Here is a 461,373-nt window from a genome sequence, read left to right as displayed (position 1 = left end):
GCAAGGTAGTAAAGGAAGCACTTAAATATTCACCTAATGCTTATATCACCATTGTCGGTTGTTATGCGCAGTTGAAACCAGCTGAGATTGCTGAAATCCCGGGAGTGGATATGGTTTTAGGTGCCGCAGAAAAGTTTAATATTATCGAACATATCAATGATCTGACAAAAAACGAGAAGGCTGTTGTCCATAATGCACCAATTGATGAAACCAATCAATTTGTATCTGCCTATTCAATCGGTGACCGTACGCGTACATTTCTAAAAGTACAAGATGGATGTGATTATTCTTGTACATTTTGTACAATTCCTCTTGCTCGTGGAGCAAGCCGTTCAGGGAAAATTGAGGATATCGTACGTCAAGCCGAGGAAATTGCGGCATCTGGCGTAAAAGAAATTGTGCTAACGGGTGTAAATATCGGTGATTTTGGTATCCGAGACGGTAAACGACAAGATAAATTCTTAGACCTTGTAAAGGCTTTGGACGAAGTGTCAGGAATAGACCGTATCCGTATTTCTTCGATAGAGCCAAATCTTTTGGCCAATGAGATTATTGAATTTGTAGCACAATCAAAACGTTTTGTTCCACATTTTCATATGCCTTTACAGTCTGGAAATAATAAAGTATTGAGTATGATGCGTCGGCGTTACAAGCGAGAGCTGTATGCACAGCGTGTGGAGAAGATTAAGGAATTAATGCCGGATTGCTGTATTGGCGTTGATGTCATTGTAGGATTTCCTGGAGAGACTCGTGAAGACTTTATCGACACTTACAATTTTTTAAATGACATGGACATTTCCTATTTGCATGTCTTTACTTATTCTGAACGTGAAAATACAATAGCTGCACAGATGGAAGGGGCAGTCCCTGGATCTCAGCGCAGTGACCGTAGTAAAATGCTGCACATTTTGTCAGAGAAAAAACGTCGTGCTTTCTATGAGAAACAATTGGATAAAGTAGGCGAAGTACTTTTTGAGAGTGATGAGAAGGACGGATATATGCATGGTTTCTCCAAAAATTATGTGAAAGTTCGTACAGCCTACGATCCTTTGCTGGTCAACGAAGTTGCACATGTGAAATTCTTATCGATCACAGATGGTTGTGAAGTTGAAATAGAAGAGTTAAAAGAAATATTAGCACACTAATGCTAGATGATATAAAAGATAAGGGCTCAATTCGATTAGAATTGAGCCCTTGTCGTTATGCAACTTTTTCCTTTTTAGCATTTAACCAAATGACGGTTGCTAATATCATGAATACACCTATCCATTGAATAGGACTTACAGTTTCTTTAAGTATGAAGTATGACATAGCAGTTGCTACTGGTAGTTCTGCAGAACTTAAAATACCACTTAGAGAATAACCGATTTTAGGAATTCCATAAGCAAATAATAATGGTGGAATAACAGTTCCGAAGAAAGAAAGAATAAGTCCGAAATGCCATATGCTGTCACCTAAAGCTCCCGATATTAAAAATGTTGGCGGAAAGATGGAACAGATCATGATGCAGGATCCAGTGACCATTAATGCACTTTTTTGAACTGGCGGATAGTCATTTCCAACTCGTCCGTTAACAATTAGAAATACTGCATAAGCAGTTGCTGCTAATACTCCGTAGGTAATGCCGGTCCAATTGAGTTTATCGATTCCTTGTTCAATAAGACCTGTTGCAAATACAGTGCCTATAAGTACAATTGCAATACCAATCAATTGACGATTAGTAGGTCTATTTTTGAATATAATATATTCAATTAACGTTCCTATCCAGATGTATTGCATTAATAGAACAATCGCCAATGAAGCAGGCACTAATTGAACGCATTTGTAATAAACTAAACTTACTAGACCTGTAGAAATACCACTGATAACAATTTTCCATTTATTAGATTTTTTAGAGAAACCATGATTTGCTTTTGGGTTTAGTAACTGAATCAGTAGATAAACTGCCCATAAGATAATCATTCCAAAAATAGCTTGTACTCCAGTTACTTGCCCTAAAGTGTAATCTTGCGCATATGCTTTTTTGACAAATGTTGACAACAGTCCAAAACTACTTGCACCGACAAATACAGCAATAGCACCTTTTAATTTTTCCATATTATATTTTACAAATTCCGACAAAATTACAATTTGAAAAGAGATATGAAGAAAGAAGGGCTTGTTTGTCAGTTAAATTTGGTTTTATTACATTTACCTAACATTTGATATTGATATGTCTATAAAACGTAATATATTATTTTTTTTCAGCCTGATACTTTTACTCAGTAGTTGTTCAGTTAATAAAAAGGTGAACAGTAACAGTGGCCACAGCAGTACAGTTTTGACAGATGCCAGTGAAGCTAGAGGTAAGAATTATAGTACAAGCTCATTAGATAATTACGCAGATCTTTTGCAAGTAAAGAAAAAGGAACTCAATCCTACGCTTTATTCTTTTATTGACGAATGGATGGGTATACCACATCGAATGGGAGGTGCAACAAAAAGAGGGGTGGATTGTTCAGGTTTTGTTAATATATTATATCTTAAAGTATATAAAGAGAATTTACCTCGTTCATCTAGAGATATGGATGGTGCAATTAAGAGCAAGCGAAATTCCCAACTTAAAGAAGGTGATTTGGTTTTTTTTTCGTTCGGGGGACGTAATGTGGATCATGTTGGCGTATATCTGCATAATAATAAATTTGTACATGTATCGACAAAAAAAGGTGTTATTATTTCTGACTTAAAAGATTCGTGGTACGCCAAATATTTCACGAATGCTGGAACACCAAAATCCTGATTGGTAATACGAATTCCCTTTTTTATGTCAAATAATAGATAAAACTTTATAAAGCTATTTTAATCCTTATTTTTGTCAAAAACTAAAATAAAGATGAGTATCAAGGGTAAAAAGATTTTTTTGGGTTTATGTATTGTTGTACCATTTCTAATTTACTGTGTTTACTACTACAGTAATATGATTAGCAATGCGCCTTTCCGTTTCACAGATTTTCAGTCTGTGGTCTTTCGATACGGTGAGCCGAATCATATGGATAATCAGTATGATTCAAAAACTGGAATTTTTCAGTATGTGACCAAAACAAACGAGATAGAGCGTGATACGGTTCGCATGACTAAAGATGATTTGCTTTACTTACATCGGAAAGCTCAAGAATTAGGTTTTTGGAATTTGGATGATGACATGACGGGACCTGAAGCAAAAGTAAATCCTGAAACAGAAACGCCTCGTTTTTATTTAGAGATGAATTATAAAGACAAATCAAAAAAAGTCACGATGGACGCTGATTTTGCTGGTAATGAAAAAATGCGAAATGCAGGAAAGTCTATGATCGATGAAGTCAACCGAATATTAGCCGCGGCTCAATCTAGATCAAACGTTAAGTAGATAAAATAAAATATTATATACAAAAAAGGGATAATCATATGATTATCCCTTTTTTGTATATAAATTAACAGTTTGTTAAACATCAGGTGACTATTGATTCATATTAGAGTATTAGCTTCGGCTTTAATTATGTTATATATTCAAATGAAAAATATTTTTGCTGTTGCAACAGCTTTATCTTTAAGTTACACGGTTAGCGCTCAGGAAATTGCAACAGGTGTTGTTTTTGATGATATCAATAAAAATGGAATTCTTGATAAAAAAGAACGGGGTATACCAAATGTCTCTGTGAGTAATGGGGTAGAGGTCGTTCAAACTGATGCCCAGGGTCAATATAAATTGCCTGTTGATGAAGACAATATTATTTTTGTTATTAAACCTGCTGATTACGCACTACCGCTTAGTGCAGCAAATCAACCACAATTTTATTATATACATAAACCTCAGGGAAGTCCGGAATTGACCTATAAGGGAGTTTCACCTACTGGAAAATTACCTAAGGATATCAATTTTGGTTTGACAGCTCAATCTGAATCAAGAGATTTTTCTGCGTTTGTATTTGGAGATCCACAAGCTTATGATATGACCGAAATGGATTATTTTAAAAGAGGAATTATAGATCGTATATCCAATAAAAATGCTGCTGTGTTTGGGATCAGCTTAGGAGATCTAGTTGGTAATGATTTGTCATTGCATCCGGCATATAAAAGTACAATTTCATTAATGGGTTTACCCTGGTATAATGTAATTGGTAATCATGATTTAAATTTTGATACAAAAGAAGATAGCTATTCGGATGAAGCTTTTGAAGCTTCTTTTGGTCCCGCAACTTATTCTTTTAATTATGGAAATGCTCACTTTTTAGTTCTTGATGATATTATTTATCCTAATCCTGATACAGGAAAAGGATATAAAGGAGGTTTGCGTAAAGATCAATTGGAGTTTATTGCCAATGATCTGAAGTTTGTGCCAAAAGATAAGTTAATTGTATTGGCTTTTCACATCCCGCTTGAACATGAAAATTCTGAGGTTTTTCGTACTGAAGATCGTGATCGATTATTTGATATTTTAAGTGAATTTCCCCACACACTTTCTTTATCGGCTCATACACATTTCCAGCAACAAAATTTCTTTGGCGCTAAGGATGGCTGGAAGCAATCAAAACCGCACCATGAATATAATGTAGGAACAACTTCTGGCGATTGGTACTCTGGAGAACTGGATGAAAATGGAATACCTGTATCGACCATGCGAGATGGTACCCCAAAAGGTTACGCTATTTTAAATATTAAAAATAATCAATATACATTTGATTATAAGGTGGTAGGGAAAGATGAGGCTTATCAAATTGCACTATCTGGACCATCAATTGTAGATCAAAAATATGTACAACGATACCCAGTTTATGCAAATTTTTTTATTGGAAAAGAAGGTGATCAAGTATTATATCGTATAAATGATAGTCAATGGAAAGAAATGGATCAGGTCAAAGAAGTTGATCCATCCTTTGATGATGCGGTTAAGCAGTATGACCTAGCAACCGATTATAAAGAAGGAAGAAGGCCTTCTGATGGTACTAATAGTTCTCACTTATGGAGATTGAAATTGCCAAAGTTAAAGACAGGAAAATATAAAATTGAAGTGAAAGCCTCTGATTTATTTAACCGGATACATACAGCTGTAAAGGAAATTGAGGTTGTAAATAAAACAAAATAGTAAATAACCATATAAAACCGTGAAGCAACCTTTTTAAGGTTGCTTTTTTTATAAATAATGATGAAAGATTAAACTTTAGTTAAGGATTGCTTAATATGACAACTTTATATTTGTATCAGAGTAATTTTTGATTCATATAGTAAAGGGTTAATGTGGGGTCTGTTGGGAAACACACCCAGAAATTTAGTTTGTTTTTAAAAAGAAAGGTAATCTTGGAGAAGATTACCTTTTCTTTTTTTATTGTAAATGTGTATGATCTATTTTTATACTTAAGTTACGCAGATCATCAGATGCAGGACTTTCAAAAACTTCTAGTTTGAAGTATGTAATGACAGCAAATAAATGGTCAAATAAATCAGATCGGATACCTTCATAGATCTCAAAGCGGGTGTCATTTGAAAATACGTATATTTCTAATGGTACTCCATGTTCTGTCGGATCCATTTGACGTACCATACTGATCATATCCTTGTTTATGTTTGGATTCTGTCTAATATATGCTGTCGCATAAGCTCTAAACAGACCGATATTTGTCATTTTGCGTCCATTTACAGGCATGGATTGATCGGCTTGACTTCTATTGTTGTATTCGCTAATTTCTAACCTGCGTTGTTCAATAAAAGGTTTAAGAATTTGAATTCTCTCTAAATCTTTGATTTCTTCCTCAGTCATAAACCGAATAGTGGAAATTTTAATATTTATTGCTCTTTTTATTCTTCGTCCCCCAGAGGTCTGCATACCTCTATAATTTTTAAAAGAATCAATCAGTAAAGTATGCGTGGGTATTGTGGTGATGGTTTTGTCAAAATTTTGCACTTTCACATTATTTAGGTTGATTTCGATAACTGTCCCATCGGCATTATGTTTTGGCATTTCAATCCAGTCACCCACCCGTATGGAGTCATTGGCAGAGACAGATATACTTGCGACAAAGCCAAGGATGGTGTCTTTGAATACCAGCATTAAAATGGCAGAGGCAGCTCCTAGCGAGACCAGAAATGATAACGGAGAAATACCTGTTAAGATAGAAAAAGTAATGGTTCCTCCAATGCAGATTAAGACAATCTGAGAAACCTGCAAATAACTTTCCAATGGTTTGTCAGCAAAGCTTTTTCTAGTTTTAAGGATATCACGTAGTGTTTTTAATGCAGAATGCACAATGAGCATAATGTTTAAAACTAGCAAGATCTCTATTCCTTTATTGATTGCTTCTAACCAATTTGGAAATCCTAGAAATATGATTGGACTGATCTGCTGGGCAATGAAAAGTGGAATGAAGTGACTGATGTATTTCAGCGTTTTATTTTTTATCAAATAATCATCTATTGAGTTTTTCGATTTTATTATAAAACGGGTTACAACAGAAAGGATTACCTTTCTGGCTATAAAGTCTATAATTAATAAAATTAGAATAACTAAAAATAATAGAACGATGGAATTGATTGTATGTGCCCATTCACTATTGAAACCTGCCTGTAAAAGTTTATGATAGGACCAATCGTAAAATTTTGATTGAGATTGTTTATTTATTTCTTCTAAATAGTCTGTAGTAGATAGCTGCATCTACAAATATAAAAAAAAGCCATTCGACAGAATGGCTTTTTTATTATTTAGCGCCTAAAGGCATATTTTTATCGTGTTTATGTTTGAAAAGAATAGCAAAAAGAACTGCTAACACCAAAGTATAAAGCGAAAATGTTAACCAGATATGATGCCAGTCTTTAAGGATCAAATTTGTATTGAATAAACCATTTTCACTAATGGAGAGTCCTCGTTCTTTAACTAAATTGATTAACTTATTATTATTTACATCTGTATCTAAAAATGAAGCGAGCTGTTTCACATTAGTAAATGAAATGGAGAAATATTTGTCGATGATCCATCCTGAAACTAAACTGCCAAATACTGCACCAAAACCATTGGTCATCATCATAAATAGGCCCTGCGCAGAACTTCTTATTTGCGAACTAGTGGATGTTTCTACAAATAAGGAACCTGAAATATTAAAGAAATCAAAAGCCATACCATATACAATACATGATAATATGATCATCCATAAACCAGAAGATGGATCGCCATAAGCAAATAAACCAAAACGCAATACCCAAGCAAACATGGATATCAGCATAACCTTTTTAATTCCGAATCGTTTTAAGAAAAATGGTATGGCAAGAATAAATAGCGTCTCAGATATCTGTGAAATTGACATGATGATCGTTGAGTATTTGATTACAAACGAATTTGTATATTTAGGAAAGAATTTAAACTCATCTAAAAATACATCTCCATATGCATTTGTCAGCTGAAGAGCAGCACCTAAAAACATGGAAAAGATAAAAAACAATGCCATCTTATAATTTCCAAATAATTTGAAAGCTTCCAGACCTAGTGTACGTACCAGAGATGATTGCTCGCTTTTGATATTTCTAGGTGGACATTTGGGAATAGAAAAAGAAAACAATCCTAAACCTACTGCGGAGGCTCCGGCAATATAAAATTGCATACCTGTTGCTTTACTGCCTGTCAAGTTAACAATCCACATGGCTGCAATAAAACCAATAGTTCCCCAAACACGGATTGGGGGGAATGCCTTTACCAAGTCATATTTCCCTTGAGTGAGCACAGTATATGCGATGGAATTTGATAGGGCAAGGGTTGGCATGTAGAAACACATGGCAAGGAGCATCGCATAGAAAAAAGTAACAGGATCATTTATTTGTGGTAGATAAAAGAGTACCGCCGCATATAAAAGATGTAATACCAAATACAGTTTTTCAGCGTTAACCCATCTGTCTGCGATAATTCCCATTAAAGTAGGCATAAACAAAGAGGCAAAACCCATTGTTGCAAATATAGCTCCAAACTGGGTACCGTCCCATTGCTTAGTACCAAACCAGTAATTTGCTATTGTAATTAACCAAGCTCCCCACACAAAAAATTGGAGGAAGTTCATAATGGTCAACCTTAATTTAATAGACATAAGTAATATAGAGTTGAGTTTGTTTTTTTGTCGATGATTGTGACCTTATTTTCTACGTGATATCTCATCACGGATTAATGCAGCCTGCTCATAGTTTTCATCATGAAGGGATTGTTCGAGAACCGTTTTTAATTGTTCATCTGTAAGGCTTGAGAAAGGATTTTGAATTTTTGATTTTTCTTCTTTGACATCATCTTCAACGATTTCAGCATTTACTGCATTTTCTAGATTTTCAAGAAAGGCAAACTCATTGCCTTCGATAACGATGCCGGCAGAAGATAAGATGAAGTCGTAAGCATAAATGGGTGTTCCAAAACGAACGGCTAGTGCAACAGCATCTGAAGTTCGGGCATCGATTTCTACAGTTTTTTCTCCATCTGAACAGATGATTTTGGAATAAAAAATGCCTTCTATTAAATTATATATAAGAACTTCCTGTATATTAATTTGAAAAGCTTTTGCAAAATTTTGAAATAAATCATGTGTTAGAGGACGACTGGGAACCATCTTTTCTATTCTAATCGCAATAGCTTGTGCTTCGTGACTTCCTATTATGATAGGAAGACGGCGATTACCTCCAGACTCGCCAAGCACTAATGCATATGCACCTGATTGCGTCTGACTGTAGGATAGTCCAATGATGTCTAACTTGATTTTCTTCATTATGATACCTTTACGGTTTACAAATTTAGATAAATTTGCTTAGATAAGCAATATAATCAAGGAGATATAAAGGTAATTTTATTCATTTATACCTATTTTAAGTGACTTACATAATTATACTCGGGTAATCATTATATGCTCTGTGATAGGGTGTTTAATAGTAGAAAATGAAAAAATAATTTGAAATAAAAAAACTCCATTAACAAATAAATTGCTAATGGAGTTTTTTATTCAGGAACTTTATATTCCTTTGTAAGCTTTTAAAGCTGTGATTAATTTAGGAATAACCTCAAATGCATCTCCAACAATTCCATAATCTGCTACTTTGAAAAAAGGAGCTTCAGGATCTTTGTTGATCACAACAATTGTTTTTGAAGCACTGACCCCTGCTAAATGTTGTATTGCTCCTGAGATACCAATTGCAATATATAAATTGGGACTTACCGCTATTCCCGTTTGTCCAACGTGCTCAGAATGTGGTCTCCATCCCGCGTCAGAGACCGGTTTTGAACATGCTGTAGCCGCACCAAGTACATTAGCAAGTTCTTCGATCATACCCCAGTTTTCTGGACCTTTCAATCCTCTACCTGCGGAAACAACAATTTCTGCCTCAGGTAATGAAATTTTATCTGTTGTTCTAATGATATCCTTAACAATCGTACTAAAATCTGACGCATCCAAACTCGGAGAATAGGTTTCAATAGTTGCTGTTCCTTCGGAATCTTTTGCTTCAAATGAATTGGGATTAACAGCAATTACTTTGACAGCCGAAGTTAATGCGACATAAGCAAAGGCCTTGCCTGAAAAAGCTCCAGTTTTGACTTGTAGCGTTTCTCCATTTATACTAGGTAATTCAATAGCTCCGTCGGCTAAACCAGCTTCTAATTTGGCAGCAACCCGCGGGGCTAACCCCTTTCCAGAAAAAGAATTTGACAATACAACTATTGATGCGCTTGATGATTTTGCTACATCAACGATGATAGCGGCGTAAGCCTGGTTTACAAATGACTTTAATTGTTCTGTATTGACATTTAATACCTTACTTGCTCCATATTTACCCAAAATACTTAATTGCGATTCTTCAACATTACCGATTGATAATGCAATAACTTGAGTTCCCGATTGTTCTGCAATAGCTTTAGCATAAGAAACAACCTCAAATGCTGATTTCTTGAACTTACCGTCTGTATTTTCTACATATACTAATATTGACATATTCTTTACGATTAGAGTTGATTAAATAACTTTTGCTTTTTCATGCAAAAGAGAAACTAATTTTTCGACATCTCCAGCATCAACCAAAGTGACAGCACCGCGTGGAGCCGGAGTTTCAAATTTGACAATATGCGACAGTTGAGCTACCTCAATAGGTTCAATCACATCTAATGGCTTCGTTCTAGCGGTCATAATACCTCTCATATTCGGTATTTTTGTTTCTGCGACCCCTTCAGCTGTACCAATGACAGCTGGTAGATTTAAAGTTAGAACTTCTTTTCCACCTTCGATTTCTCGTTCTACAGTTGCACTATTGCCGTCAATATCTAGTTTTTTACTGATAGAAACGGAAGGAATATTTAGGATCGTAGCTACGAGAGCTCCTACTTGAGTTCCATTATAATCAATCGATTCTCTACCGGTTAATATAAGATCAAAGCTGTTGTCTTTTGCATAATGAGCAATCTGATTGGAAACAAACCAAGCATCTCTTGGTAAGGCATTTATTCGTATTGCATTATCTGCACCAGTCGCTAGAGCTTTTCGGATAGTAGCCTCAGTACTTGCGTCCCCAACTGTTATAACAGTTACGGTGCCTTTACCGCCTTCAGCCAAATCTATTGCTTTTGATAAAGCAATTTCATCGTAAGGATTCACTATGTATTGCACACCAGCATTATTAAAAGCGGTGTTGTCATTGGTGAATGTAATCTTGGAAGTAGTGTCAGGGACATTACTTATACACACTAATATTTTCATAATTTATTACCGTTTTATACAAACCTAATATAATTTACTTTAAATGTAAAGATAATTTGGCAGAGTACCATACTGCCTGCAATGGAATGTTGAGTTGTGTTTTTGTTAAAATAAAGGTTTGTAAATTATTTTATCGATAATTTAAGGTCTTTAAATATGGTTTTATTTATTAAATGTGTATTTTTTATTGTGGGTTGACTAAATTTTATACTGCTTATGATTCGTCAATGGTTTGTCATTTTTGTATGCTAGCATAGTAATTAGGTGTTGAATTGAACTTTTAAGCTTCTTTGATTATTTGTAGCTTTACCGGTGTAAAATTAAAAGCTATACATCATGTCAGACCGTTTAGAACAATTGAAGGAGTTTTTGAAAGATTCTCCACAAGATCCTTTTTTGAAATATGCTTTGGCTACCGAATATTTAAAATTGGGAAATCAAGATGAGGCGCTTAAGGGGTATACTGATCTGATAAGTAATCATGCCGATTATGTTGGAACTTATTACCACTTAGGGAAACTTTATGAGAAAATGAATCGTGTAGAAGATGCACGCGATATTTATAAGAAAGGTATGGTCATAACACAACAAAAACGCAATATGCATGCGTTAAGTGAATTGCGCGGAGCATTAAGTTTATTGGAAGGAGATGATGAAGATGAATATTAACATTTTTTTAACATTTTAATCTTGCTTTTTGGTACTTAATTTGTCTATATCTATGTGGAGATTTGAGAAAGAGTTTTAAAGAAGATGAAAAGGCTATTTATTATATTATGCTGTATCTTATTTGTTTTTATTGCATGCGATAACCAACGTAAAGGTGCTGAGGCAGTTAAAGACAAACAAGATCACCAAAGCGCCACTCTACATGAATTGAGCGGAGCATACAGCGGAGTAATGCCTTGTGCAGATTGTGACGGGATCGAAACTGTTTTAAAGTTAAATCAAAATTTCTCCTATAGTTATACCTCAAAATATCTTAATAAAAGTGATGAAGTATTTGTCAAAGATGGAAAGTGGAAGTTTGAAAATAATGTGATCACGCTTGAAGGAGTGGATTATAAATTCAAATTGGGTGAAAAGGCAAAGCTTTGGCAATTGGATTTATCAGGTAATGAAATCGTCGGAGAATTGGCAGAGAATTATAAGTTAGAAAAACTAACACAATAATCATTTTAATAAAATCACATTAACAAAAAAAGACCTTCAAATTTTGAAGGTCTTTTTAGTTTCGTTCTATTTGCAGATCTCTTTGAGGTGATTAACAACAAAGTCTACTTCTTCTTTTGTATTGTTTCTACAGAAAGAAAAACGTACTGAAGGTCTTGTGCCGTCCGCCCTTATTGCTCCTAGTACATGCGATCCGATATCGGTTCCAGAACTACAGGCACTTCCACCCGAACAGGAAATACCAGCAATATCTAGATTGAATAATAACATATCTGCCATATCCGTACATGGAAATGATACATTTAAAACAGTGTATAGCGCTTTATTTGGCTCAGTGACACCATTAAATTTAATATCTGGAATTGCTGTCTGCAATTGTTCAATCATATAAGATTTTAACCCCTGTATGTAAGCACTATGTTCTTCCATATGTTCGTAGCTCAGTTCTAAGGCTTTTGCTAGTCCTGCGATACCATATACATTTTCAGTTCCACCACGCATATTACGTTCTTGTGCACCGCCATAAATCATGGGTTTGATTTTCGTATTGGCATTAATGTATAGAAAACCAACTCCTTTCGGTCCATGGAATTTATGTCCAGCTCCCGTTATAAAATCAATTTTTAGCTTGCTTAGATCATGTGGATAGTGACCCATAGTTTGGACAGTATCAGAATGAAAGATTGCTTTATACTTTTGACATATTTCTGATATTTTTTCAATATCATTTAAATTTCCAAGTTCATTGTTACCATGCATAATGGAAACGAAAGTTCTAGGATTTTTTGAGAGTAAGTCTTCTAATTGATTTAAATCAATATTACCATGAGAATCTACATGCAGTAAGTCGAGATGAACTTTTCCTGATTTTTCCAATTCTTCTAATGTATGAAGCACAGCATGGTGTTCTATTGGTGTAGTGATCGCATGTGTAATTCCAAAATCTACAATAGAACGTACAATTGCCATGTTATCAGCTTCTGTACCACCAGAGGTAAAGAAAATTTCAGATGGAGAAGTATGTAAGATTTGCGCAATGGATTTACGCGCCTTTTCAACAATTGTTTTTACTTGTCGTCCATGTGAATGAATAGAAGAAGGGTTTCCAAAATTATTTTCCATGGTGTCTATCATGACACGAATGACTTCTGGATCTAGCGCTGTAGTTGCAGCATTATCAAAATATACTTGCATAATGGACAAAATTAAGTAAAAGTAAGTTTACTTATTTAGTGGTATTGAGATTATTTAATAAAATTGCTTGTTTTTGATTTTTTAAAAAAGGTCAGTGTGGCAAGCAAAGCCCCCAAAAGACCTAGATAAGCGAGGATATCACCATTTTTTGTGTAAATAGTCAATTCCTCACTGAGGTTGATTTCTTGTGTTAAGGATGCAGGTACCCACCAATCTGTTTTTTGAATGATGTCTCCGCGCTGGTTGATAAAGCCCGATATTCCCGTATTCGCAGAGCGGGCTACCCATCTTCGATTTTCAATGGCTCTTAGCTTTGCGTAATCTAAATGCTGATCTTTACCAGAAGTATTTCCCCACCAACCATCATTTGTAATGATGGCAATAAATTGGGCCCCTTGTTGGATATATTGTGCAACATAATTCCCCCAGATAGACTCATAACAGATGACGGGAGCTGCACCGATACCACTTTGTGAATAAAATACCGATGGTTTATCCTGTTTTCCATATCCTCCGGTCGTTCCACCAAATGCACTAAATAGAGGCTTTAAGAAATTAATTGCAGTGCCAAATGGCATTTGCTCAACACCGGGAACTAGTTTCGATTTATGATAAAATTGTAGTTTGGAAGACACGTCAACTAAAGTTGCCGCATTGAAATTGTCTTTATATAAGTTTGGTCCTACTTCTCTAGCAGTACTTGTTCTTTTATCGTTATATAATCTATAACTCTCTATCCCAGATAATACATTGCCATTTTTATAGTCATTTAGAAAATTAATAAGCGAATCAAATGTACTTGTACTTCTAAAATCTTCCTCATCGAAATCACCTCTTTGTGACAATGCTGTTTCTGGCCATATAAAAAACTCTGTGTTCGGCTTTGCAACAGATTTTGATAATTGCATCAAAGTTTGCAATTGTTCTTCAGGGCTGATATGACCAAATTTTCCAAATGGGTCAATATTAGGTTGGACAGTTACAATCTGAGAAGGGTTAATATGCTCTTCGTACGTCATATAGCGAATGACAGAGTATGAAGAGGGGATAAGCAATAATAACGCTAACATAATAGTTATGGTGCGGGGTTTTGCTAAAATATTCATTTCTTTCTTGTTTAAATAAAGTAAGAAAATTAAAATATTGCTTAACCATATCCACACTGTACCACCATACACTCCAGTAAACTCATACCATTGAATTAATTGATGAAAATTAGAGAACCCATTACCTAAGGTCATCCAGGGAAATGCCAGATCCCAGGATTGGTGTAAATATTCATAAGATATCCAGAAGGCCATTAATCCAAATAGGGAAAGAATAATGGATGTTTTTTTCCTCATTTGATAATATAATCGAAATGCAAGTGCCATTAATAATGATCCTAATAAAAAAGGAATGAGTGAAATAAAAATGGCAATGTACCAAGGCATTACTGCAGATATTGAATTGTATACCCAATAAATAGAGGCTGTATTCCATAGCACTGCCGTTAATCCTGCTGTAAAAAAAATCTTTTTACCTTTTTTAATATAGGTTTGATTACGGATGATATTTTCAACTGCGATTAAGAGCGGGAGAAAGGCAATTAATAAGATCGGACTACTATAGGGGACGGGTGGCCAGCCTAACCATAATAAAAAGGCACTTAAAAGTGCCAGTAAATATTGATTTCTCACGATTAAATTTGAGATAAAATTTCGTTTTTCTTGTTTTCGTATTCTGCCTGTGTAATCAACTGTTTGTCAAAGAGGTTTTTTAATTTTCTTAATTTGAGTGTTATCTCATCATCTTCTTCAACTATAGTAGCTGCTGTTACCTCAATAGTTGGCGGAATCATAGTTTCGGGTACAATAGTTTCATTGACCTCTTCCACTATAGGCAAGGATGGTGTGTTTTTAGAGGCAGGTTCTTCTTCTATTATAGGTTGATGAATTTCAAATGAGGGAGCTGTCTGCTTAGGAGCGGTTACAATAAATTTTTCTCTCTCCTGCTCGATCTCTTTTAATTTAGATGTTTCTAAAGCCCCTTTGATTAGCTGGTATAATTTACGTGCCTGTACTTTAGGGATGTAATCAATACTTAAATTTTCCCCAGTACTAGGGATTACGGTAACCTTAGAACCAAAAATTTCTTCTTTAAACGCGATATCTTTGATATCTTTCCAACTGAAAATTTCAAAATCTGTTGCTAAGCCCAGCTTTGTAAATTCACACATGAAAATACGTTTGTTACTAATCGTTATACTGTCGGGAAGAATGGTAACGGCAGGTTTTTTCTGTACGGCGATATAATCAATTCGCTCTCCCTCTGTCATCATATCTTGCAATTTGACAACTAACTTTTCTACAATTTTTATGTCCTGGCCATCAATGGCAAAAAGTTCAAAGTTCATGTTAAATCTATTTTAAATAAATGAAGGCTAAACTTATTCTAAACCTCCCACACAAAATACAAATTCTCCTTTAATAGGATTGTTTTCAAAATGTAATTTTAAATCAGTTAAAGTACCTCTTACATTTTCTTCATACAGTTTACTTAATTCTCGTGATATCGAAGCTTGTCTTTCTGCTCCAAACACTTGAATAAACTCATCAATTGTTTTAAGGATACGATGTGGTGATTCGTAAAATATCATCGTTCGTTTTTCTTCAGCCAAGAATTTCATACGGGTTTGACGTCCTTTTTTCACAGGTAGAAATCCTTCGAAACAAAAACGGTCATTTGGAAGTCCAGAATTAACCAAGGCAGGAACAAAAGCGGTTGCACCAGGTAGACATTGTACTTCAAGCCCCTCTTTAATTGCTTCCCGTACTAATAAAAAACCGGGGTCAGAGATAGCTGGAGTACCGGCATCTGAAATTAGGGCAATAGTCTGACCTTCTTTTAGAAATCTAATGATTTCTGAAATCGCTTTATGTTCATTGTGCTGATGATGCGCAAATACTTTTTTTTCGATTCCAAAATGTTTCAAAAGGGGGGCACTTGTGCGTGTATCTTCGGCAAGAATAACATCTGCTTCTTTTAACACACGTATAGCGCGAAAAGTCATGTCTTCTAAATTGCCAATTGGCGTAGGAACTAAATAAAGCATTTACAAAGGTAAGTTTTTTTTAATAATTGTAATCAAGGCTTTGACTTGCCTTTTTTTAATAGCATGGGCTATTTTATTTATAGCAGTATTAAGCTCATTTCATTGGATAGAATCCTAATATGAAATGAGCTTTTTAAATTTATTGTGCTAAAATATTTTCAATTTGCTGTAATTCTTCTCTTGTAAATTGCTGGTTCTTTACCGCATTGACGGCATCTTGAATCTGTGATACTTTACTTGCTCCAATTAAAACTGATGTCACTTGAGGTTTCTGTAATAGCCACGATACCGCCATTTGTGCCAGTTTTTGATTTCGATGCAGCGCTATTTCATTTAAAGCTTTTATTTTTTCGATTTTATCTGAAGTGATATCACTTTCATGAAGTGAAATACTTCCAGAAGCCGCTCGTGAATCTTGCGGAATACCATGTAAATATTTATCAGTAAGTAAACCTTGGGCTAAGGGTGAGAAAGGAATACAGCCGACTTGCTCCTCTGTAAGCAAATCCAATAGGCTTTCTTCGACCCAGCGCTCAAACATAGAATACTTAGGTTGGTGGATGAGACAAGGCGTGTCCATTTGTTTTAAAAGATCTATCGCACGTTTTGCTTCAGGTGTTTTATAGTTCGATATCCCGACATATAAAGCCTTTCCTTGTTGGACTAATAAGTTTAAAGTGGCCATTGTTTCTTCCAATGGTGTTTCCGGGTCCGGTCTATGGTGATAAAAAATATCTACATAATCCAGATTCATTCTTTTTAAACTTTGATCTAAGCTTGAGACTAGGTACTTTTTCGAACCCCAATCGCCATACGGGCCATCCCACATTGTATAACCAGCTTTGGAAGAGATAATCATTTCATCGCGAAGTCCTTTAAAGTCTGTCTGTAATATTTTTCCGAAATTTTCTTCTGCCGAACCAGGAGGCGGCCCATAGTTGTTCGCAAGGTCAAAATGCGTGATACCCGAATCAAATGCTGTCTGTATTAACTTACGACTGTTCTCAAAATCATTGACATGACCAAAATTTTGCCATAAGCCCAATGAGATTGCTGACAATTTAATTCCGGAATTACCCGAACGGCGGTATTCCATTCCTTGATATCGATTATTCGCAGGTGTATAGTGCATCTGTTATTATGCTTTATGAGTTTATATAAAGGCAATTTACAAGTAATCTTACATAAATAAAGATCTTGATGTAAAATTGATTTTAAATTTCATTCGGACTTATTAATTGAACTTCACATATTATATTTCTTCTCCATAATATTTCGTGATGGAAGAGTGGGATATAGATTCGTGTATAACAATCATGAGTGCCAAATAGAAAGGGCGGGAACGAACAATTTTGTTTAATAAATGACAGAATAAAAATTGTAAATAAAACAAATTTATCTAAGTTTGTTTCTTTAAAAATACATACAATTATGTTGCAATTGAATTATATCCGTGAAAACAGGGATAAGGTAATCGAAAGATTAGGTGTCAAAAATTTCAAGGAAATTGGATTAGTAGATGAAATCATCACTTTGGATGAACAACGTCGTAAAATTCAATCCGAGTCAGATGCCCTTTCAGCTGAAGCAAATTCATCCGCAAAAAAAATCGGAGAATTAATGCGTCAAGGTAAAAAAGAAGAAGCTGAAGCCGTAAAATCCCAATCCTCCGGATATAAAGAACAGATCAAAAGTTTGACAGATCATTTAGATCGTGTTGAACAGGATTTAAATGCAAAGATTGTCCAACTTCCCAATCTTCCACATACTACCGTTCCTGTAGGTGTATCAGCAGATGATAATGAAGTTGTGTTAGAAAACGGAACTATCCCTACATTAGCAGATGATGCGGTTAGTCACTGGGATCTGTTAACTAAATACGGTATCGTAGATTTGGAGTTAGGTGTAAAGGTTACAGGTGCAGGTTTCCCTGTCTATAAAGGAAAAGGAGCTCGCTTGCAACGTGCATTGATCAACTTCTTTTTAGATGAAGCTGCAAAAGTGGGGTATGAAGAAGTACAGGTGCCTATTATGGTTAATGAGGCATCTGCATTTGCTACAGGTCAGTTACCTGATAAGGAAGGCCAGATGTATCATGTAACACACGATGATCTATACTTGATACCAACAGCGGAAGTTCCCGTTACTAATATCTATCGCGATGTTATCGTAAAAGAAGAACAATTTCCTATTAGACATTGTGCTTATACACCTTGTTTCCGTCGCGAAGCGGGATCGTATGGTGCGCATGTTCGTGGTTTAAATCGTTTACATCAATTTGATAAAGTAGAGACCGTACAAATCGTTCATCCCGATCGTTCTTATGATGCATTGGAAGAAATGAATACTTATGTGCAGGGACTGTTACAAAAACTTGAATTACCTTATCGTGTCTTGCGTCTCTGCGGTGGTGACATGAGCTTTACAGCCGCGTTGACTTATGATCTGGAAGTATACAGCGCTGCTCAAAAACGTTGGTTAGAAGTGTCATCAGTTTCAAATTTCGAAACGTATCAATCTAACCGTCTGAAAGTGAGGTTTAAAAACCAGGATGGTAAAATGCAATTGGCTCATACATTAAATGGATCTGCATTAGCTTTACCACGTATAGTAGCTTCTTTATTGGAGAATAATCAAACAGATAAGGGTATAAAAATACCGAAAGTACTAGTTCCCTATACAGGATTTGAATATATTGATTGATATTAATTTAATATAAATTGAAAGGGTTGTAATTTTTTACAACCCTTTTTTTATGTTAAAATTTTGTTAAATCTAATGATTGCCGTATTTAATTCTGTGTAATGGGGAATTATGAAAATTTAATTTATATCAGTGCTGCTTGCATTATTCGTAATATAGAAGCTTCATATTTACATTAGTTATGAAAAAAAAACTTTTTTGTTAAAATACTTGTAATAACAACTTTGTCTATATATATTTGCTTCCCGCTTTCAAGATGTAATGTCTATGAAGGTTTACTACCACATTATTCATCGTAAATTTTAAAAAGAAAATTTACAGATTCTTATAAGATCACCATAGTGAACTGATTGTTGTCACTATTTGTTGGATCTACAATTTGTTAAATCTGTTTGCAAAGGAAAAGCTATCCGTCAAGGTGAAGGAGGTTTTGATTTGTGTTTTTTAAATTGTTTAGACAATTAAAGTTTAAACGTTTTAAATGCACATCTTATTTTATGGACATAAACATATTACATAAATTAATTAACAAACTAAATAACATGAAACAAACATTACTTAGTTTTCTCGTTGGGGGGATGATTCTATCATCAGTAGCATTCGCTCAAGAGAAGAAGATTAGTGGACGTGTTACATCAACAACTGGCCAAGCGGTACCAGGAGTTACTGTTGTTGTGCAAGGAACTAATCAAGCTACCCAAACTGATGCAAATGGTAACTATTCTTTAAGTGTACCTGCAGGTAAAGTAGTTTTATTTCGTTCGATTGGTTTTGGCGAAAAAACAATTATTGTCAACAACAATACTTCAGTTTTTAATATCTCATTAGAAGATAATACTAGTACGATTGACGAAGTAGTTGTAACGGCAAATGCAATCAAAAGAGAGAAAAGATCATTAGGTTATTCTGCACCTACTATTAAAAGTGACGAATTAACTGAAGGAAGAAATTCAAGTGCTATTGGTGCTTTAGCAGGTAAGGTCGCTGGTGTCAATATTACTTCAACATCTAACTCCCCGGGAAGTTCTTCTCGTGTTGTATTACGTGGTGGATCATCAATTTCTGGTAATAATCAAGCCCTAATTGTGGTTGATGGTACACCAATTGACAATTCAAGTGTGATTGGTGGTGCATCATCGTTATCCAGTGTTGATTTTGGAAACCGTGGTAATGATATCAATCCGGATGATATTGCAACTGTAACGGTTCTAAAAGGTCCTGCTGCTGCAGCATTATATGGATCCCGAGCATCCAATGGAGCGTTGATCATTACAACTAAAAGTGGTCAAAAAGGTGCTAAAAATGAAATTACTTTTAGTTCGACCAATACGATGTCTTCTATTTTGAAATTACCAGAACTTCAAAACCAATATGGACAAGGATATTCTGATTACACCAAAGAAGGAGAACTTTATTTCGTAAATGATCCAAAGGAGAACTGGTCATGGGGAGCTCCTTTTACTGGTGAGATTCAAGAATGGGGACAAGCGATCAATGGTGTTCGCCAGAAAAAAGCTTATTCTGCTGTTAAGGATAATGTAAAAGATTTTTTTGATCTAGGTTTAGCATCAGATAATAACTTAAGTTTTTCAGGTGGTTCTGATAAATCTACTTTCTATCTGGGTTTAAATGCTTTAAATTCAAATGGTGTTTACCCCGGTAAAAAAGATACCCATAATAAATATGGTGTGCGTTTTAACGGAACTACCGAATTTTCTAACAAATTCTCTGCAGGTGTTTCCTTTAATTACAGCCGTATTAATAGTAATAATGTTGGAGGTGGTCAAGGTGGCGGTTCAGTTTATAACAATTTGTTACAAACACCAAGAGATATGGATATCACTAGTTTCAAAGATTTATCCAATCCTTACAATAGTTACGGTTATACAGATGCTAATGGTATAGAGCACAATGATGTTTATGGATACTACGGTGCATATTCAAACAACCCATACTGGGTATTGGAAAACTACAATAATTACAACGATGTTAATCGTATAACAGGTAACTTTAATGTTAATTATAAACCATTAGAATGGTTAACTTTCCAAGAGCGTATCGGTTTGGATAATTATACTGATCGTCGCCGGTCAGAATCTCCAAAATATAGCTTCATACCAGCAGATAATACCTCTGGAAATTATTCAGATGCCAATATTCAGACAGATCCAGGACAATACCGAATTGATCAATATAATGTCAATGAAATCGTGCACGATTTCATGGCGACTGCTACGCATTCTTTTAATGATGACTGGCAAGCATCTTTCATGTTGGGTAATAATATTCGTCAAAGAAAAACCTCTAATATTAGCACTGCAACAAATGCAAGTGGGGGTCTAGTGGTACCAGGTTGGTATAATTTAGCAAATAGTAATGGTCCATTAGATCTAATAGAAGACTCTTGGAGCAATAGAAGATTAATTGGTGTATATGGAGATTTAAATGTTTCTTACAAAAACATTGCATATTTACAAGCCACTGCTCGTAATGACTGGTCATCTACGTTGCCAAAACAAAATAATTCATTCTTTTATCCAAGTGTTAGTGGATCATTTGTACTTTCGGAGTTATTTACTCCTGAGCTAAAGAACAAATTCAACTATGCTAAATTACGTGCTAACTGGGCACAGGTAGGTTCTGATACAGATCCTTATCAATTATTAACCACCTTTTCACGAGGTGAGATCAATGGTGGTTTTGGAACAACAACTTTCCCTTTTGGTAATGTTTCGGCATTGATGTCAAGTAGTACGATTGGTAATATGGAACTGAAGCCAGAAATCACGACTTCTTTTGAAGTTGGTGCTGAATTAGGTTTCTTCAACAATCGATTATACGCAGATTTTACATACTATAACAACAATTCTAAAAATCAGATTTTAAGTATTCCAATTCCTGCTTCTACAGGATATGGTTTTAGTTTAGTTAATGCTGGTAAAGTTAAGAACACTGGTGTCGAGTTAACATTGAGAGGTACACCAGTAAAGACGGAAAACTTTACTTGGGAGATGTTTGGAACATTCACTAAAAATAATAGTGAGGTTGTTGAGTTGATGAATGGTGTTGAGCAGGTTTCCGTTGGTGGTTTTTCAGGAATGAATATTGTTGCAGCTGTTGGTCGCCCATATGGTGAGTTTTACGGTGTGACCAACGCGACAGATGATCAAGGACGTACAATTGTTGACCAAAAAACAGGTTTACCAGTAGTTTCTTCTTCACCTCAATATTTAGGTACATATAACCCCGATTTTCAAGCCTCTTTGGGTACCAACTTGACATATAAAAATTGGTCGATGAGCGCTTTATTTGATACCAAACAAGGAGGTGTTTTCTATTCTAGAACAAAAGATATCTTAGGTTTTGTGGGTACATCTGCTGAAACTGGCGGCGAGCGTTTTGGTCAAATTTTTCCAAATTCGGTTTATTTAGACGCTGCTGGAAACTCAGTGGTAAATACAACTGCAACATACGATAAAGTGGATTACTATCCGAATATGGAAGCTGGAGTTAATATTGTAGATGCGACTTATATTAAGTTACGTAATCTAACAGTATCTTATAAGCTTACTAAGAACCAATTGAAAAATACGCCATTTGGAGCGGCTTCTATTGGATTATTTGGAAACAATTTATTTATCTGGACGCCTAGTGAAAATAAATATGCTGATCCAGAAGTGAATTCTGCGGGAGCTGGCAATGCACAAGGTTTTGACTTTACAGCTCAACCTTCGTTAAGAAACTATGGTATCAATGTTAAGGTCTCATTTTAATAGCAAGTAAAGTATGAAAACTATATATTTAAAAAACGCTAAAAAGCTTTTAGTTTTAGCTTTAATTGGCACAGTTGGTTTGACAGGATGTAATAAGTTTTTGGACATCAATGAAAATCCAAATAATCCTGAACAGGCTACTCCAGGTTTACTATTGCCTACAGTAGAAGCTGCAATAAGTCAGGTAGTTGGTAACTCATTTCAGGTTTATGGTAATATTTGGGGCCAATATTGGACGCAGAATCCTACATCATCACAATACCGTACCTTAGATCAGTATAGGATTGTTAATTCTGCAATGGATCGCCCTTGGTTGATTCTTTACAGAAATGCATTGAACAATGCAAATCTGATTATCGATACAAAGACTTCAGCAAGTGAAAATTATAAGGGTATGGCTTATATTTTGAAAGCGTATACTTTTCAAATTGCAACAGATGCTTTTGGAGATATTCCATTATCTGAAAGTTTGCAGGCAGCGGGTAATTTGAATCCAAAATACGAAGCTCAGGAAGTTGTTTATGATTCAATTTTCAACTATATTGATAAAGGTCTTGCTTTATTGCAAACGAAGCAAGCTATTCCTGTAACGAGTCAAGATATGCTATTTAATGGTGATCTAAATAAGTGGAAAGCTTTTGGAAATACATTGAAATTAAGGGCGTATTTAAGAATATCGAATGTTGATGCAGCTAAAGCATCAGCAGGAATTAAAGCGCTTTACGCTTCAAATCCAGTTTTCTTAGATGAAGATGCAACGATTACTTACACTACTACTGGAGGGAACGAGAATCCATTTTATAATGAAATGGTGGGTTTAGGTAAAACACAAAATGTGGTAGCTAGTGGAACAGCTGTAAAAGCTTTTGTGAAAAATAATGATCCAAGACTTTTTGCATTCTACGAAAAAGTAGTTAATAATGATGGTATCGTTCAAGATACTATCGCGTTTATTAATCAGGGCACATATAGTGCTAATACAAAGAAATTGGTATCATCTCCGTCTCCTTTAGTAGGTGGGCGTGCAGTAGAACCAACATCAGCAGTAGCACCTGTTAAATTGATTTCAAACGCTGAAAGTTTGTTTTTGCAAGCTGAGGCTGTAGTAAAGGGTTGGGGTTCTGGTGATGCTAAGGCATTATATGAATCTGGTATAACTTCGAGTTTTAAGGCAACAGGTTATGCCACTGAAGCGGCAAATTATATTGCGAAGGCTCCTGATGCTGTATTTTCAGGAAATGCAGATTCAAAAGTAAAGGCAATTATCACACAAAAATATTTTGCATTGTGTGGTTTTCAAGGATTTGAGTCCTGGACTGAATGGAGAAGAACAGGTTATCCGACATTCTTTACTACGTCAGCTGCTTCTACCTTAGGAGAAGGTAGAATGCCTTTAAGAATGCCATATGCAAATAGTGAAGCAACCACTAACGCAAATTATCCTGGCAATGTAGTTATCTATACACCTGTATGGTGGGATGTTAAATAACAATTTTAAGGTTATAATTTTTAAAAAGCGATCTCGTAAGAGGTCGCTTTTTATTTTTAAAGATATATGTAAAAGATTAGTTTTACTATATTCAACTTGGAAAATTGATGGCCCCAGTAATTTACTAATTGAAAAGCAATTATGAAATGAATATATATAATGGTTTAATAGAAAATTACAGCATCTTTTTCTCAAAGATTAGGATATTTACAAAAATAAGCTTTTCAAAAAATAAACAATAGCAAGTATGAAGAAATTTCTAATGATAGTGACTATCTTTTTTGTTGGGCAAGTGGTTCTCGCTCAAAAAATATCACAACTGAAGGTACTACAAATTAATATTTGGCAGGAAGGTACAATGGTTCCAAATGGTTTTCCTGCCATTGCAGATGAGATTATAGCTAAGAAAGCAGATGTAGTATTGTTTAGTGAGGTAAGGAATTACAATAACACAGATTTTGTACAACGAATCCTGGCCGAATTAAAAAATAAAGATGCCGTGTATTATGGTATATCCAGTGAACCGTCTTTAGATGTTGCTTTTATTTCTAAGTTCCCCATTAAGGATCAAAGATCCTTATATAATGAAGCCAATAAGGTGGGTAATGTGTTAAAAAGTAAAATTCAAGTAGCAGGTAGAAATTTTACATTTTATGCTGTTCATTTGGATTATACTAACTATGCCTGTTATCTGCCTAGGGGATATGATGGTGTTACCTGGAAAAAACTTGATCAGCCCATTGTAGATGTAGCGAGCATTATAGAAGCAAATGGAAAAGGAAAGCGGGACGAAGCGATACGTGATATCATTCTAGATGCAGATAAAGAAAGTAAGAGTGAGACGATTGTAGTTGCCGGTGACTTCAATGAACCGTCTCATTTAGATTGGACTAGTGAAACAAAAGATTTGTTTGATCATAGAGGTGCTGTAGTTCCATGGGATTGCTCTGTGCTATTGACCAAAGCTGGCTTTGTGGATAGTTTTAGAGAAAAATATCCTAACCCAGTTAGTCATCCCGGTTTTACTTATCCAGCCTATAACAAAGATGTCTCCATTGATAAATTAGCTTGGGCACCACAGTCAGATGACAGGGATCGTATTGATTATGTTTATTATAGGACAAATAAGCCTTTAAAAGTTTCAGAAGTCAAAATTGTTGGTCCTTCTGGAACAGTCAAGTATGGTAAAAAACAAGATGAGGATAGTCAGGATGAATTTCTGCTACCTGTAGGAGTATGGCCAACCGATCATAAGGCTTTATTTGTCAAGTTTGAGTTTTAAAATGTTTCGGTAAATATTCGTGAATTTGATATTCATAAATAGTAGGTAATTTTTTGTATTTAATGACTGTGTTGATATTAGCACACGAGAAAAAAACTAAAATTCCTCGAAACTAACTAAGGGTTGATAGTGTCTGAAAATAACTTCATCAAATTACTTATTTTTTACGTTCGAACAACTGATCAAAATAGCTTTAGTAGCTTGTTATAAAATAGTCGAAAGATTTTGGTGTAATCTCTGACATCGAGTCGCTAAGTTTAACCTTTAGCTCCAATTTTGATATAATAGATGGCTGTTCTTTGTCGGCTTTACTAGTCTCCTCGACTCGAGTGTTGAATACCAACAGTGAAATTTTATTAGGATAAAAAAATACTTTTTTTGAGATAGACTATTCTATGATCTGAAAGAATTTTGGTTATTTTTTAATGATATATATTGTTTTGATGCTGAGATATATCGTTATTAGCTGTAATGCTAATTTATAATGTATATCATTTATGATCTGGAATACTTGTTTTAGAAGACTATTCTTGCATAAATTGTTGTTCATTTTCGAGACAATTAATAAGAATCTTTGTTTTTGTAACTTTAACTGACAGGTAAAGATTTTTTGTTACAATTCGGCAAGAAATTAATAGCCTGTTAATCAGGTGTTTGTTGTGTTTTGTGCATATTTTATATGCTAGCATATCATTTCTTCTATTATAGATTTAAAAAATAATATATATTTGTTTTAACATTTTTTTAACAAAAGGTACTAACTGATTCTTTTAATAAAGAAGATTAAAATAAACTGTCAACATATAATTTAAACTTAAGGAAAGTTATCGGATATATGAGTTCTAGTGGTTATATATTGCTTAAACGCATAAAAATTTAGGTTTTTTGAATCCAACTCTTTTGTTGCTTTTCAATTTTATAAATGTTCTCAGTATCTTTTATTTAAAAGTTGTTTAATAGAAATATTGTTTTAACATTTTTTAACAAATATGCTGTTTTCAGTTTGTAGAGATTTTTTAGAAGAGAACGCTGTTATGTTAACAGCTATTAGCTAATTGACCAAAGAAATATTTAGGAGTCTTTAATGTAGTTTTAATACAATTACGTTAAATAAAAAATAAACAATCGATTGCGTTTTTATCGTCTGTGTAAGATCAATAAATCGCAACTCTTTATTGTGTATGAATTTTAAGATCGAAAATATTATGAAAAGATTCGGTTTTTAAAATTTTATGAAAAGAAATTTACTTAACCAAAGTCTTTAGAGACTTTAAATACTTAAATAAACATAAACATATGAAACAAACATTACTCAGTTTTTTTGTGGGTAGTATGATTCTGACTTCTGTTGCGTTTGCGCAAGAGAAAAAAGTTAGTGGTCGTGTAACAGGAGCTGACGGGAAACCATTGGTTGGTGTGACGATCGCTGTACAAGGATCTAACATCGCTACCCAAACAGATGCGAATGGAAATTATTCGTTTTCTGTACCAACAGGAAAAGTTATCGTTTTCCGCTCTGTAGGTTATTCTGATAAGACATTAATTGTTAAGGAAGGACAATCTGCTTTTAATGTAACATTAGATGATTCTAGTCGGGAACTAGATGAAGTTGTTATTACAGGCTACGGCCAAAGGCAAATTAAAGATTTAACAGGTTCACAAGGTTCAATTAAGGGTGATAAGATCGCTGCTGAGCCAACTTTAAGTTTTGAGCAAGCGATGTCAGGTAAGATGGCTGGTGTTCAAATTGGTTCAACGGGAGGAACCCTAGGCGATGGAATGTCTGTCCGCATTCGTGGAGTGAATTCCATTTCTTCAAGCTCTTTACCTTTATATGTTATAGATGGTGTTCCTATGAATGCTGTCGAAAACGTTAATACCTTTAATAGTGGTGATGGAACTCGCTTTAATCCAATGTCTATGATTAATAGCAATGATATAGAGTCTATTGAAGTGTTAAAAGATGCTGCGGCGGCGGTTTTATATGGCTCAAGAGCTGCAAATGGTGTAATTCTTATAAATACAAAAAGAGGTAAAAATGGAGTATCTAGTATTAGCTTTGAATCTAAAGTTACATCTAGTAAAGCATCAAAATTACTGGATTTATTAAATGGCGATCAATTTATTGAGATTAATAATGAGAAAGCCAAAAATGCAGCATCTAAATTTGGCGGAGTAAATATTATTGCTAAAGAAAGTGATATTGATGGAGATGGTGTAAACGATCGCACTAATTGGTTAGATGAGGTGTATAGAACCGGTATTGGATACGATAATACAGTATCACTAAGTTCAGGTAATGAAAAAGGAAACTTTTATGCTTCAGCTAGATATTTAGACCAAAGGGGAATCGTTCTGCAAAATCAACTTAAATCAGGTCAAGTTAGAATCAATGGGGATATCAAACCTGTTAAATGGTTAAAAGCTGGTGTCTCTTTATCTTATTCAAAGACAGCCAATGATGGTGTTTTAACAGATAGATATATCGCGGGTGCAACGGTCGCAGCTCTTAATGCCTCTCCAATAGTTTCTATTTATAATCCTAATAATGTGATTGGTTATAATTTGGGTGCGAATGGCTACCTTGGTAATGGTAATAACACATCTTCATTAAGGGCAAATGGAACTAACGTAGCTCTAATTGGAAATGTTGCAAATCCTGTTGCTACTTTAATGTCGCAATTAAATCAAAATACACCAGAACAAATTTTAGCGAATGGTTATATTGAGGTTCAACCAATTACAGGTTTAAAAATAACAAGTAAATTTGGGATCGATTATTTAAGTAATTACGAGCATCAATATAGTCATCCAAATATAGGTGGATTGGGTACGGCATATAATACCTTGATTCAAGACAATTTTAGAGATCGTGACCAATGGGTATGGCAAAACTATGCAAACTACGACAAAACATTTGCAGAAGATCATAGATTATCAGTTACACTAGGGACAGAATATCAGTTTACGAAAGAAAAAAACGTATATGCTGGCGCTAGTAATGTAAGTGATGGCTATTTCACTGATATTCTAGATAATACTTATACAGGAACTGAACCTGGTACTTCTGATATTATGTTACTGTCTGGAGGAGGGTTGTTTTCAAATGGATTGGAGTCCTATTTTTCTCGCGTAGGATACGGATATAAAAATAAATATCTGATTGATTTAGCATTGCGTGCTGATGCATTTTCTGCTTTTGGAGCTAACTCAAAATGGGGATATTTTCCTTCGGCTTCAGTTGGATGGGTAGCATCTGAGGAAGACTTTCTTAAACAGTATGATTGGCTCTCCTATTTAAAACTTAGAGCAAGTTATGGACGGGTTGGAAACTCAAGAGGTATTGGGTCATACGCTTCTAGAGATCTATACCAAGGAGGAGCTTATGCTTCATTAAATGGTTTTTCCGCTTATCAGATAGGAAATACTAATTTAAAATGGGAAACTTCGGACAAATATGATGTTGGATTGGATTTTAATATTCTCAATAATAGATTCAATTTTGTAATTGACTATTTTAGTAATAATATTTCCGGTTTAGTTTTGTTAGCTAAACCATTATTCACAACAGGTGTCCCATCTACAACATTAGGAGAGCCTGGAGCAATTTTTACCAACATTGGATCCATGACTAACAAAGGTATTGAATTTACGTTCAATATGAAAACTATGGAACGTAAAGACTTTACATGGAATACCTCTTTCAATTTTACTGCTATCAGTAATAAAGTTAATTCTTTAGTAACAGCAAATACCGATATTATTGATGGGAATTCTGTCGCAAGCGTTGGACGTTCATTAGGATCTTATAAATTAATAAGATGGGCAGGGGTAGATGAGCAAACCGGTAATCCAATGTGGTATGGAAAGGATGGTAACATTAAAATGTTTAATCCAGATACCCAGACTTGGACTCAAGATGGTAATAAGATTTCTGGACTAGTTGGAGATGATGCCGTTTATCTAGATAAGAGTGGATTACCTAAATACTATGGTGGCCTCGATAATAATATAACCTATAAAAAATTTGATTTTGGAGTTTCATTGGTTTATACAGGCGGATTTTACATTTATAATACAACCAGAAGTTCTTTGTTAACAAACCAGTTTTTAAATAATACAACCGAGATATTAGATCGCTGGACTGCTCCTGGTCAAAAAACAGATATACCGCGTTTATTTTTGACAGATAATACTGCGAATAGAGCATCTGATAGATTTTTAGAAAAAGGAGACTTCGTTCGTGTAAGGACCATTAGCTTAGGATATAATTTTGCAGGTGAAACTTTAAAACGAATTGGAATAAACAATCTAAGAGTATTTACTCAGGTTTATAATCCATTCTTAATTACAGGTTACAAAGGGCAAGATCCAGAGGTTAATTCGAACAGAAATAACTCTAATATAGCTATTGGTGTGGATAACAGAGCTGTTCCGCAACCGAGGACCTATACATTCGGATTAAATGTTTCACTTTAATTATTTTTGACATGTTAAAATTAAAATATATATTAATTGGTTCTCTTGCTTTGACTTCTCTTTTTTCTTCTTGTCAAAAGCAAACATTTGAGCAGCCTTATGCTTATTTGGAACCTGAAGATGCATTTTTAAATGCAGATCGTATCGGAAAGACTGCAGTAGGTATGTATGATGCTCTTCAAAATAGAGATTTCCTAGGGGGGCGTGCATTTATCTATGCTGATATTAGAGCAATAGACTGTAGTGCTGGGCCATATTTTGGCTCTGTTCCAAATTATGAAAACCTTACATCAGAAAACCTAATGGTTGAAGCTTCTTTTGTTGGTGGTTATAGAACAGTTTATGAAGCAAACTTCTTTTTGAAAAATATTGCAAAATACACCGGAAGAGCGAAACCTGAGGATGAAGCTAAATATATCGCTGAGGCTAAATTTATCAGAGCATTATCCTACTTTTATTTGGTCAACCTTTGGGCACAGCCTTATAAATTTACTAATGACGGATCACATCCTGGCGTTGCTTTGGTATTAAATGCTACAGATCCTAGCAAAATTTTTGATGCTTCTAATCAAGTGCCGAGAAATTCTGTTAAAGAAGTTTATGATCAAATTATTAAGGATTTGAATGAGGCTTTACCATCATTACCAAAAGTTCCTGCCGCTGCCGCTAGTAGAAGTATTTCAAATGTTGGCCGAGCGACACAAGGGGCTGTAAATGGTCTTTTGGCTAGGGTTTACCTTTATAAACAAGATTATGCAAAGGCATTGGAGTATTCAAACAAGGTAATTTCTTCTAATGAGTATAGCTTAGTTCCCAATATTAAGAATATATTTACAGACTACACTACTATGGAAAGTATGTTTTCTGTTGCACATAGTGGGGGTGATAACCCAAATACTAATCATTCGCTGTCTCAACATTATTCACCGAATGGAAGAGCCGATATTCAGGTAAGTTCGTCTTTTGAAAGCTTGATGTCAGAAAACGATGCAAGACGCAAAGATTTAATCATTGAAGATGATGGGCTTTGGAATGGTAAATTTAGTAGTATTGGTGATTGGGTACCAGTTTTGAGATTTAGCGAGATCTTATTGATAAAGGCGGAGGCTCTGGCAAATTTAGAGAATGGTACTAATGTTAATTCAGAAGCACTGGCCCTTGTAAATCAAGTCAGACACCGCTCAGATCCTTCTACTAATGTTACAGCTACTAATAAAAATGAATTAATAGCTGCAGTTTTGAAAGAGAGAAGACTTGAACTTGCATTTGAGGGACAGGGAATTTATGAGTTTTTAAGAACTGGAAGAAATATTCCAGCTCATGGAATTTTTAATGAGCAAGTTTGGGGATCAAACAAAGTGGTCTTCCCATTCCCTTATTCTGAAACTCAACAAAACCCTAATTTGGTACAAAACCCGGGTTATTAGTAATTTGATTCTTTAAAATTATGAATATAAGGGAGTAGAAATATACATATTTTCTACTCCCTTTATTCTTTTTACTCCAGTATGAGCATTTATATAATCAAGTATGATCTTAATAACTTTTGTAAAAGATAAAATTTCTACTATCTACCAATACTTTTCAATTGATTTTAACGATTCCTGAAAACTCAGGTAGAAAAATAAAGGAAATCTCAAAAGTATCAGAAGGTTCTACAGCAATTAATGCTGGAGGTGTTAGAGCGGTAACTTATATTAACGTTCCAATTACAGCGGGTAATAATAAAGTTGTATTTAAAACTTCTGTGGCCGATTTTAGAAGTAAAAGCGCTGGAAATGAGAGGTTTATAAAAGATTTGGAGAATTCTGCAACATTAAAAACGTAAGAGATCGCATTTATGTTTTTAGTAATTCTTGATAATGGGCAAGAAATTATTACTGTTTATGCAAGGATTCGATTAACTAAATAATTACAGTAATAAATTAGAAAAAGGCTATTTCGAAATTAATGAAACAGCCTTTTTGTTTTTGAACAAATTACCCCTTATAATTAATCGACTTTTATATTTACTAACAGAAAGATCTTATATCTATTTTAGTCCTTATCAATGCTATAATTTTTTTCGAAATGCAAGTAGTCAAATTGGCTTTCTCTCTATGATCTATTTTTATTAGTGATCAATATCTTATTTTCTCAAAAAGTATATCTTAAAGTTTAGGTGTATTTCATTTCTAAGATGATTTACTTTAATTCTGATTTAATTTGTATCCTCTTTTTCCTATATTGCCTATTCGTGTATAGGTTAGTGGAAAATGGTTTCATAAAGCAAGCTTATTTTTGTGTTTCAATGTTTTTGTAATTATTAAAGATTTGTATTGAATGAATAGTACGCTAGCTTCCTTTTTTATATGCCGCAGACAAAGAAAAATGAAGTATGGAAAGTCTCTACTTCTAAGATTTTTGAAAAAAATAAAATTTACTAACCATTATAGATACTGTATTTACCAATCACTTACTGTCTTGTAATATACTGAAAATGGGATAGATAGTGTTGGATAATGCGAGACCTAATTCTGTAGATGTTGCAGTTTATTGCAAATTCTATTATTTATAAACATTCCCCTTATCGTACATGTAAAAAGTTAATGCTTCTTAAATTGATCTAATAATAGTCATCTTTTTATTTCGAAATATTGATTTACGATTTTTAATGGCTACCTATCGAGCTTTCCAATATAGTTTCTTAGTTAGCGTAATGCTACATCGCTTATTGATTTTAGAAATTATAATCAAAAATTCATGTGTTTAAACTTATTTATCTTGCGTTTTATTACCGATATAAAAAAAATAGTTGCAAAAGTTTGCCAAATAAAAATAATGTTATAACTTTGGTTTTAACATTATTTAACAAATGATGTTAAACAAATATTTTTTTAAATATCTGCAATCAGCCACATTGAAAAGCACCCAAGCACTATACAATCGTATTTCTTTTTTAATATTAAACTTGACAAATAGTCGCATGCATGAGAAAAAATGCAATCGATTGCGTAAAAGTGATTAATGACGAAATGTTTGAAAAAGATTAAAATATTGATTTATAGTTGTTTGGCAAACGAAGTTACTTAACCAAAGTCTTTAATTAAGACTTTACACACTTACATAAAAATAAACATATGAAACAAACATTACTCAGTTTTGTGGTGGGTAGTATGATTCTGACATCGGTCGCTTTTGCACAAGAGAAAAAGGTTGCTGGTCGCGTTGTAGGCGCCGATGGCAAACCTTTAGTTGGAGTGACAATAGTTGTAAAGGGGTCAAATCAAGCTACTCAAACCGATTCAAATGGAAACTATTCCTTTTCTGTACCTACGGGAAAGATTATTGTTTTCAAATCATTAGGTTACGGTGAAAAGACATTAATTGTTAAAGAAGGTTCTTCAATATTTAATGTTACTTTGGAAGATTCGAGAGAAGAGCTTAATGAAGTTGTTGTTGTCGCTTATGGTACTGCTAAAAAAGAATCACTAACGGGTTCTGTATCATCAATTGGAGCAAAAGATTTAGAAAAAAGACCAGTAACAAATGCTTTCGCGGCTCTGGAAGGATCAGCAGCAGGTATTCAAATAAACAATACATCGGGCATGCCTGGTGATGAACCAAGTATTAGAATCCGTGGTTTTTCATCCTTAAATGGATCTAATGATCCGTTATATGTAGTTGATGGTGTTCCTTTTGGTGGTAATATTTCTGATATCAATCCCAATGATGTTGAAAGTATTTCTGTATTGAAAGATGCATCTTCATCTGCGTTATATGGTAGTAGAGCAAGTAATGGTGTAATCATTATTACAACAAAAAAAGGAAAGGCGGGCCGTTCTCAGGTAAATGTATCGACAGATCAGGGATTTTACTCAAGAGGAATTGCTGAGTATAGTCGTGTAAATGATAGACAATTTATGGAAGCAATGTGGACAGGATACCGAAATAACCTGTTGAGCACGAACTCCAAAACTTATCCAACAACAGAACTCGCTAATGCTGAGGCTTCCAAGTCTTTAATTAGTAACTATTTGAAATTAAATATTTACGATAAAGAAGATGATAAATTATTTGATGAAAATGGAAAATTGGTTTCAGATGCACAAATAAAAAATGGATATCGTGACGATTTAGACTGGTTTAGTGAGGTTGATCGTATTGGTCACCGCCAAAATTATAATATTGATGGAACGACTGCTACTGATAAAGCTAAAGTATTCTACTCTACTGGATATTTAAATGAAAAGGGATACATTAAAAATTCTGGATTAAAAAGGTTTACTGGAAGATTGAATGCAGAACTCCAAGCTAAAGATTGGTTTAAATATGGTTTCAATTTAGCTGGTTCTCACCAGATTTCGGATAGAATTAGCGGTTCCACAGATGACGCTAGTTCATTTACGAATCCTTTTAATTATGCACGCTCAATTGCACCTATTTATCCAATTCATCTACATAATGCAGATGGAACTTATGCACCTGGTCTCTTAGGAGAAAAACAGTACGATAATGGAGAATCTACACGATTGCAATATGTTGGACGCCACACAATTTGGGAAAATGAATTGAACAGCGATCAAACCATTAGAAATACAATGAACGGTAGAGCTTTTCTAGAATTTAAGTTTTTAAAGGATTTTACTTTTACGGTTAATGGTGATTTAAATGTACGTAACTCCGAGCGTCGTACCTATAATAATGCGATTATTGGTGATGGCGTAGGACAGGGCCGTGCTGCAAGACGTACTTATAGATATAAGAATTATACAGCCCAACAATTGTTAACTTGGAATAAAGATTTTGGCGCGCATCATATTGATGTATTGGCGGGTCATGAAAATTATTATGATAACATGAGTTACCTTTATGGGTATAAGACAGATGAAATCTTCGCTGGTAAAACTGATATGATCAACTTTACAAAGATTACTTCTTTGTATGATTATCAAGAAGATTATCGTGTAGAAAGTTATTTGTCTCGTGCTCGATACAATTATGAAGGGAAATATTTTGCGGAAGCATCTATTAGAAGAGATGGATCTTCTCGCTTTAGTGCAGAAAACCGTTGGGGTAACTTTTGGTCATTAGGCGGTAGTTGGATCGTATCGAAAGAAGATTTCTTCAAGAATGCTTTAAATACAGTAAATGACCTTAAGGTAAGAGCGTCTTATGGTGAAGTAGGAAATGATGAAAGTGCAAAAAAATATGCGCATTTATCACTTTACGCAATGGACCAAAATGCAAATGCAGGAGCAGTTTATAAAAGTCAGATTCCTTCCCCAGACTTAATCTGGGAAACTTCTAGCTCTTTTTCTGCAGCAATCGAAGCGAAATTGTTCAAACGTGCTAACTTAAGTATCGAGTATTTCAATAAACAATCAAAAAATTTGATTTTTGATCTTAATTTACCGTTATCAGCGGGGCCTAACTCCACAAGTACTGCTGTTTCAACTGTAACTAAAAACATTGGATCAATGTCTAATAGAGGTATCGAATTAACATTCGACGTAGATGTATTAAGAGGTGAAGGTTGGAGATGGAATGTTGGTGCAAATGCGACTTGGTTAACAAACAAAATTTTAAGTTTGCCAGAAGAGAACAGAGAAAATGGCGTTATAACTGGAAACTTCAAATGGGTTGAAGGTGGTGGACGTTATGATTTTTGGATGTTTAAATATGCCGGGGTAGACCAAATGACAGGTAAATCGCTGTATTTAGCAGACACAGAAAGATTTAATGTGAATGGTTCTGCACCAGATAAAGCGGCAATACCTGCGGCCGAACTAGTTGAGATCAACGGAAAATATTATGTTACCAATGCTTCATCTTATGGAGTAAGAGACTGGTCCGGATCGGTTATCCCAAAAATGAGCGGTAGCTTCAATACAAACTTTGAATATAAAAATTTCAGTTTATCAGCTTTATTCACTTACGCAATCGGAGGTAAAGTTTTTGATTCTTCCTACAGGGATTTGATGAGTATGTCAGGTACTCCAGGGGCTTTACACACGGATATTATGAACTCATGGTCCGGTATGCCAGAAGGAATGACTACGACATCTGAAAATAGATTAGATCCCAATGGAATTCCAGCTATCAACTTTTCACAAAGTAATATGAATAACTTTACGAGTGACCGCTTTCTTATAGATGGATCATATCTTGTTGTGAAAAATATAGCATTTGGATACCGTTTGCCAAAACAGTTGATCAATAGAATTGATTTGTCTTCAGTAACAATCGTAGCAGGAATAGAAAATTTGGCTACAATGACAAAGCGTAAAGGTATGAACCCGCAACAACAATGGAATGGTATAAGTACAAATGCTTGGGTTACTCCTCGTACTGTATCTTTTGGTGTAAAAGTTGGACTATAAGAATTTAAACAATGAAAAAAATTAATTATATAAAGTTATTATTATTAGGAGTTGTCTCTCTCTCGTCTTGTAATAAGGATTATTTAGATACACGTCCTACAGATTCTGTAGAGAAATCTGAAGTTTTTGCAACCACAAAAAGCGCTAAAGTTGCTGTAAATGGCCTTGCCAAAATGATGACTCAGCAATACTTAGGTACCCAAGGTTTCAATGGAGAAGGCACAATAAAGATGTACTACGGTAACTACCCAGGTAACAATTTTTTTGTCAATCTAAGTGGTTGGGCTGATATCATTAACTCCAATTATAATCAGAACTTAACAAGTATCTATTTATATTATCCTTGGTATTATTATTATAAATTAATTGCAAATGCAAATGAAATTGTATTAAATATTGATGGAGCTGAGGGCCCTGTGGCAGAAAAACAATTTATAAAAGCACAGGCTTTAACTTTCAGGGCATACAGCTTTATGATGTTGGCTCAAATTTATGGAAATAGATGGAGTGATTCAAACAATGGACAAACAGCAGGACTGGTTTTAAGAACTGACGTGTCGACAGGAGATATGCCGTTATCTACTCTTGGACAAACTTATGATTTAATTTATAAGGATTTAAGCGATGCGATATCCATGTACGATGAGTCAAAATTAAACCGTGAATCAGGGAAGAACTTTCAGGTTAATAGAGATGTGGCTTATGCTGTTTATGCAAGAGCAGCTCTGAATAAGCAAGATTATGTCAGCGCAGAAAAATATGCGATTCTAGCTCGTGAAAATTACAAATTGATGAACAATGATGAGTATAAGAGTGGGTTTTATGATCCAAATGGTGAATGGATCTGGAGTAGCTATGGTGCTGCAGATGAAACGCTATTCTTTTACTCATTTCAATCCTATATAGCTTATAATTCAACGGCTAGTGCGGCTAGAACTACACCAAAATGTATCAGTAGAGAGCTTTTTGATAAAATCCCAGCTTCTGATATCAGAAGAGGTTTATTTTTGGATCCTAATGGTGAGGCATATACAACTGCAACTGGTATTGCAGGTACTGCAATGAAAGCGAGAGCATTTCAAACATTTCCAGATTTGCAATCGACAGCGGTTCCTTATGCTTATATGAATTTCAAATTTAAGGCAAAAGATCTTCCTGGTGTTGGAAATTTAAATCATTTTAGAGCTGCTGAGATGTACTTGATTGAAGCTGAAGCTAAATATTTCCAAAATAAGCCGGCAACTTCGGTTCAAGCTACTTTGAATGCATTAAATACTTCTTCTGGCAGAGATGCAAAGTATAATTGTACAAAAACAGGCGCAGAATTATTAAAAGAAATCAAATTATATCGCGCAATTGAGCTTTGGGGTGAAGGATTTGACTGGTTTGATATGAAAAGATGGGGTGATCCGATCATTCGAAACGCGCATGCAAATGGAGGAAATTTCTTGACGTCATTAGCCGTTACGATCAATCCTCAAGATAAAAATAAATGGACTTGGTCTATTCCATTAAGAGAGTCAGACTATAATAAAGGCTTAGAATAAATATTAATATTAAAGCCTTGATTCAATTCAACGCCTCCAAGAAGATTTAAGCTTTTTGGAGGCTTTTTTTATGATATTATTTAATATTATAATATAACTGTTTACCAAGTCGTCATTGAGAATTATTTAATTCAAAATCGGGTACCTTATTCCTTTTTTCGTATATTGTCTATACCAATATAGACTTTCATGAAAATAGGCCTCCTATTGTTGATATGTTTGCTTTTCCAAGTTGCTTTTGGGCAATCAGGGTTTGTTTTGCATAAAAACAAGAAGCTAAGTTTCCCCTTTATATTTGTACATAATCTCGTTATAATACCTGTAGAGGTAAATGGTTTTATGATGAATTTTCTGCTCGACACCGGAGTAAAAGAAACAATGGTCTTTGGCAAGTCTTTAGGTGAAGTCGACAGTACAATCTTTAAAAATAAGTTTCAGGGTCTTGGAAGGAATGCCGGTATTGACGGTATTTTAGCGATCAATAATCATGTGGTGGTTGGGAAAAAAATGGAAGACATAGATCATCCTATTTTTATTTTAGATAATGAGCATATTGATATTTCATCACGAATTGGGGTAGAGGTAAACGGTATATTGGGAAGTCGTTTTTTTACCGATCATAAGATTGCATTTGATTTCATAAAAAAGCGAATAACGGTGTATCCCAATGATAGCAATCCAAAATTATGGTCTAAAATGACCTCCTTACCCTTGGAGATAATTTCAAGTCGCCCCTATGTTGCGATCAAAATACAGCAGAATGAAGACGAGATCGATGGCAAAGCACTTATTGATATGGGAAATAGTGATGCTGTTTTATTATTAAAAGATAAAATACAAAATTATCAAGTTCGTGCTCCTTTTATAGAAGATTATATCGGTCAGGGGTTCAGTGGAGAAATTTATGGATTACGTAATCGGATCAAGAAATTGTCTTTAGGGCCATTTGCTATGTCATATCCTTTAGTCGCTTATCCGGAATTGGAATCAGTACAAAATGCAAAGATGATCAACGATAGGATAGGTTCAGTTGGCAATGAACTGTTGAGACGTTTTAAAATTATTTTTGATTACCCCAATCATCAACTGTACTTAAGTAAAAATAAAAATTTCGACAAATTCTATTATCTCAATATGAGTGGGCTGGAGATTATTCATGATGGTGTTCAATGGGAAAAGGAAGAAATTCCGGTTGCCTTAAAGAAGGATGGTAGTAAAGAAATTAATTTCGATAATAAGGTACAGTTTAAGTTTGTTTTGAAAACACTTTTTAAAATTGATATGGTTAGACCAAATTCACCAGGTCAGTTGGTTGGGATCATGAAAGATGATAAAATTCTAACTATCAATGGTAAAAAGGCAACCTCATACTCGCTGGAGGATTTAACAAATTTAATGAAATCAGAAAATGGAAAAGAGATCGTAATGAAAATAGAACGAAATGGTGAAAAAATGGATTTTCGATTTATTTTGAAAGATCCTCTGCCTTTTGATCATGATTAATCTACTTTTAGCCAGTGAATAAATAAATTTCTATTTCTAACTCCAATTAAGCTGATCTCGTAATTGAGCAAAACTAACAACTCGTTATTTTTTTCTATGTAAACATTTTGTTAGGTAATTGTAAGCGCTACTTTAAATCAGACTAATACTTGAATCTCTGTGTAAATATCTTGTTATACAGACATTCGTTATGAATTGGTATTGTTTAATATTGATTAACTTTACCGAGTAATTTTTAATATTAATCAACTTAAATCAAACCTTTTACCCAATGTCATTCATTATAAACTGAAATTTGTATGATTTACGAATAACAGCAATCAAAAATCAACACTGTATTTCTAAAAGCTATATTACTTTTAAAACCTAAAGGAGGAGCTAAACGATACAGATAGCAACTAGTAATGATTACTAAAACAATTGTATTCTAATGAAAAAGAACCTTATTTTTTTAATTGCCCTATTTTTTGCACAAACCATTAGTCAAGCGCAGACTGGAAAAATCAAACACGCTGTGCTCGTTGGTTTTGATGGATTAGGTGCTTATGCAATCCCAAAAGCTGAAATGCCCACTTTGAAACAAATGATGGAAGATGGAAGCTATAGCCTTCATGTCAGAACAGTACTGCCTTCATCAAGTGCGGTGAATTGGGCATCTATGTTGATGGGAGCTGGTCCAACTATGCATGGTTTTACAGAGTGGGGAAGTAAGACGCCCGAAATTCCAGCGATAAAAACAACCAAGAATGGTCTATTTCCTTCAATTTTTAATGCAGTAGCATCTAAAAACCCTAAGGCTACTTTTGCAGTGATACACAGTTGGCCAGGTATCGGTTACCTCATTGATAAAAATGTTGTGCAACAAGTCTATAATATGGAAGACAACGAGGATAAGACATTAGAGAAGGCAATTGAAGTTATTAAAAGAGATAAACCGACACTTACTTTTGTGCATTTTGATCAACCTGATGGTGTAGGACATAACATTGGACATAATACTCCAGAATATTATGCAGAACTGAAAAATGTAGACCGTAGAATTGCGCAATTACAGCAAGCTGTTAAAGATGCAGGAATGGAGAAAGAAACTATTTTTGTCATCTCAGCTGATCACGGCGGTATTGACAAAGGACATGGAGGTAAGTCGTTAGCTGAAGTTGAAATTCCCTTCATCATGACGGGTCCAGGTGTACCAAAGGGAAAGCAGGTAAATCAACCAATGTTAATTTATGATATTGCACCTACATTGACCTGGTTATTGGGAGCAGAGCAAGATGAGGCTTGGAGAGGTAAGCCCATTAAAGCTTTTCAAAAATAATGATTAAGATCACATTCAGATTTGAATACAAATTTGAACTCTTTTAAGTTTAATTACAATAGTAAAAAACCATTTATTGCAATGTTTAAATTTTTTCTAACAGCTATTTCTTTTCTAGTACTTATCACTTCCTGTAAGGTAAGCAATCATCCAAAGTCACATCCCTATGTGTACATTCAAAGCGATGCTCGTGAAGCTAAAAAATGGAAATTGGTTTGGGAAGATCAATTTAATGAAACCTCCATTGATACGACAAAATGGACAAGAATTTCTGCAGGTAGCGCCGATTGGAATCGCCATATGAGTACAGACGATGCCTGTTTTGCAATGGAAGATGGTAAACTGATTTTGAAGGGAATTAATAATACTGATCTGACAAAAGATCCCCGTCCATTTCTGACAGGAGGAATTTGGAGTAAAGGAAAATTCGCTTTTCAATATGGACGAGTGGAAATCCGCGCGAAACTTGGGAGTGCTCAAGGTGCATGGCCAGCTATGTGGATGTTAGCGGAATTAGATAAATATGGAAAATATCCAAAAAATGGAGAAATCGATATTATGGAACATTTAAATTCTGATTCCATCATCTACCAAACAACACACTCCTATTATACCTTAGATTTAGGACAAAAAACAAATCCTCAACACGGCGGAACAGCTAAGATCAATGCAGGTGAATATAATGTATATGGCATAAGCTGGTATCCTGATCGAATTGTATTCCAGTTAAATGGTAAAGATACGTTTACATATCCTCGCATAGAAGGGGTTGATAAATCACAATGGCCATATGATCAGCCTTTCTTTCTATTAATTGATCAACAATTAGGCGGTAGTTGGGTTGGAAAAGTCGATCAGAAACAACTGCCAGTTGAAATGATCATTGACTGGGTTAAGGTTTATCAATAACCTATCTCAAAGATTAGATTTAATAGTACCAATGAGTAGCTTTATTTTTAGCTGACAAAAAGTTAAAATAATTAGGTTCATTACAAACAAAACAACTTTAAAAGTTAATATACGATAAACTGTAAAATGAAAAAAAAGTATTATCTATTGACATCCTTATTGGCACTAGGGATGGGTGTTGCAAATGCACAGTATAAAGGTCATATCTTTATCGATTCGAATGGAAATGGTCAGTTCGACAGTGGCGAACGTACTGTTGAGCATGCTGTTGTTTCCGATGGTTATCAGGTTTTGAAAACAGATGCAAATGGACAGTTCGAAATACCAGCAAATCCTGCAGCACGATTTGTATTTGTAACTGCTCCGGCTGGTTTCAAGCCTGCAAAAAGTCATTTTTTAAAAATAAGTCCTGACCGTAAAGAGTATTCAATTGGACTTCTTGAGGATACTTCTCAAGATCCGAATGTTTTAAATTTTATTCAAATAACAGATACCGAAACATATTTGTATGGTCCATGGATTGAGAATGTCCGTAAATATGCTGCAAATCAAAAAAGTTCTTTGATCATGCATACCGGTGATATCTGTTATGAACCAGGCATGCGTTTTCATGCGCAGCAAGTAAATAGCCAACTGATGGGCTTACCTGTTTATTATGCTGTTGGCAATCATGATCTCGTAAAAGGAGAATATGGTGAAAAGTTGTTTGAAGATTTGTTTGGTCCGACCTATTATTCTTTTGATGCCGGTCCTGCACACTTTGTTGTTACGCCGATGTGGGGAGGCGATTATAAACCAAGTTATACAAGAGATCAAGTTATCGCATGGTTGAAGAAGGATCTAGAATTGAAGGATAAGAATAAACCGGTTATTTTTATTAATCACGATTTTGATATCGGACCTGACTTTATTCTAAAGGGAAAGACTGAGGAAATCGATTTAAAGAAATATAAATTAAAAGCGTGGTTATTCGGTCACTGGCATAATAACTATTCTTTTGTTAATGCAAGCAGCGGTGTTCGTGTTATTAGTACAAATGCACCTAATAAGGGTGGTATCGATCATGCTGTTGGCCAGTTTCTGCATATTAAAGTTACTAAAGATGGTGTTGAAGATGTTTCTCCAAAATACAGTAATTTGTTTGATCATATTCAATTGATAGATCCGGCATTACAAAGCACTGAAAAAGGGAAAATTCCTTTCCGTGCGCAAGTATACGATAGTAATCGAGATGTAGCATCTGTCCACGTGAGAGTACTTGATAGTAAAGGCAATCAAGTAGCCTATGCACCGTTTAAACCATTATCAGATTGGTCATGGGAGACAGAACCTCTTATGAATGTAAGTAATAAAACATGTACTGCTTTTATTGAAGTCAATTACAATGATGGTACCCAGGCAACCAAAAAAGAAACTTTTGGAGTGAATGATAAAGCAAATCAGCTTCAACTTAAATGGACTGGAAACTTAGGTGGAAATACTTGGAAAGTGAGTCCATTACTTGTAGAAGGTCTCGTTTTGGGAGCAACTTTTGATGATGGTGGAAATGGTAAGTCCCAAATTGTAGCTTTAGACGAAAAGTCAGGAAAGACTAAATGGACTTTTTCAACAGCTAATTCCATCAAACAGAAACTCCGTTATCAAAATGGCATTGTTGCGGCAACTGATGTGGCAGGAAATGCCTACGCTTTGGATGCTAAAACTGGGAAGCTGATTTGGAAGAAAGAATTAAGTCAGGGACGATTACCAAGTTATGTTACAGCCGGAGCAATTTATGAAGGAGTATACTATACTGGTTACGGTTCTTATCTAACCGCTTTAGATTTAAAGACTGGCCAAGAGCTATGGAGAAATCAGGATTGGAATGGGGGAGAGGCAATGCCAGGAGAGATCATAGTAACCAAAGATCAGTTGTTTACAGGAGCTAATTGGAACAGTTTATTTGCTCATGACCGCAAGACAGGTAAATTGATGTGGAAGAAAAATGAGGATGGTCTACGTTTTAGAAGTGGTGGAGTTGCGGTAGTAGGTAATGAAGTATATGCAACTGGATTAAATACGGTATTTGTGCTAGATAGATTATCAGGAAACGTTTTACGAAAAAAGACACTTGATTATGATTTCAAAGTAATGGCAACGCCTGTAATAAGTGGCGAACAATTATTACTATCGACTTCGGATAAAGGAATTGTTGCTTTGGATAAGAATACGCTGAATGAAAAATGGAATTTCACAACTGGAGAGGCTTTAATCTATACCTCATCGTATAGTTCACCAGATCAAAATAAGTTAGTTGCAACTGTAGAGGCAGCTCCGCAGCAAGTTGGAACTGACTTTGTATTTGGTGCGTCGGATGGATTTCTTTACCGTCTAGATCCACAGGGCAAATTAAAATATAAAATTAATTTAGGTGCTCCAATTTTAGCAGAGGTGCTTGTAAAAGATGATTTACTTTATGTGACAGATTTTGCTGGAAACGTATATAGTTTTCAACAATAACTAACACATTTTTGATTTTTGAAAAGGCGAACCATCAGTTCGTCTTTTCTTGTTTTAAATCTTTATTAAAATTTGCCAAATAAAAACTCTTATACAACATTTAGAGTTTAGCAAATAATAAAATAGCACATCACAGGTATTTGTAAATATGATACAAACACTATTTATGCTTTACGACTTTTGCAACATAAGAAATTGTTAACATATGCTATGAAACTTCCTTGTGCAAAATTTTCATTCAAGTTTGAAAGCTGTTAAAACTTGGAAATGATTATACTTTTTACTAATTTATGTTTGTGCTATAATATTAATTGTTTTTGTGATAATAAAAACTTAATATGCATCAGGGTAATTATTTGTGTACTTTTGAGGTTAATTATGGAAGATAATACAATATTTAAGATCAGTAATAAAATTAAGGAAATCCGAAAGATTAACGGGGTTACCATTCAAGAAATAGCCCTTAAAGCTGGTGTCAGTAAAGGGTTGATTTCTCAGATTGAAAATAATCGAACGGTTCCTTCATTATTTGTCTTGATCAATATCATCAATGCACTTGATGTGGATTTAAATGAATTTTTTAAAGACTTTAATTCCGATAGTACGTTGGGGCCTATTATCGTCAAAAGGAAAGAAAATTACGAAGAGTTTGAAAAGGAACAAGCAATTGGATTTCATTATAAGCGAATATTAACCTCTTCTATTGATAGCTCTACTTTAGACATAGTCTTATTGGAACTTCTTCCAGATGCTAAACGGCCTATGGTGGAGACTGAAGCCTTTGAATATAAGTATATTTTGAGTGGTCAGGTTGAGTATGTATTTAGGGATCAGGTTATTGTGCTTAATGAGGGTGATTCTATTTTCTTTAATGGACGTCTATCGCATACACCGCGAAACATCGGAAAAGATAAAGCAATCATGTTAATTGTTTACTTTTTTGAGCAGAACAAAAAATAGTGAACTCATTTAAGATCATATTATAGACTTTCTCCCATAGAAAGTCTTTTTTTGTTTTAGGCTTAATTCAATTAATTTCTATATTTGTTTACAAATACTTAACAGAAGTTTAGTAATGTGTTAATCTTTGAAGTTTACTTTTGGTTGTGGAAAAAAATCACATTTACCAAATGTCTAAATAATGGAATTAACGCAAAGATTTAAACAACGTATTAGTCAACTGGATGAACGCTCTGTTGCCATGATATTGGCCCTTACAGCATTTCTTTGCTATACCTGTATGTATTCATTTAGAAAATCTTTTACTGCCGCATCTTATGATGATGCTTCAGTATGGGGAATCAATTATAAAGTCTGTTTAGTTATTACTCAGATGGTCGGGTATATGTTTTCTAAATTTTATGGAATAAAATTTATTGCAGAAAGTAAGCAAAAGAATCGTGGACGCTATCTGATTATATTGATCTGTATTTCCTGGTTAAGTTTGTTAGCATTTGCTTGGTGTCCGCGTCCTTGGAATATTATTTTTCTTTTATTGAATGGATTTCCCTTAGGCATGGTGTGGGGTTTGGTTTTTAGTTATCTGGAAGGTAGACGTTATACAGAAATAATGGGAGCAGTTATGGCTGTCAGTTTGATTTTTGCTTCAGGTTTGATTAAAACAGTTGGACGTTGGTTAATGGCTACTTTTCCAATAGATGAATATTGGATGCCCTTTTGTACAGGTTTTTTATTCTTACTACCTTTTATCGGATGTGTCTGGTTGTTAGAGCATGCACCGGGACCAACAGAACAGGATAAAGCCTTGAGAACAGAACGAGTAGCGATGGATAGTACAAGTCGAAAAGCGTTTTTTAAAATGTTTAAACCTGGAATTTTGCTTACTGTTGTTATTTATACCATGTTGACAATTATCAGGGATGTTCGAGATAATTTTGAAATTGAAATCTGGGAAATGCTCCATGTAAAAGGCAATGGCATTTTTGCAAAAGTTGATGGTATAATTGCTTTGATTGTATTGGTACTGGTGGCATTGTTGATTGTGGTGAAAGATAATTTAAAAGCATTTAAATTGATTCACATGTTGATTATAGTAGGTTTTCTTATAGCAGGTGGTTCTACTTATCTTTTTAGCCATCAACTTATCGATGGATTAAGTTGGATGTTGCTGGTAGGGCTTGGTCTTTATTTAGCATATATACCGTACAACGCCATCTTTTTTGAAAGGATGATTGCTACATACAAAATGAAAAGCAATATAGGTTTTGTCATGTACTTGGCAGATTCGATCGGATATTTAGGCAGCTTTATAGTTTTACTGAATAAGGAGTTATTACCTAATTCCGTGACGTGGGGAAGTTATTTCATACAATTGGTTTTTTTCGCATCTATCATCGGTGGAGGATTATCCTTACTATCTTTATATTATTTTGCGCGTAAAAAAGAAGCGATGGATAAACAGGAACAGGAGGCAGAGAAACCTTGGTGTGTGAATAGTAGTGATGTTCAAATAAGTTAATAAAAATACATAAAATGAATTTGAGTAAATATGATCTAATCGTAGTGGGAGGAGGAATCTTAGGAACCTTCCATGCCTACCATGCTTTGGTAAAAGGATTACGCGTTCTACAATTGGAGAAAGATAACTATCCGGTAAGCTCAACAGTACGCAATTTTGGACAGGTTGTGCCATCAGGGATGTCTGGAAAATGGTTTGATTATGGTGTTAGAGGTTTAGAAATCTATAAGTCCATTCAAAATGAAATGGATATTTCTGTTCGCAATAATGGCAGTATCTATATTGCATCCGACGCAGATGAAGTACAGATGTTGCATGAATTAAGTGCACATTATAAGCAGGTTGGATATGCGCATGAGCTATGGTCAAAAGAACAGATCTTAAAGACCTATCCTATGATGAAGGACACGTATGTAAAAGAGGCTATTGTTTTTAAACAAGAGGTAAGTGTTGAACCAGATTTAATGATCCATCGCTTACATGCTTATATGCAGACTAAGTTTGAGCAGTATACATTAAAATATGATGCAACTGTAATGGCTTGTGAGGATAATGCCGACCTTGTTAAAGTGACAACGAATGATATGCAATTATTCGAGGGGGATAAGGTTATCATATGCAATGGATATGAATTCAAAATTCTTTATAGATCACTATTTGAAGATAGTGGTTTGAAGATCAGTAAACTTCAGATGATGCGTACAAAGCCGATGAAAGATCTGCATTTACCAGGAAATATTTTAACAGGGCTTACGACAAGACGTTATGAAAGTTTCGAAGAATATTGTCCATCTTTCCATCAAATAAAAGTGCCTGAACACTATAAAGAATTGCGTGAACAGGGAATACATATCTTATTTAAGCAAGCCATAGATGGTAGTATCATTGTTGGAGATTCACATGAATATGCACAAGGTAATCAACTGGATGAATTAGGATTTGCTATTAATTCAAAGATTAATGATCTCATGTTGAATGAAGCGAATCGTATTATCACTATGGATCAGTCTATGATTGCAAGCTCATGGGCTGGATTTTATGCTCAACATGACAATGATATTTTAGAAGTGGATGTAAGTGATCGTATTCATGTACGTACCGGAATCGGCGGAAAAGGTATGACAGCCAGTGCTGGTTATGCCGAGCAAAGCATTGAAGCGATCTGTGGATAAAAGCAAAATATAAAGAGTAGTTTTAGAGGCCTAGCATTTAGTTGCTAGGCTTTTTTTATATATCCAGTTGAATATTGGCTTGATATCAGATATGGATTTCGATGAGGTAAATAATAATATTAACTCTTTTTAAAGATATAGTTGATAATTTTTTCTTTTATAGCTATAAAATGATACATTTAGGGAATTAAAAAGAAGTTAACCAATTATAATGAAAAATAAGTTAGGCTATAGATTGCTTTGGGAACGTGTGCGGAATGGTGATGAACAAGCGTTTTTTGATTTATATGCCGCATTATTTAACGAATTGGTGAATTTTGGTATTCGTACATGTGGAGATGCTGATCTGGCGAGTGAAGCAACAGATGAAATTTTCGTTACCATTTGGGAAAAACGAGATCGCCTTGATCGCGTAGAAAATGTGCAGGCATACCTCATTACATTTTTAAAAAGAAAAATCCTTCGGCTCTTAGAAAAACAACATAAAATACAAACTGCTTTGCGACATGTTAAAGCAGAAGATGATTGGATAGAAATGCCTTATGAAGAATTTATTATTAAGGTACAAACAAATGAATGGATTCAGATCCGATTAAGAGAAGCACTCGAAAAATTAAGTTTTCGTCAAAAACAACTCATTCATCTTAAATTTTTTGAAGGATATTCCTATGAAAAAATAGCAGAAACCACTCAAATGACTGTCAAAACTGCGTACAATACTTTGTATGATGCTTTAAAAGTGCTGCGGCAAGAATTAAAAGATCTTTAAAACTATAATAGATTGATGATTTTATTTGATTGATTTAAAGCTTGTTATATTTTATTTTAAAATTTCTTTAGGAAAAAAGTGCAATCGTATGCACTCTATAGTAAAGACCTAAAGAATGAGCCAAAAAGATTATAACAATATTGAAGACTTTTTAATAGATGATACTTTCCAAAAGTATTGTTCTGGAGAAAATACATCTTGCAAACAATATTGGGAACAGTATATTGTCAATCATCCTGAGCAGTTAGAAACGATTCAGCATGCCAAGAGATTATATCAAGTTCTTGTAGGCAACAAACCTGCTGTTAATGAAAGGTTGGAGCAAATGAAAGCTCGCCTTAAAGAGGAGACAAATGAACTTTCTATTTTTTCCTGGCATCTATCTCACTTATTTCGTATTGCCGCGGCTCTTGTACTTTTCGGCTTGGCTTACTTCTGGTATACACAGTTTTATTCGAAAAGAATTGAACCTTTGGATCAATTTGTGGCCGCCCAGATATTCCAAACTAAAAAAGGAGAGAAGAAAACATTTGATTTGCCAGATGGGACCACAATCACATTAAATTCAGACAGTAAACTGGAACTTGATAAGGATTTTAATGATCATGCACGACATGTCTATCTAACTGGAGAAGGCTTTTTTGAAGTTAAAAAAGATAAAGAGAAGCCCTTTGTAGTTTATGCTAATGATTTTGATATTTCTGTCCTCGGAACAACTTTTAATGTGAAATCCTATCCTAATGATGGAACATCTGAAGCTTTTTTAGTGGAAGGATTAATTGAGATGCGCAGCAAGGGAATTAATGAGAACTCCATGATTATCAAGCCTAATCAGAAAATTATCTTATATAAAAATCAATTTATTGAGTCTAAAAAAGACCCCGCTGTTAAAAAGGAGGTATTAAAAAGTAGTGTTAAGGAAATCAAAATTCAAGATTTTTCAGTAGATGAACCTGCCGTTAGTTCAAAGGAGATTGCCTGGAAAGATAATCGATTAGAAATCATGGACCAAGATTTTGAATCATTGCGACATACCTTAGAACGATGGTATGATGTGGATATAGAGATTAAAAATAGAAATCTTGAAGATTATCGCTTTACAGCGACTTTTTCAAAAGAAAATATAAACCAAGTATTAAATGCATTACAAAAAGTAGAACCTTTTAATTATGAGATATATGGAAGAAAAATAACCATTTACTAGAAAAAAATAGGATGGCGGACCAACGCCATCCTTGAAAAAAAGATTAATTCTTAAGCAGCAATTCTGGAAAAACGTGCTGCTCTTTATTGAATTTTAAACCTAATACTAAAGTATGATAAAAAATTGCTTATTGCAAATGCGTAATGGCTACATTGTGCATTTTAGATTCATTATACGGATGAAACTAACCTTGATTATGAGTGCATTTGTCGTAATGAATGTTTCGGCTAATGTTTATTCCCAACAAAAAGTATCGCTTGATGTCCAAAAAACAAAATTGAGCAGAGTACTTAAAATGATTGAAGAAAAAAGTGACTATTACTTCGTCTATGGCTCAAGTAACGACAATCTGAATAAGGAGGTTTCCATGCAGGTTGAGAATGGACGAGTTACGGATATTTTAGCCAAATTATTTAATAAGACTGGTCTTACATATAGTATCTCAAACGAGGGCTTGGTGGTTGTCAGTCAGCAACAGAATAAAGTTTATGATGGTGTTGTAACAGATGAAAAAGGAAACCCACTCGTAGGAGCCACAGTTCGTGTTAAAGGTTCCGCAGTAGCAAGAGCTACTGATTTAAACGGTAAGTTTTCCATTAATGCACTGACGGGAAATACACTTGTTGTTTCATTTGCAGGATATAACTCAGAGGAGCCGGTTCTGGGTAATGATACTTCTATTAAAATCGTTTTGACGGAAGATAATCGTATGCTGAATGAAGTTGTTGTAACTGCCTTAGGTATGAAAAAAGAGAAACGTTCTTTAGGTTATTCGGTTACTCAGGTTCAAGGTGAATCGTTGACGCAAGCGCGTGAAAATAATGTTGTAAATGCCTTAGTTGGGAAGGTTGCTGGTTTGGATATCGGCAGTACTTCTGGGGGAGCAGGAGCCGCTACGAATGTAACGATTCGTGGTATTTCCAGTATAAGTCAGACGAATCAACCGTTATATGTTATTAATGGTATTCCCATGGAAAATAAACCTGTAGGTGTTGGAAATACCAATTCAAAAGGTAATTCTGGAAGCCAGTGGGACAATGCTCCAGATCTTGGAGATGCCATTAGTAATATAAATCCAGACGATATTGAAAGTATTTCAGTATTAAAAGGAGCCGCGGCTTCAGCATTGTATGGTGCACGTGCTAAAGCAGGTGTAATTTTGATCACAACTAAATCTGGAAAAGGTAATTCAATTGATTTCAATAGTAACTTTGTTGGAGAACAAATAATTGACCAAACAGATTGGCAAACAATTTATGGGCAAGGGGCTAGTGGTGTAAAGCCAAATAGTCAAAAAGCAGCCGCTCAAGTCGGTAGTTCCAGTTGGGGAGCAAAATTAGATGGTACACCTGTTGTTCAATTTGATGGTAAAGAAAGACCATATTCCTTACAAAAGGGAAATTTAGATCGTTTTTATAGATCAGGTAGTACTTGGACCAATACGCTTGCTCTAAACAAGAGTTTCGATGGTGGCTCGATCCGTTTATCAGCATCTGATGTTAAAAATAAATCGGTGGTTCCTAATTCTGGTTTAGATAGGCAGTCATTTAATCTGGCAGGTATGTTTGAACCGATCAAAAGGTTGACGATTGACGCTCGTGTTAATTTAATCTATGAGCAGGTGAAAAATAGACCCATGCTTTCGGATGGTGCAGGGAATGCTAATTTTAATGCAATGTTTATTCCAACAAGTGTCAATGTAGATGACTTAAAACCGTGGAAAGATGAGCATGGTAATGAAGTTGCGTTCAATACAGGAAATGTATATGCTACTAATCCATGGTTTGCCGCTTATGAATTTCAAAATAATACAAAGCGTGATCGCTCAATAAGTTCAATAGCCGCAAAATATACATTTATTAATGGCTTATTTATCCAAGGACGCGCAGGTAGGGATGGCTATAACGATCAATATACAAATGTATTGCCTACAGGTACAGCTTATTACGCTACTGGTAAGATTAGTGAACAGAATACAAAATTTGTTGACATTAATACAGACATATTACTTGGTAAATCATTTCAATTTGGAGATTATTCGATAACTCCCAATGTTGGAGCTGCATACCGTAATACTGAATCTCAACAGACAACCAATAATGGAGTAGATTTTGCCGTTCCATTTGTTTATACAATAAGTAATGCATTAAATAAATCGATCGCTTTGGGCTATTATCAAAATGAAATGCAGTCGGTTTATGGTACAATGGAGTTTGCTTACAAAGACGTTCTTTACTTAAATGGAAGTGTGCGTTCAGATTGGTTCTCAACTTTGGCTTCCCCCGGCAAGGATAATAAATTAAATTCTGTATATCCGTCGATCTCTACATCATTTATTTTTTCTGAATATTTAAAACCATCATGGTTAAGTTTCGGTAAGTTAAGAGCAGGTTTTGCACAAGTAGGACAAGCTACAGATCCTTTTCAAACCATGTTGACTTACGGATTAAGGAGCGAGTCTTTACAGGGTAAACCTCTTGGAATTATTTCAAATGTTAACATTCCAAATTCTTCGCTATTACCATCTACGGCAAAAGAACTTGAAATTGGTACAGAATTACGTCTTTTTAATGATCGTGTAAATTTGGATTTGACATGGTATAATAAAAAATCGAAAAATGAGATTACTTATGTAAAGGTGGCAACTACTTCAGGATATTCTGCCGCAGTTTTAAATGCTGGTGAAATGCAAAATCAGGGATTTGAAGCTTTACTTTCTGCGACAATTATTAAGAATGATCACTTTAAATGGGTGTCAACTTTAAATGGATCTTTTAATGATAATAAAGTACTTTCTTTAGCGGATGGTATTGATGAGAGTAATCCATTAACGATTGCAACTTCTCGTTCAGGAGTAGGTTTTACTTCAATAATAGTCGGTAAATCTATTCATCAGGTAATGGCATTTGATAATAAATACGATGCAAATGGGAATATCGTATTACTGGATGATGATGCGAAATCACCTGCGCGAGGTGATTTGGAAGCCTATGGGTCTGCTATGAATAAATGGTTTGCAGGCTGGAATAATGAATTCAGTTATAAAAATTTAAATGTTTCGTTCCTGATTGATGGAAAATGGGGCGGTAAATTGTTTTCAGCAACTAATTATTATGGATACATCAACGGATTACATAAAGCAACATTGGATAATCGTGAATCTTTAGGGACAAATGCAGCTGCTTACTATACGAATGTTGCAAATAACGTTTCAAAAAACTTTGTTCAAAGTTCAGATTTTATAAAATTGAGACAAGTTGTAATTGGTTATAATTTTCCTGTTAAAATGTTTAATAATAGAATTAAATCACTTAATGTTAGTGCTGTAGGCCGTAACTTATTTGTGCTGATGAAGAAAACGGATAATATAGATCCTGAATCAAGTTACAATGCAACATTTCCTGGTTTGGAGTTAGGTGGAGTACCTGCAGTACGGACGTTTGGTGCTAATTTAAGTGTTAAATTTTAATGAAGTTTACAATGAGAAAAATATTTAAACCAATTATATCGGGTTTAGCAGTTACACTATTGCTAAGTGCAGGAAGTTGTACAAAAGATTTTGAAAAAATCAACACAGACCCTAATGCATATACCAATGAGAATTTTAATCCTAATTATTTGCTATCAACATCACAGTTGACCTATACAGGAAGTACCGATTTCGCTTACGATACTTGGAGAGCAAATTTAATTTATGCGTCTACAATGATGCAGGGTTTTTCTACAGTGGTGAGTTATTGGGCTGGAGATAAATATATTTTAAATGAAGCATATACAACTGCTTATTGGGGTACATCTGCTGTCGGCGCTTATTCTGAGCAAGTGCGCAATATTGCTGATCTGGTATACAATACAAAAGGAAAACCGGAGTATAACAATTTGCATCAGATAGCAAGAATCTGGAAAGCTTTAATTTTTGCAAGACTGACTGATTTGTACGGAGATATTCCTTATTCTGAAGCAGGTCTAGGTTATCATGGTAAAATATATACACCTAAATATGATAAACAACAAGATATTTATAATGATCTTTTAAAGGAAGTGGATGAAGCTACTAATGCATTAACAGCATCTAATGAAAATTTAGTAGGAGATGTAATATATAGAGGTGATATCAATAAATGGAAGAAGTTTGGAAATTCATTTATATTACGTCTAGCAATGCGTCTAATTAAGGTCGATGAAAATAAAGCAAAAGAATATGCGAATAAAGTTATTAATAAGACCATGACGTCTAATGATGACAATGCTTATCTAAAACATGAAACTTCTGGTGCACGCGTCACTCAAAATAGAAATAGCCAAGTGTTATTAGGTGATGGAGGGCAAGAGCATTTTTATACTAAATGGTCCAAGACCTTTATCGATTTCTTGAAAAAATCAAATGATCCAAGACTGGCTAAAATAGCTGTTACTAAATTATATTTATCTGACGGGAATAAAGATCAAAATGCAAGTTTTATTACTGATCCAGCAAAACAGAAAGGAATGCCTAATGGTAAAGATTTAGGTGCTAAACCAGAATACAATATTGCAAGTGACCCGAATTTTACAAAAATGGATGAATACTCTTCGGCTCACCCTGAAATGATCAAAAGAGAGGCACCTACATTTATTCTAACATATGCTGAAACAGAACTTCTATGGGCCGAGGCAGCTCAGAGATGGAGTATTGGCGGTAGTGCATCACAGCATTATAAAAATGGAGTTAAAGCGGGACTTACATATTTAAATCAGTATAGTTCTACATTAGGGATTTCTGAAGCAGAGGCAGAAGAGTATGTTATTAAAAACCCTTTGAATACAAGAGATGCACTTAATCAAATTAATTCCCAATATTGGGCACATACTATCACAATGCTCGATTTTTATGAAACTTGGAGTAATTGGAGAAGAACAGGATATCCTATTTTAATTTCGATCGGTAATTATCCGGGAAATGCAACAGGAGGAACTATCCCGAGAAGATTTCCTTATCCGGTAATGGAAGCTGCTGAGAATCCAGAAAATTATAAAGCAGCTTCAAATGCAGTAACTGGTGGAGATAAATTAACCGGACGTGTTTGGTGGGATAAGTAATTTCTTGCATCTTTAACAGAGATCAAATGCAAGTACTTTGATCTCTGTTAAAATAAAAAACCATTTTATGAAAAACCTAATAAATCAAAAGTTAATCATTTTATCATTTGTTGCTGCATGTTCATCATGTGCGCCAAAGTCTGATAAACCTGTGGAAAGTATACAAAATATTGCAGGAACCTATCGTTTACTTGAAAGTAAAACCATAAAAGGAACAGACACGATTCTTGCTTTTACAGATACATCAAAAACAGAGATGTTTAAGATGTTTAATGGAGATCATTTTTCTTTTTTTAATCACGATAAAGAGAAAGGGAAAGGAAAAGAACCATTATTTGTCTCGGGAGGAGGTACATATACACTAAATGGTAATAAATATAAAGAACATTTACAGTATTGCAGCATGCGCGACTGGGAAAATAATACTTTTGATTTTGAGCTAACTCAAAAAGGAGATACACTTATTCAAAAAGGTGAAGAAAATCTTCCAGAATTAGGTGTTAAACAAATAATAATTGAAACCTATATCAAGCTTAAATAGCCCATTTTAATTATCAGATTGGTAATCGTATTTAAAATTCCTACTTATTAAAAAACAAAGCCTTTCGCAATATTTCCGAAAGGCTTTGTTGTATCTCATTAAGTGGGCACTATTTTCTCTTTTCCATACGAACTAAATATTGGTCGTGTTCATCTTCAAATAGAATTTGTACTACCCAGTTTAATTCATGTGCAATTTTAATGAGCATCTTTTGATCCAGATATAACCACTTGAATTTATCTCCAAAATTTCCCTGATATTGATATTGATAATTTATCTCTCCAAAATAGTGATCAGGTCGTTTTATTTTATATTCCTCATAAAGATACTCGATGTTTGACGTATCAAAGATAAGCTGTCCACGATCTGTTAATATGGATTCAGCATGAATCAAAAGGTTTTTAAAGCCTTCTATATCGCCTGCTAATCCAATTCCATTCATCAAGAACAAGAGCGTCTCATATTTATGATCTTTGAATTGATAAAAATCGTTATGATGTATTTTTTGAACCCCTCTCTGTTGCATGATCTGACAGGCGATGTTCGATACTTCAAGTGCTTCAACGTCAAAGTTTTTGTCTTGCAAATACAACGTGTGACAACCTACGCCAGCGCCCACATCTAAAACACGTCCATCACATAGGGAAAGCGCAATAAATTCCAGTTCAGGAATCTCATCTTCGTCGCGAAAAAATATATCAACGGGCATTTCTTCAATATCACCATAACTACTGTGTAACAGTAGAGGCGCTACCTCTTTTTGATGAATGTAATAATCGTTTAAGGCTTCGCCGTAAATATCTCTAGTCATGTATCATTAATATTTGTTTTGCTAATTTGATGGTCGCTGGATCTCCTGTGTTCTTTTTAGGTTCATCTGATAATTTAATTACCTGTGTCCATTCATCATCCTCTGGTTGTGTTTCAGTCATTTTAATGACTATATTCATTTGTGTCAGGCCAACATCATTAGTGAAGTTTGTACCCACTCCAAATGAATGTCCAATTTTGCCTTTGCAATACTGCGTAATATGAGCCACTTTATCATAATCTAAACCGTCCGAAAATATGATGGTTTTCGATAAAGGATCAATTCCTTTATTGACATAATGTGAAATGATTTTTTCAGCGAACTCTATAGGATCTCCGCTGTCATGTCGTACACCATCAAATAATTTGGTGAGTTTTTTGTCAAATTGTCTAAAGAATACTTCTGTTGTATACGTGTCAGATAGCGCGATACCCAAGTCACCTCTGTATACATCGGCCCAATGTTCGAGACCAAGCAAATTTGCCATTTTGTAACCATACTTGGCTGCATGAAACATAAACCATTCATGAGCATGTGTGCCAATAGGTTTAATTTGATATTGCATAGCAAGAAGAACATTACTCGTTCCGATAAAAGTACCAGCCCCATATTCTTTTAATGTTTCTACGACAAGTTTGTGAACCTGAAAAGAATGTCTTCTCCTTGTACCAAAATCTGCGATTGTAATATTTAATTTCTTATATTTTTCAATTTTAGTTTTAGCATCATCAATAACCTGTTCATTCGTTAAACGCTTCTGTTCAGTTATTTCGTAATAAAGTTCACATATTAAAGCCATGATCGGAACTTCCCATAGAATGGTACGGTACCAATATCCTTCAATTTTAACTTCTAAATCTTCGCCATTTTGAATAATACTGATCTCATCAGGATCATAGCGATAGCCCTGTAAGAAGTCAAAATAAGTAGGGTCAATATATGGGCAATTTTGAGCAAAAAACATTTTTTCAGCTTTGCTCAATTTTAGATTTGCCATCGCATCGATTGCCTCTCTTAGTTTTTTATCAAATCCTATCGGAAATTTATGTTGACCGCGATTAATGAATTGGTATCGAGCCTTTGCTTTTGGAAATAACTTGACAACAGCATATTGCATCGTGAACTTATAAAAGTCGTTGTCTAGTATGGATGTTAGTTGAGCCATTGGCCTCTTAATATAAAGTGAATAAGGATGTAAATTTAATAATTAACATCAATTTAAAGTAATTGTTCGGAAAATCCAATTTGTGTCTTATTCATAAAAAAGAGGTTTAGTATCATTACTAAACCTCTTCATAAAATTATTTCAATTCTTATCTTGTACGTGTACTGCCGCTTCTGGTAGCTCCCGACTGTGTTGAGCTTCTTTCATTGGTACTTTTATTACTTCTTTCCACACTATTTGACTGTGCTCTCGCAGGTCGTTCCGTATTGGATGAAGGGGCAGTTCTACTACTTCTACTTTCGTTGTTTGAAGATGACTGAACTCTTGCAGGTCTTTCTGTGTTCGTAGGCGCAGTTCTGCTACTTCTAGTTTCGTTGTTTGAAGTTTCCTGTACTCTAGCTGGTCGCTCCGTGTTAGTTGGTGCAGTTCTGCTACTTCTAGTTTCATTGTTTGTACTCGTTTGAACCCTAGCTGGACGCTCAGTTCTAGATTGTTCCACTGTATTTGTATTTCTTGCAGGTCTTTCTGTACGAACTGAAGTATTATTATTATTATTATTATCGATAGATTGTACTCTCTCCCGGGTGTTTCTGGTATTCGAAGAGCCATTATCTGTATTAGATGAATTACTTCTTGTGCTACCACCATTATTGTTTATACGTCCGTCTGTTCTATCAGTTGTACTATTATTACTTCTTGATCTATCCGTTGATCCATTTTCTCTCGATCTAACAGTAGCATTTCCACTATTGTCAATATATAATTCGCGACTACCTCTCGTACTGGTCATATTATCTCTTGTAGATATCACCCGATCATTTCTATTTTGTAAAGAAGTATTGTTGCTGCGTGTACGGGATGAAGCTTCAGCAACGCGGCTTGGTCTTGCATCAGTTCTTGAATTACGATCCACATTTGGACGATAGATATCAACACTGCTACGCGTTACACGTGATGCACCAGGTCTATCAGAATTATTAATACTTCTTACGCTTACACGTCTTCCTGTACTTCTTTCAATATCTGATCTTCTTGGACCACCATAATAGTTTTTATTATTGATGATAATCGTATTATTGATAATTGTAGTTCTATTATAAAAATTATTATAATTACGAGGGTGAACATAGTAACGATCTAATCTATTGCTATAGATGTTAGACGACCCAACAAATACCCATAAATTCATAGGAAGATTGATCGAAATATTAATTCCTAAAGGTGCCCATCCATAATAACCAGAACCTTCTCTCCAATTGACCCAGGCTGGTCCCCATTCATAATCTGGGATCCACGCCCAACCATAATTGTTGTTGTATTCCCATCTACCATAATGGAATGGTGCCCATCCCCAAGAATAATTTGATACCCATGTATTTCCATATTCGGTCATGGTCCAGTATCCATTGGTTGAATAAGGCTGGAAGTTGGGACCTACATCTGGTATCCACATATAACCATAATTGCGGTCATTTACCCAGTCACCATAAGGCGCTAGTTCATCATAAAATGTTTGAAAAGAAACACCACTGTTATAATTAGAATATCCACGTTGTGCTAACGAAGATTTAGGCGTCGCAAAAAACAGGATACTAAAAACTGCTAATGCGATTAATTTTATATATTTAATTTTTTTCATGATATTTCTTTTTTATCGATCGTGAAAAATAGTTCTTTATTTTATAGGTATGACACCTATAATATACATATGGTTTAATCTGTGATTTGTTTTTTATGTAGACAAAACTTATTCCAGATTATTTTGTTGTTTTCTAGGGCTGTAAGAAAACTTAAGAGGAAACTAAGTGATTATGGTTTGATAATAATTACCTATTTTTTGTACCTTTATCCCTTCAATCGTGTCATAAAATATTGTACACAGGAAATATTTATTTGAATGTTAAATAAACTTCGATCATTTTTTACTGAATTCGCAAATATCCATCGATTCTTAATTCGATTCTGGAAAGAACTTGTCACACCTCCTTATGAATTTAAGGAAATAATACGTCAATGTTTTGAAATTGGATGGAAATCATTACCCTTAATCAGTTTAACGGGTTTTATTGTGGGATTTGTTTTTTCTAAACAATCACGACCTTCATTGGAAGAGTTTGGAGCAACCTCTATGTTACCTTCATTGATTTCCATTGCTATTGTTCGGGCGTTAGCCCCATTGGTAACGGCATTGATTGCATCTGGAAAAATTGGTTCGCAGGTTGGGGCTGAATTGAGTTCTATGAATGTTACCGAACAAATCGATGCGATGGAAGTTTCAGGAACAAACCCATTTAAATTTTTAATTGTAAGTCGTATTATAGCGACAACAATAAGTATTCCTATTTTATGTTTTTATGTTGCAGGAATCGGGCTTCTTGGTGGATACCTAAGCATGGCATCCAAAGATGATCTAAGCTTTTTAAGTTTTTTTACGCAAGTCTTCGAAACAATTGGTTATCAGGATTTATGGGCAATGGTCTTTAGAGCTATTGTTTTTGGTTTTACTATCGGTGCAGTGAGTTGTTATTGTGGATATTATTCTTCAAAAGGAACTGAAGGGGTTGGTAAAGCGGCTAATGCCGCAGTTGTAGCTTCCATGTTTTTAGTTTTTATTGAAGAAATTATCATTGTACAAATTTTATCAATAATAAATTAGTGATGGAAAAAGTAAAAACACATATCGATTATCAAGATTCTGTCATTACAATACGCGGTGTTAGTAAATCATTCGGAGAGAACCATGTATTAAGAAATGTTGATTTAGACTTATACCGGGGGGAAAACTTAGTGGTTTTGGGACGTTCTGGTACTGGTAAATCCGTATTAATAAAACTTATTGCAGGACTTTTACAGCCTGATGTGGGGAGTATTGAAGTTCTTGGAAATTCTGTTAATGATTTGGATAACCATGAGTTGATGAAGCTGCGGTTGCGTATAGGATTTTCATTTCAAAATAGCGCTTTGTACGATAGTATGACGGTACGTGAAAATCTTGAATTTCCATTGATTCGTAATAAAAGAAATCTGACGCGTGCTGAAATCAATAAAGAGGTGGAAGATGTGCTAGAAGGTGTGGGACTATCACAGGCAATCAATCAAATGCCATCTGAATTATCTGGTGGACAGCGTAAAAGAATCGGTATCGCCCGTACGTTAATCTTACGACCAGATATCATGATGTACGATGAGCCAACAGCAGGATTGGATCCAATAACTTGTTTAGATATTAATAGTCTTATTAACGAAGTCCAAGAAAGGTATAAAACATCATCCATTATCATCACACATGATTTAGCTTGTGCTCGATCGGTAGGAGATCGTATTGTGATGTTACTAGATGGTAAATTTGAAAGACAGGGATCTTTTAAGGAAATATTTGAAACAGATGATGCGCGAGTTAAAGCGTTTTATGATTATAATTTTATTGTTTAAATAAATGAGCAAAGTAGAAAATAAGAGAGCAGTAATAGTTGGATTATTCGTATTTATAGGATTAGCTATTCTGATTGCAGGTATATTTATACTGGGGAGTCAACAGAAAAAATTTACTAAAACTTTCGAAATTGCTACGTCTTTCCCTGATGTTGCAGGCTTAAAAGTAGGTAGTAATGTTTGGTTTTCAGGTGTTAAAGTGGGGATTATAAAAAACATTCACTTTAAAAATTTACAGGATGTAGAGGTTGTCATGACCATTGAAGAAAAATCAGCTGAATATATCCGTAAAGATGCCATTACCAAATTAGGATCAGATGGTCTTATTGGTAATAAAATCATTGTGATTTCAGGTGGTTCTCAAAATGCGCCATCAATTGAAGCTAATGATTTTCTTCGTTCTGCGAAAGCCGCAGATATGGAAGCAATGATGGAAACGCTACAGCTTAATAACCAGAACTTGGCAAAAATTACAACAGATTTTGTTGAAATTTCACGTGGTTTGGTTGAAGGGCGTGGTGTAGTTGGGTCTTTATTGACAGATACAGCCATGTTATCTTCCCTTCATATGTCTTTGCAGTCGATCAGTCAGGTTATGGCCAGTACAAATAAAGCAACATCTAACCTTGTTCTATTGACAGAAAAATTAAATTCGAATAAAGGCTTAGTTCACGATCTGACTACAGATACAGCAGTTTTTGCTAGTTTAAGAGCTTCTGCAGCACAATTGCAGGGTGTTTCACAGACAGCTAATGCACTGATGACAAATTTAAATACTGCTTCAGGTAAATTAAGTAGCAAAGATAATGCGATTGGTACATTGATCAATGATCCAGCTGTTGGCAATGAGCTTAGAGAGGCTGTTCGTAACTTAAATAACAGTACCGCTAAATTGGATCAAAATATGGAAGCTTTGCAAAGTAATTTCTTATTGAGAGGTTTCTTTAAGAAGAAAGACAAGGAAGCAAAAAAGGCAGCTGAATTAGAATTGAAAGATTCAGTGAAATAGAAATTTTAATATATTTAAAAAAGTAAAGGGCAATTTTCTTCGAAAATCGCCCTTTACTTTTTTAAGCTATTCTGATTAGGTGTATCTTTGCATTTATACATAGGCAAGATCTCTTGCATATGTATAATTATTGTAAGATTTTATTTTAACTAAATGCATAATATTACAGATAGAGATGTTATCTATGAAGATAACCACCTCATCGCAATCAATAAAAGGGCAGGAGATATTGTTCAGGTAGACGATACCGGTGATAAGTCTTTAGAAGATATGGTTAAAGAGTATTTAAAATATAAATACAATAAACCTAATGAAGCCTTTTTAGGAGTTATTCATCGTCTGGACAGACCTGTTAGCGGTTTAATCGTTTTTGCAAAAACAAGCAAAGCATTAGAACGTATGAATAAACTGTTTAAAGATAGACAGGTAAAAAAAACTTACCTTGCTGTTGTGAGACAACGTCCACAAGAACCTGCCGGTAAATTGATCAATTGGCTTGTGCGAAATCGTGAAAAAATGGTAACAAAAGCTTTTAATAAAGAAGTGAAAGAAAGCAGCTATGCCGAATTGGATTATACTTTGATCGGTGAACTGAATGGTTTTCATTTATTAAAAGTTGAGCCATTAACAGGACGTACTCATCAGATTCGGGTGCAATTATCCACGATGGGATGTCCTATAGTCGGTGACAATAAATACGGATACCCTCGGGGCAGTTCAAAGGGTAGTATATGCCTTCATTCTAGATCACTTACTTTTGTTCACCCAATCAAAAAAGAGACGATTACACTAAAGGCTCCATTACAGCATGACGGTTTCTGGGAGAAGTTTTCTAAGTTTAATGACTAGAGTAGCTGTAAAATAATCTTAATTTTTTAAGTATCTTTGTATTATGAAAACGCTTAAGTATTTGCTAGTTACAATTGTTCTGTTTTGCACGATTACGGTAACACCAATCAGTTCAGTATATGCCCAGTGTGCTATGTGTTCCTTAAATGCTGAAAATTCTACTCAGAACGGCAATACACAAGGTAAAGGCTTAAATGATGGAATCTTATTTTTGCTTGTCATTCCTTATTTGGCAGCCGCAGGTTTGGGCTTTCTATGGTATAAAAAATATCGTACTGTAAAGTCGAATAAATCTCAGGAAAAAATTCTTTAAAATTAATAAGATATGCCAACATCTAAAATTCATGCGCTTGTGCATTCAAAATGTCCAAGATGTCATGTCGGAAATATGTTTGTCGGACCTGCCTATGGTTTACGTAAACAAAAAACAAATGATGTATGTCCCGTTTGTAATTTGACTTTCGAAATCGAGCCAGGTTATTTTTATGCGGCCATGTATGTCAGTTACGCGATGTCGGTGGCTGAAGTGGTAACATTTGCTTTGGCAACAGCAGTATTAACAGGAAGTGAGTCCCCGTGGACGTATATGGTAGTCCTTTTTGCAACAATTATTATCTTTTCTCCATTTAACTTTCGTTATTCAAGATTGGTCTTATTGCATTACATGACTCCAAAAATTGTTTATGATCCCAAGTGGGAGCTACTAGAAGAAAATAAAAATAAGAGCGATATTTAGTATCGCTCTTATTTTTACAAGTATTTCATTGTACTGTCAAAAATGAACGCTTTATCCTTAAAGTTGGATGAAATTTCATGCTGTAAATGGCTAAGATGATCTTGCTGAAATTGTGCAATGTCCTCTTCACTGGAAACCTGTATCTGAATGCAGTATGTTACTCCTTCATGAGGAGAATTAAGCATTTCCAAAAAACGAGGATTGAAATTAGTGCTGTTTAGAAGATTTTCTTTTATCCAGGAAACTATTTCCTGATGTACAGATTCTTCTGATATGATGGATATGTTATATAAATACATAAGTGCAAAAATATGAACTTTAATTGCCTTATTGAAATATATATCTGTATATTATCGTGGTACAATAAATGTTAGCTGTTCTTGTAAAAATAAAGTTGCACATGATTTGTTATTGCTAATTAATTTTAATCTTTGAGTAGGTTGACGAATGAGTTTGTTTATGCGCGCATATATTACATTTTCTATATTAATTACCTTGCTGTTTCTAGGCATTAGCTGTTCGAATAATAAAACGGAGCGTATACCTATTGAAAGTTTTTTTTCAACTCCTGAAAAGACATCATTTAAAATTTCCCCTGATGGTAATTATATCGCTTATATCGGGTTAGATAATCATTGCAAGAATATTTTTTTATTAAACTTAAATAATCAGGACAGTTCCAAGCAATTGACGTATCAAAATGATATGAACGTTAATAGTTTTGTTTGGGGAGACAATGAAGAGATTATATTTTCAATAGAGCAGACATCTAATGACAGCCTAAGACTATATGCTGTAAATATTTTTACAGACGCCCTTCAACCATTGATTAAACCCATGAAAGCAAAATTTCGTTGGGTACAGCCGGCAAGATTATATGATAATGGAATTATAGTAGCTATCAATGATCGAGATTCTTCAACGTTCGATCTTCATAAATTATTTATTGATGGACGCAGATCCGAGATGATTCTTCAAAACTCAGGAAACATCAATTCTTGGTATCTTTCTCAGGATGGTCAAGTAAGACTTGTCATGGCTAATGATAGTGTGGAAGAATCAATGATGTATAGGGCAGATAACGAACAACCTTTTCATCAGGTTTTAAAAAATGATTTCAGTTCTACCATTATACCGATGGGTTTCGTTAAAAACTCGACAACAAATATTTACGCACTTTCAAATATCGGCAGAGATAAGCTGTCGTTAGTTGAGTATGATTTAGAGCAGAAGAAGGAAGTGTATGAAGTTTTTAATAATAAGGAAGTAGATCTCGATTGGGGTGGATATTCTTCTTATACCAATGAAATGCTCTATGCCTCTTATACTCTTTCAAAAAAGAAAAGATTTTTTTTCAACGATAAGATTGCAGGAATATTTAAAAAAATATCTGAAAAAGCAAAGGGATCTGAATTTGATATCATTGACTCGGACTCTTCCTTCAATAAAATCATCATAAGAACATATACAGACACCAATCCTGGTGCAATTTATTATTTTGATTGCCAGGATAACGAATTACATAAACTTACTGATAACAATCCTAATTTAAAAGATCGTGAGTTATCTCAAACAGAATCTGTGAAATATCAAGCCCGCGATGGCAAGATCATTACAGGTTTTATTACCTACCCTTTGCATGAAGATAGGAAGAACCTTCCTGTTGTTGTAATGCCACATGATGGACCTAATCAGCGAGAGGTTTGGGGTTTTGATCACGAAGCACAGTTCTTAGCCAATCGAGGGTATGTTGTATTTCAGATGAACTATCGTGGTTCAGTAGGCTTTGGTAAAGAATTTTGGTCGGCAGGTTTTAAAGAGTGGGGAGGTAAGATTCAAGATGATATTACTGACGGCGTAAAATGGTTAATCAGAGAAGGTATTGCGGATAAAGATAGAATAGCAATTGTTGGAAAAGGCTTTGGGGGGTACTCAGCTTTGCATGCGGCTTGTTTTAATTCTGATATGTATGCCTGTGCAGTATCATATTCGGGGTACACAAACTTGTTCACATATTTTAGAGACATACCACCGTATGTAAAACCCTATTTGCAAAAATACTATCAGATTATTGGAAATCCAATTCGCGAATCGAGCATGTTTAAGCAGATTTCTCCCGTATTTCATTCTAATCGTGTCAAAATTCCAGTTTTAATAGCACAAGGGGGAAAGGATCGATTAAGTTCGGTAACAGATGCCAATCAATTTGTGCAGAAACTTAAAAATAATAATATTCCTGTACAATATATATTGAAAGAAGAAGAGGGTAGAACTTTTAAAAAGGATGAAAATGTCATTCAATATTATCAGGAACTGGAGAAATTTTTAGATAAATATATCGGTAAATAGTGGGGCGATGAGAGGAACAGGTTATAATTATCGTAAGAATTTTGGTTTGCTTTTTGTCTTCTTTGCTTTCGTTACGTTATTGTATTTTGTTGTCATATTTGCAGCTAGAAACTATACTGTAAATCTCGTTAATAACGAATTTACGAATCGCAAATCGGAGGTCTTTGATTTGACATTGGTACCCTTCAATGATTTTTTTCAAAATCGTGTTCCCGAAGTTTCTTTTTATCAGGGATACTTGGATTCTTTGGAAGCAGGAAAATATGCTTACAGCGTCTTAAGCTCTTATCCATTCGTTAAGGAGATCGCTTTTTACGATATGCTTTTTAGTAATGATAATAGAATACTTGCCGGCTTTTCGATCAATGGATTAAATATCAGACCTAAAACATTATCCATATTTACAATTAATAACCGCGGTTTAGATAAAAGGTACATCACCAAACGTGAAGAAATGGGGCCTTTTAACGAGGAATTGAACAGTATGGGGATCAAGGTGGCAAGTTATATTGATAAATTGCAGTCCAGCTCAAAATTAACAGATCGTGACATTCTTCGTGTTTTCTATTCTACGCAACCAGGTCGTATTACTTATCTCAATATTCCGCGCATCAATGATCTATTGGTATATAAAGATATCATGGATACAAAATTAGATCATATTGTGAATTATGAACAGGATATGTTTGTCTTTAGCGTCGATCCGACCTTATTGGATGTTAAAAATATATATCCCAATCTGTATGAAAGAATTGAAGTCGTTCCTATAGTACGTGCTCCTGTAACCTCCGATGTCAAAGAATATGTGACCGAAATGCTTTTACCTGGAGCTCTGGCAGATTATAAATTGTTATTCCATTCCAGCGAATCATTTATCTCAAAAGAAGTGAATCGTAGTTTTTTGCCCGTTGTGCTGGGTATCTCATTAGTTTATTTGATTTTATTGGTTATTTTATATTTGATTTACCGTAATTTAGAAATTAATGGTAGACTGTTTAAATTGCAATATGATTTTATTAATAATTTGACACATGAGTTTAAAACCCCTGTTAGTGTAATAAAAATAGCAGGTAACAATATTAAAAGTGCACAATATTTATCTGATGAAGAGCGTATAATGTATGGAAACATATTGGATCAAGAATCAGATCGGCTGAACAATTTGATGAACAAATTATTGTCATTTAGTCAAATTGAAAATAAAACAATCAAGCTTAAAAGAGAAGAAATTGATTTAAATACATTTGTCGATAATATTGTGGCATCCACACAATTAAAACATGCAGATTTTAAAATAACAAAAGAAATTAACGTCAAATCCAGTCTACTTGCAGATCCTGTATTATTAACAAGTGTGTTTCAAAATTTAATTGATAATGCCTATAAATATTCGGATCAAAAGAGGAAAGTATTAGATATTAAAATACAACAAAATAAAAAGAATTTTGTTATTATCTTTAGAGACGAAGGAATAGGTATAAATAAAAATGAGTTTTCAAATATATTTAAGAAGTTCTATCGGATCAAAAGTCAATACAATCAACAAGGAAGTATTGGTTTGGGTTTAGCCTTTTGTAAAGAGATAACAGAATTTATGGGGGGAGAAATTTCTGTTAAAAGTGAAATCGGTAAAGGAACTACCTTTACTCTCATTTTTTCAGTTTAAAATATAATTAATTATGAGCAAAGAAATAACTGTAGCTGTTATTGAAGATGATGAAAATCTACGCTTTTTAGTTCGTCACAGATTAGAAACGGAAGGATACAATGTTGTTCAAACGGGGGATGGAAATGAGGCTGAAAAGTTGATTTTAGAGAAAAAACCAGATGTTGTATTGCTAGATTGGATGTTGCCAGGTAAGGAAGGTAACGAGATTTGTGAAAATATACGTAAAGCAGGATTTGAAAATATTGTTATCATGATGACTGCTAAATCACAAGATATTGATAAGATCGAAGCTTATAGCTTTGGTGTGACGGATTACATTAGTAAGCCATTCAATATGGACGTATTAATCGCCATGATTGAGAATAAGGTTCGTTTCTTTTTACCTAAAAATACGCCTGAGATCTATCATTTTGGTAAAACTGAACATCAGCCGAACATTCACTCACTTGTGAGAGACGGTAAGAAAATAGAACTTACCATTTTAGAGAATCGTATTTTACTGCATTTTCTACAAAATGTCGGCAAAGAAATAACACGCGAAGAGCTGATGGAAGTCGTTTGGGGGTACAGTTCAAATGTCAATACACGCACCTTAGATATGCATGTGGTTAGATTAAGGAAGAAGATCGAAAAGAATCCTGATAAACCCTATTACTTGCAGACTGTTAGGGGTTTAGGGTATAGATTTGTTGATGAAGAAGAGAATTAAAATGAATTAATGGGTTTGAATTTGTTTTGTTAAAAACAATTCTTACCTTCGTATTATAGACAGCGAGACCATGTTATCCGACAAGGATAACATGGTCTTGTTTCATTTTTGAATAATTAAGATAAAACAAATAACAATAATTATGGCAGAAGTAACTTATTACACCGCAGAGGGATTACAAAAGCTCAAGGAAGAGTTGCACTATCTTAAAACTGAAGGAAGAACTAGTATCTCGAATGCAATAGCTGAAGCAAGAGATAAAGGTGATTTGTCTGAGAATGCAGAATATGATGCTGCAAAAGAGGCGCAAGGTATGCATGAAGCAAAGATTGCAAACTTGGAAAATACGCTAGCTGGAGCTCGTTTGATTGACGAATCCAAATTAGATACATCAAAAGTATTGGCCTTATCTATCGTAAAGATCAAGAATAAGAAAAATGGCGCTGAAATGACGTATCAATTGGTGTCCGAAACAGAAGCTGATATGAAACAAGGTAAGATTTCTGTTAAGTCTCCTATTGCCAAAGGTTTACTAGGTAAATCTAAAGGTGATGTAGCTGTAATCGATGTTCCTGCAGGTCAGATTGAATTCGAAATTATAGAAATTACAAGATAAATTATATCGGTTATGTGCGGTTTTGCCATAACCGCATATTAATAAAACGTTATATCATCATTTAAGGTTGCATTACATGCAGCCTTTTTTTATATTTGGGTTATAAACAATTGAAATATGTCTACGATTTTTTCAAAAATAGTGTCAGGAGAGATTGCTGCTTATAAGGTAGCTGAGAGTAATGATTTTCTAGCATTTTTAGATGTTAGTCCATTAGCCGAGGGGCATGTTTTGGTCATTCCAAAGCGTGAGACCGATTATATTTTCGATATCAATGACGACGAATATATGGCACTTTGGGTTTTCTCAAAGATTGTAGCTCAAGGTATCAAACGCGTTTTCCCTTGTAAGAAAGTCGGTGTTGCTGTTATCGGATTAGAAGTAGCCCATGCTCATATCCATTTAGTCCCGTTAAATAATGTTTCAGATTTAAATTTTTCTCGACCTAGATTGTCGCTTACTCATGAAGAATTTACCCAAATTGCGGAAACAATTAAAGAGTCAATTATCAATGTTACAACTGATAATTAATCGAAATCAACCTCATCTAAAAGTAGTATTTTAAATATAAATATAAAAAAAGACTATAATATATCATATCTTTGCAGTCTTATATAGAAATTATATGTCTATATGAAATGTCATAGATAGGGATTATATTATAATGACATTTTTCACAAAGTAAGTGAAAACGTAAAAAAGAAATTATGCAAGATCTTTTGTTGTCTTTTCAACAATTACTGAACCCAGAGGAATTATTAAGCTCTGGCGGTTTTTATTTAGTTTTACTCATTGTATTTGCTGAAACGGGTTTGTTTTTTGGTTTCTTTTTACCGGGAGATTATTTGTTATTTTTAGCTGGACTATTTTGTGCATTAAATAAAATTGAAGTGGATATCGTGACGCTTTGTGCTGGTTTAATTGCAGCTGGCGTACTCGGAAACTTTGCAGGATATTGGTTTGGTTATCGAGCCGGTCCTATGCTTTTCAAACGTAAGGATAGCCTTATCTTTAAGCGTAAATACGTTATTATGGCTGAAGAATTCTACCATAAATATGGTGGTACAGCTTTGATCATCGGTCGCTTTGTACCTATAGTGCGTACATTTGCACCAATTTTTGCAGGCGTTGTTAAACTCGATTTTAAAAAGTTTGTAATCTTTAATATATCAGGAGCACTGCTTTGGGTACTATTATTAACTTTATCAGGGTATTTCTTAGGTATTGAATTTCCTTGGATTATTAATTATGTCGAATATATTATTGTTGGATTGATTGCGATTGCCTTCTTACCGATCGTCATTGCTTTGATCAAACGTAAAATGAATGAAAATAAAAACAAACAAAATATACAGTAAATCAAATGAGTACACAAAATCCTTGGCATAAAGTATCTCCTGGTACAAATGTGCCAAATTCAGTAAATGCTATTATTGAAATTTCAAATGGTTCAAAAGGAAAATACGAATTAGACAAAGAGACTGGTCTTTTATTATTAGATCGCGTTTTGAGTTCTTCTGTAGTGTATCCTGCTAACTATGGTTTTATTCCACAAACATATTGTGATGATAAAGATCCATTGGATATTTTGGTAATCTGTTCTGTTGATATTCTTCCTTTGACATTGGTTGAAGCACAAATCATTGGTGTGATGAACATGGTTGATGGTGGTGAGCAAGATGATAAAATCATTGCTGTTGCTAAGAATGATCCTGTGTACAATTACATTACAGATATTGAACAACTATCTCCACATAGTATGAAAGAAATTGTTCAGTTTTTTGAAAGTTACAAAGCATTAGAAAAGAAAAATGTTGTAGTTGAAGGCGTTCAAGGCCGTGAAGTTGCACAACAAATTCTATTGGATAGTATAGAATTGTACAATAAAGAATTTGGTAATAAATAAACCCCATAATGGCCCTCGATATTTTTTGGACAATATTTTTAGTAGTTGCAAATGGTTTTTTTGTTGCGGCAGAATTTGCTATAGTCAAAGTAAGAGCTTCACAAATTGAGCTCCAAGCAAAATCAGGTAGCAATGTTGCTAAAATCGCAAAAAATATTACGGAGCATTTGGATAAATACCTAGCTGCAACACAGCTAGGTATTACTTTAGCATCACTAGGCTTAGGCTGGAAAGGTGAAGCAGTCATGACCGAAATCGTATCTAATCTGTTTTCTTTTTTTCAGGTAGATACTTCACAAAGCTGGGCTAAATGGACCGGTTTTGCACTTGCATTTGGAACTATTACGTTCTTGCATGTTGTACTAGGTGAGCTTGCTCCTAAATCTATTGCTATTCAAAAACCTGTCGCGACAACAATGAAAGTAGCCGTACCATTGCGTATATTTTATTGGTTATTGATGCCATTAATATATGTATTCAATGGCTTTGCTAATTTTTTATTGAGATTAATAGGTATTCAACCACATCCTAGTGAATCTTCACACTCTTCAGAAGAACTTCAATATTTATTGGATAAAGGTAAAGAAAGCGGAGCATTAGAATCATCTGAACATGAATTGATTAAAAACGTTTTCGACTTTAATGAACGGATTGTGAAAAACATCATGGTTCCGAGAACAAAAATCGTAGCGGTTGAAGAGGATTGTGCAGCCATTGATTTTATCAATACGGTAACAGAAGAGGGATATTCACGTATTCCTATTTATGCCGATAGTATCGATCAGATTGTCGGTATCGTACACACAAAAGATATCTTACCGATCGTTATGAAAGGTAAAGAAGTGGTATTAAAGGATATCATGCGTAAGCCCTACTTTATTCCGGAAACCAAAAAGATCAATGATTTAATGGCCGAATTTCAATTGAAAAGAATTCAGTTGGCTATTGTATTGGATGAATTTGGAGGTACAGCCGGTATGGTTACTTTAGAAGATATTGTCGAAGAACTTGTCGGTGAAATTCAAGATGAATATGATGAAGAAACTCCAGTTGTTGAACGTATTTCTGAAACAGAATATATGGTGGACGCTGGTGCGAGCATTCATGATGTGAATGAATTTTTACCATTAGAATTACCAGCAAGTCAAGATTATGATACTGTTTCAGGTCTAGTAAGCGATTTGTTTGATAAAATTCCTGAAGTAGGAGAGTATAAAGAAGTATTTGGTTATACCTTTACGATTATTCGTAAAACGCAACAGAATATAGAATTTGTAAAATTGGAACTTGTTGAGTCGATGGATGATGATCAAGATAATTAGCGATTATGCAACTATTTTTTACAGAAGAGATTAAACCTGATTTTAAAAACTTTATTCTAAGTGAAGAAGAGAGTAAGCATGCCATTCGTGTGCTTCGACTTCAAGTAGGTGATAAAGTTCACTTGATTGATGGAAGAGGCGGATTGTATGAAGCTAAAATTTTGGACCCACATCCGAAAAGAACAGTTTTGACTATTTTAAATGTCAAAGAAAACTATCAGCAATCATCATATCACTTACATATTGCAATTGCTCCAACTAAAAATATCGATCGTTTCGAATGGTTTTTAGAAAAAGCGACAGAGATTGGTATTCATGAAATTACACCTTTAATCTGTGAGCATTCTGAGAGAAAAGAGGTGAAATTAGATCGTCTTAATAAAGTGATTGTAGCAGCAATGAAGCAATCGTTGAAGGCCTATATTCCAAAATTGAATCCTGCGATTACTTTTTCTCAATTCTGTAAGCAACAGGAATTGAATACAGCAACAAAAGTTATCGCACATTGTATAGATAGTGAGAAACAGTATCTAAACGAAGTTTTACAATCAGAACAGCATTATATCTTATTGATCGGTCCTGAAGGAGATTTTTCGACACTGGAGATAGAACAAGCATTAAACCTGGGCTATCAACCGATTTCGTTAGGAGAAGCACGTTTACGAACCGAAACAGCAGGAATAACATCTTGTGTTGAGGTTTCTCTCGTAAACAGATCAAAATAAAAGCCGCAATAGCGGCTTCTTTTATTTTATAATTACGGCATCAACTATCGTAATTTCCGAATTACCTTTTAAAGGATCCTTGTTAAAGACCATTTTGCCTTTTAACTTGATCGGCTCTTCTGTAAATTTTATGGCGTCACCTTTTAGAAATACCTCTACCATCGGCGGGATTCCATTAGAACCGCAAAACATACATTGCGCTACAGGAAGTACCGATATCATAAAGTTTTTATGTGTTCTGCCACTGGTCAAAGGCACCATATAACCGGGCATTTCAACAATCTTATTTTCTAAAGCTTTTAACTCTGCAGGATAGAAAGGAGTATAGATCTTTTTACTGCCGCTATAAGAAACTTTATAAGCCATTTTATCAACAGCTTCCCAGGTTTTATTCATCATTGGCGTATGATCGGGTGTATTGGGATCACGACCGATCTGTGCATTTGCTGTAATACAAAAGGTAATCAGTAAACTAAAGAAAGCGAGTATTTTTTTCATTATAATTGTTTGTTTGTACATTTAAAATTTGCTTTTGACGGGCTCTACAATTTCTCACCTTGAAAATTCCCGTTTTATAATTCCATTTTTATGCGCTGAAGTATTTCGAAATAATCCGAGCAATTGTTAGATCAGTTTGTAAAAATACAAAAGCTTATGATAATATCATTTTACATTAATTGTTTGATAAAATATGGGAAATTGTTGTTTTATATGCCTTGATCGCAGGAATTAGTGCTGAAATAATACCAATTACACAGGCTAATAAAACAAAAATCAGTTCTATGGGATCGAGCTTAAATGCATCTATAAAGTCAGCACTTTGGCTTGTTTGTGTATTGATATAATAAAGCGCTATATGGGCGAAAATCAATCCTAAGAAACCACCAATTACAGTAATGACCATTCCCTCACAGATTACCAGAGAGAAAAGTTTGAGCTTGGAAGCACCTAATGTACGCATGATCGCTAAATCATATTTTCGTTGTTTTAAGGCATTGTATAAGCTGATAAAGACACTCAATCCAGCAATTGCCATGATGATATAAGCTAATATCTTTAATGAGTCAATTCCCACCCCTAAAAGAGAAAATAAACGTGTGCTCTCTATAGCTGGTGAGGCAGCCTGCATTTGCGTATTTTGTGCGATGTACTTAGGTAATACCGCAATTGCAGCTGGTGACCGGTACTGCACTAACAATGCCGTAATTTCAAGACCAGAAGAATGAATCATATCTGCACCAATTGATTTTACCATCATATTGGGTTCATGTTGATCCTCATCACGATGTTCCTCCTCTTCTGCTTCACCATGGTGATGGAGATGTGCGCTTTTCGTCTCTTCAAGATCCTCTTTAGCCTGTACTTCAGCAGGAGTTAATTCATGGTCATGATCGTGGTGTTCAATTCCATGTACATCCCAGACACTACTTAGACTAGTCAGTATGAGATTGTCCGTAATATTATTGTTGTATGCCAATATGCCTACAACAGTAAATGGTTGATCATCATGACTATGACCGCCTTTACTTAATCCATGTGAACTATGAATCTGATCTCCAATCTTAAGATTTTGCTTACGGGCAACATCAGTTCCGACAACAACTTCATAGTCTTTATCAAATAGCTTTCCTTGTTGTACTTTGGTTTCATACAAAGTAAGAAAGCTAGAATCCGTGCCTACTATACGATGCCCCCTATAGTTATCTCCCAATGATACAGGAACAGCCAATTTTATTAAAGGGTTATGTTGCAATTTTTCAGCTTCAGCCAAAGGGATATTACCAGTAGGATTGTCGATGTGATAAACACTGGATAGAATCAATTGTAAGGGACTTCCTTTAGCTCCGATTACTAAATCAATATTCTTACTATTATTTTCAAGTTGCTTTTCAAAGCTATCGCTGGTTATAGAAAGTACACATAGTATGGCAACACCAAAAGCAGTCAGTAATATGCTGAGTGCTGTTGAGCCTATTTGTTTACTAATATTTTTCCAAACTAATTGAATAGTATTCATGCTATTTGCTATTAGGATTGAGTGTATTTAAATCGTAAGTATTCGAAAAGTTATTTTTAATTCTTTTATCATGCGTAGCGATCAGGAGGGTAGCGCCCTGTTGATCGGCAATTTCCATTAATAACGATAATACCCTAGTTGTATTTTGATCATCCAATGATGCAGTAGGTTCGTCAGCAATTAAAAGCAAAGGCTTATTAATAACAGCACGTGCAATAGCGGCACGTTGTAATTGGCCTCGACTTAATTCCTGTGGATATGCATGGGCTTTATCAGACAATTGTAGTTTGTCTAGCACGCTTAAAACTTCATTTTTATTGACTGTTTTCTTTGCTAAAGACTGCGCAAGCTGAATGTTTTCAAGAATAGTTAAGTTTTTCAATAAATGGGCTTCTTGAAAAATAAAGCCGATATGTTGCGATCTAAATTTATCCATTTCAGATGTGCTCATGACATAGATATCTTTTTCATTAATCCAGACTTTTCCTGCTGTCGGTTTTGAAAGTCCCCCCAAAAGGTGAAGCAATGTTGTTTTACCAGTTCCTGAATTTCCAAGAAGCAGTGTATGTTGACCTTTTTGAATTTGAATAGCGGGAAATTTGATTGGTATACCTCCTTTGTATTGGAAGGAAAGTTCCTGTGTTGCTATGATTGGATTATTTGTCTGCATAGTATGATCATTCTTTCAGATGCTAAATTTAGCCTAATTCCTGAATATATATCGAATTGTTATGACATTATTACATCATATGTTTATTAATTATTAAGGCGCACTGCACTTAACATTTTAGCTGTTAATCAATTGTTAACATGTAAAAATGCGTATAGTACGTGTAAACGATGACGTTAACAATTCTTTAACACAGCACTAATGTAATAGTAATGTTAAGGTAATGTGCACGTAATATCGCGGTAATAGATTTGCAGAAACAAAAAAACAAATAAATTGAAACCACAATTAACACTTAAGAAATTTGTTGCTACTCTAATCTTATTGGTAATAGCGACAGCTGTTTTTGCACAAGGTAGTGGAAAAGTAGTTGGAAAAGTGAGTAACAGCAAAACCGGTGAGACTATTGCTGGAGTTACAGTGAAAATTTTGAATACTTCAAGAGCCGGGAGTACCGATGTAACTGGTAATTATAATATTCCAGGTCTTTCTGTTGGAAAGTATATATTGGAATTTAGTTATGTTGGGTATGGAACGAAGCAGATCTCAGACGTTGAAATAAAAAATAACGAGATTACAAGTCTTGATATTATCTTGGACAACTCAGAAGGTAATGTTTTAGAACAGGTTGTGATTAGAGGTACTTATAAAAAAGAATCTATCGGAGCTTTGTATGCACAGCAAAAGAATAGTATTTCAATATCAGATGGTATTTCTGCTGAAATAATTAAGAGAACTCCAGATAAGAATACCGGTGAAGTTTTAAAGCGCGTAAGTGGTGCAAGTGTTCAAGATAATAAATTTATTGTTATTAGAGGCTTAAGCGATCGCTATAATGCTGCTTTACTTAATAATAGCCCATTACCAAGCACTGAACCTGATCGAAAAGCCTTTTCATTCGATATTATTCCTTCCTCATTAATAGACAACATTGTTATCAGTAAAACAGCTACTGCAGATTTACCAGGTGATTTAACAGGAGGGGCCGTAAATGTTAAAACGAAAGATTTTCCAGATAGGAAGACAATGGAGATTAGTGTTGGACTAGGTGGTAATACTCAAACCACTTTTAAGGATTTCTATGGTAGTAAAAGAACAGTAGGTAATTATTTTGGAATCAAAAATCCAGATAATAATTTACCATCGACCTTTCCAAAAGATAGAGCAAGCTATACCGATTTAAATTTTGAACAGAAAGCTGAACATACCAAAGCATTTAAAAATACTTTTGGTTATGAAAAATTAGGAAAATCACTTCCTTATCAAAATTTACAGTTTATATATGGTAACTCCTATCGATTAAATAATGAAGGTAAATTGGGAGTTATAGCTTCTGTGACTTACCGCAATTCTGAGAGTATATCTAACGAAGTCCGAAATGATTTTAATGGTACAGATCAAGGTTTAAATAGTTATTACTTCAAGTATGAAGATACATACTATCGCTTCAACTCTTCAATAGGGGCCTTGGCTAATGTATCGTATCTAAAAGATAATTTTAAGATCTCGCTAAAAAATATCTACAATCAAAGTCTTGAACAGAATTTTATCAATAGAACGGGTATTCTAGACAATGAGTCATTGCGTAAAAGTACCTTATTGGAAGTACACCAAAAACGTATGTTAAACTCTGTCCTTGACGGAGAGTACTTGATGAATGCTGATAAGCAAACAAAATTGTCGTGGAATTTATCGTATAGTAATATGAATGATGATACTCCTGATTTAAGACAGTTGGCTTATACTAAAAATATAGCATATAAGGATGATCCCTCTGTTGCTTTTCAGGCAGCTATTCCAAGTGGATCTGCTACCTCCGAGCAAGCTGGAAAGTTTTACAGCAATTTGAATGAAAATATTTACAGCGGAGCTCTTAATTGGTCTCAAGGAGTTAATTTACTAGGTTCGGCAAAAACTGTAAAAATTGGCGTGTTCAAGCAGTACAAAAATAGAGAGATGAATGCACGTGTTTTAGGTTTTGTTAATAAAAGCGAAGATTATACAGAATTTAATAGGTTGTTGCAGTTACCTCAAGATCAGTTGTTTGCAGAAGAAAATATCGCTAAGGATAAGTTTTTTATAGATGATATCACCAATCCAACGAATAGCTTCGAAGGTATTGGGGATCTCAATGGTGGATATGGTATGCTATCAGGGAATGTTTCTGAAAAGTTAAAAGCAACTGTTGGGTTAAGAGTCGAAAATTATATTGAAAAACTCAAGACTGGATCCATTTCTGGTGTAGATAATAATGTAAACAATTCGTATACTGATCTCTTACCATCATTAAATTTGACTTATGAATTGAATCCCAAAACTAATTTAAGATTCAGTTTTTCAAATACAGTAGCAAGAGCGCAATTTCGTGAACTGGCAGCATTCAGCTTTTATGATTTCGTAACAGGTAATGTGAAAATTGGTAATCCTAATTTGAAAAGAACCAGAATATCTAATTTAGATCTTCGCTATGAATTTTATCCAAGTCTAGGGAAATTGTTTTCGGTTTCGGCATTTTACAAAAATTTAACCGATCCCATCGAATCTAACATTATAGCAGGATCTACATCCGCAAGTAAATCGATGTCTTTTACTAATGCGCCTAAAGCATATATTATGGGGGGAGAAGTTGAGATTAGACATGATTTAGGAATTTTCAACCAAGATTCGGAAATCTTAAAGAGTTTGACATTCAGTGCAAATGCTTCTTTAATTAAATCTGAAGTCAATTTTGAAGGCACAGAATCGCTGTTAGAAAATAAACGATCGTTATATGGTCAGTCCCCTTATTTATTAAATACTGGTCTTCAGTACTCGAGTAAAGGTGGATGGGAATCAAGTATCTTTTTTAATAGAATTGGACGTAGAATTGATATCGTTGGATTTGGTAACTACGTGAATGGCGAGTTTAAAGACGAATATGCTACAATTTATGAAGCGCCTAGAAGTATGCTGGATTTTCAATTAGCAAAGAAAATCATTGCAAATAAAGCCGAACTAAAATTTAATGCAGGTAATATATTAAATAGCAAAGTAGTTTTTTATCAAGATATTGATAAGAGTGGTAAATATAATATTGATAGTGATCAACTAATTAACTCAGTGAAATACGGTAGAAATTTCTCACTATCATTTAGTTATAAATTTTAAAGATTAAATCATTATTTCTTAACATTAAGGTTACAACAAACGAATAGTTTTACAAAAAAATTAGATTATGAAATTGAATCGATCAACAAAGTGGTTTGCATTAGCAGCAGTAGCAACTTCAGTAACTTTTGCAAGTTGTAGTAAATCTGATAATAATCCAGTAACTCCTCCAACTCCAGGAACAAAGAAAGAAGCGGTTATTGAAGGAAAGATTTCAAAACGTAGAGTGTTAAGTGCCGATACGACATACTTATTAAGAGCATATGTACAAGTAGTAGATGGTGGTACATTAGAAATTCCAGCTGGCACGGTCATTAAAGGTGAAAAAGCAACTAAAGGAGCTTTGATCATAGAAAGAGGCGGTAAAATCCAAGCAAATGGTACAGCTGAAAAACCAATTGTTTTCACATCAGATCAAACAGATGGTAACAGAGATAAAGGAGATTGGTCAGGTATTATTATTTGTGGGAAATCTCTTGTGAATACTTCTACCGGAACAGCTCAATATGAAGGTGGGACTCTAGGTGCTACTATTGCAAACTACGGTGGCGGTGCAACTCCTGTGTTAGATGACAATTCAGGTGAATTGACATATGCTCGTATTGAATTTGCAGGTATTGCTATTGAAAAAGATAAGGAAATCAATGGTTTAACTCTTTGTGCCGTTGGTTCTGGAACCAAAATCAATCACATTCAGGTTTCATATGGAGGTGATGATTCATTTGAGTTTTTCGGGGGTACGGTCAATGCTACTCATTTAATTGCTTACCGTGGCGTAGATGATGATTTCGATTTTGACCAAGGTTACAATGGTAAGATCCAATATGGTATTTCTATAAAAGATCCTATTATTGCAGATGCCGCCGGTACTTCAAGAGGAATTGAATTAGAGAATAAGGGTACAGTATCAAATAATCAATATACGAGACCGATATTGTCAAACTTTACTTTTGTTGGTCCTGGGACTGAGTCTTCAGCTACTCATGGTGCAGGTATTCACTTCGGATTAAATAGCCGTATGGTATTAGCAAATTCAATTATTGTAGGAGCTAAAACAAGTGCAGTTGAATTTAATTCAGATTTTCCTGCTGCTGAATTGAAAGCAGGTCGTTCTATCTTATCAAATAATATGGTGTTTGGTAATGTTGCTAACTACGGATTAAAAGATGTTACTTCATTTGCCTCAGTTGCTGATTTAACAGGTTATTTAAATGGATTTGGAGACTTCGCAGTTACATCTGTTGCAACAGCAGGTTTAACAGGTACCAGTCTTTCAGCTCCAAACTTGTTGTTAAAATCTGATTCTCCTGCACTAGGAAAAGCGAAATATGAAGGTGATTTAGCAAGTTTAACAAAAGAAACTTTTATTGGTGCAATGGGCACAACAGACTGGACTAAAGGCTGGGCTAGTTGGGATCCTAAAAATAATAAATACTAAAATAAATATAATATGAAACAAGAAAAATCCTGAAAAATTCAGGATTTTTCTTGTTTATTTTGATAGTATTTCGTTTTATATATAAATAATATAGATTATTAGAAGAATGTTAAGAAGAATCAGTTATTTTTTTAGGTTAACTCCTTTAATGCTTTTGCTTTTGTCGTGCAGCAAGAATGACAAAGTTGAAAACTCAAAAGAACCAATTGAAGTAAGAAAGACAAAAGCCTCTGCAATTACGGATGTAAACGAGCAAAATGCTAATAAAAATTGGAAATGGGATGATCCTACTTTAACAAATGTAAAATTGTATTTTAAACCAAAGGTGAATGGGGTGCCCAGCCCGTCTATTGAGCGACCTTTACCATGGTTTACTTTTGGTAATCCATTAAATAATTCGGATAAGGATTATCGTTCTGAGTTGGGTTGGGTATTATATCTAAAAGATTTTGGTACGCCGGATCGACCAGCGCAAACACCATTTTTTGCGTTATATAATAGATACTCTGGTATTTTGAGATTTTTTGTATATAATTATAGAACACAAGATCTCAGTGAGGGATCTAAAACTTATTATATAGGAAAGTTAAGTTATACCAATCCTGATAAACACAATGGTACCCTATCATTTTTAGCTCCGCCGGAACAATTTGTTTTAGATAAAGAAGATAAGGATAATTCCCTTGTTTGTGTTACGAAAAAGAATTCGAGCGATATTTGGATGAATTTTGACTTTTTACTTGCGAAACCTGCTGAATTAGCTCAAACTCCAGTCGAAAGTGTCAAATTAAATCTAAGCATATTTGGAGCTAATGAAACGGAAATGAATTTAGGATCAGACTTCTCGAACATTACTGCTAAATCTGTAGTTGGAGGGGCTGGTAAATCTTCTGATTTTTCTAAATTTGTTAATGGTGGTGTGGAATATACTACATCTGGGTCGGCTTTATTGGAGTCGATAAATAAGCTACAGGAATCATCTAGCTCAAAAGTCCAATCAAAAGCGGATTTATCAGTAAAAGCAGGAAATAGTTCAGAAACTTCTAGGCTTCGAGCTGTAATCCCTGTGGCTACTGTTGCAACGGCCGTAAGTGTTGTAAAAGGATTATTTGGTTTTGTAAAATCTTTTGTTGGAGGAACAAAATCTGGTACAAATACACAATCTTCATTGCAATATAATGGTATTGTGAAGACAACAGGATCAGCTATTCTTTCTAACAATTTGTATAATTTACAATTTAGTTTAGAAAAATCTGATCCGACATCTTCTGGTTATTATGTTCCTCTTTACGAATATCCAATTGGAATTTTAAGGGCTTTACCTCCAATTTCAGATACATATGGAACAGGAATTTATTTTGAAGAGAACGAATACTTTTGTGGTAAGCCAATGCCGTTGGATGTTTTGAAACAAGCATCATATGCAATTAAGCGTAATGCTTTGCAGAATATCTATCGAGATTTTACAAGTGAGTATCGAGGACTCGAACCATATGTTAGACTAGATAGTATAAATTTAACTTTAGTAAATCGTATGTATTCCGGTGATGGATTACCAACTTCATTTGTTTATTTTCCAAAAGGAGCTACTCCAATTGAGCCAAGAAATTATGACATCATGAATGAATTTACATTTCCAGATAGTAGGAATTCTGGTTGGCGAAATTATTACCCATTCACGCAATTAGGACAAGAATTCTTTTACGTGAAAAAATGGTATTATCCTAATTCTGTTTATGCAGAGAATATATTTGGAGATGTCTTTGCTCAAAGAAATAAACCTGCATTGGGGATATATATAAAATTTACGATTACAGATCCGAACTATCCTGACAACGAATCAAGAGAGCGAGTGATCTTCAAAGTAGTAGATTTAAATAGAAGCAGTAAACAAAAAACGAATATCAAAGGTTGTCCAGTCATAGGGTATAATTAGTCATTATTTAATGATAGAAATCCTTCCTACTAGACTGGTTCTAAAAAGTGTGTGAAGATATTCAATGTTTTGAAGATAATGAGTTCGGTATTCCGCCGGACTCATTCATTTTAAATTGGGTGTTATTTTTAAATTAAGTATTATTTGGAACAAAATATTTATGTTCAATCGAAACTATCGAACTCACATTAGAAATAATACTAGTTTCTAGCTGAGTTGATTTTGTAAACATCAACACTGACAAAAATAAGATAGAAAAATCACGTAATTATTTCAGTTCACTATTCGAATGGTAAATAACTGAACTTTTATTGAATTTTCTTTATAATATTTCATTAACTTATTTAGGTTCATAATGATAAACCACCTGATAAGACTCGTTCTTTAATTTATCTGCCATTTGTCCAATATCTAAATTCTGTTCTTGTGGTGTCGGCTCGCACAGCGAATAATATTTACCATTGTACAAAATAGCATCGCCAATAGGTTTATCAAATTGAACCGCCATCGTGATGTGAGTTGGGAATAACAATGTAATCATTGGCAGATTGTAAATCTCTTTGACCAAATAAAAAAATAAAGCAGCCCGATCATCACAATCACTATAAGAGCTTGTTAATGTTTCCTCTGGGGAGAGCCTTTTCTCTTTACCAAAATTAACATCATCATTTTCATAGAGGAATGCATAACGTGTAAAGCGCATAAGATAATCAACACCTTTTGTCGTATCCATTTTTTTAATATTCTCCTTCAATACCGGAATGAGTGTCCGATAAGTTTCATGACTAAGTGGAATATTAAAATAAGTTTCAAAATTTACCCCAGGATAATTCGCAAAGATTTTATTGACATCATTATTGATTTTTACCTTAAAATGGTATAATCGCTCATTATATTTGAAATTGATTTTTTTATCCACGTAATTTTGGGGATTAAAATCAGGCATCTGAGTTACCTTATAACTGAAGTCATTCACCGCTTCAGTAATTTTCAAAGAGACTGGTTTGTAAATGCCATTACGTTGAAATAACTTTCCATAATCATGATAATTCAGACAAGTATATTGATTGCCATCAACAGAAAAAAATGGAATATCAGCAATATCTTCGTTATTCTTTATATAAAATATAATTTGATTATTTCCCACGGCAAGACGCGCATCATAACCAGATTTACACATCAAGTACCATTTATATAAAGTGTACCGACTATAATTTTCCTGTTTGGGGCTTATTGCTTGCGCTGTCTGACGTACGAGCTGATAGTAGATCCAATCATTTAGATGGTGTTTCTGCTTGTAAGCAAGTAATGAATTTACGACCATAGAGTCGGTCGACGATTCTATCTTTTTATAAAAATCAAGAATATGATTTTCGTTTACCTCAGTCGGAAAATCTATTATAAATGATGAATCTGCAGAAAACAAAAATTGGGTATTATAGAAATCAACTTTGTATTCTTGCGCATAGCTTTCTCGCTTCTGCATAAAGATAAATAGCAGTGAAAGAACGCTTGCGACCAAATATGAAGATAGAAATTTCAATTCCTTAACAATTTATTAATAATGAAGTTACATAAAAATAACATCAAAAGAAAGACCTAAATTCATTACTTACAGCTAAATGACGTGAGAGATCCACAATAAGGTAGTGTGATGCAGTTTTCGAACTATAAATTCTTGTATGAAGAAGGATTGGATCGTAAAATTGAGTTTGGTTGTAAAGGACAATTTGTGGATAGAAAATTCAATGCAATAGTTTTTAACCATGGTCCAATCACTGATCGTACATTGAATAGTGATTAGGTAAATGATTGAGATCAATTATTCAAAAGTTCTAACTTAACTTCAAAACTTTTCGAAATAACAACAGGCCGTGTTCAAAATTGAGATTCTTATTGGTAAAAGAAAGGGTTGATTGGGCGGAGATTGAAATAAAGAATTTTTTTTAAAAACTATACCGTATTATTGAAGTAAAATATTGTCGGTTGGTGCCAATTTTTCTTACTTGTATTCCTCGTAAAGATTATGAAGCATAGAAACACTCTTTACAAAAACAAGAGGATCGAGCAAGTTAGAGGTGGCTTCCGAATTATTGTTAAATACTGATCTTAGTTACTTGTTAAATAGGAAAGGTTGGAACGTGACTTCCTCTGCTGATATTATAAAAAACTGTCTCAACTTTAGGTTTTATTTCAAGGGCTAATATTCATGAAAAAATTTGGTATCAGCTTGAAGGCTCATAATCTATCAAATCCAGATTTGCGTTTAAAAAGAAAGGTAGATAACATGGGGGAATATTGTATCCAATTCTTATAAAAGAGGTATAGATCAAAGTTTGAGTCTGTCATATAAGTTTTAATATTTAAATAATACTAACTTAATAATTATTTGTTTTTAAAAAATTAATTTTATAAAAAATAAGTCATCATAAAAAATAAATTCTTTATTGTTTCAATAATTTCAATAGTTGTATTTGCATCTTTTTAACCTCTTAAAGAGAAATTATTAATAATCTCTCTTTAATTTTTTTTAACCATTTATTTTAGTTTATGAAAGTAAAAATTTTACTATGCTTCCTCTTTTCGTTATTTATCCTTTCTGTTAAGAGTCAGGTGTTGTCTGAAAAGTATCATGTTTTATATTATATTGGAAATAGTCTAATCGAGGTTCAAAATAATTTATGTACCGCAGTAAAAAATGCAGAAACTGGTTCTAATAGGATAAAGGCCAATATCATGACCGTTAACAAGTATCCGGGAAAGTCAGTTCTTAAAATTGGCAACGAATATTACTATGTTTCAGCTTCTTATGATTATAGGAACTCTGATGAAGATCAGATGTTCAATTCAAATAATATTACGGTTTTAACCGAATATTCTAAAGACACGGACAACGATGGTTTGATAGACCATTGCGAAGTGTTGTCTGAAAAGTATCATGTTTTATATTATATTGGAAATAGTCTAACCGAGGTTCAAAATAATTTATGTACCGTAATAAAAAATGGATATGTTTCCGGTAAGAGAAAGGCTAATATCATGGTTGTTCACAAATACCCGGAAAAATCAATTCTTAAAATTGGAGAAGATTATTATTATGTCTACTCCTCTTTTGATTATAGACACTCTGATGAAGATGAGACGTTCAATTCAAATAATATTACGGTTTTAACAGAATATTATAAAGATGCGGATAACGATGGTGTTATAGATTATTGTGATTTATGTAAATCTCAAGTAGGTACTACAGAAAATGAGGGCTGTGCAGTACCGAAATATCACAAATTGTATAAAGTTGGCACGTCAATAGCGAATATTGAGAACCAACTTTGTAATATATTAAATCTACCTGAAACTGATAATTCGAGTACTTATAATGCAAATATTTATCTTGGGGGTACTTATAAAATTGGCGTAATTTTAAAGGTGGATGGAATTTACTATGTAGTAAGGAATGTATATGATACTAGCATAGCCACTCCGGATCTTAATCTCTATCCAGATCAAATAGAGACGATTGCTCAATTTGCAAAAGATGAGGATAAAGATGGTGTCTTGGATTTATGTGATAATTGTAGAGCTCAGGCTGGCCCAAAATCAAATAACGGTTGCCCTTTGGGACTTCCAGATTTGAGCTTTGATATTAATAGTACGACTGTATTTAGTGGATGTACAGATTGTTCTTCATTTCTAACAAGTTTAGGGTCAAAGAAATTAATTGTGTACAAAGTTGGAGCAGGACTAACCTTTAATACTTATATTAATAATTCGGGTGCATCAGATAGCAAGGGATTTAATGTTGGAGTATATATATCTAAAGATACTAACATAAGTACAGATGATATGAAGCTTTCTCAAATAGTATTTCCTGTTAATCCAATTTCATCTCAAGGGGTAAGCGGAGTGGGCGGAACTATTTATGGAACATCACTTAACAAATTAGCTTTTGGAGATTATTATATACTTTTAAAAGCAGATGATCAAAATATAATTTCTGAAATTAATGAAACAAATAATACCCTAATACTTCCTCTTAGATATCTGGAAAAGCCTAATTAATTATATTTTAGTTTAAAAGATGAAAAATTTTATCGTTATTTTTGCTCTTGCAACTAGTGTAGTTGCTGGATGTTCGTCTAATGAATTGATCATAGACAAAGTAAATACAGAAAATACTGGAATGGTTATAGAAAATGATCATTTGAATATTGACTTTATAAAAAATAAAGCAAAGCTATTTGTCGCTATACCCGAAAATAGAAAAATTCAAGATTATTCGATTTTCTTATTCAAGAAAACCAATCAAGACTGGCTATCAATTAATGATGCAACCGGATTAAATAATAATGAAAGTTATTATTATACAGTAGCAATTGATTCGAATAAAACTGATTATGTAATAGAGCTTTCATCCCAAATGTCAACCCTTGGAGCCTCTAACTCTGATAAACAAAGTATAAATATTAAATCTATATTGGTACCACACGATAAATTAGAAGAGATTAGAAAACGCGGTGTTAACTTGTTCGATTATACACAAATTATTGCACGGGATTAGACTTTTGCTTCAGTAGTTTAAATCCTTATAGTATGTTACAATTAACAAAATTCCTGCGAACCGTGGGAATTTTGTTTGTTGCATTTATAGAAAGCTGTCTTGGTACCACGATTTCGATTGTCAATTAATCTGTATTACTTTAAATCTTCTAAGTGGTCACCATCCTGTTGAGAATGTCTTCCAACATTCACCCTATCCTATATTTTATCAGTTGTAATGACTTGAAAATTATTGCTTTGTCCAATAGGTTTATCAAATTGAGCGGCAAGAGTAACATGAGTTGAATACCGAAGTGCTATCATGGGTAAGTCATAGATTTCTTTGACTAAATAGAAGAAAAGGGCAGCTCGGTCGTCACAATCGCTCATATCATTAATTAATGTCTGTTCGGGCGCAAAGCGTTTTTCGGCCCCGTAAATTTCGCGGTCATCTTCATAAAGAAAAGCATACCTAGTGAACTGCGTTAAATAGTCAATTCCCTTTTTTGTTGGCATTTTCGATGTATACTGTTTTAAATAAGGCATTATAGACTCATAAGTTTCTTTACTCAATGGAATATTGAAACATGTCTCAAAGTCTACAATTGGGTAATTTGCAAAGATATCATTCACTTCTGTGTTGACCTTTAATTTGAAATGATATGCTTTACCATTATACTTAAAACAAATATCTTTATGTACATAGCTATCGGGTCTAAAATCAGGAAGCTTAGTGACTTTATACCGTTTTCTAGATATAAAATTTTAGAATTTGGAAGATTTTGTAGCAGTAATTTCAATCTACTAGTCTTTTTATCCAACCATAAATAATAGAGGAGCCGTCCAATGACTTTGACCATGTTTATTGCGCGCTCTAACTTGAAAATAGATATAGTGGCCAGGAGTAAATCCTGAATAATACGCCCTGAACGAGTTTGTTTTATAGAATATTTCTCCCCATTGTGGGAGTCCATACGAGTCAACCTCTGTTGCAAACCTATAATCATAAAACATATCCCGTCCTACAGGTTTAAATCCAAAGGCGACTTCACCACTTGTACGTCCATCACAAAGAAATGGGGCGGATGGAGTATTAGGAACTTGGCCTTTACGTTTTTTGGTGAGTACAGGGAAACCCGAACTGTGTAGTAAAGATAACTTTCCATCACAGACTAAATTGACGTAAGCAACAAGCTGTTGCAGCAGTTCACAGAGTTTCCGCTTACTTTCTCGTTTATGAGACTTCTTTTCTCGGCTTCCGCTTTCAGCCTCGATCACTTTCTTCTGGTAATCTTGGTAAGCATCTTCAATAGTTGGCAGTGGCAAAGTCGGATTAATAAAGACAGTAGAATTCTTCATGCACGATAAAATATACCTTGCTTTTACAAGTAGTTTTTCGTCAGTATATCGAATAAAATTGGCTTTTGCACGAATATATTTCATCAGAATATCATCTAGGTTTAATCACTAAAATAACTCTTTTTTGCTATACCTCACAATTGAAACGATAGATAGTAAAGATTATACGCGATGCAACGGCTCTTCACGCAATGGAATTCCTAACAGACGGAAAGGCCGAATTCTTCCGCACTATTTCCGATACCCTGAGCATAGTGGGGAGATCATTTTGCGCCATTGCAATTCAGTGATACCGTACTTTTGAATGCTATCTTCTAGTTTCTTTGTAATGATGAAGAGGAACAGGAAGGTTTCTTCTTACAACAAGCTTATATCTCCCAACGGCTTGATTATATTGCGCGATCTCTCGTAGATAGTTCTACGTAACATGCTTTTAAGGAAATAGTTATTTACTCACAGGAGGAATAAGTTTATTGAAAGGAAAGTGTTTGGAGCCATTCACCAGTCTGTCAAGATAAAAGTAAACTCCTGTATTGTCTCGTTGCAGGCAGGGAGATAATTTTCTTTTGACTTATTTATGTTCAACCATCTTGGCGGACTTATATTTCAAGAAAATGTAGCGCATCATCTTAAGAGCATCATCGATTTGCGACACAACAATATAGCTACGCCATAGCATGTGATGGTACCGTCATCCCTCGGCAACATAAATCAATTGCTCTTCGAATCCATGTTACGTAGAAAAGTAAAAAAGATCACACTAAAAAAACAAAATTTTTTCTCAGCCAAAGCATTATTATCTCATGATCTTAGTATTAAATTTTACCTGTTACTATTGTATATTATCTGTAGGAAATAATATACATGTAGCTGTATCCTTACTTTAATTTAACTCATTGAAACACAGGTGTAAAAGAGGTAAGATATTTGACGCAAGTTTGACCATATTATAACTTAAAGAAATGGAAACAAATATTTCTACAAAATTTGTTGCTGAACTAATTGGAACTTTTGGTTTGGTACTATTTGGTTGTGGTGCAGCGGCTGTTGCCGGCGCTACGACTTTAGGCGGATTGTCGGGATTGGGATTACTGGGGATCGCGCTAGCATTCGGTTTATCCGTTGTTGTTTTTGCCTATGCGATAGGCGGCATTAGTGGGTGTCACATCAACCCCGCAGTAACAATCGGTGTACTTGTTGCGGGAAAGATTACTGCGAAAGATGCTGTTGTTTATATTGTAGCACAATTAATAGGAGCATTATTAGGTGCTTTTGTTCTACAGCAAATTCTAGGAGGACAGCTAGCGGGTTTCTCTCCAGGTGAATGGGCATATGGCTCGAATGGATGGGGGAAAGGCTATCAGAATGAATACGGCACATCCGCCGCATTTTTAACAGAGGCTGTTTTAACCTTTATCTTTTTATTTGTCATCTTAGCGACTACCTCCAAAATTGGAAATTCCACTATGGCTGGTTTGGCTATAGGGCTGACCTTAGTTTTGATTCATTTAGTTGCCATTCCCATCACAGGTACTTCAGTCAATCCAGCACGTAGTTTTGGTCCAGCTATACTAGCTGGGGGCCAAGCCCTTTCACAACTTTGGTTATTTATTGTAGCCCCTATTGTAGGAGCTATAATTGCCGCAGTCGTTTAGCGTGCTCTTGAACCTAAAGGGAATTAAAACTTTTATATCATGATATTGGATAGCTTCATTGAAAAATGAAGCTATTTTTTTATCTTCTTGTTTCGATGATAGAACAATTTTAGGAGCACACTTTTTTGAAGTATCGCTTTTTAATTTTGTGACGGAGGTACAAAATTTGTATCTTCGTACAATGGAAAATTTTATTGTTTCTGCTCGTAAATATCGCCCGGTCACCTTCGACTCGGTTGTCGGTCAGCAACACATCACCGGTACACTTAAGAATGCTATTCATAACAATCAGTTAGCACAAGCATTTTTGTTCTGTGGACCAAGAGGTGTGGGTAAAACAACTTGCGCGCGTATTTTAGCAAAAACAATAAATTGTGAAAACATTTCAGATATTAGCGAAGCCTGTGGTGTATGTGATAGCTGTAAATCTTTTCAGAATGGTAATTCATTTAGCATTCATGAATTAGATGCAGCATCAAACAACTCAGTAGACGATATCCGAAATTTGATTGATCAAGTACGTATTCCACCACAAGTGGGTAAGTTTAAGATCTATATCATCGATGAGGTTCATATGCTGTCGCAGCAGGCATTCAATGCTTTCCTAAAAACATTGGAAGAACCACCTGCCTATGCCATATTTATCTTAGCAACTACAGAAAAACATAAAATCTTACCGACGATTTTATCACGTTGTCAGATTTTTGATTTTAACCGTATCCGTGTTGAAGATATGGCCAATCACTTGGCCAACATTGCAACACGTGAAAGTATTCAGTACGATCAAGATGGCCTTCATATCATCGCTCAAAAAGCAGATGGAGGACTTCGTGATGCATTATCGATGTTTGATCAAATCGTTAGTTTTTCAAATAAGCAGGTCACTTATCAAGCAGTTATTGATAATCTGAATATTTTAGATTACGATTACTTCTTTAAATTGACAGATGCTATATTGATTGAAAATCCAGCAGATACCTTATTAATATTAAATGATATTTTAAATAATGGTTTTGATGGTAGTCATTTTATTTCAGGTTTAGCATCGCATTTCAGAAATCTATTGGTTGCAAAAGAACCGTCTACCTTAAAGTTGTTAGAAGTAAGTGAAAGTATAAGAGCTAAGTATTTGGATCAAGCACGTAAATCTTCAACGGGATTATTATTATCAGCATTGAATATTGCTAATCAATGTGAGATTAATTATAAAACAAGTAAGAATCAGCGGCTTCAGGTAGAATTAGCACTTTTAAAAATATGTCACTTATCAAGTGCTATTAAGTTAAGCCAGATTGGAACCCTTCAGGCTCCCAATACTGTTGAAGGATTAAAAAAAAAACTCCCTAATGTAGCTCCAGCCACAGAAACAGCTGTCGTTGATGCAAAACCCTCATTACCAGTAGTAGATAAAAATATTGCTATAACTCCGATTGCAGTACCTCCTGCAACACCAGTAGTAGAACAAACGAAAAGCCCAGAAGTCTCTAACTTACCGCCTAAAGTGAAAAAGGGTGGGTGGGGAGCTTCCAAAAGTTCTATGCCATCACTACCCGATCTAAATTCAATTTTTGAATCTAAAACTGAAGAAGAAGATAGTAATGAGCCGAGTTTAGTTAAAGGTACTGAAGAGGAAGTAGTGACTTATGAAAAATTTATCCAATTCTGGAAAACGTTGGCAACAGATATAAAAAAGCAAAATAAGATTAATCTGTATACCCTCATGACAGCTGTGCCCCCAAAGTTAGTTGGAAATCAAATAGAGGTAGATGTGGAGAATATGGTCCAGATGGATGTTCTGAATATGGCAAAGGTAGATTTATTAAATTTCCTTCGTCCTGCACTGCATAATTTTTCACTAGATCTACGTGGTATTGTTATGGAGCATGATGTTGTACGTAAACCTTATACCTCGCAAGAGAAATATCAAGCTATGGTACAGAAGAATCCACTTTTAGAAACGTTAAGAAAAGAGCTTAATTTGGGACTAAGTTAAAACTTAGACCAACTTTTTCTTGCACTAACCCATATTTCTTTTTGTATCTTTGCCTTTCAAATTGGTTAGCTAATTGCTAGAAACCAATTCTTATTTAGAATATTAAGCATGCAAAATTTTCAAAGACACGATAGATCATCAGATCGTGAAGCCAATCAGATGGTTTTCGGTATTCGTGCCGTTATAGAAGCGATAGATAGTGGTAAAGAAATTGAATCATTATTTATACAAAGAGGTTTAGCCGGAAGTTTAGTTTTAGAATTGAAAGCTCTTTTGAAAGAGCACGACTTAGGGTTTCAACAAGTTCCAATTGAAAAACTAAATCGTATCACACGCAAAAACCATCAAGGTGTTATAGCCGTTATTTCCCCGATTATCTATCAAAAAATTGAAGACATTGTTCCTGAAATTTATGAAAAAGGAGAAGTGCCTTTATTTTTGATGCTAGATGGGGTTACAGATGTGCGCAACTTTGGTGCTATTGCACGTACAGCAGAATGTTCAGGTGTACATGCGATCATTGTACCAAAAAAAGGATCTGCAGAGGTTAATCCTGATGCAATCAAGACATCCGCAGGTGCATTATATAAAATACCAGTATGTCGTCATGAAGGTTTGGCTAAAGTGGGTAAATTTCTTATTGAGTCCGGCATACAGTTAGTTGTAAGTACTGAAAAGACAAAAGATAGCATCTATGATGTTGATTATACTGTACCAACATGTATCATCATGGGAGCTGAGGATACAGGTGTATCAGACGATTTAATTCGTATTGCAGATCATCTTGCCAAAATACCTATGTTCGGAGAAATAGGATCATTAAACGTTTCTGTTTCGGCTGGAGTTGTATTATACGAGGCTATTCGTCAACGCGTGAAATAATACTTGTATAAATACTATATAAAAAAAGAAGAGTGGCTATCTTTAGGGTTAGCCACTCTTCTTTTTTTATGTTAATCACATTAGGAAATAACATAACTGTTGTATAAATAATAAGAGCGGCTATCTTTGGGATAGCCGCTCTTATTTTATAAGATGAATCGATTAGTATTTGTTACTAGATTCTTTTCTTTTTCCAGAAAAGTCTCTAAAACCACCACCATTTCCTTCTCTACGATCTCCACCACGGTATCCACCTTCACGTCTTTCACCGCCACCGCTTCTGCGATCACCACCACCGCGGTAACCACCTCCACCTTCACGTCTTTCACCACCGCCAAAGCTTCTACGTTCGCCACTTCCACCACGGCTTCTGTTTCCACCACCACGGTTTTCAGTTTTTCCGTCTCCAGAAACTTCGATACGTACGTTACGACCGTTGAAATCAACGTCTTTAAATCCTTCGAATACTTTTGTTACCTCAGCATCTTCAACTTCAAAGAAAGTGAATACTCCTTTTAAATCAATTTTACCAATTGATTTTCCAGAAATTTTAGCGTTGTTACAGATAAATCCTAACATGTCTCCACGGCTGAATTCATCTACAGAACCAAGGTTCATGAATAAACGAGTAAATCCTTTAGAGCTTCCACGTTCTCCTCTTTCACCACGCTCGCCTCTTTCGCCACGTTCGCGGCCATTGCTGCTGATATCACGTGCTTCGATATTTAAATCATGAGCACCTTTGTAATAATCTAAGAATCTATTGAATTCTAATGAAGCAAATCTTTTTACGATATCTTCTTTCGATAACGATTCAAAACCTTCCATAATAGCTGGTAAGAATTGATTGATTTGATCCTCATTAACTTCTACATTCTGAACTTTATTGATGATCGTTAATAATTGTTTTTCAACAACATCAGCTCCTTGAGGAACTTGTTTACGCTCAAATTGTTTTCCGATAACTTTTTCAAGTTGACGGATTTTGCTTTGCTCTTTAATGTTGATCAATGAGATTGAAATACCAGTTTTACCTGCGCGAGCTGTACGGCCAGAACGGTGAGTATAGTTTTCAATTTCATCAGGTAAAGAGAAGTTAATCACGTGAGTTACGTCGTTTACATCAATACCACGGGCTGCAACGTCTGTAGCAATTAATAATTGTAAACTACGGTCACGGTAACGTTTCATCACTTTGTCACGTTGTTGTTGAGATAAATCTCCGTGTAATGAATCAGCGTTGTAACCATCTTTAATTAAAGATTCAGCAATTTCTTGCGTTTCAATTTTTGTACGACAAAAGACGATACCAAAGATATCAGGATTTGAATCTACAATACGTTTGAAAGCAGCGTATTTGTCTTTAGCTCTAATTAAATAATATTGATGTTCAATATTAGCATTACCAGTGTTTTTCGTACCTACAGTCATTTCAACTGGATCAGTCATATAGTTTTTAGCTATACGGCGTACCTCAGATGGCATTGTTGCAGAGAATAACCATGTTTTTTTAGTGTCAGGAGTTTCTGACAGGATGTTGTTGATGTCTTCTTTGAAGCCCATGTTAAGCATTTCATCTGCTTCATCTAACACAACATATTTCACTTGAGAGAAATCAATAGCATTACGGCCAATGATATCTAACATACGACCTGGGGTCGCTACTACAATTTGCACACCACGTCTGATTTGACGAAGTTGGTCACTAATATTTGCACCTCCATAAACAGCAACAACATGTACGTTGTCGAGGTTTTTAGCATATCTTTCTATATCTTTCGAGATTTGCAAACAAAGCTCACGTGTTGGACACAATACCAACGCTTGAGGATGTTTCTGAGAAAAGTCTAATTGCTGTAATAATGGAAGACCAAATGCTGCTGTCTTACCTGTGCCGGTTTGGGCTAATCCGACAAAATCGTCGTTACCAGTCAATAAAACAGGAATGGCTTTTTCCTGAATTTCAGAAGGTTTTTCAAAACCTAATTCTGAGATGGCATTAACAATTTCCTCACGGATTCCCAGTTCTAAAAATGGGTTCATGAATTAATTTATACAATAGGCTCTATTGCCTAAGGCGATGCAAAGATAGGAAAATAATATTTACAAAACTAATTTATAAGCTAAGTATTTGATATAATGTGTTTTTTGAATGACAAATAAATATTTTTATACCTGTTAAACATAAATAAACCACATTGAAAAGAATTATTTGGATTGTGAAACTAATTTATAACTATTCTGCTTTTTTGATCATTTGTTAATGTAGACTTAATATTTCAACCTTACTTTTGATAGTAGTATGGATCAAATACCAATTATATATCAGCATTGGCTTCAAGCTATTAAAGAGCGAAATGATACAAACGCTTTTGGAGAGCTTTATCGCTATTGTTGGAAAGATCTTTATCAGCATGCTGCCCGGCGGATTTTGGACGCTCAGGATGTAGAAGATATTCTCCAAGAATTATTTGTACAGTTTTGGGAAAAGCGTCATACGATCGACATCCAAATGAATCTTCCAGCTTACCTCAAAGGAATGCTCAAGTATAAGATTATCGATTTTTTTAATGCCAATAAAGTTAAAAATAGACTGTTGGACCATTGGAGCAACCATATTTTTGACTATGTACAACAGCATCCTGAAGAATTGGAAACTTACCTTGCATTAGAAAGATTACTGGAAGAGGAATTGGAAATTATGCCGCATAATATGCGTCAGGCACTCTTACTTAAATGGGAGCATCTACCAATTCGAGAGATCGCCCTGCGTATGGGGCTTTCGGAGCAGACCGTGAAGAATAACCTGACAGAAGCTTCCAAAAGAATGAGGAAAGCAATAAGTGCAAGACAAAATGTTCAAAATAGCACGCTTAGCGTATTTCTTGTTCTCGCTCTGGAGCAACTATCTAAGTGAATATTATGTACAGCAGACAATGACTGCCACCAAAAATATACTTAACAATTCTTTTATAAAACATTAACTATTTCTTGAAGTACTTTATAGCTTTTTTGCAGACTTATATATAAACAGCAATCAAAAAAGTGAAAAGAAGAATATTTGAATCCCTGATCTATAGATATCAGCAGAACAAAGCTACAAAAGCAGAGCGTATGTTGGTCGATCGCTGGTATGAAACACTAGATCGGGAAGAGATTCCTGAAAGTGTAATTGATGAGGTCCAATTATGGAATAGGATACAACAGCAGATTGAAAATAAAACTCCTCAAAAATCATCAATTCGGAAAATGGTCTATTGGATTGGATCTGTGGCGGCTACACTTTTGTTTTGCTTTGGCATATTGTTTTGGAAAAACCAAACCGCTCTGGATACCGTAAAACAGGAAGTGAATGTAAAACCAGGATACCGGATTTTTGAAACAGGAGTTGCACAACGGAAGAAAGTATTATTGGCAGACGGATCAACGATCATTTTAAATGCACGTTCCAAAATTAAATTGGATACCGTTTCATACGACAGAAAGGACCGTGTAGTAGAGCTTCTTGCCGGAGAAGCATTTTTTGAAGTTAAAAAAGATTCTACAAAAGCTTTTGTTGTCAATACACAGCAATTACAGACAAAGGTATTGGGTACATCGTTTACGGTAAAAAACTACCGCGAATCGGATGAAATATCTGTATCTGTATTTACAGGTAAAGTACAAGTAGCGGCGGACAACAAGTCATTAGGCACATTGGAGCGCGGCGGACAGATTCGCTATACCAAAAACAACCACAGTAGTAACCAAGAGACTTTTGACCTCACTATACGTAATAGTTGGATTGAGGGAAAGATTTACCTAAAGCAAAGCAGTTTTGCAGAATTGGCATTAGCAGTTAAAAATATCTACAATGTAGATCTGAAAGCCGGCGATGATCAGATTGCCCGACAGCGCTACAGCATGCCGATATCGAAACAGCTCTCTTGGTCAGCAACCTTGGAAAGTATAAAAGCTGTCCACCATAACAAGTCTAGGAAGGAGGGGAGTACGGTGCATATCTACTAATTCGGGAATAAAAAAGAGCTGACGACTGCCATCGTCAACTCTGGATCCTATAGCATCCATAAGGTGCTATAAAATAACATATACAAAAACTTATAGAGCTATTATATACGCATACAAATTTATGAAATACGTTACGAAAAACAATATTAAGTTTATGATCAAGTCATCATTGGTGGGACTACTTCTTTTAATCGTATCGGCAGAAATGCTTTTAGCATCAGGTGCATACGGCCAGTTGCTCAATAGAAAGATTTCAGTTTCTTTTAATGAATCTAATATTCCAGCAGCTTTCGAGCAATTGGAATTGCAAAATATACATATTGCCTTTGATGCCAATAAATATAATCTGTCAAAGGAAAAAGTGAATGCCAAAATTTTTAAAAATAGCAGTATAGGAGAAGTAGTGCGCTATCTTCTTAGGGGTACAGATCTGATACCTAAAGATAATGGGGTCTATATTACATTGGTCAAAAAACCAATACAGCAGCTAGGACGCATTTCTGGGAAAGTAATTGATGATCGAGGTCAGTTGTTGGCAAATGCCAGCATTAAGTTGGTCGGAACCAATAAGACGACACAGAGCAGTATTGATGGTAGTTATATTTTAACCGCTGTATCGGGGACCTATGCCTTGGAAGTCAGTTATCTATCTTATCAGACACAGCGCATAGAAGGCGTGAAAATAGAGGACGGACAACTTACAGCATTAAATATTGCGATGAAAACGCAGACCAATAAGTTGGAAACGGCGGTCGTTAGTGTGTCGTTTAAAAAAGCATCTGTAGCAGGACTGTATGCCGCACAAAAGAACGCTGCCTCGGTGACTGATGGTATATCTGCCGAGCAGATTGCACGTACACCTGACAATGATATGGGGCAGGTGCTAAAGCGCGTTACTGGATTGACGACCGTCAACAATAGAAATGTGATTGTGCGGGGTATGTCCGATCGTTACAATCAAGCCATGTTGGATGGCGTAGTCATCCCAAGTACTTCGCAAAATAGACGTGATTTTTCTTTTGATATTATTCCAACCGAGATGGTGAGTTCTGTGGTGGTCAATAAAACGGCAACACCGGATGTATCGGCCGAATTCTCGGGCGGACAGGTTTCTATTAATACGTTAGATATCCCGGATAAGGATTTTACCACAATACAATATGGCGTTGGAGGAAATTCCCGCACAACAGGAAAAGACTTTTATCGTCTTGGTGAACGGCATACAAGCGAATATTTTGGTTTTAATCATTCTTCTTCGAAGCAGCCCGAAGGGATACAGCCTTGGTTTTGGAATGGTGAAGCAAGACGTCTAGATGCTCCTCCAGGATATATATTGAACGATCCAAAGTTGAATGAAGAATTTTTAATGCCAGGTTCAAATCTCAAGTATAATGACATTGATGCAATAGCCCAGTCCAAACAGGTTAACGCAGATGCGATGAAATTATATCGCTACAAGGCCAATCCTAATCAAAATTTAAGGTTTGCATTGGGAAGGCGGTATAATTTTTCAAATGGATTACTGTTCGGTTTCTCTGCTTCTGCTAATATTCGAAATGAACAAAATATTGTCGCCTTTAATAATGTGCGAGGATCTGGTATCATTAATGGGTATGGAGAGAAGCAACATATGATAGAAAGTGACACGATCGGTCAGAATGGTGCAGGAACCTCCTATCGCTTTAATAGTAGTAGCGGATTGGTGGCGAATTTTGGACTAAAAGGACAGGATTTTAAGCTCGCATTTAAAAATATGTACGCTCGGACTTTTAACAATAATTATAGTGAAAATATCCGGTCAACCTTTACAAATTTAAATAACCCTCCGACCAAAAATCAGTATCAATTACCTGAAACAATGTCTTTGCAGCAGCATCAGTTAAGCGGTGAATATCAGTTGCCGTGGAAAATCAAGGCTGAGGGTATGTTTGCCTATAATAGAATCAAGCAGCAGATTTTGGATGAACGTAAATTGCGATATGGATTAACGACTATATTAGACGGAAATTATATGTTTCAAAGTCCTAATTTATTAAGTCTTTCTAACTGGTCTAACCATTCCGAAACGGGTTTTGATTCCCGCATGTGGACTGAGATTAATGAAAATGATTTTAACTGGGCAATGGCATTTTCTCGAGTCTTTGGTGAAGGAAAATCCGTTAGCACTTTGGTTAAGGCTGGATATCAAGGCTGGAAAAAAAATCGTAATCTTTCGGTTTTTCGTTTGTTGCCATTTACCCGCTCTTACATGCCCGATGATCCTTCTAAATCGGCACCTGCTATTGAAAAACCTTATGATATATTGTTCTCTCCAGAAACTATCGGAAACGGAGTTGGTCAAGCTTATTATTATCCTGAGCCTATCGGTGGTAATGTTTATGATGGTGATATGAGTTCACATGCAGGGTATCTGATGTTGGATCAGAAATTTTGGAATAAGCTAAGATTAGTCTATGGATTCCGTGCCGAATACTACAATCTGTTAAATCGTCAGGATGAAATGTTTAGAAAGCAGAATGGCGATCCAGATGCAGATAACAATAAATTACTATTGTATAAACTGATGATTCGTGAAAATAATTGGAAATTTCTACCGTCCATTAATGCAACTTATAGTGTAACCAATACCTTTAATGTGAGAGGAAGTTATTCAAAGACGGCCATTCGTCCAGACTTTAGGGAGTCAGGTTTTTTTGGATTTTATGACTTTGAATTGGATGCTATTGTTTCAGGGGATAATGTCGAATCAACTTTTATCGATAATGTTGATCTGCGATTGGAATGGTATCCAAGTCCAGGTGAAATTATATCCTTAACCGGATTTTATAAATATTTAGATAAGCCAATAGAACTGATTGAAAATGAAGATGTAAGTCCCGGAACTGCATATGTTTTCAATAATATGGAGTCCGCAAAAAACATGGGGTTGGAATTTGAAATTCGTAAAAACTTGAGTTTTATTGGTGAGGCCGATTGGCTATCTAAAGCTTTTCTAAATGCCAATGGGACATTGTTGAAATCTGAAGTTAATGCATTAAGTCAGTGGAGACATAAGTTGGTAGATGATCGTACAATTGCAGAACGCGAAAAAGAAAGAGCGCCTAATCAAGATCGTCCACTAATGGGACAATCACCTTGGTTGTTGAATTTAGGTGTCGGTTATTGGGGTGATAGTTTTGGTATAACAGCAAGCTATAATCATAGAGGCTATCGTACAAATACGGCCTCCTTCAACCCAAATAGGGTAGAGTATGAACTTGCGCCAAGGCAGGTTGATTTTCAGGTGTATAAACGTTTTTTGAAACAGAAATTGGAAGTGAAATTTAATGCTGCCAATCTTCTGGATGAATGGACAAGGTATTATCAAAATCAATCAGCGTATAGTAATTCTCAAGGAGAAAAAGGAGAAATAATTTATGAGCTTGTTAAAGGAGATAATAAATATAATAGGGCGGACGACGATATTATAACCTATCGTAAAAAAGAAGGTCGAAGATTTAGTCTTTCAGTGACCTATAATTTTTAAAATAATAAAAAATAACTGCGCGAGGCAGCTTCATGCCTACCTTAAAAAATTGCACATGAGTTCCAAGTTTGTCCACATCGCACAACAGGAAGATAAAATAGAAGCAAAATAAGGGGGGATGAAAATAACTATGCAAACTTATGAAATGCTATCCCATAGGGATGCATAGTCTAAAAAATGATCTTGTGATGGCAAAACTAGTAATTATTTAACATAAAATGAAAAAAATCTTAACAGTAGCAAGTGTATGCGCAATCGCATTGGCTTCTTGTAACAAAGACAACGTAGGACCTAATTCAGATTTGAATGCTGGTTTGCCAAACAAACCTCAGGCAACTATTCCAACAGATGCTTCAGGTATTATTACTAAAACAACTCTTTCTGCGGATACCGTATGGAAAATTGATGGTGTAGCTTTTGTAAAACCAGGGGCAACATTAACTATTCAACCAGGTACGTACATTACTTCTGGTTTGACTAAAGCATACAACGATCAGATTACCGGATTGACACAAAATATCAAAGGAGTTTTGGTTGTTCCTAAAACGGCCAAATTGATTGCCAATGGTACTGCTGCAGCACCAATTGTATTTACTTCTCCGAATGCTGCTAACTCTCGTAATCCAGGTGATTTTGGTGGTGTTGTATTACTGGGTAGCGCAACCACAAATCAAGCTGCAACAAAAAGAATCGAAGGAATTCCTCAACCCGTAGGCGTAGATGTGACTTATGGTGGTACAAATGCAGCAGATAATTCAGGCTCATTAAAATATGTACGTATTGAGTTTGCTGGTTACAATTTAACTGCCGACAATGAAATCAATGGATTGACTTTAGGTGGCGTTGGTACTGGTACTACGTTAGAAAACATTCAAGTATCTTGGGGTAAAGATGATGGTTTTGAGTTCTTTGGAGGTACCGTCAATGCGAAATACCTAGTAGCATTATCAAATGACGATGATGATTTTGATTTTGATCATGGTTATACCGGAACAATCCAATATGCTTTATCATTGAAAGATCCTAATTCTACAAACAGTCTATCAGGCGGTAACTCTGATTCGAATGGTTTGGAGTCTGATAACGAAGGTACAGCTCCATATGCTCAAACACCTAAAACACGCCCAGTTTTGAAAAATTTCACATTCTTGGGTATTAAAGATGTTACTGTAGCCGGTACTAAATTGAAATTTGGTAACCGCTGGAGAAGAGCTTCAGAGTATGATATTCAAAACTCGATTATCGCAGGTTATGCAACAGGTGCCGCATTTCAAGACGGTGCAACAGGTACATTTACTGGAAATGTCGTTCATGCATACACTGCAGCTTTCAGTGGTGCTACTCCGACAGGAAACCAAACAAATGTGTCAACAGATGCTACAACTTATTTGAAATTGGCCGGTGCTGCTAATATCTTTTATCCGACATCATCTACATTTAATCCTGCTGTGTTAAGACCGTTGTCAACATCACCAGCATATGGTAATGGAACTACAACTTATAGTGGTGCTTTCCATCCAACAAATCCAGTTTGGACTGCGGGCTGGGCTCAATTCGCTCCCAAAACTTATTAATACTTATTTTCTTAAGTGAGCCATTTTTATGGCTCACTTCTTTTAATTAACAGACATATGCTTAAAAAATTATTTATCTATTTTATTGTACTTTGGACAGGTTGTGCGTTATATTCCTGTCAAAAAGGAGAAATAGTTGAAGATCAGCGACAGTTGGCGCGTGTGGCCTTTAAATCTTATTCAGGTGAAAATTTAGGAATAAAAAAAATCTCCATAGATGGCGAGTTTACCAATTATGATGGACCGAAAGATAGCTATCTTTTTATCTTTGATAAGAGTAAAGATACTTCTGTTGTAATTGCCTTTGGTAATGAGGATAAAATTGTGCTAAAACAGCGGTTAGCATTGAAAAGTGGAAGTAACATTTTCGGCGTTTATCCAAAAAGTCCACTTGATCCGACATTGGTAGTCGGGAAAAACCCCTTAGAAGGAGCACAATCAGATGCTACAAATTATCAAATAAAAATATTGAATTATAATAAGATCATTTCTCCCGATGGCGAGCCGGTAAGACTGGCTATATATTCAGGAACTTTAGTTTTTGATGAAAATACATTTGAGGAAAAGATGGTGTATGCCGAAGAACCTATTCTAACAACCGATCTAATAACCGATCAAATTCCTGATAATTTTATCAAAATACCTGTCGCAATACCCTATTATAGAGCTACAGTCTTGGATAAAGATTCAAAACCGCTATTGATCAATGGTCAACAAGTCTTTTTATTTTTAAGATTAGCGGCTCTTGGTTCGGATCCGATTGCCTTAATATATCTCCCACAAAAAGATCCTGATGTAATTTTTGAAGATGATTGGGTGACCTTCGTGGATGGATTGGGATTTGAACTGTCAAATGTTTGGCTAAAAAAGTAGATCCTCTTAAGAAAAACAAAGCTTTCTATTATTGCGCAGAACGTAAGCTATCAATACCATAAAACTAATCCTTATGAAAGGAATCAATGATTTAAAACATCGAAAACTACTGGCACTCTCCCTGAATTTTCAGGGAGAAATTAAGCATGATATAGATGCCTCCGTGCTATTTGCCTTGGGTAAAGAGCTTAACGACCTGAATCAACTTTATAGTCAATATCAAGAAGTATTACTACAGTTGGAAATATTGGTCAAGGAATATGAAGTAAAAGAGCGTAATATTCGTTCCGGCATATTATCGCGTTCCCTTCGTAAGCTTGTTAGAGAAGGACAAACCGGAGTTGATCTCCGTACCGTGATCAATTCTTTCAATTCCTGCGCACGCTGAAGAACGAATAGGTATTTATTCCAGTTTTTCTAATGAGGATTTATTTCTACAGGAATCGTTTCATAACTGCTGCCCAGGTATTGATGAGCATTTGAATTGGCTTTGTTGTTTTTATCCAGCGCGATTTTAGCTTGAGGTTTATGTGCATTGATTGTATTCAACACTTCCTCAATAAGTGGATCTTGTGTATCGCCTATAGGCACCAGTGGTAAAAAATCAAATTCATTTATAGGCTTTTGTGGTAGAATTCCCGCATTGTAGTTCCCTTGGTCCAATTTGTTATAAATTTTATAAACCATTGGGATTAAATGCCAGCTGCGCTCTACGCCATGTATTTCTTCTGGTGTAGATATGGTGGTAGAAGCCATGTCTTTTCCATAAGTTTTATCGCCAACCTGAATAACCTGTACGTAAGGGTGCAATCCATTAATGAGCATTTCGGAGGCGGAAGCTGTGTTTGGACCCGTTAGGATATATATTCTATTTAGTCCCAGGCCCTCTTTTAAAACTTCTTTGGCAATAAAAGAATAACCCTCTGGCTGTCTTTGTAGCGCAGCTGAAAAAGAGTCCTCCAGCTTTTTGATGTTTTTGTTTCCCTGATATTTCGCAAAGATGTCATTTTCCTTAATATTAGCGAACAATAGCGCACAAAATGAAGCAAAAGCAACCTGTCCGCCAGGGTTATAACGTAAATCAACAATAAGATCCTTTACTTGTTTGGATTTAAAATTTTGGACAGCTTCCAATAATGAATAAGCACCGCTGAAGTCAAATTGACTTAAAAAAATGTAACCTACTGTGGAAGACGACGAGATAATCTTAGACCTATAAACAACAGGTTGTGAAATATAGGAGGAGGGTAGAATAAATATTTTCCCATCTATCCGCTTCAGATTGATTGCAGGCAAATGAAAGGATTTATTTATCAGAGCTTTCATATTACTCTTATCCAAAAGCTCGTTGTTCATATAGGATAAACTATCACCACGTTTTAGACCCAGTAAATCTGCTTCACTAAATGGAACCACCTGAGTTACGACTTGGATAGTACCTGTTGCAACCTGTAGCTGCACCATATCAAAGCCAAAAGTATTTGTCAAGGTATTACCGTAGGTGTCGCTGTTCAGGGTTTGCATAATCATTGAATAATGGTCATCTTGAAACAAGATACTTTTGAAGAATAGATCCGGACGTTGCTGATAATCGTTTGTTGTTCTGATTTTAGTATTCCAGTAATAATACTGTCGCATTTGATCCAGAGTCCAGTGATTGATGGCCTCATTTGAGCCGGGCTCTTTCAACGAGTCTTCTTTTTCACAGGAGAAAAGAATCACTGAAAAAAGGGTTAAAACAATACGATTTGATTTCCACATTTTTTAAAATCTTAACGACATAAAAATACGTATTATCGAAATGATATTGGCGTTATCTTTATGTTGTTCAAATGTTTATTTGGTTTAAACAACTTATCAAAGCATTCATATTGCGATGTTTTTATTTCATAAAAAAAGGCTACTCTATATAGAGTAGCCTTTCTATGCCTGATGTTAAAATCTACTAATATATTGTAAACTCAACACGACGGTTTTGTTGGCGACCTTCTGCAGTTTTGTTAGATGCAATAGGTTGGTTTGGACCGTAACCAGTAGCTTCTATACGAGAAGGGTTAGCGCCTTTAGATACTAAATAAGCTTTTACTGACTCAGCACGCTCTTTAGATAATCTTAAGTTCAATTGTAATGAACCAGTGTTATCTGTGTGACCAGCTAATTTTAAACTGAAATCTTTTTCAATTAATAAAGCAGCAACTCGATCTAAAGAATTGTATGAAGTAGAACGGATAACAGATTTACCAGTTTCGAATTCTAAGTTTTTGATTGCTTCATCAACAGTTCTTCTATCCGTCTCCGTGATAACTTTCTCTACAATTTTAGTTTCATTTTTAACAAGAATTGGACAACCAGCACCATCTACTTGAACACCTGAAGGCGTACCTGGACATTTGTCAAATTTGTTAGCAACACCATCGCCATCATCATCTTGTAAGTCAGCATTCAATGACTCAACTTTAGATTGTAATGCTTTATTAGCAGCATCTAGTGCATCACGTTGTGCTTTTAACTCATCATATTTTGCAGAGTAATCATTTACTAACGTTGCAACAGGATTTGAATTATTCAAAGTAGGTTTCGAACCATCTCCTAAAGCAATCTCTAAACCAGCATGTGCATACGAGAATAAATCATTTTTGAAGGTAGGAGCAGGAGCTGCAGCAGGATTAGATCCGTCAAACTTCTGATTCGCCCAGTTTAACTGGTACCCTAAATCTAAATTAATCCCTTTTGCAATGGCGAATTTCAATCCGAAATCAGCAGGAACAAATAACTTTGATTGAGAATCATATGTAGTGCTTGTTGACCCCATCGTTACTGTAGCCTCAGAATTTAATACCCCAATACCTAATGATACATAAGGTTTGATAAAACTGTTGAAAAATCTCCAGTTGGTATTAGCCATTGTCCACTCTCCAGATAAAGCTGCCGACCAAGGTGTTTTAGTTTCGAAAGATTGTGAACCATCATCATATGCTCCACCAACTTTACCGCCTAAATAAGAAGCTTTAAATCCAAAAGAAGGAGATATTTGTTTCTTAATGTATGCCGAATAACCAACATTGTGGTCTAAGTCATTGTAATCCTTACGGTTGAAACCAAAAATATTAGTTTGATTTAAAACCCCAGCACCAATACCGATAGACCAAGTTCTGTATTGGGTAGATGGTCCTAGCGGTGTAGTGCCCTCTATAGAACCAACTTTTGCATTTTGTGCAAATGAAGCAGATGCCAATAATCCAGCTGCTACTAATAATCCACTTTTCTTAAGGTTAATCTTCATATTATTTAAATTTGATTTTAAATTTCATCATAGTGCTCTAGACAATAATGTTGCCAAATATTGGACGTCTGCAAGAATCTGAGTTACATTTATCCCTTCTTGTAGACAATTCTCTACTTTGCCATTTTATTAATTTTTTAAAAAAAACGCCATAATGTATACTATAATTAACATTACAGCGTTAGATTGTACTTTATTTAGGAATATTGCTATTCGGATTCGTTTTGCCAAAAAAGTTAGGAATAACAATCCCCATAGCCATTTCTTTAATTATATTTTCATTAAACAAGTTCTGAAAAAATGTTTTACGGCTCTTTGTTATTAAAATAATATCAATATTTTCATCACGGATCATCGTTTGTATTCCATTCGCAATTTTCTCAGCAGAATTTGCAAAATGACTTCTGTTTTTTACGGTATAAGAAACGTCGTCAATGCCCGTTTCTGAAATGATATTGTCTATCCATTCCGTAAGCTTTTTATCCAGTATTTTAATATCAACCTCTTGTTTATTAATATGAATCAATAATAGATGAAATTTACTGCCAAAGACAGGAATCGCCTGTTTTAACACCTCTAATTCACCTGGTTTAAAATTCGTTAACAAAGCAATCGTATCCTTTTTATATGCGGTTGCATTAGCAGGTATCGCTAAAATTGGAGTTTGTGAATCACGGATTACATCATAAGTATTACTCCCTATTAATACAGACTCTAATCCAGAGGCACCCTTTGTACCCATAACAACAACTTTATACTGATTTCTTGCCGTTTCTTTACTAATAACTTCAGCAAGAATCCCTTCATCGAAAAGTTGGCTTATGACCAAAGTAGGCCATTTTTCTTTTACCACGCCGACAAGTTGATTGAGTTGTTCCTCAGATTCCTTTATAGTTGGATCAACAATGTGTTCCCCATGGACCATAAAATTGGCGTATTTGTTTACATGTCGGGTGTAAACATGTAAGAAAACAAGTTCATCTTGATTTTCAAGAGCAATTTCTCTTGCGTATCGTGCAGCAATAATCGAATTTTCAGAAAAGTCGATCGGAACTAATATTTTGCCCATAATAATTAAGCTTTAGAAAAAAATGTTGGAATAATAGGATGATGAATGATTTGTTTGGCGACAGATTTTTTGAACAATCTTTCAAAAAATGACTTACGTGTTTTCGTGATCAATACAACATCGATTTCTTCATCTTTGATGATATCATTGATTACCTCAGGAATAGTGTCCAATTCTTCTACATCAGTTTGTATAGAATCTACTTCTATATCCACATCGGTTATTTCAGTGTGCTTTTTGATTTGATATTTCCAAATTTCTAGTTTATCCTCAATGTCAGATTCAGACTCCGAATGGTAGTGTACGTGAATGATCTGTACTTTGACATCAGATCCGAATATTTTGATGTATTCATTTAACGTATCCAATTCAGCATATTTAAAATTGGACAATAAACCTATTTTTTTAATATCTTTTGTTTGGTAATTAAAGGGGATCGCAATAACGGGAATATTACTTTTCTGACTAACAGCATATGTTGTACTGCCCACTATCACACTGGTATCATCTGTTTTACCCTTAGTACCCATGATAATAGCCGAATAAGTAGTATTTTTCGTTTCTTTCAACAGGGACTCCGTAATAATGCCGCGCTCACATTTTGACGTGAAAACGATAGTAGGATTATTGGCCTTTAGTTTCTCGATTAAATCAGCCATTAAAACATCTGCTTTGAAATTATCATCAGAACTATCACTGTTTACATCATCAAAAGTACTGGACGAAACGGTATAGTTATGATATAAATGAATATCAAACCCTCTCTTTTTTGCCAAATCAATTGCAAATTGAACAGCCGTGTTGGCGTTCTCTGAAAAATCAATCGGGACTAAAATTTTATTGCTCATGTTGTTTGGTAATTAGTTTTATTACGTACACTTTCTTTAATTAATAATGATATAATTTCATCATTGTAGCTTAACACATTTTGTATCGGTTAAGTTTGCTTTTGACTGTTGTAAAGATATTTTTTCCAATGATCTAAACATGTGCTTAATTTAATGAAATAAAGTGATTTTAAGCACAAATTTAAATAAGACGTATCACGACCATTAATTTTCCTTATTCCTATTGTAGAGTGAAATTGAATTATTCCTAAAAATAGTCAAAATTTATTTTATTTCATGACACTTTTAGTACATTATTATGAACTAAAAGACATCCGTCTAATTGCATAACGAGGCAATTTTAAGTAAGTTTGCAACATCATAATTAGACAATTAGATTTTCAATGACAAGTAGAGAAATTCGTCAGGCTTTTTTGGATTTTTTCAAAAGTAAAGGACACCAAATCGTACCATCTGCACCAGTTGTGGTGAAAAATGACCCCACATTGATGTTTACAAACGCGGGAATGAATCAGTTTAAAGATTTATTTTTAGGCGAAGCCGCCATTAAATTTCCACGTGTCGCCGATACACAGCGTTGTTTACGTGTTTCTGGTAAGCATAATGATTTGGAAGAAGTAGGTATTGATACCTACCACCATACCTTATTTGAAATGTTGGGCAATTGGAGCTTTGGCGATTATTTCAAAAAAGAGGCTATTCAGTGGGCTTGGGAGTTATTTACTGATGTATACAAATTAGATAAAGACCGTCTTTACGTAACGATTTTCGAAGGTGACGATTCAGAAGGACTAGCAAAGGATACTGAAGCCTATGATTTTTGGAAAGCTTTAATCGCTGAAGATCGTATTCTATTAGGAAATAAAAAAGATAATTTCTGGGAAATGGGAGAGACAGGACCATGTGGTCCATGTTCCGAAATCCATTATGATATGCGTACGCAAGAAGAACGTCAAGAAGTAGCTGGACAGTCACTTGTTAATGCCGATCATCCGCAGGTTATTGAAGTATGGAATTTGGTTTTTATGCAGTTCAACCGTCTAAAAGATGGTTCATTGCAACCTTTACCAGCAAAACATGTGGATACAGGAATGGGTTTTGAGCGTTTGGTACGTTCTATTCAAGGGAAAACATCTAACTACGATACCGATGTTTTTCAGCCCACTATTCAGTTCATCTCTCAAAAAGCCGGGATAGCTTATGGTGCGGATGAGAAAACAGATATTGCAATGCGTGTAGTTGCAGACCATATCCGGGCGATTAGTTTTGCCATTGCCGATGGTCAGCTACCTTCTAATAATAAAGCAGGTTATGTAATCCGTCGTATTTTACGTCGTGCAGTGCGTTATGCGTATACCTTCCTAAATTTCAAAACACCATTCATCAATGAGCTAGTCCCTTTGTTGGCGGCACAGTTTGATGGTGTATTTAACGAATTGAAAGCACAGGAAAGTTTTGTTCAAAAAGTAATCTTAGAAGAGGAAGTATCTTTCTTAAGAACTTTAGTCACAGGAGTACAGCGTTTCGAAAATTATGCTGAATCAAATACAACTGTTGATGGTGATTTTGCATTTGAATTATATGATACTTATGGCTTTCCAATAGACTTGACCGAGTTACTAGCGAGAGAGAAAAATCTTTCCGTTGATATGGTCGGTTTTAATCAAGCATTGCAGATCCAAAAAGACCGTTCACGTGCAGCAACTGCCATTGATACAGGAGACTGGATATTAGTCAATGAAGATGAAGGCTTTGAATTTGTTGGATACGATACACTAAGTGCAAAAACAGAAATTGTAAAATACCGTAAAGTTTCAGCAAAAGGAAAAGACCAATTTCAATTGGTTTTATCGGTCACACCTTTTTATGCAGAAGGTGGTGGTCAGGTCGGTGACACTGGAGTTTTGATTTCTGAAGCTACAGGTGAGAAGATATTTGTAACGGATACAAAAAAGGAAAATGGGTTGTTCGTACATTTTATAGATACCCTCCCACAAAGTTTTGAAGGCCTTTTTGTAGCTCAAGTCGATCAGGCAAAAAGACAAGATACAGAGAATAACCACTCTGCGACGCATTTATTGCACGCTGCATTAAAGCAGGTATTAGGCGATCATGTGAATCAAAAAGGTTCCTTAGTAAATGATGATATTTTACGTTTTGATGTTTCTCACTTCTCTAAAGTAACAGAAGAGGAGATCAAACAAGTCGAAGATATTGTCAATGCTAAGATTCGTGAAAATATTGCATTGAAAGAAGAACGCAATATTCCTTACCAACAAGCATTAGATTCAGGAGTAACTGCGTTGTTTGGTGAAAAATATGGCGATTATGTGCGTGTCATTACTTTTGATGATCAATTTTCAAAAGAACTATGTGGTGGTACACATGTTAAAGCTACCGGTCAGATCGGTTTCTTTAAGATTACATCAGAGTCTGCCGTTGCAGCAGGTGTACGTCGTATCGAAGCGATTACAGGAACGAGATCTGCAGCAGTGATCCGTGAACATTTTGAATTAGTTGACCAAATAAAAGGGTTATTAAATAATCCAAAAGACTTTGTTGCTGCAATGGGTAAAATTGTGGACGAAAACAGTGCTTTGAAAAAGGAAATTGAAAAAACGATTATTGAAAAATCATTAGCGTTAAAATCAGACCTAGAAAGCAAATTACAACAAGTAGGTGATGTTAATTTCTTAGCCACAGTTGTTGATTTGCCAAACGCAGAGGCTGTAAAGACCTTAGCTTACGCATTAAAAGGAGCCGTTAATAACTTATTCTTAGTAATAGGAGCTGACTTTGACGGTAAACCAAGTTTGACCGTTGTCATCTCAGATGAATTAGCAAAATCAAAAGGCTTGAATGCTGGAAATATTATCCGTGATTTAGCAAAAGACATCCAAGGTGGTGGTGGAGGACAGCCGTTCTTTGCGACAGCCGGAGGAAAAAATAGTGCCGGATTACAAACAGCGATAGATAGAGCAATAGAATTTATAAAATAAAGCGAATATGATGAAGCAGACGTTGCTAGTGGTGGGTTGTTTATTTTTATTTCTAATCGGATGTAAAAATAAAGATGAGTTTACAATTTCTGGCCAAATTGAAAATCCAGGAAATATTAAAGTAATATCGTTATACGAAGGCGAAAGAAAATTGGACTCCATGTTCTTTGGAGACAAAAATGCCTTTCAATTTAAAAGACCTACAAGTCAGGCGCGTCTATTATCACTTCGTGTAGGTAAAAATCGTTATGATTTAATTGCTTCACCAGGAGAGGACATTGTTTTCAAGGCAGATCTTCAGAAAGATGTTAACGATTATCAATTAGAGGGCTCTGAGTTGTCATCATCGATTCAGAGTTTCTCAAAAATGAGAAATCGACGTGATGCAGTTCGCGATTCCTTACAGGCAGATTTTGCGAAGAAATCCATCACAGCTGATGTGGATGATATTGAAAATCTGCGTAGTGAGTACAAACAAAAGTTTACAGAGCAATTGCAGTACTATACAAAAGCAGCAGTAGATTTTGCTGAACAGCACGATGATATCGCTGGATTTTATGCCATCAGTACACTTGATCCGGAAATTGCAGAAGCTGAAATTATAACCTATGCCGATAAGATAAAAGATAAGTTCTTAGATAATGGCTATGTTACCCAGTTTAAAGAAGAAACAAATAAACTGAGAAAGTTGGCTGTAGGTCAACCAGCTCCAGACTTTGAATCGTTCACACCTAACAATAAATCGATAAAGTTATCAGATTTCAAAGGTAAATATGTGCTGTTGGATTTTTGGGCGTCATGGTGTATGCCTTGTCGTCAAGAAAATCCGAATATTGTCAAATTATATAATCAGTACAAAGGAAAAGGGTTTGACGTTTTTGGAGTATCTCTTGATGATAATCCCGGACCATGGATGCGTGCCATAGCAGACGATCATTTACAATGGACGCAGGCATCTGATTTAAAAGCATGGGGATCCGTTGTTGTTGGTCTGTATCGAATAACAGGAATACCGGCCTCTTATGTCTTAAATCCAGAAGGCTTGATCATTGCTAAAAACCTACGCGGTAAAGAATTGGAAGATTTTTTAAAGAAAACTTTAAAATAGCGCAAATTAAATATTAACTTTCGGAATGTTACTTAACAATTTAATAACACTTCGTTAATGTTTTGTTGTCATTTTGTTCATAATTTAGCAAAAAAAAAAGATGAGCATTGCAAAGCAAAAAATATTAGTAGTTGATGACGAGCAGGATATTCTAGAATTAATTGCTTTTAATTTAAAGCGCGAAGGATATCAAGTATCAACTGCCTCGAATGGTCACGAAGCTATCAATGTAGCAAAGGATATTAATCCAGATCTTATTATTTTGGATGTTATGATGCCTAAAATGGATGGTATCGAAGCCTGCCGACTAATGCGTGCCATGCCAGAGTTTAAAAATACATTTATGGTGTTTTTAACGGCTAGAAGTGAGGAGTATTCTGAAATTGCAGGTTTCCATGTTGGAGCCGATGATTATATTGCAAAGCCTATCAAGCCTCGTGCTTTGATGAGCCGTATTAATGCCATTCTAAGAAGAAATGTCTCGGAAGAAGCAGCACGATCACAAGATAAATTAGAGATTATGGATCTGGTGATTGATCGTGATTCTTTTTTAGTGTACCGTGGAGAACAAAAAATTGTACTTGCAAAAAAAGAATTTGAATTGATGTACTTATTGGCATCAAAACCAAATAAAGTTTTTACAAGAGAACAAATTTTGAAAAGCATTTGGGAAGATTCAGTTGTTGTTACCAACAGAACAATAGATGTACACATCAGAAAGCTTAGAGAAAAAATTGGTGAAGATTATGTAACCACCGTTAAAGGTGTTGGATACAAATTTGATGTAGCCTAATTGATAAGATATAATTATAATTAAAAGCAGTAATGGATTCCATTACTGCTTTTTTGTTTGTTAGGTATAATCGATAACATCTTTATCAACTTCAGTTTAAGTCATCCAATTAAATATAAAACAAGCTGGCTTGATGCTGCAGATTTAAAAGACCAAATTTTCAAATCCATAAAATACGTAAACAAGCATCCAATTGTGTATTTTTAGGCTGTAAATATTCAAATGCTTATATTTGTATATCATATTAAACATTACCATCATCCATGTCAACAATACTTATAAAATCTGCTCAAATCGTTAATGAAGGGAAAATTACCACTTCAGATGTCTATATCAGTAATGGCCGTATCGAGATGATCGCCGCAGAGATTAACCACCCTGCCGATAGAGAGATTAATGCAGAAGGATTACACCTTTTACCCGGATTAATTGACGATCAAGTACACTTTCGTGAACCAGGATTGACGCACAAAGCTGATATCTGGCATGAAAGCCGTGCCGCAGTGGCGGGAGGTACAACATCATTTATGGAGATGCCCAATACGGTACCCAATACTTTAACACAATCTTTGTTACAAGATAAGTACGATATCGCCTCTCAAAATGCTTTAGCCAACTACTCATTTTTTATGGGTGCAGCCAATGATAATCTGGAAGAAGTACTCAAAACAAACCCTCGTGATGTCTGTGGTGTCAAAGTATTCATGGGATCATCAACTGGTAATATGTTGGTAGACAATGAGCGTGCATTGGAACAGATATTTGCTAACTCGCCCACATTAGTAGCCACACACTGCGAAGATGAAGCCACTATCCAGGAAAACCTTGCTATATATAAAGAGAAATATGGCGAAGCAGGATTGACAATAGATATGCATCCCCTTATTCGTTCGGCAGAAGCTTGCTACATCTCATCCTCCAAAGCTGTAGAATTAGCGAAAAAGAACAATACCCGCTTACATATTCTGCACATCTCTACTGCTAAAGAAATCGGGCTATTCAGAAATGACATTCCATTGGCAGAAAAATTAATTACAGCTGAAGCATGTATTCACCATATGTGGTTCTCCGACGTCGATTACAAGACAAAAGGTAATTTTATCAAATGGAATCCAGCTGTTAAAACAGCAGATGATAGAGATGCCATTGTAAAAGCGGTATTGGATGGACATATCGATGTAATTGCTACCGATCATGCCCCACATACCATTGCTGAAAAGACACAAGCTTATAGCGCCGCACCATCAGGAGGGCCATTGGTACAGCATGCATTACAAGCTTTATTGGACATGTACCATGAGGGCAAGATTACTTTAGAGCAGATCGTTCAAAAGTCAGCACACAATACAGCAATTTGCTTCCAGATTGAGGAACGTGGATTTATTCGTGAAGGCTATTGGGCAGATTTAGTACTGGTAGATTTAAATAAACCTTATACGGTTACAAAATCAAATATACTGTCAAAATGTGGCTGGTCTCCATTTGAAGATCATACCTTTAAATCTTCTATCGAGCACACCATTGTATCAGGACAATTAGCCTATTCCAAAGGGAGCTTGATCGAGTACGGCTCTGGTAGACGTTTATTATTTAACAGATAATCATGATCATCCAGGACTATGGATAAAAGAACATTTTTAAAATCCTTAGGCTTAGTCGCAACAGGAATACCTGCACTGTCATTTGCAAAGGAAGATTTCTTTGAAACAAAAGCAGATCAAAAGAAATTACTAGCTCAAGTATTGCGCAAAGGAGATACCATCGGATTAATAGCTCCTGCGGGAGTTATGGATACCGAAGAAGCCATTGTTATGACCCGCGAAATTTTTGAAAACTTTGGTTTCAAAATCAAAGAAGGAAAACATATCCGAAGCAGATATGGTAATTTTGCAGGAAAAGATGAAGAGCGCCTAGCCGATATCCACAGCATGTTTGCAGACAAAGAAGTGAAAGCGATTGTCTGTATACGCGGAGGAGCAGGAGCATCCCGTTTATTATCACATATTGATTATCAACTCATCGCCAATAACCCCAAAGTATTATTAGGTTATAGCGATATTACTGCACTGATCATGGCTTTCTATAAAAAGACCGGTTTAATATCCTTTCACGGCGCAGTCGGTATCAGTACATGGAGTAATACCGTTGCTAAAAATTTTGAAAATCAATTTTTCCTTAATCAGCCGACACAATTTGCAAACCCAACAGAAAAAGGCGATAACTTTATCCAGTACAAAGAGCGGATCACGACCTTAAAGTCAGGACAAGCAACAGGTACACTACTAGGAGGAAACCTGACATTGCTCAGTGGGTTATGCGGGTCAGCCTATTTGCCAGATTTTAAAAATGCCATACTCTTCCTAGAAGAAGTAGATGAAAATATAGAGCGCGTGGACCGGATGTTCTGTCAATTAAAATTAGCAGGAATTTTGGATCAGATCAAAGGTTTCGTCTTTGGTAAGTGTACGGACTGTGGGCCAGCAGGAGGTTATGGTTCTCTTACGCTCGAACAGGTATTGAACGATTATATCAAACCGCTCGGGATTCCTGCTTATTCAGGAGCCATGATCGGACATATTGCCAATCAATTTATATTACCGGTAGGAGCACAGGTCAAAATAGATGCCGACAAAGGAACCATTACACTTTTAGAGAAAGTACTAAAAGATTAAATCGATGAAAATTATCTCCCTGATGAAAATTATCTTCTTTTTGATCTTCGTTACTTCGGGAATTACAATTTCTGCCCAAACCATGAATTTAAATAAAAATGATTTTGATGAAGCCTATTCATCCTATAAAGAAACCACGTTAACAAAACGTAGATTTAAACATTCGACTGTAGTCGATCTCATCAATAAGCATCAGGAGGCATCAACCCTAAAGATTGATCAGATCGGACTGTCAGTTCAAAAAAGATCGATCTATAAATTAACCTACGGTCAGGGAAAAAAGAAAGTAATGCTGTGGTCGCAGATGCATGGCGATGAACCGACCGCAACCATGGCCCTTTTTGACCTGTTTAATTTCCTTGAAGGAAAAGATAGCAGATTTCAAAGCTTAAGGGAAATATTAAAATCAAACTTAGAAGTGCATTTTATCCCTATGCTCAACCCAGATGGAGCTGAAGTCTATACAAGAAGAAATGCGCAGCACATTGATCTGAATCGGGATGCCAGAGATACCTCAACACCAGAAGGTAAGCTATTAAGAAATCAGGCAGAAATGATCAAACCACAATTTGGTTTTAATCTACACGATCAGAATATCTATTATAACGTTCCGGGAACTAAAACTCCGGTTACCATTTCCCTTTTAGCACCAGCATATAATTGGGAGCGCGAAGTCAATGAAGTGCGTGGTAATGCAATGAAGATCATAGCTGGCATGAATCAGCTGCTTCAAGACTATATCCCAGGAGCCATTGCCAAATATGATGATGAACACTCACCAAGAGCTTTTGGAGATAGCTTTCAGAAATGGGGTGCAAGCACCATACTGATCGAATCAGGAGCTTTTGCTGGAGATCCGGAAAAACAGGAAATTAGAAAATTGAATTTTATTCTGATTCTTAATTCCTTACTGCAAATCGCCCAGGACAGTTATCAGCAATTTTCAATCTCAGAATACCAGCACATACCATTCAACGCCTCGCAGCTGCACGATGTGATCCTTCGTCGGGTGACCACAATATCACATGGTCTTCCTCTGAAAATAGATATTGCTATCCGAAGAGATGAGATTACCGAGGGGGAAGATTACTATACAAAAGGATATATTGAAGACATTGGAGATCTTCATGACTTTTATGGGTACGATGATCTGGATCTGACAGATTTCGAATTTGTAGAAGCTAAAGTTTACGAAAAGGAATTTTATCGCCTGAGTGATCTTGAAAACGTTGATATAAAAGCATTACTGAAGCAAGGGTATGCCGGTGTAAAGATAAATGCATCCGAGCCCAAAGTACTACATCATTTTCCCATCAATGTGCTATCTAAAAGCAAGTTGAATACGATCAGAACATTAATTCTTGGTAAAGAAGCAAATTTTTTCTTAAAGAAGAAAGAAGAAATTCAATACGCTGTTATCAATGGTTATCTCATTGATTTGAATCAAGAGTTGCCACGAAATATGAAACAGATTGTTCGGTAGTTTGGTTAGATAGTTAGAAGGTAATAAAGTGAGATGGTTAGTAAGTTATACCTTTCGTTACTTCGTCACTAGTCACTTTGTAACTGATAAGTCGGTAATAAAGTGAGATGGTTAGTAAGTTATACCATTCGTTACTATGTCACTAGTCACTTCGTTACTTCGTTACTTGGTCACTGCGTTACTGATAAAATAAAAGTTTATTGTAAATATGGATATTAGAAAAACAAAATTAGAAGATTTAGATCAGGTGATGGCTATTATTGACATTGCACGAGGTTTAATGCGTGCTAGTGGCAATACCATTCAGTGGACAAATGGCTATCCCTCTCGGGAATATATTCAGTCAACAATAGCGATCGGAGAGAATTATGTCTGTATAGAAGATGATTCAATAGTAGCCACCTTCTGTTTCTCACTAGAGCCTGATCCAAATTATACCATAATTGAAGATGGGCAGTGGTTGAATGAAGAGCCATATGGTGTAGTACATCGTCTGGCTTCCAATGGTCAAGTAAAAGGGGTAGCGGCACAATGCTTTCAATGGTGCTTTGAACAATGTCACAACATCCGGGTCGATACCCATGAAACAAATATCCCGATGCAAAAAGTACTCACAAGACTAGGATACATACGTTGTGGCATTATCTACGTCGGCGATGGGACACCTCGGGTAGCCTTTCAAAAGATAGATTCATAAAAAAGATAACTCACAAAAAATGGCTTCCGATCAACATCAGAAGCCATTTTTTATTGCGTCAATCATGGAGACTAATATCCCGGATTTTGTTGTGCTTTTATCGGAGGATTAGCATTAATCTCTTCTTGAGATATAGGCAAAATCGTTTTGAAGAATGATCTATTGATCGCATGTTCTCGAGTAGGTACGCTGATACCGGCAAATGCATCATCAAAATTGATTGTCTTATTTAGTCTGATCATATCAAAATAGCGAATGCCTTCACCAAAAAACTCCTTACTTTTCTCTGCTAAGATCAGTGCTTCTGAAACAGACGCGGCATCAATAGCTGGTAATCCTGCAGCACGTTTATGGATCGCCTGCAAATAAGTTGCCGCCTTGGCTGGATTAGGTGTACTGGCCTTCAATGCTGCTTCCGCCGCAATCAGATAAAGTTCAGAAAGACGGATCACTTTAATATTGACAGCAGTATAATTAGAAGTTCCTTTATCCCCAGAAAATGTCGTAGAACCAAGGTACTTATAGCAAGAGCCAAGACGATCAGCAGATGATTCATCTCTAGCCATCACACCTCTTCTTACATCAGAGGGATCAGCATTAAGTGCATTTAAGAAAGGTGTACTTGCTAGGAAATTTCCTAAAGCACCTGTTTGGTGATTTCTTCTCATAAAATAGAAACCTAATGAATTTCGAGCGAGATCCGCTTGATTAGGTTCGATTACAAGTTCATATATAGATTCCGATCCAAACTGGGACTGCCACGAAGTGACCCAAGCTGCATTGGTATAAAGAGAATAAATAGGATTATTATTGATCACTTCCTCAGCTGCCAATAAAGCATTATTATAGTCAGCCATCGTAAGGTACACACGTGCCTGTATGGCTTTGTTGGCATAGTAATTTAAGTAGCCATCTCTTTTGGTCTTTGGAAGACCAGTTTCCGCAGTTTTTAAATCCGAAAGAATCTGTTTATAGTTTTCATCAACCGTAGCACGTAAACTTTGCTCATTGAAAGCCAGTGTTTTGGTCACGTTAGGAATTCCAAAGGCATTTTTATCATCGGTGTAAGATTTACCGTAAAGTCTAACCAGGTCAAAATTGGCCAATGCACGGATGGTTAATGCTTCCGATTTTGCAAGATCAAAGTTCTCAATACTTCCTGATGCTTTTAACTTTTCAATATTTTCGAGTAGATTATTGGTCTGGTAGATGATATTATAGATCGAAGTCCAAAAGCTCGAAAAACTGTTCGTTTGCGCATTATGATTAAAAGTATAAAATGCATCCAACCCACGACCTTGGGAGTAAAGCGTTACATCGCCACCTTTAGCATCACCATAAGCGATGAAATTACGTCCATAATAGTTCGAAGAAGTCATTTGACGCTGTATACCGTTGATCGCAATCTGAGCATCGTTGGCGGTTACAATGGCCTTATCAGCATCAACCGCATTAGTAGGTTCCACATCTAAAAAGTTCTTACACGAGTAAGTTGTACTCAGAACAGATGCGAAAAGTAAATAGTTTATATATTTTTTCATCAGAATTAGCTGTTTATTCAATAATCAATTTGTTTATTAATGGCATTAGCAATGCCTATGTCGGTTAATAGCTATTATGATCATCAGGTTTGTTGCAATAAGTTATCGTTTATCCTATGATCAATAGAAAAACTAGAAGCCGATTTCAATACCAAATGTGTATGTTTTGCCATATGGTGTTTCCCATCCACGCGTTCCATATTGGTTAACCTCAGGATCCGCTAGTTTAAATTTAGATGCCGTGAATAGGTTTGTACCATTGAAAAATAAACGCGCATTACTGATTTTAACTTTTTCCAACCATTGTGAAGGCAATTTATAAGCGACATTGATGTTTTTTAGACGGATAAACGAAGCATTATATAAATGACGGCTACTGAACTGGATAGCATCAGTTAAATCGTTACCATCGATTTTTGGTTGTGTACCATTTACATTGCTAGGTGACCACATATTATCATAGTAATACTGTGAACGTATTCTTTCCCAATAGTAGCCATCATCCATGACATCCTTTTCCGCACCATCATACAGCTTTCCACCGATCTTGTAACTAAAGTTTAGACCAAGTGAGATACCTTTATATTCCACATCTGTATTGATTCCTCCGAAAATTTTAGGCGTAGCCGAACCCAAGATGATCTGATCTGCTTTCGTATAGCTATAAGAAGCATTTCGGCCATTGTATTCGAAATCCGATTGATTATTGTTTGTATACCAAACGTTTTTACCATTGGTTTTATCTACACCGCCCCACTCATAACCATAGAAAGATAATACCGATTCATTTTCACGGTAGATAAACTGTGCACGGGCATCACCACCTGTTGGATCAGTCCAGATAATATCTTTACCAGCATCTAAAGTTTTGACTTTGGAAGTTAAAAATGAACCATTGACCCGAGCCGACCATCTGAAGTTTTCTTTACTGATGATATCGCCGCCTAAATCAATTTCGACTCCACTATTATTTATGACACCCACGTTTTGGAGCACCTTGGTAAAACCAGTCGTACCAGAAGTAGGCACATCTTGAAGCAAGTCTTTCGAATCTCTATTAAAGTATTCGATGGAACCCGTTAGTCTATTGTTAAATAAACCATATTCCAAAGCTAGATCGTAGGTATTACTTTTTTCCCAGGTTAGTTTTGTATTTCCTAATCCTCTATCTATAGCCCCTAATGAACCATCGCCAACGACACCCCCAGGGTTACCTTTGTAATTGTATTTATAATACATTAAAGTTCTCCAAGCATAATTATCGGTTGGTAGCGTACCATTAACACCATACGAAGCTCTTAATCGGAAGGTATTGACGATATCATTTTTAAAGAACTCTTCTTTATGGATACTCCATGCGCCAGATACAGACCAGAAGGTACCCCAACGATTATCTTCACTGAAACGTGACGAACCGTCCCGGCGGATAGAAGCTCCTAAAAAGTATTTCTCATTATAGTTGTAATCGACACGTGAAAGATAAGACATCAGATTATTACCGAACTGATAGCTGTCCGCTTTATAATTTGCACCCGTACCGATAGATGTCAAAGAACTTGATCCGAGATTAATCGAATTGCTGTACTGAAAATCAGTGACATTCTTTTCAACTTCATAACCCGCTAAAATATTGAAGTTATGCTGCTCAATACTTTTGGCATACGTTAATGTATTGGACGAAACATATTTCCGCATATTTGTATTCCATTTGCTCGATGAACCCTTATCAGTCAAACCAATGAAGTGCAAGGCTGAAAAATTCAAGGCATCTTTTACTTCTGTGTTATCAAATGAGAAAATTGTTTTTGCCGTTAGATTAGGAACAATTTCCCACGATAGAGATTGTACAGCACCCAATTTGAGAGTTTTTGTACTGTTACCCCATTGTTTATTATAATAGTCAGAATTATAGGCTAAGCTACCATATTGTGCTGTCCATGGATTGCCGGTTTTGTAGTCAGTAGGCCAGTAGAAAGGAAACAATAGATTTCTAGATTGAAAGAAAGGATTAGATCCGGTACTTCGGGTATCATTGAACCCAGTTTTATCCGTACTAGCAACATTTAAATTTACATTATATTCAATATTGCTTCTTACTTTTTGATTCAGGTTGATTCTTCCTGAGATTCTTTCATATTCATTGATCGTGGCGCGTCCTTTATCTTTTGTATAGTTTAGAGAAGAGAAGTACTTTGTTGTTTCAGAACCTCCGCTCAAAGAGATGTCGTTCGTATTAAAAACACCGGTTCTAAATAAGTAATCCTCCCAATCAAAGAATTTACCTTCCCGGTTTTCGACACCGTCAGTTATTCCAAGAATTTTAACATTATTCATACGGGCAGGACCATCTACTTCAAAGCGATATCCATGTTTATTAAATCGGTTGTTGATTTGTCCCAGAGCATAAGTACTTGCCTCCTGATCGGTGTAATTGACTCCAGTAGCACTGTTTTTATTTGACGTTCTATAGTCATGGAAAATCTGATATTCCATATTGATCTGTGCCTGCGGATCCGCTACTTCATAATTATCTGTCGCCCACGATGGGGTAAAACCAAGAGAAGACCGAAAGTTTATGCGTGCCTTTCCTTCTTTACCACGTTTTGTTGTAATTACGATAACGCCATTGGCAGCTCTAGATCCATATAATGAAGATGCAGCAGCATCTTTTAATATGGTGATCGATTCTATATCCGATGGATTAAGCGTACTCATGACATTGGAAGAAGAATTGATCTGGCCACTCATTTGTCCCACATTGCCCGAAACAACAGGAACACCATCGATCACATATAAAGGATCATTAGAAGCGTTCATAGAACCGATACCACGTATCCTGATGCTAGATGTTGCGCCCGCCTGGCCGGAGCTGGAACTGATCTGAACACCAGCTACACGTCCGTTCAATGCATTTTCAAACGACGTCGTAGGGACATCTTTAATATCACTTTCCTTTACCACCGCAGCAGAACCCGTGTAGGTGCTCTTTTTAGCCGTACCATAAGCGACTACCATAACCTCATCCAGTGCATTCTCTTCTTTTTGTAAGGTTATTGTTAATGTTTTTCGGCCATTTAGTTTGATTTCTTGTTTCTGATAACCGACAGCACTGATGATGACTGTTGCATCCTGATTCGCATTTATCGTAAACAATCCACTGGAATTTGTGGATGTTGCGGTATTTGTTCCTTTGACCGAGATCGTCACATCTGGAATGGCAGCGCCATTTCCATCTGAAACTTTCCCCGCAACCTGGATTTGTTGCGCATGTACGACCTGCAGAGTCCCGCAAGCCATCGTACATAACGAGGTAAGTAAAATTTTATTCATAAGAGTATTGGTTAGTTGTTGCTTTTAATAGATGATCTATTTATACCCGTAAGGTACAAGATAAGAATAAGATCATGATATTTTTTCTGAAAATTCATGATCTTATGAAAATTTAATGTGTTTTATTCTGCTAGGATACCTATCCCTGGACGATCTGGTAAGATACATTGTCCGTCAATGACTTTCATGCCATCGTAAATATCATTTCCGATAAGAAGTGCACCATCCAGATCTGCCCAATCTACCAAAGGAGCCAACTGAGCCGCGGCAGATATGGCACAAGAAGTTTCAGTCATACATCCGATCATTACTTTCATTTTTAATGACTGCGCTAACTCTGCCATCCTTTTTGCTTCACGCATTCCAGTGCATTTCATCAGTTTGATATTAATGCCCGAATAAACACCCTGCAATGCAGGAACATCACTCAATCTCTGGCATGCTTCATCGGCAATAGTCGGTATGGGGCTATGGGCTGTTAACCAGGCATTATCATCGATCTGTTCTTTTGGCATCGGCTGTTCCAAAAAAACTACGCCTCTTTCAGCGAGCCAATGTGACATTTCAAGTGCTTGCTCCTTTGTTTTCCATCCTTGATTCACATCCGCGCACAAAGGACGATCCGTACATTGGCGAATAGTGTCGATAATCATTTTATCCGTTTCAAGGCCCAACTTTACTTTGAGGATTTTAAACTGATCTGCCTCCATGACCTTTTTACGGATCACCTCCTCCGTATCGATACCAATGGTATAGGAAGTAGCGGGAATTAATGCGGGATTTAATCCCCATATTTTATAAAATGGCTGTCCCAGTATTTTTCCTATTAAATCATGAAGAGCAATATCAACTGATGCTTTTGCAGCCGTGTTTTTAGCACTTATTTGATCCACATAAGCCAATAACTCCTCCGTTTGAAAAGGAGAGTTGAATCCGGATAGGTCGATTTTGTTTAGAAAATTGATAACGCTTTCCTGCGATTCTCCTAGATATGGAGGCATACTTGCCTCTCCGTAACCAATAATGCCGTCATATTCCAATTGTGTCAATACAACCGGAGTAGTCGTTCTGCTGAAAGATGCAACAGTAAAGACATAACGCATTTCTAAAGTGTAAGGCTTATATCTCAGTTTGAAAGCCCCAAAATCTTTAGTAATCCAGTCTGAATGTGTACTCATGATCGTTGTTATCTTTTATTTGATGCTATAATAAGGGTTATTTTGTACTTTCTGTATTTGTGGATCGTTTGATCCCAAATATCTTTTTGCAGCAACGACAGTGCGTGTCTGAAAATCATCGTAATTTGCAGCATCTTTCAACATACTATTGATCCGTACAGATCCCGCTGCATGAATAAACGTTCCGTTACCGATGTAAAGTGCTACATGCGTAACACGGGCATTGGGATTCGTATTTTTACCTGCAGCAAAAAACAAAAGATCAGCAGGTTTTAAATTTTTAAGCGCCTTTTCTGGATCAAAGTGACCTTCAGCATTCAGGATATCCACCGATTCACCTGCTAATACCTGTTGAGAAGCATCACGCGGAATAACATAACCGTTCATGAAGTAAGCTGTCTTTGTAAAGCCGCTGCAATCTACTCCCTTTACAGAAGTACCCCCCCAAAGGTAAGGAAGTCCGAGCATAGATTTGGCACTCGAGATCAAGTTGTCAGCTGTAGGATTGCGTGAATCAACCCATTTTTTTAGCGATAAAGCTTCTTCTTTTTTGATGTATGCTTTCCTTTTATCTGGATAGGAAACTTCGAAATAGTTATTTTTCTCACCCGTCAGCACCAGAATATCGCCATATACAAGATCCGATACACGTTGGCTTTGCGCATGCGGTTCGGAAAGTGATTTTCCAAATTCAGCGGTATAGATTATTTTAGGCTGACTGTTCCATTGTGCCGCTTCTTCCTTTGTCATCGCTGTAACCGAAGAAGTCGGTAACCAGGCAATGTATCCTTCCGGAGTACGGATGCGGTATTCACCATGATCCTTTTGTAAGAGGTCAACCTGTGTTCCCATTAATACCTGACTCGCCATTTCAGCCGCATTATCAGGCTTAGTTCTCATATTTCCGACAGATAAATGTACGATACCGATCAGTTTATTTCCTAAGTTTTGTTCGGGCAATAAGTTAATGGCTACCGTTGCCGGAATATTTTTAAATTGCTGTTCGAAAGCTGTTTTAGCGGCGGGTTCTGTCGTTTCTATCAGATAGTCATTTTTGGCAATATCTGTTTTTGTGAAGGCAAATAGCTTTGTACGCTTATCAGGAGCATATGCTTTTCTTACGGTTTCTTGCAGTTCTTTAACCTGAAGATAAACAGTGGAATCTAGCGCTTGTGAAAAGGCATGGTTAATCGTAAAAAAGCCTGCACAGGTAAGAATAGCATATTTTAGTTTATTTGTCATGCTGATTAGTTTGGTTTTTAAAGATAGTCTAAATTGTATGTTTTCACAAGAAATGTTGACGATTTGTGAATTAATGATCGATTCTTTTGCATAAATACGAATTCGGGGCTTTGGCAGAATTAAAAAATTCTTAAAAAGAAAAATGCAATTGTGTATACTTGTATTGCTAAATCGATTAAAATATGAGTTCAAGACGCCAATTTATTAGACAAGGTATTATTGGAGCAACAGCTATAGGTACTGTAGAGACGTTATCAAGTTTTTCAATTCCGCAGAAGCGGTCGGGAATGAAACCGATCGTTATTTCAACTTGGGACTTTGGTATCGCGGCAAATCAGGCGGCATGGGAAGTGCTAAAAAAAGGCGGAAAAGCAATTGATGCCGTAGAGCAGGGAGTGCGTGTACCGGAAGCTGATTTAAAAAATATGACAGTAGGAAAAGGTGGATATCCAGATCGCGATGGTATCGTTACCTTAGATGCCTGTATCATGGATTCAGAAGGAAACTGTGGTTCCGTAGCGGCCTTAGAGCATATCGCACATCCAATTTCTGTAGCTCGTCTGGTAATGGATAAAACACCACATGTGATGCTTGCAGGAGATGGTGCATTGCAGTTTGCGCTGGAGAATGGTTTTGAAAAAGAAGACCTGCTTACCCCAGAAGGAGAAAAAGCATGGAAAGAATGGTTAAAAGAAAAGAAATATAAACCGGTTATGAATATTGAGAACAAGTCATTCGCGGTCGAGCGTTTGCCAGGTAATCAGTATAATCATGATACAATAGGTATGCTTGCATTGGATGCTCAAGGAAATCTATCTGGTGCATGTACAACAAGCGGTATGGCTTTTAAGATGCATGGCCGGGTAGGAGACAGCCCGATTATCGGAGCTGGACTTTATGTAGATAATGAAGTAGGCGGGGCCACTTCTACAGGAGTAGGAGAGGAAGTCATTCGTACAGTAGGTAGTTTTTTAGTAGTCGAATTGATGCGTCAGGGATATTCACCGGAAGATGCCTGTAAAGAAGCTGTAAAACGTATTGTTAAGAAGAAACCTAATATTGCAAAAGATATTCAGGTAGGATTTTTAGCATTGAATAAAAAAGGTGAATATGGATCTTATGCTTTGCAAAAAGGATTCTCATACGCTGTATGTCATAACGAAAAGCAGGATCTGCTGATTCCAGGTTCCTATTACTACAAATCATAATTTTTCAAAATCAGTAAACTATTATGACGCTTTTTCTGTCATTTAATTTCTAAGTTTCCTCAATTATTTATTTTTTGATGGTGGAGGAGAGATCGATAACTGCGAAGCAATCATGAGTACCATAAAAATACACTTGGACGAATAAATTTGAAAGTTTGTAATTTTACTAAACAAATTTATCTAAGTTTGAATATAAAATATATTAAGATATGAAAGCAACATTTGGAGGCGGCTGTTTTTGGTGTACGGAAGTTATTTTTCAAAATACTGAAGGTGTAAAATCCGTTTTACCAGGATATATGGGCGGGCTAAATGATAATCCTACCTATGAGCAGGTATGTACAGGTACCACAGAACATGTTGAAGTGGTACAGATTGAATACGATGAAGATCTTGTTAATTACGAAGAATTATTGAAGATCTTCTTTAAAACGCATAACCCAACGACGTTAAACCGTCAAGGTAATGATGTCGGTACGCAATATAGATCGGTCGTATTTTTCCACGATGAGGAACAGGAAATACTCGCTAAGAATTTTATTGATGAGTTAGATAGTGAGGATGTTTTTGAAGATCCTATTGTGACTACTGTAGAGCCAGCGGTTACTTTTTGGGTAGCAGAAAACTATCATCACAATTATTTTAATACGCATCCTGAAAATCCTTTCTGTTCTGTTGTTATTGCACCAAAACTTCAAAAATTCATCAAAGAGTTTAAAGATTAAAAGATACTAGAACATAAAAAAACCGCTATTAAGCGGTTTTTTTATGTTCTAAAATAGCTGTAAAGCTATTTGTATATATGTTTTAGAATAACTCAATCTGACCGCCATTATCCGTTTGGATATCGTCAGGATTTGTTATTTCCAGTTTAATATCACTTTGGCTATTCGTCGCTTCAGCTGTCTTTTCCGTTTCTTCATCAGATTCCGAAGTTTCAGTAGGAGCTGTCACCTCTTCCTTAGCACTCACGGCCAGATCAATTTCATCAGTAGTCAGTTTAACACTCTTCACCGTATGAAAGGATAGGCGGTTACCTTGCGCTTTCAAACCTTTGACATCAATGATCTCATTCAAAGGTTGATCTAAACTCTCCTCTGTCTGCGATTTTCCTTTCAGCACTTCCAGGTGTACCACAGGGTCTGTACTGTTTGTCAGCACGATAAGTTTTGAACCCGGTTCATCATTAATAAATGATACACTTTTACCGACAGGAATATCATCAAATTTAAATCGCTTCACATAGTAGGTGCCCGATTTACCATCTTGATGGATTGCAGTATAGACATGATCAGGAAAGTATTTCTCGATGCGAATCATCTTATCATCGAAATAATTGCTCAGATCAAAATTAGACAGCTCGTAAGTACCGTCCGACATGACGATCAAAATTTTGTCGTCACCATCAAACTCTCCTAAATATTGACCTCTTTCATCAGCATTTAGACGTTTCGTTATTTTATCAAACCAGATCTTACGGCCAGCTAAGGTAGAAACCCCGGCGCTTTTGAATGTGATCTTTTTAACCGGATATTTCGAAACAATATTTCCTTGAGATGCACGACCTTTAATAGCAATCTCAGCAAAATTCATATCAAAATTAAGCTTTCTCAATTTCGTATGCGGTTTCAGCTGAATATTGACAATCTCCGCCTCTCCATTCGGATTTGCAGTGAAGTAAGTTACTTTAGAACCCTTTGATCCTTTGCTGATGTCATATTCTTTATCACGTGTTACACCGACAACAGCAAAACGTTTGATGAAACTTGTACCCGTGTCTCCTTCTTTATAGATGGCATTGTAAATTGTTCGCTCGTCACCTTTTTTAAAGACAGCGACATGGATGATATCTTTTCCGACAAATACTTTGTCCTGAATTTTGGTAACGACATACTTACCATCCGCACGGAAAACAATGATGTCATCGATGTCCGAACAGTCGCACACAAACTCGTCTTTCTTCATGCCTGAACCGATGAAACCCTCTTCGCGGTTGACATACAGTTTTGCATTGGCCAAAGCTACCTGTGTAGCCTCCACACGATCAAAAGCTCTTAATTCAGTTTTACGTTCACGACCTTTACCATATTTATCACGCAATCTTTCATACCATGCAATGGCATAATCAGTCAAGTGTTTAAGATGGCGTTTAACATTCTTGATTTCATCCTCTAGTGAAGCCATATGATCATCCGCTTTCTTAACATCAAAGCGCGTGATGCTACTCATCGGTTTATCGATCAATCGCTTATAATCTTCAGGGACAATAGGACGGTAGAACTGGGAGAAGAACGGTTCGAAAAGACCATTTAGTACTTCAACAACCGTATCAAAATCTCCAGCATTTTCGTACTGAGGATGCTTATACATACCCTCTTGAATGAAGATTTTCAGTAAACTGCTGAAGAATATCTTCTCTAAGAGATCATGTAATTTGATTTCAAGTTCTTGTTTTAATAAGTTTTTTGTATTGATGGTGTTTTCAATCAAGATATCATTAACACTCAAAAAGTGTGGTTTATCTTCTTTGATCACACAGGTATTTGGTGAAATAGAAACCTCACAGGCTGTAAAAGCAAATAAAGCGTCAATCGTAACATCAGGAGATATTCCCGGGGCCAGATGCACAATAATCTCTACAAACTCTGCCGTATTATCTTCGATTTTCTTGATTTTGATTTTCCCCTTATCATTCGCTGCAACAACGCTGTCTATTAATCCACCGGTAGTTGTTCCAAAAGGAATTTCAGTAATCGCTAATGTTTTCTTATCACGCTCCTCAATTTTTGCACGGACACGGATCTTGCCACCGCGTTGGCCTTCATTGTAAGCTGAGCAATCTGCCATTCCTCCCGTTGGAAAATCAGGAAGGATATGTGGTCTTTCGCCATTCAAAACCTGGATGGAACCATCAATTAACTCCAGGAAGTTATGAGGCATAATTTTAGTAGCCAAACCTACAGCAATACCTTCGGCACCCTGAGCCAGCAATAGCGGGAATTTGACAGGTAACGTAACCGGTTCTTTATTACGGCCGTCATAACTCAATTGCCAGTTTGTTGTTTCTGGATTGAAGACAACATCCAGAGCAAACTTCGATAGACGTCCTTCGATATAACGAGGAGCAGCAGAAGCATCTCCGGTAATAGGATCACCCCAGTTCCCCTGACAGTCAATCAGTAGATTTTTTTGACCGATCTGAACCATAGCATCACCGATTGAAGCATCACCATGAGGATGATATTTCATCGTGTTACCGATCACATTTGCGGCTTTGTTATATCTTCCGTCATCCATCTCTTTCAATGAATGCAGGATACGTCGTTGTACAGGTTTAAAACCATCATTGATATGAGGTACAGCGCGATCTAAAATAACATAAGATGCATAGTCCAAAAACCAGTTTTCATACAAACCCGAAAGTGGAATTGTTTTACTGTTATTTGTCTGTCCGTTATTTAATTCTTCTTGATTATCGTCTGCAGGATAGTTTGTTTCTTCACTCATGTAATCAATAATATGGTGTTTTTATTCTAATTTGCTGCAAGAAAGCATCGTTTTTTGCAAGCGTAAAAATACGAAAAGCATTTCGTTTTATCCAAAGGATATACAAATAGATTTACATTGAAAATTTCAACATTCAAAAGTGGCATTCTAAATTCAGAAAAGATGCATTCAGGTCTTATTTAGCATCTTCAACCCGATCATACCAATAACAGTCCATGTCCCAGATGGTAAACTTAAAAGTATCCGTAATCTTAAATCCAGCCTTTTCCAATACATTTCGCGAACCTTGATTATCGACATGCGTAATGGCATGGAGAGGTATATGCGTCATGTTTTCATAGTAAAAGGCAATACAGGCCAATGCCGCTTCTGTGGCATAACCTTTACCCCAGGACTCTTTACGGTAGCGATAACCAAAGTCTAGAAAATTGACCCGATCATTCATCGGTTCGTCGATAAATTTAAATCCGGTCCAGCCTATAAATTGATTTGTTGCTTTTTCAATAACAGCAACACGTCCTGTACCATATGCTTCATATTGCTGCAGCAAACTAAGAATATAATCTTTTGCCTCTTCACTTGATTTTAAAGGAGATCTGTTTAAATAAAGATGAACTTCCGGTTGTGAATCCATCGCATAGAATTCTTCAACATCATCTAAAGTTATCGGACGAATAAGTAGTCTCTCCGTTTCAAGTGTAGGTACGTATTTCATAAAAATATTATTTAAAGTAAAGTTAATAGAAATTAATTATCTTCAACTATTTAAAGCATAGTGAAGAAAATGGATACCATGGGAGGAGAAATTGTTGATTACTTACATCAGGCAGATTTTTCAGTAGTCATACAACTAGCATTTCTAGGGAATTTTCTGCTATTTTTCTTATCCATTACATTTTATGCTGTGGCGCACTATCTGTATAACAGCAAGCAGGAGTTGGTTGAGCGTCATCCCATATTGAAAGCAGATATTGGAAATGCAATTTTAAATATCTCCCTTAATGCGGTTGTTGCCATTGCGGGCATTTATATGTTAAGAATTGGATGGATTAAAATAGTTGATCTTGATTGGAAGGTATTTCCAATCAAATTTTTAGGCGTTTTGTTTCTTGTGGATTTTTTGATGTTTATACTTCACTGGCTTGTTCACAAATCCATTTTATATCGTTATTTTCATTACAGGCACCATACCTTCGAACGTACAAATGCATTGAGTCTCTTTGTGATGCATCCACTAGAAAATGTGATGTTCGGAGCTATTCTGATCATCACCTTTATGTTAATTCCCTGCGATATTTTTACAGTTTGTTTTTATCTAGGATTCAATCTCTTGTGGGGAATATTAGGACATATTGGGTTTAATCTGTTAGAGTTTAAAAATCGATGGATCACCAATGGTCTTTTTCATATGAATCATCATCATGATATTCATGTCAATTTTGGTTTTTATACCTCAATCTGGGATAGACTCTTCCAAACTCATCGGGAATCCTGAAACCAGGAATACACTTAATTCAGCAATGTCAACCATCAAAAATCCGGTTGCAATAAAAGATCATATAAAATAATTCGTCCAAGAATCATCTTTCAGATCCTTGGACGAATTGTTTTATCACTTAGTAAAAGAGTATTTACAGTTTTTTATCTGTACTGTTTGTATCATCCGGCGAAGCCGATTCCACAACAGTTGGTGTAAGAAACTTTTTAGGTTTCCGTACGATTCCCCATTTTTGAAGCAGTTCCTGTGTTGCATTTCGTTTGAGATGCTCTTTTTCAGGCTCACCGATTAAATATCCGAAAGGCTCCATGCTAGGGATCGCATCAAAAATCACCTTTAAGGTTGCGAACATCGGTAGCGCTAGAATTAATCCTGCTAAACCAAAAATCATTCCGCCCAGTAGAATAGCAATAATGGCCATCAGGGGATTGATACTTACTTTGCTTCCGACGATATTAGGAGTAATAATATTACCTTCTAAAAATTGAACCACCTGGAACCAGGCAATCACACCGACCGCATATAAAGCGCTATCTTTTGTCGCCAACGCAAACAAAGCCGGTAAGATTGAGCCAATAGCGATACCGATATAAGGCAATAACATGAGCAAAGAAGCCATAGAGCCGAAAAACCAGGCGTATTGAATACCCATCAACATGAGACCTACTGTATTCAGCACAGCGACAATTCCCATCACCATTACAAGCCCCAGACAATAACTTTGTACTACCTCATAGATTTTGCTCAGTACAGCATGAATTTTCTTGTTATCGGTGTTTTTAAATGCTTTAAAGAAAAACTCTTTAAAAAAATCACGGTAGTAAAGGAGAAAGAAAATAAAGATAGGAACTAAGATAACACCAGCTAATGTACTTCCGATTGAACCAAAAGCTGTTGACATATAACCACCCACATTTTCTAAAGCATTATTTCCTTGCTCTTTCATCTTTTGAATCACCTCACTTCGCTCTAATCCGAATTGAGATTGAATCCAGTTCTGTATCGATTCTACAGCAGCCAATACTTTTTCCTGAATCGCTACAGCATCTTTTCCAATGATAATACTTTGATGTACAATAAACCATATCAAAGTGCTGATAATTAAGATGGCAATAATAACAGCCATGATAGAAGCGGCCGCCTTCCCAAATCTCAATTTATTTTCAAAAAAAGATGCAATCGGGTAGAGCGTCATTGAAAGAATGATCGCAAAAAGTAACGGTACGATAACACTTTGAGTAACATATAAAAATCCGATGATTAATGCTAGGGCAAACAAACTTGAGGCAAGCTCAACTGAATACGGTTTTTTTCCTGATTTACTTTCCATATATGACTGCTAACAAATAAAGGGTTAATCTTAATTGAGAATACAATTAAGCTTTTTTCTTTCTATAGCTAAATCCTTGCCAAAAAAACATATACAGTAAAGCGATACCTAAAAACAAAGCGTTAAAATACATCACTTGCGGTATCCGGGTGATAATATCCTGATAGTACATCCCTGCAAATAAGGCACCTAAACCAATACCTGCCTCCATCGATATGTACATCGTCGCTACCGCACGTCCACGTTGATTATGCTTACCAAGGTCTATAGTCCAGGCATTGATCGCAGGAGATAAGATTCCTGTACCGATACCGTATATACTTGCACCTAACATCAGCTTGTTAAAGGAATCTCCCTGTCCGATGAGGAACAAAGAAATACCAACAATGAGTAAACCGATCATAATTACTTTGGTACGTCCATATTTATCCGATGCTTTTCCAGATATGAAGCGGATCAAAATTGATGCAATCGTATATGCAGCAAAGAATATCCCTTTGTTGCTCAGGTTGAGGTGATCACTCCAATCGGGGATTAATGTCAATATGGCTCCGAATGCGGAGTAAGATAGAAACGTTACAATTCCCGCTGGCAATACACCGATATCAATGATGTCGGTACGCGAGATTTTGAACATGGATAAATTGAGCTTTTCTTTTTTTGCAAGTGTTTCCTTCATATTCATGACAATAACAATAGAAAGAAGTGCAAAAAGAGATGAGCTATAGAACATGATATTGATACCAAAATATTGAAAAATTGCACTACCGATAGCGGGACCTACTGCACCACCAATTGCAAAACAGAGACCATGCATCCCCAAAGCCTCACCCCAGCGTTCGCGCGGAATAATATCAGCAACATAAGCTGAAGTAGCAGTAGGTTTGAAACCTGTCGAAAAACCATGAATCAATCTCAAAAGAAGAAAACCGGAGACTGTGGTGAGTATCGGATACAGAAAACCACATAAAAAACAAACAATAGATCCGATGGCCATAACCGGTACGCGTCCCCATCGATCGGTCAATTTGCCACTGAAAGGACGTGAGATACCAGCTGTTAAAGTAAATAGAGCTATGATGAGACCTTTATGTTCAGCACCTCCCATTTGACTCAGGTAGTTCGGAAGTTCTGGAATAATCATATTGAAACTTGCAGAGAAAAGTAACGAACTCAGACAGAGAAGGGCAAATTGTAATGTATATATGGATTTATTTTCAGTCATGATAAACGGACTCTTGTTTGTGTAAAAAATGAATCGCCTTCTTTTTGAAGAGAAGGCGATGTCTTATAATTTTTTTGTTCGCGCTATTTCCGAACAAAAGATCGTGGTTGCTACAGCGACATTTAAAGATTCTGCCTCACCGATCCTCGGAATCGTGACAGGTTTGTCGACCAATTCGATGAGCTCATCCGAAATCCCATTTCCCTCATTTCCAAGAACAAGGAGACCTTCATCTCTCCAGTCGGTTTCGTAAATACTATCGCCGTTGAGTAAAGCACCAAAAACAGGTAATTTAGCGTCTTGAATAAAAGCCTTTAAATCGAGGTAATGGATTTCGATACGTGAAAGAGAACCCATTGTAGCCTGGACGACTTTAGGGTTATAAGCATCGACAGTACCGATCGAACAAAGGATCCGTTGAAAACCAAACCATTCAGCTGTGCGGATAATGGTGCCGAGATTTCCAGGATCCTGGATGTCATCCAATAGTAAGGTGTGCTGTCCTTTGAAATCTTTTATGGCTAAAGCCTCCTGTTTCGGTATATGTACCAGAGCTAGTATACCCTGCGGAGATTTTAAGCTGCTGATTTTTTGAAATTCGTTTTCAGTCAGCACATAAGATTTTATTTTTCCCGATATTTTACCCACTTTTGCGAGTACATCTTCTGTATAAAATAAGCTGTCAACTTGATAAGAGGAAGATAGAAATTCGATAACAGATTTTATTCCTTCGACAATAAAAAGACCATGTTGTTTGCGAAACTTTTTATTTTGAAGTGATGATATTAGAGTAATTTGTGCTTTTGACAACATTTTTTAATGATAAATAATCAACGCCTTTTAGCTTTTACAAGTATAACGCTTTTGTTGCTAATTTTCACATCTTGCCGTACAGCACGTTTCTTAAATGAGGACCAAGCTTTGGTAGATCATGTGGATATCCATGGTGTAAAACCTGAGCTCAAAGAAACAACCTCACTCTATATCTCGAATGAGATTAAGGTCAATTCGCGGGTTAACTTATTTATCTATAATCTTTTTAATACAAAAGATGGAAAATATAAGAAACGTAATATCAGAAATGTCGGTGAAGCTCCCCATTTATTAGATTCTGGTTTAGTTGATTTATCTGCGACACAGATAAAAAGATTTTTATTTACAAAAGGTTATTTTGGTGCTAGCGTAAAACCTGAAATAGCAGTTAAGAAGAAAAGAGCGACCATTCATTTTAATGTTACTCAGGGCGATCCCTACTACATGAGCAAAATTACGTACAACTTTGCAGATCCTATAGTTGCCGACCTTTATAAAAAAGAAGTAAAACCAGCTACAGTTATCAAAGAAGGAGATCAATATGATGCGGTAAATCTGATCACAGAAAGAGAAAAATTGTATATGGCTATGCGTGATCATGGCTATTTTGATTATATCCGTCAATACATGCGTGTTGCTGTAGATTCGATGTCAAAGAAAAATCAGTTAAATTTAGAAGTGCAGGTTGAAAATCCAAGCGCTTCAACAAAACATCAGGCATATACCATCGATAATATCTTTGTTACTATTCGAAATTTTGGAACTGCAAAGAAAGAAATTAAACAGACATTTGACAGCATCAATAAGATCCATTTCACAGACGAAACAAATAATTTTCGTCTGAAACCATTGACCAGATATATGTATATCAAATCTGGGAATCCTTACAATCTGACGAAAGAAAATCTTTCTTACGATCGTTTGTACGAAATGAATGGATTTCGGAGTGTTAAAATTCATTATCAAAAGACAGATTCAAATAAATTGGATGCTTTCTATGAGATGGTACCTCGTCCGTTGATGGGAAATCAGATTGAAGGTGAATTTACACTGAGTTCAGGTATGAGCGGTTTTAATATCGGAAATACATTTTCACATCGTAATATCTTTGGCGGAGCCGAACTATTGGAAGTAAAATTACGTTATGGTATTTTGTTTGACCCTAGACTTAGTGGTAGCATTTCTAACAAAATCTTTAATAATGATATTCAGATCGGTGTAAATCTGATTGTCCCACGTATGATGACACCTTTTCCTGTCAGCAATACCGCACAGTATGGTTTAGCCAAAACGACTTTTTCGACGAGCTTACAAATCTTCAATCAGGATGCCACCTATTCAAACCGTTATTTTATCAATACATTAAATTACTCCTGGCACGAATCTGCAAACAAATTCCACAGCTTTACGCCAATTGTGTTAGAATATAGACAAGGACGTTTAAACGATAATTTTGCTCAGAACCTGATAGATCAGGGGTACTTATTATATGTACGAAGTAATAACCGCGAGTATTTTGGTCTGGGATCCCAGTACGCATTCACTTATAACGCCAAGAAGCTGACCAAGAAGGAAAATTTTAATTATTTCAAAGGCTCAGTAGATTTAAGTGGTAATATTTTAGATCTTGTAAGCCGGGTAGTTAAGTTTGACCGGACGGCGGATGGCGAAAAAAAGGTTCTTGGAGTACCTTATTTGCAGTATGCCAAAACGGAATTAGACTATCGTCTTTATCGTAATCTAGGGGGCAATAGACAATTTGTTTTTAGGATCAATCCAGGTATTGCTATTCCTTATGGAAACAATTCGACGCTCATGATTTTCGAAAAAAGCTTTTACGGTGGCGGAATGAATGGCATGCGTGCCTGGCAAGCTCGGACATTGGGTCCCGGAAATTATAATCGCGAAAGTGTAAATGAAGATTTACGGTTGAACCTTCGGAACTTAGATCAATTGGGGGAAATCAAAATTGAAGGAAATGCTGAATATCGTTTCCGTATATTAAATAGTGTTTTAGGAGCTAAGATGAATGGTGCTACCTTTGTAGACTTTGGAAATGTTTGGCGATTAAAAGAGAACGAATTAAATCCAGGCGGAGAGTTTAAGTTTAATAAATTTTTAAATCAGATTGCAATAGGAACGGGGTTTGGACTTCGTTTTGATTCCGACTATTTTATTATCCGATTGGATGCAGGACTTAAAGTTAAAGATCCGCAATTCTCAGGAAGCGATCAATGGGTTTTAAAACATTTTTTCGATTCCAAAGAATTTAAGGATCAGTATTACCAGACACATAGGCCTGACCGTTATAATTTTATTCAGTATAACTTTGGTATTGGATTGCCTTTTTAGAAAATTAAGTTTTTTAAACTTGCAAAAATAGACTCTATAATAGACGTGATATTTAGGCCCTGCGAGTGATTGAAGAAAAAGAAACATACAGCCAGTACAATTGCCGTTAATAATAGTTTCTTAAATGCATAAGCAATAAGTAAGATCACTGCCGGGATAATGAGAAACATAAGTCCGCTGATCGCAAAAGCTGACAATCCTTTGTCAGATTTATAGATATAAAATAGTCGACCTTTTGATCTGTCTTGATTCTTATGTTTGAAGAATACAAATGTTGAGGATTCAATTTTATCATTTGGAACCCCAATTCCATCGTGGAACTGTAAGTCCTGGGTAAACCCATTAATGCTAAACTTATACGTACCGTTGATACGTTCATTTGTCTTCTCTGCCGAATCTACAGCTATAATGGCAAGTTTCCCATTGCCTGATAAATTTTCTTTTACTATAAAATTCTCTATTTTTTGCATTTGTGCATGCCCTAAAAATGGAATTAACAGCAGGAGAAACAATAATTTTTTCATTATTAAATTTGTTTTTTAACGGTTATGAAGCGATCATGATCTGCACTTAGCTATCTGTAAGATCATGATGGTTTCATTATTAAATTTGTTTTTTATCAATAATGAAGCAATCATAAATCCAGTATTCTTCAAGATTTGAACTGATTTAGTTCATGATGTTTCATTAAAAATTGTTTGCGTTGCAATTTTAGACATTTTCTATCTCTTTATAAAATAGATAGCCTTAATAATTCAATAAATGTTTTTGTTATTTTATTTCCGAAACAATGAATAATTTGTACCTTTGTCTTGTAAAAAAATTAAATCGAAATGGCAGAAACAGTACAACATAGAGAACCAAAAAAGACTGATAATAACGCAAATCAAACTCATTATTACAAGACTTTAACAATAGCTATCGTTTTGGGTCTTATAGGAGTATTCATTAGATTTGTACCAGATGTTTGCACAAACTTTGATCAACATGTATCGATGTTTTCAGCAATAGCTAACATTAGCCTTGTAGTAGCATCTCTTATCGCTTTTAGAACAGTTTTTGGAATTTTAGGATTCGGAAAAAATAAATAAGTCTTTATAAAAATATAGTAAACGTCAATTCGAAAGAATTGACGTTTTTTTTACGCTGTTTTTCTTCGAATTGCCTTGGTACGGTTCCATCTAGATGACAGGTAACCCCCTTTTGGAGGTTAAGATATAACAAAGCATAGGGTTAAAAGTTTTAAATATTTACTTACCCGCGCCAAGATAAAATGTCGAAAAAAAAATACGCTGTTTCCCGTAAGAGAAACAGCGTATTTTTTTATAGTACGAATAGCAATTAATTATGCAAATAATGACCAAGTTCCCCAAGGAATACGTGCTAAGATTAAGATTAATCCAAGAATGTAAAAAATCAAAACAGTTTTGTTAGCTTGTTTGGCATCAGTCAATTTTTTAGCTTTTATATAACCAATAGAAATTAACACAATCGCGATAATCATCGTAAGCGGATGCTCGATAATTTTAAAACGCATCGTAGGGTCTTTCATAATAGAACCTGAGATCATGGATGGGTATTTTAATACGAAGAATAAAATCAATCCAATTAATAATTGCAAGTGAGAGGCGATAAAACCTAACAGCGCAATTTTTCTATTATACGGTTTGTTACCTGAGAAGTTTACAAAGGTAATGATGATTGAAACAATCAGAGCTAACAATAAGATAATTGCTAATGTCGAGTGTAAGTGTAACATAATTTCTTCTTTAATTAATTCTTTGAATACAAAAGTATAAAATAACTAACGCTTTTCGCCTATTTCTTTAAATTCAGATTTTTCTTTCCATTTCGGGAAAGTCGCTTCTTGACTTAAGGTATAACCAATATCAAAAAATAATCGAATATCGGCTAACATGCCTTCAAAATTCCACTCCGGAATCACTTCATCGTTGACAGCATGATAACGGCCTTCCAACGCTTTTTTTCGTTTTTCAATAATGGACAGATCTTTTTCTAGATAATCGTTTCCACTACCCGCATAAAATGCAGGAACGCCAACCTTCGCAAAATTGAAATGATCAGAACGATAGAAGCCTCCAGATCCAGGATTGCCTTCTGATTTCGTATAGCGGTCAAATTTGAGAGCAGAACGTTCGGCATAGTCATCCATATCCGATTGCCCTTTCCCAACAATAGATACATCTTTGGTAGCACCCGCAGCACTGAAGGCATCCATATTGATATTAGCAACTGTTTTATTTAAAGGGTAAATCGGATTTCTAACATAATAATCCGATCCCAGTAATCCGTCTTCTTCCGAAGTCACGGCAAGAAATACAATGGAACGTTCGGGAGCTTTTTTAGCGGCTTTAAAAGCTTTAGCAATCTCAAATAGTGCCGCTACCCCAGCAGCATTATCAATGGCACCATTATATATTGAGTCTCCATTTACTGCTTCGCCAATGCCGAGATGATCCCAATGTGCGGTGTAGATAATATTTTCATCTTTACGACTTTTACCTTCGAGTCTGGCGATGACATTATTTGACTTTGATCTTTTTATTTTATTGCTGACCTCAAAATTTGTTGTTATTCCCAAAGGAACTGCTTTGAAGCCTTTTTTCTTCGCTTTTTCCATTAGTGAGTCATCATAACCTGCTAGTTTAAAAAGCTTGGATGTACTTTCTGTCGATAACCATCCTTCCACTTGTGCATATTTATGAGGGTCGCTCACATTATCTAAGTCCATCTGTGGCGCATTTCCCCAGCCTGTACGGATCACATTCCAACCGTAACTAGCTGCCTTTGTCTGATGGATTATCATAACGCCTGCGGCACCTTGACGTGCTGCTTCTTCATATTTGTATGTCCATCTTCCATAATAGGTCATTGTATCGCCTTTAAATAAAGACTTATCATAATGTCCGGGATCATTGACCATGACAACGACAGTCTTTCCCTTTACATCAAGATCTTGATAATCATTCCACTGATATTCCGGAGCAACGATACCAAACCCTACAAAAACGAGCTCTGTATTTTTCAGTTCCACATGATCCTGTAGACGACGGCTTGTTACCACATAATCTGTAAGATTATTTAGTGTGAGCTCGTCTCGCGAAGATTTTAAAGATAGGCTTACATTGGGAGTGGAGGTAATCTCTACCATCGGAACTTCCTGAAAGTAACTGTTGCCATTACCTGGTTTTAGTCCTAGTGCTTTAAACTGAGCCGCGATATAGTTGGTCGCCAAAGTATCCCCCTTTGTAAAGGGTTTTCTACCCATAAATTCATCCGATGAAAGTTTGAGGATGGTGCTCTTATAGCTTTTTTCAGTGATGCTGCTGAGAGCTTTTTGATCGAGGGTATTTTGCTTCGTTTGCGCTGATACAAGATGCGGCATACCCATGCATGCTATACCTAACGCTATGTATTTAAATTGTTTTTTCATGTTGATGTGTTGTTTCAATAGGATAAATCTCCGCAATAGGATGGAAAAGATAAATTTTGTTACTGCTCAATTCTACGCATTTGTAGCGCTTTCTCACTTTTTCCTGCTTTTGAAATACCCGGCCATTCTGTAATTTGAAATGACTTTTTTCAGGTAACATTTCAACAGTTAATACCTGATCGGCATGTTTGTCAAATTTTTTAAGGGTACGAAAAAGATGAAGATCAGTACAACTGGATGCTGCCGGATTTGCTAAATATTGCGCTACAGCCGTGGCAATTTCAGCAGGAAAAATCTGAAGCCCTAAAAATGGATTCATTAAATTTTGAAAATTAGACTTCCATTCACTACCATGCGGCTTCACAGCATGTTTATGCTGTTGCCAAGTCTGCAGATGTGCAAACTCATGAATGGTGGTGATCAAGAAGGAATAGGGGTTGAGATCATGATTCACCGAAATGCGATGGCCAGCAGTACGAAAAGGTGCACGATAATCACCAAGTTTTGTACTTCGGGATTTAGATATTTTGAATAAACAGCCCGTATCATTGATCCATCTGGAGATAATGGGAGCAGCCTCTTCGGGCATAAATCTTTTCAATGTAGCACTATAATCCTGCATAACACAAACATAACTTTTTTTATTATTATAGCACTTATGCAAAAAGAAATTAAAAAATAAAAGCCGCACTATCACTAGTGCGGCTTAAAAAGAATACTTTAATAAATGTTTACCTGTTTATCTTTTGGATATTTTAAACTATAGCCAAATCGGATTTTTTTACTAGCGCCAGCAGGTACTGTGACATTCCATTTCAGTATACCGGTCTCTTTTGTTAATTCGGCACCGTCATGGTCATCGACTGTGATTTCCATCGATTTGTCTGTCGAAATTGGTATCTGGTCCTGCAGGTTGATGGTTACACTGCTCTTCTTATTATTTTTTATGGTGATCTCATACACCAAGCTTTGTTTTTTGCTTCCGCCCAATATCTTGGTTTGAGATAGATCATTCACCTTGTCACGCTTTATGCTGATCATCTTGTCTCTCCCCATGCTCATTTTGAGCGTATCGGTAGAAATATTTGGATCAATAAAGGTCTTGCCAACCAGCATATTTTCAAACATGACATTTGCAATTCCGGGCATCAGATTTAGTTTTTCGTAATCTGTTAATTCCGCCATTAGATAAACGCTAGGATCTAAGCGAGGTATCGCTACATAATTGTAATTTGCCGGATGTTTGTATTCTTTTAACGATACACTATGTGGCTTGCCGTTGGATGCAATATCGTATAGGATAGTAATATCAAATGTCGTATTCAGCTGATTTTCGTTTTGCTGTGTATAAGCATTGATACCATTTGTTCCCCGAATGCGGATATTTTTTTTGTCACTTATGGTAACGACTTCATCAAGCACAAGGCCTGAAGCCTTATTTTGCAAAGCTTGAGGAAACGTGGGTTGATTATAATACAGTTGCCAAGGAACTAGCGTTGGCGCTATTCCGTATTGAGACGGAGCACCTGTTGACAAGGTCAGATGAACCTGTTTCCAGTCGATCCCGGTTTCTTGCGTGACATTCGCTTTGTAAATGATTTCCAACGGTGCAGTAGTACTAGCGGATCGTAGATCATATGATGCATTCCAGGATGCCTGTGAAGATGTGTACGTAATGTCGAAAGGTTGATTTCCAGCTTGGTTATTGATAACCTGAACAATCAGTTGTCCCCCTGAACCTGTTGTTTGTCCCTGTACCTCTTCTAGCTGGACTTTTGCTCTGTTAACGACATCTTGCTGGCTAACGATTTTATCTTCTAATATCGTAATATTACTTTTCACCTCCAGGTATTTAGTCTTATAATAATCGGCCATTTTAGCAAGTTCAGCAACAGTGGTACTACCATTTGTTCCAGCTATTTTTTGATTGTTTTCCAGTAGTTTTAAGATACTTTCTTCCGTTGCCTTTTGATTTTCAAAAGCTTTTAAAGCGTTAGCCTCCTTTTTGTATAAATTCTCTGCTTGTACAAATGCATCACTTTTGACATCCGCTCCAATATAATTGACGGCTGACCGTACGGACATCACCGTTACGTTAGGAGAGCTTCCGATCTGAATACTGTTTTCATCGATGCCATTTGCAACATGTGTAAATACAAGTTCACTAGTTCCTGCGGGCAGGTTTACGTTAGCATGATGATTCAGTTCAGCCGCATTGGTATACAGCATAACCTCTTTTAAATCCGTCTTAATAATTTTGGGGCTCTGTGCAAATAAACTGCCACTGATGATGATGCTACCAATTGTTAATGAAATCTTTGTTATCTCCATCTTGTTCATTTAGTAATTTATATAAAGATGCGGTAATTAGTTTTATTTCATAAAAATAATTTGGCGCAGGAATAATGTTGCCTCCTGTACCTGGAATAATAGATTGGGAACTGCTAGTATGGATACAATATGCTAGAGATGAATTTTGTTTTAAAAGAAAGAGTAGGTATTTAATAAAAGGCTGCTTATCAGTAGGTAAACGGTGGTTTAAGAAATTGTAATTTTAGTTTTAATAAACAAAGTTTATGTTTGCTAAACAAAAGATATTTTCTAACTTTAGTTTTACCAATGTAATGGGACCGAATTGTTCTGGTGATGCAGTGAGTGAAATTCTGTAAAAAAATATAATATATAATACCATGAAAATAAGAGTATTAATAGTAGCATTGTTTATACTGGTTTACGTTAATGTAAACGCACAAAGGGTAGTTATAATTGGCCTTGATGGTTTTAGTACTGAAGGGTTCAACGGTTCTAAACACCCTGATATTGATCGGTTATTTGAAAAAGGACTGATTACGTTGACAAATAGGCCCGTAATGCCATCGATCACATTGCCCAATTGGACAAGTCATTTAACGGGACAGGGGCCGGAAGAACACGGTATAACAGCCAACAACTGGACAATGGAAAACCATACCTTAAAAGCCATAGAAACAGATGAGCAGGGATATAGTCCGTCTATCTTCAAGGTATTAAAAGATAAAAAAAACAATGCAAAAACAGCATTTTACTACAACTGGGCCGAATTAATCAATCCAATTAACAAAAAATATTTAGATGAGGTCTCCTTTGAGGAAGGCGACAGGTATAAAGATAATTATGCAAAGGCATTGAAATTTATAGAGAAAAATAAAAATGATCCTACTTTAGTCTTTTTGTATAGTGTGCATACAGACCATGCAGGACATGAATATGGATGGATGTCGCCGCAGTATATTACAGCAATTGAAGAGGTGGATGTAGAAATCGGTAATTTCATTAATAAGCTTAAAGAACAAAAGCTTTACGATGATACCTACTTTTTGTTTATTACAGATCACGGCGGTATAAAAAAAGGTCATGGTGGCGTGACTATGAATGAAATGCAGATTCCATTGGCGATTACCGGTCCAAAAATTAAAAATCTAGGGCTTACTGATCAGTTTTTTAATAGTAATAAAAATACCTCTTTGGTACTCGCTAAGCTATTTGGCTTGAAGAATATTCCAAAATCCTGGACGGGAATTGCGCCAACTGTGATTTTTAAATAACGATATTTTTCTGCTCCCGCTAGGCAGAGATCTGAAAGACAGGTATACGAAAATTTATCGTGCCTGTCTTTTTTTATTCAAATGCTTTTACTTATGATACTTGCCGAAGTGTTCTTTTCCCTTTTGTGCTAATACAAATTAACGCGCGCACTTCGTATACATTCGCTTATTTATCTTGTCTCCCTTACATATATTTTTGTACAGCTAGATGGTTATATAGGTTTGTTTTTCTTCCACATACCGCTTATTTATACTAATATAAATAGATTTTTAGCTATTTATATTAGTAAATTATCATTTATTGTTTTATCTTAGTGCTGGAAATTTTTATAGTTAGCTCGTTTTCAGTTAGCTTATAAAAAGATAATATTTATTATCTTTCCGATATTAAATAATTCTTGATGGTAACGGAGAGAGCGATATATTCGTTTAAATTTGATAGCGTTCAAGATTAATCTCATATAAATTAAGTCAAAAAATAGACACATAAAAAATATGCTAGCGAGATTAGATATTAAGAATTACGCATTGATTGACGAATTATCAATTCAATTTGATAAAGGATTGAATATCATCACAGGTGAAACCGGTGCGGGTAAGTCAATTATCATGGGTGCGCTATCCCTTATTTTAGGAAGTAGGGTAGAAGGAAAATATTTTTTTAATCAAAATAAGAAATGCAGCATTGAAGGTTTTTTTCAAATTGAAGCATACGATCTGAAAGGTTTTTTTCAGGAACATGATCTGGATTATGAAAATGAAACCATTATTCGTCGTGAAATTAGTGTAGATGGTAAGTCGCGTGCTTTTGTGAACGATTCACCAGTTACCTTAGCTATCCTTAAAAGTTTAGGTGAAAAGTTGATTGATATTCATTCACAGCATGCCACCTTGCAGATCAATACGGAAGAATTTCAGTTTTTGGTCGTGGATAATGTCGCAAAGTCCACTGCTTTAAAAGCGGGTTACCTAACCTCATTTTTAAGGTATAAAAAAGTTAAAAACGAATTAAGAAAGATAAAGGAACAAGCCAAGCAAGCTCATATTGAAGCAGATTTTAATCAATTTCAGTTTGATGAGCTTCATCAAGCATCTCTAACTGCAGATGAGCAGGTAAATTTGGAGGCCGAGCAGCAACAACTTGAGAATGCAGAAGAGATAAAAAGAGGTTTACTTGGTGCCGTACATATCTTAGAGGAGCAGGAACAGAACGTAATCTTACAGGTGAAAGAATCTTTAGGTCAGTTAGAGTCTGTCGCTTCTTATCTTACAGCTTTGCCCGATCTGGTCAATCGACTTCGGAGTGTCTGGATAGAGGCTAAGGACATTGCTACAGAAATTGGTTATCTGGAGCAGGGAACAAATTTGGATCAGGACAAATTATTGTTGATCAATGAACGTCTGAGTTTGATTTATAACCTTCAAAAGAAGCATCATGTCGATACAGTTGAAGACTTAATAGCAATCAAAGATGCTTTAGAACAAAAACTACTGGATGTTAATAGTCAGGATGAGCGAATTATTGCATTAGAGAAAGAGTTGACCGAGACTTATCAGCAGGCTTTAGAAAAAGGAAAAGCATTAACAGAGCTTCGGAAAAAAGCTTTACCTCAAATTGAAAAACATGTCGTTTCTATCTTAGCGGAAGTAGGCATGCCCAATGCCAAACTGGAAGTCAGGCTGGAGGATTTAGCGGAAAATGAACTGAAAGAAAATGGAATGAACAGTATCCAATTTCTATTTTCGGCAAATAAAGGACAGGAATTACAGACAATTCATAAGGTTGCTTCAGGTGGAGAGTTATCGCGTGTCATGCTCGCGATTAAATCTTTGATTGCAAAGAGTTCAGCATTACCGACGATTATTTTTGATGAAATTGATACTGGTATTTCTGGTGAAGTAGCATTGAAAGTTGGGGAGATCATGGAACGCTTGGCCGGAGATATGCAGGTTATTGCGATTTCGCATTTACCTCAGATCGCATCAAAAGGAAGATCTCATTTTAAAGTCTACAAAATTGATGAAGGTGATAAAACAAAATCTAATATTGTGCTTTTAAATCAAGAAGAGCGTATCAAAGAAATCGCTCAGATGTTGAGTGGAATAAAACCTACCTCTGCAGCACTAGCGCATGCTAAGGCCTTGTTAAATATTGTTGATTAGTACGTGTAAGTAATAAAAATCATCTGATTAATTATAGTGATCTAGCATGTTCAAGATAGATAAAGAGCTAACAACATGATCCCTGATAGATTACTTGAATTTTGAACTTCTATAAGTTTTTGGCTTCTCAGCTTATGCAAAGGTCTTGCATAGGCTGAGATCGCTCATAAAATATATGATGATATATTAAACATGTTGATCAATTAATTATTTCTATCCTCTTTCAATTTTTTCACCTCACTGGCAAGATCTAAAACTGCCTTACTTAATGCTGCAATAGATTGTGTTTTGATGCGGTCTTCCTCAATGAATTTTTCCAGTAGTGCCAATAATTTGTCGGAACCATCAGAATTGAAGGTGGGTTGGGTATGCTGACTAGAATTAGTAGATTGGTCGTTGAAGGTGTGGGAATGTTGTATATTATAGATAACATTTTCGTCTTTAAACGATTTGACGAAATCTGGTGTTACCCCAAGTGCATCTGCCAATTCTTTTAAAAGAGGTTCGTCAAAAGCAACCATGTTTTCAAAATCAGAAATACGTTGTTGAGAGTATTTGCTTTTGCATAATAGCCCTAGAGCTTCTTGTTTAATTCCTTGAATTTCTCTTATCCGTTTTATATTGTGACCGATGTGCATGGTTTCTTTTTTTTCTTCAAAAATAGTGTTCATATGCTATGATTTTATGGATCGGTACTTTACCGGTAAATCGGTAGGATACCATGTATTAATATGGTTGACAAAGTATAAATTTGATTTAAAATTACGAAAGTTTGTTGGTAAAGACAAAATGTAATGTGTTCCTCTGCAAGAGGAATTATAAACCAAGAATAAACTTCTTAGTTCTTTGACATATTGGTATTGACTGGAATAGTTAGTGGGTTAGGAGCCACTATGTGATTCGTTAAAGGGTGAGAAAGTTAACTTCTCGCTCACAATAAAATAATTGAGGCTGCTTGTGACGCCGTAGAGTGAGGGTTTTTAGCACTCACTGAATACCGAAAATAACAGTTTTGTTATTGACCATAATTTGAAAGGTATATATAACACTAAGGCTGTTCGCATGTTATGTGAAAAGGTTGTTACTGTCTACAATTTGAAAGATATATACAACAAGATCTAATAACTGTTGTAAAGTGCAGTTGTTTTTACTGACTACAAATTGAAAGGTATTTATAACCGTGATGCCGATATATAACACTCTGATTTTGTTGTTACTAACCGAAATTTAAAAAAAGCGTTTGAAAATAGTTAGAATTTAAAGGGTTAGAAGGTTAATTTCTAGTTCACCACATAAAATAATTGAGGCTTCTTGTGACGCCGTAGGGTGAGGGTTTTGCCACTCACTGAATACTGAAGATAGTATGTTTTGTTTCTGATTACAAGTTGGAAAAGGTATATACAACCCCAGTAGATTTCATACTTTAGATTTTCTTTTTATTACTGACTACAATTTAAAAGAGCGTTTGAAAATAGTTATAAAGTTAAGGGGTTAGAAGGTTAGTTTCTAGTTCACCATATAATATATTGAGGCTACTTGTAGCGCCGTAGGGTGAGGGTTTTTACCGCTCACTGAATAGTATTTATACACAATGGGAAGGTTTTCCTATTGATATAAATTTACACAACTTAGTCTCTGTGGAAAAATAAAGCATATGCAAAACAAAAGTGATTAGGATTTATGTAATTAAATATGTTTTAGGATTGGCTTGTTTACGAACTTGAAGTATACTCAATCCTAGGAGTAACTCGAGGCATTAAAATAGGTTGTTCTATCTTAGGTAGTGGAATATATAAGCAACTTTACTGTAGTTGTCAACCTGATTTTAGAAAATCTATATACAACTAAGGCGTCAGAACTATGTTTGTTAATGATGCGATTTACAAACTAACTGTAGCATAAAATGATTGAGGTTTACATCCGTAGAGTGAGGGTATTTGCCACTCACTGAATATTGATAATAGGATTGGTGTTACCAACCACAGGTTGGAAAGGTCTGTACGACTCAGTACTTGCAAGGTAATCTTTTGTCACTGTTGTTGCTGACCATAATTTGAAAGGTATATACAACGCCGTCTTTATATGCAATGTTTTCAAGTGCGTTGTTGCTGACCATAATTTGAAAGGTATATACAACAGGCTCATCATTTATAATCTTAAAAGATGAGTTGCTACTGACTACAATTTAAAAGAGCGTTTGAAAATAGTTAGAATTTAAAGGGTTAGAAGGTTAATTTCTAGCTCACCATAAAAATAAATGAGGCTGCTTGTGACGCCGTTGGGTGAGGACAAATGTCACTCATTAAATACTTTTGATATGCAATGGGAAGGCTTCCCTATTGATAATGAGTAGTCTAACTTATTTTTTGTGTGTAATCATGAAAGACATTTAAAAAAGGTAGAAAGTAGGATTTAATAAATTCAAAATGTAATATTTTGTGTGCTACTAGCATAAATTTTGAGGCTACTTGTAGCGCCGTAGAGTGAGGATAAATTTCACTCACTGAATACTTGTTATATGCAATGGGCGAGCTTCCCTATTGGTAATGGTTTATATACCAATTGTTTTGGGAAGGATAAAAGAAATTGGAAACAGCAAATATCGAATTTAAGTGAATTGAAAATGTAAATTTATTTCCTAATACTAACATACATTTTGAGGCTTCTTGTGACGCCGTAGGGTGAGGGCCGTTGCCACTCACTGAATACAGAAAATAGCATTGGTAGCTACTGACTATGAATTGAAGGGTATTTACAATTTATGAACAAAAAACATTTTTTAATTCTAAGTTTACTGACCATAGTAAATCTAACACAATATAACCTGACATAAGCTCTTCAAACTATTGCCAATTAGGTACTTATAATATTTATTGCTAAATTTGAGTATGACTACATTTAAAGTATCTGTTCCAGAAGACAAGACTTCTTTTTTCCTCGAAGTACTCGAACTTATCGGGGCTACATACGAGTCGAAAGAGACCAATTTCAAACTAACTGATGAACAAGAGCAGTTCCTTTTGTCTCAGAATGACGTGTCGCTCGATGATTGCCAGCCTGCTAATCTAGTTTTCGAAGAGTTAAAGGTCAAATATAGCGTATAGAATACTTCTCATTCTGATATATCCTGATAAATAAATAATTCTTGAGGCTTCTTGTGGCGCCGTAGGGTGAGGACTATAGGTCACTCTCTAAATACTTATTTATTACAACTAGCCAGCGTAGAATGCATTAGTTATGCATGGATGGGTCTTGCTGTTGACATAATTTCATTACACAATGGGCTGCTGTAATCCCGAAATTTAGATACACAATGCTAGTCACCCTCAGGTCACTTTATTTGCAATAAAAAGAAACTACTTTACACGATTAGTACTCACACTTCGAGTTTAAATAGTAGATATACACAACAGATGGGCATTCTCTTGATATAGCCACTAATTCCCGATCAATTCCAATATGATATGAACGTTCTAAGTCGTTTTAATATACCTCAAACATGATCTCAGTTTCCAATAAAATCCGCCAGACCAGCTGAGATCTGTTGAGGTGAAGAACCAATTAATTGGCATGCTCGTATGCCTTCACTAAAACGTTGATTATGAATAAAACTTTACAAATACAGCAAGCTGAGAAATACATCTCCTTTCTCCAAAATGGAGATGAAAGAGGCTTAAATTTTTTCTACAATCGCTTTTACGGATATCTTTTTGCAAGTACATTTCGGGCAACAAAAGATGATTGTGCGGCAGAAAGTATAGCACAGGAAGCTTTATTGCGACTATGGCTGTACCGAAAACAGGTTAAGGATATAGACGATACTTTAACCTTTTTAAAGGCTCAGGTTAAATCGGCTATTCATGCATTCTACAACACTACGCGAGATAGATTTCACAGAAACCTGTTACGACTCGATGGCATTGAAAACTATCAAGAGTTTCTAATGGGTTATGAAATGGAAGAAGAGGAAGAAATGGATTTGATCTATATGGAGAAACTTGAGGAAGAAAAGCAAGAGCGATTGGATAAGCTCAACAAACTACTGCCAAGCCTTAACAATCAACAGCAGCTATTCATCAAACTTTGTTTAAAATATAGCTTTAACTATGAACGCATTGCCTATTATTTGGGAGGCATATCTGACTATGAAGTCAGCTTGCAGGTTGAAAAAACGATTGATACACTACGTTCTGTATTCAATAGTTCGCAGCAAATGGAACTCCTAAATAAACCATCTAAAATTGTGTTGCAAGGTGAATTCAATGATCAACAGGCCGAAATCTTTCATATGCGCTATGAACTTCAATTTTCTTTTGAGCAAATTTCGGAAGCCCTAAAATTGAACCCATCCCTGGTCAAACAACTGTTCGTGCAGGCTCATGCTAAGATAAAAACTGCAAAGAAAACAGCTTAATAAAATATATCGCTATGGAAAAAGATACTCTAATTTTAACCCGAAAAGTTCAGATTTATTTGGACTGTGATGATAAAGAGCAACGGGCTGAATATTATAAAAAATTATTCGAATGGCAAGACATTGTATACCGTGGATCAAATATGGTGATGACGCACCAATACATCCAAGAGCAGATAAAAGATTTTATTTATTTACGCGATGAGGTCAAGGTGAAGCTTGCGGATTTTGATAAAGACCCAGAAGGTATATTCACATCGTCTAAGATGAATACTACCTATCGAATATTGGCTCTATATTTTAAAGGTAAATTACCATCGAATATTCTCTCGGCAATGAATATGACGTTGAACAGAGCTTTTAGTAGTGACCGCGTGGCTTATTGGAAAGGTGAAAAATCTTTAAGGAATTATAAAAAGGACATGCCAATTCCCTTCGGTGGAAATCAGGTGAAACTTAGTAATGATGAGAAAGGGTGGGATTTTAAATTGCAGCTTTTCAAAATTCCTTTCCGCACGTATCTAGGTAAAGACCGATCAGACAAAAGGGTTTTACTACAACGAGCACTGGTGGGACATATCAAAATATGTACAAGTTCAATCCAGATCGTGAAAGGGAAAATATTTCTGTTGCTTGCTTTGGAATTACCGAAAAAGCAACACGAACTAAAAGATCATATCATTGCTGAAGCATCCTTGTCTGTCGAGCATCCGATTACCGTTTCTATTGATAAGGATAGTTATCAAATCGGAAACAAAGAAGAATTCCTATACCGTCGGATGGCTATTCAGGCTGCTAGGCAACGATTGCAAAAGGCTGCAACATTCAATAGGGGTGGTCATGGTCGTAAGAAAAAAATGAAAAGTTTGGAGCAGTATAACGAAAAGGAGAAGCAGTATGTAGATAGTCGTCTCCATCTATATAGTCGAAGGCTGATTGATATATGTGTGAAATCTGAAGCAGGAACATTATTATTAGTCAATCAGACGACCAAAGAAGAGTTTGCTAAAGAGGATGAATTTCTATTACGAAACTGGAGCTATTATGGTTTGATTGAAAAGATTAAATACAAAGCCAATATGGCTGGTATAAATGTTATTGTAGAATAATTTTTTTTGGATAGCAGATCGAAGTAAATTAAATTTGGTGTAGATATCTAATCGGAAAAAGGTTTAAATCATAGAAACGTAACAAATACTTATTAATAAAAGTAAAGCATGGATAAATTATTTTTTGTAATCTTCAACAGTTATTATAAAGACAATCAATTCAAAAATGATAACCCGCCGCTGACAGTTGGAGGGTTATTCTTTGGTCTGTTCTTTGGACTTTATGTAACTTTTTACTATTGTTATATTCTGTATTTAGACATAGAGACGCGACAAGGGCCTACAGATTCAGCAGCAATTTTATTAGGTTTTTTGAGCGTATTAACGACGTATTTTGTTTTTTTTGGGAATAGACGCTACATGACCATCTATGAAAAGTATAAGGATGACATTGCGTTAAGAAGCAAAACAACAAAATTTTTTTGTTTCTTTTTAGTGTTCTTTCTTATACTTTCCAGTCTATTTTTAATTGCTATTCGGAATAAGCTTGTCTTTGGTAACTGGATATAATCAGAAAGTATATTTAAATATGAAATATACTAATTTTTGAAAGTCCGTTCTGTTTACTAATATTTTGATTGTTTTTAAAGATTGCATAATCACAATGTTATTTAGTAAGAACATTGAGAGGGATAGAATACTAAACTTTATCAAAGTAATTTCGAAAATAAGCTAAATTATTTATGAATGAAGCTTTTTCTAAAGAAACACTAGTACGGTTATTGGAGGGTGAAATATAATAATTTTGAATAATTTTTTATAAGAAATGCTCTTTTAAACAGAGCATTTCTTATAAAAAATCAACTTTTACTCTACATAATCAGCTTGTGTTAAGGTCACCTTAACGAAAACGTGAGTTGGAACTTCAATAATTGTTCCATTTTCGAATATTGGATCTTGAGCATATATTCTAATAGAACCTGTTGTATAATCATAGTTATATGATACGCCATCTATTGTTGCGGGTATAGCATTGTATGTTTTTTCATTATCAAAGCTCATTGCTAATGTTATCACACCTTGATCAACATAATAATTACTAAGTTCAGGAACTCCTAAATCAACATACTTACTTTTTGTAATGTTGCCACTAGACTGCCATTGATTTGCAGACCGTTCATAAACCATTGTTTTTGAAACAGGTGTCACATACTCTTTAGTGCAAGAACTAAGTGAAGTTAAGGTTGCACCACCTATTAATAAGGCTAATAAAATTCTTTTCATATCTGTAGTTTTTTTGTTCCTTAATTTGTAAGACTGTTTGTAACTAAAATAGTTTAACAATCTTTTAACACTTCTAACAAAAAATGCACCATTTCTGGTGCATTTTCTTAAATAAATCAAATTCTATTAATCTTCTTTTTTATCTGCTGGCTCAATCGGTCTTTCAGAACGATCAGCAGTGACTTCAATTTCTTTAGTTTCAGCGTTTAAATCAACTTTTAAACGATCGCCGGCTTTGACATCACCTTTTAAGATTTCTTCAGCGATTGGATCTTCTAAATATTTCTGAATTGCTCGTTTTAATGGACGGGCTCCAAAATTAGTGTCGTATCCTTTCTCTGCGATAAACTCTTTTGCTGTTTCAGTCAAATCTATTGTGTAACCTAAATCTGTGATTCTACCGAATAGAGATCTCAACTCAATATCAATGATTTTGAAGATATTCTCTTTCGATAACGAATTGAAAACAATCACATCGTCGATACGGTTCAAGAATTCAGGAGCAAAAGCACGTTTCAATGCTGTTTCGATAACAGTTCTTGAATGTGAATCTGCTTGTGTTGTTTTTGCCGCAGTGGTAAAACCAACACCTTGACCAAATTCTTTCAATTGACGTGCTCCGATATTAGAAGTCATGATGATGATGGTATTTCTGAAATCAACTTTACGACCTAAACTATCTGTCAATTGCCCTTCGTCCAACACTTGTAATAACAAGTTGAAAACATCCGGATGTGCTTTTTCAATCTCATCCAATAAGACTACAGCATAAGGTTTGCGACGAACTTTTTCTGTTAACTGTCCACCTTCTTCATAACCAACATATCCTGGAGGCGCTCCCACTAAACGTGATATCGCAAATTTCTCCATATACTCACTCATGTCAATCTGAATTAATGCATCTTCAGAATCAAACATAAAGCGTGCTAACTCTTTTGCCAACTCAGTTTTACCAACACCGGTAGGGCCTAAGAAGATGAATGAACCAATTGGTTTCTTCGGATCTTTAAGACCTGCACGTGTCCGTTGAATAGCTTTCACTAATTTCTGAACAGCATCATCCTGACCGATGATTCTATTTTTCATCAGATCACCCATGTTCAACAGTTTTTGACTGTCTGTCTGGCTAACGCGCTGTACAGGAATCCCTGTCATCATCGAAACAACTTCTGCAACATTATCTTCAGTTACGACATAACGTTTTGCTTTCGTTTCCTCTTCCCATGCTAATTTTTCACGGTCAAGTTCCTCTAACAGTTTTTTCTCAGTATCACGTAGTTTTGCAGCTTCTTCATATTTTTGACTGCGAACAACACGATTTTTCTCCAATTTGATCTCTTCGATTTTCTCTTCGATATCAATGATCGATTGTGGAACATGTATGTTTGTTAAATGCACACGTGAACCAGCTTCATCTAGCGCATCGATTGCTTTATCGGGTAAGAAACGATCGGTAATATAACGAGTCGTTAAACTTACGCAAGCTTCGATAGCTTCAGGAGTGTAGTTGACATTATGGTGTTCTTCGTATTTCTCTTTAATACGATTTAAAATCTCAATAGTCTCATCACGAGTTGCAGGTTCAATGGTGACGCGTTGAAAACGACGATCCAAAGCTCCATCTTTCTCGATGTACTGACGGTACTCATCTAATGTAGTAGCACCGATACATTGAATCTCACCTCTTGCTAAAGCAGGTTTGAACATGTTGGATGCGTCTAATGAACCCGAAGCTCCACCAGCACCTACAATGGTATGAATTTCATCAATGAATAAAATCACATCTGGAGATTTCTCCAATTCGTTCATCACAGCTTTCATACGCTCTTCAAATTGGCCACGGTATTTTGTACCAGCCACTAAAGATGCGAGATCAAGCGTAACGACGCGTTTGTTAAACAGTACACGTGATACTTTACGTTGTACAATACGTAATGCTAATCCTTCTGCAATGGCAGATTTACCAACACCCGGCTCTCCGATTAACAAAGGATTGTTTTTCTTACGACGTGATAAAATCTGAGAAACACGCTCAATTTCTTTTTCACGACCTACAATAGGATCAAGACGACCTTCTTCCGCAGCTTTTGTTAAATCGCGACCAAAGTTATCCAAAACCGGAGTTTTAGATTTAATGTCAGAAACCTTCTTAGGTTGGATGAATTGCTCTTCTTCAGGATAATCGTCATCACCAGTGGACGAACCTGGAGCTTCATCTCGGATAGTTGTTTTATTTTGTTCTACTTCCGCTTTGAAGATATCATAACTCACTTGATATTGTTGTAGTATTTGAGAAGCGATATTATCCTCATCTCTCAAAATAGCTAATAACAAATGCTCTGTTCCTATGATTTCACTTTTAAAAATTTTAGCTTCTAAATATGTGATTTTAAGTACTTTTTCTGCTTGTTTAGTAAGTGGCATATTGCCAATTGGAGCGCGAGATACAGCTGAGCTTTTCACGGCCTCCTCTACAGACTGACGTAAAGCCGCAGTGTCAATTCCGATATTTTTCAAAATCTTAATTGCCATGCCATCACCTTCACGAATCAAACCTAACAACAAGTGTTCTGTGCCAATATAATCGTGACGCAACCTCAAAGCCTCTTCTCTACTGTACGATATGACATCTTTTACGCGCGGTGAAAATTTTGCTTCCATGTAATTTACCTTTCTTTTAATGACCAAGAATGATATAAATGTAATAAATTTACTTTATCAATCCTTAATATTTTAGTAATATTTATCAACAATTAAGCCATGCTATTAAATCGATCAAAATGTCAGTATAAAAGTTTACATTTGTGTGTATTTATTGTCCAAACAAAGAATAATTGATTAGTATGTCAGACGAAAAAATAATCTTTTCAATGGCGGGTGTCAACAAAATCTACCCTCCTCAAAAACAAGTTTTAAAAAATATTTACCTTTCTTTTTTCTACGGTGCAAAGATTGGTGTAATCGGTCTTAACGGTTCCGGAAAATCTTCACTGTTAAAGATAATTGCTGGTTTAGATAAATCTTTTCAAGGTGAAGTTGTTTTCTCACCAGGTTATTCTGTGGGTTATTTAGCGCAGGAACCTATTTTAGATCCGGAAAAAACAGTACTTGAAATTGTTCAGGAAGGTGTTGCCGAGATCACGGGTATTCTGAAAGAGTACGAAGAAATTAATGAAAAATTTGGCTTACCTGAAGTGTATGAAAATGCAGATGAAATGGATAAGCTTTTGGCTAGACAAGGTGAACTTCAGGATATTATTGATGCAACCAATGCTTGGGAAATTGACTCAAAATTAGAACGTGCCATGGATGCTTTACGTTGTCCAGAGCCTGATGCTAAGATTGCCAATTTGTCAGGAGGGGAGCGCCGTCGCGTGGCAATGTGTCGTCTTTTGCTACAAGAACCGGATGTTTTATTATTAGATGAGCCAACCAACCACTTGGATGCTGAGTCTATCGATTGGTTAGAACAACATTTAAAACAATATAAAGGTACAGTTATCGCTGTAACCCACGATCGTTACTTCTTGGATAATGTCGCTGGATGGATTCTGGAATTGGATCGCGGTGAAGGTCTTCCTTGGAAAGGAAACTATTCTTCTTGGTTAGATCAAAAATCTAAACGCTTAGCGCAAGAGGAAAAAACAGAGTCAAAACGTCAAAAAACATTAGAACGTGAATTGGAATGGGTACGTATGGCTCCTAAAGCTAGACATGCCAAATCTAAAGCACGTCTTCATAATTATGAGAAATTAGCTTCAGAGGAAACGAAAGACCGTGAAGAGAAATTAGAATTATTCATTCCACCGGGACCACGCTTAGGTAATGTGGTGATCGAAGCAGATAATATTTCAAAATCTTACGGTGACCGTATTTTATTTGAAAACTTAAGTTTCTCACTTCCTCCTGCAGGTATTGTGGGTATTATTGGTCCCAATGGTGCCGGTAAGACAACTTTGTTCCGCTTGATTACAGGACAGGAACAGCCTGATACGGGTACATTTAAAGTCGGCGAAACGGTAGCTCTTGGTTATGTGGATCAAAACCATGATGACTTGGATCCGGAGAAATCAGTATGGGAAAATATTACCGATGGAAACGAGAATATCATGTTGGGCAACCGCTCATCAAATTCGAGAGCGTATGTTTCAAAATTTAACTTTAATGGAGCAGATCAACAGAAAAAAGTTGGTGTGTTATCTGGAGGCGAGCGTAACCGTGTACACTTGGCCATTACATTGAAGAAAAGTTCGAACGTACTTCTTCTGGATGAGCCTACCAATGATATTGACGTGAACACTTTACGTGCTTTGGAAGAAGGTTTGGAGAATTTCGGTGGTTGTGCAGTTGTTATTTCCCACGATAGATGGTTCTTAGATCGTATCTGTACGCATATTTTAGCATTTGAAGGTGATTCTCAGGTATATTTCTTCGAAGGGAACTATTCGGAATATGAAGAAAATAGAAAGAAAAGAATTGGCGATGTCACTCCACACCGTCTTAAGTATAAAAAACTAGTGAAATAGTAAATGGATAGTGCGAAGCTTTTAGAAGCAATTATTGATCATGCTATTGATGGAATTATTACGATCGACAATCGGGGATTGATCGAATCTATTAATCCGGCAGCGTCAAGTTTATTTGGTTATTCAGATCATGAAGTTATCGGTAATAATGTTTCGATGTTAATGCCCGAACCGGATCATAGTCGCCATGATAGCTATATCGATAATTATAAAAGAACAGGGCACAAAAAGATAATTGGAATAGGAAGGGAGGTTCTTGGAAGAAAGAAAGATGGAACCACCTTTCCTTTTCGTTTGGCAGTGAGTGAGGTGTGGTATAAAAATAGAAATATTTTCACTGGCTTTATTCATGATCTTACAAGAGAAAAAGCCGCGGAAAACCGATTGAAAAAACATGCTGTCGAGCTTGAACAGAAAGTGAGCGAAAGAACGAAAGATTTGATTATGCTTGTTTCGGAACTGGAGAAAACAAAGGCTGAAGTTTCGAAATCGCTTGAGAAGGAGAAAGAACTTGGTCAGCTAAAATCGCGATTTGTTTCCATGGCTTCGCATGAATTTAGAACTCCCTTGAGCTCTGTACAGTTATCAGCTTCATTGATCGATAAGTATATTGAAAAACCAGATTTTGCAAGTGTATTGAAACACACCGGTAAAATTAAGAGCTCTGTTCAATTGCTAACAAGCATCTTAAATGATTTTCTATCACTGGAAAAGTTGGAAGCAGGTGTTGTTACGGTCAATAAGCAAATGATCAATGTGGTTGGATTAGCAGAAGAAATTACCGAAGAGATGCAATTGATCTGTAAAAAGAATCAACATATTGTTTATCAGCACACAGGTGAGGTTGGACTGTTTATGATGGATTCTAATTTACTTAAAAATACGGTGGTTAATTTGATTTCAAACGCCATAAAATATTCTGGTGAAGATACCTTCATTGAGTTTAATACTATAATCGAGGATAATATTTGCATCATCACAGTCCGTGATAATGGAATAGGAATTCCGGAGGAAGATCAGATCAATTTATTTGAACCGTTTTTTAGAGCTCATAATACAGGCAATATACCAGGTACAGGTCTAGGGTTGAACATTGTAAAGCGCTATGTTCATCTTATGGACGGATTATTGGAATACAAATCTGCTATCAACGAAGGAGCTTTTTTTAAGATGATATTTACCCAAAATAAATAATTGTAGGTGGAAAAGAAGACAATATTAATTATAGAGGATAATACAGATATACGGGAAGGAACGACAGAGATTTTGGAGTTAACAGGACGTTATCATGTACTTGCAGCGGAAAATGGCCGTGATGGTGTTGATTTAGCAACAACTCATTTGCCCGATTTGATTCTCTGTGATATTATGATGCCTGAGTTAGATGGCTATGGCGTTTTATATATTCTAAGTAAGAACGAAGAAACGGCACACATACCTTTTATTTTCCTTACGGCTAAAGTTGAACGGTCTGATATGCGAAAAGCAATGGAGCTAGGAGCAGATGATTATTTAACAAAACCTTTTGATGATGTTGAGTTGTTAAATGCCATTGATGTGCGCTTTAAAAAGCGGGGACAGATAGGCGAGGCCATAACAGTTAAAAACTCCTTGTATTTAAGTCCTGAAGAACAAGATTTTTTGTTGAAAGAACTCATTGAAAAATCTCGTGTTAAAGTATTCAAAAAGAAACAAAGTATTTACGAAGAGGGTGATGTACCCGTATTCGTCTATTTTGTGTTGAGTGGACAGGTCCGCAGTTTTCTATGTTATAATGATGGACGGGAGCTTTCGACAGATATTCAGATTGCAGGTACATATATAGGCTATGAAGCGATGCTGTTGAATGAAAATTATTCTGATAATGTTGAAGCTATTGAAAAATCCGAAATAGCACTGATCAGTAAAGAAGACTTTTTTGAATTAATTTATCGCAAACCTTTGATTGCAGGTAAATTTATCCAGTTGCTATCGGGAAATATTAGAGAGAAAGAAGAGCAATTGTTGGGATTTGCTTATGACACGGTACGTAAACGTATTGCCAATGCATTAATTAGTGTTGCTGAGAAAACGGTGAATACAGCAATTGAAGATGAATGTGTTATTCAAATATCAAGAGAGGGAATCGCAACAATTGCAGGTACTGCAAATGAAACGATCTCACGTGTTTTAGCCGATTTTAGAGAGGAAAATTTAATTGCAAAAGAGAAAAGTGCCATTCGTATTTTCTCAGTTAAAAAACTTCGTAAGGTTAAGCAGTAAGGTCTTTTATTACCACGATATTTTGATCAGAAGGGTCGCATCCAGTAAGGATGCGACCCTTTTTCGTTTTCAGAGCATTTTTAAGATTAAAAATGTGACGTAGATCACTTTTTAAGCTGATGAACTTCATGTGTAAGTATTTGAAGACTATTTACTTTTGTTCTAGTTCGGATTTAGAATATCAAAAAAGATAGCATGAAAGTAGTTGTTTACAGTATTCAGACCTATGAAAAGGAGTTATTAGCATTAGCTAATGGTAAAATGCATGATTTGACATTAATTTCTAATGGGCTAAATGAAGAAACAAAAGTTTATGCTACAGGGAAAGATGTTGTTGTCATTTCGGCACAGGATATTCTAGAAGCTTCCATGCTCCGGGTGTTAAAAGATATGGGTGTGGGCCGTATTCTGACACGTACTTTAGGGACAGAACACATCGACTTAGTTGAAGCCGGAAAGTTGGATATACAAGTTGCTAATACACCTTATGAGGACCAAAGTCCAAAAGGTATTGCCGAACAGACAATTCGGAATTTGAATTTGTGGGGTGCTGGCAAATGTGTGGGCACTGCTTGTTGTTGTTTAAAAGTATGTCCTGTAAAATTATAATCTCATGAATTCGAACAATGGAATAGATTTGCAGTCTTTAGTACGGAAGTACAATGTTGCAGCCCCTAGATATACGAGTTACCCAACTGTTCCATTTTGGAATAGCGACCAATTCTCTGAGAAGGAATGGTCTAGTCGCGTATATCATACCTATCAAAAATCAAAAAAAGCAGGGATAAGCCTCTATATTCATTTGCCATTCTGTGAAAGTCTGTGCACATATTGTGGTTGCAATACCCGAATTACGAAAAATCATAAAGTTGAAATACCTTATATCGACAGTTTGCTAAAAGAGTGGGGGATGTACACAGCAATATTAAAGGAAGGTGCGCCTTTGATTTCTGAAATTCACCTTGGCGGTGGAACCCCTACCTTTTTTGCTCCAGAGAATTTAGCAAAATTACTGGCGGGTATTTTATCGAAAGCTCAGGTCGCAGACGATGCATCATTTTCTTTCGAAGCACATCCTGGCAATACGACTTATGAACACTTAGCCGATTTATATCAGTTGGGATTTCGAAGATTAAGCTTGGGAATTCAGGATTTTGATCCGCTTGTGCAGTTTACTATAAATAGAAAGCAGGATGTGGAAGATGTACGCCGCGTTATGCAAGAAGCTCGTGCTATCGGATATACTTCTATTAATTTTGATCTGATTTACGGACTGCCCAAACAAAGTTTGAAAACAATAACAGAAACGATCAAAGAATCGCTGTTGCTTGATCCGGATCGTATTTCTTTCTATAGCTATGCGCACGTGCCATGGTTAAAGCCTGGACAGCGTCATTATACTGAATTAGACTTACCTCAAGGAGAAGAAAAGCTTGCGCTTTATACCGTGGGAAAGCAATTTATTCAAGATGCTGGGTATAGAGATGTTGGAATGGATCACTTTGCTAAACCTGGCGATGAATTGTTCATTGCATTTCAACAGCAAAGGCTTCATCGCAATTTTATGGGATATGCAGATCGATACCGTCCCTTATTGATTGGTCTCGGAGTATCTTCTATCAGTGATTCGTGGGATGCTTTTGCACAAAATGTTAAAAGTGTGGAGGAATATCAAAAGATGATTGAAAACAATCAGTTGCCGGTTGTGAAAGGGCATTTACTTGATGACGAAGATCTGATTATAAGACGCAACATTTTAGATCTGATGTGTAAAGGAGAAACAAAATTGATAGCAGATTTTGTTAAAAATGAAGGCATCGTAGAACGTCTTGAAGATATGATAAAAGAAGGTTTAATCCATGTTAATAAAGATCATATAATCATTACCCCATCAGGAAGATCTTTTCTACGCAATATCTGTATGGCATTTGATCTGAAGTTACAGCATTCAAAAAACGAGAAAGAATTATTTAGTCAAGCTATTTAAGATGATATAATGGTAGAAGTCAAAAAAGTTCAAATAGACCAGCATTGTTTTCATTGTGGTGATGCAGTTGTCTCTAGTGGCTATCAATTTGATAACCATGATTTCTGCTGTTTAGGTTGCCAAACAGTATACCAGATTTTACATGATAATAATATGCAAAGTTATTATCGCTATAACCAGCATCCAGGAAAATCAAACCTTGATAAAACTGCTGATTTGTCTTATCTGGATGAAGCTATTATTACCGATAAACTGATTGACTATAAAGATGAGCAGATCACGATCATAACATTTTACATTCCTGTAATTCACTGTAGCTCTTGTATCTGGTTATTAGAAAACCTGTATAGAATAAACCCAAATGTACTTGTCTCGAAAGTTGATTTCATGAAAAGACAAGCAAGTATCACATTTAAGCATACGGAATTATCACTCCGTGATCTTGTACAGTTACTGCGAAGTATCGGTTATGAACCAAAGATTACCTTGCAGGATGTGGTTAAGGCGGGCAAAAAAATTAATGCTAATCCATTGATAGCAAAAATAGCGGTAGCAGGTTTTTGTTTTGGGAATTCGATGATGTTGAGCTTCCCTGAATACTTTGGACTGGCAGGTTTTGAAAAAAACTATTCGGTGTTTTTTGGGTATGCAAATCTTTTATTTACACTGCCTGTTTTACTGTATAGTGCTTCTGATTATTTTAAATCGGCATTTTTAAGTATCCGTCAAAAAAGACTGAACTTAGATGTACCATTGGCATTGGGAATATTTATCTTATTTGTACGTACCGCATATGAAGTGATCTCGCAGACCGGGGCTGGCTTTGGGGATACACTTTGTAGTTTGGTCTTTTTTATATTGATTGGGAAATGGGTTCAGGAAAGAACATATTATCACATTTCTTTTGAACGTGATTATAGAAGTTATTTTCCTGTAGCTGTAACAACGATACACGATGAAAAGGAAAAACCGATTCAGCTGGCCGATTTAAAAGTTGGGGATCGGATTTTAGTCCGAAATAATGAGATCATACCAGCAGATGCGGTGTTGCTCCGCGGGGATGCCTGTATAGATTTTAGTTTTGTGACTGGAGAGTCAAAACCTGTGACTAAAACACTAGGCGAAGTGATTTATGCTGGAGGACGTCAAATGGCTGAAGCGATTGAGCTTGAAGTGGTCAAATCGGTTTCGCAGTCTTATTTAACCAAGCTTTGGAATAATGAAAATTTTAAACAATATGATAAACATTTTCAGACATTTATAAGTTATATCAGTAAATATTTTACGGTTGCTTTATTGATTATTGCCCTATCTGCAACAGTTTTTTGGATGATGGACGCAGATACCGATAAAGCTTGGGGTGCATTTACAGCAGTATTGATCATTGCCTGCCCTTGTGCTTTAGCATTGAGTTCTCCATTTACATTGTCTGCAGCTTTAAGTGTATTTGACCGAAACAAATTCTACGTTAAAAATACAGATGCCATTGAGCAGATGGCATCAATTGACACGATAATATTTGATAAAACAGGGACAATCTCGTCACCTACTGTTAATGGAATTGTTTTTGACGGATATTTAACAGAAGAAGAAAAAATATTGGTGTATTCTTCTTGTCGAAATTCAAGTCATCCATTGAGCCGGGAGATTGTAAAATGGTTAGAAGGAGTAGATGCTGTACCGGTTAATCGGTATGAAGAAAAAATTGGAGAAGGGTCAGTAACGCATATTGGCCAATATACAATCAAGATAGGTAGTGCCCGTTTTGTAGATGTGCCTACTCGAGCAGCAGAAGCTTCTTATGTATTTGTTTCTATTAATGGTGAAGTAAAGGGTAGTTTTGCAATGGAACAGTCTTGGCGTGCCGGGCTTTCCGGTATTATTCATGATTTAAAACATTATGATCTTCACTTGATATCGGGAGATAATGATCGAAAAAAAGATTTATTAAAGGAGATTTTTCCTTCAACAACACGATTGCTGTTTAATCAATCTCCACAGAATAAATTGGATATTATCAATTTATTCAAAGAGAATGGACATCGTGTCTGTATGATAGGAGATGGGCTTAATGATGCTGGAGCGCTAAAAACTGCCGATCTAGGGATCGCGGTCAGTGATGATATCAATAATTTTTCTCCAGGTTGTGATGCAATCTTGGATGGCGAATCTTTTGATAAATTACCTAAGTTTTTTGCTTTTAGTAAAGATGCAGTCCGTGTTATTCACTTAAGTTTCTGTATCTCTATTTTTTATAATGTGATTGGACTGAGTTTTGCTGTTCAAGGAGAAATGTCTCCCTTGTTTGCAGCAATACTGATGCCTATAAGTACGGTAACGATTATATCATTCACCAGTATTTTGACAAGATGGTTTGCAAAAAGAAGGGGATTATAGAAGATTTTTATATTAAAATAGTGTTATGAGTATCATCTTTATGTTGATTGGCTGTAGTGTATTTGTTGCGTTATTGTTTTTAGGTGCTTTTTTTTGGGCTAATAAAACGGGACAAAATGATGATACCTATACGCCTTCTGTTCGAATCCTGTTTGACGATGATGTGGAAAAAACTGAACCGGAACCAGAAAAGAAGAAGCGCTAGGTTTATCTTTGGCTTTTTATAACAGTTCCGTTGTCAGTTATCAGAAGATAATGATAGAGGGGAAATCTTTTTGCTAATAAAATACCTTCTTCTTGACCTAGAACCATAATCGAGGTGCTTAGAGCATTCGCAAACTCAGCAGAAGGGCCGTAGATCGTAACACTGGTCAGTCCAGTAGAAGGATAGCCAGTTTTAGGGTTGATGATATGTGCATATCGTCTGTTGTCAATTTCAGCATACTTCTCATAATTGCCCGATGTCGCAACAGCATTTTCCTGCATTTTTAATGTTTTAATCGTTTTATAAGCTTTGAAAGGGTTTTTTATGCCTATTAACCAAGGCTTATTATTTGGTTGAAGCCCCCAGGTCGATAGATCTCCGGATGCATTAACAATGCCAGCTACAACAGATTTTTCTTGCATCAAAGCTTTTCCACGATCTGCCGCATAACCTTTTCCAATTGATCCAAAACCTATTTTCATACCCGGGAGTGCTAAGTAAATACTGCAATCGACACTATCTAAGATAATATGCTGATAACCCACTTTTTCAACTGATTTACGAATAGCTTCTTCCGTAGGTAATTCGGTCATACTGCCATCAAATTTCCAGATTTTGTCTAAAGCAACTATACTGATATCAAAAGCTCCATTTGAATTGCGGGAATAGGCGATTGCTCTTTTGGTCAGATCAAAAACTTCACGATCTACTTTTACAGGTCTAATACCCGCATTGCGGTTTACTTCCGAAATCTGGGTTTCCGGTTTCCATTCTGAAATCAGATTCTCAATACGTGTAACCTCTGCTATTACAAGATCAATATAATTTCGGGCAGATGCGGTATCCCGGTCTACAATAGTGATTTCAAAGACAGAGCCCATTAAAGTCACTTGCTTTTTTTGTAATACCTGTGCCTGACTAAGCGTTATAATAAATAGAAAGGTGATCGTACAAAGAAGTCTCATGAGCAGTAGTATTGATTTGTCTTTTAATAACAATCGGTTAGAATCTGTTTCTTCTCCTTATAATAAAGCAGTGCTTTACCTTTTTGCGATAGGGTCATTTCTTCAAGGACCTTTTCGACGTCACGTTGCATTTGAAGCGATCCGCAGATCATAATGACACCGTCATTCTCTAAATGTTCGATAAATAGTTTTACATCATGTTTGATTAGATCCATCACATATTGTGCTGTTGATTCTCTTGAATATGCAAACTGATAGGCTGTTAAATGTTTTTTTACAATTTCCTCTTGTGCAAATTGTTGATAGCGCTGTGTGAGTGTATTGTTGTATCTAAAACCAGCATATAAACGAAGAGGTGTTTTTACATTGTTTTGAATCATACCTAAAAAAGGTGCAATTCCTGTTCCGTTTGCAATCATAATAACAGCAGGAGCTTTAGGAAAGTGGAAGTCAGGATTCGTCATCACCCGGGCATCAATATGGTCATTTTCCTTTAATTCATATAGAAAATTTGATCCCAATCCATTGGGATGCAGCTTAACTTCCAGTTGAATCGTTCCATTATTTTCACCAATGGAATAAAAGCGTTCCCTATTATCATGTGCAGGATATATCGCTAAAAGATCGCCCGATTGAAATTTTACCTTTCTGAGAGGTTTAAATACAACAGTGAATGTCGCGTAATCTTGGCTTGTTTTTTTAACAACCTGAAGTTGCTGCAGATTGGCAACTTTTGACTGGTATAAAGATGGAGCAGTAGCTAGAGCAATGCACGATTTTTCACTCCAGTGATGTACCCAATTTGTAAATTCATGAGCAGATCGATCATTAATTTTATGAAGATCTAAGAAGCGGGTAGCCCATTCTTTGGTCGCAAGAAGTTTATCTATATGTTCTGCGTAGGCACAATAATCTGGGTAAGCTTTCGATCCGAATCCAATTACACTGTATTGGACTGTCTGTTCTTGAGGAAATTTCTCAAGTAGCTCTTCAAAATTTGATGCTCCAGTCGGTGCTGTTCCGATCCCATATGTCGAAGTGAATATTAAAATATGTGTCGCATTTGGATAGTTTTGGTATTGGTTCATCGCTGTAACAAACGAACGTTTACCATCTGCTAGTAGTTGCTTATGAATCTGATTTGCAAAAAATAAAGTACTGCCATTTTCTGAGCCAACTAAAATAATAAATTCAGCTTCATTGGCTTTATATTTATTTTTAATCTTAGTTTTTGTTCTTCGGAATGTGATGACAAAGCCAGTATAAATAAAGAATACAATGTTAAAAGAAGCAAGACCTAGAATAATAGCCCAAATCACATTTGTTCGGCCTGTATGGATATCGAGACTTAATTTCTCTAGTGCTGCAGTATAAGGATATTTTGTTTCTTTAACGATTTCGCCATTAAACTGATTAACTGTAACAGCACGATCCTTAAATTTGATCGTGTAAAATTCTTCAGGATCATCATCCATGAAAGGAAATTCAATCTTTTCAATTGTACCTAAAGTGTGCTTTTGAAAAATCGCAAATTCCTTGAAATCCTTTTGATTCTTAGTTTGCGTATCCTGATGTTCAAGCTCTTCGTTCGATTTCTTGATCAGTTCCATTCGTGCCATAAATAAATATGTGCCTGATAAAGCAATGATCAGAATAGGAATGAGGAACAATCTTCCACTGACAACATGAAAATATTGAGCAAAAAAATCACGGTTTATTTTAGAAAAGAAATTGCGAAGACCCTGCTGACGTTTAAGGATCAAGATGAGTCCACTAATGGTAATCAATAGCAATATGAAGGAAACCAGGCCGACTAATATACGTCCTGTTTCGTGTAGAAATAAGGAACGGTGTAAGGCGGTTGTCCACTGGATGAACTGGCTTTTGGGTTTGATTTCACCTAATACTTTCCCTGTGGTCGGATTGATATAAGCTTTAATGGTATTACCCTCTTCATCTAAAGCATCTATACTAACAAATTGATTGTGATCGACTGCTATTTCAATGATTTCAGGGTAAACCTTGCGCAAGGCCGTTATGGATTGCGCAAGGTTTATGGTATTGAAATTTTCTACTCGGTATGCTTGTGTTTTTTCGTTAACTGCATCTATCGCCAATATAATTCCTGTTACGGAAAGTATGAGTAAAAATAGGGATGATACTATCGCAAGAGCTAAATGTGCATACCTCCATATGGATAAGGTCATTTTAATTATTGAACTTTACTTAATTTTACAAATTTAATATATCCTTTGCCGCTAGCACGCTCCGCTAATGCTTCTGTTGTCAAGGGAATTTCTACGTCAGTGACATGATACTTTTGTTCTTCAACAGCCGATTCGAAACGTAATTTATAACCTTTGTTCAATTTTGTATCGTCAATTTCTATTGTTCTCATTGCACGGTCACCACCACCAACAGAGGCGCCTGTAATTGCATTAAGTTTGTTGTTGGATTTTGTTTGAAACTTATGCCATTCTTTAAGCGTATTATACCATTGTTTATCCGGGCCTAATACAGAAAGCGTTTTTTCGTAAGCGCCTTTTGGATTGATTAATGATATAATGATATATGCTCCCTCACCCTCGTAGCTATTCATTTGAATCATGCACTTGAATTTACTTGATTGTGCAAATGAATTTGAGCTAAATAGTGTAATAAGAAATATAAGTACAGTAAATTTTAAAGAGGTTTTCATGCCGTTATTTTAAGAAATCGATAGATACATTATTTTTTGCTAAAAAGTCATTTTCCTTTGCAATGTCGTAAGCTGTTTCATCAAGTGATGTTAGCAGGTCTTTTTTAGCACCGATTGAAATCAATTCTTTAAGAATAGTATCATCTTTTGCTATTAAAGCCGCTTTATGTAAAGCGCTCATGCCATCATTGTCTTGAGCATTAATATCAGTTCCTAAGGCAGCGACTCTTTTAATAAGGTTTATGTTCTCTTTTGCAACAGCTAAGTGTAATAAAGAGCTTTTATTTTTTTGAAGATCAGTGACTGTTAAGCCATTATTCTTTAATAAGGTTAATTTTTCTTCAAAACTATCTCCTTGTGGATTGCGTTGCTGGCCACCTTGTGTTTGAGGATTAGGTTCTGTGTATGAATTTAACCAATAATAAGCAAGATTGTTTCCGTCTTTATTCAGCACTTTGATATCAGCACCATTTTTAAGTAATAAAGCTGCTACTTCTGAAGAGCCATTTGCAATTGCTTTTGTCAATGCAGATTCTCCTTTATCATTTACAGCGTTAATATTTGTTGTTTTTGATAATAGAAGCTCGACCAACTTCGCATCTTTACCGGCAGCTGCGACCATAAGTACGGTATTTCCTTCATTATCCGCTTTGTTGATCGCAACGTCCTTTGACAGGAAATAGTTGATTACTTCCATATTGGGTCTACGTACTAATGCATGTAAAATTGTAGCACCATCTTTATTTGTTGCTTTTGGATCTAATTTTAGAGTTTCTACCAAGTATTTATAGGTTTCAATACCATTAGTAACCTGTCTAGATCCTTGAGTAGCGAAGAAAAGAGCATTATTTGTTGGTTTAACACCTCTTTTTATCAGTTTTTCGATAAGTTCAATATGACCAAGTTTAGCAGCATAGTCGACTGCAGTACGTCCAAAGTTATCCTTATCTGTTAGCGATAACCCTTTCGATACAAAATAATCAGTAATGCTTAAATCATTATCTGATGCGACTGACAATAAAAGTAAGGTCGCCCCATCTTCATATTTTTGCTTTGGATCTACACCTGCTTTGAATAAAGCATCGTAAACAGCTGTGTTTTTGTTTCCTGTTGATGCCGCATAGGCTGCAATAGGAAAGCCATGACTATCTTGATAATTGACGTCGGAACCTTTAGCTATTAAATATTTGACAAGTTCAAGATTTCCTGTAGAAGCAGCCCAATGTAAATAACTGCGGCTATGGTGTGTTTTTTTAGTAACACTATTTCCTTCTTGTTCAATTAAATATTGGATAATATCATTAGGAGCTTTATTTAAAATAGCGGTAGTAACAGGATCGAATGAAGCCGCATTTGGTTTTGAAGGGCTATTTCCTTTTGCGATTTCAGTTTTAACAGTAGCTAAATTTGGCGAACCTTTCCAAAAATCCGCATTCATCAAGGTGTTGTTATTTTGGGCTTTTCCGTATAAAGCTGATAGTAATAAAGCTGCTAGAAAAATCTTTTTCATATTATGATTGGAATATCTTGAGTTTGGAATTTATTTATACTAAATCTAAATAGTAGGCAAATCTATAAAATTTAATTATAGAAAAAAAATATTATTTATTGAAAATTACACTATTTAAAGGCATTGAAGTGATTTTGGTAACAGGACGCTATTAATAATATCTTGTACAATCTCACTTTGTACGTTTAGCTTTTACTTTAGTTTTAAAGTAACTTTTTTATATCAAGGGGAATTGGATCATTAAATGAATTTAATTACTGCCGTTATGCTATTTGTAAGTGAACTAATATCCTCTTATTACTTTTACCTGCTAGAAGTTATTTGTATAAACTTCTATGGTGTGTATTTGTATGAATAATTTGTATACTGGGCTATTTATAAGGATACTGACTGTTACGAAAGTGATCATAAAGAAGCTCTTTAAACCAATTGAATTTGGAGAAACCTACTATTGTTAGCAGGGTGATACCATGTTATAAGCAAGTAGGGATCTTGTTCGAATATAATAGAGGTATAACAGGGGGATAAGAGGGGGTTTATAGGGGGTTAGTAGAGGTAAAGCCCTATTAACCCCTTATAAAATCCCAGTAATCTCTCTATAAATCCTCGCTTAAGTAATAATCAGGTTCCTATCAGTTCCTGATCAGGTTATAATATGCCTTATTCTGGAGTATCTGTACGGGGGATAGCTGGCTATTGCAAAACAGCAGCACTTCTCAGGATCCCTTTTGTAGTATATTTTGTAGTATATACTATATAGTATAAAGTAAAGATGTCGGCCCTGCGGGCAACATGATCTGACATGAATCACCTTGTCAGTAATAGTAATAGTAATAGTAATAGTAATAGTAATAGTAATAGTAATAGTAATAGTAATAGTAATATAGTATATATAGTGTCGATCATTCCGCTGTACCAATACTCCGAGAAGATATAATTTCTGCGGAACCATTTCCTAAAAGCATACTGCATCCATAAAAGAAGACCCAGGACGAACCATCCCCCCGCTACCCTTTTTTACAGTTCAAAGCCAGGATTGTCCGTTTCTCAGCCCCGAGAATAGATCATCGGTGAATTTATCGGTCAGGTTATAAGCCTTTTACCGGTCCACGGCAAACTATTTCCGGAAAAGATTAGGAAGTGATTGTAAAAAGTCCCTATCTTTGCACCACTCCGCAAGGGAGGAACGGCTGATCCGAAAGGATAGGCACTGAAAAAAGAAGGGTTTAATTCAGGTTAAACGCAGAAACAGCAGGAAAACAAAAAAAATAAATTTTCACATTTATTTTGGAGAAACCAAAAAGATTTCTACCTTTGCAGTCCCAACGGAAACGAAGGGAAACAGAAACAAGATCGATAACGGCGCAATGCCGACATCATAAAAGCCGAAGCGAGATGCGGAAGCGACAGAAGTTCTTTAAAAATATAATCATGTAACGTAACGAGTAGTGTTGAGAAACGACGAAAGTTAAAAAAATCAACCTGTTCAATTTTAGAATTAGAAATTAAAATACAAGACAATTCTATTTATTATAAATAGTCTTGATCTTACACTTCATTTTACAATGGAGAGTTTGATCCTGGCTCAGGATGAACGCTAGCGGCAGGCCTAATACATGCAAGTCGGACGGGATTCAGGGAGTAGCTTGCTACAAACTGATGAGAGTGGCGCACGGGTGCGTAACGCGTGAGCAACCTACCCATATCAGGGGGATAGCCTCTCGAAAGAGAGATTAACACCGCATAACATCATTTACCGGCATCGGTTTTTGATCAAATATTTATAGGATATGGATGGGCTCGCGTGACATTAGCTAGTTGGAGAGGTAACGGCTCACCAAGGCTACGATGTCTAGGGGCTCTGAGAGGAGAATCCCCCACACTGGTACTGAGACACGGACCAGACTCCTACGGGAGGCAGCAGTAAGGAATATTGGTCAATGGAGGCAACTCTGAACCAGCCATGCCGCGTGCAGGATGACTGCCCTATGGGTTGTAAACTGCTTTTGTCAGGGAATAAACCTTTCTACGTGTAGGAAGCTGAATGTACCTGAAGAATAAGGATCGGCTAACTCCGTGCCAGCAGCCGCGGTAATACGGAGGATCCAAGCGTTATCCGGATTTATTGGGTTTAAAGGGTGCGTAGGCGGTCCTATAAGTCAGTGGTGAAAGACGGCAGCTTAACTGTCGCAGTGCCTTTGATACTGTAGGACTTGAATCTATTTGAAGTGGGCGGAATAAGACAAGTAGCGGTGAAATGCATAGATATGTCTTAGAACTCCGATTGCGAAGGCAGCTCACTAAGTTAGTATTGACGCTGATGCACGAAAGCGTGGGGATCAAACAGGATTAGATACCCTGGTAGTCCACGCCCTAAACGATGATAACTCGATGTTTGCGATACACAGTAAGCGTCCAAGCGAAAGCGTTAAGTTATCCACCTGGGGAGTACGGTCGCAAGATTGAAACTCAAAGGAATTGACGGGGGCCCGCACAAGCGGAGGAGCATGTGGTTTAATTCGATGATACGCGAGGAACCTTACCCGGGCTTGAAAGTTAGTGAATGATCCAGAGACGGATCAGTCCTTCGGGACACGAAACTAGGTGCTGCATGGCTGTCGTCAGCTCGTGCCGTGAGGTGTTGGGTTAAGTCCCGCAACGAGCGCAACCCCTATGTTTAGTTGCCAGCACATTAAGGTGGGGACTCTAAACAGACTGCCAGCGTAAGCTGTGAGGAAGGTGGGGACGACGTCAAGTCATCATGGCCCTTACGTCCGGGGCTACACACGTGCTACAATGGACGGTACAGCGGGCAGCTACATAGCAATATGATGCTAATCTCTAAAAGCCGTTCACAGTTCGGATTGAGGTCTGCAACTCGACCTCATGAAGTTGGATTCGCTAGTAATCGCGTATCAGCAATGACGCGGTGAATACGTTCCCGGGCCTTGTACACACCGCCCGTCAAGCCATGAAAGTTGGGGGTACCTAAAGCATGTAACCGCAAGGAGCGTGTTAGGGTAAAACCGATAATTGGGGCTAAGTCGTAACAAGGTAGCCGTACCGGAAGGTGCGGCTGGAATACCTCCTTTCTAGAGCATTCGGAATTGAAGCTCGTTACGGATACACATGATTAAAAAAGTATTTAGTACAGCGTATTTAGTATTTAGATTATTTTCTATCTAACTACTGATATCTAAGTACTGATTACTATAAAAAAGCATTTGAAGAAATGTGCCCATCCCTGAAAATGGATGGTCCAGAGAGATAGAATGATAAGCTAGTCCCGTAGCTCAGTTGGTTAGAGCACTACACTGATAATGTAGGGGTCAGCAGTTCAAATCTGCTCGGGACTACCATCTAGATGTGAGATGACAGATATGAGATCTGAGACGTAAAGTCTGCTGTCTCTGTTCCTGAATCTATAATCTACACCACGGGGAATTAGCTCAGCTGGCTAGAGCACCTGCCTTGCACGCAGGGGGTCATCGGTTCGACTCCGATATTCTCCACACGTATGCCCGGACACTAAGATATTGTGTTCACGATAAGGCTACAAAGAGTTCTTTGACATATTGAAAGAAAAAAAATTACAAGAGAAGACAACAGTAGAGACAATACTGTGATGTGCTTGATGTATTATGAAGACCCTCGGTCAAGGCCGAACGGATTAATGCGTAGCATCACGGTTATATATCAAAAAGCAACCCATAGTAGCAAAAGGGCTATGAGGTGAAGAAAGTAAATAAGGGCACACGGGGGATGCCTAGGCTCTCAGAGGCGATGAAGGACGTGATAAGCTGCGATAAGCTTCGGGGATTAGCAAATGTGAGTTTGATCCGAAGATTTCCGAATGGGGCAACCTAGCATACTGAAGGTATGTTGTAAAATACGCGAACGCGCTGAACTGAAACATCTAAGTAGGCGTAGGAGAAGAAAATAATAATGATTTCCCAAGTAGTGGCGAGCGAACGGGAAAGAGCCCAAACCAATAATGTTACGGCATTGTTGGGGTTGTAGGGCTGCGATATGGTATTAGCAAACAGAAGTGGAATGGGATGGGAAGCCCAGCGATACACGGTGATAGCCCTGTACACGTATAGAATGCTAGCCTAGCAGTACCCTGAGTACCGCGGGGTCGGAGACGCCCTGTGGGAATCTGTCAGCACCATCTGATAAGGCTAAATACTCCTGAGAGACCGATAGTGAACTAGTACCGTGAGGGAAAGGTGAAAAGAACCTCGAACAGAGGAGTGAAAAGAACCTGAAACCGTGTGCTTACAAGCGGTCGGAGCTGGCAGGTCCAGTGACGGCGTGCCTTTTGCATAATGAGCCTACGAGTTACTCTTGTCTGGCAAGGTTAAGTGGTTCAGCCACGCAGCCGAAGCGAAAGCGAGTCTTAATAGGGCGCATAGTCAGATGAGGTAGACGCGAAACCTTGTGATCTACCCTTGGGCAGGTTGAAGTTGCAGTAACATGTAATGGAGGACCGAACCGATAAACGTTGAAAAGTTTCCGGATGACCTGAGGGTAGGGGTGAAAGGCTAATCAAACTGGGAAATAGCTCGTACTCCCCGAAATGTTTTTAGGAACAGCGTCGGCATGGAGTCTTATAGAGGTAGAGCTACCGATTGGGTGCGGGGGAGTCAAATCCTACCAAATCCAGACGAACTCCGAATGCTATAAGATATGGCCGGCAGTGAGGCTTTGGGTGCTAAGGTCCAAGGCCGAGAGGGAAAGAACCCAGACCATCAGCTAAGGTCCCTAAATATACGCTAAGTTGAACTAACGAGGTCCGACTGCACAGACAGCTAGGATGTTGGCTTGGAAGCAGCCATTCATTTAAAGAGTGCGTAACAGCTCACTAGTCGAGCGGTCGGGCGTGGATAATAAACGGGCATCAAGTGTATTACCGAAGCTATGGATTCATGCATTTAGTGCATGTCTGGTAGGGGAGCATTCTATTTACGGAGAAGCGGTCTGGTAATGGGCCGTGGAGTTGATAGAAAAGCAAATGTAGGCATAAGTAACGATAAGGCGGGTGAGAAACCCGCCCACCGAAAGACTAAGGTTTCCTGATCAACGCTAATCGGATCAGGGTTAGTCGGGGCCTAAGGCGCATCCGAAGGGAGTAAGCCGATGGACAACTGGTTAATATTCCAGTACTTTTTATAACTGCGATGTGGTGACGGAGTAGTGACACTGCCGCGAACTGACGGAATAGTTCGTTAAAAGGCGTAGGTATAGGGACGGTAGGCAAATCCGCCGACCCTGCTGAAACCCAATAGTACAGCAAAGCTTCGGCGGCGCTGATAGAGCAGGTAAACAGACTTCCAAGAAAACCCGCTAAGCTTCAGGTTATAAAAACCCGTACCGTAAACCGACACAGGTAGTCGAGGAGAGAATCCTAAGGTGCTCGAGTGAATCATGGCTAAGGAACTCGGCAAAATGGCCCTGTAACTTCGGGAGAAGGGGCGCTTCCTCCAGCGATGGAGAAGCCGCAGTGAAAAGGCCCAGGCGACTGTTTAACAAAAACATATGGCTTTGCAAAATCGAAAGATGAAGTATAAGGCCTGACACCTGCCCGGTGCTGGAAGGTTAAGAGGGGATGTCATCGCAAGAGAAGCATTGAATCGAAGCCCCAGTAAACGGCGGCCGTAACTATAACGGTCCTAAGGTAGCGAAATTCCTTGTCGGGTAAGTTCCGACCTGCACGAATGGTGTAACGATCTGGGCGCTGTCTCAGCCATGAGCTCGGTGAAATTGTGGTATCGGTGAAGACGCCGATTACCCGCAACGGGACGGAAAGACCCCATGCACCTTCACTATAGCTTAACATTGAAATTGGGTACAGGATGTGTAGGATAGGCGGGAGATGTTGAAGTGGCTTCGCCAGGAGTCATGGAATCAACCTTGAAATACCGCCCTTTCTGTATTCGGTTTCTAACTCGATCATGTCGAGGACATTGTTTGGTGGGTAGTTTGACTGGGGTGGTCGCCTCCAAAAAGGTAACGGAGGCTTTCAAAGGTAAGCTCAGTACGCTTGGTAACCGTACGAGGAGTGCAATGGCATAAGCTTGCTTGACTGTGAGACCAACAAGTCGAACAGGGTCGAAAGACGGACATAGTGATCCGGTGGTTCTGTATGGAAGGGCCATCGCTCAAAGGATAAAAGGTACGCTGGGGATAACAGGCTGATCTCCCCCAAGAGCTCATATCGACGGGGAGGTTTGGCACCTCGATGTCGGCTCGTCACATCCTGGGGCTGGAGAAGGTCCCAAGGGTTGGGCTGTTCGCCCATTAAAGTGGCACGCGAGCTGGGTTCAGAACGTCGCGAGACAGTTCGGTCCCTATCTGTTGTGGGCGTTGGAAGTTTGAGTGGATCTGTCCTTAGTACGAGAGGACCGGGATGGACTGACCGCTGGTAAACCAGTTATGCCGCCAGGTGTACGGCTGGGTAGCTACGTCGGGAATAGATAAGCGCTGAAAGCATCTAAGTGCGAAACTAGCCACGAGATGAGACTTCCTTATAGGGCCGTAGTAGACTACTACGTTGATAGGTTGCAGGTGTAAAGGTAGAAATACCATAGCTGAGCAATACTAATCACCCGAAGCTTTCTCAAGCAACGCAAACACTGTTGTCTTCCTCTTTTAGTTTTTCTTTCAATTGTCTATAGATTACAGGAGTAGTTAGTATATAGTACTTAGTATTAAGTACGAAAAAATATAACTGATGTTAACTGCTGATCTAACAAAAACATTTTAGGTGCCTATATCGGCGGTGTCTACCTCTTCCCATTCCGAACAGAGAAGTCAAGCCCGCCAGAGCCGATGGTATTGCCGTAACAGGTGGGAGAGTAGGTCGGTGCCTTTTTTTATACAAAAGCCTTTGCTATACAGCAGAGGCTTTTTTGTGTTTATACCTTTTTATACCTTAGCTATTCCTGTTCTTTCGGCAGCTTTATATGACACCGCACTTTTTCATTGATTATTGCATTAATATTATCTGTTGCTCAGTTATTGGATTTTTCATTTCTGCTATGGGCTATTAGCTGCTTTGTATTAGGTTCAGTACTTTTTGTCCATATTGACACTTGCTGGTCATGACATTGAGGCCCTAGTTTATAATAATTGTACTCTTAAATCTAGTTTATCTCACGTTATAAGAATACTGGTATTAAACCATTTCTTCTTTTTTTATTATAGATCGGTAATCCTCGACGTCTACTTATATAAACACTTTCCTTACTTTACAAAATAGTGTACAGTATTTATATTAAATCGCTGTAAAAGATATTATATTTTTTAAAAATTTGGATATGGCCATTCATTCAGTTTGCTTATTTATCAATATTATTTTATTAAACTAATTGTTTGAAATAAGCAAAACTGGTCTGTAATTACTATTTCATTAATAAGAGAAGTGGTTTTTGCTTATGAGGCCTATCCTAATTATATCTTTGATATTTTCAGTGTTACTAATTATAGGTAAATATAAAGTAGTATTTGATGTGTTTTATAGTAAGGAGAAATTTTTGTTATGTGACCTAATGAAACAAGTATCTTGATGGTAGCCTTTTTTTGCCATAAACTCTTTATTATTAGTAATTTTTCGAACCAACTTCACCTATTTTTTATACCAAATAACCATACAAGCTGCATTACTATTTGTAAAAAGTAGTTGAAACTCATCATTTATGTCAAAACATTATTAATGTGATATAAATGTGTGACGAATGTTATTTTTTTTGGTTATCGCCATCATTCTAATGTCATAAAACAAGCTCTACTTTTGGTAAGGAAATCAATAATATAAGTATGCAGTTAGAGCAGTTTAATTATGACAATAAGATTGTCAGAAATTTCGGTATCGCTACCATTATTTGGGGGATAGTTGGTATGTCCATTGGACTACTTGTAGCTACTCAACTGGTGTGGCCTGCGATGAATTTTGGGATTCAATTTTCCACTTTTGGTCGGATCAGACCTGTACATACAAATGCAATAATCTTTGCATTTGTCGGAAATGCAATTTTTATGGGTGTTTATTATTCGCTACAACGTGTTTTAAGAGCGCGGATGTTCAGTGATATGCTCAGTAAAATTCATTTTTGGGGTTGGCAATTGGTGATTGTTGCGTCAGCAATTACATTACCACTTGGATTGACGACAAGCCATGAATATGCTGAGATGGAGTGGCCCATTGACCTTGGTATCACCTTAATTTGGGTGGTCTTTGGTATTAATATGTTTGGAACAATTATAAAACGTAGAGAGCGACATATGTATGTAGCAGTTTGGTTTTATATTGCAACGTTTGTTACCGTAGCAGTTCTCCATATTGTAAATTCTGTTCAATTACCGGTATCAGGTTGGAAAAGTTACTATGTTTACTCTGGTGTACAAGATGCTTTAGTACAATGGTGGTATGGTCATAATGCAGTTGCATTTTTCTTAACTACACCATTTTTAGGTATGATGTATTATTTCTTACCTAAAATGGCAAATCGCCCGGTATATTCTTATAAATTGAGTATTCTTCACTTCTGGTCATTGATCTTCATATATATCTGGGCTGGCCCACATCACTTACTTTATACTGCTCTTCCAGGATGGGTTCAATCATTGGGTGTTGCATTTTCAATTATGTTAATTGCTCCAAGCTGGGGTGGTATGATCAATGGTCTGCTTACGCTACGTGGTGCATGGGATAAAGTACGAACAGAACCTGTATTGAAATTTATGGTTGTTGCCTTGACTTGTTATGGTATGGCGACATTTGAAGGACCAATGCTATCGCTGAAACAAGTAAACGCAATTGCCCATTTTACGGATTGGATAGTGGCTCACGTACACGTTGGTGCTCTAGGATGGAATGGCTTTATGACTTTCGCGATTCTTTATTGGTTGATTCCTCGCATTTATAGAACTGAATTGTACTCTAAAAAAATGGCATCTGCTCACTTTTGGATCGGTACATTAGGAATTTTATTTTATGCAATTCCGATGTATTGGGCAGCTGTTGTGCAAGGGTTAATGTGGAAAGAATTTACACCAGAAGGTGTTTTGAAATATCCTAACTTCCTTGCGACTACGTTGGAAATTATTCCAATGCATATGATGCGTGCTGTCGGTGGTGCTCTTTATTTAAGTGGTGCTATTTTGATGACATACAATTTGGTAAAAACAATGCGTCAAGGTAAGTTATTGGCTAATGAGCCCGCGCAAGCACCTGCATTATTGCCTGTAACGACCAATGAGCAATCTACACATAGACGTTTAGAACGTAAACCTATTATGTTTATGGTGCTGGCGTTAATTGCTATTTTGATCGGTGGAATCGTGGAAATGATTCCAACATTTACAATATCTTCTAATATTCCAACAATTGCAAGTGTTAAGCCATATACTGCATTGGAATTACAAGGACGTGATCTGTATATCCGTGAAGGCTGTGTGAATTGTCATACGCAATCGATACGTCCTTTCCGCTCGGAGACTGCACGCTACGGGGAATATAGTAAAGCCGGTGAATATGTGTATGATCATCCATTCTTATGGGGCTCTAAACGAACAGGTCCTGACTTGCATCGTATAGGCGGGAAGTATCCTAATAAGTGGCATTTTGACCATTTACTCGATCCAACAATAACATCTCCTGGTAGTATTATGCCTACGTATCCTTGGCTAATTGATCAAGAATTGGATAATTCTTTATTGACCGCAAAATTGGAAGCAATGAAAACATTGGGTGTCCCTTATACGGATCAGGACATAGCACAAGCACAGGCTTCTTTGGATAAGCAAGCGCAAGAGATTGCGGCGGATTTGAAAAAGAACCAAGTTCATGTTCTACCAAACCGTGAAATCATAGCCATGATTGCTTATCTACAGCGATTGGGTACGGATATTAAAGCTGAACCAAAAGCTAAGGAAATAGTTGATGAACTAAATTAAAATAGAAGATTATGTTCAAACAAATAACAAATTTAAATGGTAGCGAGCTGTATTTGATCGCTTCATTATGGATATTTTTAGTATTCTTCATTATCGTAGGAATTATGTTGTTCAGAATGAATAAAGAACATATTACCTATATGAAGGAGCTTCCATTTCAAGAGGATGATATTAACAAAGGTGAATCATCAGATAGTCTATAAATATGAGTTTATTTTTAAATACAACAGTTGTAAATGCAGAAACTTGGAGCATAAGTTCTGGTAATATATATCAGAATATTTTAATCATCGTACTCTTTGTAGTCATGCTTGCTTTATTGGCTTCGGCATTGATGGTGAACAAGGCGATGCGCTCAATTTTGCGTATCACGATGCCTGAGATTTTAAAAGAGGAGCAAGTTACTAAAATTAGAAAAAAAGAGTCACGTAAGGCTTCCTGGAATAAATTGCTAGGGCTACGTCCTATTTCGGAAGAGAAGGATTTAATCATTGATCACGAATATGACGGTATTAAGGAATTAGATAATCCAATTCCAATTTGGTTCAATGCTTTATTCTATTCGACAATGACTTTTGCGGTTGTTTATATCTTAATTTATCATGTTTTTGGCTGGGGTCTAAATCAAAATCAAGAATATGCTCAGGAGATGGAGAAGGCTGAAATCGCAAAACAAGAATACCTAGCGCAAGCGGCTAATTTGATCGATGAATCTAGTGTGGTATACGATGAATCAAAAGTTGCAGCCGGTCATGCTGTTTTTCAAGCAAATTGTGTTGCTTGTCATGGTGGAGCTGGTGAAGGCGGAATAGGTCCTAATTTGGCTGATAGATTCTGGTTACATGGTGGGGAGATCAAGGATATTTTTAAAACGGTTAAGTATGGTGTTCCTGATAAGGGGATGGTGCCTTGGGAACAGACTTTGACTCCGGGACAGATTGCGGAGGTGAGTAGCTACATTATTTCGATCCGTGATACTAAGCCTGCAAATCCTAAAGAACCTCAAGGTACTGAGGTTACATACGCAACGGCTGATGCTAAAGCAACAACCGCCGATTCTACAAAAGTTCAATAAAAAAAGTATTTATGAAAGCAGTAGCAACAAATCTTCCTGACAACCAGAGTAATAAAACAAAACGAGCCTGGATATATGCAAAGAAACCTTCGGGGCAATTGTATGCAATAAGGCAATGGGTCGGGTATGGGTTGCTGCTGTTTTTATTCGGAGCTCCTTTTATTAAAATTGGAGGTGAGCCATTATTGATGTTTAATATTCTTGATCGAAAATTCAGTATTTTGGGAAGTATTTTTTATCCTCAAGATTTGCACATTTTTGTTTTCGGAATGCTTATCGTGATGGTTTGTGTCGTTCTATTTACAGTTGTTTTTGGCCGCATCTGGTGTGGCTGGACTTGTCCACAGACAATTTTTATGGAACTGATATTTCGTAAAATAGAATACTGGATTGAGGGGGACTGGCAACAGCAGAGAAAATTGAATGAAGGACCTAACACGGATGATAAAAAGTTAAAAAAGGTATTAAAGCATAGTATATTTCTATTGATTTCATTTTTAATATCTAATATTTTTTTATCTTATATAATTGGTGTTGATGCACTTTATAAAATTGTAACCGACCCGATTGACCAACATTTAGGGGGGCTTTTAGCCATTACGATATTTACATTTGTTTTCTACGCAGTGTTTGCACATATCAGAGAAATAGTCTGTACAACAATATGTCCGTATGGACGGTTGCAAGGGGTATTGTTAGATGATCAAAGCATAACAGTTGCTTACGATCACCGCCGTGGTGAGCCACGGGGAAAACAGAAAAAAGATGTAGAACAAGTAAAAGGAGATTGTATTGATTGCCAGTTATGTGTCCATGTCTGCCCTACAGGGATAGATATTCGAAATGGTCTGCAGATGGAGTGTGTCAGCTGTACTGCTTGTGTTGATGCTTGTGATGCCGTGATGGACAAAATAGGTAAGCCGAAAAAACTTATTGGTTTTTATACCATGGGTGAGATTCAAGGAACTATAACCAAAAGAAGCAATACTCGAGCTATTGCGTATTCTGTTGTATTGGTTGCATTAGTTTCTGTCTTTGTTTCGCTTATATTGATGCGATCTGATGTAGGTGCAACTTTGTTGAGGGCGAAAGGAAGTTCTTATCAATTACGAGATGATCATACAATCAGTAATTTGTATTCATTGGAGTTAGTGAATAAAAGTAGTGCTGAAATGCCTTTTACACTCGTGCCTCAAGATGAAAAACTAAAAATACAAGTTGTAAATCCGATCAAATCGTTGACAAAAGGAGGATCGGCTTCTTTAAGCTTTTTTCTCATCATCAATAAAGATGATGTAAAACGCTATAAAGAAGATGTGAAAGTTGATGTATATTCGGGAGATCGAAAAATAGAAACCTTAAAAACGACCTTCATTGCTCCTCCGGGGATGTGATAAAGGAAGGGTTAAATTATAAAGAGATAAAGGATGAATTGGGGTACTAAAATATTTTTAAGCTTGGGTGTATTTATGCTCTGTATCATCGGTGCTGGGATTTATATGGTCAGTCATGATACAGATACATTAGAAGATACAGATTATTATGAGCAAGGTCTAAATTATGATCAGGTTTATAATAAGAAATCAAATGTTGCCAAGCATAAAGCTGAACCTGTTATTAAAATTAATCATGATACTTTGTATATTCAGTTTGCCACTGTTGCAAATAGCGGTAATCTGATCTTTAAACGTCCTTCGGATCGCAGTATCGATTTGCAGTTACCATTTGAAACAAATACAGGTGTATATCAGTTACCGATTTCTACTTTGAAAAAAGGAGCGTGGAATCTGGAAATTGTTTGGAAGAGTGAAGGTTTAGAGTTTTTGACAGATCAGCAACTGCATTTATAAGATGAGTTACCAATATTTTGCTTTTTTTATGGGTTTGTTTGGCAGTGTACACTGTGCGGTGATGTGTGGTCCTTTGCTTTTTGCTGTGCAGGGTAATCATGAACTGACCTGGAAAATAGCGTTCAATAAGATATTATATCAGATAGGGCGGATATTGACCTATGGTGTTTATGGTCTTGCACTCGGTATGATTGGTAGAATTGCATCGATCCAGGGATGGCAAATGGGATTGAGCATTTTAACGGGATTGATACTACTTGTTATAGGTTTAGTGCAATTATTTAAATTCAAAAATCAGGATTTTATAAAATTGCAGACACGTCTTGTTCAACCGATAGCTAAACTTATGGGACGTTGGTTATACCGTCCAGGTGGAAGTTTTTTTGCGGGTGTATTGAATGGTATTTTACCTTGTGGCATGCTGTATATGGCCGCAGCTGCAGCAATGAATACAGAATCAAGTTTAACAAGTTTCTATTTTATGGTCATGTTCGGTTTGGGAACATTGCCACTGTTATTAATCTTCTCTTTTTTAGGCAACTTTATTCGCACATATTTTAAAATGAATTTTTCGAAATGGTTACCTTTTCTCTATATCTTGATGGGAATCTGGTTTCTGTTACGTGGAGCAAATTTAGATATTCCTTATTTAAGTCCATTGCTCCATGTCGACGGAGCAATGAACTGTCATATTATTTAGTTTCTGCCCATCCACCTCCTAGGGATTTGTATAGTTCAACGAATGAATCCAGCTGGGATTGCTTTATGGAAACGAGGTTAAGTTCGGATGTCAAGGCATTGGATTGCGCTGTAATAACTTCGAGATAGGTTGCATATCCAGATTTAAACAATAAACTAGCATTTTTTACTGCCAAATGAGAATTTGCGACTCGCGCTTCTGCGAGTACCAATTGCTCTTTTAATTTCGCAAGTGATGTGAAGCTATTGGATACTTCGTTTACCGAACGTAATACTGTTTTCTGTAAGTTGATCTCTGCTTTTTCACGTTCTAATTTTGACACTTCAAAAGCTGTCTTTAGTTTTTTGTTTTTAAATATGGGAGTTGTAATATTTCCCAATGCGGAACCTAGCAATGATCCGGGAATATTAAACCAATTTTCAGGCAACATGGAGTTTAGACCCAGTGTACCTCCGAGCGTCAATGAAGGGTAGCGTAAAGCTTGATTAATATTAACTTGTGCATTTGATGCGATTAAACTTAATTCTGCTTCACGGATATCTGGTCTGTTGCGGATCAGATCTATAGGAGATCCCATTGAGATCTTAGATTCATCAATTAAATACTGTAGACTTTTGCCCCGTTCAATTTTATCGGGCATTCTACCGGTCAATTCTAAAAGTGAATTTTCTTGAATCTGTATTTCTTGTTCCAACTGCGGAACTAGTGATGCTGCGAGCAATCTTTGGGATTGTGTTTGCTGAATGGCTAATGAGGTGATTTCTCCGGCATCAAACTGTAATTGAATCATACGTAAAGTGCTATCATTGAGTTGTACATTACGTAAGGCCACTTCAATCTGAGCATCTAGCTTTAAAAGATTGAAATAACCCTTAGCAATATTTGCAATCAGACTAGTTTGAATCGCTTTTTTTGCTTCTGCAGTACCTAAGTAGTTAGCGAGTGCTTCTTCTTTTTGGGCAGATATTTTACCCCATATATCAATTTCCCAACTGAGGTTTAATTCCGTTAAATACTGAGATTGGGTTCTAAAAAGATTATTTTTTGCTTCTTTACCATTATAGATTTTGGAAGCAGGTCCTGCGTAATAATTTTTGGAACGCCATTCTTGGCCTACACCTGCAATCGTTGCATCCAATTCTGGAAGATAACCTGCTTTAGCCTGCGTTAATTGACGATTTGCGATTTGAATATTCAAGATAGCGCTACGCATATCATAGTTATTAGCCAGTCCGGCATCAATTAGTTTTATCAGGCTTGAATCCCTAAAGAAGTCGCGCCAATTGACATAGGCGAGTGTCCCTACACTATCTTGATAGGTCGAATCTGCGCGGTATTGATCTGGAAGATTATATTTTGGAGCAGTATAGCGTTGTCCAACTTTACAGGAAGAGAACAGAAGTAAGATAGCCCCGAATAGGAAGATATGGCGATTGATAAGATTCATATATATCGGACTAATTTGATTTGAATTTAATTTTTAAACGTTCATCTAAGGTTTTGAAGATGATATAAAGTACTGGGATAATAAAGATCCCGAGCAATACACCGAAAAGCATACCGCCAGCGGCACCAAAACTAATGGAATGATTTCCTTTTGCTGATGGTCCTGATGACCACATAAGGGGTATTAATCCTGCTACAAATGCAAATGACGTCATTAGGATAGGACGCAGACGTAATTTGGCTCCTGCAATAGCAGAGTCGTAAATGCTCAAACCTTTGTTTCTTTCCTGTACGGCAAATTCAATGATCAGAATGGCATTTTTGGCAAGCAACCCAATCAGCATGATGACACCAACCTGTACGTAAATGTTATTTTCTAATCCTACGAGTAAGATAGTCGCATAAACGCCTACTAACCCAACTGGAATGGATAACAGAACGGCCCAAGGTAATATGTAGCTTTCATATTGTGCCGATAATAGGAAGTATACAAAAACAATACTCATGATGAAAATCAGTATGGTTTGGGAACCTGATTCCGATTCTTCTAAGCTCATACCGGTCCATTCATAACTGTAGTTTCCAGGTAATTTTTCCAAAGCTAATTTCTCTATCGCTTTCATGGCATCACCTGTACTGTACCCTTCATTTGGATTGGCATTAATGGTAATTGCATTGTACAGATTATAACGAGTGATGGTTTCCGGTCCCACTACCTTTTTTAAGGTAAGTAATGTACTGATGGGGACCATCTCGTTGTTTTTGTTTCTGACAAAAATGGATTTAAAGGATTCGGGATCTGTTCGGTAATCGTAATCTGCCTGAATGTATACACGATATTGTCTGCCGAAACGACTAAAATCGCCGGCCTGTACACGGCCGTAGTAAGCTCGTATGGTAGACATCAAGGATTTAATATCGACTCCCAATGATTTTGCTTTAACAGCATCGATATCCACTTCATATTGTGGGAAGTTTGCTTTAAAGGAAGTGTATGCACTTTTAACTTCTGGTAATTGATTGATTTCATTGATGAAGTTGTCTGCAATACTGCTAAAATCCAAGATCTCTCCACCTAATTTATCTTCTAAAACCAGCTGTATACCTGCGAAATCCCCAAAACCCTGAACAGTTGGACGAGGAAAGACATTGAAAGTGGCTTCATTGATTACTGATAAGTCCTGACGGATCGAATCCATAAAGGCTTCAATATCTTTAATTTTTTCTCTTTTATCGTAGCTTTTTAGGTTAATGTAACCAACTGCATATGCAGGACTTGTACTTCCATCTAATGCATTAAATCCTGAGATGGTGGTCATTCCTGCAATATCTGGATTTCTTTTTTGAAGAATACTATCTGCTTGTTTTAAAACTTCTGTAGTTCTTGCTAGTGAAGCACCTGGTTGCATGGCCAGCGAATAGGTCACAAAACTATCGTCTTCCGTAGGGATAAAACTTTTGGGTGCTAAAAGTAATAAGGTAAATCCGATTGCTGAAATACCGATCAATCCTGTAATGGCAATCTTCTTATTTCGGATCAGATATTTAACACCGACAATGTAGCGTGAGGTTAAGCTATCAAATGAGGTGTTAAAGGCCGTGAAGAAGCGCTTTTTATATGCGGTAAATTTATTTTTTTCTTTCTGATCCGTCTGATCTTCATGTTCGGGTGCTTTTAGAATCAAGGCACATAAGGCCGGACTTAAAGTCAAGGCGGTTAGAGCAGAAATCAAAATTGCTGTTGCCAGGGTATAAGCAAATTGACGATAGAATATACCTGCTGGTCCCTCCATAAAACCGACCGGAATAAATACGGCCGCCATGACTAAGGTAATGGATACAATGGCTCCGGAGATTTCGGACATTGTAGAAAGCGTTGCCTCCCTGGCTTTCATACCTGTCTCATGCATTTTTAAGTGAATGGCTTCGACGACGACAATGGCATCATCAACAACAATACCTATCGATAGCACCAATGCAAACATGGTGAGCACATTGAGTGAGAAACCGAATAAATTGAGGAAGAAAAAGGTACCTATGAGGGAGACCGGAATTGCAATCGCTGGAATTATGGTTGATCTAAAATCCTGTAAAAAGATAAAAACAATAATAAATACCAAAATAAATGCTTCAAATAAAGTATGTTTTACTTGAGAGATCGATGCGTCAATCTGATCTCTTACAGAGTAGGAAACTTCATATTTAATACCTTCTGGAAAAGTTTTGGATAACTCTTCCAATACTTTACGCACTTCGATATCAATATCGTGGGCATTGGAACCTGATGTCTGTGTGATATTTAAGGTTAATCCGGGTTTTCCATTTACTTTATTGTCCGAGCCTAAGTTAGAAGAGCCAAACTCTATACGGGCTAAGTCTCGTAAATATAATACGGAACCATCTTCATTTGTTTTTATAACAATGTTTTCAAATTCCTCGGGTTGACTGAATCGTCCTTTATGCTTAATAACGGTTTCAAATACCTCATCGGATGTTTCGCCAAATTTTCCGGGAGCAATTTCGAAATTCTGATCTTTAATGGCTGTTATGACATCGTCAGGAACTAGATTAAACAAAGCTAGCTTTTCAGGATTCAACCACATACGCATGGAGTAATCACGTGCTCCAACACGAGAAACTTGGGCAATGCCATCAACACGAAGTAATGGCCGGATGATATTGATTTGGGAATAGGCTTGAAGAAAAGTTTCATCAAACATACTTTCTTTGGAATCTGCAAAGAGGTTGATGGTCATGATTACCCCAGATTGACGAGGCATTACCGTGATACCGGCTTCATTGACTTCTGAAGGAATAGAACCTATTGCTTTCGATATTCTGGTTTGGACATTTACAGAAGCTATATCTGGATTAATACCTGTTTTAAAGAACACCTGAACAGATCCTGAGCCGGAATTACTGGCCGTTGAACGGATGTAAGTCATATCTTCTACACCATTTACGGCTTCTTCAATTGGAAGGAGAACAGATTTAGCAACGGTTTCGGCATTCGCGCCAGGGTAACTTAATGAAACGACCACAGACGGAGGAGCTATTTCTGGGAAACGGGATACAGGTAACATTTTCAGCCCCACAGCTCCTAATACTACTAAGAGCATGGAGACAACGGTAGCCAATACGGGTTTATTAACAAATGTTTTTAGCATTTATAGTGCGTTTAATTAAAAATTGGAAAAGTATTTTATTGGGTCTTGTTGATCGGAATGATGGTAGCTCCTTCCGAAATCTTGTCGAAACCGGACATTAAAATTCTGTCTCCTACAGCTAACCCTTCTGAGATGATATAGTTCGAATTGGATTTACCCTCAATTTTGATAGACCTGCGGTGAACCGTATTTTTGTTATCAACAACGTATACAAAGGTTTTATCTTGTAGCTCCGATGTTGATACTTGTGGGATTTGTATCACTCCTTTTTGCGTTTCCACAAATTTTAATGTACCGGTACTACCTGTACGTAATATATTGTCAGTATTTGGGAAAGTGGCACGTAAAGAAATTGCACCAGTGGTTCTATTTACTTGACCATTTACGGCATCAACTCTTCCTTTTTGACTGTAGGCTTCTCCGTCTGCAAGTACCAATGATACTTCTGGAAAAGCAAGTTTTCGGATTTTTCCATCCGATTTATAGGATTCATCTTGCTGGTCTTGTTTTGCTTGTTTCTTTGTGAAATATAAGAAATCGGATTCGCTCATCGAAAAATATACATAGACTTCTTGCACATCGGATAGTACGGTAAGAGACTGGGAATCATTTTTAGTCACTAAATTTCCTACGCGTTTGGGAATACGGCCTATATAACCTGAAACAGGTGCTTTGATTGTTGTAAACTGTTTGTCAATATCGGCTGAACGTACCGCCGCGGATGCCTGCTGTAAGGATGCTTTTGCGACATCATATTCTGATTGCGCAGATTTTAAGCGTACTTCTGAAATGACCTCATTTTCTACTAAAGGACGGAGACGCTCTACTTCTAAACGTGCATTCTGTAATTTTGCTTTGGCTACATTTTCTGTCGCAACCATATTATTTAATATCTCATCATAGGCTGAGGCATTAATTTTAAATAATTTTTGATCAGCTTTCACAAAATCACCCTCATCGACATATATTTCTTCTAAAATCCCTTCAACTTGAGGGCGGATCTCAACATTGACTTTTCCTTCAATCGTACCAATATAATCTTTTATTGTATTCGCAGAACTTGTATCAATTGAGTATATTGGTAGTGCAATAGCGTTGTTTTTTTTGTCTAATTCTTTGGTTTTACCCGAGTTACAGCTAAAAAAGAGTACTCCGGTCGAGGCAAGGGCTAGGGTAAAAAGTGCGATTTTATTCATAAATATTATTTAGAGTTAATTGTTAATTAACTTTTGACTTTTAGATTATTATACATTAATACATAAATGTTGCCAATAAGTTCTGTATAGTATGATTTAACATTTGTTAACAAAATAAATTGATCAGATTTGACTTCATTTAGAGATACTTTATTTCCAAATGTATCTGATATGTTACAAATGTTAACGTTTGATAGGGCTATTTGTTACTTATAAGATTAAAATAAGTTGATTTTTATATGCAAAACTTCTTTAATGAGATTGAAATAGATTGGAACCAATTGTGGCAATGGCTATTAAATTGGTATTGGCTTCCCTTATTTGTGTTATATTTTGGGGTAATAAGTACAATACTGATTGAAAATAGGAATCCAACGAAGACGATTTCATGGGTAATGGTTATTGTATTTCTTCCAGGTATTGGATTGGTTCTATATTATCTATTCGGACAAAAATTTAGAAAAGTTAGGCGACTGCAACATATTAATCGCGAGCAGAATACAAAACTGTTAGCAGCATGGCAGGAAAGTTTAATACGAATGGACGAGCAACTGGAAACAATTCATGAAAAAATAGGAACTTTATCCCGGGTTTTTGACTATCTGAAAAACCAAAAATTATCTTTTTTCTCTTTAAATAATAGGGTCGAATTGTTTATCAATGGCGAGGAGAAATTTCCAGTTTTATTAAAAAGACTTCGAGAAGCAAAACATTCCATACACCTGGAATACTATATTTTTGAATTGGACAATATTGGTCGTCAGGTGCTTGAAATTTTGGAAGAAAAGGCAAAAGCGGGGGTAAAAGTGCGACTGATACTGGATAGTTTTGGTTCTCCTGATGTGATCAAATATTTAGTTAAAAATCCACCTGGTTATCCTTTTGTTGCATTTTTACCAGTCAATTTTACTTCTTTAGCAAATAGTAATTATCGAAATCACAGAAAGATTGTCGTGATTGATTGTCAATATGGTTTTGTGGGGGGAATTAATATTTCTGATCGATATATCAATACTCCGGATCAGATTGATTATTGGAGAGATACTGCAATGGCTGTAGAAGGAATAGCAGTTAATAATCTGCAGATCCAATTTTGGAACAGTTGGAATCAAACTGAAGGTGAACCCTTTTTATTGACTGATGAATATTTAAATTTTAGTGTACCGCACATTCCTGAGCGTGCCGCTGTTGCATTTTCTTCTAGTGATCCGGGGTCACTTGGTCCTTTTAATATGGAAGCTATCATATTGGCGATCAATGATGCGAAGGAAAGCATTCAATTGTGTACGCCTTATTTTATACCGAGTGAGCAGTTATCTACGGCTTTAGAGATAGCTGTTTCCTCTGGGGTAAGAGTGGAGCTGATGCTGCCAGAGAAAGCCGATTCTTATATTGTACAACATGCTTCTTTTTCCTTTTTGAAGCCTCTTTTGCAACGTGGTGTGCAGGTTTATCTGTATAAGAAAGGTTTTATCCATGCTAAGACAGTATGTATTGATGGTCAATTGGCTTTCGTAGGGACTGTAAACCTTGATATGCGGAGTTTCTACATCAATTATGAAATAGCAAGTATTGTTTCTGATGAGGCTTATTGTAAACGTCTTGAAAATCAATTTGAAATCGATAAGGAGGCGTCTGATCTGATTACTTTGTACATCTGGGCACATCGAAAAAAATGGAAAAGGGGTATTGATTCTTTATGCCGGCTTTTGGCACCTTTATTATAGCCTAAAAAATGTTAAAAACTTGTGATACTTCCGATATCTAATTAAAATTGAATATATTTATCTATTCTATTTTAATTACCAATAGTATTAGATGAAGTATATAAAATTATTGACGCTTACGATGGGGGTTTGTGGAGTAAAGCATGCCGTTGCCCAGACAACCGAAGCTACACTACCTATCAATACAATAGTCGAAAGAGTACAAAAGTTATTTCAAGTATTTCCTGTTGAAAAAGTGCATCTTCACTTTGATAAACCATATTATGCGATAGGTGATACGTTGTGGTTTAACAGTTACTTATCACGCAATCTTGCGGAGTATGAACCGAGTAAGGTTACATATGTTGAGATTCTTAATAGCAGAGATTCGCTGATTCAAACGTTAAGGATTCCGTTGGATAAGGGAGTGGGAGATGGTTATCTTGTTTTGGATCCGCAGTACCTGGCGCAGGACAATTATCGATTTCGAGCGTACACGAAATGGATGGGTAACTTTTCATCGGATTATTTTTATAATAAAGTGGTTCCTATTGGAGATGCTATTAGTAAAAAACTAATCACGGATATTATATTTGTTAACAATGATCAGAATGCTGCTAAAAGTCAGGCTGTTATTCAATTTAGAGATGCTGTTGGTAAGCTATTGATTAATTCGAAAGTGAATTGGTCTATGATTTCTGGATGGGAAACCATTGCTGATGGCAAAGGTGAAACGGATAATATGGGTAAGGTCACTGTCAATTTAAGTGCTAAAGATAAAGAAATCCTGAAAAAGGCATATCTAGAAGTCTCACTTCAAGAGAATAAGAACGACAAGCCACTAAAGAGTACATTTTCCTTAAAAAATGCCTTGTGGGATGCCGATGTTCAATTCTTTCCTGAAGGGGGTGATCTATTAGCTGGAATCGCTAAAAACGTTGCTTTTAAGGCTGTTTCTGCAGATGGAAAAGGTATTGCTGTTAAAGGCCGTATCTTGGACGGTAAAGGAAAACAAGTCGCAGAATTTTCAGATTTAGGCTTAGGTATGGGATTTTTTAGTCTTTTACCTCTCCCAAATGAAAAATATGTAGCCTCGATTACATTTGCTAATGGTCAGGAACGAAAGTTTAAATTGCCGGAAGTGGTTCAGAATAAAGCGAATGTTGTTTTTGTAAAACAAGATGAAACAAATCTGAATATGGCGATTGTGACGAGTGAAGAAGATTTTGCTAAAAATCCAAATCAATCGTTCTATGTGCTGGTACAATCAAACGGTCATCTCGTATATGCGGCACAGGCGAACTTGAAAAGTGCAACAGCATTGATCACTATTCCGAAGGAACGTCTTCCTAATGGTATTGCTCAAGTAACCTTGATGACTCCCGCAGGTAAGGTGATCAGTGAACGTCTTACTTTTGTTAAAAGTGAGAAACTACTGGATATCAATTTAGCGGTCAATAAGGAACAGTTTAAAGCGAAGGAAAAGGTTAATCTGAAACTTTCTGTACTTAATAACGGTAAAAAATACCCGGGTAGTTATTCCATTTCTGTTATTGATGAATCTAAAGTTCCTTATGATGATAATCAGGATTTATCAATTGTCAGTAATTTCTTGTTGACTTCTGATCTGAAGGGATATATTGAAAGTCCAAATACGTATTTTGATGAAAAGAATGTGAATCGCGATAAAGCATTGGATGCTTTATTAATGACACAAGGATTCCGTCGATTTGATTATCAAGACCTGGTGGCTGAGAAACTTCCTGTACTATCATTTATGCCTGAACAGGGAATTGAGATTGGTGGAACGTTAAGACTGAACACGGGTAGAACTGTGCCGAATGGGGGCTTACTCTTATCTATTCCTTCTAAGAGTATTCGTAAAGATACTTATACAGATGATAAAGGGCGGTTCCTATTTAAAGATCTTGTATTTACAGATTCTTCAAAAGTTACTGTTAATGCCCGGGGAAATGATAATTACCGCAGTATGGTGATTAATATGGATCAGACTTATTTTCCGGAGATTGATAAAAACAATGCTTATAAGAATAATTTTGTCATGAATATTGACCGGGCAATGGTTCCGTATCTAGAAAATAGCAAAAAGGAATATCGTAAATCTATTCTTTTGGATGAGGTCGCGGTTACTGGTGTGCAGAAAAAGGTGATCACCAACAGAGATTTTCCTTCCATTTCAGGATTGTCGATGCCTGAACATCGTATTGATGCAGAGCGTTTATCAGGATGTAATGTATTGACGATGTGTCTGAACACATTGTTGACTGGTATTACTTACGATTCGCAGACGCAGAAATACTATGTTACACGATCTTATAATAGTGGAAGTCGGGTGCCCGTTCAATTTTTCTTAAATGGAATGGCAATCGATGAACCAGGATTAAATAGTATTAATGTGCCGGATATTGAGGGAATTGAGATTTTCCTAAAGGATGACCTCGGAACTGTTTCCAGAATGTACCAGAATAATGGGGTTGTGTCTATCTATACGAAGAAAGTAGAGAAAAAACCTAGAATGTCATTGACGGAAATTGAAAAATTATTACCAAAATCAAATGTGATTGATCTGTTTCCTTTGGGGTATATAAAAGAAAGAAAGTTTTATGAGCCAAAATATGAAACACCAGAAAGTAAAGCTGTGAATGATTTGAGGACAACAATTTATTGGAATCCAAAAGTTAAGGTTACTGAAACGGGTGAGGCTGCTTTAGAATTCTATAATGCTGATGGAAATGGACAATATAAAGTCATTGTGGAAGGTATGGATGAAACAGGTAATGTGGGTCGAAAAGTGATTCGTTATAACGTTACTCCATAAGGAAGTAATCAATATTATTATAGAAGGGTGCATTTTGTTATAAAGTGCACCCTTTTTTTATTTTAGAACATGAAGAATTTCTCCTTCTTTGGAATCGGCTTCTTCGCCAACTTTTTTAATGCGTTCTGTTTGTTCGATAACAACAGCGAATGAGGAAGGTTCAATACCGCCACCTAATTTTTGAGCATAGAACTTGGTGAATTCAGCGCCAAAATATAAAATTGCTGCAGAGTAGTATATCCACAATAACATAACGATGATTGAACCTGCGGCGCCGTACAAACTTGCTGTAGAGGATAAAGTCAAGTATAGAGATATAAAATAGCGACCTAACATGAATAATAAAGCTGTAAAGATTGCTCCACCAAGTATATCTTTAAATTTCACCTTTGCATCTGGCAAAAATGAAAATATGAAGCCAAAGAGCGTCGTGATAATGATAAACGTGACACTGGTATTAATCCAGTCAATTAATGTAATCGGGATAAAAGGAAAATATTGTAGCACAAGATTTGTAACTGCTGCAATGACGCCATTGATCATTAATGAAGCGATAAGGAGGAAACCTAATGCAATAATAATCGAGAAGGAGATGAGCCTGTTAATGATTAATTTTAACCAGCCTTTTTTTGGTTTGGGTTTCACTTTCCAGATTTGATTAATAGAATCCTGAATGTCGACAAATATCGTTGTAGCACTAATAATAAGGGTTACAATACCAATAGTAATTCCTAAATTAGATTTATTTTCAAAGTTTATTTTTTCGATAAAGGATTGAATTTGTTTTGTAACATCTGCTCCGAATAAGACCATTAGCTCATCAAAAACTTCCTTCTGTCCAGTAGTTTCTTTACTCAAATGCTGTCCATAAAAGAAACCGATACACCAGATCACGATCATCAATAATGGACCAATAGAAAACACCGTGTAGTAGGCTAATGATGCACTTTTTTTCATGCAGTTGTCGTCCATAAAGCCATTAAAGGCATCATAAACTAATCTTAAAACTTGTTTCCAGTAGGTAGGGGTCAATAAATCTTTAAAGTATACTTCTTTCATAATATGATGGCGGATAAACAAATTTTATTTCAAAAATACCCTCTATTTTTTAGATAGAGGGTATTTTTTCTAATTTTCCTGATAGAGCTTCTCAATTTTCTCATCAAACTCTTTGAGAATGACTTTTCTTTTTAAGCTTAATTTTGGTGTTAACTGACCATCGTTGATGGTCCATTCTTTAGGAAGTAAGATAATTTTTTTGACTTTTTCCCAGTGACCGAATTCTGTAGATAACCTGTCGATTTCTTGATTATATTTTTCGATTACTTTTTGATTCGTAACGATCTCTTCTTTGGAACCTACAGGAATGCCTTTATGTTTCATCCATTTTTCGATTTCTTCAAAAGCGGGAACGATTAAAGCTGATGGAAATTTTCTATTTTCTCCCACGACCATAATTTGTGCAATGAGGGTAGATTCCATTAGTTTTGTTTCAATAGGCTGTGGTGCGATGTACTTGCCACCTGCTGTTTTGAACATTTCTTTTTTGCGGTCTGTAATTTTCAGAAATCCATCAGTCGATATTTCGCCAATATCGCCTGTTTTGAAGAATCCGTTTTCATCAAATGATTCTTTTGTCGCTTCATCATTTTTGTAATAGCCAGAGGTGACACTTGGTCCTTTTACTAAGATCTCTCCATCTTGAGCTATTTTTACTTCTAAATTTTTCAGAGGCCGCCCAACTGTTCCGAATTTGATACCCGTGTCAAAAAATGTGTTGACTGCTATAACTGGAGATGTTTCGGTTAGACCATACCCTTCTAATACTTTCATATCAGAAGCCCAGAATACACGCGCTAATCTTTCCTGAAGAGCTGCACCACCAGAAACAATAATTTTTATATTACCACCAAGGGCTTCTTTCCATTTTGAAAAGATTAATTTTCGAGCAATGGCTAATTGAAAATTGTACCAAGCGCTGTTTTTTGTTGGCTCTTGGTAACGAAGGCCAAGGTTTAATGCCCACATGAACAGTGATTTCTTGATTCCAGTTAAGTCTTTTCCTTTCGCAACGATTTTATCATATACTTTTTCGAGTACCCGCGGTACAGTGGTAAAAAGATCCGGTTTAACTTCGTTGATATCCACAACAACATTGTCCAGTGTTTCACAAAAATAGATCTCTATACCTTTTGAATAATACATGTATACAACCATCCGTTCAAAAATATGACATAAGGGTAAAAAGCTGATCGCTTTTTTAAAATCGGGTCTTATGAGATGGTAGCAGGCGAGTACATTACTTAAAATATTTTTATGGGATAAGTATACTCCTTTCGGTTTACCGGTGGTACCTGATGTGTAGATTAACGTGAGTAAATCATCTTCCTGTATAGCGTCATTGTAAGGCTTTAGATCTGTATCCAATGTGTCACCAGTTTGATATAAGGATTCTAGATCTTTATGATGTTCAGTCTTCTCAAAAGTATAGAGCGGAATTGTTAATTGATGATCTTTTAATGCTGTGTCAACACGTGCAGCAAGCTCGGCATTACTGACGAATATCAATTTAGCTTCTGCATCATTGACAATATAGGATAGGTCCTGTGGAGCTAATGTAGGATACAGCGGTACAAGTGCAATACCCAATTGATTACAGGCAAAATCAATGATACTCCATTCAGGACGGTTTCCGGACATCAGCGCAACTCGATCTCCTTTTATTAAACCGATACTTAGTAGCGCTCTGCTGAGACTGTTTATTTTATCAATGAATTCACTGGTCAAGTAGGTTTTCCAACGACCATTTTTATCGCGTCCAGCAATAATCGTTTTATCGGAGAACTCGGATTTATAATTTGTGATGAGGTCAAAAATTCTACTTTGTTGTGCCATAATGAAATATTTAAAATATTTGCTTAATTGGTTTATTACTAAGTATTCAAATACAATCTAATATATGAAAAATGTTTTGATGTACATTTTTTATATTTAAAATTGTTAATAACAATTTAGTATTTGCGTCGTTTAATTATTGATATTAACTTTGAACGAATAAATTGAAAAACAAATAGGCACGTTAAATATGAAAAAATTATCTTGGATCTTTGGAGTGACAGTTGGCTTATTGGGCGTATCGAACGAAGCTTCCGCGCAATTAGATTCAAAAGGGGCAATTGGGGCTCGTTTTGGTTCTGCTCAGGGAATTACCTATAGGCATACACTTTCAAATGACCGAGCTTTCGAAGGGCTTTTGAGCATTCAGAGCAACTCAAATTATAGACGTTTTAGAGTCGTTGGATTGTACGAATATTATAAGCCTATATCAGGTGGTTTTAATTGGTATTATGGATTTGGTGGTGGCCTGGGGTCTTATAAGGAAAAAGACAAAACGATTGATGGAAAACGTGTTGAATATGATTCGGAGCTGGCGCTTAGTATTGATGGAATTATAGGGATTGAATATAATATTCCTGAAACTCCTTTCCAGGTTTCTTTGGATGTTAAACCTTATTTTGATTTCTTGCAATCGAGTACTATTAAGCTTATAGATCCAATCGGTTTTTCATTTCGATATAAATTTTAGATATCCTCTAATAAAACAAAAAAGGTCACTTGATAAATCGAGTGACCTTTTTGCATTTTTATGATAACCAGAATTCTGCTAATTGTTTTTGCTCTTCCGATTGTTCTTTGAGGGGTTGTATACGGAATAATTTTTTATTGGCCGCCCGTATCTCAATTTTCAGTTCTTTTATAATACCATCTCTTGCTATTAAAATATCTAATATATCTCCTTCATTGCTATGCTGCATAAAATAGTCGTATTCTTTATCTTTGAGGTCGAGTCTGATGCCATTGATGGCTATTAATTCATCACGGACATTTAATCCTCCATCCCAAGCTCCCGAACCTCGTTCTACTGCAGTAACGGTTTGAATCCCATCATTTTTTTGATGACTTATTCCAATTCCTAAAGTTTTGCTTTCGGCATTAATGTCTATGATCTCATAACCTACTAGGTTGAAATATGCATTATAGTCAAGTTCACCATTTTCGTGTGCAGCTTTGAAGATATCGGAAACGGATATACCTGTAAATTCTTCTACGAGTCGCTGAAATTCATCTTCTTCAAAACCCCTGTTCTGATCTAAATAGAAATGGTTATATGCTTCTTTTAATACATGATCTAATTTTTTTGTTCCTTTTGAAGCTACTATAATTTTTAAATCCAGCAACACCGTGAGCATAGCTCCTTTATTATAATAGGATATACTTGAATTAGGTGAATTTTCATCTTGTCTATAATATTTGATCCAGGCATCAAAGCTTGCTTCTGCGGCTGATTGTATGTGATGTCCAGGACGATTCAGTACTGTTGTGAAATCATTTGCTAGTAGATTCAGATATTCTAGTTCTGAGAAGAAACCACATCTTTTGATGATCAGGTTATCGTAGTATGAGGTAAAGCCCTCCATAATCCACAGCCCCGTGGTGTAATTTTCCTGATCATAGTTAAATGGTCCCAATGCTTTGGGACGAAGTCGTTTAACATTCCATAAATGGAAATACTCATGGGCAATTAGGCTGAGGTATGTCTTGTACGATCCTTCGTTACTATATGCTGTCCTTGATGCTCCCAGTACGGTCGAATTGAGATGTTCTAATCCTCCGCCTCCGGATTGGTAGTTATGGGTAATGAAGACGTATCTTTTATTGGGGTTAGAACCCCAGATGCGGGTTTCTTCTTCGACTATTTTTTTGACATCGGCACTTAATCGTTCTTTGTCATAAGTACCACCACCTACCATGGCAAATTCATGCTCTACGTTGGAAGCTTGAATGGTCCAAATATCTTGATTACCGACTTCAAAGGGTGAATCGTAAAGAATATCAAAATCGGGTGCATAAAAAGTATGCGTATCGATTTGTTCAAGACCTGTTGAAATACTGCTCCAGTTTTCAGCGGGTCTGATGGTAACAGTTACTGGGCTGTCAATGTTGCCGTCTATATGTAAAAAGGTTGCAGTCGGTACTATAAAGGCATGCTCGTCATTAATAAAATTAGTACGAACGGATGTTTCAAAACCATAGATATGGTAGTTGATAACAATTGAGCTTTTATTTTTGGTAAATATACGCCAAGTATTTTTGCTTATTTTTTCATATCCTACTTGATCTTCAACAGAGAATCGTTCTACTTGTTTAGAATATTCGCGTACTAGGTAGGATCCTGGGGACCAAACGGGCATTTTAACATCAATAAAATCAGACTGAATTTCTTTGATGGACATTTTTACGGCTGCGTAATGTGCTTGAGGCTCACTAAAGGAAACATCAAAATGTATTTTTGACGTATAATTACTTTTTTCAATCATTTTAAAGCGTTAAATAACTGATAGCTATACCAGTTCAAAATTTATTTGTGGTATGCAAAAGTACAAGGTTATGAGGGTTATACAAAATTATTTGACGTAATGTTTTGTAATGGTAGGCCATTTTATTTTATGGCTACATCTTTGGTTAATTTAAACTTGAAAATTTTGTATATTTGATACGCTCGATGTAGCATAATCTTATAATTTATGATTTTAGTCGTTGATAGCGGTTCTTCTAAGTCAGACTGGAAATTAGAACTTCCAGATAGTCCACCTTTGTCTTTTTCGACAAATGGGCTTAATCCTTTTTTTGTAAATGATAAAGAAATAACCCGAGTAATTAAAGAAATACCTGAGATAATACCTTATGCGAATGAAATAACGGAACTTTATTTCTATGGCGCAGGTTGTATATCTCCAGATCGTAGGGAAATGGTTTCCAATGCGCTGACTCCTTTGTTTGAAAATGCTTTTATTTCGGTTGAGAACGATCTTGTAGGTAGTGCTTTAGCGACTTGTGGTACTAATAAAGGGTATATTGCCACATTGGGTACTGGCTCTGATATTAGTTTTTTTGATGGACAGGAGGTGCAACCCTCTAACCATGGAAATGGATATGTGCTGGGAGATGAGGGATCGGGTGCCTGGTTTGGCAAAAAGTTAATTACATTGTTTCTTTATGGTCGATTGCCTAAGGATCTGTCAGAGAATTTTGCAGAGAATTATCGCATAACAAAGGAGATCGTTATTAAGAATGTGTACCAAAAGGAGAGACCGAATGCTTATTTGGCTTCATTTGCACCATTTTTATCTGCGAATATTACGCATCCGTTTATAGATGAAATTATTCGTTCGGGTTTCGAGGAATATGTACAGACTTGTGTATTAACTTATCAGAATTATCAAGATTACGAGTGTCACTTTGTGGGATCAATTGCTTATTATCTGGATCTGATATTACGTGATGTCTGTAATGGATATAATATTAAAATTGGAAAAATATTGAAATCACCGATCAATGAATTGTTTGATTTTGTGATAGAAAGAGAAAAAAGTTCACTTATTAATTTTTAAAATAACATGATGATTTTATCAACGATTATTGCTTGTTTTTCCATGATATTTGGAAATCCTAGCATTTACGATTATAGTTTTAAAAGTCTCGATGGTAAAGATGTTAAAATGTCGTCTTTTAAAGGGAAGAAAATTTTAATAGTCAATACAGCCTCAAAATGTGGCTTTACTAAACAGTATAAAGATCTGCAAGCATTGTATTCGGAGTATGGAAATGATTTGGTGATCATTGGGTTTCCGGCGAACAATTTTGGGAATCAAGAACCTGGTACGAATGGAGATATTCAGGAATTTTGCGAACAAAACTATGGTGTAGAGTTTTTAATGGCAGAGAAGGTTGAAGTAAAAGGTGATCAGATAGATCCTTTATTTAAATACCTGACTTCGCAAGATAATCCAGATTTCAAAGGTGATATCAAGTGGAACTTTGAAAAGTTTCTAATCGATGAGAACGGAAAGCTGGTTCATCGCTATCGTTCGGCAGTTAATCCACTTGCAGATGAAATTGTCAATTGGGTGAAGAAATAGAAATTGAGAAACCAGGAAGTAAATCTTCTTGGTTTTTTTTTGTGAAATTAGATTATAAAAAAGAAAGTCCACCTTGGGAGGGTGGACTTTAACTAACCAATTATAAACCTAAATTATGAAAAGTATTTTGTAGCTATTACTAGCTGTTATTATCTTGTTATTATAGTTATACAAAGGTAATGCCAAAATATGCCATCATATATTAAGTAAATGTTAATAATTTGTTAAATTATAGTAACATCTCCTGCATCTTGCTTCGTAAGCTTCTTTTTCACCCAAAAGCACTGTTTTTGTATCTGTAGAAGTCCTGAAAGAGTAATTTGCTGGCGCTCCGCATTGCATGCATACGGCATGTACTTTTGTTACATGTTCGGCAATTGCCATTATATGGGGTATAGGGCCGAAAGGTTGTGCTTTAAAATCCATATCTAGACCTGCAACTATGACACGAATTCCTTTATTTGCCAAATTGACACATACCTCTGTCAAACCTTCATCAAAAAATTGCGCTTCATCTATACCGACAACCTGAGTATCATTGCTTAGCAATAAAATAGAAGAGGAGTGTTCAACAGGGGTAGATGGTATACTGTTGCTGTCGTGCGAAACAACTAAACGGTCATCATATCTTTTGTCTACTGCCGGTTTGAAAATTTCGACATGGAGTTTAGCATATTGTGCCCGTTTTAGTCTACGGATGAGTTCTTCGGTCTTACCGGAAAACATCGAACCGCATATCACTTCGATACTCCCGTATGCTGGGCCCCTTTGTGTGAAATTATGTTCAGAAAAAAGCATTTAAATGAATTAAAATCAATAAATTGAATATTACTTTCAATCAGTATTAAATCTGATTTTTTAAATAAAATAATACTACTTAAGTCCTGCTAATATCAGAATTTAATATTAAATTTGAGTCTATAAAAGCTACAATACTTAACAATAAAGTATAAATCAGTAAGTTGAAAATGAAGTTTTATTCCTTTTGTAAAATTTAGTGTTTTACTGGAATTACGAACAATGAAATGTATTAATTTATGGTTACGAAACAAAATTTATTTGATAAAATAGGAGATTTATTGCAGGAGTTGGAAGCGCAATATCTTGCGCTTTCAAAGGATGGCTTTGAAGATAAGAAAACTGATTTAGCTCTTTTTGAAGCTACCGCACAATATATTGCCGCTCAGATTGGTGTTTTAAAAGCACAGAATCTGTTGGGTATGGCTCAGAAAATTGAAAGAGCTGATGAACCTGCGGCTCCAAAAGTAGTGCATGACCGGATAGAAGAGGAGAAAGTTTCTTTTAATAACTACTTTACACCTCCTTCCAATTTGTTTCAAAGTGTTCCTGAAAAGAAAGAAGAACAACCTAATGTGGTAACGGAGGTGGTAGATGAAACAGCTGATATCAGTTTGAATACACCACAGAACGAAGTTGCCCCTGTCGAAGATTTAAATTTGAAAGAAGAGCCTGCTAAAGAAGAACTTACTCAAGAGGAGGTCATTCCTGAAGTAGAGAAAGTGACTTTTGACAACAGTATCTCTGAGCCTGTGTCTGCTACTACTCAAGAGGATAAACCACGAGATCGTGTAACTCCAACATATGAAAAAGAGGAGGCAAAGCCTCAACAGGTAGCCGTTAATCCGGTGGAACAAGAGAAGTTAGTTGTTAATGAAGTTATTGAAGAATCAAAACAAATTTTGATTGAAGAAGAGATTCGTCCAGATGTGGAGCAAGAGACTCCTTCAAGACCGTTAACGTTAAATGAAATTATTTCACAACAGAAAAAAGCTGGTGTACAAAACCGGGTTTATGAGATGAACAATGCCTCAGGAAATTCGGGTCAGGTGAAAGATATCAAATCGATCATTAATTTGAATGATAAGCTGCTGTTTATTAAGGATCTCTTTAATGGGTATAGTTTAGCTTACAGTGAAGCTGTTGAATTATTGAACAGATGTAACGATTATGCGGAAGCGGATGCTTTTCTGCAAACGAATTATGCGGTTAAAAATAGATGGGTTGAAAAACCACAATCGGTTGAAAAGCTGTATTTATTGATTCGTAAAAGATTTGCATAAAAAAAAAGCTGACTTCAAGTCAGCTTTTTTTATTGTAATTGAAACTGTATCCAGGTATTTCCCTCTAAGCCGTAAAAAAAATATTTGGGCTGCAGTATTTCCGCTAATGTTTCTAATTCTAAGCAATAGTCAGCTCCCGGAGTTTTTCCAAATTCCTCCTTATTGATTAAAAAAACTTGATTTAGCTTAACGGCATTACTATCAGACCAGTTTGTGTCAGATAATAGTGCGGGAATTTGTGCTATTGTTAATTCTTCTGAATTGATAATAATAACTTTATCTGCTTCCGAAATGGTGTAAGTAGGTATACCACCTGCTATTTTAATACACTCTTGTAAATAGTCACTGGTATTGATTACGGCAGGGTTGAGGCCATCTAAAAGAATTACTTTAGGGCGATCGCTTGCTGCAATAAATTTCAATTTATGAATGATGATATGAACTTCATCATCCAAAATTTCTAAAAGCTCTGCGGTTTTTTCATCCTTATTTAATAGTCTTCCAATAGACTCTGTATAATTTATAATATCATGACTCGTGACCAAATTACTGGATAGGGTATAGATTTGCTCTAAAATATCCGTTGGCAACTGCGTTTTGTCTACTTCATATTGATTCAGAATAGCTTCAACTAAAATTTCTTGATTGCTTTGCATGATGCAAATTTACAAATGATGATTTGATTTGCGAATTAAATTGAAAGGTTATTTTGTCATCTATGATTTGAATTCAAATGTGTAAATTGCATTATATTTAGAATTGTTCATTTAGATCATATATTATGTTTGATAAATTATTCCAAGCGCAACAAAAAGCACAAGAAATTAAACAAAGATTAGATAATATTTCTGTTTTTGGAGAAGCTGAAGGTGGATTGATAAAAGTAGTTGCAACTGCTAATAAAGAAATTAAAGAAATTACAATTGATCCGATCTTCTTGAGTAATGCGGATAAAGAGGAACTGGAAGAATTGCTTGTCGTGGCTTTAAATAAAGCGATGACCCAAGCTGAAAATGTGAGTCAATCTGAGATGTCTGCTGCTAGTCAGGATATGCTTGGTGGTTTAGGAGGCCTATTTAATCAATAGTTTTATGAAAGCGACATATTACGGACAATCTTGTGTTATGTTCAATTTTGATGGACACGAGGTATTAATGGATCCTTTTATCACTTATAATCCCTTGGCAAAGGGTGTAGACGTTAATGCTCTATTACCTGAATATATTTTTTTAAGTCACGGTCATCAGGATCACGTGGCAGATATGGCACAGATTCAAAAAAATAGCCAAGCAACTGTTGCAGCGATTGTAGAGACTGCAGCATGGGTTAGGAAACAAGGAGTTCCGGATGAAAAAGTAATTGAGTTCAATTTAGGAGGTACTATTGTGACTTCTTTTGGTACTGTGAAGATGGTGTATGCTATGCATACAAATAGCACTCCTGACGGACAATATGGTGGATTTCCTGTTGGTTTCATTCTGCATTCTGGTAACAAGAAAATTTATTTTGCAGGAGATACAGCGCTTACAATGGAAATGAAGCTTTTGGCAGATCTTGAATTGGATTGGGCATTTTTACCTATCGGTGGACATTATACCATGGATGTTGATGATGCGGTAAAGGCGGCAGAATTTATTAATTGTGATAAAATAGTGGGTGTGCATTACGATACATTTCCTCCTATTACCATTGATAAAGTTAATGCTTCTGAAAAATTCGCAAATTATGGTAAGACATTATACTTACCAGCAATTGGTGAATCAATTGAATTATAACAAATAAGGGGGATGCAAATCCCCCTTATTTGTTATATCGTTACCAGATTTTTTAGATCTTCTAAGGTGAATAGTGGTGTTTCTGTCAGCTTGTTTTTGAGAATGGATTCTTTATAATCTTCGTAATGAAATAATCGCCATTCGCCGTTATGATATTCTAAACTGCTTAAGTTTTCAACCCAATCACCTGAGTTCATGTAAGTCACTGTTCCTTTCCGGGTAATGACTTCTTTGATTTGTGGTTGATGGATGTGTCCACAGATCACATAGTCGTAATTTTTTTCAATAGCTAGTTCAGTGGCTGTTTCTTCAAAATCAGAAATGTATTTGACAGCTTTTTTAACACTGTTTTTTATTTTTTTTGATAATGAATATTTCTCATGCCCCATTTTAAGCAAGATCCAATTGATAATATGGTTTAATTGGATCAGTTTATCGTATCCCCAACCGCCTAATTTTGCTAACCATTTTGAATGATGAATGGAGGCATCAAATACGTCACCATGGAATATCCATGCTTTCTTATTGTTAAGGGATAGTAAGAGCTTGTTGGTTAATTTGATATTGCCAAGTTTTAAATCTGCAAATTTTCGGAGCATTTCATCATGATTACCGGTGATGTAATGCACTTCGGTGCCATTGGCGCTGAGATCGATTATTTTTTTGATAACATGTAAATGCTCGGATGGGAAATAGCTTTTTTTGAATTGCCAAATATCGATTATATCGCCATTTAAAATCAGCATTTTTGGTGCGATCGACTCTAAATAATAGAGTAACTCTTTTGCGTGACTTCCATGTGTTCCGAGATGAATGTCTGATAATACTACGATATCGAGATTTCTTTTCATAACTTCCGTTTTTCAAAAGACGCATTTTATTATGATCTGTATATAAATGCTTTGTTATGAAATTATTAAAAATATAAAGGGTGAAGATACGATCTTCACCCTTTATATTTTTAATACTAAAATAGCTTGAAACTATTTTGACGCTCTATTGATGTGGAATTGAACTAAATCATCGATAGGGGAACGTAATATTTTGCCAACTTTCATGCCGTACTGTACTGCTTTTTCCTCCAAAACATTACGGAAATTATAGCCTACAGAACCGATACAGTTGAATGTATATTCTTGGTAGTTTGGATATTTACTAACTAAGTTTTTGAAAAATGCTTCGAAAGCATCATCTACAATAGCACGTGTATATTCAATATTCACATTGTTGTCGTAAACAAATTTGCTGAAACTTGCGCAGAAACGGTTCGCTAATGGCTTTGTGTAAACGGTATCCATGATTTCATCTGGAGTGATTTTGTAAGTGTCGTAAAATACTTTACGAACATCTTGAGGCATTAAATCACGGATGTAATCTGTTAATAATTTTTTACCGATATAACTTCCGCTACCTTCATCACCTAAGATGTAAGCACATGAGTCGATGTTATAGGTAATGTCATTTCCATCATAAATACAAGAATTGGTACCCGTTCCTAGAATGGCTGCAAAACCTGATTCAGTACCTAATAAAGCTCTTGCGGCAGCTAATAAATCGTGACCAACCTCAACTTGAGCTTGTTGGAAAACTTCTTGGATAGCTTTAATAACGATTTCTGCTTTTTCTTTATTATGAACGCCTGCACCGTAATAGTTAACCTCTTTAATTTCATCAAAAGGTAAATCATTTGGTAAGCCTTTTCTTAAAGAGTTAACGATGTATTCGCTATCTACAAAATATGGGTTATACCCTTCTGTATTGAAGTAAATTTTTTTGTTTGAATCATCCAACAAACACCAGTTTGTTTTCGTTGACCCGCCGTCAGCAATAATAATCATTATTGAGTAGTTTTAATTGAGTTTTTTCGTTTTAAAATTGGATCATTTGAATCCGATTTTCGAAAATACATTTTTTTATTTATAATTTATGTATGATCAAAGCACTAAAATGAAAAATTATTTCATCTACTTTACAGCAATTTGAAAAAAAAGGCCTTAAAATTGTATTTAAGGCCTTTTTTTTAAGATGCTATTAAATTGATTTAATAGTGTATTTTTTACAATTAGTTAGCTTTATCAATAAGCTTAATGTGATCCCTCTGCTTCGACATCATCAATATTAATTCCTTGTTTTTTGAGTACTGATTTTACTGCTATTGCAAAGAATACAATGTAGGCAAAACCTAACAATGGAAGTAGGTAAGAGTTGTGGATACCTATGATATCAGCTAATTTTCCTTGGATAGGGGGAATAACACCACCACCTAAGATCATCATGACTAAGAATGCTGATCCTTGTGCTGTATATTTTCCAAGTCCTACGATTGAAAGGCTGAAGATTGATGACCACATGATGGAACAAGCTAATCCTCCTGCTAAGAAAGAGTAAATAGCTACTGTACCTGAAGATAATAAACCAACAGTCATAGCGATAATTCCGAATAGACCGAAAACGATTAATGTTCTAGCAGGTTTTTCTTTACTTAGGTAAAATGCTCCGATTTGTATAAGTATACAAACAACATAATAGTATAGGTGTGACATTTCAAAGCCCGCCATTGCATTAACGCCTATAATAATAGAAAATGCGACAAGTGGAACAATGATAAGTAATATGTTTTTAGTTGTTTTAGTTAGGTTAAACGCTGTAATCGCTCCAGCCCAACGACCAATCATCATACTACCCCAATACATAGAAACGTAAGGCGTAATTTGCGATGATTGTAGGCTTCCAAATTCTTTTAATGTAAGTAGTTCACCTAAGTTACTTCCTATGGCTACTTCAACTCCAACGTATAAAAATAGGGCAATCATACCCAATACTAATTGAGGGTATCTCATTGCTCCCCATCCTTCTGGGTTTTTCTGCGCTTTTACATTTGCAAAAATCAATCCACCAACAACAACAATCAGTGCACCTGCTAACCACAGCATACGTTGTATTTCAAGGGGGTGAGCAATCTCTTTAATCTGAAGTTTTAATTGCTCAATACTTGCTGGATCAACTAAAGATTTTAATTGCGCCTGTAATTGATCTACCTGAATTGCTACTTCACTTTTGTAACTTAAAAATACAGGAGCGAACATGGCAAAAAGCAAGATGGTCATGATAACCAAAGTATTAAGGGCTTTATTAGCTTTTTCCATGGGTTCATTGCTTATTCCTGCAGGCACCTTTTTACTGAAGTAAAACAAACTTGCTGCTAGTAGGAACAATAAACCAACACCTATATATAGGAAAACGACTTTGTCTAAAGGTAAATTAGCAATTTCGGAATCGGATATTTTCTCAAATGTTCCGAATAACGCAAAACCGATAACTAACGGTCCTATTGTTGTTCCGAAAGAATTGATACCACCGCCTAAATTGACACGTGAAGCACCAGTTTTGGGATCTCCTAATAAAACTGCAAATGGATTTGCAGCGGTCTGTTGTAATGAAAAACCTAAGGCAACAGTGAAAAGTCCAAGTAACATACCGATGTATACATTTACTTCTACTGCCACGATCATTGCTCCGGCACCTAATGCTGAGAATAATAGACCATAGACAATACTTTTTTTATAGCCCCATTTACCAACTAAATCTTTTCCTGAAAATGTGCTGAAAATAAAAAGTAATAATGCACCAAGATAATAAGCGGTGTAAAATGCAAAATCAATCAATTGTGACTGAAATTGGTCTAAGTGAAAGTAGTTTTTACAAAAGGGAATAAATACGCTATTTCCTGCTGCAATAAAACCCCAAAAGAAAAATACAATTATTAATGTATATAAGGCGGGATAATTTGTTTTAATGAGTTTATTTTCCATCTAAATCGTTTGCTTTGTTTTTTTTGCACCGCTAACTTACAAAAAAATATATCATATTTAAATATAATATTGTTGTTAATAACTACGTTTGATTTTTTAGTAAAACGTTTTAACAAGATATGATTTGTTATAAGTATGTTTTTTTTTACAAATAATTTTGAATTGTCAGATTTGTTTTTTTTCTTTGTGCAGGTTCTCATAATTTATTCCGCTTCAGGTATAGAAGAAATCACTTAGTTCTTAAATCCCTTTGTTTGTTAATCAAAATGATTAATGGAGTGTAATAAATTTCATTTTAAAATAAAATCCTAATATATCATAATAAAAATTTAATGGATATTAATGAATTAAATGCAAAACTCGTGTCTGAATTACGCGAAATTGCAAAATTAATAGGTATCGGTGACGCTGATAAGCTTAGAAAGCAAGAGTTAATTGAAAAAATAATCAGCACTGGTGATGAGTCCGAAAATACTTCTGAAAAAAAGGAAGAAAATCATGATGAGTCAACGGAGAGACCTCGAAAAAGAATAAGAACCGCAAAAGCGTCTGAGCCGGTTACTATCCGTAAAAAAGAAAATGAAGAAACAGATTCAGCTAGCGAAGTAGCAATCTCAGAATCTGAAGAAAATATAAAAGCAGCTCCCGCAATTAAGTCAGCACCTCCAAAAGTAGAAACAGCTTCATCAAATGCAGATTTTGACAATGTTATTGTCAATGAAGGTGTGTTGGAAATTATGCCTGATGGATATGGTTTTTTACGTTCTTCTGACTATAATTATCTTACATCTCCAGATGATATTTACGTTTCTCAGTCGCAAATCAAATTATTTGGTTTGAAAACTGGTGATACAGTCAGAGGTAGCATTAGACCTCCAAAAGAAGGTGAGAAATATTTTCCATTGGTACGTGTAGAAGCGATCAATGGTCAAAATCCTGCTGAAATTCGTGACCGAGTTCCTTTTGATTTCTTAACACCATTATTCCCTAATGAACGTTTGAATTTGGATTTGGGTACAAGCAACTATTCGACTCGTATCATGGATTTGTTCACTCCTATAGGTAAAGGACAACGTGGTCTTATTGTAGCTCAACCTAAAACAGGTAAAACCAATTTGTTGAAAGAGGTTGCAAATGCTATCGCTAAAAACCATCCTGAAGTTTATTTGATTATCTTATTAATCGATGAGAGACCTGAGGAGGTGACAGATATGGCAAGAAGTGTACGTGCTGAAGTGGTTTCATCTACTTTTGATGAACCTGCAGAGCGTCATGTAAAAATCGCAAATATTGTTTTAGAGAAAGCAAAACGTATGGTCGAGTGTGGTCATGATGTCGTGATCTTGCTAGATTCAATTACACGTTTGGCTCGTGCTTATAATACAGTTGCCCCTGCATCTGGTAAAATATTATCAGGTGGTGTGGATGCAAATGCTTTACATAAACCAAAACGTTTCTTCGGTGCTGCCCGTAATATCGAGCACGGAGGTTCTTTAACTATTTTAGCAACAGCTCTTACAGAGACTGGTTCTAAAATGGATGAGGTTATTTTTGAAGAGTTTAAAGGTACTGGTAACATGGAGTTACAGTTGGATCGTAAATTGGCGAACAAACGTATTTTCCCTGCTATCGATTTGACAGCTTCAAGTACGCGTCGTGATGATTTATTAATGGATAAAGAATCGATTCGTCGTCTTTGGATATTACGTAATCACTTGGCGGATATGAATTCTAATGAGGCAATGGAGTTTTTATTAGCGCAAATGCGTGGTACTAAGTCTAATGAAGAGTTTTTGATTAGCATGAATGGGTAATTCCATTTGATTTTAATAATTTAGCCATCATTTATAAAAAATGATGGCTTTTTATTTATATTGAAAATATGAAAAAACATATTCCTAATACCATAACCTGTTTGAATCTATTTAGTGGATGTATCGGGGTGTTAATGGCACTTAAAGGTGATTATATGACAACAGCTTATTGTGTATTGGCTTCTGGTATATTTGATTTCTTCGATGGTATGGTAGCACGGCTTTTACATGTCAAATCCAACATCGGTAAGGAATTAGATTCACTGGCTGATATGGTTAGTTTTGGTTTCTTGCCAGGTGCTATCCTTTATATGTTATTGTCTGAGGTTTTTATTGAGCAACCCTTGTTTGCTTATTTAGGTTTTGTGGTAACCGTGTTTTCAGCGCTTCGATTGGCAAAATTTAATCTGGATGAACGCCAAACGACTGATTTTATAGGGTTAAATACACCTATGAATACTTTTTATGTCTTATCACTGCCTTTTATTGCTGAAAAATATCCAGATATTATATTAAATCCCTACTTTCTCTTGATCAGCACTGCACTAACAAGTTTTTTATTGGTTAGTGAGATTAGATTGTTCTCTATGAAGCTATCGTCATTGGCTTGGTCTGAAAATAAATATAAATTTATTTTTGTGATTTTAGCGGTTGTCTTATTTGCTGTTTTGCAATTCGTGGCATTGCCAATTATTTTATTAAGCTATATCTTGCTTTCACTGTTACATTTTCAACGTTTGAAATAAAGATTAAATCGATTTTTCATACTGCTCTAATTCTGTAAATAATTCATCGAATTGTATTTTTAATAGGGAGCATTCCGATTCAATGTGATTGATGTCAGCGGTTTCTTTTGCTAATGATTCTATGAGCTGCAGTTGCTCTTTTAAATGTGGTGCTCCAATGTATTCCATAGTAGGTTTGATATGGTGTGCCGCATTATTAATCTCTTGATAGTCTTTCGCTGTTATTGCTGCTGTTAATTTTTCAAAATCTAAAGGAGTTTGTGTTCGGTAAAGGGCGATAAACTCTTTTATCATGTCCTCATTATTAAACATACTTTGCTTGATAATATCTGGTTTTATGTGTTTATACATTTTTTTTGTAGATGTTTACGTCTAAGGGATCTGTGCATATTGCTAGGAGTTCCTTATTACTCTTTTTTAAAATCGGGTGTATATATTCTGGAGCGATCTGGACTAATGGAATTAGTGTAAATTTACGATCCTGTATATATGGATGTGGAATTTGGAGGTTAGGCAAGTTAATCTGCTCATTTTCGTAATATAAAATGTCAATATCGATCACACGTGCTCCCCATTTTTCTGAACGAACTCTCCCTAATTGATTTTCTATACTTTGACAGATTTCAAGCGCCTCTATTGGGTTAAGAAATGTTTTGACTTCAATTACTTGGTTTAAGAAACTGGGTTGATCTTCTACCCCCCATGCTTCGGTTTCGACAATAGCTGAAACTTTTGCAATGTTGCCCAAGGAATCCTCCAGAGCGCTTAATGCGCTGTTTAATTGCATTAAACGATCACCCAGGTTTGCTCCTAATAAAATGTAGATGCTTTTCACCTTATAAATATAGAATTTTAGTTAATTAAATGAAAGATTTAAAAATTTATTTGTAACATTTGTACTAAATTGGCAACTAATAAATCAATTGAACTTTAGATTATTCATTTTATGAAATCATTTTTTAAGTATGTACTTGCTACTGTCACGGGAATTGTGATATCATCGGTAGTTTTATTTATTATAATGTTAGGTATTATCGGCGCGTTAGTAACTTCTGCATCTTCGGAAAAAGAAGTTATGGTTAAGGATAATTCAATATTGTATCTTTCTTTTAATCATGAGATTACAGAACGTTCCATAGATAATCCTTTTGGTTCCTTGGATATTCCTGGTTATAATTTGAAAAATCTTGGTCTTGATGATATTCTGTTGAGAATAAGAACAGCTAAAGAAGATAGTAAGATTAAAGGGATCTTTATGGATGCAAGTACAATTGCTACTGGATTTGCTAGTCTTAAAGAGATTAGAGATGCTTTGGTAGACTTTAAGTCATCGGGTAAATTTATTGTGGCTTACAACGAAGGTTATTCTCAAAAAGCTTATTATGTCGCTAGTGTTGCAGATAAGGTGTATGTGAATCCAGAAGGAACTGTTGATTTTAAAGGATTGGCAAGCTCCACCATGTTTATGAAAGATGCTTTTGATAAATTTGGTGTGGATATGCAGGTTGTAAAAGTGGGAACTTTTAAGAGTGCTGTTGAACCTTATTTCTTAAACCAAATGAGTGAGGCGAACCGTTTACAGGTTAATTCTTATTTGGGAAGTATCTATGATTCATTTATTCAGGAAATTTCAACTTCAAGAAAAATGTCTGCCGACTCATTAAGGAGTATAGCGACAAATTATTTGGTTCGTAACGCTGATGATGCTGTAAGGTATAAATTGGCTGATGCTAAATTGTATAAAGATGAGCTGATTTTAGAATTAAAGAAAAGATTGAACGTAGCAACAAAAGATGATCTCTCTGTTGTATCCCTAATTGACTATAAATCGAAGATGCCGAGTGGTTCTGAATCTAATCAGGTTGCTGTTTTGTATGCTGAAGGTGCTATTGTAGGAGGAGAGGGGACTAAAGGTGAGATTGGATCCGATAAAATTTCACGTGAGCTACGTTTGTTAAGACAAGATGATAATGTGAAAGCAGTTGTTTTCCGTGTTAATTCTCCTGGAGGTTCTGCTTTAGCATCTGATGTTATATGGAGAGAGGTTGAGTTGACAAAGCAAGTAAAACCGATCATAGTTTCTATGGGGGATTATGCGGCTTCGGGCGGTTACTATATTTCGGCGGCAGCAGATTCAATCTTTGCTGAGAATAATACGATTACAGGTTCAATCGGGGTGTTTGGGGTTATTCCAAATTTTAAGAATTTATTGAATAATAAAATAGGTGTTCATTTTGATGGTGTGAAAACTGGTAAATTCTCTGATTTAGGTATGGTTCCGGATCGTCCTTTAACTGCTGAAGAACGCGATATCATCCAGATGGAGGTTAATCGTGTTTATCAAACGTTTATGAAGCGTGTGTCTGATGGTCGTAAAATAACGGTTGCTCAGGTTGATACTATTGGTCAAGGCCGTGTGTGGACTGGTAAACAGGCTGTAGAGATTGGATTGGTAGATCGTATAGGTGGTATTGATGATGCTATTAAAGCAGCGGCAAAGAAAGCAAAAATAGGTCAATATGCAGTTAAGCAATATCCTGCCAAAGAGGATGCAATTTCAACTTTTTTAAATTCGTCTAAGGAAAAGGTTCAAATATGGATGGCACAACAGCAAATGGGAGAATTCTATAATTACTTTGATGTGATCAAAAAAGTTTCTGGACAATCTGGTATTATGGCGAAATTGCCGTATTCGATTGAAATACATTAATTATTTTTCATTTTATCAAAAAAAGCCTTTTATTATTCGGATAGTAAAAGGCTTTTTTTATATTTAGCTGTCCATTTGAATAGGTGGGTAAATACTTCATAATAAATAATAGAGATGAAAACAGTTGACAACTTAAACTTCGCTGACAAAAAAGCGCTAATACGTGTAGATTTTAATGTTCCTTTGGATGACAATTTTAATATTACAGATGATAATAGAATTCAAGGTGCGACACCCACGATTAAAAAAATATTAAATGATGGTGGATCTGTTATCTTGATGTCACACTTAGGTAGACCAAAAGATGGGCCTACAGATAAATATTCACTAAAGCACATTGTTTCACATTTATCTGGAGTGTTAGGGGTTGGTGTTCAGTTTGCTGCAGATTGTATTGGTGAAGATGCGGTTGAAAAAGCAAAAAATTTGAAACCAGGTCAAGTTTTACTTTTGGAGAATCTTCGTTTTTACAAAGAGGAAGAAAAAGGTGATGTTGCATTTGCAGAGAAATTATCAAAATTGGGTGATGTGTATGTTAATGATGCTTTTGGTACAGCTCACCGTGCTCATGCTTCTACTGCTGTTATTGCTCAATTTTTCCCTGATGCGAAATATTTTGGGTATTTAATGGCTGCAGAAATTGGTAATGCAGAAAAAGTGTTGAATAAGGCTGAACGTCCATTTACTGCTATCATGGGAGGGGCGAAGGTTTCTGATAAATTAGAATTAATCGAAGCTTTATTGGATCGTGTTGATAACCTGATTATAGGCGGAGGTATGGCTTATACTTTTATTAAAGCTCGTGGTGGAGAGATCGGTAAGTCATTAGTTGAGTTAGATAAGTTGGACTTGGCAACGGAATTGGTTAAGAAAGCAGCGGCAAAAGGCGTTAACCTGGTATTACCGACTGATGCTCAAATTGCGGATAAATTTTCAAATGATGCAACTGTTTATGATGGACCAAATGATCAGATCCCTGCGGAATTGGAAGGATTGGATATTGGTAAAGAATCTGGAGAAGCGTTTGCAAAAATAATTGAATCGTCTAAAACTATTCTTTGGAATGGTCCTATGGGGGTTTTTGAATTTGATACCTTTGCTAAAGGTACAAAAGCTGTTGCCGATGCGGTGGTCAATGCAACTGAAAAAGGTGCATTTTCATTGATCGGTGGTGGTGATTCTGCAGCTGCAGTTTCTAAATTTGGCATGACTGAACAGGTAAGTTATGTATCCACTGGTGGCGGTGCTTTGTTAGAATATATGGAAGGTAAAGTTTTACCTGGAGTAAAGGCTATCGAAGGGTAATAACTTTGAAATATAAAACAGGAAAAGGCATCGTTAGATGCCTTTTCCTGTTTTAAGATTTTAGTAGGTATAATTTAAACTAACGGTTGGTACAACTCTTTGTGTAGCGGTAACATCGTTGATATAAGTGAGTTTAAGAGCGGCTTCAAAATTGGGTAATGGGTATCTGAAAGCATTAAAATCTGCTGACACAGAAAGACCGAAAGTTTTTGGACTCATGTCGGACTGGTGATGGATATTTTGATAGTCGGCAAATATCCCTCCCTTAATTCGTTTGATGTACGTTATGCCTCCAACTGCCCAATCTGGATAGCTGATCGGGAATCTGTAGTTTAGTAATAAGGTGTTTTTAATTTTCTCGTACTTATAGTACCCGTAGCCGCTAATTGTTGGTATATCGTTGCTGTATTGATAACGGCCTGATGCTTTTTGATAACCAAATCTAATTTGAAATCCATGATTACTGACAAATCCAGGAATATAGAATCCACTTCGAATGGAGAAAAGATTTCCTTCTTGATCTTCGAATGGAAGGTGGCGATAAGTCATACTAAAGTTTTGTCCCCATCGAGGTGTGATATCCATTTTTGACATCATGGCGTTTCTATTCCAATAAATTTGATAAGTTAAGGGGAACAATACCTTTGAGTCGAAGTTTTTAAGGTTTTTAATACTTGTGTTGTATCGTTGAAGGTATGATGTCGCAAAATTGAAACCTAAGCTATAGACATAATTGCTTTTATAGTAAGCCAATGGAATGGAGATCTGACCACTTATATCATGCTCTCTCCAATCGAAATTGATCGTGCTATCAGATTTACTATTGATTTTTGCTGTTCCTATCTGTCCTTTGTTTTCATATTTAAGTGTGAATTTGGGAAAATATTTATTGTAATTTAAGGTTGCAGAGTAAATAGATTTTTTAATATCGGTATCGTATTCGTAACCGAGTACAAATTGTGTTGTATTTAGAATATTGTTGGAAAGCCAAAATACACCTGGTTTGAAGTTGTCTAAGCTTTCGAAATTGGTGTTGCTAAGAGAAAGGCTGTGAAAATTAAATGTTCTAGATAGGCCTTTATAAGGACTTACATTGTAATCTGAAACACTTTCTGTGATGCTATCAATTTTGTTTTTTAAATTGTTACTAATAATTTTTACGCTATATGGGTTCTTAAGAACTGTATCGGCGTCATTAAATGTTATTTTGGATATTTTATATCCATTGTACTGGTAATTATTAAAGAGAATTTCTTTTTTATTGACATCATAAGAGGGGTTGAAAGCTCCGAAAGTGGTATTTGTAAGCTTCGTTAATGCTTTTGATAGTTTATTATATTGATATAAATTATCGATACCTGAATATTGTGCTTTAAACAGAAAAAGGTGATCGTTTATGTATTGCGGTCTTTCAAATTGTTCATTGCTCCAGTCCTGAAGAAAAGTAATTTGGGAGGATTCTAATTCGATTTCTACTAAGTTTGTGCCTTTGTTTGAAATAGCAATAGCTACTATTTTTGAGCCCTCTTCATTAAATGAAGGCTGTTGAAGATAAATATCGGATGCTATCGGAATTCTTTTTAATATTTTTTTGGTTTTAATATCGAGCAATAGAATTGCTGTCTGATTACTTAAATCCACTTCAATTGTCAGTATTTCTGCTTTGGATGGGTGTAGTATGGGATAGAAATAGCGACTTTTAAAACTAATCTGCTCTCGCTTTTTTGTTTCTAAATGGTAAAGGTTAATTACATTGTAGGATCTTTTGGTGTATCGGATATCTCTTTTAACTTCATCCCATACAATCATATTATTTCTGAAATCATAGTTTGGGACGATCTGATTTCCCAATTTTAACAATGATTCTATTTTATTGTTGTTATCTATTTTAACGATTTCAGCTGTTTTTTCTGGGGTCTGTAAAATAGATAGGGTGCTATTGTCGTGATTGTTTTTAGGCAATAACCAATCCTGGTAGTTTTTACTGGATGTTGGTTCAATTATCGGGTAGGATATCGTTGGTCTTTCATGTTCTTCTTTTTTCCATTTAATATTCAGATCATCCATCGTATGTGCAAATAGACTCGTATTATTAAATCCAGTTGTTTTTTTTAGCGACCGACTAAAATTGTAGGGCATCAATATATTTTTGTTGATGTTTTGATACAGTTCGGGTTCAAAGTTCTCCTTTACGTTTTGTTTTAAATAATTGGTCATGAAATAACCAATGGTATAATAGCTCGGTATTTTATCACGATAAGAACCTAATAAATATTTCTCGAATTTATATTTTTTATCAGTTCTTTCATTAGCTTTTAGCGTCATTTCAAAAGAGGGGAGTCGACCTCTTCCTCCTTTGGAATAAAATGTTTCTGCCCAGACTGCATCACCTTCAAAATACCAGGAAGGCAACGTTATACCGTATATAGCAAGGGCAAGCTGTTCTAAGAACGGTGCCTTTAATTTTCCGGTCAATTTATCAAATTGAGCAACGTGTCTAAGTTCGTGCAATGCTAGATTGGAGAGCCATTCCTGATTATCTGGCTCAGGGGTTGGACTGCTGTACAGCTCCGATTTGCGTGGAGCGAGTTGGACAAAACCATTAGGACGAAGTTCGGTGTTTTGAAGAATTAAAGAAATTTTACGCGGTTTTACTTGTAAGTCTTTATGATTTGTTTTTAAATGCTGTGTAATTTGACTGGCAAGCGTTGAAGCCTTTTTTTTCATTTCGACCGGAAAGATCAGTTTAAATTCTTTAGTGTCAATATGATGCCATTTTTGCGATGGAGGTGCCTGACTGTCTTCAAATATTTGGCAAATACCTTTATGAAAAGTTAAAATCGATAGTATGAAGGAGAGTAGGTAGATTTTCATGTACTTAAGTTGCTGTTGCTAATTATTTTAGATCGATGGTTGTTTCTTAACTTTCGAATAACTATATAGCTTGATCGTTAGGTGTTTATGTTTTGTAATTCGTTTAAATGTATTCAATAATTTGCAAATTAAATATAGGTTTTTTATTTCAATTTACTGAGTTACTTGTTCTTTATGTTGTAATGAATTGATAGTTAGTGTTGTTGTTATTTTCTTTGATTTAGATTGTCTTATTTGGAGATTTTATGAATTGGATTTAAGAAAAATAAGATCTAACTTTTTATAAATGACTGTTTTTCAATAAGTTGTTTTTGTAAATTATTGTTGGAGACACTATCATTTATTTTTCTATAGATTAGGTGTATCGATTATGATCACGATCTTTATTTTATGATCTAATACTGCATTAGAATATGTTTTTTATTGTTCTATTACCTATTGAAAATTTCTATTTTCAATAGGTAATAAATAAATTCTTATATTATTTTTAAAAAGACGATTTTTGCATAAAATTTTAAATACACCGATGTAGCATATTAGTAAAGAAAGGGAATTATGGAAGAATTGGAAATGCAGGTAGAACAAATCGAACAGTTCATTGAGTCGAAGGATAATGAGGGGTTACAAGCATATTTAAATGAGCTAAATATTTCGGATGTAGAGGCGTTGATCGATGAGCTACCCGAATATGGCCACATATTCATCGAAACATTAAATTTGAACCGTGCGGTTAATGTATTTCGTATTTTAGATTTCCCTACGCAAGAGCGTATTTTTAAGAAGCTTTCAGGTGCAAAAATTAGTGAATTAATTAATGAAATGCCTCCGGATGACCGGACATCATTTTTCAGTGAACTGAAGGATGGTGATGTCGTAAAACAATTGATTATTTTACTGCCACCTCAGGATCGTAAAGAAGCTCTTTCTTTATTAGGTTATCCTGAAGATAGTGTGGGGCGTCTGATGACCCCAGACTATATCACTGTAAAACCACATTGGAATATCATCCGAATTCTTGAGCATATTCGCCGTTATGGTAAAAATTCGGAAACAATTGATGTCTTATATGTCATTGATGCCGCAGGTAAATTAATAGACGATATTCGTATTAAAGATGTATTAATGGCAGATCCAAATGTTGTTGTTGGTGATCTTATTGACAATAGGCTTATTTCTCTACATGCGAATGACCCACAAGAAGAGGCTGTGAATATTTTCCGGATGAATAATCGAGTTGCTTTACCTGTTGTTGATGAGCAGGGAATAATGTTAGGTATTGTTACGATCGATGATATTCTTTGGGTGGCAAATGAAGAGTATACGGAGGATATGCAACGATTTGGGGGAACTGAAGCTTTAGATGAACCATATCTGGATGTGTCGATCGTTAATTTAGTTAAAAAACGTTCTGGGTGGTTAGTGGTCTTATTTTTCGGTCAACTGTTAACTGCGACAGTCATTGAGCATTTTGAACATCAATTGGCGAGTGCTATCATGCTCTTCGCATTGATGCCACTGATCATATCGAGCGGTGGTAACAGTGGCTCACAAGCATCTACCTTGATCATTCAAGCCATGGCATTGGGAGAGATTACGATAGGGGACTGGTGGCGTGTTATGAAGAGGGAGATCGTTTCTGGTTTTCTGCTTGGTTTAATATTAGGTATTTTAGGTTTCATCAGAATTATGACTTTTCAGGGGTTTTCTGATGCTTATGGTGAACATTGGGTTTTAGTGGGGCTTGTGGTTGGCTTTTCTTTAGTAGGAGTAGTGCTGTGGGGATCCTTAATGGGATCTATGCTTCCTTTTATTTTAAGAAAGCTTGGTGCTGATCCTGCTAGCTCTTCAGCTCCATTTGTATCGACTTTGGTTGATGTGACCGGCCTATTAATTTACTTCACATTTGCTGTTTTACTCTTGAAGGGTGTTTTGATCTAAATGAGATGAAAATTATTCTTGTTGGAAGCGAGGGAGTTGCAAAAAATGTTTTTAAAAGATTTGTAAGATTGCAATAATCTTCCGATAATTGCATCACCGAAACGGAAATGACGCTTCGGAAAATTAACCGGATTCCTGAATAGCTCAGCTGGTTAGAGCATCTGACTGTTAATCAGAGGGTCGCTGGTTCGAGCCCAGCTTCAGGAGCAAAACGATTTTAGATAGTAAAATCGTGATTCAATCGAAAGTCTAGATTGAATGTATTTAAGAGATAAGAATGCAAATTCTTAAATAACCAAAGAGCTATAGTAATATACTCTTGAATGATTCCTGAATAGCTCAGCTGGTTAGAGCATCTGACTGTTAATCAGAGGGTCGCTGGTTCGAGCCCAGCTTCAGGAGCAAATGAAAGCCTTTCCAGTTTGGAAAGGCTTTTTGCGTTTAGTGTGATTTGATTCTGTTTTCAATCATTCCTTTAAATTGAGGAGGAGAGAGCGCTTTTAATTTTTGAAGTTGGTTTGAACCCGATGCTTTACCGGAGAGCATAGATGTACTATTCGAAAAGTTTCCTGTTACGATGTAATCATATGCGGCTTTAAACGATTGTTCATTTAAATTGCCGAAAGGGTAGTAGGCGTCATCGTTACTTGATTTGTTAACGGATATACCGTTATAATAATCGCTTTCATTTGATGCATTTCGTGATTCAAACATACTGAAATAGACATCATAACCGCCGATTGTCAAGGGGAAAAAACCAATTGGTTTTCCATAGGTTTTTGCTCCCACGATTTTTACGGTTAGATGTGGTTTAAATATATTGATCAATAACTCACTTGCTGAGGCTGTATTTTCTGTTACAATAAATACAAGGGTATTGATATTTATATTACCTGTAGGGTTGAATTTGAATGTATTCCCCGAAATACTGTAATCTAAATCGGTGTATCTGACCTTAACTTTCTCGCCCTTACTGTTTGTCGTTTCAAGGCTCAAGTTCTTTAAATATTTTGTTTTATTGTTTTGCATGGTGCTGTTGAAGTTTTCAGTAAACATAACTTTCCCATTTAATGAATTGGGAGCTATTTTATTGGCAAGAAATTCGGCAGTATTGATATACCCACCTCCGTTGTAGCGCAAATCAATTATGAGATCTGTAATACCGGCGTGCTGAAATTTATTAAAGGTTGCCGTTAAATCGGCTTGGGTGTGGCTTAGTTTGGAGAAGGAATTGAAAACAAAATAGCCAACCTTTTTTGTTTTATCTAAATATATGCTGTCTTTAATGACTGATTTTGTTTGATATTTTATTTTGTTCAAAGTTATCTCAAATGGGGTACCGCTACTTTTTTTTCCTTTAATAATTGCAGATTGGCTTTCAAAAAGCGCGTTGCTTAAGGAGGGTACTTCATGATTGAAATTGGTGCCATACTTAACTCCATTGATTTCGGTGATGATATCTCCACGTTGTAATCCCGAAATTGCAGCTGGTGATCCAGGATAAGTCAATTGAACTAGGATCTTGTAATTCTGCTCGACCCCGTATAGACCTATCTTCAGACCTAAATCGTCTCCATTTCCTTCTAAATCGAGGTTTGACAATTCATTTTTTTTAATGAATGATTTACTTCCATCGTAGCTTTCTTTGTCGATGTAACTGTATTTTGTATCGTTATTATCGATTTCATTGTATTCATAGGGTTTTCCAGTAGCAGGGTTTGTACCATATCTAGTAATATTGAATAGTACTTTATTCAAGCTATTGAATTCGACGCTTCCTTTGCTAAATTGTCTCGGATTAAATACTTCATACGTGGGTAATTGGTCGTTCCAGAAATAAATGTCCTGTGCATAGTAGAATAGTGAGTCAGCTAATCGATCTACGCGACTGACTTTTTTTTCAGGTTCTGGTTCTACAATATTCTCCTTTGGCTTTTCTTCCTCTAGATTTTTTTTACTGCAGCTGAACAGCATAGGAGCAAATAAAAGCAATGTGATTGTTTTTAAAAGTGGTTTATTCATGAAAATCGGTTATGTAAGAAATTTATAGTGATGGTTAAGCTATGTAATTGCCTTGTTTTCAATCGCTACAATTTGATAATCTAAATATGATGAATATTTAGATGAAAAAAAAGTAAAAAATCTTTAAAAAAGATTTGGAAATACGTTGGATTTAGCTATTTTTGTGGCATCAAAAGAGAAAGATATATAGTCATCTTTCTTATGAAGATTCCTGAATAGCTCAGCTGGTTAGAGCATCTGACTGTTAATCAGAGGGTCGCTGGTTCGAGCCCAGCTTCAGGAGCGTTAGGTGAAACCGGCTTTATAGCCGGTTTTTTTTGTTTACAGTTATTTATTTATATACTATGAGTTTAGTAGTAATGGGCACGGTAGCATTCGACGCTATCGAAACGCCTTTTGGTAAAACAGATAAAATTGTTGGCGGAGCAGGTACTTTTGCAGCTCTTTCTGCGTCTTTTTTATATGACCAGGTGAAATTAGTAGGTGTAATCGGTGAAGATTTTGGTGATGATAACTTACATATCATTACGAGTAAAGGTGTAAATGTAGAGGGGATTCAGATTATTGAAGGTGGAAAATCATTTTTCTGGGCAGGTAAGTATCATAATGATATGAATAGCCGTGATACAATCACTACAGAATTGAATGTATTAGCTGACTTTGATCCGATTATTCCTGAGAGCTACCAGGATTGTGAGTTCTTGCTATTAGGCAATGCTACTCCTCAGATTCAGATGACTACTTTAAATCGTTTAAAGAACAAACCTAAATTGGTTGTTTTGGATACCATGAACTTCTGGATGGATATCGCGATGGATGATTTGAAAGCGGTGTTGAAGCATGTTGATGTTTTGACAATCAACGATGGTGAAGCGCGTCAATTATCTGGTGAATATTCGTTGGTGAAAGCTGCCGCAACTATTCTTGAGATGGGACCTAAATATTTGATTATTAAAAAAGGTGAGCATGGTGCATTATTGTTTGGTGAAGGACAAATTTTCTCTGCACCAGCATTACCACTGGCAGAAGTATTCGATCCAACAGGTGCTGGTGATGCATTTGCTGGTGGCTTTATAGGATATCTGGCGAAGGTAAAAACGATTAACTTTACCAATATGAAAAATGCGGTTATCTATGGATCGGCGTTAGCATCATTCTGTGTTGAGAAATTCGGTACGGAGCGTTTGCAAACGTTAACGCAAGACGAGATTGAAGCTCGATTAAAAGCCTTTGTTGCTTTATCTAAATTTGATATCTAATTATCCGATCTTTCCTATTATAGGAAATTTTTTAAATACTTGATCTGAGTGAGGAGCTTCTGAAAGCTCCTCAGTTAGGTCTTGACCTGCCCAATGTTCGTAATGTTTTCCGGACCTCCATAATCGACTTTCTGTAACATCATATATAATGCCCTGAAAAGCAACCCATATTTCAGGCTTATCTTGCCCATTTCGTAAAGCAAGTTTTGATTTAGAATATACCGTTAACTCCTCATGATTGTCCATAGGACGAAGTTATAAAAAACTTAGTCGATAAGTTTATATGTGGATAATGATTTCTTCATTACTTTGCGGGCGATATGTATCCGGGTTTTTACAGTACCAATTGGGATTGCTAAATATTCTGAAATTTCATGGTATTTATAGCCTTCGAAATACATGCTGAATGGAACGTAGTAGTCTTCCGATAATTTTGAAAGCGCATCATGGATGTCTTCCATGACAAATTTGTTTTCACCTTGATTTTTTGATGCTGATAAGATCAAGTTTGCATTTGAAATTTCTTCTTCTTTTGTTATGAAAGAATTCGTTTTAACAATTCTGCGGTAATTGTTAATGAATGTATTTTTCATAATAGTATATAACCATCCTTTAAGATTGGTTCCTTCTCTGAAGTTGTTGAAATATGTAACAGCCTTAAGCAGAGTGTCCTGCACTAAATCGTTAGCATCTTCGTTATCATTTGTAAACTTCTTTGCATAGTGTTTTAGAGAGTCTGACTGCTCTACCACTAACGAGTTGAATTCATACTTAGTCATATCACTGAATTTTTATTCACTTTAAAATGAATGGTTTACAAAACACTGAGTGAGAAATTGAAATGTTGATTCCTCAGCGATTTTAATACGGTTCAGTAGACTAATCGCAAATAGTATGCTAATTATTGAGAATTGATATAAATTTAATAAATATTTAACAGGAAGTTTCGTCTATAGAAATGTTATTTTGTGTAAAACGCCTAGCCAGAAGCTTTAAATGACCATTTTTATAAAGCTATTTTTAAAATATTTTTTTATTAAAAATCAAAAAATATTTACTTCACGTTCTAACTTTACATTGAATTTTTGATCAACATCGTTTATTATTTTAGACGATAATTCAAAAATTTCAGTTCCGCTTGCAGATTGTACATTTATTAGTACAAGTGCTTGATTTTTCCATACACCTGCCTGGCCGATCACTTTCCCTTTCCATCCGCATTGCTCTATTAACCAGCCTGCAGCTAACTTTACACCACCATCGGGCATGTTGTAACTGACTATATCTGGATAGAGTTCTTTTAATCCCTGATATTTATTTAATGAAATAATCGGGTTTTTAAAAAAGCTTCCGGCATTGCCTACCGTACTTGGATCAGGTAATTTTTCAACTCGAATAAAGGATACCACTTCCGCAATATCTTTTATGGTAGGATCACTTATATTTCTTTTTTTTAGTTCGGCACTTATGGCTCCATAAGAGGTATTTATTGATGGAGAAGAATTAACTTTGTAAGTAACCTCTGTAATTATATATCGTCCTTTTTGTTCTGATTTGAAAATACTATCCCGGTAAGAAAATTTGCAATCTTCATTATAGAATATTCTAAACACTCCTTCTAATGTGTCGAAAGCAATACAACTGTAAAAAATGTCCATAAGCTCGGTGCCGTATGCGCCTATGTTTTGAACTGGAGAAGCGCCCACTGTTCCAGGAATTAGAGCCATGTTTTCTAAACCACTATAATTGTTATTGACACAGAACCAAACGAGTTCATTCCATATTTCACCACCTGCAGCGGTGATAAAAATGTCGTTCTGATGCGGTTTTGCTGTAATCCCCTTAATGTTGATTTTAATGATATAACCTGCGTATGGTTGGGTAAATAAAATATTGCTTCCACTTCCCAATGTCAAGAAATCTTTTTCAAATATTCCGGCTTCATAAGCGCTTAATAACTGAGTGGGTTCTGTTATTTCAATGAAATGTGAAGCAACTTCAGTAATGCCGAATGTGTTATATTTTTTTAAAGAGATATCTGACTGTATATTTATACCCATTGTTGACTAGTTTTTTCAAAAATTCAAAAAAATAAATTATCTTTATATAATAGTTAGTAAAGATAGTACAAAGCAGTTATTATGTGTAATTAATTTTTGAATTGATGGCAAATGCAGATTTAAAGAGGACAAGGATTTTAGAGGCAGCAACGCGTAGATTTGCTCATTTTGGTATGGCCAAAACAACCATGTCCGAAATTGCAACTGATCTGAACTTTTCAAAAGCACTTCTTTATTATTATTTTCCAGATAAGAATAGTCTTTATTCTGCTGTATTCGAGTATGTGATTGATAAGATGGTGCAGGATATTAGAGAGAAGATCAACACCTGTGATGATTTTGAAGAAATCATGATGTATACCATCGATAAAAGAGTTGAACTAATTAATCAATATTATAATCTTTTTGAATATACGATCAATATGGTCAAAGAACTTCCTGAAGAACTGGAACGCGTTTTCAAAGAATCTTATGTAAGGGAGGTTGATCTTTTTGCTGAAATATTAGAAATAGGTGTTGAAACTGATAAAATCGAGGTAGAGGATGTTGAAGAGACTGCCCGCATTTTATTATATTCTTTGTTTGGAATGAGAATGGGAATATTGAAAGATATGAAGAATATGCTGTTTCCGACCAAGGATGAATTTGATGTGATATTAAGTTTGCAGAAGAAGATGATGCAAATATTTTTGAGAGGTTTAAGAAAGTAAATTATTCTCTCATTTCTTTCTTCTTGATATCTGCTAAAATTTGTTTTGCGTGTATTCGTGAATTTTCAATGAACCATAAATGAGTATTTAAACCTCCGCAGACCACTCCTGCAAGATACAACCCATCAATATTTGTTTCCATACTATCAGGATCATGTTCAGGAAGACAGGGTGATTCGGAGGGAATATAAATACCGATTTTTTTAAGAAAGTTGAAATTTGGCTGATATCCTGTCAGGGCCAAAACAAAATCATTTTCTAGTATGATATCGCCTGTTGGGGTATGGACGTGTGCGTGCGAATCTGTGATCTCTTTTAATTTGCTATTATATAGTACACGTATTTCGCCGGAGGCGATTCTGTTTTCAATATCTGGTTTGACCCAATATTTTACTCTTGGACTAATTTCTTTCCCGCGAATCACGAGCGTAACGTCTGCGCCTTTTCTATAAGTCTCAAGTGCGGCATCAATTGATGAATTGCTTGCTCCAACTACAATTACTTTTTGATTGGCATAATAGTGCGGATCCTGATAATAATGTTTTACTTTTTCTAATTCCTCACCTGGAATATTAAGTAGCGTGGGGATGTCGTAAAACCCAGTAGCAATGATGACATTTTTCGAACTGTAGGTGTTTTTTATCGTATTGATTTTGAAAAGATGGTGATCTTTTCTTATTTCAGTTACTTCTTCGAATAATCGGGTATTGAGCTTAAATTTCTGCTGGATGCGGCGATAATATTCTAATGCTTCTGCTCTTTTTGGTTTAGGTAAGGTGGTTACAAATGGGATGTCGCCAATTTCTAAGCGGTCAGAAGAGGAGAAGAAAGTCATATTCTGCGGATAATTATATAACGAGTTCACCAAACATCCTTTCTCCAGGATCAGGTATGTCTTGTTATTTAAAGATGCTTCTAAAGCACAGGCCAGTCCAATTGGTCCTCCGCCTACAATGATGATATCGTAATAATTATCGTGCATAGTTGCTTGTTGTATGAAAATTAATGCATTTTATTGTTTAACATGGGGTCGATCTCAGCGCTTGTTTTTTCTTTTAATTGCTGTACCAATTTAGCTATGTCTGCAACAATTTTAGTAATAAATTGAAGTTGTTCGGTCATTAAAGTACTGTTTTCATCTACCGTTTCATCAACTGATATTTGATTTTCTGGTATTTGAAAATCTACAGGTATAAATTGATTTTCTTCATTGGGGTTGGCCAATGCTTTGATAGCCGTTTCTAAAGAACTTAATATTTTACGGATCAATTTAATATGTTCTTTTGTTATTGTGTGGTTGACTCTTGAGGATGTAACCTGATTATGCAGGGTAACTGCAAACGAGGCTAAAACATGGTTAAAAATAACAAACTTGTTTACATCTTTTGTGTATTTCTGTTTATTTTTTGGTTCCGTTAACATGCGTTGAAAGGTTGACCCCATATTGGCTGTTTCAACATAAAGTTTTTTCCTTACCAGTTTGTATTCTGTAATAGTGGGCTCATTTCCTGCGATTTCTTTTAAAGTTAGTGCTATATAGTGATAGCTTGCGATAAGTAGTTTTTGCATGGAGAATTTGACCTGCGTCGCTTCCCAATTGGGGAAAATGACATAACTGGACAAAAATGCAATCATGCCACCTATGAAAGTATCTAAAATACGCTCTTTTGTTACCTCCATGGTATTTGTACTTACAAAACTTAGCATAATGAGTACATAGGGCGTCATAAAAATAACAGCAACGATATAATTGACCCGAAAAAGACTGTATGCACTTAAGAAGAAAAAAATAAGCAAAACAAAGCGAATTGTTTCATCGTGAACTACGAATAAAATAAGAGCGCCAATAAGACCGCCGATTACGGTTCCCATGAGACGCTGTATATTTCTTGATTTTGTTAAGCCAAAACCAGGTTTTAAAATCACCATAATCGTCAAAAGTATCCAAAAGATATTTTCAGTTATATGAAATGATTTGGCTACAAAATAAGAAACAGACATGACAATAGCCATGCGTAATGCGTGTCTAAAATAAGTAGATTCTAGGGTTAAATTTTCTCTTATTTTTTTAAAATCAATGATCGAAGGTTCTATAAATTTTTTTGCTTCGTCAATTTCCATTTTATTAACTTCTGTAGATTTTAAATGGGAATAGCTGTAGATATCATTAATATGTCTGATGATATCTCGGACATTTATTAAAATCTTCCTTAAGGCAATCGTACTGTATTGAAGCTCTTTTTCAACAGTATCAATTTTTTTATGTAATAAATTGATCTCTTGATCAAAGTTGTACATAGGTTTCGGCATTCTGTTGGCATTGAGTTGATATGCAATGTGATCGAGCTCATTCGTCAGTTTTAAAATGATATGTTTGAATTCGTTCAAAATACCGGTATGACCAAATTTTTCACTGACGGTGTTATAGTCATAATGTGTCGCCATACTTTGTTCAAAAAGGTCAATGATATCATTGAAGACAAAGGTTAGATAGCGGCCCGTTTTGGTGGTATCTTTTATGGATCGCTTACTTTGAAAAAGTAAGTTTCTTACATTTTCCTGATGATCATTTACTTCTACTTGTTTTTCGATAAGTTTAAGATAATTCTTATCATTATCTACATTGATATCATAAAAATTAGCCTTTAATCTGAGGTAATCGGCAACATGACGAATGGATTCTGCGAGTTCCTGCTGTGTTAATCTGTATGGACGAATCTGCGTGATGGATAGGCTGATGATGATATACCAGAGGCATCCGATACTATAGTAAAATAGATATGATAGGGCACTAAATAGGGTAAATGGCGTATCGACATGTATCAACATCATTAGCATACACATTAATCCTACATTCGCAGCTCGGGCATTGAAAACTGCAAACATTGCGAAGATAAAACATAATGCCGCAATGAGTATGGTCAATAAATAGATATTAGCGTTTACGGAAACAGTAAGTATAAAGGTAATGATGGTTAATATACCTGCAAAATACATTCCGGTACGGCGATGGGAAGGGGCACCGGGCGTGTCTGATAATCCGACCAATAAGGCTCCTAATGACACATATGTACCATTTATGAATTGACCCATGGCGGCAAAAATAATGACAGGAACTATGCACCCAATGGTTATCCTAATACCATCTGCGAAATATTGGCTATAAAAAAAACTCTTTATCTCTTGTGTCTGCTTCATAATATCGAATACAAACAAATATACAAGATTGAATAGGAAAAGCTATGCTTTTTATTGTAAAAGCATAGCCTGTTAATATTTAAATACAAGAATCTAAATTCCAGTTATTTTGGTTTCTATATTTCCTTTGGTCGCTTTCGAATAAGGGCATACACGATGTGCTTTTTCGGCAAGCTTTTGAGATTCTGATGCACTTAATGTGGGAATGTGCAAATCAATTTCAGCTGAGATAAAGAATGCATTGTTTTCTTCATTAAATGAAGCTCTAACGGTTACGGTAGCATCTGTCATGTCAACATGATCTTTTTCTCCTACTGCAGCTACGGCACCTAAAAAGCATGAACTCCATGCTGCCGCAAATAATTGCTCAGGGTTGGTGGCATTACCTTCACCTCCCATTGCTGTTGGTTTTTTAACGATTAAATCAATTATTCCATCTGAAGATTTCACTTCGCCATTACGTCCGCCTGTTGCGGTAACTTCTGCTGTATATAGTTTTCCCATTTCGCTATTTGTTGAATGATGTAAAATAATATAACAAATGGCAAAAGGTTTTTGTTCTTAATAATATTGTAATATTACAATGTTATTATTATCTATTTTTCATTTAAATGATTATTTGAATATTAATTTTATATATTTGAATGTTTGATCTTATTCAAACATTCTCCATTAACGACAATTTGTTTTTTCTATAATATGAAATTGAGTACAAAAGAAGCCGTTTTTCAAAACGAAGTTTTGACGCGATTTGAACTTTTTAAAAGTCTATTTTTAACACTGCCCTTCCAGCAAGTGAAGGATACTGGTACCTTGTTACCTTTTTTTGCCCAACATTGTGAGAAGGGTGTTGAGAAACATCAAACTCCAGAGGAAATTATCAATTCTTTCTTTGTGCAGCATGAGCTTTATTCGGATGAACAAACTCAGGTCGATCTATTATTTCGATTTGTGCAATATATAGAAAGACAGGTGGTTCTTTTTGATGCTATTGAAGATTCTTCATTTAAAGCGATCGGCAAGACTGATCAATCTTCACAGCTTGGGTCTTTAATTAAATCTTCTGAAATAAATCCGGAATTAAAGCGTAAGATAGTTGGTAAATTGAAAGATTTTTCGGTTCGTCTTGTGTTAACGGCTCATCCAACTCAGTTTTATCCTGGGACTGTTCTATCGATTATCAATGATTTAATTGGAGCGATTAAGGAGAATGATATTCACAATATTCATTTATTATTACAACAGTTAGGTAAAACACCATTTATTAATAACAATAAGCCAACTCCAGTTGATGAAGCTATTAGTTTAGCTTGGTTTTTGGAAAATGTTTTTTACAAGGTTGCTTCTGAAATCCAGACATATATTGATGATGAGCTAGGTATAGAGACGGAAGAGGTTAGGCAATTGATTGAACTGGGTTTCTGGCCGGGGGGAGATCGTGACGGTAACCCTAATGTAAGTGCTGAAAGTACTAAAAAGGTAGCGACACTTTTAAGGACAATCTTATTTCGCTGTTATTATAGGGATTTTAGAGTTGTAAAACGTCGCATTACATTTAGAGGGGTTGAAAAATATATGGATAATCTGCAGGAACTGTTTTATGAAAATAGTTTTAACCCTGTTGAGAATCCTGTTGATGAAACAGCACAGATTGTTGAAAATCTAAAAGCTATTCAAGTTGTGCTTAAAGAGGACCATAATAATCTTTTTGTTGAGATTGTTGACGATTTGTTACGCAAAGTAATGACCTTCGGTTGTTTCTTTACCACGCTTGATATTCGTCAGGACAGTAGTATTCTGACTCAAACTTTTGAATATATCATTAAGAAATATCCGGAAGAAACTGGTATTTCAGCTGATTTCTCATCGTTATCTGAAGTAGATAAACAGACTGCTATTGATTTTAAAGAGTTAGATCTAGCGTTTGATGAAGAGGCTACCGCATTGGAAGTTGATACTTTACAAGTTATTCGTTTACTGAAAGATATTCAAAAATCAGGATCTGAGCGTGCTGCACAGCGATTTATCATCAGTAATTGTCAGCAAGCGAGCGATATTTTGGGATTACGACAGTTATTTCTCTGGTCTGGCTGGAAGAAAGATACTTTAACTATTGATTTTGTACCTCTATTTGAAACTGTTGATGATTTGACGCGTGCTGCTGATGTGATGAAATCACTTTATACGAATAAGGAGTATGCCAAGCATCTTAAATTGAGAGGAAATAAGCAAACAATTATGCTTGGTTATTCTGACAGTACTAAAGACGGTGGTTATTTGATGGCTAACTGGTCTATTTATAGTGCTAAAATTGAATTAACCGCTATTGCTCGAGAATATGATGTGGATCTCGTATTTTTTGATGGTCGTGGTGGTCCGCCTGCGAGAGGTGGGGGTAAAACGCAACGTTTCTATGCATCAATGGGGGAAGAAATTGCTAATGATCATATTCAATTAACTATTCAGGGACAAACTATAAGTAGTCAATACGGTTCTCTAGATACAGCACGATTTAATATCGAACAATTACTTCATGCTGGGATTATTTCAGATCTTAAACAAAGGTCGGGTGATACTTTAACGCCGCATCAGAAAGGTATTGTGGATAAATTGGCAGATCTCAGCTATAATAAGTTTATGGATTTACGTAAGAATCCTTTATTCTTAAGCTATTTAGAAAATTTATCACCTTTAAAAGCGCTTTCCTCTATCAATATCAGTAGTCGTCCAGTTAAAAGAAATTCGGATAAGGAGCTGAAGCTTAAAGACCTTCGTGCTATCAGTTTCGTAACTGCCTGGAGTCAATTGAAACAAAATATACCCGGTTTTTATGGTGTCGGTACAGCATTGAAATGGGCGGAACAAAATAATCTTTGGAAAGATGTTCAACAGTTATATTTATCTTCTGGTTTCTTTCAGACTTTAATTGATAACTGTATGATGTCCATGACCAAATCGAACTTTGATATTACTTCTTATATGCAATATGATGAGAAATATGGCGAGTTTTGGAAGATGTTGCATGCCGAGTTTTTAATTACCAAAGAGTATTTGTTAAAATTGAGCAATACATCGAAATTAATGGAAAATTACCCTATTGATCGTGAATCCATATTGGCACGTGAGAATATTGTGTTGCCATTATTAATTATTCAACACTATGCTATCAAGGTAATCAATGAGGGTAAATTGGATGAAAAGAAGCGAGAAGCTTATGCTAAATTAATTGCCAGAACAATTTATGGGGTTGTTAATGCCGGTAGAAATGTGGCATAAAGTTCAACTCTTTTTTAATTAGAGTTTTGAACCCCGTTTATTTTATTATTTTTGTGCTGTTAATATAATTGATATGAAATTTAATAAGTTATTTGTAGCGGTAGCAGTTTGTGGAAGTTCTTTATTAGCTTCTTGTAACTACCAAACAGGTTTGGATAACCAATATAAAAATTCGCGTGCTTCTTTGGCTGATGGTGATGCTTATGCCATGTTTAAGTTTGTGGGTGAGCAAGGGAACTATTTGATGAATTTGGCGAAATTTGCTGAGTCAAAATCTACTTCTGCAGAGACGAAAGCTTTATCTGCAAAAATTCAAGAGTCGTATAGTACTATTCTTCCGCAGTTGGATTCATTAGCATTGAGCCTTCATGTTAATGATGCGATGAGAGGTGTTCCTGCTTTTCAAGCTCCAGTTGCTTTAGGTGCGGACAGTACTGCAGCATTTAATGATAAAGCTTATACTCATCTTGTTGCTGAGATTCAAGCTGAAGTAAATAAAAAATTGACGAAAGAGTCTCACAATACAAATGCTGCTGTTAATCACTTTTCACATGAGAGCTTAGAAAAACTTCAAGAGGTTTATAAACTTGCTGGTGGTAAAGTAGATGAGCATGCACATCACTAAATAAAATCTTATTTTAATGACTGTAAATAAAATAATTACAGGTGTTTTGTCGTATGGAATGTCCGGAAGGGTATTCCATACGCCATTTATAGCCAATAGTGATCGCTTTGAATTGCGGGCAGTTGTAGAGCGATCAACTAAAAAAGCACAATTAGATTATCCTTCGATTATCAGTTATGATAGTGTTGAGGAGCTTCTCGCAGATGATGCAATTGAACTTGTCATTATCAATACACCAAACGATACCCATGTTTCTTTAGCTAAGCAGGCTTTGCTGGCAGGAAAACATGTTCTGATTGAAAAGCCATTTGCGCCTACGGTATCAGAAGCAAAGGAATTATTTGATTTGGGACGAAAGGTTGGAAAGTTTGTGTTACCTTATCATAACAGAAGATTTGATTCGGATTTTAATTCGCTAAAATCTGTTTTGGAATGTGGTAAAGTTGGTGAACCTGTTGAACTTCATTTACGATTTGATCGTTATCGAGCTGAGATTGGACAGAAGGTCTTTAAAGAAACTAAGCGTCCTGCCGCAGGAATTTTGTTCGATCTGGGATCTCACTTACTGGACCAGGTGATCTCTTTATTTGGCAAGCCATTAACTGCTGTCAAAAGAACATCTATACATCGTAAAGATTCTGAGGTTGATGATTTTGCTACACTTCTATTGACTTTTGATCATGGTCTTACCGTATTTATCACGGTCAGTATGTTGGTCTTAGAATCACAGTACAGCTTTCTGCTCCATGGTACACAAGGAACCTTTGTTAAGGATCGTACTGACGTGCAAGAGAATCAACTGATTGATGGTATTAGTCCTATTGATGAGCATTATGGAGAAGAGAATGAACATGCTGAAGGATTGCTTACTTACTTAGAGCAGGGTAATATGGTCTCAGAACGATTAAAAGCTTTAAAAGGTAATTATATGCTGTTGTTTGATGCTGTTTACGATCAAATAAGAAACGATAAGGCTTATTTTGTTACGGAAGAACAGATTTATTGGCAATTGGAAATTTTGGAATAACCGACTTAGTGTTAAATTATTATCTTGTTCATAATTATTTAACACTAATTTCACTTCGTCTTCATTTATTATTTATATTTTCGAAACAATTAAAGAAGGCTTATTGTGAAGGAGTATTTTATCCATTCTCAGTAAGAAATCAATTTCATTTTTATTTACTTTAAATGTATTAATGTGAGGTATGCTGCGATAGATATCGGCTCCAATGCGGTTAGACTTTTAATTGCTGATATTGTTCAAGAAAAAGAAGGTTTTTCTTTTAAAAAGAATACGCTACTAAGGGTGCCGTTGCGTCTTGGTGATGACGCTTTCATCCATCAAAAATTATCGCCTAAAAAAGCGGATAATTTAGTAAAGACTATGCGTGCATTTCGTGAACTGATGGATGTGTATAATGTTGAAGATTATATGGCATGTGCTACATCGGCGATGCGTGATGTAACCAACGGTTCTGAGGTTGTGAAAAGGGTAAGTGAAATTGGTATTGATATCGCTATTATTGATGGAACCAAAGAAGCTGAGATAATTTACAATAGCCATCTGGAAGCGAAGATGGATATGGATAAAGTTTATTTGTATATCGATGTTGGCGGTGGAAGTACTGAATTATCGTTGTTTGCAAATGCCAAATTGGTGAATTCTAAATCTTTTAATTTAGGAACAATCCGTATTTTGGATAACAAAGATGAACAGGAGACCTGGGATGACCTTAAGGAATGGGTAACCACTAATACAAAAATGTATAAGCAGGTGTACGGTATAGGAACGGGCGGTAATATCAATAAGCTTTCCCGCTTGGCAAATGAAAAAGGTGATAAGCCTATTTCTTATGCAAAATTGAAGGCTCTTTATCATTATCTAACTTCGTATTCTTTAAAAGAACGCATTACTTTATTGGGATTAAATGATGATCGTGCCGACGTCATTATCCCAGCGACAGAAATTTTCATGACTATCATGAAGTATGGACACTTGAAGCAGATTATGGTACCTCGCGTAGGATTAGTTGACGGGGTTATCCATACTTTGATAAAAAAGAATTTGCTAAAATAAGAGGTAAAAATAAAAATGAATATACAGGTAAAAAATACTTGTAGAATTTAAAAAAACGTTTAAATTTGCGATACCATTTTGAAATTAGGCCCAGGTGGCGAAATTGGTAGACGCACCATCTTGAGGGGGTGGCGCCTGTATGGGTGTGGCAGTTCGAATCTGCTTCTGGGTACATCATATTGATGATAAAAAAAGGTCTGGATATTTTTCCAGACCTTTTTTTATATTCGATTAGCTCGTACCGTTATTTCGGCGATATCTAATACTTCTATTTCCGTTTCTTTGTCTTTAATTTTGACTCCATCTTTAAGCATAGTCATGCAGAATGGACAGGCGGCGGCAACAATCGTAGCTTGGCTGTCGATTACTTCCTCTATGCGCTCTATATTGACGTCTTTTGTGCCTTTCTCAGGTTCTTTAAACATTTGCCCGCCACCAGCTCCACAGCATAGTCCATTGCTTTTACATCTTTTTAATTCGATTAATTGTGCATCTAGACTTTCCAGTACTTTTCTGGGTGCTTCGTAAACTTCATTGGCACGCCCTAAGTAGCAGGGATCATGGTAAGTGATCTTTTTGCCTTGAAAAATATGACCGTCTGCAGGTTTCAGTTTTCCTTCATCAATTAGACTTTGAATCAATTGCGTGTGATGAATCAGTTCGTAGTTCCCCCCAAGTGCAGGATACTCGTTTTTAAGGGTGTTAAAACAATGGGGGCATGCTGTTACTATTTTTTTTACTTCATAGCCATCTAATACCTGAATATTCATCATGGCCTGCATTTGAAATAGAAATTCATTGCCAGCACGTTTTGCTGGATCACCGGTACAACTTTCTTCTGTTCCCAATATCGCGTATTTGATTCCGACATGCTGTAGGATACGGCAAATATCTCGGGTTATCTTTTGAGCCCTTTCATCAAAACTTCCGGCACAACCTACCCAAAATAGAATATCTGCTGTTTCACCTTTAGCCACTAACTCGGCCATCGTTGGGACGTGTAATTCTTTTTCCATCTTTATCGTTTTATAAAAAGCATTATTGTTGAGAAGTCCAGTTTGCACGATCCATTTGTGAATATTTCCAAGGTGCACCGTTATTTTCTACATTTCCAAACATTGTATTAATGCTTGCAGGTGCTTGTGATTCTTCCATCACAGAGAACCTTCTCAATTCAATAATTATTTCAAGGGGATTGATATTCACTGGACATTGCTCTACACATGCATTACAGCTTGTGCAGGCCCATAATTCTTCACGAGTTATATAAGTGTCTAATAAAGATTTTTGATCATCTACAAAGCTTCCATTGGCTTTAATATTTTTTCCGACTTCATCTAGACGATCGCGTGTGTCCATCATGATTTTTCTTGGAGATAGCAATTTGCCTGTTATATTTGCGGGACAAGAGGATGTGCATCGTCCGCATTCTGTACAGGTGTAGGCATCCAATAAGTTTTTCCATGTTAAATCCTGAACATCTTTTGCACCAAAACGAATAGGTTGATCTGATACAGGAGGGGTGAAGGTTGGATCTAACATCGCTTTTACCTCATTGGTTACACTTTCCATATTCGTTAATTCTCCCTTGGGTTTTAAATTCGAAAAATAGGTGTTCGGGAATGCCAGCAAAATGTGCAGGTGTTTTGAATAGGGTAAATAATTAAGAAAAGCTAATACTCCAAGAATGTGGAACCACCAGCAGATCCGCTCAATCAATATCAGAGCAGATGGATCGGAAGGTAGGAATGAAATTATATATTGACTGATTGGAAATGAGCCGGCAATAATATAATGTGATTCGCCATAGAGCTGTAATTTTTGATCTGCGGCATTCATTAATAAAAACGCTGTCATTAACAGAATTTCTGTAATCAGAATAAGGTTTGCATCTGTTTTTGGCCAATTCTTTAATTCTGGGCTATTGAGGCGCTTTAAGTGAAGGACATTTCTGCGAATAAAGAAAATGATACAGCCCAACAGAACACCAAAAGCTAACCATTCGAATGAGGCAATCAAGAAATTATAAAATCCTCCTAAAAATGATAAAAAACGATGGGTACCAAATATGCCGTCTACTACGATCTCAATCATCTCTATATTGATAATACAAAAACCGATATAAACGAAAAGGTGAAGTATTGCGGGAATAATCCGCTTAAACATTTTTTTTTGACCAAATGCAACCAAAAGCATGGTTTTAAAACGTTCGGCAGGTTTGTCATTTCGATTAAGCGCTCTTCCTATTTTTATATTTTTATAAATCTGCCTAGCATTTTTTGCAAACAGAATAATTGCGCTAACAAAGCATAATGTAAATATAAGTTGGTTAATCATATCTTTTTATCACTGTATACACAAATATAATATAAATAATATATTATGCATGCATAATATATTATTTAGAATTTTTAAAAATTAATGACTTTTTTGAATAAATAAGTTTGGCATTGTGGTTTGGAGGTAGGGCTGGGGTGTGTATTCAATTCTGACGATAGATATATTGTGTTAAGCAATCTTTATGATGGTATTTACTATTTTCAGTTTGCTATTGCTTATTAGCTACAAATGGTAAGGTAAGGTAAGGTAAGGTAAGGTAAGGTAAGGTAAGGTAAGGTAAGGTAAGGTAAGGTAAGGTAAGGTAAGGTAAGGTAAGGTAAGGTAAGGTAAGGTAAGGTAAGGTAAGGTAAGGTAAGGTAAGGTAAGGTAAGGTAAGGTAAGGTAAGGTAAGGTAAGGTAAGGTAAGGTAAGGTAAGGTAAGGTAAGGTAAGGTAAGGTAAGGTAAGGTAAGGTAAGGTAAGGTAAGGTAAGGTAAGGTAAGGTAAGGTAAGGTAAGGTAAGGTAAGGTAAGGTAAGGTAAGGTAAGGTAAGGTAAGGTAAGGTAATAAAAAAAACAGCAGACCTTGAAGGGACTGCTGTTTTTTTATAACCTGAATTTATTTCAGGATTTAATTAATTATTTTTTTGCTGGAGTTGCAGGAGCAGCTGTTGCAGAAATACCTAATTTTGTTTTTAAAGCAGGTGTTAAATCATCTCCGCCTTGGAAATAAGGAATGTTTGTGCTTGAGATATCAAAAACATAAGCAAATCCTTTTTCTTTAGATACAGCAGTAAGTGCATCTGATACTTTTCTATGAATAGGAGAAATCAACTCTTCTTCTTTTTTGTTTAATTCTTCTTGAGCAACACGTTGGTTTTCGTTGATACGAGTTTCAATATCGCGTAGTTCAGTACCTAATTTTTGTAATTCAACATCAACAGTCTCTTTGTTTGCTTCGCTTCTGTTACGTGCTTTATCATTTGCTTCTTTTTGTTTCGTTTGATACATCGCATACATATCTTGAAGCTCTTTTGTTTTTCCGTCGCTTAAAGTTTTCAATTGGCCTTCCGCTGTTTTGAATTCTGGTGTTGCCTGAATTACTTCAGCTAAATTAACGTGACCAATTTTTTGTTGTGCCTGAGCTAACTGAGTAGCGAAAATAACTGCTACAAATGCAATAGCACCTTTAAATAAATTTCTCATTCTTTTCATTTTAATCTTAAATCGTCTCTTCAAATTATAATGAGACAAATTTTTGTGTTTCTAATTTAATACTTACTACTACTGGTATTTGTTCTCGCAATATTAATAAACTAATATTTAGTTTGCAAGTGCTGAATTAGGTTTTAATCCTAATTTAATAATGACGTCATTACTTTTATCCAATTTTGGATTTGCATATAGGAATGTTACTTCTTGACCTCTATCTAATACAAGATCGAATCCTTGTGATTGCGCTACATCTTGAATTGCTTTAGACACGCGTTGTTGTATAGGTTGAACCAGTTGCTGACGCTGTTTAAATAACTCGCCTTCAAAACCAAATTTTTGTTTTTGATAATCTTTTACTTCTTTTTCTTTTTTCACGATTTCATCTTCGCGACGTCTGCGCATATCTTCATTTAGTAAAACTTGATCATTCTGATAAGCTTTATACATTTTTTCTATTTCAGCATATTGTTGATCTACCTCTTGTTGCCATTTTTGAGAAAGATCATCTAACTGTTTTTGTGCGGCTGTATATTCAGGGATATGCTTTAAAATATATTCTGAATTAACATAGGCAAAATTTTGTGCAAAAGTAGCTGATATGGTAACTACGACAAATGCTATTACTAAAACTATTTTTTTCATATTCTCTGAAAGTTTTATAGACTATAATATATTATTTAACACTAATTTACTTTAAGACCATGGATAAACCCAATAGTTTAATTTGGGGAAATCATCTCCAGTAAACTTACTGCCCAAAAATAATAAAAAAGAAGCAATCTATGCGATATTTTTCGGGTTTAACACTATTTAACTTGTTTGTCCTTTTTCCTTCTTGTTATGAGTAGTATAGATTCTAGTGATTAATGATCAAATTAATATATTGTTGCTTATTTGTGAAATTTTGTTAGCCTATCTGATTGTTGATTTCTTTTTTAAATAGCAAAATAAATTTTTTATATAAATAATTCTTTTTTCTTATTGTGTATTGAAAGTTATTGATGATTTATTTTCTCTATGCGTATCATGTGTAGTTTATTTGTTTGATTTTATGGTTTAAATTCTTTTTATTTAATTTTTTATTCATTAATAACGTTATTTTAAATTTTTTTATAAATGTTTCTTAATTTTTTTAAATCATTTGTTTCTTTAAATTATTTTTATAAATTTGCATTATCTTTTAAAGTATATATATTTTTACTTAGCTTTAAATATCTTTATTTTGATGTAATAATTCTTTTATATTTATTATTTAACTAAAACATTACCATAAATAATTTCTAACAATATAATATAAATTTTAAATAATTTTAATGAAAAATTCTGCAAAAATGATGCTATGTTTAGGAGCATCTGTTAGTTTGTTTGCTTGTAGCAAAAAAGAGGAAAAGATCGGTTTAGATAGTGGTAGCAATCCTGAAAAGATAGAAATGAATAATTTGGGAATGTTGAAATTTGAAAGCGACCAAGTGTTTAAACTTACTTTGGCAAAGTTTGATGAAATTGATCCTAAACAATTGGAACAAAATATTAAAGACATTTCTAAAAAATTCGTTAGCTATCGTGCCGATACATTGGATGATAATAAAAACCCATGGGATTTTGATCCAACCTTATCTAGGGTATTAAGTAAAGATGGAGCTGTTCAGGTTGGTGATAGCGTCTATTTCTTTACACAGAAAACTGATTATAAAATAGCCATTACTGATAAAGATTTATTGGATAAAGCCATTTTATCAAAGGATTTTAGTAGCAACAAGGTTGCGAAGCAAACAGTAGTTTATACGACATTTTCTGAAAATGATGATCTGGTTAAGAAATCTGGGACGAGTACAAGCAACTATAACGGATCATATCAAATTAGCACTCCGGAAGTTACTACCGGAGGAAGACCTGAAAGGGCTACGATTACGCTAGATGAGAGAAAAGGTAATGCTGGAATTCGATTTAATGCTGTTATTTATGGTCAGGCTTATAGAAAAGGAGGGCTTTTTGGTGCAAAAAAATGGAGAGAAGATGAGATTAATGATCTTATCTATGATATGATCCGAGGGAAAAGTTCAGCACGAGCAACCTTTGAAGGGCCTTTTTATAACTTGCGAAGATTAGGACAATATGAAACGAAGTTTTTTAGTACTGATGGACCATTGATTAACAATTACGTTCCAGTGGAATATTTAGATGTTGACTTGAAAACGATCAAAAAAAACAGCAACTCAGCAATTTATTCGGTTAAAATTCTAATTGATAAATATGCAAATGGACAGCGATATTTAAGAGTGACTACTAGTTGGTAAGAGTCTAATTTCAATTTTATACTTCTATTGTAAAGAGGTATTCTGAATTCAGGATACCTCTTTTTTAATTACTATATTTCTCTTTTTGTAAGATCTATATTCTTTGTTGAATAATTGAAATTATTAAGAGTTTATCTTTATTATCCTTCTTTAAGAGAAATCCTTTATTATAGCACTGTTCTATCTTTTACTTTTTTTTCGTCTATGAATTTTGTGAATCTTTAAAAGCATAATACAGGCTTAAGATTAATATCAATTTTTTTATAAAATATGAGCTTGAAAAACAGTTTCTTTACTAAGAAATGCATTTTATACTTTTGGAGTAGAGGATAAATAAGTGTCGCGACCATCTTAACTCTTTGCGTGTTTGAACCAAGCTTCTCGACTTTTTAAGAAATTGGTGGTAAAAGGAAAGGCTTTCACAATGGTGAAAGCCTTTCCTTTTATTTTGATAGTACCTGAGGGTTGGATTAATCCAGCGATTAAAACCCGCCCATATTTTGCATGATACTGAATGTGAAATTTTGTTTCCACTGGCTACTTTGTAAACCTGGGATCGGATCAAATGCGTGACCGTAATCGATACCTAGCATACCAAATATAGGTAAGAAGATACGTGCACCAACACCTGCTGCGCGTCTTACTTTAAATGGATTGTATTCAGAGAATTTGTTCCAAGTATTACCAGCTTCAGCAAAAGCTAATACAAAGACTGTTGCTTGTTCATTTAACATGACAGGATGTCTCAATTCCATTTGATACTTGGTGTAAATTGGACTACCTGAACGCATAGCGATATTAACGTTTTGTGTCCCTTCTGGAATAATGGAACCATTTGCATACCCACGCATTGCTATGATTTCAGATCCCTGTAGGAAATCAAATCCTTGCATACCGTCACCACCTAGTTTGAAGCGCTCAAATGTAGAGATTCCTGTTTTGTTGGAGTAACTACCTAAGAAACCGAACTGTGCCTGTGCTTTGAATACCAATTTACCAGCAATCTTTGCATACCATTGTGAATCAAATTTCCATTTGTGGTATTCAGTCCATTTGTATTTAACTTCCGGTGCAGATGTTTCATAGTTAATTTTGTTAAACAATGAATATGGAGGCGTAAGTTGTACTGAAAACTTTAGATTGGACCCTGAAGTAGGGTAAATCGGTGCATCAATTGTATTACGGCTGATTTCCTGTGTTAGGTTAATGTTGTATGCAGTACCGTTGTCAAACAAGAAATAGTTTGAATAATTCTGCAATTTGTAACGTTGGAACGAAAGGGAAGTATTTACCTGGAACCAGTTGTCTGGCCATTGCACACGCTTACCTAATGTTGCGGTAACACCAGTCATCCAGATACGGTTAAGATCTGAATCTTTTACCATCTGCTCTCCAGTGTACATGTTAAAACCACCATAAGAAGAACTAGATGTATAGGCGCTAAGACCAAAATAAATTGGTTTTTTACCACCTAACCAAGGTTCTGAGAATGAGAAACTATAAGATTGGTAACGTTTACCTGAAGTTTGTCCACGAACACTCAATTTTTGTCCATCACCGCGCGGTAGTGGTTTCCAAGAGCTCTTATCAAAGAAGTTACTTGTCGAGAAGTTATTGAAAGTTAAACCTAAGGTACCTATAATTTGTCCAGCACCGTAACCACCTGATAGTTCAACTTGATCGGAAGGTTTTTCTGTAACGTTATAAACGATATCTACTGTTCCTTCCGCATGGTTAATATTTTCTGGAACTGGATTTGTTTTCTGTTCATCAAAATTACCCAACTGTGCAATTTCACGAACAGAAGTCATGATAGCTTCTTTTGAAAATTTTTGACCTGGTTTTGTACGAATAGATCTTAATACTACGCGATCATTTGTCACGTCATTTCCTTTCACTATAATATTGTTGATGGTGAACTGTGCACCTTCATATACGCGCAAATTTAAATCAATTGTATCGTTATAAATACGCGTTTGTTCAGGATCAATTGAGAATGTCAAATAACCATCATTCATATACAGAGAAGAAATATCATCACTATTTCTGCCTCCACCCATCAATTTAGTCGTTAATTTTTCTTCACTAAAAATATCACCTTTACGGATTCCTAAGATTCTATTTAGGACTGTGTCTGTATATTTTGCGTTTCCTGACCATTTAATATTACCAACATAATATTTAGGGCCTTCGTACACATCAATATTGACTAAGACATTTTTATCATCAACTTTAATTACGGAATCTTGGATAATTTCGGCATCGCGGAAACCTTTGTTTTGCATTTTCGCAACTAAAGTTTCTTTTGCTTCTTTATATTTTTCTTCTTTGAATTTTCCAGGTCCAAAAATACGGAACCAAGCTTTTTGCTTAACACCTTTTAAGTTCTTACGAAGCTGTTTTTGTGTGAATTCCTTATTTCCGGTAAATGTTATCTTTTTAACACGAACTTTATTTTTACGGTCAACATCAGCAATTAATATCTCGTTATTAGCTTGAGTAGTATCTTTAATAGTACTAATCTTAATTTCTGGATATAAATAAGCTTTCTCTCTTAAAAAACGTTGAATTGTATTGCGTGTTGTATTGATCAAGTTTTCATTGACAACTTTACCTGCGTTATCTTTTAATCTTTTACGAACTTCCTCTGTTTGACTTTTACTTAAACCGTTAATGTCTATACGGGTTAATCGAGGTCTTTCGTTAACACGAATGTTTAGAAAAATAGTTTCACCTTCTATTTTTTCAGCCCATAATTGGACATCATCAAAAAGTCCTTGTGCCATCATCACTTTCACGACATTTGATGTGGCCTCACTAGGAACTTCAATATATTGGCCAACGACAAGTTTGGAGATGGTAATTAATACATTGTTGTCAAGATGCTGCGTTCCCGAAACAGTAACACCACCAATAATATAGTCTTTAGGGGATAAATAACTTATCTGGTCGGGGTCATTCAGGTTTATAGCAGTTCCATTCACTTGAGCTTGTGCGAATTGTGGTTGGGTACATGCTAAAAATAATATAACAAATAGTATGCGCTTCATTTATAAATTTTTATTGATGCTAAAGTACACCAATCAGTTGTTAATTTTTGTTAATTAAGAAAAATTTAAGAACCAGCAGATATGAAGGTTTAAAATCAGTCAGCAAAGTTACTAATAAAGATTAGATCTGTTCACTTGTTTTTCCAAATCTTCTTTCTCGCTTTTGATAGTCAAGAATTGCCTTAAAAAGGTCTTCTTGTTCAAATTCAGGCCACATCTTATCTAGGAAACAGAATTCAGCATAAGCAATCTGCCATAAAAGAAAATTACTAATTCGATATTCTCCGCTTGTTCGGATTAATAAATCTGGGTTTGGTAAGTTTGAAGTGTAGAGATTTTCCTGAAATACCTCGGTTGTTATATTCTCAATTTTCAGATCTCCTTTAACAACTTTTTCTGCTATTTTTTTTGTTGCTTGGACGATTTCCTCCTGCGAACTATAACTTAATGCTAATGTTAGTATACATTTATCATTGCCGGCAGTTAAATTCATTGTTTCCTGCAATTTTTCTTGACAATTTTTAGGGAGCTTAGATAGATCTCCAATTGCATTTAAACGAACACCGTTTTTTTGGAAAGTTTTCACTTCTTTTTTTAACGAAGATACCAGCAACTCCATTAACGCTATTACTTCTAGTTTGGGTCTATTCCAGTTTTCTGTTGAAAAAGCATACAAAGTAAGGTGTTTTACGCCAACCTGTAAAGTTGCTTCTAGTGCCTCTCTTACAGCTTTTACTCCGCTTTGATGACCAAAAATCCGTAATTTTCCTTTTTCTTTTGCCCATCTTCCATTGCCGTCCATAATAATAGCAATATGTTGAGGAAGATTGTTTTTGTCAATATGATCTATTATGCTCATTTTCTATTTCTTTACTTCTGCCTATCTCACGATTGGTAAAAACATTTATTTCTAAATATATGCTACAAGTGTATCGTTTTTTCGTAAGATAGTTGTTGAAATTGGCCTGATGCCTGTTTTAATTTCAATCGTGTATACTTATTTTAATTTCGTTGTATACAAACTACCACTGCAATTAAATTATTAAATTAGTGTGAAGTGCTACGTCAGATTTCCTTGTATCAGGTGTGATTTTCATTTGAAAAATGTAATTTCCTAATATCCTCAAGAAATTGCGCTTGCCATTAAGCAATTTTTTCTTCATTAATTTTTAAGTATTGCTGCATAAGGATAACTTATATTAACCAGATTCTTTAAAATATCGTGCGGTAAATATAAATCTTTTTGACGAATAGCGGATTACAAATTCATGTTAACGCTAATAATTTCTTACATCTAAGCCCCAAAGTAGTTTCTCCCGGAGTGTTTCAAAATAGCTTTCACCTTCTAATCTGATTAAATTAATATAGAATGGCGCTTTAGTTATTTTTAGTTTGACATTACTTTCTATTGTTTCATTTTTAGAATCGCAGCTCAATATATATTTTTCGGAACGACTTTCAATTTCTAATGCTAATTCAAATTCAGATGATATAACTACTGGACGAACATTTAAATTGTGTGGTGAAATTGGGGTAATTACGAAATTGCCACTTCCAGGCATAATGATAGGTCCTCCGCAACTTAATGAATATGCCGTAGATCCTGTTGGTGTCGCGATAATTAGACCATCGGCCCAATAGGAGTTTAAAAGTTCGCCATTTAAGTACGCATTTACTGTGATCATTGCAGAACTATCATATCTAAAAACGGTAATATCATTCAAGGCATAATTACTGTTTCCGCCAAATAATTCTCTGTCAGGCGATTCTACGGCTAGTAATGCTCTTTTTTGTATTTTATAGTTTTTAGCTAGAATTTGATCAATTGAAGGTTCAAAATCTGTTTTATTTATGGATGCTAAGAAACCTAATCTTCCGAAATTTATGCCTGCAATAGGGATTCCGGAATTATGGATTAGTGATACTGCTGATAACATAGTTCCATCACCACCCAGGCTTAACATAAAATCTGTGTCTTTTGGCAGATTCTCATTAGAGCTGTAAGTGGAGAAGGTTTTATTACAGTCAAATTGTTTTTGTAGAAAAGTATAAAAGCTGTCGTAGATCCAAATCTCAACATTTTTCCCATTTAAATATTCCAGTAAATGCTTTACATGGGGAATAACTGAAGGACTAAATTCTCTACCATAAATTGCTATTCTCATATTGTACAGTATTTTTTATTCTAGCAGTAATGATTGCATTATTTTGCCAAAGATGAGAAAAAACTAGCGTATTGCTAAATATTGATGTAATTCATGAGTTGTTGGTAACGATCTTCTAAATCATCAAATTCTTGCAGTGTATTGAAAGATGCAATGACTTTATAATTTTGTCGTGCGAAGGAAGATAGTAGAGAAGCGATGTTTGACTTATTTACTTTCATTGTCACAAGCAATGTTGCATTTTCAGGGACTGTTTTTGTTGAACAGTTTAAAATTTGAGCATTTTCTGCTTCAACTAGATGTGCTATTTTAGATAAAGAAAAATCATGTATTCCAATTTCTAAGGTAATAATTGCTCCTATATCATTTAGTGATTGCAATACTGAAATCGTTTTTACCAACTCTAAAGAAGTCAATACTCCTTCAAATTTATTGTTTTCATCTAACACAGGTAAAGTACTTATGTTATAAGCTGTCATTAAACGGATCGCATCGTATGGATGTTGATTTGCCTTGATATAAATTGGGTCAGTTTTTAAATGAACAGAAGCAATTGTATTTTGATCATCAAGGGCATTCAGTAAATCATTTTGAGAAATAAATCCTAAATAATTATCACCATCAACAACAGGCAACAAATGAAATTGGAAATCTTCCATTCGATCTAAAGCAAAAGCAATTGTGTCAGATTGCTTTATCGTCGTGTTTTGTGAAAGAGGAATGTTCGCTATATACATATGGATAATTTATCTGTATACTATTGACCTTAAATTTAGTAAAATGTTTAAAGAAAACCTTTTTTATTAACAAAAAAGCTTTCTTGCATTAAAGGTCATTAAATTTTTACTTTAACTTTGCACAGTTTATATATTATTGATAATGTATTGTACAAATTTTATCTACTTTTACAAAAGTGCGATTTATATTTTGAATATATAATGAAGTTAAATCATAGTACTGAAATTTTATGAGTGAGGTTGCAAGTCGGAAATTTATTGAAGTTAGAGAAGTAATTCGCAAGAAAAGTCCCAAGTTGATAAAATGGATTCCATCTTTTTTATTAAAGTATTTGGAACGAACTATACATGAGGACGATATCAATGATATTATGACTCGGTTTTCGGACTTGAAAGGTTTGGATTTTGTTGATGCTTTAATTAAAGATCTAGGCGTTAATGTTGAGCTAAAAGGTGCGGCTAATATTCCGATTGATGAAAGCGTTATTTTTGCTTCAAATCATCCCTTAGGTGGATTAGATGGAATTGCTTTTATGCATGCTATTGGACAGTACCGTAAAGATGTTAAATTTTTAGTCAATGATATATTGATGAATGTCGGTAATCTTCAGCCGCTATTTATACCTGTAAATAAATTAGGGGGACAAGGAAAAAGTGGGATCGCCGCCATAGAGGAAGCCTACGCGTCTGATAGTGCTTTATTGGTATTTCCTGCGGGTTTAGTTTCTAGAAAACAGGGAGACGGAAGAATTGAAGATCTTGAATGGAAGAAAAGTTTTATAAATAAGGCAAAGAAATATAAAAAAGATATCGTACCTGTCTATATTGAGGGGAAAAACTCTAACTTTTTTTATAATTTTGCAAGGCTAAGACAGAAGATTGGCTTAAAGGCAAATTTGGAAATGCTTTATCTACCTGATGAAATGTTTTCTCAACGCAACCAAACTGTGACGATTGTTATTGGCAAAAAAATATCTTACACACATTTTGATCAATCTAAAGGCGAAAAAAAATGGGCTGAAGAGGTGAAGCGATTGGTTTACGGAATGTCTCAAGAAAAATAGAATTATGCAAGAAATTATTGCTCCTGTTGATAGAAAATTGTTAAAGGCAGAATTAGGTAAAGATGCTTTTATACGATATACCAACAATGGAAATAACGAAATATATTTGATTAACTATCATAATGCACCTAATGTGATGCGGGAGATAGGACGATTAAGAGAATTGACGTTTAGAGGTGCTGGTGGTGGAACTGGTTTATCAATTGATATTGATGAAAATGATACATGCGAAGATTGCTACGATCAATTGATTGCCTGGAATCCTGAAGAAGAAGAAGTTGTTGCAGGCTATCGTGTCATCAAATGTGCCAATGCTTCGGTAAAAGACGGTGTCCCAAATTTATCAACAGCTCATTATTTTCAGTTTTCCGAACGATTTAAAACGGATTATTTGCCCTATACAATTGAATTAGGCAGGTCTTTTGTCCAACCAAAATTTCAACCAGCAATTGATAACCGTAAAGGAATCTTTTCTTTGGATAATCTATGGGATGGATTAGGTGCTTTAGTGATGATTAATCCAGATATTAAGTATCTTTTCGGTAAAGTGACCATGTATCCGCATTATAATAAAGAAGCCCGTGATTTGTTGCTTTATTTCATGGAGTATCACTTCCCTGATCATGAAAATTTAGTGGTACCAATCCCAAGTTTAAATTGTGAAAATGATTTTTCTAAATTTGAAGGTATTTTCGATGGATTAGATTATAAGGAATCTTATAAATTATTAAATAGTAAGGTTCGTGCGTTGGGTGAGAATATTCCTCCTCTGATTAACACTTATATGAATCTATCTCCAACGATGAAATCGTTTGGGACAGCAATTAACGATGAGTTTGGTGAAGTTGAAGAAACAGGGATTTTGATCATTATTGACGATGTTTATCCTGTGAAAAAAGAAAGACATATGAATACTTTCGAACGTGATCGGGAGTATGGTAATAAAAAACCAAAGAGAGGCTAAGCCTCTCTTTTTTTGTAATTATTTTTTGCTTTAAGAATCTCTTCTTCTCGAAGAAGTTCTGTTTCTATTATCAGATCTTGGACCGGATGACGTTCTTCTTCTATTTCCTCCAGGACTAGCGTTATTTGAACTTTGGCCATTTCTGGATGTAGATGATGGTCTGCCAGATTTCTTTGCTGTACCAGCTTTCTTTGGTGCTACACCTGAGATATGTAAAGCATAGGGATGCTTCTCAACTAAAGGGATCTCCATACGGATGGATTTTTGGATATCTAGTAAGAATGCATATTCTTCTTCGTCGCAGAATGAAATCGCTTGACCATCTTTACCTGCTCTACCTGTACGGCCTATTCGGTGTACATATGATTCTGGTATATTGGGTAAATCATAGTTGATTACAAATGCCAACTCATCTATATCAATACCACGTGCAGCGATATCGGTAGCAACCAGTACACGTAGTGTACGATCTTTGAAGTTTTTAAGGGCATTTTGACGGGCACTTTGAGATTTGTTTCCATGAATGGCCGCAGATTGAATATTCTTTTTTGCAAGATCTTTAACGATGCGATCTGCACCATGTTTAGTTTTAGAAAAAACTAACACGTGATTTATATTTTTCTCCTTTAAAACATGGATTAACAAATCTTTTTTATCGTTTTTCTTAACGTAATAAACTTCCTGTTGGATCTTTTCTGCAGTAGTAGATTCTGGAGTTACTTCAACCTTGATAGGATCAACAAGAATATGATTTGCTAATTTCTGAATCTCAGGTGGCATTGTTGCTGAGAAAAATAATGTTTGTCTTTTTTCAGGTATTATTTTAATTAGCTTCTTTACGTCATGGATAAATCCCATATCTAACATGCGGTCAGCTTCATCTAAAACAAAAAATTCTAAATGTTTTAAATCGATATATCCTTGACCGTATAGATCTAGTAATCGGCCTGGTGTAGCAATAAGCACATCAACACCTCTCTTCAAGGCATCACGTTGTGGTTGTTGTCCGACACCTCCAAAAACAACTAGACTTTTAAGTGGAAGATCTTTGGAGTATTGATTGAAATTTTCTTCAATTTGAATTGCTAGTTCACGTGTGGGTGTTAAAACTAATGCACGAATATTTTTTTTCGCAGTTTTAACTTTTGAATAACTTAACATTTGAAGTATAGGAATGGCAAAGGCAGCTGTTTTACCAGTACCTGTCTGAGCGCAACCTAATAAATCATTTTTTCTAAAAATAATAGGAATCGCCTGTTCCTGAATTGGGGTAGGAGTAGTATATCCAACAGCTTCCAATGCCTTAAGGATTGGTGCTATGAGTTTTAAATCTTGAAATTGCAATCTAATTTATTTATTTGTAAGCGACAAAGGTAGCTTAATTTTATGGATTGCAACTGAAATTTGTTGAAACATTTATTTTTAATATGATCTAAAAATATGATTAATACCTACTTATCCTCTTGAAATCCTTCAAAACTTGGGTCAACGATTTCTTTCCATTCTGGATGTTTTTTTATATACGCGTATACCAAAGGGCATAGTGGAAAAAGGGTGTAATGATGTTCTTTCAGGTATTGTAATGTTTTTTCAATGACAGCAGTTGCTACTCCTTGACCCGCTAATTGAGGGTCGGATTCGGTATGAATGAGCCAAACTTTACTAGGTCTTTCTTTGAATGCGATAAAGGCTTGGTATTCTCCTATATGAAGTTCAAAATGATTTAATTGATCATTTTTAGTTAAAGGTAAGTTGATAAATTCTTCTTTCATGGTTTGTTATATTTTATATGGATATAATATCAATTGCATGCATATTGTTTTGGCGGGTCGAATGATAATGGTGCTTCGGGTAGACAAATAATCTTATTTTTAGCATAAGAGTTTCCTGGTAGCACTACTGGCGATCTCAGTCTGTTATTCATCTTATTTTAGCATGCTTCTTCTAAACCCTTTATATTAATTTTTTTCATCTTGACCAAAGCTTCCATTGCTTTTGGATTTGAAATGAGCATATGAATTCTTTTAGGAATTATTTGCCAAGAAAAACCAAATTTGTCTTTTAGCCAGCCACACATATTTTCTTGACCTCCATTTGCAGTCAACATATTCCAATGGTGATCGATTTCTTGTTGATCTTCACATTCAACGACAAATGAGACAGCATCTGATGGTTTATATGATGGACCTCCGTTAAGTCCCATAAATCGAGTTTTGTTAATTTCAAAAATAACGACCAGAGAATTGGATGAGATGATTTTTCCATCTTTAAATACTGAACAGTAGAAGTTTGCTGCATCTTGGGCTTGACCATCAAACCATAAACAATTATAAATTGAATCTGTCATAACTATGGTTGGGTTAAAGTATTATATACCTAAAATACAAATTAATCATGAATAACAGATATTAAATAAAACAAAAAAGGTTAGAAATGAAAATTTCTAACCTTTTATTGTGAGTTGACTACGCGCTTATTGGTAGCCCAATAATTTCATAACCTGTTTTGAATTTTGTTCCTCACCAAAAACTTCGTAATTGAATGTTTCGTCGCGGTTACGGCGAATCAGTACATGCTTTGGAGATGGTAATAAACAATGATGTATACCGCCATAACCACTCAATACATCTTGGTATGCTCCTGTATGGAAAAAACCTAGATATTGTAATTTACGTGTTTTAGGCATGAATACTGAACTAGTATGTGCTTCTTGATTGTAATAATCTTGGCCATCACAAGTAATACCACCTAGGTTTACCCGTTCATATTCAGAATCCCAATTGTTGATCGGAAGTAAGATATATTTTTGATTTAAAGCCCAAACATCTGGTAAGTTTGTAATAAATGAGCCATCAATCATAAACCATTTTTCACGATCATTTTGTAATTTACGACCTAAAACCTTGTAAAGGATACCTGATGCTTCGGCAACGGTATATTTACCAAATTCAGTAATAATATCCGGTTCCATTACTTCATGTTGTGCACAGATCTGCTTGATCCTGTTCACAATTTCATTGACCATGTACTCATAGTCAAAATCATGCACTAATGAATCTTTGAAAGGCATGCCTCCACCGATATCTAAAGTATCTAAGTCTGGGTTTACTTTTTTAAACTTACAGAACAATGTAACATATTTTTCTAGCTCATTCCAGTAATACGGGGTATCCGATATACCTGAATTGATAAAGAAATGTAACAGCTTTACTTTGAAGTTAGGGTTATTCGCAATTTTGTTGTTATAGAATTCTATAACTTCTTCGATACGAATACCTAGTCTTGAAGTGTAAAACTGTGAGTCTGGCTGTTCTTCCGATGCGATACGGATACCTAAAGCACATGGTTCATCCAATTCAATTTCATCATCATAGAGATTGAATTCCTCTTTGTTATCTAGGACGGGGATAATATTCTTATACCCATCATGGATCATGTCGATGATATACTGTTTGTATTGGTATGTCTTAAAACCATTACAAATCACTGTAATGTCTTTTTTTACTGTACCTTGACGTTCTAAGGAATCGATCATCGGCATATCAAATGCAGATGATGTTTCTAAGTGAATCTCATTCTTCAATGCCTCTTCAACAATATGTTTGAAGTGGGAAGATTTGGTACAATAACAATATTTGTAGGACCCTCTGTAGTTATGTTTCAAAATTGCGGTTTGAAACAAAATTTTCGCTTGTTGAATTTTTTTGCTGACGATTGGCAAATAAGTAAAACGCAACGGCGTACCGTACGTTTCTATCATTTCCATTAAATTCAAATCGTGGAAATACAATTCGTCGTCGATGATTTCGAATCCGTCTTGCGGAAAACCAACACTTAGGTCAAGAAATTCCTGATAGCTCTGCATTTTTTATTATTTTTGCAAAGATATACTTTCAATATGAATACAAGAATAGCGAATGTGAATTATTTTTGTATTCTATTTCAGGGAGTTGCATATTTTACATAATCATTACATGGCGAATTCTATTCAAAACAGACTTATTGAAGTCACTGTTCAAGCTGTAAAACAGCTTTATAATGCAGATATTTCTGAAAATCAAATTGCTCTGCAAGAGACACGCAAAGAGTTTGAGGGGCAAATTACAATTGTAACTTTTCCTGTTACCCGATTTTCTAAGAAATCTCCTGAGCAGACTGGTACGGAAATAGGTGAGTATTTGAAAACTCATATCTCAGCTATTACTGATTTTAACGTTATTAAAGGGTTTCTAAATATTTGTCTTTCGGATGAATACTGGATTTCTCTTTTAAACGAGACTATTGTGAAATCTGATTTTGGGGTATTTCCTTCGAATGGTAAAAAATTAATGGTGGAGTATTCTTCTCCAAACACCAACAAGCCGCTTCACTTAGGCCATATTCGTAACAACCTATTAGGATATTCTGTTGCAGAGCTTTTAAAGGCTTATGGTTATGATGTCATAAAAGCCAACCTGGTAAATGATCGCGGTATTCATATCTGTAAATCTATGCTTGCATGGCAAAAATTCGGAAATGGAGAAACTCCTGAGTCTACGGGTATAAAAGGTGACCATTTGGTAGGTAAATATTATGTAGTTTTTGATAAAGAATATAAAAAAGAAATAGAAACACTCAAAGCTGAAGGTCAAACTGAAGATGAGGCTAAGAAGAATGCGCCATTGATTAAAGAAGCACAAGCGATGTTACAGCAATGGGAAGCTGGTGATGAGGCTGTGATTGATCTTTGGAAAACAATGAATACCTGGGTATATGCTGGTTTTGAAAAAACGTATAAGCAACTAGGTGTTAACTTTGATAAATATTATTATGAATCAAATACGTATTTGTTAGGAAAAGATATCATTCAAGAGGGTTTAGATAGTGGTGTTTTCTTTAAGAAAGAAGATAACTCTGTTTGGATTGACTTAACTGCCGACGGATTGGATGAAAAGCTTGTCCTGCGAGGCGATGGTACTTCTGTATATATTACTCAAGATTTAGGTACAGCTCAATTGAAATACGATGAGTTCAAGATGAATGATTCTATTTATGTGGTCGGTAACGAACAAGATTACCATTTTAAAGTATTGTTTTTGATCTTAAAAAAACTTGGTAAATCTTGGGCAGATGGCTTATTCCATTTATCTTACGGGATGGTCGATTTACCTTCTGGAAAGATGAAATCGCGTGAAGGTACAGTTGTAGATGCTGATGATTTGATGAGTGAGATGATCGAAACAGCGAAAGAGCGCACAGAGGAACTGGGTAAAACGGAGGGCTTGTCTGAAGAAAATAAAAATGCACTTTATAATACCATCGGTATGGGGGCTTTGAAATATTTCTTATTGAAAGTTGATCCCAAAAAACGTTTATTGTTCGATCCGAAAGAGTCTGTTGATTTTCAGGGAAATACAGGTCCTTTTATCCAATACACTTACGCTCGTATTAAGTCTGTTCTTTCTAAAGTAAATTTTGATGAACAGTCGAAAGTATCGGTGCCAGTATCCATATCGGCTTATGAGCGTGATTTGATTATGACTTTGGGTAATTTTCCAAGTATTATAGCAATCTCAGCTCAAGAATTCAGTCCAGCGCAGATGTCTAATTATATTTATGATGTAGCTAAATTGTACAATAAGTTTTATCATGAAGAGACTATTTTAAAGGCAGAAATTGAAGAAGTGAAGAATTTCCGTTTGCACCTTTCGGCTTCTGCAGCAAAAGTTATTGCAAAAGGAATGAGTTTATTAGGAATTGAAGTTCCTGAACGTATGTAATTTATCTCATGATGGCTCAAAAAATCCGTGTTGGTTTAATTGGTTTTGGTATTTCAGGACAAGTATTTCATGCTCCTGTGATGCGATCTATTGCTGACCTAGAATTAGTAAAAATAACTGCTCGCAAAGCGGAGCAAAAATTAATTGTAAGTGAAAAGTATCCTACAGCGTCGGCTGTAGATCATGCTGACGAAATATTAAATGACGATTCTATTGATTTGGTGGTTATTGCTACCTCTAATGATATGCACTATCCTTTTGCTAAGCAGGCATTGCTAGCAGGGAAACATGTGGTAGTCGAAAAACCGTTTACCAATACATCTGAACAGGCTGATGAATTGATCGCATTGGCAAAAGAAAGTGGTAAAATTCTATCTGTATATCATAATTTAAGATTCAACTCAGATTTTAGAACGATCAAAGAGGTGATTAAGGATGAACGATTGGGGCAGATTAAGAATTTTGAAGTTCGTTACGATCGTTTTCGTAACCATCTTAGACCGGGTGCGTGGAGAGAAGATAATCTGCCTGGTTCAGGAATCTTTTATGATCTTGGAGCGCATTTAATTGACCAGACGCTACAACTCTTCGGTAGACCAAATGCTGTATTTGCAGATTTGACTATTCAAAGACCTGGAGCGGGGGCAATTGATAATTTTGAATTACTACTTTACTACCCGGAAATGCGTGTTTCTTTGAAAGGAGGGATGCTTGCTAAAGAGCCGACTCCGCGATACACTGTATTTGCATTAAACGGAAACTTCCTTAAAAATGGTGTTGATCCTCAAGAGGAATTATTACGTGCTGGTGCATTTCCTGATGAAGATCCAAACTGGGGCAAAGAAGATCCAGCTATTTATGGTAAATTAAATTTACTTTGGAATGGCGAAGATCTCGAAGAGACCGTTACTTCTAAATTAGGCAGCTATCCTGATTATTACCAAAATATAGCAGATGCTATTCTTGGGAAAACTCCTCTAATTGTTACAGCAGAACAAGGACGTGATGTTATTCGTATTATCGAACTGGGGATACAAAGTCAGGCGGAACGCCGTGTCATGTCATTAGATAATGAACTAATAGGCTATTAATATATAAATATGAAGCAATATGATGCCATTATAGTTGGGGGAGGGGCGTGTGGGCTCATGTGTGCTGCTCAAGCTGGATTATTAGGTAAGCGAACTTTAGTGATTGAACGAAATGATAAAGTTGGAGCTAAGATTCTAATTTCGGGCGGAGGAAGGTGTAATTATACCAATTTGGGTACTGACATCGATAATTTTGTGTCCGAGAATGCAGACTTTTTAAGATCTGCATTTAGTCAATGGACGGTAGATGATACATTGAGTTTTTTTGAGTCGCATGGTATATTTGGTGAGGAGAAAACGTTGGGACAATTATTTCCTTCTTCGAATAAGGCTAAAGATGTTGTAGCCGTTTTTACTAAGATCTTATTTGCAACGGATCAGGATATAAGATTAAACACGGTTGTTAAAGCTATAGAAAAGCTTGAGGATGACTTTGTCTTAACAGTGGAAAGTGAAAAGGGCATTCAGCAGTTAACGACAAAGAAAGTTGTTATGGCCAGCGGAGGTTTACCTGTCGCGAAGTTGGGAGCCTCTGATTTTGCTATTCGTACGGCTAAGAAATTTGACATGGCAATTGTCCCTACCGCACCTGCTTTAGTACCTCTAACTATTACAGGAAAGGAGGCTGAATGGTATGCTTCTTTAGCTGGTAATTCAGTTTTTTCTAGAGTTTATAATCATAAGATTAGTTTTGAAGAGAACATCCTTTTTACGCATTGGGGCTTAAGTGGTCCTGCGATTCTACAGATTTCATCTTATTGGCGTGCTGGAGAAGAGTTCTATATTGATCTTTTACCTCGGTTTCAATTGGATAAAATAATCAAAGATGAACGTAATGAAGGTGGAAAACGTTTGGTTTCGAGTATCTTGAACGATTACTTTACTAAACGTATGGTGGAGGCACTGGGTAAATTTCTTCCTTTAGAAACTAAAATAGCATCTTTAAGTAAAGCGGATGCAAAATTGATTATTGATACTATTCATAAATTTAAAGTCAAGGCTGCTGGAGATAAAGGGTACGATAAAGCAGAGGTAATGCGTGGTGGTGTTTCTACTGCAGAGCTGCATGCTAAGACTCTAGAAAGTAAGCGGGTAAGGGGATTGTTTTTTGGAGGAGAGGCAGTTGATGTCACCGGTTGGTTGGGAGGCTATAATTTTCAGTGGGCTTGGGCATCTGGTTATGCTATAGCACAAGCACTTTAAATTCAAAATTTCATTCTTTTCTTTATTTATAGGGAATAATTATCAATCTAAATCCTACCTTTGCAGAAGAAGCAAACTGGTTCTACCGCTGCTCCCTTGAGGAGGAGAGGAAAGTCCGGGCAACGCAGAGCAACACGCTTCCTAACGGGAAGGATGCTGTTACAGCAGACAGAAAGTGCCACAGAAAATATACCGCTTTTCGGAGTAAGGGTGAAAACGTGAGGTAAGAGCTCACGGTCTTGTATGGCGACATACATTGCGGTAAACCTCGTGTGTTGAAAGACCAAATAGGTTGCGAAATTCGAAGGCTGCTCGTCTTCTTTTAGTTTAGGCTAAGATTCGTAATGGGTAGGTTGATGGAGCTAGTTAGTGATGACTAGCCTAGATAAATGGTAGAAACTCCGATTTTTTCGGTTTACAGAACCCGGCTTATAAGGTTTGCTTCTTTTTTACTATATTACCAATAATTTAGATAACCTTTAAGGAAGAGTAATAATACTTTTATGAGTACAATATTAATTATTGATGACGAACGGGCAATCAGAAATTCACTAAGAGACATCTTAGAGTATGAAGATTATAATATACTAGATGTAGATAATGGTATTGAGGCCTTAGAGATCATTAAGAAGGAAAAAATTGATCTTGTTCTTTGTGATATTAAAATGAATAAGATGGATGGTATGGAGGTTTTGGCAACTGCCCAAAAAACAAATCCAGATCTTCCTTTTATTATGATTTCGGGTCATGGTACGATAGAAACTGCTGTCGAAGCCGCTAAAAAAGGTGCCTTTGATTTCTTAGAAAAGCCACTTGATTTAAATCGTTTACTTATCACGGTAAGGAATGGCTTAGAGAAGGTCTCATTAGTTACTGAAACTAAAGTTTTAAAGAAAAAGGTAACGAGCTATAAAACCAAAGAAATCTTAGGTAAATCTGAAGCGATTAGTCGTATTAAAGAAACAATTGATCGGGTTGCACCTACGGAGGCTCGCGTACTTATTACAGGTGCAAATGGTGCCGGAAAAGAACTTGTTGCACGTTGGTTGCATGAGAAATCTAATCGTGCAGAAGGTCCTTTAATTGAAGTTAACTGCGCAGCAATACCATCGGAATTAATTGAGTCTGAATTATTTGGTCACGAAAAGGGATCTTTTACTTCTGCTATTAAACAACGTCTTGGTAAATTTGAATTAGCTACCAATGGTACACTTTTTCTGGATGAAATAGGCGATATGAGCCTTTCTGCCCAAGCTAAGGTGTTAAGGGCTTTACAAGAGCATAAGATAACCCGTGTAGGTGGTGATAAGGAAATTGATGTGAATGTTCGTGTTGTTGCAGCGACGAATAAGAATCTCTTTAAAGAGATTGATGAAGGGAATTTTAGAATGGATTTATACCATCGCCTTTCTGTAATTCTTATTCACGTACCTTCATTGACTGAACGTGTGGATGATATTCCTTTATTATCGAAAAATTTTTGTGAAGAAATTTGTAATGAATATGGGGTTCCAATAAAAGAAATTACACCTGCTGCATTAAAAGAGTTGAGTAATCTTCCTTGGACGGGTAATATTCGCGAATTACGTAACATGATTGAACGCTTAATTATTTTAAGTGATAAATCTATTACGGATAGGGATGTTATTGCATTTGCAAATCCTTCAAACACGGTGAATGCTATTTCTTCTCATGCACATACGGATAATGGATCTAGCCATACGACTCAAAATGGTGGAAAGGTTGATCTAGATAACTTTGCTTCTTTTCAAGATTTTAAGGATTTTGCAGAGAAGGAGTTTATCAAATATAAATTAGAGAAAAACACGTGGAATGTTTCTAAAACTGCTGATGATTTAGATATTCAGCGAAGTCATTTATATAGTAAGATCGAAAAATTCGGTCTTAAAAGAGATTAGAAAAAAGGGCTTGATAATTTTATCAAGCCCTTTTTAGTAATTCTAAAATCTTGTAAGTTGATATCTCCGTGTAGTCATTGATGTATGCATGACAGGTTGGAAGTTGATCTTTGGTGTGGGTAGATAATACGCCAACTACTGTCATTCCCGCATTCAGACCAGCTGTAATTCCTGAAAAAGAATCTTCAAAAACGACGCAATTTATAGGCTCTACCTCTAAATTATTAGCGGACGTTAGATAAACTTCTGGATGTGGTTTATGATGACTAACATTTTCACTACATAAGATCGAACCCATTTTGGATCGGATATGAAGTGCATCTAAGATTAAATCCATATTTTCTTTAGGTGCAGAAGTGGCCACTCCAGTTTTTAAATCATTTCTCTTGAGGTCTTCTAAAAATTCTAAGTAACCTGCTATTGGTGTGATCTGATCTTTATAAATAATTCTAAAGAGTTCTTCTTTCTCAAACTCTAACTTGATCAATTCATCAGGAGCTATTGTTCTCTTGAAAAAATGTTGCATGATATAGCTATTGTGTTTACCATACATATGCTCCTGAAATTCTTCTTCACTACTTTCAATATTGTATTTTTTGAAAAATGCTTCAAAAGCTTTAGCGTGATAGGGATTGGTGTGACAAATAACACCATCCATATCAAAAATAACTGCGTAATTACTCATAGTGCTAAGGTACATTTTTGACATTAAAATATGATATTATCCTGGTTAAGTTTTGTCATTTGTAACTTAAAAAACTAGGAACAAAAAATAATTCGTATTTGTTTTGCTTGCTTAGCGGGAATTTTAAAGTGATTTATTGCTTTGTTAATGAGTTGTTGTTGTAGAAATGTTGCTATAATGGATAGTGTGAGAATAGCTATCCAATTTAAATACCAGTTTTCTAAATTGATCAAGAATAGAAATAATATATGCCATAGATAAATCCAAATTGTTGAAGAGCCTATGAAATTTAAAATAGGTTTGTTTAATTTTTGAATAGTTGGTTTTATACAAAATATAAGTGAGAAAATACTTACTGCATAAAAAATATAAAACGAATGTGGTGGATATTTCAATGCTCCAATATCAAATGGTATTCCCAGGTGGAATTTAAAATATATCAAGCCTCCAATACTTATCAAAGCACTTATGATAAATAATAGTGTTTTAGTTCTTACATCATAATTTCGGTATTGTGCTCCTAGCATGAAGAAAATGAGAAAACCTAAGCTATAGGTGCCAAATTGATTGAAGTATTTTTGTACGCCTGGTTGAAATAAATCAGTTGAAAACTGAACGACCATTTCATAAATGGCATAATAAATCAATAATTGCCATTTATTTTTAATGACTTTACTGAACAATGGCCCTAGGATGGCAATCATTAAAAAGATGCGTATAATCCAAACATAGCCAAAGCCATCTAATAGCAGATAGCTCGAAATCATAATATCTGGAAACTGTGTGTAATTGATCTTAAAGGATAAGGGGAAAAAGTACTGAATGATGTAAAATATCGATAAGAAAATCCATACGGGTACAACAAGACGGAAAAAGCGTTTCCATAGATAGGTTGTAAAATCGGTTATGGATTTAAAGGTTTGATTTTTGTTCCCAAATAAATATCCTGAGATAAATACCATTAAAGGAACATCAAAGTTTCTGATTTGAAAAATTGTAAAGGGTGGGTTTACATGTGCGAGAATAATGCACAATAAACCTACACTACGTATAATATCCAGTGAATTGTCCCTTTCTAGCATCTTTTTTTTGCGAAGATAGTGAATAGGTGAAATTTGCAAAGGACTTATACGTATAATCGAAAAAAAATATTATTTCTTACTCTGGCTTCTTCAGTAGATCTTGAATTGTTGCGGAAATTATTGCAGGATCTTCACCATCTTCTAAAAGTGAAAAAGCAATATAGGTGGCATATATTTCAATACTGAAAGTTTCGTGTTTGTCAGCAATAAACCCGTCAATTTGTTGTTCGTTACAATCAAAACCAATTTGTTGTAATTCATTAAAAAGGTTTGTTGAAATCGTTGCATGATCTTCGCCACATGCGAATGCAACTAAAACATGAAATAGAAATTTATCGATGATTTCACTATCAGTTTCTTTGAATAAAGATAAAATATGTTTGTAATCAAACCTTGTTTTTGCACTGTTAACAATGCTGTCCCAAATTTCATATTCTAAAGTTGCTTCCATACTTCAGCTGTTTTTTATTTATAATCGGTAATCTAAATATACTGAAAAACAATTAGTAATGAAAGCTTTGTTAGAAAATTTTTATTCGTTATGAAATTCTTTTTTTTGCTTTTTACGTCAACAATTGATAAAAAGAAAAAAGAATCTCCCCAATAAAGCAACCCAGCAGTATTCCTAATATTATCGAACCAGTTACTTTAAACCAAGAGGGAGTTTGTATTAATTGTAATTTCATGATGCAAAACTCGTAATTAGATTGGTTTTCCTAATCAATTTTGGTTTCATTAGTTTTATTTGTAGTCGTTTACTGACGTTGTATTTTCAACCTATTAACCAATGAGAATTATATCTGATAATTTTTTAAGATTTAGCACTTTTTTTGAGTAATTTTAAGAGAGCAAGAATAAACTGACACATTTAATTTTAAAACCTTTTATTTATGACAATTAAGATTCTTTTATTTTTTTTAATGATCGGTTCTCATGCTTCAGCACAAGAATTGAATCTTCTTAAAATTCGTAAAGAGTATTCTTTAGCAGTGAAAGATGAAAGTATTTGTGAAAATAATCTGAATTTACTACGGGCTAAAGCGAAAGAAACGACTGATAGAGGTTATTTAGCTGTTTATGAAATGGTTTTTGCTAAACATATGGGTAATCCATTCCGGAAACTTGGTCAATTTAATAAAGGTAAAAATTTATTAGAGACCTTAATTAGGGAAGAACCTAGTAATGTTGAACTTCGTTTTATCAGGTGGAGTGTTCAAACTCATGCACCTTCTATTTTAAATTACAGCAATGATATCAAAAAGGATAAATCTTATATAATTGACCACCTATATAGTCTTCAGCATCGGGATGTAAAAGAAATTATATATAAATATATCAAAGGTGCAAACTCTTTTAGTGAAGATGAATTGAAAGAATTGATGAAATAATGATTTTTAAATTAGATTTCTTTTATAGATATTTTTATAGGTTTAACTTTTATGTTTAAAAAGTCAGTAATGTGACTTTAACTTGATGAATGGTGTTTTATATATTTTTTTATAATTATTATTTTTGCAAAAGATAATCTGTAGCAATTTTATTAATAAATTAATTGTATGGCAAAGCGTAATTTTGTTTCAAATTCCACTGAATCTTCAAGGATGTTTAAAAGTGATTTTTTAGAATCATTGACAAAAGTCCATTGGAGTGTTCCTTTAATATTTTACTTACCAATAATTGGTTACTTTTCATGGACTGCTTTAGGTCCTGGAGATATGAGTATTCTTAGTTATATCCAGTATTTTGTCTTTGGACTTGCTTTCTGGACTTTATTCGAATATGCATTACACCGTTGGGTTTTTCATTATCATCCAACAACTAAGTGGGGTAAGAGAATAGCATTTATTTTTCACGGTGTACATCATGATTATCCAAAGGATAGATTAAGATTGGTTATGCCATTATCTGCGAGTATACCTTTGGCAGCATTGGTTTATTATTTGTTTACTTTCTTTTTTAGTTCGGATATTATATTGGCGTCTTTCTTTTCGGGTTTTATGATTGGTTATTTAATTTATGACGAATGCCACTACGCAATGCATCATGCTAACTTTAAGAGTGGAATTTTTAAACGAATTAAACAACACCATATGTTGCATCATTATTCTGATCCAGAACATGGATTCGGTGTAAGTTCAGCTTTGTGGGATGAGATCATGCGCTCCGGCTTTCCAAAAGAGGATGAAAAAGTAGAAAAAACAGAACGAATCAGTATGGATAAATAATACTTAAAAAACAACAAAAGCCCAACTTTGCAGTTGGGCTTTTTTATTGGGAGAGACTCAAAAGGGAGGCTCCATCACAAAATATAACCAATTGTTTTACTCATTTCCTTTGTTGTTTTATAAAGCTTTATAAACTTCATAAAACAACAAAAGCCCAACTTTGCAGTTGGGCTTTATTTTTTGTTGGCGGAGAGCGAGGGATTCGAACCCCCGGACCTATGACAGTCAACAGTTTTCAAGACTGCCGCATTCGACCACTCTGCCAGCTCTCCGCCACAAAAGTAGAAAAATTCATTTAGTCGCCAAAACTTATTTTTTACTCCATTGAAAATGAGGGAGATTAATTTTTTAAGCTATATTTTAGTTAAAAAAAAGGCTTAAATTACTTTTAAAGGCTATGGAAGTAAGATTTCATAACAGTGTTTTTTGATGTTCTGTGCGATTTTATCAATCGGTAAATCATCACTATCTGTTCCGAAAGGTTCTTCAATGGATTCGCCAATTAATTCTAATGATGCTAGTACATAAAATATAAATGGTACTGCTGCAATCACAAAATAACCAATTGAAAAGACGTATCCGATGGGTAGTGTTGCTGTATAAAGGATGATGAACTTTTTTATGAATGCATTATAGGATAGCGGTATTGGTGTGTTTTTAATCCGTTCACATGCTCCACATACATTGGTGAAAGATTCAAGTTCATTGTTGATGATTCGAAATTGATCTCCTGTTATTTTTCCTTCTTTATAGAGGGAATTTGTTTTTTTAAAAATTAATGATGCTACCTGATTGGGACCATGTTTTTGATCATCCAGATTTTCTAATTCCGGATGTGACACTTCATCAAGCATGAATTTGGTGTAGTCCGAACGAAGAAAGGTATAGAGTGTTTCTGCATAAAGCGGAATTGCTTTCCTATAAAAGCTGCGGTTTACCTTATCATCGCTTTCCAGAAATGCATTCATTTTATAGGATAAACTTCTACTGATGTTTGTTAGTGAACCCCATTGTTTTCTAGCTTCCCACCAACGGTCGTACGCAGTATTAGTTCTAAATACAAGCAAAAGGGAGAGTACGAATCCAAGTAAGCTATGAACTATAGTGATATTTTTAATCCAACTTTTTTCAGCTAGTTTTAAATATTCCAGTTCTAGGTACGCAATGCCCCAAGAATATAAAGATGCTAAAATAAGATATGGAAATAATTTACGGAAAGTATCCGTTTTATGGAGTTTGAGAGTTGAAGTAAGCCAATCTTTTGGGTTGTAAACAATCATAGACAAAAATACAAAATGTTTATTTTAATTTTGATTCTTTGTAAAAGATAGATTAAATTCATTGCCAAATGAAGAAAAAGAAAGTTCAGCGCAAGAAATCAGGCGAGATCACAGATGACAATGGTAAAAGATGGAAGTATATCGCATTTTCTGGAGCTTTTATTCTTATTGTTCTTTTAGCGTTTGCATGGCATTATCGTGCGGGAATTAGATATTACCTCAGTACTTTGGGGAAAGCTCGAGGAACTGCTCATAAAGAGGCTAAATATGATATTCGAAATGTGGAGATTATGTCGAGCCATTCAGATAAGATTTTTGGTTTAGATATATCGCAATATCAAGGTGATATTAACTGGATAGAAGTTAATACAATCAATGATCAATTTCCAATAGATTTTATTTTTGTAAGGGCAACGATGGGTGAAAGTAAGGTGGATGATCGATTTGATGATAATTGGAAAGCAGTTGCTACTAGAGCGAATTTAAGAGGGGCTTATCACTATTTTAGACCAAATGAAAATTCCGTTAAGCAGGCTAAAAATTTTATTAAGACTGTTAAACTTGAATCAGGAGATCTACCGCCTGTACTAGATATTGAGGAATTGCCTAAACATCAATCCATGGACAGTCTGAAAGTTGGTTTAAAACGGTGGCTGGACGAAGTTGAATCACATTATAGGGTAAAGCCTATTTTGTATTCAGGAGATAAGTATTATACAGATTTTCTTCAAAAAGAATTTAGTAATTATATTTTATGGATTGCCAATTATAATTTTTGGGTCGAAGATCTTAAAGATCATTGGAATTTTTGGCAGTTTTCCGAGAAGGGGACTGTTAGAGGGATTAAGGGGAATGTTGATCTAAATATCTTCAATGGTACTATTGAAGAACTTGAAGAAATTACTATTCCTTTTAAAAATTGAAATTACATAATCTTGAGACAATAAATACAGAGGATGCTTAAGGGGGGGATGTTCCTCTTCGAAACTTATAAACATACATCATTATTTTCTGGTGGAAGCGATCAGCATCGCACATCAATTCACAAAAGAACTTGAAAGTATCGGTTTTAATTGCTTTATCTTCTTTTAAAAATTAATACAGATGAAAAAAGAATATTTAACTTATATAGTTGGCGCGTGTGCAACAGTATTTTTTATTTTAACATTTACCCAGATAGGTTTTGGAAAAGCAATATCGGAAAGTGAAAAGAGATCTCCTTCTATTTCGCTTACCTCTCCTGTTTCAGCTTTGAATTTAACGCAATTTATGTCATTGGAAGCAACAGGAGCATTGGTGTTAGATACCAGGTCGGTAAAAGATTTTGCAGCAGGTTATATTCCTAAGTCGGTGTTTATCGGTTGGAACGGACCATTTAAAGCTTGGGTTCCAAAAATATTAGCCAACAAAGACCAACCGATCATACTCCTTTCAGATCAGGAAACAGTAGCACAGGTATGTTTAACATTGGAAGAATTAGGCTATACGCGTATATTAGGGTATCTTGAGGGAGGTGTGCGTAGTTATAAAAAGCAATACCTTTTAGATTCTATACCAGAGGTCGATGCTTCGACTTATTTAGATTTATCAAACGAAGGTCAAATAATAGATGTCCGGTCGGAAAAAGAGTTTGCCACAGGGCATATTGACAATGCTATGAATTTTCCATTAAAAGATTTAGGTAACTTTAATCTTGATTTACCAGACAATAAGAATTATTATGTCCAATGTCTTTCTGGATATCGCAGTATGATTGCTATGTCTATTTTGAAGAAGAAGGGCTTTGAGCATGTAATAAATATTAGAGGTGGATATCAGGCATTGAAACAATTAAAAGAGGAGAAATAATGGCTACATTCGATGAGATTATTAAATCAAATAATGTTGTACTGGTAGACTTCTTTGCAACTTGGTGTGGACCGTGTCAGACCATGGCACCCATATTACAAGATGTAAAAGAGTTTTATGATGAAAGTTTGTCAATTATAAAAATTGATGTGGATAAAAATCCTAAGATAGCATCCATTTATAAAGTAAGTGGAGTTCCTACTTTTGTATTATTTAAAAATGGTACTCAAGTATGGAGGCAAAGTGGAATGATTACTAAAACAGATCTACATAAGCTTATTGATGCTCACAAATAAAAAAGGAGATGATTAATCATCTCCTTTTTTTCTGAATGAAATTTTATCAATTCGATTACCATCCATATCCAAGACTTCAAATTTTATATTTTTGTACTGGACCTGTTCTCCTTCTTCAGGAACGTGGTCAAGGAGCAAAAATACAAGTCCACCTAAAGTGGTAATATTATTTATTTCATCTTCGTCTTCTTCAGAGAGACCAATTTCAAACTCTTCCATAAACTTATCCAGTTGGTATTGCCCATCTGCAATATAGGATCCGTCCTCACGTTTACGGATTCGAGGTCTGTCGATTGATTGATCTTCAGGTAAATTACCTACCAGGTCAGATAGAATATCCCGAAGGGTAATAACGCCTTGTGTAGAGCCATATTCATCAATTACGATAGCCTGGTGTATATGCGATGCTCTCAGGCTTGTTAAAATACTGTAAGCGGAGCTATGCTCGTTAACAAATTTAATAGGTTCTATCAAACTGTTTAAATCTATCGGTTTTTCTTTTAAATATTGTGACAGTAATTTTTTTACATGTACGACGCCTTTTATGTTATCAAGATTACCTTCGCAAATTGGGTACATGGTATGCTCCGTGTTCATAATGATATGTCGATGTTCTTCGAAACTATCTTCTAGGTCTAAAAAAGCAATATTACTTCTATGGGTCATTAAATTTATTGCTTTTTTATCGCCTAAGCTTAATAATCGGTCTACAATATCGTGTTCTATCCCCTCAATAGCTCCACTATCCACTCCTTCATCGACCAATGCTTTTATTTCTTCTTCTGTTACTGAATTGTGTGTGCTTTTGATATTAAATAGTTTGACAATACAATCTGTTGAAATACTGAGTAGCCAGACAAAGGGACGAACTATTTTACTCAGTAGATTCATTGGGTAAGCGATGACCATGGCATACTTTTCTGGAATAGCCATACCGATTCTTTTTGGCACTAGTTCTCCAAGTACCAAAGAAAAAAAAGTGATGATAAAAACAACGATTACTACAGACAACTGTTCACTGTATGGTGCTAAAAATGAGATTTGAACAAATATCTGCTTCAGGTAGACTGCAATACTTCCGCCGCTAAAAAAACCTGTCAGAATCCCTATTAAAGTAATTCCTATTTGAACAGTGGATAAAAAATTGTTTGGAGATTCTTTTAAAGCTAAGGCTATTTTAGCTGCAGGGTTATTTTTGTCAGATGCTGCTTGCAGTCGGGCTTTTCTACTGGAGACGATTGCAATTTCTGATGCAGATAATACTCCATTTAGAATAATTAGAGCTAATATAATAAGGACTTCTGTGAGCATGTTTTTTTTATACTTAGGCTAAATGTAGTAAATTTTTAGAAATTTATATGTAAAAAAGATTGAGAGATCTCTTTTGTCAGGGCATTAGCCTTCGTCTATAACATAAAAAGGCTTCTATTTAGAAGCCTTTTTGTTATTTTACAATCCGCTATCATCTAGCATGAATGTGTTTTTCTTCGTTTTCCATTTTCCGGAAGTAAAATCAGGAAATTCAACAGTTTTATTACCTTGTTTAATTGATTCTGTTGATAATGGGAATACTGCACTCATTGTAACAGAGTCGTAAACATCGAAAGGAGTTTGTTTTCCTTGTTTGGTAGCTTGGATAAAAGAGTTGAAGACAAACCAGTCCATTCCACCGTGACCTGAGCCTGTTGCTAATGTTTCATACTTTTTCCAAATTGGGTGATCGTATTTATCTACCCATTCCTTTGCAGGGTCCCAAGTATGAGGTTTTGATTTCCCTTCAATATGGATACCTTGTGCAACGTCCATCCAGATTCCCTCTGTACCTTGAACACGGAAACCGATTGAGTATGGTCTTGGCAAGTGCGTATCATGTGTTAACATGATAGTCTCTCCATTTTGACACTGAATCATTGTTTGGGTGATATCACCATTTTTATAATTCAATTTTGCATTTGGATGACCTGGAGATTGTTTTTCAACATATGCAGCCAAGCCTCTCGCTTTACTCGAATAAGACGTAAGGTGTGTAAAACGATTTCCAGCATTAATATTAACGAAAGGAAGAATTGGACCTAAACCGTGCGTCGGATATAAATCACCATCTTGTTCTACGTTATATTTTGTGCGCCATTGTGCCTCAGAAATTGCTTTAGGGCCAAATTCTACACCTTTACCGTAGTAGCTTTTTCCATCATTAAAAAGAACTTCACGTAAATCATGTTGGTACCCACCTTCTAAATGAAGTAATTCTCCAAATAATCCTTGGCGGTGCATGTTAAGAACAGCCAATACATCACGACGATATGCCACATTTTCTAAAGTCATGTAAGGTTTCCCTGTTTGTTCAGATGCTTTTACTACATCCCAGTGATCTTGTACTGTTAGTCCTGCAATAACTTCGCAACCTACATATAGGCCTGCCTTCATGGAGTCAATTGCTTGATCTTTGTGGAATTCCCAAGGAGTTGCAATGATTACAGCATCTAACTTTTCTTTACTTAACATTTTCTTGTAAGCATCGATACCGCCTGTGTATTCTTTCGGAAGTTTAATTCCTTTTTTATCAAATTGCTTACGACATTGTGATAAAGATTCTTCTTGTGTATCACAAATTGCAACAACTTCAACATCGTCGCGGTTTAATGCGATAGCAACATGGTTACGGCCTCTAAGTCCTACTCCAATAAATGCTAACCTAACTTTACCATCTTTTGCAAATAAATCTGTACTAGAAAGGATACCCAGTCCAGCAGTTGTAAGTGCTGTAGATTTTATGAAATTTCTTCTGTCCATAATTTTTGTTCTTTTATAATCAGGATATTAAATATCCCTTTTAAGTTATATTGTGAGTTTAGTGTGATATAACTTAATTCGCTATCAAACAAATATATAAAATTGGAAATACAAACTTAATGTGCAAACGTTTGTCTAAAATGAAAAAAAAGAACAAACGTTTGTGTTGATATTTTATTAGCACTTTTCACAACTATTTGGGATATTGCAGTCCAGTTAAAAACTTAATTATTTATAGTTAGTATAATTTTTAATGTCAAATTCGAATCAAATGAATGGTCTGAAAGCAGCAGCAGCGTTTTCTTTAAGTGAAGATATCATAAGTGTGGAAGCTTTTGGTTCAGGACATATCAACGATACATATCGTGTAACAACAAGAAATACCATTGGTAAAACCTTTTTATTACAAAGGATAAATCATCATATTTTTCAAAATGTTGATGGTCTCATGTTAAACATTAAACATGTCACCGATCATTTAAAAACTAAAATTGCGCATTTACCAATTGAAATTCAAGAGTCAAGGGTACTCACTATAATTCCGACTAAATCAAATGATTTATATCATCTTGATGAAGATGGAGATTATTGGCGGATGTTTATTCTTATTGATGGTACCAAAAGCTACGATGTTGTGGAGACGACAACGCAAGCTTCAGAGGGAGGGAAAGCTTTTGGTCAATTTCAATTACAGTTGGCAGATTTAGATGCTACTCAAATTGTTGAAGTATTGCCAAATTTCCATAACATCCAGTTTAGGTTGGATAATTTAAGGAAGGCAATTGCGGCTGATTCACAAGGACGTGTTGAGGGCGTAAAAGATATTTTAGAATTTATCTTCTCTAGAGAGGACCGTATGCGAACAATTCTTGATCTAGCTTCTAAAGGAGATCTTCCTTTACGCATTACTCATAATGATACAAAATTTAATAATGTATTATTGGATCAAAATGATCAGGCGCAATGTGTGATTGATTTAGATACGGTCATGCCTGGATATGTAGCATATGATTTTGGAGATGCAATTCGTACGATTATTAATCCAGTGGAGGAAGATGAGAAAGACTTGTCTAAGATTGTTTTAAATATTCCTCTTTATGCAGCATACGCAGAAGGATATTTAAATGAAGCTAAAGAGTTCTTAACTGATATTGAGGTGCATTCTTTGTTAGAAGGCGTATTTTTACTGCCATATATGCAAGGTGTACGATTTTTAACAGATTATCTTGAAGGAGATCATTATTTTAAAACAAAGTATGATGATCATAATCTCGTTAGAACCAAAACGCAATTGAAATTGGTTGAAGAGATGGAAAGACAAGAAGAGGAGTTAAAAACTGCCATTAGTTCAGTTTTGCAAGATTAGTAATCAAATAGTAGAGAGCATTGATATTTCAATGCTCTCTTTTTGCTTTAATTTAGTATTATTGTATATGACAAATTCAATCATTATATCATCAATTAATCTGGAAAATAGTGATTTAAAGGGGTACCAATCTTTAAATGAATTATTACGTTCTACATCTTGGAATCATATAAATGTCGCGAACTGGAATGAAGATTACCCATATATTCCTCAAGCTAAGTTTAGGGTAGCGTATGATCAAAAGGCGATAATTATTCAATATGAGATCGAGGAAGAAGTTATCAAGGCACAATATCATGTACACAATGATAATATCTGGGAAGATAGCTGTGTTGAATTCTTCATTTCATTTGATAACAAAGAGCACTATTACAATTTTGAGTTTAATCCTATTGGAGCAGGGTTGATTGGGTATGGCACTAATGTGAAGACTGAGCGCTCGCGATTAACAGAAGAGCAAATTGATCAAGTTGATGTATTTAGTACTATTGAGCGTACTCGAACAGGCTCTAAATGGAGCTTGATTCAGTACATTCCATTTACAGCTTTTATACATAATCAAATTACAAATTCCTTTTTAAAGGAAAATAAGATTTTTGCTAATTTTTATAAATGTGGTGATCATTTACCTCGACCTCACTTTTTATCTTGGAATAAAATAGATCATCCAACTCCTAATTTTCATTTACCTGAATTCTTTGGTGAATTGATTTTTGAATAAGAGTTGGATGACTCTTATTCAAATTATTTGTATAAACTTTCTTTCTTGAATTTCTTAACAAGCAGTGCATACACTAATGCACGGTATTTGTTGCGGTTTGATTTGCCAATTTGAGTAAAAACTTCTTCAATAGCCGCATCTAATTTTGCATCATCTGTAAGGCCTAATTTTTTGATTAAAAAATTGTTTTTTAATCTTTTAATTTCTTCAGGATCAGAAGATGCGATTGTTTCAGCATCTGCTTTGTAAATAGAAGGGCCTAACCCTTTTGTAACAGATTCGATAAGAGAGTCTTCTAAGGATAGTTTTAATTTTTTTGCCTCTGCAATATATGCTGAGATTTTTTCATCTAATTTGCTCATAATGTGGTCTTGTTAAATTAAGTAGTTTCTAATTTATGTTTAAATTAAACAATATTCCTTAAATAAGGAATAAATATTATCTTTTTTTATGCTAAAATTGACTATATTTGCAGTAGGAGTAAAGGGTAAAAAATAAATACCTTATTTGGAATATTTGTTACGGAATATTCTTGCAAATAAGGTTTTAATAAATTATCTTTGCACCTCAATTATTGAATATACGTAATCATAAGATAAAAATGAAAAAAGATTTGCATCCTTCAAATTACAGATTAGTTGTGTTTAAAGATATGTCAAATGACTATTCTTTCATCACAAAATCATGTGTTGATACAAAAGAGACAATCACTTGGGAAGATGGTAATGAATATCCAGTTGTGAAATTGGAGATTTCTCATACTTCTCACCCTTTCTATACTGGTAAAATGAAATTGGTTGATACGGCTGGTCGTATTGATAAATTCCGTAGCCGTTATAACAAAAAGTAATTTTTGTTATCCTAAGGGTAGCACAATATTAAAACTCGATAATATCCATTATCGAGTTTTTTTTGTTATTTTTATAGGGTGATAGTTATCTTATTTGATCAGTCAACAGAGTCAAGGTACTTACAATGTTTTAATGGATTAGGGGATCTATTTAACTCTGATTCTTTGTGGCCCTTTACAGAAGTTAAACCTACCGCTTCATTACGTATTGGAATACTTCCATTGTTTGAAAAGTGGAAACATGCTTTAGATGCTGTTGTTTTATATGATTGCTTAGACAATTCTTTATCTATCGATGAACAGATTGCATTATCACCTTATGAAGCAGAGGAACTCTACTTTGTGTCTGTAAATGTTATTCCCAATGAATCCTTTCTTGAAAAATTAATTTCGTTGTCGAAGGGCCAGTATCTTAAGTCTGGTAATGATCTACTTGCATTAAGGGCTGATTTTGACGAGCCTTCTAAAGTGAGGGTGGCCCATATACCTTTTGATGAGACCCTCATTCGTGTCCGATTTATAGAAGATCTGTATTTACATGTTGGTCCGGAGATTATACGTGATTTTGAGATCTTGACAAAACATTTTTCAGGTGCACTTTATTCTGAGAGCAATACGGTGATTGGTGATCAATTGTATATCGGTAATTTCGTTGAGATGGAATGTGTGACTCTGAATACAAAGACAGGTCCAATTTATATAGAAGAGGGTGCTGTCGTTATGGAAGGGGCTAATTTAAGAGGACCATTGTATATTGGAAAGCATGCTGTTGTTAAGATGGGGACAACGATTTACGGAAATGTTTCAATTGGTGAATGCGCAGTAGTAGGAGGGGAGATCGCGAACTCAAGTATCGGGGATTTTAGTGCAAAAGGGCATTACGGATATTTGGGTTGTTCGGTGATTGGTGATTGGTGTAACCTTGGTGCGGGCACAACAAATTCAAACTTGAAGAATAATTTATCTCCTGTTGAGCTTTATGATTATTTATCGAAAGGATTGCGTGATACAGGATTGATGAAGTGTGGTTTATATATGGGAGACTTCAGTCGATCTGGAATACAGTCAGCTTTTAACACCGGAACTGTTATTGGTACAGGATGTATGTTAGCATTGACGGATTTTTATCCTAAATTTGTTCCGTCATTTACTTGGCTATACGGGGACATAAAGGAAGCTTATCAACTTCAAAAGTTTATTTCTGATTTAGAAGTTGTATTTTTATCAAAAAATAAAAGATTAGACAAGAGACTAATTGAAAGAATTATAGAAATTAATCAATCAACATTTAAAAACTAAAGTATTATGCGTAAGAAAATTGTAGCAGGAAACTGGAAAATGAATTTGGATTATCAGGATGGGGTTAGCTTGTTCTCTGAAGTTGTGAATATGGCTAAAGATGAAATTGTTGGTGACCAACAAGTCGTTGTTTGTAGCCCATTTATTCATTTACATAGTATTGCGCAATTGGCAAAGACGGCTTCTCATGTTGCTGTAGGTGCACAAAATATCCACCAGGCTGAATCTGGAGCTTATACAGGAGAAATTTCTGCAAGTCAAGTTAAATCTGTAGGTGCTGATTATGTTATATTGGGACATTCGGAGCGTAGAGCTTATTTTGGAGAAACAAATGCCTTATTAAGTGAGAAGGTTGATGCTGCGTTAAAGCATGGTTTGTTACCAATTTTCTGTATTGGTGAAACTAAAGAGGAAAGAGAGTCTGGAAAGTTTTTTGATATTATAAAAACACAATTGGCAGAAGGGGTGTTTCATCTATCCAAAGAGGAGTTTGCGAAAGTTGTGTTGGCTTATGAGCCAGTTTGGGCTATCGGTACTGGTTTAACAGCTTCTCCAGAGCAAGCTCAAGAAGTCCATGCTTTTATTCGTGCTACTGTAGCGGCTCATTATGATCAATCTGTTGCGGATGAGACTAGTATTTTATATGGAGGAAGCTGTAACCCTAAAAATGCAGGTGAATTGTTTGCACAACCTGATATTGATGGTGGATTGATCGGTGGAGCTTCTTTAAAATCAAGAGACTTCTTAGATATCGTTAAAGTTTTTAATAAGTAAAAATCTATTATGAAATATAGTGAGGTAATATTTACGCGAATAGTAGGGGAAGAGTGGCAACAGGATTTGTTTATTGCCGAGCTAGCTGATATAGGTTTTGATACTTTTGAAGATACTGAGACAGGGTTTGCAGCTTTTATTCCAACTGCAAACCTTGATCTTCAGGCATTGGAAACAGTTATTCTTCAACAAGAAGACGGTTTCGAGGTTCGTTATGAAGTGGTGGATATACAAGATCAAAATTGGAATAAGTTATGGGAAAGTAACTTTAGCCCGATTTTAATTGATAATGATTGTTATGTCAGAGCTAATTTTCATCCGGCTAAACCGGAAATTCGTTATGAAATAATAATAGATCCTAAGATGTCGTTTGGTACGGGGCATCATCAGACCACAACTATGATACTTCGTTATATCCTTGAAAATAACTTTCAGGATAAAGAAGTTTTGGATATGGGTTGCGGTACAGGTATATTGGCTATTTTAGCATCACAAAAAGAAGCAAGACATGTATTTGCTGTAGATTTTGATGATGTTTGTATCGCTAGTGTTGAGGAAAATAAGTTACTGAATAACGTTAGTAATATAGAATCAAAATTAGGTTCATATGAAACAATAATAGGTCGGGAATTTGACATCATTTTAGCTAATATAAACCGTAATATATTGTTGGAACAATTTCCGCAGTATAGCAAGTCTCTTCGATTAAACGGAGAGTTGTATATTAGTGGTTTTTTTGATGGGGAAGATTTATCAATTTTGAGAACGAGTGCAGAAGCTGTAGGTTTTGAGTTTGTTTCCAATAAAGTAATGGACAACTGGTGCTCGGCTAAGTTCGTGAAAGTAAAATAATAATATGCGCATACATTTTATTGCGATAGGAGGAAGTATCATGCATAACCTTGCTATTTCTTTGGAAAGGCAGGGGCATCAGGTCTCTGGGTCTGATGATCAGATTGTGGAACCTTCCCGTAGTCATCTCATTGATGCAGGTTTATTGCCTGAGCAACTAGGGTGGTTTGACGAAAAAATTACCGATGATATTGATGCTGTAATTTTAGGAGCTCATGCACTTATCAATAACCCTGAGCTTATAAAAGCGCAGGAGTTAGGGTTAAAGATTTATTCATTTCCCGAATTTATTCAAGAACTTTCTCAAGATAAAACGAGGGTGATCATAGCAGGTAGTTATGGTAAGACTACGATCATGAGTATGATCATGCATGTTTTAAAAACTCTTGAAAGACCTTTTGATTATTTAGTTGGAGCGCAACTTGAAGGTTTTGATAATTTGATCGAAATTACAAAAACAAACAAAATTATATTAATCGAGGGTGATGAAAATGTAGCTTCTAGCTTGAGCAATAAGTCAAAGTTTATGTTTTATAAACCAAATATTGCCTTGATTAGCGGTATAAATTGGAATGAATATAGCACGACAATAACTTTCGATAACTATTTAAAACAGTTTGAAGACTTTATTAATACGATAGAGTCTAAGGGAACTCTGATTTATAACAAAGAAGATAAATATCTGCAAAAGATTATAACAGATACTAAATCTTGTAAAATTAATCGGCATGGATATCAGATTCCTGAATATGCTATTAATAAAGGTACCACATATATTAAGTCTGTAAAAGGTGATATTCCTTTGCAGGTATTTGGGAAGCATAACCTTTCAAACATTGCTGGAGCATATACGGTTTGTGAGTGGCTTGGTATTAAGAAGGAGGATTTCTTTGACGCCATAAAAACTTTTAAGAGTTCAATTCGTTATCTGGAATTTGTAGCAAGTTTCGAGGGATCTGTTGTTTATCAGGATTTTGCTCATACTCCTAAGAAACTGAAAGCAAGTATTCATGCTATTAAAGAGCAATTTCCAAGTCAAAAGTTGGTTGCAATAATTGAATTAAACGCTTATGACAGTTTGGATGAGAAATTTGTCAGTCAATATAAAGATACGATGAATGAAGCGGATCTTCCGGTTGTTTTTATAAATATGGAATCAATTAAGGAGGTAAATAAGTGTACTACACATCTGTTGGAAGACATCCGAAACGCGTTCAATCGATCAGACGTGGACATTGTGACGAATTTAGGTGATCTCTACGATTTCCTTGAGAATTTTAAATCAAAAGGCAATAATTTATTGCTGATGAGTTCTGGCAATTACAGTGGGGTTAATTTGACCGAGCTGGCGGATCATTTTTTTAAGAATTATTAATAAAATTGCCTTAACACTTTGAATAAAAGATTTTTTATTTTATATTTGTTTTGTAAATAAAAAAATCTACCAAATGAATGCACTAGGAAAAAAAATTAGACTACTGAGACACCAAAAAGGGTGGAGCCAAGAGGATGTTGCAAAGAGATTAGATATCTCAATTCCAGCTTTTTCAAAAATTGAAACAGGAATTACAGATGTTAACCTTTCTCGCTTAAATCAAATTTCGAAATTATTTAATTTGTCAGTAGTTCAGCTTTTATCAACTTCCGATATGGAAGAGGATAAAGAAGCTATCAATGAATTGGCAGAATTAACTAAAAAATTGCAATCCCGTGAAACTGAAGTTATCGAGTTGCAAAAGAAAGTTATTGATCTTTACGAGCAATTGCATAAGAAATAGGTTTTATTCAATTTTGGGAATGAATAAAATAAAGGCTTGCAGATATTAATCTGCAAGCCTTCTTACTTTTTGACTGACAACGTAAGTTGTTTTCTATAGATCTTTGTGATTGATTTGGATTAAAATTCGTCTTCGTCTCCGAAATCGTCAAATTCTCCAATAGAGTCAATGTCTTCTAAATTAAAGTCATCTTCTAAGATATCATCAGAATCATCATCAGGTCCATTAAATGAACCAAATTTATCATCTTCTACATTCATAGATTCACTTTTCATCATTGCCGTGTTCATAAAATTATATTTTTTTTTGCTTATTTAATAATGTAAAATTATATAACAAAATTCGAACTTTAAACTTTTTTTGAAAAAAAATAATCAATCTAAAAGATTGATTATTAGTGTTATTCGGTGATTTGTAAATGCGGAGCAAAATTACTAATGTCGTTATTCGACGACCTCACCAATTTCATTGTCTACAGAAACGATATCTTTAAGTTGTGGTAGGTCTCTTACACCATTAATGCCGAAGTGGTTCATAAATTGAGCACTTGTGCTGTACAGTAGAGGTTTTCCTATTGAATCTGACTTCCCAGCAATCTGAATTAGTTTTTTTTCTAAAAGTCGTTGAACGGAATAGTCACAGCTCACACCTCTTATCTGTTCGATTTCTAGCTTTGTAATAGGTTGTCTATATGCAATGATTGCTAAAGTTTCCAATGCCGCCTGACTTAACTTTTTCTTGTCCCGATGCAACTGTAATTGATTGATCGTTTCATGGTAAGTTGATTTTGTCAAAAATTGGTAGCTGTTATTAATCACTTTTAATTCCAACACTTCATCTTCGCTTTGATGCTTAATGATGATCTTATCTATTAAATTTTGCAATTCATCTTTTGAAATTTCGATCGCTAAAGCTTCTTGCAATACATGTTTGATATCTTGCGGCGTAATGCCGTCTTCCGAAGCATATATAATTGCTTCTATGTTACGAATAATATCCTTCACTGATTTTAGTAATTGATGACTTGTTCTACCATATGTTCAGGAAGCTCGCGGAACTCATAACGCTGCGTTCTCAATTGGGGTTCAAATCCAGCTTCTTTGATCGCTTGTTGAATAGATTTTGCTGTAAATCTATGCGGAGCTCCAGCAGCGGATACTACATTTTCCTCGATCATGATGGAACCAAAATCATTAGCACCGGCGTGTAGGCATAATTGAGCAGTTCGTTTACCTACGGTCAACCAAGAAGCTTGAATGTTTTTAATATTTGGAAGCATGATTCTGCTTAAAGCAATCATACGGATATATTCTTCCCCGGTTACGTCATTTGTAATGCCTCTGAGCCTTTTTAGTAAAGTACCATCATCTTGAAATGGCCAAGGAATAAATGCTACAAAACCGAAGTGGTTTTCAGGCTTTTCAGTTTGAACTTCTCTAATCCAGACAAGATGCTCGAAACGTTCTTCAATTGTTTCGATATGACCAAACATCATTGTTGCTGAGGTTGGGAGATCAATTTGATGTGCTGCACGCATTACATCTAACCATTCTTTACCGCCACATTTCCCTTTTGATATAAGGCGTCGTACACGATCATTTAAGATTTCTGCACCTGCTCCTGGTAGTGAATCTAATCCGGATTCCTTTAGGGCTTTTAATACTTCAATATGAGATAGATTCTCAAGTTTAGCAACATGGGCAATTTCTGGAGGACCTAAAGCATGGAGTTTTAATGTTGGATAGAGCTCCTTTAATTGTTTAAAAATAGTCGCATAAAATTCTAAACCAAGATCCGGGTGATGTCCCCCCTGTAACAATAATTGATCTCCCCCGTACATAAAGGTTTCCTCAATCTTCTGTTTGTATGTTTCAAGATCTGTGATGTAACTATCTTCATGGCCAGGTCTGCGAAAGAAATTACAGAATTTGCAGTTTGCAATACAAACATTTGTGGTATTTACATTACGATCGATTTGCCAAGTTACCTTTCCATGAGGTACTTGTATTTTACGTAATTCATTTGCAACATAGCTTAGATCAGCTGTGGCTGCATTATGATATAAATATATGCCTTCTTCTTTGGTTAAGAACTCAAATTTTAAGGCTTTTTCTAATAAATTGCTTACATTCATTAAGAACAAATATAAGGACCTTTTACTTTATATTTATTGATTGTCTGTAAGTTTTCATTAATACTCATACGAAATGTTTGAAGTAGCTGATCATTAATTAAGCAATGTTTTTTAGTGTAATAGCTTTCTGCTTGTTTTCATATTGAAAGCGAATGTTTACTTTGGTTAAATAATAATTGTTTGGCTGTTTCCCTCATGCTCATTTATGGCCATGAGGGAAATAAGTAAAACCAGTATTATGTCTCAATTTTCGTAGTTTTACAGGGATGGAATTTTTTAAGAGAATATTTATTGTTTTAATTTTAGTTATTAATATTTATAATGTTAATGCCCAGGTGTTTAGTGATGTTTACGCTAAATTGCAGCAATCTCAAATACTTAATGATCATTTTTTTGGATTTTCCTTATACGATTTAGACAGTAATCGTTATGTTGTTGATATTAATGGTCACAAGCATTTTACACCGGCTTCTAATACTAAGGTTTTTACACTTTATACAGCTCTAGAAATGCTTGGTGATTCAATTCCTGGGTTACAGTATGTTGAAAAAGGTGATTCGCTCTTATTTTGGGGAACAGGTGATCCGACTTTTTTACACAGTAAAATGGATTCACATGTTGTCTACAACTTTTTAAAGAAGACAGAAAAAAAGCTGTTCTTTATTCCAACTCCTATGCAGAATCGTTTTTTTGCTGCAGGTTGGACAATGGATGATTTTGATTCTTATTATCAACCCGAAATTGCAACATTTCCAATTTATGGAAATGTCGTTACTTTTAGGGAGAATTCGAACAATGGTCTGAAGCTTGTTCCATACTTGTTTCAGGAGAAGTTAACGATTGATCATTCTTTAGATAAAGGTAAGTTTACACTAAGTAGATCATTTGTTGAAAATCAATTCTTACAATCTCGGGAAAAGGTACCTTCCAACTATGTTAACGAAATTCCTTTTAAATATTCGGATACTTTAGCCATTAGATTATTATCAGACACTTTAAATAAATCTATTCAGATCATTGAATATAGTAAACCAACTGAGGTAAAAACTCTTTACTCTAATGCTACCCGGTATGTTTTACGTGAAATGATGTTACCTAGTGACAATTACCTAGCTGAGCAAATTCTCATGATGATATCACTACAGAAATTTAAGATGTTTGATACTTATTTAGTCCGCAACTGGATGAAGGATCATTATTTTAAATATTACTCGGATGAAATTGTATTACATGATGGATCTGGGCTCTCTTCTTATAATAAGATAACGCCACAAAACATGATTGATGTTTTAGTGGCTATAAAAAATAAGCTTCCAGATGAATCTCAACGATTTAAACTTTTTTCTACAGGTGGCGTTGATGGTACATTAAAACGTTCATACAGTACTGACCGTGGTGTTCCATTTGTGTTTGCTAAAACAGGAACCATTACATCAGTTTACTGTCAAAGTGGATACTTAATAACCCGGTCTGGAAAAAAACTTGCTTTTTCTTTTTTAAATAATAATTTTATTGATGAAAGAAGCGCGATTATTAGAAAGGAAATGGTTAATATCATGACTTATATCAGGCAGAATTATTAATATTTCAGTTTATACTGCTTAATTATTATTTTTATCGACTAAACCTTCAGTATGTCTGTTATTAAAAAAGATAATAAAAAATTAATTCGTTCTTGGGCCATGTTTGATTGGGCTAATTCGGCCTACAATCTGGTTATTACATCAACGATTTTTCCTGTTTACTATACAACAATCACCAATACAAAAGAACATGGTGATGTGGTTAAGTTCTTTGGGTTTGAATTTGTTAATACGGCATTATCAAATTTTGCTTTAGCATTTGCTTATTTGGTCATGGCATTGACTTTACCTTTTATTTCTTCGTACGCAGATGCAAATGGCAAGAAGAAACAAATTATGAAGTTTTTTACTACTGCTGGAGCAGTCGCATGTATGGGACTCTTTTTCTTTAAACTGGAAACTTTGGAAGTTGGGATTATTTGTTTTGTGATTGCGGCGATGGGGTATATAGGCGGTGTTCTATTTAACAATTCTTATCTTCCTCTTATCGCTTCTGTGGAACAGCAAGATAAGGTGAGTGCACAAGGTTTTTCCTATGGTTATGTGGGCTGTGTTACCTTACAGATTTTATGTTTTATCATTGTATTGAAACCTGATTGGTTTGGAATTACTGATCCTTCTTTACCGGCAAGGGTTTCCTTTTTAATGGTTGGAATTTGGTGGTTGGGATTTTCTCTTATTCCTTTCAAATATCTTCCTAACATTCCGGCTACCCGAAAAGGTGAGGGTTTGTCATTAATTAACAAGGTAAAAGCAGAAATTTCTTCAGTTTGGGGGCATATTCAGCAGATAGAGGAGATCAAAAAATTTCTTCCCGCATTTTTCTTTTACAGTATAGGGGTACAGACATTAATGATTGTCGCATCGGCATTTGGAGAGAAGGTATTGCATTTGGGCGCGACTAAATTAATTGGTACTATTTTATTGATTCAACTTGTTGCAATTGCAGGTGCATTTATTATGTCGGCTATTTCAGCTCGTATTGGAAATGTTCGAGTGTTGATGTTAGTTGTGGTTATTTGGATCAGTATCTGCATTTCTGCTTATTTTTTAACAACCGAAATTCAATTTTATATATTGGCAGCTTTGGTTGGATTGGTAATGGGAGGAATTCAATCGCTTTCAAGATCGACATTTTCTAAATTAATTCCTGAAGGTATACAGGATACAACGGCTTTTTTCTCTTTTTATGATGTTACAGAGAAATTAGCAATTGTGGTGGGTTTGTTTTCGTTTGCGCTGATTGAACAAATGACACATAATATTAGATATTCGGCATTATCCTTATCTTTATTTTTTGTAATTGGATTGTTACTGCTCGCTCGTCTGTTGCGGTTCAATAAATCCTAAATTTAAATTTTAGAATATTAACATATGAAAGTTGAACTTTTTGTTCCTTGCTTTATAGATCAGTTGTATCCGGAAACGGCTTTTAATACTATTCGACTGTTAGAGAAAGCAGGATGTGAAGTTACTTATAACGCAGAACAAACATGTTGTGGTCAACCTGCTTATAATGCCGGTTTTTGGGATGAGGCAACAGTTGTTGGGCAAAAATTTTTAAAAGATTTTAGTGCAGATCATTATATAGTTTCGCCATCTGCATCATGTACCGGAATGGTGAAGCATAGTTACAATGATTTATTCACGGGCTCTATTGAGCAGTCACACTGTCGTTCGATACAGAAAAATATATTTGAAATTTCTGATTTTTTAGTAAATGTCGTTAAGAAGGATTATTTTGGTGCTGAGTTAGAGGGGATTGCTGTTTATCATGATGCATGTTCAGCATTACGAGAGTGTAAAATCAAAGATGAACCGCGGCATTTATTAAGTAAAGTCCTTGGTCTAGAAATGGTAGAAGTAAAGGATAGTGAAGTTTGCTGTGGTTTTGGTGGGACATTTTCAGTAAAATTTGAAGGAATCTCTTCTGCTATGGCAGAGCAAAAAGTAAAAAATGCCATGGATATGCATGCTGATTACATTATTTCGACAGATGCCTCATGCTTACTTCAGTTACAAGCATATATCGATCAATATCGATTACCAATAAAAACTATTCACCTGGTTGATGTTTTAACAGCTGGTTGGGGTAATATTTAAAAATAAAGAACTTAAACTAAATACTATAATTATGAATTCAAGAAGAGATTTTCTCAAAAATTTGGGTTTAACGGCTGCCGGAGTGGCCTTAATGCCGAGCTTAGATTTGCTGGCAGCACCTAAAAACTGGTTCGATATTTCATTAGCTGAGTGGTCATTGCACAAAACATTATTTAAGGGAGATCTTAAAAATATCGATTTTCCTGAATTAGCGGCAAAAAAATTCGGAATTTATGGAGTTGAATACGTGAATGCTTTTTTTAAGGATAAAGCACAAGATATGACGTATTTGAAAGATCTTAATAATCGCGCTAAAGACAATGGTGTTCGTAACGTTTTGATTATGATCGATGGCGAGGGTAATTTAGGGGATGAAGATGCTACTAAACGTAAGCAAGCTGTTGAGAATCACTATAAATGGATTGATGCGGCAAACTTTTTGGGATGTCACGCAGTACGTGTAAATGCCGCTGGTAAAGGTACTCCAGAAGAAGTTAAAAAAGCTGTAGTAGAAAGTTTATCTACTTTGGCTGATTATGGTAAAAAATCAAAAATAAGTGTTATCGTTGAAAATCATGGTGGTATTTCATCACATGGCGATTGGTTAGCAGATACTTTAAAAACTGTAGGTAAAAAGAATTGTGGAAGTTTACCTGATTTGGGTAATTTTTATGAGTATGATCGTTATCAAGGTGTTCAGGATTTAATGCCGTATGCCAAAGGGGTGAGTGCTAAAACACATGATTTTGATGCAAATGGTAATGAAACTCAAATTGATTACGCACGCATGCTTAAAATAGTAAAAGATGCTAAATTTAAAGGTTATATCGGTATCGAATACGAAGGAAGCAATATCAGTGAAGAAGCAGGTATTTTTGCTTCAAAAAAATTATTGGAGCGTTTACGTCCAACAATTTAATACTTAAGTATAATAGCGTACAAAACTTTTAGATAGCTGAAACCCTTTATTTATGCAAATGCATAAATAAAGGGTTTTTTGTTGAATTTAAATCTCTATTAGACTTATCTGTGGGAATGATTATTTTTCTAAGCTGTGAAGAAACTGCGTGTCATTGTATTACTTTAAGACCATTTAGTACCTGTCTCATGTCGCTAGCATGTTGAAGTATGACTTTTAAATGCTTAAGATAAGGCAAAAACAGTTTTATGAAAAATTCGATTGTTTATACGGCAACTGAATTAAATTAGTATTTTGCAACTCCTTATTTAAAGAAAAACAAATATTAAAACAAACCAAAAATATGAGTCAGGTAAAAGATGATGCTCTTGCCACGCATTTGCATCAGCTGCAAGTAGAAAACATTTTAGTAAAAGGTCATCCAGCGGGTTTATTTGTTTTATTTTTTACTGAAATGTGGGAACGTTTCAGTTATTACGGTATGCGCGCTTTGCTGACAATTTTCTTAATTAGTGAAATTTCAAGTGGGGGATGGGGATGGACGAATGCTGAAGCGATGAAGCTGTATGGTCTTTATACTGGTTTTGTGTTTTTAACTCCGCTCATCGGAGGAGTAATTGCTGATCGCCTGCTTGGATATAAAAATGCAATTTTAATTGGTGCCTTAACGATGACCATAGGTCACGCTTCCATGGCGTTGGAAGGAATAAATTCTAATTTTTTCTTTCTAGGATTAGTACTTATGATTTTAGGTAATGGAATGTTTAAACCCAATATTGCTTCGATGGTTGGAAAATTATATCCCGATTCTAGTAGTAAGAAAGATGCCGGTTACACTATTTTTTATATGGGTATCAACGGTGGTGCATTTTTGGGTATGATGTTATGCGGTTATATCGGGGAGAAAGTTGGTTGGCACTTTGGTTTTGGCTTAGCAGGTGTTTTCATGTTCTTGGGTATGTTGCAATTTTATTTTGCTCAAAAGATATTTGGAATTATAGGCGATTCGCCCCAATTGCAACAAGTTGATCCGGTAAAAGAAATAGATGATCCTAATGAGTTAAAAACACCTGCACATGTAACCCGTGACCGATTAATTGTTATCGGTATTTTTATGTTTGCGAGTATTATTTTTCATTTAGCTTTCGAGCAAGCTGGAGGATCAATGACAATTTTTGCAAAGAATTACACTCAACGTGTTCTCGAGGGAAATACTGCGGTTATTTTTAAATGGGTCGATGCGGCTTTGACGGTATTTCCAATACTCGTAGTTTCCGCCGTTTTATTTGCTTTAGCAAAAAAGATCTGGTCCAAGTATCCACTTATTGTCATATGTTCGGCACTTTCATTTTTAATTATCTGGATACTTTGCGGTTGGAAATTATTTAGGGAATTCAATTCGGTGAGTTCTGAAGTTACTGTCTCTTGGTTTCCAATGCTAAACTCGTTTTTTATCATCACTTTAGCGACCTCTTTTAGTCGTATCTGGGAAAGAGTTTGGAATCCTTCGGGGCCTATAAAGCTTGCTTTAGGTTTAGCAATTGTTGGTTTAAGTTTTGCAGCGTTGGCCTATGGCAGTTTAGCTATCCCTCAAGGGGCTAAAACAGCTTCAGTGAGTATGATCTGGTTGGTATTGGCTTATTTTCTTCAGACAGTTGGAGAGCTCTGTTTATCACCAGTTGGTCTTTCTTATGTAAGTAAATTATCGCCTCAGAAAGTCATTGGTCTTCTATTTGGTATCTGGTATTGCGGAAATGCGATTGCCAATTTTATAGGAGGTTTTATAGGTTCTTACATAGATGATATTACGGCAACACACTCTATGTCTTATTTCTTTGGTATGTTTACCGTTGTTTCTTTTATATTTGCCTTAATATTGGTTTTGTGTAGTTCGGGGATTAAGAAAATGATGCACGGTATTCATTAATCCATAACTTTTTGTTAATTTGCTAAAATTTTAAACTTAGATAACCCTATTAATATATTATATGTATCAAGAAAGAGATGAAGCTCTTGTTATCCATTTGAAAAAACAAGGTGTGGACGATAAGATGGTAATTGGACATCCTGCGGGATTATTTGTCCTATTTTTTACCGAAATGTGGGAACGTTTTAGTTATTATGGCATGCGTGCTTTACTGACATTATTCTTAATCAGTTCTCTTGCTGATGAAGGATGGGGATGGAGTAATGAGGAAGCCATGAAGCTTTATGGACTTTATACTGGTTTGGTTTATTTGACACCATTAATTGGTGGAATGATAGCTGATAAGTTGACTGGATTTAAAAAAGCAATTTTAATTGGTGCATTGATTATGACCATGGGCCACTTATCTATGGCCTTTGAAGGGATAAACCAAAATTTCTTTTACGTTGGTCTTGGTTTAATGATTCTTGGTAATGGTATGTTCAAACCAAATATTTCCTCCATGGTTGGAAATCTTTATCCAGATGCTAGTGCTAAGAAAGATGCGGGATACACGATATTCTATATGGGTATTAATGCGGGATCTTTTCTTGGTATGTTACTTTGTGGTTATATTGGAGAGAAGGTTGGCTGGCACTACGGATTTGGTTTAGCTGGTGTTTTTATGTTTTTTGGAATGTTGCAATTCTACTTTGCCCAGAAGATTTTTGGTGTCATTGGTGAGTCTCCAAAAGCTACCAAAGCTTTTCATGATGAAAAGATAAAAAATCACGAAGAAGAACCTGAGGAAGTGATTCCTCCAAATGTGGTAAGGGACCGTTTGATTGTGATTGCGGTATTAATGATTGCAAGTATCGTTTTCTTCTTAGCATTTGAGCAGGCAGGAGGATCAATGTCTATTTTTGCTAAAGATTATACACAACGTGTTCTTTCGGGAAACACAGCTACTACTTTTAAATGGATAGATACCATTTTAACCATTGCACCAATGGTTATTGTTAGTGTTGTCTTGTTTGCATTAGCAAAACGTATCTATAAGCAATACCCATTAACTATTATATTTACAGGAATTTCATTTGCAGTTATCTGGTGTTTAGGTTTATGGAAAGTTTTTAGAGAATTTGGTGCTACAGAAACAGAAGTAGCTGCTTCATGGTTCCAAATCTTGAATGCTTTTTTTATCATTTCATTAGCAAATTCATTTAGTAAGTTTTGGGAAAAGGTATGGAATCCATCAGGTCCAGTGAAATTTGCGTTAGGACTTGCTTTGGTAGGTGTCGGTTTTGCCGCTTTAGCTTACGGAGCGAGTGAAATACCTCAAGGAGCTAAGACTGCAACTGTGAGTATGATCTGGTTGATTATTGCTTATTTCTTTCACTCTACAGGAGAATTATGCTTATCCCCAGTTGGTCTATCTTATGTAAGTAAGCTATCTCCTAAGAAATTATTAGGTCTATTGTTTGGATTTTGGTTCTGTGCATCTGCAATCGCTAATTTTATAGGTGGTTACTTAGGTTCATATATTGATAAAATTACTGCTGAACATTCTATGTCATACTTCTTTATGATTTTTGCCATTGTTCCAGCAGCTACAGCTTTAATTTTATTAATTCTAAACCCAGTGTTAAAGAAAATGATGCACGGTATCAATTAATCTGTGCTCATTATATAATATTTAGAAGAGGCGTTTCGGTAGAGACGTCTCTTTTTGTTTTTAAATGATGCCTTATAATAGAGATAATACAATTATTCAGTAAAAAATGCGATTGTTTTTTGTTTCTTTGTAGACTGTTAATACATTTTTTTAATACGCATAAATAGATTTAAATTATTGATATGAGTCAAGCATCTAAGGCTTCATTTTCAGGAGGGACGACTTCTGATTTTTATAAATCAAATGTTTTAGGACAACGATCGGGATTATTTGTCCTATTCTTTACCGAAATGTGGGAACGATTTTCGTTCTACGGTATGCGGGTATTGTTGATCCAGTTTTTGACTGCTGCAGTTCTAAAAGGAGGCTGGGCATGGAGTGCAGAACAAGCCGGTGCATTATACGGTACATATGCGATGATGCTATATTTAACTCCAATTTTGGGTGGTATTATTGCCGACAAATATATTGGATCACGTAAAGCTGTAATTATTGGATCTATTATCATGACAATCGGTCATGCTTCAATGGCATTTGATACACAGATGATGTTTTTTATTGGTTTAGCCTGTTTGGTGATCGGTACAGGTTTCTTTAAGCCTAATATGCCATCCATATTAGGTGAAATGTATAAGGATCTACCTGAAAAGAAAGATGGCGCTTATACGATCTTTTATATGGGGGTCAATGCAGGGGCATTTTTTGGTATGATGCTTTGTGGTTATATTGCTGAAACACAAGGATGGCACTGGGGTTTTGGTTTAGCCGGAATTTTTATGCTTTTAGGAACATTACAATTTGTGTTTGCTAAACCTTTGATGGGTAATCTAGGGATATTAGGTAAAGCGAAAGACTTAAGTGCTGAAGATAAATTGTTAGAAGATGCTGACAAAAGAAATCCTTTTACTTCTCTTGATTACATCTTAATAGCTATTATCTCGATCATAGGATTTTTATATGCTTTTAATGATCCATTGTCTAAAAATGGTATTATAGATATGTTTAGTGCATTGGACTTACCTTTCCTGAGAGGTCAATACCTGATGATCTTTATTGCTTTAGTTCTTTTCATCTATTTAATTGCATCTCGTATAGGACGATATGATAAAGTTGTAAGGGATAGAATGATAGCTGTGGTATTTCTAGCATTCTTTTTAATATTCTTCTTTATGAGTTTTGAGCAGGGAGCTACTTCATTGGTTATAGTTGCTCGGGATTATATCGATAGAAGTTTAACTGGTGCTGCTTTGACTACTTTTAATATTGTAAATGCGTTATTAACGATTGTTCCTTTGGGACTTATATCTTGGGTATTAATCAAGTTAGCAAAAGCGACATGGAATAAAATTGCTTTATCTAATATCATTTTGATTATTTGTTTTGTACTTATTTGGGGTGCAGCAATCTGGATGTTGAAAAATGAGTTTTCTAAAGAAGCTTCGGAGATTACTGTTTCTTGGTTCTCAACATTAAATTCCTTTTTTATTATTGCTTTAGCTTCAACGGTTTCTAAACTATGGGAGTCTAAGTATAATCCTTCTGCCGCGATGAAATATGGTTACGGTTTAATTTTAGTAGCGATTGGATTTTTGGTCATTGGTTTAGGCTCATGGGGAATTGGTGAGGGTGTTAAAATCTCCATGATTTTTCTAATTCTTACTTATTTATTCCACACTTTGGGTGAGTTATTTATCTCTCCGGTAGGTCTTTCTTATGTTTCGAAACTTGTGCCGGGCCGTATGCTGGCTTTTATGTTTGGTATCTGGTATTTAGCTATTGCGATTGCGCAAAAAGTTGCCGCCGTATTAGGTGGACAAGTGGAGACTATTCAGCAGGAATACTCCTTAAGTCACTTCTTCTTTTTGTTTACTGCTATTCCAGCAGCAGCAGGTTTGTTAGTAATGGTATTTAATCCTATTATTAAAAAATTGATGCACGGCGTTAAATAATGAAATCTGATAGAGCTTCCTTTTTAGGAAGCTCTTTTTAATAATAATCGAAATGTCAAAACAAGGACAACAAACATTAGAACAGGTTCAACATTTTGAAGGAAAATATCCAAAACAGATTTGGAGTTTATTTTTCTCGGAAATGTGGGAACGCTTTTGCTTTTACGGTATGCGGGGTATGCTGGTTTTCTTTATGATCACGCAGCTTAATTTTGCAGAAAAGGAAGCAAATTTGCAATACGGAGCGACTCAGGCTTTTGTATATGCTTTTACTTTTATCGGTGGTTTATTTGCTGATAAAATATTAGGATTTAGAAAATCTCTTTTTTGGGGTGGTACTTTGATGATTGTAGGTAGTGCATTATTAGCAACAGATCCACATCAATTTTTCTTCTTCGGATTAGCATTTATCATTATCGGGACGGGTTTTTTTAAGCCAAATATTTCAACAATGGTTGGTGAATTATATCGCTCGGATGATAATCGAAGAGATGCGGGATTTTCATTATTCTATGCTGGGATTAACTTAGGTGCATTCCTAGGTGGGTACATTTGTGTTGCAATTGGAAAGGGGTATATGCTAGCTTCAGTAATTGATGAGGCACATCGTTGGAATGTTGCTTTTGGTCTAGCTGCTATCGGTATGCTGATCAGTCTCATTAATTTTCATTTTACCAAGTTTCACTTAGGACCTATCGGTTTAAAGCCAGGACATCCAGATGCTATTGTTAAAGTTAAGGCATTACCTAAGTGGGCAGAATATGCTGTTTATCTAGCGACTTTATTATTAATACCGTTAGTGCAGGTGATGGTTTCTAAAACGGAGTATACGGATATTTTTATGTACCTAATCGGTCCATTGACATTAATATACTTGTTCTATGAAATGACAAAATTGAATAGGGTCGAAAGAAATAAATTGATTGCCGCTTTGGTCTTTATCTTATTTTCTATCATTTTTTGGGGAATTTACGAACAGAGTGGTGGTTCATTGAGCATTTTTGCAGCAAAGAATTTGAATGACTCCATGTTAGGTGGATTATTTCATTTAGATCCTAATGGCGTTAATAATTCGGGAGGAGCATTTTTCATTATTATTTTGGCTCCAATTTTTGGACTATTATGGATTTGGCTGTCGAAAAGAAAGATGGAACCGAATACCATTATTAAATTTGGTTTAGGATTTATTTTTCTAGGTTTAGGTTATTACGTATTATTTGGAACTAAATTTTTCGCACAGGATGGAATCGCATCTTTAGATATCTTTACGTTAGCGCTTTTAGTGATCACTGTTGGTGAATTGTGTTTATCGCCTATTGGTTTATCTATTATGACTAAACTGTCGCCAGGGAAGCTGCAGGGCATTATGATGGGGATGTGGTTTTTAGCTAGTGCTTATGGTCAATATGTAGCGGGTTTAATAGGAGCTAGTATGGCTGAAGCTCGAGAAGGTGATTCTTTGGCGGATAAATTAATCACATATACGGATAGCTATAAGCAACTGGGGGTTTATTCATTAATAGCCGGGGTGGTTTTAATTGCTTTATCACCATTGGTGAAGAAATTAATGGGGGGAGTGAAATAATCTACTTCTCCATAATTTTGTGAAATAATAAAAAAGCTCGATAATTTATTATCGAGCTTTTTTATTATTTCTGATCGTAGATCCATTTAAACTTATATTCCGTTTCTGGAACCTTCATTCTGTCTGCTAATCTAAGTAAGCGATCTGGTAATCTCATTAGATAATCTCTCGCTTTTTCTCCTTTTTCATTTAAACCGGTCACTTGATCGATTTTCCAATCAGCATTTAATTCTTTTAATATATCAACATAATCAATTGCTGTATAGATATTGAGACGTTGTGCTGCATCAGAAAAGTGCGCAAATGCTTCCCCTTGTGGTTCTCCAGACTCTCTTAAGAATTGAGCAGGCATAACAATTTTCTTACGCATCATATCTTCAAAAGCAATCATTACTTCACTAGGGTCAACGACTAATGCATGGGATATAAATGACATATATGCTTTGGCATGACGTGCTTCATCTGAAGCAATAACACCGCACATTTTTGCTAATAATTTATCACCGCTCTTTTTGGAGAGACCTGCGACGCGGCGGTGAGAAACATTGGTTGCTAATTCTTGGAAAGATGTGTAAATAAAGTTACGGTAAGGGTCTGCCCCGGTACCAATATCAAAACCATCTTTTATTAAATATTGTGTTGAGATCTCGAATTGACGCATATCAATTCTTCCTGATAAATATAGATACTTGTTCAGAAGGTCACCATGACGATTTTCTTCAGCAGTCCAAGCACGTACCCATCTCATCCAGCCACCTTGTTCATTTTTCTCTACATCCTCAACCATGGTTAACCACGATTCGTATGTAGGTAACGCTTCTTCTGTAATGGTATCACCAACTAATACAGCAACTAAATCATATGGAAGTTCTCTTGCACTCTCTTGTAAATCTCTAATTTCTTCAAAAAATGTATCTCTAGAAGCATCTGGTAGAAAATCTGCAGGTTGCCACATTTCGTCTACAGGCTTTAAATAATCGCTCATCTCGTTAAGCATGAACGGTTCCAAATAGCTCATAACTTCTTTTCGTGAGCCTTCGGGTAAATTTAGAGGTAATTCTTGCATATCAATACAAAGATAATTAAATAGGTTCAATATTAATTGTATTAGAAAAAAGATTATACGTTTATGTGATAAAAATCAAGTATAGAGGTGGATTAAAAAATTGTGACAAATGTACCGCTATATTTAAAAAGTAGATAACGAAGACATTTTTTCGCTAAAATACTGTTAACTTTGCTCATATCATGGAGCAAAACAAATTGAAAGATTTCGATGTAAGTAAGATAAGAGCAGACTTTCCAATACTTAAAAGGGAAGTCAATGGAAAGCCTTTAGTTTATTTAGATAATGGAGCGACGACTCAAAAGCCGCAGTCTGTTATTGACGCAATAACTCATTATTATTCAGATATGAATAGTAATGTTCACCGAGGAGTTCATTATTTAAGTCAAATTTCCACGGACGCTTTTGAAGTGACTAGAAGGAATATTCAGTCTTTTATAAATGCTAAGCATGAGCATGAAGTCATTATCACTACAGGTACTACCCATAGTATTAATATAATTGCGACTTGTTTTGGTAAAGCGAATATTGGTTCTGGTGATGAGATCATTATTTCTGCAATGGAGCATCATTCGAACATAGTTCCTTGGCAGATGATCTGTGAAGAGAAAGGTGCTATTTTAAAGGTTATTCCTATGAATGAGCAGGGGGAACTGGATATCGAAGCTTATAAAGGGTTGTTCTCTGAAAAAACTAAGATTGCTTCTTTTACTTATGTTTCAAATTCATTAGGTACGATCAATCCTATTAAAGAGATGATTGCTATAGCACATGAACATCATGTTCCTGTTTTATTAGATGCAGCTCAAGCTATTCAACATATAAAAATTGATGTACAAGATCTAGATGTCGATTTTCTTGCTTTTTCTGGACATAAAATGTATGGCCCTACGGGTATTGGAGTTTTATATGGAAAAGAGGATGCTTTGAATGCTATCCCTCCTTACCAGGGTGGGGGAGATATGATTAAAGAAGTGACTTTTGAGAAGACAACGTATAATGAATTACCATTTAAGTTTGAGGCGGGGACACCAAATATTGAAGCAGGTATTTGTTTAAATGCTGCTATTGAGTACATTAATGCTATCGGTATTGATGAGATTGCTTCTTATGAGGAAGAATTATTGACTTACGCACAAGAGCAATTGGAAACTGTACCAGGAATCCGTTTTATTGGTACAGCGGCTCATAAGAGTTCGGTAATCTCTTTTCTGATTGATGGTACTCACCCTTATGATGTTGGGGTTATTTTAGATAAGTTAGGAATTGCAGTTCGTACAGGACATCATTGTGCGCAGCCGGTTATGAACAAATTCGGTATTCCAGGTACAATAAGGGCTTCATTTGCCTTGTACAATACGAAACAAGAGGTGGATACTTTAGTTGCTGGTCTAAAGAGGGCTGCAAATATGTTAGTTTAAAAAATATAAATAGTAATGACTATTAACGAAATACAAGATGAGTTAATTGAGGATTTTTCTTTTTTTACAGATTGGATGGAGAAATATGAATATATTATTCAATTAGGAAAGGAAGTTCCATTAATAAGTGAAGAACATAAAAAAGATGATTACATCATTAAAGGATGCCAATCGAAAGTTTGGTTATTTCCTGAAGTGAAAGATGGAAAAGTTTATTTCACTGCTGATAGTGATGCAATCATTACAAAAGGCTTGGTGAGTTTGATGGTAAAGGTTTTGTCTGGTCATACAGCAAAAGAAATTGTGGATGCTGATTTATATTTTATTAATCAGATCGGTCTTAATGAACATCTTTCGCCGACTCGTGCCAATGGATTGCTATCCATGGTGAAACAAATGAAATTGTACGCCTTGGCTTTGCAGGCAAGAGCGTAAATAAATTAGAACACTATTAGGTTAAGGGTTTAAGTTTTATTAAATAAAAAATCCCGATGAGAATTATTCTCATCGGGATTTTCTATTTAATAGCTTTTATTTGTTATTAAACTTCTAATAACAAACGAGCAGGATCCTCTAATAACTGTTTTACACGTACTAAGAAGCTTACAGACTCACGACCATCAATCACGCGGTGATCATATGAAAGTGCGATATACATCATTGGACGGATAACGACTTGACCATTCTCTGCAACTGGACGTTGGATGATGTTGTGCATACCTAGGATAGCAGATTGTGGAGCATTGATAATCGGAGTTGACATCATTGAACCAAATACGCCACCGTTCGTAATTGTAAATGTACCACCAGTCATTTCGTCGATCGTTAATTTGTTGTCACGTGCTTTTACAGCTAATGCGCCAATTCCTTTTTCGATTTCATGTAATGACATTGACTCTGCATTTCTAAGAACAGGAACTACTAATCCTTTAGGAGCAGAAACTGCGATTGAAATATCTGCAAAATCGGAATATACTAATTCATTTTCTTCAATTCTAGCGTTTACTGCAGGCCATTCTTTTAATGCTGTTGTAACAGCCTTAGTGAAGAATGACATGAAGCCTAGACCTACACCATGCTTTTCTTTGAAGGTATCTTTGTATTTAGCACGTAGATCCATGATCGGTTGCATGTTAACTTCATTGAAAGTTGTTAACATTGCTGTTTCATTTTTAACAGAAACTAAGCGTTTCGCAATTGTTTTACGCAATGAAGTCATTTTTTCACGACGTTCGTTACGTGAACCAGCTACAGCAACTGGAGCAGCGGCCTTTGGTGCTTCTTTAGCAGGAGCAGCTGCTTTAGGAGCTACTTGTGCTTTTTCAGCATCTTCTTTTGTAATACGGCCTTCTTTACCTGTACCCTTAATAGTAGCAGGATCAATTCCTTTTTCTCTTAAAATTTTAGCGGCAGCAGGGGAAGCAGTTCCAGCAGCATAAGAATCAGGATTCTCATCAGCAACATTAGCTGTTGCAGCAGGAGTGCTAGCTTTTTCTTCAGAAGCAGCAGCTGCAGGTTTTGCATCACCAGCAGGAGCACCACCTTCTTCGATAGTACATACTACAGCACCAATTTCTAAAGTATCACCTTCTTGAGCAATGATTCTTAAAATACCTGCTTTTTCTGCTGGTAATTCAAAAGTTGCTTTATCAGATTCCAATTCAGCGATGTTTTCGTCCATTTCGACGTAATCGCCATCTTGTTTCAACCATTGTGACAAGGTTACCTCAGTAATGGATTCACCTACGGTTGGTACTTTAATTTCTAAGCTCATATATAATGTTCTTTACAGACAATTGCGTCTTTTTGATAAAAGACGCAATTGGATAAAAATTGTTTTTATTCGAATGATTTATTTAAAATGCTAGCTTGTTGTGCTACGTGCTGTTTCATATAGCCAGTAGCAGTACTACCGCTTTCCTTACGTGCTACAAATCCAGTGAATGCAATTTCAGTATTCATTAGTTTACGACAGTAGTAAGACCAAGCTCCCATGTTTTCGTTTTCTTCTTGAACCCAAATAAATTCTTTTGCTTTGTTGTATTTTTTACGGATAGCTTTCAACTGTTCCTCAGGAATAGGGAATAATTGTTCTAACCTCACAATTGCAATATCTTTACGTTTATCAGCTTCTTGTTTTTCTAATAAATCGTAGTATACTTTACCAGAGCAGAACAACACACGTTTTACATCTTTTGCATTTACATTTGCATCGTCAATTACCTCTTGGAAAGTGCTGGTCGTAAAATCTTTCAATGAAGAAACAACTTTAGGGTGGCGCAACAACGATTTTGGAGTAAACGCTACTAATGGTTTGCGGAATTCACGAACTTGTTGACGGCGTAATAAATGGAAGTAGTTTGCAGGTGTTGTACAGTTTGCTAAGATCAAGTTTTCGTCCGCACAAAGCTCTAAGAATCTTTCGATACGAGCTGAAGAGTGCTCAGGACCTTGACCTTCCATACCGTGAGGTAATAACATTACTAAACCATTAGAACGTTTCCATTTCGTTTCTGCAGATGATAAATACTGATCCACAATAATCTGTGCACCATTGTAGAAATCTCCAAATTGTGCTTCCCAAATTGTTAATGCATGTGGGTTAGCTGAAGCATAACCATATTCGAAACCTAATACTGCATACTCAGAAAGTAGGGAGTTGTAGATTGAGAATTTATCTCCACCATTGATATTTGCTAATGGTGTGTAAGTTTCTTCTGAATTTTCTAATGTTAATACAGCATGTCTGTGAGAGAATGTACCACGTTGTACATCTTGACCAGAAATACGTACGCGGCTTCCTTCATTTAATAATGTAGCATAAGCCATTAATTCGCCCATTGCCCAATCGTAAGAATCTTTTTCAATCATCTTTGCACGATCTTCGAATAAGCGAGAGATTTTACGGAAGAAGCTTTTATCTTTAGGAAGTGTTGTAATTTCTTTTGCTAACTGTAAGAATGTTTTATCCGATACATTAGTTTTTACAGGTTTGAAAGACTCACCTTTTTTAGCGGGACGAAGACCTTTCCAAGCGCCTGAGAACATTGGAGTTTCTTCTGTTAAGTTAACAACTTCTTTTGATTCTTCTAATTTCTCTTGTAGAATTGCTTTGAAGTCTTTTTCTATTTTTTTAGAATAAGCTTCATCTATACTACCTTCTTCGATTAATTTTTTAGCATAAACTTCCTTTGGATTAGGATGTTTTTCGATCAATTTGTAGAGTAATGGTTGCGTGAACTTAGGTTCATCAGCCTCATTATGACCAAATCTTCTGTAACATAATAAATCAATGAAAACGTCAGTTTTATATTTTTGACGGTATTCAACTGCCAATTTAATGGCATATACTAAAGCTTCAGCATCATCACCATTCACGTGGAACACAGGTGAAGAAGTAATTTTTGCAACATCTGTACAGTATGTACCTGAACGGGCGTCTTTATAATTTGTTGTGAAACCAATTTGGTTGTTAATGACAATGTGGATTGTACCACCTGTTTTATAACCATCCAATTTGGACATCTGTGTTACTTCATATACAACACCTTGACCAGCGATAGCAGCATCACCATGAATAGCAATAGGAGCGATTTTAGAAGAATCGCCTTCATATTTCATGTCAATTTTTGAACGAACTAAACCTTCAACAATTGGATCTACGGTTTCTAAGTGAGATGGGTTTGGAGCTAAACTCAAATGGATTGTTTTACCGTCATCTGTTTTAACATCTGTTGAATAGCCTAAGTGATATTTTACGTCACCACCAAAGTTAATTTCAGGGTCTTCGGCATAAGTTTTACCTTCAAATTCTGAAAAAACAGTTTTGTAAGGTTTACCCATGATATTTGTTAGTACATTTAAACGGCCACGGTGAGCCATTCCGATTACAAATTCTTGGATACCTAATTCAGAACCTTTTTCGATAACAGCATCTAAAGCTGGAATTAAACTTTCTGCACCTTCTAAAGAGAAACGTTTTTGACCTAAGAATTTTGTTCCTAAGAAACTTTCAAAAGCAACTGCATGGTTTAATTTGTCTAAGATTCTTTTTTTGATGTCTAAAGAATAGGTAGGCTTGTTACGATCAGCCTCCATACGATCTTGTAGCCATTTAATTTTTTCCGGGTTACGGATGTATTTGAATTCTGCACCAATTGAGCGACAATAAGTATCTTCAATTAATTGTCTAATATCTTTTAATTTGGCAGGACCTAAGCCAACTTCTACACCAGCATTAAAGATTGTGCTCATGTCAGCTTCAGAAAGACCAAATGTCTCTAATTCTTTTCCAGGATAATATTTGCGACGTTCACGTACCGGATTTGTTTGCGTAAATAAATGACCACGGTCTCTGTAGCCATTAATCATGTTCAAGACATTAATCTCTTTTAAAACATGATCTGGTGTTGCATCTCCAGAAACACCAACACTTTCGCCAGCATTTTGACCAAAGTCAAAACCTTCAAAAAATTTTTGCCATCCAAAATCTACGGATTCTGGATCTTGTTTGTACGCTTGATATAAGCCGTCGATATAGCTCGAATCAGCGTTACTCAAATATGTAAGTTTGTCCATCTATTTGAAAAAATATGAATGTGTCAAAGTTAGGAATAAAAATAGAGTTTTAGGTACTGTGATTGATTATTTTAGTAACGAATTTCAATTTTAATCTTGTTTTTATTGTGAATAAAAATTTGACCCTATATGATGATTTTTTATTTAATTATTCAAATAAGCCATTTTGTTATTAACCCCAATAATCCTCTGGTTCTTGAATTCCTTTTGGATAATGTGTATTAATTAACTTTTGCCAATCTATTGGTGTATTATCTTTTTCACTTGTGCCGACCCCTGCTATATGCGACCAATTGCCATAGTTGGTTGCGGGACTGTAGTCGAATATATTTTGTTCAAACCAATATGCGCCTTTTAGCCAATTAATATTATATTCTTGCACAAGAAAGCTCGATACAATAATTCTCGCAAAGTAAGGGAGGTATCCTGTTTTTTGAAGTAAGATCATGCTTTGATTAACAAAATCATTTTCTGTTTCTCCAAATCTCCATTTATCAAAGAGTAATTGATCATTTTTACTCATTATTTGCTCTTTTTTAAATCCTTTCTCCTTAAAGAAAACATTTGGATATTTTTTTAACATGAATCTGAAATAGTCTCTCCAGAGTAACATATCTATGATTTTGTCAAAACGTTTATTTTTCTTACCGTTTTCCCTTTTCTTAATTTCATGATACAGGTTTATCGGCGATAATGAGCCCAGTGCTATAAAAGGAGATAGTAATGTATAGTCATGTTCTGACCCTCTAGGATCATCCAGTACAGCCTGCATCATTTCAAGTGCTAGATCTTCTCCACCTTCAATGAATTTGTTTTTAACAAGTTGTATTTCTTCTTTGCTATAACCTAACTCTTCCAAAGTGGGTAGAGCTGTTTTCTCGAGATGAGGGGCTGTTACAAAATTAGTAGGGTAATCTGCTGATCTTCTTACAAAACTTTCCCGCTCTATTTTCTTTTTGAATGTTGCAAATGAATTTGGAATATCACGGATTGGAAAAGGTAAATCTTCCTTATGGTAGAGGGTGTGACCGATGATATGCTTTAAATTAATTTTACTTTTCCAGAGTTCTTCTTCTACTTTTTCGGATATTGTAGTTTCTCTGTTAGCAACTTCACGATGATGATAGACTTCATCGACCTCATATTTTTGTGCAATGCGAGGAATAATATCTTCAGGATAGCCGACAAAAGTAATCAGATCACTTCCTAAGGATTGTAATTTTTCTTTCAGGGCTTTAACTGTTTCTAGTTGGAAGGCAGCTCTTATAACATTTGTATTTAAGAAGTCGTATTGGTTTTTAGCATAATATCTGGGATCAAAACAAAAGATAGGGATGATAAAGGAACTTTTTGAGGATGCTTCTAAAAACACTTCATTGTCATGAAGCCTCAAATCATTTCTAAACCAGATCAACGCGGCCCTTTTTTCCATACAGATATAATTTTTTTGTATTATTTTCCTCGAAAAAGCTTATAGGAAGTACAAATATATAAGGTTATTGTTTGTTTTATGGACATTATTTACATATTGACAATAAAAGGACAATAATTGTAAGTGTAAAAAAATGGTGGTGATTAAACCTTAGTGTTTTTTATTTGTTTAATCTCTAATTAAAGAAATTTGAATGGTTCATTCATGGAAGTATTAATTACAGGTTTAAACACGTATTTGGGTAGAAGGGCTGTCAGTCATCTAAATTCTGCGGAATTTAAAGTCACTGGATTGGTTCGTAATTTGGAACTTTTTAATAAACGATTAAATGAACCTGTAACAGCAGATTTAATTGAAATTGATTTATTTAAAACAAATACTTTGAGTAAAAATTTCTCTTTAGGAAATTTGCAGTTAGGGATTTATTTTACTCAGGTTCCGGGTTTGAATGACCAATTAAATATGCAAATGGAGCTTATTTCACTTCGAAATTTTATTCAAGTTTGCAAGGAAAACATGTGCAATAGAATTGTGTATGTTGCACAGTTGATGGATTCGTTCTACATTGATGCCATTCAGAGTTTATTTGAGGAACATCGAGTTAAGTATACGGTTGTCCTTAAATGTAGTGCAGTAGGGAAGGGCACTATTATTAGTGATATTTTCGGTCGCTTGGCCAAGAGTAAATTTATTCCTTACTGGAAACTTATCGGCGATTTAAAATTTAAGCCTATCCCACTATTGGATGTTTATCGTTGGATTAGGACAATTCCCTGGGAAGATAATTTTATTGGTGAGGTAATTTATTTGGGCGGGGAGGAGTCTTTAAACTATAAACAGCTTTTTAATCAATACATGGAAGTTTACCATCCTGATCGTGAGTATAAAACATTTTCGATCAAGAAATGGTTGGTAAAATTGGTGTACACTCGTTTTTATCGAATTCATGAAGAGAATTTTGATGAATTTAGGAGAGTGATGAAATATGAAGCTGAAGTTGATAATACCAGCTGGTCTAGAAAAGTGCACTTCACTTTTACCACAATTAATCGTTGCTTTTTGCTTGATCAATAAATCAAGGTAAGTATTTTTAAAACTTTTTCCTCCCAATTATTCTGTTAATTTTGTAATAGAACAATAGAATGGAGCTATATGGGATATAGAAGTTTAGCGGAGTGTGTTAGCGATTTAGAGCAACATGGACATTTGATCCGAATTAAGGAAGAGGTAGATCCTTATTTAGAAATGGCAGCCATTCACATGCGTGTTTTCGACGCAGAGGGACCGGCTTTGTATTTTGAAAATATAAAAGGCACAGATTTTCCAGCAGTTTCTAATTTATTTGGAACTTTAGACCGTTCTAAATTTATGTTTAGGGATACATTAGATCATATTAAAAAGCTGGTTGATGTCAAGATGGACCCTACCGCAGTTTTAAAAAATCCGTTCAAATATTTAAGCTCTTCGGCTGTCGCATTAGGAGCTCTTCCTTGGAAAAAGAAATCCAATGCGCCTATTTTGTATGGTAAAACTGAAATTAGCAAGTTGCCTCAAGTAGTAAATTGGCCTATGGACGGAGGTGCATTTGTAACCATGCCTCAAGTATATACCGAGGATATTACTAAGCCGGGTATCATGCAGGCAAATCTAGGGATGTATCGTATACAACTCTCTGGTAATGATTATATTCAAGATAAAGAAATAGGACTGCATTATCAATTACATAGAGGTATTGGTATTCATCAACAAAAAGCAAATCAATTAGGGAAACCTTTGAAAGTTAGTATTTTCATTGGAGGTCCTCCTTCACATCCTCTTTCAGCAGTAATGCCCTTACCTGAAGGGTTGTCAGAAATGATTTTTGCCGGGGCTCTAGGAAATCGTCGATTCCGCTATTTTTATGATCATGAGGGATTTTGTATTTCAGCAGATGCTGATTTTGTGATAACAGGAACCGTGTATCCTAATGAGAATAAGCCTGAAGGTCCTTTTGGTGATCATATCGGTTATTATAGTTTAACCCATCCTTTTCCTTTAATGAAAGTTCATAATGTGTATCATAAAAAAGATCCGATTTGGTCTTTTACCGTTGTTGGTCGCCCTCCACAGGAAGATACAAGTTTTGGTAATTTGATTCATGAAATTACAGGTGCCGCAATTCCTAAGGAAATTAATGGTCTACAGGCTGTTCATGCTGTTGATGCCGCTGGTGTGCATCCCCTATTGTTTGCTATAGGAAGAGAAAGCTACACGCCGTATCAAAAAGTGGATAGACCGCAGGAGATCTTGACGATAGCTAGTCAGGCATTGGGTAAAAATCAACTTAGTTTAGCGAAGTACCTATTTATTGCAGCGATTGAAGATGATCCTGATCTGAATATTTATGATGTTTCAGGTTTTTTGCGTCATATGTTAGAAAGAATCGATCTTTCAAGAGATTTACATTTTCATACTAATACTACTATTGATACTCTCGATTATTCTGGTGATGGACTTAATTCCGGCTCTAAAGTTATTTTTGCTGCCGCAGGTTCAAAGAAAAGAATATTGAGTAATGAAATTCCTTTGGGATTATCGTTTCCTCGTCCTTTCAATCATGTTAAGATGGCGATGCCTGGTATCCTTGTTGTCGATGGTGCTGCATTTTCATCTTATGAGCAAGAGGAAGTGATTTTGAAGGACTGGTGTGATGCAATGAAAGATGTTGATTTTACGGGGATACAGATGGTTGTTTTAGCTGATGACGCATCTTTTACTGCTGCAAATGAAAACAATTTTGTATGGGTAACCTTTACAAGATCGAATCCAGCATATGATATTTATGGTGTCAATAGCTTTACAAAATATAAACATTGGGGTTGTTATGGACCGGTTATTATCGATGCAAGACGTAAGCCGCACCATGCTCCTGACTTAATTAAAGATCCTGCTGTTGAAAAAAGAGTAGACGCAATGGGAGCAAAGGGGGGATCATTACACGGTATTATTTAGTGATCAAATATAACTTTTAATAGTTTTCGTCAAGGAGAGGGTTTAAATATGATTATTTATGCCCTCTTTTTTATTGCGTATATAAATAATATTCAATTACAATTTTCAGTAGTTTTACTACCACCACTTGAAACTATGTTTCAATAAACAAATAATTGTTACGATGATGATCTCAAAGTCCGTACTAGTCCGTGAAACTCCGTACTTGTCCGTGAAAGTGCAGACACCATTTGACATTGACTCGTTAAAGATAGTATATTCCTAGGGCAGTGTTTTGGAAATAATTTGTTATTTCTTCGCTGTATATTCAACTTTGTTTAGGTAGGGAGCTAAACTATAGTCAAAAGCATCTCGAGCAAATGTTGAATCATATACGTTCAAGTCCCGAAAGTTTTACGAACAATGCTCAAATAGAATTCATAGACCTATTTCCCTTTTAAAAAATCAGTTATACCGTTATTTAATTCTTTACCTACTGTTTATTGTTTTTTATGCGCTCTTTTTGTACCCTCAGTAAGCTTTGTTTACAAAGTTTACAAATTTGCTGCCAATCCATTACGAGGATCAAGATTTTTATTTGAGATTGGGAGTTTTAAGAGATTATATTTTAGGAATATTTTTTTCACCTAAAAGGGGGATGATATTCTAGTAATCTGTTTTTATTAGCTTGCTTGTATTTGTTGTTTTTTAGAGAATTCAATTTCGTTAAACGGAACGCTTCTAAATAGAAGTGAGATTGCGTAAAGTTAGTTCATTATCTCTAGTTTTGTATAGAAAACACATTAATAAAATAGATATGTCGAAGACGAAACTTACAATTAATAATAACGGATCAGTAAAAATTGAAGGCGATTTTGAAATCGTTGATAGAAATGGTGACACTTATGGTTTGCAGGGAAGAACAGTACTTTCGATTTGTCGTTGTGGATTATCCAAAAATAAACCTTTTTGCGATGGTGCTCACAATGGTCATTTTGAACATGAGGCTATTGCCTTTGATCTTCCTCCAAAGAAAGCATAGCCACTTCTGTAAGCAAATTTGATTACGAAATTAAAATAAATAATACCCATTTTGATGTCATTATGATGTCTAAATGGGTTTTTTGTTTTAATCTGAAATTGCTATTTTATGCATTTAAAATGAAAAGTCATTGCATAAAAAAACCTTCATCAAATGATGAAGGTTTTAGCGGAGAGCGAGGGATTCGAACCCCCGGACCTATGACAGTCAACAGTTTTCAAGACTGCCGCATTCGACCACTCTGCCAGCTCTCCGTCACAAAAGTACAAATTTTAAGCTCAATACCAAATTTATTTTGGCATTTAAAGCTGTTTTAATGTATTGTGAGCTGTATCATCCTGTTTTTTAGTTACTTTTATTTTGATTTTTTTCTTTAAATCTTTATCCCTAGTTTGCAATCATGGAGAAGGATTATACTTTATTACGATCGTCGTTAATGTCATCATGTAAATTACATGTTGAGGATCGCATTGCAAACTTAGAACTGGCATTGAAATCGGCTCAGGAGGCAAGTACTGATGATACTAAAAGTAGTGCGGGTGATAAATATGAAACTACGCGCGAAATGATGCAACAGGATATCGCGAGATGTCAAATGCAGTTGGCAGAAGCAAAAAAGGATGAATTAATATTAACGGGGCTTCTTGAACCTAATCATTTGGATTTTGTACAGAATGGAAGTATAGTGGAAACAAATTTGGGTATTTATTTTATTGCAATTAGCATTGGTGTTGTGAAAATCGATCATGATAAGGTGTTTGTAATATCTAATCAATCGCCAATCGGAAAGTTGCTTTTACGAAAGAAAGTTGGGGAATCATTTGTCTTCAATAATGTAGAACAACGTCTACTTTCTATTAATTAGTTTGGGGATCGAAACTATTTACTCTGATAATTGTTTAGATTTAAGTGTCTATATTGGATGATTTAGGCTTTAAAAAAAAAATAAAAAACTGTGATTATGGAGTTAAAAAGAGTATTCCCAATGTTAATGATGGCGGGCACTTTAGCTGTTGCAATGCCTTCCTGTAAATCTAAAGTTTCTGATGCTGATTTAAAAGCTAAAGTAGAAACGGTGATTACTAGCCATCAAGGTATAACGACATCGGTTAAGGATGGTGTCGTTACTTTGGAAGGTTTCGCATCTTCAGATGCAGAGAAGGCTCAGATTGAAACTGACGTCAAAGCTGCTGATAAGTCTATCAAGTCTGTTGTGAATAATATTATCGTGCAAGCTGTTCCTCCGGCAGAGATTTCTGTTAATACTGTGGATGAATCATTAGCTAAAGGTATTGTTGATGCTACAAAAGATTTTCCAACTGTGCAGGCTACTGTTAAAGATGGAGTTATTTCAGTAACTGGAACTATTGAAAAAGCAAAGTTAGTAACACTAAAACAAGCTTTGGATAATTTACATCCCAAAAAAGTTGATCTGAGTGCGGTTGTCACTAAATAACTAATTCAAAAAACGAATATCATGGCTTTAGAAGAAAAATATAAAGTATTATTGGATACTGCGAGATCATCTGGTATTAATGATTTAAATTATGCCGAGCAGGATGGCGTATTGCAAATTAGGGGTACTGCCCCTTCTGCAGATGTTAAGAATAAATTATGGGAAATATATGGAAATATAGACCCAAATTTTGCAACAGGAGATGTGGTTATGGATGTAGAAGTAGCTACTGAGGTTCCAGGAAGTGAGGTCAGGGTTATTACTGATAGTTCAAATCTGAACATTCGTAAAGGACCTGGTACTGATCAGCCAATCGTTGGAAAAGCTGCAAAGGATGAAATCATCACATTGATTAGTAAAGCTAATGACCAGTGGTGGTTAGTTCGGACAAAAGATAATGAAGAGGGGTATTGTTTTGCACAGTATCTACAGACAGTTTAAGTCTTTCTTAACCTTTAATAGAGCCTAAAATTATATTATTTTAGGCTCTGTTCGTTTTATAAGGTTGTAGCGGGACCTTGACAATTAGGGTAGTTGTAATAACAAATTTCAATATCATTTGAAACATTGTTATCTTTGAGCTTTTGAGCAATTTCTTAATTATATTATGCGAAATTTAGTGCTTGTATATTTTTTGTTTATACTTTCTTTTTCATCTTGTCAAACAGATCCGCCCACATTTGGTGATATTTTAGCAAAGTCATTTGATCAAGAGATATTTAAAGATTTTGATAGTACGGCATATTTCTCTGCTATTGAGAAAGAATTAAAAGGTGATAACTCTCGTTTGTTTAACCCGAAATGGATGCGTGTATTAGCAGATTCCTCTCGTGGTTTTACCTGGATACCTAATCAGTTGTTTACGGGTGGTACAGATACTTTATTGTACTATCTAGAAAGATCTGAAGAACATGGTATTGATCCCTCAATTTTTCATACTGTAGAAATTAGCCGTGCTTTGAATCGGCTAAAAAGTAAGCAAATAACGGATTTAAATGAGGCTTACCAATTGTTGGCAAAAGTGGAAGTTCTTTCTTCAGATGCTTTGGTTGCCTATTTGAACGTATTGGAAAACGGTATTGTAAATCCTAAAAAACTTTACGGAAGGTATTTTGTCGGGCATAAACGATATTCGTTAGATAAGGCAAAGCACTTGTTGGATAGTGCTTTAAATGTTTCGGAGGTTGTGAACCATGCTCAACCTACAAATTCGATTTATAGAAAATTTCAGCATCTGTTGCTTGAAGGAGATCTTAATAAGGAAGAACGTGTCAAAGTTTTGATGACCATGGAACGGTTGCGGTGGATGGGGGAAGATTTTCCTGATAAATATGTCTTCGTGAATATTCCGGAAATGAAACTTCAGATGATCACAGCAGGGGCTGTTGAACAAACGATGAATGTTTGTGTGGGAGAGACTGAAAACAAAGCTTTTGCTAAAACAGGGGAAAATCACGAAACTCCTATGATGCGCGGTGTACTGGATAGAATGCAAGTTAATCCTGTATGGAATATACCTAAAAGTATTGTGAAAAAGGAACTGTTAAATAGTGTAAGAGCTAATCCAGGTTATCTTGAGAGTCGGAATATGGTGGTTTATAATCTAAAGGGGCAAATCGTTGATCCTTATACAATAAATTGGCAGGCAGATTCGGTAGAGAATTTTAAATTTAAGCAAAACCCTGGATTTGATAATTCATTAGGGAATATAAAGTTCATCTTTGCAAATCCTTATGCTATTTATCTTCACGATACTCCTGCTAAACAGAAATTTAAGGTGAGTAACCGTGCTTTGAGTCATGGATGTGTACGTGTAGAAGATCCTACCAGTTTAGCTGCTTTTTTAGTTAATAATGAGAAAGAAGCGGAAAAAATTGCAACAGAAATCAAAGATTCAGTTAATAATTCCAGATGGGTGAAAATGAAAGAGGGCATCCCTGTTTACCTATCTTATTACACGACTTGGTTAGATGAGGATAATAAAATTCAACAATTTCCTGATATCTATGGTTATGACGAACGATTGAAGGTGGCAATGAAGAAATATCTCAATTAATTTTTAGTATCCGAATAAAATAAAATCCCCTTTACTTTTGTAAAGGGGATTTTATTTTATTCGGATTTGCTTTTACTAGCTTTCTTTGTTTTTTTCTCAGCTCTTTTTTCTTTTAGCGTCTTTTCAGCTTTCTTTTTATCATTCTTTACCGCATTTTGTTCCTTTGCCATAACAGTTATGTTTAAGTGAATAATAATTCTTACTAAAGCTACTGATAATAAATAAGATTATTTCTGTCTTAACGTATTTAATTGTTTTTGAGATATAATAGTTTATTGGAATAGATATTGAAGTAAATATACATTGCACCATTGTTGAGATTAAACTTTGATCTTATATTTTAGTCTTAACGGGTGGTTTTTATAATTTAAGGACATGAAGAAACAATTTCTAGGTAAGGCTCTGGCTCTATTTGAAAGATTTAAAACACATAAAATTACGTCGGCGGATTTAGAGGAAGCTGAACAAAAGGCGAAAAATTTGGATGTTCGAAAGGAAGATTTTCAATTGTTGATAGCAATGTGTAAGGATACATTTTCGGGAAAATACAAAATGAATAAGTGGAATTTATCCGTTATCGTTGCGACTATAATATATGTGATATCGCCATTAGATGCTATTCCAGACGTTATTCCGGTGTTGGGATGGATAGATGATGTGACTATTATTGGATATGCTATCTCAAAACTCTCCGAAGAAATATTAAAATACAAGTTGTTTAGTAAACAATCTATTGTAGTCAAATCTTAGGTCTAAAATATATTCATTTTTACAAAGCCCTTGTTATTCTAAATTTCAAGGGCTTTATTTTTGAATTGCGATTTGTTTTTTTTTTTTTTAGCAAAAATATGTTTAAATCTATATCTTAATTTTAGCTGTTTAAATAATATTTAAATTAATTTGTGGTTATAATGTTCTTATTTTCAAAGCATTGTAAATGTGTAGTTTCAACAATAAGCTAAATTTTGTTTGTATCTATGTGTTATATTTAGCTAGATTTGAACAATATTTTAAAACAAAAGTATGACTTTATCAAAGATTAAACAGTTAGCTGCTTTGGGTATTCACCAGCCCAAGGAAGTATTTTGTCAATTGGATAGAAATGCTCTTATTGGACATGCTATTCAAAAAGGAGAAGCTTCATTGGCTGAAAATGGGGCTTTGAATATTTTGACCGGTAAATTTACGGGCAGATCTCCTAAGGATCGTTATCTCGTAAAGGATGAGATAACTGAAAACAGAGTTTTTTGGAATGAAGTTAACCAAGCAATTACTCCAGATGCATTTAATAAATTGTATGATTTGACTACTGAGTATCTATCGGCTAAGGAACTTTTTGTAAGAGATTGTCAGGTTGTATCGAGTGATGATTTATCGAAACATCTTTTAGTTGTCTCCACAAAAGCTACTCAGGATCTGTTTGCTTCCAATATGTTTATTGAAACAAACGGTATTGAATATACTGAGGTCGATTGGACTGTTCTTGTAGCTTCGGATCTTCAAGTTCCTAATTTTCAGGAGTTGGGTCTTAATGCTCCAAATTGTGTTGTTATTGATTTTAGTCGTTGTGTTGTCTTGGTCATTGGGACTGGTTATACTGGAGAAATTAAAAAAAGTATTTTTTCGATTTTGAATTTTATATTGCCCGTTGAGGATGGAGTTTTGTCCATGCATTGTTCTGCAAATGTTGGTAAAGATGGAGATACCGCTTTATTTTTTGGATTATCGGGTACGGGTAAAACGACACTTTCTGCGGATGTGAATCGTAATTTGGTTGGTGATGATGAACACGGCTGGTCTGACAATGGTGTGTTTAATTTTGAGGGTGGGTGCTACGCAAAGTGTTTAGGGTTAAATCCGCAACAAGAACCGGAGATCTGCGGAGCTATAAAATCGGGATCACTTTTGGAAAATATTAAATTTCACGAGGGTACAGCTGTTCCTAATTTTGAGGATGCAAGTATTACTGAGAATATGCGTGTTTCTTATCCTTTATCCTATATTTCTTCCTATAAAGATGTTAAATTGGTTGATGCACCTAATAATATATTTTTCTTGTCAGCGGATGCTTTTGGAGTTTTGCCTCCAATATCAAAGTTAACTATAGAACAGGCCATGTATTATTTTATCAATGGCTATACTGCAAAGGTTGCTGGTACTGAGATGGGTGTTTCAAAACCAACGGCTACATTTTCAGCTTGCTTCGGGCAGGCATTTATGCCATTACATCCTATGGAGTATGCTGAGTTATTAAGAGATCGATTAAAAAAGAATCCAGATACTAAGGTTTGGTTAGTCAATACTGGCTGGATCGGAGGACCTTTTGGTGTGGGTAGACGCATCAAGCTCGCTTATACGCGTAGTTTAATTCAGGCCGCATTATCAGGAGAACTGGAGGAATATCCTATGGAAGTGCATCCGATCTTTAATTTAAAGTATCCCACATTTTGTCAAGAAGTTCCAGAGCAGATTCTAGGAGCCAAGCAATTGTGGGGCAATGATGATGCCTATGATGAGCAGGCCATGGCTCTAAAATCACTTTTTGAGAATAACTTCAAAAAATATCAAGATACCTATTTTACTACCGTCTAATGTAAAGGCTAAATCATTGTGTATATATGAAAACGTTGGGTCAATTTATTATTGAAAAACAGGCTGATTTCCCTTTTGCAAAAGGAGAGTTATCCCGATTGTTAAGAGATATTGCTATCGCCGCAAAAGTGGTAAATCGTGAAGTTAATAAAGCGGGGTTAGCTGATCTTCTGGGTGCATGCGGGGATATGAATATACAGGGCGAGGTGCAACAGAAACTGGATGTCTATGCTGACGTTCAATTTACTTCCGCACTACAGCGGGGAGGAGAATGTTGTTATTTAGCTTCGGAGGAACATGAATTGGGCATTGATTTGTCGCATGATGTTGTTTCCAAGAATGCTAAGTACATGGTTTGTATTGATCCTCTAGATGGTTCTTCTAATATCGATGTGAATGTTTCAGTAGGAACAATTTTTTCAATATACAGAAGGGCGAACAATGAACCTGTTTCGATGGCTGATGAACTATTGCAACAGGGGCGGAAGCAGGTTGCGGCAGGATATATTATCTATGGTTCGTCAACTATGCTTGTATATACTACCGGAAATGGTGTGAATGGGTTTACTTTAGATCCTTCTATAGGAGAGTTCTGTTTATCTCATCCTAATATGAGAATTCCTGAAAGTGGGCAGATTTATTCTATCAATGAAGGAAATTATATTAAATTTCCACAAGCGGTCAAGAACTATATTAAATATTGCCAAATTGAAGATTCGGCTTCAAAACGTCCTTATACTTCCCGCTACATCGGGTCAATGGTTGCTGATATACATCGTAATTTGATTCGTGGAGGTGTTTTTATATACCCTGAAACATTATCTTTTCCTACAGGAAAGTTGCGTTTGATGTATGAATGTAACCCTATGGCTTTTATTGTTGAGCAGGCGGGAGGCAAAGCTACTACTGGCAGTGAACGGATTTTGGATATTCAGCCTACTGAATTACATCAGCGTGTTCCTGTAGTTATAGGAAGTAAACTCATGGTTGAACAGGTGGAGTATTTTTATAGTATGGAGCTTGAATCGTCGTTGAATGTATAAAAACTCATGAATGCAGGTTTGTTTTAAGCTTTACTTTCCTTAAATTTGATTTTACATTTGAATAGAATTGTATGCGCAAGATTATAAGAGTTTTCACGTTATGCTTTGTTTTTTTTACTTTTCAGCAGATTATTGCACAAACGAAGCCTGTAGGAGAAAAAGATACTTTATCATATCCTTATCATCCTGAAGCTAATGCACAAGAGGATTTAGATAAACTAATAGCTCAGGCTAATAAAGAGGATAAAAATATTATTATTCAAGCGGGAGGTAATTGGTGTATTTGGTGTTTGAGATTTAATGATTATATTCATAAAACTGCTGAGATTAATGATTATCTCCGTCATAACTATCTATACTACCATCTTAATTATTCCAAAGAGAATAAAAATGAGGCCATATTTAAAAAGTATGTACCTGATTCGTTAAAATTAGGATATCCTTTTTTTATTGTCATGAATAGTACAGGTGAAGTCCTTAAAATTCAGGAAAGTGGTAGTTTAGAATCTGGTAAAGGCTATGACAAAAATAAGGTCATGCAGTTTTTTAAAAGTTGGTCTAAAAAATAAATATTTATAACCTTCAAAAAGGGCTTTGGGAAATAACTCAAGGCCTTTTTTGTTTACAGAATAAATTCAATTGATCTTAAATATTTGGATTCTTTTATTGGGACTCATATTTTGAATTATTTTCTATTGACAATTGGTTAGTTTTGTAAACTTATTCTCTTAGCATTTTGTTTAAGAGATGACCTTACTCTCAAGGTGGATTTTTTTAAGGATTGAAATGGAAGAAAAATTAAGAATATTTGATTTAGCTGAACGGCAGTTAGGATTATATCCCGGTCTAGCCATGTTCTCCAGTAAAATAAATGGAGACTGGACTGATCTAAAGACTGATGAGTTTATTGGTCAGGTTAATGCGCTATCAAAAGGATTAATAGAATTGGGGGTCAAGCCTAATGAAAAAGTTGGTTTAATCGCCGAAAGTAGTGTGCAGTGGCATATTGTTGATTTTGCAATTCAACAAATTGGAGCTGTAGTTGTTGCTATTTATCCAAATATTACGGATGCTGATTATCAATATATTTTTAATGATGCCGAGATTCGGGTTGCTATAGTTAGTACAAGGAGTCTTTATCAAAGAATTGTTAATATTAAAAATTCCATCTATACGCTCAAGTATATTTTCTGTATGAGTTCGCATGATGAGGTACGGAATTGGAAAGAGATTGTTCAAATAGGAAGTCATATTGAGGATGGGCATCTTCAAAAACTGAAAAATGCAGTAAAATCTGATGATCTTGCAACTTTGATTTATACTTCAGGAACTACAGGAAAGCCTAAAGGTGTGATGTTGTCACATGATAATATCATAGCAAATGTTCGATCGGCCCGAGAGATTACCCCATGTAAGGCTTATGATCGCGGACTAACATTTTTACCTCCTTGTCATGCTTATGAAAGGATGGTTATATACACTTATTTTTATATCGGTATAACCGTTTACATTGCAGAGTCTTTTGATAAGATCGGTCAAAATCTAATAGAGGTAAAACCTAACATAATGACTGCTGTCCCTCGCATTTTGGAAAAAGTATATGAAAAGATCATTAAGAAGGGACATGACCTGCATGGTCTTAAACGTAAAATATTTGATTGGGCTGTATCGGTAGGGGAAAATTATGATCCCGATCCTCAAAAAAGAAGTTTTGCATATGATGTTAAATTAAACCTAGCTAGGAAACTGGTATTAAATAAATGGTATGAGGGACTTGGAGGTTCTTTACAGACAGTTGCTTCTGGCAGTGCTTCTTTGCAAAGTAAGTTGACACGTGTTTTTTTAGCTGCAGGTATTCCTATTTATGAGGGATATGGGATGACTGAAGCATCTCCACTTATATCTGTTAATCATTATTTAAGAGGCACTCGTGTAGGTACTGTTGGACTTGCGGTAAAGGATGTTCAGATAAAATTGGCCAGTGATGGTGAGGTTTTAGTGAAGGGGCCAAATATCATGATGGGATACTATAAAAATTCGGAAGAAACGAGTAAGACGATTATTGATGGGTGGTTGCATACAGGTGATATCGGAGTTTGGGAGGACGGTCTATTTTTAAAAATTATTGATCGAAAAAAAGAATTATTTAAGATCTCAGGAGGCAAATATGTGACTCCTCAGCCTATTGAAAAAAAATTAGTAGAGTCTAAGTTTATTGAACAGGCGATGGTGGTTGGTGATGGGATGAAATTTGCTTCTGCTTTTATAGTTCCTGATTATGGACATTTAATTGACTGGGCCAAATCTGAAAATCCTAATCTTCTAAAATTATCTAAGGCAGATTTTCTGAAGCAAGATCAGGTTATTAAAAAAATAAATCAAGAAGTGCGTATGGCTAACCAACATTTTGGTAATTGGGAGCAGATCAAAAAACCTATAATCATTGCAGATGAATTTACAATTGAAGGGGGAGAACTTACTCCTACATTAAAGCTGAAACGTAAAGTGATTTTGCAGAAGTACAAGACAGAGTACGATCATCTTTATCAAAGTGCCATTGATTGAATTTGATAAAAGTCAAATATAGGAAATGGTGATTACAAAAAATATGTTTTAGCAAAGAGTAGATATTTTTGCGTTACGTTTTTTTGTCCACACGTAATTTCTAAAGCGAATTTGTTTGTTTTTTATTTAACAAGTGCGGTTTTATATTTTGTATTTATTGCCGATATGCTTGATGAATAGGGCTGAAGTCGATATTTGTGAAAATTAAATTCTTAATTATGAACGAAGTAAAAATTTATTGTAAAAAAAGATTAAAAACAGTTTCTAAATACCAATAATTGTTCTACTTTTGTAGCAACAAACACGGTAGATGTAGCTCAGTTGGTTAGAGCATCGGTTTGTGGTACCGAGGGTCGTGGGTTCGAGCCCCATCATTTACCCCAAGCCAGTACATAAGTACTGGCTTTTTTTATTCTCTTTTATTTCGACAGGTTGTTCAAGTAGTATCCTATATTTTTATTAACTTCAAGCATACAACTTATCAATGAAAATGCATCGCTATCTTTTCTTTATCTTTATTTTTAGTCAAACCACCATTTTTGCTCAGCAAAAATTACCGAAAGGTTTTAGTTATGTTAAAGATATCATACCTGGAATAAATGTTGATCTACGTTATTATAGTTCACATAATTTTGTTGGTAAGAAAATCGACGGTTATAAATCGCCTGTCCTTATATGGAGTACTGCAGCGACAAATGCTTTGAAAAAAGTGGAGAAGGAATTAAATGCACAGGGAATGTCATTGAAAGTTTTTGATGCTTATCGTCCACAAAAAGCGGTTCAGCATTTTAAAAGATGGGCTCTACAAATTAATGACACTTTATCAAAAAGAGAATTCTATCCGAATCTAGATAAAAGAAATTTATTTAAATTAGGTTATATCGCAAGTAAATCGGGGCATAGTCGAGGTAGTACGATCGATCTAACGATAGTCACTCTTATTGATCATAAGGAATTGGATATGGGAAGTCCTTTTGATTTTTTTGGACCAATATCCCATTTTGATACTGAGGAAATTAATGCGACGCAGAAAAAGAATAGAATAATGTTGAAAAGCATCATGATGAAACATGGTTTTAAAGGCTATGCTAAAGAATGGTGGCATTTTACTCTAATTCATGAACCTTACCAAAAAACATACTTTGATTTTGATGTTTATTAAGTTGGTGCTGTTTTTTTGAAATTCAAGAAATTGAAAAACTAACTTTGTTATGTTAATTTTTTAGATCTATCAAAGCGGTAAGAAATGCCTTATTCATTCCTGTTATATGGTTTAAGTATATCGATAGACATGCGATAATGAAAAATTAACTATTCGTTTATGGAAAGCATTCTTTAAAAGCATATACATTCTATCTACGCTGGGTTCAACAGTTAAATCTTATTTTCTGGCTTCTTTTTAGTTTTTTATGGTCGCAAGTTTTAGGAAAAGCCTGTGACCAATTTGTGTAATACACCTATTACTAGATACAATTGTCAGATCTGTTCTGGAAATGCCTTTATTTTAATTTGATAAAGTAATCTACATAACATGAATTTAGGAATTTATTTCGATTCGAGCTCTAAATAAAAATGTTGGAACTTTTATTTCAGATTAAGGATGTCTGAAGGTTCTGCTAGTTCCTTATAATCGTAGATATTTAGTTATTTTTGTTGAACTTGAATTTGATTGCACACATTCATCTTGAGTATCCTTTGTTTTTAATTTAAAGAATATTAAATGAAACCATCTAGTTATATATTGATTTTGTTTTTATTGCTCTGCTTTAGTGATAAAAGTTTCGCTCAGATCGCTGTTGATACGATTAGCGCAAGGAAGAGCGAATACATTGTTAAAGCTTCTCGTAATAAGGAAAATCGTAGAGAAAATAGGATGCGACGCAATTTTGTAGATACTGTCGCTAGTTTGCAGTCGAATAGTACTGTTGATAGTCTGCGGGCTGATCTATCAAAGATCAATGTAAAATACATTGCAAATATTCGTGCATACGCATTGGAAAGTGAGGCTATACATAAGCGTGATATACGGACTGAATTTATTGAGAAGGTGAATAATTTTTCTGGAACGCTTCCTCCAGATTCTGTGACTTCATGGACGCATTATGTTCGCACTCAAATCGCTGATTTAAATGCATTTCACAGTAGTTTAGAAAGTTACAACCGTAGTCTTAATTTGACTTTAAGTCAACTAAAAGGGTTTCGATCAAAGTATAGTCAAAGTGAAACTAATGAGCGGTTAAGCACTTATTTGACTACATCAGAACAAGATGTGCAACGTAAAATTGATTCTTTACAAGTGTCTGTAAGTATTACCAATGATAATTTGAAGGCTTATTATGGTTTATCCCATCATGTGAAGGAAACTGTCTCTAAGCAAACTAATGCAGGGAAGTCGGATACCTCAGCTGTAAAAAGTTCATTATGGAAAGCTGGAGGTGCCGCAGTTACAAAAGAGAAAATTTTAAATAATTTAAAAGATAATTACAGAAAGAGTAAATCGCTAGATACTTATGTGAATAAGACTGAGTGGACGAGTCGGGTGTTATTGATTATTTTGGTATTTGCTTATCTCTATTGGATTGTTTCGACAGCTTATGTATTAAATAAGCATAACAATAGCCTATCTGCTACGAAATCATCTTTTAATTATTGGGTTCCTGTTGGAAAAGCATTTGTTCTATTTCTGACGTTATTACCTATTGTTTCCATTGTTACTCCAACTTTGGTTATTCAAGGGATGCAATTGCTAATTATGGCCATATTTGGTCTTTTGTTAAGAAAGAAATTTACTGTAAAACATGGTAAAATTGTAGGATTTTTACTTCTTTTTTATATATGCGATGTCTTTGTCAATTCTGTTGTGAGCGAAGACCTTATTATGCGGATTGTTTGTATTTTATTTAATATAGTGGCTTTAGGAATAGGGTTTTATCTAAAAAAGAATATTAACGATCCTACTGCCGCGGGCTATATTCAACTTCCAGTTTTTATCATATTTGCCGTTTTAAATATTGGTGCAATTATTCTGAATATTTTAGGCTATGTTGATCACTCTCGTAGTTTTAGTATTGCTGGTGCGGTTGGTCTTGCACAATCTTTTACCTTGACTTTTTTCACGCAGATGATAAAAGAGGATGTTAGAAATCAGTTTTCAAGAAATCGTGTGAAGAGAGGATTTTGGTTGCGATTTAATGAAGAACGTGCTTTGAAGGCTACAGGGGATGCTTTAAAATTTGTTTGTCTTCTACTAGCCATTATTGTGCTGGCGAATAACCTTCAGTTTGCTGCTTCTTTAGCATCTTCGGTGTCTAAATTTTTGAGCAGTAATCATCAGCTCGGTGGAATTAATTTTAATTTTGGTAATTTATTGTTAGCGGTAATTATATTGGCTGCTGCTAATTGGTTTCAAAAGAATTTGAATTTATTGTTGATCGGTGGTGAAAATGGAACGTTGAGTACTGATTACGATCAGAAAATGACCCTTTTTCCCTTATTTAGGTTGATTATAATTGTTATAGGTTTTTTTATAGCTATTTCTGCTTTAGGTGTTAGTCTTGATAAGTTGACGGTAATCGTTGGAGCCTTAAGTGTTGGTATAGGTTTAGGAATGCAGAATATCATTAATAATTTTGTTTCGGGTATTATTTTAGCTTTTGATAAACCTTTTCGCGTTGGAGATCGCATTGAGTTGGCTGATAAAAAGGGTAGGGTAAAAGAGATTGGTATTCGCGCGAGCATCTTAAATACTGGAGATGGGGCCGAGGTTATTATCCCAAATGGTGATTTATTATCTGGACGTGTGGTCAATTGGACTTTATCTAATGATGATGCAAAAACAAGTTTTGTTATTCAGGTGGATCGTACAGCTGAACTTGATACTTTAAAATCATGGATTACAGAGGCTGTTGAGCATAGTACTTTTAGTAAACCTGAATTGGGTATTGGCATTAGCGTTCAAGATATAAGTGAAGAAATGATTTACCTTAGTATTAGTTGCTGGATTGATAATTCGGGTAATAGTGGTGGTTTTAAAAATGATGTCTTGATTGAATTGAATAATCGGTTCAAAAAAGAGGAACTGAAGTTTTACAGTATTGCCCCTTCAAATAAATAGTTGAACTTATATAATAATAGCAAAAGGTCAGAATAATAACTTAGTTCTGACCTTTTGTTATTTCATCTAAATGCTAATGCTATATAGCTGTTTCTGATAAGTAGAATTTGATTGAAGGAGTTACAAATTGATATGCACTTTAATTTAAATTGAAGAATAATGTATTTTAATAGATACAATCTTTTATTTTCAAATCTCTTTCCTACATTTACGGACCTATAAATACAGTTTTAAAACAAATTATTATTTAACGTCTAAACAGCTATAAATAAAATAAGAAAACACAAAATTGTAACATAATGTATAAACAACACAGAAAGGTGATGTTTGCTTTGGCATTTCCTTTAATGGTTAGTATTGCTCCTACGCAGGCCAATTTCAAGGGAGAGGCTTTGCAGAAGCAAATTAATCCAACGTTAACTATTGTGAGCGCAAAAAAAATAAATGCGACGACAATAGAGGTTTTATTTTCCGATAATCAACGATTAACATTTGATTTTTACGGAGGACATATTTTTCGTTTGTTTCAGGATAATACCGGAGGTATCATTCGTGATCCAGAAGCCAAACCTGCAGCTTCGATATTAGTTTCAAATCCCAGAAAGCCTGTTCATCTTTTAAATCTTAACGATTCAAATAATCAGATAACTATTGCTACAGATGAAATTTCTGTTGTTATTGATAAGTCAACTAATTTATTGACTGTTGTTAATCAAAAAAATAAAGACAAGTCTATTGTTTTTACAAAACCTATTCAATTTGAAAAGGGAAAGGTAACTTTAAGTCTTCAGGAAAAACCGGAGGAGTATTTTTATGGAGGAGGTGTTCAGAATGGTCGTTTTTCTCATAAAGGAAAAGTAATCTCTATTGAAAATCAAAATAGCTGGACCGACGGTGGTGTTGCTTCGCCTACTCCTTATTACTGGTCATCCGGAGGATATGGTTTTATGTGGTATACTTTCAAGCCCGGTAAGTATGATTTTGGTTCAAAAGAAAAAGGACAAGTTCAATTGACACATGACAGCGACTATCTTGATGTCTTCTTCATGGTAAATGATGGCGCTGTTCCTTTGTTGAATGATTTCTATCAATTAACAGGAAATCCTATTTTACTTCCGAAGTTTGGTTTTTATCAAGGTCATCTGAATGCTTACAACCGAGATTTTTGGAAAGAGGATGAAAAGGGCATCTTGTTTGAAGATGGGAAGCGCTATAAAGAAGGTCAAAAAGATAATGGCGGTATAAAGGAGTCTTTAAATGGAGAATTGAATAATTACCAATTCTCGGCGCGTGCTGTTATTGATCGTTATAGGAAGCATGATATGCCTTTTGGCTGGTTGTTGCCTAATGATGGTTATGGAGCGGGTTACGGACAGACAGAAACTTTAGATGGTAATATTGCTAATTTAAAAAGTCTTGGTGATTACGCACGTAAGAATGGGGTTGAAATTGGATTGTGGACACAGTCTGATTTACATCCAAAATCTGAGATCAGTGCATTATTGCAACGTGATATCGTAAAAGAAGTGAGAGATGCTGGAGTTCGTGTTCTGAAAACGGATGTTGCCTGGGTAGGTGCTGGTTATTCTTTTGGATTGAATGGTGTGGCGGATGTTGGTCATATTATTCCTTATTATGGAAATGAAGCTCGACCGTTCACTATTTCATTAGACGGATGGGCAGGTACGCAACGTTATGCCGGCATTTGGTCTGGCGATCAAACTGGTGGTGTCTGGGAATATATCAGATTCCATATTCCGACATATTTAGGTGCAGGTTTATCTGGCCAGCCTAATATTACATCCGATATGGATGGTATTTTTGGAGGTAAAAATAATGCGGTCAATATTCGTGATTTTCAATGGAAAACTTTTACTCCAATGGAGTTGAATATGGACGGGTGGGGTTCGAATGAAAAATATCCACATGCACTGGGTGAGCCTGTTACCTCAATTAATCGTAATTATCTGAAATTAAAATCAGAGCTTATTCCTTATGCTTATAGTATTGCTAAAGAAGCAGTAGATGGTTTACCGATGATCAGAGCACTGTTCTTAGAGTACCCAAATGCTTATACACAAGGAACATCTACACAGTATCAATATTTATACGGTCCTTCCTTTTTAGTAGCTCCTATTTATCAGGCTACGAAATCTGATGATAAAGGTAATGATGTGCGTAATGGCATTTATTTACCAGAGGGTACTTGGGTAGATTATTTTACAGGTGATAAATTTACTGGAAATGTTATTCTCAATAATTTTGATTCGCCGATCTGGAAATTGCCCGTATTTGTAAAAAATGGTTCCATTATTCCCATGGCAAATCCAAACAATAACGTTCATGAAATAAATAAAGGACTTCGTATTTATGAAATCTATCCAGAAGGAAAAACGTCTTTTACGGAGTATGATGATGATGGGGTTTCTGAAGCTTATAAATTAGGTAAAGGATCTTCTACCTTAATTGAATCATCTTTAGACGGAAAAAATCGGTTAGCTGTTACGGTGAATTCTACAATTGGTGATTTTGATGGTTTCGTGAAAAATAAGCAAACAGAATTTAGAATAAACGTTACTTCAAAACCTAAAAAACTGACTGGACTGATTGGAAAACGCAAGGTTAAATTGGTTGAAGTAAATTCTTTAGGAGAATTGGCTAATCAAGAAAATGTTTATTTTTATGATGCTGCGCCTAACATGAATAAGTTTGCAACTAAAGGTAGTGAATTTGAGAAGCAGATTATTACTAAAAATCCTGTTGTACATATTAAATTGGCCTCTACAGATATTACAGCAAATAATGTAAGCTTACTGCTGGAGGGATTTGAATTTAATCCACAGGATCGTTTCCGCATTTCTTCGGGTGCATTGATTGCGCCTCAAAATGCTATTGTTAGTGAAGATAATAAAGCTGCATATACATTGAAGCCGACATGGAGCAAGGTAGACCATGCTGATTATTATGAGATCGAATTTAAAGATATGCTTTATTCGACGATCAAGGAGAATGAATTGCTCTTTGATGGGTTAAGTCCAGAAACGGCGTATACTTTTAAGTTAAGAGCTGTCAATAAGAGTGGTTTTTCTGATTGGGTTGAAGTTAAGTCCGTGACGAAGTCAAATCCACTGGAGTTTGCTATTCATGATATTAAAGGCGAAACAACAGCTGAGAATCAAGATGGATCAGGAGTTGATAAATTGTTTGACTTTGACGAAGGTAATATGTGGCATACTGCATGGGGTAAAAATGCATTACCATTTGATATGATTTTAGATCTAAAGTCTGTTAATCAATTGGATAAGATTCACTATTTACCTCGTACAGGTCGTGGTAACGGTATTGTGCTGAAAGGTAAAGTTTATTATAGCGCAGATAAAGATAGCTGGACAGAAGCAGGTGCATTTAACTGGGCTAATAATGATGAACTGAAGATCTTCAATTTTGCTAATCAGCCTACAGCTCGTTATGTTAAGTTAGCAATTACTGAAGGAGTCGGCGGATTTGGTTCAGGTCGTGAAATGTATGTTTTTAAAGTTCCTGGTACAGAGAGTTACATTCCTGGTGATATCAACAACGATCGTTTGATAGATCGAAATGATTTGACTTCTTATACAAATTATACTGGTTTGAAAAGGGGTGATGCTGATTTTGAAGGCTATGTTAGTAACGGTGATATTAATAAAAATGATTTAATTGATGCTTATGATATTTCAGTTGTAGCAACTCAATTAGATGGTGGTATCAAAGATCCTAAAGTCGAAAAAGTTGCAGGTGAAATCAGCCTATCGATTCCGAAAGCAAGTTATAAGAAGGATGAGATCATTGAAATTATGGTTAAAGGTAAGGATCTTAAATCTGTTAATGCCATCAGTTTTGGATTACCATATCAGTCGCAAGATTACGAATTTATTTCAGTTCAGGCGTTAGCTGTTAAAGGGATGGATAACCTGACCAATGACCGACTTCATACTAGTGGTGAAAAAGTATTATATCCTACTTTTGTAAATATTGGCGATCAAAAAGCTTTAAATGGAAATGAAGATCTATTTGTTTTGAAACTTAGAGCAAAAAAAGATTTAAAATATACATTGAAAGCTGTTCAAGGGTTTTTAGTTGATAAAAATCTGAATACATTAAGATTTTAAATTCTTTTTATTTTTTATAAAAACGGGCTTAGAGAAATATTTCTAAGTCCGTTTTGTTTTTGATTCTTATCCTAGTATTAGACGGTATTATTAACTTGAAATAATTATCTTTATATAAACAATTATAACCCAATGAGTGAATATTAAGTATTCATATTATGTTTCGTGGTTTTTATTTTTAATTGTATGCCTAGTTTTAGATTTTATGTATGAAAAGATCCATAAAAATTATCAAAAATAGATCTGATATAGGGGCTGGAACAAGAGGTTCCGATTTAGGAATTGATGCTATTGAGGTTGCTGCGATTAATAAGGGAAGCCAATACTTTCATAATTATCCTCATATTGATGTGGAAACTCGCAATGATGCAGTTTACGACCCGTCCTTCCATCCCTATGCTAAAAGAATTAAAGAAGTCTACGAGCAATGCCGTGAGGTTGCACTTGTCGTTGAAAGGACATTAAGAGAAGGTTTCTTTCCTTTAGTTTTTTCAGGGGACCATTCATCTGCTATTGGAACTATTTCTGGAATAAAATCTGTTTACCCCGATCAATCATTAGGGGTAATTTGGATTGATGCTCATGCCGATATCCATTCTCCTTACACCACTCCTTCTGGTAATTTACATGGTATGCCTTTGGCAGCTACATTAGGCGTAGATAATTTATTGTGCACAGTTAATCGGCCTGATGAGGAGACGAAAAAATATTGGCAGAAGTTAAAGGGTATTGGTGGACATTTAGGGAAATTTCAGGCTCAGGATTTGATTTATTTTGGTGTACGTGATACTGAACCTCCTGAGGATATATTAATCAATGATTTAGAAATTAAGAATTATATTGTCGACGAGGTTCGTCAGTTTTCTGTAAAGGGCTGTATACGTGAGGTGATGAAGAAACTCGCCGGTTGTGATCTGATTTATGTTTCTTTTGATGTTGATAGCATGGATAGCGAGTTAATTTCTGATGGAACTGGTACGCCTGTACCTAAAGGTTTTTATGCTTCTGAAGTTATAGAATTGCTTGAAGGTATATTAAGCTCTAAGAAGGTTGTTTGCTTTGAGGTGGTAGAAGTAAATCCGTTATTGGATCACCAAGGGAATAAAATGGCTGAAGTGGCTTTTGAAATATTGGAAAAAGTAACTAAATCCATCGAAAGATAATCTATTATTCATGACTTTTAAAATTTGAATGGATTAAAAAGGCGAAGGATTATTTGATAAAAACAATCCTTCGCCTTTTTAATTTTAATATTCTTTAAGTATCTATTGTGATTTTGGATACCTTTTTTTATTTTATCGTCTATTTGTTGGATATTGTGATTGAATCTTGCATCAATGATTCTCGATATAATTTTTTATCATCATTGTCCATATCTGTATCCAGATCATCTTCTTTATATTTCCCTAATTTTATTATTGGGTTTTGTGCACTACCAGTTATTCGCATTGGAACTCCAAAAATACCAAAAGGAGGGAGCCCTAATCGGAATCCAAGATTCATCTTACCATCCAGTGTGACCTGTCCTTCAAAACGAGGTCTGAAAAATCCCATTTTCATTTTAGTACGTGCAATAGTCATTACATTATTGGCTATGGATGTATTGATCTTTACTTTTTTGACCGATCCATCAGCTAGACTTTCTTTTGAAGTTTCTTTTGAAATGTTGTTCAATAGTTTAAACCCCATGAATTGGATCTGTTCAAGGGTCAAGGAACCACTTCCTTTTATTGAAGGCATTATTGGATTCATGTTGTTATCTAGAAGTCCTGATAATTGATACTCAAGCGATACCAGTCCATGGGCATTTTTCGCAGAAGAAACCATTTCTTTAAACATAGGGATTTCATGATAAGCACGCTGGATGTCAAAACTATCAGCTTTTACGAGGTAATCAAATCGAGCTTTATTGCTGTTCAATGCTTTATATTGACCATTCATAGCCACTTTTAATCCTGAAAGTTCAAATCCTGTATTTGAGAATGAAAGGTTTCCATTTTGAATTGATACTTTGCTCGTTAGTTGATTTAATGTAAGCTGATCATATTTCATTTTATTTACGATGCCATTAACTGAGATATCTAGATTTTTTGGTAGTAAAATTACGCCTGAATTAGTACTTGTTGGGCTACTGTTTTCAGTTTCAGCAAAAAATGTAAAATCATTTACATTAATAATGGGGCTGCTTAATTGAAAATTACCTTTTAATGTCTGTGTTGTGTTTGTGAAGTATTGGATAAGATTATCTAAGTATCCTGTAATATTTAATTTGTTATGTCCATATGAAGATGCGACATCGCTAAAAACTAACTTCTCTTTGGCAAAAGTGAAATGTCCTTTTTTAATATTAAAGGGTTTAGGAAATAATTCAGATTGTACTTGTATTTGCCCGATGTCTAATGTTCCATGGTTCTTTAATTTATGGTATTGCCCACTTGTAGCATCGCTTTGTAATCCGGCGAGATCCAGATCGGTTCTAATATAACCATTGACGTTTATCCCCTCTATGGCAAATATTTTATATAGGGGTTCTAAATTAAGCTTCCCTTGAGACTTAATTGCATAGCGGATATTTTTAAAGTTTTGCAAATCTGCTTGCAAAAAGAAAGATTCGCCAGCTAAATTGAAAGATATCGGTAAAACTTTAACTTTTAAATCTTTTAAAGAACCTTTTTCACTGGATATAAAGGTTTCAATATTTATCTCCTCAATTGGAAGGGGATAATTTAGTGTTTTTAGAAATCCGTTTTTTAAAGTAACTGTTGTATTTGTTTGTGGAAAAGTACCTTTTTTTAGATCCATTTTACCATCAGCTACCATATTGACAAAGATTTTTCCCGATATTTCAAGGCTATCGACTGGATATACTTTTTTAATATCGGCCAATTGAATATCAGCCTGCATATTTGATTTGACATCTAATTTTAGCAAATCGTTGATATGTATAAATCCTTTTATGTAATTGTTCAGTGCTTTAATGTCAATATGATCTAATGCAATTTGAGCATTGGTGATTTTTGCATCATTACATTTTGCTTTTAAATCATACTCAATTTTTTCGATAGCTGAAGGTAAATTTGCGAGTTTGAAATACCCTTTGCGTAACGTATTGTGAATATCAAAATTAGGTATAGATGCAATGGTAGTATCTATTTTATTTCTTAATCCTGAGGTTTTAATAGCCGTTGCGTAGGTTCCATTAATAAAACCAGCTAACATCCAATTTCCTCTAAAGCTTAAGGTGGGCAAAGCTAGTGCATTACTGACAGCACTTAAGTCTAGATTACTTTTAAATTCAGTATTTACATATAAAGGATTTAGTCCTTTAACTATTCCTTTGCTGTTGAAATATCCGGAAGCAACCTTAAATTCAAATTGTTTTAATTCAATTAAAAGAGAATCTGGCTTTAATTGAGGAAGGTTAATCTTAAGTTTTGTCTGTAGATCTTCTATTGGGATTTTAGCCGTCTTATTGGAAAAGTATCCATCTGTAATATTTAAACCCACGGTAAGATCTGGCATTTTATGTTCTTCCACAATGTATTCCCCTACGAGATCTATGAATAGTTCTGAGTTACCTTTTATTTTTGTTTCGGCCAACCATTTCGAGTAGGAGGTCGGAACTAAAGATAGTAATTCAGATAAAGTGCTTTTACTGGATTTTAATTTAAAATCCAGATGATAGCCATTTGTTAAGAAACCAAATTCACCTTTAAATTTAACAGGAAGTTTATTGATCCGAATGTCATTCCTTTCAAATATAAAAGCCAATGTATTGGTGTTTACTTTAGTCATGAGACTGGCATGTATCATTTTATCATCTACATATTTTTCTCCGTCGAAAGTTAGGCTTAATGATTGTATGTCTACTTTGCTATCTAAATCAAAAAGTGAAGACATGAGATCACCATGACCTTCATAATCCATTTTTTTAGCTTCTAGGATGATTGGAACTGATAAATCCTCGTAATACACATCTACTTTTTGAAGTAAAATGCTTTTAAAGGCTAAGTCAATTGCGGTACTTGTTTCATCAGTATTTGTTATTTTATCATTCTTTTTTTTAACGATATTATAATTAGACTCACCATCTTTATTTACTTTAACATGGATTTTGCCATGATCGATATAGAATTGTTCAACGACAATTTTTGACTTTAAAAGGCTTAGAATATCGACTCCAAGACTTACCTGTTTTGCTTTTAATAGCTCAACATCTTTAAATGGAGCAGATCCTTTTAGGGAAAGGTCATGAAGGGAAGCTGTTAATGCAGGGAAGTGGTCGAAGAAAGATAAATGAATTTTACTGTAATTTAACTCGCCATCAATCTGATCATTAATAACCTCTTTAATTTTTGTATTTACTTGTTCCTGAAATAATAAAGGAATAGTAAAAATGAGTGCAATAAATAAAATACAAGCTGTAAAGATTATTTTACCAGTGAGTAAAAAGTAGGGTAGATATTTTTTTAACACAAATTCTTTTTTTGAATTTGCAAAGAACGTATAAATCTTTGTAAAACAATATTGAAAAATTACAATTTTCAATATTCCTATACAAAGTGATGGTAAAGAAATTCGGAGCCTTTATAAACTTGATCTTGTGAAACGGATAGCAAATAGGGGGAAGATATTTTTATAAAATATACTAAAGGGATTAATAAATAAGTTATTAATCCCTTTAGTATACGTTTAATGAGCGTTGATGTCCACTTCAAATATCCCAAAGATATTGTTGTCCGGATCAGTAAAATATCCTTGATAACATTTTCCTATTACTGCAAACTTAGGTAAGGCAATCTTTCCGCCATTATGTAAAATATTTGCTGATGTCTGATCAAAATCGTCAACTTCCATTGAACATGTAAATGCATTAGTGCCACAATTTGACGGAGGAACTTCTGCTGGACGTTTTAATAATCCACCCATTATACCTGCTGTTTCTATTCGATAGTATTCAATTGGAAGGTTTTCTTCTTTAATAAATGTCCAACCAAAAAGTTGTTGATAGAATGAAGCAAGGTTTTTAGGATCAGTTGCTTGAATCTCAAAGTATACAACTGCATTTTTCATTATTGCATTTTTTTATTCCCTTCAAAATGAATCATCCACGAAATACCATATTTATCTTGGAATGATGAATATAGCTCAGCCCAGAATTGTTCTCCTAATGGCATTTCGATATTTTGTGCTTCTGCAGTGAGTTTTGCATATAAGTCTTTTGCTTCATCAGCTGTTTTTGTATCCAACATTAAATAAGCATTTGTTCCAGAAGTTGCTTTATGTCCGAAACCTTCGATACAATCGGATCCCATTAGCATGACAGAATCATTGATTTTAATTGCTGTATGCATTATTTTATCTCCTGCATCAGCAGGTAGTGGATAATTTGGATCGGCTGGCATATCCTTGAAGCGGTATATACCTAGTGATTCTGTATTAAAAACAGATTGGTAAAATTTGAAAGCTTCTTCGCAATTACCGTTAAAGTTTAAGTAAGCATGTAAAATAGCCATAATTTTCTTTTTTATATTTAAGTTATATCAAAGTTAGTTGTTGATTTGACAACTGTATGTCAGTAAATAAATTGGTAAAAAATATTTTTATTATTTAAGTTTTGTTTCTATTCATAAACCAGAATATAAAAGAACTGTTTTAAAGTCTTGACGATCTGTTGCTTTATTTATCTTACTCAAAAGTAAAGTAAACCCTAATCAATCGACTTCGCATAGGACAAGTAATTTTACTGCTCGGATAAATTATATTTCTTTTCGGATTCGACTTAACGATGTGTCTGTTATGCCTAGGTATGAAGCTATATATTTTAAAGCTGCTTGCTTAATTATTTGGGGTTTGGTACTGATTAAATTATGATAGCGTTCGGTAGCAGAAAGTGAAACCATATCTATAAAACGTTTTTTGTTAATGTGTAAAGCATAGGTCATCCATGATCGTCCCCATTCATTAAAAGCTGGAATGGTATGATACAAAGATTGAAAGGTATTAAAATCAATTTTCCAAACGCTACAGTCAGTTAAACATTGAAGATTTTCGGGAGAAGGAAATTGAAGAAAAAGTGAAGTGACTTCGATAACTACATCATGATCACCAAAGAAATCAGTTGTAATTTCATTTCCATTATAATCATGAATAAATGACCTTATGAGGCCACTTTCCAAAATATAGTATTCATGTGCCTTTTCGTCTTTGCGGAGTAAAAAATCATTTTTAGAAAAATGAAGAAGCTCATGTCCGGTCATTATTTTATTTAGGTCACTTTGTTTAATTGCTAGATTTTCATAATGATGAAGTAAAGCTTTCATAATGGGTGATTTATATTTTTTTTCTAGTATGAATTTATGCAAAAAATGCCAAATCTGGTTAGAAAATGAAACAAGTATATTTAGTAATGCATGTTTTATTGTTGATTATTAGAGGGTTCTTTATTTTTTATTTGGTACTGATTGAGTCATTTTAATGTATAAATGGTAAAGAACTTAGTTGTTTAATGTTAAATTTTTAATAAAATTTAAAAAACATTATGAATTTAATTATTTATTGCTTTAATTTGTGTCAATAATTCAATCAAAAGAAAGAAACAATAAAAAAACAATAATATGTGTGGTATCATCGGAGCATTTGATTTAAAGGAATCTGTCACATTAATCAGACCTCAAGTTTTAGAAATGTCTAAGCGTATACGTCATCGTGGACCAGATTGGTCAGGTATTTATAGTTCAGATCTGGCTATACTTGCGCATGAGCGACTAGCTATTGTAGATCCAAAATCGGGTAGTCAACCTTTATATAGTCCAGACGGGCAAGTTGTCTTAGCTGTTAATGGCGAAATTTACAATCATCAGGAATTGCGCGATAGTCTGCCAAATTATGATTTTGCTACACAATCTGACTCTGAGGTTGTACTCGCTTTATATTTAGAGAAAGGACCTCAATTTATAGAAGATTTAAACGGAATTTTTGGTTTTGCTCTTTATGACGCTCGCAATGATTCATTTTTTGTCGCTCGTGACCATATGGGTATTATACCTTTATACTATGGTATGGATGATAAGGGACAATTTTTTGTTGCTTCGGAATTGAAGTCCTTAGAAGGATTTTGCACTACTATGGATCAATTTCCTCCGGGACATTATATTTATAGCATTGAAAGTAAAGAGCCTAAGCGTTGGTATTCAAGACAATGGGAATCATATGACGCAGTTAAGGATGCTGAAACAGATATAGCTAAATTGCGTGAAGCTTTAGAAGCTGCTGTTCACCGTCAATTGATGTCTGATGTCCCTTATGGTGTCTTATTATCCGGAGGTTTAGATTCATCAGTAATTGCTGCTGTAACAAAAAAATTTGCTTCCAAACGTATAGAATCTGGTGATGAAGAAGAGGCGTGGTATCCACAATTGCATTCTTTTGCTGTTGGATTAAAAGGTGCTCCAGATTTAATTGCTGCACAAAAAGCTGCAGACCATATTGGCACTATCCATCACGAGATTAACTTTACTATTCAGGAAGGGCTCGATGCTATCCGCGATGTTATTTACCATTTAGAAACTTATGATGTTACTACGATAAGAGCTTCTACACCGATGTATTTATTATCACGTGTGATCAAATCTATGGGGATAAAAATGGTTCTTTCAGGAGAAGGTTCTGATGAGTTATTTGGAGGATATTTGTACTTTCATAAAGCACCGAATGCTAAAGAATTTCACGAAGAGACAGTTCGTAAATTGAAGAAATTGTATTTATATGACTGTTTGCGTGCTAATAAATCTTTAGCGGCATGGGGTGTGGAGGGACGTGTTCCATTTTTAGATAAGGAATTCATGGATGTTGCCATGACGATCAACCCAAAGGATAAAATGATTAAGGATGGTAAAATGGAAAAGTGGGTGTTACGTAAAGCATTTGAAGATTATTTACCAGAAAGTATTGCCTGGAGACAAAAAGAGCAATTTTCTGATGGTGTAGGTTATAGTTGGATCGATACTTTAAAAGAACAGGCTGAAAGTAAAGTAAGTGATGCCGTATTTGCAGGTGCGGCGGAAAGATTTCCTATCAATCCTCCTAAAAATAAGGAAGAGTTTTTATACCGTACGATCTTTGAATCACATTTCCCTTCAGAAGCGGCTGCTAAAACAGTGCCCTCTGTTAAGTCTGTTGCTTGCAGTACTCCTGAAGCTTTATTATGGGATGCGTCATTTCAAAACTTAAATGATCCATCGGGCAGAGCTGTTGCTGCGGTTCATAATGATAGTTATGTTAAAAAAGAGGTATTGGCTGATTAAGATCTAAATTACATCGATAAAATGGAAAGGCCTCATCTTTTAGTAGATGAGGCCTTTTTTATGTGACTTTAATGTGTGTAGCTTTAATTTTTTGACCGAAAAATATTTCTGCTTTTGATTCAAAATCAAGTGGATCATCGGTTGTATAAAATTGCATGCTTCCATTTTTAGAACTTTTGTATTCAATATCATGGTGCAGGTCCAAATATTTTTCTAAGCTTTTAGCGACGAGTGGTCCCTGTGAAATGATATTGATATGGCTGGGTACAAATTGCTTAATTACGGGTAGTAATAAGGGATAATGTGTACAGGCCAATATGATGGTATCAATATCAGGCGATTGTTTTAAAAGTTTTTCAATATCTTTTTCAACGAAATATTTTGCTCCTTCTGTATTGATTTCATTATTTTCAACTAAAGGTACCCAAAAAGGACAATCGTGTTGAAATACTTTTATTTCGGGATAAAATTTGTTGATTTCAATTTTGTAGGATTCCGATTTCACTGTCCCTGTTGTTGCTAGTATGCCCACCTGATTTGTTTTTGTGAATTCTTTTACAATTTCAGTTGTTGGACGAATGACACCCAGTACTTTTTTTCCAGGAGGAAGGTCATTTTGTTGGATTGAACGTAATGCTTTGGCAGAGGCTGTGTTACAAGCTAGAATAACAAGATTACATCCTAAATCAAATAACTTAAATACACATTGTTTTGTAAATTCATAGACGGTTTCGAATGAACGGGTTCCATAAGGAATGCGAGCATTATCGCCTAGGTAGATGTAATCGTATTGAGGCAATTGTTTTTTGATCTCTTTAAATACGGATAAACCACCATATCCAGAATCAAATATCCCTATTGGACCAATTTGTTTTTTTTCTTGCTCCATAAAAAAGTGCTATAAGTATTACCTTATAGCACTTTTATTACTATAGGGTAAACTATATTTGTTTAAGCAAAGATGGTTTTTCTTTATAAATTTTCCATATTAATTCTCCAAATAAAGTATTTTGCCATGCAAACCATTTTCTGGTAAAGTTTTTTGGATCGTCTTTATGAAAGGATTCGTGCATAAAACCTGTATCTCCATGTGTAGCAATCAACATTTTAACACATTCGATTACCTCTTTATCATTATTTGATGTAAAGGCACGCATCATGATAGACATTGGCCAAATGAAATCGCGACCAATATGTGGTCCACCGATACCTTCTCCAGCAGTACCTTTAAAGAAAAACGGATTGTTTTCTGATAGGATATATTGACGTGTACGTTGATATACGGGGTCTTCTACTTTTACTGCATCCAAATATGGTAATGAAAGTAAACTTGGAACGTTTGCATCATCCATCATTAAGAATGAGCCGAAGCCATCAACTTCAAAAGCATATACTTTTCCAAATTGTGGGTGATCTATTATTCCATGTTTTTGAACAGCTGCTTCCACTTCATTGGCTAGTGCTTCCATTTTAGTGGCTAAAGTATTGTTATTTTTGACTTTTCTTAAGATTTCTGCAGATTGTCTAAGGCTGACTACTGCAAAAAGATTAGAAGGAATCAAGAAAGAAAAAACAGTTGAATCATCTGAAGGTCTAAAGCTGGAGCAAATCAAACCAACAGGTTTAACGGGATATCCATAACCATCAACCTGCAGGGTGTCTGATCCTCTTGGCGTGGTACGCATAAATTTATATGGACCTAGATTTTCTTTACGTTGTTGCTCAATAAATGTCTGATAGATTTTTTCCTGTGCAGCTTCCCATTCTTCATTAAAAGGGCCTGCATCATTTGTTTCTTTCCAGTAGTGATAGGCGAGTCTGATGGGGTAACATAGCGAATCGATTTCCCATTTACGTTCGTGAATCCCTGGTTTCATGTCTGTATGGTCACTGAACCATTCACCTTTTTTTGTAGGATCATTGTAGAATGCATTAGCATAAGGATCTATGTTGATGCATTTACTCTGTTTATGTATTAATCCAGAAATCAGATTTTTCAAACTTTTATCATCTTTCATAAATGCGAGGTATGGCCATACCTGAGCGCTACTATCTCTTAACCACATCGCATCAATATCACCCGTAATTACATAGGTATAATTGCGATTATTTTCAACATATGGGAATACTGTTGTGTCTAAGGTATTTGGAAGACAGTTGCCAAATAACCAAGCCAATTCTTTATTACTTGTTGCTTTACCAAATGTTACAATTGCATTTTCAATAGCTTTACTTGAAAATAGACGTTTATCTGCAGGAATACGCACTGTTGGGAATGAAGTCTGATTCGAAGCAAAAGATACTTTGCTTGCAAATAATCCAGCACCCAATACGGCTGAATTTTGAATGAATGTTCTGCGTTTCATTGTTAAATTTCAAAAAGGTTATTTATTATCATACTGGTTTTCTCTGTATTGCAAGGTAATAAAAAATCGTTAAAATGGAAAGCAAATACGTTTTAGCATGTTTTTTTTGTAAATAGTAATCTTTATAAGTTTAAAAAAGCGTTATTTTGTTTTTTAGGAATAGATTTTGCTGTCCTATTTTACTGTATAAAAAAATCTCATGAAAGAAAAAGTGTCATTAAAATTTTTAGCATTTGCTGGAGTGCTTGCACTTGGTATGCTAAATCAGAACGAATTAAGCGCACAAATTAAAAATCAACCCTATTCCTATCAACTTTCTCAAAAAATGAACGATGTACTGTATTCGCCACATACGCGTTTACATACATCATCTAAACCATTTCTATTTACCGATGAATTATTGGCGAAGTTTGATTCTATAAAAACGAATCAGCCGGTAGCTTCGGATAATTGGTTTATGCGTAAGATATTTAATGAACATCTTATTGAGGTAGAGAAAGATGATTATACTTTTTATGCTGATTTATTGCCCGATATGATAATTGGGAAGGATATGATGGGAGATAAACGCCGTATTTGGATGAACTCTAGAGGTTTTCAAGCGGGAGTCACAGTGGGAGATAAATTTACATTTTACACCAGTGCAACGGAAAATCAGGCCGTTTTTCCAGAATATTTGTCGGATTATATCGATGATAGAAAAGTTATACCAGGAGAGGGGAATACAAAACATCAGTCTAATAATAAGAAAGACTGGATGAATGCAACTGCTAGTTTAACTTATGATTTTAGTAAGCATTTTCAGGCTACTGTAGCTTATGATAAGAATTTTATCGGTGATGGATACCGTTCGCTTTTATTGTCGGATTTTTCTTCTAATTATACACATTTAAAATTTACAGGTACGATTGGTAATGTTCAGTATACTTCAGTCTGGGCGTATATGAATGATCCAACCAATAAACGTTCTAATGCCTTAGGTGAGACTGAGCGATATGGTGACGGTAAGAAGTGGGGTGTTTTTCAGTATGTGGATTACAATGCTACGAATAGATTTTCGATTGGATTTTTCCAGGCCATCACCTGGGCAAATCGTGATGCCGCAGGTACTCGAGGTTTTGACTTTACTTATATTAACCCCGTGATGTTTTTACGTCCGGTCGAATCTAATAATTCAACATCTCCGGATAAGATGTTTTTAGGTTTGAATACAAAGTATAAAGTTCTTAAGAACATAACAGCTTATGGCCAGTTCCTATTAGGTGAATTTACGGCAAAGGAGTTTTTTGCGGGTAAAGGTTATGTGCATAATAAATGGGGAGCTCAGTTTGGTGTAAGGGGATATGACATATTTGATGTAAAAAACTTAAACTTTTTAGTTGAATACAACACAGCCAGACCTTATACCTATGCCCACTTTGATTCTGGTTCAAACTACAGTAATAATGCTGAGCCATTGGCGCATCCTTTGGGAGCTAATTTTAGAGAGGTTGTTGGTATTGCTAACTATGCATGGAAAAGATTTGATTTTTCTGCGCAGCTGAATTATAATGAAAAGGGGTTAGATCTTGAGGATGGTTCAAATATGGGAGGTGATATTTTTCAGTCTTACCGTACTTTTGCTAACATGTATGGTAATCATATTGGGCAAGGGATAAAAAGTCAAGTCGTTTATGCAGATGCTAAAGCTGCTTATGTTCTGAATCCTAAGTATAATCTTAGATTCGAATTAGGTTATTCGCAACGTTATCAAAAGATACAATATGAGACCCCGCTAACGCATAAATCGGGTGTATTTAGTATTGGTCTTCGTTCAAGTTTTAGATCATTATATAGTGATTTTTAGTCTGTAAATTGTTTAAAAGAAACCGAGCTTGGTTGCTCAAGAAGCTATTTATTTTAATGAAAAACATATTAATTCTCAATGGACCTAATCTTAATTTATTAGGAGTCAGAGAAAAATCAATTTATGGAGCACAAGATTTTGATAGTTATTTTTCAACTTTAAAAAATAACTATGAATCTGTTGAGTTGAGTTATTTTCAAAGTAATACTGAAGGATTTATTATAGATAAATTGCATGAGGTAGGTTTTGAATACGACGGTATTGTACTCAATGCAGGGGCTTATACGCATACTTCTGTTGCAATTGCTGATGCTATTGCGGCTATTAATACTCCGGTTGTAGAGGTCCATATTTCAAATGTTCATACACGGGAGGAATTTAGGCATCATTCGTATTTGTCAAAGAATTGTGTAGGAGTCATTTGTGGCTTTGGTTTAGATAGCTATCGATTAGGAGTTGAAGCACTTCTTGCCCGCTAGTATTGATATTATATAATAAAAAATCCCCTTGAGCGATCAAGGGGATTTTTTATTGTTTTTAATTATTCAAATCATTTATTTCTTTAAATGCAGGTCAAAGTATCTGGCAATTTTTTCATACATATGAATGCGATCTTTCCCAGAAACATTATGTTCATGAGTAGGGTATAGGAAATAATCAACCTGTTTTCCTGCTTTGATACATGCTTCTACAAACTCCATACTGTGCTGTTGTACCACTACAGGGTCTTGAGCTCCGTGAATGATTAATAAGTCGCCCTTCAGCTGATCTGCTTTATCGATTAGTGTAGTCAATTTATAGCCTTCTGGATTTTCTTGAGGCATATCCATATAACGTTCTCCGTACATGACTTCATAGTATTTCCAATCCATTACTGGACCACCTGCTACTGCTGCTTTAAAGATGTCGTTATGGTGTATCATAAATGATGTTGTCATAAATCCACCGAAACTCCAGCCGAATATACCCATCTTGTTTTGATCAACAAACGATTTGGATTTCAAAAACTCGATACCTTTCATTTGATCAGCCATCTCTGCTTGTCCTAATTGACGGTGTGTTGCTGTTGCAAATGCTCTTCCACGAGCGTCTGTTCCTCTATTGTCCATTGTGAATACAATGTAACCTTGTTGCGCCATGTACATATCAAAATAACCCGCACCGCCTAACCATTTATTGGTTACTAATTGTGAATGAGATCCTCCATAAAGGTAATACATCACGGGATATTTTTTATTTGTGTCAAAATCACTTGGATAAATGATACGGCCAGTTAAAGGTGTTGCTCCATCTGCAGATGTCAACGTGATAAATTCTATTTTAGGAGGATTGATCTTTCCTAAAAACGGATTTGTTGATTCCACTATCTTTTCTGTTTTACCGGATTTTGTAGCTTTTATCTGAACAATATTTGGAGTTGTCAGATTACTGAATTGGTCTAAAATATAAGAGCCATCACTGTTTAATTTGGCATTGTGTGTTCCTGTACCCTGTGTTAATTGTATTGTTTTACCGGTTTTAAGGTCTACTGAAAATAGCTGACGATCTAAGCCATCATTAGTGACACCTGTATAATAAATTAAATCTCCTTTTGGCGAAAAGTCGCCTAGCTGCTGTACAATAAGATTTTGATGTCCTAATTTTTTGATCAATTTACCATCAGTATTATACAGGTAAAGTTGATTGAAACCTTCTCTGTCTGATTGATATAGAAATTGTTTTGGGTTATTTGGTAAAAACAATAAATCATTTTGAGGTTCTACCCATGTCGAAGCTGTTTCTTCAAATAATGTTTTGATTAGACGACCATCTTGTGCATTATATTGGTTAAGTTTTAGATGATTTTGTTCACGATTTAATACCCCAACATAAACTGATTGTCCAGAAGGATCCCATGTTACCGCTGTTAAAAACTGTTCTTTTGGTTCTCCCGTCGCAAGGGTAATTTTTTGTTTTGTTTTCGTATCATAAATGACCAAGGTAACTTCTTCACTTTTCATACCCGCCATCGGGTAGCGAATATCTTTGACTGAAGCTACACGCGTGTCCCATTGGATAAGCGGGTACTTAGTAACCATCGTCTCGTCTTTGCGGTAGTACAATAATTTGTCATTTTGCGGGTTCCACCACATACCTTTTTTGATACCAAATTCTTGTCTATGCGTATAGTCACTTCCACTAAGAATACCGTCTACTGTATCTGCAGTAACAACAGTTAATTGCCCAGTATTGTCTTTAATTTGTATATTATTACCAATTAAAAAAGCTACTTTACTGTAATCTGTTGTATATTCTTGATTTGTTGCCTCCAACTTTGTTTCCAACAGATGAACTATTTCTTTATTCTTTACGTTAACAGCGATATGATAATGAGCTTGTTTCGTATAGAGTATAAAGCTGATCGTATTTGCATCCTCCCATTTATAATCACTAGGAAAGATCTGCAAATTAATCTGCTCATTCGGAATTCTTGTTTTTAAAGCATTTTGTAAGTCATTTTTGCTCAGTATTATTTCCTCAGACCCTGTGTTCGTAGCACTTTTCTGAACTAAATTTTGATATCCCTTATCCAAATAACTAATGTTATTGCTGTTGGGTATCCAATTGCTGCTAATAAGGGCAGTCGGGGCATATGTACGAGGTCCAAAGACTGTTTCTTCTATATTCAAGTTGCGCTGACCATAAGCCATTGAACTTGCTAATAACAAAAGTAGCGTGAGTTTTTTCATGCATTTAAAGATTTTTAGTGCCTAAAATTATTGTTTTCTTTTGACTATTTCTCATTTGTGTTACTAAAGAAGGTCTTTTTTTTAAAATAAAATATTGATTTTTGATGTAAAACAATATTTTATGAATGTTTTATGGTTATATGTGAACTTTATAGGAGATGAAAATTTCTTTTTGTAGTATTTAATTTGGTACTTTTGCAAAAGTTAAGTGATTAGCATATGCATAGTCTTTTATCGATATATTTCCACATTAATAATATAACCTACATTGCGTGATCATTTAGAAATAGTATGGCAAAAGGCACGGTTCTTTATCAATAGTCAACCGTTTCATGAAGGATTAAAAATTACGGTGGCAGTGCTAATTTCGGTTGTAATATTTGCTTGTTTCGGCCATTTGCACAATGGTGTAACCTTAGGAATAGGTAGCATTATTGCAAGTACTCCAGATCTGGTTGGTCCTTACCGGGAACGCCGTCAGTCCTTGTTTATCAATGTTGCTGTTATTTTCGCAATGAGTATGCTCACGCGTATACTTCCTTTTTCAGATGTGTTCCTTGGTTTGTTTATTGCTTTTTTCTCTTTTGCAGCTTGCATGCTCAGTGTTTTTGGTATCAGAGCTATGGGAATCGGAGCTTCTTGTTTATTGGCTCTATTTTTTAGTTTGACATTGACACATGAAAGCAGTCATCCTATAACAGAGGCTTTATTGATGACTGGAGGTGCAGTCTGGTATATGATTTTTGTGTTAGCAGTACGCTACATGAGACCTTATCGGGTCAGTCAACAGGTTCTGGCGGAGTGTGCCTATAAGATCGGTACTTTATTGCGTATCAAAGCTTGCTTCTTTGATGTTCATACTGCGATTGCAAAGACTCATAAACGTGTTATTCAGATCAATGTAATATTGAATCAACGACAGGAAAATGTACGTGAAGTTTTATTTTCTGCGGCTACTGAGAAGCAATTTGCAAGTTACCAATATAAACAGCTTACTTTTATTTTCGCGACCTTGATGGAACTGTTTGAAAGAATAAATGCTTCTCATCATGATTATTATCAGATTCGTGAAAAATATGGACATACAAAGGTTTATCAGGTCATACCTGAATTGTTAATTAGCTGTGCTCAAGAATTGGAGCGACTGACGACTCCAATCAGTTTATTGAAGCCACCGAAGACAGCTATTCAATTTACAGGACAGTGGGATAAAGCCTATGCTGAGGTTATCGCTTTAGAGAGCCGAGAGCAAGGAACGACAATCGTATTGAAGAAAATCCTTGTTAATATCCGTTATGTCATGCAGAAAATAAGAGAGGTTCATCGTATTTTATCTAAATCTGAGGAAGTTCATGATCACTCTGAGTTACTTGCACACAAAGAACGTTTCTTTAAACAAAGAACCTTTTCGTGGCCAGCATTACAGGCACATTTAAATTTAAAGTCACCAATTTTTAGACACTCACTTCGTGTCGCTATTGTTATGTTGGTTGCTTTTGTTATTACTAAAACACTTCCTGTTTTTTTTCCAGAATACATTGCTTTGACAAAACATAGTTTTTGGATTTATATTACCATAATTGTTATTCTGCGTCCTGGTTTCAGTTTAAGCAAACAACGAAGTATTGATCGATTGAAAGGATCATTTCTGGGGGGCATGTTGGGATTATCAAGTATTTTCTTGATCACAAATATTTATGTACTCCTAGGTCTCATGTTAGTTTATATGCTATTGACTTTTACTTTTTTAAGAAGTAAATATGTTTATGGTTCGTTTTTTCTAACTGCCTTTTTTCTAATTGCTTATTATTTCTTTACAGGAGTAGATGATTTTGGCGTTCTTTTATTGAAGGAACGTCTATTGGATACTGTAATTGGCTGTGTGCTTTCATTTTTATCTTTTCATTTCATATTTCCTACTTGGGAAAGTGATTCAGTAAAGACGTATTTGAAAAATGTGATACAGGCGAATGTACATTTCTTATCTGTTAGTTTTCGTAAGTTATCGGGTGATAAAGTCGATATTGCGGATTATAAATTGGCTAGGAAAGAAATTTATCTCAGTTTAGCGGAATTGAATGCACTAAATGAACGTATATTGAATGAACCTATATTTCAACGCCCGTTCACAAAGGAATTAAATGACTTTTCTATTTTTACACATCAATTGATTTCCTATGCTATGGCCTTTACAAATATGCTGGACCATAGTTCCGGTTTAGCCTTTCATGAGGAGCATGAACGGCTGATGAACAAGATTCTTTCGAAATTAAAAAAGACCTATACTTTGTTTGCCACTGATTCATTAGAAATTCTTGCCTTGAAAACAGCTGTTTCAAAAGCGCATATTAGTGATCAGAGTGACGAGCTATTAATTACAGAGCAATTAGAATTAATGGATGGTCTTGTGGATAAATTGTCTCATAATTCTTTAGATATTTCCTTACTGGCTAAGCGGTCGCTATAGGTAATTTCAGAAAAATAAAAAGGTAGCTTTTGATTTAAGCTACCTTTTTTTATATGTATTTTATGCCAGCGGGTTTACTTGATCTGCAACTGGAAACTCTTGCCCAGTATTTCCGATTAGTTTGTTGAGTTCAAATCGGGCATTATCTGTCATATCTTCACCTCCAGCCAATTTAGCTTTGTCTAATAAGTCTAAGGCAAGTTTCTCTTCCTCACGTTGTTCATTAACAAGCCATTGAAGGAAATTCCATGTTGCCCAATCACCTTCTTGCATACTTAAATTTACTATTTTATAGATAGATTCTGTATTTTCTATTTCTTGTTGCAGTACCATTTCAAAGCATTCTAGAATGTTTTTAGGTTCTGGTTCTGGTTTCTTTATTGCATCAATTTTTACAGATCCACCTCTTTCTTGAATATATTCTATTATTTTGGCCATATGTACGCGCTCTTCTTGGGAATGCTTCATAAGAAACGAATTGACACCATCTAACATATTCTGATCAGCCCAACAAGCTAACATTAAATATACTTGAGCAGAATATGCTTCTAATGTAATTTGATCATTCAAAGCTTTACTAAGAGTCTGTGATAATCTATTGGTTGTTATTGCCATTTTTTTGCGATTTATGCACCACGAATTCGTATAGGTTTATTCGGGTGTTTGTTAAAAAATTGTATACCTGTGTCACATATGTTAATGTGTACTTTATTAGAATCAACAGCCAGGAGACGAAAATGTTTGCAGATATTCTTTTTAGGGATGAGTAAAATGAGCCAATTCTTTTTATTATAAATAGTTGAAAATGGGTTATTCGGTGATTTTTGTGATGTTGTTTCTATTGATCACCTTGTTTATTTTCAGATTAGAACTGTGTGTATATATTATATCTTAGTTGTCTATATTATATCTTATCATCTTGATCTTTATGTCTATAACAAAGCAAAATTTTGCTTGTCATATCGATAATAATTTAATTTTTATATCTTTAACATAAGATTATTAACCAATGAAATTTAATTCATATTTATTTTTTTTATTCTTTATAGCGGTTTTGTTTAATAGCCATGTTCTGGCTAATAACAAACTTAATAAAGCTCCTGTTCCAACTTGGGTTAGAGCGAATAAACTTTCACCTTCAAAAATTGATATTAAAGATATAGGACAAGGGTATTATTATGATTTGATTGAATATCAGGTTAATATAGGAGAGCAAATTAAGTTTTTTAGAGATGTTAAAGTTTTATTTGATAGTAACGGTGCTGAAAATGCAGGTCAAATTTCAATAAACTTTGATCCAAAGTATCAGCAGGTTACTCTTCATGAATTGAAAGTAATTAGGGATGGGAAAACTATTGATAAGCTTGATGTCGGTAAATTTACCTTAGTTGCTACTGAGACCGATTTATCTCGATTTATCTATAATGGAACTTATTCTGCTTATTATATATTGGATGATTTAAGAAAAGACGATAAGATTATCGTTTCATATAGTTTGAAGGGATTTAATCCTGTTTTTGAAAATAAGTTTTTTGACAAATATTATCTGCAATCTTATGAACCTATCGGTTTGGCAGTAGTTAATTATATTGTTCCGAAAAATAGGAAGTTAAATTTTAAATCGCATAACAATGCTAGTAAACCGCTTATAGAAGAAGGTAGTAATCACGTTTCTTATAGCTGGGAAGAGCAGTCGTTTCCTGCCGTTGAATTTGATGAATATGCGCCTGCATGGTATACAAATCTACAATGGATAGAGTGTACAGAATTTAATTCTTGGTCAGAAGTAGGGGGCTGGATGGCGCGGACTAATCCAACTGTAGATTTTAAAGACGGTTCTCCGTTAGCACTTCTAGTTGATAGATATTGGGATGATTCTCAGGGAGATTCGATGAAATTTCTGAAAAAGGTAACACACTTTGTGCAGAATGATATTCGTTATATGGGAGTTGAGCTGGGTGAATTTTCTCATCGTGCTAACACACCGGAAAAAATTTTTAATCAGCGATACGGTGATTGTAAAGATAAATCGTTGCTGATGATTTCCATGTTAAAACGGAAAGGAATAAAAGGATCTTTGGTTTTAGCGAATTCGTACCTTACATATGGTATGGAAGATTATCTACCATCGCCAGGTGCTTTTAATCATGTTGTGGCTGCTATTGAGATTGGAGACAGACAACAGTATATTGACCCTACCATCACTAATCAAGGTGGCGGGATTACAGATTTATATTTCCCTTACTATGGTAGAGTTTTAAAAATCGATGATTCGAAGCATTTGACATCTGTTGATAAAAATGTCAATGGATTAACAAAAATTTCAGAAACTTATTTGCTAGATAGTAAGGGCGGAGCAATTTTAGAGGTTAAAACGAGCTATAGCGCCTCTAGTGCAGACTTTATAAGAACTTCATTTAAAGAAAGTGCAAAAAATCAGATACAAAAGAGTTATTTGGATTACTACAAAAAAATGTATCCCAAAATTTCCATTAAAGAGTCACTAAAATTTGAAGATGAGTTTGATAAAAATATTATTCATGTAACAGAGAGGTATTATATTGAGAAAATTGGTGAAAAAGATGAGGCGTCAAATAAAAATATCTTTGGCATATATGCGAGTCAAATTAATAATAATTTACCTGAACTTAATTCATCAGAAGGTTTAGCGCCTCTTGGTTTGTATTTTCCGTATTGCTTAGAATATGATATTCGCATCGTAAATCATGGCGGGGTTGAATTTAATCCAGAAAGAGAGAGCTCTTTCATTGATCGTGATTCTTATTATTTTGGTAAAACTGTTAAAACGTCAAAAGACACGCTTATTATCAGCTACAATTTTGGATTCCACAATCCTTTCGTAGCATCGAGTGATAAAAAACAATATGTTGATGATTTTAAAAACAGAGATGTTTTATTGTACAATGCATATTATATTGAGGATAATGGAATAATCGTCGGCTCTAATATTTCAGGTAAAATCAGTATGCTTACAATTTTTGGATGTGTTTGCATTATTTTAATCTGTGTTATTTTTATACTTCGCTATAATAAAACAGCATCATCTTCAATGATTCAATTATACGAGGAGCCCGAATACCATTCAGTTGGGGGATGGTTGATTTTATTAATTATTTCGATGGTAATTACTACTCTAAGAGTTGCGTATAATTTTTTTGAGTCTGGGTATCTAACTCAGGAGATCTGGGAGAGTTATAGGTATACTAGTTATTTTCCGGACTATGTTCATAAAATATTTGTTGCGAGTGAAATTTTATTAAATATCATTCTCTTAATGGGTTTTATATACTGCATCTATTTATTTAGTAAAAAAAGAGATCTTTTCCCACAAACTATGATTGTTGTGCTCGCTGTGATGTTTCTTTCAAATGTTGTTTTTACTTTTTTTAATTATTTTTATATGAGTAATATTTTAGCTCCCGATGTAATTTCTACAAATGTGAAGAATATCATCTACAGTGTGCTATGGGGGATGTATCTTTATAATTCAGAACGTGTGAAAGGAACTTTTGTAAACGCTTATAATCAAGAATTAGCGATTGATAAAGATACTGCACTGTCGGAATAGATATGACTACTATATTTTTATTTGCCAGTTTTATGTATGCGTTTTTAAATTAGATCATGATGTTGTATAAAATTTTTGTATTCTTTTGTTTAATCTTAACTAATTTCACTTCTTCAGCTCAGGGTTATAAATTGTTGCAAGATATTTCTTATGTAGAAAAGTCTGAAAAAGATATGTATAAACAAGAGCGCTGTAAGTTAGATTTGTATTTTCCGGAGGACAAATCGAGTTTTGCTACAGTCGTATGGTTTCATGGCGGAGGATTAGAGGAAGGAGAAAAATATGTACCATTGGAGCTTAAGGAAAAGGGGATTGCTGTAATTGCTGTTAATTATAGATTGAGTCCCAAAGTAAAGGGGCCAGATTATATTGATGATGCTGCTGCCGCTGTTGCCTGGGCGTTCAATAACATCACAAAGTATGGTGGTGATCCTACTAAAATATATGTATCTGGGCATTCGGCTGGAGGTTATCTAGCATTGATGGTCGGATTGGATGTGAGCTATCTGAAGAAATACCATATAGATGCTAACCAGATCAAAGGTATAGCACCTATCAGCGGACAAACAAATACCCATTACACTATCAAGAAGGAACGTAAACAGTCAATGGAAATACCCATTATTGATCAGTATGCACCTATTCATTTTGCTAGAAAGGATGCTCCTCCGACTTTGTTGATTACAGGTGATGCTAGATTAGAATTACCTGCCAGATATGAGGAGAATGCACATCTGGCCAAAGTGCTCGAAAACTTAAAACATTCTAAAACGGAGTTATTCCAATTACAGGGTTTTGATCACGGTGCTGTGTATGCCCCAGGTTGTTTGTTGTTATTAAGATGGATGGAGAAATTAGACCGAAATTAATAATGAAAATTTAGGAATAGATTAAGATACCTTGATCTTGTTGATTTTTAATCTATTCTAATTTTTACGGTTTATAATCTTCTTTCAGATTTTGAATTGAATTCATCGTCATATTATTTTTTGTGGTTTATAGTAAATGAATGAGAATATTGCTTAAAGTGTTAGGAAATTAGCAATTGTACGAACTATTTAGGTAATTTAATGTTATTGATTATACTAAATTATGCCAATTATGAAAAACGAAAAGATCAATATGGATGCGCGTATTTTACAATATAATCTGCATTATGGTTTTATGGAAAATCCTATGATGTTCAATTTTGAATATAATCCTCACAGACTTATTGTAAGAAATTATGCGCTTAGGAATAATCACATAGAGGTATATAAAGGTTATCTGCTTAACTTTTTTCCAGATAGGGCCACTAAAGAATTGGAGCAGTTTGGTGTAGATATCTTACATTTAAAATACTTTAATAAAGACGAAGCATCAAAGTGGCTAATGACTCAAGATGTTAAAATTTTACAATCTGATATTAATGCAGATGATCAAGATGCTGTGTTTAATATTGTTTATTTATCAGATCAAGATGATATCAACCCTTATCTGAATGAGGACAATGATGATTTCATCTTGCGTCATTCTTGTCCAAATCAAGTACTTAAATCAAGAGAAAAAATATGGTTAGATACGAGAGTTGATGGAATTGGTTTGCAATTCTTATAATTTAATTGATCCGTTTCTGACCTTCTTCTATTTTATTTATTTCGTGCTGAAAACACCAAAGTATAATAAGGTATTTCACTTTTTATTTTCTAGCATGTTCTCTGGTTTCATATTCTTTGCTCCGATATGTCTTCAAATTTGTGTGTGAGTTACCAAAAGCTTATTTTTATCTTTTGAAGGAATTAAAAGGTAATCAGATATCATGTCATGAATATAGAGCAACAAAAAATTATCTTGGTAGAAGACGAACAAGATGTAGCTGATTTGATTGTTCAGGGCTTGGAAGAGGACGGTTATCAGGTAATTCATTTAAATAAAGCAAATTTATTGCAGGAGCTGCTTAGCAATCATGATATATCTCTCGTACTGTTGGATATATTGTTACCAGGTACCAATGGGCTGGAGATTTGTAGACAAATCCGGTTTTGGGGTTATACTGATTTACCTGTGATGATGCTAACTGCCTTGGGAACTCCCGAAAATGTTGTTCTGGGTTTGGACAACGGGGCTGATGACTATCTTTCTAAACCTTTTAAACTGATTGAACTTAAAGCAAGAATTCGTTCTTTGATTCGACGCAAGCATTCCATACTTCAGGCTACACAGCGGGATCAGGAACCAGTCCATGAGATATATAAATACGGTTTTTTTGAAATCGATGATTATAAAAAAATAGCTTATTGTGAAAAACAAGAATTAACGCTTACGAGTACAGAATATCGATTGCTTTTATTGTTTATCCAAAATCCCAAAAAAGTATTTGAGCGTAGCGAACTGCTTGATCGGGTATGGGGAATAAACTTTGATATTGGTTCTAATGTAGTGGATGTGTATGTTAACTATCTCCGCAAGAAAATAGAAAAAGTATCATCCAAAAAAGCTATACATACAGTGATCGGTATGGGATATGTTTTAAAAGTCGAAGATTAAGATTTTATGCATAATTATAATAAAAAGCTTATTTACCTCATTACCATTCTGGTTATCTATGTCTGTTGTTTTGTTGGTTTTATTTTTTATTCTATTTCCAATTTTGCGTTTCGCGATTTTTATAAACGGTTAGATTTGAGACGGAATATAGCAGCTGAGAAGTTTTTAAATAATGGTAGCGCAGATCAAAATAACCAATGGAGCTTAGAATTTATTGAGAATCTTGATAATCAGCACGAATTTCTTGTCGAGTTTGATGCCGCTGGGAATATTGTTAAGAGTCGCGGTTTTAATCGAAAGCTATGGAGTAAGATCGATAAAAAAGGTGTTTCTAATTTTAAATCCGATAGTCAGTTTTATTCGACCAAATTTTTTGAAAAGGATGGACGGAGGTATATAATTGGAGCTTCTGCTGAGAACTACTTTTATACGCATCATCTTGCATATCTTCGAAATCTGCTGATAATTAGTTTAATCTTGGGTATACTTTTTATTTTGGTAGTTTCCGTTTTTATGAAACGTTCTTTTTTGAAGCCTATCTTAACAATGATGAAGGAGGTGCAACAAATAGGTTCTGAAAATTTACATAAAAGATTGGATGAAGTTAAATATAAAGGGGAACTTAAGGATCTTGCCAGCACTTTTAATAATATGTTAACAAGATTAGAGACATCATTTGAAACTCAGAAAAATTTTATCAGTAATGCTTCACATGAATTGAATACTCCTTTGACTTCCATAATAGGGCAGGCAGATCTGGCGCTATCAAAAGAGCGAAGTAAAGAAGATTATCAAAAAACTCTTTTGAAAATTATTTCATCTGCTGAGCATTTAGAAAAAAAAACAAAGGCACTTTTGTTGTTGGCACGTACTGGTTTTGTCAGTAATTCATCTTCTTTTAGTCCTGTTCGTATTGATCAAATTATAATGGATGCAGAGTTGACAATCAAAGCTATTAATGATAAGTTTCGTATTGTTACTGATTTTGACTTATTGCCAGATGACAGTATGCGTCTTAAAATTAATGGAAATGCTATTTTACTTCAATTGGCTTTGTCCAATATTATTAGTAATGCCTGTAAGTACTCATCTAATAGGACTGCCTATATTGCTTTAGGTGCTTTGGATAATAAGGTGTTTATTTTGATCAAAGATGAGGGCATAGGTATCCCTTCAGAAGATTTGGAACATATTTATGATCCTTATTTTAGGGCTTCAAATACCGATGGTATTGACGGTTATGGTATTGGCTTGCCTTTGGCTCGCAATATCATTAAATTACACGAGGGGACGTTAAAAGTTAAATCTTCTGTAGGAAAAGGAACAACAGTTGAAATAGAGCTCCCTACTTATCTTAAATTTTAATCCTATTCTAATCTTTTCATTTGTTTTAATCTCATTTTAATTTCAGCTTTGAAATTCTAATAGAAAGCTAATTTCAGCTTCATTCCATTGCAATCTCTCGGTGTTAACTTTGTATCAAAAGTAATTTGATATGAAGAAACGTATATTGATTCCTAGTGATTTTACAATAGATTCCCTTTTATTTGTGATCCAAAGTCTCGAACATTCGAAGGCGAAAGAAGTGGAGGTCGTATTGGTATATGGCAACCGCAGTAGTACGTCTATCAGTGAATTGCTAGGTATTAAACTGGAGGATCAACTGTCAGATCTTCATTCGGAAGATTTTATTAAAGCTTGCCAGATGATCTGTAATCGCTATGAAGATCGGAAGTTGGTCATATATACGGATATCATCGGTACCGACAATTCAAATTACTTACATAATTATTTATTAGGCGCAAAGATTGATGAAATCAGAGTGCCATCAAATTATGCATTTGAAAAAAGAACTAAGCATTTTTTTGATGTAGGAAAGGTTTTACTGCGGTTGAACGCGCGTAAACTGGGGCAAGTCGGAATTATACAGAAACCCAGTACTGAGAAATTTGAGTGTAATGTTTTATCTGATTTATTCTTTAAAAAAAAATGGGATGTCAATTATTAAAATAAATCTGCTGGTTAAATTCAACTTTATCTTACTTGCTTTGCTTCTTTTTTTAGCAACAACTATGGTGATGTTTTATGAAAGTCCAGAGCGTATGTTGGAAGGAGAATGGGTCGAACAAGGATGGTATTTTGAAAAAGTGGATAATATGCCATCTTTTCAAAAGCAATCGACGATTCATGAAGAAATTAAAAATACTCTGATTGCACATTTACCGCCTCTTCAAGACGGTTTGTGGCACTTTGAAAGAAAAGGAAGCCGCAGTTATATTGCCCATCATCATGATAATAGATATAATTGGTTTTTAAAGGGAAGAGGTCATATTTTGGAGCTACGGAAAGACGATAAACTTGTGGAAAGTTTTGTGATACATGAACTTAGTGATACCAGATTAATACTACATCTTAATTTAGATCTACAGGCTAAGGGAATTGCACGAATTGTGTTGGAGAAAGGAGAAAAAATAAATTATGCTAAGAAAATATAGTAATCATCGCACGATACAAGACAATATTAAATTGGGATCCTTGACTGCTTTTTCAGCAGGTATGGTCAATGTCGCATCGGTCATCGTTTTTTTTTCATTTACCTCAAATGTAACGGGGTATTATGCCATTTTTGCTCAAGAGATTGCTAAGGGTAACTGGTATCAGGGGGCTGTAGTTTTATTCTGGATATTATTATTTTTAATCGGCAGTATGCTTTCGAATATGATTATTATTCATGGAAAGGGGCGTTTTAGTGCTTTTCTTACTCATTCTATACCTTTAGTTCTTGAAATATTAAGCATATTATTTGTCGGCATTTATCTGGATTTTTTTTATAAAGATTCTTTACAGGAAACAGAAATCTTGGTGGGGGCGTTGTTATTCGCTATGGGGCTACAAAATGGATTGACTGCCAGTATTTCAAACTCAGTAGTAAAAACGACTCATTTGACTGGGCTTACAACAGATCTGGCTATTCTGATTTCTATGTTTACAAAGGAATCTAACAGACATAATAAAGCACTTGTTGATAAGTTTAATTTATTGTTGAGTATAGTAATGGCTTATGTTGCGGGCGGGCTGTTAAGTGGTTTATCATTTGCTTTTTTGACCAATAAGACATTTTACGTAGTATGTTTTGTCCTATTGATCATAGGCTCTTATGATTACTATAAGCTATATATTATCAAAAAACAATATGTGCAGCGACACCGCCAATCATTAGTTTCCTAGCTTTTTATATATTTTTTATCATTTCAAGTTGAGACACATTATTTTCAAGACTTAAACTTTTAAAAAATCCAGTGCTTTCTGAAGAACTATTGTCGATATTAAAGGCATATAGTTCTTTTGATCCGGTTGATTGTGTCATCGCATTTATCAATTGTGTTGCTATGCCTTTCCGTCTATGGATTGTAGGAACTGCAATTTGTTGTATTCTTTTTGTCTGAGCATTATAGATTATATATCCGACCAATTCGTCTTCTAAATACGCGCAGAGGATAGTAATCTTATCTTTGCTTTTTTCTAAAGTTGTTATGGAATTTTGCCAAGATGGTTTAATTGACCAAAAAGATATAAAATCATCCCATTTAAAATTTTCTACTTGTTTAATAGATAAAAAACTGGATTTCTTATCTGATTCAAAAGATCCTTTAAAACAATCTAGCGTTCTATTAACCCGATAATTCATTTTCTCATAGGCGCGTATTGCACGTTGGTTACCGACAATAACTTCCAGTACCATATGATCTACATCAAGATCTCTTAGTTTTGGGATTAAGTAATTATACATTTTACCTACCAAACCTTGTCCTCGAAAATCAGGAATGACTCCAGTAGCAGCATTATAAGCGACCAATTTTTCACCATTATGATTTAAGGCATGAAGCATAAAACCAACTAATTTACCTGAATAAAAAACTCCTAAAGATAAATCAAGCCGGATGTTTTCGGTGAAAATTTTATATTCCAACTGCTGAGAAGTAAGTTGAAATGGAACGATATAATCAGAAAATGATTGGTTCAAAATTTCTGTAATGTAATCAATTCTGATATTTTCTAAAGTTGTAATTTCCATTTTTTATTTTTTATTACAGAATGCTTTCTTATTATTTTTGAGTAAGATGAGTGAACTATTCTATTCACTTTACTAAGGTATAACTTTCTTAAGTGCTAGAAGTTTTACTGTTTTAGTGTACCTGGAGAAATGCCAAATTTCTTTTTAAATGCTGTTATAAAATGTTGGGGATTCTGATAACCGATGTGGTCTGCCACTTCATTTACATATTTATCCTCTTCTAACAACAGCCTTTTTGCTTCTTCCATTTTCAGATCTTTGATGTAGCTGTATACTGTCATTCCAAAAAGCTCTTTAAAGCTTAGCATAAGTTTCCGTTTGTTCATGCCAATAAGTTGAGCCAGTTGTGTGATGGTTAGGAATTGGTCCATGTGCTGCTCGATTAGTTGCTTCGCATGAAAGAGTTTATCTCTATCCATTTTTCCAAAAGAGAGAGATTTTTGGTGGGGATGATTATTGGATTTTTGTAATTGCAGTAGGAAAAGTTCTGTCATTTTTGCTTCCATATATAGCCCGCGCATCTTTTGATTGTAAGGGTTAATTTGAATCTGAGCAATTGTATTACGCATTGCTGGAGTAGTGGTCATCACAGTTCCTGAGAATAGATTTGATGTGTCAGAAACAAAATCACTTAATAATTTTTCAAAATGAGATTGGCCTATCCTAATTTCCAAAAAACTTCCTGTTTCAGTTGGAGACATCACAATATCTTGTCTATGATCTTCTAAATATGTTATAGTATTGCTTCCTTTTATAAGATTCAATGGTTGTCCGGAACGATAAGCTCCACTAGATCCATCTAATCTGAAGTGCATTTCAAGAGCTTCTTTTTCAATATTAATCTGGAGTTGCTCTTCTTTAATTAATGTGTAATTGCACTGGATAAATTGTAACGAATCAAAGGTCGTTTCGTGAAAAAAAAACGCACCACCTGATTTTGTTTTTATATTATGTTTCTTTTCCGAATAAGCAGAAAACTTTTCGCTTTTTAGACTATTGCGTTGGATAATAGTTAATTCCTGATTTTGCATCATTGCGTAGGTTTTAATCTCTATTGCGTTATCTTCTCTCGATATGTAATGATAATATTTGTACAAAGGTAAGCAAATAAGTTTTTATGTATTGTTTTGGAATGAACTCGATATACAATTTGCTTTATTCCTTCATAAGTTGAATTTTTTTTTAAGACAGTTTAAAAATGAAAGTAGAAAAAATACAGGATGTTATTGTTGTCGGAGCTGGGCAAGCTGGACTGGCCATAAGCTATTATCTTAAAAACCATAGAATAAAACATATCGTATTGGAGCAGCATTTTATTGGTTATTCGTGGAAAGAGCATCGCTGGGATTCATTCAAAATGAATACACCGAACTGGATGACCACTCTTCCTGGTATGGATATTCCGATTAATAAAAGGGAATACTTTATGACTAAAGAAGAATTTGTAATGTATTTGAAAAAGTATGTTCGAACATTTAACCTACCTATATTAGAAAACCATAAAGTAATCGGAATTGAAAAAACTGACATAGGTTTTGCTGTTAATATAGAAAAGGAGGGTGTATTTTATACATTTTTATCAAAAGCAGTTGTAATCGCTTCGGGTATTATGAATAAGATTTCATTGCCCAAGCTATGGAAAAACGTACCTGCTCATGTAAAACAATTTCACGCTTCCGAATATAAGAATGTGAAACAAATGCCTACTGGAAATATATTGGTTGTGGGAGGTGGGCAATCAGGTTGTCAGATTGCTGAAGAACTGGCTCTGGCAAAGAGAAAAGTATATTTAGCTGGAAGTAAAGTCGCAAGAGCACCACGCCGCTATAAAGGGAAAGATATCATGGAATGGATGGATCGGATGGGGATGATGGATATGTCCAGTAAGTTGTTAAAAGAAAAATCTCATTTACTTGCTGTGCAACCTCAAGTTTCAGGTCTAGGTTTGTTAGGACATACGGTAAGTTATCAATCATTGTATAGTATAGGGGTCACAATTCTTGGTGGTTTAAAAGGCGTAGATGATGAAAATCTATATTTTGACGATAATGCTAAAAGTAATATCCATTATGCAGATGAAACCTCGGTTTTTATTAAGAGTCAAGTAGATGCTTACCTTGAAAAGCATTCTGCATTTATTTCAGAAGAAGAGGAGGATCTTTCAGATTGTCCTGATAATAACTATGTTTCAGCTTCCGATTTACGTATACTTTGTTTAAGAGACTTTGATATAGCTACAATAATTTGGGCTACAGGGTTTGGATATGACTTTAGTTATCTAAATGCATCTTTAGTTGATGATAAGGGAAGACCTGAGCATGTAGATGGTGAAATGCTAACGGAGGGTTTTTATTGCATAGGCTTTCCCTGGTTACGGAAGAAAAAATCAGGACTTGTTTTTGGAGTAAGTGATGATGCAAAAGCAATTGTAGAAAAAATTATGCAAAATTTGAATAAGAACCAATGAATTGAAGTGTAATTTTTATCCCTTTTGAGCAAGAAGCTATTGTGAATAAAATGTCTATTTCGACATAAAAGACTGCTATCTGCATAAAAAGATAGCAATCTTTAATGGTCTGATCTATTATGAGTTGTTTAGTGACTCATAAATACTATTGATTAATGTCCGTATTTGAGAAATATTTTGATTAGAAAATGAAAATTCATCTGAGAATCTATTTGCCCCTTTCAAAAATTCTCTCAATTCCTGACCGTGCTGAATGTTATCTTCGTTTATGAATCTGTCTTTGTAGTTATTGAGATAGTTTAGATATGCTTGAATAGTGGTTTCATTTGCGGCTTCTTTTTCTATTAGTTGCAATAACTTTAGATAATCATTTTTTATTTTCTCTGAACTTACCATGATAATGGAATTTGTATTACTAATTTTTTAAAAGCATCGTCTCTAACTGCTGGAGGGATGAATAACTGCAGTTCTCCTCCAGGTAGGTGTGGATTAATTACACCTGCTGCAATAGGTTGTTTTGCGGTAATTCCCTGCCAAACTTTTAAAGTCTGCTTTTGTGGAACTTCATATTCGTAGCATTTACTAAAATCGTTCCAAGCGGGCTGAACGGCAGTACCACCAATAACAGCTCCAACAGATTTTGGTTTTTCCTTTGTCCAGTATCCTCCTGCAGGATTACCTCCGGTTACCCGGTAAATTTTTGTTCCGGAAGGTAGAACCGTTGCTGTTGCATCAACAAAGTTGGCGGCCTCAATAGCTGGTAGATCTAAAGCTGGATCATTCCAATCCGGATGGTTAATACCTGCCAATAAACCATTTGATTTATAATCAGATTTTGCGATTCCTGGAATATTGTTCCAATCTTCTATATGAACTCTTTGGTGATAAATGCTGATTGCAGTTTCAAGTTTAGTCATTAAACCAGCTTTATCACTCGTTTTAGAGAAAGCTTCTTTTAGCTTCGTATTATCTAATCCTTTTTCTACCCAATTATTTAATTTGGCCTTAGTACCTGTACCAAGTGATCTTTCCAGATCATCCATCCATCCGGTTGGGTTTTCAATTTCTTCATTAATTGGATCATTGTCTGAAGAACAGTTAATAACAAGTTGACTTGTGAAAATCAACAGAATTAACATCATTTTTTGTGTAAATCTAGTCATAAGAATCTTACGGGTTTAGGTTTTTGATAAAAATATATTTAATAAAAATTAATGAGTTTAGATTTGAATGGTATTTTTTAAAACTAATTTTGTTCTATTAGGGAATTAAATTCATTTTTTATTTTATTTCTTATTTATAATTCATCAATTTTAATCATAATTAATTAACCCTGCAATAGGAAAATTAAAATAACTTTACATAATTAGGATGTGATTCTATTTTTATGGAATTTGCGGTGTAGCATTTTTATTATAAGCAGGTAAAAATTTAATTTTTACGAGCGATTCTGCTATAACAACATTTTTTTGTATTCTTTTGGTTGTCAGCTGAAACAAAAACATCATTGCTAAAGGGGGGATAGCAAGTGCTGGAAATCAAGATTTATGTGATACGTAAATCGAATGTTCTGAAATTTGGATATTATAATTTCAGAAGGGGAACGCGTAAGAGTTTATCAGAGGCAGTTATATATAGATATCCATCTCCACCGAAATTACAGTTTGCCGTTGCAATTCCGAGTTTAATTCTACCTATTACATCTCCTTTATCGTTCAGTATGATAATTCCGCTTCCAGCAGCGGCAAAAACATATCCGTCAGGATGTACTTTAATACCATCGGCAGCCATTGGTTCTGATGGAAACTTTAATTTGAAATCAACAAAAACCTCTGGTTTTCCCACTTCCAATTTATTATTTAAAGAATATTCCATAATAAATGGGTGCTTGTGATCACTAATGGAGACATACAGTTTATCTTGTTTTGTTGAAAGTGCTATACCATTAGGTCTTGTTAAATTAGAGATTATTTGGATCGCGTTTCCAAAGGAATCTAGTCGATATACACCATTACTAATGATCTCTCTATTTATAGTATCCACTTCCCGGTTAGGGAGTCCGTAAGGAGGGTCAGTGAAAAAGTAATCTCCATGATCATGTTGACAGATATCATTAGGGGAATTAAATCTGAGCTGTTTCCAGTGTGTACTTAATGGTGTAAATTTTCGTTTATTGAGATCGATCTGAACAATTTGTCTATTCCCATGATCACATGCAACGAGATATCCTTCTTTGTTGATCACGAGCCCATTAGTACCTGGTTCTTCACTGTAGATCTCAGTTCCTTGGTATCCTGCAGGTTGTATAAATTTCTCTACTCCATTTTTTGAGGACCACTTATATATGGTGTTCAGCCTTGTGTCGCTAAACAAGAGATAGTTACCTTTTTGAACCCATACCGGTCCCTCTGTCCACTGGAAACCTTCTGCTAGTAACTCAATTTTTATAAGAGGGTCAATTATTTTTTTAAAATCGGGGTGAAATACCTCTATTTTAGCTTGATCATAGAATTTTGAAGGAGTTTGTCCGAATACAGGTGATGAAAATATTATAGTCAATATAGCTACTGTCAATTTTATGTTTCTATGAATAGTCATTATTAAAATTTTGATTGTGGTTTAAATTGAGTATGGTTTTGAATAGATCAGCATTTCTATAAAGTTTTATCCTTTTATAAAACACAAAAATTTAAAAACTATTGGTACTCAGTTATTAATAAAGATAGTAATATTTATCGTTTACTAAAAATAATCAATTCTTCTTATCCAGAAACTTAACTATATGTATGTTTAAGGTTATTTCATGGTTGTATATATTAACCTTTGTTTAGGTTAGATGGCAGAGGAGAAGATCAAAATAGCAGTAGCTCCCGTTTATTATTTCAGATTGGAAGATGAATTTTTATCGGTTAGGGTAACTGAAGTTTTATGATAAAAAAACTCCTGCAAACTTTATGTTGTGCAGGAGTTCCTTTTTTTGTTAGCTATAATTTCGTTTATTTTAAAACGAATTTGAATCCCAATGAAAAACTTGATGGATCAAAGTTAACATCATGAGAAATATTCCACCAAGGTTTCCAATCAAAATGCATCGCCAATGGAGCGGAAGGAATTCTAAATTCTAAACCGAGCGCTGGTCTTATTGCAAAATCTACATGCGTATCATCACCATCTTTCCAATGATACTTTTTGTACCCTTTATCATAATCGATAAACGATACTTGCGGACCAACACCAATATACCAGGAAAGACCACGAGCTCCTGGAATTCTTTTGTTATAGGAATAGTCAACGCCTAGCACTGTGATATTATCCCCAAATAATACCTGTGCATTTACAGCGTCATTTCCGCCAAAGTTATGTTTTATTTGTGGACCAAATAAAGTTTCGCCATCACCTAAATCTATCCCTAAACCAATGGCCGTACGATAAGGTGTTTGTGCATTTGCCTTCTGATGAGCGGCAAATAATAAAGTAAAAAGAGTAAGAAAAGGTAGAATTACTTTTTTCATGATAATTATAAAAAATATTAGTTTAAGTTTTCAAAAGGAAAACTTTCGCTGTTATAACAAATAGTTTGCCAATCCCCTCTAATTTAAATGTTGAAAAAGTCATCATTTTGCTAATGAGGTAGTTATTTTGTTGTTTAATATTTTTTAAAGCTAGATCACTTTACAATTTAATTTTCTGATTCTATTTGCCTTATTTTTTTTATTTTGCTTCTATCTTCCATTCATTCGAGTAAAATCCTGCATCTATTATATTCTCTGGACCATTTTTTAACATATCTAAATTGAAGAACATATAATCTGGAAAACCACTAGCTCCTGCAAAATATTGATTTGCTCCTGTGGCCTGCATTCCTTTAAGTCCAGTTCCTGTAATCACGCCAACACCTCTGGTTTCGGTTCCTGGTTTTTTCCAGTAAAAGTAACCGCCTAAATTATTGCCTTTATAAGTTTGTTTATCTATTTTAATTTGATCAGACGTTACCGTAATTGGGCAGTCACTAAGCAGTTTGTTCCAAGCACTATTTGTTTTTGCATTACCAATTAATATAATATTGCGATCAATGTATTTTTCTGCATCAAAGTCGCGGTCAGCTATCATATCAAATGTTCCATTACCTCTGTAATACCATGCTTCAGCATCATGGAGTACTTTTTCTAAAGCCCATTTATTTTCGTCTTTAGTTCCGGTTGTACCATAAACATACACCATACTGTGGTTAAAGGCCTCTTTAAAAGAACCGTTCCGATGAGGGCCTTTTTGATCTAGCTTTGGTCTTTCAACAACTAACCAACCTTGGGTTTCTCTTTTGAGGTACACTACAGATTGTTCAATTGTATTCCACTGATAGGTAATTGTATTGGAGCTGTCGATATCAATCGTGATGGGTTCATTTTTCTGAAAACCTTCCAAATTTAATTTCAATATCTGTACATTATCTGTTTTACCGATTAGGGTTCTTTTCTCCAGATTTCTAGTAAGTACAATTTGTGAATAATCAAGTGGCTTAATCTGTTGATAGATCGTACTCCAGTAGTATGTCGCTGAGATACCAGGATTTGATGTTTTGAAATCAATATGATCGACTTCGTTTGTTGTTTTTCTTTGATGTATTTTAAAGTAATCAAATAAAGGTTTCCAGTCGACACTTTCATTACTGTACCAATGTGATCCACCTGGATATTCGTAATAGCTAAAATCCGGATGAAAAGTTCCGAGTAATTTACGCATTTGACGTGCATATTCAACAGATACTGTTCGATCAGCATCACCATGGAGCACATATATTCCTAAAGGTTTGTAGTTGCTTGCATATGCAATTACATCACTTTGATTTCCTGACTTTAATAATATGTCTTCATACATATTTCGGCCTTTTTCTGGTATCAGCCCATCAGCAGATCCGTAGCCTTTTAAAGTTGGATATCCTGCACAAGGTGCTATTGCTGCCCACTTTTCTGGATAAGTAGCGCCTAGGAACCAGGTGCCGTGTCCGCCCATGGAATGACCAGTTAAGTAAATTTTTTGGCTGTCTGGCTTTAACGTTTGTTGGGCAAGGTCGAGTACTTCTAAAGCGTCCATTCTGCCCCAATCCTCCCAGTTGAACCCGCGGGGGCGACGATTGGTCGGTGCGACAAGTGTTCCCCAATCCTTTGCTTGATAAGCCTGTGCTTGCCCTAAGGCTTCTACACCGGCACCATGTACTGAAAAGAAAAGTGCATCTCCTGCTTTTTCTCCTCCTAAGGCTGGATTTACGGCATAATATTGTAAACTATTATCTATTTTGCTGATGAATGTGATTCGATAGGGAGTATTTCCCGATACACTTCTCAGTGGTATTTTTTTCGTCTCGATCAACTTTTCTTTATCCCAGATAGCGATATCAGTTTGTACTTCACCTAAACTATTTATTGCAGATGCATCAATAGGAACGATAATTTTCCGTGTACTATTGGCCATAAGAACAGGTGCTGTTGAAATTACTTTTCTCCCTCCAGTATTGCTCTGAATTTTTATATTATGAATATTTTTATTACTTGTATTAATCAGAACTAGGCCGATAAGGAGATTCTGATTTTGTTTACCCTGTACGATATCTGGAAGTGTCAGGTCTTCGGTTGCTATCTGTATTTTGTTTTTTGGAAAACTGAGTGTCGCAGCTATAAATGAACCTCTTACATAAAATTCGTTTAAGCCTTTCTTCAACTGGACGGGAATATATAGCCAGCCCATACGATAGGGGTCGCCAGTATGCATTTCACCATTAATAAGAACTGCGCTATTCCCTCTGATATTGAGTAGAGCGGCCTGTTCTTTATTTGAATGGTAAGTAAGATAAAGATAGCTCGGGCGCGGCCCTCTATATGTTGATGCGGCAGATGTTGTGTTCTGACTTTGCTGTGCAATACGACCTGGTCCTGGTGGATTATTGGGTTGCTGTAGGTTGGTCGCTGTATTTTGTTGACGTCTAAAGAAGCCACTAGTATCGGCTTTTACAATAGTCCATAAAGCTTTATCATCTTTGCCATCTAAAGTTGTTCCTGCCACAGGGGTGGATAATTTATGCTGGTAAAAATACCAGAGTAGTTCGTCTGTATATATGGCTTCCCTTCCATAGGTAAAGGATGCTTCTATGCTAAGCCCTTCTGTAAAGCGATGTATGTTTTGTGCCGAAGAAGGTATGATTATTAAACTTAAAAACAAGATTATGAAAATCGATTTTATATTTAAGAGTGATTGCTGGTATTGCATGTTGAAAAAGGTTTAGTAAATCTAATATACATATCTTTATTGAGCTCCTCTTCATTCTTGATGTGAATTCAATGTTTTTGCGTCTGAGTGGATCAATGTCGTCTTATAAATAAATATTATTCGGGTTATTTTTTGCAATGGCGAAACCTATTATTTGTCGTAAATTTGTATCATTACTTTGTTGCAATCTATTGATAAAGTAATGTTTTATACTATTTAGTAGTATCATAGACGTAGGTCACTTAGCTTTTACTGTACTCGTAAATTGCTAATTTATCTGAATATGTTAAAGTAAAGTTGAAGTGAAGGAAGTAGAAAATAAAGGAACTTATTGGGTGATGTGCCGGGAATGCTTGGGACGCGGAAAAAAAAGACGTAAGCTTAGTAAGAAAGTACGGTTAAATTACCAGCTTGCATGCGATCAATTTGAAACAATGAAAGGTGAGGGCAATGTACCTGTTCGCCCTAAAGGTCATCAATATACTTGTTTGCACTGTAATGGTTCGGGCTTGATTCTGTCTAACGAACCAGTTATACCTGACGAAGAGCATTATCCACATGTTGCTATTATTGGTGCGGGTATTGGTGGTATTGCGCTAGCGGTGGCGTGTATGCACCGTGGTATTCCTTTTACGCTTTATGAACGCGATCGTGACTTTAGCACTAGGTCTCAGGGTTATGGACTTACTTTGCAACAGGCTAGCAAAGCTATTTCTTCATTAGGTATTTTAACTTTGGACGAAGGTGTGGTTTCCACAAAGCATGTGGTTCATACAACTGCAGGTGAAGTGATAGGTGAGTGGGGGATGAGGAAATGGTTGTCTTCGGATGTTGAGATGGTTGCGAAACGTTCGAATGTACATATAGCCCGTCAATCACTACGGCAGGCACTTTTACAGCAGCTTGGTGGAAATGATAGAATTAAGTGGGCACATCAATTGGTGAATTTTAAGCAAGACGAGAACGGGAGGGCTGTCTTAGATTTCCAAGTGAACGGTGAAATCATAACTTCGAAAGCCGATTTAGTAGTTGGTGCAGATGGTATTCGAAGTTCTGTCCGCAAGTTATTGCTTGGTGATGATGTGAATCCTTTACGTTATCTTGATTGTATGGTGATATTGGGTATTTGTTCTTTGAGTGCGCTCAATAATATCACAAGCACTTTATTGGACGGTGCGACGGTTTTTCAAACAGCTAATGGAAATGATCGTATTTATATCATGCCCTATACTTCAGATTCTGTTATGTGGCAACTTAGTTTTCCTGTCTCTGAAAATGAAGCAAAAGCTTTAAGTTTACAGGGACCGCAGGCCCTTAAAGAGGAGGCATGCCGCAAGGCGCCATGGCACGATCCTATTCCTCAGATTCTAGCTGCTACCGAGGTTGATCTTATTTCAGGTTATCCTGTGTATGATCGAGCGTTACTTGAAGCGGGGCTTATGGATAATGGGAAGCAGGTAACATTAATCGGAGATGCGGCCCATCCTATGAGTCCCTTTAAAGGACAAGGGGCAAATCAAGCCTTACTGGACGCATTGGCATTAGCGCGGGGTATTTCAAAAGGATGTGGATCATCTCATTGGAAAAAAACTGGAATAAGGGAATCCGTGTTGATGGAGTATGAGTCAGAAATGATAACACGGAGTGCTGTCAAAGTGAAGGATTCTGCAGATGCTGCGAAATTTCTGCATTCAGAAATGGTACTTTTTGAAAGTGATGCGCCTAGAGGGAGCTGTGTAAAGAAAATTGAATAGGATTTAATTTAGTTTTCTTTAATATGAGTTTTCTGTGATTTAATGAACGTTTTCCTATCTCAACATTAGTAAAAAACAATTCTCAAGGTTATAATCAATATGCTTTTCAATCAATTTGATTGATTAACTCCTATTTTATCTAAGAGTAATTTGATCAGATCAAATTCTGCTTGCCATACATTCTGTTTGGCTTTATGATAGGAGAGAATTGATTGATTGTAATCTGATAACATGGAGCGTCCCTCTCGATATCGTGATTCTTGTTCTTTTTTTTCTTGTGCTGCCAATTGTTCAATATTATGAAAGCGGAAGAGTTTTTGTTGTGCAGTCTTAATTTTAACAATTTGCTGTTGCGCATTGATCTGGTCGATTTGCTGTTCCTGATGTAATTGTAATTCCAATACACCTGAATTTAATATTTCTTTTTTCAAGGTTGGCTGTGCGGTAAAATAAGCGGATAAGGGTATGCGAAGCACTAGATTGATGTAACTATTTCCATACCACGAATGGCCTCTATCCAAGCGGAATTCATTACTAAAATACTGTTTCCCTAGGTAGGCGTTTGTTGATAGGGTCGGCAACAGCTGTTTTTTGACACCTTGCATCTGTAATTTGTTGATCTGTTGATCTAATTCTAATGACTTAATGGTATAATTTTCCTGTTGCAAATTTTTGACGAAAGAACAGATTTCCTCGATATTTGAATTTAAGGATTGTGTTTGAGCGAGATCGGTATACTTTCTTAACTCTAAGTCAGCATCTTCTAGAACCGACCAAGCATCGTATAGTCCGATCAGATGCTGTTCATATTCTTGTTGCGCATTTAAATACTGACTAGATGGGAGACGTCCAGCTTCATAACGAGCTTTGCTAATTTTCAAAATTTCATTATAAGAAGCAGAATCCTGTAATGCGAGCTCATACTGTTGTGTTGCAAGTACAACAGAAGCATAAGCTAGTGTAGCATTTTTTTTCCACTCTTGTATATGTTGCTCTTTGTTGATATCTTCTTTTTGTATTTCAAATGATTTTTGTTTCTCATCGAGCTTTCGTTTTGGATCAAATAAATTCCATTCCATCTGTATTCCCGCTTTGGAAGACCATTTTGTGGCAAATTTTAAAGGAAGTATAGCACCTTCCAATGCATTCGGATCAAATGCAATTGCCGGGACTGGCGTGGTCGGGATAATAAGATTCCGTTGCAGGTTAGCATCTATGTAAAATACCGGAATACGAGTATTTCTTAATTCTTTTAATTCCTGTATTTTAATTCCTCTTTTTAAAAGATCTTGTTGGTATATGAGGTTTTTATCAACCTCTTTCCATAGTTGTGCAATGCTCAATTTTTGTGCTTGAACGAAGATTGGAAAAATTGTTAGTATAGTAAATAGGATCTTCTTCATGTTAAAAAACAGATGCCGGTTCTAATTTGGTTATTTTTCTAACTGCAAATAATGAACCGCCAATTGAAATAAGCAATGTAATGAATAGTAGAAACAAGGCAAAAAGTGGGGAAATATCAATTACTAATCCAGCACCGGCAACACCGAATTTAAATCCTGCCAATAAAAACATGGCAATAAGATAGCCAATGACAGCATATAAAAATGCTTGAGCAATAATAAGTTTATTTACATAGCTTTTTTTTGCTCCGATCGCTTTTAGCGTCCCATAATCTTTAATTCTATCTAAAGCAGATGAATATAAGGTAAGTCCGATAATGAAAAAGCCACTAATCATAGCGAAAAGGACAAGAGTTCCAAAGCTCATTCCCATATTGGAGGTAATCAAGATTTCTTTGATTGTAGACTGTTGCAATTTCTTGGCATCCCAAGCACGGAGCTGTGGAAATAATTGCTGAATATCGTTGCGTACCTTTTCCTTATCTGTTCCGGGCTTTAATCTTGCAATAATGATGTTGACTTTAAAAGGAGATACATTTCCCAGAAATATGGCATTTTCCATAGAGGTATACATTAAACTTGCTCCGAAAGCTTGCGCTTGCTTTGTTATTACACTAATTTTGGCACTTTGACCATTGATTTCTATGGCTTTATCGACAAATAAATTTGTATTCCATGTTTTTGAACTGAAAAACTCGGCCGACACTGTACTTGGAGTTGTTAATGAAGATAAATTTCCTTCCTTTATCCTTTCGGTCTTAGGGCCCATAACAAAGTCTGGAGCATCGGCACCAATTAGCGTTACTGAAGCCGTTTTTCCATCTAAAAAAGTTGCTCGTGCTGGTGCTAATATTACAGGGTAGGTATGCTCAATATCGTTTAAGCTCCCTATTTGCTGAACCAGTCGCTTATCGATACTATTTACAGCATTTATATTGTTACTCTGTGCTTCAATAATCCATAGATCATTTTCTTGAACAGGAGCATTGCCCACTAGATTTCCCATTAGCCCCATCAGAAAAAAAAGGAGCCCGAGCTGTTGTCCGATTAGAAAGATACTGATGACAATTGCCGTAATGATTCCTACACTTTTTGCGCGATCATATTTGATGAATTTAAAAGCTAATGCTAACATGCTATTTCATCTTTATTGTACAGTCTACCTTGGCATTGATAGGTAGTTGATTATTGTTATTTACCTGTATTTTTATTTTTCGAACACGGCGGTCTTCTCCTTCATTTGCGGTTTCATATAGAATCGATTTGTTCGATAAGATGGGGCTTATGTAGAAGATCTGTCCCGTAGTAGGATTATCTTTTCTGCCTACCGGCAGGATAGTTACCGATTGACCAATTTTAACATCCTGAGCAAATAATTCATCGACTTCGGCTTCAATAATTGGGTTTGAAACATTTACTATTTTTCCAAGCTCATTTGCATTGCCGACACTTTGACCAACTTTGGCAGTTAGATCCATAATAATTCCTGATTTACGTGCCTTTATGTTGAAATCATTCTCCTGATTCTGTATTTTTTGAATCTGTAAATATTGTTCATGTTCTTTTATCTGCTGCGCTCTGCGCTTTTCTTGAAGACCTTTTAACGTTAATTCTTGTTGTCGCCAACTGGTAAGATCCGTTTCCATTACCTCTTTTGACTCTGCATTTTGGGCAAACAGACGTTTAGAAGTTTCATATTTAGCTTGCAATTCTTTTAGATTTAAGTTTGCTTTTTCAATATCCTCAACTGTAGTTCTGTTTTCGGTGACTGCCGCATTTAACTTTGTTTGCTCTTGCTCGATATCTAATGTAATATTGCCTTTATCAAGTAGGACAAGAAGCTCTCCTGCCTGAACTGTATCTCCCTCTTTAATCAGTACCTGTTTAATAATTGCAGCGGTTGTGCTAGCAATAATGGCCCAATCTTCTGAAGGAATTATCTTACCAATCGCTTTTATTTCGGTTATATCTTGTAAGATTTGTTTATTAGTATGTGATGTTTTCGGCTTCTTATCCGAAGTGCAGGCCATTGTCATCATTACAATAGCTATAGTTATCGCGATTCTATTTGTAATCTTGTTCATTATTAATCACATCTGAAACTTTTCCTTCTTCTACATATATTACTTTATCTGCATATTTGCGCAGACGTAAATCATGGGTAACAATAATGACTGCCTTGTTTTTGGAAGCTAGTGTTTTTAGTTCTTGCATAATGCTTGTGGCACTTTTAGCATCAAGCGATGCGGTTGGTTCGTCACATAGGATCATTGCAGGATTAGTCACCAAAGCACGCGCAATTGCTACGCGTTGTTTCTGTCCCCCACTTAATCTTTTCGGAAGTGTCTTCATTTTAGTTGATAATCCTACTTCATCCAAAGCTCTGCTTGCACGGACGATAGCTTCCTTTTTTGTAATGCCTTGCAAAATGAGTGGTTGGATTACATTTTCTAAAGCATTTAATGGTTCTATAAGATTAAACTGTTGAAATACAAAACCGATTTCATGTAACCGTAATTGTGCTAAATCGGATTCCTTTAAGTTGTTAACATGTGTTTCTTTATAAAAAACATCACCAGCGGTAGGATAGATCACAAAGCCTAAAATTGATAATAGTGTTGTCTTTCCACTACCCGAAGGCCCCATTATTAAAGTCAATTTATTTGTCTCAAAACTAACATTGGTAGTATCTAATGCAGTTATAACAGAATCGCCTGTCTTGTAAATTTTTTTAACGTTTTTTAGTGTGACGATTCCTTGTTGCATGTCGAATTTTTATTAAAACAAGTGTTAAGAGGCAATGTTTGCACCGACTTACACGAATATCGATAAAATTTTATAGAAAGTGATAGATAAACGATCATTTAACTGGGATACCCGAACTTAAAATTTTGGAAGTAATGAACTTTGATATTTTTTATGTGATCATAAGGATAGACTTTCTAAGCTTGTGTTTCTTAAAAAGGATTGTTATAATTTTTTAAGATTATAATGATGTGTGTATCAAGACGTTTTTCTTGTAATATTGATAAATAATAACCAAATTAGTTTCATAATACAACCAACAAAAATCATATAGGAAGTAGTTCAAGATCAAAAGAAAATATTGCTTGAGAGAAGATATATGAGTATAAACCTGATAATCTAAAATGATATTATGCAGTACCGAAATCGTATAGAGACAACCAGCCCATAACATGAGTTTTCCGTTATTGGTATTGTGTTACGAATTTTCATTGCGAATATTTAAAGATGTTGTTAAATAGATTCTTGGTTGTGTAGGCTTATGTATCTTAAAAAACTGGAATAAATACCATTTTGTTAATTAAATTTATATTTAAATGAATACAGTAAAAAGATATGCTTTAGTTGGAATTGTCACAGTGACGTTATTTTCCTTTTCTGCTTATGGCCAATTAGCGTATCCGCCAGAGGTACAGAAATGGGATGCTGATGCATTGGGAAATCATCGGGCGATAGTGAGGGTAAATAGTCAAGAAAAAGAGGTACAGGTCGTTTTGCCTTGGCGTAACCGTTGGATGGAACCTAAGCAGCAACTTATCATGGTAGATAGTGCAAGTAACAAAAAGTTAGTTCCCAATACTTATTTGTGGATCAATGCTGAATCGGGGGCTTTTCGCTTTAATCCTTTAGCAAATCATGGAACGTACTACATTTATTATTTACCCTATAAAATGGGGGGACGCAGTGCTAATTACCCTGATGCCATCTACCTCAAGAATCCTATTGCAGCACCTTCGGATGCAAAACCTGAAATTCAAAATTCGAAAGGTGTTTCATTTGATCGTTTCGAATCGGTGGATCACTATAATAGTAATGATCCTATGGAAATTCTTGCAACTCAGAAAGAGATCGAAGCATTTGTTTCCCATAATGCTAAGAAATCCTATTATGTATTTCCGGAGTTAAGGGAATTTCCTGTAAAAATGGAAAAACAATTACCCCAGCGCTGGATAGGCATTGACAGACCTCGTGATCGTATTTATGGACACGCAAAACGAGGTGAATATTATGCTTTTCAAGTTGCTCTTTGGTCTTCTAAGCATGATTTAAGGGATGTAAAGATTTCATTTTCAGACTTTAAATCTAAGGATGGATCGTTGATCACTGCAGAGAACTTGAACTGTCTAAATACGCAAGGTATTGATTATACTGGACAACCGATGAAATTAAAAGTTTCTGTTCCGATAAATAATATCCAGTCGCTTTGGTGTGGTCTTCAAGTTCCTGAAACTATAGGTGCTGGAGTGTATGAAGGAACAGTAAAAGTAAAACCAGCCAATGCTGAGGAACAAGTGATAAACGTTATTGTAGAAGTTACAGCCGATCTGATTCAGGATCATGGTGCGGATGAACCTTGGAATATGACACGCCTTCCGTGGTTGAACTCTACTTTAGCACAAAAGAATACACTTATCGCGCCATATACAGCACTGCAGATGAAAGCTGATTCTACTTTACAAATATTGGGGAGAGCGGTTAAATTGAGTGCATCGGGATTACCCGGACAGATCAGCACGTTTTTTACACCGGAATTAACGGAAATTTCAGATAAACCAAATAATCTTCTAGATGGACCTATGCAGTTTAATCTTTATGGAGCCATTGATGGAAGAGCTATAAAAATGAATAATAGTGGAATTAAGTTTGTCGAAAGAAATGAAGGCCAATATTGTTGGACAGCAATGAATAGTTCTCCACAACTTAACATGGAAGTAAATGGACGTCTGGAATTTGATGGTTACTTACATTACGAAGTTAAGCTAACTGCTCAGGAGGATGTTTCATTAAAAGATATCCAGATGCATATTCCGATGCAGTCCCAATATGCAACCTATTTTATGGGTTTGGGAGAAAAAGGAGGGAAAAGGCCTAATAAACTGACTTGGAAATGGGATGTGGCCAATAAAAATCAGGATGGTGGCTGGATAGGAGCTGTTCATGCCGGAATACAGTTTTCACTTCGTGACGAACATTATTCAAGACCGCTCAATACTAATTTTTACCTGCAAAAACCATTGGTATTACCAAAATCTTGGGGTAACGACAATAAAGGTGGAATCAATATTATAGAAGAAGGAAACTCAGTTGTAGTAAATAATTATAGTGGTGAACGAATATTGAAAAAAGGAGATATTCTCTACTATAATTTTAATTTACTGATTACCCCTTTTCATCCGTTGAATACCGAAGCCCAATGGAACGAACGTTATTATCATGCTTATAAACCTGTGGATTCGGTTGTACAGAGTGGATCTAATGTGATTAATATACATCATGCTAATGAAATAAATCCCTACATCAATTATCCTTTTATTGCTACTAAGGAAATGAAGCATTATGTAGATGAAGCCCATCAAGCAGGATTGAAAGTGAAAATATATAATACGGTTAGGGAAGTTTCCAACAGAGTCTATGAACTGTATCCGTTAAGAAGCTTAGGGCATGAGGTATTCTCCTCTGGTAAAGGACAGGGATATTCATGGCTACAGGAACATTTGGGAAGTGATTATATTGCTGCTTGGTATGTGCCTCAATTTAAGGATGCTGCAATCATCAACAGTGGAATGAATAGATGGCATAACTACTATGTTGAAGGTATGAACTGGTTGGTCGATCGTATTGGTATTGATGGTATTTATCTCGATGACGTTGCATTTGATCGGATCACGATGAAACGCATAAAAAGGGTACTAACTAAAAATGGTAAAGCTGGATTAATTGATCTACACTCCGCTAATCAGTTTAATAAGAGTGATGGTTTTAATAACAGTGCAAATCTTTATTTGGAACATTTTCCTTATCTCAATAGACTGTGGTTTGGTGAATATTTTGATTATGAAAACAATCAACCGGACTTTTTTTTAACAGAGGTGAGCGGTATTCCATTTGGATTGATGGGGGAAATGTTACAGGACGGTGGAAATCCTTGGCGAGGCATGATCTATGGTATGACTAACCGTATGCCTTATCAAAAATTAACACCTGCCGGACTGTGGAAAGCATGGGATGATTTTGGTATCAAAGGAAGTAAAATGATCGGTTACTGGTCTCCAAATATCCCTATAAAAACGAATAAAGAGAATGTTTTGACTACTGTTTTTCAAAAAAGAAATAAAACTATGCTGGCAATCGCGAGCTGGGCTCCGGAAAATACCGCAGTTAAATTGGAGATTGATTGGAGTAAATTGGGCGTAAATCCACAGAAAGCAAACATATATGCTCCAGCAATACCTCTTTTTCAAGTTGAGGGAAGATATAAAGCTGATGACCTAATTATGATCGAAAAAGGCAAGGGTATGATCCTCATTATTGAGGAATCTACTGAAAGGTAGTCGTTTTCAATTGCAACAGGTAAAAAAATCAAATTAAATCTGGAAATATATATGAGAAACTTTTACAGCAGATAGCCGCAGAAAAGTTAGGAGAGAACATAACAATTTTAAGCAATGTTGTGTCAGAAAGAGCATGTAAGATGGAACAGCAGATTCGAGAAGGACGATTGGAGAGGTACTGGCCAGAGCTCATACGTGCTGTGTATTTTTCATTAGATGATAGGATGTTTTAGTATTATTGATTCTGCCATAAAAAAAGTGTAACAAAATTGATAAAGATGCGACTAATACAAAAATAACTTTATTAATTATGAAGCAGATTCTTTATGCAATTGTATTTGTAATTTTGGGTATGTCAAATACGCAAGCACAGATCAAAGGCGATTGGACCGGTACATTGGATTACCAAGGTACTGCAATTGCCATTATTTTTCACTTAACCGAGACCGACGGTAAAGTTCAGGGTACTATGGATGTTCCACTTCAGGGGGCTGTTGGAATTCCCCTGTCTGTTGTCACTTTCGAAAACAAGCAACTTGTTTTGAGTATTGAGCAAGCAGGAATTAAGTATAGTGGTAAATTGGAAAATGGAAAAATCACAGGTACATATACACAAGGTGACGCCAAGCTACCTTTAATTTTGGAAAATAAAGTAATCACTAAGCCTGGCGATACTACATTGGTATCTACCAAAGAACAGTTAGCAACACTTATTGCATTGGACAAAGGTAATTTTAAATATCAGGTTGAAGATTATTTTGCGAAACCAAAGCTATCCGGTTTTCAGTTATCTCCAAATGGTAAATATATCTCATATCGCGAGAAGGATGATAAGAATAAACGCCATGTAATGGTAAAAGAAGTCGCTACTGGTAAAGTTATTCGGGCTATTGAAGAAAAAAATGAGCTGATCCGCGGTATGGGTTGGATTAATGATGATCGTTTAGTGTACGTCATGGATCAGGGTGGTAACGAGAATTACCATCTTTATGCAATAAATATTGATGGAACTAATAATATTGACTTGACACCTTTTGAAAATATTCAAGCATCGATTTTGAATATGTTGAAGGAACAAAAGGATTTTATTATTATCCAGATGAATAAAGATAATAAACAGGTATTCGAACCTTATAAAGTTAATATTCAAACTGGGGTAATGGAAAAACTATTTACGAATGAAGATCCTGCAAATGCAATAGTTGGTTATGAATTTGATAAGGATGGTAACCTTCGTGGATATGCAAAGATGCAGAATGGTATAAATAGTCAATTTTTTTATAAGCCTCAAGGTGCCACAAATTTTGAACTTTTCCATACGACTAAGTGGGATGAAACATTTAGTGTTGTATCGTTTAACTATGCTTCTAAGAATTCCGATGAAGCTTATGTCTTAACTAATTTGGATTCCGACAAATCTCGAATTGTTTTGTACGATCTTAAAAATAAAAAGATATTAAGAGAAATCTACGCCAATGAAGAATATGATGCGAATCTAATTTCTCTTTCAAGAAAGCGCAATTGGGAAATTGACTTTGTGGGATATGAAGGAGAAAAGGTAATTATAAAACCGGTCAGCGAGACTTTTAAGAAAATTTATAAAAATCTGGAAAGCCAATTTAAAGGTTATGAGTTCTCGATTGCTGGTAAAACAGACAATGAAGATCAATTGTTAGTTGTTGTTCAAAGCGACAAACTTTATGGGCGTTATTATCATTATGATACCAAAAGTGGTAAAGCGACTCTATTAGTGGATTTGATGCCACAATTGAAAGAAGAGGATATGGCAGTGATGCGTCCAATTACTTTTAAATCCCGTGATGGAATGACTATTCATGGATATATCACATTGCCTAAAGTAGCTCTTGATGGTAAAAAAGTTCCTTTGATCGTAAACCCACATGGTGGTCCTCAGGGAATACGCGATAGCTGGGGCTTTAATCCCGAAACACAATTGTTCGCAAGCCGAGGATATGCAACCCTTCAAGTGAATTTCCGTATATCTGGTGGATATGGAAAAGAATTCCTTCGTGCCGGTTTTAAGCAAATAGGTCGTAAAGCGATGGATGATGTTGAAGATGGTGTACAATATGCTATTGAGCAAGGTTGGGTTGATAAAAGTAATGTCGCGATCTATGGAGCTAGTCATGGTGGATACGCTGTACTAAGAGGTTTAGAAAAGACACCTGATCTGTATAAAGCGGGAGTTGATTATGTTGGTGTTTCTAATATTTTTACACTTATGAGTTCGATTCCTGAGTATTGGAAACCTTATAAAGAAATGTTATATGAAATATGGTATGATCTGGATAAAGAAGATGAAGCTGCAATCGCGAAAGAAGTATCACCAATTTTTCATATTGATGCAATCAAATCACCTTTATTTGTCGTACAAGGAGCAAATGACCCACGCGTTAAAATTGCTGAAGCTGATCAGATTGTAAAAGCTTTGCGGGATAAGGGTGTTGATGTACCCTATATGGTTAAATATGATGAAGGACATGGTTTTGGTAAAGAAGAAAATCAGATCGAGTTTTATAAAGCGATGATGGGATTCTTTAGTAAACATCTTCACTAATCAGGATCAAGATTATTTTATTAGAAAGCTGTCTTCTTTTATAAGGAAGACAGCTTTTTTATGTTAAAGCCGAGAGCCGATATTCGTTTGGACTAAGGCCTACATTCTTCTTGAAAAACCTTGAAAAATGTTGAGGATATTTAAATCCTAATTCATATGCAATTTCATTGATTGATTTACTTCGGTTGTAAATTTTATTTTTAGCTTCATCAATGATCTTATCCTTTATATATTCCTGTGCTGATTTGCCAGCTTCTTTTTTGATTAGGTCTCCAAAATAATTGGGCGATATGTTTAGTTTATCTGCAAAATACGCCACGGAAGGAATACCGTTTTCAATTAAATTATCACACTTGAAATAATGATTTAATAGCTGTTTAAAATTCTTTACCATCCCCTGATTAATATGATCTGGAACGCTGAATTGACGATCATAGAATCTTTCACAATAATTTAAAAACAACTCGACATTCGAGATTAATAGTTTTTTGCTGTGCTTGTCTATGGGTTGACTTAATTCATATTCGATTTTTGCGAAACAGTCAGATACAATCTTACATTCATTTGGAGTTAATAGCAATACTTGATGACTGTTATTTTGAAAAAAATGATAAACATTTAAATGTTCAGTAAGTGCTGTTCCTGCAATCAGATCCGGATGAAATACTAAGGCATGCCCTTTTCTAAAAACCTGATCGGCCGTATTTTCGATTCCGATCGTGTTGCCCGGAGCAATAAAAGAAAGCTTGCCTTCATGATTATCAAGTATAGATAGTGCAATACAATATAAATCCAAATGGACATTGCAATCTGGACGTAAGGTTGCTTTAGACCAGTCAACGATATTAACTAACGGATGGCGCACTTCAAAATGATTGAAAATGTTGAATGCATAAACGCTATTTAGATGAGTGATTTTTTTCATATTACTTACATTTATGATTTGATCAATTTTTGCCATTTAAGATAGGTTCCTGATCTCCATAACCATTCGATCGGACCGTAACGAAATTTCTGTAGCCACATATGACTTAACTGAATCTGGAGCATAGTATAGCCTAAACAGATCATAACGCTTAGAAATATACCAAGATCATATAGACCAAAGCCATATCCATAGAATATAAATACACCTAAGATCGACTGTACCATATAATTGGTCAGCCCCATTCGACCATAGCTTTCAAGTTTTGAAAGTTTCTTTTGCATCGTTTCTTTACTGTAAATAACTATGATGACAGCTAACCATAAATATGCTGCTAATAGGTTAATGAGATTATCTAAGGGAATTACTAGCCATTCAGCAATTGGATTACCATGTTGTGCCGGTAAGATCGGTTTTATAATATAAAGTAATATAACGGCACCTAAGGCCATCCAAGCTAAGCGATAAATCTGATTTTTGTATTTTTCAAGTTTTTCAAATAAACGTAAACGACCTGCCAATAATCCAAGAATAAAAAAGCCCATTGTCATATAGCCTCGTCCATATTCCCCAAATTGGAAGTTGAATTTAAAATGTAACTGTTCACTAAGGTTGTGCTGTATGTTTGTTAAAATCGATCCATTGAAAAATATTTCTTGCCAACGGCCTCTTCTTTCAGTCATCGTTTCAGTAATAGTTGATAGAATCTCTGGAGCAATTGATTTGTAAACAATGTTAGATAGCTGTGCACCGCCCAATAAAAAGAAAATCGAGATCGCAATCAACCATTTGTTGGATAATTTATACATAAAGATCAGCGGTACACCCAATAGCGCATAGATGATCAAGATATCATTTCGAAAAAGAGCGCTATGTATAAGACCGATGATAAATAGGATAATAAGACGCCAGAAAAATCGACCACGAAAATCAATACCTTTCTTAGCAGCATTATCCATTTGTATAAAGAAACTCAAGCCGAATAAAAAAGAAAAGATAATAAAGAATTTCCCCATGATGAAATACTGCAATATCCAGCTTAAGATCGAGTCCATTGTACCGATCCAGGGCAATGGTGGTGGGGCAGTACTAGTGAATGCACCGAAATGCTGTAAGGCATGTGTCATACAAATACCGATTAGAGTAATACCCCTAATAGCATCTATGACAGTTATTCTATTGTTTGTAATTGCTTGTTTTGCTACTGGTTCCATAAACTATCTTGTAATAGGTAGTCGCAAAAATGTGGAAATTTATTAATGCCTATATGTAGGGATGGAACAAAGCGAAATATTGATTACTGAATACGAAAAATCTGAGAAATAAACGACGATGGTTTTACATATTTACCATCCATTCTTTAAAATCTGAAGCTTTATTTTTACTGACATAAATGCGTTCAGGGGTTTCTGTATCAAGTGTAATAAGTAAGCGGTTATCAAACCAGATGGTGATGCTCTCGACTGAATTTCTTGCAATAATGAACTGTTTGTTAGCACGATAAAAGTTCTTAGGATTTAAAGTAATATAGAGTTGCTCGAGTGTTCTTGAATAAGGATATTTACTGCCATCTTTGAGATAGATATGGGTACTTTTATCTGTTGTGTAAAAAAAAGAAACAGTCTGTAGGTCAATTGGAATTAATCTGTCTTGAACAGGAATTAAGATTTTATCTTTATACTGTTTGGCAGGAGCTAATTGCGTAATCTTTGAGATATAGGCTACTAGATCTGATTGTGTAAAACGTTGAAATTTTTGCAACGCGCGGTCAAGATCATTTTTCTTTATTGGTTTTAGCAAATAATCAATACTGTTGACCTTGAAGGCTTCAATAGCATATTCATCATAAGCAGTAGTAAAGATTATAGGAATTTCGACCTCAACATGATTGAAGATAAGAAATGCCGCACCATCAGAAAGATGAATATCCATTAAAATGAGATCCGGCGGTGGATTTGTAGTTAACCAGTTAATGGTCTGGCTGACACTTTCTGTATTACCTAATACCTGAATAGTGGGATCAATTTCTTTTAATATCTCAACCAAGCTTTCATAAGCTGCAGTTTCGTCTTCAACAATTAATACCTGCATCAATAATTACTTTAAGGGTAAATAAACTGTAAATGTTTTGCCATTATCTTCAATATGTATCGGTTTTTCCAGTAATAATATAAATCTACTTTCTAGATTTTTAAGACCTGTTCCGTTACTGACGGGTGCGACCAATTTAGGGTAAATAGGATTTGAAACAACAAGTTCATTGCGGTCATTGAAGTAAATATCAATGATCATTTTATGATCGCTGTCAATGATATTATGTACAACAATGTTATCCAATAAAGGGAGGATAGATAACACTGGTAATTTATAGTCCAATACTTCATCACTTATATCAACGTTATAGGTCAATTTATTGGCAAAGCGAACTTCCATCATATATTTAAAAGCATCTACGAAAGCAAGCTCTTCTCTCAAAGTAACCAGACCTTTTTTGTCACTCTGCAGAATGTATCGGAATACATCAGATAATTTGTTAACATAAGTTAAAGTGACTTCATCATTCTTTTTTCGAATTAAAGAAGTTAGACCATTTAGGGAATTAAAAAAGAAATGTGGGTTGATCTGATTGGTAAGTGCATCATAGCGGCTCTGTAGATTTTTCATGGTTAGCTCCTCAATCTGCTGTTCTTTTTTTCTCTTATCGCGATAGAGCTGTATAATGTACCCCACGAGCGAACTCAGGATAGAAACAACAAAGAATTGAAAGAGTACAAGACTTCCAAAATGCCTTACTTTGGTAAATAGTAAAAATGAAATACCGCCATATACAACGTAGCCGCTAGCTGATATCAAAAGATTGTAAGCGATCCGTTTTTTTAAGGTTGAAGATCGAAGATAAGTAAGATTGCTTTTAATCAAAATAAAAACCAATGAGACAAAGAACAGGTAGCGAAATAAGAAAAAGATGATATGCTGCATTTTTCTTGTTTCTTCTAATCCTCTTAATTCAAAAGGTAACCAGGTGATATCCGGGTATATAATAAATGTTGCGGCAGCGATACTGATTAATAAGACCTGCCATGAACTGTATTTTGCTAACAATATTTTTTTGATTTTGTACAACAATAAATAGTACTATTTATAAAGATACAACCTTCTGTTTCGAAAATAAATACCTGACCCGACTAAAACGAAAAATAAAGGATGAAGACGAAAGTATATTTTGTAATACACCATTCCCTTAAGCATGTAAATAGAGTTATGCTGTTTATTTTTATAAATATCCATCAGTCCTTACATGATTTTTATAAACAAAATCATGTACAATGATGTCTGTTTAATAGAGAATGAATAAGCATCGGTAATAATGGTAAGTGAAACCGTAATCTGTATACACGACTATTCAATACCATAGCTGAACTTTGCATTGTAATACCTGTTTAAGATCTTAAAAGAAAAAGTAGCGATTGTAAAAAATACTTATTGTCAGTATAAAAATATTAAATCATGGAAAAAAGGAATTTAGGAAATAATAAACTTGAAGTATCAGCTTTGGGTTTGGGTTGCATGGGGTTAAGTTTTGGTTATGGACCTGCTACAGATAAGCAAGAGGCTATTAGCTTAATTCATAAAGCGTATGAAGCAGGGGTAACATTTTTTGATACCGCAGAATGTTATGGTCCCTTTATTAATGAAGAGCTACTAGGTGAAGCCTTGGTCCCTTTTCGCGACCAAGTAGTAATTGCAACCAAATTTGGGTTTCAGGAAGGTGATTCAAAAAAAGGATTGGATAGTAGTCCATCACGCATAAGAGCGGTAGCGGAAGCATCCATGAAAAGGCTTAAAACAGATTATATTGATTTATTTTATCAGCATAGAGTGGATCCGAATGTTCCGATTGAAGACGTTGCAGGAACTATTCGTGATCTGATAAATGAAGGAAAAATTAGACATTGGGGGCTTTCAGAAGCGAGTGCGGAGACGATTCGTAAATCACATGCAGAGCAACCAGTAACTGCATTACAAAGTGAGTATTCGTTATTCTATCGGGATCCTGAAAAGGAAATTATACCTACTCTTGAAGAATTGGGTATAGGTTTTGTTCCTTTCAGCCCATTAGGAAAAGGATTTTTAACAGGTGCTATCAATGAATTAACACAGTTTGATCCCACAGATTTCAGAAATATAGTGCCTCGGTTTTCACAAGAGAATAGAAAAGCTAATGAAGGCTTGGTTGATTTGTTGAAAGTAATCGCTATTGATAAGGAGGCTACTCCGGCACAAATAGCATTAGCTTGGTTATTGGGACAAAAGTCATGGATAGTACCTATTCCAGGGACAACAAAAATCCATCGATTACAGGAGAATATCAGCGCATCTTATATCAGATTATCGGCTGCAGATATGGAACTGATTGAACAAGCTACTTCAAAAATTACGATCCAAGGAGCGCGGTATCCAGAAGCTTTGCAAAATCGAGTAGGGAAATAAGTAATAAGGGTAGTTTTTTCCGTAATCCGTATACTAAAATAAAAACTGACGGTTTGATATTTGTCTAATAAATTGATTAATAATGAAAGCATTAACAAAATACGGATTACTATTAAGTGTAGCTTTATTATTGCTATTATCCTATTCTCAGGCTCAAGAACCGATAAAAGAGCAGTCTAGCTCTGCTCCAATAACAGACAAACCGCTTCATGATAAAAAGATATTAATCGTGTACTTATCGCGTACAAACAATACAAAGGCAGTTGCTCAGATCATCCACAAAGAAATAGGAGGTGATCTGGTGCCGATCGAATTAATGACAGCTTATCCACTGGATTATCAAAGTGTAGTAGATCAGGTTGCTCGTGAAAATCAAGGAGGCTATTTGCCTCCTTTAAAAACGCAAATTGAGAATATAAAACAATATGATGTAATTTTTGTCGGGTTTCCTACTTGGGCAATGCAACTTCCTCCTCCAATCAAAAGCTTTTTGTCCCAAAATGATTTAAGTGGGAAAACGATTGTTCCTTTTAACACGAATGGCGGGTATGGTATTGGTAGCAGTTTTGAAACGTTAAGGCAATTATGTGCTAATAGTACCGTTTTAACAGGCTATTCTACTACAGGCGGAAAGGAAAAAGAAGGACTTTTTTTGGTGATGAAAGGTGCAAAAGAAGAGCAGGTTAAAGCGGATATAAAGAAATGGCTAGCAACGATTAAGATAGATAATTAAAGATTAGGGGAGCTGGTCTAAGTATATGCTATTTATAATTATTAAATAGGAGAAGTATTTATCTGTAAGAATATAATCTGTAAATTAGTTTTGATATTTCAATAAATTATGAATTTTCAGCTGTCAGATCACAGTTAAATATGGTTGTAAGGTGATGGATAAGAGCATAGACTATGGCGTTTTTTTACCGAATAAATCCCTTTGTAATTATGTAGAAAGCTTTTGGTTTTTGCATAATCAATCTGATCAGGAAAAAGAAACAGTTGGTTTACCAGATGGACGAATTGATCTGATATTTTCTAAATCACCGGAAAATCCTTTTCAAATCATATTATTGGGACTTGGTACACAACATAAACCGGCGACTATTCCCGCACGTATAAAGATGTTTGTGGTAAGTTTTAAATTACTTGCTGTCGACTATATTTTGAAACAACCTATTTCCGATCTAGTGGATTCAGGCAAAGTGCTTACAAGTGATTTTTGGGATTTTTCTGAAGATGATCTGCAAGATTTTAATTGTTTTATGAATAAAGCAACACTGACAATGGAGTCCTTAATTCCCCATCAAATCGATAAACGGAAACAACACTTATTTGATTTAATTTATGCCTCGAAGGGATCCGTGACTGTAAAAGAATTAGCAGAAAAAGTGATATGGAGCAGCCGTCAGATCAATAGGTATTTCAATCAGCAATTTGGCCTATCCCTGAAGGTATACTGCAATGTCTTACGCTTTCGAGCATCTCTGGATCATGTTGCACAGGGGAAATTGTTTCCTGAAGAGAATTTTTTTGATCAGACCCATTTTATAAAAGATATAAAAAAATTTTCTGGCGTAGTACCGAAAGAATTATTGAAGAATAAAAACGACCGATTTATACTATTATCTTCTCTTAACTCTGAATAATTTTACCACATCGTGTTAAAAGAAAAAGAATGTTAGTAGAAAATAAGAAAATTGCTATCGTCGGAGGTGGCGTTGGCGGGTTAACTTTAGCTCGTCTTTTACAGATGCAAAATGTGGAAGTAAATGTTTACGAAAGGGATATTAATCGTGAAGTGCGCGTGCAAGGATCTACGTTGGATCTTCATGAAGGTACTGGATTAGAAGCGATGAAGCGTGCAGGTCTTCTTCAAGAGTTTTATAAACATCACCGACCCACTGCAAGTAAATTGTTGCTTGTCGATCAGGATCTTAACATTCACATGGATGATCATGATCGTGAAATTGGAAAAGGAGAAGACCGACCTGAAATAGACCGGGGACCATTGCGTGATATTCTGTTAAATTCATTAAAACCCGATACTGTCATTTGGGACAGCCAATTTGTGTCCATGGAATCACATCAAGATGGATGGTATTTAAATTTTAAAAATGGCACAACTACATATGCAGATTTGGTAATTGCTGCCGATGGAGCTAATTCAAAAATTCGTCCGCTCATTAGTACTATTAAGCCTATATATTCTGGTATCACCTTGATTGAAGGTAATATCTATGATGCCGCTATTCATGCTCCAAAACTTGTTGAATTTGCGAAAGATGGAAAGGTGATGGCTTTTGGGCAGGGGCAATTTGTGGGATACGGATCTAAAGGTGATGGTTCGATTATGTTTGTTGCGAGCTTTAAATGTCCAGAACATTGGTTCAAAGAAAATGGAATAGATTTGAAAGACAAGCAGCAAGCGGATCAATGGTTCAGACAGGTGTTTGTGGAATGGAGTACAGCATGGTCTGAATTTTTTAGAAATGAGCATGTTCAGTTAATTTTACGTCCACAATACTACTTTCCGCTTGATCAATCTTGGGAAGCAAATCATAACCTGACTATGATTGGAGATGCGGCTCATCGGATGCCGCCCTTTGCTGGTGAAGGTGCCAATGTTGCGATGCAAGATGCATTTGAATTGGCATCATGTCTTACCAGAGATAAATTTACTGATTTAAAGAGTGCTATAGCATTTTTTGAAGCAGATATGATCAAGAGAGGTGCAGAGGCTACAGCAGATACTTTAAAGAATAGTGAAATTATGCATGCCAATAATGCATTAGAGCAAATGCTTACATTTTTTAATCTTACACATGAAGATTAGTAATATTGTATTTAAATGAGCAGGAAATAGTTTCTGCTTATTTAAATTTCGTGGGTGAGACGCCTATATATAGTTTGAAATCTTTTAAAAAATGGTTGTAATCATAATAACCAGATAAGAAAGAGTTCGACATGAAATCCTTTTGATAGTTGCTCTGCCACTCGCCATATATATAAATGAAGCGTTGTAAAGAAATGTATTTTTTAGGAGAAATTCCCATGTATTTTACAAAACTTCTCTGTAGCCATTTACGATTTATTTTTCCTCCCAAACCATGGATTACATCTGCTACAGATATATTTCCTTTTTTCTGTTCAATTTTATTTAAAGCTTCTTGAAGCAGAGAAGGTAGGTTTTCTGCTGGAGTATATGTGCGCATTGTGTTTTCCAGTAATTGCATACGATCTGCAACAGTTTTATTTTGATACAGTTTATCGATTAGCAATTTTGATTTTTCACTTATGATGTCAGTTAAGCTACAGACGGGATGTGAAAGAAAGAATTCTGGTGCTACATCAAAAATTTGATAAAAGGATGAAGGATGAAAACGTAATACAATAATATATTCAAGATCTTGAGGTAGTTGCCAGTAAGTATTCTGTATTGTCCCACAACATACCCATGCCGCATTTAATTTGATTGTTTGATCAGCCTTTTTAATATGAACGATATCCGTTTTATTAGGCATAAAAATTAAAGTAGGAAGACCGTCATTGAATAGTGCCTGGTTGCCTTCTAAGTCTTTGCATGAAAATACATATGCACCTAAGATGCATTCTGATTTAAAAAATAAATTAGAATCCCTCCAGTATCTTGTTGATTCTCCTATTATGGAATCAGATGGTTTAATATCTCCAAAAAAATTAATGGGCATAGTTTTACAAAAGTACTTAAAATATATTCAGTGCTATGTCGAATTATTGTCCAATTTTTACTTTTCTAGTTGTATTATGGTCATTAAATTTGTTTCAAACTATTACTTAATCAGTAGATTAGATGGATGTGTGCTCATTTAGAATCTTGATCCTGGTGAAGTGATATTTATTGGCTAAAAGCCTGATTGTAACAGATTGTAATAAAAATAAATGATATGATTTATAAGACAGAAGAAGAAGTAGCATTAATGCAAATAAGTGCAAAATTGACAAGTCAAACATTGGCTGCTATTGCATCGATTATTAGACCAGGTATCACAACACTTGATATCGATCGTTTTGCAAATGAATTTATTCGTGATCATGGTGCAATTCCTTCGTTTCATAATTTTGGTGGATTTCCATTCCATATCTGTGCTTCAGTAAATGATGCTATCGTGCATGGATTTCCAAATCATAATCCTTTGAAAGAGGGTGATTTAGTTTCCATAGATGTTGGAGCATTTAAAAACGGATTTCACGGAGATCAGGCATATACATTTATCATTGGTGAAGTTGCTCAAGAAGTAATTCAATTAGTCAAAATCACAAAGGAATCATTGATTAAAGGTATCGAGCAAGCTGTGCATGGTAATCGTATTGGCGATATAGGTTATGCAATAGCCTCTCATATTTCACCATATGGATATGGTTTAGTACGCGACTTGGTCGGTCATGGATTAGGACGTGATTTGCACGAAGGACCAGATATTCCTAACTATGGACAACGTGGTAAAGGTAAGGTCTTGAAAGAAAACTTAGTGATAGCAATTGAACCGATGATTAATTTAGGAACGGATGATAATTATACAGAGGAGGACGGTTGGACTATTCGGACTGCAGATGGTAAACCTTCAGTCCATTTTGAACAGGATGTATGTATTAAGAAAAACTTTCCTCTAATTCTGACAGATATCAAAATTATTGAAAAAGCGGAAAAAGAAAACAATAACTTAAACTCTTCTTACTACTAATTTGAGGAGTCTTACCGTGCTATTATCATGAGAAAGTGATCGATTTAAGATCATTTTCTCATGATTATTATAACAACCAAACCGCCCGTCTCCTTATTTTCAGGATCAGTGTAAATTAAGGTGTGATGCTAAGATATATAGGAGAGAACGATTATCTTCCATTTACGTGTTAATATGGTTTTTAAAATCAATTGTAGATGAGTACTCATGTTTTTAGAATTGATATTGCCTATCGATTATTTAGCTTAAAAACATAAAATACTTCAATATTAATCATTAAATTTGATGAGTGCTCTGACATATAATCTTTTGTGTAGGATAAACTTATTAACCTAATTATTAAAGAGAATGCGCTTTTTGAATATATCTATACTGCTGACCATATTTCTTTTTGTTTCTGACGCATATTCAAAAGTGTTGGCACAAGATAGTGCAAAGCAAGATTTCGTTTCACGTACCGAGATTTTCTTTAAAGAATCGGCGAAAAAAAGTCTTCAAGATATAGAGACAGATAAAGCGGCCATACGACAAAATCAAGTCATTGAAGAAATCGAAGTGCTGTCGAGGCAAGCCCGCTCTTTTTTGAAAAAAGGTTTTGATACTGTAGCCCTTATTCGCGATCTGAATCAAGTTTCCCAATGGCATAATATTTCCAAAGATGGTGTCTTTGAAAATAAGGGTACAACTCAAACCTCGCGCAACCTGACCACAACTTATCATATTCTTGATGCTCTTCATGCAGAGGTTTCTATCTATAAGAAACGGGTTGATCGTTATTTAGACCAGCTGGTTCGTTATAGATTTCAGATTGATTCGTTATGTAATGATAAATCACTATTTATATTATCTAAAGACTCAACGGAACTCAATCAATATATTCACAAACTGAAAGTTGTAGCTGTGGAAATAACTCCTGTCACAACTTTATTAAAAGATAATATTAATACTATACAGACCATACAGAATCAAGTTAATTTTGAGTTGCTTCAACTTCAAACTGGAATGGAAGAAATTGAATACGATCAACAGCAAATTTCAGATAAAACATTTCAACAAGAATTTTTAAATCTTTGGGAAGAAAGTAATTTTGATCGGCCGATCCACGAAGTGCTTTACTTTTCCGCACTAAAAGCAAAGCTGGTATTCTTTTATTACCTAAAGGGGCATTGGGGAAAGATTATTCTTTCTGTTTTATTGTTACTTCTCGTAACGACCTATCTTTATTCTTTACGATCTGGAATTAGAAATATAAATAATAAAGAAGAAGTGAAAAGTATGCTACTAAGCTCTCCATTTCTATCAGGAATAGTGATTACGCTCAGTGTAGCTCAGTTTTTATTTCCTAATCCACCATTTATTTTTACTGCGGGAATTGTATTAGTATCTGCTTTGATGATCACTATTATATTTAGAAAAGAAATTTCTAAATATTGGTTGGGTATCTGGGTTATTTTTGTCGTTTTATTTGCCTTTGTAGCTGTAGATAATCTTGTATTGCAGGCTTCTAGGCCAGAAAGATGGTTAATGGTTATTCTTGCCATGATAAGTTTTGTTACTGGTATCTTTATTCTTTTTAATAAAGAGCGTCATCAAGAATTACGTGAGCGTTGGATTCTTATACCGATCTTTCTTATGACCATAATGGAACTTTTTTCGATTTTGTTTAATGTATTGGGGCGCTTCAATATTGCTAAAATTTTGATGGTTGCAGGTTTGATGAATGTCGTTGTTGCGATTGTTTTTCTTTGGGTGATTAGGCTGGTTAATGAGGGATTGACTTATGCCTCTAATCTTTATAAAAAGCAGGAAAGAAGACTTTTTTACATTAATTATAATCGAGTTGGTAAGCGGGCCCCATTCTTTTTTTACGCTATTTTAATTGTTGGCTGGTTCGTATTATTTGGACGAAATTTTTATGAGTTTAGGCTTTTGTCAGAACCATTAAAAAGTTTTTTTCAGGAAGAACATCAGTTAGGAAGTTATACCTTTTCGATATATAACTTGCTTATTTTTATGCTTATTATGATCGGAGCCACCGTACTTTCCAAAATAGTATCTTTTTTTGCATCAGACTCCCAATGGAATTCCAACGATGATAAGCAGGAGAAAAAGTTCCGTTTGGGAAGCTGGATTCTGCTCATTCGTATCAGTATTATCTCAATCGGTTTTTTCCTAGCCTTCGCCGCTGCCGGAATTCCCGTAGATCAAATCATGTTAGTGATTGGTGCTTTGGGTGTAGGAATTGGTTTTGGCTTACAATCACTAGTCAATAATCTAGTCAGTGGATTGATTATAGCTTTTGAAAAACCGGTTAACGTAGATGATCTAATCGAAATTGACGGACATGCCGGTAAGGTTAAATCTATTGGTTTTCGTAGCAGTGTAATTGCGACACTAGATGGTGCTGATCTCATTATGCCTAATGGTGATCTTTTGAATTCCAATGTATTAAATTGGACTGTCGGTGGTTTTAAAAAACGAATACATATTCAGATAGAGGTAAAATATGGGTCAGATCTGGATAAAGTAAAAATGTTAATCGTAGATGTTTTACATAAGAATGATCAGATATTCGCTACTCCTGCTGTATCCGTGCAATTTGGAAGTCTGTCAGCACAATCTATAATGATAGAAATTTACTTCTGGGTGAAAACTTTAAAAGACACGGGTCAGGTAAGAAGCGATGTGATTAAAACCATCCAATCTGTATTTCAGGAGAATGGAGTTGATCTGGCCTTACCGAAACAAGAGCTACTGTGGAAAAATGAACCTGAGTCAAATAATACGATTGACTAATCAAATGAGAATGGTTTACGTAATTAATAAATACTAATCAAGGAACGATGAGAAAACGGCTTTTTGCCACGCTATTTCTATGCATAGTGCTTATGCAAGGCTGTATTAAGGATGCTCCGCAAAACCCTGAGGCAGATATTGAATCCGTTACTGTTGATCCACATTTACTAACTGGTAATGTGTTTATAGATCAGATAAATCGGACAATAACATTAAACCTTACAAACGAAGCCTATGATTCGGGAATCTCTCCGGTGCTGACGTTATCTAGGGGTGCTTCTGTAAAACCAGCAAGTGGAACACTGATCAAGTTTGACGGTGATCAAGAAATTGTATATGATGTCACTTCAGAATCAGGAGAAAACACCAAACGGTATACGGTTAAAGTTGTGAATATTGGTCATTGGGATTTTGCTTTTCAAAATTGGGCTAGTCATCCTACAGATAAATATGAGTATCCGGTAGAGGATGCTGGATTACAGCTCTGGTCTTCCGGCAATCCGGGAGTTGCGCTTTCGGGTGTTCCTGCGCGCAGTGACGCATACCCGACACGATCCACTACAGATGGTTACCTTGGAACGAAGGCTGCAGAACTGGTTACGATTAAAGGTACACCTTTATCAGAACTTATTGGTATTCGACTGTATGCAGGTTCTTTGTTTTTAGGAAATTTTAATGCTTCTCAGGCTATGCTTAATCCGTTGGCGGCGACAGAATTTGGAGAACCTTATAAGGGGCTTCCTAAATCTTTCACAGGTTATTATAAATATAGTGCAGGACCTGATTTTATAAATAAGGCAGGTCAGGTTCAGCCAGGAGTGAAAGACAAATGTAGTATCTATGCCGTTTTGTTTAACGGTCCGGATAGACTTAATGCGACTAATATTATGAATTCGGACCGGATAATTGCGCGTGCGGATCTTCAGGATGGCTCTGATAAAACCAATTTTACACGTTTTGATATTCCTTTTGTATATAAACAGGATGCTAGTATTGGTAAAAATTTGATGATGACCATTGTTACCTCGTCCAGTGCTGAAGGGGATCAATATAGAGGAGCGATAGGATCGCGATTAGTGGTAGATAGTTTAAGAATCGTACCTTTATTATGAAGAAATATATAACGTTATCCCTTTATTGTTGTCTATTGGTGGGATCAAATATCTCGTACGCACAAGACATAAAGCGAAAGTTTTTATTTGATCAGATTAAGCATTCAATTACATTAGGTTATAATATTGGTGCTACGGCTCCTTTTTCTTTTCCTAATACCATTCGTCAGATCAATAGTTATGCACCGATATTTTCACCTTCTTTTGGCTATCAGGCTACATATGATCTTTCATCAAAGTGGTTTGTAGGTACTGGATTAAGCGTAGATGTTAAAGGAATGAAAGTAACTGACAGTGTCCAGTACTTTCATACTATTATTTCTGTGGATAATGGTAATGGTGAAAAAGGCTCTTTTGAAGGAGATTTTACAGGAACAAACGCCACGACATCCCGAAATGTGTATTTAACGCTACCTGTTTTTGCAGGTTACCGTCAGGGAGAATGGGATTTTAAATTAGGGATGTATTTCGCTTGTTTATTATCGGCTGAATTCAAAGGAACTGTATCAGATGGTTATATTAGAAAAGGTAATTCATTAGGTGAAAAAGTATTGATTGAAAGTGCTGATTTTGACTTTTCAAGAGAGGTGAGATCCTTTGATATTGGAGCTCATTTAGGAGTTTCAAGGCATTTTGGTCAACGTTGGGTGGCAGATCTGACAGGACAATTAGGCTTAAATCCAGTTTTCCCTTCATCTTTCCGTGGAGTAGGATATAATTTGCATAATATGTATCTAACACTTGGTGTAGCATACAAACTTTGGTAATATAAACTTGAATAGGTTGGCTATTTTTGATAGTTCTGATATTTAAAAACAAGCTCTATTTCAGAGCTTGTTTTATTTGCTTAAATCAAGATACAAGCGCAGCATATTTATATAACTAATTGTTTTTTTTAAGAGATGTTCTCTTTATTTGGTTCATGGTGTAGTGATCTAATCAAAGAAATTATAGCTTTCTTATCATATCCGTATAATGCATGAAGTTGATTTTGGGTTCCCTGTGTCGCAAATGTATCAGGTAACCCCAGACGTTTTAAAATGGAATGATATCCATTATCTACCATAAATTCCATTACTGCACTACCTATCCCGCCTATGATACTACCATCTTCTATAGTAATCACGACTGAAAATTGACTAAAGACATCGTGCAGTAATGTTTCATCAATAGGTTTAAAGAACCGGAGGTCGTAATGGGCTACATCAATGTGATCATCCAAAAGTTCTTGACAGGCTTCTACTGCAAATTGACCTATCGGACCGAGCGATAATATGGCTATTCTTTTTCCAGATTTGATTTTTCGTCCCTTTCCGAGAGGTATTTTGCAAAACTTACTTTTGAGCTCACCAGAGCCTACGCTTTTTGGATAGCGTATCGCGAAAGGACCATTTAACGTATCGCATTGTGCTGTGAAAAGCAGATTTTTAAAATCATCCAAATCCATGGGAGATGCGCCTGTTATGTTGGGTATACATCTAAGAAAGGAAATGTCAAATGCGCCGTGATGTGTTGGCCCATCTGTGCCAACAATACCTGCACGATCTATGCAGAACACAACAGGTAACTTTTGCAAAGCGACATCATGTATGAGCTGATCGTAGGCGCGCTGTAGGAATGTTGAATATATTGCGCAAAATGGCAACATGCCGTCAGCGGCAAGTCCAGCACAAAAAGTAACGGAATGTTGTTCGGCAATACCGACATCAAAAACTCGGTCAGGCATTTCTGATTTCATCTTCGATAACGAGCTACCCGATAACATGGCTGGACTGACTGCTATGATGCGGTCATTGGTTTTTGCTAGTGTAAGTAGCGTATTTCCAAAAACCTCCTGAAAAGTGAGACTGCGATTAACTGTACTCAACTTCGCTCCCGTTGATTTATTAAAAGTTCCTGGAGCATGCCATTTTTTAGGATCGGCCAGAGCGGGAGCAAATCCCTTTCCTTTGACAGTAACACAATGAAGTAATTTTGGTCCTGGTATGTGCTTTAGTTTTTCGAACAAACTAATCATTTTTTTTAGATCATGTCCATCTACAGGACCAAAATATCGTATGTTTAATGCTTCGAAAAGATTACTATACTGCATAAATCCTCCCTTAATGATTTTATCAAATTTTCGCAGCGTATCTGACGCCCATTTTGTGGATGAATTTTCTGATGAAAGGAGATTTTTGAGATGTAACTTTAAGGTATTGTAATATTTAGCGGTCGTGAGATCTGTCAAATAATTTTGCAGTGCACCGGTATTGCTATCGATAGACATATTATTATCATTGAGTATAATAAGCATGTTTGGTTGTTCATATCCCGCATTGTTCATTGCTTCAAAGGCTTGTCCTGCTGTCATCGCCCCATCTCCAATAACAGCAATATGCTGCCGGTTGAGTTCTCCGCGATATTTGGCTGCGATAGCCATACCTAGGATGGCCGAAATGGAGGTAGAAGAATGACCAGTTCCAAATGCATCAAATTCGCTTTCGTCCCTACAGGGGAAACCGCTTATACCTCCTAGTAATCGGTTAGAGTAAAAAGATTTTCTTCTTCCTGTGAGTAATTTATGAGGATAAGCTTGATGTCCTACATCCCAGATCAGTTTGTCTATAGGCGTATTAAAAACATAATGTAAGGCCACAGTAAGTTCAACAACACCTAAACTAGAACTGAAATGACCTCCGTTTACGGCAACATGATCGATAATAAACGATCGTAAGTCTTCGCATACAACTTGTAAAGAGGAAAAGGATAAATTGCGTAGATCTACTGGACTACTTATGAAATTATTAGGGGACATAGTATTTTTTTTCTCAAAGGTAAATTACTTAGATTTGCGATATAGGTGTAGATTTTGTAAAACTTACCAGTACAGATATGAAGGCGTATAAATTCGAACTATTTACCAGTACTATAGAAAAAAATATCAAAGATGGTATTTTCAAGCCAGGTCATAAACTGCCTTCCGTTCGTGAGTTGAAAGAACAGTTTAAGATCAGTGTCAGTACAATACAAAATGGGTACGAATATCTGATGATTCATGGTTTAGTGGAAAGTATTCCTAAATCGGGTTATTATGTAAGTTATCAAACAAAAAAAAATGTAGAAGAGTTAAAAAGTGACCGTATTCCAGTCATTAGGGATGCTATATTTAAGGATCATCTTGGACTTACAACTTCTGCGGGAGCAGGAAAGACATTTTCTGAGTTTAATGTAGCTGCTCCTGGAGATTTGCTTGTGCCACAAAAGTTAGTGTTGCGGACAATGCAACAGGTGATCCGGGAGCAGGGGGCAGGTCTGCTTCGGTATTATCCTTCAAATGGTTCTGTTGAGTTAAAAGAACATATTATCACACGTGCGGCAGCTTATCGTACTGTTATTCATATGGATGAGCTAATTATTACAGATGGTGCATTGCAGGCTTTATATATTGCTCTGGCTACAGTTTGTTCTTCGGGCGATGTTGTAGCAGTGGAAAGTCCCTGTGTATTTTCGGTACTTGAAGTAATAAGGGTATTGAACCTGAAAGTTATCGAGATTTCTGTAAATCCGGTTTTGGGATTTGATATTAATTTTTTCAGAGAGGCATGCCTTCACAATCCGGTTAAAGCGGCGATTGTAACTTCAAATTTTCATAACCCGACAGGGATATTAATGTCAGATGAACAAAAGCTAGCCTTAGTTACTGTAGCACAATACTATAATGTTGCGCTTATTGAAAATGATATTTATGGTGATCTGAATTTTCATGGACAGCGACCGACTACTTTGAGAAGTTTTGATGTAAGTGGTCTTGTTCTTACTTATTCGTCCTATTCGAAAACGTTGGCCCCCGGTATAAGACTAGGTTGGTTGGCGGCTGGAAAATTTATGCAACGGGCAGAGCAGATTAAATTTTCATTGGGAAGTACCGTTTCTCCTTTATATCAGGAGACGCTAAACAAACTGATGACAGGAAGTAGTTACGATCGTCATATACGTTCCTTTAGAATGCAATTGGCTAAGAATGCCTATAGTACTGTACACTTGCTTTCTGCTAATTTTCCGGACAGTACTTCTATTTTAATGCCAGCAGGAGGCTATAATATTTGGGTAAAGATGCCTGACGGGACAGACATGCTTAAATTTTACAGACAATGTGAGCAAATAGGAGTGAGATTTACTCCTGGGTATACTTTTTCATTTTCGGGGGCGTTCGCAAATTACTTTCGAGTAGTATTTGCAGACAAATTTTCTGTTAAGAAGATAGAAGCGATTATGCTTGCTGGTCAACTAATGCGATAACAACTGTACTGCTTCATGTTGCATAAGCTGTTCTCTTTATTCTTTTGAAAGACTTATACATTTGTGCACACACATTTATGATATCAGTATGAAAATAATAATCAAATTTACTATAGCTACAGAAGAAGGATTGGCAGCTCTTTTAACATTAACGCATGCGATAGCGATAGAAAAGTTTTCAAAACATCTAGAGCTTTCGTTCGTAGAGAAATATATACATGAAAATTTTAGTGATAGCAATTTGGTTGAAGAATTAAATAGCATGTCAAATCAATGGCTCATCGCATACGTCGATAATATACCGGCAGGATTTGTCCAAATTACGTCAAAGGGCGTTAGACCTTCGAGTTTAGACCGTAAACGGGCTATCCGTATTGCCAATTTTGGGATCTTAAAAAAATATTTTAATCTGGGTGTAGAAGAAGCATTACTGGAAAAAAGTTTATCCGTCTGCAGGCCATATGAAGCGGTATGGATCCACGAGTATATTCGAAATCCCTTTATCAGACTTTTTGAAAGTAAGGGATTTGTTAAACAGTCGGAGATAAATCAACTTGATGAATTGCCTTTGAATGCAGTATATTTAATTGCATAATTTATTTAAGAGAATGTTCTTGAAATCTTAAAGGCAGACGTTAAGTTTTGTCTTCTGATTTTATTGACAAGGAAAAAGTATATATCTAATCGCGATCATATACATTAATCACTATTTTTTAGTACCTTATATTACGTTAAATTGCATCTATTCATGTGATTATAAATTTCTTGAATACGATTTGAAAAAAAATGTCCCGAATTACGATCCTCATTTGTCATTAAAATAAATAGTATATTTATTAACCTTAATTAAGAAAAGATGAAAGAGTTTTTATTGTTGATTCGTGAGTCTTCGACTTATGGCAACCTATCGGTAGAAGATATGCAGGCTGATATTCAGGAACATATCAATTGGGTAGAGGAACTGGTTGCAAATCGACATTTTCTAGAAGGAAATCCACTAGAAGCTAATGGAGTTACATTAAAGAAGGATATGATTTCAGATGGTCCATACATCGAGACAAAAGAATGTGTTAGCGGTTACTACAAATTAAGTGTGAAAAGTTTGGAAGAAGCAACACAGCTTGCTAAAAGTTGTCCTGATTTAAAGAATGGTGCAACTTTAGAAATACGGGAGATTATCATTACCGATGAGCAATAAGGACATTGACAAATTAACAGATCATCTTTTCAGGGAATACCATGGAAAGATGATTTCGTTTTTGTCTGCAAAATTTGGATATCAGCAGATCGATAATATTGTTGATGCAGTTCAGGAAGCATTTGAAATTGCCCTAAGTGAATGGAGATATAAAGGAACTCCCAAAAATTGTTTCGGATGGTTAATTTATGTTTCTCAAAATAAATTAATCAATAAAATCAATCGAGATTCGGTTGGAAGCAAGATTCTTAATCGAATTTCGTACGAGGAAGAAGAATCAATTGCGTCACATGAAGCCGAAGATAGTTTACTTCAATTGTTGATCTTCTTTTCTAAAATCAATGTCTCTGACAGAAATAAGTTGATTATATCTTTGTTTTATTTATGTGGATTTGGCTATTCTGAAATATCAAGAGCCATGATGTTACCCGTTGAAACTATTAAAAAGATCATCTTACGAAGTCAGGTTTTAATAAAAAAAATTGCTATTCAATATGAGAAATGTGAATTCGAAAGCTTGCATAATGAGATGCCCCATCTGCTTCATGTATTGTATTTGATGTTTAATGAAGGCTTCAAATCTGCTCAAAAACGAGAATCAATAAAAAAGGATTTATGTTTTGAAGCGATTCGTCTAAGTGTTTTAGTCAAAAAATATCAGGAGGATCATTGTGAATTAAATGCTCTTTTAGCTTTATTTTTCTTTCATGTTTCTCGATTTCCTGCAAGGATTCAAGAAAATGGATGGATATCTATTCAATTTCAAAATCGGACGCTTTGGGATAAAAATTTAATAAGCGAGGGATATGCTTATCTTAATAAAATAGATTTAAGTAAAAATAGGCTGAATAAATATCATTTAGAGGCTTTAATTGCTTCAGTGCATTGTTCTTCACCTAATTATGAAAAAACAGATTGGAGATTGATATCTACCTTGTATTCTCAATTAGAATTTTTAGAGCCTAATGCTATAGCAGTAAAAATAAATAGGGTTATTGCTGAGAGTAATTACTTGCCAATAACTCCATTGATTGAGAAAATGTTTGATTTGGAACCTATGTTAAATGACTTTCTTAAATTTCCATTTTATAGCTCTTTAGCATTTCTTTATGAAAAGGGGGAAAAGAAGGAAATGGCCTGCCATTACTATTGGTGTTCTTTATCATATACCAACAATCAATTTGATAACGAATACATAAACCTGAAATTAAGCCTTCTCCATTCGTGATCATAAAAAAAGCCCAACTTCGCTATTGGGCCTAATTTATAATTACTGTAAATATTATGTTTAGATTTGTCAGCTGGTCATATGATTGTACCGCCCTTCGATATAAAGTCTTTTTTCACACGATCGTATCTTTCCAGATCTATTGGTTTAGATGCACCCGCTATAATACTCGATTTAAAACCTAAATCTAAAGCATCGTTTGCAGTGTAATATACGCAGTAATCAGCAGCCACTCCACAGACAGCTACTTCTGTAACACCTCTACCTTTAAGATAATCACCCATTCCTGTAGATTTTTTTCTACCATTATCAAAAAAACCACTATAGCTATCAATTTCTTTATCCATTCCTTTTCTAAAAATAGCTTCAATTGCATTTGTTGAAAGTCCAGAGACGAATTCAGCGCCTTTAGTTCCTTGTATGCAATGCTCTGGCCAAAGTACCTGATCTAATCCATTTAACATTATTTCTTCAAATGGCTCTTTGCCAGGATGCGAGGTATAAAAACTTTTGTGCCCCCTTGGATGCCAATCTTGTGTGGCTACCACAAGATCATACTGTGTCTGTAGCTCGTTAATTGTGTGTACGATTTCATCACCATGATTAACAGCTAAAGCACCTCCTGGTAAAAAATCATACTGTACATCGATTATAATTAAAGCTTTCATAAAGAAAAGTTAAATGTTAGTAAGGATACCTTGATACGTACTATTTTCCCTAATATAAGAAAAATGTTAGTAATTGCTGTTGTTGCTTTATTAAAAGGAAAAAAATAATTATTTCGGATTGTTTTATATGGTAAAGCATTAGTTTATGACTTTTTTTCACATCATCACTCCATGTACTCAGATCTTAAAGTTGTTAACTTTATTAGTATATTCCTTGTTTAAAAATTAGGATGAATGTTATAGCATATGTGTTTTGATTTTGAAAATATAGCGTATTTATCAAAACTATAAACGCGGCTTTATTTAGAAATATTAAATCCATCATTATATTCATGGCATTCTCATTTTGTATCTTTAGAAGATTGTTTAGAAAAAAGAATTGATATGGATCATATTATAAACCACTTTAACCAGTATCTGCCCCTTGATAGCGAGGAGATCGCGGTTTTAACAAACCATATTACGAAGAGAACTATAAAAAGAAGACAGTTTCTTTTACACCAAGGGGATGTATGTAAGTCTTTTACCTACATACAGAGTGGTTGTTTTAAAATGTACGGTATAGATGATAAGGGGGCTGAACATAATCTTGTCTTCGCAGCTGAAGACGATTGGATTTCGGACATAGGTAGTTTACATCGTGAAACTCCTTCGCAGTTATATATAGAAGCAATAGAACCTTCAGTAGTATTACAGATTTCCAAAGGTGATTTATGGTATTTATACACTAATTATCCAAAGTTTGACCGTAATTTCCGTGTGATTATTGAAAATAAATATATTGAACTTCAAAATCGATTATTACAAATGTTTAGTTCTACCGCTATTGATAGGTACGAAAGTTTTATTAATCAATATCCCAATTTAGCAAATAGGCTACCTAATACACAAATTGCCTCTTATTTAGGTATAACTGCAGAATTTTTGAGTAAAATAAAGAACGATAGATTTAGAAAATAACTATACTCTTAAACTAGATTAAGGGTATTTCTTATTATAGCTTATAGGTGTAGGTTGACTATTCATCGCAATTTTGTATTGTCAATAATGACAAACAAATTTTTAACATATAAAACGATGAATACAGTAAATCAACAAGTAAAAGTAGCCGTTATTGGTTTGAGTAATATTGGTAAAGCCATAGCCACTAATCTTGTGAAAGGAAATCACCCGGTTATCCTTTCCTCTAGAGCATTTGAGAAGGCAAGCAATCTGGCGGACAAATTTGGAAATCTTGCCACTGCAGAGGAGATATCCGATGCGATTCATAAAGCTGATGTAATCATTCCAGCGATTTACTTTGATAATATTAAAGAATTTTTGGTGCAGTATGCGACGGAGCTAAAAGGAAAAATTATTGTAGATGTTTCAAATCCAATTGCTCCAGATGGCAATGGAGGTTTTAGAAAAATTATTGATCAACATGATTCTGCAGGTCAGACTCTATTAGCTTTGGTACCTAAAGAAACCAGTTTTGTTAAAGCATTTGGAACTCTAGGTGTACATTCATTATCAGAAGAGGCTTTCGTTACCCCTCAAAATAAAGTGTTATTTTATGCATCGGATAATACTAATAGTAATCAATTTGTTGAAGAATTAATCAAAGCCAGTGGTTTTGAACCTCTTCATATTGGAGGTATCAATCAATCTATTCGCATAGAAGTATTTGGCGATCTTCATGAGTTCGGAGCACTGGGAAAAACAGTGGTACTTGATGAAGCAAAGGATATTATTGGTCAACATAAAATCTAAAATCATATGATAAAGGCCATGGTGGCGGCAGTGTTTTTTTTTATGTTATTAGCCTGCCAAAATGAAACAAATCAGCGGAATGATGATGCACATATTTCTAAACTTGAAAATTCAACAGTAATGAATAAACAAACAATAAAAGCGGAAATCGAAGATGCTTTGACTATTTATTTTGAAGCCCTGAATAAATCAAATGTCGAGCAGGCCGTCGGTCAATACACGGCTGACGGTATATTTATGCCAACAGGGTTGCCCACAGCAACAGGAACACATGAACTTACAATAGCTTATCAAAATGTTTTTAAAGCAATCCTGCTTAATGTATCCTTTAAAATGGAGGAAGCAGTTATACTTGAAGATAATGTAGTATTTGTTCGAACTCAATCAAACGGAAGTCAATTGATCCGTGCTAGTGGACAAAAATCTAACGAGTTAAATCGAGAGTTTTTTTTAATGAAAAAAGAAAATAACAAATGGAAGATCGCTCGGTACATGTTTAACCAACCAAAATAGGTACTAGATAGAAAATCGTAATTTAAAATAAAAATCAAAACCCTATAAATTTTCTGATTTATAGGGTTTTGATTTTATGTAATATGGTAAACCGGCGGATTTTTTTTAAAATAATTTTAGCATTTTTATTTGACTATTTATATAATTGAATTGAGAGCCCCTGACTAGTTCCATTTTTTAAATATATTTGAAACAAACTAATTGAAGTCGGCACTTCTGTAACCTTATTTATTTTTACATATAGTATAAGTTTCGGACAATCTTGTTCTTTAAATATCGACAAGATCGTTTCGAATATTGGTTGAACTATAGCGAATATTGAAAATGGTTTATATTAGTTGTTTTAAAAAATGATTTTTATAGGGATGAAAGAATATTGTCTAAAAATTGGTCGCTTGCTGAAATTGAATAGAATTTGGAGCATAATTTTCTGCATTTATTTTTTAACCATATTTGTAAGCTGTGACTCCAGTCAGAAGCCAACAATTTCTAAACATGCAGGTTTGACTTTGGACAGTGTTGCAAAGCATCATTTGTTAAGTTCGATTATAAATTCAACACAGGATAATAATCGGATCAGAGATAGTCTATTTGTCGAGTATGAAAAATCAGCCAATTTTAAGAAGAATATTTATTATTGGGCACTCAAAGCACTTAATTTACCCTTTGGTTTCAAAGATGATTCACTGATAAATAGTGTGAATAACATATATATATTACCTAAGCAGGTGGATGAGTGGGCTTTAAAGAAATATGTACTCTTAAAAAGTAAAGCCGACCATACAGATATTAATAGCTCAGAAGTGACTAAGGAGCTTATGAATACGAGAAGTCTGGTGGAGAAATCTAAGTCTGTATTCTTATTTTTATATGACAACATGTTGGCCATGATTTTTTATACTAATCAGGACTCCGAGAATTCTTTACGGTATATTAAATTGTTCAGACAAAATCATCCCTATGCAACATCTGCACGCTTCCTTCAAATGTACTATGATATTCGTTTTATGATCTCCTTAGATCTTGATGGAACTCCTGGGGCTGAGACATATCTGGATAGCTGTCAAGCATTGGCTAGAGAATTGGATGATACATTGGCCTTAATGCGTTCGATTGACTTTGAATCACAATGGCTGAAAAAACAGGGGAAGACAAAAGAAGCTGTTGATCGACATAGGATATATTTTAACTATCTCACCAAAACGAAAGAGAATACGGCGTTAAAACAGTACAATAATTTTGCCGACCTATTCCTTGCTAACAATCAACCTGATTCGGCTATTCTATATGTAAAGAGGGGGATGGAAATCGCTCGTAAAAACAAAAAGGAAACCAAAGATATGACTTCGGTATTGGATATCTTAAGCAAATCTTATGAAAAAAAGGGTGATTATAAACAGGCTTACCTGTATGGTAGAAAACAATATGAAGCATATCTACAGGCCACTGAGGTGATGCAAAAGACAGCGATAGCTGACATTACTGCACGTTATGATGCTCAGAAGAAAGATGAAGCAATTCGATCTCTTCAGGAAAATAATGATTTAAACAGTAAATTTATTACCCAACAGCGATGGACCTTTATAATTTTCATCATATTGACGATTTTTATTGTCTTTTTTGTTTTCAGCTCCTACAAACAAAAACTCTTCAAGGCTGAACATGATAAATTATTATTACAACATAAACAACTTGTCTTAGAACAAAAAAATAGACAAAATCAGCTAAATCCTCATTTTATATATAATTCTATTGCCAACTTGCAGGGCTTGATCAGTACCGATAAAAAATTGGAAGCAAATAAGTATTTGGTTACACTAACAAAAGTTATCCGCGATATGTTAGAGTTAAATAGAAAAGATTTTATACCGTTAGAAAAAGAAATAGATAGTCTTAATAACTACGTCAATCTTCAACAAATGCGTTTTAATCACTCTTTTGAATATCATGTCGAAACAGGCGATTTAGACTTAGATAATACACTTATTCCTCCGATGTTAGTCCAGCCCTTTTTAGAAAATGCGATAGAACATGGTCTTATGAGCCTGGAGGATAAAGGTTGTCTACAAGTTAGGTTTTACCAAACTAAAGGTACGCTACATATTGAGATTACTGATAATGGAGTGGGAGTGGCGGAAAACTCACAGATAAATAAAAAGAAAGAATCTTTATCTCAGGTAATAACCGAGGAGCGTATTGAACTGCTATTTGGAAAGGATAAGCATGTTGCAGGTATGCGGAAACATCCGAATTTTAAACAGGACGGAACAGGTTATCAAGTTGAAATATATTTCCCATTAACTCTGAATTTTGATTAGATTATGTTAAAGATTTATGTACTCGAAGACGAGGCGAATATACTTCGTTATATCCAATCCATTTTGGATGAAATACCCTATGTGCGGATGGTTGGAAGCTCGTCTAATATCAAAAAGGCCGAGATCGAAATTCCGAGAGAATTACCGGACCTTATCTTATCAGATATACAGTTAAAAGATGGTCTCAGCTTAGCATTATTAGCCAATCTTAATTTAGATGCTAATATTATATTTATAACTGCTTTTAACCAATATGCTATTGAAGCGCTTAATCTTGGCGCTATTGGTTATCTGACAAAACCGATCGATCCAAGTTTACTCATGGAGAAGATTGAACAATGCTATAAAAAGACGACAGAATTTACGCTAAACCAATTACAGCTCAAGATTGCAGAAAGTCATCTTAAACATCCGGCTACTCCAAAAAAAATAGCACTTCGAACCTTTGAATTTACACAGATTGTTGATGTAGAGGATATTTTATACTGTTTTAGTGATAAAGGATATACTACTTTTCATTTAAAAGATGGGGTCAATTTAATGGTTTCTAAAGTAATAAAGCATTTTGAAGCGATGTTGCCTCAAGAACAGTTTATACGTTGTCACCAATCTTATCTTATTAATTCCCATTATATCCATAAGTATTTTAAAGACGGGCAACTGGAAATGAAGGATGGCAGGATGATTCCTATTTCAAATCGAAAGCGAGAAATGATTATGCAGTTTATCGAAGGATTGGGATAATTTTATTTTTTGAACAGGTTTAAAATTTAATGTCACCTGTACTTAGATAATGGATTAAAATTTGTGTAAATAGCATATTGTATTTAGTTTGAATCAGCTCACTCTCTGTCGTGAGCAGGTTCGAACGCGATGTATTTAAGTCGTATATACTGATTCTACCTGCCTCGTAACTTTTTAAACTTAAATCAAAAGCCTTTTTAGTGACTTCCAGAACATTAGTTGCTAGTTTATATTGTTTTTGATAATTATCCAGATCAAGTAATTGTTTTGTTAGCTCCTGCTTGATAGTAAGCTGTTCTAATTGTATTTGTTTTGCATTTTCAGCCTGTTGAATCTTATTCTTTTGAACAGCTGTCTTAACCGTATTTTTGTTGAATATTGGTACATTGATGGTCAGACCTATCTGTTGAGAAAAATTATTTTGAAGCTGATTAAATAAAGGAAGTCTTCCAAAACCTGTAGTTAAATTGTTGAAATAAAAACTACCCAATGTCAGACTCGCATCAATCGTGGGGTAAAGCTGGGCTTTTATAGCTTTTTGATCAAATTGAAGTGCCTCACTTAACAATGCATATTTTTTTAATCCAGGGTGTTGTTTTAAATAGGAACTGTATAAATCCGAAGATTCAGAACTTGATTGATGTAACGGTGAAAAAGCCTTAGTTTCCGTATTAATTTCAAAATTTTGATCTGGTTCAATAGCCATTATTTGTTTAAGTTCCAATATAGCTTTATCTATAGTGTAGTGCGCCTGTCTATTTTTTTCGTTCTCACGTTCATAATTAGCCTTTGCTTCGTATAATATAGTAAGCGAAGTGGCTCCGAGGTCAGTTGACTTTTGTACTTTTAAAAGTTGGCTCTCTGCAAAAAATAGAGCTGTATCTACTGATTTGCAGATCTCTTTTTGCAACAATACGTTTAGGTAAGCCTGGATAGTTTTTAGTGTTATTTCTCTTTTGAGTAAAGCTAAGTCTTGTCCGCTTGCTTCCATTTCTCTCTCTGATTTCTTAATGAAATTTTTCAGTTTGCCATTGTTTAAGATCGAATAGGAGGAAGATAAACCTAATGTACTGTTGAAGTTGTCATTTCGTGCATTGTTACCAAAAATATCTTGAGATTGTCCAAAATTGTTGTATAAATTTGTAAATCCATTTAGATTAGGTAGACGTTCATTTTTGTAATTTTTTATATCTAGATTTTTGTCTTCAAGAACTAATTTCGCTTTGTCTAAAGTGATATTCTTTTCAAGTGCAACGGCAATGCATTGGTGTAAGTCAAAAGTCTGTTGTGCGAACAAAACTTTGCCTGTAATGCATGTGATGCCAAGCGTTAGTAATATATATCGAAATAACACAATCATTAATTATCTTGATATCTAAGTAAACTCCTTAATTGACTCAATATTCTTTCAGCAAGTGTTAATTCTTCTGTAACAATATCAGCCGTTCCGCTCAATTCCTTGTCAAATACAATTGTTTTATGATAAGAAGTCTGTAATCCATTGGGCAGTGCTACTTCTATATAGTATTTACTGTCTTTATCTTGAACTAAAGCAATGGATTTGATTTTCCCTTGTACTATACCATATTCCTGGTACTTATAATTATCAAGCTTGATCAATACCTTTTGATTTATTTTTATTTTACCTTGATTCTGAGCTCCTATATGCATTTGTCCTATTGTTATCTGTCTATTGTTTGGCAGTATACTGAGCAGGGTACTGCCCGCTTTCACAAATTGTTTCTCTCCTAAAAATTGGAGATAACTTAATGTTCCATCTATAGAAGCATAGACGAGATAAGTTTTTTCCCATTGTCGTAGTGCTTTTTTGAGCTTTTCAAGTAATAAGATAGAAGCAGATGAATAGGAAGTTTTTTCTTTAACAATATTTACATCTGCACCTGATTTTATTTTTTTAAAGTTTAAAATAGTTTCTTCCAATTGCGCAATTGATATTTCTGTATTTTTGAAATTCCTTTGCGCTTCCAATAATTTTACTTTTTCATTTTCAAGTTCTAGAGCAGCTATCACACCTTCACGATGTAATGATTCGGAACGCTTGTAGTTTTTTTCGGTCAATTGTAACTTACTTGATTCTAATATATGTTGTTGCCTAAGATTTGCAACACGTTCTTTATAATCTGTAATACCTTTAAGGGCCGTTACCTCTTCTGCAGCATAAGGCTGTAGATTGGTAAATAATATCTCTTCCTCCAGCGCCTTGGCAAAGGCATTGTAATCTTCCTGTACTTCACCCAATCTAAAGCTGGAAACAAGTTGTAATGGAAATTTACTAAGTTGTTTCGTCGATAGAGAATCGAGAATCTTCTTTAATTGATATATATCTTGATCATCGGCTGACGACTCCAAAACCATCAGTAAGTCTCCTTTTTTTACTGTTTTTTGATCTTTTGCGATCAACTTTTCAATCCGTGAATCGATCCTAACCTCAATTTTCTCTGGTGGATTTTGAGATGATATAATAATAGTAGATGAAATGAATTCTGGATATTTAATAATGCATGCCAGTAAAAAAAATAAAAGTATTATACCTAACATCACTAGACTTCCCCAACGGATAAGCCAATTTGGCGGTGTTTCTAAAACCTCCTGTACCTGCTCTGAACGCAGATTGATATTGTCCAATATGTTGTCTTTAGTTGCCAAGTTCTAATTGATTTTTTACTAATCGATAATATTCTCCTTTTAAGGATACAAGCTGTTCATGGGTGCCTTCCTCGACCACTTTACCTTTATCTAGTACGATTATTTTGTTTGCATTTTTTACAGTAGATAAGCGATGTGCGATAATCACTGCCGTTCGCCCTTTTAGGAACTGATTCAAATTATCTGTTATAACTTTTTCTGTATTTGCGTCAAGGGCAGAAGTTGCTTCGTCGAAAAATACATATTGTGGAGATTTATAGACTGCACGCGCTATTAACATCCGTTGGCGTTGCCCCCCGCTGATACCTAATCCTTCATAGCCAATTTTTGTATTGTAACTTACTGGCAATGATTCAATAAAATCTTTTATATGTGCGATTTCTACCGCGTGCTTTAATTTTTGCTTATCTACACTAATATTACCCATTGCAATATTATTTGCTATACTTTCATTGAAAATGTAACCATCCTGCATAACAACGCCACAGGATGCACGCCACATACTGGGGGCGATATGGCGTATGTCGGTCTTCCCAATCTTAATTTCGCCTTCATCTGCATCGTAAAACTTTGTTAAAAGTTTCATTAAAGTCGTTTTCCCAGATCCACTGGCGCCTACAATAGCGGTCGTTTTTTCATAGGGAATCAATAGATTCAAATTTTCAAATACAGCATGAGTTGATCCTTTATAGCGAAATGTTAAGTTCGTTACTGAAATATTTTGTTCTGGAATTTCAGACGCATAGTTATTATCCAGACTTTCCTCATCGTCCTTTCCGTGGATTTCATTCAATCGCTCCAGTGCAATTTTAGCATCCTGCGTTTGTCTGATGAAGTTCATAAATTGGATTAATGGACTATTTAGCTGTCCTATGATGTATTGCACAGAAAGCATCATTCCTAATGTCAATTGACCTTCTACCACCAGGCTTGCCGCGATAAAACTGATGAATACATCTTTAAGTTGATTGATAATATTTCCACCTATAGTCTGTATCTGTTCAAGCTTAAGTGCTCTAATTTTAATTCTGAAAACTTTAATCTGAATACCTTCCCATTGCCAACGTTTATTGGTTTCGGCATTATTCATTTTGATTTCTTGCATACCATTGATCAATTCCATGACCTGGCCTTGTTCTTCTGCTAGCTGGGAGAACTGTTTGTAATCTAATTCTCTTCTCTTCTTTAAAAAAAATGCGATCCAAAAGAAATAAAGAACAGCACCTACCAGATAAATAATAAAAAGCTTATAGCTGTAAAATAGAAGAACAACACCAAAAACCAAAAAATTGATCAATGAAAAGAGTGTCTGTAGAGAGTTGTTGGTAAGTAATTGTTCGATTCGACCATGATCAGCGATTCGTTGCATGATATCGGCCGTTACCCTTGAATCAAAAAAGCTAATAGGCAAACGCATCAATTTAATGAAGAAATCAGATACAATAGATATATTGATGCGTGATGATAGGTGCAGTAAAATCCATCCTCGGATCACTTCTATGCCCATTTGTCCAATATAAAGCATAATTTGGGCAAATAACACTAAATAGATAAAATTTAAATCTTGATTCTGAATCCCTATATCAACGATACTTTGTGTCAGAAACGGAAAAACCAAGGACAGTAAACTTCCTCCTATCAACCCTAAAGCCAATTGAATAATAAAGGATTTATATTTAAAAAAATAATGTTTCAGATAGTTTTTGATAGAAAAGGATCTGTCTGAAATGTCTTCTTGTTGATCAAAACGTGCTGTTGTTTCTAGAACGAGTACAATACCTTCTTCTGTTGTATCGGTAGCACCTTTTCCTATCCAGTTCTGTAGAAATTCTTCTTCTGAATAGCTAATTAAGCCGTAACTTGGATCTGAAATATAGATTCGGTAACCCTGACGTTTTTTTTGAATTTTATAGACAACAACGTAATGTTGTTTCATCCAAAACACTACACAGGGAAGTGGTGCGTCTTCAACAAGTGTCTTGAAATCTATTTTTACAGAAAGTGTTTTAAATCCTATAGATTCGGCAGCTTTACTTAATCCCAAAAGACTTGATCCTTCGCGTGTTGTCTCGGACAAATCACGGAGCATCTGGAGGGGTAATATTTTTCCGTAATATTTACTGATAATGCGGAGACAGGTAGGTCCACAGTCTTTGGAATCCGGTTGTTTATAGAATGGAAATTTTGCCATATTTAATTTTTCGGAGCCAATTGTTCAAAACCATAGTACGTTATCGCTTGTTGTTTTAGCGGATTCATAGACCATTCCGACCATTCATTGCTATAGGGGTCATAGCCACATTTTAAGGGTTTGGAAATATCCAAACCTTTTTTATTGTATTGGGAACGTTCTGTAAAAGCCCTGCAATCGGTGCATACATTTCTAAATTCACAATCTTTACAAACCATTATTTCTTCTTTTGTCAGATGCCAATATTCCTGAACCGAATTTTGCTGTAATACTTCTTCTAAAGTCATCTCTTTTATGTTACCAAAAGATTGTGGCATTGCTGGACAGTTCTTGATATTACCATTTATATCGATTCCAATCTTTTTGTGAAGGCAAGAATTATGATTTATAGCCTCTAGAACTTTGGGCATATTTGTATTGAAATAATCTGTGTTTACTTTTCCGCAGGAATTAATAGATAGTGCATCTTCAGTAAAATCAACCATAAATCTGAAACTGGAATTCGATAGCACAGGGACTTTTTCACATTGATAAAATACAAGATGATAAATCCGCTGACTTCGATCATGAACAGCTTGAAGAAAAGCTTCGTTAAGAGCAGTAGAATAGGCTGTAAATATTTCTAAACCTTCTAAAGGTGTATTTTCAAAAGCACGGTCAAAATCGATGATCTCTTGTGAAGATGCTGAACTTCTGCAAAAAACAACCACATGTTTAATATTTAAATTGGTTATAGATTTTATTAATGTTTCTGGTACGGATAGTTTTTCAATTTCTATGAATAAATTGGAAACCAATTGATAGTCATGGTACTCGTAAGATAGTGGGGGGAAATTTCTATCCCAATCGTTTTCCGTAATAAAACCATATTCCTTTTCCAATAAATAATCGAGATATTCTTGGACAATCATTTTGGATTCTGGATCATAATTGTCAAGTACCGATTCAATGGAACTCGATTTTAATTCTTCAATAAGCTCATACAATTCTAACGGATATAATTTGGAAACATTTCTCCCTAAATCGGATATTAGTATACGATTATATCCCTTTGTTATAAAGATGTCAGTGTACAAATTAAAAAATCTCATATCAGTCTTGTCAATCGTTTAAATGGTTTTGTCCGTAACAAATAATCTGTTTGATACGTTGAACATTTTAGATAAAGCGATGAACCTGAACTGGAATCTAAATTATTCGAACTTTTACCATCATACAATTCCATGTATTCAAATGTCAGAGGAAGCTTATTCTCTTCTTTTATAATCAGGTCTTTTACTTTTTCTTCCATATTATAGATATGTTGCTATTTCTCTTTCTAATCCATAGTTGCAGGCATTGGACATTCCTAAAAATTGACCAATGGCATTAATTTCTAAAAAATAAAACTTATCGCCAGATTTAATAAAATCTAAAGACCCTGAATTTAGATCTAATGCCTGCATCAATACCGTAATTTTTTGCTCTACTTCCAGAGGTAGGTTATACCGGACATTTCTATTGGGAATTTTGCTGTTGTATCTTCTATGATCAATCTTTGTTCTTTCATCATTTTGTGATATAATGGCTGTAGAATAAATTTTTCCATTTAAGTAGAAACTTCGTATCTCGAAATCTTTTTCGATCTTATCTTGAAAAAAAGAAATAAAGAAATTGGATTCTTTCTTTTGCTCGATGACCGATGTGTACATAATGCCATTCTGATTTTCATGAACCATATCTATTATCGGCGTACCAGAAATGGGTTTCACAATGGTTTGATTGATGATAACATCCTTCATATCTTCAGCCAAAAAATAAGGAGGTACATCCAATCCTACTTCTTTTGCTTTTTCTAAAACCAATAGTTTGTTAACATGACTATTACTTTCCTTATTGATGTGTTTTTTTCCTTCCAAAGATTTGATTACATAATCTGTTAACCAGTGCTGCACTTCAAACATATAGCGATTTATAGCTTGATTCTCGTACTTTAATGTATCAAATGCGATATATCCTCGTCGATACCATACAGCAGTTATTTCATCAAGAAAAAATTGATTTCGCGTGCTTTTTAAAAGAATTCTTTTTTCTGCAGTTTTGATTTCAAATACCTCGTTTTCATGAATACGGATAAATTCCTTCTTCATAGCAATAAGCCACTTTATGACCGTTGTGGTCGTGATTTCATTGTTTTTAGAGATGATTAAAATCATAAATTTGAGTAGTGTATTATTTTTAAGTATAACAGTCTTTTTAAAAACATAAGCTGCTTTTGCAAACAAAAGCAGCTTATGTTTTAGAAATATATTTCGATTAAAACTGAAATTTAGTTTAATCTAGGTGAGGAAATCGGCCATCTTTGATCCATACTCTTGACAGGTATGTACCGCCATTTCCATCATAAACATCTACATCAGAGCAACCATGTGCATCGACGAAGTTTGAACGTATTTCATAAACACCACCAGACATGGCTAATCCGCCTACCGTATTTATATCGATTTTCTTCTTTTCCAAAGCAGAAAAATCCTTCATTCCAGTTAATTTCTTCATAACCTTAAAATTGAAATATTAACAACCTGAACAATCATAAAATCTAGCACGCCATTTACCTCCATGATAGTAATCTACATCCTGACATCCATTTTCATCTAAGAAATTAGATCTGATATACTGAGGCCCACCAGCCAAACTACCTAACACAGCATTAGAATTATCTAAGTCTAGTTTTTTGTTTTCTAAAGAAGAGAAACTCTTCATTCCATTTAATTTTTTCATTTTTTTAAAATTTATAATTAACAAATTCAATGTACAATTGCTTGTGTTCTTTAAAATCAATCAGTAAGTCAATGGGACTCGGGCAACATACATATTCGCCAGGTAATCAATGTTCTTTTGAATAATGTTAGATGTACACGATGTGATGAATCGATTCAGTTCTTACCAAGAAACGTCACAATCTGACATATCCCATCCTCTTCCAACAAATCTACTACCGATGTACATATCATAATCTTGAGCACCGTCTGCATTTAAAAAGTTAGAAGAAACTTGGGTGAAACGTTCCTGAGATAGACGACCTCCAGTAACACCTTCCACATTTTCTAAGTCTAATTTTTTGTTTTCTAAAGAAGAGAAACTCTTCATTCCATTTAATTTTTTCATTTTTTTAAATTTTATAATTAACAAAGGCCATGCACCATGTATGTATTCTTTAAAAATAATCAATTTAAAAGAGGTCTTTTTAGGCAATAAATATTCGGTTGGTATTTATGTATTTTCGAATGCTTTGGGTAAATATTCGGTTGATTAATAATTTTCTACGGTACGTTTTACATCATTAAATTTCAAAAAAAATACATGTAAAAAATGAGAAAGCCCAGCTTTGTAGCTGGGCTTTTTAGTAGTTTAGGGAGGGAGTGTTATCGTTAGTCACCTATGTAGACGCTTTAAGCGATAGATAATCACGCCCATCATTTATTCTTTATACTACAATTATTTCTTAGTCTTTTGTCTCAAATTCAATATGATCGTGGTATGCGATTATCGCACATAAAGTATCTGTAAGTTTCTCTCCTAATTCGCTTCTGCTTTTAGAAAATTTTGTCCAAACAATTTTTACAGATGTCGCATAATCGTAAACACCAAAACCGCCACAAAGTAGGTCATTAAACGCGTCTAAATTATGCCCCGTTTGCCAATCAAGATCTTTCGTCAAGACTTGGTCGACTTCATGATAGAAACTTTCTAAATCAGAAAAATTGTCTCCGTTTATTATGATTGTCAGTTTGTCCATTTTAATCTTACATTATTATGTTCGCTCCTAATGGTTCAGCAAAACCAATCTACAAAAAAAGTAGGAATGATACCTATGCTACAGGAAGACTTTATCTAAAAATAAAACCATTCGTTATGCTTATTCACTTTGTCATGTAAGTGTGTGATGTTTTATTTCAATATTCAATTTACTCTTTTGAGTATAAACTGTCAAGATATTCAACGACTGGTCACGTAATGACCTTGTTTGTTTTATATCTAAGAGTTCATTTTAGCGAGACCCTAGCTAACCATCTTTTAGGGTCTCGCTGGAAATGAGAAGTATTTAAAAAAACGATATGGCGTGTAAAAGAAAAACCCTACAAATTGTACAATTTGTAGGGTTTTGATACGTTTTCCTTGTTAGGATGCGGAGAGGGCGGGATTCGAACCCGCGGTACCGTTAAGTACACACGCTTTCCAAGCGTGCTCGATCGACCACTCTGACACCTCTCCGTAGTCTGTTGGCAAAAATAGAAGTATAATTCTATTTTCCAAAACAAATTTTATTAAAATGTGTTATTTCCGCATTAATAAAAAAACTACCTTTACTCAAGGTGTTTGAAATAAGAAAATTATGGTCAATAAAAAATTATGGGCAATATTACCGATTGCTGCTCTAGCATTTGGTTGCCAATCCAATAAAAGTTCGGATCAGAAACAAGCAGATCGAACTGTATTTTTAGATGTATCCGGTATGGATACGACAGTTCATCCAGGAGATAACTTCTTTATGTATGCCAATGGACAATGGTTGAAGAAAACAGTTATTCCTCCATCAGAGTCTGGCTGGGGATCATTTTATACCTTGAATGATGAGAACTTACAAAAGCTTCATGGTATTTTAGATAAGGCCGCTCAGTCCAATAGTAAAAGAGGTACGGATCAACAAAAGGTTGGCGATTTCTATTCCAGTGGAATGGATACCCTTACGATAGAAAAGCTTGGAATTTCACCTATTCAGGCTCAGCTGAAGAAAATTGATGATTTAAAATCCATCGAAGAACTGATTGCTTATAGTGCCGACGGTTTTAAAGAGGGGGAGGGAGATCTTTTCTCATTTTATATCGCTGCCGATGAACGTATGAGTAATAAAAATGCCGCTACTTTTGTACAGGGTGGACTTAATCTTCCTGAATCAAGTTATTATTTGGATCAGGATGAAAAGGCAAAGAAAATACGTGAAGCTTATACGAATTATCTCAGTAAGCTGTTTACGCTTGCCGGTCAACAGGCTACAGCTAAAGCGGATGCAGAATCTGTCCTTAAGATTGAAACTGCAATTGCGAAATCTCATCTTAATCCAGTTGAATTACGTGATCCGATTAAAAATTATAATAAAGTTGCGGTAGCAGCTTTTCAAAAGGAGACACCTAATCTGAACTGGAATGATATCTTGGGCAGATTAGCAATTAAAACAGATACTTTATTGGTACAGCAACCGAAGTTTTATGTTGCTCTAAATAATTTGTTGAAATCTGAACCGCTACCAGTATGGAAACTTAAATTGAAGGCGGATCTGTTGAATTCATCAGCAACAGCATTGACAAAAGACTTCCGTAATGCACAGTTTGAACTGTATGGTAAAACTTTGCAGGGACAGAAAGAGCAAAAGGAACGCTGGAAACTTATGGTCAGTACGGTTGATGATAACTTAGGAGAAGTACTTGGAAAATTGTTTACCGAAGAATACTTTAAACCTGAGGCTAAGAAAAGAATGTTGGAGTTAGTTAATAATTTAGAAATCTCATATCGTGACCGTATTGAAAAGTTAGATTGGATGACTCCTGAAACCAAGAAAAAAGCGATCGAAAAACTGCAAGCTTTTACTAAAAAGATCGGATATCCAGATAAATGGAAAGATTATTCTGATGTAGAAATCAATAAGGATACTTATTATGCCAATTTACAAGCTGCATCACGTCATGCTTATAAGGAAATGATCGACAAAATGGGCAAACCAGTTGACAAGACTGAGTGGTTGATGACAACACCTACTGTCAATGCATACTACAACCCACCTTATAATGAAATTGTATTTCCTGCAGGAATACTACAGTTTCCATTTTTTGATGCAAATGCGGACGATGCAATCAACTATGGTGCTATAGGAGCTGTAATCGGACATGAAATGACGCATGGTTTTGATGACCAAGGCCGTCAATATGATAAAGAAGGAAATCTAAAAGATTGGTGGACTCCAGAAGATGCGACTAAGTTTACGACAAAAGCTAATCAGGTAGCCGCCTTATACGATGGTTTTACTTTACTGGATAAACAACATGTGAATGGAAAATTGACATTAGGAGAAAATTTAGCGGATATTGGAGGTCTTAATATTGCATTCGATGCTTTCAAAAAAACAAAGCAAGGACAAGATGCAACCAAAATAGATGGATTTACACCAGATCAACGTTTCTTTTTAAGTTTTGCTCAAGTTTGGCGTATTAAAAATAGTGATGAGCGAATGAACATGCGTTTGAAAGTCGATCCGCATAGCCCTGAAGAATTTCGTGTCAATGGTCCAGTCTATAATATGGAAGCTTTTTATCAAGCATTCCAGATTCCAAAAACTGCGAAGATGTATGTAGCACCCGAGAAACGTGTTGCTGTTTGGTAGTGGTAAATAAAAAGTGTAATATATTTTTAGAATTGAATAATAATTGCTAATTTTGCCGTTCATTAACAATAAACACATTTAATTAATTTATTAACAATGTACGCAATAGTAAATATAGCAGGACAGCAATTCAAGGTTGCAAAAGACCAATTTCTTTTTGTGCACCGCTTACAAGGAGAAGAAGGCGCTAGTATTGAATTTGACAATGTATTGTTAGCAGAAGATGGTGGTAAATTCACAATCGGTACTCCGAACGTGGCAGGTGCTAAAATTTCGGCTAAAATTTTGTCTCATTTAAAAGGTGATAAAGTTATCGTTTTCAAGAAAAAACGTCGTAAAGGCTACAAAAAGAAAAACGGTCACCGTCAACAATTCACTAAAATCCAGATCACTGGTATTACATTATAATTGAATTTTTAATCAGACATTAGTCTTAAATTGAGATAAAGAAATGGCACATAAAAAAGGTGCGGGTAGTTCTAAGAACGGCCGTGAGTCACATTCGAAACGTTTAGGTATCAAAATCTTCGGTGGTCAAGCTGCTATCGCTGGTAACATCATCGTTCGCCAACGTGGTACTAAACACAATCCTGACTTAAATGTTGGTATTGGTAAAGATCATACATTGTTTGCTTTAGTTGATGGAAAAGTACTTTTCCGCAAAAAAGCTAACAACAAATCTTATGTTTCTATTATTCCTGCAGAAGTTCCTGTAGAGAAGGCATAAGTTTTTTTGCTACACAATATTTGTAAAAGGCGTTAAGTTTACTTAACGCCTTTTTTATGTTTTTAAAGCTTAAGTAAGAGCTTCTTAATAAAATTGTATACATTTATTTCTTCAAGAATCAAAGTTTGGTACAATTTTATACAGGAATTGCAGTTTATAGATAATATTAAACGTTCATGATTTATAAAAGTCTACCTTACAGTATTCCAACAGTTGTGTTATTGTTGTTGTCATCTTGTAGTTCGATGTATATGCCCAATGTGCCAGCCGCACCAATGTTTAAAGATGCCGGTGAAGTATATGTTTCCGGAAATATTAATTTAAAGGGAAATGTTTCTGCCAGCGGAGGAGTCGCAGTTTCAGATCATATCGGAGTGATTGCAAATGGTTCTTATGTGGACCGAAAAGATAGCCCTACAGATTTTGCTCAAAAAATGGGTGAGTTGGGTATTGGCTATTTTACGACTTTTGGTCAACGGCGCAATCGTATTCTCGAAGTATATGCAGGTTATGGGATGGGTGTTGTAAATGAACTAGATACAAGGACATCAACGGCGGGGCCGGCAGTGGTAGAAAGCCGAGATATGGATTTTAATAAAATATTTGTCCAAGTCAATTACTCTTCCACAAAACGGGAGAAAATTCGTTTATTTGGTGGAGATCGCGCCCTGAACTATGGTACAATTTTACGATTGTCACATGTAAATATGACCGATTTTAAAATAAATCAGCTTAATGCAAATAAAGAACAGAATGTTTTGATAGAACCTGTATTCTATACCCGTATGGAAGTAGGGCGTGGTTGGCAGATACAATATATGACTGGTATGAATTTCGGTTTGATGAGCAATGATTATTTGAAAGCAGGGCATCCGATAAATAGTTTGGGAATTCTTTATAAATTTGGAGGGAAAAATTAAATTATGATAAAAGCATTGAAAAAGAATTGGCTATTGATGTTAATGAGTGTGGCATTTTTGAGTAGCTGCGGGATCAGTAGGCAAAAAGCCCAGATTGAAAATCTTGGTAAGTGTAAGTTTGATATACAGTCTGTTGATAGCATTCGTGTAGCGGGAACTTCCATTCAAAAAATAGTGAAAGCAGATGGTATTGATCTATCGGCACTACCGAGTGTAGCTTTGGGAATGTTGCGTAAAAATATTCCTTTGGATGCCGTAATTCGCTTGAAAATTGAAAATCCGACTTTAAAGAAAGCTGCAATTAATCAGTTTCAATATATTATTCTGTTTGAAAAAAAGCAATTAGCAGAGGGGATTGTTAATCAGTCGATTTCTTTAGACCCTGGACAATCTACGGTGGCCTCGGTAAGATTAAATACTAATATTTATGAGTTGATCAATAATGGTGATTTAGCAGGATTTATAGGATCTAATTCAAACACTAAAAAAGGTTTGTTTACAATAAAGATTAAACCTTCTATAAATGTCGCCGGTAAATCAATTTTTTATCCCGGATATATAACGATTGATCGTGAAGTTAGCCGTAATATTTTATTATAAAGGATACTTGTAATTTTCAAATAGGGTCTGTAAAACATTGTCTTACAGACCCTATTTTTTTTATTCAATTGTCATTTTTTATCTGTGTAATAAAAAAGTTATGATACTTATTGTTTAAATTACACAATGAAATTAATATCTTAGACAAATAATATATCTGGATTAGTGGTGGGTGATGACCAATTATTTATAGAAAAAAATAGAAATGCGTAAAAGTTTACTTGCTCTTATCTTGTCAGGAATGTCCAGCTCGTTGTTTGCACAGCAAAAGGTGGAAAGCTATGTACAAGAAATAAAAGGGACAAAATTGAAGTTTGACATGGTTGCGATTCCAGCTGGCGTATATAAACAAGGTGGGAATGTTAAAGCAGATGAAAAGCCTATTCATGAGGTAAAAATAGCTCCCTTCTGGATAGGGAAATACGAGGTAACCTGGAACTTGTTTGAACCTTTCTTGTATAAAGATTATGAGTTGACTCAAAGTATAGATGGCAAGATCACTCCCGAAGTGGATGCAGTAACACGTCCTACAAAACCATATTTAGATATGACCTTTGGTATGGGTAAAGAAGGTCACCCAGCTTTGGCCATGACCCATTATAATGCAATTCAGTTCTGCAAGTGGCTGTACGTACGTACAGGAGTTTTTTATAGATTGCCAACAGAAGCGGAATGGGAGTATGCTTGTCGCGCCGGAAGTGATAAAGCGTATAGTTTTGGAGATGATGCCGCTTTATTGGATCAATATGCTTGGCATAAAGGCAATAGTGACGGTTCAACACATCTTGTTGGAACTAAGAAGCCAAATGCTTGGGGTTTATTTGATATGCATGGAAATGTTTCAGAATGGACTTTTGATCAATATATCGAAGATTATTACCAGCAGTTTGACGGTAAAGTAGCTGATAACCCCGTTGCAATACCTACTAAATTATATCCCAATAGTGTAAGAGGCGGTGCCTTTGATAGTGAAGCTGTAGATTTAAGAAGTGCATCTCGGGTAGCTTCAGATCCATTCTGGAAACAACTAGATCCACAAATTCCTAAAAGTAACTGGTGGTTCCCTGAAGCTCCATTTGTAGGAATGCGCTTAGTAAGACCTGTGACACCTCCTTCGCATGAAGAAATAATGGCCTATTATGATAAGGCTCCAATTAAAGATTATTAATTATAACCAAAAAACCTAAAATATGGAAAATTTTGAACGTCGTGATTTTTTAAAAACGACAGCAGCTATCGCAGGCGGGACAGTTTTAAGTTCAGTGCCATTGGTAGGAGCATTTGCCGCAGGAAGCGATGTAATTAAAGTTGCATTGATCGGTTGTGGTGGACGCGGTACAGGTGCAACTTTTGACGCCCTAAGCTCAGGATTTAATATTAAAGTCGTTGCATTAGCTGATGCTTTCAAAGATAATTTGGACAGCACATATAAAACATTAAAAGATAAATGGCAGGATAAAATTGATGTTCCTGAAAAAAATAAATTCGTTGGATTTGATGCCTATAAAGAAGCTATTAAATTAGCCGATGTGGTGATCTTAACAACTCCTCCTGGATTTCGTCCGATTCATTTTGAAGAAGCTGTGCGCCAAGGTAAACATGTATTTATGGAAAAACCTGTTGCCACAGATATCCCAGGGATCCGTAAAGTTTTGGCAGCTGCTGAAATTGCTAAGAAGAAAAAACTGAATGTAGTGGTGGGTCTTCAACGTAGGTATCAAACAAACTATAGAGAAGCGATTAAAAGAATTCACGAGGGTGCAATCGGTGATGTTGTTTCTGGACAGGTATACTGGAATAGTGGTGGTGTTTGGGTAAGACCACGTAAGCCGGGACAGACAGAAATGGATTATCAGATGCGCAACTGGTATTATTTTAACTGGTTATGTGGTGATCATATCGTAGAGCAGCACGTTCACAATATTGATATTGCCAATTGGGTCAAAGGTGCATACCCGGTACGTATTCAAGGTACTGGTAGCCGCGCACATAGAACAGGTAAAGAATATGGTGAGATCTATGACAACTTTGCATTAGAGTTAACTTATCCTGATAACTCAGTTGTATACAGTCAGTGTGCGCACTTCGAGGGGGTTACAAACCGTGTCGACGAACAGTTTCAAGCAACAAAAGGTAGAGCTTACCTGTCAGCAAATGGACAAGCAGTACTTTGGGATGCTAAAGGAAATGAAATCTATCGTCATGAACCAAAAGGAAATCCAAATCCTTATCAACAAGAACATAAAGAATTGTTTGAAGCAATTTCAAAAGGTGAATATAAATTTGATAATGCAGAATATGGTGCATATAGTACTTTAACAGGTATTATTGGTCGTATTGCATGTTATACAGGAAAAGTAATTAAATGGGATGCCGCCTTAAAGTCGGAAATCGATATTATGCCTACAAATTATGCATGGGATGCTTTACCTAAGATATTACCAAAAGAAGATGGTTCGTACCCGGTAGCTATACCAGGTCAGAATACAAATTTATACATTTAATAAGAGGATGCATTCATGTATTTTAAATCATGGATACTGCTCACAATTAGTTTTTTTGGCTTGTGCAGCATAACAGCTGCACGAGCTGAACAAGCTTCTTATTCTTTAAAATCTCTCCGAAAAACTGTTTTATCTGGCCCTGCTCAGGGTACTTCTTATCATATTACGTATTTTGATACACAGGAGTTAGTTTCAAAAAATGATATCGATAGTGTTTTGAAAGTCATTGATTTGTCGATGTCGATTTATAACCCATCCTCTACAATAAGTCTATTTAATAAAGAGGAGAGAACTGCTGTAAAGCTAGATCGTCATTTTCAAAAGGTGGTTGATGCATCATTCCGCTATAATCGCATCACGAAAGGTATTTTTGATATTACGGTAGCACCGCTTGTCCAATTGTGGGGGTTTGGACCTAAACAGATTAAACATTTTCCAGACTCAAATGAAATCAATGCAACCCTAGCGTCTGTGGGAATGGATAAGTTAATTTGGAAAGCTCCTTATCTTAAAAAAAGCAAACCTAACGTTAGTATTGATGTCAATGGTATTGCACAGGGGTATTCAGTAGATGTCTTGGCTAAATTTCTTGAAAGTAAGCATATCAAAAATTATATTGTGGAGTTAGGTGGAGAAATGCGTGTTAAGGGAAGAAATCAGGCAGGTGAATTTTTTAAAATTGGTGTTGAAAGACCATCCTCCAGCCACAATCAATTACTGAAAACCGAAGTTGTGCATATCAAATCTGGAGCATTGACGACTGCTGGAAATTTTGAAAAGTACATGATGAATGGAAAACAGAAGATTAGTCATCATGTCAATCCTTTGACGGGATATATGTTTTCTAGTCCAGTAGTCAGTGTTACAGTATATGCAAAAACTGCAATGGAAGCAGACGCCTTGGATAATTATTTTATGGCCCTTACACCAGATGAGATACTTGATTTTGTGAAGAAGAGAAAGAATTTAGAAGTTTATATTATATTTAACAATGAAAAGGGAGAAATAGAAGAAAAGTACTCGAAAGGGTTTTCCAACTTTTTTCTAAAAAAAACAATATAAATGAAATTATGAAAAGATCTGAATTTTTAAAAAACACCTTATTGGTTGCAGGTTCCGCTGTGAGCTTGAATACTTTAGCGGGTGAACAACAACAGAAAAAAAATAAGGCAGGAGCAGTATTTAACTTAGATTATGCACCGCATCAGGGCATGTTCAGTGCAACTGCTGGTAAAAATTTTGTTGATGAGATAAAATATATGCATGAACTGGGATTCAGAAGTATCGAAGATAACGGTATGACAGGACGCAGTATCGATGAACAAAAGAAAATAGGTGAAACGTTGGCATCTCTTGGGATGCGTATGGGCGTTTTTGTTGTTCCAAAGGGCGGGAACGGTGCCAATACTTTAGCTGCAGGTAAACAAGAATACATTGATATCTTTCTAAAAGGCTGTAAAGAGTCTGTGGAAGTAGCAAAACGTGTCAATGCAAAATGGGTAACGGTTGTTCCTGGCGATTACGAACGTAATCTATCTATCGGGGTACAAACTGGTAATGTGATTGAGGCATTGAAGAGAGGTGCAGAAATTTTTGAACCACATGGCATAACGATGGTACTGGAGCCTTTAAGTGACAGTCCTGATTTATTTCTTAGATATTCAGATCAGACCTATGAAATATGCAAAGGTGTGGGAAGTCCTTCATGTAAATTATTATATGATGCGTATCATATGCAAAAGAATGAAGGTAATCTCATTCATAAAATGAATGAGTGCTGGAATGAGATCGCTTATATTCAGGTAGGAGATAATCCAGGAAGAAGGGAACCTACTACAGGCGAAGTTAACTACAAAAATGTGTTTAAATGGCTTCACGAGAAGGGATTTAAAGGCGTGGTCGGTATGGAGCATGGTATGTCCAAAAGTGGCAAGATCGGCGAAGAAACTTTGGTCAACGCTTACAGAGAAGTAGATAATTTCTTAGTGTAACTTGTACAATTGTTTTTTTTATGCTAGATTGTCATTTTAAAAACCAAATTCTTGATAGAAATCTCTTATTTTAAAATAAACTAAAACATATAATGTCCACATCTATTAGATTTAAATTATCCTTCATGATGTTCCTGGAATTCTTTATCTGGGGCGCATGGTTCGTTACATTGGGTACATACCTGAGTAAAAATTTACAAGCACAGCCGCTTGAAATTGCGAATGTTTTTTCAACCCAATCATTAGGTGCTATTATTGCTCCTTTTATTATCGGTATGATTGCCGATCGTTACTTTAACGCGGAACGTATATTAGGCGTGTTGCATATCATCGGTGCGGTATTGATGTATCAAATGTATAATGCAACTGAAATTTCTTCTTTTTATCCTTATGTATTGGCTTATATGGTTTTATATATGCCAACGCTATCATTGGTAAATTCGGTATCATTCAGACAGTTGACCAATCCTGAGAAACAGTTTTCTAATATCCGTATTTGGGGAACTATCGGTTGGATCATTGCTGGTCTTTCAATCAGTTATCTGTTTAAATGGGATGCAGCAGAAGCTTCATCTGCTGGAGCTTTGAAAAATACCTTTTTAATGGGGGCTATTGCTTCTTTGGTGTTAGGTTTATTCTCATTTACATTGCCTAAAACGCCACCTGTTAAAATTGAGTCAGATCAGAAACCATCATTCTCATCTATCATCGGATTGGATGCTATCAAATTATTGAAAGACCGTAATTTCTTGATTTTCTTCGTTTCATCGATTTTGATCTGTATTCCTTTGGCATTTTACTATCAAAATGCCAATCCATTTTTAGATCAAATAGGAATGGAAAATCCTACTGGAAAAATGACAATTGGTCAGATTTCAGAAGTATTATTCTTATTAGCATTACCTGTTTTCTTTTCTAAATTCGGTTTCAAGAAAACGATTTTGGTTGGTATGCTTGCTTGGGCATTAAGATATATCTTATTTGCTTATGGTAATGCGGGCGATCTTTCTTTCATGTTGATATTAGGTATTGCTTTACACGGTATCTGTTACGATTTCTTTTTCGTTTCTGGACAAATTTATACCGATAGTAAAGCTGGAATCAAATATAAAAGTGCTGCACAGGGTTTGATTACATTAGCGACTTATGGGGTAGGTCAGCTTATTGGATTCTGGGTTGCAGGTTTTATCGGAGAGAAATATGCATACTTGCAACAAGCTAATGTTGCTGATTTTTGGAAACAAACATGGATCATTCCTGCGGGAATAGCATTCGTAGTCTTTATTATCTTTTTAGTTGCTTTTAAAGATGAGAAGGTCGAGAATAAAGCGGTTGCTGAATAAATTAATAAAAGAACTAAAACTAAACAATAAAATAAAATGGCTGAAAATAACACTTATGATGCTATTGTCATTGGTTCAGGAATCAGTGGTGGATGGGCAGCAAAAGAATTAACAGAAAAGGGTTTAAAAACTCTTATGTTAGAACGTGGTCGTAATATCGAGCACGTAAAAGATTATCCGTCGCCGAATAAGAATCCTTGGGATTTCCCACATGCCGGAGGACGTACGCAAGAGATGATCAAAGAACGTCCAGTTTTGAGCAGGGATTATCCGTTAAATGAAAAAAACTTAGATTATTGGGTAAATGAACAAGAAAGTCCCTATACCGAAACTAAACGTTTTGACTGGTATAGAGGTTATCACGTAGGTGGTCGTTCATTGATGTGGGGAAGACAATCTTACCGACTTGGCGATTTAGATTTTGAAGCAAATTTAAAAGATGGACACGGTGTAGATTGGCCGATCCGTTATAAAGATATTGCTCCTTGGTACAGCTATGCAGAGAAATTTGCTGGTATCAGCGGTAACCGTGATGGTTTGGATGTATTGCCGGATGGTGATTTTATGCCTGCTATGGCGATGAATATCGTGGAAAAGGATCTTGCAGCACGTTTGAAAAAAGAATACGGTGGTAACCGCCATTTTATTATGGGAAGAACAGCAAACATTACTGTTCCTCATCATAACCGTATCAACTGTCAATATCAAAACCAATGTTGGTTAGGTTGTAATTTTGGTGCTTATTTTAGTACACAATCGGCAACATTACCAGCAGCAGTAGCAACTGGCAATTTGACATTACGTCCATTCTCAATTGTTACGAAAATCATTTATGATAAAAATACCAAGAAAGCAAAAGGTGTTGAAATTGTAGATGCGGAAACAAATCAAACGTATGAGTTTTTTGCTAAAGTGATCTTCGTTAATGCATCTGCATTTAACTCAACTTGGGTACTGATGAACTCAGCTACAGATGTTTGGGAAGGTGGACTTGGAAGTAGCAGTGGAGAATTGGGACATAACGTAATGGATCACCATTTCCGTTGTGGAGCAGGAGGTAATGTAGAAGGATATTTAGATAGCTATGTATTTGGTCGTAGACCAACAGGATTATATGTGCCACGTTTTGTTAACGTTGCTGGAGATGACAAGAAACGTGATTATGTTCGTGGTTTTGGTTATCAAGGAGCTGCAGGCCGTGGTCGCTGGTCTGGAGAGGTCGCGGAGATGAGTGTAGGTGGCGCATGGAAAGATGCTCTTACCGAAGCTGGTGATTGGAACGTAGGTTTTACTGCTTTCGGTGAGATTTTACCATACCATGAAAACAAAATTAGCTTAGACAAAACTAAAAAAGATAAATGGGGTCTTCCTGTATTATCAATGGACGTTGAAATCAAGGATAATGAGTTAAAGATGCGTGGTGATATGCAAAATGAGATGAAAGAGATGTTGGAGAAAATTGGTGTTAAGGACACATATACTTATGATAACGTGTATGGTTTTGGTCAAGGTATCCATGAAATGGGAACTGCTCGTATGGGTAGAGATCCTAAAACATCTGTTTTAAATGGTAACAACCAGGTTTGGGATGCGCTTAACGTTTTTGTAACTGATGGTGCAGCGATGACTTCTGCAGGCTGTGTCAATCCTTCATTAACGTATATGGCATTAACAGCTAGGGCGGTTGATTTTGCTGTAAGTGAGTTGAAAAAAGGTAATCTTTAATCAGTTATAAATCTAAATTATGGAAAAGAATAATTCATCAAGAAGAGACTTTCTGAAAAAAGCTGCCTTATTTGGCGCTGGAGTGACTATACTGCCCCGCCATGTATTGGGTGGAGTAGGTTTTACAGCACCGAGTGATATGTTGAATGTTGCATCTGTAGGTGTCGGTGGTATGGGGGGATCAGACGTATCGCGATTTGCAGCAAGTGGAAAAGCAAATATTGCTTACCTATGTGATGTAGATACGCGTCGTGCGGCAGATTCTGTGAAAAAGTTTCCGAAGGCAAAATTTTATAAGGATTTCCGTGATATGCTCGATAAAGAGCATAAACATATTGATGCAGTTTCAGTATCAACACCGGATCATCAGCATGCTATTGTAGCTTTGGCAGCAATGCAATTGGGTAAGCACGTTTATGTGCAAAAACCATTAGCTCATGATGTTTGGGAAGCACGTGTTTTGACACAAGCAGCCAAGAAATATAAAGTTGTGACGCAAATGGGTAATCAAGGAGCATCAGGTGATGGTGTGAGACAGATGCGCGAATGGGTTGACGCAGGGATGATTGGAGATCTGAAAGAGATCTTCTGTTGGACCGATCGCCCAGTATGGCCTCAAGGTATCCAATGGCCTACACAACAAGCTCCAGTTCCACAAGAATTGGATTGGGATCTTTGGTTAGGTACTGCTCCAAAAAAAGATTATGTTGAAAAATTGATTCCTTTCAACTGGAGAGGATGGTGGGATTATGGAACAGGTGCATTAGGTGATATGGGATGCCATAACATGGAAGCGCCTTTTAGTATCTATGGTCTTCAATATGTGAAAGATGTACAGGCAACTGTTGGATCTGTATATGTTGACGAATTTAAAAGAGGATATTTCCCAGAAAGCTGTCCGCCGTCAAGCTATGCCGTAATGACATTCCCGAAAACGGATAAAACAGCAGGAGATGTTAAGCTACATTGGATGGATGGTGGAATTCAACCACCAAGACCAGATGAACTAGGTCCTAATGAGGCTTTTGGCGACGGTGGAAATGGTATTTTATTTATCGGTACGAAAGGTAAAATATTGGCCGATACTTACGCTGCAAATCCGAGATTATTGCCTACAACTGCTTCTTATACGACTCCAAAACAAAAGTATGCACGTGTTAAAGGTGGTGCCGATGGTCACTGGGCACAATGGGTAGAAGGTTGTATTGCTGGTTATGGTAATATGCAGATGTCTTCTCCTTTTGAAATTGCTGGACCATTGACAGAAGCTTTACTGATGGCAAACTTGGCTATCCGTGGATCAGATTTGAAAGTTGATAATAAATATCCAGGAAGAAACTTACGCTTATTATGGGATAATAATAATATGCGTGTGACGAATTTTGATGAAGTAAACCAGTTCGTGAAGCGTAACTACCGTCCAGGCTGGGAAGTTAATTATACAATTTAAGTATTAAAAGAGATTGATTATGAATAGAAGAGAAGCAATTCAACGTGTCGCAATGTTGATGGGAGGCGTGGTCATTGGTTCAAGCCTTTTTCTTGAAGGTTGTTCACGCTCTGCTACTAAACAGGTAGAAGTTTTATTCGAACCTAAGACAACCGATTTATTGGGAGACTTAGCCGAAGCAATATTACCGAAAACCTCTACTCCTGGAGCTAAAGAAGCAGGCGTGGGAAGCTTTATCCCAGTGATGGTAAGAGATTGTTATACCGATGAACAACAAACTGTTTTCATGGATGGAATTAACAACCTAGATAAAAAAGCACAAGAGTTAATGAAGAAAAATTTCTTAGATCTTTCTGCTGAAGAACGTACAAGTTTTGTAAACTTACTAGACAAAGAAGCTGGTGAGTTTAATAAAAAACAAGATGAGGCGACAAAAGAAGAACGTGAGAAAAATGCTGTAAAACAAAATGAATTATATAGAGAAGTGGAAAACAAACCACCTCATTGGTTTACCATGTTTAAGCAGTTGACCTTAACAGGATACTTTAATTCGGAACTGGGATTAACTAAAGCATTGCGCTATGTGAAGATTCCAGGAAAATTCGATGGAAATTACCCTTATAAAAAAGGTGATAAAGCTTTTGCAGGTTAATTCAAAAAGATAAAGAAGAAAAGGGGGTACTTCAAGCGAAGTACTCCCTTATTATTTAGTTTCGATTTCTAAGGCGAAAGAAACACGTTCTTGCTTTGTGACCGTCATGAAATAGCCTTTATCTGTTGAGTTACCACTAATTTCTACACGGTCATTATAGCGGAGTTCTCGTAGGTAATTCATTTCTATGGATACAATTTGATTTGTAAGCACTAATTCCATCGGTAATCTGTCCATACACCAATCTAAATATTTGACATTATTAGCATGATTGACAATATCCAGATCCGATATTTTAACCGTATGGTTTTCGATTGGTTTTACGGTCTGTGCTAGATTTAGTTTTGAAAAAGGCTTTTGCGTACTGTGACGCTCTGGAAATGTTTTAAAATCGCCAAGTGCTATTGCCAGTTCCTCAGGTCCTCTTTTTACAGTATTGATAACTGCCCAATAACTTGTAGCAGTCACATAAAGTTGGTTATTGACATACACCTCAAAATTACGGGTTGATTTAGCCCCTTCTAAGTGCTGAATCCAGGTTTTTATGGTCACTATATCCATCCATTTTGGCAAGCGGTTTATTTCAAACCGGATACGGCTTAACACCCAGGTCTGATTATTTTTGGCCATTTCCCTAAAACCAAAACCTGCAATAGTCGCATGTTCACCAGCTGTGAGCTGCAGTAAATTGGAAAGATCAGAATAACGGATTCTGGCATTTGAATAGCATTGTGTAAAATTGATTTCCCAGTTTTTTTCAAATGTTGAATTGTCCATTTTTGATAAATTTCAACAAATTTAGGCATTATTATGCTGTAGCATAAGTCATTTTGTAAAATAAATGTTAAAATCGAAATAGTATTGGTATTTTATCGAGGATTCCTTACATTTAAATAAGGTTAAGTATATGTTATAACAATTAGGAGCGTTATAAATGAAATGTCTTACTTAATCAAAGTGTCAATTATAAATTATTAGTAGTATGATCGGAGAATTGATAGAAAAAGAACAAATCTCTTCATTCAAAATAGTGGCGGCGAATGAAGATAAAAGTCAAACATTTTTAGAAACTTTAAAAGGAGCTTTGCGATTGGGGAATGAATTTAAGTCGAAGACTACAATAGCCTTTCAAACAGAAGTAGGTCCTAAAAGAATAGAAACAACGGTTTGGTCGTTAACGGATAAGTATCTCCAAATAAAAAGCGGTGTATTGATTCCTCTGAGATCAATTTTAGCAATAGAATATTAAACAAAAATAATTACTCAAAAAAAGAAAAGTGCTGTTGTATCAGCACTTTTCTTTTTTTTCCTCAGCTAATTCCCGATCTTCCTGATCTAAATCTAATGTATTGTCTTCTTGTTCTGCATCCGCGGATTTTTCGTATTGTAATACGGTCAGAATTGGGAAGTGATCTGAATCAAAATTATTCAGTCTTTTCATTTTCTTTAATTTGAAGTCTGTACTACAGAAAATATGATCTAAAGGAAAGCGCATAAAAAAATGATGTGCATGAAAAGTATTCAGAAAGAAACGGCCTCTTCTCGGATCAAGTAATTGACTTGTCTTTAAAAATAATTCAGTGGTATAGCTCCAGGCGACGTCATTCAGGTCACCGCAAACTATCACTGGTATTTTTGATGCTAAAGCTTTATCTGCAATCAGAAGGAGTTCCTTATCACGTTCTGTTGACCTTGGGTTTTCACCTGGTACAGGAGGAGTCGGATGTACCGCATATAATTGAATGACCTGCCCATTTCGTAAAATTACTTTTGTATGAATGGAAGGGATATCATCCTCCACAAGAAATTTGACTTCACTTTCCTTCAATTCCAATTTAGAGTACAGCAACATACCATAAGTGTTATCTATCGGTTTCTCTATACGATAAGGATAGGCATCTGTGGCTTCCTTAAGCTGTTCCATCCATTCATGACTGGTTTCCAGTAGCAGTACCAGGTCAGCATCAGTCTTTTTAATTTCCGCAATGCAGCCTTTGTAATTGGTATTATCTTCAAACACATTTGATATCATAATACTGATGGTTTGATCGGGTATTTCCTGTTTTACTCTTAAAATCTGCTTTTTTCCAAGAGGAGTAAAGGGAATAATCTGTTTTAATAGGTATAAAATAGTCCCTGAAAGTAAGGTTACATAAATATAGAAGGTTAACGTTCTGTTAGAGAATATTAAAAGGAGCGCCAGTGACAGGGCTGTTAATACAAGCTTTTGTAGTCTTGGATACTCAAAAATTCGGAACGTCCAATAATCATTTCTTATTAATGGAATAAAACTTATAATGATTAGGATGGAAGAAAAAATATATAGAGCTGTGTGCATATGTAATCTATTTGTGCGATAAAAATAGAAAAATAATCAAGAAAAGATGATTCGGGCACAATAAAATGAGAATTGGAAGATAGCAGAAGCAGGCTATAAGGGCATCATGTATGGGGAATCGTTAAAAATGCATACACCATTATATAAACTTTTTGCTGGAGTTTATATAATGGTGTAACAATGGATCAGCTATTATTCTTCGTATAAGCGCTCAACGGCAAAACCATTTTGTTTCAGACGTAGTGCTATTTCAAACGCTTGAATATTTAGAGCTTCCAATTTTAATATTAATCCGTTACTGAATCTGTTAATATTAATGGTGATGATGTTGGGAATCTTCTTTAAAGTTTCCTCTAATTGATGAATTTTGTCTTCATTAATTAGCATGGTTTCAAAAATGTATTTTTCCATAACAATAAATATTAAGGTTTTAAAATCAATGTACTCGGTAATTTTTTCGTCCATTGCTCTTTCTCAAAAGAAATCTGTTTCCAAGCAATGAAACTTATCAGTATAATATCGAATGAAGAATAATCAATATCTTTAGTCTTGGGTTCCTCTATAATATTGATTTGATTAGGTGCCGCATAATCTAACGAACGAATAGCCTCTTTGAGCTCTACAGAAGTTTTAATGACCTCATCTTCGTCTAAGAAACTTATTTTTACATCGTTGTTCTGTACAAGTTTGTGCACATATATTAATAAGAAACTATCACTAAGTGTTTTGATAGGAACCAATATGCTTTTCACCTCTTCAGGAAGACCCCTATCGACTAAAATTCCACAAGGAATATGAACAGCTTTTAAAAGCGCTGTCGTTTTATCTTCAAATCCGCTATGATTAAATAAACTTTCTTTACCTGTTAATGAACCTAACAATCTTTCCGGATTAACGACTTTACTTGTAAACCCGATGATACTTCCTAAAACAGATCCTTCATAGACAGATTGACCGATACCTGTCAACAGTAAGTCGAAATCTTCTTCATTGGCCATTTTTGCAATGTCGTCGTTGATATTGTCGGTACCTCTAAAAATACCAGTGTACGGTTGCTCTATTTTTTCACTTTCATCATTTAATACTGAAAAATTATCTCTTTCGTATTCGATCGAATTATAAGTATTGAGTTCATTCCCGATCGAAAGATGTAATGCCGTTACCGTACTATTTTCTTTTGATTTTTTAATCAGCATATTGGCAATACGGAGTAAAATTTTTCCAGAATTTGGGTTGCCAAATGAAATCAGAATATTGTATTTATTTTTCTTCGAAATGAGATCGCCATTATTTTCGATTTCAGGCTTAAAAAATTTATTAATTAAATCTAATGCAGGCCCCGTCATAAATGTTGTGATCAAAGCCATAAGAACCAGTATTGCGAACATTTCATCAGTAAGGACTCCTAAATCATAACCTATGTTTAGAGCGACTAGTTCCATCAAACCTCTAGTATTCATCAAAGCTCCTATAGTAAGGCTACTGTGCCAGTTTTGCCCCACAAATCTTGCCGATAAAGCACTTCCAATAAATTTACCCACTACAGCAATTGTAACCACCCAGAAACAGGTTTGCCAATGTTCGGCCTCATTGAGTAATCCAATCTGTGTTCTTAGGCCTGTAAAGACAAAAAATAGCGGTAAAAGAAGTACTTGCGCTACATCTTCCACTTTTTCAATAAAGATACTTCGAAAACTTGTGTTGGTTGGCATGATTACACCAGCCATAAAAGCTCCAAATAGGGCGTGGATACCGATAACTTCGGTGGTCCATGAAGAAATCAGCAATGTTAGAAAAAAGATACCTACAATCGATTTGCCTAACCGTTCTTTAGTGGAGTGAAGGTCACCGATACGTTGGAGAAATGGTTTTACGAACCGGACCATCAATAAGACATAGCCGGCCGCGAAAGCGATCGTGTAAACTGCACTGACTACAGATCCTGCTTTTACAACCGCAATAACAGCTGCCAAAAGACACCAAGCAGTGATATCATCTGCCGCTGCACAGGTGATGGCAATCGAACCTAGTCGTGTTTTGCTCATACCCCTTTCCTGTACGATCCTTGCTAAAACAGGAAATGCAGTAATACTCATGGATATTCCAATAAAGAGCGCATATGATAAAAATGAAATACCTTCAGGTGCTGTTGTCTGGAAGATCACATAGGCGAGCCCCATCCCCAGAAGAAAAGGAAAGATAATGCTTACATGACTGATAACTATGGCATCTTGAGCTTTGTTTTTCAATATTTTCAAATCTAGCTCCATGCCGACGACAAACATAAATAGCACTAAACCTATTTGACTCAATACCCCCAGATTTCCCAAAGAACTGACTGGAAATAAAAATGTGGATATTTCTGGAAAGTAATTCCCTAGTAGGGAAGGCCCTAGTGCAATACCCGCTACGATTTCTCCAATAACAGAGGGTTGACCAATTTTTCTGAATAATATACCAAATATTCGCGCTACAAATATGATTGTTATGATCTGCAACATGAGTATTGCTAGCGGGTAGGAAAGATTTTCATGCAAATGATCTAAGAAATGTGACCATGCTGAGTTGAGTGGTACATCTGCAGTTGTATGTGGTTGATTTTCAAATTGGGAGCCCTGATGGATAATAAAATAGCCTAAAGCTATCCCAATAATTAAAATGGCTAGATAAAAAAAGGTGGAGCGGTACTTACTTTTAAACATATTTCGTCGGATTGTAAAGAGCAAGTATAATAGCTAAAGTTTTTTCTACAAAACGAATTCGTGTTTTTTGTACCAGACCAGAAAAAAAATGTACTAAACATTTAAGCTGTTTACAAAATGATCTTTGTAGGGTGCCGATAAGGTAAGTTGTTTCAGGTCAGGCATATCTTTTATTTTACACGCGACATACTGTGCTGTGTAAGACGAGACCACAGCTAATGCAACAACATTTCGTCTGTTGATCCTACAGAATTTTCCAGAAGGTAGGATCGCCAAAATTTCATCTAAACTGATGTTTTTCGCAAGAATATTTTGACCGTCTTTCATATAGATGTATTTATCCCGCCTATCATGATCGGCCACCTCAATGTAGGCAATTTGATCTATTCTTATCCTTGTTTTTCCTTGATTACTGTTTAACTCTATAACCTCTAAACCTGTTTCCTTTGTTGAGTTAAGCCACTTCAAGGCTTTATCGAAAGCAGTCTGTAATCGATCAGCCTGATAAGGTTTTCGTATATAATCCACAGCATTGAGATCAAATGCATCAGCAGCATATTCCTTATGAGCTGTTGAAAAGATAATTGCTTTGTCAGAAAGTATCCGGGCGACCTCTAGTCCGTTCATACCTGGCATATGAATATCTAGAATACAGGTGTTAAAATCAAGTCTGTCAATCTGTGCTAAAAACTTTTGGGGATTATTGAAACTTTTCACGATTTCTACGTCCTTAAAATTTTCACATAAAGCTTGAATGTAACTTAGTGAAGGAAGTTCATCATCCAATAAAATACATTTAATCATTTTGATAAAGTTTTATTTTTACGGTTACCGTGTATATATTTTCTTTTTGCTCAGTATTCAAGCTGTATTCAGTACCGTAAATATTTTTCAACCGTTTTGAAAAAGTTTTATTGCCCAATCCACCTAGGCTTGAGTCTATTTTTTGTTTTTGCATGACCCGATTAGAAACGGTGAGGTGAAAATAATCGTCGATAACCTCAAACACCACAGAGATAAAACTGTTTTCATTTTGAACATCAGCATGTTTGAAAGCATTTTCAATTGGGTTGATGGTCATAAATGGAGCAATAAGCATTTCTCCAGCTTCGGCACTAATTTTTTTTCGTATATGTAGATCAAATAAAGGACTTATTTTAAGTTTATTGATCTCTATTAGATTTTGCGCAAAAGCGATCTCATCTTTTAGCTTTACGAACGTGACATCTGTTTCATAAAGAATATAATCCAGTACATTGGATAATTTATCAAGTGCATGATAACTTTGGTAGGCATGAGACTGAATAGCGTTTAATGCATTTTTTAGTAAGTGTGGGTCCAACTTATAATAATTCGTTTCATCAGGAAGAGAAATGCTATTTAAATCTCGATTTTGTCGAATTAATAGTTTATTTTGACGTTCTAAAATACGAATCTTCCAGTAGAGGAAGACCGCTAATAAAACAAGAATAAAGAACACAAGAAATAATAAACTATAATAAAAAGTAGACATACTGACTTTGTTTTACTTCGAATATAGCAATTTTCTAAAAAGGCAATGGAATTTTAAGATTTCAATAGGAAATGGGAATCTATAGATCGACTATAATAAAATACAAAAACTGATCCCAAAGCTAAACTTTTTCTATTTCTAAAGATGATCATTTTTTTATCAAGGAAAATATATATACAAACAGACTAATATACTTACCGGAATTGTTAAGTTATCATAGCCATCTTTGCTAAATGCCTCTGCTAATGTAGCAGTAAGAGCAATTGTGGCTATTACTATAAATTCCTCCGAATCTAAATTAGAATTATAAACGGATCTCCATGTTAAAAACATAACGATCATAGCACATATAAAGAAAACAGTAGATCCCATTAAAGTTTTTTTTGCACTAAAGATCTTATATTGCGCTAAAGGCCATTTCTTGCCGGATAGTGCGGCCATAGGATCGCAAATAGCTAAGGTAACTAAAGGTAAATAATAATATATATAGCATTCATCTAAAGATGTCTGGATTAAGAAGCACAGATAAACTGCCACTGGATATACAATACTACCTACGGATTTTCTGTCAACTGCATTGATGGATTTTAATAAATTAAATTTTAAGGATAGGAGTAAAATCACAGCAAATAATCCACAAAGAAATAGGACTGACCAATGATTTTTCAATAATATTGGAAAGAGCAAACAAATTAATCCCGTACCAATATGTACAAGTTTTCTTGTCAATTCTACCTTAATCTTGTATTGATGGTATAAAAATTCAGAAAGAGCAAATAAAAGCAAGAATGTCAATGCCAGTAAAAGCAGGTTTAACAAATCGTTTTTCATTATAATATTTCTTTAAATAAATCAGTTAACCAATACATAGCTCCAGAAAATATAAAGCTGTCAAAGCGATCTAATATCCCACCATGACCTGGAATTAGCTTACTATAATCTTTAATTTGATATTTACGTTTCAGCAATGAAGCTAATAAATCTCCAGTGAGTGCTGTAAAACAAATAGAAATTGCTGTCGCTATGGTTTGGCCAATTGAAAAATCGATGTATTGGAAAAAGAAAAAGCTGGTCGATGTTGTTAGTATTAAACCTCCAAGTAAACCTTCAAAAGTTTTATTGGGACTAATCTGAGGCAGAAGTTTTCTTTTACCAAATAATTGACCAGTAAGTTGGCTGAATCCATCAAAAGTGACCACAGTAAAGTACACAAAGCATACGTTTTCTGTTAAAGTATTGTCACTGAATTTGATAAATGCAAATAGGATCGTAAGGTAAATAAATACAGAAAAAAAGAAAAATATAATCCGTTTATTGGAAAATATATGAGCTTTTGAAATTTCAAAAAGACCTATTATTCCAATGCAAATAGCTAGACATACTGTTAATTCAAAATAGATACACGAAAATACCATGATCAGAATTACAAAGTACAACACGAGTTTTAACCAACGTTCATTAGCTTGTCGCACCTTACTCTGTTTATTGATATACTGTGTAACTAAACTGCCTATTCCAAAAAACAGGAACAATATAGAACCAAGAATTAAGTACATGATTAATTTCTTTTTTGTTGCTGTATAAGAAATATGCTCTTTAAATTAGAGTGTAGTTTTGGTAGCGTAATAACTAAGATTAATTCCTCTAGGTACGCTAGACAACTAACAATTAACATCAAGTGAAAATAGAATGCACTAAAGCCAAATACGAAGTAGCTGAAAATAAATATGCCCTGTAAGTAGCCAGTTATTTTATAAGACCATAAATGAAAGCTAGGGAATCTTTGAAATCTGATAAGCGCGCATAACTGTGGAATTAACCACATCGCAATTAAGATTATAAATTCTATTTTGTATGTTGCTACGAATACTTTTTCTAAACTAATCATTCCCATGAACGCCATAATATAAGTCCCGATGTCTGCAATCGAATCTAGTTTTGCACCAAACTCTGTTTGAAGGTTAAACAGTCTTGCGATTAATCCGTCAAGTATATCAGTTACTAGGTTTATGGACAGCAACAATATAAAGGACTCTCTATTTGCTGTAATTATAGTATAAATGATAAAAGGTAATGCCAATAAACGGTATAGTGAAATTGCATTTGGCACATTCCATCTGTTTTCTTTTTTAGTTTCCATATTACAGTGATTTTTTTCTACCGAACTTTTGATGAGCCTGCGTAAATTGACCTGCTGACAGCGCCGCGGCGATCGATAACTCGCCGGCAAGAACAAGAGCAGCAGCTATCTCGGCATATTTTATTGAATTTCCTTCTCCATAGCAGTCCATCATATCCAGACACTCTCTTTGAGTAGGTAGATTGGTTCCTCCACCTACCGTTCCTACGATCAGATTTGGCAATGTAACACAGGCGTAGAGCGATCCATTACTATTTAATTCCATTCTTGTAATTCCTGTTGCCGCTTCTGCTACGCAGGCCACATCTTGACCGGTAGCTATAAATAATGCTGTAAGCCCATTTGCATAATGACCCTGTGCGCCTATTGCACCGCTCTGGATCACTCCCATTGTGGAAGTACGCCAATACCTATCCATGAGTGCAGATGACGTTTTAAGTACCTCTGATACAATTTTAGCGGATAATTCAATTTCCGCTGTGACTTTCTTACCCCTAACGTTATTAAAGGAATATGCTGTTGCTTTTTTGTCTCCTGAACTATTTCCTTCTATAAACCAATGGCTAGGTTTAACGGGACATTGATCAATCATAAATCGACAGATCGCATCTGTACATATCGTGACCATATTTTGTCCCGATGCATCTGCTGTAAAGTATTCAAAAGATATGGTGAGATGGTTTCCTTCAATCTGAATCTTTGTATCTGTTAGCTTAGCAAATCTGCTTGTATTTTTAACAATATCGTGGAGACTTTCTTTTTTAGCAAGAAACCAAGAGATAAAAAGGCTTAAATCATTTAAATTTTCAAATTTGAATACAGGACTTCTCTGGATACCTTCCTTTAGACATATCGAAGTAATTCCTCCAGCTAGTAAGCATGCTCTCGCTCCACGATGATATGAAGCCACCAGCGCGCCTTCACTGGTAGCTAATGGAACATAGTAAGCTCCATTAGCTGCTGTACCATGAACTTTTAGCGGGCCAATGACCCCCGTAGGAATTTGACTTATCCCAATAAAATTTTCAATATTTCCATTTAATAGCGATAAGTTGATGTTACTGTCAGTAAGAATTGGATATTGTTTATTCGTTTTTTTGCTGAGATAATCACACAGTTTCGCTATCTCTGTTTGGCTGATTTCTGAAGAAAATGGTAAAGCGCATGCGTCTTCAGTATGAACGTCATATGCTTCTGTTTTTTTTAATAATGTTTTCATAATGAGCTTTTAATAAATGGACTGTTTGTTTCTTATTCCAAAGTTATTGTGATAATTGCATTTAAAATTGTGACAAACAATAAAAAATATTTTTAATTTTGTGATTATCGCAAATGATTAAACCAATGTATCAAGAAAAGCTAATCCAAGAAATATATAAAAAAATCGACGCTACTAAGTCTATTATAGAAGCCATTGCAAATGCGCTTGATATTAGTTATGATGCGGCACATCGAAGAATTTCGATGAAAAGTAAATTTTCGATAGAGGAGACAGTTCAGCTGGCTAATCACTTTGCAATTTCTTTAGATAAGATGTTTCAAAAGAGTGATCATGTCTTAGTAAAAAAAACGACAGAAATCCGGACGCCACATGACCTTTCAACTTATCTGGAAAATTCCTTTAAGTCTTTAACAGAATTCAATCCTGATCTTGGTACGTCCCTCTACTATTCCGCTAAGGATATTCCAATTTTCTATACCATAAATACAGGATTACTGTCAAGCTTTAAAAGATACGTCTGGCTCAACTTATTGAGTTTTGAGGGGCTGGAAGTATCATTCGAATCTTTTTTATCGAAAAATCCCTTAGACAATGGCGGAAAAAAATTGAACGATTATTATTCCTCCATCAGAGTAAAAGAAATTTGGAATGATACAACTATCAATAGTACGTTACAGCAGATCATGTATTTTTCACAAACTGGTTTATTGACCGCAGCGCACGGGACGATTCTCTGCGATCAGATCAAAGAGCTTTTGTTTTCGCTGGAGAAGAAATGTGTTCCGAATAATGACCAATACCAACTGTATTATCATGAACTGTTGATATTAAACAATAATGTTCTTGTTTCGAACAAAGATAGAAGGGCTTTATTTGTCCCCCATACCATGTTGGGGTATTTTATCACACACGATACTGACACCTGTCAACACGTTTCAAATTTTTATCAGCACCAGCTTAAGAATTCCAGGTTGTTAAACACAGCAGGAACAAGGGATAAGAAAATGTTTTTTAATAAGGCTTATCAAAAAATTGATCTGTATAAGGCAAGAGTAAGCGCGATGGATGAAATTTGATTTAATGCTAATGGGTCGTTTATATAACTGCAGTTTACAGTTTCGATCAGGTGGTGCTTTTAGTATGAAAATCTAGTATTTAATAAAAATATTTTAGACGGCATAGAAAACAAGAAAGCTCATCTTTTGGATGAGCTTTCTTGTACCTAGGGCGGGAATCGAACCCGCACTTCCTTAACGGAAACAGGATTTTAAGTCCTGCGTGTCTACCAGTTCCACCACCTAGGCAGGTGATATTAATGTGGAGCGAAAAACGAGATTCGAACTCGCGACCCCAACCTTGGCAAGGTTGTGCTCTACCAGCTGAGCTATTTTCGCATTGCTAACAGTTAACAAGTTGTTTTCTGTTTTGGTGATGCAAATATACGGCGATTTTTATAAAATCAAAATTTGAAACCATCATTTTTTTAATATTTAATGTAATGACCTCAAATATTGGCTCTTATTTTTTAGATTGAAATGAATAACAGAAAAACACATTGATCTGAAACTGGAGTATAGATGTTTTTTCAAAATTTTGCACCTATTATACGATGCACTATTTGTACATGTTTCAAGTAAAATGACAGCCTTTCTAAGCCGTCATTTTAAAATGTTCATTTATAAATTTTCTAAAAGTAGCCGAGATCTAGTGCTCTATTTTTTTGAAAATGGAACAAGCGATATGACCACCAAAACCAAAAGTATTGCTCATGGCTATATTTACTTTTTTATGCTTTGCTTTTCCGAGAGTTAAATCCAATTTATCAGCAAATTCTGGTTCTATTTCTTTAGAGTTTATCGTAGGCGGAACAATATCTTCTTGAACCGCCTTAATACAAGCAATAGCTTCGATAGCTCCAGCAGCTCCCAGTAAGTGCCCTGTCATTGATTTTGTAGCGCTAATAGATACCTCGTTGTTAAAACCAAACATTCTTCCCATAGCTTTCAGTTCACTTTGATCGCCCATAGGAGTAGAAGTTGCGTGCGCATTGACATAGTCTATATCTTTTGCAGCGATATTCGCATCCTCCAAAGCAAGTTTCATTCCCAGAAATGCCCCGTCTCCTTCAGGATGTGTGCCCGTAATATGATAAGCATCCGCCGCTAAACTTCCTCCAATTATTTCAGCAATAATCGGGGCATTTCTTTTAATCGCACTTTCATAGCTTTCCAATACGATAGCCCCAGCACCTTCTCCTAATACAAAACCGTTACGATGAATATCAAAAGGGCGGGAGGCACCCAAATAATCTTCATTACTTGTTGATAAGGCTTTAGATGCATTAAATCCACCGATGGAACTTTCGGTTATAGACGCTTCAGAACCTCCGGTAATAATCATATCTGCTTTGCCCCAGCGGATATAATTAAAGGCATCAACAATCGCAGTATTACTTGCAGAACAAGCAGAAGCGGTCGTATAATTTACTCCTCTAAGTCCATATTTAATGGAGATAACACCTGAAGCAATGTTTAAAATACGCTTAGAAATAAAGAACGGACTGAAGCGTGGTATTCCATTTCCTTGCTTAAACTCCGCTATTTGTTGCTCAAATGTTGAAACCCCGCCATCTCCTGAAGCCCAGATAACACCTATCCGATCTTTGTCCAGTAGATTGAAATCAATCTCAGCGTGGTGAATAGCCTCATGAACGCTAGCTAATGCATATTGCGTAAAAAGATCTAATTTTCGTAATTCTGATTTTTCCATGAATTGTAAAGGATCGAAATCTCTTACTTCACATGCGAATTTTGTTTTAAAGTTTGTCGCATCAAATTTAGTAATCATTTTTGCGCCACTTTGTCCCATAATCAGTGCATTCCAAAATTTATCTACGGTATTTCCTAAAGGCGTAATCGCTCCAATACCTGTTATAACAACTCTTTTCATCATTTAATCGTTTTTAATTAAATCTTCTTTAATAATTTTTTGTATGAGAGTGAAATCTTCATCACCGGTCAGTCTAGTAATTTGTACACTTGCAATCATCGTGGAAATAAGTAAGACGGCTTTTGTTCTAGGCTCACCTTTAAAATGAAAAGTACCCTGTTCTTGACCATATTTAAGCCAAGCAATCACCCAATTTAACACCTGTTCGGAAAAAATCTTTAGATGTTCAATTATACCTATATCTAAAGTATTGTAATCAGTAGATAGCGATCCAACGATACATATTTTATTGTCATTTTTAATATTCCTGTATATAGAGAGGAACTTGTCTAGTTTTTGTAGTGGAGACTTATCTTCAAAATCCTTTTTCATTTTGTGAAAGTTTTCAATATGATAATCTATAACTGCAATTCCCAAATCTATCTTTTGTGGAAAATGATAATGAATAGAAGCTTTTTTTATTCCAACGGCATTAGATATATCAAAAAAGCTAAAGGCATTGTAACCCTTATCCCGAATCAGGCTATCAGCAACTCGTATGATTTGTTCTTTTGTTGACATCAATTATTTTTTTGTAAATATACAAACCTACCAGTTGGTAGGCAAGGGTTGCTGATATTTATTTGAGATCAGTGGTGTGGTTGGATTTTTCCGCATGATCAGGCCTACCTGATTATGCAAGAACTTTTTTGAAGGGAGCGGATGTATTATCGCTGGGGTTATTGTATTTTGAAATACATGATGATCAGGATTTAAAATCCGAAATTTAAGTTTTAAGGGATATCTTGGTCAATTACATGTAAAGGGAGGCAATTCGAAATATTTAAAATAAACAAGAAAAGCTCATCTTTTGGATGAGCTTTTCTTGTACCTAGGGCGGGAATCGAACCCGCACTTCCTTAACGGAAACAGGATTTTAAGTCCTGCGTGTCTACCAGTTCCACCACCTAGGCAGGTGATTTAATGTGGAGCGAAAAACGAGATTCGAACTCGCGACCCCAACCTTGGCAAGGTTGTGCTCTACCAGCTGAGCTATTTTCGCTTTTGATACTGCAAATATAGGGAGATTATAGATACTACAAAATGTTTTTTTATAGCTTAAGCGTAATTCCCTCAAATGAAGCGAGATAATTTTTATCCCGCTTCAAAATACGATGTGTTTAAATTTGAATTCACCACCTTGCTAGATATGTAGGGGAACTAATACAAGCTTTCATAGTAGTCAAAACTTAAAATGAGAGCGTAGTGAATCTCCAGTGGTAAGTATCAACTAGCGTCAGTTTGTCGGAATCAACAGGTAGATCTGTTATAATTTTTAATACCTGCATGGCCATCATACTTCCCATGATTCCAGGCAGAGGGCCTAATACCCCATATTGATCACAGCTAGGAACATCTTTTGGATGGGGAGGCTCTGGAAATAAATCACGCAATTGTTTACTGCCCATGTAATTGAAAACAGCCATTTGACCTTCGAAAGCAAGAATACTTCCATACACCAAAACTTTGTTGGAACGTACACAAGCATCGTTGACCAGATAGCGTGTAGTAAAGTTATCAGAACCATCTACAACAATGTCATATCCCGCTAGGGTAACATCAACATTCTCCGAAGTGATTTTTGTCGCAATGCTGTCGACTTGGATGGATGAATTGAGTTCGCGGATATATACTGCCGCACTTTTTACTTTTTGTAGATGTACACTTTTTTCATTGTGTATAATTTGTCTGTTGAGATTATGAATTTCTACATGATCAAAATCAACAATCCCTAAATGACCTACTCCAGCAGCAGCGAGATATTGAAGAACAGGCGAACCTAGTCCACCTGCTCCAATTACAAGGACTTTTGCCGCCATAATTTTCTGTTGCCCTTCAACACCAATTTCATTAATAAAAACTTGGCGGGAGTATCGATCAAAAGCACTGTGCTGTTGCATAAATACGATAATTTGTGTTATAATTATTATTGCCTACCAGAGTAGCTTATGTCCCAGTCTTTCATAATGGGATCGTATCCAGCCTTTCTGATGATACCTTGGATAGTTTCCATACTGCGCTCATCACTGATCTCAAATTGTTCAAGCGACTGTGGATCGACCACATAGCCACCTGGATTTGTCTTCGAAGCGGCGCTCATGGTCGTGACACCGATAGGAATGATATGGTCTCTAAATTTCTCGCGTTCACGAGTTGATATGGATATTTCTAGATTTTCATTCCATAAACGATAAGCGCAGATCAATTGCAGTAAATCACGATCTTCCATAATAAAATTCGGTGTGGATACACCTTCCGCAGGTCGTAATCGAGGAAATGAAACTGAATATTTTGTACGCCAATAATGCTTCTCAAGATAATCAATATGTAACGCATTGAAAAAGCTATCGACACGCCAGTCTTCTAGACCTAAAAGAACACCAAGACCAATTTTATGAATTCCGGCTTGACCTATACGGTCTGGTGTATTCAGCCGATACTCAAAATTTGACTTTTTGCCTTTTGGATGATATGTTTTATAAACCTCTTGATGATAGGTTTCCTGATAGACAAGCACAGTATTAACCCCTTCTTCCTGCAGAATACGGTATTCTTCTAAAAGCAGAGGTTGTACTTCAATGGATATCTGCGCGAAGTGGGGCTTCAGCAATGCAATCGCATTTTTAAAGTAATTGATCTCAACTGTTTTATTGGCTTCTCCGCTTACCAATAATACATGACTGATACCCATAGATTTTAGCGCCATGGCTTCTAGCAGTAATTCTGTATTCGAAAGTGTTTTGCGCTTGATCTTATTGTCCATACTAAAACCGCAATAGGTGCAGATATTCTGACATTCATTGCTTAGATATAAAGGAGCATATAACTGGATTGTCTTACCAAATCGACGTTGTGTGATTTGTTGCGTTAATTGGGCCATTTCTTCTATTTCAGTAATGGCCGCAGGAGAAAGGAAGGTTAGAAAATCAGTTAAATTTCTTTTTTCTTTACGGAGACTTCTTCTGACATCCTCAACTGTGGTATTATATATCTTTTCCTTGATTTCCTGCCAGCTGTATAGTGTAAATAGTTCCTGAAAAGTTTGCATAAAACGTTCTTAATCGATTAAAAATGAAGTTAGCGGACTAGAAGCGATAGCACGATTTTCTGATATACCTAATCCTGCCTGATAAGCTTTGCGACCTGCTATTACAGCTTCTTTAAATGCCGTCGCCATCTGTATCGGATATTTTGCGGATGCAATAGCTGTATTGACTAAAACAGCATCAGCACCGATTTCCATTGCCTTTGCAGCATCGGAAGGAGCACCAATTCCAGCATCAATAATAACAGGAACTTGGCTTTGGGCGATGATCATTTCTAAAAAGTCCAATGTTCGAAGTCCTTTATTACTTCCTATGGGTGCAGCTAAAGGCATTACTGCTGACGTTCCAGCTTCTTCTAGTCTTTTACAGAGCACTGGATCTGCATGCATATAAGGGAGCACAATAAAACCGAGTTTTGCAAGTTGCTCTGTAGCCAACAATGTTTCGATCGGATCGGGCATCAGGTAGCGTGAATCTGGATGAATTTCGAGTTTTACCCAGTTCGTTTCCAGGGCTTCACGAGCAAGTTGTGCGGCCAAGACTGCTTCTTTTGCATTACGTGCTCCAGAGGTATTGGGGAGTAAATTTACGCCAGGGATTTGTAAAGACTCGAGAAATGTGTCTGAGGAAGACTGATGGTCCAAACGCTTTAAAGCCATCGTGACCAATTCAGAACCCGATGCGACGATAGATTCCTTCATTTGTTGCAGACTTCCGAACTTTCCTGTTCCTAAGAATAGTCTCGATTGAAATATCTGATCTGCTATTTTTAATGTATCCATTGTAGTTTATTTTTAAGTTCTTGAATGTAGTGAGGGTGTACGGTGATTAAACTTGACAGTGCTATCCCATAAATGCCAATATCTTGTAGGGGAACGATATCATCAAGTGTTATACCGCCAATAGCGTAAATCGGCGGATAGTTTTGACCGTTGTTTTTTAAATGATAAACGATGTCTTGATATCCTGTTAAGCCTAATATTGGACTTAAATTGTTTTTAGTTGCGGTGAACCGTAAAGGGCCAAGACCGATGTAATCGCAGTTTTCTGTGATGCGTTGCTGTACGTCAGAAATATTATTTGCTGTACCACCAATTATTTTGTGCGGGCCTAATACATGTCGGGCCTCTTGTATGTCAGTATCTGTTAATCCCAGATGAACTCCAGCAGCATCAATGGTTTTGGCTATGTGCAGATAATCATTGATAATAAGCGTAGCACTATGTTGCAAGCAATGCTGTTTAATACGACGTGCTAATGCGAGCACTTCATCTTTAGTGCCTTGTTTCCAGCGTAGCTGAATCCAATCTGCACCCGCTTGTAGTGCATTATTAATGTTAGTCTCCTGTTCAATAGCCGTATCTCCCTGCGAGATATACTGTATCTTACTGAACGTGATATTTTTGGGGTATGCTGTCATTGCTATTTCAATTTTTTTACTATCGCATTTTTCTGCTCAGTATAATCCGGTTTGGGTATTTCCTTCTAATCATCTGTAAAGGAATGAATTACCTGTAAGAGCAATTGTTACAGGCAATACGCATGATCTTTTATAAGACAATTTTTAAAACTTTTTACAGGTTGTGCACTCTTCCATATTGTTCCTAATAAAGCTACACCATCGACGCCGGCGTCATATGCAAGGCCTAGGTTTTCGGAATGGATACCAGCAAGCCCAATTAATTGAACTTGCTGATTATTCCGAAGTTTTAGCTGATCTTTGATAGTATGCTCCTTACCATAACCTGGTTTTGAAATACTTGAAAACATCGGACTAAACAGTGCATATGACCATTGGTTATCCAGTTGATTAAAATCTATCATACTGTGTACAGATGTTGATCGGATTACGGTATGACTATACTGATTTTGTTTTTTTGATTTTCGATCATATTCATTAAAATGTAACCGGTTTAAGTTTAACTTTTCGGCTAGATGATGATGGCTATGCATGACAAGACGATTTCGATATTGCGGATCTATTCCATAAATAAATTGACACATATCATCATCCGAAAAATTATATTTTCGAATATGCAATAGTTCCAATCCTGCATCCAGTACACTGTTGATGGTCTGGAGTTCGTTATCAATATCATGCTCGGCTGTCAAGACGATGATCATAAGTATAATTCTTTACCTTGTTCGATAAACTCTTTTGACATATCGATCATGCCTTGTTCTGCAGAATCCCGGATTTCCTGTGTGATCTTCATCGAGCAGAATTTAGGGCCGCACATCGAACAGAAGTGAGCAACTTTAGCGCCGTCTGCAGGTAAAGTTTCATCATGAAATTCTCGGGCTGTGTCAGGGTCTAAGGAAAGGTTAAACTGATCTTCCCAACGGAACTCAAACCTCGCTTTACTTAGAGCATTGTCTCGGTATTGTGCACCAGGATGTCCTTTAGCCAAATCTGCCGCATGTGCAGCCAGTTTGTAGGTGATCACGCCATCCTTTACATCTTTTCGGTTAGGTAAACCGAGGTGTTCTTTTGGGGTAACATAACAAAGCATGGCACAGCCGAACCAGCCAATCATTGCCGCGCCAATTGCTGAGGTGATGTGATCATAACCCGGAGCAATATCTGTTGTCAATGGGCCTAAAGTGTAAAATGGTGCTTCGTCACAAACCTCAAGCTGTTTGTCCATGTTTTCTTTGATCATGTGCATAGGTACATGACCTGGACCTTCGATCATAACCTGTACATCATGTTTCCATGCTATTTTGGTCAACTCACCCAAGGTTTCTAATTCAGCAAATTGTGCAGCATCGTTAGCATCAGCTATAGAACCTGGTCGAAGTCCATCCCCTAGGGAAAAAGCAACATCATATTCCTTCATAATCTGACAGATCTCTTCAAAATGCGTGTAAAGGAAGTTTTCTTTATGATGGAACAGACACCATTTTGCCATAATCGAGCCACCTCGGGAAACAATACCTGTTACACGTTGTGCTGTTAAATGGATATAACGTAAAAGTACTCCTGCATGGATGGTGAAATAAGAAACCCCTTGTTCGGCTTGTTCAATTAGTGTATCTCTGAATATTTCCCATGTCAGATCTTCTGCAACGCCTTTTACTTTTTCCAAAGCTTGATATATAGGAACTGTACCAATTGGCACCGGAGAATTACGGATGATCCATTCGCGTGTTTCATGAATATTTTTACCTGTTGAAAGATCCATAATTGTATCAGCACCCCATCGGCATGCCCAGACAGCTTTATCAACTTCTTCTTCAATGCTTGAGGTAACGGCACTATTACCAATATTAGCGTTGATCTTTACCAAAAAGTTGCGGCCGATGATCATCGGTTCGCTTTCTGGATGATTAATGTTGTTTGGAATAATTGCTCTTCCGGCGGCAATTTCTTCTCTTACAAATTCAGGGGTAATTAATTTCTTTGGAGTACGGGCACCAAAACTGTGACCGGTGTGCTGATGATCCATACCTTTAGTTGCTGCTTCGATTTGCTCAATACGCTGATTTTCGCGAATGGCTACATACTCCATCTCTGGAGTTATGATTCCTTTTCTTGCATAGTGCAGTTGACTTACATTTTTACCCGCTAATGCTTTTTTAGGTCTATGGCTGTATTCAAAACGGAGTTCATCCAGGTCCGAGTCTGCCAATCTTTCTTTTCCATAATCTGAACTGATTTGTGATAAAACTTGAACATCTTTTCTGTCCAATATCCAATTTTCACGAGTTCTAGCAAGACCTTTGCGGATATCAATCTGTGCTTGTTCATCCGTATACGGACCAGAAGTGTCATAAATAGTGACTGGAGGATTGATTTCTATTCCACCCTTGCTAAGTTTGGTCGGACTTAATGTAATTTCACGCATGGCAACCTGAATAGGATAGAGCTGACCTGAAATATAGACTTTTTTTGAATTTGGAAATGGGGTCTGGGTAATGTTTTGTTCTAACATGATGGTATAGTAATAGGTATAAGAGATTTATCCGCCCTGTGTTGCAGCGATAATTAGAATTGAGTCCTGATGCTGTAGTTTGGTTGTTGCCCAAGCCGTTTTGGGTATAACCTGGTTATTAATAGCGACAGCAATGCCCTTGCTTTTTTCTGGGAATTCCAAAAGCATCAAACCTTCCAAAGAGGTGGGGGGCTGTTCAAAAAAACGTAATTGGTGATTAATTGTGAGTTCCATTCCTTTTAAAATTTTTAAATAAAAAACTTTAGGAATGGCCACAGTTGTGCCGGTATATGCACAATGAAGACATCTACTTTTCCCTACGCCAGTATGATCCGGATCAGGTTCTAAGGGTAAAATCTCAGCCTGCAAATTTTGCAGACACCCCTAAAGTTTCCACTAAACTAGGTAAAAAATCTCAATAAACGAAAAGAGGTAGATTTATTTTAGTCTGTCCATCTTTTTGTGACAGAACCATATACTTTAAGAAGTGAAGTGTTTTATTGATGGGGACTGCTGGTATAGCGAATAATGATTCTCCCTGGCAGAGGTGGAGTTATGGGCAGGGAGAATCAATGGCAAATACTATAAAATATGCTGGAGTTTAATATATTGAAGCAGCATAATGGTTTTGGCATCTTTGATTTCGCCATTATCAACCATTTGCATCGCTTCTTTTATAGGCAATTCCAAAACTTCAATATTTTCTTCCTCCTGTTCTAGCCCACCACCTTCACTGACTTTCATTTCTTTAGCATATTCGGCTATAAAGAAATACAGAATTTCTGTGACAGATCCAGGGGACATATAAGCTTCAAATATTTTACGTACATCTGTAATTTTATAACCCGTTTCTTCTTCAGTTTCTCTTCTGATGCAATCCTCGGCATTATCTTTATCCAACAAACCTGCACAAGCTTCAATCATCATACCGCTCTCATTTCCATTGACAAATGTAGGTAGACGAAATTGACGGGTAAGGATAACTGTTTTCTGTTCTTTGTTGTACAGTAAAATAGTGGCACCGTTTCCTCTGTCGTATGCTTCCCTGCTTTGACTCATAATGGTGCCGTCCTTTTTCAAATATTCGTAAGTGATCTTTCGCAAGACGTACCAATTGTCTGATAAGACCTTGGTTTCTGTGATTTTGATGTTATCTATCATGATTGAGGTATTTCAAATTCGCATTATTAATAATTGTCATATGCATATTTTTCAGTTCTTTTATACTTTTTTTCTAAAATACGGTGGACTTTTAAAAGTAAGTTGTCGATGGCTAAAGGTATATAAATTTATAAACTCCTAAAATTGTTTATATGGGAAAAATCGATCGTGTTGAAGGAAATTTTATTCAGTAGCGATTGCCTTATGAGCTGATATAAAATGATGAAGATCATGTAGAGGACAGGTTAAAAAGTACTTGAGATCTTAGATACATTTTATTGTGTATTTATAGAGGGTTTATAGAGATATACCTCTATGAACCCTCTATAAAACCTCTATAATATCACTATCACCTATCTAGAAATATACAAGATGGAAACAATAAAATGCAATGGTAAATCTATTGATATCAATAAAAAAATCAAAGGTCTATAAACAAGAAAAGCTCATCTTTTGGATGAGCTTTTCTTGTACCTAGGGCGGGAATCGAACCCGCACTTCCTTAACGGAAACAGGATTTTAAGTCCTGCGTGTCTACCAGTTCCACCACCTAGGCAGGTGATATTAATGTGGAGCGAAAAACGAGATTCGAACTCGCGACCCCAACCTTGGCAAGGTTGTGCTCTACCAGCTGAGCTATTTTCGCATTGCTAACAGTTAACAAGTTGTTTTCTGTTTTGGTGATGCAAATATAGAGCTAATAATTAAAAAAACAAATTTTAATATAAGCTTTATTGTCTTTTTTTTATAAGCCCTTTTCTTTCAGGAGAGAAGAAATGAGATCACTTTCGAAACCTCTTGATAAAGCATATTGAAATAACTTGTTTTTTAGAATATAGACATCTTTATCTTTCAATGATAGTTGCTTTTTATCTAAAAGATCATGGAGTTTATCTTCATACTCATCTAAATCAATTTTTGAAAATGCAATTTTGATTAAAGGGTCGGATACCCTTTTGAGTTTTAAGGACTGCTTAATCTTAATCTTTCCCCAACTTTTTATTCTAAGCTTACCTAGAGTATAGGCTATAGCAAAGCGTTCTTCATTTAGAAAATTGTCCGATATCAATTGTGAAATGATTTCCTCTACATCTTCTTGATGCAAGCCCCATTCGTATAATTTATCCCGGACTTCTTGTTGTGCCCGTTCTTGATAAGCACAATAACTGGCAGCCTTAAGCAATGCTTGCTTAGGTGTGTATATTTTTTTTCTCGTTTTCTCTTCGTCAAACATCTTTACAAATTTCAAAAATATATTGAACTTATTGAAAAATTGTGGAGCTTTGATTGAATAAATATTTTAAAAAATGTATACCATATCGGATATTTCAGAGATTGTTGTTCCTAAAAGATCAATTATTGTTCATCATAAATCTATCATTCAAAATCTGATTTATGATACACGTAAGATCGTAAATGCTGAAACAGGATTATTCTTTGCCTTGATCAATCGTCGTGATGGACATGAGTTTATCATGGATGCCTATAGTAAAGGGATTAGAAATTTTGTGTTACAAAATGACTTTCAGCAAGAACTGATATTGCCAGATGCTAATGTTTTATGGGTCGCAGATACTTTTTTAGCATTACAGGCAGTAGCAGAAACACAGCGCATGAAATTTAAATCTCCTGTATTGGGTATTACAGGGAGCAACGGTAAGACTATCGTCAAAGAATGGTTGTTTCAACTGCTATCTCCAGAATATAAAATCTATCGCAGTCCTAAAAGCTATAATTCACAGCTGGGTGTTGCTTTATCACTATGGGAACTAAATGAACAATATAATTTCGCCATCATAGAAGCTGGAATAAGTGAGGTCGGTGAAATGGAGAAACTCCAAAAAATGATTAAACCCACGCATGGTGTATTAACCAATATCGGGGTAGCCCATAAAGAAGGGTTTCAATCGAAAGAGGAAAAAATTGCGCAGAAGCTGAAACTTTTTACAGATGCTGAGGTATTGGTCTATCCTAAAAAGTATCTTGAACAGATCTATATGCCGTCTCAGATTTACAAATTTGCCTGGGGAGAGGATGAATCGTGTCAATTAGAGGTTTATTCGCTTAAGAAGGAAGGTGATCAAGCTACATTGGTAAGTTTATGTTTTTCCCGTCAGTTTTTTACGGTTAAAATTCCTTTTGTTGATCAAGCATCAATTGAGAACGCGATTTCATGTATTGCAGTGATGATTACTTTTGGTTATGATTTTAAAACTATAGCCGATCGTATTGCCACGTTGCAACCGATGGAGATGCGTCTTGAATTGAAAAAAGGAAAACATAATACTTCCATTATTGATGATTCATATAGTAATGATCTGGTAGCGCTACAGATTGCATTGGATTTTTTAAAGCAACAAAAGCAAAATTCTCGTAAGGTCCTAATCTTATCCGATATTCCTGGTGTACAGTTGCATGATGAGAAGAGTATCAGTAAACTAAAGCGTTTGGTCGCAGCTAGTGGATTAACTGATTTGATTTTTATCGGACCTATTTTGAGTCAGTTGCAAGCACAGTTTTCATTACCCACGGCCAGCTACTCGGATACAAAATCATTTATAGATGGTTTTAAGCATATTGATTATAGCAATTCAACGATCTTGATAAAAGGTGCACGTGATTATCATTTTGAACAGATCAGTAAACGATTGGTTGCTAAATCACATGATACGATATTAGAGATTAATTTAAATGCATTGGAACATAACCTCAATGTATATCGGGGTCTGTTGCCTGCAGGTGTTAAATTGATGGCTATGGTAAAAGCTTTTTCTTATGGAAGTGGAAGTTTTGAAATTGCTAATTTACTACAGTTTAATCATGTGGATTATTTGACGGTTGCTTTTGCTGATGAAGGTGTTGATCTGAGAAATGGAGGCATCACACTTCCAATAGTGGTAATGAGTCCTGATGAAAATGCCTTTGATGCTATTGTACATCATAAGTTGGAACCAGAGATCTATAGTTTTAGAGTTTTAAATTCATTTCTCCGCTATCTCTTACAGCAAGGACTAAAAGATTTTCCAGTCCATATTAAAGTTGATACTGGGATGCATCGTCTTGGTTTTATGCCAGAGGAAGTTGATGAACTGCTAGCGATATTGAAAAATCAGGATGCGATGAAAGTGCAGTCTGTTTTTTCACATTTAGCTTCGGCAGGAAATGCTGTTGATAATGATTTTACTGAGAGTCAGATTCATCTTTTAGATGTTTTCACTACAAAACTTAAGGAGGAATTAGGGTATTCTTTTATCAGACATATTGCTGCGACATCGGGTATTGATCTGTGGCCAAGTGCTTATTTCGATATGGTACGCTTAGGGATTGGTCTTTATGGAATTGATATGGATCGAGATGATCTGCCGGTGAGAGAAGTTAGTGTTCTGAAGACCAATGTTACCCAGATAAAAGAGCTTGCGGCTAATGAAACAGTAGGATACAATCGCGCTGGTATGTTGCAACGTGCGAGCAGAACCGCAACCATCAAGATCGGTTATGCAGACGGTTATGATCGCAGGTTCGGTAATGGAGTAGGTAAAATGTCGATCAACGGGCAACTGGTTTCTACCATTGGAAATATCTGTATGGATATGTGTATGTTGGATGTGACAGATATTAATGTTAATGAAGAAGACGAAGTCATTGTTTATCCTGATATCAAGGAAGCGGCATTGGCTATAGGAACCATCCCGTATGAATTGTTGGTCAATATCTCACAACGGGTGAAAAGAGTTTATTTTTACGAGTAATTCGAGGCTTATTTCGCATCTTTGTAGGGTCTTTTAGATACAAGTGATATGTTATCAAAATTAATTAGAGCTTTTTTAAATTATCTTATCAAAGGAACTTTGGTCGTTGTTCCTTTAGCTGGTGCGGTTTTTTTAATTGTTTGGATTGTTGCTTCAGTCGATTCGGCGCTTAACCTTACAGGGTTATTCCTGGAGGATGAGACAGGGCATCCTTTATATATTCCCGGAATTGGTATTTTAACAGTCATTTTATTTTTGGTTGTAGCAGGGATTGTTTTTACCAATTTTGTGACAGATCCAATTAAACACTGGCTGAATAATCAGATTAACCGTATTCCTTTGTTGAATACGCTATATTCATCCATTAAAGATTTTACTGAAGCCTTTGTAGGTGATGCCAAAAAATTTAATGTTCCTGTTCTAGTTAAAGTGAATGAAATAGGTGTTAGTAAAATTGGTTTTCTGACACAATCAGATCTATCAAAAATTAAGCTTACAGATGAAGTGGTGGTTTATTTTCCCTATTCATATTCATTTGCAGGTCAGGTGGTCGTTGTAAAATCATCCTTGGTAACCAAATTAGATATGTCTGCTACAGACGCGATGAAGCTCGTTGTTTCAGGTGGTGTCAGTGGTTTAGAATAAGACACAAATACATACGTTTATATAAAACAAAAGGGAATCATTGGTAAAATGGTTCCCTTTTGTTTACATTTATCTTGAACTTTAAATCATAATTAGTGATGAATGTTGAATTTAAAACAGTAGAAGAGTATATTGCTTCTTTTCCAAAAGAAGTGCAGGAGATCTTGTTGCAGGTCCGTAATACAATTCTGCAGCATGCTCCTCAAGCTACTGAAGGAATAGCTTATGGCATGCCTGCTTATAAATTAAAAGGAAAACCGCTTGTTTATTTCGGTGGTTATCAAAAGCATATCGGATTTTATGCAACGCCGACTGGTCATTCAAAATTCGAAATAGAACTTGCTTCATATAAGCAAGGTAAAGGTTCGGTGCAGTTTCCGTTACGGGGGGCGATCCCATTTGAACTCATCGGAAGAATTGTTGAATTTAGGGTTTCAGAGACATTAGATAAGTTTAAATAGGTTATTAGGATTTTAAATTAAAGGTGGTGATGGATCGATTATGGAATCGTTTATGGAGCAGTAAAGTTCCTGAAAACTTACACGAACAATGGAAAGATAAGGCAAAACTTTCTTTTGTAAACAGTCAGTTTGATGTAGAACTTATACGAGGTTGCTTGGATAAAATTAAGGATGATCCAAAGAATACCTTATTTTTACAAGCTTTTCTAGCTTATCAGGATATTGTTTCGCAATTGGAAACTCAGAATAGTGCTGAAGCAGAAATTGATTTTATGGAAAGATATGTTTTTTTATTCAGTCAGATTTCTGCTGTAGACCTTTCCGTTGTTTGGACTAAAAAGATCGAATATCCCACTTTGTCTGTACCGAGGTTTATCTTATTGCCATTGGTTCAGAATGCTTTGTGGCAAGGATATCATGCAGCAGAAAAATATCCAATGAAAATCAAGATTTCAGTATTTGAAAAAATCATTTCATTGGATATTACAAATCATGTTAATCACCATATTGTAGATCAAAAAGTTAATGACTCTGTGGAGAATTATCAGGCTCGTCTACAGTATGAATTTGGTGATCAACATACACTTATTATGAATAGCAATGCACATACATTTCGCGCAAATCTAACTTTGAGGTTTTAGATAACCTCAAAATGTGCTAGAGCATTGTATATACCGTCACTGTCTACATCATCTGTAATATAGTCTGCAATAGCTTTTACCTCAGGATTGGCATTACCCATAGCAATTCCGTAGGCCGTATGTTTCAACATGGTGATATCGTTTCCACCGTCACCAAAAGACATGGTTTCCTTGATGTCGATATTAAAGTGTTTGATGAAAATATCGATACCAATTTGTTTGCTTTGACCTAAAGGATTCACATCTGCAAATAGCGGGGTCCAACGGCTGGCCACAGAATTAGGCATTACATTGTTCATGAATTCTTCCTGTTCCTCCGGTTGAATGAAGATATTGGTTTGAAGCACAGATCCCATATCAAAGTCTGAGTAAGATCTTTGAAGCGGGACAGGTAAATTTAAGAGTGCATACATGGAAGCGATCTCCGGTGTTACTTGAAAAATACTGATTTCTTGTTCTGACATCAGAGAGAAGCTTACTTCATTTTTTGCCGCATGGTCAATCAAAGATTGAATATCAGTGGCGTGAATACCTTTTCTGAAAAGTACATCACCCTCTTTCGTGATGCAATAACCACCGTTAAAAGTGATAAATCCGTCAAAGTCAAGGTATTTGATGTGATCTAAACTATTGATAGACCTTCCTGTAGAAACAATTACTTTTATACCTTTTGATTTTAATTCTTGAATGGCTTTTTCGGTTGAAGCGGGGACTTTGTGGGTGTCGAAACTAAGAAGAGTACCGTCGATGTCAAAAAAAACTGCTTTAATCATGCTACTTTATAAATGTTTGTGATACAAAGGTAAACATTAGAAGATTGCTTTTTGCCCCTTTGATGTCATAATGAAGATGTATTATGGGTATTTTGCTGTATTTTATCCATCAAAAAGTATTGAATTTAAATTAAGATTATTTGATTTGAAATTCATGGAACAGCTTCTATGTTAAGTAAATCTTTTCAAGAACGCAGGAGATTGCTTCCGGTGATTTTAAGATGCGTTCATGACCGACACCATTCAAGTCTATCGCCTCTGTCGGGGGATGAACTTTAAAAAATGATTGCAGATAGGTATAGGGCGCAATTTTGTCCTGTTGATCATAGAGTACAAGATGCTGTTGGCTATTATCAAAATCGTATAAACTGTTTAAATGAAAGTAAGCGGTTTTCATATTGAATTTTTCTTCAAAATTCAGAAAAAAGTGCTCTTGAACATCTTTTGGTACAGCTACGAAATCCATACTAGCTGCGAAATTTGCTTTTAAATCTATTAGTGGAGTAAGGCTAATGATCCAGTTCGGAGTATGTCTAATTTTTGCTAATGCTGCGATATTAGCCATGGCACCGAGAGAATGACCGATGACTATTGCAGGTAAACCATAGGTATTAATAATAGTTTGAACAGCTTCAATGTATAAAATTAAATTGGATAATTCTCCTTCAGCTCCTCCATTTCCAGGTGCGTCAAATGCGATTATCGTTAAATCTGGATTTTCCAATAGTTTATCAATAAGCATCGAAAAATCTGCGGCTTTTGATCCCCAACCATGCGTCAACAAAACTAAATCTTTGCCCGATCCCCAACGGTAGACAGGAAAAGATAATAGGTGACCACTGAAAAATTCATCCTTTACTGCTAATTCATCTTTTGAAGCTAACTGTATTAGTAGCTCTTGATGATGTCGCAATGGCATTTTAGGGGAATAGCAGATATACGACCAAATATCATCTAAATTAGCCGTTATAGAAATATGTTCTAAAGATTTCAGATATTCAATGCTTTGCTTTAGTTTTTTCATCAGGATAATTATTTAAAAATGTATGTTTTAAGGGCATAGATGAGCTCTTTACATTCGCTTTGTATGTAGCAATTCGATTTATTGAAATAAGCTCAGTAGGCGTTCTTTATTCATAAAGTCTGCAATCGGATTATAAGTACTGGAAATGATGTTATCTGCTATTGCTGTTTTATTGGCTTGCAGTTTCATGATTTTATCCTCCACAGTATCCGGGCAGATTAAGCGTATCGCGGTGACATCTTTTGCTTGACCTATTCGAAAGGCGCGGTCGATAGCTTGCGCTTCAACTGCAGGATTCCACCAAGGATCAACCAAATATACTAAGCTCGCCGCTGTAAGATTTAAGCCCGTTCCACCTGCTTTTAAACTTATCAGTATGACTCGCTGTGCTTCATTTTCTTGAAATTGCGTTACAATATGTTGTCTATCTCTTGTCTGTCCTGTTAATTTTAGCACTTTGATATTATGTTTGGCTAAAGCTGTTTCGATTAGATTTAGCATGCTCACAAATTGGGAAAAGATGATGATTTTCTGATATGGACTTTTGTCGAGTACTTGTTCGATAAGCATTTCAATCTTGCATGCATCTTGTTCTACACTTAAATCATCTGTTTTTAGCAATTTTGTTGAATTGCAGATCTGACGTAATTTGGTCAATCCTTTTAATACATGCATAGGACTCTTGCGTATTTCATCTCCATCTTTGACTGAGATAAATTCCCGAAATTCCTTTTCGTAAGTATCGTAGATATGTCTTTGAGCAGGCTTCATTTCGCAATAAAGTACGATTTCATTTTTTGCTGGCAACTCTTTGGCAACCTCCGTTTTTGTACGTCGCAAAATAAAAGGTTTTACTTTGCGTTGCAATTCTTCCAATCTTTTTTTATTGCTGAATCCATCAATAGGCGTAGTATAGACATCTTTAAAATATTTTTTCGAACCTAATAATCCGGGATTGGCGAACGACAGTTGCGCAAACAAATCCATGGTGCTGTTCTCGATCGGTGTACCTGTAATTACAATACGATTACGAGAACTGAGTTTGGTAACAGCTTGGTAACGTTGTGATTCGGGGTTTTTAATCTGCTGTGACTCATCTAGGAAAATATAATTGAAAGTGTGTTTTTTTAAGTGATTAATATCGGTCAATAAATTATGGTAAGAAACTAGTATCAGGTCATATTGATCGAATCCAAAGGTGTTTTTTTGACGATCTGCACCTTGTAATATAAGTACCTTAATGGAAGGAGCAAATTTCTCCAATTCGTTTTTCCAATTGAAAATTAGCGTGGTTGGAAGTACCAGTAAATTGCAATTGTTTTTTACTTTTTTACGTTGATCTAAAATAAAAGCAATGACCTGAATGGTTTTTCCGAGTCCCATATCGTCCGCTAAGCAACCACCAAAATTGAATTCATCTAAGAAATTTAGCCAATTCAATCCATCATGTTGGTAATTACGGAGTTCGCCGATAAAATCTTTTGATAATATTACGGGTTTGACCTGATCGATGTTGCGTATTTTACTTTTAATTTCTTCCAAACGTTCTTTTGCTATTTGGGATAACCATTGTTCCTCAAAATATTGATCAATGGCTGTATAATTTGTTTCTGCAATCTGTAAGTGGCTGTCATCAATGATTTCGCCTGCTAAAAAGAACTGTTCAAATTTATTCAACCATTCTTCGGGCAATATACCTTGCGTACCATCATCTAGTGTAATGAATTTTGATTTATTACGAATAGCTTTTTGAAGGTTTTTAAGCGAACCTTTACTTTTATCAAACTGCAGATCCACATTTACATTAAACCAATTCTGTCCACTGAGCACATGAATTGCTATTTTACCTTTAAAGGAGTTGAATTTATTTGCTTTTATTTCGTTAAATCCGATGATGGAAATATGATGATTGCGCCAATCTTCAAACACATTTAAGAACCAGTCCAGTTCAAGGAAATGTTTACGATGCAGATAGAAGTGCTGAAAATCTTCATCAAGTTGCTCCTGGAAATAGGGATGTTGCTTAATGATCAAGCTGATGATCTTGAGTTCTGCTTCGAGATCCCGTTTCACTAAAAATTTTTGTCCATTTTTATCAAATCCGAAGATAGATCTTCTGCTTCGAACAGGAACTTCTACATCCGCATATCGCATGGTCGGAATGAGATTGATATAATCACCAGATTCTTCAAGATAGATAATCGATTCGGTGTCGTTATAAAACTGTTGTTCTTTGATTTGTTTACTATTTGCTTTGGGAATATGTAGATAGTTGACTTCTACAATCTCCTCCATTGCTACTAAAAAATCCTTGTTAAAACCTTCGAATTTGGACTGATGTACGATAAGGTGATCTGCTGTCGTGTTGAAAAGTTTGAACAGGGCAAGGATTTGTGCATGCTCTATAAAATAGAAATGTTGCTGTAACTGAACGAAATAATCAAAGACTACAGGAAGCTGCTGTAAAGCGTGATCTTGTCCAGCGATTTGAATTGAGCTTTTAACAGTGAAAAATCTCCCGACGCGATCGATGTCAATTCGGATTGTTTTGGGTAGTTCTCTTAATGTGATCTGCGTCAGACTATTTGCCCCGATAGTTTGCGATAAGGATTTATCATGTTGATAGATTTCCAGTCCTAGTGGATTTTTAATCAGCTTTTTAAAGGCGGTGATCTGTTGTTTGCTTTCTTCTATTGTGTTCTGCCCTAAAAAATGAAGTGCGGTAAAAAATTGACTTTCTGTAATATCTTTACTTTTCCAGATCATTTCCTCACATGAAAGTTGCTGTACTGGGTTTTTTAGCGAACCATTTTTAGCGCGGGGTGCACGATAGAGTAACACCTGAGGGTGTTTATAGTATTTATGCTCTTTAAGTACTAGAATGTTGCTTAGCTGTTCTAATTCCTTATTGTTGCGTTTTAAATCAGGATTTGTTGCGGTGTTAAGAATATCTTGAGATAAATCTAGTAAATTATCCTGTTTTTTGATGGTTTTTACAACACCGTCAATGCATTGAATTTCGAAATAATCCTCGAGTTGCTGTTCATCTTCTATCCCATATTTAACTGCTATTTTAGTTAGATAATTCTGATAAGCATGATCGGAGAAAAATAAATATACCTGATCATTTTTAAAGATTTCATTCAGAACTAGCTTTTGATGGATACAGAATTCTTCGCTTTCAGAGCAATTGCACAGTAATGAGAGTACGGGAGTGTCATAAACGACAATGATATCGTAGGGAATACCTAGGGAGAGGATAGAGAAATGGCCTTCATTTTTCTTTAGTGTCAATATGCGGATTGGAGCGTTGCTATCGGATAAGTTTGACATCCAAGAATAAAAGCTGTATCGATTTTCATTGTTAAAATGAATATCTGAGAATCGAAACTGGTGAAAATCATCTGAACCCTGTGGCAAAACGTCTTTTGTATACATGCTACTCAAACTTAGATAAATTTGTTTTATTTACAATTTTAATTCCGTCATATAAAACCAATTTTATTCTTCAATATTTATGGTCAGAGTCTTTAAAACTGTTATATCAGTATGAATATAAGCGCAACGATGTAAATTCGTTTTCCAGAAATATTTTTTGTTAAAAGACTAAAAAAGCATTTTTTAAAATTTATAGTGCTAAGTTGTAACATTTGATGATCGGTCTGCATCTAATGAGAAAAATATAAATTATGGAAAAGGAAACAATGGGTGCAATTATGTTCGTATCATTTTTTAGTACAATTTTCTTCACGCTTTATTACTATTTTCAAGCAAGAAATAAAGAGCGTATGGCCTTGATCGAAGCAGGGCTGGACTTATCGCAATTTTATAAAAAACAAGTTCGAATTTCACACTGGTTACGTTTAGGTGTATTTATAGTAGGAATTGGCATCGGGCTGTTGATAGTTGGTTTAATTTCGCAATATCAGACCGAAAATATTGTCGGTGTACTTAAAGTTTCGATTATTGTACTTTGTGGCGGTATTGCCATGATTGTTGCTAATTATGTAGATAAACCTAAGCAGGATAGGGATTGATGGATCAACAGTATATTGATAAAGTTTTAGCGGGAGATCGCGATTCCTTTCGATATTTTTTGCAAAAATATCAGGATATGGTCTTTTCTGTTGCAATGAGTATTGTGAAAAACGAATCGCTTGCAGAAGAAGTCGCGCAGGATGCTTTTGTCAAATGTTACCATAAACTCGACACGTTTAATCAGCAGTCCAAATTTAGCAGTTGGTTATATCGAATTGTCGTCAATACAGCCTTTATGCAATTGCGAAAGATTAAGATTGAAGTCTTAGATTTTCAGTCAGATTATGATAAAGAGGTGATCGATGAAAGTGACCTGACTTTATTGGAGGAAGAAGAACGGAGTCAGATGATCAATGAAGCACTTTGTCTATTACCGGCAAATGAAAGTTTGGCTTTAAGGTTATTTTATCTGGAGGAAGAAAGTATCAAAGAGGTTTCGATAATAACGGGCTGGACTGATGCAAATACAAGAGTCATCTTGCACCGGGGCCGTAAACGAATGTACGCCATATTGAAGGAATTAATGAATAAAGCAAATGTGTAGCATGGAAAATAATGATGAATTAATGAAGACATTAATGCAGAGCAGTAAACTTAAAATGCCTTTTTCTGATTTTGAAAGTCGCGTAATGCAAACAATCGAACAGGATGAAAAAAAAGCGGTTGCTGTTTTAGAGGATCGTAAGAGAGGAATTTATTTTTTCTTAGCAGGAATGATATTTGGGCTTGGACTGAACTATCTACTCAGCAAGTCATGGAAAGACCTCCAATTCAATTTACCGCAACAGGAAAATGCCTTGTTAGTTTCTCAGATCATCTATGCGATATTGATCCTGTTTTTTATAGAAAGGCTTGTTAAGCTATATCACTTGAACCGTCAGATTAAAGGTTTATAAAATAGAAAAGGAGAATACATCTTGTATTCTCCTTTTCTATTTTATCCTCTTTCGCGCTCTAGTAAGATCATCATCATAAAACAAAGAATAAGTCTTGTTTCATCCTTTGGATTGATATCCGCGAGTTTGTCCAATGTAAATTTTCGGCCGAAAAAAGAAGGTTTTTTCTTGAGCTGTAATATTTTATTTCCTTCTTTATTATACATGGTGTATGAGGGGTTGAATACATAGCCGGTAAGAATATTGAGTATCGGTATTTCTCCTAAAAAGCTGTCGCCAACTTTTACCCAGCCATTGTCTTCTTTGATGGTATAATCTTCAAGACCATCTATGTCTAAAGCATTGTAATTAGCTTTCCATATCGATCTCATTCCTTTTCGGCCTACTTTACCAATCGTTTCAGTAGTTCTGGTATCTGTAAAAGTATAATTTGCATTAAAATCTAACCAACGGTCTGCTTTTATACCATACTGCTGTTCTGATCTACTTTCGTCTGAAAAGATCATAATTTCATCTTTAAGCTTGAACAGTTTTTGACGAACATAAAAGAGTGTACGATCCTCACTATCCTTTATGGTGAAGTCATTATGAAAAGTCGAAATTTTAAATAGAAAGTTTAATGGATAATTGAAATTGCTCATGGTATCTAAATGCTCTTTTTGTAAAGCTATTATTTTTAAAGGTATGTATAATTATTTATATTGTGTTGCAGGTAGTTTAATCTGTATTCGTTTTTAAACGGTATGCAAAGACAAGCATGTGCTTCATCTGCAGTCCGTTTTCTATAATAGGGTCAGCATAATTTTCCATAAAGAAGTTATGACGGATGTGATTCATTTCAAAACCATTGCGCATATAGAATCGATGCTGTTGAAAGCCTACATCCGCAGTACCAACCCAGATATGCAGTAAATTTTCTTCCTGTGCATGGGATTTTAAGAAAGACAGCATGTCGCTGCCCAGACCTTGCGCTTGGTACTGTGCTGTGATCGCAATATTTTTTAGTTCAACCGTATCTGAATTTATTTGTTTTACTGCCATGACTCCAACAATCTCGTTAGTTATTCGATGTACTAATGTAAAGATGGTACAGGTCGAAATGTACTTGTCGATAGCTGCTTTCGTCTCATCTGCCAATAACAGTAAATCGTAAGGTATAGGTTCATCAGTTGAATGTTTTCTGATGATATAGTCTCGTTTCATTTAATAACTTAGTTTTAGTCCAGCGAAAAAATTTCGTGTTGGTGCGGCATTGTAGTATCTATTCCCAAATGCATTAATGTCATTTCCTAAACTGTATTTTTCATTCAGTAGGTTATCGACTCCGAGGTATACATTTGCCATGAATTTAGTTGAAAATTTGAATCCCCATTGGATCTTTGCCTGAACTAGATGATAGGAATCTGCAAATGCTGTATTTGCATCATTTAGCGGAATTTTTGACGTATAATTATGTTGCACATGGATACCAAGTTGATGGGCAAAATCTAGGTTTAAAGCATGAACAATAATCCAGTCCGGTACTGCAGTAAGTTTATTATCATCATAATTGTTATTCCCTATCTCATAATCTTTAAATCGGTAATGATTGTAGGTCACGCTCGAATTGATGTACAGCGCCTGCACCAACTTTTCCGAAGAAGGCTTTATAATGTACCCCATAATGGAACTCTCAATTCCACTTTGGTTTACCTTTCCAGCATTTTGGTAATATTCTACCGCATTTGCATTTAACTGGCGAATAATGGCATTATTCATTTTGTACTGATAGTAGGAAATATCGGTAATAAAACGACGGTTCATCCATTCCCATCGTAATCCGATCTCTTTGTTGTAACCAGATTCAGGTTTCAGAGCTGTGTTGATGATATTGTCCGATGATCGGACTTCAGCAATTGTAGGAGCTGAGAATCCAGAGGAAATGGAACCTCGGATGGCTAGTTTTGGTGTAAGCAGATAGGATGCCGCAAACTTCGGCATCCACGTTGTTCCAAAAGAGATTCGTTCTTTTTGTTGCGAGGTTTGAGGATATACTTGTCTATAAGCAATTTGATTCTGGTTCAACCCAAGAGCACCCTCCACGGTCAATTTTTCTGCAAGAATAATTTTACCCCTTACAAAATAGAAATTCTGCCAATTTTCCAATTTATCTTCTGCTTGAGGATCTGTGGAAACTCCGTTTTTATTATCATAATTAGCAATATCATACCAACCTTTTTGACCTTCTGTACCAATTTGTAATTGCCAATTCAATTGATCCTGCGATTCGTAAGAAAAATAGCTTCGGTACCCTAAGTTTTGTTCATCTCGATATTCATAATTACTGATAAATGGATTTTCTATTTTTGATGATGAGCCAAAAATAGTGATCGTATTGGATAGTTTATTACTGATGTTGATTTTATGGGATATTCCTCCGAAAAAAGTTTTATTATCAATCGCCGCTTTTTGTTGTTTAGCCGATGGTGTGGCTGGAGTAGCGGGACGTGCCATACGTGGGTTTTCCTGATATTGTTCTAGCGTAAGTCCTCCTGGTGTTTGATAATTCAAATCACTATAAAGGGCAAAGACTTTAAGACTTGCTTGTCGATGATAGTTCCATAGGTGTGCTGTTTGAATAGTTTTTTTATTTAAAGCCGAATTTTCTCGATAACCATCGGATCTTGTAAAACTTTGATCAAGGGAAAATTGATATTTTTGGTTGATCTGCTGTAGTATCGAAAGTTGTTGTTGTGCGAATCCAAAAGATCCACCAGCAAGGTTAAGTGAGGTTTTCGATAACGGACTATGTTGAAAGCCATTAGGTTTAATCATGAGTACACCTCCCGAGTTCGGTCCGAAAATAGATCCATCAGGACCTTTTAGAACTTCAATTTGCGAAATGGAAGCCGGATCAATAAGATTGAGGTAAGTATTCCCACCTGCGTCTGTTATTGGAAATTCATCGACATATATTTTCACATTACGGATACCAAAAGGAGAACGGATTAAACTACCACGAAGGGCCAAACGGTAGCTTCCTGGTGAGCGTTCTTCCATCCGTAAGCCCGGAACGGTATTCAAACTCGGTAATAAAGTAGCTCCATTTTGACTAAGAATTGCTTTCTGCCCGACTATAGAAACAGATCCTGGTGTTGTTAATAGGGGCTGTTCTGTAAAATAGCCAGACACTTTTGCTGTTTCTAATTGATAGGATGTAATGGTATCTTTACTAACCTCCTGTGCATATAGAGAAGGTGAAAATAGTATTAATGCGTAGAAAGCAGATTTAAAAACAGACATATGATATTGGGGCTCAAAAACAATTTGCCCCTAAAATAATGAAAAACTTCAATTAAGCCTGCTTTTTAAAAGGTTTCATTTAATCCAAGGAATAGACCTCTTTGATGATACCCACCAAAAGCATAATCAATACATAAATTAGTGCGTGTGGCTTTATTAAACAGAATACGTAATCCTGCTCCTCCAGCAGCTCTCCAAGATTGAAATAATTTGCTGTCCATATCGTTATTGGTCGATTGGATATTAAAAAAGGTTGCTCCACTGATAAATTTATTACGAAGTATCGGGAACCGGTATTCTGCCTCATTATAGAAGTAAGATAAGCCTTTGAAAAACCCAAGCGTATAACCGCGCCCTGACCGTGCATAACTATCTTTGGCAGTTCCTGGTAGATCAAGATAAGGTAGTCTTCCTGCTATACGGTAAGATCCATAATTCCATAATGCAAGTACATGTTCAGGGTTTTCCTCAGAAAGACTAATGTATTTTCTAAAATCTGTGGTAAGCTGAATTGCATTCTTACTACTGCCCATCCACTCCTGGTTCATACGAATTCCAATATCCGAATAAATTCCTTTATACGCACGATTTGGATTATCACGTGTCATATACTGAACATTAAACAGGAGACCATTTGAATTGAATTTTTCAGGATCAAAACCATAACGTTTACTATAGACGTAATTTGGATTGTCATTGTTTTCGGTCGATGCTTTGATATTTCTGCGAATGTCAAATGCAAAACCAGCACCCAGAAAAAGATTATCTGAAACCCGTTTATAAAGCTTTTCATTGATGCTAAAGGATGTATACTTGTAGACAAACATGTTTTTGTCTGGGTTAGCAAGAATATCATCATCATGTTGTCCAGAAAAAGTTTTAGTCATTCCTAAGCCGGCATCTGGATTGACCATTTTTACAATAGCCCATCCTCCCTGGATATTCCATTTATTCTCTCTGGTATAGATGTTATGGCTTACGTAAAAAACCATAATACCTTTTGTTGTTACTGAAGCTGTTGATGCTGCTGTAGACATTGTGGTATTCGATTTATCTCCCAGTACAATGCCTGCAACTCCCTTTATTCCGATTTGAGCTCCAATAGTGGGATTTAAGGCCACACCAGGCATCAGGGTAATTCCAGAACGTTTTTTATTTGGGTTTCGCTCTCTTTTTGGATGAAGAATGTTGCGAAATAAATCGGATATATCATATTGATAAGAAGCGTTAGAATCAATTTTATGCTGCATATAGGTGGATTTTGATTCTAATCTAGAAGAGTCCGATACAATAGTGACCTGAGCAAGAACTGGGGTGATATGAGTTGCGAACAAAAGTAATAAGGAAACTAAAGTTATGTTAACAGCTTTAAAATGAGGTAAAGATCTTTTCATGTATCAAGTTTATATTGCAACATATGAGTATAAAATTTAAAGTTTTAGTCATATAGATAGTATGCAAACTTAGATAAATTTGTTTGTATTTTTTTTATTTGGCACTCATGATTCTTATACAATTATCGATATCTCTTTGGTATCAAGAATTATTTTATTGAGGAAATACGGTTAAAAGTAAGACTTGCGATATTTTTTAGCCAGTAATTTTTAATATACGACACATCTCCTTGTTGTACGACGTTTAGGAACTGCTTATCTTTAGCAAAAAAAAGTACATGAAAATAAAGATTCTCTTCAGTCTGGTTTACATTGTCGTCTGTAACATATTCCTGCACGCTCAGGAATTATATACTCCTCGTCATATTAAGCAGGCTTATAAAAATGAAACGCGAAGTTTAACCGGTGCACCAGGTGCAAAATATTGGCAAAACAGAGCGCAATATCACATACAGGTAACGGTAAACCCAGAAACAAAAATTGTTTCTGGAAAAGAACGTATTCAATATGAGAACAATAGTCCTAATGCATTAAAAGATCTTGTTATTCATTTTGCTAATAATGTACATAAACCTACAGCCGCAAGAGCTGCGGACGTCAGTACAGATTTTCTCACTTCGGGACTGAAGTTGAAGTCGTTTAAAATAGATAATAAAGTGTATGTTATCGATAGTAAGGACTGGACTTCCGCCAATCGCATTAAGTTGAATAAACCTGTTGATCCCAAATCTTCTGTCACAGTCGAAATGGAATGGGAATATCCATTGTCATTATCCAGTGACCGTGAGGGGCAGATTGATCCTGGTACCTATTTCTGTGCGTATGCATACCCGCGTATAGCAGTTTATGATGATTATAATGGATGGGATGTCTTGGAACATAACGGCCGTCAGGAATTTTATAATGATTTCAATGATTATAAAGTTGAAATCCGCGTTCCAAAAAATTATGTAGTATGGGCTACAGGAAGTTTTCTAAACCCTGAAGAGGTACTGCAAGCTGAAACATTAGACCGTTTTAAAAAATCTTTGATTTCGGACCAAGTGATTACGGTTGCAAATTTAAAAGAAATGGAGACACAAAAGGTGACAAAACAGCATGACTGGAACATCTGGAAGTTTGAAGCAGATCATATCGTTGATTTTTGTTTTGCTTTGAGTGATCATTATGTGTGGGATGCTTCTAGTGTTCAATTGAAAAGTAAAAGAGTAAGTGTTCAGGCGGCTTATCTGAATGGGACTAAGGATTTCGAGCAATATGTAGGTTGGGAGCGTTACTGTATTGACTGGTTCTCTAAAAATTGGCCAGGAGTAGAATATCCATTTCCAACGATGACTGCAATTCAAGGATTTGCGGATATGGAATACCCGATGATGGTCAATGATAGCAGTGTGCCGGATAACTTGATGGATGCTAGACAAACTGTAGACCATGAAATTGCCCATACTTATTTTCCTTTTTATATGGGAACTAATGAAACCCGTTATGCTTTTATGGATGAAGGTTGGGCTACAGCTTTGGAATTGCTTATTGGAATGGATGAAAATGGAGAGGAAGCTGCTAAGCAATTGTTTAAAGAATTTCGGGTAAAAGGATGGATTCAGGATCCTGCTACTGAACAAGATCAGCCATTGATTTCTTTGTCATCACAATTGAGCGGTAAGGGTTATGGTAATAATGCCTATATCAAATCGGCATTATCTTATTTGGCACTGAAAGATTATCTAGGGGACGAAGCATTCAGAAAAGCTTTACATCATTATATGGATAATTGGAACGGGAAGCATCCGACTCCTTGGGATTATTTTTATTCCTTCAATACAGGATCTGGAAAAAATCTCAATTGGTTCTGGAATAACTGGTATTTTAGTAATCATTATATCGATCTGAAGGTGTCTAAGGTCAGTCAAAAAAATAAAACCATTAGTTTAGAGATTGAAAATAATGGTGGATTTGCAATCCCATTTGATGTGATATTGACTTATGTGGACGGTGAAAAAGAAAAAATTCATTTTACACCACAAGTTTGGGAGAGTAATCAGGCTGTTACTACATTAAAACTGAAAACTAAAGCAAAGGTGAAAGAAGTTGAGCTTGATAATGATATATTTATGGATTATACCAGTGAGGATAATCGAGTAATACTTTAATATTACTGTTTTGTAATCTCTGAGAAGATTTTGCATCTTACGGTTTGGGGCTGTTATTTCTCTTAAAAGCGGGAATAATAGTACTCAAACCGTTTTTTTGTGCTCTTATTTTCGATAAGGTTCTGAGATTTTTAGGGAAGAGAGCTGCTGCCTTTTATTGAAAAAGTAGACTATTTAGGTATTTGTAGATGACTAGGTATTTTTTTTCGATTTTCTTCTGGTGTTCTTAAATATCATACGGCGTAACTGAAAGAAACCCAGTGTCATTTTATGATTTGACCGAAGATAAGGTATGCTCATAATTACCAGTAATGATATGCACGCTGAAGTACCTAATGCACCGCCAAAACCATCAAAAAATTTACTGGTGTTGATATAGATTAGGCTGTATACAAGACCTGAAAGTGAAACTCCGATAAATGTAGACAATTGATTGCTCGAAACCATACCAACAAAAGAAGAACCTATAAAAATCAGTGGAATATGATTGACTAATTCTTTTGGAATATAAGAAGGAAAAAAGTGGACAAATCCAGCAACAATGCTGGTCAATAGGGATGAGGATAATACACCTCCAAGTTTCAGCTTATTATTAAAATAATAAGTGAGTAAACTTCCGAAAATTCCTGTAAATATGAGAATCGCTGTAAATATCATTATCTAGAAAATAAAAATAGAATCAAGTAGGTAATGGTAACTCCGGCAAAAGCCAATGTTCCAAGTTTTCCGCCAATTCCGTTCAACAAACTTTTTGATATGATCAGCAGAATAGCCGTACAGATACTGGCTGCGAGAATGAAATAAATATCATGAGCTACTTTGGTATTGGACATACCTACGAATGCACCGCAATAAATAGCAGGAGGTAGATGGGGCAGATAACTTGACTTTTTGTTTAGGTACGGAATTAAGGCGCCGGTGAGCCCTACTAAACTTGCTGAAAATACCGAACCTAATCCAAATGCGTGATTTAAAAAATAACAACTTATTGCACCAATTGGAACCCATACGGCAATATAAACTTTTTCAAACGCTAATTTATTATGATGAACTGGCGACTTAAAAAAGGAGAAAAGTAATAAGAATGAAATTAGAATGATGAAGAATGATAGGGCAATAGTTGAGTTATTTTCCTTAAAGATTGCTAATAAAAATAATAATTGTATTACGAAAAGTAATAATAAAGAGGTATAACGAATAACTCTATTTGATGAGATTTTTGACATTATTGTGCAAAATTACAAAGAAAATTGGGAAAAAAACATAAAAATTGAACTATTTTGAGATGAGTGAAATTGATTATATAAGTTTTCTGTCGGTTTTTTTATGTGATTGTGCAATAAATATTTCTATATTTAGCCTCACATTTTTATATCAAAATCTAATTAATCTTAACTAATGAATACTATTTTAAGTACGAAGGATTATATTGTATTTTTTGTATACTTTATAATTGTTGCTTCATATGGTTTGTGGATCTACTACAAAAAGAAGTCAGCGTCAGAAGGAGCAAAGGATTATTTCTTGGCTGAAGGATCATTGACATGGTGGGCTATTGGTGCCTCCTTGATCGCTTCAAATATTTCTGCCGAACAATTCATTGGAATGAGCGGTTCGGGCTTTAAAATGGGACTTGCAATCGCAGCATATGAATGGATGGCCTCCATAACCCTGATTGTTGTAGCCATATTCTTTATGCCGGTCTATCTTAAGAATAAGATTTTTACCATGCCTCAGTTTTTAAACCAACGCTATAATAGTACTGTAGCGATGATCATGGCTGTATTTTGGTTAATGCTTTATATCGTGGTCAACTTAATGTCGATCTTATATCTTGGAGCTGTCGCTATCAGTGGTATTTCTGGTTTAGATTTGACTTTATGTATTATGTTATTGGCTGTTTTTGCTATCATCATCACATTAGGTGGTATGAAAGTTATTGGGTATACAGACGTTATTCAGGTATTTTTCTTAGTATTAGGAGGTTTGGTAGCTACCTACTTAGCACTTAATATCATTTCAGATGGTAATGGTGTTTTAGCTGGTTTTACCACTTTGCATAATGATGCTCCTGAACATTTCCATATGATATTCAAAACCGACAACCCTAATTATATGGACTTACCTGGTATCAGTGTTCTGATCGGAGGTATGTGGATAGCCAATTTAAGCTACTGGGGATGTAATCAGTATATTACACAGCGTGCGTTGGGAGCTTCTTTGCCAACAGCAAGAAATGGTCTATTGTTTGCTGCATTTTTAAAACTCTTGATGCCAGTGATTGTTGTGATCCCAGGAATTGCTGTTTACTATATTGTAAATAAAAATTTAGGTGCTATTGATGCATCAAGCTTATTGACCTCAACTGGAGCACAGGATCCAAATAAAGCATATCCAGCGCTCTTAACTCTTTTGCCTGCAGGCTTAAAAGGTCTTTCATTTGCCGCATTGACTGCTGCAATCGTCGCTTCTTTAGCGGGGAAAGCAAACAGTATTGCGACCATTTTTACGTTAGATATTTACCAAAAAGCAATTAATAAAACTGCTTCTGAAAAGAATTTGGTTAATGTTGGAAAAA

Annotated in this window: 369 protein-coding genes, 16 tRNA genes, 3 rRNA genes, 1 other RNA gene and 1 riboswitch (2 of these 390 only partly in view); of the genes, 220 read left to right on the top strand and 169 right to left on the bottom strand. The window is 35.4% G+C overall.

Annotation, left to right across the window (positions count from 1 at the left end):
- Positions 1 to 1,145: the 3' portion of a tRNA (N(6)-L-threonylcarbamoyladenosine(37)-C(2))-methylthiotransferase MtaB gene (mtaB, locus tag FHR29_RS16215; protein ID WP_183915780.1), read on the top strand. 175 nt of this gene lie to the left of the window's left edge; 1,145 of the gene's 1,320 nt are visible here — the last part of the coding sequence; its start codon lies beyond the left edge, outside the window; its stop codon occupies positions 1,143 to 1,145.
- A 55-nt stretch (positions 1,146 to 1,200) separates the two neighbouring features.
- Here mtaB and FHR29_RS16210 read toward each other — a convergent pair whose 3' ends face one another.
- Positions 1,201 to 2,097 (bottom strand): DMT family transporter, encoded by an 897-nt coding sequence (locus tag FHR29_RS16210; protein ID WP_168128375.1) that lies wholly within the window; start codon positions 2,095 to 2,097, stop codon positions 1,201 to 1,203.
- Positions 2,098 to 2,287: 190 nt separating this feature from the next.
- Between FHR29_RS16210 and FHR29_RS16205 the strand changes: the two genes are divergently transcribed.
- From FHR29_RS16205 to FHR29_RS16195, 3 genes are all read left to right on the top strand, one after another.
- Positions 2,288 to 2,779 carry an NlpC/P60 family protein gene (locus FHR29_RS16205; protein ID WP_311732299.1) on the top strand — a complete coding sequence of 164 codons (492 nt, stop codon included), beginning with the start codon at positions 2,288 to 2,290 and terminating at the stop codon, positions 2,777 to 2,779.
- Positions 2,780 to 2,872: 93 nt separating this feature from the next.
- On the top strand, positions 2,873 to 3,385 hold the full coding sequence (locus tag FHR29_RS16200) for a hypothetical protein (protein ID WP_232789200.1): 513 nt from the start codon (positions 2,873 to 2,875) through the stop codon (positions 3,383 to 3,385).
- A 144-nt stretch (positions 3,386 to 3,529) separates the two neighbouring features.
- Positions 3,530 to 5,101, top strand: coding sequence for a calcineurin-like phosphoesterase C-terminal domain-containing protein (locus FHR29_RS16195; RefSeq protein WP_183915778.1), 1,572 nt, complete (start codon positions 3,530 to 3,532; stop codon positions 5,099 to 5,101).
- 237 nt (positions 5,102 to 5,338) lie between these two features.
- On the opposite strand, the gene FHR29_RS16190 is transcribed toward FHR29_RS16195, so the two are convergent.
- From FHR29_RS16190 to FHR29_RS16170, 5 genes are all read right to left on the bottom strand, one after another.
- A complete protein-coding gene (locus FHR29_RS16190; RefSeq protein ID WP_168128378.1) occupies positions 5,339 to 6,664 on the bottom strand; it encodes a mechanosensitive ion channel family protein in 1,326 nt (441 codons plus the stop codon).
- Positions 6,665 to 6,707: 43 nt separating this feature from the next.
- A complete protein-coding gene (locus tag FHR29_RS16185) occupies positions 6,708 to 8,081 on the bottom strand; it encodes a nucleoside permease (RefSeq protein ID WP_132844556.1) in 1,374 nt (457 codons plus the stop codon).
- A 45-nt stretch (positions 8,082 to 8,126) separates the two neighbouring features.
- Complete coding sequence (locus tag FHR29_RS16180; RefSeq protein WP_132844555.1) at positions 8,127 to 8,744, bottom strand: bifunctional nuclease family protein; 618 nt, start codon at positions 8,742 to 8,744, stop codon at positions 8,127 to 8,129.
- A 240-nt stretch (positions 8,745 to 8,984) separates the two neighbouring features.
- Positions 8,985 to 9,959, bottom strand: coding sequence for an electron transfer flavoprotein subunit alpha/FixB family protein (locus FHR29_RS16175; RefSeq protein ID WP_183915776.1), 975 nt, complete (start codon positions 9,957 to 9,959; stop codon positions 8,985 to 8,987).
- Positions 9,960 to 9,980: 21 nt separating this feature from the next.
- On the bottom strand, positions 9,981 to 10,718 hold the full coding sequence (locus FHR29_RS16170; protein ID WP_183915774.1) for an electron transfer flavoprotein subunit beta/FixA family protein: 738 nt from the start codon (positions 10,716 to 10,718) through the stop codon (positions 9,981 to 9,983).
- A gap of 336 nt (positions 10,719 to 11,054) precedes the next feature.
- Here FHR29_RS16170 and FHR29_RS16165 point away from each other — a divergent pair, with 336 nt between their 5' ends.
- Positions 11,055 to 11,387: a tetratricopeptide repeat protein gene (locus FHR29_RS16165; RefSeq protein ID WP_183915772.1), complete on the top strand. Its 333-nt coding sequence runs from the start codon at positions 11,055 to 11,057 to the stop codon at positions 11,385 to 11,387.
- A gap of 84 nt (positions 11,388 to 11,471) precedes the next feature.
- Positions 11,472 to 11,891, top strand: coding sequence for a copper resistance protein NlpE (locus tag FHR29_RS16160; protein WP_132844550.1), 420 nt, complete (start codon positions 11,472 to 11,474; stop codon positions 11,889 to 11,891).
- Positions 11,892 to 11,957: 66 nt separating this feature from the next.
- Here FHR29_RS16160 and FHR29_RS16155 read toward each other — a convergent pair whose 3' ends face one another.
- From FHR29_RS16155 to FHR29_RS16135, 5 genes are all read right to left on the bottom strand, one after another.
- Complete coding sequence (locus tag FHR29_RS16155) at positions 11,958 to 13,085, bottom strand: cysteine desulfurase family protein (RefSeq protein WP_132844549.1); 1,128 nt, start codon at positions 13,083 to 13,085, stop codon at positions 11,958 to 11,960.
- A gap of 50 nt (positions 13,086 to 13,135) precedes the next feature.
- Positions 13,136 to 14,764 carry an apolipoprotein N-acyltransferase gene (lnt, locus tag FHR29_RS16150; protein WP_132844547.1) on the bottom strand — a complete coding sequence of 543 codons (1,629 nt, stop codon included), beginning with the start codon at positions 14,762 to 14,764 and terminating at the stop codon, positions 13,136 to 13,138.
- Positions 14,765 to 14,766: 2 nt separating this feature from the next.
- Positions 14,767 to 15,480: a PH domain-containing protein gene (locus FHR29_RS16145; protein ID WP_183915770.1), complete on the bottom strand. Its 714-nt coding sequence runs from the start codon at positions 15,478 to 15,480 to the stop codon at positions 14,767 to 14,769.
- Positions 15,481 to 15,513: 33 nt separating this feature from the next.
- Positions 15,514 to 16,179, bottom strand: a complete 666-nt coding sequence (gene rsmI / locus FHR29_RS16140; RefSeq protein WP_132772171.1) for a 16S rRNA (cytidine(1402)-2'-O)-methyltransferase — start codon at positions 16,177 to 16,179, stop codon at positions 15,514 to 15,516.
- 139 nt (positions 16,180 to 16,318) lie between these two features.
- A complete protein-coding gene (locus FHR29_RS16135; protein WP_183915768.1) occupies positions 16,319 to 17,311 on the bottom strand; it encodes an aldo/keto reductase in 993 nt (330 codons plus the stop codon).
- A gap of 299 nt (positions 17,312 to 17,610) precedes the next feature.
- On the opposite strand from FHR29_RS16135, the gene serS reads away from it, so the two are divergent.
- The 21 genes from serS to FHR29_RS16030 all read left to right on the top strand — a co-directional run bounded on the left by serS (position 17,611) and on the right by FHR29_RS16030 (position 55,287).
- Positions 17,611 to 18,882, top strand: a complete 1,272-nt coding sequence (gene serS, locus FHR29_RS16130; RefSeq protein ID WP_168128384.1) for a serine--tRNA ligase — start codon at positions 17,611 to 17,613, stop codon at positions 18,880 to 18,882.
- Positions 18,883 to 19,424: 542 nt separating this feature from the next.
- Positions 19,425 to 22,655: a SusC/RagA family TonB-linked outer membrane protein gene (locus FHR29_RS16125; RefSeq protein ID WP_183915766.1), complete on the top strand. Its 3,231-nt coding sequence runs from the start codon at positions 19,425 to 19,427 to the stop codon at positions 22,653 to 22,655.
- A gap of 13 nt (positions 22,656 to 22,668) precedes the next feature.
- The gene (locus tag FHR29_RS16120) at positions 22,669 to 24,144 is read left to right on the top strand and encodes a SusD/RagB family nutrient-binding outer membrane lipoprotein (protein ID WP_260292158.1); all 1,476 of its coding nucleotides are present in this window, start codon (positions 22,669 to 22,671) and stop codon (positions 24,142 to 24,144) included.
- 247 nt (positions 24,145 to 24,391) lie between these two features.
- The gene (locus FHR29_RS16115) at positions 24,392 to 25,426 is read left to right on the top strand and encodes an endonuclease/exonuclease/phosphatase family protein (RefSeq protein ID WP_183915764.1); all 1,035 of its coding nucleotides are present in this window, start codon (positions 24,392 to 24,394) and stop codon (positions 25,424 to 25,426) included.
- 1,296 nt (positions 25,427 to 26,722) lie between these two features.
- Positions 26,723 to 29,905, top strand: coding sequence for a TonB-dependent receptor (locus FHR29_RS16110; protein ID WP_183915762.1), 3,183 nt, complete (start codon positions 26,723 to 26,725; stop codon positions 29,903 to 29,905).
- Between the two features lie 11 nt (positions 29,906 to 29,916).
- The gene (locus tag FHR29_RS16105) at positions 29,917 to 31,332 is read left to right on the top strand and encodes a RagB/SusD family nutrient uptake outer membrane protein (RefSeq protein ID WP_183915760.1); all 1,416 of its coding nucleotides are present in this window, start codon (positions 29,917 to 29,919) and stop codon (positions 31,330 to 31,332) included.
- 161 nt (positions 31,333 to 31,493) lie between these two features.
- Positions 31,494 to 31,733 (top strand): hypothetical protein, encoded by a 240-nt coding sequence (locus tag FHR29_RS16100; RefSeq protein ID WP_183915758.1) that lies wholly within the window; start codon positions 31,494 to 31,496, stop codon positions 31,731 to 31,733.
- A gap of 1,291 nt (positions 31,734 to 33,024) precedes the next feature.
- On the top strand, positions 33,025 to 36,267 hold the full coding sequence (locus tag FHR29_RS16095) for a TonB-dependent receptor (protein WP_132844520.1): 3,243 nt from the start codon (positions 33,025 to 33,027) through the stop codon (positions 36,265 to 36,267).
- A gap of 11 nt (positions 36,268 to 36,278) precedes the next feature.
- Entirely contained in the window at positions 36,279 to 37,814 is a 1,536-nt protein-coding gene (locus FHR29_RS16090; protein WP_183915756.1) for a RagB/SusD family nutrient uptake outer membrane protein, read from the top strand.
- A gap of 339 nt (positions 37,815 to 38,153) precedes the next feature.
- Positions 38,154 to 39,317, top strand: a complete 1,164-nt coding sequence (locus FHR29_RS16085; RefSeq protein ID WP_183915754.1) for a PDZ domain-containing protein — start codon at positions 38,154 to 38,156, stop codon at positions 39,315 to 39,317.
- Between the two features lie 430 nt (positions 39,318 to 39,747).
- Positions 39,748 to 40,635 carry an alkaline phosphatase gene (locus FHR29_RS16080; RefSeq protein WP_183915752.1) on the top strand — a complete coding sequence of 296 codons (888 nt, stop codon included), beginning with the start codon at positions 39,748 to 39,750 and terminating at the stop codon, positions 40,633 to 40,635.
- An 81-nt stretch (positions 40,636 to 40,716) separates the two neighbouring features.
- Entirely contained in the window at positions 40,717 to 41,544 is an 828-nt protein-coding gene (locus FHR29_RS16075) for a glycoside hydrolase family 16 protein (RefSeq protein ID WP_183915750.1), read from the top strand.
- A gap of 126 nt (positions 41,545 to 41,670) precedes the next feature.
- A complete protein-coding gene (locus tag FHR29_RS16070) occupies positions 41,671 to 44,043 on the top strand; it encodes a PQQ-binding-like beta-propeller repeat protein (RefSeq protein ID WP_260292157.1) in 2,373 nt (790 codons plus the stop codon).
- 378 nt (positions 44,044 to 44,421) lie between these two features.
- Entirely contained in the window at positions 44,422 to 45,003 is a 582-nt protein-coding gene (locus FHR29_RS16065; protein WP_132844511.1) for a helix-turn-helix domain-containing protein, read from the top strand.
- A 181-nt stretch (positions 45,004 to 45,184) separates the two neighbouring features.
- Positions 45,185 to 46,522 carry a DUF5690 family protein gene (locus FHR29_RS16060; RefSeq protein ID WP_183915748.1) on the top strand — a complete coding sequence of 446 codons (1,338 nt, stop codon included), beginning with the start codon at positions 45,185 to 45,187 and terminating at the stop codon, positions 46,520 to 46,522.
- A 14-nt stretch (positions 46,523 to 46,536) separates the two neighbouring features.
- Complete coding sequence (locus tag FHR29_RS16055; RefSeq protein WP_183915746.1) at positions 46,537 to 47,694, top strand: TIGR03364 family FAD-dependent oxidoreductase; 1,158 nt, start codon at positions 46,537 to 46,539, stop codon at positions 47,692 to 47,694.
- A 211-nt stretch (positions 47,695 to 47,905) separates the two neighbouring features.
- Positions 47,906 to 48,463: an RNA polymerase sigma factor gene (locus FHR29_RS16050; RefSeq protein ID WP_132844508.1), complete on the top strand. Its 558-nt coding sequence runs from the start codon at positions 47,906 to 47,908 to the stop codon at positions 48,461 to 48,463.
- 115 nt (positions 48,464 to 48,578) lie between these two features.
- Entirely contained in the window at positions 48,579 to 49,667 is a 1,089-nt protein-coding gene (locus FHR29_RS16045) for a FecR family protein (RefSeq protein WP_183915744.1), read from the top strand.
- Between the two features lie 112 nt (positions 49,668 to 49,779).
- Positions 49,780 to 53,136, top strand: a complete 3,357-nt coding sequence (locus tag FHR29_RS16040) for a SusC/RagA family TonB-linked outer membrane protein (protein ID WP_260292156.1) — start codon at positions 49,780 to 49,782, stop codon at positions 53,134 to 53,136.
- A gap of 11 nt (positions 53,137 to 53,147) precedes the next feature.
- Positions 53,148 to 54,746, top strand: a complete 1,599-nt coding sequence (locus tag FHR29_RS16035) for a SusD/RagB family nutrient-binding outer membrane lipoprotein (protein ID WP_183915742.1) — start codon at positions 53,148 to 53,150, stop codon at positions 54,744 to 54,746.
- A 67-nt stretch (positions 54,747 to 54,813) separates the two neighbouring features.
- Entirely contained in the window at positions 54,814 to 55,287 is a 474-nt protein-coding gene (locus tag FHR29_RS16030; RefSeq protein WP_168128405.1) for a hypothetical protein, read from the top strand.
- A gap of 109 nt (positions 55,288 to 55,396) precedes the next feature.
- Here FHR29_RS16030 and FHR29_RS16025 read toward each other — a convergent pair whose 3' ends face one another.
- The 3 genes from FHR29_RS16025 to FHR29_RS16015 all read right to left on the bottom strand — a co-directional run bounded on the left by FHR29_RS16025 (position 55,397) and on the right by FHR29_RS16015 (position 58,902).
- Complete coding sequence (locus FHR29_RS16025) at positions 55,397 to 56,098, bottom strand: bifunctional 2-polyprenyl-6-hydroxyphenol methylase/3-demethylubiquinol 3-O-methyltransferase UbiG (RefSeq protein ID WP_183915740.1); 702 nt, start codon at positions 56,096 to 56,098, stop codon at positions 55,397 to 55,399.
- The gene (gene pncB / locus FHR29_RS16020) at positions 56,091 to 57,263 is read right to left on the bottom strand and encodes a nicotinate phosphoribosyltransferase (protein WP_183915738.1); all 1,173 of its coding nucleotides are present in this window, start codon (positions 57,261 to 57,263) and stop codon (positions 56,091 to 56,093) included. Before pncB ends, FHR29_RS16025 begins: the two co-directional genes overlap by 8 nt.
- Positions 57,264 to 57,411: 148 nt before the next feature.
- Positions 57,412 to 58,902, bottom strand: coding sequence for a DUF6600 domain-containing protein (locus FHR29_RS16015; RefSeq protein ID WP_183915736.1), 1,491 nt, complete (start codon positions 58,900 to 58,902; stop codon positions 57,412 to 57,414).
- 258 nt (positions 58,903 to 59,160) lie between these two features.
- On the opposite strand from FHR29_RS16015, the gene FHR29_RS16010 reads away from it, so the two are divergent.
- The 6 genes from FHR29_RS16010 (at position 59,161) to FHR29_RS15985 (ending at position 63,289) form a co-directional block, all read left to right on the top strand.
- On the top strand, positions 59,161 to 59,919 hold the full coding sequence (locus FHR29_RS16010; protein WP_021188171.1) for an ABC transporter permease: 759 nt from the start codon (positions 59,161 to 59,163) through the stop codon (positions 59,917 to 59,919).
- A 2-nt stretch (positions 59,920 to 59,921) separates the two neighbouring features.
- On the top strand, positions 59,922 to 60,695 hold the full coding sequence (locus FHR29_RS16005) for an ABC transporter ATP-binding protein (RefSeq protein ID WP_021188170.1): 774 nt from the start codon (positions 59,922 to 59,924) through the stop codon (positions 60,693 to 60,695).
- A 4-nt stretch (positions 60,696 to 60,699) separates the two neighbouring features.
- Positions 60,700 to 61,704, top strand: coding sequence for an MlaD family protein (locus FHR29_RS16000; RefSeq protein WP_132772207.1), 1,005 nt, complete (start codon positions 60,700 to 60,702; stop codon positions 61,702 to 61,704).
- Positions 61,705 to 61,857: 153 nt separating this feature from the next.
- On the top strand, positions 61,858 to 62,553 hold the full coding sequence (locus tag FHR29_RS15995) for an RluA family pseudouridine synthase (RefSeq protein WP_132772208.1): 696 nt from the start codon (positions 61,858 to 61,860) through the stop codon (positions 62,551 to 62,553).
- 43 nt (positions 62,554 to 62,596) lie between these two features.
- Positions 62,597 to 62,866, top strand: a complete 270-nt coding sequence (locus FHR29_RS15990; protein ID WP_021188167.1) for a hypothetical protein — start codon at positions 62,597 to 62,599, stop codon at positions 62,864 to 62,866.
- Positions 62,867 to 62,878: 12 nt separating this feature from the next.
- Positions 62,879 to 63,289, top strand: a complete 411-nt coding sequence (locus FHR29_RS15985; protein WP_031287100.1) for a DUF983 domain-containing protein — start codon at positions 62,879 to 62,881, stop codon at positions 63,287 to 63,289.
- A gap of 14 nt (positions 63,290 to 63,303) precedes the next feature.
- Here FHR29_RS15985 and FHR29_RS15980 read toward each other — a convergent pair whose 3' ends face one another.
- Positions 63,304 to 63,588, bottom strand: coding sequence for a DUF4286 family protein (locus FHR29_RS15980; protein ID WP_132772211.1), 285 nt, complete (start codon positions 63,586 to 63,588; stop codon positions 63,304 to 63,306).
- Positions 63,589 to 63,748: 160 nt separating this feature from the next.
- Between FHR29_RS15980 and FHR29_RS15975 the strand changes: the two genes are divergently transcribed.
- The 9 genes from FHR29_RS15975 (at position 63,749) to FHR29_RS15935 (ending at position 72,585) form a co-directional block, all read left to right on the top strand.
- Positions 63,749 to 65,638: a S9 family peptidase gene (locus tag FHR29_RS15975; protein ID WP_183915734.1), complete on the top strand. Its 1,890-nt coding sequence runs from the start codon at positions 63,749 to 63,751 to the stop codon at positions 65,636 to 65,638.
- A 7-nt stretch (positions 65,639 to 65,645) separates the two neighbouring features.
- Positions 65,646 to 67,304 carry a sensor histidine kinase KdpD gene (locus FHR29_RS15970; RefSeq protein WP_132772214.1) on the top strand — a complete coding sequence of 553 codons (1,659 nt, stop codon included), beginning with the start codon at positions 65,646 to 65,648 and terminating at the stop codon, positions 67,302 to 67,304.
- Positions 67,305 to 67,317: 13 nt separating this feature from the next.
- Positions 67,318 to 68,016 carry a response regulator transcription factor gene (locus FHR29_RS15965; protein ID WP_132772215.1) on the top strand — a complete coding sequence of 233 codons (699 nt, stop codon included), beginning with the start codon at positions 67,318 to 67,320 and terminating at the stop codon, positions 68,014 to 68,016.
- Positions 68,017 to 68,158: 142 nt separating this feature from the next.
- The gene (gene greA, locus FHR29_RS15960) at positions 68,159 to 68,632 is read left to right on the top strand and encodes a transcription elongation factor GreA (protein ID WP_132772217.1); all 474 of its coding nucleotides are present in this window, start codon (positions 68,159 to 68,161) and stop codon (positions 68,630 to 68,632) included.
- A gap of 117 nt (positions 68,633 to 68,749) precedes the next feature.
- Positions 68,750 to 69,163, top strand: a complete 414-nt coding sequence (locus FHR29_RS15955; protein ID WP_132844486.1) for an HIT family protein — start codon at positions 68,750 to 68,752, stop codon at positions 69,161 to 69,163.
- Between the two features lie 176 nt (positions 69,164 to 69,339).
- Complete coding sequence (locus FHR29_RS15950) at positions 69,340 to 69,990, top strand: DedA family protein (protein ID WP_132772219.1); 651 nt, start codon at positions 69,340 to 69,342, stop codon at positions 69,988 to 69,990.
- Positions 69,991 to 69,995: 5 nt separating this feature from the next.
- Entirely contained in the window at positions 69,996 to 70,538 is a 543-nt protein-coding gene (locus tag FHR29_RS15945) for an inorganic diphosphatase (protein ID WP_021188159.1), read from the top strand.
- An 8-nt stretch (positions 70,539 to 70,546) separates the two neighbouring features.
- A complete protein-coding gene (locus FHR29_RS15940) occupies positions 70,547 to 71,860 on the top strand; it encodes a hemolysin family protein (protein ID WP_183915732.1) in 1,314 nt (437 codons plus the stop codon).
- Between the two features lie 5 nt (positions 71,861 to 71,865).
- On the top strand, positions 71,866 to 72,585 hold the full coding sequence (locus FHR29_RS15935; RefSeq protein ID WP_183915730.1) for a 16S rRNA (uracil(1498)-N(3))-methyltransferase: 720 nt from the start codon (positions 71,866 to 71,868) through the stop codon (positions 72,583 to 72,585).
- A 21-nt stretch (positions 72,586 to 72,606) separates the two neighbouring features.
- On the opposite strand, the gene FHR29_RS15930 is transcribed toward FHR29_RS15935, so the two are convergent.
- The 3 genes from FHR29_RS15930 to FHR29_RS15920 all read right to left on the bottom strand — a co-directional run bounded on the left by FHR29_RS15930 (position 72,607) and on the right by FHR29_RS15920 (position 75,272).
- Positions 72,607 to 73,083 carry a hypothetical protein gene (locus FHR29_RS15930; protein WP_132844481.1) on the bottom strand — a complete coding sequence of 159 codons (477 nt, stop codon included), beginning with the start codon at positions 73,081 to 73,083 and terminating at the stop codon, positions 72,607 to 72,609.
- Positions 73,084 to 73,258: 175 nt separating this feature from the next.
- Positions 73,259 to 74,602 carry an ABC transporter permease gene (locus FHR29_RS15925; RefSeq protein ID WP_183915728.1) on the bottom strand — a complete coding sequence of 448 codons (1,344 nt, stop codon included), beginning with the start codon at positions 74,600 to 74,602 and terminating at the stop codon, positions 73,259 to 73,261.
- A gap of 1 nt (position 74,603) precedes the next feature.
- Positions 74,604 to 75,272: an ABC transporter ATP-binding protein gene (locus tag FHR29_RS15920; RefSeq protein ID WP_183915726.1), complete on the bottom strand. Its 669-nt coding sequence runs from the start codon at positions 75,270 to 75,272 to the stop codon at positions 74,604 to 74,606.
- 276 nt (positions 75,273 to 75,548) lie between these two features.
- Between FHR29_RS15920 and FHR29_RS15915 the strand changes: the two genes are divergently transcribed.
- From FHR29_RS15915 to FHR29_RS15905, 3 genes are all read left to right on the top strand, one after another.
- Positions 75,549 to 78,419 (top strand): TonB-dependent receptor, encoded by a 2,871-nt coding sequence (locus tag FHR29_RS15915; protein WP_183915724.1) that lies wholly within the window; start codon positions 75,549 to 75,551, stop codon positions 78,417 to 78,419.
- 67 nt (positions 78,420 to 78,486) lie between these two features.
- A complete protein-coding gene (locus FHR29_RS15910) occupies positions 78,487 to 79,857 on the top strand; it encodes a hypothetical protein (RefSeq protein ID WP_021188152.1) in 1,371 nt (456 codons plus the stop codon).
- Positions 79,858 to 79,963: 106 nt separating this feature from the next.
- On the top strand, positions 79,964 to 81,793 hold the full coding sequence (locus FHR29_RS15905) for a hypothetical protein (RefSeq protein WP_183915722.1): 1,830 nt from the start codon (positions 79,964 to 79,966) through the stop codon (positions 81,791 to 81,793).
- A gap of 340 nt (positions 81,794 to 82,133) precedes the next feature.
- Here FHR29_RS15905 and FHR29_RS15900 read toward each other — a convergent pair whose 3' ends face one another.
- Entirely contained in the window at positions 82,134 to 83,279 is a 1,146-nt protein-coding gene (locus FHR29_RS15900) for a hypothetical protein (RefSeq protein WP_183915720.1), read from the bottom strand.
- A 1,064-nt stretch (positions 83,280 to 84,343) separates the two neighbouring features.
- Here FHR29_RS15900 and FHR29_RS15895 point away from each other — a divergent pair.
- Together FHR29_RS15895 and FHR29_RS15890 are read left to right on the top strand one after the other, a co-directional pair.
- Positions 84,344 to 85,852: a CARDB domain-containing protein gene (locus tag FHR29_RS15895; protein ID WP_183915718.1), complete on the top strand. Its 1,509-nt coding sequence runs from the start codon at positions 84,344 to 84,346 to the stop codon at positions 85,850 to 85,852.
- 19 nt (positions 85,853 to 85,871) lie between these two features.
- Complete coding sequence (locus FHR29_RS15890; protein WP_183915716.1) at positions 85,872 to 86,351, top strand: hypothetical protein; 480 nt, start codon at positions 85,872 to 85,874, stop codon at positions 86,349 to 86,351.
- A gap of 197 nt (positions 86,352 to 86,548) precedes the next feature.
- Here the strand turns inward: FHR29_RS15890 and FHR29_RS15885 are convergent, their stop codons facing one another.
- Positions 86,549 to 86,845: a hypothetical protein gene (locus tag FHR29_RS15885; RefSeq protein ID WP_221197861.1), complete on the bottom strand. Its 297-nt coding sequence runs from the start codon at positions 86,843 to 86,845 to the stop codon at positions 86,549 to 86,551.
- A 297-nt stretch (positions 86,846 to 87,142) separates the two neighbouring features.
- The gene (locus FHR29_RS15880; protein ID WP_183915712.1) at positions 87,143 to 87,772 is read right to left on the bottom strand and encodes a hypothetical protein; all 630 of its coding nucleotides are present in this window, start codon (positions 87,770 to 87,772) and stop codon (positions 87,143 to 87,145) included.
- Positions 87,773 to 88,650: 878 nt separating this feature from the next.
- Between FHR29_RS15880 and FHR29_RS15875 the strand changes: the two genes are divergently transcribed.
- The 3 genes from FHR29_RS15875 to rlmB all read left to right on the top strand — a co-directional run bounded on the left by FHR29_RS15875 (position 88,651) and on the right by rlmB (position 92,218).
- Entirely contained in the window at positions 88,651 to 89,343 is a 693-nt protein-coding gene (locus tag FHR29_RS15875; RefSeq protein WP_183915710.1) for an MIP family channel protein, read from the top strand.
- Between the two features lie 181 nt (positions 89,344 to 89,524).
- Positions 89,525 to 91,336, top strand: a complete 1,812-nt coding sequence (locus FHR29_RS15870) for a DNA polymerase III subunit gamma/tau (RefSeq protein ID WP_183915708.1) — start codon at positions 89,525 to 89,527, stop codon at positions 91,334 to 91,336.
- Positions 91,337 to 91,444: 108 nt separating this feature from the next.
- Entirely contained in the window at positions 91,445 to 92,218 is a 774-nt protein-coding gene (gene rlmB, locus FHR29_RS15865) for a 23S rRNA (guanosine(2251)-2'-O)-methyltransferase RlmB (protein WP_132772237.1), read from the top strand.
- A gap of 162 nt (positions 92,219 to 92,380) precedes the next feature.
- On the opposite strand, the gene FHR29_RS15860 is transcribed toward rlmB, so the two are convergent.
- Positions 92,381 to 94,261 carry a DEAD/DEAH box helicase gene (locus FHR29_RS15860; protein ID WP_021187941.1) on the bottom strand — a complete coding sequence of 627 codons (1,881 nt, stop codon included), beginning with the start codon at positions 94,259 to 94,261 and terminating at the stop codon, positions 92,381 to 92,383.
- Between the two features lie 259 nt (positions 94,262 to 94,520).
- Here FHR29_RS15860 and FHR29_RS15855 point away from each other — a divergent pair, with 259 nt between their 5' ends.
- The 6 genes from FHR29_RS15855 (at position 94,521) to FHR29_RS15830 (ending at position 102,587) form a co-directional block, all read left to right on the top strand.
- Positions 94,521 to 95,135 (top strand): RNA polymerase sigma factor, encoded by a 615-nt coding sequence (locus tag FHR29_RS15855; RefSeq protein ID WP_183915706.1) that lies wholly within the window; start codon positions 94,521 to 94,523, stop codon positions 95,133 to 95,135.
- 128 nt (positions 95,136 to 95,263) lie between these two features.
- Complete coding sequence (locus FHR29_RS15850; RefSeq protein WP_183915704.1) at positions 95,264 to 96,226, top strand: FecR domain-containing protein; 963 nt, start codon at positions 95,264 to 95,266, stop codon at positions 96,224 to 96,226.
- 154 nt (positions 96,227 to 96,380) lie between these two features.
- A complete protein-coding gene (locus tag FHR29_RS15845; protein ID WP_260292153.1) occupies positions 96,381 to 99,752 on the top strand; it encodes a TonB-dependent receptor in 3,372 nt (1,123 codons plus the stop codon).
- A 218-nt stretch (positions 99,753 to 99,970) separates the two neighbouring features.
- Positions 99,971 to 101,326 carry a hypothetical protein gene (locus tag FHR29_RS15840; protein ID WP_183915700.1) on the top strand — a complete coding sequence of 452 codons (1,356 nt, stop codon included), beginning with the start codon at positions 99,971 to 99,973 and terminating at the stop codon, positions 101,324 to 101,326.
- Between the two features lie 57 nt (positions 101,327 to 101,383).
- Positions 101,384 to 102,199: a hypothetical protein gene (locus FHR29_RS15835; protein ID WP_183915697.1), complete on the top strand. Its 816-nt coding sequence runs from the start codon at positions 101,384 to 101,386 to the stop codon at positions 102,197 to 102,199.
- 73 nt (positions 102,200 to 102,272) lie between these two features.
- Positions 102,273 to 102,587: a hypothetical protein gene (locus tag FHR29_RS15830; RefSeq protein ID WP_132772246.1), complete on the top strand. Its 315-nt coding sequence runs from the start codon at positions 102,273 to 102,275 to the stop codon at positions 102,585 to 102,587.
- 29 nt (positions 102,588 to 102,616) lie between these two features.
- Here FHR29_RS15830 and FHR29_RS15825 read toward each other — a convergent pair whose 3' ends face one another.
- The 4 genes from FHR29_RS15825 to FHR29_RS15810 form a co-directional block, all read right to left on the bottom strand.
- Positions 102,617 to 103,960, bottom strand: a complete 1,344-nt coding sequence (locus tag FHR29_RS15825; RefSeq protein WP_183915695.1) for a S41 family peptidase — start codon at positions 103,958 to 103,960, stop codon at positions 102,617 to 102,619.
- 184 nt (positions 103,961 to 104,144) lie between these two features.
- Positions 104,145 to 105,482, bottom strand: a complete 1,338-nt coding sequence (locus tag FHR29_RS15820; protein ID WP_183915693.1) for an OmpA family protein — start codon at positions 105,480 to 105,482, stop codon at positions 104,145 to 104,147.
- 193 nt (positions 105,483 to 105,675) lie between these two features.
- Positions 105,676 to 106,551, bottom strand: coding sequence for a universal stress protein (locus tag FHR29_RS15815; protein WP_183915691.1), 876 nt, complete (start codon positions 106,549 to 106,551; stop codon positions 105,676 to 105,678).
- Between the two features lie 5 nt (positions 106,552 to 106,556).
- A complete protein-coding gene (locus FHR29_RS15810) occupies positions 106,557 to 107,399 on the bottom strand; it encodes a universal stress protein (RefSeq protein ID WP_021191118.1) in 843 nt (280 codons plus the stop codon).
- A 383-nt stretch (positions 107,400 to 107,782) separates the two neighbouring features.
- Here FHR29_RS15810 and alaS point away from each other — a divergent pair, with 383 nt between their 5' ends.
- From alaS to FHR29_RS15775, 7 genes are all read left to right on the top strand, one after another.
- Positions 107,783 to 110,398: an alanine--tRNA ligase gene (alaS, locus tag FHR29_RS15805; protein WP_183915689.1), complete on the top strand. Its 2,616-nt coding sequence runs from the start codon at positions 107,783 to 107,785 to the stop codon at positions 110,396 to 110,398.
- A gap of 7 nt (positions 110,399 to 110,405) precedes the next feature.
- The gene (locus FHR29_RS15800) at positions 110,406 to 111,506 is read left to right on the top strand and encodes a TlpA disulfide reductase family protein (protein ID WP_260292150.1); all 1,101 of its coding nucleotides are present in this window, start codon (positions 110,406 to 110,408) and stop codon (positions 111,504 to 111,506) included.
- 100 nt (positions 111,507 to 111,606) lie between these two features.
- Complete coding sequence (locus tag FHR29_RS15795; RefSeq protein ID WP_132844447.1) at positions 111,607 to 112,299, top strand: response regulator transcription factor; 693 nt, start codon at positions 111,607 to 111,609, stop codon at positions 112,297 to 112,299.
- Between the two features lie 263 nt (positions 112,300 to 112,562).
- Positions 112,563 to 113,900 carry a dihydroorotase gene (locus FHR29_RS15790; RefSeq protein ID WP_021189426.1) on the top strand — a complete coding sequence of 446 codons (1,338 nt, stop codon included), beginning with the start codon at positions 112,563 to 112,565 and terminating at the stop codon, positions 113,898 to 113,900.
- 18 nt (positions 113,901 to 113,918) lie between these two features.
- The gene (locus FHR29_RS15785) at positions 113,919 to 114,971 is read left to right on the top strand and encodes an LD-carboxypeptidase (protein ID WP_183915687.1); all 1,053 of its coding nucleotides are present in this window, start codon (positions 113,919 to 113,921) and stop codon (positions 114,969 to 114,971) included.
- 4 nt (positions 114,972 to 114,975) lie between these two features.
- Entirely contained in the window at positions 114,976 to 116,454 is a 1,479-nt protein-coding gene (locus tag FHR29_RS15780; RefSeq protein WP_260292149.1) for a M14 family zinc carboxypeptidase, read from the top strand.
- Positions 116,455 to 116,662: 208 nt separating this feature from the next.
- A complete protein-coding gene (locus FHR29_RS15775) occupies positions 116,663 to 117,151 on the top strand; it encodes a GNAT family N-acetyltransferase (protein WP_183915685.1) in 489 nt (162 codons plus the stop codon).
- Between the two features lie 71 nt (positions 117,152 to 117,222).
- Here FHR29_RS15775 and FHR29_RS15770 read toward each other — a convergent pair whose 3' ends face one another.
- The 4 genes from FHR29_RS15770 to FHR29_RS15755 form a co-directional block, all read right to left on the bottom strand.
- Positions 117,223 to 118,692, bottom strand: coding sequence for a RagB/SusD family nutrient uptake outer membrane protein (locus tag FHR29_RS15770; RefSeq protein WP_168128429.1), 1,470 nt, complete (start codon positions 118,690 to 118,692; stop codon positions 117,223 to 117,225).
- A 132-nt stretch (positions 118,693 to 118,824) separates the two neighbouring features.
- The gene (locus FHR29_RS15765) at positions 118,825 to 122,022 is read right to left on the bottom strand and encodes a TonB-dependent receptor (RefSeq protein WP_183915683.1); all 3,198 of its coding nucleotides are present in this window, start codon (positions 122,020 to 122,022) and stop codon (positions 118,825 to 118,827) included.
- Positions 122,023 to 122,144: 122 nt separating this feature from the next.
- On the bottom strand, positions 122,145 to 123,200 hold the full coding sequence (locus FHR29_RS15760) for a dipeptide epimerase (RefSeq protein WP_132772263.1): 1,056 nt from the start codon (positions 123,198 to 123,200) through the stop codon (positions 122,145 to 122,147).
- 15 nt (positions 123,201 to 123,215) lie between these two features.
- A complete protein-coding gene (locus tag FHR29_RS15755) occupies positions 123,216 to 124,442 on the bottom strand; it encodes a C40 family peptidase (RefSeq protein WP_183915681.1) in 1,227 nt (408 codons plus the stop codon).
- A 182-nt stretch (positions 124,443 to 124,624) separates the two neighbouring features.
- Here FHR29_RS15755 and FHR29_RS15750 point away from each other — a divergent pair, with 182 nt between their 5' ends.
- The gene (locus FHR29_RS15750) at positions 124,625 to 125,650 is read left to right on the top strand and encodes an isoaspartyl peptidase/L-asparaginase family protein (RefSeq protein ID WP_168128433.1); all 1,026 of its coding nucleotides are present in this window, start codon (positions 124,625 to 124,627) and stop codon (positions 125,648 to 125,650) included.
- A gap of 209 nt (positions 125,651 to 125,859) precedes the next feature.
- Entirely contained in the window at positions 125,860 to 126,375 is a 516-nt protein-coding gene (gene msrA / locus FHR29_RS15745) for a peptide-methionine (S)-S-oxide reductase MsrA (RefSeq protein WP_132772269.1), read from the top strand.
- 82 nt (positions 126,376 to 126,457) lie between these two features.
- On the opposite strand, the gene FHR29_RS15740 is transcribed toward msrA, so the two are convergent.
- Entirely contained in the window at positions 126,458 to 129,157 is a 2,700-nt protein-coding gene (locus FHR29_RS15740) for a DNA gyrase/topoisomerase IV subunit A (RefSeq protein ID WP_183915679.1), read from the bottom strand.
- Positions 129,158 to 129,332: 175 nt separating this feature from the next.
- Positions 129,333 to 129,872, bottom strand: coding sequence for a GNAT family N-acetyltransferase (locus FHR29_RS15735; protein ID WP_168128435.1), 540 nt, complete (start codon positions 129,870 to 129,872; stop codon positions 129,333 to 129,335).
- Between the two features lie 78 nt (positions 129,873 to 129,950).
- Here FHR29_RS15735 and FHR29_RS15730 point away from each other — a divergent pair, with 78 nt between their 5' ends.
- The gene (locus FHR29_RS15730) at positions 129,951 to 130,652 is read left to right on the top strand and encodes a sterol desaturase family protein (RefSeq protein WP_183915677.1); all 702 of its coding nucleotides are present in this window, start codon (positions 129,951 to 129,953) and stop codon (positions 130,650 to 130,652) included.
- 136 nt (positions 130,653 to 130,788) lie between these two features.
- On the opposite strand, the gene FHR29_RS15725 is transcribed toward FHR29_RS15730, so the two are convergent.
- The 3 genes from FHR29_RS15725 to FHR29_RS15715 form a co-directional block, all read right to left on the bottom strand.
- A complete protein-coding gene (locus tag FHR29_RS15725; protein WP_183915675.1) occupies positions 130,789 to 131,985 on the bottom strand; it encodes an AI-2E family transporter in 1,197 nt (398 codons plus the stop codon).
- A 46-nt stretch (positions 131,986 to 132,031) separates the two neighbouring features.
- Entirely contained in the window at positions 132,032 to 133,210 is a 1,179-nt protein-coding gene (locus FHR29_RS15720; protein WP_183915673.1) for an MFS transporter, read from the bottom strand.
- 63 nt (positions 133,211 to 133,273) lie between these two features.
- Entirely contained in the window at positions 133,274 to 134,023 is a 750-nt protein-coding gene (locus FHR29_RS15715; protein ID WP_132845932.1) for an RNA methyltransferase, read from the bottom strand.
- Positions 134,024 to 134,029: 6 nt separating this feature from the next.
- Between FHR29_RS15715 and FHR29_RS15710 the strand changes: the two genes are divergently transcribed.
- A complete protein-coding gene (locus tag FHR29_RS15710) occupies positions 134,030 to 136,375 on the top strand; it encodes a BamA/TamA family outer membrane protein (protein ID WP_183915672.1) in 2,346 nt (781 codons plus the stop codon).
- On the opposite strand, the gene FHR29_RS15705 is transcribed toward FHR29_RS15710, so the two are convergent.
- Positions 136,372 to 136,899: a hypothetical protein gene (locus tag FHR29_RS15705; RefSeq protein ID WP_183915669.1), complete on the bottom strand. Its 528-nt coding sequence runs from the start codon at positions 136,897 to 136,899 to the stop codon at positions 136,372 to 136,374. The two genes, FHR29_RS15710 and FHR29_RS15705, sit on opposite strands and share 4 nt — an antisense overlap.
- A 309-nt stretch (positions 136,900 to 137,208) precedes the next feature.
- On the opposite strand from FHR29_RS15705, the gene FHR29_RS15700 reads away from it, so the two are divergent.
- Entirely contained in the window at positions 137,209 to 137,466 is a 258-nt protein-coding gene (locus FHR29_RS15700; RefSeq protein WP_021187767.1) for a hypothetical protein, read from the top strand.
- A gap of 254 nt (positions 137,467 to 137,720) precedes the next feature.
- Here FHR29_RS15700 and FHR29_RS15695 read toward each other — a convergent pair whose 3' ends face one another.
- From FHR29_RS15695 to FHR29_RS15680, 4 genes are all read right to left on the bottom strand, one after another.
- Positions 137,721 to 138,134 carry a hypothetical protein gene (locus tag FHR29_RS15695; protein ID WP_021187768.1) on the bottom strand — a complete coding sequence of 138 codons (414 nt, stop codon included), beginning with the start codon at positions 138,132 to 138,134 and terminating at the stop codon, positions 137,721 to 137,723.
- 45 nt (positions 138,135 to 138,179) lie between these two features.
- The gene (locus tag FHR29_RS15690; RefSeq protein WP_183915667.1) at positions 138,180 to 139,829 is read right to left on the bottom strand and encodes a M28 family metallopeptidase; all 1,650 of its coding nucleotides are present in this window, start codon (positions 139,827 to 139,829) and stop codon (positions 138,180 to 138,182) included.
- Positions 139,813 to 140,451, bottom strand: coding sequence for a SprT-like domain-containing protein (locus tag FHR29_RS15685; protein ID WP_183915665.1), 639 nt, complete (start codon positions 140,449 to 140,451; stop codon positions 139,813 to 139,815). The genes FHR29_RS15690 and FHR29_RS15685 overlap by 17 nt, the downstream gene beginning before the upstream one ends.
- Positions 140,452 to 140,549: 98 nt before the next feature.
- Complete coding sequence (locus FHR29_RS15680) at positions 140,550 to 142,160, bottom strand: DUF4139 domain-containing protein (protein WP_183915664.1); 1,611 nt, start codon at positions 142,158 to 142,160, stop codon at positions 140,550 to 140,552.
- A gap of 359 nt (positions 142,161 to 142,519) precedes the next feature.
- On the opposite strand from FHR29_RS15680, the gene FHR29_RS15675 reads away from it, so the two are divergent.
- Together FHR29_RS15675 and recN are read left to right on the top strand one after the other, a co-directional pair.
- The gene (locus tag FHR29_RS15675; protein ID WP_183915661.1) at positions 142,520 to 143,413 is read left to right on the top strand and encodes an alkaline phosphatase family protein; all 894 of its coding nucleotides are present in this window, start codon (positions 142,520 to 142,522) and stop codon (positions 143,411 to 143,413) included.
- 495 nt (positions 143,414 to 143,908) lie between these two features.
- A complete protein-coding gene (gene recN, locus FHR29_RS15670) occupies positions 143,909 to 145,576 on the top strand; it encodes a DNA repair protein RecN (RefSeq protein ID WP_132845923.1) in 1,668 nt (555 codons plus the stop codon).
- A gap of 203 nt (positions 145,577 to 145,779) precedes the next feature.
- Here the strand turns inward: recN and FHR29_RS15665 are convergent, their stop codons facing one another.
- Positions 145,780 to 146,247, bottom strand: coding sequence for a helix-turn-helix domain-containing protein (locus FHR29_RS15665; protein ID WP_183915660.1), 468 nt, complete (start codon positions 146,245 to 146,247; stop codon positions 145,780 to 145,782).
- 2,211 nt (positions 146,248 to 148,458) lie between these two features.
- On the opposite strand from FHR29_RS15665, the gene FHR29_RS15660 reads away from it, so the two are divergent.
- From FHR29_RS15660 to FHR29_RS15645, 4 genes are all read left to right on the top strand, one after another.
- On the top strand, positions 148,459 to 148,680 hold the full coding sequence (locus FHR29_RS15660; protein ID WP_183915658.1) for a hypothetical protein: 222 nt from the start codon (positions 148,459 to 148,461) through the stop codon (positions 148,678 to 148,680).
- Positions 148,681 to 149,177: 497 nt separating this feature from the next.
- A complete protein-coding gene (locus FHR29_RS15655) occupies positions 149,178 to 149,990 on the top strand; it encodes a hypothetical protein (RefSeq protein WP_183915656.1) in 813 nt (270 codons plus the stop codon).
- A gap of 14 nt (positions 149,991 to 150,004) precedes the next feature.
- Entirely contained in the window at positions 150,005 to 151,099 is a 1,095-nt protein-coding gene (locus FHR29_RS15650) for a hypothetical protein (protein WP_183915654.1), read from the top strand.
- 108 nt (positions 151,100 to 151,207) lie between these two features.
- Positions 151,208 to 151,609 carry a hypothetical protein gene (locus FHR29_RS15645; protein ID WP_021190225.1) on the top strand — a complete coding sequence of 134 codons (402 nt, stop codon included), beginning with the start codon at positions 151,208 to 151,210 and terminating at the stop codon, positions 151,607 to 151,609.
- 297 nt (positions 151,610 to 151,906) lie between these two features.
- On the opposite strand, the gene FHR29_RS15640 is transcribed toward FHR29_RS15645, so the two are convergent.
- The gene (locus tag FHR29_RS15640; RefSeq protein ID WP_183915652.1) at positions 151,907 to 152,323 is read right to left on the bottom strand and encodes a hypothetical protein; all 417 of its coding nucleotides are present in this window, start codon (positions 152,321 to 152,323) and stop codon (positions 151,907 to 151,909) included.
- Positions 152,324 to 152,449: 126 nt separating this feature from the next.
- Complete coding sequence (locus FHR29_RS15635; RefSeq protein WP_132845910.1) at positions 152,450 to 154,984, bottom strand: ATP-dependent Clp protease ATP-binding subunit; 2,535 nt, start codon at positions 154,982 to 154,984, stop codon at positions 152,450 to 152,452.
- 182 nt (positions 154,985 to 155,166) lie between these two features.
- Here FHR29_RS15635 and ettA point away from each other — a divergent pair, with 182 nt between their 5' ends.
- From ettA to ccoS, 7 genes are all read left to right on the top strand, one after another.
- Positions 155,167 to 156,849, top strand: a complete 1,683-nt coding sequence (gene ettA / locus FHR29_RS15630) for an energy-dependent translational throttle protein EttA (RefSeq protein WP_132772298.1) — start codon at positions 155,167 to 155,169, stop codon at positions 156,847 to 156,849.
- 3 nt (positions 156,850 to 156,852) lie between these two features.
- Positions 156,853 to 158,043 carry a PAS domain-containing sensor histidine kinase gene (locus tag FHR29_RS15625; protein WP_132772300.1) on the top strand — a complete coding sequence of 397 codons (1,191 nt, stop codon included), beginning with the start codon at positions 156,853 to 156,855 and terminating at the stop codon, positions 158,041 to 158,043.
- A gap of 6 nt (positions 158,044 to 158,049) precedes the next feature.
- Entirely contained in the window at positions 158,050 to 159,111 is a 1,062-nt protein-coding gene (locus FHR29_RS15620; RefSeq protein WP_132772302.1) for a response regulator, read from the top strand.
- 195 nt (positions 159,112 to 159,306) lie between these two features.
- On the top strand, positions 159,307 to 159,720 hold the full coding sequence (locus tag FHR29_RS15615; RefSeq protein ID WP_021190230.1) for a hypothetical protein: 414 nt from the start codon (positions 159,307 to 159,309) through the stop codon (positions 159,718 to 159,720).
- Between the two features lie 4 nt (positions 159,721 to 159,724).
- Positions 159,725 to 161,098: an oxygen-independent coproporphyrinogen III oxidase gene (gene hemN / locus FHR29_RS15610; RefSeq protein WP_183915650.1), complete on the top strand. Its 1,374-nt coding sequence runs from the start codon at positions 159,725 to 159,727 to the stop codon at positions 161,096 to 161,098.
- A 9-nt stretch (positions 161,099 to 161,107) separates the two neighbouring features.
- Positions 161,108 to 163,495: a heavy metal translocating P-type ATPase metal-binding domain-containing protein gene (locus FHR29_RS15605; RefSeq protein WP_183915648.1), complete on the top strand. Its 2,388-nt coding sequence runs from the start codon at positions 161,108 to 161,110 to the stop codon at positions 163,493 to 163,495.
- Between the two features lie 25 nt (positions 163,496 to 163,520).
- Positions 163,521 to 163,700 (top strand): cbb3-type cytochrome oxidase assembly protein CcoS, encoded by a 180-nt coding sequence (ccoS, locus tag FHR29_RS15600; protein ID WP_183915646.1) that lies wholly within the window; start codon positions 163,521 to 163,523, stop codon positions 163,698 to 163,700.
- A gap of 2 nt (positions 163,701 to 163,702) precedes the next feature.
- Here the strand turns inward: ccoS and FHR29_RS15595 are convergent, their stop codons facing one another.
- From FHR29_RS15595 to FHR29_RS15580, 4 genes are all read right to left on the bottom strand, one after another.
- The gene (locus FHR29_RS15595; protein ID WP_183915644.1) at positions 163,703 to 164,665 is read right to left on the bottom strand and encodes an FAD:protein FMN transferase; all 963 of its coding nucleotides are present in this window, start codon (positions 164,663 to 164,665) and stop codon (positions 163,703 to 163,705) included.
- A 23-nt stretch (positions 164,666 to 164,688) separates the two neighbouring features.
- Positions 164,689 to 166,872, bottom strand: coding sequence for a PepSY domain-containing protein (locus tag FHR29_RS15590; RefSeq protein ID WP_183915642.1), 2,184 nt, complete (start codon positions 166,870 to 166,872; stop codon positions 164,689 to 164,691).
- A 5-nt stretch (positions 166,873 to 166,877) separates the two neighbouring features.
- On the bottom strand, positions 166,878 to 167,273 hold the full coding sequence (locus FHR29_RS15585) for a DUF2271 domain-containing protein (RefSeq protein WP_260292143.1): 396 nt from the start codon (positions 167,271 to 167,273) through the stop codon (positions 166,878 to 166,880).
- Positions 167,274 to 167,367: 94 nt separating this feature from the next.
- On the bottom strand, positions 167,368 to 168,873 hold the full coding sequence (locus tag FHR29_RS15580; protein WP_183915638.1) for an ankyrin repeat domain-containing protein: 1,506 nt from the start codon (positions 168,871 to 168,873) through the stop codon (positions 167,368 to 167,370).
- Positions 168,874 to 170,435: 1,562 nt separating this feature from the next.
- Here FHR29_RS15580 and FHR29_RS15575 point away from each other — a divergent pair.
- From FHR29_RS15575 to FHR29_RS15525, 11 genes are all read left to right on the top strand, one after another.
- Positions 170,436 to 171,965 (top strand): 16S ribosomal RNA (locus FHR29_RS15575).
- Positions 171,966 to 172,155: 190 nt separating this feature from the next.
- Positions 172,156 to 172,232 (top strand) — tRNA-Ile (locus FHR29_RS15570).
- Between the two features lie 79 nt (positions 172,233 to 172,311).
- Positions 172,312 to 172,385: transfer RNA gene (locus FHR29_RS15565), tRNA-Ala, on the top strand.
- Positions 172,386 to 172,608: 223 nt separating this feature from the next.
- A 23S ribosomal RNA gene (locus FHR29_RS15560) occupies positions 172,609 to 175,496 on the top strand.
- A gap of 139 nt (positions 175,497 to 175,635) precedes the next feature.
- Positions 175,636 to 175,747: ribosomal RNA gene (gene rrf / locus FHR29_RS15555) — 5S ribosomal RNA — on the top strand.
- Together the 16S, 23S and 5S rRNA genes with 2 tRNA genes alongside form the textbook arrangement of a ribosomal RNA operon.
- A 944-nt stretch (positions 175,748 to 176,691) precedes the next feature.
- Positions 176,692 to 178,830 carry a cytochrome-c oxidase, cbb3-type subunit I gene (ccoN, locus tag FHR29_RS15550; protein ID WP_132772070.1) on the top strand — a complete coding sequence of 713 codons (2,139 nt, stop codon included), beginning with the start codon at positions 176,692 to 176,694 and terminating at the stop codon, positions 178,828 to 178,830.
- A gap of 11 nt (positions 178,831 to 178,841) precedes the next feature.
- A complete protein-coding gene (locus tag FHR29_RS15545) occupies positions 178,842 to 179,033 on the top strand; it encodes a hypothetical protein (protein ID WP_021188306.1) in 192 nt (63 codons plus the stop codon).
- A gap of 2 nt (positions 179,034 to 179,035) precedes the next feature.
- Positions 179,036 to 179,905: a cbb3-type cytochrome c oxidase N-terminal domain-containing protein gene (locus FHR29_RS15540; RefSeq protein ID WP_183915636.1), complete on the top strand. Its 870-nt coding sequence runs from the start codon at positions 179,036 to 179,038 to the stop codon at positions 179,903 to 179,905.
- An 11-nt stretch (positions 179,906 to 179,916) separates the two neighbouring features.
- The gene (gene ccoG, locus FHR29_RS15535) at positions 179,917 to 181,299 is read left to right on the top strand and encodes a cytochrome c oxidase accessory protein CcoG (RefSeq protein WP_183915634.1); all 1,383 of its coding nucleotides are present in this window, start codon (positions 179,917 to 179,919) and stop codon (positions 181,297 to 181,299) included.
- A 33-nt stretch (positions 181,300 to 181,332) separates the two neighbouring features.
- Positions 181,333 to 181,755 carry a FixH family protein gene (locus FHR29_RS15530; protein ID WP_183915632.1) on the top strand — a complete coding sequence of 141 codons (423 nt, stop codon included), beginning with the start codon at positions 181,333 to 181,335 and terminating at the stop codon, positions 181,753 to 181,755.
- A gap of 1 nt (position 181,756) precedes the next feature.
- Complete coding sequence (locus FHR29_RS15525) at positions 181,757 to 182,455, top strand: sulfite exporter TauE/SafE family protein (protein WP_132844106.1); 699 nt, start codon at positions 181,757 to 181,759, stop codon at positions 182,453 to 182,455.
- On the opposite strand, the gene FHR29_RS15520 is transcribed toward FHR29_RS15525, so the two are convergent.
- Genes FHR29_RS15520 through FHR29_RS15510 form a run of 3 tightly spaced genes read right to left on the bottom strand, consistent with a single transcriptional unit; the run spans position 182,448 to position 188,264 of the window.
- Complete coding sequence (locus FHR29_RS15520) at positions 182,448 to 183,902, bottom strand: efflux transporter outer membrane subunit (protein ID WP_168128460.1); 1,455 nt, start codon at positions 183,900 to 183,902, stop codon at positions 182,448 to 182,450. The genes FHR29_RS15525 and FHR29_RS15520 overlap by 8 nt on opposite strands.
- Before the next feature lie 10 nt (positions 183,903 to 183,912).
- On the bottom strand, positions 183,913 to 187,068 hold the full coding sequence (locus FHR29_RS15515; RefSeq protein WP_132772065.1) for an efflux RND transporter permease subunit: 3,156 nt from the start codon (positions 187,066 to 187,068) through the stop codon (positions 183,913 to 183,915).
- A 35-nt stretch (positions 187,069 to 187,103) separates the two neighbouring features.
- Positions 187,104 to 188,264: an efflux RND transporter periplasmic adaptor subunit gene (locus FHR29_RS15510; RefSeq protein ID WP_132772064.1), complete on the bottom strand. Its 1,161-nt coding sequence runs from the start codon at positions 188,262 to 188,264 to the stop codon at positions 187,104 to 187,106.
- 239 nt (positions 188,265 to 188,503) lie between these two features.
- Between FHR29_RS15510 and cls the strand changes: the two genes are divergently transcribed.
- Both cls and FHR29_RS15500 read left to right on the top strand, forming a co-directional pair.
- Complete coding sequence (cls, locus tag FHR29_RS15505) at positions 188,504 to 189,991, top strand: cardiolipin synthase (RefSeq protein ID WP_021188698.1); 1,488 nt, start codon at positions 188,504 to 188,506, stop codon at positions 189,989 to 189,991.
- Positions 189,992 to 190,082: 91 nt separating this feature from the next.
- Positions 190,083 to 192,809 carry a carboxypeptidase regulatory-like domain-containing protein gene (locus FHR29_RS15500; RefSeq protein ID WP_183916748.1) on the top strand — a complete coding sequence of 909 codons (2,727 nt, stop codon included), beginning with the start codon at positions 190,083 to 190,085 and terminating at the stop codon, positions 192,807 to 192,809.
- 57 nt (positions 192,810 to 192,866) lie between these two features.
- On the opposite strand, the gene FHR29_RS15495 is transcribed toward FHR29_RS15500, so the two are convergent.
- Complete coding sequence (locus FHR29_RS15495) at positions 192,867 to 193,868, bottom strand: YihY/virulence factor BrkB family protein (RefSeq protein WP_021188696.1); 1,002 nt, start codon at positions 193,866 to 193,868, stop codon at positions 192,867 to 192,869.
- A gap of 69 nt (positions 193,869 to 193,937) precedes the next feature.
- Positions 193,938 to 195,704 carry a long-chain fatty acid--CoA ligase gene (locus tag FHR29_RS15490; RefSeq protein WP_183915630.1) on the bottom strand — a complete coding sequence of 589 codons (1,767 nt, stop codon included), beginning with the start codon at positions 195,702 to 195,704 and terminating at the stop codon, positions 193,938 to 193,940.
- Between the two features lie 190 nt (positions 195,705 to 195,894).
- Between FHR29_RS15490 and FHR29_RS15485 the strand changes: the two genes are divergently transcribed.
- Complete coding sequence (locus FHR29_RS15485; protein WP_132772060.1) at positions 195,895 to 196,395, top strand: hypothetical protein; 501 nt, start codon at positions 195,895 to 195,897, stop codon at positions 196,393 to 196,395.
- A 58-nt stretch (positions 196,396 to 196,453) separates the two neighbouring features.
- On the opposite strand, the gene FHR29_RS15480 is transcribed toward FHR29_RS15485, so the two are convergent.
- Entirely contained in the window at positions 196,454 to 198,187 is a 1,734-nt protein-coding gene (locus FHR29_RS15480) for a M61 family metallopeptidase (protein WP_183915627.1), read from the bottom strand.
- Between the two features lie 207 nt (positions 198,188 to 198,394).
- Here FHR29_RS15480 and FHR29_RS15475 point away from each other — a divergent pair, with 207 nt between their 5' ends.
- Positions 198,395 to 199,261 carry an N-acetylglucosamine kinase gene (locus FHR29_RS15475; protein WP_132772058.1) on the top strand — a complete coding sequence of 289 codons (867 nt, stop codon included), beginning with the start codon at positions 198,395 to 198,397 and terminating at the stop codon, positions 199,259 to 199,261.
- 9 nt (positions 199,262 to 199,270) lie between these two features.
- The gene (locus FHR29_RS15470; RefSeq protein ID WP_132772090.1) at positions 199,271 to 199,789 is read left to right on the top strand and encodes a glutathione peroxidase; all 519 of its coding nucleotides are present in this window, start codon (positions 199,271 to 199,273) and stop codon (positions 199,787 to 199,789) included.
- Between the two features lie 213 nt (positions 199,790 to 200,002).
- Here FHR29_RS15470 and FHR29_RS15465 read toward each other — a convergent pair whose 3' ends face one another.
- Positions 200,003 to 200,587 carry a thymidine kinase gene (locus FHR29_RS15465; protein WP_021188691.1) on the bottom strand — a complete coding sequence of 195 codons (585 nt, stop codon included), beginning with the start codon at positions 200,585 to 200,587 and terminating at the stop codon, positions 200,003 to 200,005.
- A 239-nt stretch (positions 200,588 to 200,826) separates the two neighbouring features.
- Between FHR29_RS15465 and FHR29_RS15460 the strand changes: the two genes are divergently transcribed.
- Positions 200,827 to 201,870, top strand: a complete 1,044-nt coding sequence (locus tag FHR29_RS15460; protein WP_183915625.1) for a hypothetical protein — start codon at positions 200,827 to 200,829, stop codon at positions 201,868 to 201,870.
- A 29-nt stretch (positions 201,871 to 201,899) separates the two neighbouring features.
- Here FHR29_RS15460 and FHR29_RS15455 read toward each other — a convergent pair whose 3' ends face one another.
- On the bottom strand, positions 201,900 to 202,526 hold the full coding sequence (locus FHR29_RS15455; RefSeq protein WP_132844094.1) for a hypothetical protein: 627 nt from the start codon (positions 202,524 to 202,526) through the stop codon (positions 201,900 to 201,902).
- Positions 202,527 to 202,651: 125 nt separating this feature from the next.
- Between FHR29_RS15455 and FHR29_RS15450 the strand changes: the two genes are divergently transcribed.
- Both FHR29_RS15450 and FHR29_RS15445 read left to right on the top strand, forming a co-directional pair.
- Positions 202,652 to 202,957, top strand: coding sequence for a YbaB/EbfC family nucleoid-associated protein (locus FHR29_RS15450; RefSeq protein ID WP_021188688.1), 306 nt, complete (start codon positions 202,652 to 202,654; stop codon positions 202,955 to 202,957).
- 4 nt (positions 202,958 to 202,961) lie between these two features.
- Complete coding sequence (locus tag FHR29_RS15445; protein ID WP_132772054.1) at positions 202,962 to 203,645, top strand: metal-dependent hydrolase; 684 nt, start codon at positions 202,962 to 202,964, stop codon at positions 203,643 to 203,645.
- A 32-nt stretch (positions 203,646 to 203,677) separates the two neighbouring features.
- Here FHR29_RS15445 and FHR29_RS15440 read toward each other — a convergent pair whose 3' ends face one another.
- From FHR29_RS15440 to FHR29_RS15430, 3 genes are all read right to left on the bottom strand, one after another.
- Positions 203,678 to 204,496 carry a UDP-2,3-diacylglucosamine diphosphatase gene (locus FHR29_RS15440; RefSeq protein WP_183915623.1) on the bottom strand — a complete coding sequence of 273 codons (819 nt, stop codon included), beginning with the start codon at positions 204,494 to 204,496 and terminating at the stop codon, positions 203,678 to 203,680.
- A 132-nt stretch (positions 204,497 to 204,628) separates the two neighbouring features.
- Positions 204,629 to 205,483 carry an N-acetylglucosamine kinase gene (locus tag FHR29_RS15435; RefSeq protein ID WP_021188685.1) on the bottom strand — a complete coding sequence of 285 codons (855 nt, stop codon included), beginning with the start codon at positions 205,481 to 205,483 and terminating at the stop codon, positions 204,629 to 204,631.
- 246 nt (positions 205,484 to 205,729) lie between these two features.
- Positions 205,730 to 207,457, bottom strand: a complete 1,728-nt coding sequence (locus FHR29_RS15430) for an MFS transporter (RefSeq protein ID WP_132772053.1) — start codon at positions 207,455 to 207,457, stop codon at positions 205,730 to 205,732.
- A 332-nt stretch (positions 207,458 to 207,789) separates the two neighbouring features.
- On the opposite strand from FHR29_RS15430, the gene rho reads away from it, so the two are divergent.
- Entirely contained in the window at positions 207,790 to 209,271 is a 1,482-nt protein-coding gene (gene rho / locus FHR29_RS15425; protein ID WP_021188684.1) for a transcription termination factor Rho, read from the top strand.
- A gap of 68 nt (positions 209,272 to 209,339) precedes the next feature.
- Complete coding sequence (locus FHR29_RS15420; RefSeq protein WP_183915621.1) at positions 209,340 to 210,017, top strand: phosphatidylcholine/phosphatidylserine synthase; 678 nt, start codon at positions 209,340 to 209,342, stop codon at positions 210,015 to 210,017.
- A 3-nt stretch (positions 210,018 to 210,020) separates the two neighbouring features.
- On the opposite strand, the gene FHR29_RS15415 is transcribed toward FHR29_RS15420, so the two are convergent.
- Both FHR29_RS15415 and folK read right to left on the bottom strand, forming a co-directional pair.
- Positions 210,021 to 210,368: an Hpt domain-containing protein gene (locus FHR29_RS15415; protein ID WP_237682893.1), complete on the bottom strand. Its 348-nt coding sequence runs from the start codon at positions 210,366 to 210,368 to the stop codon at positions 210,021 to 210,023.
- On the bottom strand, positions 210,361 to 210,852 hold the full coding sequence (gene folK, locus FHR29_RS15410) for a 2-amino-4-hydroxy-6-hydroxymethyldihydropteridine diphosphokinase (protein WP_183915618.1): 492 nt from the start codon (positions 210,850 to 210,852) through the stop codon (positions 210,361 to 210,363). The genes FHR29_RS15415 and folK overlap by 8 nt, the downstream gene beginning before the upstream one ends.
- A gap of 111 nt (positions 210,853 to 210,963) precedes the next feature.
- On the opposite strand from folK, the gene sppA reads away from it, so the two are divergent.
- Positions 210,964 to 212,727 (top strand): signal peptide peptidase SppA, encoded by a 1,764-nt coding sequence (gene sppA, locus FHR29_RS15405; protein ID WP_132844086.1) that lies wholly within the window; start codon positions 210,964 to 210,966, stop codon positions 212,725 to 212,727.
- A gap of 114 nt (positions 212,728 to 212,841) precedes the next feature.
- Positions 212,842 to 214,032 (top strand): phosphoglycerate kinase, encoded by a 1,191-nt coding sequence (locus FHR29_RS15400; protein ID WP_183915616.1) that lies wholly within the window; start codon positions 212,842 to 212,844, stop codon positions 214,030 to 214,032.
- Positions 214,033 to 214,092: 60 nt separating this feature from the next.
- Here the strand turns inward: FHR29_RS15400 and FHR29_RS15395 are convergent, their stop codons facing one another.
- Positions 214,093 to 216,906 carry a hypothetical protein gene (locus FHR29_RS15395; protein ID WP_183915614.1) on the bottom strand — a complete coding sequence of 938 codons (2,814 nt, stop codon included), beginning with the start codon at positions 216,904 to 216,906 and terminating at the stop codon, positions 214,093 to 214,095.
- Between the two features lie 555 nt (positions 216,907 to 217,461).
- Between FHR29_RS15395 and mgtE the strand changes: the two genes are divergently transcribed.
- The 3 genes from mgtE to FHR29_RS15380 all read left to right on the top strand — a co-directional run bounded on the left by mgtE (position 217,462) and on the right by FHR29_RS15380 (position 219,246).
- Positions 217,462 to 218,844 carry a magnesium transporter gene (gene mgtE / locus FHR29_RS15390; protein ID WP_132772046.1) on the top strand — a complete coding sequence of 461 codons (1,383 nt, stop codon included), beginning with the start codon at positions 217,462 to 217,464 and terminating at the stop codon, positions 218,842 to 218,844.
- 133 nt (positions 218,845 to 218,977) lie between these two features.
- Positions 218,978 to 219,051, top strand: a tRNA-Asn gene (locus FHR29_RS15385).
- Between the two features lie 121 nt (positions 219,052 to 219,172).
- Positions 219,173 to 219,246, top strand: a tRNA-Asn gene (locus FHR29_RS15380).
- A 39-nt stretch (positions 219,247 to 219,285) separates the two neighbouring features.
- On the opposite strand, the gene FHR29_RS15375 is transcribed toward FHR29_RS15380, so the two are convergent.
- Positions 219,286 to 220,866 (bottom strand): S41 family peptidase, encoded by a 1,581-nt coding sequence (locus FHR29_RS15375; protein WP_183915612.1) that lies wholly within the window; start codon positions 220,864 to 220,866, stop codon positions 219,286 to 219,288.
- Between the two features lie 209 nt (positions 220,867 to 221,075).
- Between FHR29_RS15375 and FHR29_RS15370 the strand changes: the two genes are divergently transcribed.
- Both FHR29_RS15370 and FHR29_RS15365 read left to right on the top strand, forming a co-directional pair.
- A tRNA-Asn gene (locus FHR29_RS15370) sits at positions 221,076 to 221,149 on the top strand.
- A 61-nt stretch (positions 221,150 to 221,210) separates the two neighbouring features.
- Positions 221,211 to 222,125 carry a PfkB family carbohydrate kinase gene (locus FHR29_RS15365; RefSeq protein WP_132844081.1) on the top strand — a complete coding sequence of 305 codons (915 nt, stop codon included), beginning with the start codon at positions 221,211 to 221,213 and terminating at the stop codon, positions 222,123 to 222,125.
- Here the strand turns inward: FHR29_RS15365 and FHR29_RS15360 are convergent, their stop codons facing one another.
- From FHR29_RS15360 to murB, 3 genes are all read right to left on the bottom strand, one after another.
- Entirely contained in the window at positions 222,126 to 222,371 is a 246-nt protein-coding gene (locus tag FHR29_RS15360; RefSeq protein WP_021191075.1) for a cytochrome b5 domain-containing protein, read from the bottom strand.
- 20 nt (positions 222,372 to 222,391) lie between these two features.
- Positions 222,392 to 222,904, bottom strand: a complete 513-nt coding sequence (locus FHR29_RS15355) for an RNA polymerase sigma factor (RefSeq protein WP_021191074.1) — start codon at positions 222,902 to 222,904, stop codon at positions 222,392 to 222,394.
- Between the two features lie 264 nt (positions 222,905 to 223,168).
- Positions 223,169 to 224,185: a UDP-N-acetylmuramate dehydrogenase gene (gene murB / locus FHR29_RS15350; RefSeq protein ID WP_132844079.1), complete on the bottom strand. Its 1,017-nt coding sequence runs from the start codon at positions 224,183 to 224,185 to the stop codon at positions 223,169 to 223,171.
- Positions 224,186 to 224,289: 104 nt separating this feature from the next.
- Here murB and FHR29_RS15345 point away from each other — a divergent pair, with 104 nt between their 5' ends.
- Positions 224,290 to 224,895: a TetR/AcrR family transcriptional regulator gene (locus tag FHR29_RS15345; RefSeq protein ID WP_021191073.1), complete on the top strand. Its 606-nt coding sequence runs from the start codon at positions 224,290 to 224,292 to the stop codon at positions 224,893 to 224,895.
- A gap of 1 nt (position 224,896) precedes the next feature.
- On the opposite strand, the gene FHR29_RS15340 is transcribed toward FHR29_RS15345, so the two are convergent.
- From FHR29_RS15340 to FHR29_RS15330, 3 genes are all read right to left on the bottom strand, one after another.
- Positions 224,897 to 225,877, bottom strand: coding sequence for a YpdA family putative bacillithiol disulfide reductase (locus tag FHR29_RS15340; protein WP_183915609.1), 981 nt, complete (start codon positions 225,875 to 225,877; stop codon positions 224,897 to 224,899).
- 20 nt (positions 225,878 to 225,897) lie between these two features.
- On the bottom strand, positions 225,898 to 228,093 hold the full coding sequence (locus FHR29_RS15335; protein WP_221197860.1) for an FUSC family membrane protein: 2,196 nt from the start codon (positions 228,091 to 228,093) through the stop codon (positions 225,898 to 225,900).
- Positions 228,094 to 228,186: 93 nt separating this feature from the next.
- Entirely contained in the window at positions 228,187 to 228,597 is a 411-nt protein-coding gene (locus FHR29_RS15330) for an organic hydroperoxide resistance protein (protein ID WP_183915607.1), read from the bottom strand.
- A 195-nt stretch (positions 228,598 to 228,792) separates the two neighbouring features.
- Between FHR29_RS15330 and FHR29_RS15325 the strand changes: the two genes are divergently transcribed.
- The 5 genes from FHR29_RS15325 (at position 228,793) to FHR29_RS15305 (ending at position 234,246) form a co-directional block, all read left to right on the top strand.
- Positions 228,793 to 231,369, top strand: coding sequence for a phosphoenolpyruvate carboxylase (locus FHR29_RS15325; protein ID WP_132772039.1), 2,577 nt, complete (start codon positions 228,793 to 228,795; stop codon positions 231,367 to 231,369).
- 73 nt (positions 231,370 to 231,442) lie between these two features.
- Positions 231,443 to 231,994, top strand: coding sequence for a hypothetical protein (locus tag FHR29_RS15320; RefSeq protein ID WP_132772038.1), 552 nt, complete (start codon positions 231,443 to 231,445; stop codon positions 231,992 to 231,994).
- A gap of 16 nt (positions 231,995 to 232,010) precedes the next feature.
- Positions 232,011 to 233,021, top strand: a complete 1,011-nt coding sequence (locus tag FHR29_RS15315; RefSeq protein ID WP_183915605.1) for a Gfo/Idh/MocA family oxidoreductase — start codon at positions 232,011 to 232,013, stop codon at positions 233,019 to 233,021.
- A gap of 174 nt (positions 233,022 to 233,195) precedes the next feature.
- The gene (locus FHR29_RS15310) at positions 233,196 to 234,074 is read left to right on the top strand and encodes an exopolyphosphatase (RefSeq protein ID WP_183915603.1); all 879 of its coding nucleotides are present in this window, start codon (positions 233,196 to 233,198) and stop codon (positions 234,072 to 234,074) included.
- Between the two features lie 88 nt (positions 234,075 to 234,162).
- A tRNA-Leu gene (locus FHR29_RS15305) sits at positions 234,163 to 234,246 on the top strand.
- Positions 234,247 to 234,295: 49 nt separating this feature from the next.
- Here FHR29_RS15305 and FHR29_RS15300 read toward each other — a convergent pair.
- The 4 genes from FHR29_RS15300 to FHR29_RS15285 all read right to left on the bottom strand — a co-directional run bounded on the left by FHR29_RS15300 (position 234,296) and on the right by FHR29_RS15285 (position 238,248).
- A complete protein-coding gene (locus tag FHR29_RS15300; protein ID WP_132844127.1) occupies positions 234,296 to 235,090 on the bottom strand; it encodes a (Fe-S)-binding protein in 795 nt (264 codons plus the stop codon).
- Between the two features lie 22 nt (positions 235,091 to 235,112).
- The gene (locus FHR29_RS15295; RefSeq protein ID WP_132772034.1) at positions 235,113 to 236,411 is read right to left on the bottom strand and encodes a (Fe-S)-binding protein; all 1,299 of its coding nucleotides are present in this window, start codon (positions 236,409 to 236,411) and stop codon (positions 235,113 to 235,115) included.
- Between the two features lie 619 nt (positions 236,412 to 237,030).
- Positions 237,031 to 237,597 (bottom strand): OmpH family outer membrane protein, encoded by a 567-nt coding sequence (locus tag FHR29_RS15290; RefSeq protein WP_031287178.1) that lies wholly within the window; start codon positions 237,595 to 237,597, stop codon positions 237,031 to 237,033.
- 117 nt (positions 237,598 to 237,714) lie between these two features.
- A complete protein-coding gene (locus FHR29_RS15285) occupies positions 237,715 to 238,248 on the bottom strand; it encodes an OmpH family outer membrane protein (RefSeq protein WP_132844073.1) in 534 nt (177 codons plus the stop codon).
- A gap of 671 nt (positions 238,249 to 238,919) precedes the next feature.
- Here FHR29_RS15285 and FHR29_RS15280 point away from each other — a divergent pair.
- Positions 238,920 to 239,903 (top strand): hypothetical protein, encoded by a 984-nt coding sequence (locus tag FHR29_RS15280; protein ID WP_183915602.1) that lies wholly within the window; start codon positions 238,920 to 238,922, stop codon positions 239,901 to 239,903.
- Positions 239,904 to 240,385: 482 nt separating this feature from the next.
- Here FHR29_RS15280 and bamA read toward each other — a convergent pair whose 3' ends face one another.
- The 4 genes from bamA to FHR29_RS15260 form a co-directional block, all read right to left on the bottom strand.
- Entirely contained in the window at positions 240,386 to 242,953 is a 2,568-nt protein-coding gene (gene bamA / locus FHR29_RS15275) for an outer membrane protein assembly factor BamA (RefSeq protein WP_183915600.1), read from the bottom strand.
- 121 nt (positions 242,954 to 243,074) lie between these two features.
- Entirely contained in the window at positions 243,075 to 243,812 is a 738-nt protein-coding gene (locus FHR29_RS15270) for an isoprenyl transferase (protein ID WP_132772031.1), read from the bottom strand.
- A 418-nt stretch (positions 243,813 to 244,230) separates the two neighbouring features.
- Positions 244,231 to 245,118: an NAD kinase gene (locus FHR29_RS15265; protein ID WP_021188282.1), complete on the bottom strand. Its 888-nt coding sequence runs from the start codon at positions 245,116 to 245,118 to the stop codon at positions 244,231 to 244,233.
- A gap of 74 nt (positions 245,119 to 245,192) precedes the next feature.
- Positions 245,193 to 245,855 carry a CBS domain-containing protein gene (locus FHR29_RS15260; RefSeq protein ID WP_132772030.1) on the bottom strand — a complete coding sequence of 221 codons (663 nt, stop codon included), beginning with the start codon at positions 245,853 to 245,855 and terminating at the stop codon, positions 245,193 to 245,195.
- A gap of 230 nt (positions 245,856 to 246,085) precedes the next feature.
- Between FHR29_RS15260 and FHR29_RS15255 the strand changes: the two genes are divergently transcribed.
- Both FHR29_RS15255 and FHR29_RS15250 read left to right on the top strand, forming a co-directional pair.
- A complete protein-coding gene (locus FHR29_RS15255; protein ID WP_132772029.1) occupies positions 246,086 to 246,919 on the top strand; it encodes a 1-acyl-sn-glycerol-3-phosphate acyltransferase in 834 nt (277 codons plus the stop codon).
- Positions 246,920 to 246,923: 4 nt separating this feature from the next.
- Positions 246,924 to 247,883 (top strand): GNAT family N-acetyltransferase, encoded by a 960-nt coding sequence (locus FHR29_RS15250; protein ID WP_021188280.1) that lies wholly within the window; start codon positions 246,924 to 246,926, stop codon positions 247,881 to 247,883.
- Positions 247,884 to 247,913: 30 nt separating this feature from the next.
- Here the strand turns inward: FHR29_RS15250 and FHR29_RS15245 are convergent, their stop codons facing one another.
- The 4 genes from FHR29_RS15245 to FHR29_RS15230 form a co-directional block, all read right to left on the bottom strand.
- Positions 247,914 to 249,227 (bottom strand): DEAD/DEAH box helicase, encoded by a 1,314-nt coding sequence (locus FHR29_RS15245; RefSeq protein ID WP_183915598.1) that lies wholly within the window; start codon positions 249,225 to 249,227, stop codon positions 247,914 to 247,916.
- A gap of 107 nt (positions 249,228 to 249,334) precedes the next feature.
- On the bottom strand, positions 249,335 to 249,655 hold the full coding sequence (locus FHR29_RS15240) for a GNAT family N-acetyltransferase (protein WP_132772028.1): 321 nt from the start codon (positions 249,653 to 249,655) through the stop codon (positions 249,335 to 249,337).
- Between the two features lie 158 nt (positions 249,656 to 249,813).
- Complete coding sequence (locus FHR29_RS15235) at positions 249,814 to 250,230, bottom strand: VOC family protein (RefSeq protein WP_132772027.1); 417 nt, start codon at positions 250,228 to 250,230, stop codon at positions 249,814 to 249,816.
- A 126-nt stretch (positions 250,231 to 250,356) separates the two neighbouring features.
- Positions 250,357 to 251,748 (bottom strand): arginine decarboxylase, encoded by a 1,392-nt coding sequence (locus tag FHR29_RS15230; RefSeq protein ID WP_132772026.1) that lies wholly within the window; start codon positions 251,746 to 251,748, stop codon positions 250,357 to 250,359.
- A 109-nt stretch (positions 251,749 to 251,857) separates the two neighbouring features.
- Between FHR29_RS15230 and argS the strand changes: the two genes are divergently transcribed.
- The 5 genes from argS (at position 251,858) to FHR29_RS15205 (ending at position 257,855) form a co-directional block, all read left to right on the top strand.
- Complete coding sequence (argS, locus tag FHR29_RS15225) at positions 251,858 to 253,642, top strand: arginine--tRNA ligase (RefSeq protein ID WP_183915596.1); 1,785 nt, start codon at positions 251,858 to 251,860, stop codon at positions 253,640 to 253,642.
- Between the two features lie 8 nt (positions 253,643 to 253,650).
- The gene (locus FHR29_RS15220) at positions 253,651 to 254,733 is read left to right on the top strand and encodes an oxidoreductase (RefSeq protein WP_260292138.1); all 1,083 of its coding nucleotides are present in this window, start codon (positions 253,651 to 253,653) and stop codon (positions 254,731 to 254,733) included.
- A gap of 9 nt (positions 254,734 to 254,742) precedes the next feature.
- The gene (locus FHR29_RS15215) at positions 254,743 to 255,936 is read left to right on the top strand and encodes an aminoacetone oxidase family FAD-binding enzyme (protein WP_132772024.1); all 1,194 of its coding nucleotides are present in this window, start codon (positions 254,743 to 254,745) and stop codon (positions 255,934 to 255,936) included.
- 69 nt (positions 255,937 to 256,005) lie between these two features.
- Positions 256,006 to 256,384, top strand: an RNA gene (rnpB, locus tag FHR29_RS15210) — RNase P RNA component class A.
- Between the two features lie 55 nt (positions 256,385 to 256,439).
- Complete coding sequence (locus FHR29_RS15205) at positions 256,440 to 257,855, top strand: sigma-54 dependent transcriptional regulator (protein WP_132772023.1); 1,416 nt, start codon at positions 256,440 to 256,442, stop codon at positions 257,853 to 257,855.
- Positions 257,856 to 257,877: 22 nt separating this feature from the next.
- Here the strand turns inward: FHR29_RS15205 and FHR29_RS15200 are convergent, their stop codons facing one another.
- From FHR29_RS15200 to FHR29_RS15190, 3 genes are all read right to left on the bottom strand, one after another.
- Positions 257,878 to 258,540 (bottom strand): HAD family phosphatase, encoded by a 663-nt coding sequence (locus FHR29_RS15200; RefSeq protein ID WP_021188276.1) that lies wholly within the window; start codon positions 258,538 to 258,540, stop codon positions 257,878 to 257,880.
- Positions 258,541 to 258,614: 74 nt separating this feature from the next.
- Entirely contained in the window at positions 258,615 to 259,622 is a 1,008-nt protein-coding gene (locus tag FHR29_RS15195) for an acyltransferase (RefSeq protein ID WP_132772022.1), read from the bottom strand.
- Positions 259,623 to 259,698: 76 nt separating this feature from the next.
- Positions 259,699 to 260,073 carry a hypothetical protein gene (locus tag FHR29_RS15190; protein WP_132772021.1) on the bottom strand — a complete coding sequence of 125 codons (375 nt, stop codon included), beginning with the start codon at positions 260,071 to 260,073 and terminating at the stop codon, positions 259,699 to 259,701.
- Between the two features lie 439 nt (positions 260,074 to 260,512).
- On the opposite strand from FHR29_RS15190, the gene FHR29_RS15185 reads away from it, so the two are divergent.
- Both FHR29_RS15185 and FHR29_RS15180 read left to right on the top strand, forming a co-directional pair.
- Positions 260,513 to 261,010 carry a hypothetical protein gene (locus FHR29_RS15185; RefSeq protein ID WP_132772020.1) on the top strand — a complete coding sequence of 166 codons (498 nt, stop codon included), beginning with the start codon at positions 260,513 to 260,515 and terminating at the stop codon, positions 261,008 to 261,010.
- 168 nt (positions 261,011 to 261,178) lie between these two features.
- Entirely contained in the window at positions 261,179 to 261,847 is a 669-nt protein-coding gene (locus tag FHR29_RS15180; RefSeq protein WP_021188273.1) for a sterol desaturase family protein, read from the top strand.
- A 184-nt stretch (positions 261,848 to 262,031) separates the two neighbouring features.
- Here FHR29_RS15180 and FHR29_RS15175 read toward each other — a convergent pair.
- Together FHR29_RS15175 and FHR29_RS15170 are read right to left on the bottom strand one after the other, a co-directional pair.
- Positions 262,032 to 262,119 (bottom strand) — tRNA-Ser (locus FHR29_RS15175).
- Positions 262,120 to 262,242: 123 nt separating this feature from the next.
- A complete protein-coding gene (locus FHR29_RS15170; RefSeq protein WP_132772019.1) occupies positions 262,243 to 263,127 on the bottom strand; it encodes a bestrophin family protein in 885 nt (294 codons plus the stop codon).
- Positions 263,128 to 263,195: 68 nt separating this feature from the next.
- Between FHR29_RS15170 and FHR29_RS15165 the strand changes: the two genes are divergently transcribed.
- The 3 genes from FHR29_RS15165 (at position 263,196) to trxA (ending at position 265,271) form a co-directional block, all read left to right on the top strand.
- Positions 263,196 to 264,050 (top strand): glycoside hydrolase family 25 protein, encoded by an 855-nt coding sequence (locus FHR29_RS15165; RefSeq protein WP_183915594.1) that lies wholly within the window; start codon positions 263,196 to 263,198, stop codon positions 264,048 to 264,050.
- Positions 264,051 to 264,231: 181 nt separating this feature from the next.
- The gene (locus FHR29_RS15160) at positions 264,232 to 264,975 is read left to right on the top strand and encodes a rhodanese-like domain-containing protein (RefSeq protein WP_183915592.1); all 744 of its coding nucleotides are present in this window, start codon (positions 264,232 to 264,234) and stop codon (positions 264,973 to 264,975) included.
- A complete protein-coding gene (gene trxA / locus FHR29_RS15155) occupies positions 264,975 to 265,271 on the top strand; it encodes a thioredoxin (protein WP_132772016.1) in 297 nt (98 codons plus the stop codon). The genes FHR29_RS15160 and trxA overlap by 1 nt, the downstream gene beginning before the upstream one ends.
- A gap of 12 nt (positions 265,272 to 265,283) precedes the next feature.
- Here trxA and FHR29_RS15150 read toward each other — a convergent pair whose 3' ends face one another.
- Positions 265,284 to 266,582: a hemolysin family protein gene (locus FHR29_RS15150; protein ID WP_132772015.1), complete on the bottom strand. Its 1,299-nt coding sequence runs from the start codon at positions 266,580 to 266,582 to the stop codon at positions 265,284 to 265,286.
- Positions 266,583 to 266,720: 138 nt separating this feature from the next.
- Entirely contained in the window at positions 266,721 to 268,064 is a 1,344-nt protein-coding gene (locus tag FHR29_RS15145; RefSeq protein WP_132772014.1) for a Gfo/Idh/MocA family protein, read from the bottom strand.
- Positions 268,065 to 268,317: 253 nt separating this feature from the next.
- On the opposite strand from FHR29_RS15145, the gene FHR29_RS15140 reads away from it, so the two are divergent.
- Both FHR29_RS15140 and FHR29_RS15135 read left to right on the top strand, forming a co-directional pair.
- On the top strand, positions 268,318 to 269,430 hold the full coding sequence (locus FHR29_RS15140; RefSeq protein WP_021189724.1) for a phosphotransferase enzyme family protein: 1,113 nt from the start codon (positions 268,318 to 268,320) through the stop codon (positions 269,428 to 269,430).
- A 67-nt stretch (positions 269,431 to 269,497) separates the two neighbouring features.
- A complete protein-coding gene (locus FHR29_RS15135; RefSeq protein ID WP_183915590.1) occupies positions 269,498 to 270,151 on the top strand; it encodes a carbohydrate-binding family 9-like protein in 654 nt (217 codons plus the stop codon).
- Between the two features lie 23 nt (positions 270,152 to 270,174).
- Here FHR29_RS15135 and FHR29_RS15130 read toward each other — a convergent pair whose 3' ends face one another.
- The gene (locus FHR29_RS15130; protein ID WP_021189726.1) at positions 270,175 to 270,513 is read right to left on the bottom strand and encodes a DUF2853 family protein; all 339 of its coding nucleotides are present in this window, start codon (positions 270,511 to 270,513) and stop codon (positions 270,175 to 270,177) included.
- Positions 270,514 to 270,752: 239 nt separating this feature from the next.
- Between FHR29_RS15130 and FHR29_RS15125 the strand changes: the two genes are divergently transcribed.
- The 6 genes from FHR29_RS15125 to FHR29_RS15100 all read left to right on the top strand — a co-directional run bounded on the left by FHR29_RS15125 (position 270,753) and on the right by FHR29_RS15100 (position 275,704).
- On the top strand, positions 270,753 to 271,001 hold the full coding sequence (locus tag FHR29_RS15125; RefSeq protein WP_021189727.1) for a type B 50S ribosomal protein L31: 249 nt from the start codon (positions 270,753 to 270,755) through the stop codon (positions 270,999 to 271,001).
- A 165-nt stretch (positions 271,002 to 271,166) separates the two neighbouring features.
- Complete coding sequence (locus tag FHR29_RS15120) at positions 271,167 to 272,300, top strand: putative sugar nucleotidyl transferase (RefSeq protein ID WP_183915588.1); 1,134 nt, start codon at positions 271,167 to 271,169, stop codon at positions 272,298 to 272,300.
- A 6-nt stretch (positions 272,301 to 272,306) separates the two neighbouring features.
- A complete protein-coding gene (gene tpiA / locus FHR29_RS15115) occupies positions 272,307 to 273,074 on the top strand; it encodes a triose-phosphate isomerase (protein ID WP_132772011.1) in 768 nt (255 codons plus the stop codon).
- A 9-nt stretch (positions 273,075 to 273,083) separates the two neighbouring features.
- On the top strand, positions 273,084 to 273,926 hold the full coding sequence (gene prmA, locus FHR29_RS15110) for a 50S ribosomal protein L11 methyltransferase (RefSeq protein WP_132844055.1): 843 nt from the start codon (positions 273,084 to 273,086) through the stop codon (positions 273,924 to 273,926).
- A 4-nt stretch (positions 273,927 to 273,930) separates the two neighbouring features.
- The gene (locus tag FHR29_RS15105) at positions 273,931 to 275,301 is read left to right on the top strand and encodes a Mur ligase family protein (protein WP_132772009.1); all 1,371 of its coding nucleotides are present in this window, start codon (positions 273,931 to 273,933) and stop codon (positions 275,299 to 275,301) included.
- Between the two features lie 73 nt (positions 275,302 to 275,374).
- Complete coding sequence (locus tag FHR29_RS15100) at positions 275,375 to 275,704, top strand: helix-turn-helix domain-containing protein (RefSeq protein ID WP_021189733.1); 330 nt, start codon at positions 275,375 to 275,377, stop codon at positions 275,702 to 275,704.
- Between the two features lie 119 nt (positions 275,705 to 275,823).
- Here FHR29_RS15100 and FHR29_RS15095 read toward each other — a convergent pair whose 3' ends face one another.
- The 3 genes from FHR29_RS15095 to FHR29_RS15085 form a co-directional block, all read right to left on the bottom strand.
- Positions 275,824 to 275,994 (bottom strand): hypothetical protein, encoded by a 171-nt coding sequence (locus FHR29_RS15095; protein ID WP_165902458.1) that lies wholly within the window; start codon positions 275,992 to 275,994, stop codon positions 275,824 to 275,826.
- A gap of 153 nt (positions 275,995 to 276,147) precedes the next feature.
- On the bottom strand, positions 276,148 to 276,708 hold the full coding sequence (gene scpB, locus FHR29_RS15090) for an SMC-Scp complex subunit ScpB (RefSeq protein ID WP_183915585.1): 561 nt from the start codon (positions 276,706 to 276,708) through the stop codon (positions 276,148 to 276,150).
- 5 nt (positions 276,709 to 276,713) lie between these two features.
- Positions 276,714 to 277,838 carry a CofH family radical SAM protein gene (locus tag FHR29_RS15085; RefSeq protein WP_132772007.1) on the bottom strand — a complete coding sequence of 375 codons (1,125 nt, stop codon included), beginning with the start codon at positions 277,836 to 277,838 and terminating at the stop codon, positions 276,714 to 276,716.
- 266 nt (positions 277,839 to 278,104) lie between these two features.
- On the opposite strand from FHR29_RS15085, the gene FHR29_RS15080 reads away from it, so the two are divergent.
- The 8 genes from FHR29_RS15080 (at position 278,105) to FHR29_RS15045 (ending at position 289,558) form a co-directional block, all read left to right on the top strand.
- Complete coding sequence (locus tag FHR29_RS15080; protein WP_183915583.1) at positions 278,105 to 279,421, top strand: D-alanyl-D-alanine carboxypeptidase; 1,317 nt, start codon at positions 278,105 to 278,107, stop codon at positions 279,419 to 279,421.
- A gap of 51 nt (positions 279,422 to 279,472) precedes the next feature.
- Entirely contained in the window at positions 279,473 to 280,771 is a 1,299-nt protein-coding gene (locus FHR29_RS15075) for an MFS transporter (protein WP_183915581.1), read from the top strand.
- A 24-nt stretch (positions 280,772 to 280,795) separates the two neighbouring features.
- Entirely contained in the window at positions 280,796 to 281,524 is a 729-nt protein-coding gene (locus FHR29_RS15070) for a (Fe-S)-binding protein (protein ID WP_132772004.1), read from the top strand.
- Between the two features lie 31 nt (positions 281,525 to 281,555).
- Positions 281,556 to 282,443 carry a sugar phosphate isomerase/epimerase gene (locus FHR29_RS15065; RefSeq protein ID WP_132772003.1) on the top strand — a complete coding sequence of 296 codons (888 nt, stop codon included), beginning with the start codon at positions 281,556 to 281,558 and terminating at the stop codon, positions 282,441 to 282,443.
- Positions 282,444 to 282,786: 343 nt separating this feature from the next.
- Positions 282,787 to 284,370: a peptide MFS transporter gene (locus FHR29_RS15060; protein ID WP_183915580.1), complete on the top strand. Its 1,584-nt coding sequence runs from the start codon at positions 282,787 to 282,789 to the stop codon at positions 284,368 to 284,370.
- 61 nt (positions 284,371 to 284,431) lie between these two features.
- On the top strand, positions 284,432 to 286,024 hold the full coding sequence (locus FHR29_RS15055; RefSeq protein WP_132772001.1) for a peptide MFS transporter: 1,593 nt from the start codon (positions 284,432 to 284,434) through the stop codon (positions 286,022 to 286,024).
- Positions 286,025 to 286,206: 182 nt separating this feature from the next.
- A complete protein-coding gene (locus FHR29_RS15050; RefSeq protein ID WP_021189744.1) occupies positions 286,207 to 287,973 on the top strand; it encodes a peptide MFS transporter in 1,767 nt (588 codons plus the stop codon).
- Positions 287,974 to 288,025: 52 nt separating this feature from the next.
- The gene (locus FHR29_RS15045) at positions 288,026 to 289,558 is read left to right on the top strand and encodes a peptide MFS transporter (RefSeq protein WP_132844046.1); all 1,533 of its coding nucleotides are present in this window, start codon (positions 288,026 to 288,028) and stop codon (positions 289,556 to 289,558) included.
- 64 nt (positions 289,559 to 289,622) lie between these two features.
- Here FHR29_RS15045 and FHR29_RS15040 read toward each other — a convergent pair whose 3' ends face one another.
- A complete protein-coding gene (locus FHR29_RS15040) occupies positions 289,623 to 290,624 on the bottom strand; it encodes an acyl-ACP desaturase (protein ID WP_132771999.1) in 1,002 nt (333 codons plus the stop codon).
- A gap of 182 nt (positions 290,625 to 290,806) precedes the next feature.
- On the opposite strand from FHR29_RS15040, the gene FHR29_RS15035 reads away from it, so the two are divergent.
- Complete coding sequence (locus FHR29_RS15035) at positions 290,807 to 292,045, top strand: cysteine desulfurase (protein WP_183915578.1); 1,239 nt, start codon at positions 290,807 to 290,809, stop codon at positions 292,043 to 292,045.
- Positions 292,046 to 292,060: 15 nt separating this feature from the next.
- Positions 292,061 to 292,480 (top strand): SufE family protein, encoded by a 420-nt coding sequence (locus FHR29_RS15030; RefSeq protein ID WP_132844044.1) that lies wholly within the window; start codon positions 292,061 to 292,063, stop codon positions 292,478 to 292,480.
- A 106-nt stretch (positions 292,481 to 292,586) separates the two neighbouring features.
- On the opposite strand, the gene odhB is transcribed toward FHR29_RS15030, so the two are convergent.
- The 3 genes from odhB to FHR29_RS15015 form a co-directional block, all read right to left on the bottom strand.
- Positions 292,587 to 293,819, bottom strand: a complete 1,233-nt coding sequence (gene odhB / locus FHR29_RS15025; protein WP_021189746.1) for a 2-oxoglutarate dehydrogenase complex dihydrolipoyllysine-residue succinyltransferase — start codon at positions 293,817 to 293,819, stop codon at positions 292,587 to 292,589.
- Positions 293,820 to 293,884: 65 nt separating this feature from the next.
- Positions 293,885 to 296,623, bottom strand: coding sequence for a 2-oxoglutarate dehydrogenase E1 component (locus FHR29_RS15020; protein WP_132844043.1), 2,739 nt, complete (start codon positions 296,621 to 296,623; stop codon positions 293,885 to 293,887).
- Between the two features lie 172 nt (positions 296,624 to 296,795).
- The gene (locus FHR29_RS15015) at positions 296,796 to 298,055 is read right to left on the bottom strand and encodes a deoxyribodipyrimidine photo-lyase (protein ID WP_183915576.1); all 1,260 of its coding nucleotides are present in this window, start codon (positions 298,053 to 298,055) and stop codon (positions 296,796 to 296,798) included.
- Between the two features lie 204 nt (positions 298,056 to 298,259).
- Here FHR29_RS15015 and FHR29_RS15010 point away from each other — a divergent pair, with 204 nt between their 5' ends.
- From FHR29_RS15010 to FHR29_RS15000, 3 genes are all read left to right on the top strand, one after another.
- Positions 298,260 to 299,129 (top strand): hypothetical protein, encoded by an 870-nt coding sequence (locus FHR29_RS15010; RefSeq protein ID WP_183915574.1) that lies wholly within the window; start codon positions 298,260 to 298,262, stop codon positions 299,127 to 299,129.
- Between the two features lie 78 nt (positions 299,130 to 299,207).
- Positions 299,208 to 301,046: a UbiD family decarboxylase gene (locus tag FHR29_RS15005; RefSeq protein WP_183915571.1), complete on the top strand. Its 1,839-nt coding sequence runs from the start codon at positions 299,208 to 299,210 to the stop codon at positions 301,044 to 301,046.
- A gap of 796 nt (positions 301,047 to 301,842) precedes the next feature.
- On the top strand, positions 301,843 to 302,067 hold the full coding sequence (locus tag FHR29_RS15000; RefSeq protein ID WP_021189749.1) for a CDGSH iron-sulfur domain-containing protein: 225 nt from the start codon (positions 301,843 to 301,845) through the stop codon (positions 302,065 to 302,067).
- A gap of 169 nt (positions 302,068 to 302,236) precedes the next feature.
- Here the strand turns inward: FHR29_RS15000 and FHR29_RS14995 are convergent.
- Positions 302,237 to 302,321 (bottom strand) — tRNA-Ser (locus FHR29_RS14995).
- A gap of 182 nt (positions 302,322 to 302,503) precedes the next feature.
- Here FHR29_RS14995 and FHR29_RS14990 point away from each other — a divergent pair.
- The 14 genes from FHR29_RS14990 (at position 302,504) to FHR29_RS14925 (ending at position 321,204) form a co-directional block, all read left to right on the top strand.
- Positions 302,504 to 302,932, top strand: coding sequence for a GreA/GreB family elongation factor (locus tag FHR29_RS14990; RefSeq protein WP_183915569.1), 429 nt, complete (start codon positions 302,504 to 302,506; stop codon positions 302,930 to 302,932).
- Positions 302,933 to 303,028: 96 nt separating this feature from the next.
- A complete protein-coding gene (locus FHR29_RS14985) occupies positions 303,029 to 303,523 on the top strand; it encodes a BON domain-containing protein (RefSeq protein WP_021189751.1) in 495 nt (164 codons plus the stop codon).
- A gap of 21 nt (positions 303,524 to 303,544) precedes the next feature.
- A complete protein-coding gene (locus FHR29_RS14980; RefSeq protein ID WP_021189752.1) occupies positions 303,545 to 303,964 on the top strand; it encodes an SH3 domain-containing protein in 420 nt (139 codons plus the stop codon).
- A 166-nt stretch (positions 303,965 to 304,130) separates the two neighbouring features.
- On the top strand, positions 304,131 to 305,579 hold the full coding sequence (locus tag FHR29_RS14975; RefSeq protein ID WP_132771992.1) for a L,D-transpeptidase family protein: 1,449 nt from the start codon (positions 304,131 to 304,133) through the stop codon (positions 305,577 to 305,579).
- Between the two features lie 375 nt (positions 305,580 to 305,954).
- Positions 305,955 to 306,329, top strand: a complete 375-nt coding sequence (locus FHR29_RS14970; protein WP_021189754.1) for a YkvA family protein — start codon at positions 305,955 to 305,957, stop codon at positions 306,327 to 306,329.
- A 273-nt stretch (positions 306,330 to 306,602) separates the two neighbouring features.
- The gene (gene pckA, locus FHR29_RS14965) at positions 306,603 to 308,171 is read left to right on the top strand and encodes a phosphoenolpyruvate carboxykinase (ATP) (RefSeq protein ID WP_132844038.1); all 1,569 of its coding nucleotides are present in this window, start codon (positions 306,603 to 306,605) and stop codon (positions 308,169 to 308,171) included.
- 26 nt (positions 308,172 to 308,197) lie between these two features.
- The gene (gene fbp, locus FHR29_RS14960) at positions 308,198 to 309,214 is read left to right on the top strand and encodes a class 1 fructose-bisphosphatase (protein WP_132771990.1); all 1,017 of its coding nucleotides are present in this window, start codon (positions 308,198 to 308,200) and stop codon (positions 309,212 to 309,214) included.
- Positions 309,215 to 309,285: 71 nt separating this feature from the next.
- Positions 309,286 to 309,783 (top strand): thioredoxin family protein, encoded by a 498-nt coding sequence (locus tag FHR29_RS14955; protein WP_132771989.1) that lies wholly within the window; start codon positions 309,286 to 309,288, stop codon positions 309,781 to 309,783.
- A gap of 217 nt (positions 309,784 to 310,000) precedes the next feature.
- A complete protein-coding gene (locus FHR29_RS14950; protein ID WP_132771988.1) occupies positions 310,001 to 311,779 on the top strand; it encodes a long-chain fatty acid--CoA ligase in 1,779 nt (592 codons plus the stop codon).
- A gap of 306 nt (positions 311,780 to 312,085) precedes the next feature.
- Positions 312,086 to 312,162, top strand: a tRNA-His gene (locus FHR29_RS14945).
- Positions 312,163 to 312,263: 101 nt separating this feature from the next.
- Positions 312,264 to 312,941, top strand: a complete 678-nt coding sequence (locus tag FHR29_RS14940; protein ID WP_206368645.1) for a M15 family metallopeptidase — start codon at positions 312,264 to 312,266, stop codon at positions 312,939 to 312,941.
- A gap of 558 nt (positions 312,942 to 313,499) precedes the next feature.
- Positions 313,500 to 315,893: a mechanosensitive ion channel family protein gene (locus FHR29_RS14935; RefSeq protein WP_183915567.1), complete on the top strand. Its 2,394-nt coding sequence runs from the start codon at positions 313,500 to 313,502 to the stop codon at positions 315,891 to 315,893.
- A gap of 299 nt (positions 315,894 to 316,192) precedes the next feature.
- Positions 316,193 to 320,041 (top strand): TIM-barrel domain-containing protein, encoded by a 3,849-nt coding sequence (locus tag FHR29_RS14930; RefSeq protein WP_183915565.1) that lies wholly within the window; start codon positions 316,193 to 316,195, stop codon positions 320,039 to 320,041.
- Between the two features lie 209 nt (positions 320,042 to 320,250).
- Positions 320,251 to 321,204, top strand: coding sequence for an arginase (locus FHR29_RS14925; protein ID WP_183915563.1), 954 nt, complete (start codon positions 320,251 to 320,253; stop codon positions 321,202 to 321,204).
- Between the two features lie 139 nt (positions 321,205 to 321,343).
- Here the strand turns inward: FHR29_RS14925 and FHR29_RS14920 are convergent, their stop codons facing one another.
- The 4 genes from FHR29_RS14920 to FHR29_RS14905 all read right to left on the bottom strand — a co-directional run bounded on the left by FHR29_RS14920 (position 321,344) and on the right by FHR29_RS14905 (position 326,364).
- Positions 321,344 to 324,517, bottom strand: coding sequence for an AsmA-like C-terminal region-containing protein (locus FHR29_RS14920; protein ID WP_183915561.1), 3,174 nt, complete (start codon positions 324,515 to 324,517; stop codon positions 321,344 to 321,346).
- A 216-nt stretch (positions 324,518 to 324,733) separates the two neighbouring features.
- A complete protein-coding gene (locus FHR29_RS14915; RefSeq protein WP_021189761.1) occupies positions 324,734 to 325,114 on the bottom strand; it encodes a VOC family protein in 381 nt (126 codons plus the stop codon).
- Positions 325,114 to 325,557, bottom strand: coding sequence for a VOC family protein (locus tag FHR29_RS14910; RefSeq protein ID WP_021189762.1), 444 nt, complete (start codon positions 325,555 to 325,557; stop codon positions 325,114 to 325,116). The genes FHR29_RS14915 and FHR29_RS14910 overlap by 1 nt, the downstream gene beginning before the upstream one ends.
- A 243-nt stretch (positions 325,558 to 325,800) precedes the next feature.
- On the bottom strand, positions 325,801 to 326,364 hold the full coding sequence (locus tag FHR29_RS14905) for a Crp/Fnr family transcriptional regulator (RefSeq protein ID WP_132771982.1): 564 nt from the start codon (positions 326,362 to 326,364) through the stop codon (positions 325,801 to 325,803).
- 294 nt (positions 326,365 to 326,658) lie between these two features.
- Between FHR29_RS14905 and asnB the strand changes: the two genes are divergently transcribed.
- Entirely contained in the window at positions 326,659 to 328,347 is a 1,689-nt protein-coding gene (asnB, locus tag FHR29_RS14900; protein ID WP_183915558.1) for an asparagine synthase B, read from the top strand.
- 58 nt (positions 328,348 to 328,405) lie between these two features.
- Here the strand turns inward: asnB and murI are convergent, their stop codons facing one another.
- Positions 328,406 to 329,236 carry a glutamate racemase gene (gene murI / locus FHR29_RS14895; RefSeq protein WP_132771981.1) on the bottom strand — a complete coding sequence of 277 codons (831 nt, stop codon included), beginning with the start codon at positions 329,234 to 329,236 and terminating at the stop codon, positions 328,406 to 328,408.
- Between the two features lie 52 nt (positions 329,237 to 329,288).
- Positions 329,289 to 330,713, bottom strand: a complete 1,425-nt coding sequence (locus tag FHR29_RS14890) for a glycoside hydrolase family 125 protein (protein ID WP_132771980.1) — start codon at positions 330,711 to 330,713, stop codon at positions 329,289 to 329,291.
- Positions 330,714 to 330,912: 199 nt separating this feature from the next.
- On the opposite strand from FHR29_RS14890, the gene FHR29_RS14885 reads away from it, so the two are divergent.
- Positions 330,913 to 332,559 (top strand): gliding motility protein RemB, encoded by a 1,647-nt coding sequence (locus FHR29_RS14885; RefSeq protein ID WP_183915556.1) that lies wholly within the window; start codon positions 330,913 to 330,915, stop codon positions 332,557 to 332,559.
- 56 nt (positions 332,560 to 332,615) lie between these two features.
- Complete coding sequence (aroQ, locus tag FHR29_RS14880) at positions 332,616 to 333,038, top strand: type II 3-dehydroquinate dehydratase (RefSeq protein ID WP_021189767.1); 423 nt, start codon at positions 332,616 to 332,618, stop codon at positions 333,036 to 333,038.
- 75 nt (positions 333,039 to 333,113) lie between these two features.
- Here aroQ and FHR29_RS14875 read toward each other — a convergent pair whose 3' ends face one another.
- Positions 333,114 to 335,288 (bottom strand): DPP IV N-terminal domain-containing protein, encoded by a 2,175-nt coding sequence (locus FHR29_RS14875; RefSeq protein WP_031288146.1) that lies wholly within the window; start codon positions 335,286 to 335,288, stop codon positions 333,114 to 333,116.
- Positions 335,289 to 335,556: 268 nt separating this feature from the next.
- Between FHR29_RS14875 and FHR29_RS14870 the strand changes: the two genes are divergently transcribed.
- Positions 335,557 to 337,755, top strand: coding sequence for an FUSC family membrane protein (locus tag FHR29_RS14870; protein WP_183915554.1), 2,199 nt, complete (start codon positions 335,557 to 335,559; stop codon positions 337,753 to 337,755).
- A 60-nt stretch (positions 337,756 to 337,815) separates the two neighbouring features.
- Here FHR29_RS14870 and FHR29_RS14865 read toward each other — a convergent pair whose 3' ends face one another.
- A complete protein-coding gene (locus tag FHR29_RS14865) occupies positions 337,816 to 338,370 on the bottom strand; it encodes a ferritin (RefSeq protein ID WP_021189770.1) in 555 nt (184 codons plus the stop codon).
- Between the two features lie 394 nt (positions 338,371 to 338,764).
- Between FHR29_RS14865 and FHR29_RS14860 the strand changes: the two genes are divergently transcribed.
- The 8 genes from FHR29_RS14860 to FHR29_RS14825 all read left to right on the top strand — a co-directional run bounded on the left by FHR29_RS14860 (position 338,765) and on the right by FHR29_RS14825 (position 347,098).
- Entirely contained in the window at positions 338,765 to 341,344 is a 2,580-nt protein-coding gene (locus tag FHR29_RS14860; RefSeq protein WP_183915552.1) for a DUF3857 domain-containing protein, read from the top strand.
- Between the two features lie 56 nt (positions 341,345 to 341,400).
- Complete coding sequence (locus FHR29_RS14855) at positions 341,401 to 342,213, top strand: alpha/beta hydrolase (protein WP_232789302.1); 813 nt, start codon at positions 341,401 to 341,403, stop codon at positions 342,211 to 342,213.
- Positions 342,214 to 342,445: 232 nt separating this feature from the next.
- Entirely contained in the window at positions 342,446 to 342,940 is a 495-nt protein-coding gene (locus FHR29_RS14850; protein ID WP_168128047.1) for a hypothetical protein, read from the top strand.
- Positions 342,941 to 343,147: 207 nt separating this feature from the next.
- Positions 343,148 to 343,870 carry a response regulator transcription factor gene (locus FHR29_RS14845; protein WP_132771974.1) on the top strand — a complete coding sequence of 241 codons (723 nt, stop codon included), beginning with the start codon at positions 343,148 to 343,150 and terminating at the stop codon, positions 343,868 to 343,870.
- 135 nt (positions 343,871 to 344,005) lie between these two features.
- Entirely contained in the window at positions 344,006 to 345,235 is a 1,230-nt protein-coding gene (locus FHR29_RS14840; RefSeq protein ID WP_183915550.1) for a HAMP domain-containing sensor histidine kinase, read from the top strand.
- Positions 345,236 to 345,365: 130 nt separating this feature from the next.
- Positions 345,366 to 345,878, top strand: a complete 513-nt coding sequence (locus FHR29_RS14835) for a hypothetical protein (RefSeq protein ID WP_132844018.1) — start codon at positions 345,366 to 345,368, stop codon at positions 345,876 to 345,878.
- Positions 345,865 to 346,365: a hypothetical protein gene (locus FHR29_RS14830; RefSeq protein ID WP_031288155.1), complete on the top strand. Its 501-nt coding sequence runs from the start codon at positions 345,865 to 345,867 to the stop codon at positions 346,363 to 346,365. Before FHR29_RS14835 ends, FHR29_RS14830 begins: the two co-directional genes overlap by 14 nt.
- Positions 346,349 to 347,098 (top strand): YoaK family protein, encoded by a 750-nt coding sequence (locus FHR29_RS14825; RefSeq protein ID WP_132771972.1) that lies wholly within the window; start codon positions 346,349 to 346,351, stop codon positions 347,096 to 347,098. The genes FHR29_RS14830 and FHR29_RS14825 overlap by 17 nt, the downstream gene beginning before the upstream one ends.
- A gap of 4 nt (positions 347,099 to 347,102) precedes the next feature.
- On the opposite strand, the gene FHR29_RS14820 is transcribed toward FHR29_RS14825, so the two are convergent.
- Positions 347,103 to 347,945, bottom strand: coding sequence for a GNAT family N-acetyltransferase (locus FHR29_RS14820; protein ID WP_168128049.1), 843 nt, complete (start codon positions 347,943 to 347,945; stop codon positions 347,103 to 347,105).
- 104 nt (positions 347,946 to 348,049) lie between these two features.
- Complete coding sequence (locus FHR29_RS14815; RefSeq protein WP_183915548.1) at positions 348,050 to 348,979, bottom strand: helix-turn-helix transcriptional regulator; 930 nt, start codon at positions 348,977 to 348,979, stop codon at positions 348,050 to 348,052.
- 164 nt (positions 348,980 to 349,143) lie between these two features.
- Between FHR29_RS14815 and FHR29_RS14810 the strand changes: the two genes are divergently transcribed.
- The gene (locus FHR29_RS14810) at positions 349,144 to 350,412 is read left to right on the top strand and encodes an NAD(P)-binding domain-containing protein (protein ID WP_168128051.1); all 1,269 of its coding nucleotides are present in this window, start codon (positions 349,144 to 349,146) and stop codon (positions 350,410 to 350,412) included.
- 117 nt (positions 350,413 to 350,529) lie between these two features.
- Here the strand turns inward: FHR29_RS14810 and FHR29_RS14805 are convergent, their stop codons facing one another.
- The 5 genes from FHR29_RS14805 to FHR29_RS14785 all read right to left on the bottom strand — a co-directional run bounded on the left by FHR29_RS14805 (position 350,530) and on the right by FHR29_RS14785 (position 356,673).
- The gene (locus FHR29_RS14805; protein ID WP_021189784.1) at positions 350,530 to 350,808 is read right to left on the bottom strand and encodes a hypothetical protein; all 279 of its coding nucleotides are present in this window, start codon (positions 350,806 to 350,808) and stop codon (positions 350,530 to 350,532) included.
- Entirely contained in the window at positions 350,802 to 351,575 is a 774-nt protein-coding gene (locus FHR29_RS14800; protein ID WP_031288159.1) for a hypothetical protein, read from the bottom strand. The genes FHR29_RS14805 and FHR29_RS14800 overlap by 7 nt, the downstream gene beginning before the upstream one ends.
- A 421-nt stretch (positions 351,576 to 351,996) precedes the next feature.
- The gene (locus tag FHR29_RS14795) at positions 351,997 to 353,010 is read right to left on the bottom strand and encodes an SMP-30/gluconolactonase/LRE family protein (RefSeq protein WP_021189787.1); all 1,014 of its coding nucleotides are present in this window, start codon (positions 353,008 to 353,010) and stop codon (positions 351,997 to 351,999) included.
- Between the two features lie 398 nt (positions 353,011 to 353,408).
- A complete protein-coding gene (locus FHR29_RS14790; RefSeq protein ID WP_021189788.1) occupies positions 353,409 to 353,924 on the bottom strand; it encodes a hypothetical protein in 516 nt (171 codons plus the stop codon).
- A gap of 199 nt (positions 353,925 to 354,123) precedes the next feature.
- Positions 354,124 to 356,673, bottom strand: a complete 2,550-nt coding sequence (locus tag FHR29_RS14785) for a prolyl oligopeptidase family serine peptidase (RefSeq protein ID WP_183915546.1) — start codon at positions 356,671 to 356,673, stop codon at positions 354,124 to 354,126.
- A 302-nt stretch (positions 356,674 to 356,975) separates the two neighbouring features.
- On the opposite strand from FHR29_RS14785, the gene FHR29_RS14780 reads away from it, so the two are divergent.
- The gene (locus tag FHR29_RS14780) at positions 356,976 to 358,427 is read left to right on the top strand and encodes an NAD(P)/FAD-dependent oxidoreductase (RefSeq protein WP_311732297.1); all 1,452 of its coding nucleotides are present in this window, start codon (positions 356,976 to 356,978) and stop codon (positions 358,425 to 358,427) included.
- Positions 358,428 to 358,537: 110 nt separating this feature from the next.
- Here the strand turns inward: FHR29_RS14780 and FHR29_RS14775 are convergent, their stop codons facing one another.
- The 4 genes from FHR29_RS14775 to FHR29_RS14760 are packed head-to-tail and all read right to left on the bottom strand — an operon-like array spanning position 358,538 to position 362,596.
- Positions 358,538 to 359,830, bottom strand: a complete 1,293-nt coding sequence (locus FHR29_RS14775) for a TolC family protein (RefSeq protein ID WP_168128055.1) — start codon at positions 359,828 to 359,830, stop codon at positions 358,538 to 358,540.
- Position 359,831: 1 nt separating this feature from the next.
- A complete protein-coding gene (locus FHR29_RS14770) occupies positions 359,832 to 360,965 on the bottom strand; it encodes an FtsX-like permease family protein (RefSeq protein ID WP_021189792.1) in 1,134 nt (377 codons plus the stop codon).
- A 1-nt stretch (position 360,966) separates the two neighbouring features.
- On the bottom strand, positions 360,967 to 361,914 hold the full coding sequence (locus FHR29_RS14765) for an efflux RND transporter periplasmic adaptor subunit (protein WP_168128056.1): 948 nt from the start codon (positions 361,912 to 361,914) through the stop codon (positions 360,967 to 360,969).
- Positions 361,895 to 362,596 carry an ABC transporter ATP-binding protein gene (locus FHR29_RS14760; RefSeq protein WP_132771965.1) on the bottom strand — a complete coding sequence of 234 codons (702 nt, stop codon included), beginning with the start codon at positions 362,594 to 362,596 and terminating at the stop codon, positions 361,895 to 361,897. The genes FHR29_RS14765 and FHR29_RS14760 overlap by 20 nt, the downstream gene beginning before the upstream one ends.
- 575 nt (positions 362,597 to 363,171) lie before the next feature.
- Between FHR29_RS14760 and FHR29_RS14755 the strand changes: the two genes are divergently transcribed.
- Both FHR29_RS14755 and FHR29_RS14750 read left to right on the top strand, forming a co-directional pair.
- Entirely contained in the window at positions 363,172 to 366,186 is a 3,015-nt protein-coding gene (locus FHR29_RS14755) for a glycoside hydrolase domain-containing protein (RefSeq protein WP_206368649.1), read from the top strand.
- A 310-nt stretch (positions 366,187 to 366,496) separates the two neighbouring features.
- The gene (locus tag FHR29_RS14750; protein WP_206368651.1) at positions 366,497 to 368,764 is read left to right on the top strand and encodes a S9 family peptidase; all 2,268 of its coding nucleotides are present in this window, start codon (positions 366,497 to 366,499) and stop codon (positions 368,762 to 368,764) included.
- A 58-nt stretch (positions 368,765 to 368,822) separates the two neighbouring features.
- Here the strand turns inward: FHR29_RS14750 and FHR29_RS14745 are convergent, their stop codons facing one another.
- The 4 genes from FHR29_RS14745 to FHR29_RS14730 all read right to left on the bottom strand — a co-directional run bounded on the left by FHR29_RS14745 (position 368,823) and on the right by FHR29_RS14730 (position 372,791).
- The gene (locus FHR29_RS14745) at positions 368,823 to 369,689 is read right to left on the bottom strand and encodes an AraC family transcriptional regulator (RefSeq protein ID WP_132771964.1); all 867 of its coding nucleotides are present in this window, start codon (positions 369,687 to 369,689) and stop codon (positions 368,823 to 368,825) included.
- A gap of 11 nt (positions 369,690 to 369,700) precedes the next feature.
- A complete protein-coding gene (locus FHR29_RS14740) occupies positions 369,701 to 370,903 on the bottom strand; it encodes a DUF418 domain-containing protein (RefSeq protein WP_168128057.1) in 1,203 nt (400 codons plus the stop codon).
- 124 nt (positions 370,904 to 371,027) lie between these two features.
- The gene (locus FHR29_RS14735) at positions 371,028 to 371,780 is read right to left on the bottom strand and encodes a LytTR family DNA-binding domain-containing protein (RefSeq protein ID WP_132771962.1); all 753 of its coding nucleotides are present in this window, start codon (positions 371,778 to 371,780) and stop codon (positions 371,028 to 371,030) included.
- Positions 371,781 to 371,786: 6 nt separating this feature from the next.
- Positions 371,787 to 372,791, bottom strand: a complete 1,005-nt coding sequence (locus FHR29_RS14730) for a sensor histidine kinase (RefSeq protein WP_132771961.1) — start codon at positions 372,789 to 372,791, stop codon at positions 371,787 to 371,789.
- A gap of 405 nt (positions 372,792 to 373,196) precedes the next feature.
- On the opposite strand from FHR29_RS14730, the gene FHR29_RS14725 reads away from it, so the two are divergent.
- From FHR29_RS14725 to FHR29_RS14710, 4 genes are all read left to right on the top strand, one after another.
- The gene (locus FHR29_RS14725; protein ID WP_183915544.1) at positions 373,197 to 374,180 is read left to right on the top strand and encodes an aldo/keto reductase; all 984 of its coding nucleotides are present in this window, start codon (positions 373,197 to 373,199) and stop codon (positions 374,178 to 374,180) included.
- 82 nt (positions 374,181 to 374,262) lie between these two features.
- Positions 374,263 to 374,913, top strand: a complete 651-nt coding sequence (locus FHR29_RS14720; RefSeq protein WP_183915542.1) for a flavodoxin — start codon at positions 374,263 to 374,265, stop codon at positions 374,911 to 374,913.
- Between the two features lie 154 nt (positions 374,914 to 375,067).
- The gene (locus FHR29_RS14715; RefSeq protein ID WP_183915540.1) at positions 375,068 to 375,823 is read left to right on the top strand and encodes an AraC family transcriptional regulator; all 756 of its coding nucleotides are present in this window, start codon (positions 375,068 to 375,070) and stop codon (positions 375,821 to 375,823) included.
- A gap of 29 nt (positions 375,824 to 375,852) precedes the next feature.
- Complete coding sequence (locus FHR29_RS14710; RefSeq protein WP_183915538.1) at positions 375,853 to 377,010, top strand: NAD(P)/FAD-dependent oxidoreductase; 1,158 nt, start codon at positions 375,853 to 375,855, stop codon at positions 377,008 to 377,010.
- A gap of 37 nt (positions 377,011 to 377,047) precedes the next feature.
- On the opposite strand, the gene FHR29_RS14705 is transcribed toward FHR29_RS14710, so the two are convergent.
- Positions 377,048 to 377,884, bottom strand: coding sequence for an AraC family transcriptional regulator (locus FHR29_RS14705; RefSeq protein WP_132843993.1), 837 nt, complete (start codon positions 377,882 to 377,884; stop codon positions 377,048 to 377,050).
- Between the two features lie 216 nt (positions 377,885 to 378,100).
- Between FHR29_RS14705 and map the strand changes: the two genes are divergently transcribed.
- The 4 genes from map (at position 378,101) to FHR29_RS14685 (ending at position 383,573) form a co-directional block, all read left to right on the top strand.
- Positions 378,101 to 378,898 carry a type I methionyl aminopeptidase gene (map, locus tag FHR29_RS14700; protein WP_132771955.1) on the top strand — a complete coding sequence of 266 codons (798 nt, stop codon included), beginning with the start codon at positions 378,101 to 378,103 and terminating at the stop codon, positions 378,896 to 378,898.
- Between the two features lie 348 nt (positions 378,899 to 379,246).
- Positions 379,247 to 381,694, top strand: a complete 2,448-nt coding sequence (locus FHR29_RS14695; protein ID WP_409321997.1) for a mechanosensitive ion channel family protein — start codon at positions 379,247 to 379,249, stop codon at positions 381,692 to 381,694.
- Positions 381,695 to 381,786: 92 nt separating this feature from the next.
- The gene (locus tag FHR29_RS14690) at positions 381,787 to 382,806 is read left to right on the top strand and encodes a PCMD domain-containing protein (RefSeq protein ID WP_183915534.1); all 1,020 of its coding nucleotides are present in this window, start codon (positions 381,787 to 381,789) and stop codon (positions 382,804 to 382,806) included.
- On the top strand, positions 382,803 to 383,573 hold the full coding sequence (locus FHR29_RS14685) for a porin family protein (RefSeq protein ID WP_183915532.1): 771 nt from the start codon (positions 382,803 to 382,805) through the stop codon (positions 383,571 to 383,573). The genes FHR29_RS14690 and FHR29_RS14685 overlap by 4 nt, the downstream gene beginning before the upstream one ends.
- A gap of 128 nt (positions 383,574 to 383,701) precedes the next feature.
- On the opposite strand, the gene dxs is transcribed toward FHR29_RS14685, so the two are convergent.
- The gene (gene dxs / locus FHR29_RS14680) at positions 383,702 to 385,603 is read right to left on the bottom strand and encodes a 1-deoxy-D-xylulose-5-phosphate synthase (protein WP_183915529.1); all 1,902 of its coding nucleotides are present in this window, start codon (positions 385,601 to 385,603) and stop codon (positions 383,702 to 383,704) included.
- A 77-nt stretch (positions 385,604 to 385,680) separates the two neighbouring features.
- On the opposite strand from dxs, the gene FHR29_RS14675 reads away from it, so the two are divergent.
- From FHR29_RS14675 to FHR29_RS14660, 4 genes are all read left to right on the top strand, one after another.
- Positions 385,681 to 387,087, top strand: coding sequence for a PLP-dependent aminotransferase family protein (locus tag FHR29_RS14675; protein WP_183915527.1), 1,407 nt, complete (start codon positions 385,681 to 385,683; stop codon positions 387,085 to 387,087).
- Positions 387,088 to 387,175: 88 nt separating this feature from the next.
- Positions 387,176 to 387,682: an N-acetyltransferase gene (locus FHR29_RS14670; protein ID WP_183915525.1), complete on the top strand. Its 507-nt coding sequence runs from the start codon at positions 387,176 to 387,178 to the stop codon at positions 387,680 to 387,682.
- A gap of 261 nt (positions 387,683 to 387,943) precedes the next feature.
- Positions 387,944 to 388,285: a YciI family protein gene (locus tag FHR29_RS14665; RefSeq protein WP_183915523.1), complete on the top strand. Its 342-nt coding sequence runs from the start codon at positions 387,944 to 387,946 to the stop codon at positions 388,283 to 388,285.
- On the top strand, positions 388,275 to 389,513 hold the full coding sequence (locus FHR29_RS14660; protein WP_183915521.1) for a DUF6596 domain-containing protein: 1,239 nt from the start codon (positions 388,275 to 388,277) through the stop codon (positions 389,511 to 389,513). Before FHR29_RS14665 ends, FHR29_RS14660 begins: the two co-directional genes overlap by 11 nt.
- A gap of 77 nt (positions 389,514 to 389,590) precedes the next feature.
- On the opposite strand, the gene pncA is transcribed toward FHR29_RS14660, so the two are convergent.
- Positions 389,591 to 390,181, bottom strand: coding sequence for a bifunctional nicotinamidase/pyrazinamidase (pncA, locus tag FHR29_RS14655; RefSeq protein WP_183915519.1), 591 nt, complete (start codon positions 390,179 to 390,181; stop codon positions 389,591 to 389,593).
- 384 nt (positions 390,182 to 390,565) lie between these two features.
- On the opposite strand from pncA, the gene FHR29_RS14650 reads away from it, so the two are divergent.
- From FHR29_RS14650 to FHR29_RS14630, 5 genes are all read left to right on the top strand, one after another.
- Positions 390,566 to 391,141, top strand: a complete 576-nt coding sequence (locus tag FHR29_RS14650; RefSeq protein WP_021189816.1) for a Crp/Fnr family transcriptional regulator — start codon at positions 390,566 to 390,568, stop codon at positions 391,139 to 391,141.
- Between the two features lie 117 nt (positions 391,142 to 391,258).
- On the top strand, positions 391,259 to 391,933 hold the full coding sequence (locus FHR29_RS14645) for an NADPH-dependent F420 reductase (RefSeq protein ID WP_183915516.1): 675 nt from the start codon (positions 391,259 to 391,261) through the stop codon (positions 391,931 to 391,933).
- 6 nt (positions 391,934 to 391,939) lie between these two features.
- Positions 391,940 to 392,446, top strand: a complete 507-nt coding sequence (locus FHR29_RS14640) for a nuclear transport factor 2 family protein (protein WP_183915514.1) — start codon at positions 391,940 to 391,942, stop codon at positions 392,444 to 392,446.
- A 365-nt stretch (positions 392,447 to 392,811) separates the two neighbouring features.
- Positions 392,812 to 394,764, top strand: a complete 1,953-nt coding sequence (locus tag FHR29_RS14635; protein WP_183915512.1) for a sensor histidine kinase — start codon at positions 392,812 to 392,814, stop codon at positions 394,762 to 394,764.
- A gap of 3 nt (positions 394,765 to 394,767) precedes the next feature.
- Positions 394,768 to 395,508: a LytTR family DNA-binding domain-containing protein gene (locus FHR29_RS14630; RefSeq protein ID WP_132771942.1), complete on the top strand. Its 741-nt coding sequence runs from the start codon at positions 394,768 to 394,770 to the stop codon at positions 395,506 to 395,508.
- 19 nt (positions 395,509 to 395,527) lie between these two features.
- Here the strand turns inward: FHR29_RS14630 and FHR29_RS14625 are convergent, their stop codons facing one another.
- From FHR29_RS14625 to FHR29_RS14575, 11 genes are all read right to left on the bottom strand, one after another.
- Positions 395,528 to 396,868 (bottom strand): TolC family protein, encoded by a 1,341-nt coding sequence (locus FHR29_RS14625; protein ID WP_132771941.1) that lies wholly within the window; start codon positions 396,866 to 396,868, stop codon positions 395,528 to 395,530.
- On the bottom strand, positions 396,868 to 398,175 hold the full coding sequence (locus FHR29_RS14620) for an HlyD family efflux transporter periplasmic adaptor subunit (protein WP_132771940.1): 1,308 nt from the start codon (positions 398,173 to 398,175) through the stop codon (positions 396,868 to 396,870). The genes FHR29_RS14625 and FHR29_RS14620 overlap by 1 nt, the downstream gene beginning before the upstream one ends.
- Positions 398,165 to 400,366 (bottom strand): peptidase domain-containing ABC transporter, encoded by a 2,202-nt coding sequence (locus FHR29_RS14615; RefSeq protein WP_132771939.1) that lies wholly within the window; start codon positions 400,364 to 400,366, stop codon positions 398,165 to 398,167. Before FHR29_RS14615 ends, FHR29_RS14620 begins: the two co-directional genes overlap by 11 nt.
- Before the next feature lie 2 nt (positions 400,367 to 400,368).
- The gene (gene gwsS, locus FHR29_RS14610; RefSeq protein ID WP_243655474.1) at positions 400,369 to 401,457 is read right to left on the bottom strand and encodes a grasp-with-spasm system SPASM domain peptide maturase; all 1,089 of its coding nucleotides are present in this window, start codon (positions 401,455 to 401,457) and stop codon (positions 400,369 to 400,371) included.
- Positions 401,454 to 401,657 carry a hypothetical protein gene (locus FHR29_RS14605; RefSeq protein WP_165902457.1) on the bottom strand — a complete coding sequence of 68 codons (204 nt, stop codon included), beginning with the start codon at positions 401,655 to 401,657 and terminating at the stop codon, positions 401,454 to 401,456. Before FHR29_RS14605 ends, gwsS begins: the two co-directional genes overlap by 4 nt.
- Position 401,658: 1 nt before the next feature.
- Positions 401,659 to 402,561, bottom strand: coding sequence for a grasp-with-spasm system ATP-grasp peptide maturase (gwsG, locus tag FHR29_RS14600; protein WP_183915510.1), 903 nt, complete (start codon positions 402,559 to 402,561; stop codon positions 401,659 to 401,661).
- A gap of 118 nt (positions 402,562 to 402,679) precedes the next feature.
- Positions 402,680 to 402,901, bottom strand: coding sequence for a TIGR04139 family peptide modification target (locus tag FHR29_RS14595; protein ID WP_132771937.1), 222 nt, complete (start codon positions 402,899 to 402,901; stop codon positions 402,680 to 402,682).
- An 18-nt stretch (positions 402,902 to 402,919) separates the two neighbouring features.
- On the bottom strand, positions 402,920 to 403,126 hold the full coding sequence (locus FHR29_RS14590) for a TIGR04139 family peptide modification target (protein ID WP_183915508.1): 207 nt from the start codon (positions 403,124 to 403,126) through the stop codon (positions 402,920 to 402,922).
- 162 nt (positions 403,127 to 403,288) lie between these two features.
- On the bottom strand, positions 403,289 to 403,513 hold the full coding sequence (locus tag FHR29_RS14585) for a TIGR04139 family peptide modification target (protein ID WP_132843965.1): 225 nt from the start codon (positions 403,511 to 403,513) through the stop codon (positions 403,289 to 403,291).
- Between the two features lie 337 nt (positions 403,514 to 403,850).
- Positions 403,851 to 404,144: a barstar family protein gene (locus tag FHR29_RS14580; protein WP_132771934.1), complete on the bottom strand. Its 294-nt coding sequence runs from the start codon at positions 404,142 to 404,144 to the stop codon at positions 403,851 to 403,853.
- Positions 404,145 to 404,535: 391 nt separating this feature from the next.
- Positions 404,536 to 404,620: transfer RNA gene (locus tag FHR29_RS14575), tRNA-Ser, on the bottom strand.
- A gap of 121 nt (positions 404,621 to 404,741) precedes the next feature.
- Here FHR29_RS14575 and FHR29_RS14570 point away from each other — a divergent pair.
- From FHR29_RS14570 to FHR29_RS14510, 13 genes are all read left to right on the top strand, one after another.
- Complete coding sequence (locus tag FHR29_RS14570) at positions 404,742 to 406,784, top strand: M13 family metallopeptidase (protein ID WP_221197859.1); 2,043 nt, start codon at positions 404,742 to 404,744, stop codon at positions 406,782 to 406,784.
- Positions 406,785 to 406,880: 96 nt separating this feature from the next.
- Positions 406,881 to 407,192, top strand: coding sequence for a 50S ribosomal protein L21 (rplU, locus tag FHR29_RS14565; protein WP_021189835.1), 312 nt, complete (start codon positions 406,881 to 406,883; stop codon positions 407,190 to 407,192).
- Positions 407,193 to 407,235: 43 nt separating this feature from the next.
- The gene (gene rpmA, locus FHR29_RS14560) at positions 407,236 to 407,511 is read left to right on the top strand and encodes a 50S ribosomal protein L27 (protein ID WP_183915506.1); all 276 of its coding nucleotides are present in this window, start codon (positions 407,236 to 407,238) and stop codon (positions 407,509 to 407,511) included.
- Positions 407,512 to 407,687: 176 nt separating this feature from the next.
- On the top strand, positions 407,688 to 408,431 hold the full coding sequence (locus FHR29_RS14555) for a hypothetical protein (RefSeq protein ID WP_168128078.1): 744 nt from the start codon (positions 407,688 to 407,690) through the stop codon (positions 408,429 to 408,431).
- 3 nt (positions 408,432 to 408,434) lie between these two features.
- Complete coding sequence (locus FHR29_RS14550) at positions 408,435 to 409,031, top strand: hypothetical protein (RefSeq protein ID WP_237682869.1); 597 nt, start codon at positions 408,435 to 408,437, stop codon at positions 409,029 to 409,031.
- A gap of 205 nt (positions 409,032 to 409,236) precedes the next feature.
- The gene (locus tag FHR29_RS14545; RefSeq protein ID WP_021189838.1) at positions 409,237 to 410,199 is read left to right on the top strand and encodes an SUMF1/EgtB/PvdO family nonheme iron enzyme; all 963 of its coding nucleotides are present in this window, start codon (positions 409,237 to 409,239) and stop codon (positions 410,197 to 410,199) included.
- A gap of 22 nt (positions 410,200 to 410,221) precedes the next feature.
- Positions 410,222 to 411,535 (top strand): Gfo/Idh/MocA family protein, encoded by a 1,314-nt coding sequence (locus FHR29_RS14540; RefSeq protein WP_132771920.1) that lies wholly within the window; start codon positions 410,222 to 410,224, stop codon positions 411,533 to 411,535.
- 15 nt (positions 411,536 to 411,550) lie between these two features.
- Positions 411,551 to 412,597, top strand: coding sequence for an FAD:protein FMN transferase (locus FHR29_RS14535; RefSeq protein WP_183915504.1), 1,047 nt, complete (start codon positions 411,551 to 411,553; stop codon positions 412,595 to 412,597).
- Between the two features lie 8 nt (positions 412,598 to 412,605).
- The gene (locus FHR29_RS14530) at positions 412,606 to 413,526 is read left to right on the top strand and encodes a hydroxypyruvate isomerase family protein (RefSeq protein ID WP_132771918.1); all 921 of its coding nucleotides are present in this window, start codon (positions 412,606 to 412,608) and stop codon (positions 413,524 to 413,526) included.
- 92 nt (positions 413,527 to 413,618) lie between these two features.
- On the top strand, positions 413,619 to 414,869 hold the full coding sequence (locus FHR29_RS14525) for a nucleoside permease (protein WP_031288192.1): 1,251 nt from the start codon (positions 413,619 to 413,621) through the stop codon (positions 414,867 to 414,869).
- A gap of 36 nt (positions 414,870 to 414,905) precedes the next feature.
- On the top strand, positions 414,906 to 416,594 hold the full coding sequence (locus FHR29_RS14520) for a GMC oxidoreductase (RefSeq protein ID WP_132771916.1): 1,689 nt from the start codon (positions 414,906 to 414,908) through the stop codon (positions 416,592 to 416,594).
- Between the two features lie 19 nt (positions 416,595 to 416,613).
- Positions 416,614 to 418,044 (top strand): Gfo/Idh/MocA family protein, encoded by a 1,431-nt coding sequence (locus tag FHR29_RS14515; RefSeq protein ID WP_168128081.1) that lies wholly within the window; start codon positions 416,614 to 416,616, stop codon positions 418,042 to 418,044.
- A 19-nt stretch (positions 418,045 to 418,063) separates the two neighbouring features.
- On the top strand, positions 418,064 to 418,696 hold the full coding sequence (locus tag FHR29_RS14510) for a gluconate 2-dehydrogenase subunit 3 family protein (RefSeq protein WP_021189842.1): 633 nt from the start codon (positions 418,064 to 418,066) through the stop codon (positions 418,694 to 418,696).
- 51 nt (positions 418,697 to 418,747) lie between these two features.
- On the opposite strand, the gene FHR29_RS14505 is transcribed toward FHR29_RS14510, so the two are convergent.
- Entirely contained in the window at positions 418,748 to 419,473 is a 726-nt protein-coding gene (locus FHR29_RS14505) for an acyl-[acyl-carrier-protein] thioesterase (protein WP_183915502.1), read from the bottom strand.
- A gap of 205 nt (positions 419,474 to 419,678) precedes the next feature.
- Between FHR29_RS14505 and FHR29_RS14500 the strand changes: the two genes are divergently transcribed.
- Positions 419,679 to 419,945: a hypothetical protein gene (locus FHR29_RS14500; protein ID WP_021189844.1), complete on the top strand. Its 267-nt coding sequence runs from the start codon at positions 419,679 to 419,681 to the stop codon at positions 419,943 to 419,945.
- A gap of 39 nt (positions 419,946 to 419,984) precedes the next feature.
- Here the strand turns inward: FHR29_RS14500 and FHR29_RS14495 are convergent, their stop codons facing one another.
- The 9 genes from FHR29_RS14495 to FHR29_RS14455 all read right to left on the bottom strand — a co-directional run bounded on the left by FHR29_RS14495 (position 419,985) and on the right by FHR29_RS14455 (position 428,608).
- Positions 419,985 to 421,034: an endonuclease/exonuclease/phosphatase family protein gene (locus tag FHR29_RS14495; protein ID WP_021189845.1), complete on the bottom strand. Its 1,050-nt coding sequence runs from the start codon at positions 421,032 to 421,034 to the stop codon at positions 419,985 to 419,987.
- Positions 421,035 to 421,226: 192 nt separating this feature from the next.
- Positions 421,227 to 421,445 (bottom strand): hypothetical protein, encoded by a 219-nt coding sequence (locus FHR29_RS14490; protein WP_132771913.1) that lies wholly within the window; start codon positions 421,443 to 421,445, stop codon positions 421,227 to 421,229.
- 11 nt (positions 421,446 to 421,456) lie between these two features.
- Positions 421,457 to 423,736, bottom strand: coding sequence for a cation:proton antiporter (locus tag FHR29_RS14485; protein WP_183915500.1), 2,280 nt, complete (start codon positions 423,734 to 423,736; stop codon positions 421,457 to 421,459).
- 93 nt (positions 423,737 to 423,829) lie between these two features.
- A complete protein-coding gene (locus FHR29_RS14480; RefSeq protein WP_021189847.1) occupies positions 423,830 to 424,540 on the bottom strand; it encodes a LytTR family DNA-binding domain-containing protein in 711 nt (236 codons plus the stop codon).
- Positions 424,533 to 425,249 (bottom strand): sensor histidine kinase, encoded by a 717-nt coding sequence (locus tag FHR29_RS14475; RefSeq protein ID WP_183915499.1) that lies wholly within the window; start codon positions 425,247 to 425,249, stop codon positions 424,533 to 424,535. The genes FHR29_RS14480 and FHR29_RS14475 overlap by 8 nt, the downstream gene beginning before the upstream one ends.
- A 159-nt stretch (positions 425,250 to 425,408) precedes the next feature.
- Positions 425,409 to 426,080 (bottom strand): diacylglycerol/polyprenol kinase family protein, encoded by a 672-nt coding sequence (locus tag FHR29_RS14470; protein WP_183915497.1) that lies wholly within the window; start codon positions 426,078 to 426,080, stop codon positions 425,409 to 425,411.
- Positions 426,080 to 426,805: a phosphatidate cytidylyltransferase gene (locus FHR29_RS14465; RefSeq protein WP_183915495.1), complete on the bottom strand. Its 726-nt coding sequence runs from the start codon at positions 426,803 to 426,805 to the stop codon at positions 426,080 to 426,082. Before FHR29_RS14465 ends, FHR29_RS14470 begins: the two co-directional genes overlap by 1 nt.
- 2 nt (positions 426,806 to 426,807) lie before the next feature.
- Positions 426,808 to 427,389 (bottom strand): CDP-alcohol phosphatidyltransferase family protein, encoded by a 582-nt coding sequence (locus FHR29_RS14460; protein ID WP_183915493.1) that lies wholly within the window; start codon positions 427,387 to 427,389, stop codon positions 426,808 to 426,810.
- A gap of 1 nt (position 427,390) precedes the next feature.
- Positions 427,391 to 428,608 carry a hydroxymethylglutaryl-CoA reductase gene (locus FHR29_RS14455; RefSeq protein WP_183915491.1) on the bottom strand — a complete coding sequence of 406 codons (1,218 nt, stop codon included), beginning with the start codon at positions 428,606 to 428,608 and terminating at the stop codon, positions 427,391 to 427,393.
- 125 nt (positions 428,609 to 428,733) lie between these two features.
- On the opposite strand from FHR29_RS14455, the gene FHR29_RS14450 reads away from it, so the two are divergent.
- Positions 428,734 to 429,687 (top strand): hypothetical protein, encoded by a 954-nt coding sequence (locus FHR29_RS14450; RefSeq protein ID WP_132843948.1) that lies wholly within the window; start codon positions 428,734 to 428,736, stop codon positions 429,685 to 429,687.
- A gap of 143 nt (positions 429,688 to 429,830) precedes the next feature.
- Here FHR29_RS14450 and FHR29_RS14445 read toward each other — a convergent pair.
- The 17 genes from FHR29_RS14445 to FHR29_RS14365 all read right to left on the bottom strand — a co-directional run bounded on the left by FHR29_RS14445 (position 429,831) and on the right by FHR29_RS14365 (position 440,976).
- Positions 429,831 to 429,915 (bottom strand) — tRNA-Leu (locus FHR29_RS14445).
- Between the two features lie 14 nt (positions 429,916 to 429,929).
- Positions 429,930 to 430,005: transfer RNA gene (locus tag FHR29_RS14440), tRNA-Gly, on the bottom strand.
- A gap of 310 nt (positions 430,006 to 430,315) precedes the next feature.
- Positions 430,316 to 431,560 carry a beta-ketoacyl-ACP synthase II gene (fabF, locus tag FHR29_RS14435; RefSeq protein ID WP_132844113.1) on the bottom strand — a complete coding sequence of 415 codons (1,245 nt, stop codon included), beginning with the start codon at positions 431,558 to 431,560 and terminating at the stop codon, positions 430,316 to 430,318.
- Between the two features lie 3 nt (positions 431,561 to 431,563).
- Positions 431,564 to 432,121, bottom strand: coding sequence for a TetR/AcrR family transcriptional regulator (locus FHR29_RS14430; protein ID WP_132843946.1), 558 nt, complete (start codon positions 432,119 to 432,121; stop codon positions 431,564 to 431,566).
- A 307-nt stretch (positions 432,122 to 432,428) separates the two neighbouring features.
- Positions 432,429 to 432,513, bottom strand: a tRNA-Leu gene (locus tag FHR29_RS14425).
- 13 nt (positions 432,514 to 432,526) lie between these two features.
- Positions 432,527 to 432,602 (bottom strand) — tRNA-Gly (locus tag FHR29_RS14420).
- A 187-nt stretch (positions 432,603 to 432,789) separates the two neighbouring features.
- Entirely contained in the window at positions 432,790 to 433,500 is a 711-nt protein-coding gene (locus tag FHR29_RS14415; RefSeq protein WP_132771903.1) for a HesA/MoeB/ThiF family protein, read from the bottom strand.
- Positions 433,501 to 433,526: 26 nt separating this feature from the next.
- Positions 433,527 to 434,648: a 2-iminoacetate synthase ThiH gene (gene thiH / locus FHR29_RS14410; protein WP_183915489.1), complete on the bottom strand. Its 1,122-nt coding sequence runs from the start codon at positions 434,646 to 434,648 to the stop codon at positions 433,527 to 433,529.
- 9 nt (positions 434,649 to 434,657) lie between these two features.
- The gene (locus tag FHR29_RS14405) at positions 434,658 to 435,428 is read right to left on the bottom strand and encodes a thiazole synthase (protein WP_132843943.1); all 771 of its coding nucleotides are present in this window, start codon (positions 435,426 to 435,428) and stop codon (positions 434,658 to 434,660) included.
- Positions 435,416 to 436,066 carry a thiamine phosphate synthase gene (gene thiE / locus FHR29_RS14400; RefSeq protein WP_132771900.1) on the bottom strand — a complete coding sequence of 217 codons (651 nt, stop codon included), beginning with the start codon at positions 436,064 to 436,066 and terminating at the stop codon, positions 435,416 to 435,418. The genes FHR29_RS14405 and thiE overlap by 13 nt, the downstream gene beginning before the upstream one ends.
- Positions 436,067 to 436,173: 107 nt before the next feature.
- Entirely contained in the window at positions 436,174 to 436,770 is a 597-nt protein-coding gene (locus tag FHR29_RS14395) for a thiamine phosphate synthase (protein WP_132771899.1), read from the bottom strand.
- Positions 436,767 to 438,581, bottom strand: a complete 1,815-nt coding sequence (thiC, locus tag FHR29_RS14390) for a phosphomethylpyrimidine synthase ThiC (RefSeq protein ID WP_183915487.1) — start codon at positions 438,579 to 438,581, stop codon at positions 436,767 to 436,769. The genes FHR29_RS14395 and thiC overlap by 4 nt, the downstream gene beginning before the upstream one ends.
- Positions 438,582 to 438,608: 27 nt before the next feature.
- Positions 438,609 to 438,857, bottom strand: coding sequence for a sulfur carrier protein ThiS (gene thiS, locus FHR29_RS14385; protein ID WP_221197858.1), 249 nt, complete (start codon positions 438,855 to 438,857; stop codon positions 438,609 to 438,611).
- Between the two features lie 21 nt (positions 438,858 to 438,878).
- Positions 438,879 to 438,977, bottom strand: a riboswitch (TPP riboswitch).
- Between the two features lie 186 nt (positions 438,978 to 439,163).
- Complete coding sequence (gene nudK, locus FHR29_RS14380) at positions 439,164 to 439,742, bottom strand: GDP-mannose pyrophosphatase NudK (RefSeq protein ID WP_132771897.1); 579 nt, start codon at positions 439,740 to 439,742, stop codon at positions 439,164 to 439,166.
- Between the two features lie 471 nt (positions 439,743 to 440,213).
- Positions 440,214 to 440,298 (bottom strand) — tRNA-Leu (locus tag FHR29_RS14375).
- A gap of 14 nt (positions 440,299 to 440,312) precedes the next feature.
- Positions 440,313 to 440,388, bottom strand: a tRNA-Gly gene (locus tag FHR29_RS14370).
- Positions 440,389 to 440,487: 99 nt separating this feature from the next.
- Positions 440,488 to 440,976: a regulatory protein RecX gene (locus FHR29_RS14365; protein ID WP_132771896.1), complete on the bottom strand. Its 489-nt coding sequence runs from the start codon at positions 440,974 to 440,976 to the stop codon at positions 440,488 to 440,490.
- Positions 440,977 to 441,049: 73 nt separating this feature from the next.
- Between FHR29_RS14365 and FHR29_RS14360 the strand changes: the two genes are divergently transcribed.
- The 4 genes from FHR29_RS14360 to FHR29_RS14345 all read left to right on the top strand — a co-directional run bounded on the left by FHR29_RS14360 (position 441,050) and on the right by FHR29_RS14345 (position 445,238).
- Positions 441,050 to 443,491, top strand: a complete 2,442-nt coding sequence (locus FHR29_RS14360) for a bifunctional UDP-N-acetylmuramoyl-tripeptide:D-alanyl-D-alanine ligase/alanine racemase (RefSeq protein WP_183915485.1) — start codon at positions 441,050 to 441,052, stop codon at positions 443,489 to 443,491.
- 48 nt (positions 443,492 to 443,539) lie between these two features.
- Positions 443,540 to 444,136: a DUF502 domain-containing protein gene (locus FHR29_RS14355; protein ID WP_132771894.1), complete on the top strand. Its 597-nt coding sequence runs from the start codon at positions 443,540 to 443,542 to the stop codon at positions 444,134 to 444,136.
- 98 nt (positions 444,137 to 444,234) lie between these two features.
- Positions 444,235 to 444,597 carry an iron chaperone gene (locus FHR29_RS14350; RefSeq protein ID WP_183915483.1) on the top strand — a complete coding sequence of 121 codons (363 nt, stop codon included), beginning with the start codon at positions 444,235 to 444,237 and terminating at the stop codon, positions 444,595 to 444,597.
- A gap of 29 nt (positions 444,598 to 444,626) precedes the next feature.
- Positions 444,627 to 445,238: a hypothetical protein gene (locus FHR29_RS14345; RefSeq protein ID WP_183915481.1), complete on the top strand. Its 612-nt coding sequence runs from the start codon at positions 444,627 to 444,629 to the stop codon at positions 445,236 to 445,238.
- On the opposite strand, the gene FHR29_RS14340 is transcribed toward FHR29_RS14345, so the two are convergent.
- The 3 genes from FHR29_RS14340 to FHR29_RS14330 form a co-directional block, all read right to left on the bottom strand.
- Positions 445,235 to 446,011, bottom strand: a complete 777-nt coding sequence (locus FHR29_RS14340; RefSeq protein ID WP_183915479.1) for a Cof-type HAD-IIB family hydrolase — start codon at positions 446,009 to 446,011, stop codon at positions 445,235 to 445,237. The genes FHR29_RS14345 and FHR29_RS14340 overlap by 4 nt on opposite strands.
- 166 nt (positions 446,012 to 446,177) lie before the next feature.
- On the bottom strand, positions 446,178 to 447,035 hold the full coding sequence (locus tag FHR29_RS14335) for an alpha/beta fold hydrolase (RefSeq protein ID WP_183915477.1): 858 nt from the start codon (positions 447,033 to 447,035) through the stop codon (positions 446,178 to 446,180).
- A 78-nt stretch (positions 447,036 to 447,113) separates the two neighbouring features.
- Complete coding sequence (locus tag FHR29_RS14330; protein WP_183915475.1) at positions 447,114 to 450,473, bottom strand: DEAD/DEAH box helicase; 3,360 nt, start codon at positions 450,471 to 450,473, stop codon at positions 447,114 to 447,116.
- Between the two features lie 251 nt (positions 450,474 to 450,724).
- Between FHR29_RS14330 and FHR29_RS14325 the strand changes: the two genes are divergently transcribed.
- From FHR29_RS14325 to FHR29_RS14315, 3 genes are read left to right on the top strand one after another with little or no spacing between them, the layout of a single operon-like run.
- Complete coding sequence (locus FHR29_RS14325) at positions 450,725 to 451,072, top strand: DUF6249 domain-containing protein (protein WP_132771887.1); 348 nt, start codon at positions 450,725 to 450,727, stop codon at positions 451,070 to 451,072.
- Positions 451,072 to 451,617 carry an RNA polymerase sigma factor gene (locus FHR29_RS14320; RefSeq protein ID WP_183915473.1) on the top strand — a complete coding sequence of 182 codons (546 nt, stop codon included), beginning with the start codon at positions 451,072 to 451,074 and terminating at the stop codon, positions 451,615 to 451,617. Before FHR29_RS14325 ends, FHR29_RS14320 begins: the two co-directional genes overlap by 1 nt.
- A gap of 1 nt (position 451,618) precedes the next feature.
- A complete protein-coding gene (locus tag FHR29_RS14315) occupies positions 451,619 to 451,969 on the top strand; it encodes a hypothetical protein (RefSeq protein ID WP_132771885.1) in 351 nt (116 codons plus the stop codon).
- Positions 451,970 to 452,010: 41 nt separating this feature from the next.
- Here FHR29_RS14315 and FHR29_RS14310 read toward each other — a convergent pair whose 3' ends face one another.
- From FHR29_RS14310 to FHR29_RS14295, 4 genes are all read right to left on the bottom strand, one after another.
- Positions 452,011 to 452,610, bottom strand: coding sequence for a hypothetical protein (locus FHR29_RS14310; protein WP_183915471.1), 600 nt, complete (start codon positions 452,608 to 452,610; stop codon positions 452,011 to 452,013).
- A gap of 76 nt (positions 452,611 to 452,686) precedes the next feature.
- Positions 452,687 to 453,172, bottom strand: coding sequence for a GNAT family N-acetyltransferase (locus FHR29_RS14305; RefSeq protein ID WP_183915469.1), 486 nt, complete (start codon positions 453,170 to 453,172; stop codon positions 452,687 to 452,689).
- Positions 453,173 to 455,251, bottom strand: coding sequence for a TonB-dependent receptor (locus FHR29_RS14300; protein WP_183915467.1), 2,079 nt, complete (start codon positions 455,249 to 455,251; stop codon positions 453,173 to 453,175).
- Positions 455,252 to 455,316: 65 nt separating this feature from the next.
- The gene (locus tag FHR29_RS14295) at positions 455,317 to 456,645 is read right to left on the bottom strand and encodes a BamA/TamA family outer membrane protein (RefSeq protein WP_183915465.1); all 1,329 of its coding nucleotides are present in this window, start codon (positions 456,643 to 456,645) and stop codon (positions 455,317 to 455,319) included.
- A gap of 278 nt (positions 456,646 to 456,923) precedes the next feature.
- On the opposite strand from FHR29_RS14295, the gene FHR29_RS14290 reads away from it, so the two are divergent.
- Complete coding sequence (locus tag FHR29_RS14290) at positions 456,924 to 458,795, top strand: M1 family metallopeptidase (RefSeq protein WP_183915463.1); 1,872 nt, start codon at positions 456,924 to 456,926, stop codon at positions 458,793 to 458,795.
- Between the two features lie 192 nt (positions 458,796 to 458,987).
- Here the strand turns inward: FHR29_RS14290 and FHR29_RS14285 are convergent, their stop codons facing one another.
- Both FHR29_RS14285 and FHR29_RS14280 read right to left on the bottom strand, forming a co-directional pair.
- Positions 458,988 to 459,452, bottom strand: a complete 465-nt coding sequence (locus tag FHR29_RS14285) for a hypothetical protein (protein ID WP_206368659.1) — start codon at positions 459,450 to 459,452, stop codon at positions 458,988 to 458,990.
- Complete coding sequence (locus FHR29_RS14280; protein ID WP_206368662.1) at positions 459,452 to 460,021, bottom strand: hypothetical protein; 570 nt, start codon at positions 460,019 to 460,021, stop codon at positions 459,452 to 459,454. Before FHR29_RS14280 ends, FHR29_RS14285 begins: the two co-directional genes overlap by 1 nt.
- Before the next feature lie 172 nt (positions 460,022 to 460,193).
- Here FHR29_RS14280 and FHR29_RS14275 point away from each other — a divergent pair, with 172 nt between their 5' ends.
- Positions 460,194 to 461,373, top strand: partial view of a sodium/sugar symporter gene (locus FHR29_RS14275; RefSeq protein ID WP_132771878.1) — the 5' portion only. It continues 512 nt past the right edge of the window; only the first 1,180 of its 1,692 coding nucleotides appear in the window; the start codon lies at positions 460,194 to 460,196; the stop codon falls past the right edge of the window.

Origin of the sequence: Sphingobacterium sp. JUb56 (assembly GCF_014191365.1) — a bacterium.
Taxonomy (GTDB): domain Bacteria; phylum Bacteroidota; class Bacteroidia; order Sphingobacteriales; family Sphingobacteriaceae; genus Sphingobacterium; species Sphingobacterium anhuiense.
This window is presented reverse-complemented; position numbering and strand designations above follow the sequence as displayed.

Excerpts from the sequence above, each read along its gene's own strand:
- FHR29_RS15665 (WP_183915660.1), bottom strand. The coding sequence starts at position 146,247 with ATGAACACTATTTTTGAAGAAAAAAAAGAAACCATGCACATCGGTCAC.
- FHR29_RS14695 (WP_409321997.1), top strand. The coding sequence starts at position 379,247 with ATGCGCTTTTTGAATATATCTATACTGCTGACCATATTTCTTTTTGTT.
- FHR29_RS15430 (WP_132772053.1), bottom strand. The coding sequence starts at position 207,457 with ATGGAAAATAAACTCATTAAAACAAATTATCCCGCCTTATATACATTA.
- FHR29_RS14825 (WP_132771972.1), top strand. The coding sequence starts at position 346,349 with ATGCTAAGAAAATATAGTAATCATCGCACGATACAAGACAATATTAAA.
- FHR29_RS15695 (WP_021187768.1), bottom strand. The coding sequence starts at position 138,134 with ATGTTACACTTACACTCGACATTAGCAATTATCTTATTGTTAGCTCTG.
- FHR29_RS15520 (WP_168128460.1), bottom strand. The coding sequence starts at position 183,902 with ATGAATCTTATCAATCGCCATATCTTCCTATTCGGGGCTATCTTACTT.
- FHR29_RS15645 (WP_021190225.1), top strand. The coding sequence starts at position 151,208 with ATGGATAAATTATTTTTTGTAATCTTCAACAGTTATTATAAAGACAAT.
- tpiA (WP_132772011.1), top strand. The coding sequence starts at position 272,307 with ATGCGTAAGAAAATTGTAGCAGGAAACTGGAAAATGAATTTGGATTAT.
- FHR29_RS15100 (WP_021189733.1), top strand. The coding sequence starts at position 275,375 with ATGAATGCACTAGGAAAAAAAATTAGACTACTGAGACACCAAAAAGGG.
- FHR29_RS14465 (WP_183915495.1), bottom strand. The coding sequence starts at position 426,805 with ATGTACTTAATTCTTGGTTCTATATTGTTCCTGTTTTTTGGAATAGGC.
- FHR29_RS15030 (WP_132844044.1), top strand. The coding sequence starts at position 292,061 with ATGACTATTAACGAAATACAAGATGAGTTAATTGAGGATTTTTCTTTT.
- FHR29_RS15685 (WP_183915665.1), bottom strand. The coding sequence starts at position 140,451 with ATGCAGGATTATAGTGCTACATTGAAAAGATTTATGCCCGAAGAGGCT.
- FHR29_RS15740 (WP_183915679.1), bottom strand. The coding sequence starts at position 129,157 with ATGAGTGAAGAAACAAACTATCCTGCAGACGATAATCAAGAAGAATTA.
- FHR29_RS14740 (WP_168128057.1), bottom strand. The coding sequence starts at position 370,903 with ATGGAACCAGTAGCAAAACAAGCAATTACAAACAATAGAATAACTGTC.
- FHR29_RS14485 (WP_183915500.1), bottom strand. The coding sequence starts at position 423,736 with ATGTTTAAAAGTAAGTACCGCTCCACCTTTTTTTATCTAGCCATTTTA.
- FHR29_RS16175 (WP_183915776.1), bottom strand. The coding sequence starts at position 9,959 with ATGTCAATATTAGTATATGTAGAAAATACAGACGGTAAGTTCAAGAAA.
- FHR29_RS14975 (WP_132771992.1), top strand. The coding sequence starts at position 304,131 with ATGCGAAATTTAGTGCTTGTATATTTTTTGTTTATACTTTCTTTTTCA.
- FHR29_RS15395 (WP_183915614.1), bottom strand. The coding sequence starts at position 216,906 with ATGAAAATCTACCTACTCTCCTTCATACTATCGATTTTAACTTTTCAT.
- FHR29_RS14585 (WP_132843965.1), bottom strand. The coding sequence starts at position 403,513 with ATGAAAAAATTAAATGGAATGAAGAGTTTCTCTTCTTTAGAAAACAAA.
- FHR29_RS14550 (WP_237682869.1), top strand. The coding sequence starts at position 408,435 with ATGATAAAAGCATTGAAAAAGAATTGGCTATTGATGTTAATGAGTGTG.
- FHR29_RS15790 (WP_021189426.1), top strand. The coding sequence starts at position 112,563 with ATGTCAACAATACTTATAAAATCTGCTCAAATCGTTAATGAAGGGAAA.
- ccoG (WP_183915634.1), top strand. The coding sequence starts at position 179,917 with ATGAAAGCAGTAGCAACAAATCTTCCTGACAACCAGAGTAATAAAACA.
- FHR29_RS14985 (WP_021189751.1), top strand. The coding sequence starts at position 303,029 with ATGGAGTTAAAAAGAGTATTCCCAATGTTAATGATGGCGGGCACTTTA.
- FHR29_RS14500 (WP_021189844.1), top strand. The coding sequence starts at position 419,679 with ATGATCGGAGAATTGATAGAAAAAGAACAAATCTCTTCATTCAAAATA.
- gwsG (WP_183915510.1), bottom strand. The coding sequence starts at position 402,561 with ATGATTTTAATCATCTCTAAAAACAATGAAATCACGACCACAACGGTC.
- FHR29_RS15050 (WP_021189744.1), top strand. The coding sequence starts at position 286,207 with ATGAGTCAAGCATCTAAGGCTTCATTTTCAGGAGGGACGACTTCTGAT.
- FHR29_RS15875 (WP_183915710.1), top strand. The coding sequence starts at position 88,651 with ATGGAAACAAATATTTCTACAAAATTTGTTGCTGAACTAATTGGAACT.
- FHR29_RS16030 (WP_168128405.1), top strand. The coding sequence starts at position 54,814 with ATGAAAAACCTAATAAATCAAAAGTTAATCATTTTATCATTTGTTGCT.
- FHR29_RS16080 (WP_183915752.1), top strand. The coding sequence starts at position 39,748 with ATGAAAAAGAACCTTATTTTTTTAATTGCCCTATTTTTTGCACAAACC.
- FHR29_RS14755 (WP_206368649.1), top strand. The coding sequence starts at position 363,172 with ATGAATACAGTAAAAAGATATGCTTTAGTTGGAATTGTCACAGTGACG.
- FHR29_RS14325 (WP_132771887.1), top strand. The coding sequence starts at position 450,725 with ATGGAAAAGGAAACAATGGGTGCAATTATGTTCGTATCATTTTTTAGT.
- FHR29_RS15810 (WP_021191118.1), bottom strand. The coding sequence starts at position 107,399 with ATGAGCAATAAAATTTTAGTCCCGATTGATTTTTCAGAGAACGCCAAC.
- FHR29_RS14315 (WP_132771885.1), top strand. The coding sequence starts at position 451,619 with ATGGAAAATAATGATGAATTAATGAAGACATTAATGCAGAGCAGTAAA.
- FHR29_RS14935 (WP_183915567.1), top strand. The coding sequence starts at position 313,500 with ATGAAACCATCTAGTTATATATTGATTTTGTTTTTATTGCTCTGCTTT.
- FHR29_RS14800 (WP_031288159.1), bottom strand. The coding sequence starts at position 351,575 with ATGACTAGATTTACACAAAAAATGATGTTAATTCTGTTGATTTTCACA.
- FHR29_RS14480 (WP_021189847.1), bottom strand. The coding sequence starts at position 424,540 with ATGATTAAATGTATTTTATTGGATGATGAACTTCCTTCACTAAGTTAC.
- FHR29_RS15515 (WP_132772065.1), bottom strand. The coding sequence starts at position 187,068 with ATGCTAAAAACATTTGTTAATAAACCCGTATTGGCTACCGTTGTCTCC.
- FHR29_RS15445 (WP_132772054.1), top strand. The coding sequence starts at position 202,962 with ATGAAAGCGACATATTACGGACAATCTTGTGTTATGTTCAATTTTGAT.
- FHR29_RS15235 (WP_132772027.1), bottom strand. The coding sequence starts at position 250,230 with ATGACAGATTCAATTTATAATTGTTTATGGTTTGATGGTCAAGCCCAA.
- FHR29_RS14300 (WP_183915467.1), bottom strand. The coding sequence starts at position 455,251 with ATGTCTGTTTTTAAATCTGCTTTCTACGCATTAATACTATTTTCACCT.
- FHR29_RS14865 (WP_021189770.1), bottom strand. The coding sequence starts at position 338,370 with ATGGCAATAACAACCAATAGATTATCACAGACTCTTAGTAAAGCTTTG.
- FHR29_RS14745 (WP_132771964.1), bottom strand. The coding sequence starts at position 369,689 with ATGAAAAAAATCACTCATCTAAATAGCGTTTATGCATTCAACATTTTC.
- FHR29_RS15320 (WP_132772038.1), top strand. The coding sequence starts at position 231,443 with ATGAAATTTAATAAGTTATTTGTAGCGGTAGCAGTTTGTGGAAGTTCT.
- FHR29_RS15125 (WP_021189727.1), top strand. The coding sequence starts at position 270,753 with ATGAAAAAAGATTTGCATCCTTCAAATTACAGATTAGTTGTGTTTAAA.
- fabF (WP_132844113.1), bottom strand. The coding sequence starts at position 431,560 with ATGAAAAGAGTTGTTATAACAGGTATTGGAGCGATTACGCCTTTAGGA.
- FHR29_RS14990 (WP_183915569.1), top strand. The coding sequence starts at position 302,504 with ATGTCATCATGTAAATTACATGTTGAGGATCGCATTGCAAACTTAGAA.
- FHR29_RS14925 (WP_183915563.1), top strand. The coding sequence starts at position 320,251 with ATGAAAAGATCCATAAAAATTATCAAAAATAGATCTGATATAGGGGCT.
- FHR29_RS15345 (WP_021191073.1), top strand. The coding sequence starts at position 224,290 with ATGGCAAATGCAGATTTAAAGAGGACAAGGATTTTAGAGGCAGCAACG.
- FHR29_RS15785 (WP_183915687.1), top strand. The coding sequence starts at position 113,919 with ATGGATAAAAGAACATTTTTAAAATCCTTAGGCTTAGTCGCAACAGGA.
- FHR29_RS16045 (WP_183915744.1), top strand. The coding sequence starts at position 48,579 with ATGAGCCAAAAAGATTATAACAATATTGAAGACTTTTTAATAGATGAT.
- FHR29_RS14350 (WP_183915483.1), top strand. The coding sequence starts at position 444,235 with ATGAATGTTGAATTTAAAACAGTAGAAGAGTATATTGCTTCTTTTCCA.
- map (WP_132771955.1), top strand. The coding sequence starts at position 378,101 with ATGATTTATAAGACAGAAGAAGAAGTAGCATTAATGCAAATAAGTGCA.
- FHR29_RS15945 (WP_021188159.1), top strand. The coding sequence starts at position 69,996 with ATGAGTACACAAAATCCTTGGCATAAAGTATCTCCTGGTACAAATGTG.
- FHR29_RS15760 (WP_132772263.1), bottom strand. The coding sequence starts at position 123,200 with ATGAGTACACATTCAGACTGGATTACTAAAGATTTTGGGGCTTTCAAA.
- FHR29_RS15295 (WP_132772034.1), bottom strand. The coding sequence starts at position 236,411 with ATGATTAACCAACTTATATTTACATTATGCTTTGTTAGCGCAATTATT.
- FHR29_RS15615 (WP_021190230.1), top strand. The coding sequence starts at position 159,307 with ATGAAAGTAGTTGTTTACAGTATTCAGACCTATGAAAAGGAGTTATTA.
- FHR29_RS15920 (WP_183915726.1), bottom strand. The coding sequence starts at position 75,272 with ATGCAGACAAATAATCCAATCATAGCAACACAGGAACTTTCCTTCCAA.
- FHR29_RS16040 (WP_260292156.1), top strand. The coding sequence starts at position 49,780 with ATGATAAAAAATTGCTTATTGCAAATGCGTAATGGCTACATTGTGCAT.
- FHR29_RS15215 (WP_132772024.1), top strand. The coding sequence starts at position 254,743 with ATGAAGCAATATGATGCCATTATAGTTGGGGGAGGGGCGTGTGGGCTC.
- FHR29_RS15485 (WP_132772060.1), top strand. The coding sequence starts at position 195,895 with ATGAAAAAATTATCTTGGATCTTTGGAGTGACAGTTGGCTTATTGGGC.
- FHR29_RS15800 (WP_260292150.1), top strand. The coding sequence starts at position 110,406 with ATGATGAAGCAGACGTTGCTAGTGGTGGGTTGTTTATTTTTATTTCTA.
- FHR29_RS14765 (WP_168128056.1), bottom strand. The coding sequence starts at position 361,914 with ATGAACAAGATTACAAATAGAATCGCGATAACTATAGCTATTGTAATG.
- FHR29_RS16065 (WP_132844511.1), top strand. The coding sequence starts at position 44,422 with ATGGAAGATAATACAATATTTAAGATCAGTAATAAAATTAAGGAAATC.
- FHR29_RS14595 (WP_132771937.1), bottom strand. The coding sequence starts at position 402,901 with ATGAAGAAATTAACTGGAATGAAGGATTTTTCTGCTTTGGAAAAGAAG.
- FHR29_RS16120 (WP_260292158.1), top strand. The coding sequence starts at position 22,669 with ATGAAAACTATATATTTAAAAAACGCTAAAAAGCTTTTAGTTTTAGCT.
- FHR29_RS16095 (WP_132844520.1), top strand. The coding sequence starts at position 33,025 with ATGAAACAAACATTACTCAGTTTTGTGGTGGGTAGTATGATTCTGACA.
- FHR29_RS16125 (WP_183915766.1), top strand. The coding sequence starts at position 19,425 with ATGAAACAAACATTACTTAGTTTTCTCGTTGGGGGGATGATTCTATCA.
- FHR29_RS15970 (WP_132772214.1), top strand. The coding sequence starts at position 65,646 with ATGAGAGGAACAGGTTATAATTATCGTAAGAATTTTGGTTTGCTTTTT.
- FHR29_RS16050 (WP_132844508.1), top strand. The coding sequence starts at position 47,906 with ATGAAAAATAAGTTAGGCTATAGATTGCTTTGGGAACGTGTGCGGAAT.
- FHR29_RS15720 (WP_183915673.1), bottom strand. The coding sequence starts at position 133,210 with ATGACTGAAAATAAATCCATATATACATTACAATTTGCCCTTCTCTGT.
- FHR29_RS14640 (WP_183915514.1), top strand. The coding sequence starts at position 391,940 with ATGATAAAGGCCATGGTGGCGGCAGTGTTTTTTTTTATGTTATTAGCC.
- FHR29_RS14715 (WP_183915540.1), top strand. The coding sequence starts at position 375,068 with ATGGATAAGAGCATAGACTATGGCGTTTTTTTACCGAATAAATCCCTT.
- FHR29_RS15020 (WP_132844043.1), bottom strand. The coding sequence starts at position 296,623 with ATGGACAAACTTACATATTTGAGTAACGCTGATTCGAGCTATATCGAC.
- FHR29_RS14835 (WP_132844018.1), top strand. The coding sequence starts at position 345,366 with ATGAAGAAACGTATATTGATTCCTAGTGATTTTACAATAGATTCCCTT.
- FHR29_RS15765 (WP_183915683.1), bottom strand. The coding sequence starts at position 122,022 with ATGAATAAAATTTTACTTACCTCGTTATGTACGATGGCTTGCGGGACT.
- FHR29_RS16185 (WP_132844556.1), bottom strand. The coding sequence starts at position 8,081 with ATGTCTATTAAATTAAGGTTGACCATTATGAACTTCCTCCAATTTTTT.
- FHR29_RS14470 (WP_183915497.1), bottom strand. The coding sequence starts at position 426,080 with ATGAAAAACGATTTGTTAAACCTGCTTTTACTGGCATTGACATTCTTG.
- FHR29_RS15255 (WP_132772029.1), top strand. The coding sequence starts at position 246,086 with ATGAGTGAGGTTGCAAGTCGGAAATTTATTGAAGTTAGAGAAGTAATT.
- FHR29_RS14845 (WP_132771974.1), top strand. The coding sequence starts at position 343,148 with ATGAATATAGAGCAACAAAAAATTATCTTGGTAGAAGACGAACAAGAT.
- FHR29_RS15985 (WP_031287100.1), top strand. The coding sequence starts at position 62,879 with ATGCCAACATCTAAAATTCATGCGCTTGTGCATTCAAAATGTCCAAGA.
- FHR29_RS15185 (WP_132772020.1), top strand. The coding sequence starts at position 260,513 with ATGACAATTAAGATTCTTTTATTTTTTTTAATGATCGGTTCTCATGCT.
- FHR29_RS14495 (WP_021189845.1), bottom strand. The coding sequence starts at position 421,034 with ATGCACACAGCTCTATATATTTTTTCTTCCATCCTAATCATTATAAGT.
- FHR29_RS16025 (WP_183915740.1), bottom strand. The coding sequence starts at position 56,098 with ATGACTAGAGATATTTACGGCGAAGCCTTAAACGATTATTACATTCAT.
- FHR29_RS16105 (WP_183915760.1), top strand. The coding sequence starts at position 29,917 with ATGTTAAAATTAAAATATATATTAATTGGTTCTCTTGCTTTGACTTCT.
- FHR29_RS15910 (WP_021188152.1), top strand. The coding sequence starts at position 78,487 with ATGAAATTGAATCGATCAACAAAGTGGTTTGCATTAGCAGCAGTAGCA.
- FHR29_RS14340 (WP_183915479.1), bottom strand. The coding sequence starts at position 446,011 with ATGATTAAAGCAGTTTTTTTTGACATCGACGGTACTCTTCTTAGTTTC.
- FHR29_RS14750 (WP_206368651.1), top strand. The coding sequence starts at position 366,497 with ATGAAGCAGATTCTTTATGCAATTGTATTTGTAATTTTGGGTATGTCA.
- FHR29_RS14570 (WP_221197859.1), top strand. The coding sequence starts at position 404,742 with ATGGTCAATAAAAAATTATGGGCAATATTACCGATTGCTGCTCTAGCA.
- FHR29_RS14795 (WP_021189787.1), bottom strand. The coding sequence starts at position 353,010 with ATGACTATTCATAGAAACATAAAATTGACAGTAGCTATATTGACTATA.
- FHR29_RS15095 (WP_165902458.1), bottom strand. The coding sequence starts at position 275,994 with ATGAACACGGCAATGATGAAAAGTGAATCTATGAATGTAGAAGATGAT.
- FHR29_RS15900 (WP_183915720.1), bottom strand. The coding sequence starts at position 83,279 with ATGCAGAAGCGAGAAAGCTATGCGCAAGAATACAAAGTTGATTTCTAT.
- FHR29_RS15085 (WP_132772007.1), bottom strand. The coding sequence starts at position 277,838 with ATGAATGTAAGCAATTTATTAGAAAAAGCCTTAAAATTTGAGTTCTTA.
- ccoN (WP_132772070.1), top strand. The coding sequence starts at position 176,692 with ATGCAGTTAGAGCAGTTTAATTATGACAATAAGATTGTCAGAAATTTC.
- mgtE (WP_132772046.1), top strand. The coding sequence starts at position 217,462 with ATGGAAGAATTGGAAATGCAGGTAGAACAAATCGAACAGTTCATTGAG.
- FHR29_RS14810 (WP_168128051.1), top strand. The coding sequence starts at position 349,144 with ATGAAAGTAGAAAAAATACAGGATGTTATTGTTGTCGGAGCTGGGCAA.
- dxs (WP_183915529.1), bottom strand. The coding sequence starts at position 385,603 with ATGTCCCCTAATAATTTCATAAGTAGTCCAGTAGATCTACGCAATTTA.
- FHR29_RS15585 (WP_260292143.1), bottom strand. The coding sequence starts at position 167,273 with ATGATTCAAATGAATAGCTACGAGGGTGAGGGAGCATATATCATTATA.
- FHR29_RS14890 (WP_132771980.1), bottom strand. The coding sequence starts at position 330,713 with ATGAAACGCAGAACATTCATTCAAAATTCAGCCGTATTGGGTGCTGGA.
- FHR29_RS16165 (WP_183915772.1), top strand. The coding sequence starts at position 11,055 with ATGTCAGACCGTTTAGAACAATTGAAGGAGTTTTTGAAAGATTCTCCA.
- FHR29_RS15750 (WP_168128433.1), top strand. The coding sequence starts at position 124,625 with ATGAGTTCAAGACGCCAATTTATTAGACAAGGTATTATTGGAGCAACA.
- FHR29_RS15925 (WP_183915728.1), bottom strand. The coding sequence starts at position 74,602 with ATGAATACTATTCAATTAGTTTGGAAAAATATTAGTAAACAAATAGGC.
- FHR29_RS15200 (WP_021188276.1), bottom strand. The coding sequence starts at position 258,540 with ATGAGTAATTACGCAGTTATTTTTGATATGGATGGTGTTATTTGTCAC.
- FHR29_RS14405 (WP_132843943.1), bottom strand. The coding sequence starts at position 435,428 with ATGGATACATTAAAAATAGCAGATCAGATATTTCAATCGAGACTATTC.
- FHR29_RS14670 (WP_183915525.1), top strand. The coding sequence starts at position 387,176 with ATGAAAATAATAATCAAATTTACTATAGCTACAGAAGAAGGATTGGCA.
- FHR29_RS15965 (WP_132772215.1), top strand. The coding sequence starts at position 67,318 with ATGAGCAAAGAAATAACTGTAGCTGTTATTGAAGATGATGAAAATCTA.
- FHR29_RS15140 (WP_021189724.1), top strand. The coding sequence starts at position 268,318 with ATGTCAAATTCGAATCAAATGAATGGTCTGAAAGCAGCAGCAGCGTTT.
- pckA (WP_132844038.1), top strand. The coding sequence starts at position 306,603 with ATGACTTTATCAAAGATTAAACAGTTAGCTGCTTTGGGTATTCACCAG.
- FHR29_RS14450 (WP_132843948.1), top strand. The coding sequence starts at position 428,734 with ATGTATCAAGAAAAGCTAATCCAAGAAATATATAAAAAAATCGACGCT.
- FHR29_RS14355 (WP_132771894.1), top strand. The coding sequence starts at position 443,540 with ATGTTATCAAAATTAATTAGAGCTTTTTTAAATTATCTTATCAAAGGA.
- FHR29_RS16055 (WP_183915746.1), top strand. The coding sequence starts at position 46,537 with ATGAATTTGAGTAAATATGATCTAATCGTAGTGGGAGGAGGAATCTTA.
- FHR29_RS15480 (WP_183915627.1), bottom strand. The coding sequence starts at position 198,187 with ATGATTGAAAAAAGTAATTATACGTCAAAAATACATTTTGATGTTTCC.
- FHR29_RS14790 (WP_021189788.1), bottom strand. The coding sequence starts at position 353,924 with ATGAAAAAAGTAATTCTACCTTTTCTTACTCTTTTTACTTTATTATTT.
- FHR29_RS14955 (WP_132771989.1), top strand. The coding sequence starts at position 309,286 with ATGCGCAAGATTATAAGAGTTTTCACGTTATGCTTTGTTTTTTTTACT.
- rplU (WP_021189835.1), top strand. The coding sequence starts at position 406,881 with ATGTACGCAATAGTAAATATAGCAGGACAGCAATTCAAGGTTGCAAAA.
- FHR29_RS15955 (WP_132844486.1), top strand. The coding sequence starts at position 68,750 with ATGTCTACGATTTTTTCAAAAATAGTGTCAGGAGAGATTGCTGCTTAT.
- FHR29_RS15055 (WP_132772001.1), top strand. The coding sequence starts at position 284,432 with ATGTATCAAGAAAGAGATGAAGCTCTTGTTATCCATTTGAAAAAACAA.
- FHR29_RS15150 (WP_132772015.1), bottom strand. The coding sequence starts at position 266,582 with ATGCTCACAGAAGTCCTTATTATATTAGCTCTAATTATTCTAAATGGA.
- odhB (WP_021189746.1), bottom strand. The coding sequence starts at position 293,819 with ATGAGCTTAGAAATTAAAGTACCAACCGTAGGTGAATCCATTACTGAG.
- FHR29_RS15820 (WP_183915693.1), bottom strand. The coding sequence starts at position 105,482 with ATGAAGATTAACCTTAAGAAAAGTGGATTATTAGTAGCAGCTGGATTA.
- argS (WP_183915596.1), top strand. The coding sequence starts at position 251,858 with ATGGCGAATTCTATTCAAAACAGACTTATTGAAGTCACTGTTCAAGCT.
- ccoS (WP_183915646.1), top strand. The coding sequence starts at position 163,521 with ATGAGTATCATCTTTATGTTGATTGGCTGTAGTGTATTTGTTGCGTTA.
- thiE (WP_132771900.1), bottom strand. The coding sequence starts at position 436,066 with ATGACAGCATACCCCAAAAATATCACGTTCAGTAAGATACAGTATATC.
- FHR29_RS15795 (WP_132844447.1), top strand. The coding sequence starts at position 111,607 with ATGAGCATTGCAAAGCAAAAAATATTAGTAGTTGATGACGAGCAGGAT.
- FHR29_RS14590 (WP_183915508.1), bottom strand. The coding sequence starts at position 403,126 with ATGAAAAAATTAAATGGAATGAAGAGTTTCTCTTCTTTAGAAAACAAA.
- FHR29_RS16210 (WP_168128375.1), bottom strand. The coding sequence starts at position 2,097 with ATGGAAAAATTAAAAGGTGCTATTGCTGTATTTGTCGGTGCAAGTAGT.
- FHR29_RS14785 (WP_183915546.1), bottom strand. The coding sequence starts at position 356,673 with ATGCAATACCAGCAATCACTCTTAAATATAAAATCGATTTTCATAATC.
- FHR29_RS15360 (WP_021191075.1), bottom strand. The coding sequence starts at position 222,371 with ATGGACAATCATGAGGAGTTAACGGTATATTCTAAATCAAAACTTGCT.
- FHR29_RS15435 (WP_021188685.1), bottom strand. The coding sequence starts at position 205,483 with ATGATTATTATTGCTGACGGCGGGTCAACGAAAACAAACTGGTGTTTG.
- FHR29_RS15725 (WP_183915675.1), bottom strand. The coding sequence starts at position 131,985 with ATGGAAAGTAAATCAGGAAAAAAACCGTATTCAGTTGAGCTTGCCTCA.
- hemN (WP_183915650.1), top strand. The coding sequence starts at position 159,725 with ATGAATTCGAACAATGGAATAGATTTGCAGTCTTTAGTACGGAAGTAC.
- FHR29_RS15040 (WP_132771999.1), bottom strand. The coding sequence starts at position 290,624 with ATGCAAGAATTACCTCTAAATTTACCCGAAGGCTCACGAAAAGAAGTT.
- FHR29_RS15315 (WP_183915605.1), top strand. The coding sequence starts at position 232,011 with ATGACTGTAAATAAAATAATTACAGGTGTTTTGTCGTATGGAATGTCC.
- FHR29_RS15420 (WP_183915621.1), top strand. The coding sequence starts at position 209,340 with ATGAAAAAACATATTCCTAATACCATAACCTGTTTGAATCTATTTAGT.
- FHR29_RS15220 (WP_260292138.1), top strand. The coding sequence starts at position 253,651 with ATGATGGCTCAAAAAATCCGTGTTGGTTTAATTGGTTTTGGTATTTCA.
- FHR29_RS15980 (WP_132772211.1), bottom strand. The coding sequence starts at position 63,588 with ATGTATTTATATAACATATCCATCATATCAGAAGAATCTGTACATCAG.
- FHR29_RS14915 (WP_021189761.1), bottom strand. The coding sequence starts at position 325,114 with ATGAAAAATGCAGTTGTATACTTTGAGATTCAAGCAACTGATCCTAAA.
- FHR29_RS15330 (WP_183915607.1), bottom strand. The coding sequence starts at position 228,597 with ATGGGAAAACTATATACAGCAGAAGTTACCGCAACAGGCGGACGTAAT.
- FHR29_RS15690 (WP_183915667.1), bottom strand. The coding sequence starts at position 139,829 with ATGAAAAAACAATTTAAATACATAGCGTTAGGTATAGCATGCATGGGT.
- FHR29_RS14770 (WP_021189792.1), bottom strand. The coding sequence starts at position 360,965 with ATGTTAGCATTAGCTTTTAAATTCATCAAATATGATCGCGCAAAAAGT.
- FHR29_RS14885 (WP_183915556.1), top strand. The coding sequence starts at position 330,913 with ATGAAAGAAAAAGTGTCATTAAAATTTTTAGCATTTGCTGGAGTGCTT.
- FHR29_RS15650 (WP_183915654.1), top strand. The coding sequence starts at position 150,005 with ATGGAAAAAGATACTCTAATTTTAACCCGAAAAGTTCAGATTTATTTG.
- FHR29_RS14660 (WP_183915521.1), top strand. The coding sequence starts at position 388,275 with ATGAGCAATAAGGACATTGACAAATTAACAGATCATCTTTTCAGGGAA.
- FHR29_RS14605 (WP_165902457.1), bottom strand. The coding sequence starts at position 401,657 with ATGGAAGAAAAAGTAAAAGACCTGATTATAAAAGAAGAGAATAAGCTT.
- FHR29_RS15775 (WP_183915685.1), top strand. The coding sequence starts at position 116,663 with ATGGATATTAGAAAAACAAAATTAGAAGATTTAGATCAGGTGATGGCT.
- pncB (WP_183915738.1), bottom strand. The coding sequence starts at position 57,263 with ATGGCTCAACTAACATCCATACTAGACAACGACTTTTATAAGTTCACG.
- FHR29_RS15290 (WP_031287178.1), bottom strand. The coding sequence starts at position 237,597 with ATGAGAAATTTATTTAAAGGTGCTATTGCATTTGTAGCAGTTATTTTC.
- FHR29_RS14910 (WP_021189762.1), bottom strand. The coding sequence starts at position 325,557 with ATGGCTATTTTACATGCTTACTTAAACTTTAACGGTAATTGCGAAGAA.
- FHR29_RS14455 (WP_183915491.1), bottom strand. The coding sequence starts at position 428,608 with ATGAAAACATTATTAAAAAAAACAGAAGCATATGACGTTCATACTGAA.
- FHR29_RS14335 (WP_183915477.1), bottom strand. The coding sequence starts at position 447,035 with ATGAAAAAACTAAAGCAAAGCATTGAATATCTGAAATCTTTAGAACAT.
- FHR29_RS14310 (WP_183915471.1), bottom strand. The coding sequence starts at position 452,610 with ATGAGCAATTTCAATTATCCATTAAACTTTCTATTTAAAATTTCGACT.
- FHR29_RS15015 (WP_183915576.1), bottom strand. The coding sequence starts at position 298,055 with ATGGAAAAAAGGGCCGCGTTGATCTGGTTTAGAAATGATTTGAGGCTT.
- FHR29_RS16090 (WP_183915756.1), top strand. The coding sequence starts at position 36,279 with ATGAAAAAAATTAATTATATAAAGTTATTATTATTAGGAGTTGTCTCT.
- FHR29_RS15165 (WP_183915594.1), top strand. The coding sequence starts at position 263,196 with ATGAAGAAAAAGAAAGTTCAGCGCAAGAAATCAGGCGAGATCACAGAT.
- rsmI (WP_132772171.1), bottom strand. The coding sequence starts at position 16,179 with ATGCTTTATTTAGTTCCTACGCCAATTGGCAATTTAGAAGACATGACT.
- FHR29_RS14650 (WP_021189816.1), top strand. The coding sequence starts at position 390,566 with ATGGATCATATTATAAACCACTTTAACCAGTATCTGCCCCTTGATAGC.
- FHR29_RS15170 (WP_132772019.1), bottom strand. The coding sequence starts at position 263,127 with ATGATTGTTTACAACCCAAAAGATTGGCTTACTTCAACTCTCAAACTC.
- FHR29_RS14520 (WP_132771916.1), top strand. The coding sequence starts at position 414,906 with ATGGCTGAAAATAACACTTATGATGCTATTGTCATTGGTTCAGGAATC.
- FHR29_RS15905 (WP_183915722.1), top strand. The coding sequence starts at position 79,964 with ATGTTAAGAAGAATCAGTTATTTTTTTAGGTTAACTCCTTTAATGCTT.
- fbp (WP_132771990.1), top strand. The coding sequence starts at position 308,198 with ATGAAAACGTTGGGTCAATTTATTATTGAAAAACAGGCTGATTTCCCT.
- FHR29_RS14285 (WP_206368659.1), bottom strand. The coding sequence starts at position 459,452 with ATGATATTTACAGCGATTCTCATATTTACAGGAATTTTCGGAAGTTTA.
- FHR29_RS15130 (WP_021189726.1), bottom strand. The coding sequence starts at position 270,513 with ATGAGCAAATTAGATGAAAAAATCTCAGCATATATTGCAGAGGCAAAA.
- FHR29_RS16005 (WP_021188170.1), top strand. The coding sequence starts at position 59,922 with ATGGAAAAAGTAAAAACACATATCGATTATCAAGATTCTGTCATTACA.
- FHR29_RS15450 (WP_021188688.1), top strand. The coding sequence starts at position 202,652 with ATGTTTGATAAATTATTCCAAGCGCAACAAAAAGCACAAGAAATTAAA.
- prmA (WP_132844055.1), top strand. The coding sequence starts at position 273,084 with ATGAAATATAGTGAGGTAATATTTACGCGAATAGTAGGGGAAGAGTGG.
- FHR29_RS15835 (WP_183915697.1), top strand. The coding sequence starts at position 101,384 with ATGCTTAAAAAATTATTTATCTATTTTATTGTACTTTGGACAGGTTGT.
- FHR29_RS14540 (WP_132771920.1), top strand. The coding sequence starts at position 410,222 with ATGGAAAATTTTGAACGTCGTGATTTTTTAAAAACGACAGCAGCTATC.
- FHR29_RS15355 (WP_021191074.1), bottom strand. The coding sequence starts at position 222,904 with ATGACTAAGTATGAATTCAACTCGTTAGTGGTAGAGCAGTCAGACTCT.
- FHR29_RS15195 (WP_132772022.1), bottom strand. The coding sequence starts at position 259,622 with ATGCTAGAAAGGGACAATTCACTGGATATTATACGTAGTGTAGGTTTA.
- cls (WP_021188698.1), top strand. The coding sequence starts at position 188,504 with ATGCAAAACTTCTTTAATGAGATTGAAATAGATTGGAACCAATTGTGG.
- FHR29_RS15045 (WP_132844046.1), top strand. The coding sequence starts at position 288,026 with ATGTCAAAACAAGGACAACAAACATTAGAACAGGTTCAACATTTTGAA.
- FHR29_RS16160 (WP_132844550.1), top strand. The coding sequence starts at position 11,472 with ATGAAAAGGCTATTTATTATATTATGCTGTATCTTATTTGTTTTTATT.
- FHR29_RS14510 (WP_021189842.1), top strand. The coding sequence starts at position 418,064 with ATGAATAGAAGAGAAGCAATTCAACGTGTCGCAATGTTGATGGGAGGC.
- FHR29_RS14345 (WP_183915481.1), top strand. The coding sequence starts at position 444,627 with ATGGATCGATTATGGAATCGTTTATGGAGCAGTAAAGTTCCTGAAAAC.
- FHR29_RS15935 (WP_183915730.1), top strand. The coding sequence starts at position 71,866 with ATGCAACTATTTTTTACAGAAGAGATTAAACCTGATTTTAAAAACTTT.
- FHR29_RS14415 (WP_132771903.1), bottom strand. The coding sequence starts at position 433,500 with ATGCAACAGCACAGTGCTTTTGATCGATACTCCCGCCAAGTTTTTATT.
- FHR29_RS14295 (WP_183915465.1), bottom strand. The coding sequence starts at position 456,645 with ATGAAAAGATCTTTACCTCATTTTAAAGCTGTTAACATAACTTTAGTT.
- FHR29_RS14625 (WP_132771941.1), bottom strand. The coding sequence starts at position 396,868 with ATGATTGTGTTATTTCGATATATATTACTAACGCTTGGCATCACATGC.
- murB (WP_132844079.1), bottom strand. The coding sequence starts at position 224,185 with ATGGGTATAAATATACAGTCAGATATCTCTTTAAAAAAATATAACACA.
- FHR29_RS14930 (WP_183915565.1), top strand. The coding sequence starts at position 316,193 with ATGTATAAACAACACAGAAAGGTGATGTTTGCTTTGGCATTTCCTTTA.
- FHR29_RS14305 (WP_183915469.1), bottom strand. The coding sequence starts at position 453,172 with ATGAAACGAGACTATATCATCAGAAAACATTCAACTGATGAACCTATA.
- FHR29_RS15080 (WP_183915583.1), top strand. The coding sequence starts at position 278,105 with ATGGAATTTTTTAAGAGAATATTTATTGTTTTAATTTTAGTTATTAAT.
- FHR29_RS15595 (WP_183915644.1), bottom strand. The coding sequence starts at position 164,665 with ATGAGACTTCTTTGTACGATCACCTTTCTATTTATTATAACGCTTAGT.
- FHR29_RS16170 (WP_183915774.1), bottom strand. The coding sequence starts at position 10,718 with ATGAAAATATTAGTGTGTATAAGTAATGTCCCTGACACTACTTCCAAG.
- FHR29_RS15460 (WP_183915625.1), top strand. The coding sequence starts at position 200,827 with ATGGTTACGAAACAAAATTTATTTGATAAAATAGGAGATTTATTGCAG.
- FHR29_RS14850 (WP_168128047.1), top strand. The coding sequence starts at position 342,446 with ATGAAAAACGAAAAGATCAATATGGATGCGCGTATTTTACAATATAAT.
- FHR29_RS15830 (WP_132772246.1), top strand. The coding sequence starts at position 102,273 with ATGAAAGGAATCAATGATTTAAAACATCGAAAACTACTGGCACTCTCC.
- FHR29_RS15400 (WP_183915616.1), top strand. The coding sequence starts at position 212,842 with ATGAAAACAGTTGACAACTTAAACTTCGCTGACAAAAAAGCGCTAATA.
- FHR29_RS14725 (WP_183915544.1), top strand. The coding sequence starts at position 373,197 with ATGGAAAAAAGGAATTTAGGAAATAATAAACTTGAAGTATCAGCTTTG.
- FHR29_RS15160 (WP_183915592.1), top strand. The coding sequence starts at position 264,232 with ATGAAAAAAGAATATTTAACTTATATAGTTGGCGCGTGTGCAACAGTA.
- FHR29_RS16070 (WP_260292157.1), top strand. The coding sequence starts at position 41,671 with ATGAAAAAAAAGTATTATCTATTGACATCCTTATTGGCACTAGGGATG.
- FHR29_RS15375 (WP_183915612.1), bottom strand. The coding sequence starts at position 220,866 with ATGAATAAACCACTTTTAAAAACAATCACATTGCTTTTATTTGCTCCT.
- FHR29_RS14330 (WP_183915475.1), bottom strand. The coding sequence starts at position 450,473 with ATGTATACAAAAGACGTTTTGCCACAGGGTTCAGATGATTTTCACCAG.
- FHR29_RS15060 (WP_183915580.1), top strand. The coding sequence starts at position 282,787 with ATGAGTCAGGTAAAAGATGATGCTCTTGCCACGCATTTGCATCAGCTG.
- FHR29_RS14395 (WP_132771899.1), bottom strand. The coding sequence starts at position 436,770 with ATGATCATCGTCTTGACAGCCGAGCATGATATTGATAACGAACTCCAG.
- FHR29_RS15975 (WP_183915734.1), top strand. The coding sequence starts at position 63,749 with ATGCGCGCATATATTACATTTTCTATATTAATTACCTTGCTGTTTCTA.
- FHR29_RS15990 (WP_021188167.1), top strand. The coding sequence starts at position 62,597 with ATGAAAACGCTTAAGTATTTGCTAGTTACAATTGTTCTGTTTTGCACG.
- FHR29_RS14950 (WP_132771988.1), top strand. The coding sequence starts at position 310,001 with ATGGAAGAAAAATTAAGAATATTTGATTTAGCTGAACGGCAGTTAGGA.
- FHR29_RS15135 (WP_183915590.1), top strand. The coding sequence starts at position 269,498 with ATGACAAATTCAATCATTATATCATCAATTAATCTGGAAAATAGTGAT.
- FHR29_RS14860 (WP_183915552.1), top strand. The coding sequence starts at position 338,765 with ATGAAATTTAATTCATATTTATTTTTTTTATTCTTTATAGCGGTTTTG.
- FHR29_RS15840 (WP_183915700.1), top strand. The coding sequence starts at position 99,971 with ATGAAAAAAATCTTAACAGTAGCAAGTGTATGCGCAATCGCATTGGCT.
- FHR29_RS15605 (WP_183915648.1), top strand. The coding sequence starts at position 161,108 with ATGGTAGAAGTCAAAAAAGTTCAAATAGACCAGCATTGTTTTCATTGT.
- FHR29_RS14320 (WP_183915473.1), top strand. The coding sequence starts at position 451,072 with ATGGATCAACAGTATATTGATAAAGTTTTAGCGGGAGATCGCGATTCC.
- FHR29_RS15105 (WP_132772009.1), top strand. The coding sequence starts at position 273,931 with ATGCGCATACATTTTATTGCGATAGGAGGAAGTATCATGCATAACCTT.
- FHR29_RS15070 (WP_132772004.1), top strand. The coding sequence starts at position 280,796 with ATGAAAGTTGAACTTTTTGTTCCTTGCTTTATAGATCAGTTGTATCCG.
- FHR29_RS14365 (WP_132771896.1), bottom strand. The coding sequence starts at position 440,976 with ATGTTTGACGAAGAGAAAACGAGAAAAAAAATATACACACCTAAGCAA.
- FHR29_RS16035 (WP_183915742.1), top strand. The coding sequence starts at position 53,148 with ATGAGAAAAATATTTAAACCAATTATATCGGGTTTAGCAGTTACACTA.
- FHR29_RS16200 (WP_232789200.1), top strand. The coding sequence starts at position 2,873 with ATGAGTATCAAGGGTAAAAAGATTTTTTTGGGTTTATGTATTGTTGTA.
- FHR29_RS15940 (WP_183915732.1), top strand. The coding sequence starts at position 70,547 with ATGGCCCTCGATATTTTTTGGACAATATTTTTAGTAGTTGCAAATGGT.
- FHR29_RS15335 (WP_221197860.1), bottom strand. The coding sequence starts at position 228,093 with ATGAAGCAGACACAAGAGATAAAGAGTTTTTTTTATAGCCAATATTTC.
- FHR29_RS14290 (WP_183915463.1), top strand. The coding sequence starts at position 456,924 with ATGAAAATAAAGATTCTCTTCAGTCTGGTTTACATTGTCGTCTGTAAC.
- serS (WP_168128384.1), top strand. The coding sequence starts at position 17,611 with ATGTTGCAATTGAATTATATCCGTGAAAACAGGGATAAGGTAATCGAA.
- FHR29_RS14970 (WP_021189754.1), top strand. The coding sequence starts at position 305,955 with ATGAAGAAACAATTTCTAGGTAAGGCTCTGGCTCTATTTGAAAGATTT.
- FHR29_RS16115 (WP_183915764.1), top strand. The coding sequence starts at position 24,392 with ATGAAGAAATTTCTAATGATAGTGACTATCTTTTTTGTTGGGCAAGTG.
- FHR29_RS15530 (WP_183915632.1), top strand. The coding sequence starts at position 181,333 with ATGAATTGGGGTACTAAAATATTTTTAAGCTTGGGTGTATTTATGCTC.
- FHR29_RS14535 (WP_183915504.1), top strand. The coding sequence starts at position 411,551 with ATGTATTTTAAATCATGGATACTGCTCACAATTAGTTTTTTTGGCTTG.
- pncA (WP_183915519.1), bottom strand. The coding sequence starts at position 390,181 with ATGAAAGCTTTAATTATAATCGATGTACAGTATGATTTTTTACCAGGA.
- FHR29_RS15180 (WP_021188273.1), top strand. The coding sequence starts at position 261,179 with ATGGCAAAGCGTAATTTTGTTTCAAATTCCACTGAATCTTCAAGGATG.
- FHR29_RS15885 (WP_221197861.1), bottom strand. The coding sequence starts at position 86,845 with ATGCCAACAAAAAAGGGAATTGACTATTTAACGCAGTTCACTAGGTAT.
- msrA (WP_132772269.1), top strand. The coding sequence starts at position 125,860 with ATGAAAGCAACATTTGGAGGCGGCTGTTTTTGGTGTACGGAAGTTATT.
- FHR29_RS14940 (WP_206368645.1), top strand. The coding sequence starts at position 312,264 with ATGAAAATGCATCGCTATCTTTTCTTTATCTTTATTTTTAGTCAAACC.
- FHR29_RS15755 (WP_183915681.1), bottom strand. The coding sequence starts at position 124,442 with ATGACAAATAAACTAAAATATGCTATTCTTACCTGTGCAGGCTTTTTT.
- FHR29_RS16010 (WP_021188171.1), top strand. The coding sequence starts at position 59,161 with ATGTTAAATAAACTTCGATCATTTTTTACTGAATTCGCAAATATCCAT.
- recN (WP_132845923.1), top strand. The coding sequence starts at position 143,909 with ATGCTAGCGAGATTAGATATTAAGAATTACGCATTGATTGACGAATTA.
- FHR29_RS16000 (WP_132772207.1), top strand. The coding sequence starts at position 60,700 with ATGAGCAAAGTAGAAAATAAGAGAGCAGTAATAGTTGGATTATTCGTA.
- FHR29_RS15510 (WP_132772064.1), bottom strand. The coding sequence starts at position 188,264 with ATGAATAAAATCGCACTTTTTACCCTAGCCCTTGCCTCGACCGGAGTA.
- FHR29_RS14525 (WP_031288192.1), top strand. The coding sequence starts at position 413,619 with ATGTCCACATCTATTAGATTTAAATTATCCTTCATGATGTTCCTGGAA.
- FHR29_RS15950 (WP_132772219.1), top strand. The coding sequence starts at position 69,340 with ATGCAAGATCTTTTGTTGTCTTTTCAACAATTACTGAACCCAGAGGAA.
- FHR29_RS14475 (WP_183915499.1), bottom strand. The coding sequence starts at position 425,249 with ATGTCTACTTTTTATTATAGTTTATTATTTCTTGTGTTCTTTATTCTT.
- FHR29_RS15895 (WP_183915718.1), top strand. The coding sequence starts at position 84,344 with ATGAAAGTAAAAATTTTACTATGCTTCCTCTTTTCGTTATTTATCCTT.
- FHR29_RS15325 (WP_132772039.1), top strand. The coding sequence starts at position 228,793 with ATGAAATTGAGTACAAAAGAAGCCGTTTTTCAAAACGAAGTTTTGACG.
- FHR29_RS15270 (WP_132772031.1), bottom strand. The coding sequence starts at position 243,812 with ATGAGCATAATAGATCATATTGACAAAAACAATCTTCCTCAACATATT.
- FHR29_RS16060 (WP_183915748.1), top strand. The coding sequence starts at position 45,185 with ATGGAATTAACGCAAAGATTTAAACAACGTATTAGTCAACTGGATGAA.
- FHR29_RS15710 (WP_183915672.1), top strand. The coding sequence starts at position 134,030 with ATGATAAATAATCAACGCCTTTTAGCTTTTACAAGTATAACGCTTTTG.
- FHR29_RS15845 (WP_260292153.1), top strand. The coding sequence starts at position 96,381 with ATGATCAAGTCATCATTGGTGGGACTACTTCTTTTAATCGTATCGGCA.
- FHR29_RS15365 (WP_132844081.1), top strand. The coding sequence starts at position 221,211 with ATGAGTTTAGTAGTAATGGGCACGGTAGCATTCGACGCTATCGAAACG.
- FHR29_RS15870 (WP_183915708.1), top strand. The coding sequence starts at position 89,525 with ATGGAAAATTTTATTGTTTCTGCTCGTAAATATCGCCCGGTCACCTTC.
- FHR29_RS16085 (WP_183915754.1), top strand. The coding sequence starts at position 38,154 with ATGATGAATTTTCTGCTCGACACCGGAGTAAAAGAAACAATGGTCTTT.
- FHR29_RS14820 (WP_168128049.1), bottom strand. The coding sequence starts at position 347,945 with ATGGAAATTACAACTTTAGAAAATATCAGAATTGATTACATTACAGAA.
- FHR29_RS15580 (WP_183915638.1), bottom strand. The coding sequence starts at position 168,873 with ATGAAAAAGATTTTTCTAGCAGCTTTATTACTATCAGCTTTATACGGA.
- FHR29_RS15545 (WP_021188306.1), top strand. The coding sequence starts at position 178,842 with ATGTTCAAACAAATAACAAATTTAAATGGTAGCGAGCTGTATTTGATC.
- FHR29_RS14545 (WP_021189838.1), top strand. The coding sequence starts at position 409,237 with ATGCGTAAAAGTTTACTTGCTCTTATCTTGTCAGGAATGTCCAGCTCG.
- FHR29_RS15540 (WP_183915636.1), top strand. The coding sequence starts at position 179,036 with ATGAGTTTATTTTTAAATACAACAGTTGTAAATGCAGAAACTTGGAGC.
- FHR29_RS14665 (WP_183915523.1), top strand. The coding sequence starts at position 387,944 with ATGAAAGAGTTTTTATTGTTGATTCGTGAGTCTTCGACTTATGGCAAC.
- FHR29_RS14505 (WP_183915502.1), bottom strand. The coding sequence starts at position 419,473 with ATGGACAATTCAACATTTGAAAAAAACTGGGAAATCAATTTTACACAA.
- aroQ (WP_021189767.1), top strand. The coding sequence starts at position 332,616 with ATGAAAAACATATTAATTCTCAATGGACCTAATCTTAATTTATTAGGA.
- FHR29_RS14280 (WP_206368662.1), bottom strand. The coding sequence starts at position 460,021 with ATGTCAAAAATCTCATCAAATAGAGTTATTCGTTATACCTCTTTATTA.
- thiH (WP_183915489.1), bottom strand. The coding sequence starts at position 434,648 with ATGCAAACTTTTCAGGAACTATTTACACTATACAGCTGGCAGGAAATC.
- FHR29_RS14530 (WP_132771918.1), top strand. The coding sequence starts at position 412,606 with ATGAAAAGATCTGAATTTTTAAAAAACACCTTATTGGTTGCAGGTTCC.
- FHR29_RS15145 (WP_132772014.1), bottom strand. The coding sequence starts at position 268,064 with ATGGACAGAAGAAATTTCATAAAATCTACAGCACTTACAACTGCTGGA.
- FHR29_RS15815 (WP_183915691.1), bottom strand. The coding sequence starts at position 106,551 with ATGGGCAAAATATTAGTTCCGATCGACTTTTCTGAAAATTCGATTATT.
- FHR29_RS16135 (WP_183915768.1), bottom strand. The coding sequence starts at position 17,311 with ATGCACTATACACCTGCGAATAATCGATATCAAGGAATGGAATACCGC.
- FHR29_RS14830 (WP_031288155.1), top strand. The coding sequence starts at position 345,865 with ATGTCAATTATTAAAATAAATCTGCTGGTTAAATTCAACTTTATCTTA.
- FHR29_RS14735 (WP_132771962.1), bottom strand. The coding sequence starts at position 371,780 with ATGCAGGTATTAATTGTTGAAGACGAAACTGCAGCTTATGAAAGCTTG.
- FHR29_RS16180 (WP_132844555.1), bottom strand. The coding sequence starts at position 8,744 with ATGAAGAAAATCAAGTTAGACATCATTGGACTATCCTACAGTCAGACG.
- bamA (WP_183915600.1), bottom strand. The coding sequence starts at position 242,953 with ATGAAGCGCATACTATTTGTTATATTATTTTTAGCATGTACCCAACCA.
- asnB (WP_183915558.1), top strand. The coding sequence starts at position 326,659 with ATGTGTGGTATCATCGGAGCATTTGATTTAAAGGAATCTGTCACATTA.
- FHR29_RS15735 (WP_168128435.1), bottom strand. The coding sequence starts at position 129,872 with ATGAAATACGTACCTACACTTGAAACGGAGAGACTACTTATTCGTCCG.
- FHR29_RS14515 (WP_168128081.1), top strand. The coding sequence starts at position 416,614 with ATGGAAAAGAATAATTCATCAAGAAGAGACTTTCTGAAAAAAGCTGCC.
- FHR29_RS15880 (WP_183915712.1), bottom strand. The coding sequence starts at position 87,772 with ATGAAATATATTCGTGCAAAAGCCAATTTTATTCGATATACTGACGAA.
- FHR29_RS15475 (WP_132772058.1), top strand. The coding sequence starts at position 198,395 with ATGATTTTAGTCGTTGATAGCGGTTCTTCTAAGTCAGACTGGAAATTA.
- FHR29_RS15340 (WP_183915609.1), bottom strand. The coding sequence starts at position 225,877 with ATGCACGATAATTATTACGATATCATCATTGTAGGCGGAGGACCAATT.
- FHR29_RS14690 (WP_183915534.1), top strand. The coding sequence starts at position 381,787 with ATGCAAGGCTGTATTAAGGATGCTCCGCAAAACCCTGAGGCAGATATT.
- FHR29_RS15265 (WP_021188282.1), bottom strand. The coding sequence starts at position 245,118 with ATGAGAATAGCAATTTATGGTAGAGAATTTAGTCCTTCAGTTATTCCC.
- FHR29_RS15190 (WP_132772021.1), bottom strand. The coding sequence starts at position 260,073 with ATGGAAGCAACTTTAGAATATGAAATTTGGGACAGCATTGTTAACAGT.
- FHR29_RS15470 (WP_132772090.1), top strand. The coding sequence starts at position 199,271 with ATGATTTTATCAACGATTATTGCTTGTTTTTCCATGATATTTGGAAAT.
- FHR29_RS14675 (WP_183915527.1), top strand. The coding sequence starts at position 385,681 with ATGAAGGCGTATAAATTCGAACTATTTACCAGTACTATAGAAAAAAAT.
- FHR29_RS15715 (WP_132845932.1), bottom strand. The coding sequence starts at position 134,023 with ATGTTGTCAAAAGCACAAATTACTCTAATATCATCACTTCAAAATAAA.
- FHR29_RS15250 (WP_021188280.1), top strand. The coding sequence starts at position 246,924 with ATGCAAGAAATTATTGCTCCTGTTGATAGAAAATTGTTAAAGGCAGAA.
- FHR29_RS14580 (WP_132771934.1), bottom strand. The coding sequence starts at position 404,144 with ATGGACAAACTGACAATCATAATAAACGGAGACAATTTTTCTGATTTA.
- FHR29_RS15240 (WP_132772028.1), bottom strand. The coding sequence starts at position 249,655 with ATGAAAGAAGAATTTATCAACTTACCTTTAACTAAAAATGATCAATTA.
- FHR29_RS14710 (WP_183915538.1), top strand. The coding sequence starts at position 375,853 with ATGTTAGTAGAAAATAAGAAAATTGCTATCGTCGGAGGTGGCGTTGGC.
- FHR29_RS15930 (WP_132844481.1), bottom strand. The coding sequence starts at position 73,083 with ATGAAAAAAATACTCGCTTTCTTTAGTTTACTGATTACCTTTTGTATT.
- FHR29_RS15495 (WP_021188696.1), bottom strand. The coding sequence starts at position 193,868 with ATGAAAGAAGTATACTTTAAAGATTTATTGACCCCTACCTACTGGAAA.
- FHR29_RS14805 (WP_021189784.1), bottom strand. The coding sequence starts at position 350,808 with ATGGTAAGTTCAGAGAAAATAAAAAATGATTATCTAAAGTTATTGCAA.
- FHR29_RS15700 (WP_021187767.1), top strand. The coding sequence starts at position 137,209 with ATGGCAGAAACAGTACAACATAGAGAACCAAAAAAGACTGATAATAAC.
- FHR29_RS15465 (WP_021188691.1), bottom strand. The coding sequence starts at position 200,587 with ATGCTTTTTTCTGAACATAATTTCACACAAAGGGGCCCAGCATACGGG.
- FHR29_RS15490 (WP_183915630.1), bottom strand. The coding sequence starts at position 195,704 with ATGGCACAACAAAGTAGAATTTTTGACCTCATCACAAATTATAAATCC.
- alaS (WP_183915689.1), top strand. The coding sequence starts at position 107,783 with ATGACAAGTAGAGAAATTCGTCAGGCTTTTTTGGATTTTTTCAAAAGT.
- FHR29_RS14635 (WP_183915512.1), top strand. The coding sequence starts at position 392,812 with ATGAAAGAATATTGTCTAAAAATTGGTCGCTTGCTGAAATTGAATAGA.
- FHR29_RS15995 (WP_132772208.1), top strand. The coding sequence starts at position 61,858 with ATGCATAATATTACAGATAGAGATGTTATCTATGAAGATAACCACCTC.
- rpmA (WP_183915506.1), top strand. The coding sequence starts at position 407,236 with ATGGCACATAAAAAAGGTGCGGGTAGTTCTAAGAACGGCCGTGAGTCA.
- FHR29_RS15705 (WP_183915669.1), bottom strand. The coding sequence starts at position 136,899 with ATGAAAAAATTATTGTTTCTCCTGCTGTTAATTCCATTTTTAGGGCAT.
- FHR29_RS15780 (WP_260292149.1), top strand. The coding sequence starts at position 114,976 with ATGAAAATTATCTCCCTGATGAAAATTATCTTCTTTTTGATCTTCGTT.
- FHR29_RS15065 (WP_132772003.1), top strand. The coding sequence starts at position 281,556 with ATGAATTCAAGAAGAGATTTTCTCAAAAATTTGGGTTTAACGGCTGCC.
- FHR29_RS15855 (WP_183915706.1), top strand. The coding sequence starts at position 94,521 with ATGGATCAAATACCAATTATATATCAGCATTGGCTTCAAGCTATTAAA.
- FHR29_RS15890 (WP_183915716.1), top strand. The coding sequence starts at position 85,872 with ATGAAAAATTTTATCGTTATTTTTGCTCTTGCAACTAGTGTAGTTGCT.
- FHR29_RS15440 (WP_183915623.1), bottom strand. The coding sequence starts at position 204,496 with ATGAAAAGAAATCTCGATATCGTAGTATTATCAGACATTCATCTCGGA.
- thiC (WP_183915487.1), bottom strand. The coding sequence starts at position 438,581 with ATGTTAGAACAAAACATTACCCAGACCCCATTTCCAAATTCAAAAAAA.
- FHR29_RS16195 (WP_183915778.1), top strand. The coding sequence starts at position 3,530 with ATGAAAAATATTTTTGCTGTTGCAACAGCTTTATCTTTAAGTTACACG.
- FHR29_RS16155 (WP_132844549.1), bottom strand. The coding sequence starts at position 13,085 with ATGCAAGTATATTTTGATAATGCTGCAACTACAGCGCTAGATCCAGAA.
- FHR29_RS14815 (WP_183915548.1), bottom strand. The coding sequence starts at position 348,979 with ATGATGCAAAATCAGGAATTAACTATTATCCAACGCAATAGTCTAAAA.
- FHR29_RS15825 (WP_183915695.1), bottom strand. The coding sequence starts at position 103,960 with ATGTGGAAATCAAATCGTATTGTTTTAACCCTTTTTTCAGTGATTCTT.
- trxA (WP_132772016.1), top strand. The coding sequence starts at position 264,975 with ATGGCTACATTCGATGAGATTATTAAATCAAATAATGTTGTACTGGTA.
- FHR29_RS14630 (WP_132771942.1), top strand. The coding sequence starts at position 394,768 with ATGTTAAAGATTTATGTACTCGAAGACGAGGCGAATATACTTCGTTAT.
- FHR29_RS15655 (WP_183915656.1), top strand. The coding sequence starts at position 149,178 with ATGAATAAAACTTTACAAATACAGCAAGCTGAGAAATACATCTCCTTT.
- FHR29_RS15010 (WP_183915574.1), top strand. The coding sequence starts at position 298,260 with ATGGAAGTATTAATTACAGGTTTAAACACGTATTTGGGTAGAAGGGCT.
- FHR29_RS15285 (WP_132844073.1), bottom strand. The coding sequence starts at position 238,248 with ATGAAAAAAATAGTTTTAGTAATAGCATTTGTCGTAGTTACCATATCA.
- FHR29_RS16145 (WP_183915770.1), bottom strand. The coding sequence starts at position 15,480 with ATGAACTTTGAACTTTTTGCCATTGATGGCCAGGACATAAAAATTGTA.
- FHR29_RS14460 (WP_183915493.1), bottom strand. The coding sequence starts at position 427,389 with ATGGAAACTAAAAAAGAAAACAGATGGAATGTGCCAAATGCAATTTCA.
- FHR29_RS15525 (WP_132844106.1), top strand. The coding sequence starts at position 181,757 with ATGAGTTACCAATATTTTGCTTTTTTTATGGGTTTGTTTGGCAGTGTA.
- FHR29_RS15625 (WP_132772300.1), top strand. The coding sequence starts at position 156,853 with ATGGATAGTGCGAAGCTTTTAGAAGCAATTATTGATCATGCTATTGAT.
- FHR29_RS16190 (WP_168128378.1), bottom strand. The coding sequence starts at position 6,664 with ATGCAGCTATCTACTACAGACTATTTAGAAGAAATAAATAAACAATCT.
- sppA (WP_132844086.1), top strand. The coding sequence starts at position 210,964 with ATGAAATCATTTTTTAAGTATGTACTTGCTACTGTCACGGGAATTGTG.
- FHR29_RS14720 (WP_183915542.1), top strand. The coding sequence starts at position 374,263 with ATGAAAGCATTAACAAAATACGGATTACTATTAAGTGTAGCTTTATTA.
- FHR29_RS15075 (WP_183915581.1), top strand. The coding sequence starts at position 279,473 with ATGTCTGTTATTAAAAAAGATAATAAAAAATTAATTCGTTCTTGGGCC.
- FHR29_RS16110 (WP_183915762.1), top strand. The coding sequence starts at position 26,723 with ATGAAACAAACATTACTCAGTTTTTTTGTGGGTAGTATGATTCTGACT.
- gwsS (WP_243655474.1), bottom strand. The coding sequence starts at position 401,457 with ATGAGATTTTTTAATTTGTACACTGACATCTTTATAACAAAGGGATAT.
- FHR29_RS14775 (WP_168128055.1), bottom strand. The coding sequence starts at position 359,830 with ATGAAGAAGATCCTATTTACTATACTAACAATTTTTCCAATCTTCGTT.
- FHR29_RS15770 (WP_168128429.1), bottom strand. The coding sequence starts at position 118,692 with ATGAAAAAATATATAAACTATTTACTTTTCGCATCTGTTCTGAGTACA.
- FHR29_RS14875 (WP_031288146.1), bottom strand. The coding sequence starts at position 335,288 with ATGAAAAAACTCACGCTACTTTTGTTATTAGCAAGTTCAATGGCTTAT.
- FHR29_RS14705 (WP_132843993.1), bottom strand. The coding sequence starts at position 377,884 with ATGCCCATTAATTTTTTTGGAGATATTAAACCATCTGATTCCATAATA.
- FHR29_RS15730 (WP_183915677.1), top strand. The coding sequence starts at position 129,951 with ATGGGAGGAGAAATTGTTGATTACTTACATCAGGCAGATTTTTCAGTA.
- FHR29_RS15680 (WP_183915664.1), bottom strand. The coding sequence starts at position 142,160 with ATGGAGATAACAAAGATTTCATTAACAATTGGTAGCATCATCATCAGT.
- FHR29_RS14980 (WP_021189752.1), top strand. The coding sequence starts at position 303,545 with ATGGCTTTAGAAGAAAAATATAAAGTATTATTGGATACTGCGAGATCA.
- FHR29_RS14490 (WP_132771913.1), bottom strand. The coding sequence starts at position 421,445 with ATGGAAAAATACATTTTTGAAACCATGCTAATTAATGAAGACAAAATT.
- FHR29_RS15590 (WP_183915642.1), bottom strand. The coding sequence starts at position 166,872 with ATGACCTTATCCATATGGAGGTATGCACATTTAGCTCTTGCGATAGTA.
- FHR29_RS14615 (WP_132771939.1), bottom strand. The coding sequence starts at position 400,366 with ATGGCAAAATTTCCATTCTATAAACAACCGGATTCCAAAGACTGTGGA.
- murI (WP_132771981.1), bottom strand. The coding sequence starts at position 329,236 with ATGGAGCAAGAAAAAAAACAAATTGGTCCAATAGGGATATTTGATTCT.
- rlmB (WP_132772237.1), top strand. The coding sequence starts at position 91,445 with ATGCAAAATTTTCAAAGACACGATAGATCATCAGATCGTGAAGCCAAT.
- FHR29_RS15205 (WP_132772023.1), top strand. The coding sequence starts at position 256,440 with ATGAGTACAATATTAATTATTGATGACGAACGGGCAATCAGAAATTCA.
- FHR29_RS14360 (WP_183915485.1), top strand. The coding sequence starts at position 441,050 with ATGTATACCATATCGGATATTTCAGAGATTGTTGTTCCTAAAAGATCA.
- FHR29_RS14645 (WP_183915516.1), top strand. The coding sequence starts at position 391,259 with ATGAATACAGTAAATCAACAAGTAAAAGTAGCCGTTATTGGTTTGAGT.
- FHR29_RS14555 (WP_168128078.1), top strand. The coding sequence starts at position 407,688 with ATGATTTATAAAAGTCTACCTTACAGTATTCCAACAGTTGTGTTATTG.
- FHR29_RS15280 (WP_183915602.1), top strand. The coding sequence starts at position 238,920 with ATGAAAAATTCTGCAAAAATGATGCTATGTTTAGGAGCATCTGTTAGT.
- ettA (WP_132772298.1), top strand. The coding sequence starts at position 155,167 with ATGTCAGACGAAAAAATAATCTTTTCAATGGCGGGTGTCAACAAAATC.
- nudK (WP_132771897.1), bottom strand. The coding sequence starts at position 439,742 with ATGATAGATAACATCAAAATCACAGAAACCAAGGTCTTATCAGACAAT.
- FHR29_RS15000 (WP_021189749.1), top strand. The coding sequence starts at position 301,843 with ATGTCGAAGACGAAACTTACAATTAATAATAACGGATCAGTAAAAATT.
- rho (WP_021188684.1), top strand. The coding sequence starts at position 207,790 with ATGGATATTAATGAATTAAATGCAAAACTCGTGTCTGAATTACGCGAA.
- FHR29_RS15300 (WP_132844127.1), bottom strand. The coding sequence starts at position 235,090 with ATGGAAAAAGAATTACACGTCCCAACGATGGCCGAGTTAGTGGCTAAA.
- FHR29_RS15500 (WP_183916748.1), top strand. The coding sequence starts at position 190,083 with ATGAAGTATATAAAATTATTGACGCTTACGATGGGGGTTTGTGGAGTA.
- FHR29_RS15640 (WP_183915652.1), bottom strand. The coding sequence starts at position 152,323 with ATGAAAAGAATTTTATTAGCCTTATTAATAGGTGGTGCAACCTTAACT.
- FHR29_RS15635 (WP_132845910.1), bottom strand. The coding sequence starts at position 154,984 with ATGGAAGCAAAATTTTCACCGCGCGTAAAAGATGTCATATCGTACAGT.
- FHR29_RS15230 (WP_132772026.1), bottom strand. The coding sequence starts at position 251,748 with ATGCAGAGCTATCAGGAATTTCTTGACCTAAGTGTTGGTTTTCCGCAA.
- FHR29_RS15860 (WP_021187941.1), bottom strand. The coding sequence starts at position 94,261 with ATGAACCCATTTTTAGAACTGGGAATCCGTGAGGAAATTGTTAATGCC.
- FHR29_RS15455 (WP_132844094.1), bottom strand. The coding sequence starts at position 202,526 with ATGCAAAGCAATCAAGAAATTTTAGTTGAAGCTATTCTGAATCAATAT.
- FHR29_RS15675 (WP_183915661.1), top strand. The coding sequence starts at position 142,520 with ATGAAAATAAGAGTATTAATAGTAGCATTGTTTATACTGGTTTACGTT.
- FHR29_RS16015 (WP_183915736.1), bottom strand. The coding sequence starts at position 58,902 with ATGAAAAAAATTAAATATATAAAATTAATCGCATTAGCAGTTTTTAGT.
- FHR29_RS15260 (WP_132772030.1), bottom strand. The coding sequence starts at position 245,855 with ATGTATATAGCGAACATTCCTCTTTCACAAAACACGACGATAAAGCAA.
- FHR29_RS14430 (WP_132843946.1), bottom strand. The coding sequence starts at position 432,121 with ATGTCAACAAAAGAACAAATCATACGAGTTGCTGATAGCCTGATTCGG.
- FHR29_RS15415 (WP_237682893.1), bottom strand. The coding sequence starts at position 210,368 with ATGTATAAACACATAAAACCAGATATTATCAAGCAAAGTATGTTTAAT.
- greA (WP_132772217.1), top strand. The coding sequence starts at position 68,159 with ATGGCAGAAGTAACTTATTACACCGCAGAGGGATTACAAAAGCTCAAG.
- FHR29_RS14685 (WP_183915532.1), top strand. The coding sequence starts at position 382,803 with ATGAAGAAATATATAACGTTATCCCTTTATTGTTGTCTATTGGTGGGA.
- FHR29_RS16075 (WP_183915750.1), top strand. The coding sequence starts at position 40,717 with ATGTTTAAATTTTTTCTAACAGCTATTTCTTTTCTAGTACTTATCACT.
- FHR29_RS15035 (WP_183915578.1), top strand. The coding sequence starts at position 290,807 with ATGGAGCAAAACAAATTGAAAGATTTCGATGTAAGTAAGATAAGAGCA.
- FHR29_RS14855 (WP_232789302.1), top strand. The coding sequence starts at position 341,401 with ATGATGTTGTATAAAATTTTTGTATTCTTTTGTTTAATCTTAACTAAT.
- FHR29_RS15005 (WP_183915571.1), top strand. The coding sequence starts at position 299,208 with ATGGGATATAGAAGTTTAGCGGAGTGTGTTAGCGATTTAGAGCAACAT.
- FHR29_RS14905 (WP_132771982.1), bottom strand. The coding sequence starts at position 326,364 with ATGAAAGCTTTACTTCATCATTATGAAAATCTAGCAATTAAACAAAGT.
- FHR29_RS14760 (WP_132771965.1), bottom strand. The coding sequence starts at position 362,596 with ATGCAACAAGGAATCGTCACACTAAAAAACGTTAAAAAAATTTACAAG.